The sequence below is a fragment of the Ktedonobacter sp. SOSP1-52 genome, assembly GCF_016587395.1.
Genome location: NZ_BNJH01000003.1, coordinates 1 through 461,373 on the forward strand (window position 1 = coordinate 1; position 461,373 = coordinate 461,373).

Here is a 461,373-nt window from a genome sequence, read left to right on the forward strand (position 1 = left end):
GCCAACTGTTGAGTTTACGCCTGAACCTGAGGAGGTGAAGGCTCCAGTATCTGAGGCTTCCACTGCCAGTGATTCCGAGAGGACGGAACCCGGGCATAAACCCAGCAAACCTATTCACTACCTTGTAGGGACGCATACCGATCCTGGTATTAAGCGGAAGCACAAGCCAAACGAGGATAGCTTCTTTGCGGCCAGGGGGGTATGTAGTGTCTATGGTGAGGTTCTGCCATTTGGCCTCTTTGTGGTGGCTGATGGCATGGGGGGGCATGCCGCAGGACGCGATGCCAGCCGCCTGGCTATCCAGACCATCGTAAACTTTATGGTTCCCAATCTACGGGCGGAGAACGATCTGCCACGCGAGGGCCTGGTGCGCCTTCTGGTGGATGGTGTGCAGCAGGCCAACCAGGCGGTACACCAGCACAATATGGAGCTACATGCCGACATGGGAACCACGATGACTGCGGCCTTCATCGTGGCTGACACCGCCTATGTGACCAATGTTGGTGATAGTCGCACCTATCTCTACCGCCAGGGTGAGCCGCTACGCAAAGTGACCAATGATCACTCGGTCGTGGCAAGCCTGGTCGAGGCTGGTATTATCCAGCCAGATGATATCTATACTCATCCTAAACGCAACCAGATTTATCGTAGCCTTGGCGAGAAGACCGCCATTGAGATTGATGCCTTTGAAGAGCAGGTATACGATGGTGACCTGTTGCTGCTCTGCTCCGATGGACTCTGGGATATGGTCCGTGATCCACAAATCGAGCATATGATCAAACAGCCACAGAAGGATGTGCAGGGCATCGCAGATGCCCTGGTTCAGGCCGCCTTGCGTGAGGGCGGCGATGACAATGTGAGCGTGATTGTGGTGGGGATACGGGAGGCGCAAGGGGAATCCCGGGGACGTGGTTTCCAGGTGCTTGCCAAGCCTGACACGGTCCAGTTACCCCAACTCACGTGAAATTGTCGCCTCTTACTCACTGTGCTATAATCATTGCAGCATCTTCTTGCCTCTGTCGATATTCGGCAGAGGCTTGTATTGGGAGGAACGCTTGTGTCTCTTGGGTACTTATACGCGGGTATTCTGTTAGTAGCCGGTTTTGTTTTTGTTATTCTTGCAACTACGGTCTCTAACATACTCTCACCCCATAAAAAAACAAAAGAAAAAGCCCAGACCTATGAGTCTGGTGAAAAGCCAATTGGCTCGGCCTGGGTACAATATCCACTTGGTTTCTACATCTTTGCCCTACTCTTTGTGGCCTTTGATGTGGATATTGTGTTTATCATTTCCTGGGCAGTCATCTTCAAGCAATTAAGTGTTTTTGGTTTTGTCGAGATGCTCTTCTTTATCTTAATACTCGCGCTTGGCTTGGTGTATGCCTGGCGTAAGGGAGTGACACGATGGATCTAGTACCACGTTCTACAAATATGCCTAGTGCGACAACGGGCTATCGTGACCAGAACGCTGCTCTGGCTCGCGACCTGGCTCCGCTCTCGCAGATCACAGGCAAGCCTGTCAATGCTACCACGCTCAAAGGGGATTTCCTGGGCCTGGTCGTTGATAAAGAGAACCTGGTGGCCGTCTGTCGCTTTGTGCGCGACCAGCTAGGATTTGATTTATTGGTGTGCGTCTCGGGTGCCGATATGCTTGATCACCTGGAGTCGGTCTATCACCTGCGCTCAACCACGCGCGCGCAGTTGCTACAGATCAAGGTACGTATCGAGCGCGAGAAGCCGGAAGTTGATAGCGTGGTCTCGGTCTATCCAACTGCTAACTGGTTGGAGCGCGAGACCTACGACATGTATGGCATTCGCTTCGCGGGCCATCCTGATCTCCGCCGTATGTTGCTGGATGATGACTTCGAAGGCTATCCCTTGCTGAAGGACTTCAAACAGGTGCCAATGACCGCAAAGCCTCGGGCGACCACGCAGATTGATCCAAATATGGCAGTCTCGGGCAAATTCCAGCAGCAGCACCTGGAGCGCGTGGTGCAGAAGAAACTGGGTCAGGGACTGGAGGAGCGCCTCCATCCTGGTACCCCAACCTTCGGCCATGCTTTCCAGGATTATCAAGAGGCGGGCGAACAGCAGGCCGATACGGAATGAGTGCCTTATCGGAAACCTGAGCGCGGAGCGCTAGCCACGAGAGTGGCGCCGCGCCCCCGAATGGAGGTTGGATTCCGCATTAAAAGGCCACTTGGGAAGTTGAAAGCACGTCTGATAGAGAGCGTTTAACAGACACTTGTGGATCGCTTTCTTTCTATTGCAGAAGAACGTGAGTGTGGGCTATGCCAAAGGCCAGGACGCATCGTAGAGGCGCGGGACGCAGTCGTACTGAGAGCCAGAAACAGGGTCGTGAAACACAGGGCGTCGGCAAGGTCGCACCAGGCCAGGACAGGGAGGCGCGCGCGAACGGAAAGAGTCGCGCAGGGGAGGCAGGACAGACGTTGGGGCGTGCCGCACGCTCAGGGTCTTTGGCACGTTCTAAGGGAGTGCCCCGGGCAAGAAGTGGTACACAGGGAGTGATGATGCCCATCCTCGTCGCTTGTGTTTGTTTTGGGACGGCGGTAGCACTAGCATTTTTCTCGGCGGACCCTAATCGCTACCTGTTTAGTGCTCTGGCGACACTCATGGGATGTATGTGGTCCTATATGTTCTGGGTCCGCCTGCGACGCCTGCAACGCAGATGAAACTATTGGCAGGCACTGAAACATACTAAACGAGGAAACCTCATGGCTACAAACCAAGAGATAAATATTCCGGTCGGCATCGTGAGCGAGGGTGGCGAACTAAAGTCTCAGGAGATGTTACTCAACCTGGGACCTCAGCATCCAAGTACACACGGCGTCTTGCGTCTGCTGCTCACGCTTGAGGGCGAGACGGTCGTCGATTGCACCCCGGTTATTGGTTATCTGCATCGCGGTATCGAAAAGATTCTGGAGAATCGCCCTATTATGGGCGGCATCCGTTACATGGACAACGCGGATTACCTCTCGCCTATGCTCAATGAGACCGCCTATGCCGGCGCTGTCGAGCAGTTGATGGGAATTGAGCTGCCACGCCGCGCGCAGTATATCCGCCTGATTACTAACGAATTACAGCGCATCGCCAGCCACCTCGTGGCCGTGGGTACCTATCTGCTCGACCTGGGCGCGACCACCCCTGTCATCTGGGCCTTCCGTGATCGCGAAACCATCCTCTCGCTCTTTGAGGCGCTGGGTGGTAGCCGCTTTAACGTGAACTATATGCGCGTGGGTGGTGTCCTGCACGACTTGCCCAAGGGCTGGCTCAAAGAGTGCGAGGAATTTCTCGACCAGTTTGTGAAGAATCATGCCGAATTGACGGCCTTGATTACTGGCAATGAAATCTTTGAGGCTCGTACCCAGGGCGTCGGCTATATTGATCCACAGCAGGCCCTGGCCTATGGCCTGACTGGTCCGATGCTGCGCGCCAGTGGTATCAACTGGGATTTGCGTGTGAATCGTCCCTATATGGCGTATCGTGAGATAGCAGTGAACCCCCAGGTGCGCCAGGAGGGCGACTGCTACGCCCGTTATTGCGTACGTATGGCTGAAATGCTCGAGAGCGTGCGCCTCTGCCGCGAAGCGATTGATAAGCTTCCGGGTGGCCCTATCAGCACACGCACACCGATCGCGCTGCGTCCTCCACGTGGTGAGACCTACTTCGCGGTCGAGAGCAGCAAGGGTGAGCTGGGCGTCTACTTCATCAGCGATGGCAGTGAGTATCCCTGGCGCGCGAAGCTACGTGGCCCTTCCTTTGTCAATCTGCAAATTGTGCCTGAGCTACTGCGTGGTCATAAAATGAGCGACACCATCGCGATCATGGGTAGCACCGATATTGTGTTGGGTGAGGTTGACCGCTAATGCCTCCTGGCATTCAGGTGGAATGGGCGCTTCAGGTGCCGTTCCTCGCTGAATGCTCCGGGTACCTACCTTCAATGGTTAGTAAACAAGGCGAAATGGCCGCTTCTGCACCCGGCATCCGGTAAGCAGAAGCGTGTTCGTTCGCGCTGGAGTCATCTACGATGTTTACAGTTCTTGCTGATGATGGATTGTGGACACAACTGGTCAATGGCATTCTCTCATGGGATACCTTGCAGTTTGTGGTCGCCTTCCTCTCAATATTTGGTTTCGTGCTTACGAGCGCGACCATCCTGGTTCTGCTAGAGCGCAAGGTTATTGCCTGGGTGCAGGACCGTCTTGGCCCTTATCATACTGGCCCCTATGGTCTGCTGCAGAGCGTCGCTGACGTGCTCAAGCTCCTGCTGAAAGAGGATGTTCACACCGCTGATAGCGACCTGCTCCTCTTCTGGCTGGCACCCGCCGTCTTCCTGGCGCCGGCCATCGCGACCTTCGCTGTGCTGCCCTTCTCGCCCTATATCGGGGTGCCGGGAACAGCCCTGGCGACTGGTGTCGTCTACTACGTCGCTATCAGTTCAATCGATGTTGTGGGCGTGGTCATGGCTGGTTGGAGCTCCAACAACAAGTATGCCTTGATTGGTGGCCTGCGTGCTGCCGCCCAAATGATCTCGTATGAGCTACCTCTGTTCCTCTCGCTCGTGGGCGTGATCATGCTGACCAGCGTGCTGGCGGGTCATCCTGGTTATCCCGGTGTGTCGGGCATTGGTACCGTCTCCCTGCGTGAGATTCAGAACTTCCAGAACATCTGGAGTAAGACCGGCAATCCAGTGCTGGACTTCCTCTTCGAAGGCTTCACGCCCTGGGCCTGGTTTATCCTGGTACAGCCTCTGATGATCCTCATCTACTACACCTGTGGCCTGGCCGAGACCAACCGCGCGCCCTTCGACCTGCCTGAGGCCGAGTCCGAGCTGGTCGCTGGCCATATGACAGAGTACAGCGGTATGCGCTGGGCGATGTTCTTCCTGGGTGAGTATGGCAATATGACCGTGGTATCAGCGATAACGGCCTATATGTTCCTGGGTGGCTTTGCTGGCCCTGGTGTCTCCTACCTGGTTGGCTTAAACAACATCTGGTGGGGCCTGGTTGGTAACCTGCTGGGCCTGGTCTACCTGGTTCTCAAGGTCTACCTGCTCTGCTTCGTCTTCATCTGGATTCGCGCCACGTTGCCACGTCTGCGCGCCGACCAGTTGATGCAATTTAGCTGGCTGATCTTGATGCCGGTTACCCTGGCCAATATCATCGTCACTGGCGGTGTCTACCTGATCTTCGACGCGTTTCACTTCCCCATCGTGGCCTTCCTGGTGACGCTGGGTGTGATTAACTGGATATCGGTCTATGGCTTTATCCAGCTGGTGCACCGTGCGACTGTGGCTTCGACCCGCCGCGCCCAGGCTCCCGCGATCCGCGCGCAGCGCCGTGCGGCTGCCGTGGCTGGCTTACAGTTGCGCGATGGCGTCCCCGCCCGTGCTCAACTGACCGCTGGTGGTTCCGAGAAATAAATATCAAGCACAAAAAATACCTGCTGGGAATGCTCCCAGCAGGTATTTTTTGTGCTTTTGACGACGCTAGATACCATAGAGTGCCAGAGTGAGGGCGGCGATCCCGATAGTGACGAGCGAGCCCGCGATGACCTGTCCCGTCGTGTGGCGATGCAGGACCACGCGCGACCAGCAGACCAGTGCCACCAGGGCATAGGCTGGCAGGACGACCTGGCCATAGAGGGCGGTCAGCAGGGTCACAGCCCCCGCCAGTGAGGAGGCGTGAATACTGATCTTCCAGCGGCCCCAGAGCGTGACCAGCATCATGATGCAGCCAATAAAGAGTGTCATGAGAAGGGCGGTTCGCAGCGTATGAGGTCCGTGAATAAGTCCTAAGAGGGAGAATACCACGAGAACAGAGAGCAGACAGATGATAAAGGGGCCGACACGCTGTGAACGTTTGCTTACATCCATATCCGTAAATTTACCGAGCTTGACACCAATCAGAATGTACAGCATAGGACCCACGCTCACGAAGAAGAGCGTGAGCAGGGTATAGCCGATGGCCTGTAGCTGGTTACTGGTGCGGTAGAGCGCTACCAGGAGGATCGTTGGGATAGATACGACTGGTGGTGAGAGAATGGCTGAAATAGAATGTGCAATCCGCAGACGCAAGGTCCGCGGTGGCAGCCCGGCGGGGGAAACGCCGGTACTGAGAGTATTTGACATGCTCCTGCCTTTCAAAATGAGGTCGTTGAGGATTCCGCGCTAACGGGATACCCGAGTACCTGGCTGGCAGTTGTCGTAAAGGGGTGTGCGTCTCCGCTACACCAGACTTGGAGCGATCCCTGCTCAGGTGAGGCCTGATCAATGGGATGTGCGATGCCAGCCTGCTCAAGAAGAAAACGAGTGCGACGAGCGATAGCAGCACCGCTATCGATAACCTGGACGTCCGGGCCTACGACTTGCCGAATAGCTTCATGCAGGGCGGGAAAATGGGTGCAGCCCAACACCAGGACATCAATGTCGTGCTGGAGCAGGGGATGCAGAGACTGGCGTAAGACCGCCTCAACCTCTGGTCCCTGTAGCTGTCCCTTTTCAACGAGTGTAACCAGTTCGGAGCAGCCCTGAGCATAGACTTCGACGCCAGTGGCGAAATCCTCGATGAGCTGTTGCAGGTATGCAGATTTGGCTGCTTGATTGGTTGCGGCCACGCCAATACGCCCCTTTCGGGTCAGGCTGGCTGCGGGCTTGACTGCGGGCACCACGCCAACAAAGGGCACGTCAGGGAACGAGAGACGGAGCGCTTCAAGAGCTGCCTGTGAGGCTGTGTTACAGGCGACAACGATGAGTTTGACACCTCGCTCCAGCAAAAAACGACTGGCCTGCTTTGCCAGTTCGATAATCTCTGCTTCGCTCCGTACGCCATAGGGACAGTGTTTGGTGTCCCCATAGTAGAGAAAGTCCTCGTGCGGGAGAACCTTTCTCAGCTCGGTAAGAATGGTTAAGCCCCCAGCGCCCGAGTCATAGACGCCAATAGGAGCGTAGGGGCGATGTGTATCATCGCCCCTGCTCTCATGCCTGGCCAGGGGAGAGAGTGACTCGACTCCCTCTCCCAGCATTGTATGCACTTGTCCCTCATCAAAATTCGTGTTACGAACGTTCATGCTTTCCCTTGAAAAACCTCTTGTCTAAGCATCAAAACTGCGAAATTCATGCTGCTCACCAAAGACGTGGCGTAGCGTATCGCTGATCTCGCCCAGCGTCGCATAGGCCTCCACCGCCTCGATGATTAGCGGCATCAAGTTCTCGCTACCACGCGCCGCCGCTTCCAGCGCTTGCAAGCGCTGTTGAACCTGCTCGTTATCGCGGCGCTGGCGCAGGGCTGCGAGTTTGGCTGCCTGCCTACGCCCGATGGCTGGATCAACGCGTAGCAGCTCGGCTGGTGGCTCGTGTTGCTGGGTGAAGCGATTTACGCCAACCACAATCGCCTCCTCTTGCTCAAGTGCGAGCTGATAGGTATACGCGGCCTGCTCGATCTCGGACTGCATATAGCCAAGCTCAATCGCGCGTACGCTTCCACCCAACTCGTCAATTTTCTGAATGTAGGCCCAGGCCTGCTCTTCGAGCTGGGTCGTCAGGGACTCGACAAAGTAGGAGCCTGCCAGTGGGTCCACGACATCGGCGACCCCGGTCTCATAGCCCAGGATCTGTTGTGTGCGCAGGGCCAGGCGCGCCGAGTCCTCAGTGGGAAGCGAGAGGGCCTCGTCCTTGGAATTGGTATGCAGGGACTGGGTGCCTCCCAGCACGGCCGCCATGGCCTGATATGCCGTGCGCACCACGTTATTATCAGGCTGCTGAGCCGTGAGTGTCGAGCCAGCCGTCTGCGTATGGAAGCGAAGCATTAGTGAGCGTGGGTCCTGGGCATGGAAGCGCTCACGCATAATATGCGCCCACATCTGACGTGCCGCGCGAAACTTGGCGATCTCCTCAAAGAAATTGTTATGGCAATTAAAGAAGAACGAGAGCTGTCCCGCGAACTTATCGACGTTGAGCCCAGCATCGAGAGCTGCCTGCACATAGCTAATGGCATTAGAGAGCGTAAAGGCGATCTCCTGCGCCGCCGTCGAGCCAGCCTCGCGAATATGATAGCCACTAATACTAATCGTATTCCAACGCGGAATATTCTCGGCACAGTACTGGAAGATATCCGTAATGATCCGCATCGAGTGCTGGGGCGGATAAATATAGGTGCCGCGCGCGATATACTCTTTAAGCACATCGTTCTGGATGGTACCCGAGATCTTGTGCAGATCGGCTCCCTGCTTCTTAGCCACCGCGATATAGAGCGCGAGTAGGATGCTAGCCGTAGCGTTAATCGTCATGGAGGTGCTGATGCGTTCCAGGGGCAGACCAGCGAGCAGGGTCTCCATATCTTCCAGGCTGGAGATCGAGACGCCTACCTTGCCAACCTCGCCCTCAGAGAGCGCGTGGTCCGCGTCATAGCCAATCTGGGTGGGGAGATCAAAGGCCACCGAGAGGCCAGTTGTACCCTGTGAGAGCAGGTAATGATAGCGTTTATTTGACTCCTCGGCGGTGCCAAAGCCCGCGTACTGGCGCATGGTCCAGAGGCGTGAGCGGTACATGGTGGGCTGGACACCGCGTGTATAGGGGAACTCACCGGGGAAACCTATCCGTTCGTGTAAGTCGAGCGCTTGTACATCTTCTGCGGTATAAAGGGGTTGTACTGGTATGTGTGAACTGGTCTCAAAGCGGTCTTTGCGTTCCGCCGCTTTCTCCTGTGCTTTGCGCAGAGTGGTAGCGCGCCACTCCTCTGCACTCCGACTAACATGCTGCTGCATAGCAGTCCTCCTTATTGCATACCAATGGCATTATACCATATTGCCGAGCAGATGCCTCTGACGACAAAGGATGAGTCAAGGGGATAATGGTGATGTCGAGGTGCGCGGGCATCCGCCCGCGCACCTCGACATCACCATCTTTGGTAGTTATTTGATAGCTATCTGATAGCTATTTGATAGTCTTTAGTCTTCGCATTTCGCCAATAGCTGTGTATACTAGTTTAGGATGTTCAGTCAGAAACGTTAGGGGCAAAGCAGATGGGTAGCGAGATAGCTCTCTTGAAAGAGCAGATCGAGCAAGAGTATGATGCGGCACATAGTGGTTTGCATGGCCTGGCAAGCGGGACCGCACGACATGTCTTTATTCATACGCGTATGCAAAACATTGAGCGCTATCATCGGCGCCTGCGTGCTCTTGTGGGGGAGAATGCCGCGGATGATGTGCTCTGTTGTGTCCATGATACAAGCCGTCTGCGCTGGGTGAGAAAATATCCTACTCAATCACCCTAACCCACCACTTTGACCACCATCAGTATTGATTAGCAGCGGGCCTCTCACAGGAGAGGTCCTGCTGGTCAATACCTTTTATACGTGCTAGCGAGCTAGCTCTCCTGCTCCCCAGCGATAATGATCAGCACTTCACCCTGGTCGACCGCCTGGCCCTTTTTGACACGCACCTCTTGAATGGTGCCGCTGATGGGGGCATTCAGGTCATTCTCCATTTTCATGGCTTCGAGAATCACCACCGTTGCGCCCTCTTGAACCGTTGCGCCAGGCTCAATCGGGACTCCAACCACCAGGCCCGGCATTGGAGCCGCGACCGAGGCCATTCCGCTGGCCGCGCTTCCCTTCACCAGACTTGAGAGCAGGCGCGTACGTTCATCTTCAACCTTGATCTCAAAGCGCTGGCCCGCGATATGAATTTCGTAGGTCTCACTATCTCTCTGATCGGCCCTGGTAATGCGGCGGGCGAATATATCATAGGAGCGACTGGCGAGGATCAGGCTAAAATGACCGCCAGATTCGCCTGAGGACTGGCTCTGGCTGGCCAGTGTTGCGACCTGGCGCCAGTCGATGGGGAAGGTCGTCTCTTCCAGTTGAATGCTCTGGCTGGCCCCATTGTCGCCAGTTGTGACCCGGTAGGTCTCTTTGCTTGCTTGACTAGTAGCGATATACGTCATTGTACGTTTCTACCCCTGGCTTATATAGCAAATAGCATGAGCGTAACCAAGGACCTCTTCACAAGTGAGTTGGCACGCCCATAGACGGCTTCTGGTATTCGCGTGTGGTGTGTAAGCATCCTCACGTCCTGTTATTGTACCATATTCTGTTTCCAGGCTTCCCCTGGCTAAGAATATGTTTGCTAAAGGGAATCTAGCCAGTCAATTTGGAGAGTCGAGCCAGCATGAGTCGACTGAGAGCCACATGGATGAATGCCTCGCTCGTATCGCAGCGACCCTCAAAGTCGCGTGAGAGGCGTCGACAGCGAGAGATCCAAGAGAACGTTCGCTCCACCACCCATCGACGGGGTTGGACCTGGAAGCGATGGGGCGTGCGCAGTTTGATGATCTGCACGCTCCAGCCAAACTGCTCTTGGATCCAATCGGCAAACGTGCCAGCGTATGCGCTATCGACCCACACATGTTTCATGCGAGGATATCGGTCAGGCCCATCGGCAAGCAAGAGCCTGCCGCCATCACGATCCTGGATGTCGGCAGCATGCACGCGCACTGTCTGCGCGAAGCCTTCGGTATCAACGAGCAGATGGCGTTTTCTGCCGAACCTTTTTTTTCCGCATCGTAGCCGCGCTCTTCACCGCGCACCGCGCTGGTCTGGATGGTTTGGCTATCGATGCTTCCAGCAGAAGGGTCTTCCTCACGCCCCAACTCTTGGCGCAGACGTTTGCGCAAGTGACTGTGGATGCGTTCCCAGGTGCCATCGAGCTTCCAGTCACGGAAGTACTGATACACCGTCTGCCAGTTGGGCAAATCGTGAGGCATCATGCGCCACGGCTCTCCGCTGCGCAGAATGTACAGGATGCCATTGATGATCTCCCGCCGCTCAATTTCGGCTGGCCGGCCTTCGGTCGAAGGCTTGGGCACCAAGGGCTCAAGAATGGCCCATTGGGCGTCAGTAACATCACTTGGGTACGCTGGTCGATTCCGGTGGGGAAGCATCACTCTGACTCCTTCTTCTGGCTCAGTTGGTCGCTACGATCTCCTTTCTTTTCTTTCTCGACAACTTTTCCATTAGCAAACAGTTTCTAAGAAGCGGATAGATGCTATAGGAGCCTTCAAGGGTTCTGATGGTGCTGGTATCGAAGAAAGATATGCACGGGAGAGACGCACAGGCTATCTTTTTTTCGTGTGCGTGGTTAGTTCTAGTAAGGGAATGCCAGGTGCTAATGAGTAGGTATTATGGTTAACCTGATCGCCAACACTATTGCGTTGATTATTGCTCTTGCCTCCCAGAGTATTGAGCAGGTCAGGGAGCAGGGAGTACGAATTGTTATTGACCTGGTAGCCAATGGCGTTTCCCTGATTGTTGACCTGACTACCAGGAGCGTTGAGTTGCTTTCCAATAAAATTGCCTTGATTGTTGACCTGGTTCCCGCTATTGGAAGAATTGTCCTGGTTGTTGCCCAGGTTATAGCCTCGATTGCCATCATTTCCCTGGTCGTAGCCATAATAGTATGCGTTATTACTATCAAAACCATTATCATTGTTGCTGCTGTATTGATTATTCTTCTGCGTATTGACCTGGTTCTCAATAAAGCTATCTTGATTGATCACCTGGTTTCCACTGTTGCTGCTATTATCCATGTTGTTGCCCGAGTTGTAGCCCTGGTTGCCATCATTTCCCTGGTTACTGCCCCAATAATAATTGTTGTTACTATTAATACCACCATCATTTCCACTGCTGTATTGATTATTCACCTGGTAACTTTTGGAGTGTGGAAATCTGGCAGGTGTGTACCTCGAAGAGGCGAACGCGGTTGCAGGCAGACCCGCCAGAAGGAGTATCGCGATTACCTGGCTTATAACAATGAGGCACAAGTTCTTTTTGCAGAGAGAAAGTATCATCGTGCGCTCCTGTCTAATTAGTCTCTCAATGAAAAATGTTGAAATCAGGGCTTATTGCTGCTCAATTCAAAACCCTGCCTCCACTAGTGTACCGCTTGCCAGAACTGGCTTATTCGTATGTGCTAGTACGAAGAGTTAAGGGAGTAGTGGTGGAAATAGAACGTGTTTACCTGATTATAATCAGGTAGAAGCGGTTGAGCGCGAAAAATTTCTAACATTCCTCTAATATTTCTCCTATGTGCTTCTAACAGTTTGTATGGCATACTCGCTTGCAGAGAATTAGTAAAGAGTAGTTATGCTGAAAGAAGAGGATCATGTCAGCAGCGCGCGAAGAGCCACAGGGAGAGATGAGCAGAAGAACGCCTCATAACCGGGTGGTAAGACGTTGTGCCAATTGTGATATTGAGATCCTCTGGTCCCCAGTCATCATGCATGGCGTGACATATTGTTGTCCCGGGTGTGCGGCGGGCGGGCCATGTAGCTGCGACTACTCACAGTATCCTTCGGTGAACATTGCCGGTGTCATCCATTATCAGAACGAGGGTGATGTTTCTGATGAGGATGGACCCGTGCAAGAGGCATAAACGTTCTGTTTGTTATAAGGAGTTGTAAAGTGGCTAAGATTCGACCTGTTGGTGATCGCGTGGTTGTAAAGCCAGCGGCAAAAGAGGAAGTAACCAGAAGCGGCATCGTTATTCCTGACACTGCCAAAGAGAAGCCCCAGGAAGGGACTGTCATCGCCGTCGGTAGCGGTCGCTTGCTTGATAATGGTGAGCGCGCGACCATCGATATCAAAGAGGGTGATCGCGTCCTGTTCGCCAAATATGGCGGCACCGAGTTCAAGCTGGAAGGTGAAGAGTACCTCGTTCTTAAAGAGAGCGACATTCTCGCCATCGTTGGTTAACGACAAGCCCCCGATTGGGAGAAATGTTGGTGCTTTAAGCACCCAATCTTACCCAGTTGCGAGATAGAAAAGGATACAGGATTAGACATATGGCAAAACAGGTAGTATTTAATGATGAGGCGCGTCGTGCCTTGAAGCGCGGTATTGATACCCTGGCCAGCGCTGTTAAGACGACCCTTGGTCCTAAGGGCCGTAACGTTGCCCTGGACAAGAAATTTGGTGCTCCTTCCGTCACGCATGATGGCGTGACCGTTGCTAAGGAGATCGAGCTGGAAGATCCCTGGGAGAATATGGGCGCGCAGCTGCTCAAAGAGGCCGCGACCAGGACCAATGATATCGCGGGTGATGGCACCACCACTGCCACCGTTCTGGCTCAGGCTATCGTTACCGAGGGTCTGAAGAACCTGGCCGCGGGTGCCAATCCTATGCAGCTCAAATACGGTATCGATAAGGGGACCGAGGCCATTGTCGCCTACCTGCGTCAGCTGGCGATTCCCGTTGAGGGCAAGAAGGAGATCGCTCAGATCGCTTCGATCTCGGCTGCCGATGAGCAGATTGGTGAGCTGATCGCCGACGTGATGGACAAGGTCGGTAAAGACGGCGTTATCACGGTCGAGGAGTCTCGCGGTATCAACTTCGAGACCGAGTATGTCGAAGGTATGCAGTTCGACAAAGGCTACATCTCTCCCTACTTTGTGACCAACACCGAGAAGATGGAGACCTCCCTTGAGAACCCCTATATCCTGATTACCGACAAGAAGATCAGCGCGGTTCAGGATATTCTCCCCGTGATCGAGAAGATTGTCCAGCAGGGTCGCCGCGAGATCGTCATTATCGCGGAAGATGTCGATGGTGAGGCTCTGCCTACCCTGGTCGTCAATAAATTGCGTGGTATCCTCAATATTCTAGCTGTCAAAGCTCCTGGCTTTGGTGATCGCCGTAAAGAGATGCTCCGCGATATCGCCACCCTGACCGGTGGACAGGTGATCAGCGAGGAGATGGGTCGTCGCCTGGATAGCGCAGATCTCTCTGACCTGGGTACAGCCCGCCTGGTGACCTCCAGTAAGGATGCCACCACTATCATTGAAGGCCATGGTGATGTCTCCGAGATTCAGGGCCGCATCCAACAGATCAAGGCCCAGATTGCAGAGACCACTAGCGACTATGACCGCGAGAAGCTTCAGGAGCGCCTTGCCAAGCTCTCTGGTGGCGTTGCCGTTATTAAGGTTGGTGCTGGCACCGAGGTCGAGCTGAAGTATCGCCAGACCCGCGTGGAGGACGCGCTCTCCGCGACCCGCGCCGGTGTGGAAGAGGGTATTGTCCCTGGCGGTGGTGTGGCCCTGGTGAACGCTGTCGAGGCTCTGAACAACCTCAACCTTGAGGGCGATGCTGCGACCGGCGCCTCCATCCTGCGCCGTGCGCTCGAAGAGCCCCTGCGTCAGCTGGCCGTCAACGGCGGTAAAGATGGCTCCGTCGTGGTCGAGGGTGTGCGCCGTGCTCAAAAGGAGCAGAACAGCAACCATATCGGCTACAACGTTCTGAGCGATACCTACGTCGATATGGTGGAGGCTGGTATCATCGATCCTGCTAAGGTGACGCGTTCTGCCCTACAGAACGCGACCAGCATCGCGGCGATGATCCTGACCACCGAGGCCCTGGTCACCGATATTCCTGAGAAGGAAAAAGCGGCCGCTCCCGCTATGCCCGAGTACTAGTCGTTCGTGTAGCGACAGACAGAAGCGCGGCAGCCCAGTACTGGGCTGCCGCGCTTTGCTTTGTGTTGTGTCTCATGAGAGGAAATGCATTGAGTCGAGCATATGCTGAAGATATTTCGTCAATGCTTCTTGATAGATATCCTGGGGCGTGTACATCTGAATATTGTAGTAGGTCTGCTTATAGCGCACGGTAAGTGAGTTCACATGGACAACGTTGCCGCTGGTAAGTGTGACCAGTCCTTCTTTCTGCTGCCAGACCTGGTTGGCGATCTGCGGTTGAGCCGTGAGCGTCTGAGTAGGTTGGACCTGAGCCACGCTCTGATTGCTGCTCAGGGCGCTCAGGACCTCTTGATTTAAGTCATCGGGACCGCGAAGCGTTCTAGTGGTTTTCTCACTGTAGTGCACGATGGCAAACTGAACGCTCTGATCTTCTGACGAGAGCGTGACCGTGGTTCGGACATCGCTTTTATCAGGCGCGTTAAGCGTCCAGCCTGTGGGATATTGAAAGGAGAGATTGAGGTCTGGATCACTCTCTAGCATATAGGCTGTTGTAGTAGGGTGCGGTGTGCTTTGGTCGGCTGTTAGCTGAGGCACTGGCGTGGTCGTATGTGTATCTGAGGCGACTATGTCGAGCGCACGTGTCGTGTGGAGCGGCATGGGCCGAGCATGCTCTCCTCCCAGGCGTAGAAGGCCATAGGTGATGCCCGCTCCCACAAGTGGTGGGAGCAGCAGCAGCAGTCCCAGGAGGAGAACGCTGGGCAGCGCTCTCTCTGCACGGACATGCCTTTTTTTGCCTGGTGTGAGTGGTACCATTCGTGTCGCGGGTGCATTCACCCGTATCAGGCTGGCGGGAATAGTTGTAGGCCACGCAGGGGTGCCCATGGGGAGATAGGAATAGGTCTGTGTGGATCGAGGGGAAGTGGATATGACTTCGGCATTCGCGCCGCAGACGCTACACTTCCCATTTCCACCCCTCGCCTCCGCCTGATCGGCTGCGCAATGCGTACATTTCATAGAGTTTTTTCCTTGGTTTAGTCGCCTGGCGGAAGAAGCGTGCAATCGAAGCGTACGACGCCACTTCGCCTGTCGGTAACAACTTTTTGGACCTGGAGTTGAATTGGCTCGCCTATATTGACGCCCACATCATCGACATCGAGCACGCGGCATTCAAAGCGGCGCTCTGGATTGGTCTCATCTGCCAGTACGCAGCGTACATAACGATGCTCTTCACCCTGAATGGTGGTTTTTTTGTCCTGTTTCTTTGACCACTAAGATGCCTGCACGAATCATAGTGTCTGCTCCTTTGGGCAGTTTTTGCCCCGAAAATAGTATCTGTGTTGGATTATTGGCCGAGAGCGTCGCGTTTGTCAACCTTTTGTGAGGACATCGGAGAAACTATATATGTGAGTTTGCTGCCTGGATAAGAGCAAAGAGACCTGTGAACATGCACCACAGGTCTCTTCTTTTTAGTCTTCATTTTTATTTTGCGGCTACTGTCTCTTCACGCGCAGCCACAACGGGAACCTGGAAGGGCTTGCCAAAGCGGCGGCGCAGCAGCATGGCCAGAGCTGGCCAACCATCTTTCCAGGGGGCAAGTTTTTTGTCCTGGCGCGGGTAGTAACTGATTGGTACCTCAAGGATGGTGTAGCCAGCTTGGAGGAGGCAGGAGGTAATTTCGGGCTCGATTTCGAAGCGGCGACCTTCCATCGGCAGTGCTTTGGCAACCTCGCATGGAAGCATTTTGTAGCAGGTCTCCATATCGTGAATGCGACTGCCAAAAAGGATGTTGGTCATTGTGGTCAGGAAGCGATTTCCCCAGCGTGTGGTAAACTTCTGTTCCGCGAGGTTGCGATAACCGTAGACCGCGATGTGGTTTAAGCCCTGGGCCTTTCCCTCTTCCCATTTACGGACGAGTGCTGGCAGATCCTGAGGATCATATTCCATGTCTGCGTCCTGGATGGTGACCATATCACCGGTAACCAGGGCAAAGCCCGTGCGTAGACCGACGCCTTTCCCCTGATTATGCTCATGGCGCACATAATGGTAGGTATTGAATGGGGCTTGTTGGCGCATCTCTTGAAGGATCTCCCAGGTGCGGTCGGTTGACGCGTCGTCTACCACCACAACCTCCACGTTGAGATCTACTTCAGACAGTTTGGTGAGTATGGTCAGTACAGTTTTCTCTTCGTTATAAACTGGTACAATCACCGAAAGACGCATAAGATAATGCCTCGCTTCTCCTCTTAATGACAGGTAAATATATTTAGAATGACCTTCTTATAAAAACGGATGACGCAAAGGATAGCAACGCTATGACTAAAAGGGCTATTGATTCCATACGTCAATGACCTCCGGTCTCAGACCGGAGGGTTGTTGTTACCTCTGGACTCCACCGCACCTCAGCGTACCTTCGTAGGCGCGCTGCTTTGGCTTCACGGCCCGAGGCATCAGGGATGATTGACAAGCATCCCGTCCTGATCCAGTCGTGCCGGACCAGGAGCGTTCTCATGGTGATATTCCTCGCGCTAACCAGATCGGCGTGCAGGCAGTAATGACACTGCTGGCACACAAACAGCAACCCTTTGTGTGGGCGGTTCTTCTCGGATGTATGCCCACACATCGGACACGCCTTTGAGGTGTAATCGGCATCCACTTTGATGGCGAGCGACCCGACAAGCGCAGCCTTGTAGCTGATGAGCGCATGCAACTGGGCAAAGGACCACTGAGAGTAGACGCGATTGGCTTTGCGCGCCTTGGGAGAAACTGGCTCGTAGCCCTTGCCGTTCTTCTTGCGCTTGCGCTTTCTGCGCCTGGTTCGCTCTCGGATATCCGTCAATTGTTCTAGCCCAAGAAGGGTGTGTGGATGCTGCTCAACGATCTGTTTGGCGAAGGTGTGATTGGCTTGCAATTTCAACCATCTCTCTCGTTTCTCGATACGTCTGAGGCGACGTTTCGCGCCACGAGTGCCTTTTTGCTGCAAGCGTTTGCGTAAGCGTGCGTAATGTTTGGCTTGGTGTCGAACTCGTTTGCCTGGATAAAAGCTCGCTTTGCCTGTAGAGGTGCAAGTCACGGCCAGGTAACGAATGCCCACATCCGCACCGACTACCTCTTGAAGGTGTTCGGCTCTTGGCTCAGGGACGTCAATGGAGAGGGCGACAAGCAAGTACAACCGTTTCTTGGAGGCATCATACCACAATTTCGCATCCCCGACGGTAGCTCCCTGCCGAATGAGCGTGATGTGTTTGCCATACCCCTGGTAGGTAACGCTGATCCGTCCATTGAGCGTGCCGATGCTGACCTGCTGGTTTCGCTGAAAGGTGTAGTCGCGCTCATAGGTGTATTGCACCGTCGGAGATGTGTAGTGTGGTGGCTGATCTAAGCCTTTAAAGCGCTTTTTGGTGAGCTTTGCGCGGCGATGCTCGGCATTTTTCTTGAGTTTGGTCCACAGGCCCTTGTAGGTGGTGGCAACCTGCCGCTCAACACTACAGGCGAGTTGGGAAGGGAGACGATACCGAGCACGTAACTCAGCATATATGCCCTTGTGCAGCCTGCTCACGCTGCTGGGTTTGCCCTGCTCGAAGGCATAGCGACTCACCGCATTAAGGGCATAGCGATACGCCAGTGATAGCAGAGATATTGACACGACAACAGGGGCCATAGATCGCGTCTGCCTTGAGATTGCCTGCTAGTCCTGCCTGGGTTGCGTGGGCGCTTATGTTTGCATGTCCTAGGTACGGAATGTAGCGACGACGATCCCTTGCGCGCGTTGTCTCCCTCTCACCAATTCCCTCATTGAAGCGTATTTGTCGCTGTTTATGCCTCCGTCTTTTTGGCAGAAGAAAAAGACGGATGGGGAGGGATGCAACGTTTTTCTATCTTCGTGCGATGGAAAGGTGAGATCTCAAAAACACTGAGAGGAAAAGCATGGAACTCTCACATAAAGTCGCTGCGGATGGCTCACCGGTGGGCCGTCTCTATGAGCAACATGGTCCGGCGCTTTTTGCTTATTTGAGTCAACAGACCGGCTCGCACGAGGCCGCGGAGGATGTGCTAGTGGAAGTCTTCGTGGCCGCGCTTGAGACGGAGAGGTTTGTCCGGATGAGCGAAAAAGAGCAGGTGTCCTGGCTCTGGCGGGTAACACGGAACAAGGCGGTGGACGCTTATCGCCGCTCACAGGTCAGGCGCGGGCTGGATCTGAGCCTGGTGGCTGACTATATCGACGATAAGGAACGTTCTCCCGAGCTGATTATGCTGCAGCGAGAGGCGTCCGCGCTTTTACAGACCTACCTGGATCGGCTTTCTCCTGGCCAGCGGAGGGCTATCCAGCTACGTTTCGCCCATGGCCTGCGCAGTTCGGAGATTGCGACGTTGATGGGTAAACGCGAGGGGAGCGTGCGTTCGCTCATGGCTCGCGCGCTCAATTTCTTGCGCACGCTCTACGAAAAGGAGCAGGAAGAGGCGCATTTATGACACAAAATCGCGATTTTTTCACACCCGAGAGCGTGGATGAGCAGGTTGAGCAGTTTTCCTCGCGCCAGCCAGGCGAACCAGCGCACCTGGAACCGGGCGGAGCGCCTGCTCAAGCGGAAACGCGCCGCGTCAGGGATTTCCCGGCGAACGAGGATGGGCAGGACGCATCGGCGCGTCTGGTCAAGGAGCTCCAAGCCTTTTACCAGGCTGATTACGAGCAAAACCGGGCCTTCCTCGCGCGCGCCAGGCGGCGGATCGCGGCTCACCAGTTCGCTAAATATGATGTCAATCAGGCGCGGAGCTCGATGGATTCCGCTCCTATGCAACGTTTTTCTCAAGAAAGGACTCGTAAGATGCAATCTCCCCGTTCAGCGGAGCAGTCCACGGGCAGAAGGTTGTCCCGCGGCCTCGGCCTGCTGGCTGCTGTCCTGGTGGCAGGACTGCTGGTGAGCACGCTGGCTGTGGTGCTGACCCTCAATCACGGCCAGCAGGGCAGCCAGGGTATTGGCGGAGCAAAGGCGACCGTGACCAGCGCGCCCACGCCTACGCCAGTGTCCGCCGGCACAATACTCTCTACGCGAAAATCCCCGGCGGGAACCAATTTCGGCTCAGCCGCGTGGTCGCCAGATGGCACGCGCATGGCCGCGCCGGCTATAGATCCGAAAACCGCCAAGACGCTGCTGTATATTTGGGACGTCGCAAGCGGAAAGAATCTCAAGACGATTCCTCTAGACGTGGCGGATCTCGGTGAGGTGCTGTGGTCACCGACGGGCAAGTACCTGGCGCTGGACAATCTGCAGACCATTGTGATTGTCGACAGCCAGACTGGTGCGGTTGTCAAAACCATCAAGTACCAGGCGCCGACGGCCTTCAATGTCTCTGGCGCGCGTCAGTCCCTACTTTCTAGTGCCGCCCGGCTTGGTGGCGGGTTTGGCTTTTATTCCGTGGCCTGGAGCCCGGATGGCGCGTCTCTGGCGGTCGATGTATCCAATATCACCTCGGGGAAAGTAGTGTTGCTAGATCCGCTGACCGGCGCGGTAAAAACCACTTTCAGCGCGCAGGCGGCGCCCATCGGGCTCGCGCTGGCCTTTTCCAGCGATGGGAAGTACCTGGCCGTGTCCTACTCGAATGACTCAAAAATTGTGGTTTGGAGCGTTGCTACGCAACAAGTTGTTTTTGTGTTGGGCAATGCCCAAGCCATGACCATTGCGTGGCAGCCTGGTACCTATAACCTGGCGCGAAGTACGTTTACCTCGGTGGAGCTCTGGGATGTAAACGCACAAAAGCTACTCAAGACCTATAAAGGTCTTTCGGCCTTCGCCTGGTCGCCTGATGGGAAGGAACTGGCGGCGTACACCTCGCCTTTCGCTCATCCATTCTCTCGGACAAAGACCAGCAAAGTGACCATCCTCGACGCGGACACCGAAGTGCAGGTTGGGCTCTATACCAGCCAGAACCAGATGATCTTCTCAGCCTCCTGGTCACCCGATGGCCGCTCTATAGCCACTAGCGAGTCTTCGGCTAGCAGCAACCAGATCGTCGTCTGGGCCGCGTAACCACCGCGTGGCATTTGACTACATACAAGGCGTGGCAAGGTTTGTTGCAGGCAAAATCCTGATGTGCTCAAATCGTGCTATCGCCTTGTATTCCCCGATTGGGCATGAAGCCTTGTTATATCCCCCAGTTCGTGCTAACCAGGCATTGGGGAAGACGAATTTACAAAGTGTCGAGGAAGAAGCCGCCTCGGGAGCGGCTTGCCCAAACATATTCCTGCCTCTGTTCATGATTCGGGGCAAGTGTGCATGTTTCAGGGCATTTACCAGCAGGCTCGTCTGTCGATGTCAAAGAAATGAGGCGTTTTGAGGACTGGACATATGCCCATGAGACACCTGTTGATCTCAACGCGCTTGACCGTAACAGGAGTGATTTCTTTCTGAAGTACTTTACACTGCTTCGTTTTTTAAAGCATATGCATGCATTCATACATAAAATATATCACTTCTACAGGATCCCGGGTTCAAGGACTAAAGGATGAGTCGTTTTTAATCAAGCTCATCCATCACCATTTGTGTGCCAGACCCACTCGTCGCCCCAAAATCTGACCACTCTTCGCGCTTACTACCACCACACGAAGTAAATATGCCCTATCTTAATCACATAATTGATAAGATAGGGCATATTATGCTACTACACCCATGTGCAAAAAGCCCCTGCGGCACATTATCCTATTTTTGTTCGCAATAGATTGCAAGAACGCTTTCATACTTGGAAAGGTGGTGTTTCCTCCCTGGTTAAAACGCAGGAGTATCCGCACCGCTCCATACATGAAGAGTACCATCAGTTAATGCCACTAGCAAGTAGCGTTCGGTATAGTCGAGGGCGCTGATTTGCCAGGGATGATACAACTTTTGTATGAGTTGTCCTGTCGCGATGGACCAGATATCAACGACACCCTCATTGATCTCGCTGTCCTCGCGCGCGACGGCGACAAACTGGCAATCGGGAGAGAAGGCCACGCGGGCGCTACTGCCCATGGCCCCTGTCCCTAGCTCGCTATAGGTCCCACTCACAGTATCACAGATTCGTAATTGCTTTCCTTGATAGGTAAAGGCAACGAGACGAGCATCCAGGCTGGCGGCATAGGGCGGTGTGCATTCTTCGCACTGCCCAAGTTCCAGCGAGCTGAGAATCTGGGGCCGCATACCTTTGAAGCGTGTCTGTGTAGTAAGGTCCCAGCGGCGTGCTATTACGACTTGTTGGGGATTGCCTGTAACCTGGGCGCAGGAGAGAGTGAGCAGGTGGTGTGCATCATAGGAGAGCGCACGCAGGCGGATGGCCCAGAAACTGCGATGCTCGATGTTCTCCTCCAGGCAGACCACTGGCGGACGCGGGGTCTCATCGCCCATAAGATGGCTCTCGATGTCGCTACCGCGAACGCCCCAGGAGCGGGGGGCCTTGATATCGCTGGGAAGGAGGGGAAGGGCTGTATGCACCAGGCGTTTCCCATCCGGTTCGACCCGTAGGGTTGTGTCTACAGAGTAGGGCGCTGAGACGGCGCGCTGTTGCAAGGAAGAACTCCAGATGCGTTGCCCACTTAAGGTATCCCAAACATGCAGGGAGAGGCGTCCCCACCCCGCTAACAGTGATCCGGCCTCCGAAAACCTGAGTTCGCGTAGCGACTCGATTGTCAATGCTGGATCAGCCTCAAACTGGATAACCTGAGGCTGAAGCGCCTGCTGCACGACCTGCCAGATACTTCCTTTGCCATCGAAGGAGCCACCCGCGATGAGTAAGCCGTGCGTGGTTTGTCTCCCCTTTACAGTTGAGACCACGCCCATAGAGCTGCGAATCGAGAGTTCAGCATGAAATGGTCCCCTGGTGCTAAAGATATTAAGTCCATCAAACTCGGGTTCGATAGGATGTTCAAAGCGTCGGGGGCGCGAGCGTGGATGTGCCGCGCCATTACGCAAATCAATGACGCCCCCAATGACGATATCATAGCTGTGACGTTGCTCCTCATCACTCAGGACGGCATAGGCGCGGTTAATGCGCTTCATCTGAAGCGCCGCCTCTGGCCCGGCCAGGTCGGGATGATAGCGGCGAGCAAGCTGACGGTATGCACGTTTGATGGTTTCATTGTCGGCGTTGAGTGGTACGCCGAGCGTGGCGTAATAGTTCTCAGGTGTATCCATGCGCTATCTCTATACTATCTACCAATCTATCAAATCGAAACGATACGGGTGCGCGGTCGATATTTGCCGTTCTGGCGCTCTTTCCAGGCCCAGAGATACCAGGTCGCGAAGGTCCGGTAGGGACGCCAGAGTTCACTGCGCGCGCTCATATCACGTGGTTTTGGGCGTTCAGGTAACGCGTAGACGCGGCGTACCGCCTCGACAAAGCCCAGGTCGTCAGTTGGCAGTACGTCAGGCCTTCCTAGGGTAAAAATGAGCACCATCTCGGCTGTCCACCTGCCAATCCCTTTGACCGCGCACAACTGGCGGATAATCTCTTCATCGTCCAGTGCCACCAGGGTGTCGAGGTCAAGGCTCCCATTGGTGATATGCTCAAGCAAGTTGTGGATGTAGCGTATCTTGGTATGTGAGAGTCCCACGTGGCGCAGATCCTCATAGGTGAGGGTGATCAAGGTTTCGCGTTCGATACGTCCGCCAGGTACCAGCGCACGCAGGCGCGCCATGAAGGTATTGGCGACTGCAACGGAGATCTGCTGGGAGATAATCGCATCGATCAGGGCCTCAAAAACGTTGGGATCAGGCTGGAGCGTGCAGGGGCCAACCCATTGAATAGTTTGAGCCAAGACAGGATCGACGTGGGTAAGATATGCTGTTGCCTCAAGAACGAGATCGCTAAATGGTTTTTGTGTGATCATAGCAGCCTGTTACATCTCATGAACCTTGACATTCCTACCTGTTCATTGTACGACAGAAAATCAGTTCTGACCACATCCCCCCTCTTCGCGCCTGTGGAGCTCAGGGGTAATGGGTGTCTGGCAGCGGGCTGGCTTCGCCAGCCCGCTGCCAGACACCCATTACCCGAAGGCGAGTTCGCGAGCTGAGATAAGGACGAATGTCGTACAATGAACGGGATGAGGAGAGGCACAAAGAAGGCACAGCCGTAAAAAATAGGATGAACCTCGTTTAGCAGCAGAAGAGAGGAAAGAGCAGATGAGCGAAACACCGCGTTCGCCGCAGGGCGAGCAGCAACATAGAGAGTCACAGCATACGAATCGCCTGGCCCATGAGACCAGTCCGTATCTCTTGCAGCACGCGCACAATCCTGTGGATTGGTATCCCTGGGGGGAAGAGGCCTTGCAGAAGGCGCGCCAGGAGGACAAGCCAATTCTCTTAAGTGTGGGGTATTCAGCCTGCCACTGGTGCCACGTCATGGAGCGCGAGTCTTTTGAGAATTCCGCGATTGCGGCGCTGATGAACCAGCATTTTGTCTCAATCAAGGTCGACCGAGAAGAGCGTCCAGATATCGATAACATCTATATGCAGGCGGTCCAGGCTATGACACAGCAGGGCGGCTGGCCGATGACCGTCTTCCTGACTCCCGATGGGCGCCCATTCTATGGTGGTACCTACTTCCCGCCAGATGACCGTCATTATGGGCAGCATGTGATGCCTGGCTTTCGCCGGGTTCTGCTTAGCCTGGCGCAGCTCTATGCCCAGGAGCGCGAGAAGATTGAGGAGCAGGCCGATGAACTGGCGCAATTCTTACGCCAGCGTGAGGGCATGCCCCTACGCCGCCGGGAGAATGCCACGCAGGGCTTACCTCAGCTCGACCTGCTAGCGGTGGCCAGCCAGGCCCTGGCCAATGATTTTGATGCCCAGCATGGTGGTTTTGGCGGCGCCCCCAAGTTCCCCCATTCGATGGCCTTGGAGTTTCTCTTGCGTGTGTACCTGCATCGCAGCAAGCAGGAACTGAGCCCAGGCCAGCTGCCTGGAAATCTGACTGAGTTGGGAATGGTCGAGAGCTCGCTGGAGCATATGGCAAAGGGCGGCATGTACGATCAACTGGGGGGTGGTTTCCATCGCTACTCGGTCGACGCGGAGTGGCTGGTACCTCATTTTGAGAAGATGCTCTATGATAATGCCCTCCTGAGCCGCGCCTACCTGGCGGCCTACCTGGTCACGGGCAAGTCTTTCTATCGCCGTATTGTTGAAGAGACGTTGAACTATGTCGCGCGCGAGATGGTCTCGCCAGAAGGCGGCTTCTATTCCACTCAGGACGCCGACAGCGAAGGCGTGGAAGGGAAGTTCTTCCTCTGGCAGCCCGCTGAAGTTGAGGCGCTATTGGACGCCCCAGATGCCGCGATCTTCATGCGCTACTACGACATCAGCGCCCGTGGTAATTTTGAGGGCAAAAATATTCTCCATATCAACGTCGAGGTGGAACAATTAGCCAAAGAGCTGACACTGAGCGTGGCCGAGGTGGAGCAGATCGTGAAATCTGGGCGTGAGCAGCTCTTCAAGGCACGTGAGCTACGGGTGAAACCGGGTCGCGATGAGAAGATTCTGACCTCGTGGAACGGGTTGATGCTGCGTAGCTTTGCTGAGGCGGCACGCCACCTGGGACGCGGCGACTACTTGCAGATTGCGATCAATAATGCCAATTTTCTGCTGCGCTCGCTACGCCAGGATGGGCGCTTGCTACGCACCTATAAAGATGGGCGTGCACGCTTGAAAGGCTATCTCGAAGACTACGCCTTCCTGGCTGATGGCCTGCTCGCGCTCTACCAGGCCAGCTTTGATCCGCGCTGGTTTGTCGAGGCGCGGACGTTGATGGACCAGGCGCTTGCGCTCTTTGCCGATGAGCAGAATGGAGGCTTCTTTGACACGGGGAGCGATCACGAAGAGCTGGTGACGCGCCCCAAGGACATTATGGATAATGCCACGCCCTCCGGGAATAGCGTCGCCGCCGATGTCCTCCTGCGCCTGGCGGCGCTCAGTGGCGAGGACGCCTATCGTGAGCGCGCTGAAGCCTATCTCCAGTCGCTTGCGGACGTCATGGTACAGCACCCGCAGTTCTTTGGCCAAGCCCTGGGGGCGCTCGATTTCTCGCTCACTAGGGCCCGCGAAATCGCCCTATTGGGGCGTCCTGAGGCGGCGGATACGCAGGCGCTACTGAACGTAGTGAACACGCGCTACCTGCCTAATAGCGTTCTGGCCTGTGCACGCCCCGATGACGAAGAGGCCATACGCGCCGTTCCATTATTAGCCGAACGCACGATGCAAGAGGGGAAGGCCACGGCCTATGTCTGCCAGAATTTCGCCTGCCAGGCACCCGTCACCACGCCTGAGGCTCTCGAACAACTTCTCTAATCATTCACATAGCGTAGCTCGCCTTTGATCTCATGGCGACAAAGAAGCCCACCGGTGGCGAGATCTTCCAGGGCGCGGGAGGCCGCTTTGACCTCCTGGCGCCCGATTTTACTTTTTCCTGGGGGCGCAAAGCGCCGGGCGGCCTGCTCGGGGGTGAAGACGCTCAGGGAAGAGGGATGTTCGTCCAGGTAGCCTTTGATGGCCTCCATATACCAGGAGGATAGGTCGCTGGCTTTGGCAGGTGGAGGCAGAACCGCGATATACACGGGACAGGAGGCCAGTTGTAAGATGCGCTGTGAAGTGCTCCCTAGCAGGAAGCGGCGGATTTTATGCTTGAGCGCATCTTCATGGCGCCCAACGACGATAAAACTGGCGTGTAGCTCGCGGGCCGCTCGCGTAATTTCATCGGCCGGCAGTCCTTCACGGACCACTCCCTCCGTACGTTCCATGCTGATGCCCTGTTGGGCCAGTAAAAGACGTGCTTTATAGAGGGCGGCCTGGGCATGTTCGCGTTGAGCAGTAGTCGCCGTCCCTGGAAAGACCTGCCCCACATACATACCCGGTTGTGCTGGAACGACCTGGGTAAGCGGGATCACATGGAGAAGGAGAAGGCGGACAGTAGGAGCCGACTGCTCTAAGAACGCACTGATCGAAGTGAGCGCGTGCAGAGTTGTAGGAGAGAGATCAGTATCAATGGCAAGTACAATACATGAATTCATTTTGTTTCGCACAAGCCTCCACTAAAGGATGTGAAGTATCTGACTCTCTTTTGGTTAGCTAAACCATTGTAAGAAGCACGCTTTATGAGTACTCTTATAAGTACAGTATACCTGTTTTCCAGTGTTGTGACAAGAAAAATAAAGAAAGAGATTAGATGCTCTTACCAGGACGCCAATGTAATAGAGAGCGGGAGACAAGTCGAAGCTTCTTGACTTTTGCATAGTAATTCTCTAATCTAAGGATATTCTTTTTGTAACTGCCCCGCCGTAAAAATGGTTATAATAAAAGGTAATCCTTTTGGTTTATAAAAAAATTATGACTTTAATATAGAGATAAAAGCAGGTTAAATATTTAATGGTAGTTTTGCCATAGAGGCAGGAAGTCGCAGTGTGGGAGATGCGTCAGGTTCGTGTGACAATCGAAGCGCATAAAGCAGAGGTATAAGACGAAAACGGTGATATGCAGGTTACAGTAACTTCAGCCCACGCTGAAGAGGAAGTTAGGAAAGCGTGATGGGGATTAAGATGGAGAAACCACCTGTAGAAATGACCCTGGCGGAGCTTGTAACATGTTGTAACCAGGAGATGGCCCGCTACCGGCGTAAGGAGCCAAGCAACGACCAGTACAGCTTAGAAATTCTGCGGCGGGCCGTGGTAAACCAGGATGAGCAGGCCTGGCTGGTCTTGCAGCGCCTGTTTAGCGATAATATTCGCCTCTGGATGGGACGGCATCCCAATCGTGAAGCCGCGCTGCGGCACGAAAGCGAGCAGAGTTATATTGATGATACCTTTCGGCGTTTCTGGCAGGCGGTCAGCGATCAGAAGCTGCGCTTCTCGACCCTGGGTGGTGCGTTAAGCTATTTACACCTGTGCCTCAACTGTGCCATTATGGATACGCTGCGGGCCTTTTCGCGCTCTCATATCGAGCCTCTACCAGATTATGGGCAGGGAGGGCATGAGGAGCCATTTGTAGAAGATCGTTATCACGAAAATGAGCTCTGGGAGATTATCAAAACCATCCTGCCCGGCGAAAAAGAGCAGCGCGTCGCCTATCTACACTTTCATTGTAACTTAAAGCCGCGTGAAATTATTCACTATTGTCCTGGTGAGTTTAGCGGTGAAGACGAAATTTATCGCCTGAAGCGCAATATTATGGAGCGTATTTTGCGCAACTCAGACAAAATTCGCTGGCGCATGAGCTACAACGAGCACTAGCAGGTGGGGCGTGCCAGTCGCCCGCTACTGGCGTGCGCGGTTACTGCTGGTACACCCCAAAACTTCCCCTTTGCTTGGTGAACTAAGGCGTACGCGACTAGGGGAGGTGCAGGAGGGTCTCCCTCCTGCCGGGGTGTGGGGTTTCCCCACAAAAATTTCCCCTTTTTATCCCCAGGGGAAGGAGATAGAAAAAGGAGGCGCTAAAAATGGCATATGGAACGTTTACAAAGCGATAACAGTTTGAGAAGGCAAGCAGAAAATAAAATAGATGTGGGTTTTTGCCATTCCCACATGTATGTGTCACCATACATAGCAAGAAAGGAGACGTGCTTGCTTCTATGTCAGGGATGATAAGGAGGAAGTACGATCTTAATGATGAAAAATTGTTCGCATATTATGGCTCCAGAAGACGATGCATTGCTCAGCCTGGCGTTAGATGATGTCCCTCTCTCGACAGAGGCGGCATGTCATCTCGCCGGATGCGCGCAGTGTCGAGAGCGGTTGGAGCGCTATAGACAGACAAACAATTTTCTTCTTAATTCTCTGTACCGTAGTCAGTGTCCCGATGCTACGAGCTTAAATCTCTTTTGTGCTCATTATCTCTCCCCTGACGAAGTCATGACCATAAGTGAGCATCTTGCATTTTGCCCTTTGTGTGCACAAGACGTACGCGAGATTCGCCGGGTGTTGCAGTCCTTCGAAGCCTTTCCCGCTGAGAGTAGGCAGCCTCTTGGCGTATTGCGCCGGGCGGCGGAGCGTATAGTCGCCACGCTTGTGCCCTGGCAGCCCCAACTGGTGACGCGTGGAGAGGTCGCTGAGACGCCCTGGCCACGCCAGTATCGTGCTGGCACACTCAATATCTCGCTTCACCTCTCACGCGCCAGCAATGGCGATCTCATGATGCTCGGGCTTTTCTCCTGCGTCGATCCCGATGAGAGCATAGAAGCATTCGAAGGAGTCGATGCACACCTCTATCCTATCCTCAATCACTTGCAAGAGCCTGGCGACATACAACCGGAAATTATGCTTAGCACTAGCTGGGAAAAAGAGCCTCCGCTTATATCCACAAAAATCGATGATCTGGGCAATATTGTCTTTAAGCCCGTTCCAGTGGGAAGCTATACACTGGTCGTGCAGTTACCGGAGAATGAAGTCGTCATCGAGGGATTGAAGATCGAACGTAGCTAATGGGGTCGCACATGGTAAAAGAATCCATGGACCTGGAGCCATTCCTACAGCGCTTGCAAGCATTGGATCTCGACGCAGGGAAGCGTTTTCTCCAGGAACATAGCGCTGAACTGGGTGAGCCTGCTATCTTTGGACCTCGCCTGCGCGAAGCATCGCTCAAGCTGCTGCATGCCCAGCCCGCGTTGGCCCTCAAACTAGCCGATCTCCTGATATTTTACGGCCAGCATACAGGCCATACTGCCTCATATGCCATGGGAATGACCGCTCGTGGTGGCGTACTGGCTAATCAAGGATATAACCAAGCCGCGCTGAAATGCCTGGATGAGGGGGGAGACGTATTTCAAACGCTGGATGATGAATTGAACTGGGCACGGAGCCGCATTGTCTGGATTGTCTCTTGTGCCTGGTTAGGGGATATTGAGCAGGCTTTGCAAGTTGCTACGCGCGCGCGTGAGACTTTTATGAGCCTGGATGAATATTATTGGGCTTGCGCCATTGATATTAATACGGCCATTATTTGTAAGTATGCTGGGCGGTACCAGCAGGCCCTGAAACTCTATGATCGTGTGTTAGCCACATATCCGCTCTTGAAGGAATTTGATGAAAGCTATCTCCAGCGTTCGATCGCGATTGCGGAACATAACAAAGCCACAAATCTCGCCTTGATTGGTGCCTTTGAGGAGTCATCAAGCTTGCTGAGAAAGTCCCAGCAAAGCTTTCAGGATCTCGGAGATATTATTTCAGTTGTTTCAAGCGAAATGAATATCGCCAAAAATGCCTTTGTGCAAGGGTACTATGGTTCAGCATTGAGGCATTATTATGATGCTCGTAATATCTACATACAGCACGAAATTGATAACCCTCAGATTCTGGCTCGTATGCTGCTGCAAATGTCGATGTGCTTTTTGAAGTTGAATCGAGTGAGTGACGCCCATAATATAGGAGCGCAGGCAGTCGAGGTAACAGAAAAGCTAGAGAGTCGAATGGAGAGGATTGATAGTCTCCATGGCTATGCCACTATCCTTATTGCCTCAGGAGCTTTACAAGAGGCTCTAGAGCCTCTCGGAGAAGCCGAAACTATCTCGCAAGGCTATGATTACCTGACTGTGATGACGCAATTGCGCCGCTCTGAGACTTATAACAAGCAGCAAATATATGGCAAGGCGTATAAACTGGCAGCACAGATCAGTGCATACTATAACGCTCAAGGCCTGATTGCGCTGCTGATGCAGGCGCAACTTGCCATGGTAGAGGCTGCAATTGGCCTGGTTCAAGCAGGCCAGGCGGAGGCCTACCAGATTAATCTGGCGCAGACACAGGAGCTCTGTCGGCAACTGGTAAAAAGTGCTACACATACCAATCTACAGGATATTGTGTATCGGAGCCTGCACCTTCTCGGACGCATGGCATTGTTACAAAGTGATGGGCAACACGCCAACCGTTTCTTCTTGAGCGCGATTGGACGTATTGAACATCTCTTGAGCGACCTGGTGTATGATCTTTCGCCTACTTTTCTACGAACCGCCTGGGACGTCTACGAAGATATGATTGGTCTGCAACTTCAGGATGGTCACTATGAACTGGCTTTTCATTACCTGGAGCGTGCACGCTCAATTGCCTTGCGCCAATATTTGCAAGCTGCGCAGGGAAGGTCAATGCTTGCGCAGCCAGGGGCTAGTGAGGAAGACGATGCCAGGGAACTTGATGATGTGAGGAGAGCGAAAGGTGCTTCGCTCTTGCAACGCGAGTATGAGCTGTCGCTCTGGCAGAAAAAGTACCATGAATACAGCGCCTTGCTAGCAACGCGGGATGAAGATCTGGTTGCCTCGATCAATCGTGAGGAGGTCGAAGCTACTGTAAAGCAGTGCGAAGCCAAAATCGCTGAGCTCTTTGAATGGCTACATTTGTTGCGTTCCGATGGCGCTCAGACTCCGTCTATCACAGGGTATCGCAAGCGTGTGCGTACGTCCTCGGGCCTGGATGTGCAGCAGTTGCAACGGGCATTACAGCCAGACCAGACGCTGCTGACATATTATATTTTTCAAGGCACACTGGTTATTTTTGTCATTACCGCGCAGAGCTTTTCTGTTTGCAAGCAGCCGGGTGTAATCCCGCAACTGGAACAGTATTTACTGCTTCTACATGCTCATTTGCAGCCAGGAGGCTGGTCAGATGCCCTGTATCCTCCACAGCAGATCATTCGCGGTTTGTTGAAGAAATTGCACCGCCTGCTCATTGCTCCCGTGGCGGAGCACCTCGCTGATACAACCAAACTGTTAACAATTGTGCCTTATGGCGTTCTGCATCAACTCCCCTTCCATGCGCTCTATGATGGTTCGCGTTTTTTAATCGAGGATTTTCAAATCAATTATTTGCCCGCAAGCAGTCTATTACTCGACCTCCAGAATATGCGGCAATTGAACGAGCATGAGATCTATACAGCCCTGGTGATGGGATGTTCCGGTCATAGCAATCTCCCTTCGGCTCTGGAGGAGGCCAGGTCGATTGCTGAACTGCTCCATGGAGCATGCAAGCTTGAAGAAGAGGCCACCATTGAACACCTGCAAACGGGGACACAGGGTTGCCCCCTTATTCACCTGGCGACGCATGGCCATAGTCGCCTGGATGCTCCAAACTTCTCTTCCATTGTACTGACGGATGGCTATCTCAATGCCATTGATGCCTTCTCGTTGAACCTGCAAGGCTGTGAACTGGTGACCCTGAGTGGCTGCGAGACCGGCCTGGCACTGAGTGGTGGCGGGGATGAGCAACTGGGATTGGGCCGAGCCTTTTTAGCTGCGGGAGCACGTTCGCTGGTGATGAGCATCTGGCCGGTTGAAGATGCATCGACCAGCTTCTTGATGCAGACGTTCTATCAACATTTACTCCGGGGAGAGAGCAAGGTGGAGGCGCTACGCCTCGCGCAACAAACTATGCTCAAACATGCAGGTGCGCGCTATAGTCATCCCTACTTTTGGGCAGCCTTTCGCCTGGTTGGGGATGTACAGCCTTTCAGCCAGCAGGTAATCAAGAAGTTGCGCGGAGAAATAAATACTTGAGCCTAAAAAGAGGTAGTTGTAGCGTTTAGCTAATAGATAGAAATATGTATGATGTGGTATTTGTAGACCACCTTGTAGACCATCATCCCAGGAGGTAGTCTGTGTCAACATCATCGATGAATATGCGCGAGCCCTGGTGGAGCGCCGCCAAGATGCTTTGGGTAGAGAAGCATGTGACCCTGACCTTTCACATTGAGGATGGGCGGCAGCTAGACGACAAGAGCACATCCGGCTCTCTTGGTATTGAAGATCTTAATCTTTTTCTCCAGAGGCGTGGCTTTCAACTCTCCCCTTATCTCTCAGATGTGACGCCAGCGGATGGGCAGGAGGCGTCTGAGTCCCAGCAAAATCAGGCCACGACAATTGCTTTAGATGAATGGTTGTCCCACTCTAGCTGTCATTGCCGCTTCAAAACACCAGATGGAAGTGGTGTAACTGTTGTCGGCTTTTTTACGGTGGACGATATCAAGGCAGAGTATCCGATGCAGGATATGCTAGCATCGGGATATGACCTATCATATGCTCGCCAGGTTGTAAATCTGATCAATCACAACATGGAGACGCTTCGTCAGGATCTTGGCCTGCCCCTGGTGGCAGCGGCGCCAAACTGGGTAGGTGGCGCGGCACCAGTAGACTGCATTATTCATGGCGGACCAGCCTTGCCTCCCTTGCCGCTTCCGGAAAGCGGTAGCGATGGACAGCATACTGGTGCTTGTGACATTTCCCTGCCAGATCTCAAAAACTCACCTATTGCCACGAAGAACGGGAAAGGGGTGACGGTCTTTGTCCTGGATACCATGCCTGAGCTGCCTACAAATCCTGATGCGACAACGAATGCTATTACTGAGGCGGCTCAGCGTGCCGGTGGAAATAACAAACTCTTACAGACGGTGGCTGAGCAGATGAACCGCGAGCAGTCTCCCCTCATTAAGTTCTCCTATCAGCCGCTTTGCTCCCTCCTACAAGAGAATGCCGAGAATCAGATGGTGGTGGGCCGGGACCTCAATGGGAAGCAATATGCCTTTGGTATGCCTGATCATGGCCTCTTTGTGACCGGGATTGTGCGTGAGCTTGCGCCTGAGGCTGATATCGAGTATATACGTGTGCTGAATGACTTTGGCGCGGGCGATTGCTATACCCTGATTAACACGCTGGAGTGGATTCATGGACGCATGTCGCGCATCGATCCACAGACAGGCCAGCAGGGAGACCTCTTTAATAAGCCTGTGGTGATCAACCTGAGTCTGGTGATGACCCCCTCGGATGAAAACCTCTTTACCTACTGGCATGCCTCTTCTGGCAACACATATGGCCAGAATACCCTGAGTATGGCCTATGACCTGGCGACCCTGCGCGCGCCATTGCAACGGGCTATTCAGCGTCTGAGCGAGTGTGGCGCGGTGATCGTGGCTGCGGCTGGCAATGATTCAAACACGCCAGAGCTGGCGGGACGTATTGGTCCACGTTACCCGGCGGCCTTCCCCGAGGTTCTTGCCGTCGGCGCGGTAGACCGTGATGGCGAGGCGGCGCGCTATAGCAACTATCCCAAGTTGCCAGCACAGCGCAACGGTATCACGACCTACGGCGGCGGTATTCCCACACAAAGAGATATAAAGCGTGATGAAGTGGACGCATTGATTGGTCTCTATAGCTCACAGCGCTATCCCGCCTTCGAGGGTAAGAATCCGCCAGCATCGGAGTATCCTGCTCCCAATACCAATGGCTGGGCCTACTGGTCTGGTACCTCCTTTGCTACGCCGATTGTGAGCGCGGTCGCGGCCCGTGTGCTTGAGCATATCCAGCCCATGAACCTGCCGGCACGTCATGTTGCCGCCGAGGTCATGTGGGCGCTGACGACTCCTGAGGGGCAGCAGGAGACGCTGGGAAGCTCGCTCAGTGTGCAGCCTGAGTTAGGAGTAAGCCTCTTACGCGCGGAGCAGGCCCATCCTGGTCAAGTCTCTCCCTCAGAACCCATTCCTGTTGAGGCTGTGACGCATGATTAAACGTGTTCTTGATGTCTACATGCAAAAGAAGGAGCCAGGTTTTTACCTGGCTCCTTCTTTTGCATGTAGACATCAAGATGCTTCTGGTCAACGGTCGCCAAAGAGAAGTTTGATAATGGTAAGGAGAATGACGGCGCCAATGACCGAGATCACAATGGTGCCGCAGAAGTGGAAGTTGCCGCTGATATTTAGGTAATTAGCGATCATTCCTCCGATAAACGAACCAATGAGTCCAATCACTATATCTCCAAGGCAGCCAAAGCCGCGCCCTCGTACCAGGATGCTGGCGATGTAGCCTGAGATGAGGCCAACGAGAAGCCAGGCGATAATATCACCGGGCTGAAGAATGGCATAGACATTGCCGGGATGAATCGTAATCATAAAAGATGAACGCTCCTCTCAGCGTGGAACAGTCAGGTTGCTATTGATAATACTCTGCCATGATATACGTTGCTGAGAGCATGAAAGTTATATGCTGGTGTGAGGAATGGGTGAGGAGAAGCAAAAGAGAAGTGGATGCCGCCTAATCTGGCGGCATCCACTTCTCTTGAAAAGGCAGTGTCCTGGTTACAAATGTCTACGTACTTTCTCAGAACATGAGAAGCCCGTGATGTGCTACTTGCTAGAGCGTAGAACGTGTGCGCCCACGCCCAACAGCATGCAGGATAGCAATGAGAATGCAGGCGCCAATAAAGGCGACAATCAGACTGCCAATCAGGCCAAAGTTTCCGCCTGGGATCAGCAGATTGGCAATGAAGCCACCAATGAGAGCGCCGACGAGACCAACGATCAGGTCGCCTAGGATGCCATAACCACCACCACGCATGACCAGGCTGGCGAGGAAGCCTGCGATCAAGCCCACGACAATCCAACCAATAATGCCGCCGGGATTGAGAGTAGCTCCAAGGATAAACGTCGCAAATGTAAGCATGCGATTCTCCTCCTTCGCTCTTACTCCTTATGCGAAAACCAACCCCCATTCGGGGGCGCAGCGCCCTCTCGCGGCTAGCGCTAGCGCGCTCAGGTTTTCGAGAGGCACTTATCAACGGAAAATGGATACCTGGATAAACAACTTGCTTTTTGGACGCAATATCAAGAATACCTGTTTGAAGCAATGGAGCGATACTATTCTTGCTTTGCCCACAAATTCTAGTATCGTTGCTTGTGTTTGTATAATAATAGAAATGTTTGCATAAATCAAGTCAGCAATACAAAGTCTAATAGTTCTTAGCTCTTACCTAAAAATTCCTTTATTTGCTTAATAAATGCTTAAAGAGTTCTCCTGGCCATTTGACCATTGCCCTCTTCCGCTAGCCTATGTTAAGGTATGGGCATGTATCTACTTATTCAGGAGTAATGTTCACATGCCTTCGGTGTCGAATTCCTCAGAACCTCGTGTACAAGGAGACAAAGTAACACAAAAACGTGCTGCGGTTTCTTCCTTCTGGCGCTTGCCACGCAATGTCTATTTATTGTTGCTATTTACCACAGGAAAAGGCTTTCAACTTAGTATCGCGGCCCTCACACTCAACTATTATGTGCATAGCCTGGGCTATCAGCCAGATTTTATCGGCGTTTTTAGCGCCATGCCCGCCGTTGGGGCCTGTATTGCGGCGGTGCCTACGGGTATGCTCGTCAATCGCATAGGGCGTAAGCCGGTTTTGCTGCTGACGGCCTTCCTGACGCCGTTGATGCTAGCGCTCTGTGCTCTGGTAACGTCGGCGCCGCTGTTACTGGTTGCCAACCTGATTCAGGGATTGGTCTCGACTGCCTATTGGGTGACGAACCTGCCGTTGCTATCGGAGAGCACAACCCAGGAGCAGCGGGTAGGTGTGCTGGCACTCAATAGCTTTCTCTTGCTGGGAATTGGGGCGCTGGGCAATCTCCTGGGTGGAGCGATTCCTGAGTTTGTGGCGGGCTTGCTGCATGTCTCGGCTGGTTCGACTATTCCACTGCGCTGGGGCGTCTTTAGCGCTGCCCTGTTTACCTTTGTCTTTGGTCTGCCGCTCTGGCTGCTGCAAGAGCCAAGAGGCCTGGACAAGGCAACGTCACGCGAGGCTGCCAGTGAGCAGGCCAATGAGGTTAGAGACGTTCGAGCTGAACAATCCTCTACCTGGCTCTTCGTGAAATTGCTCCTGCCCGACCTGGTCTTTACTATGGGCGAGGGGGCGGTTGTCGCCCTGATCCAGCTCTATTTTGTGCTGCGCTTCCAGCTCTTACCGGGTACCCTGGGCATCATCTTTACGATCTCGGGCCTGGCTGGTGGAATCTTCTCGTTAACGGCGCCGCTCTTTGTCAAACGCTGGAGTAAGTTGCGCCTGGTGACCTCGGTGCAGTATATCAGCGCTCCTTTGATGGTCTTGATTGGCTTTGCGCCTACGCTGCCATTGGCGATTACGGGCGAGTATGCACGCTCATTTCTGCGCACCTTGATTGAGCCTGTCTATGCCGCCTTCGCCATGGAGCAGGTCTCAGACCGCCAGCGCGCAATTCTCGCCGGCTGCTACGCCGTGACCTGGAGTATTGGCTTTAGCATTGGCCCAACGATTGCAGGCTGGTTGCAGTCTAGTGTGAGTCTTTCAGCCTCCTTTGTCTTTGGTGGTTTCTGTCTCCTTCTGGCCCCCAGCCTTCTGCTCCTCTTCTTTGGAAAGAAGAACACGTCCATGCAGTAAAATATCTCATGAAATAGCAAAAATAGGTGCAATGCGTGACTTTTAGCGGCTAATTTGCGACATTTATATATAGAGGGATATGATTGCAAGGCATGTCCAGATGAATGTGGCAAAAACACCTCTTGTGTTATATAATTCTATATTGCTTAAAATGTTTTGTATCAGCGCGTACCATATGTTGCTACTGTAAAGTGATAAGGGAGCATTGATGAGGCCAAGCGTAGTCGATCCAAAGCGTTCATCTCCAATGCCAGTGAAGCCGTTTGATGGAGCAGTTCGGCATGTGCCGCAGTCAATAACTTCTCTCCCCACCTATTCAGCCACTCCAGGTTTTTCCCGTTCTCGCGGAACATCCAAAACGCCTCTGCCAGCGGCGAATGGACAGAAGGCTCGTCCCTCGCTGGTGCTTGCGCCCCTGGAGGGTTGGTTACCCCTCGTCTGTTTAGGCGTAGCATTATATTGTGTGATTGCGTCGATGCAGGCCGCAAAGTGGGTGGGACATGATACCTTGTTTCCCTGGGGAGGCTTGCTGGGCATGGTGCTTGGCTTGATCATTGCGAAGTTACCAAAGGGTCCGCAAAGCCTCTTTCACCTGGGGACCTGCCTGCTGGGTTTCTGGTTCGCTTTATGGTTGACGAGTTTTGCCGCCTATCATGTGTCTATCACGCTTGTGCTGAATGGCTTGCGTTCCGTCTTTACTGGCTCGCTGCTGGACCTTCCGCCTGGATTGGCGGAGGCACTCTTCTTCTTTTACCTGACCTTCCTGACCTTTTTTCTGGGCTACTTTGGCTGCTGGCTTGTCTATCGCGCGCGCTTACCCTGGCTTGTGGCCTTGATCTATAGTGCGATTCTGCTGGTAAACCTCAACTATGTAAAACAGGATGCGGTCTACCTGGTCTGTATACTGGGCGGCGCTCTGATGCTGCTGGTGGCGCGTGTGCACCTGGCGGCCCAGGTCGCGCAATGGAGGCGTGATGGCCTGTATACTGATCGCTCCTGGTTGCGCGGCATGGCCTGGCGCTGTATGCAGGTAACTTGTGGTTTTACGCTCTGTACGCTTCTACTTAGCAGCTTCTTGCCCTTCGCGCAGCAGACGCAGAGTGGCGTGGTATTCTGGGACCACCTGGATAATGGGTGGAACAACCTGGTGAATGGTCGTTTCTCCTGGCGTGATCCTTCCAGCCTGTTTAATGGCACGCCGTCGAATTTCTTTGATAAGCGTTTGCATATTACCGGCCAGGTGAACCTGCCCAAGGGCGAGGTTCTTTCATATACCAGCTCTAATCAGAAACCTCAATATCTGCTTGGCTTTACATTCAATGACTTCGATGGCCATCTGAGTTGGAAGAGTTCATTAGATCAGAACGCTACGCAGTATTTTGAGCCGAATGCCATGCTGCAATCTGATGTACCTCAGGTTAGTGATGACCAGATCACTACCCGGGTGATACTGACGCAGCCACCGGGAGGACCTGCGTATATCTTTGCTCCAGAGCAGCCTGTGCGCTTTGATGTGTCAACGGCTATCTCTTATGACGTGACGGCGAATACCTGGATGCAACAGAATCCCTTGCAGAAGGGCGAGGCATACACTGTGATCTCTCAACTTCCACCACACGATCCAGATCTTCTCGCCACAGTTCCTCTTCCCGAGCGCGACCCGGCTTTCTGGAATGCGGATACCAATTATGACATTATCAAAGGCAGCTACACGCAAATTGATGAGAAGGATTACTCGCCTCGTGTGCTGACTCAAGTCAAACAATGGGTGGGGAATACGTCTACGACCTATGGGGCACTCAAGGCGCTGGAGCAGCATCTCAGCGATCAGACTCAGTTTACCTATTCTGTAAGTAATCCAGATATCGTCAGTAGCGCGAATGTGGTTGATTGGTTGCTACAGAATAAACGGGGCTATTGTACTTACTATGCCAGCGCCATGATTGTGATGGCGCGCATGTTGCACATTCCAACGCGTATGGCCAATGGGTTTAGTAGCGGCCATTTTGATGAGCAGCGCAAGGCCTGGATTGTCGATGGACAGGATGCTCATAGTTGGGTGCAGGCCTATTTTCCCAATCTGGGCTGGGTCAATTTCGAGCCCACGCCGGGCTATTCTACAACCTCACCCGCCAAACCAACACCTACAGTGACGCCAACGCAACCGGCACAAAAGCCCACTCCAACGAGCACTGCTACTGCGAAGAATACTCCATTGACGCATCATCAGCCAACGCCACCACCAGATGCGGCGACAGGCGGCACGGGTGTACAATGGGCAGGTGGGATAAGCGATGCTGTATTGCTGAATATAGCCCTGCTGGCGTTGCTGATCGCGGTGGTTATATTTGGCCTGGCGCTGTTCACTTCCTGGTGGCGAGGCCTCTATGCGAATAGTACTTTTATCGCGAGTACCTACTGGCGCTTTTGCTGGCTGGCGAGTAAGTTCGGCTTTGCACCACGCCCGTGGCAGACGCCGTATGAATATAGCGGGATGCTGAGCCAGCAGGCGCCTGGACAGGTTGCTCCCTTGTGGCGCCTAACCGAGCTTTTCGTGCGGGATCGTTGGGGGCCACGCTCCAGCGTTCCGTCTCCTGATGCCTCGGCAGAGACTCGGCGCATGCAGCCCGCGTTGCGGGGCATGGCCTGGCACTTGCTGTTGAACAAGTGGCGAAGAACGTAGGGGCTTGCCCATTTCAAAGCTCTGAGAGGCTTATTTTAGATAAGTGTCTTTAGATGCTTTAATGGTTGTTACACGCACATTCTCCCCTCGTTCTGTATAATGAATATCTAGGGGGATACACGTAGTATCCTCCCGAGGTGGAGAGGAGGAGTGCGATGCCACTGGAGCCAATGGTGGAGAGTGCATTTGGGTTGGGCCATCATGTCAGGCTCTACCCTGAGTACCTGGATGTGAATGGTAAGGCCTACAAGCTGACGCGCTTGAAAAGCGTGCGCCCTCAGTATCATCATTTATTTGGCGTGCCCTCAGCACGCGTGGAGCTGTGTTTTCAAGAGAAGAAAATTGTGTTACGCGGCATGCCAGATGTCGAAGTGGCTGAGCGCCTGGTCGCGTACTTGCATCGTTGGCTGCGCTTGCATACCGGGAATGATATCTGCGTAGTGGATGCACGAACTGAGCGGCGCTGTTCGCAGCCGAGGCATCCGCGTCCATCTTCGCCTGGGGCTTCTTTCCCCCAACCGGCCCTGGAACCTACGCCTCTTGATGCCGAGGTAAGCCTGGACAACGGCATTTCCCCCATCCGTCGTTGCTCAGTGGCCGAACCAAGCGAGATACCACGCTGGGCACGGCGTTACCAGGAGCAGCGTGAGCGTCGCCAGCGCCGTTTCTTGCTTGAACGTATGCGCCATACCTATGGGTTTGATATAAGCCATGTCCTGACGCAGCTTGAGTCTGAGCACCTGCCTGTCGTTGAAATTCCTATGCCTCTCTTGCCTGGTGAAGAGGCGCATTATATAACTGATGCCATGCTTTGTGGGCAGGAGCGCCCCTCGATGAGCGGTAAGCGTTATATGCCGAGAGACCATGGCAAGTTGGTGCTGACCAGTGAGCGCCTGATCTATTTTGGGCGTAAAAACCAGATTGTTCTGGCCTATGCGCAGGTGTTGCATATTTCGCGTGCGTATGAAGCAATTGCTTTTACGGCGGAGCATTGGCCCAGGCCGGAGATCTTCGCGGTTCGCCATCCGGTAGAGTGCGCCCTGTTTCTTGAACGTATCTTGGCACATTGGCAACACAGGCAAGAAGCGCAACAGCAGGATCGCTTGCTGAATCTGACGCCCTCGTTGACCTCGCGCTTGAACCTGGGACAACTTCCCGATGCGGGGATAGTGGAGAATTTACGCCAGAAGCAGATGGTGAGTCGTTTGAAAGCCCAATTTCAGCCCAGTAATAACAGTAATACTAAAGGGCGCAATTGTGTAGACTGAAGGCTTATGCGGAAAACCCCATGCCACCACCGTGGCGAGTGTGTTCAGGCTTCCGCATAGGCTGTAAATTGAGTACCAGGGGTTGACGAGATGGGAGAGGAGTTTGCACACCCATGATTGATACAATGTTGGCGTTGTGGAATCAGAAAAACAGGCGCAGGGGCGCTAAATTTTTTGTGACGTTTATGTTCATGTGTATCTGTGCCTCTATGCTGTGTGTCATTGTTGGCATGAACTTTTGGCCTACGTCGGGACGTCAGGGACCATGGCACTCCGCGAATGCGGACCAGCGGGAGGCAAAGATTACGCGGACCACGTCTACAGGCGCGAAGCAACACCAGCCGGGTTCTGGAACCGTGACCCCGGTAACTCCGGACGATGTCGCGAAAGTACCCGGCACACAGCCATGTAATAGCGCTGCGACAAACGCATCTTCCCAGGGAAGTTCAAGCGATGGCACCCAGGCCAACACGAACTCATCGGGCTCCGGTCAGTCCTCGGCCCCTGCTCAGAGCAATGGAGGTGGGACGCAGCAACAGTACCCTCCGGCTCAGGGAGGCGCTCAACAGTATTATCCACCCAGCCAGGCCTTGCCAGTCGCCAAAGCAAGCAATCCTCCCGCTCTCCCTATAGTGCGTAAAACGGCGAAGCCGCATCCTACTGCGTCCGCTACACCTACTGTAACGGTCACACCAACAGGAGAGCCAGGCGAAGATGATACACCAACGGTCGATCCTGCCGATGGAGATCAGGCCACGCCTACCATTAGCGCGGACAATGATGGCGCGACGCCAGGCATTGCGAACGTGGATGGAACGCCAGGCGTGACGGATGGCAATGGAACGCCAGGCGTGACGGATGGCAATGGGACACCTGGTGCTGGCGACAACAATGGAGGTCCCGAGGGGACGCCAACGCCTTTACCGTCGATTACGGGGGCTGGGGATAACTACGACCCTTCTATCTTTGATCCCCCGTTCTTCTGGCCCCATGCTGGGGATGAGATTCGCATTGAGATACCACGGATGTATTGGAACTACAGAGGGGAGAAGATTCGCTACTGGCCGCTGACGTGTCTGCATCACACGGCTCCTGTCCAGCAGACAGATAGTACCTCGGATCTCTGGTTGCGTAACATCGCCTTTATTCTGGGCAGTTCATTTATCGCGACCGTGCTGCTGCTTGGTTCGGCCTATCTTATTAAGCATCGCAAGCGGAACGCATAAACGAGCATAAAAAGTCAGAGAGAGTCTGGTCGCGCAGATCTACGCGACCAGACTCTCTCTGAATTAAAGTGTATTATAGCGAATATGCGCGAAGAATTGAGCGATGAATAAGAGCAGGAAGGCGCTCCCGAAGGCGGGGAGAAAGGTGTAAAAAAGCGCCCCAGGTTGAATGCCCAGGGTAGCGATTACTACTCCCCCCAGGATGCCGCCGAGGATACCGATAAACATGTTGCCTGCGCAGCCAATAGTATTACTGTGGAGCATCATCTCTGTCGTCGTGCCTGCCAGTCCTCCCAAAATAATCCAGAACGTCCAGGTCCAGAAGTTGTTAAAAACAGTGCTTTCGACAACCGCCGCGAACATACACCCCCTCCTTTGGGTCATGGTATCTGCCGATCTTACTAGTAGTATAGACCAGGCCAAAGCAGGCAAGTGTTGATGTAGCCGTTGTCCTCCTCCTGCTCTAACTAAACATCGTTTCGTACGTATACAGGTATAGAATATTTTGTGCTTGCACTCTCGTGCCTGCTGCGCTCGCCCTGGTTGGGAGTGTGATGCGCCCTGGCAGCCACAGGCTGCCAGGGCGCATCACACTCCCAACCAGAAAGGCTAACCTGCTGTTGATCGTCTCTTCTATTTAGTTCCTGGGTTATACTCAAGATGTACCTTGAAGCTGTATGCTCATAAAACTATACATGATATAATGTGCCTGTATTTTTAAGGTTTTTGACAATTGCGCTATTGCACCACAGCCGAGCAGTAGGAGAACGCTGAATCATGCAATTACTAGGAAAAATCCTGGGCGACCCGAATAAAAAGGAATTAAAGGTCATACAACCCGTCATCGATAAAATTAACGCGCTGGAAACAGAGATGAAGGAGTTGAGTGACGAAGAGCTGGCCGCTAAAACGGTTGAGTTTCGCTCACAGCTCGCCCTCTACCTCAAAGGCGGCAAGGTGCTTGAAGACGAACTGGTTCTTCTGCTACGTGAGGCGCTGGACAAAGCCGAACCCTGGGCCGGCGATCTTACGGATGAGCAGTTGCACCAGGCAATTTCTGCGTATAGACAGAAGCTTGAGCGCAAGCGTAATGGCGAGTATTTGCTGCGCACACGCCTGCAAGACACCCTCTCCGACTGTTTTGAGCAGGGATACGAGAAGCTCTCTCCCGCGCTCAACGAGCTACGCGTGGTTAAAGCCATGAAGCTTGCTGGTGAACGGCGGGAACGGCCTGATGAGGCAAAGGATCCCCAGCAGGCCATTCTGCAACTGCTGCAAGAGGCAGAGCCACTGCTGAAAGAGGTCGATGAAGACGATCTCAAACGCGCCTTTACGGAGTTCTGGCCCCATTTTGAGGAGACCAGGCGCAAGGCGAGCGATGGCGAGGAGGGCTCTAATGCGCAGCTGGAGCTGCTGCTGACCAATATCCTGAAAGAGATACAGCCTGAACTGGTGGCCTTACGCGCCAATCAGATGGATGAACTGGCGCCAGAGATGGTGAAGCGCTATCGCAATGGCAAGACGCTGGATGATCTCTTGCCTGAGGCCTTCGCGGCGGTACGCGAAGCAGGCTGGCGCACCATCAAAATGCGTCACTACGACGTCCAGTTGATTGGTGGCATCGTCCTGCACCAGGGCAAAATCGCCGAGATGGGCACAGGTGAAGGTAAGACGCTGGTCGCGACCAGCCCCATATACCTTAATGCCCTGACCGGTAAAGGCGTGCATCTTGTGACCGTCAATGATTACCTGGCCCGCCGTGACTCTGAGTGGATGGGGCGCATCTATAAATTCCTTGGTCTGACAGTTGGCGTTGTCGTCAACGCCATTGATCCCTATACCCCTGAGCGTAATGCGGCTTACCAGGCCGATATCACGTATGGCACAAATAACGAATTCGGTTTCGATTATCTGCGCGACAACATGGTCACTTCATTGGACCAGGTCATGCAACGCGAGCTGTATTTTGCCATCGTCGACGAGGTGGATAATATTCTGATCGACGAGGCCCGTACACCGCTGATTATCTCTGGCCAGGGCCAGGAGTCGACCGATATGTATGCGCAGTTCGCGCGCTGGGTGCCACGCCTGAAGGCCGAGACCGACTATACCATCGATGAGAAGACGCGCAGCGTGCTCATGACCGAAGAGGGCATTGAGAAGATTGAGAAGCTGGCTGGTGTCACGAACATCTACGATGAAGAGAACCTGGACCTGACACGCTACATGGAGAATGCCCTCAAGGCCGAGATCATCTTCAAGCGCGATAAAGACTACATCGTGAAGGATGGCGAGGTCGTTATCGTTGATGAGTTTACCGGGCGCCAGATGGCGGGCCGCCGGTATAGCGAGGGTCTACACCAGGCGATTGAGGCCAAAGAGGGCGTCAAGGTTCAGCGCGAAAACCATACCCTGGCTACAATTACCTTCCAGAACTACTTCCGCCTCTATGAGAAACTGGCGGGTATGACCGGTACTGCCATGACCGAGGCCGAGGAGTTCCATAAAATCTACAAGTTGGATGTGGTCAACATCCCGCCCAACAAGCCCAGGGTTCGTGAGGATATGCCCGACTATATCTACCGCACGCAAGAGGCCAAGTTCAACGCGGTAGTGGAAGAGATCAAGGAGTGCTATGAGCGTGAGCAGCCGGTGCTGGTGGGTACAACCTCGGTCGAGATCTCGGAGCTGCTCTCTGAACTGTTGAAGAGGCAGGGTGTACCTCACGAGGTTCTAAACGCGAAGCACCACGAACGCGAGGCGCATATTGTGGCCCAGGCTGGCCGCAGTGGCGCGGTAACTATCGCTACCAACATGGCTGGTCGTGGTACTGACATTCTCCTGGGCGGGAACGCAGAAGGCTTCTATGACTCCATCCTGCGTAAGCATGTGGAGCATGTCGATTATATTCGTGACATGCCTGAGCGCAACGAGGATGAGCGGGCCGAGAAGGAAGAGGCCATTCAGGAATATCTCGCAAATATGACGGAGGCGGAGAAGCAAGAGCTGCTGCGCCAGAAAGAGCTTGAGTGCGAGAAAGATCGTGCGAGAGTACGTGAGCTAGGTGGTCTGCATATTATTGGTACCGAGCGCCATGAGTCGCGGCGTATTGATAACCAGTTGCGTGGTCGCGCGGGCCGCCAGGGCGATCCTGGCTCCACACGCTTCTTCCTGGCCCTGGACGATGAGCTGATGCGCCGCTTCGCCGCTGACCGTGTATCTGGCCTTATGGAGCGCGCGGGCATGGGCGACCTACCGCTGGAGAGTAAGCTCTTCTCGCGCATGATTGAAAGCGCTCAGAGCCGCGTAGAGGGCTACAACTTTGATGTGCGTAAGAACGTCGTTGAATATGACGACGTGATCGCGCAGCAGCGTGCCGTTATCTATAGCGACCGCCGCGCCATTCTTGAACATGGCGACATGCATGAGCGCATCGTGAAGATGATGGAGGGCGAGGTCGCCCGCATCGTCAACGCCTGTATCCCGGGCAATGTTATCTCCGAAGAGGAGGAACTGGAGACCCTCTTCAAGACGCTGGAGGTCTGGGTCAATATCCCAGAGGACATTCTGCCAGAGAATATCAATTCTGTCCGTCGCGAACAGCTCAAGAGCGACCTGACCGAGCTGGTGTTGGAGCACTATGAGAAGCGTGGCGAGGAGTTGAGGCAGCAGGCACGTGAGTTAGGGGTGTCCCAGTTTGATCCATTGCGCGAGTTTGAGCGCACCTACCTCTTGCAGGTCGTGGATCGCATGTGGATGGATCATATCGACGCCCTGGACGTGATGCGTGCCGGTATCGGACTGCGCAGCCTGGGCCAGCGCGATCCCTTGGTCGAGTTTAAGAACGAGTCCTACCGCATGTTTGATGAACTGAAGGTAGCGATCCAGCACCATACCGTGGATGCGCTGCTCAAGCTTATTCGCAATGATGTGCGTCTGGCCATCGACCGTCCCGCGCCCGTGCGCAAGATTCCCGCGAATGTGCGGACGAATGCCGATGCTATCGCGGAGGCCAGTGGTCAGAGCAAGAGCGAGAACGGCGAGGAGACGCGTGCGCGAGCCAATGGTCAGCGCAAGAGCGGGCAGTCCAGGGCAAAGTCCGCATCAGGGCGTTCGGCGAAGAGCCAGAGCAATGGCTACAGCAACGCCAACGGTAGCGCCTCGGCCTCTGCCAAGGTTGGGCGTAACGATCCCTGCCCCTGTGGCAGCGGCAAGAAGTTCAAAAAGTGTCATGGCGCATAAAGGTTAAAAAGCAAACCTCGGGCAGGAAAGAGGCACTCTTTCCTGCCCGAGGTTTGCTTTTGGGGAAGCTTACTGGCGCATAAGGGAAGACTTATTGAAAAGGTGTGTAATTGACACTATTAGACAGAGGAAGACGTCTGAAAGTCGTTCTATATGCAGGAAGCGAGCGCTTTCTATGCCTTTAAGCAAGGAGATAAGCCTGCTGATATATATATCTGGCCAGGGAGCATGACCTGATATATAACCTTTTGGTTATGCTTTACCTCAGAATCTGCGAAGTAAAAGCCTGGACTATTGTTGCGCCTGCATGGTACTCTTGGTTTAGAAGATAGGGAGACAACGTCGTCTCCTGGCAGAACAGGGAGGTGACAATGACGCCACCTCCTGATTCTTATGCCACTTAGAGAAGGAGAAGAACAGATCATGATGAGCAGTCAGCATGCAGAAAACGGGAATGCGCGCGATTTGCAGATGGCCTGGCAGGGTGAGACTCGCTGGCGGGGCGTCGAGCGACCCTATCTGGCGGAAGATGTCTTGCGTTTACGTGGCTCGGTACATATTGAATATACACTGGCTCGCATGGGTGCCAAACGCCTCTGGACGCTGCTGCGCAGCGAGCCCTTTGTGCCTGCGCTTGGTGCGTTGACCGGTAATCAGGCTGTCCAACAGGTGCGCGCTGGATTGAAGGCTATCTATCTAAGTGGCTGGCAGGTTGCCGCGGATGCAAACCTGGCGGGGCATATGTATCCAGATCAGAGTCTCTATCCGGCCAATAGTGTGCCGCAGGTCGTGAAGCGCATCAATCAGGCCCTACAGCGCGCCGACCAGATTCAGCACTCTGAGGGGAAAGGGGATATCTACTGGTTCGCTCCCATTGTCGCCGATGCCGAGGCTGGTTTTGGTGGCCCCTTAAACGTCTTTGAGTTGATGAAGGCCATGATCGAGGCTGGCGCGGCTGGCGTCCACTTCGAAGACCAGCTTGCTTCAGAGAAGAAATGCGGGCATTTAGGCGGTAAGGTCCTCATACCAACCGCTTCTGCGGTGAAGAACCTGGTAGCGGCGCGTTTTGCCGCAGATGTCATGGGTGTGCCAACCGTGCTGATTGCGCGTACCGACGCTAACGGAGCGCAGTTGATTACCTCAGATATTGATGAGGCTGATCGGCCGTTCTTGACGGGTGAGCGCACGCCCGAGGGCTTCTTCCGAGTCCGCAGTGGCATTGAAGCAGCGATTGCGCGTGGTCTCTCCTATGCTCCCTATTGTGATCTCATCTGGTGTGAGACCTCATCCCCAGATATGGGGGAGGCCGAGCGCTTTGCCGCTGAGATTCATGCACGCTTCCCTGGGAAACTCCTGGCCTATAACTGCTCGCCCTCGTTTAACTGGCGTAAAAATCTGAGCGAAACCCAGATCGCGGAGTTCCAGAAGCATTTAGGCTCACTTGGCTATGCCTTCCAGTTCATCACCCTGGCGGGTTTCCACGCGCTTAATTACAGCATGTTTGACCTGGCACGTGGCTATCGCGAAGAGGGTATGACCGCCTACTCTCGCTTGCAGCAGGCAGAGTTCGCTCTAGAAAAAGTAGGGTATACTGCTACCAAGCACCAACATGAGGTTGGCACGGGCTACTTCGATGAAGTTACTCAGGTCATCGCGGGCGGTGCGTCCTCTACTACGGCGCTTACGGGCTCCACGGAAGAGGCTCAGTTTCACTAAACAAAGTGCTATGATCTTATTCCGAAACCCAACGCCACTGGCGTGTCTAGCGCTTCGCGCTCAGGGTTTTCGGAGAAGTAGTATGTGGTATGGTGCAGGGGGCCCGCTACTGGCGTACGCGGCTACTGAGGTGGTGTGGCTACGCACCTTTTACCTGGTAAGTGGTGTGTTGGGCCATGGCGGCCGCAGGCCGCTATGGCCCAACACACCACTTACTCCTGCAAGCGCCGCAGGCGCGAGAAAGAATAAGAAAGGCAGTGCCTGATCATGGCTCATTCTCTTCATACATCATATGCTGAAGGTATTCAGGTGCTGGCTCCCGTGACCGCTGAATTCGCGGAAATCGTGACGCCAGAGGCCCTGAAATTCGTTGCCCTCCTCTCACGAGCCTTTGAGGCGCGACGGCAAGAATTATTACAGCGTCGCGTGACACGCCAGGCCGAGATCCATGCGGGCAAGTTACCAGATTTCATGTCCGAGACGGAGACGGTACGCAAGGGCAATTGGACGATTGCTCCCCTGCCGCATGACCTTCAGGATCGCCGGGTCGAGATTACCGGTCCCGTTGAGCGTAAGATGGTAATCAACGCCTTAAACTCGGGTGCGCGCATGTTTATGGCAGACTTTGAGGATGCGCACTCGCCCACCTGGGAGGCCACGATTCAGGGCCAGATCAACCTGCGCGACGCGATCCGGCGCACTATTACCTTTACCAGTCCCGAAGGCAAGGTCTATAAACTGAACGAGCAAACGGCAGTTCTGCTGGTCAGGCCTCGTGGCTGGCACCTGGATGAGAAGCATGTGCAGGTTGATGGAAAGCCTGTCTCGGGCGGCATCTTTGATTTTGCCTTGTACCTCTACCATAATGCGCGGGAGCTCCTGCAGCGTGGCTCTGGTCCCTACTTCTACCTGCCGAAGATGGAGAGTCACCTGGAGGCGCGGCTCTGGAACGATATCTTTGTCCTGGCCCAGCGCGAACTGGGAATTCCTCAGGGGGCAATTAAAGCCACGGTCCTGATCGAGACCATCCTGGCGACCTTTGAGATGGACGAGATCCTCTACGAACTACGCGAGCACTCGGCTGGTCTGAATTGTGGCCGCTGGGACTATATCTTTAGCGCGATCAAGAAGTTTCGCAACCATCCAGCCTTTATCTTTCCCGACCGGGCTAAGGTCACGATGACGACGCATTTTATGCGTTCATACGCCTTATTGACCATCGCGACCTGCCATCGCCGTAGCGCACCCGCAATTGGCGGGATGGCCGCCCAGATTCCCATTAAGGGCGATCCACAGGCCAATGAGGAGGCCATGGAGCGAGTGCGTAGCGATAAGCGCCGCGAGGCGACCGATGGACATGATGGAACCTGGGTGGCCCATCCTGGCCTGGTGCCAATCGCCTTGGCAGAGTTCGACGCCGTTATGAAGAGCCCCAATCAGATTGTGCGTAAGCGCGAGGACGTGCAGGTTGGCGCCGCCGACCTGCTCAAGGTGCCTGAAGGCACGATTACCGAGGCGGGGCTACGCAATAATATCAGCGTAAGTCTGCAGTACCTGGAGTCGTGGCTGCGTGGCCTGGGGTGTGTCCCCATCAATAACCTGATGGAGGACGCAGCTACCGTTGAGATCTCCAGGGCGCAGATCTGGCAATGGATTCGCCATCCCAAAGGTGTATTGGAGGATGGACGCAAGGTGACGCTGGAGCTATACCACCAACTCCGCGAGGAAGAGCTCCAGAAGTTGAAGGACGCCCTGGGCGAAGAGCGCTACGCGACGCGTAAGTTCGCCCCCGCCGCTGAAATTCTCAATCAACTCGTCTCAGATGACCAGTTTGTCGAGTTTCTGACCCTTCCCGCATACCAGTACCTCGGCTAAGCGAGCCGCGATACTGTCTGATATTGTCCTATAGTATCCGATACTATCCGATACTATCAATAATTGATTTCAGGTTTTTTCTTCGAGTATGGCTGGTGTGAGAGTGGGCTACTGCCCACTCTCACACCAGCCATACATTCATACTTGAGCGCTGCAGGCGCGAAAAAAGGTATCCCCTCAAGGGAGCGAAGTGCTATAATACTACAAACTATATTCAGGGTGACTGCTTCACACTTGAGAACATACTCTAACACCCTTTCCAGTCTTACAAGCCAGGCAGGAGTCCATCCACATGAGCACTCGCTTTGCATCCCCTACGAGTTATCGTGTCGCTGCTATTCAGTATGCGCCATCTCTGGGCGAGAAAGAGAAAAACGTTGCGGATTTGCTCGCTCTCGTTGAAGAGGCTGCTCAGCATGGTGCGCGCCTTATCGTCCTCCCAGAGATGTGTACAACCGGTTATTGCTGGACAACGCGCGCGGAGATCGCCCCCTATGTGGAGCCCATTCCCGGACCAACGACCCACCGCTTTCAGGCCTTAGCCTCGCGTTATCAATGCTATATTGCTCTGGGCATGCCGGAGGTGGACACGCTCACACAGGTGTATTATAACGCTATGGTTCTTCTCGGCCCTGATGGCCCCGTGGGGACTTATCGCAAAATGCATTCATATATGTCAGAACCTCGTTGGGCGCGTGATGGCGATGGGGGGGTGCCTGTATGGGAGACACCACTTGGGCGCCTGGGCGCTATGATTGGCCTGGATGCCACTTACTTTGAGACGGCGCGCCTCGCCGCCTTACAGGAGGTAGATGTTCTTGTCTGCCCAACGAACTGGGCGCTGGAACAGCATCCCACGAACTGGTGGATGGCGCGGGCCTTTGAAAACGGCATCTACCTGCTGGTAGCGAATCGCGAGGGTAATGAGCGTGGCATGCATTTTTATGGTGGAAGTTGCCTGCTAAATCCAGATGGTTCAATTCAAGCTGCGCTGGAGACTGGATCAGGTATTCTCTATGGTGAGGTGGACCTGGCGCATAGTCGCGAGAAGCGCTGGGGAAGCGAGCAGGAGGTGTACGGGAACCGCCTCCAGGATCGCCGTCCACGCGAATATATCTCGCTTGTCAACAATCAATACCTGTGGGAACCCTTGCGTTATCATAGCCTGTATGAACTTGGGGAGCTACCTCAGGGGCAGTTATCATGTGTGGGTTTCCTCCAACTAGGCCTGAGCTCCTTCGCGGCCTCTCAGGCGTCGACCACGCTTGAGACGTTGCAAAACCTGGTGCGCATGTGTATTCGTGATAATGCCCCCGCCTGTCCCGATATTTTGGTGCTCCCTGAATTGGTGCTTCCTGGCCCTGTATTGCTGCATCCAGCAACGCAAAATCCCGCGAAGGAGTTCGCGAACCACATACGTACACAGGCCATTCGTGTTCCGGGTCCCGAAACGGATGCGCTGGTCGCCCTGGCGCAGGAGCTTCAAGTGAGCATGGTGCTTGGGGTCGCCGAGCATGCACAGGGGAACTACTACAACACGATTCTGTTGCTTGATCCTCACGGCATCTATGGAACGTATCGCAAACTACATCTTACACAGCGGGACCGGCTCTGGGCCTCGCCGGGCAATCTCGGTCTCTCGACATTTGATACGCCCAGCGGCCGCATCGGGCTGGCAACAGGATATGATGTGCTTTTTCCGGAAACCTTACGTGTGCTGGCAGGGATGGGAACCGATCTCGTCTGCGCCCCCGCTTTCCTCGATTTTCCGGCTCCTGTACCCGTCGCGGCGACCCCTGGAGCGCGCACGTCGTTTAGTTTCTTTATGGATGAGGATGGGAGTCAGCTTCATCACCTGCTCTGGCGGGTACGTGCCGCCGAGCATAATGTGTATCTCGCCCTGGCGAACTGGAGCCAGGAGTGCGTGGGTGGGCAGGCTAATGGTATGAGTGGCGTGTTTTCGCCAAACTATACCAATGAGGTCGTCGCCGATGAAGATGAACCAGGCTTGATGATGATGACCATTGATACGCGTGAGCAGCGCACAGGGCGGCGTACCACTCATATGCTTGACTATGCTCCCGGCGATATGGCGGGCTCGTTGACGGGCGAGCTGGCTTATAATATCCTGGATTCTATTCCCGGGAACGTCGTGCGCGCCAAGCCAATGCTACGTAAGCGCCAACCCTACTGGTACCTGGACATTGTGAAAGAGCGGCAGTCATAGCCTGTTGTGCTTCGGGGCATATGTATCAATGCCTGTCAATGAAGACAAAAGAGCGTGTAGGGTCCATGCTGGCATGGACTGCGAGCGCAGCGATCTCTCCAGCGGCTGGGTATCAACCTGCGGGCGAAGAGTCCATGCCAGCATGGACCCTACAATTAATTGGCACCATATGAAAGGAAGCATATGCGTCTGGCTGACAAGGTTGCGATCATTACAGGAGCAGCGAGTGGCATGGGCAAGCTGGCGGCTGAGATTTTTGCCAGGGAAGGGGCAAGCGTCGCCCTGGTTGATATTGATGACAGGGGCGAGCAGGCAGCGGCTGAGATTCGCCAGGCTGGTGGAAAAGCCCTCTTCTGTCGTGCCGATGTCTCGAGCGAAGAGGCGGTGAAAGGCATGGTGGCTCAGGTCATAGAGGCGTTTGGGCATATCGATGTACTCTATAATAATGCGGGGGTGATGCCGCCAGAGGATGAGGGTTTGGAGCAGATCACCGATGCCCTGTGGCAGAAGGTCATGGATGTCAATCTCAAGAGTGCCTATCTCTGCTCACGCTACGCTATTCCACATATGCTCGAGCAGGGTAGGGGATCGATCATCAATATTGCCTCGCTGGTCGTTTTTCTGGGGTGTACGGTCCCCCAGGATGCTTATACTATCTCTAAAGGTGGTCTGCTGGGCCTGACCAAGTCGCTAGCAGTACAGTACGGTCGCCAGGGCATTCGCTGTAACGCCATCTGTCCCGGCCCGATAGAGACCGAGTTGCTTCGTCATCTCTGGACCAGCGAGGAGGCGCGTAATACGCGGCTCAATCGTATCCCGATGGGGCGCTTTGGTGATCCAAAGGATATTGTCTATATGGCCTTGTACCTGGCCTCCGATGAATCTGCCTGGACGACCGGGACCTGGTTGATGGTGGATGGTGGGATCTCCTCAAACTATTTTTAGTCTGACTGACGCTGGGCGTAGGAGTGTTTCTCTCGCAAGGTATAACGAAAAGGTGGTAGGAGTGTTGTATCACCCCTCAATGATGAGTGTGGAGCGTGTCTGGCTCAATGGGTAGGATTGGTATGGGACAGCATAAAAACGAGCGAATACTGAATAAAAGAATGCGCCTGGCCTTCTATACTGGCGGCACAATAGGGTGGAGTGTGGTGCTAAGCATCCTGCTCTACCTGTGTATTGTGCTACTACTTGGATTGCTTGTGTATCGAGAGATGGCGACCAGCGATGTGTGGACGGGCCTTTTACTCTTCCTGGTGAGCCTCCTTTCGGCCCTGGCGCTGGCTCGTTCACTGGTTACCTTGCGGCAGAATCAGACCTTCTGGCGTTCTCATAAGCAGCAACAAAATGAAATTAATCTTTTGCGCATGCTGGTGAATCCTCTGGTGGATGTGTTAGATAGGGCGCGCCTGCATGAAGAGGCGGTGCGCCAGCTCTCGACTATTTTAGGGTATGATGCTGTCGTGTTACTGACACTGGAGGAACCAGGGGAAGGCGCATCTTCTGCACAATCGCTACTCATTCATGCTGTCTCCTCTACATCAACCCTACTTAGCTGGCGTTCGCGCGAGCCAAATAAGCTTACCTCCATTTGTCAGGCAGGCGAGGAAACAACGATTAACTGGCATATACAAGGGGTGGCTCAATTTGATACCTGGATGCGCGAGCAACACGTCTCGCTGATCACCTTTTTTCCCCTGCTCTATCATGGCAAGAAGCTAGGGGCGCTTGGGGTGGCCCGCTGCTCGGGGAGCACTTTGAGCATGAGTGAAGCCTCGCTTCTGCGCCTCTATGCTGAGCAGTTGGCGACCTTTCTAGAATATGCCCGCTTATATGAGGAAGCACATGAGCGCCAGGTCTTCGCCCAGGCTCTGGCAAATATCGCGACACGTTTGAACGCGGCCGCCATTGAGCTGGGAGAAATGAACCAGTTGATTTGTGATGAAGGCGGGCATGCCCTCGACGCTGACTATACTATCTTTTATTTGCCCGATGAGAAGCGTGAGAAACTTGCGCCTCTGACCTGTTGGGATAAAGAGCAGGAGAGAGTGGCTCCCTCCACTACCTGGCCCGAGCTGAGCGTGCAGGAGCCAGATGGGCAGACCTTTTTTGATCTCCAAGCCCGGTTAGTGCACCTGGAGAGAGCCGATGCCGTCTCCGTTTGTAAACTATCGCCTACTCGTTCGGATGTCAGCTCCCCAGACAAGGCGGCTTGCGGTAGTGCGCAGAAAGGGGTGTTGCGCAATGCACTCTGGCAATGCGGAGTGAACTCCGCCATCCTGGTGCCGATGATGGCAGAAGGGGAGCCGATTGGTTTGCTGGTCTTCGCTCGAAGGCAGTCGGCTGGTCGTCAGCGACGCGCTTTCTCCGTCTTTGATTTGCCACACGCCCAGGATTTTAGTGAGCAGGCTGCGGTGGCCTTCACTAATGCCCGCCTGTATGAGCGCTTGCGTAATGCACACAGGCGTCTGCAAGAACTGGACCAGATGAAGGACCAGTTTATGATGACAGCTTCTCACGAACTACGTACTCCCTTGACCGCCGTTCAGGGCTATATTGAGCTTATTGTGCAATATGGTGATGTGCTTCCTCCTGAGGAGCGTGCGGATTTCCTGGAGAAGGCGCGTCGTGGATGCGATGAACTGACGATGCTTTTATCGAATGTCATGGATGCGAGTCGCCTGGAACGGGATGTAATTATTCGACCAGCCTTGCTCAAGCGCGTCTCTGTCTCTGAGGCTTTTGAGAGCGTAATCCTGATGATTGAACCGAATCTCACCAGGGAGAAGCGGGAATTGCATGTACAGGTGGCCGATGATCTCTCGGTGCAGGCTGATCCAATGCGCTTGCGCCAGGTCTTGCTCAACGTGTGCGTCAATGCATTAAAATATTCGGAGCCAGGGACACCACTTTACTTTTCTGCCTCGACCTACCAGGCGCCAGGGGCTGTGGTGCGTATCGATGTGACTGATAGAGGGAAGGGAATCGCGCCAGAGGATCAGGAGCTTGTCTTTCAGCGATTCTATCGTTTAGAGGGGGATGTGAATAGTCCAGTGCGGGGATCGGGGCTGGGCTTATATATCTCCAGGCGGTTGATAGAAGCCATGGGCGGGAAAATCTGGATTACGAGCAGCGGGATCCCAGGAGAAGGGTCGACATTTACGGTCCAGCTACCCATGGCCTAAAAACGAGAGCTGTGGGATAGGATGCAGGCTCAGCATGAGCGCTTTCTTATTTCGTGGTTCCCTCTTGCTTGCTTGCGGCCTCGGCCTGTTTCTTGACCAGGGGCGGGACGTGTTCCTCACAGAAGAGGAAGCGGCGACCTCCTGAGAGGAGCTGGGCATAGGCGGCAGGCTCGCCACAAGTATCGCAGCGACCCACGTGTGTTTTAACGGCTTTCATAAAATGGAAGACCTCCTTGCGGCATTGGTATATTGCAGAGAACAGAAGCGTTTATGTCTTCTGGGAAGTATGTTTCTCAACCTGCTCCCTATCATATCACAAATTCGCGCCTGCGGCGCTCACAAGTAAGGGGCATGGAAATGGGAGGTGCGCATCTGCGCACCTCCCATTTCCATGCCCCTTACCCAATTTGAATTCAGAGTAACGTATGTTGTTGTGGTAGGTCGGGCTTTGCCCAACCTACCACAACAACATACCCCTTTTCTTACATAAGACATAGAGAAGAAAGGGCTTTGGGGGCGCGTTTTCGTGCTAAGACATAGTAGAAGAAGTCAGGTGAGAAGGCTTCTTAAGCCGCTTTTGCTTGTAAAGACATTTTTGCCAGAAGGCAAACAGGAAACAAAGGGCGATGGAAGTGGGGATAGGTATACTATAGATAGTGGTGAGCGGTGATGAATGGGGTGCCAGCCTGATCTGTTGAGCTATGGCCCGAACACTGTTGAAAGCGTTGCTCCAGAGATAGAGAGTTGAGCCAGGCTCCTCTTACACTCTGTTGAGCCGCCTGTACATGTGCGTTGTCTTGCTCCAGACAAATTTTTCATTCATCATCGCCACCACTCCAGATTTTATCCTTCCAAACGCCTGGCTCCGTGAGACAGAGCGACATGGTTTCCCTTTGTGACCCAGGGAGAGGCGACTGAAATTTCGGTCGCCTCTCCATTTTTTTGCTTGCTCCTGGTACATATGACTAGCAAAGTGCGGCGATAGTTGAAATGGTGAAAGGGTGGAGGCTGGCAACCTGCGGCCACCAGCCTCCACCCTTTCACCATTTCAACTATGATGTCAGTTCTGCGTCCGCCTCGATTTCGCTGGCGTCGGGTTCGGCAAGGTGTGAGGATGGCTCGCGCATCTCTATGTCGAGCTTATCATCGATGGCTTTAACGTGAACCTCACAGTTCTGGGGGAGGTTCGCCAGCAGGATGCGCAGGCTGAGCGGAACAGTAAGCAGCTTTTCAATCACGCGGCGCAGGGGGCGCGCTCCCTGGGTCTGGCTGAAGCCCTCCTTGCAGAGGAGATCGATGGCGCTCTCGTCCGCGTGCAGGATCAGCCCCTGCTCAAGCAGGCGTGCGGCCAGCTCGTTCATTTGCAGCCCTGTGATGGAGCGAGCCTGGCTCTTATCCAGCGGATGGAAGATGACCACGTCATCGATGCGGTTGAGAAACTCGGGACGGAACGTTTGACGTAGCCGTTCCATAAGCTGTTCGCGCTGCATCTGCTCGTTATTTTCGCGTGAGTGCGCGCGGAAGCCACTGGGCATAGAGCGTCCTAGCATATCCGTTCCGACGTTAGAAGTCATGATCCAGATGGCGTGCTGGGCGTCGACGGTATGGCCCTGGGCGTCCGTCAGGCGTCCAGCGTCAAAGACCTGGAGGAAGAGATCAAAGACCTCGGGATGGGCCTTCTCTACCTCGTCAAGTAGGACAACACAATGGGGGCGACGGCGTAGCTTGCCGGTTAGTTGCCCCTCCTGGTCGTAGCCGACATACCCTGGAGGGGCCCCAATCATGCGCGAGACCGCGTGTTTCTCCATATACTCCGACATATCGACGCGAATCAGGTGATCATCGGAGCCAAAGACCTCGGCGGCCAGGGCGCGTGCCAGCTCTGTCTTACCGACGCCGGTGGGACCCAGGAAGAGGAAGACGCCAGCCGGGCGATGGCGTGGCTTCAGGCCAGCACGTGCGACCTGGATGGCCTGTGTCACGCGATTCACCGCCTCATCCTGGCCAATGACGCGCTCTTTGAGGCGCGTATCCAGGCTCAGTAAGCGGTCGCGTTCCTCGCGTCCAGGGGCCTGCACAGGGATACCGGTGCGATAAGAGATAACCTCCGCAATCATGGGTGCGGTAATAACAGGCCTGGCCTGAAAGTCGTCGCCATTATCTTCGAGGTCATCGACTTCGTCTTGCTGCTTTTGCTCCATCCAGAAGATGCGGGCCTGCGAGCAAGCCTCGTCGAGCACGCTACAGGCTTTATCTGGCAGGCGCAGATTGGGCAGATACTGGACCGAGAGGTGAACCGCGGCCTGGAGAGCCTCATCGGTAATGCTCGTATGATGATGCTCCTCATAGAGGGAGCGCATACCTTGGAGGATAGTGAGCGCATCTTCTGGCGATGGCTCCTCGACCAGGATGGGGCGCAGGCGGCGCTCCATCGCGGCATCCTTCTCAATCATGCGATACTCTTGAGGCGTGGTGGCGCCAATACAGCGCAAGCGTCCACCTGCCAGGGCTGGCTTGAGGATGCCTGCGGCATCGATACTGCCGTCAGCGGCGCGCCCGGTGCCGATCAGCATATGCATCTCGTCGATAAACAGGATAATATTCCCGCTTGTCTCCGCCTCTTCCAGTACCTTTAGCAGCCGTTCTTCAAACTCGCCGCGATACTTGGTGCCAGCGACCAGGGAACTGGCTGAGAGTTCGATGAGTCGTTTCCCTCGTAGCTCGGCGGGAACATGGCCTTCGACAATGCGTTGGGCCAGCCCATACACGATGGTTGTTTTGCCAACGCCGGAATCGCCGATGAGGATGGGATTATTGCGATCCTTGAGCATCAGCGTCTGCATGAGCAGGCGAATTTCTTTATCACGCCCAATGAGTGGCGTCAACTGATCGCTGGATGCCTGCTTCGTCAAGTCGCGTCCCAGGCGCTCAAGCACGGAGTTGCCGCTCTTGGCGCCTCCATCCGCTCCCAGTACGCCGGGAATTTCCTCTGGCACGGCCTCTGGATTGGCGCCTGCCGAGGGAACAAGTTCCAGCAAAGCATGGGCATCGCTCTGGACAATCAGCTCAACTAGTTGTGTAGGATTGATGCCCAGCTTGGTGAGTAGCTCATGCGTTACACCGTCGCCTTCGCCTAGAACGGCCTGCGCAATGGCGCGCTCATCGACCAGGGACGAGCCTGCCGTGACCGCGTTGCGCTCAGCTGTTTGCAAGATCTCTTTACAGCGGCGGGTAGGCAGGATGGGGGTGTCGATGCTAGCCTTGCCTGAACCCAGGGCCAGGCGGATGACATCGCGCACCTGTTTGGGTGAGAAATTGAGCGTGCGCAAGGCATCCTGAGTACAGCCACCATCGAGCTTGGTCAGGGCGATAAAGAGATGGGGGGTACCCAGGTAGTCTTTATGCATACGCCGAGCCTCGCTCAAGGCAATTTCGAGAACGGCGCGCAGGAAGCGGCGATCCGGCGTGCTAGCAGACGGAAGGATTGGCGACATAATCTGACTATCATCCAATGCGTCGAATTGTGGTTCCAGCGGTCTATCCTTTGTCGCGAGCGAAGTCGTGACCAGGCGTTGCGTGGGATCACCATACAGGAGGAAGGAGGCCCAGGTCGTATCGTTGCTATATTGCTGGGAGATGGCCTGGCGTGTGCGACGCAGGGCCTCGCCCAGGGTCACGCCATCAGCAATATCCTGATAGAGCAGCGCCATAAAGTCGCGTGCACGCAAGGGGTTTACCGGCCAACGTATAGCAATAACGGCACCGGCACCCGATGACAAAAAGCGATTGGCCAGGCGCTCGGTATGCTCATCGCGTTCTTGCTGGTTGAGAGCATTGGTGCCGATGCGTGTCTGGCGCTCGTCCTCGTAATAGCTCAGAAAGATCAGGGGGCGCTTTGAGAGGGAGAGCGAAAGGTGTTCAATCGTATCGGCATCCAGGCGTGAATTGCCCGCCAGGGCCAGGACTGGCTCGTGACCACTCATCAACGGTAGAGCGCCTGCGTAGTGAATGATCAGGGGATTCTCTGTCGCGGCGCGCATACGCAGTTCCAATTGATTGGCCTGCTGGCGGTAGAGGATACTGCGCGAGACTGTCTCGGGAAGGGTGGTGCAGAGGGTCGCGACCTCCTCTTCCGCGCCACTAAATTCGCCCGTAGGATTGACCAGAAAGAGCACAGAGACTTGCTGGCTCTCGCGTTTCCCCTGTTTGCGTGCCTGGCGTTCTACATATGCACCAGGTTGAGCAAGATCACGTTCCTGATACGTATGGGAGGTACGTCCAATGCTTAGAGATTGGCAGAGATAGCGTCCTGGCTTCTGACTCTGGTCAAAAAGTAATTCCCAGGGAATGTCCGGGGTATTGGTTTTGAGAAGCAGCGGAGTCGTTAGATTGCGGAGCGCTTCTTGTAAAGATGGCGGGAGAAGCGAATCGAAGAGGAAGCGACCAAGAACGAGTTGCACATCATGGAGTGTATTGGAGGAGCGTTTCCCCTCAGCCAGACCTGACGTCTGCGCAGACTGTGCGACGGCTTGCAGCATACGGCGAAGTCGTTCACGTGTCTCCAGACTCAGATCGACGCTGATCTCCTGTCCCATGGACGCCTGGCCATCGGGAAGATCAAGACGAAAGCGGTAATGTGTGTCAGATCGAATAATTGTTAGGATCGCTGGCTGTTCCATAGATACTTCTCTTCCACAAGCTTCCCGTAAAACATTTTAAACGTTGAGTGGCTACAAAACAGGAAAAGTATTTCAGGGTGTTCCATCGCACCAAGCTCATGCTATTTGTACAGTATAAGATAGCATATTCATTCCAGAGAGGCAATAGCAAAAAAGCCCCGTCAAAATGTTCCAAAAGAATGTGATGTGCTAGGGGCAGGCTTCGCCTCTTGCCAGCACACCACATTCCCTTCTACACGCCTGGACCAGGATAACAATTGCTGTCGTGTGCCAGGGCCTGCTGCGGGGACTTGAGTTGGAAGCTCTGATCCTGCGTAAGCGTGCCATTGAAGTAGGTGCCTGCTGAGGAGAGGCTCGCGCAGTTTCCCGTGGGTGGCAGGAGCGAGAGATCCCATTCGGGGAAGGTGCCACTCTGCCGCTGGATGAGAAGCTGGTAGGGAGCCGTTCCCATCGGGAGAACATACCAGGAGACGGTCGCCGTCAGCGTACAGTTTTTCGGCACCACGAGGTAGCCCGCGAACATCGCGCGCCCTGGTTCATCACTCTGAGAACTGGATGGCTCGCCAATCTTGTTTAAGGGATGCCACTGGTGATAATAGGGGTCATTGAGCATAGGCGCGCTCGCTCCCGCCTCGTATTGTCCCGGCGGGCAGATCAGCTCTTGTTGGGAATAAATGCCATCTCTGGGGCAGGTGCCAAAGCCTCCGCCACAGAGAGGATCGTTGGTATAGAAGCCATCGCCACTCAGCAGTTTAGCGGTGGGGGGGACATAGATGCGCACATAATCGCGTAGCGTATCCAGCCCATAAACAGAATTGATCTGGTTATAGGTTAGGCGAAACTGGAGGACATGGGTTGCCCCGCCTTGAGCGTCGAGGGACACCGTGTCCTTAAAGATACTGCGTGTAAATTGCGAGGCCTTGCTGGCACTCACGTTTTCCTGCACGATGTAGAGTCCATCGTGGGTTGTGGCGCGGTCGACCTCCGCGGCATAGCCATAGCGACTAAGAAGAGCCTGGGCCTGTGGATTACCCAGGTAGACCTCTAGATCCTTGGTTTGCAGGCTATGGAGAAACATGGTTGCCAGTTGTAAGAGATCGTTGACAGGGGCGTTCTGGATGCGCTGCATCAGGGCTTTTTCGACGCGACTGGTGAAGAGCTTACGCGCCTGGGCAGGATCTTCAACGTGCTCGATAAGCTCGCTGCGCCGAATGCCCGCGTTATCAAGCTGGTAGTAATGCAGGCGTTCCTCTAGATTTTGCGAGGTGACGGTCTCGTTATACTCGCTAATGGTCAGGGGACCCGTGACGGCGAGTACGCGCTGAATCATAAAAGGCGAGAACATAATGACGCCATCGATATCGCGTTTGACCTCGGTATGATACAAATTCGTGATGATCTTCGCCGAGGTGGGAAAGTCCGCGGAGAGATTGGCGTCGCGAATGCCCCAGTTATCGAATGGCCACCAGGAGCGATAGGCTTCGGGCGCTGGCTGACCGCTGGTGGGGGTATCTGGCGCATACTCAAGCAGGCCGATATCCTTCAGTGTAATAGGCGAGACACGCCCACCCGTAACGGTTACCTCGGCATACTGTCCATTGAAACCACCGGTTGCGCGTAACTCGCCTCGATCCATCGTTTGCAGGAGAAAGGTCCGTGGCGTGTTGACGCCAAGTAGCCAGTTAGCAACGCCTGCCAGGCTTTCAAGGAGTGAGAAGCCCTGCTTCAATTGAGGGAGCATTTGTAGGTATTGCTGGGCCTGGGCGCGTTGCTTATCGCTTAGGGGGAGCGCGCTGATCTGTAATTGTTGTGCCTCTGTCGCGATACGGTCGATGCGCGGTTGAAGCTGGTTGAGCGTCTGCTGAATTTGTGTAATATCTGTAGAGGTAAAGAGCGGATCTTTGGTGTTTCCCAGGAGTGGCGTATGCAATTTGGGCGCGAGCTTGCTGACAAGTGTCAGGGCATCATTGCCGACATAGGTCGCCTCAATGCCGATGCGTAGCGCCTGGCGTGCGGCAACAATTTGTTGCTGATAGGATGAGAAGTTTGCCTCTACCAGGTGAACCAGCGATGAGTCATCGAGAATGTGTTGGGCCGAGGTAAAGTCCATGCGTGCGGCATTGATCTCCTCCTGCGCTTGCTGGATTCGCTGCGGATTGAGCAGGTTGGGTGTCTTCTGAGCGGGATTCTGCGAGGTCGAACCTGAAAGCAGGCTCTTGACGTTTTGCAGATGCTGAATGCCCTGGTTGGCGTGTGTATGCAGGGCATTGTATGTCGAGAGGCCACTGAGGCCATAAACGATTCCGCCAGCCAGGGGGGTGAGGATGCTGAAGACCAGCAAGAGACGCAGGCCCAGAGAGAGCTTCTGATGCCGGGTCAGGCTCTGAAATATCGATAGGTGAAGCCTCGCTGCCCATACTTGTGGCTTAAGAGGTGACAATGGAGTGGTGGCAGCGGCGGCTACAGGTTCCCCAGACGTGGTTGCTGCCTTCTCTGTGGCATTGGAAGTATCTTCTGAAGTATCTTCTTTAGAGGCGGAAGGACTTTCAGGCATCACGTCAGTCGCTGTGGCTTCCTCGGTTGCTGGTAGCGTTGAGTCACTGATAGGCTGCGCTTCGGTTGGAGCATCCAATGGATTTAGCTCCGTCTCCTGTGACTGTTGTGTGCCTACCTCTGTAGGACTGGAGGACACTGACGTTTCAGGAACGGTGTCTTCGCCTGCTAGAGCCATCGTAGTGGGCATAGGAGTGGTGGGAGAAGGCATAGGAGTGCTTGCATACTCAGTCAGGGAAATGGCATTAGCCCCTTCTTCGGCTTCCTGCTGATTAGGAGTGATCGGGATACTCGCCTCAATCTGACCTGGTGTTACTTGCCGGGTGCTTGCTTCGGCTACATTCTGCTCGAAGGCAGGTTGTTTATCTACATTATCGTTCACGTGTGCCACACATCTCTTTTCTTTGTACGTATGCACGCATGGATATCCCTTGCCATAACTATAACGTATCAATTTGCCTGCTCGTTTCATGATAATGGCTTCTATCCTGGTATGAGGGGAGGGATAGAGAATAATGGCCTGGAAGGTGGGCATTTGCCCACCTTCCAGGCCATTATTCTCTATCCCCGAGCGCCGCAGGCGCGAAGGGATAGCGTTTAGCGCGAGAGTTTACGCGTGGGGCGTCCGCGTCCGCGGACGGCTGGTGGATAGTAGGTGGGGAGTGCTGAGATGATGTCCCCGATGCGCAGTTGCACCTGGAGGTAGCGGTGCCCCTCCCGGTGATAGTGAGCGAAGAGCATCAGGCTGTGGTGAGCAATGACATCGGCGTCATCGGTATGGCGCGAGAGGAGCATTTGCCCCCCTACGGACTCCTCGGCTGTCGTGACGGCCATTTCTTCGCCATCGTCCCCCATAACCAGCTTGCGAGTCTCACGCTTCTGGGGTCGATAGGGCCAGAGTATCAGGGCAATCGACTGCCCCTTGAGGCGTTGCTCGCGCAGGCGATCACTGAGATAATTGGCGAGCTTGCGCGCCGCGGCACAGGCTTCATCGGCATCTGCAGCATGATGGAAGCGGATGCGGGCATTTTGGCTGAGGGGTGGCACATCGGGAATAACCAGGCTGATATCTTCTCCTTGCGCGACATGATAGAGCCAGCCTCCAAGGCGTCCCAGGCGGCGTGCAAGCCCATCTTCAGTCAAAGTGGCGATCTGGGCAAAGGTCGTAATGCCAAAGTCACGCAGGTGCGCAAGCATCTCGGCGACCGCGATGGGATCAGCCTGCTCGCTTTTCCCCTCGATATCGGGTGTGTGGGCGCGGCTGGCCTCATTTGTTTCTGCTAATTCGGGGAGTGCGCCGGGAATGCCGGTTCCCGCTGAGCGCAGTTGGAGCAGCATCGAGAGCGGGAGCGTCTGGACGAACGATGCCTCACGCCCGGGTGGAATATAGAGTACGCCCTGGCGTCCATCGCGCCGGCTCATAAGTGCCGCCAGTTCGGCGATGGCCTTGCCATTGGCGATGCCAATCTGTGCGGTAAGGCCCATCTCAGCGATTTCAGCGCAGAGGCGCTCGCCCAGGGTCACAGGCGAATCAAACGCCAGTTCGCATCCGCGCAGGTCGATAAAGACGTCGGCCAGGGGGAGGGATTCAATGATGCGCGAATAGGCGCGGTAGCGCTCGCGTAACTTTTGTAAATAGGGCTGGTAGCGTTCATTGGAGGCAGGCAAGAAACGCGTTCGTGGAGCGATCCGGTGCGCACGTCGTAGCGGCATACCGGGAATAATGCCCAGGCGTACGGCTGCGGGCGAGGCATCAATGACACGCCCGGGTTCATTGGGGCGTCCGTTCCCGGTCCCGATGACAAAGCTCAAACCGCGTAAGGTTGGATCGAAGATCTCTTCGAGCGTGCAATAGAAATTACGAATACGCACATGCATCACGCCCTGGCGCAAGCGTGCGCGTTCGGCGGCTCGTGCAGCCTGCTCTGGCGACATGTCCACGCCATTATCGACGGGAGCCGCGTCTTGTGCTAGCTGGTCTACATGCAGCAGTGAGTGGGTTGAGGGTGGTGCTGAATGAATGGGTGGTTGCATGTTATTCTTCAAAATTCTTTGCTACTTCTGCTATTAATTTCTTCTATGAATAGGTGCCGCTCTGCCCGGTAGGCAGCATTAGCAAGCCTACTAATACTAACGTAAGCGATGAAGCTGTTCGCGTACGAATTCTTCCGTCGCAAGCGGTTTGCACTCCTCATTGTGATACGCCAAATGCACTGTGTCAAGTCTTCTTCGCTTCTACTTTCGCGCCTGCGGCGCTCAGGGGTAGGAGGGAAGGGCATGTGGCACGAGCGAATACCCGTGCCACATGCCCTTCCCTCCTACCCTCGGCGAGCTTGCGAGCTGAAATGAATGACTTTGGCGCAACTCTGTTTTTTGAGAAGAGAAAGGCGTGACAGATGTAAGCTGTATCAAGTACAATAGTAGTAATGGTATTAGTAAAAATAGGATGTGGAGGTGGAGATGGGGCAGCAGGAAGTATCATCCTCGATGGCAAATGGGCAATTTAAGGTTGAAACTGTTCAACGCTTAGTACAAACCTTGCTCTCCCCCTTACAGGTGTACTGTGCGTACACTACTGAACAGGGGAGTAATCTTCAGACCTTGCAGTTGTGTGTCTATCATGTCCTCGTTACGATGCAGGCCCTCTATCAGCATCATATACCAGCATTAGCGCAATTGCGAATGCCAGCAGCGGTGGCCCAGAGCGGCCAGGTGGGGGAGACACGCGAGAGTGTTGAGATTTTCGCGCTTCGCTATCAGTGCTGGCAACGTTTGCGCGAGATTGAGGGGCAATGCGTACGCCTGTTGCCCTGGGCTCATATGCTGAATACTATTCTTACGATGATGCTCGATCAAGTTGAGCGTTTGCCGGAGCCCCAGCAGGGACAGCAGACGCTTGCTCGTTCCCAGTCTGAGAAGGCTACTGCTCTGTCCCGGCGGGCTGGGCATGACCTGGTAATACCTATGAAGGGCTGGCTCGACGTGTATACACGCCAACCTGTTTTTCTATCCATCCTGGGCCAGAGTGGCCTGGCCCCTGATACGTTGCAGCACCTGGATAGAGACCTCATAAGCTTTTTGCAGGTAGCGATCAACATGTTAGAGGAGACCTTTCCTAAAGTGGTTGAGACACTTCCCGCGCGTAAGCATGTTCAGGCCCTGGTGCTCCTCCAATTGTTACAAAGAAATGATTTCTTAATCATGCAAGCTGTCTCCTTACAGCGCGCCTTGAGCTTGCTGCGGCATCAGAACGTACCCGCGGGTAAAACAGAGTGAATATACTGATCTTAACCAACAGGGAAAACTTTTAACGCAAATACAACCTGTTTCGCTGTTCGATGTCCAGCCTCTTGCGGTATGCTTATGTCGGCATGTATCCATGCAAGAATTCAGAGGGTAGAGGAGTTATAGCATGCGCGATCAGGGGGCGTCCAGACTAGTATACCCCCCATCTATGAATGCATATGCATATGTAGATCTTGGGGCGTTACACGAGTTGGAGGATGCGGTACTGGCGCTCTGGCAGCGTGAACAGAGGGAACTGGCGCTGGTCTCGTTTACGTTTGAGTTTGAGCAAGCCGAGCAAGCTGCTAACGGCACACGTGCCCTCGTGGAGCGTGTACGTGCGTTTGTGCGCAAGACAGACCAGGTCTTTGTGTTAGGAGCAAGCTGCTACTTTCTACTGCCTGGGGCGAGGCTGGAGGGCGCGCGCATCGTCCAGGAGCGCCTATGGCAGGCGCTGCTCTGGCATGTGCATGAGCAGGAGTTGGACACAGGAGAGGGTCCCATGGCGATGCAAAGCAGCCTGAGGACCTTGCCAGATGCACCACAACGAAGCGGACAAGTGGTGCAACTGGCTTTACGTGAACTCCGACAGGCATCGCGTTCCTTTCAGTTCTATCAACGGCAACTTCTGCATCCACATGAGGCCCTCTCCTCTCCATCTGGACCTGATGACCTTGCTCGCCTGGCTCAACGTATGGGTGTTCCCTATCTTTCCTCGCTTCCAGGCAACCTCCCAGTGCAGGTGCGGAACCTAGTAAGCAAGCAATTGGCGCAAGAGCTTCAGTGTTATCCCCTTGGCTGTGAAGACGATGTCTTGACGGTCGCGATGGCTGACCCCCGCAATGAGGCCGCCCTGAGCCGTTTACAGCAGGAAACTGGTTTGATGATCTACCCAGTTCTGACAAGTAAGCATGAACTCCAAAGTGTATGGTTGTAGGGATGTTGAAATAAAGCCGCTCCAGTGACTATAATAACCTGAAACATGTCTTGTATACAAGCATGATGTTTTACATTATCCCCTCTCTCCGGCGGTGCGGTTGAACTGTGCCTTAGAGCTATATTTGTCAGAAAGGTTTAACAACATGAGGATACTGGTCACGGGTGGAGCTGGTTTTATTGGTTCACATATTGTTGATCACTATATTGTCGCGGGCCACGAGGTGGCGGTGGTCGATAATCTCTGGTCGCATGGGGGTGGCAACCTGGCAAACCTCAATCCACAGGCACAATTATTTCGCGCCGATATTACCGATGAAGAGTCCCTGGCCCATATTTTTGATGCAGTAAAGCCCGAGGTGGTGTGTCACCAGGCCGCCCAGCACAGCGTAGCCGTTTCCACAAAGGACCCCAAACTCGATGCGCACGTGAATGTCTTTGGTTTACTTTCTATCCTGAATAACTGTACCCGCGTAGGAACGCGTAAGATTATCTTTGCCTCTTCGGGTGCGACCTATGGCACGCCTACGCGTTTGCCTGTTGACGAGGATGTAATGCAGCGTCCAGAGTCGCCCTACGGCATCACCAAAATGGTCGCTGAGCACTATCTGCGCTACTGGCATGAGGCCAATGGCCTGACGTATACCGCTCTGCGTTATGGCAACGTCTATGGCCCACGCCAGGACCCGAATGGTGAGGCGGGCGTCATCGCTATTTTTGCCAAGCGCTTCTTAACGCACCAGCCTGTGCGCATCGATTGGGATGGCGAGCAGAGTAAAGATTATGTCTATGTGGCCGATGTGGCTCGCGCCAATGTGCAGGCCCTTACGCGTGGCGATAACGAGATTTTTTGTATCGGCACAGGTAAGGCGGTCTCGGTCAACGGTATTTATAAGACGCTAGCCGCGGTTACTGGCTATGAACCAGAGATTGTGCGCGCTCCCAAGCGTCCTGGCGACCTCTATAAATCGCAATTTAACTGTGGCAAGGCTGAGCGCCTCCTGGGTTGGAAGCCAGAGGTCTCCTTTGAGGAGGGCGTGCGCGCAACCCTGGCCTTCTTCCAACAATAGAAATTGCTGGCATGGACTCCTCCCGCCCACAATGGGAATTGTAGGGTCCATGCTGGCATGGACTTAAATCCTCGCTATGTGAGATGCACACTCTTTAGGTCGCATCTCGCGAAGGTTAGGTTATGAGTCCATGCCAGCATGGACCCTACAAGTTTATTTGCATATCCGCCAGAAATCGAAGTGGGTAATTAATTTCCCTGTTATTGGGAATAAAATTTCTCACGGAAAATGTTCTCTCTTAATGGTGACCTTCTTGCCTGAAAGGTTGCTGTTCAAGGTTTTTTTCTTGCTCTTTACCATAAAGAAGAGGGCGTTTCAGAGTATACATTATGAAGGAGTGAGTACATGGCGGATAATCGCAAAGTGCGCGTTGCCATCATTGGTGTTGGGAACTGTGCCAGTTCCCTGGTGCAAGGCGTCCAATATTACCAGAATGCCAAAGAAGATGATTTTATCCCGGGCTTGATGCATGTCAACCTGGGTGGTTATCATATCCGAGATATTGAGTTTACCGCGGCCTTTGATATCGATACCAACAAGGTTGGCAAGGACCTGAGCGAGGCCATCTACCAGGAACCCAATAACACCTATCGTTTCGCGGATGTCCCTTACCTCAACGCCAAAGTGTACCGGGGCATGACGCATGATGGCCTGGGAAAATATTTGTCCAAAGTGATCACAAAGGCGCCTGGTTCAACCGCTAATATCGCGCAAATTCTTCAGGATACCAAGACCGATGTGGTCATTAACTACCTGCCGGTAGGCTCTGAGACAGCAACCAAGTGGTATGTTGAGCAGATCTTGCAGGCGGGTGTGGGTATGGTCAACTGCATTCCAGTGTTTATCGCCCGCGAGGAGTACTGGCAGCAGCGTTTCAAAGAGGCCGGAGTGCCGATTATTGGCGATGATATCAAGAGCCAGGTTGGTGCCACCATTGTGCATCGCAAGCTAGCGCGCCTCTTCCGTGAGCGTGGCGTCAAGCTTGAGCGCACCATGCAGCTCAATGTCGGCGGCAACACCGATTTCTATAACATGCTGGAGCGCGAGCGCCTGGAGTCCAAGAAAGAGAGCAAGACCAACGCGGTCACCAGCCAGCTTGACTATGAACTGGGAGGAGACAATGTGCATATCGGTCCCTCCGATTATGTGGCCTGGCTTAGCGACCGCAAATGGGCCTATATCCGCCTGGAGGGTCGAACCTTTGGCGATGTGCCCTTGAACGTTGAACTCAAGCTTGAGGTCTGGGATTCGCCCAACTCTGCAGGCGTTGTCATCGATGCCGTGCGCCTGGTGAAGCTTGCCATGGATAATGGCATCAGCGGCACACTGGAGGCACCCAGCGCCTACCTGATGAAGTCACCATCAGTCCAGTACTCAGACGACATCGCCCGCGACATGACCGAAGCCTTTATCCAGGAGATGGCCGGCGCGCAGGGGCAAGCAGAAGCAGCCTTTGAGCAGGCCAACGGCCATAAAGCAGGGGCGCAAGTCAACTAGCAAACGCCATATGCAACTTTTTCTGGGATAGCCGCAGGTAACTTCTTCCGGGTAAGTAGAGTGATGGGTCCAGGCAGCCGAGACAGCATCTTCCGGGTAAGTAGTGTGATGGCTCCAGGCAGCCGCAGGCTGCCTGGAGCCATCACACTACTTATTCTCAAGCGAGCTCCGCAGGCGCGAGGAGTCACGCGGACTAGCAAAAAGAAAAAGGAGGTAGTGCAGAAGAAAACTCTTCTACACTACCTCCTCCTTGTGTATGCGGTCCACGTAATAGAGCTAGCGTTGCTGTAGGGGGGAAGAATTCTGTACGGGTGTCTCGGGCACAGATCGTAGCAGCTCCTCGCGCACGATGCTAACATCTGGAGGAGCGCTAATCCCAATTTTGACGCGCTCGCCTTCAACAGCCAGCACCGAAATGTTAATTACACCAGCAAGCACTATACTTTCGCCAACTTTTCGTCGCAATACAAGCATGCATAGCTCCCTTCATCAGAAGCAAATTCCAGGCGTCCCTGCGCTGCGAGGCTTCTCAATGCGTGTGCGTGAGGGCGCCGCATTAGTAAAATGGCAAGTCACGATGTGCCCTTACCATTGCCAGTTTCAAACGCAAGGCCCGTAGACAATGGGTATCGTTCGCACAATCTGCTCATCGATATAAACTTACACGAGATAAGTTTCATTTCTCAGTATACATTCTGCTACAACCATGCTCTCTACGATGTAGGTACCATTCTGAACTTGTGCCTGAAGTTCTAGAATGCGCTCAGTGCGTCTTTGAACCCCTTCTTCATAGGTGGGCAGGTTATAGAGAACGACTGCACGGTTTGGGGCCGTATGAAAGATTATCTGCTGTGGGTGGCATGGAAAAGCTTCATGGACAGGTGCCTCCCATGTCGTATAGGATATGACCCGATTTTCAAGCCGTTTGTGCTCTACATATTCATGCTCAAAACGAGCATTCATAATATTCTCTCCGTCGCGTTACTGAGAGGGTACTCTCATTATACCGCTAACCCCCTCGGGGTGTCTTTATCTACACATTGTTATCGACAACCCAGACGCCTTCATTAGGAGAAAAAACGGTGGAAACTCGGGTCGCTACGAGAATTACTGTTTGTGAATATGACGCTCACGCCTACCCTTTTTAGTGTGTGCGCGTCGTCTCCATATGATGTTTCCCACCCGAATGGTGGTAGGCATATACGGACTGCGCTTCGCCCTCGCTCTTTGCTTTCCCCTGCTCCTTGCTGGGAGCTGTTTCGCCCGTCTGATAGGCGCCCAAGGTCGAGCGGAGCCGTACGAGGGCCTGCATACGTAGCTGACAGACACGAGACTCCGATACATTCATTATACGACTGATTTCCTTCATGGTTAGCTCTTCCTTGTAGTAGAGGGAGAGCAAGAGCTGTTCACGTGGCGGGAGATGCTGGAGGGCTGTAGAAAGGGCCTGAATTAGCTCTTCGCGTTCAACTGCTTCACCGGGATCTTGCTGACTCTCATCCTCTAGCATATCACCCAGGGAGGCGCTCTCATCTTCCTGAGTGCTTGATCCCAGCGGGGCATCCAGTGAAAGCACCGAGACGCTCATCTCCGTGAGCATCTGTCGATAGCGTTCCACGCTGACATCCAGTGCCTTAGCGGCCTCTGCCTCGTTCGCGGGCCGTCCCAGTTGCTGTTCCAGCTCGGCGTGAGTCCGTTCGATCTGGCGGATACGTGAAACGGATGAACGAGGAAGCCAGTTCAGTTGGCGGATCTGGTCAATCACGGCTCCACGAATGCGAGGAGTAGCAAAAGCCTCAAAGCGCACCCCTCGTGATGGATCGTAGCGGTCAATCGCGCTGATGAGGCCGATCATACCATAGCCGATGAGATCCTCGCTATCCATGATACTGGTTGGAGGGATGCCTAAGCGGCCAACCGCGAGACGTACGAGAGGCGCGTACATAGTAATCAACTCATTCCGGAGTTCTGAGCTTTTATGTTCCTGGTATCTTTCCCAGATTTCACTCAAGGTAGCCGTTGCCTGCATGGGCTTATTGCCACTCCTTTCAGCAGAAATAATCTCTTTCTGCGCTCTCCTTCTTCTGCTCTTGGTACATAAAGTGTAGTAGCGATGAGTGGCAGAGGGACATTGACTCTAGTCCCTGGTTTGGGCAACAAAAGTCCCTAAGCCATATCCCTCTCAAGGGACTATAAAGTTAGGTGTAGAATGCCGATAAGGAAAGCTAGAGTAGCACCTTGATGAGCCGTGCTCTTGCATGCAAGCTTAAAAGGCGAAAGATAACAAGGAGAAGAGATGCTTATGTCGAATTCACATGATCCATCAATGGGTGGTGATTTTTATGAACAGCCTCACGAGGGGCTTAGGCACTCCCCAGCGATGGACCCTGAGGTCTCGGCGAGGGAAATTGCGCGTGAGCAGGTCCTCCTGCATACCTTGTTAGAGCAGGGCTTCCTCTGGGATGAAGCCATAAAGCTCATCAGGATGCGTGAGCATTTGTATGAGAATACGGAGATGCGCCAGCGCATGGCTGAAGATTGTCATATCCAATTTGCTCGTTGGTTGTATGAGCAAGGCGAGTTAAACGAAGAATAAATCCGCTCTAAAGTGCTTGTCAAGGCAGGGAAGATGTGTTATACTGCGTGGCGGAGAGGTGTCAGAGTGGTCGAATGTGCCGCTCTCGAAAAGCGGTAGGGTTAATAGCCCTCGCGGGTTCGAATCCCGCCCTCTCCGCTTATCCTGGAGGAGTCTCATAGTGGTCTAGTGAGCACGACTGGAAATCGTGTAAGGTGATGAGCCTTCGCGGGTTCGAATCCCGCCTCCTCCGCCATCTTACCTCGCATCAAATACTCCGACTATATTCTAGTCGGTTTTTTATTGCCCACAACTTCAGAAACAAGTCACAAAGCCAGAGAGGAGCCGCGTGTCGCACGACACGCGGCTCCTCTCTGGCTTTTCTTACTCTTCTGGGGGTTCAGTATGAATTGTTACAGTGTCCAGGTAGGGATGCGCACGGCGTAGCGCACGCTTGGTCTCTTCGGCCCAGGTGTGGACCTGGCTGAGCGGGGTGTGTGCCTCGCAGGTAAGATGCAATGTGACATCCAGTGCCTCAGGTGGCGCCAGCGTTAGGGTCGCTGGGCCGCCACTCTGCGTCTCTTGCATAGGCATGTGGTGCGTGATCCTCTGGCTCTGGTAGAGACGTACCTCGTGTGTTCGGCCCGGCCCCACAATGCTATCGGCGATGTGCGTGATGTCTGTTTGCAGCGACCGGTTCGCGTACGTGACCTCCTGGCGGTAGGCAATAGTGTTGTCGGGAGCCTCGATATGCGTGGTGACGCGGCGGAGGAGCGCGTTATGCTCCATAACTATCCGCTCAAAGTGGGAGGCCTTGGTATGGGCCTCGCGCAACGTCATATCTGCCTGTACCTCTACATCCAGGTCGACTTCGAGTTCGCCATTGACCTTGCGCACATGGATGTTATGCGCGTGAATTCCCTGAAGTTCGGCCAGGTAGCGAATCTGGTCTGCCACGCTTTCATTCGGCGATGCAATAGGCTCGATATGCACGATGACATCATATTCGCTCTGTGGCGAGGCTTCGCGCGTCGCTTCGATGGCCTGTTCCTCAATCACCTCGCTCAAGACGTGCGTCTGTTCGAAGGGCAGCGTACGCGGGGCCGCGATTACAATATCCATAAAATGCTTATTGCCTGCGCGGCGAATGCGGGTGCGGCGCACCTCGAGGACGTTGGGCAGGGCGCGCAGTTGTCTCTGTAGTTTGGGTGCTAACTCGCCTGGGGCCTTATCGAGCAGGGCGTCAAGGGTCTCACGTATCAGGCGCGTGCTGACCCAGATCACGATGCCAGAGACGCCCAGGGCCGCGACGGCATCGGCCTGTCCTAGCCAGCCTGGCAGGTGCAGGTAGTTCGCCAGCGCGACGATTCCCAGCCCGATCACCACCACTGCTGAACTCCAGATGTCGGTGCTGAAGTGTAAGGCGTCGGCCTCAAGTGCCTGGCTACCATGCTTGCGCGCCGCCTGCATGAGAGCGCGTGCGCGTGTGATATCTACGACAATCGAGGTCAGCATAACGAGAAAGGCCCAGATGCTCACCTCAACATGCCCCTGCTGGAAAAACAAGCGGCCAGCCGCCTCGTAAATAATCCAGAGCGCGGTCCCAATAAGCAGAAGCGCCTCTATAAAGGCGGAGAGGTTCTCCACCTTCCCATGCCCATAGTGATGATCCTCGTCGGCGGGCTGGGAGGCGATACGTACAGCGAAGAGCGTCATCAAGGCCGCAACCAGGTCTAGTCCTGAATGTGCAGCCTCCGCCAGAATGCCCAGGCTCCCCGTCATCAGGCCGACAATAAGCTTAAAGCTTGTCAGGCCGATGGTGGCCCCTACCGAGGAGAGGGCAACCAGCGTTTTCTCACGCTCGGGTCGTGGCGTAGATGTATGAGAAGCGTTTTCGTCTTGCTGCATGTCTATCGTTCTTCTATATTCAGTCTACTTGTATGCTCATTCTTTGGGGTTCCACGGGGAAAAGTCGTACATGTTGCCTGCACGAGAACCCAGTGTTTGACGCCTGGGTTATTTTAGACGAAGAAACGCTCATTGTCCAGAGGCAGGGACAAAAGGCTGAATTTTTAGTTGAGTAAAATTGATAATTAATGGAAATAAAAAGTAGCTACTCTGTAATGTGTGAATGGGGAGCTGGCTCTGCCAGCTCCCCATTCACACATTACCCACGCTATTCTACGAGCGCGGTTCTGGCACCGGCCAGCAGGGCCTGGCGGGTTGGACTGTCAATGGTCTCGTTGACAACGATCTCCTGGGCGTGTAGGTAGTGGAGGAAGCGTGATGAGGCTCTGGTCAGGGCTGCCAGGAGGGTGGCATCTGGAGTGATGTCTTGCTCCCACCACCAGTTGGCAATCGTCCAGGCTCCTTTCTCCAGGCGCGAGTCGATACGTGCCACGAAGCGGTCACGGTAGAAGATGGGGAGGACATAGTAGCCCCAGCGACGTTGTGGTGCGGGCTTATAGACCTCCCAGATATAGTCGAAGTCGAAGAGTTGCAGCACGCCCTTGCGGTCCCAGAGCAGGCTATCGAGAGGAGCTAGAAAGCGCATCTCTTCCGCGGGCGCCTCGCTCGCGGCGTTCTCAAGCAATGGGAGAGCGCTTGTAGGCAGGTAGTAGGACCATTCCTTTTCGCCGATTTTGACATGGGTGAGCAAGCCCTCGGCGACCAGGTGCGCGATAGCTGCCTTGCGCGTTGCTGCATCGCCACAGGCGCTCCAGATCGCAGGTTCAGCATTGGGGCGCAGCAGTCCAATCGCCTGGAAGCGTCGTCCAATGATCCAGCGGTGATAGGCCTCGCGGTCCAGTAGCTCTGGCGTCTGAAAGTGCATATCGGGGATGACGCGCTCGGGTCGATCATAATAGTGGCGTCCATTGCGGCGATGGTGAGTGAGGATCAGGCCACAGACCCACATCGAGCGCAGGGCGCGCTTGGCTTTGGTCAAGCCATACCACGAATTGGCGTCGCTCATGCGTGAGCGATCCTCAAACTCGAGCGATGAGAGCGGGCCATTGGCATCCATCGCGGCCAGAATCTTCTCGGGGGTCTGGGGATCAAGATCCAGGATCTCGCGATCATGATATGGGCGGTACATCTCGCGGATAGTGGCGCGTAGAGGCCAATCGCTGATGGGAACCAGACAGGCCTGGTCTTCCCTTCAAAAATGTCATACAACAAGACTTTCTAACATACTTCCTGAATTGAATGCCCTCTTCTCAATCCCCGCATAAGAAAAATACGCAGCGTTTTCAACCACGCTGCGTATTTTTCTTATCCTCGGTATGCTTATCCCTCGTTGTTAGAGCAGTACTCAGAAGGATTGAACCATTTATGAGAGAACAGGAGGCACGTAACCACAATGGACAAACCTGCCGAGAGCATCTTGGGCTATAATAAATGTCAAAGCCTGTGCAGCAGCCTCCTGCAGAGCATTGTACGTGGGAGTACTAACTCACCACAAAAACACCTTCAACGTAAAGGAAACCTCCTCAATCGGTGAAAAATCAGGCGAATATGCAGGCATTCGCAGGAGTGAAGATGATTTACTGAGAATGGGAACAAGGAATGAAAAGTAAAGGAATATTTTGGGCCAGTTTTTTTATTGCCCTTTTGCTTATCGTGGGAAGCATCATATGGATAGCAGGGGATCAGAACAATAGCCATCAACACGATCTTTCTGTGCAAGCCACCGAGACCGCCGCGAGGAATGTAACTCAATCAGCGGTTGCATATGCATCAACCGGAACGGCTGGCTATCAGGCGACGGCAAACGCTGCAACGAATGCGTTTCCCGCTCCTTTCATTGCTACAAGTCTCTTTCATGAGGACCTGAGTCAGGTAAATAGTAATTGGGATCAGAGTGGGTGTGATTTTCAGGGCGACAGTTATCAGATAGCACCAGGCCAATCGTATTATAAGGGGTGCCCCCGTAGCGGAACGTCTCAGTTTACTGATTTTGCGTACCAGGTTGTTTTCAAAGATATGCAGAGTCAGAAGGATGGGGGAGTCGGCATTGTCTATAACGTCCTGGAAAAAGGATTTGTGTCGGCTGGTGATATGTTTCTGATCGATAAAGATGGAAATTATAGCGTAGTCACTGTCGATGTCACCAGCTCGATTAACCAATCGGGGAAGGTTTCGTTTCCCATCACCTTTCCACTTTATATTGGTATGAAAGTACAATCTGATCAGTGCAGGTTCTATGTCAATCACCACGAGGTGAAACTGGATAAGCCTCTTCAGAGCTGTCGATATCCCTTTGGAGCGGCAGCCTCGACCACTGCGCATTTTATCGAGGATGACCTCTGGAAACTTCCCAGTCAGTAGCAAGCTAGCATCATCGCTTATGGGAGTTGAAGTCGTCATCGGGATGCTCTAGAGTTTGTTATGGTAGACTCTAGAGCATGGTTTATACATATTGTTCTACCTCTGCCGTAGCAGGAGGATAGTCACACAGAGTTCATCATGGCTCAAATCTTCTGTACAGCGCTCTAATGTTGCTACTCCAGCAGTCACTTTCGAGGCAAATCTGATCATAAGACTTGCCCCCATTCTTTAGAAAAAGCGGTGTCTTTTTTACTTGGTAAGAGCCATGCATCAAAGTGCACCACTGCGGATGAAAGTCATCTATTCAGAGACTTTCAGAAGAAGTGCCGTGAAACATGGGGCATTTACCACTCCCAGCTTCGTGCGCAAACAGGGTGAATACTGTCCTCTTTTCATGGGTTGTGCCCAAAACTGGGGGTTGAAGAAAAAATGAGGCCTTCTCCGTACTAGGAAACAGAACGATGAAATCCGGAAACCTAAAGGAGAAGACCCTCATGCATCTCCAAGTATCGCTCACGTTTGACCTTTCTGCAAGCAGCAGCCTTGCGGACCTGGAAGAAGCCATTGTGACTCAAGGACACGAAAGCATGTGTCAAGCCTTGCAACAAGCCATCAAAGAGTGGGAGCAGCATCAGCGACGGTGTCCCACATGTGGAAGAGACGAGGTGCGCGTGGAAGGAACGGTTGGTCGAACGCTGCTGCTCGTCTTTGGTCGGATCCGGCTGGCCTTACGGCGCTACCGCTGTCAACACTGTTTGCATCGCTGGTGCCCCGCTCGTCGTCTCTTGCGTGATCTGCGTGGGCAACAGGTGAGCCCTGGCTTGCGAGAAGCCGCCGTACTTGCAGGCTCCTCTTGGCCCTATCGACATGCCGCTCAGCTCATGGAGCGCTTGTGTGGGGCTCACATCAGCGCCGAAGAAGTACGTCAGCTCACCATGCAGCAAGGCAATCAGCAGGCTCACGCCCAACAGCAGCATGCTGAAGAGGTGGTAGCCTCGGCCCCCAAAGAAGAGAAGGGCGAAGCGGGCGTGGCTGGCATAGATGGGGGCTGGACGCACAGTTGCGAGCAAGCAGGAGGCATGGAAGGAAAAGTGGCTGTGCTCGCCTGCAACAAGCAGGTGCAAGAGCCCAAAGCGCAGCCCGATCCTTCCCAGTTGACCTGGTATGAGCTCGCCAAGCGCAGTGCGAAAGGCAAGCGACTGGGTCCTCCTCACAAGCGAGCTCGTTGGATGCAACGACGCTATGTGGCGACCTTTGCCCCTTCTCACGCCTTGGGCTCCTTGGCCGAGGCAGCGGCACGTGAGGTTGGATTGGATGAGGAGAGCAGCGTGGTGGTGGCTGATGGAGCCCAGTGGATCAAGCAGGAAGCGCAGCGGCATTTTGCCAGGGCCACGCATATTCTCGATTGGTTCCACCTCTGGCGCGTGGTACGCAAAGCCATCCGCGAGACACAACGTGAGCAGCAGCATCCCGAGACCTGGCTCACGCAAGAGAGGACACAGATCAAAGATTGGCTCTGGCATGGCGAGGTGGACCCAGCCATCAAGCGGCTGCAAAGTTGGCAAGAGAAGGGAGAAGGCAAAGCCTTGGAAGCAGCTCTGACCTATCTGGAACATCAACGCGATTGGATAGGGTCCTATGAGGCGTGGAGACAGGCAGGCTATCCGGTGGGCAGTGGTGTTATCGAGCGAGCGGTGTCTCTGGTCATCAATCGCCGCATGAAACGAGGAGGCATGAGATGGAAACGAACCAATGCCACGGCACTGGTGGCCTTGCGAACCACCTTTCTCAATACCGATTGGCCGCGCGAACCATCGCATCGAGCATTTGTGTAGCCAACAGCCCCCGGTTTTGGGCACTACCCTTTTCATGTTATACTCAAAGCAATTGGGACAAACCGGAGGACACGAGCTGATGCTGACTCTTTCACGCGCCGAAGCCCGGCGCTTTCTGGCTAATTATCACTTTACCCCAACCGATGTGCCTGGTGTCTTTGATCGCCTGGGAACGGTGCAATATGACCCGCTTAATCCTGTGGGGCGCAACCCTGATCTGGTCTTGCAGGCGCGAGTGCCAGGCTACCAAGTAGATGACTGGCAAAAAACTGCCTATACCGATAGGGTTATATACGACTCATGGGATAAAATGGCATGTTTGGTTCCGGTGGGAGACTGGCCGATGCGAGCGATGATCCGCAGCATGCATCGACCCTACCATGACCGCGAGATCTTGAAGACACGGGTGGGGATAGCGGAGGCCATTCTGGCGGCCATTGATCGTCAGGGGCCGCTTTCGTCACTGGAGTTCGAGAAAGAGCTGCGTACGAGCATCCCTGGTCAGGACAAATGGGGCGGCGCTACACACGTCAGTCGCGCTTTACGAGCCATGTGGGTTTGCGGGATGCTTGTGACCCATCACCGCCAGGGCGGGCGTCACTACTACGACCGGGCAGAACGCGTCATTCCTCCACATTATTACAATGTGCCCGCGCCCGATGAGCAGAGTTATTACCGCTGGATACTGGCCCGCCGTCATCAAGCTACAGGGCTGCTTCGTCCCGGAGCGGAGGCTGCCATCTGGTCGGCATGTGGCAAGAGCGAGCAACGCAAGCGTGCCCTGGCTCAACTCGTCGAGTCCGGTGAGCTGCTTCCGGTGCAGGTGCATGCCGGAGGAAAACCACAGCTCTATCACATGCCTGCTAACTTACTACCGCTACTTGATAATCCTGCATCGGAGCCTCGCGTGCTGTTTCTAGGGCCGCTGGACAGCTTTTTGTGGGATCGCAAGGCATTGCAGCAGATTTTCGACTTTGATTATGTTTGGGAAGTCTACAAGCCAGAGCCACAGCGCCGCTGGGGCTATTATGTGCTGCCGGTGTTCTACGGAGATCGCTTTGTGGCCCGGCTAGATAGCCGCCTGGAGCGAGGAAGTTGGACAATTACCCGTTGGTGGTGGGAGCCGGATGTGACGCCCACGGCTGACCTGCTGGATGCGTTACAGGTAGCCGCCGTAAACTTCGCCCGATACCTGCGTGCCAGCAGTGTGCGTGTTGAAGAGGGTGTAGCGCCCTCGGTCCGTCAGGCAATGACGATTGAGTAGCAAGCAGAGGAGGTTACTCCTTCTCTCCCCGCCTTTTAAGGTGTCCCAACCAGGTGCGTGCCGATGGGATCGTCCTGTTGGTCCATCATGGAATGGCAGAAGATCGAACTGAAGGCGCTGTTCGGCTCGCCTGCCGCATAAAACATATACGCAGCACTCTTTCATGGAGTGCTGCGTATATTTGCTCTACCAGATGCGGGATTACTCTGCTTCGTTGTCATTGTGCTTCCTAAGATAGGAAGCAATATATTTCTGTAGCTTCTCCAGCTCATCCGGCCTCAACAGGGACATGGCAATATCAAGCGGAACCTCTATTTTCGCTCCCTTTTGCAAGTTCAATGCTTTATCAAGGCCGGTCTTCTCCAGAAAATCAAAGAATGCATCCACCTGAATAACGAAAGCAGTATCGTCTTCGCTTAGTTCGATTATGGGATCGATAAACGGAAACATATTGTCGAGCATTTTTAAGCGCCTTTGTATGACGATAAAATGTCGTCCAGCTTTTCCCCTGTGATAAATTTAATGGACTCAATGATGGGTGCGCCATTAGATGGTCTTGCAAATTCGTTTTCGTGGTATTCCTGAATGAATTCGCATCTGCCAGTTTGTATGGCACGCCGAACATCTCTGAGGTTCTGGCCTTTAACCTCTACAGCCATATAACTATAAATCAGGGTGAAGGCGTCGTCGTAGTCCGCGCTGAATACCGCAGCCATGAAGAAGCGGGATTGCGGCGACTGCGATGGCTGCATGATGCAGCGTATCTCGGTATAGGGCGCTGGCTTGTTTGTCATATCAAAGGCCTCGTAATGCCTCTTTCCTGCTGTGTCTTTGCTAGCCTTGTTGGCCGCTTTCGGGGATAACGACTCCCTGCGGAACTGCGCTAAAGGGTCGCTCATTCCGTTTACCTTTCTGGCTCCATGTCCTGCTCTTGTTCCGGCTGTTGCTCGTCCAGGTGCCGCTCATACTCTTTCCAGTCTTCTTTAGTTGGTTCGTATGCCCCCTCAGCGATCTCTTGAGTAAGGCTGTTCCCTCCCATTGATGGGTAGAGATGGCCTGAAATGAGTATCTGTTGGTATGCATTGCCGATACTGTTATGAACGTCCTGAAAACCGTTTCCTGCCATTATATACGCGCTCTGCGCAGCCCGCTTTGTATCTTCCCAGCTTGGCATGTTTTTCTCCTTTCAAACTAATCATGACGTACTGCTCGAATAAGAGATAATATCATTATAGAACAATAAACTGGAACATACCAATTCTTCTAGCAGTGAGTTACCCACACCCCTACAGCACTCAATGGAATTGTGCGGGGTATGGATAACTCATGATTGAAGGGACGCTTTTATAGTATAAGAAGGGAATAACCCTGTAACCCGCAGAAATCCTAGACCAACTCCGCCAACTTTTGTGGGAACTTCCGCCAACTCTTGTGGATTTTCCCGCCAAAAAACAATAAGAAAAGTGGCGGAACTTCCCCGAGTATCTGACACATAATCCGCCAATAGTCAGTAAAAAATCTGAGGAATATTCCGCCACAATTTACTTGCAAAGTTGGCGGAACTTTTGTAGCTTCGTGGCAGCAATTCCGCCAAAATGGGGATAAATAATGTCGCATTCACGACAAGACGAAACCAATAAATCTGCGCCGTTGACGAGGTATGGTCATCCGATTTATGAGGTAAACCCGTCACTTTCCGAAGCCCTTCCTGTTCGCATAAGGACGAATAAACCCAATAAACTCGGCGGAGCCTATATGGTTGCGCCTGGTACTGGAGAAGTGGTAGGTCGCGGGGCGTTTGCCTTTGTTGAAGAAAAAGAAGTAGATAGTGAACAATTTGTAAAAATCTACCTTGCGGGCCTCCGGCAATATGGAGAATTAAGCAAAGCCGGTGCTACCATTTTTGAGTTTGTTTACAAAGAAATCAGCGGTCGCGATTCTAAGGATAAGGATACCGTAACCCTGAATTTTTTGCTAGCACAACGATGGAAAGCAGATCTTTCACGGCGCACTTATGAGCGTGGCATGAATGAGCTTCTGGAAAAAGGATTTCTCTACCGCTCCTTGGCTGCTGATGTGTATTTTGTGAACGTGCGGTTTATGTTTAACGGCGACAGGATGGTGCTCGTTCAGAGTTACAGACGGAAGGGATCTATCGCGGCTGCACAGACGGAGTTACTACTTCTGGAGCAACAAAAATAGAGGCGGCCTTCTCGTTATGGGGAGAGGCCGCCTTACAGTTTCTTATCCATGCAACCCAACTATTGCCGCCTGCCTTATGCTAGACATCGGGCACCTTTAATGAATTTCATGGCTTTTCTTTCCAATTCTCTTTCGCGATTTCTGATAACAACATTATACAGGGGTTTCTCTGTAATTATCGCCTCTATTCTCAGTTAATCTGAGCCGGAGAACGGGTGTTATTGCGAGCACGGTCATTTATGTTTGCAAGCTCTTACACATAGCTGCTTCTCTTGTAGGAAAAGCCTTGATTTCAATATTACGAACGCTGCGAAACCATTTGGCTCGCCCTTCATGCTCACTTCTTCACAACACCGCATTCCGCGATATGCCCACATAAAGCAGGCCGCGATTAGCATCAAAATGTCTATAAAGATAAGTTGTTTCGGTCATAGATTACTCATCCGCAATACGACTGAGGCCGTATTTTGCGAAGAAGTCATTGATAGCCTCGATAAGCAATTTCTGGACTGTTTCGCCTTGCTGAACGGACAGTAATTTGAACTGCTTCGCCGCCTCCGGCAAAACATGTGCCGCTATGAATTGTCTGCCTTCCCTGCCCTTTGTATTTTTATGTTTGCGCGGTTTGGTGTTTGCGCGGTTTGGTGTTTGCGTGTTTTCTCGTAAACCTGTTTCGGTGTTTGTGATTGTATTCGTATTGAATGTGAGGGGGGCGCGGGTCTTCATGTTCTACCTCAAACGTGTTTGCGTGTTTTTATGTTTGCTTGTTTGCACACCCATTTAAAAAGGGCTTCAATCTCCGCTGCCGCCTTACCTTTAGGGTCAAACTCTTGCGCTGTACGACCATCATTAATGGCGTGTGAGAATGCGACCAGGTGGTGAAGAACTGGATCGGCCACCTGTATGCCGCCTTTCTTCAAAGCTGTTTTTGCTTCATCAACCAACTTTCCTTGGGATGGAACGGCATTCAATATGATATAGGCGGGTTTGCCCGCAACAGCCGCTAAGCTAAATGTGGTGCCTATGGCGTGCAAATCAAATGCCGATGGGCGACATGGTATCAATATAAGGTCGGCAGCTTTTGCGGCTGCCAGAGATGCGGTATCGGTATTAGGAGCGCTATCCAGGATAACCAAGTCAGCCTCTTGCGTCTCGGCCTGTGCTATTAATCCTGATAGCCTTGGAGCCTGCGCAGCAAATACAGCGGGATAAGAATTACTTCGCCTGTCGGACCAGCTCGCTGCGGATGCCTGTGGATCGAGGTCAAAGAGCGCTGTCTTTAATCCGTGCTGCTCTGCTGCAACAGAAAGATGCACAGCAAGGGTTGTTTTGCCAGAGCCGCCTTTCTGGCTGATGATGGCGAGTGTTTTCATGTTTGCACGTTTTATTGTTTATGGGTTTTAGTGCTTTTACCTATACGTGCAAACTCGCAAACACTCAAGCAGTTTATTCGCCCTTATATTTCGTCGCTGTTTGGTTTTTAGCCTGGTGAATATCGTCGTCTTATAATTCAAGATTTCTGACACAAAAAAATAGCTTCATAAAATCAATGGCTTGCGTGTCTCATAAATTAGTGTCAAAAGTTGCCTATGAAAATAGGCTATTGTCGTGTCTCCACTGATGACCAAAATCCTGACTTGCAGCTTGCCGCATTGAAGCGGGCAGGATGCAAGCGGATATTTACGGACAAGGCAAGCGGCGCAACGGCAGAACGCCAGCGCCTTAAGAAGTGTATCGCCGCTCTAAATCCTGGCGATGTGCTGATTGTTTGGAAGACGGATAGGTTAGCGCGGTCACTTTCTGATCTTATCGCGCTCCTGGATGAGCTGAAGGTGAGGAGGGTGGCGTTCCGTTCGCTCACTGAGTCTATAGACACCACGACCGCCACAGGCCGCGCTATGTGGCAAATGATCGGGGTATTGGCAGAGCTTGAGCGTTCATTGATTAAAGAACGAACGAAGGCGGGCAGGGCGGCGGCAATGGCTCGCGGTATAAAGATGGGGCGGAAAAACCTCCTATCATCCAAACAAGTACAACATGCTCGCAAGCTTATCGACGGTGGTGAATATCCCGACGAGGTAGCGGCGCTGCTCAAGGTGTCGCGGTCAACGCTATACCGGGCAATAAAATAGCTGCTTACTTTTCCGCCTTCGCCTTCTCGATAAAACCTCTATAAACTTGATAACCTCGACCACCATCGTTGTGCGCTTCACCGCGCAGGCTACCTTGGACTCCTCTAGCAGGTCGGCAGGGAGTAGTATGAATTTGCGGCCTGTCTTATTGATCATTCTGTTTTTTCTTGCTGGCATATATTCAGACATTATTTCCCCTCCGCCTTGGCGATGACTGCTTTGCGCAATCTGGCGGCTTCTTCGTAATAACCCTTGCGGCGTGATGCTTCTGGGTCAGCATCGGCAAATTCCTGATACTTCACGCCAGTCGCGTACCGGCGTGAGGGGGTGAAAATCTGGCAAATTAGCCACCAGACAATTCCCTTTCTTTTTTTCCTACTGCCCTAAATCCTTTCCTCTTTCCTCATCACAGCCTCTATTTTTGTGATAACCGGCTCACCCTCTGCCGGTGGGGTGAATTCTCTTTTGTCGTAATCCTGGATGTAGGTACAAACACCCTCACGGATAGCAACGTTAACGGCTTGCAGATTTTTTCCCTCAATTTTGACAACTAAAAAACTAAACGTAAGTATTGTCTCAGTGCCGAAATTGCCATTAAAAACGATATCCAAAAGGTAGTGATATGATGGGGCATGCCACGGCGCTAACAGTGAGCGAATCTCTAGCCGCTCCTGGCTGCGCTCGCCGAGGCCATAAGCAGAATAATGGTGGGGGTCTCCGGCCATCTGGTCAGGCGTTGCGGTCGTACTGATCTGCTTGAATGGTGATTGGCCGAACTTCCTAAATGCGGCGAGGGGGTCTTTTGAATCCTTTGACAATATCGTTTCCTCGCTTTACCTGTCTGGGTCTATATCAATATCTGGGTTTCTCGGATTAAATCGGGACGCTATTTTCTGCAAACCACCTTTAACGTAGTTAATTGTACCATAATAAAGATTTTCAAACATTGCCACTGTTCGATCATATATGGCTATTCCTAGACCGTATTCTCTGATTTCGCCTGTATTTTTTATCTGCTCTTCAAAGTCCTTTACTATCGGGTTATTAAAGGCGCTTTGTGCGGCTTTCTTCTGCTCCGGCCCGGCAAAAGTAGTCTCTGGCTGCGGTGGTGACAAATCCTCATTGGATTTCAAGAAACCTTGCCCTGCGGCCTTCTGTTCCTCCCAGCTAAGCTCATGCTCTGGTTCCACGAGCGGGAAAAATTCCGCTTCAATTTCTGCGGATATTTCCGCGTCAAGGTCTGCCAACTCACTTACAAGCAGGTCAATACCTGCATTATGTGCTTTAGCTTCCCTGTTATCGTCCCCTATCCTGCTCTCCTGCCCTCGCCTTTCCATCGCGGAGGCCTCGACACCCAGATGTTTTTTCGGCTCTCGCATAATACCGCGATCCTCGAAACTGCGATGGTCAACCCGTTCATCCTTGCCAGCGTATTCCAGATATTCATTAATCAGGTTGGCCGCATACTCGCGTATATGCCTGATTTCCTGCGAGCCGGTTTTGCGTTCGTCCAGCACGCGGGTCTTTGCCCCGAAGCCGTTTTCATCAATGCTCCTCGTTGTAAACATGATATGTGCGTGATAGTTCCGGTCATCGCCGTGGCGTGATGGCTCATGCAAGGCAACAGACACGACAACCCCGTACCGCTCAACCAGGTGAAGGGCAAGATCACGCGCAAGCTGCTCGCGGTCGGTAACATCAAGCGAGCCGGGTAACGCAAGTTCACACTCTCGCGCCAGACAGCTATTTTTTCTATTGTCTTTAACCTGCGCCTGGTTCCACAAACTTTCAAGATTATAAGCCCACTCCGGCGCGCCATAGGGGGCCACGATAAACGAGGTTTCCACTCCTCGCCGCCGCGTATAATCGTAAGTTTTGTCGAGCTGGGCATCATGCAGCTTCTCACCACTGCGGTAAGCTGCCGCTGCAATAGCGGTGCGCCCAGTGCTGCGACTCATGACTTTTATGCTGCAATGATACCAGGATGCAATCATAAGCATTCCACTCTATCGATGCGCGGGTCGAGGGGGCACGCTTGCCCCTCGTCGGGTATGAGGGGAGAATACCCCTGATGGGGTACAGGGGCAACGCCCTTGTGCTGGGTCAAGGGGCAGGCACGCACCTTGTTGCAGGTGCGGGGGACAACTCCCCCTGCTGGTGTCCAGAGGCAACGCTTTTGGGCAGGGGTCAAGGGGGCAAGGCACGCCCCCATTGTCGAGGGTTCTCAGGGGCGCGAAGGCCCATGAGGCAGGGTTCAGGGATGCAATCCCGACGCACGCAAACTTTAGTTTGCATAAGTGCGCCCTTGTCGGTCTTGGCAGTGCCGTGTGGCGAGAGTGTTCCATGTTGCCCCTCCTTTTTCCGTAGTATGTTGTATTATATCACCAATGGGAAAAACCAGCATGAATATAGGGCACGGGAAAGAAAATGTAAAATGGCAAATGACAAACTTGAAAAGCTGAAAGCGTAACGAAAGACGCTTGATGCGCGAATAAGACAGGAGGAAGCCCGCGAAAATGCTAAACAGAGAAAGGCAGATACAAGGAGGAAAATTTTAGCAGGCGCGGCTGTGTTAGATGAGGCCGGGAAACGTCCCGAATACAGGGAATATCTTTACAAATTACTTGATAGGTTTTTGAGCAGGCCGGACGACCGGGCGCTATTCGATTTGCCGCCTGTTGCGGAAAAGGGTATCGGGCAGTAGGAAAAGAAGAATGTTGATTGCGCCCATGCTTCGCGCAATAAAAATGCGCCCCCCGATTCCGAGAGGCGCGCACGCTGGCCAAGATGTTTTCAGGGTGAGCTAGTTTGGCTTGTCAGAATGATAAAGCCCCAGAAGAAAGCCGACATTATAGGCAAGGCGCTGCGCTTCGTCGGCCATAAAGTCGCGCATGAATTTCACCAGCTCCATATCCGTATCTGGCCGGGTATCGCGGTAGATTGCTTGCTGACCTGTTCTGAAGCCAGCCTTTACATCGGGATGCTCAATGTCGAATGGCAACTCCAAATTCGTCATTATTTGTTCTCCGGTGGTGTTTTACTATATACGCCATCTTTCGTGCCGTAGAACGTGATACCGATAGAACTGCCGTCAGTGCCGACTATCACATCGGGAATATTGTCATTATTCACGTCACGGGTCTCGAACTGTACCGGCGTATTGTCCGGGGCGCTTTGCAATAAGAAGACCTGACTTTTTTCAGGATGGCCGTTAGGGACATCAAAAACGGTGACATAGCCCCGGTAAACTTCACCGATAAAGTGATGCCCGTGATAATCAAAGTGCGATACATGCATATCGCCGTAGTGCCATTGGGTTTGAAGCCAGTTCCACCACGGAAGTACCACGTTAAGGAGGAACATAAGAAACAGGAGCGTCCCACACATACCTATACCTATGTTCAACAGGCCATTACCCTGCTTGCGCGTTTTTTCCGGCAGGTCTTCAGTATGCGGTAGCTTCTGTGTGCGTTGCTGGGCTGCCACGGGCTTAGGGTGTTGCTTCGGCAATGGGCGGGCGCATATGTTACATCGGCGGATTGCTCTAGTGAATGCGGGCGTGTTTCCCGCACCGGACGATAAACCGGACGATGATACGCCATGTTACACCTGCTTCCCCTGAATAGTGCGGGCTGCCTCCTCGGCGGTGAGCAAGCCGTCAAGGTACTGCTGATTTACAGGTTCTATCAGCGCCGGTTCTTCGTGGCAACCGCAGGTGGGGTCAGAACAGAAAAGCGACGTACCCTTGTGTGCAGGCTCATCTTCCATCGGTATAACGGGAATAAAATTATCAAACGGACCTTTTATACCGTTCATGATATTTGCCTCCGTCAATCGACAGGCGAAGCCCGGACGTGGTATTATTACCAGTAGACTTTACGCCTGTCTGGCAGCAAAGCACGCCCTATAAGGCGCACCTTACCGCCACTGAAAAACAGTAAAAGGATAGGTTGTTTCATATTTGCACTGTGGTTACTTTGGTAGAGTGGAGCACAGTACAAAGAATGTAGAAAAAGTCTCTGAGGAACGCCTTGGCTCTGCGCCTTGGCGTTTCTTGGCATCACCTCCTTTAAGCCTGGATATCAGTCTGCAAGGGCAATCCCTTCAATATCTTTGTAGGTAATTTCCTGCTGTAACCCCCTCGATATGGCGTTCGCAATCTTTCCGGCTGTCGCCTTGTAAATGCGTTTTCCTGCTATCGCGTCACTCAGCGTCCCTACGTCGATACCTGCCTCACGGGCAAGTTTTGCCTTCGACCATCCAAGCTTAACTCTGTAATCTTCAAGATTCATCGGTTAAGCACTCCAAAAAGAAAGATTTATTACCTCTCAAGTATGCCACGGTATTTATGGGAATGTCAATGCTAGTAGTGAGATATCTGGGCATATCATGGAAAGTTAGGGATAAGATATGGTATAGTTTAAGAAGAAATTGGTTCGTTTCTTCAGGAAAGGTGGCAAAAGATGCCAGAAGGCCCAAGAGTATTCAAGCTTCGGCAGGCAGAGACCCGCTCTAACCACTATCGGGATTTGCCGGAAATTGATAAGAAACGCGCAACCGCCGTCCTGGTAAGGCAGTCAAAGAGTGGAGCAGATACTGCAATGGCGGAAAGCCGGGAAACGCAACTGGGATTGCAAGAGTACGCTGTGCTGCTCTATGGCAACGAGGAGCCGCATGTAGAGTTATACGATGAAGGCGCTGGCGTATCTGGACAGAAACGTATTGACCAGCGGGCAGAACTCGACCGTCTCTATCGGGATATGCACAAGGGACTCATAGGAACTATCATACTGGCAAGGGAAGACAGGCTCTTCCGCAATAAGCATATGGATCAGGTCGGCGTCTTTACAAGGCTAGCCGACGAAAAGCGGATTAAGGTTATTGTGCCTCCTATCTCGTCTGCCGCCAGCGATGAAAGAACCCGCGTCTATGACTTTACAGCTTACCGCGATCTGTTTTCCTTTCAGGATAAAATGCGTGAGGCATACGGCTATATCGAAGGGCATGTGAAACACATGCTGCAATGCAAGCAGAATAAGGCGGATAAGGGCGGTTATGACGGGCGGCTCTTGCCTCCTGGACTCGCGGTAAGAGGAAAAAAACAGAATCAATCTATCGTGATTTACGAACCGTGGGCAAAGGAGATGCGAAATCTCGCCTTACGGGCGCAGGCGCTTGACTGGAATATCAGCAAGCTTAATCGGGAAGTCGATAGAATGGCCTATCTTTTCCCTGAGATCCCGGATGAAGATAGGGAAAAATACCTTATCAAAACCTGCATACATCATATTCCCGGAGTAGGCTACAAGCCCCGCTCCGACCAAACATTGAGGGACTTGTTTGTCAACGAGATGTTGATAGGATGGTGGCAACCAGATGAAGACAAGCCGGATGTTATCGTCGATAATCACCCTGCTGTTCTGGACTATGCGCTTTTCGCAGAAGGATATGCGAGACTCAAGGGCTATACGCTGGAGGGCGAGCCTGTTGAAAACTACCGGGGGGTAACGCGCACTCCAAAGACACGAGAAACGCCGCATGATTTACTGTTCCACGGCAGGCTTATCCTCACGCCCATTCCCGGTGAAACGGCATTTATAAGCGCTTATGAGCAAATATATGAAGGGAAGTCCACGCTTAACTATCTGGGATACCGCAAGCCTGCAAATTGCATGACGCGAACCCGGTGGTGCTGCATTCCGGGGAATGATTTTGACGCCATTGTTGTGGATAGGCTGCTCGCGCTGGAAAAAGCCGATATAGAGATGAGAGACAGGGTAAGGGCGACATTGGAGGAGGTATATAACCAACAATCCGAGGATTTTGTCAGCATTCCCCAGCAGGTTCAGGGTATCAAGATGCAACTGGTGGAGAACGCCAAAAAGCGCATGAAAACCAACGTGGATGATCCCATGTACGATATGCTGGAGGAAGAAAAGCGCGACTTGATGGAGCGCCAGCAATCCCTTGAAGCCAAGAAGGAAAAGCTGGGGATGATGGATAGCCCGGAAGAAATCGAAAAATTGCATTCTCTGCTCGGCAATTTTGAAGCTGTGTGGCCTACGTTTGATCTGGATCATAGGCAGAGGACATTCAGCCTGCTAATTAACAGGATAGAAGTGGAAGTGGTTTCACCTCATTGGATACGCCTGTCCATTGACTGGCTAGATGCGGTAAACCCGCGTTTAGACGTAGCGTACATCTGGAAAGCATCGCCTAGCCGTGGTGAAAAATTCAGCGAAAAAGAAAAAGAAATCATCAGGCAGCATTATCCCCGCACGAACTACATGGAAATATTGGAACTACTGCCGGGCAGGACGTGGCAGTCTATCCAGGGGCAAACGGCTTTAATGGGAATCAAGAGGCAGGTGCCCGCTGAACCCGGCGTATGCGTTGGCATATGCTACAAAGATATGGTTCCCAAGCTGGACGGGGAATACCTCTTTAGGGATTACGAAACTACCATAGAGTACATAAAAAAGGCCATCAGCAACACGGCGAAGAGCGCGGCTCCTCTTTATGCGCTCTGGGTGCTCCCGGAAACAATGGATGGACTGGAAGGATTTGTTGCACGATACTTGGGTGGGAAAGACTGCTTGTCCCAGGCGTCATAAACCATGCGCTGGGTATAGGCTGCGTGCTGCCAGCCGTCAACCTGGTAGCCTGAAATGCGTGCCTGGAAAACGAGATCGGGATTGCGTCCAACCGGGTTTAGCGGATCGTATTGGACCGTGCCCAGGCGCTCAAAGACCCCGGCCAGATCGGTTGGACGAAAGTGGTAGCTGGTGAGGAAACGCCGCGCATGCTCGCGTGAGATATGAATTGTCGTCATGGTGTGATCCCACCCTGTCTTAGAAAATGTATCGCCTGTGTTGGCTTAATAGTGCTTGCCTTTGAGTATACCTTCAAAAGCGGGTATAATAAGTCCTGATTGGCTCTATCCCGGCAAAAGATCTTGAGAAAAGGAACAGGCACATGTACTTTCCCACGACACGCGTCCTGACGGTACTCGAATTATTGCAATCGCGTGCGCGCATAAGTGGCCCCGAACTGGCGGAGCGCCTGGAGGTAGATGTGCGCACCATTCGGCGCTATGTCACAATGTTGCAGAGTATGGGCATTCCTGTACAAGGCGGGCGTGGGCGCTACGGCGCATATCATCTCCGCCCAGGTTTCAAGCTTCCTCCATTGATGTTTACTAATGATGAAGCCCTGGCGCTGACGCTGGGACTCTTTGCCGCGCGTAAACTGGGGCTGGCCGAGGCGACGCCCGCGGTTGAAGGGGTCGCGGCTAAAGTTGAGCGTGTCTTACCCCTGGAACTGCGTGGACAGATGCAAGCCCTCCAGAACACCCTGGAATTCCAGAGCCTGAACGCTAAGGGTGTGGCGCGGGCTGAAGTCATCTCTGTCCTCTCAACGGCGGCCCAGCTTGAGCAGAGCGCCTTTTTGAGCTATCAGGCCTTCAAAAGCGAGGTTTCTGAGCGCGAGGTAGACCCATACGGCCTGGTCTATCGCATGGGCTACTGGTACATGGTCGGCTATTGTCATTTGCGTCAAGATCTGCGTAGCTTTCGCCTGGACCGGGTGTTAGAGGCTAGTATGGGCGAGAAGCCCTTTACGCGTCCTTCCGGTTTTAACTGCCTTGAGTATGTCACAAAGGGCATTCCTATGACGCCTGCGCGCTGGTATATCGAAGTTGTGTTGGAGGCGACGTTAGAGGAGGCCCAAAGTATAGTCTCGCCTACCATGGCCCTACTGGAGCAGGTGGCAGGCCAGGAGCGGCAGGTCTTATTTAAGTGCTATGCTGATGACCTCGACTGGATGGCGTATCACCTGGCGGGTTTGTGCTGCCCCTTTATTGTACGTGAGCCACAGGAACTCTGTGACGCGCTTTTCCGCCAGGCTGAGAGAATGCGTGACCTGGCGGAACGGGCGAGCCATCGAGAGCAGATATAACAGGTTGTTAGTGGGATGAGGCCTCTTGCTTGGCCCCGTCCCACTAACAACCTGTTTAAGCCAGTTCTTTTTCTAACTGGTTGATCGATTCGAGGAGCTCGCGCAGGAAGAGCTCTGCATCCGTGACCAGCCCCGCGGCCTGGAAGGTGCCGCGATCCGCCAGTTTGGTCACAACCGCTGGATTGATATCGACAACAACGGTGCGCACACGTGCGGGCAGGAGATTACCCGTGGCGATGGCGTGGAGCATCGAGGCAACCATAATCGTCATATCGACATCCTGGACGACCTCGCGCATATGATGCTGCGCGACCGGCATATCTGTGATGACGCCAGGCATTGGGCCATCATCGCGGATAGAGCCCGCCAGCACCAGGGGGAGGCCGCGTGTCACCGCCTCATAGGTAATGCCCTCGCGCAGCAGGCCAATCTCAATGGCTTTCTCAAGCGAGCCGACGCCGCGCATGGCATTAATGGCGCGCAGGTGGTTACGATGCCCGCCCTCGACCTGCTCACCCGTTTTCAGGTTGACGCCCAGAGACGTACCAAAGAGCGCGGATTCAATGTCGTGCGTAATGATGGCGTTGCCACCAAAGATGGCGTGAATATAGTTGCGACGAATCAGCTCGGCCACATAGCGGCCTGCGCCAGTATGGATTACGGCGGGCCCAAGTACAAAGAGGATCTTGCCGCCCCGTTCACGTATCTCGTGCATCTGGCGCGCGATATTTCTGATAGCCAGGACCTTAGCTCGCTCGGATGAGACATCACTCTGCATAAAGGCAAAGGTCTCATGCCCACGCTCGCGCTCGTAGGGTTGTACGCGAATACCTTTGTGTCCAACGACGACCTGGTCGCCCTTGCTCACCTCGTGCATGGGTTTGCAGTAGGCTCGCTGTTTCTCAGCCTCGACCACCACCACCACGTCCATCTCGATATTCTCTACCAGGACCCACTTGCCACCAATGCGGATCTGCGTGGGCAGATTGGTCGTCGAATAGAAATTGGGTGGCAAGACGCCATCCTGAGTGACCATCTCGGTCTGTGCATCGTGAGCGTCAACTAGAATGGCTCCAAACTGCTGTAGCTCTGAGATAATGAGTTCTAGCGTTTCGGGATCGGGAGCCTCAACCTGGAAACGCGCATAGCTCGACTCTGACTTCTGCTTCCCGATGCTAATTTCCTGGACGGTGAAGTTTCCACCGCGATCCATAATGGTATCCCAGGCGCGTGGAAGCGACCAGGAGTCGATAATATGTCCGCTCAACTCCACTACTTCATGAAATATACCCATAGATATGTTCTCGCTTTTTATAAGGGAAAAACCCTTCTCATCGGACCAATAGATGATTCTGCTGCTAGTGTAGCCCCTCTATAGAAGCCTTGTCAATCAATGGATGAGAAGGGGTTAGACCTGCTTTTTTACATGCTCTACTTACTTATCTCGGCCAATGGGGCAGATTTGTTGAAAGACACAGGCCCGACACTTGCTGGCGCGCTGTGTCTTCAAGGGTGGGGGGTCCTGGGGGCCACGCTGTTCCATGTCTGAGAGCAGGCGGATAACCTTCTTGCGGAGCGCGGGTGTATAGTCGATGGTGAAATCGCGGTCGGCATAGCGCACGATGCCATGCGTGGGGGGAATCTCTGAGTAATCTTCCAGGATCAGGCAGTAGGCAATAAGCTGCATGACGTGGTTGCTATAGGGCTGTGTCACGCCTGAGGCGGTCAGTTTTAGCTCAATGGGAATGAGCCTCCCATCGGGATGCTGCACGATATAATCGGGTTGGCCAATGAGAGGATAGTTGCTGGAGTAGAGCGTCTCTCCCTGCCCATCGATGTTCTCATACACGAGTTCACCAGGCAGGTCCAGCGCCTGTTTGTACTCTTCGTGCAGCCGCTCCTGCTGGCGTACACGCTCATTACGCCAGAGCAGGAGCAGGGCTAACGCGAAAAGTAAGAGTCCCAGACCTCCTGGTAACAGGATGTTCCCCACCAAAATACCCCCTCTTGCTTAGTAACCAAATCACTCAATGCAGAAAGGCCGAAGCAATGATCAGCGCCAGGGCCAGGACGACCAGGGCCACGATGACGAGCATCAGGCGCCGCATGGCATCATTGGAACTGGGCGTCAGGATACGCTCCTCCTTCCGCTCCGCGACCTCTTCCGCATGCTCGCGATGTTGTGCCTTCCCTTCTTCAAAGGCACCTCGACGGAGCAAGAGTTGCTCTATGACCTGGTATTCAGGGAGTGAGGGCGCCTGGGCATCGTGCTCCTCCTCCAGTTCCACCAGGCGCGCGAAAAGCTCATCGTCATTGCCCCGTGCCATGGGATCATAGCGCTCATGCCACCAGGAGAGCGAGCAGTATTCGAAAGAACCGACCTCACTAGCGGTAAAGAGATGCTGTGATTGATGCTGTGGCTTGCGTCGCTGCTGCATAGTCCTGGACTTTCCTAAAACTCTTTACTTTCTATACGCGTGATGGCGTTAAACGGCTATGCCTGCCAGACCCAGGTCTTCCGCGACGGCAGACATGGCCGCGATCACAAAGGCGATATGCTCGTTCAGGTCAACGCCTAGCTCCTCGGCGCCCTTGACCAGGTCCTCGCGGTTCACACCCGCGGCGAAGCCCTTGGTCTTCATCTTTTTGCGCACCGAGGAGACCTCCAGTCCATGGATGCTCTTATCTGGGCGCACCAGGGTCGTGGCTGTGATCATGCCTGTGACCTCGTCGCAGGCATAGAGCGCTTTGGAGAGCAAATCCGTGCGCGGATGCGTCTCAAGATTGAGATCATTGTGGGCCAGGATGGCGTAAATAATGCGTTTGTCGTAGCCAGCATCACCCAGCCAGACGGCGGCGACCTGCGTATGCTGGTGCAGATCGGGATACTCCTCATAGTCGCAGTCGTGGAGGAGTCCCGTTATTCCCCACAACTCTTCGTCCTCACCATAAGAACGCGCATAGGCGCGCATAGCGGCCTCAACCGAGAGCATGTGCCTCTGGAGGCTGATATTCTGGACATGGCTTGTCATCAGTGTATATGCATCTTCTCGTGTCGGCATACTATTCCCTTTACTTCTTCTCCGAAAACCTGAGCGCGGAGCGCTAGTCACGTGAGTGGTGTTGGGTTTCGGAATAAGATCTTACTAGATTGAGCAGAAAAGCGCATTAGCTAACAGTTTGGTCATATTGGTAGTGTATTATAGCATAGCTCTGGCGTAACGCTGCCACCTCGCTATTACCCTTCCCCCTTCCCCCTTTCCATCGGGCTTGTCTGGCTGCTAGAATATAGCAGACCCACCGATTAGATGAGGAGAGAGGAACCTATGATCCATATTGACGCGAAACCTATTGATCTTAAGTTGACCACGCCTTTTCGTATCGCGCGCTCAGTGCAGCATGTCGCCGCGAACGCGGAGGTACAACTAACGTATGGTGAGCATATTGGGTATGGCGAGGCCGCGCCCAGCCGCTACTATGGTGAGAGTGTCGAGACCGTATTGGCTTGTATCTCGCTCTTCGCGGGCAACCTGGGTGATGATCCATTTGTGATCGATGACATTATGAGCCGCCTGGACAAGGTGATTGGTCGTAACCCCGCCGCGAAAGCTGCCGTGAATATGGCGCTCTATGATCTTGTGGGCAAACAGCTGGGGGTGCCGCTCTATAAACTCTTGGGCCTCGATCCGGTACGCACGCCCTATACCTCCTTTACCATTGGTATCGATACGCCTACAGAGATGGCCAAGAAGGCGCTGCTCGCCAAGGACTACCCTATCTTGAAGATCAAGGTTGGTACCAAACAGGACCTGGAGATCATCAAGGCTATCCGCGAGGTCTCTTCCGCGGTCATTCGCGTGGATGCAAATGCTGGCTGGACGCCTAAGGAAGCGATCAAAAATATCAATGCCATTGCGCCCTACAATATTGAATTTGTGGAGCAGCCTGTCCCCGCGCACGATCTGGCAGGCCTCAAGCTGATTCGCGATAATGTGCCCCTGCCCATTATCGCGGACGAGAGCGCCGTGGCCCTGACGGATATTCCTCGCCTGAGCGAGTGCGTCGACGGCATCAATCTGAAGCTGATGAAGAGCAATGGTATCACCCAGATCCTGAAGATGATCCATGTTGCGCGCGCCCACGACTTAAAGATTATGCTTGGCTGTATGATCGAGAGCTCGCTTGCCATTACCGCCGCTGCCCACTTGACACCATTGGTCGACTACGCGGACCTCGATGGCAACCTGCTCGTTGACGACGACCCCTATACCGGCGTCACCGTCGAGCAAGGCAAACTGGTCCTCCCCGAGGGACCCGGCCTCGGCGTCAAGCCCCGCTAAAGTTTCGTATTGAAGATTGAAAGAGGGAGCGTATGAGCGGGTGGTCGCCCGCTCATACGCTCCCTCTTTCAATCTTCAATTTAAGTCATATTGACACATGCATATTCTTAAATTATCATACGATCAAACATGTAAGTATCTCTTACAGGATTGCACTACTCAGGCCGAACCAGGTTTGCATGAGAGAAGCAAAGGAGACGTTATGAACGTAGCCAGGAGAACTCCCGGCAATGAAGAGGGCGATATCCTCGCGCAAGCAAGGCAGCCATTCCCCTCTATTGAGAATATGGCCTCGTACCGCAGAGAATCCGCACGTATCAATGAAGTTCCCTCGCGCTTGCTGAGAGAGCGCATTGTTTTTGTGCCTCCCTTTATCAATGATGAAATCGCTAACTACCTGATTGGCGTCCTACTCTACCTTGAGAGCGACGACGCTTCCAAGGAGATTAGCTTGTATATAAACTGTCATGGCTCCCTGGACGGCAACCTCTACTATGGCCTGGGCATCTATGATACGATGCGCTATCTGAAGCCAGAGATCACGACGGTCTGCCTGGGGGCGGCGCAGGGTGTGGCCGCTGTGCTGCTCGCCGCAGGCACCAAAGGCAAGCGCTTTATCCTGCCGCACTCGCAGGTCGTTCTGCATCAGCCCTTAAGCTCGGTCAAAGGCCAGGCCAGCGACATCGAGATTCGCGCCCGTGAGCTGCTACGCCAGCGCCAGAGTTTGTACGAGATTCTGGCCGAACATACCGGCAAAAGCGTCGGCCAGGTTATGCAGGACGCTGACCGCAGGCGCTACATGACGGCGCAGCAGGCGGTCGAGTATGGCCTGGTCGACGAAGTGATTACACGCGAGGAATTGGCGCAGTAAGCGGAAAGGCAGCAAATATGGTAGAAATCATGGATAGCATTGTGTACCCCCACGATCCCCGGTGGCAGCGCGAGGTGCAGCGCGTGGGTTTGCGCTCGATTCCCTCTATTCGCAATGAGTATCGCGGGGGGCGCGAGGGTAGCTATGGCATTGAAGACCTGCTGTTAAAGGATCGTATCATCTTGATCGGCAAGCCTATCGATGATATGGTGGCTTACCAGACGATCATGCTCCTGCTCTACCTGGAGCACGAGGACTCTTCGCAGGACATCAGCCTGTATCTCAATTCGCCAGGGGGAAGTGTCACGGCGGGCCTGGCCATCTATGACACCATGCAGTATATCAAGCCGGATGTCTCGACGGTCTGCGTGGGCATGGCCATGAGCATGGGTTCAGTCCTGCTCGCGGGAGGCGCGAAGGGAAAGCGCTTCTCTCTCCCCAACTCGACCATTCTGATTCACCAGCCATTGATCTCGGGTGAGATCGCGGGCCAGGCCTCCGACATCGAGATCGAGGCGCGTGAAATTATTCGCACGCGTAGCGAACTCAACGAAATCCTGGCTAAGCATACTGGCCAGTCTGTCGAGCGCATCGCCCAGGACTCGGATCGTGACAACTATATGACGGCGCACCAGGCCGTAGAGTACGGCCTGATAGACGAAGTATTAGAGAATTAATTGAGATAAAAAAAGGCCTGGCTGGCATGTGCAAAGCACATGCCAGCCAGGCCTTTTTTATCTCAACAACCCGTGTTTAGTGAGTGGAGAAGTGCTGCTGGAGAGCATCCATCAGTTTCTCGGCGCCGAAGCGGATGACGTCAGTAGTGGGAAGGCCGGTCTCTTCCTCGGCGGCTTTGATGGCGGCTTGTGCCTCCTCATCGTTCATCCCAACTGTCATCAGTGCCAGGCCCACGACTTTGCACTTGCCATCCTGGCGAATCCAGTCGATAGCATCTTCATTGATGGAAATCAGGCGTTGCAGCGATGGGAGCGGGCAATTCTCATAGCCATCAATGGTTTTTGCGCCCGCCAGGTGGCAGAAGATCATGGCATCTGGCGCGGAGCCGTGGATCAGTCCCAGGGTTACGGGAGAATAACCGGGGTGATTAAGCGCACCCTGTCCCTCGACAAAGACCCAGTCATGCTCCTCGGCCAGTTGGAGTACCTGTTCCTCCACCATGCCCGCCACAAAATCGCTGATGAGGTGGTCGATGGGGAGACCATTGTTGGAGATCATGATGCCGGTCTGGCCTGTTGCCAGGAAGGACCCATTGAGGTCGCGTTGGGCCGCGACGCGTTCGAGTTCCAGGGCCACCGTCATTTTGCCCGCGGAGCAGTCGGAGCCAACCATCAAGACCGTGTGGCTGCCAGGGCGGTGAGGGGTGAATTTGGCCACGCGAGGTTGTCCCTGGGGACGGCGTACATCCCAGATCGTGACGCCCTTCTGTTCTGCCGCCGTGCGCAACTCCTCGTCGTCGGAAATAAAGGTATGCAGGCCGCTGATGATGTTCAGGCCATGCTCTATGGCTGTGGTGAGCTGCCAGCGCCAGCTTGGAGGTAGCGCGCCCCCCACCGGGGCAATGCCGATCATCAGCGCATCTGGCTCATATTGGAGGGCCTCGTTGATATCACGCACCATGGGGATATCCTCGCCCAGGGCGACATTGAGGGCCTGGGCCACATTCTTGCCCGCGTGAGTGCTATCAATCACGGCGACCACTTTGTCCTTGCTATACCGGATGACGCCAGTCGCTGTCTTGGCTCTGTGCAGAGTAAAGGCCGCCTCCGCCAGGATCACAATTCTTCGCATTGTGCAGCTCCTTCTGAAAAATATAAGAATGTCCACTATAATTTCTCCCTTTATATAATGCCAATGTCAATGCCAATGTCAATGCCAATGCCGATTAAGCAGTGCACACTAAAGGGAAACTAACTGGTAGCGCATAGGGAAGGTTGTACGTGTTTAAATGTAAAGGTGATTCCCAAGCAGCCGCAACGTAGTTGAATCCCTGGAAGGATAGATGTTTATGTACGATGAAGAGCAGCAAGATGATCAGGAAGAGCGTTTGAGAGCCAGGACATTTCCACTGAGCAGTACCCAGCTAGCGCTTGATGTCGAAATCATTGTCGCAGGTCATATTTGCCTGGATATTACTCCGGCTCTGTCTGAAGGCGTGGGGGCATTGACTCCCGGTCGATTGGTTGGGGTAGGAAAAGCGGGCCTTGCAGCCGGTGGTCAGATCGCGCATACTGGCCTGGCTTTACATAAACTCGGCGTCAATACGGGCTTGATGGGCAAGGTGGGCGATGACCTCTTTGGGCAGGCGATCTTTCGCCTGTTGTCCTCGTATGATCCCAAGCTGGTAGAGAGTATGGTGGTTGCGACGGGCGAGGAGAGCGCCTATTCGCTTGTGCTGGGTCCTCCCGAGGGGGAATCTGTGGTGCTGCACTCGGCGGGATGCAATACGACCTTTGGCGCGGAAGATGTCCGTTATGAAATACTTTCAAAGATCGCGCTCTTCCACTTTGGCTATCCGTCGATGATGGCGCGGATGTATGAGGATAACGGCGCGGAACTGGCGCAGGTTTTCCAGCGCGTCAAAGCCTCGGGCGTGACAACCTCGCTCGATATGTGTGTGCCTGATCCCAGCGCGCCCGCAGGTCAGGTGAACTGGCGCGAAATTCTGACGCGTACCCTGCCATATGTAGATGTGTTTCTGCCTGGTATTGAAGATCTTCTTTTTATGTTGGATCGCCCTCTCTTTGACAAGCTCTCCTCGAAATCTGGTAAAGGGAGTATGCTCGATAAAATCAAGCCTGATGTGATCTCACAATTGAGCGATACCTTGTTGGAACTTGGCGCGAAAATTGTTGGTATTAAATGTGGACATCGGGGTTTATACCTGCGTACCGCGAATGCGGAGGCGCTGGAGGGCCTGGGACGCGCCCAACCAACCAGCCTGATCAACTGGTCTGAGCGCGAGCTATGGGCACCCTGCTTTGAAACGCAGCTTGTAAGCCCCAGGGGGGCAGGGGACGCAACCATCGCGGGTTTCCTGCTAGGATTACTGCGTGGGATGCAGCCCGTGTCGACCCTGGCGGCGGCCTGTGCCGTAGGGGCCTGTAGCGTCGAGGCACCTGATGCGTCGAGCGGCATCCGAAGCTGGCCTGAGACCCTGGAACGGATCGCCGCGGGGTGGCCACGCCTGCTTCCTAAGGGAAAATCCCGCTCGCCCCTCGATATGCAGAGCTTTAAGTGGCGCTGGCACGAGACGCAAGAGGTGTGGATCGGCCCAGGTGATAGCCATTACGCGTAGCTGATTGGTTTACCTCAATACAGGAGAGCGAAAGAGGCATAACCGCGACAACAGGTTTGGCATATGCTGGTGTCGGGAGGGCTTCAATTGGTTTGCTAAAAGGATGGGCAAGCAGGGGCGAAGAAGGCTGGTAGGAGGGTGTTTGGGCTACCTGGTTGCCCTCTAGACTCTTACAGGCATCCATGCTATCATAAAGTTCATCGCATGGCGTGGATACACGATAAAGGAGTTAACTTTTCATGCAAACCAACCTGTTCCGCTGGTTATTCGAGGATCCCGTTACCGCCGGGTCCAATGGTGGACTTCCCGGGACCGAGCCATTTCATTTTCTCTGGCCCTGGCTTATCTTCTGTATTGCGGGTCTTTTAATCACTTTTTACTACTCAGTAGAGGGTCGCAAGCGTTTTGTGAAGAGCAAGCCCCTGGCGAAGCGTATGCTGGACAACTACCTGGGCTGGTTCGCGGTCATTTGTTTTATCGGGCTACCCCTGATCTTTGCGCGTGTCTACCTCGATGGTTACTTCTTTGCCTGGCGTTTCTGGCGCTATCTCTGGCTTTTGAGCTTGCTGGTCTGGGCTGGCGTCTGGGTGTTCCACCTGGTGAAGCGCTATCCGCAGGAGCGTGCGGGCTATGATGCATACAAGTCACGTCAGCAGTATATGCCCCGAGGAAATAAGCGCAAGGCGGCCTCGCGCTAAGTGCCTATTCTGAAACCTGAGCGCGGAGCGCTAGTCGCGAGAGCGACGTTGGTTTCCGCATAAGAAGTAACCCTTGAAGAGAGCACATTCACAAAGATGAGAACAACAGCGGGCATTCTGCTCGTAGGGGGACGAAGTCGCCGTATGGGGCGCGATAAAGCGCTGCTTCCACTGCATGCGGGTGAGTCACCAGGCCACTTCGCTGTCGAGGCTGAGCAGCAGACCTTTGTCGCGCACCTGACTGCTCTCCTGCGTACGCGCTGTTCGGAGATGATCCTGGTGGCGCGTGATGAGGAGCAGGGTAGGCGTTATGCGCTACCTGGCGTACGCATTGTCGCCGATGTCGAGGCGGATATAGGTCCCTTGATGGGACTCTATAGCGGCCTACAGGCAATAGAGGCCACCCATGCCCTGGTCGCCGCAGTCGATATGCCGTTTGTACAACCGGCTATGCTCGACTACTTGCTTGCTCAGAGGCTTGATGAGGCTATAGTCGTCCCGCGTGTTGAGCAGATCCCACAGGTATTGCTGGCTGTGTATCCACGTGCGCTGCTCCCGCTCATTGAAGAGCGCCTCAGGGCGGGACGGCGTGATCCGCGTTCATTACTGGAGAAAGCGCGTGTGCATTATTTAGAGGAGGCGCAACTGCGGCGCGTTGATCCCGGTTTGCGCTCCTTTGTGAATGTGAATACGCCAGAAGAGTTACAAAAAGCAGGTTTATAATCAGGATAGTGGGTATGGTATGAGTTGGCAGTCTTTGACTGCCAACTCATACCATACCCACTATCCTGATTTAATTATTCTCCTGGGCGCAGACGTTTCCAGCGGCGCTGGGCCAGGTCTTTAAGTTCGTCCTCGAAGCCGCGTTGCTGGAGCCAGGCACGCGTCTCTCCCGTTACGACCACGTCCGTCTCATGTAATTGCTGAATACTGGCGGCCCCGCTCAACTGCATTGCCACTTTGAGTTCGGCGATGAAGCCTTGCAGGAGTTCGCAGACCGGCTCATAGCCCTGACTGGCCGCTTTCAAGAAGGGAAATCCCATGCCCACCAGGGACGCGCCGAGCGAGAGGGCTCGCGCCGCATCCAGGCCATTGCGCACGCCACCGGTAGAGATCAGTGGCAGACGGGCGACACCACATTCGACGACTGCGATAGGGGTTGGAATGCCCCAATCGCGATAGAGTGCCCCGATACGCATGGTTTGCTCATCGCCTCGTGACTGTGAGCGGAAGGCCTCCAGGGCCGACATACTACTCCCGCCCGCGCCCCCAACATCAATAGCCGAGACGCCGCAGGAACGCAGGATAAGGGCCTGCTCACGGTTGACGCCCGCGCCCGTCTCTTTAGCGATGACGGGTAGCTCTAATTGTGGAATAAGCTTGCACAGGGCCTCAACCTCGCCAAAGGCGCGCCGGTCGCCCTCGGGCTGCGCCGCCTCCTGCAAGCTATTCATATGGATCGCAAGCGCGTTAGCGCCAATCATTGCCGTGGCACGCTGCACCTGTTCAATGGTAAAGGGTGCGTGGCGCTCCTGCGCGATCAGTTGGGGTGCGCCAATATTGGCAATCAAGAAGGCGTGGGGAGCCTGTTCACGTGTCACTGCGAAGCTGTCAGAGACCTCGGGATTGACGATAGCGGCGCGCTGGCTGCCCACACCCAGGGCCAGACCGTACTCTTCAGCGGCGCGTGCCAGGTTGCGGTTGATCGTGAGCACATCGGGATGCCCACCGGTAAGCGATGAAATGAAGAGAGGATAGCGCAACCGTTGTCCGAGAAACTCGACCGAGGTATCGACGGCATCTAGATCTACCTCTGGCAAGGCCTGGTGTACCAGGCGGATGTCGCTCCAGTTTGCCTGCTGGGGCGCGGAGACATCCCGCTCCAGGGCGATGTTGACATGTTCAATCTTGCGTTGTTTTACTTCATCGGTCATGCGATCTGCGGTCCTTTCTGCATGGCTGGCTTCCTCAAGAGAGCCACTTCCTTCTTATGCGAAAACCAACGCCGCTCACGCGGCTAGCGCTTCCCCCATTCGGGGACAAGCGCGCTCAGGTTTTCTAATAGGAAGCTTACTCAAGAGCGTGGCGACCCCGGATTCTGGCTATTAAGAGATAGACGAGTGGAAGGCCAAAAATTATGGCAGTCTGATAAGTAGCAATAGGATCTCGACAGGATCTTAACTAAAAGCGGTGAACGCGTAGACGAGTAACGCGGTCGCCATCAGCATAAGGATGGTGATCGAGAAGAGATCGAGACGACGTAGTACGACAGCCCAGAAGAGCCACAAGACATACCAGGGCCAGAACCAGCCAGAAACCAGGATTAAATACCAGAAAATGGTAATCGTCCATCCATTTACTAGTGTATCGATGCTTGCCAGTTGCCCTTCCGGGCCAATTTTACGCGTGAATTGCTCAGGAAGTGGTTGCCTGACAGCCAGGCGTGCATCGCGGATCTCGCCAAACTGGCGCATATAGATCAGCACAAACACAAAGGTGGCTGAGGCGCGTACCGTCAGGTCCGCCGAGGCCACGGGATTGAGATAGGCTGGCATGTGCGAGAGCTGCGCAAACCAGGTGAAGAGGGCGCGTAAGGGCAGGGCCAGGAAGCCTGCCGGTGAATGTACAAAGTGAGCCATATCAATGGCTGAGGTCAAGGCGAAGAAGGTATTAGATCCATTCCAGAGCGGCAGGAAGAGGAGTAGCGTTGGCAGCAGCATGGCTAGAAGGCGCCAGGTAAAGGCGAGCGCTACCTGCCAGGGGGTGCGGGTATGGTCCACGCTAAACCAGGCATAGAGTGGAAGCACCAGGAGCGCGATCAGGTTTGTGCTGACCGCCAGGCCAAAGCAGAGGAGCGCGCCAGCGGCATAGCGTGGTTGCCTTGCACGTAGCAGACACCAGGTACCCAGCAGGAGGAGGAACATACAGAGTCCCTCGTTATGGCCGTTTCCGGCCAGCTCAATCAGGGCCAGGGGATTCCAGGCATAGAGCAATGTACCCACCAGGCGGCGCGAGGGCGCAAGCCGCCCGAGAATGCTCCAGACGAGCAGAATATTAAGCAGATGCGTGAGTAAGGCCAGGCCTTTAAAGAGCAATAAGAGAAACGCCAGCGAGGCGCTTAACTGAGTGATGAGGGCCGAGAGATAAAGCCAGAGAGGGGCATAGGTGCTTGCCTCGTGGCGGCTGGAGAGAATCCAGGGATACGAGGGATCGGAAGGGATCTGGGCGGGCGTGGTCCGAAAGGGATCGAGATGATAGGTGGCTAGCGTCCGCCCGGCGAAGATATAGGTAAAGACATTATCTGAGAAGAGCCGTGGGAGGAGTAATAATGTCAGGCCAAAGAGCAGAGCGCTCCCAAGCAGAAATAGCAGCCAGTGTGAACCCTTCGTATCTATATCTACATGAGCACGTAGACTGCGTAGCGCCAGAACATAGAGCCCATTGAGGAGTAGCAGCGTCGCGCCAAAAAGCAAAGCGGGTAGTTCCACAAACTGGAGCTTCAGGGCTAGCAGACTTGAAGTGAGCCATTGAAAGGGTTGAACCAGCCAGGGGTAGCTGGTTGAAAGTGGAGTTGGACTCAGGTGCAGGGCTGGCAGGGGCGAGATCGCGAGGAGAAAGAGATACAAAAGCTCTGTGGCGATAGCTAGCCAGAGTAGCCCCCAAAGTGAATGACGCGTCTGTGTCTTCACACCAGTTGATGGTGGCGCGAAGGGTGGCAAAAGTTTATTTAACAAACAACATATAACCTCTATTTATTTAAATTGCCCCGGCGGGACAAGATGACCAATCACTATTATATAGCATGCTGCCAGGATAGAAGTAGTAAATAGACGTGTGGCGCGTGGGCGAAGCCCACGCGCCACACGTCTATACTATATTGGCATTTATGCCAGACCTACGCGTTTGAAGGAGGTATCGACATGCTTGGTGTAGAAGTCGGTATTGGTCAACTCCTCTAGCTCGGGGCGGGAGAGGTACTGGGTAACCTCGCTATCGCTGCTCAGGGCATTGAGAAGGGCCGGACCCTGAATGGGACCTGTGCTAGCCATCGCCCAGACCTTCTTGGCGTTGCGCTGAACCATCTTGTAGGCTTCCTGGCGGCCAACACCCTTATCGATGAGGGCTAGCAGGATGCGCTGCGAGAAGACGAGGCCACCCGTCATGCCCAGGTTGGCCAGCATGCGCTCTTCGTCAACCTGCAGGCCATCGATGACATTGGTGAAGATGTGCTGCATATAGTGGAGGATGGTGCAGGCATCTGGAATGATCACGCGCTCCGTCGAGGAATGGCTGATGTCGCGCTCATGCCAGAGGGCCACATTCTCCATCGCCGTCACGGCGTAGCCACGCAGCAGGCGAGCTAGTCCGCAGATGCGCTCACAGAGCTCAGGATTGCGCTTATGGGGCATGGCGGAAGAGCCCTGCTGACCAGAGCCAAAGGGCTCGAAGGCCTCGCTAAGCTCGGTACGCTGCAAGTGGCGAATCTCCTGCGCCATCTTCTCAAGCGAGCCGCCAACCTGTGCCAGGGCGGTAATAAAGTGCGCGTGGCGGTCGCGCTGGACCACCTGGTTAGAGATGGGAGCCACGCCCAGGCCCATCTGCTCGCAGACAAATTCCTCGATGTGTGGTGGAATTGTGGCATGCGTGCCGACTGCTCCCGAGATCTTGCCGACCGAGACCTGCTCAATCGCGGCCGCCAGGCGCTGCTGGTGTCGCTTCAGCTCATCGTACCAGAGGGCCAGTTTCAGACCAAAGGTGAGGGGTTCGGCATGGATACCGTGCGAGCGTCCAGCCATCAGGGTATACTTATACTTCTTCGCCGCCTCACCGACGACCTCAACCAGTTTAGCCAGAGATGCGCTCAAGAGTTCGCCGGCATCTTGCATCTGAGCCGCCAGGCCAGTATCCAGCACATCGGAGGAGGTCATGCCCAGGTGGATAAAGCGACCCTCGGGTCCCAGTTGCTCCTGAATTGAGCGCAGGAACGAGATCACATCGTGATGGGTCTCGCGTTCGATCTCCTTCATCCGCTCCGCGTTATAGCGAGCATTGCGAATCTTGGCGATATCTTCAGCGGGAATGACTCCATCTTTAGCCCAGCCTTCACAGGCGAGCAGTTCAACCTGGAGCCATTTGTCGGTCTTATTCTTATCGGACCAGATAGCAGCCATTTCTGGCAGTGTATAGCGTTCAATCATGGTAGTCTGATATAACCTCAGTTTGTGTTAGTGGGGGGGTGACATTTTCGTCCGCTGTAAGTGTATCACATCACCACTCTGAGCAAAACTCATCCTCGCGCCTGCGACGCTTGGGGTAAGGGTGTGGTGATGTGAGGGCATAGAGGAGTGCCAAAAAGTGTTATCTATGGTAGAATATGAGCGAAAAAGCGTATGGGAGAGGACCAGTACCAAAAGTTTGGCCCCTCTGGACGCACATAAACGCAGGGAATACTGTATGCTCCTATTCTGTTCTCTATAGGGAGAGGGATAGGTTGTTATTGTGGCTGATCGGTGCCATGCATCTTGACGTGGCGAGACCAGACATGTACAATCTTCTCACACGTAGAGATCAGACAAGTATAATCTTCTCCTACGCAAAAAAAACTTATCCGTGAAAGCGGAAGCTCAACTCGAGCAAAGGGGTTTAGTCGTTCCTCTTATGAAAAATGGCTCCCCGTAAGGGGAAAGGGAAAAGAAAGGAGCGGCTTTGTTCCCTCACATGGCGAGCAGCCAGGAGTCTCCACAAGGCCGATTTGGTAGATGAAACAAGGAATCCATCCAAACGTTATTGAAGCCACAGTGAGCTGTGCCTGTGGCAGCACTTTCAAGACCTTGAGCGTTAAGCCCGTCCTCAAAGTTGACGTGTGCTCAAAGTGCCACCCGTTCTTCACTGGTCAGCAGCGTATTCTAGACACCGCTGGCCGTGTGGAGCGCTTCCGCAAGCGCTTTAGCTTGGAAGAAGAAGAATAGGCCTTTTGCTTATGGAAAAGGGATAAAGGAGACCTCCTGGAGGTCCTTTATCCCTTTTTTGCAGTCTGTGAGATGGTTGATACATCCAGTAAGATCTTATTCCGAAACCCAACGTCACTTACGTGCCTAGCGCTCCCCCCATTCGGGGACAAGCGCGCTCAGGGTTTTCGGATCAGAAGTAAGATGGATGCACCGATTTTAGGGGGTGAGTTACCTGGTGAAGCAACGCACCATATTGTTCCTGATCGCGGATACTGGAGCCGGGCATCGTAGTGCTGCCAATGCCATTCATAATGCGATCAAACTTATTTCGCAGCAAGAGCAGGAAGCCTGGCAGGCGCAACAGGTAAACCAGCACACTGATTCAGAAACGACAGGCGCTACCAGCAAGGCTACGAACTCCTTACCCGAACCGACAAACTACCGCGTTGAGATCGTAGATGTCTTTGAAGAGTATAGCCGCTTCCCGCTACGTGAGGCCGTCAAGCTCTATGGCCCAACCATTCGCTATAATCCTAAACTCTTTGGCGATGTCTTTCATTTAAGCAACCAGGAGGGAACGGTCAAGGCCGTTCAAACGCTGGCTACGCCTCTGATCCTCAATGGACTCATGCGCTTGATTACCAGCGTCCAGCCAGATATCATCGTTTCTATTCATCCACTGCTCAACCATGTAACGGTGCATGCCTTACAGGAGTTGGGCCTGAAAATTCCCTTCTTGACCGTGGTCACCGACCTGGTAACGGTCCACTATACCTGGTTTGCCGAAGGGGCCGATGCCTATATTGTGCCCACCGAGGAGGCAAAGCGGCTCTACTTGCAGCGCGGATTGGACCCTAAGCGCTTGCATATGCTTGGCATGCCCATTGATCCCAAATTTACCTTGCCCACCGAGGAGAAAGAGGAGTTACGCAAGCGCTTTAATCTCCAGAATGATCTGCCGACGGTTCTGCTGGTTGGTGGTGGTGATGGTGCAGGCGGCTTACAGGCCGCTGTCAAGGCTATTTCACAGGCGCGTCTCCCCGTACAACTGATGGTGGTGACCGGACGTAACCGTCGTCTCTACGCGCATCTCCAGCGCACGCGTTCAAACTTCCATGTCCAGGCGAAGATCTTTGGTTTTGTGCATAATATGCCGGAGTTGATGCGAGCCGCCGATATTATCGTAACTAAGGCGGGTCCCGGCACGATCTGTGAGGCGCTCTCCTGTGACCTGCCAATCATCCTCAGTGGCTATGTACCCGGGCAGGAAGAGGGCAATGTTGAGTTCGTGCTCCATAATGACCTGGGCGTGCTCGCGCTGGACCCACGCACACTGGTGAACGAGTTGCGCAAACTCATTAAACCTGGTTCCGAGATCCTGCAGAGGCGCCTGGCGAATGCGCGTAACATCAGCCGCGCGCGCGCCTCCTTCGATATCGCGCAATGCATTTTGAGCTACCTTCCCGCGCCCGAGACCGGAAGCATCTGGCAGTCGCGACAGTGGCAGCGGCAGCAACAGCGTCTCTCTGGTCGCCTGCGTTCCTCGATCCGCATTCGACGCCAGGGGGTGCGCGTGCGTCGCCCGGTGATAAGCAAGACGCTACTACGCAATCCAGTGATGCGTCGTTTCGCGCGTACACGTGACATCTCAGAGAACAGCACAACGCTGGATACCTCTCCGAACGAGCGTGCGGTTAAACGCTTCAGAAGGATACGTCGATAGTAACCAGCAGAGGCGTCATTGGTTGACATGAAGACTAATGATCCTTTATATCACTCTTTATATATAACACGCTCTATGGGATGTGCGCCCTATTAAAGGAGATCGTTATGGCCAGGTTTTATTATGGTGGGCAGGCGGTGATTGAAGGGGTCATGATGCGGGGAAAGACGTCTTTCGCGGTCGCGATGCGCAAGGCTGATCAAAGTATCTATGTGTATGAGGAGCCGCTGCCAGAGCGCCTTCGTAGTAAGTTTTTTAGCTTGCCCTTTATGCGTGGCATGTTGCTGCTCTGGGAGACCCTGGTCCTCGGTTCACGCATTATGACGCTTTCGGCCAATGTCGCCTCCGAGGAGCCTGGCACTGAGTCCGATAATCAGGCAACCGCGAAGGCAGAGCAGGTCCCTGCCAATGAAGATCCAACGAAGATGAGTGGATCAATGACCCTCTCGCTGGTTATCTCCATGACCATCGCGGTGGCGATCTTTTTTGTGGGGCCGCTGGTAGTGACGAATCTTCTGGGGCACTGGATCGGCACAGGCTGGCTAAGCCTTATCCTGGAGGGTGTGCTACGCCTGGCACTCTTGATTGGCTATCTCCTCCTGATCGGTCGCGTGCCTGATATTCAGCGCGTTTTCGGCTATCACGGAGCCGAGCACAAGGCAATTAACGCTATGGAACACGGCGACCCGCTGGATGTCGCGCATGTGCGCGCTGCCACGCGTGTGCATACGCGTTGTGGGACCGGTTTCTTGCTGATTGTCGCGGTCCTCTCGATCCTCGTCTTTGCCCTGGTGGTGACGCCCTCGCTGCCGATTAAACTTCTATCGCGTATCGTGCTTGTGCCGATTGTGGCATCCATCGCATACGAATTGATGCGCCTGGGCGCGGCCAACTATCGTTTGCGCCTGGTACGCTGGCTGCTTGCCCCTGGCCTGGCCTTGCAGAGCTTGACAACGCGCGAGCCGGATGATGCAATGATTGAATGCTCGATTGCCGCTCTGCAACGCGTACTAGAAAACGACCAGAAGGCGGAAGCTGGGGCGCAAGAGCCCGCGCCGCTTGTGACGGCCCAGTAAGTTATAAAAGGATAATGGACCAGTGATGCAATCAGAATCAAAACAGGTTGCTCCACCTCCTGGTGAGAGGCCAGAAGATAAAAATATCAAGGCCTTTGCCGCGGTTGAGCAGGCTGAACTAGAGCAGCAGCAAGCCTCCTCTCCAGCTCGGGCGGTCAAATTTTCATTTTGGCGTTGGGGCACCAGTGGCGTCATGCGCCTCCTCTATCGCTACTGGACGCGTATCGCCGCGCGTCTCTGCCCGGAGGATTCGCTGGGGGAGCGCATCGCCCATGCTTTGCGCGTTCCGCTGCCCGATAAGCTCAATATGAGCTGGGTCAACAGTCATCTCGCGGTTGGTGGCCGGGTACGCCCCGAAGATATTGCGGCACTGGCGAAGGTTGGGGTAACCCATGTCGTCGATACGCGTTCAGAGTATTGTGATGACGCGGAAGCCATGCGTGCACAGGGAATTGAGCTTTTGTATCTGCCCACGCCTGACACCTGGCCGCTGAGCGTTGAACAGTTGCTAGAGGGATCGCGCTGGGTCAATACGCAACTGCAAAAGGATGGGCGGGTCCTGATCCACTGTGAGCATGGAGTAGGGCGCAGCGTATTGCTAACCTGTTCCGCGCTGGTGTATGGAGGTATGCATGCCTCGGAGGCGCTTGAACTGGTGCAGCGCCAGCGCTGGCAGGCCGCGCCCAATGGTCGTCAGGTTGCGCGCTTACGCGAATTTGAAGTAGCTTGCAAGTCGCTGCCAAGAGCATAACGTTCGATTGCTTCAGCAACGCCATCCTCGGCGTTGCTGGCGGTGATCGCCTTCGCCGCCTCGCGTACCTTCGCGCGTGCCTGCCCCATGGCGACTCCCCAGCCCACGCTTTGCAGCATCTCGATATCGTTATTCCCATCTCCTATGGCCATAACCTGGCTGAGTGGAATAGCTAGATAGCTCGCCAACGCCTGGACACCGCTGGCCTTGGAGCAATGTTGATGCATGATGGATAGCTCGGCTGTGCGATAACTGCCCAGGGGAGTTGTATTCCAGGCGCACTCAAGGGCTGAGATCTCAGGAAGCATACGCTGAATAATCTCCTCCGATGTAAAGGCGACGACGCGTAGGGGATCAGGCTGGCCGAGACAGCAGTGCTGATAATGCAGACGCCGGAGGCCTTGCGCGATTTCGAGGTAGGGCGCGATCCAGGTCGTATCAAACTCCTCTGGTCCGGTCCAGGTCTCCTCTTGCTCCTCATGGTAGTGATGAATGATAGGCTGGACCTTGTGCCGAACCAGGATCTCCAGGGCCTGGTGCGCGATCTCGGCCTGCAACTTCTGCGTATGGAAGATGCGTCCACCAGGATGTTCAAGGATCAGGGCGCCGTCATACATAATGATCGGGAGATCTATGCCCAGCTCGGAGGCGATATAGCCAGTGTTGACGTAGCGCCGGGCCGTAGCTAGCGTCACAATAATGCCTTCCTCGCGTGCCTGCTCTATCGCGGCGCGTGTACGCGGCGTGATATGTTTGTGTGGGTCGAGGAGCGTACCATCAATATCGATTGCGATCATTTTGATAGATGTGGGTGAAAGAGGTTGTTGCATAGCTTTTAGATAAATTATCTCATTCTAGTAGTTGATAGAGAAACTGCTCATATCTGTTGTATGGGATCTGCTGTCCCTCTATGCTCTGGCCTGGGTGCTAAGGAGTATTCCAGGTGCATAGTGCTCTTGTGCTTATTATAGGAAGTGTGAAGCGACCTTGCAATGTTGAGCAAAAAAAGTACCGTGTGCGCAACTCACAGACATTTCCATACTCTCTTTGTCGGCAGAGAAGAAGAATAAGAGCAGGGGTATCATACCCCTGGTATGGGGATGTCCTGGCATCATAAAATATGTATAGGCTTTTTTGTTTGGAACTAGATGGTAGAAAGATAGGGCGATACTGGTGGGTACGAATATGCAAGAAGAACAATTTGCTGAAATGGAACATACTCCTCATTTTGAGGTGAATGATAGAGAGCAGAATACAAAGATGGATAGAACACAACCAGTGGATACAAGCGTAATTCAGCCGCATATGCGCCATCACTGGATTGATAATGAGGATCTGCCGCTGTTGCCTGATATGCAGCCGGTCAGCACGGTGCGCGATAGCCTGTATGAATTGATCCCCCTGGGGCCACGCGAGATTAAGCTGATTGGAACCCCTGAGTTTCTCCGTTTGCAGCAGGTGAAGCAGCTTGGCTTTGTCTACCGCATCTGGCCGGGAGCGACGCATACACGCTATGAGCATAGTCTTGGTTGCTATCACCTGACTGTGCGGGCCTTACGAGCGCTGCTCCAGCGTGGCGAGCGTGGTGGTTTGGATGGGGTCGCGGTCAGCAGCATCCAGGCGCTTGTCGTGGCGTCTCTGCTGCATGATATTGGTCACTATCCCTACTCGCACACGATTGAGGAGCTGGGCTCCCCGATTCTGTTGCACGAGCGTATCGGGCGCACGGTGATTGAGAAGAGTTCTATCGCGGATGTGCTGGAGCGCGACTATCATCTCTCGCCTGAGCGCGTAGCCGATTTCATTGATCCCCCCAAAAACCGGCAGCGCCATCCCGACGATGAACTGCTCAGCCACCTCTTGAGTGGTCCCCTGGATGTCGATAAACTGGACTACTTACCACGGGATGCGCGTGGCTGTAACGTTCCCTATGGAGGCGTGGATGTCTCGCGTCTGTTGGGGTCGCTGCTGGTGCATAAGGTGGATGGGAAGCGTAGCATTGTCGTTACCCATAAGGGTGTCAGTCCCCTGCATTCTCTCCTCCATGCGCGCCAGGAGATGTTTGACAATATCTACTGGCATCATACTAGCCGCGCCTTCCAGGTGATGCTGGTGCGCGCGGTCCAGGATGCGCTCCAAAGTGGGCAGCTGAAGGCGGACCAACTGGTGGGCCTGGATGACTACTCGCTGATGACCCTGTTGCGCAGCGAGCCCATGCCGCAGAGCACACGCGCCCTGGCTGAGAGCCTGACCAATCGTCAGCCACATAAAGTCGTGCTGGAGATCAGCCGCATGGCCGGTCGCTTCTTTAACCGCTTGGATGCGTTGTTCTGGGACGCGGAACGCAGACGGCGGGTGGAGTGCCAGCTAGGCGAGCGTCTCTCGGAGGTTCTGGATACCGAGATTGCCGAGCATGAGTTGCTCTTTGACATTCCGCGACCGGAGAAGTGGGAAATGGATCTCAATATCGTGTTTGAGCATCCGCCCGTGGGCATGAAACCCTTTATGAGCTGGGTTGAGGTGACCGGACTCCAGCCCGATGACCTGGCGCGTTATGAGCAGCACCAGCGCCGTATTCGCCTGGTGGTGTCGGAGCGCCTGCGGTCATCGTTGACCTCGCACCGCGACGATATTGTTCTGCCCACTCTGGAAGAACTGGTATAAGATAACGATAATGCGTGTGGGGTAGGCTTCGCCTACCCCACACGCATTATCGTTATCTTATGTTTATGCTTGAGGGTTTACCGTGTGCAAGACTGCCTTCTCGCGCTTCTGATACATCTGCTTTAAGGCTTTTTCGCGTAGGCGGAGCGCGGGCGCATACTCCATATCCAGGCGAAGCGCATGCTCGGAGCAGCGGGCGGCCTCGCGGTAGCGCTCAAGCCTGAAGAGCGTATCGGCCTTGAGCGTCCAGAAGCGAACGCTATCGGGGTCAAGCTGGAGTAGTTGATCGAGCGTCTCGTCGGCCTCTTCATAGAGGCCCAGACCACGCCAGGCACGCATATAGTTCTCCCAGGCAAAGAGATTATCAGGTACCTGGGCGATGAGTTCGCGGGCCACCTCTTTGAGGGCATCGTACATCTCAAGCGAGCGCAAGGCCTGTACGGCCTGGATGAGTGAGGGCGTATGACCAGGGTGCATGAGGAGTGCCTCGCGCGTCACTGCTATAACCTCTTGCATACGGCCCAGGCGGCAGAGGATCTCGCCCTTCATTTGCAGCACAAAGAGATTCTGTGGGTCCAGCTCAAGGGCTTTACTGAAGTTTTCGAGGGCTTCGTTAAGGCGATTAAAGTTGAGCAGAGCAACGCCCTGGTTGGCCCAGGCTCGTGCATCATCAGGAGCGAGCGTGACCGCGCGTTGGGCACTTCGCAATGCCTCGGGGAAGCGTTGTTGCAGTAGTTGTAGCCCGCTTCGATTCAGCCAGGCGAGCGGGAGGTTCGTATCGAGCAGGAGTGCCTGGTCGTTGGCGATGGTGGCTTCAGAGATGCGCTCCAGTTTCTGTAAGGCACGCGCCTTGAAGGCCAGGCCTTGCGCTGAATTGAGCGCGGCCTCAAGCATACGCCTGGCTGTCTCCAGGAGAGCTTCATAGTCGCCCATGGCATCGAGCGCCGTTGCCAGGCCGATAAGCGCCTCTTTATCCTCCTCATTCTGCTTGCTTAGCTCACTGAAGTAGAGAATGGCCTGCGACCAGTTCTGGGCTTGCAATTGCTCCTGAGCCTGCTGGCGTAACTGGTCAGGTGTAAGCTTGTTCTCGCCTGGATATTTATGAGTAGGTTGCTGCTCGGGCTGATTGAATGTATTCACCTTTGGTGTATTCTCTTCCATTTATACGCTGCTCTTCTCTGCTCGGTTTCGTCCCATTATCTCATTAACAGCAGTTATGGGCAACCCCTTTCCTTCTTATGCGAAAACCAACGCCACTCTCGTGGCTAGCGCTAAAGCGCTCAGGTTTTCGGGTAGGCACCCAATATTTAAAACTATACAAAATTTTTACAAAACCTATAAAGATTTCTAAAAATACCCTTGTATAGTATGAACAAGCAAGTAGAAGTTGACTTGCTATGGTCCTTATCGTTATCTATAAGGCATAAACATCAGGGCATGAACACCGCTTTCTTATATGCATCGTGTCAGGAGGATACTAGATGCTCAACGAAAATGATTCCGCGAATGATGTGGTAAATGATACGACAAATGGTACAGCAAATGGTAGAGATTATACAAAAATTGATATGTATTCACCATCTACGCAGGATGCCGAACAGTATTCTGGTTCGCAGGAGACCTTAGATGAGCATGAGAAGGTGCAGCCACTGCCACAGGCAGGACAGCCCGCTTCCTGGGCTCAACAGACGCAGGCTGATACCTATGCCGCCTCAGCGCCCAATGGGCCGGTGCCTCCGCCCGTCGCTCAGCCGCCGGTGCGCAGGGGACCCAGCACGGCATCTATAGTCCTATTGGCAGTAGTACTCCTGCTCGTCTTTGGTACGGGCCTCTTCGCGGGCTGGCAATTTGGGCGTGGTGGTGTAAGTGTACCCAGCTCGTCACAAGCTGGCCTCCAAACAGATAGCAGTTCACACTCGCAGGTAACCATCCCTGCACTGAGCGATAACAATATTCAAACTGTACGCGAAGCGGTGGTGACAAATATTCAGCCTGCGGTCGTACAGATCTCGACCGGCTCCAGCCTTGGTTCGGGTGTCGTGATCGATAAGCGTGGATACATTGTAACGAACAATCACGTGGTCGAGAACGCTCAGAGCCTGACCGTCAAGCTCTTCGATGGCAATCAGTTGAGCGCGACCCTGGTTGGTACGGATGCCACGGATGACCTGGCGGTGATCAAGATTAATCCGCCTGCCAACCTGGCGACCGCCGACCTGGGCGATTCATCCTCACTCAAGGTGGGTCAGGAAGTGCTCGCGGTTGGCAATCCGTTGGGGAACTCGCAGACGGTAACTCACGGTATCGTGAGCGCGCTGGGGCGCAATGTCTCGGAGGGTAATGGTGCGACGATTCCGAATACGATTCAGACGGATGCGCCAATCAACCCTGGTAACAGCGGTGGCGCCCTGGTCGACTTGCAGGGCAATGTCATTGGCATTCCAACCCTGGTCGCGATTAACTCAGAATATAATACGCCTGCCAATGGTGTTGGCTATGCCATCCCGTCCAACCGGGTGAAGTTTATCGCCACACAGTTGATCGATAGTGGGAAAGTGACGCATACGGGGCGCGCGGCCCTCAATGTAACCGTGGTTGCTGTCGATGCCAGTATGGCGCAACGCAACGGACTCGCAGTGCAGCAGGGTGTGATGATCGTCGAGGTGACGCAGGATGGAGCAGCAGCCAAGGCCGGCTTACAGGTGAATGACGTCATCGTACAGGTAGATAACAAGAATGTTACCGATTCATCTTCGCTCTCAGATGCTCTTCTGAGCAAGAACGTGGGCGACAAGGTAGCCGTCAAGGTCTACCGTGGCAACCAGCAGTTGACCATTAACGTGGCCCTGGGTGAGTTGCAGGCGCAGACCAAGTAGGCAAACAACTTTGACAACACCTCATCGGCCCTTACAGGTTGATGGTGTCACTATATAGCGCTTTTCCTTGTGCTTGGGATCGGGGGAGGGCGGGTAAGGTTACTTATAAGTAACTTAACCCGTCCTCCCTTATTTTTGGCGTGACGCCTCGCGCCTGCGGCGCTCGCGTTGTTTGGTGGTGTAATGCCCCTGGCGACCTCCAGCCGCCAGGGGCATTACACCACCAAGAGCATTGGCCTCATGGGGCTATAGGCTGGGACTGTGGGGATGTGTCTGCAGGGGGAGCGGCTGCCTGGCTCTTCTTGGAGCGCCGCCCGGTCAGCAGGACGCCCGCGAAGAAGACGATCCAGCCAAGAGCCATAATGATCCAGAAGGTGCTCTGTAGACCCAGGACACGCGCCAGGGTACCGGCGGCGGCATCGATCAAGGCTCCAGCCATGATCAGGACATTGGCCCAGAGCAGGTTTAGCGATTGCAGGCCACCAACCTGGCTCTGCTTGCGCACGAGCTTCAAGCCAGAATAGAGGGCTACTCCAGCAATGGCGACGACTCCCAGCGTGTTGAGCAGAATCGTGGTGACCAGCCAGGGGCCAGGATGCAGGATGCCTGTACCGGGTGTGCCTGCGATCTGGCTCAATTTCTGCATATCGATAGATCCATCGAAGGTAAAGGCTGTAGCGATCACGCTCAGGAACGAGAGGAACATCAGGCAGGAGCGTGTCAACATGGGTTTGCCCAGGAGGGCGATACTGCCCAGGCCCAGCCAGGAGGGCATAAGGGCCGCTCCAAGGGTATAGTAGATGCGGAAGCAGAGGATGCCCAGGCTACTGGTTGGCTGAGCTAGCATCATCACCACATAGGCGATAGTTGCCGCGAAGGCCATCAGCAATGCGATAGACCAGTAGAGTTGATAGACGCGCCTCCGGCGTAGGTACTGGCGCGTAATCATGCCCGCGAAAATCCCCGTCACCAGGACATTGATGACGGGAGAGGCAAATAGAAGTACGGTGTTCATATTTACAACCTGTGTCTGATTGGCATAATTGAAAGTATCATTGCTCTGCATAGACTATACAAAAAACCACGCTTACGCGCAATGCATAGAAGCTCTACATAGGGTGAGAAGAAGGCCAATGGCAGCACCGGATTGGATTAGAGGCGCAGGGGAACTCTCAAAGCAAACAGGCCTATTCCTCCTATCAGGAGGAACAACAGACCTAGTCCCACACGTCCCAGCACCGTATTCAGATCGAAGAAGAATACTACTGGCCAGCTTGAGGTTGGACTGGGAACAGGAGTTGTCGTGGGTGACTTTGTTGTGATTTGAGGTGTATTAACCTGGGGCGAGGCTTCCGTAGTGCGAGGCATCGTACTTCCTGGCTTCTCTGTTTTAGTATTTGATTGTGCGCTTGAGCCACTTGAGTTTGAGGCGGTGGAATAGGATGCTCCACTACCTGCTGGAAGCATGGCAAGAAGGCTGGAGCCTAGGAGGAAGAGACCGATGACTGCGGCGAGTGCGCTCAGGGTACGCAGCCCACTTCGCGCATAGAGCGGCCAGCGAGCGCGTGGCCGCGTTGGCGTATATGAGACACTCTCCTTTTCGTCTTCTTGCATTTCGGGAAATATGTCATCGACCTGGGCAGTTGCATACAGCGGTGGCGTATCGGGGAGGCTGCTGGCATTGCGCGCAAGGGTAAAAGACCTAGGTAGGGCTGGGCGTGGGAGGGCCTGGAGGAGCGCGATGGTACGACGTAGCTCATCGAGTTCCTGCCCACATGTGATACAGGAACTCAAATGGCTCGCCAGGCGTTCCTGTTCGGAGGAGGTAAGCTCCCCATCCAGGTACGCTGAGAATTCTTCTGATGTCAGGTGTTGTTCGTCGTATGCCAAGCGTCTACTCCGTCTCCTCAAACATAAACTGTGTCTATTGGTAGCGATCCATTCAATTGGTTAGACGGTAATCGCGGGGTAAAAGTTCCCGGTGTTGTGAGAGATACTGGCGGAGCTTCGTACGTCCACGCGAGATGCGGGACCGGACCGTTCCCAGCGTTGACTGAGTGCTTGCGGCCACCTCCTCATACGAGAAGCCCTCGATATCGCAGAGGACGACCGCGACTCGCTGATCAAGTGGCAGCTGTTGCAGGCCCGTTTGAATCAGTTCCTGAAGCTCCTGGTTGAGTAGTCGCGCCTCGGGATTATCGCTGAGATGGGTATCAACCAGGGCGCCAAGTGCCTCCTGGGTGTGGGGTTCATCATCGTCGGTTAGTTCATCCAGCGAGGCGGCGGGATGGCGTTGCTTATAGCGCCAGTAGTCGCAGGCCAGGTTGGAGCCGATGCGCAGGAGCCAGGCCCGAAAGGAGGAGCCGCCTTTGAAGGATTGAATATGGCGAAAGGCGGAGAAAAAGGCATCCTGCGTCACATCGGCCGCGGCATCAGCATTGCCGAGCACGCGTAGGACAGAGGCATACATTAGCTGCTGGTAACGTTCAACCAACTGATTAAATGCCTCAAGATCGCCGCGCTTACTGCGAGCAATAAGCCATGCCTCATCTTCTGGCGTGTGCTTGCTCATACCCTCTTTTGCCTCTCTCCTGGGCGATACCGCTTTTCCGGTGTCACTCTTATGCCTGCTTCGTCCGCTAGTGTAGCACAGAATCCCATTTTGTGCACGTCCCAGGTCTCTTCTGTTAGCTAGCTTCGTTGACACCCTTCTTTTTTGACGATTATAATTATTTTGAATCAACTTGCTTCTGTTTGTGCAAGAAATGGCCGTTGATTGTGCTTGTCCGTTTCGCTGATGAGGCGGATGCTGGTTCGATGATAGGAACCGCCCAGGCGTATTCCACCAAAAATTTACATCTCTTCGGAGGAATTGCGATGACCACTGAAGGTCTTGAAGATGTTGTGGCTACAACATCGCGAATTTGTGATCTCGATGGTAAACTTGGTAAGTTAACGTACTACGGTATAGATATTCATGACCTGGCTCGTCATTCGAGCTTTGAAGAGACCGCGTACCTGCTCTGGCATGGTGTTCTGCCCACCAAAACGCAACTGGCGGAAGTGGAGCAGCAGTTACGCGCCAACCGCGCTCTGCCGAGCCGCATCATCGATCTGATGCATTTATTGCCATCTTCCACCTCTCCGATGGATGTGCTCCGCACAACCGTCTCCGCCCTTGCAGCCTTTGACGATGACTTAAGCGATAAGTCTACCGCCGCCGATGAGCGACGCGCCATCCGCCTGACATCCGCGCTGCCCACGATTATTATGACCTGGAATAGCATCCGCGAGAAGCGTAACCTCGTTGAGCCTCTCCAGACTGGCACGCACGCGGCGAATATGCTCTACATGCTGACAGGCAAAGAACCAGACGCCTATACCGCCCACGCCCTGGACGTGGCCTTGATCCTGCATGCCGATCATGAATTAAACGCCTCGACGTTCGCCGCGCGTGTGACCGCTGGCACCAAGGCTGACATGTATGCCTCGGTTGTCGCGGCTATCAGCGCCCTCTCTGGCCCCCTGCATGGGGGCGCCAATGAGCAAGTCATACGCATGCTGCTCAGGATTGGCGAGGTGCGAAACGTTGAGTCGTACCTGGAGGATGCCCTGGCGCGTAAAGAGCGTATCATGGGATTTGGCCATCGCGTCTACCGCACCGAGGACCCACGTGCGACCCACCTGCGGGCCATGTCCCAGGAGCTGGGCGAGCGCACAGGCGATGTACGCTGGTACGAGATGTCGCGCGCGATTGAGGAGTATATCAAGGGACATAAGGGTCTCAACGCGAACGTCGACTTCTACTCTGCCTCGGTCTACTACATGCTGGGTATTCCCATTGACCTGGATACGCCCATTTTTGCCTCCAGCCGCATCTCTGGCTGGACCGCGCACATCCTTGAACAATATGCCAACAATCGCCTCATCCGCCCACGTGCCGAATACGTTGGCGCGAAGGTCACCGAGTACGTTCCACTTGAACAGCGCGGCTAATAATCGGTAAAGTGAGACCCGCTACTGGCGTACGCGGCTACTGCCAGCTCAGTAGCCGCGTACGCCAGTAGCGGGTCTCATGCCGTTCTAGGCGAGTAAGCGCTGGAGGTCCTGTTTGAGGCTGGCATAGCTCTGGTAGCGCACCTGGGGATCTTCGGCCAGGGCGCGGCTCAAGATGGCCTCAAACTCGGCTGATACGTTGGGGTTGAGGATGCGCACAGGCGGATAGGCTGGATAGTGGGGTGGCGCGACATTCGTGATGGCGTGGTGCATGCTGGCCGCCAGGGCATAGATACAGGTCCGGATATCGTAGGGTTTATCCTGGATGGGGAGATAGGGCGAGATCACGAGCTTGCGCGTGGTACGCTTCCCGTGCTCCAGACGACCGCCCGCTGACTGCAAGGGGGGCGGAACCTGAAAGCCCGTCAGGTGAACGCGGTTACGTTGCTGCTCAATAATGATATTGGCGGGCGAGAGATCATAGTGACGCACGACGGGTTGTTGCTGCTCCAGGGCGATCAAGATGTTGAGCACGGCGAGCATATAGGTGCGCACCTCGGCCTCGGAAATGGGGCGTAGCAGCTTCTGTAGACGTTCTTCAATGCTCTCGCCATTAATGTAGGAAAGCACAAGATAGTAGTGGCGCCCCTCCGCGAAGCGATCCAGCACGCGTGGCACCAGGGGATGGCGTAGGCGTGTCAAGGGTTCGGTCACGTGATCATAGTGGGCCACATCCTTGGCACGCTGTGCCAGGGGGAGATCGCTGCACTCCCAGCGCTTGAGAACGACGCGCTGATCATTCTGACGCTCATCGGTCGCGATGGCGACCATGGTATTGCTTTCTTCAGATTGCTTAAGCACATGTTTGATGGCATAGCGACCCTGACGGAGCGTGACGCCTATCAGCGGGCTGCGAGGGACCATAGCGGCGGGAACGGTAAGACGTCCACATTGGGAGCAGCAACGCTGCCCAAAGCGTACGGGGGCCTCGCAGTAGGGACAGCGCCGGTTGTCGTATTCGGCGCCACAGAAGGAGCAGCGCGCGGCGCCACTACGATTTTGTTGTCCACAGCGCTGGCAGACATAGCGCTGTAGCGCGATCTGCACAGCCTGAGTATAGCTCCTGGCGAAATCGCTGATGCTGTTGTAACGCTGGCGATAGTTCTTGGCGAGAGCACGCATCAAGACCGCGCTGACCTCGGAGGGGATGCGGGTATTTAAATGGTGAGGTGGCATTGGTTGCTCGCCTGCGTGCGCGTGCCACATCTCCTCAAGGCGTTTGTAGACAAAGGGTGTGCGCCCGGTAAGCAGTTCATAGCAGCAGATCGCCAGGGCGTATTGATCTGAGTCGCGGCGGGGAGTCCCCTGCCATTGCTCAAGCGGCATGTAGGCAGCCGTCCCCGTGATCTCGCCCAGCGAGGCATGCGTCTGCATTCCCAGATAGAACGTTGTGCCGAAGTCTGCGAGCAGCACCTGGCCATTGCGCCCAATGAGCAGGTTGCCAGGTTTGACATCCTGGTGAACCAGGCCATTGTTATGCACATATTGCAGCGCCGAGGCCGTCTGGTGGATATAGGGAATGAGCTCTTCGGCGAAGGCCAGGCGGCGTGTCCCATCATCGCGACGGAAGAGATCGAGAATGGTCTGGGGAGCATACTCGGTGACCAGGTAGGGGCGTTCGTTCCCCGTGAGCTGGCCGAAGTTATACACAGGCAAAATATTAGGGTGGTGCATGGCCGCGATCCGGCGTGCCTCCTGAAAGAAGCTGGCCTGAGCCTTGGCGGTGAGCTGGTCAAGGCGCAAGACTTTTAAGGCCAGCGTGCGGCTCAGGGGTGCGGGTTCACGTATTTTATATACCTGTCCATAGCTTCCGGCGCCAATGAAGGCCATAATTTCATATGAGCCAATATGCGACCCTTGCACGAGGAAGTCACAGCGTTGGCAGCAAACCGCGTCAGGGGGATTGGAGTGTGTCCCACGCGGATTCAGGCAGTAGGCCAAGGACGTCTCCTACATCTTCTCTATCTGTATTAGTGGCATAGAAACTATCGCTTTCTTTCTACCACATGTACGCCTGTAAGGGGGATGAGTTGCGTTCCTGACAAAAAAGCGGAAGAGGTCATATACCTCTTCCGCTTTGAGCATGTTTGCTTATCTCTACTAGCCCACGCTACCGGACATCTCAAGCTGGATCAAGCGGTTAAGCTCGACCGCGTACTCCATCGGCAGCTCCTTGGTGATAGGCTCGATGAAGCCGTTGACGATGAGGGAGTAGGCCTCAGACTCGTCGAGACCGCGACTCATCAGGTAGAAGAGCTGATCCTCGCCGACCTTGGAGACGGTTGCCTCGTGGCCGATCTCGGTCTGGTTCTCCTCGACGCGAATCGTCGGATAGGTATCGGTACGAGCGTTCTCGTCGAGCAGGAGCGCGTCACAGCGGACGCTGGACTTGGTGTGGTGCGCGCCTGGATTGATGCGTACGAGACCGCGATACGACGCGCGACCAGTGCCCTTGGAGACCGACTTCGACAGGATCTGTGAAGTGGTGTGAGGGGCAAGGTGCGTGATCTTCGCGCCCGCGTCCTGGTGCATACCGTCGTTAGCGAAGGCGACCGAAAGGACGTCACCACGCGCGCCCGGCTCCATCAGCATGACCGCGGGATACTTCATCGTGACCTTAGAGCCCAGGTTACCATCGACCCACTCCATGGTGGCATCGCGGTAGGCCGCGGCACGCTTGGTCACCAGGTTATAGACGTTCTTCGACCAGTTCTGGATGGTCGTGTAGCGGATGCGTGCGCCCTCCATGGCCTTGATCTCGACCACGGCGCTGTGCAGGCTGTCGCTGGTGTAGCTTGGCGCGGTACAACCCTCGACATAGTGGACATAGGAGCCCGGCGCAGCGATAATCAAGGTGCGCTCGAACTGGCCCATGTTCTTCGCATTAATGCGGAAGTAGGCCTGTAGAGGAATCTCTACGCGTACATTCTCCGGCACGTAGACGAAGCTGCCACCGCTCCAGACGGCGCTATTGAGCGAGGCGAACTTGTTATCGGAAGGCGGAATGATGGTGCCAAAGTGCTCCTTGATCAGGTCGGGATACTCGCGCAAAGCTGTATCCATATCTGTGAAGATAACGCCCAGCTTCTCAAGGTCCTCGCGCATCTTGTGATAGACGGCTTCGCTCTCGTACTGCGCGGTAACGCCCGCCAGATATTTCTGCTCCGCCTGGGGAATGCCAAGGCGATCGAAGGTGTCTTTAATTTCTGCTGGGATATCGTCCCAGGTTTTGCCCTGCTGTGGCACGGGCTTAATATAGTAGTAGATATCGTCGAAGTTGATGCCTGAGAGATCAGCACCCCAGGTGGGCATTGGACGCTTCTCAAAGAGTTTCAGGCTCTTGAGACGGAAGTCCCGCATCCAGCTGGGCTCACCCTTCATCTCAGAGATCTGGGCGACGACACGCTCATCGAGTCCCTTCTCGGACTTGTATGTATAATTTTCTGCTACATGGAACCCGGCAGTGTAGTTGCCCTGCTCCAGTTCAAATGCCTGACTCATAAAGAATTACTCCACTCGCTGGCTGATGCCTTATTCTCTATTGGTAATGGAAGCGCGACGCTTCCTGTAATCCATCCTGCTAATCCTTACTGGGCTACTCGGATTTCCTTTGGTATTATATGTCTTTTTATGCTGCTTGTCAAGGAGAACATCGCTTGCCGACGCTCTGCCTGGCCTCTAGACCTATGTGTGACATGTGCCAGGTAAGCTGACAGGTAGGAAGGAGGGGGGACGACGCTACTAAAGTACGCGTCTACATATTATGGTACGAGGCATATCGCCCATGATATGTAGACGCGTGCTTCAGCAGCGTCGGTGCCCTTCTTATACATCCCTCTAGAATCAATCGACCAGGAGGACGTTTCTCTATAGGAGATATGGGCATGTGCTTTTTGTGGTAAGAGCTTGACAGAAGGCGCATAAAGTTGCTATTATGGTGACGTGTTTGGGGAGAGGTATCTCACCAAACCATACGCGCCCATAGCTCAGTGGATAGAGCATCGATCTTCTAAATCGGGTGTCGCAGGTTCGAATCCTGCTGGGCGCGCCCAAATTCCTAAACCCGCTCTAGAGGCGGGTTTTTTGCTATTCACAAGCCTATAGGCGCCAGACTTATTGCGAGCAAGGCATCAAGTTAAGGGTGGCTGCTCGATCCCCACGCCCATGCAGGTGGTGCGCCAGCTTTCCTGGGAAGCAGCCGCCCAGCAGGAGGGGCCTGGTAGATTGTGCCCCTGTGCCCCCGAATGGGGGGGAGAAGCACTCCCAGGCCCCTTCTGCATGGGTGGCGAGCCTCTCGCGCCGCGAGGGCAGATCGCTCCTGAAATGGAACGAGACACGTGGAGGGATGCCACGCGGTGGGAAGGCCATTAGTAGGAACTATACATTTATCTGTTTCATGCTATACTATAGTATGTCTCTTTAACTCCTGTGGCAGAACTCAGGGACGTTGTGACGATGCTGGCTACGGCGTCCGTAATGATTCACCTTCTTACAGACACATGTTGGACTGTATTTGTAGGCGCAAGTTGTGTTGTTTGTCTTTGTAATGCGGAAACCAACGTCGCTCTCGCGACTAGCGCTTCCCCCATTCGGGGACCACCTAAAGGTGGCACGGCAGGCGCGCTCAGGTTTCCGAAGAGGCACTTTGTAATGCGTTTGGGTGAACAGGTCTTGTCGCGCCCCCGCGACACTGAGCAAAGGGGTTTCATATGGTAGAGCATAGTGCATCGGTGACGGTCAAAGCCCCGGTCCACCAGGTTTATGAGCTCTTTACGCACTTCAATGACTTTCCCAAATTTATGCGCTTCGTCAAAGAGGTGACCTATTATGACGATCAGCGTAGCCACTGGGTTGTGCAGATGTTGGGGCGTCATGAGTGGGATGCGGTTAACGAGGATTGGATTCCAGACAAGCAGGTCGGTTGGCGCTCAGTTCGCGGCTTAAAAAATGGCGGACGCGTCAAATTCCGTGCGCTGAGCCCGCAAAGTACAGAAGTCGCGGTGTATATCTACTACGTTCCGCCTACGGGTACGCTGGGGCGCCTGGGTGAAAACCTGGGGGTGAATAGTTACATCGATACCGTGTTGCAGACCGAGTTGACCCATATCGCGCGTATGGTCGAGGAGGCTCCAGAGGGGGCGCTCGATCCTATGTCATCACACTACCTCTTCCATAAAGAGAGCGTGGTGTCTCGCGGCGAGATGACAGAGCGCCAGCGGCTCTCCATGCAACATGATCCGATGATGACTACCCAGGCTCTGGCTGAACGCGAGCAGCGCATCGCGCGGGAGAAGGACCGCAAGCAGCGCGAGCTCCAGCAGGCAAGCGAAGTGACGCGTTTGCGCCTGGAACGCGAGAAGCAGGCCCGCGAGGCCTTTCTCAAGAGCCTGGAGGAGGCACGCCAGGAAAAGCTGCAAGCCATGGCTAATGTCATCGCGGATGAGCCCCTGGAAAACTATGCGCCACACCCGGTCTATGATACGCTGGGAGGTCGCCACGCGGGTCTGGAGCGCACCAACTTTGGCGATAAGGATTCTCTGCGCCCGCGTTATCCCTGGTATACTCAGGACCCGATGATGTCGCGCTTGCCTCCCAAGGAGAAGAATCCCGAGCAGAAATCGGTCGAGGATCTCTACGAAGAGTCGCCCTGGATGATGCTTATTCGCGGCAATCGCGATGTCTGCATTCTTAGCGACTACTATGAGCCTGGTAGTAGCGCCAATCCACCCCAGTAGGGTCATGTAGCGGCAAAGAAAAAGGTTGCGGTTGATGCGCGTTCGCGCATCAACCGCAACCTTTTTCTTTGCCGCTACGAAACTTCTCTAGCTTATGATGCGTGCTAAGAGATACATCATTGGTAGTTTGGTAATGTGAGAAGATGAGGAGATGAGGAGAGATATCTTATGGCAGAACATCATGTTTCCGTTACCGTTCGTGCGCCTGTACAGCAGGTCTATGCCTTGTTTACGCATTTCAACGATTTCCCCAAGTTTATGCGTTTTGTGAAGGAAGTGACCTACCATGATGACCAGCGTAGCCATTGGGTGGTCCAGGTTGGAGGACGACACGAATGGGACGCGGTTAATGAGGGCTGGACTCCTGACCAGCAGATTGGCTGGCGCTCAATAGATGGACTGCAAAATACCGGTCGCGTCAAATTTACTCCGGTTGGTACTGGACAGACGATGGTGGATGTGTTCCTCAATTACACCCCACCTGCAGGTGTTCTTGGGGTTGCCGCCGAGAAATTAGGCATGGACTCACATTTTCAGTCGGTCTTAGAAGATGACATGCAGCATTTCGCGCGTATGGTTGAGGAGGCGCCCCCAGGCGCGCTTGATCCTATGTCATCGCACTACCTCTTCCACGAGGGGAGCGCCGTCGCGCGTGGCGAAGCCACCAGCCGCCAGGAAGAATCCATGGCGCACGATCCGATGATGACCGAAGAGCGCCTTCGTGAACGCGATACAACCATCGCCCGGCAGCAGGCTACGTCCTATAGCGAGGAGCAGCGTCGCCAGGCAGAAGAGCAGGCGCATTTACAGCAGGTGGAGCGTGCGAGCGCCGAGCAGGAGGCGGTACTGCGCGAGCAAGACAGGCACAATCGCCAGGAGGCCGCGGCCCGGCGCGAGCAGGAAGCGGCTATGGAGAAACCCCGCGAGCCACACCCGGTGTATGACACGCTTGGTGGGCGCAATGCCGCCATGGCCAATACGCCTTTTGGCGACCAGGATGCGCGCGGCGAGCGCTTCCCCCAGCATAATCAGGATCCGATGAAGGCGCGTGCAGCCTATGAGAATGCCGGAATGACTCGGACGCCCGTCGAGGGCGAAGAGGTCGCCTCTCCCTGGGAGAGCCAGATTCATGGGCGCCCCTTCGATGTTGAGGAGGAGGGCCAGCGCCCCCTTGAAGAAGGCAAGATCCACAGACAGCAGGAGCAGCGCAACTTGGATGACCAGGCATAGGCATTGCAAATTGTAGGGTCCATGCTGGCATGGACTCCGAAGCCTGCAGGCCGATACCCTGTGGCTGAGGAGATCGCTTCGCTCGGAGTCCATGCCAGCATGGACCCTACAAGGGAAGCGTGAACCAGAAGGTTGAGCCCTCTCCTTGGATGCTGTCGACGCCGAGGTGCCCACCATGCCGCTCGATGATGGTGCGGCAGATATGCAGGCCAAGTCCAAGGCTTACGCCAGAGCCATTTTGCACGCTGATGCCCGGGACGCGGTAGAAGCGTTGCCAGAGCTGAGCTTGCTCCTCGGTCGATATGCCTGGGCCAGCATCTTGAACCGCGACCTTGACTTCTTGCGCGGTCGAGGAAATAGCTACGTTGACCCCTGTCTCGGGGGCTGAGTATTTGAGGGCATTGGTCAGGTAGTTGGTGATGACCTGCCCGATCCGGTCTGGATCAGCCTCGATACGAATTTCCTGTGTGCATGAGAAGTTGTCCAATACAATCAAGCGTTTCGGCCAGGACGCGCGCTGATCCTCGACGGCCTCTTTGATTATGGTGATCAGATCACACTCTTGAAAGTGTAGTTCAAGGCGATTGGCCTGGATGCGTGAAATATCGAGGAGGTCGCCAACCAGGCGATTTTGTACGCGTACCTGGCGCTCGGCGCGCTCCAACATTTCGCGGATGACGTCGACTTTATTCGCAAAATCCTCTCTGGTGTCATCCAGGCGGAAGGCCTTCAGGCGACGTTTGGCCAGCTGAATATTGCCATTGATAGTCGTTAGAGGCGTGCGTAGTTCGTGGCTGGCGATGCCTAAAAATTCGTCCATGCGCTGGTTGGCATCGAGTAAGGCATTGATGTTGTCCTGGGCCTCAGTAAGCTCTTCTATCAGGCGATCACGCTCATTCAGGACCGTATGCAGGCGTGTTTCTAACGCCTTGCGAGCCTCCTTTTCCTGGTGGAGGGCAAGGTTTTGTTCCTGCTGTATTTTCTCCAGCTCAGCAATACGCACGCGCAACGCGCGCACCTCCTGGTAGTTTGTCTGTTCCTCTTGGACTGAACCTTCCAACGGTTCATCTCCTTTGAATAGTTCTGTAACACGCCTGGCTAGTGATGAGCTCATATATCCTGTTTCTCGCAGTTTTCGCTTTATGCCCATGAATGAGAAATCCGTTTGGCGCGCTGTGGCGCAAGCTCTTATGCGGAAACCAACCCCCATTCGGGGGCGCGGCGTCACTCTCGTGACTAGTGCTTCCCCCATTCGGGGACAAGCGCGCTCAGGTTTCCAAATAGGCAGTAACTGTCCTTTACTAGTAATCGTTGCCTATTCACTACTATTCTTAATCGCCAGCACAAATTCAGCATAGTGGGGCGAGGTAATAAAAAGGCTTAAACCTAAGGAGCTTTTAGCAGATGGTATGTGTATTATACCACTTACCTGTGCGGTTTTTCCCTGGTCCGGTCTGTGTTGCGACTGTTAAGCTCTTAAATAAGCAGGATATCCCCCTGTTTGCCTGTATATGACTTTATAGCTAGCCAACCGGCGCTGCGGGGGCCGCGCAGTCCCTCGCAGCGTCGGTTGGATGGTACATTCTCGGGCTCATTTGCTTTTGTCATGTAGACAAAGGGGTAGGCGTCTCCGTTTGTTTGTTGCTCAATGGAATTGATAGCTCATCAGTTCTCTCTCTGTTATGTCCAGGTGGGTTGCGTACGCAGGCGTTCGTCGATGAGTTGGAGGAAGTGGACGCCTGCGGAGATGGTTTGTAGGGCCGTTCTGGTGGTGTGTGGTTGGGAGAAATAGCTGGATACTTGCTGGTGGAAGTGGCGTATGGCCAGGCCGAGAGCCTGGTTCTCTGGTAGGAGGGCGAGCACTTTGTCCTTGGGGAGACTCCAGATGGCGAAGGGCTGGCCTGTCTCGATGGAAAGGTAGCTATAGAGGATGGGCCAGACGCTGGTGCAGAGAAAGCGGACGGAGCGTTCAAGCCTGCCAGCCCCGTGGTTCGGACTGCCATTATAGTACATGCGTTTTATTTGCCGCCACATTCCTGCTACAATGAGGTCAGGCAGAAAGAAGTATAAGATATACTTCTCTACGAGGCCAGAAAGGATGTGTGTAGTTACATGAGTAGTTCCCTCTCATCCGGGGTGCAGGTTGGCTCCGGCGAGCAGGTACAGGCCATTATCGACGAGCTATATCGCCTCTATCCCCAGGCGCGCTATGAGTTAGATTTCACAACTCCATTGGAGCTATTTGTTGCGACCCAGCTCGCGGCCCAGTGTACCGATGAACGCGTCAATGCCGTCACGAAGACGCTTTTCCAGAAGTACCGTAGCGCCGCCGATTACGCGGGGGCCAATCAGGAGGAGCTGGAGCAGGATGTCAAGCAGACTGGCTTCTATCGTAAGAAGGCTAACCAACTGCGTGTCTCCTGTCAGTACCTACTCGATCACTATGGTGGCGAGGTGCCAAGAACAATGGCGGAGCTGGTGCGTATTCCCGGTATCGCGCGTAAGACGGCCAATGTGATCCTGGGGAATGCCTTTGGCGTGGTGGATGGCTTTATCGTGGATACCCACGTGGATAGGCTCTCAAAGCGCTTTGGCTGGTCGAATCAGAACGATATAGTTAAAATCGAGGGTGACTTGATGGCGCTGATGCCGCGCGAGCATTGGATGGAGGTGGCCCATCGCATTATCTATCATGGCCGCGCAGTCTGTAACGCGCGCAAGCCACTCTGCGCCCAATGCACGCTTGCCAGCTACTGCCCCTCGGCCGTGCTTGATCAGTAGCCATCTCTTTGAGGACCTGATTTCGCGCATAAAAAGAGTCCGCCAGGCTTTTTCCTGCGGACTCTCTGTGCGGGCGAATAGGGCGTGGAGATGTAGAACATAGGTTCTATGTTGCGTAGTATACCAGCAAAAAGCTGAAATGACAACCCCTATCCTCATCCTTTAAATGCCAGACAAGCAGGCGTTTCACGTGAAACACCTGAGCTTGTGCTCCTGACCGACGCTGCTAAAGTACGCGTGGTGCCGGGAGGTCGATCCAGTAGCGGAGTTTGCGGATGGGCGAGCCTTCGACGAGGGTGGCGTTCTCGAATTGGCCTCCATTGGCCTCGATCACCTTTTTGGAGCCGATGTTGTTCTCATCGCAGGTGACCAGGGCGCGACTCAGGCCAATTTTGTGCGCCTCTGTGAGTCCAAGCGCAAGCATCTTTTTGCCGTAGCCCTGGCGCCGCCTGGAGGGGCGAATCTCATATCCGATATGTCCACCAATTTTCAGCAAGAAGTCATTGAGTTCATGGCGGAGCGAGAGGCGGCCAATAAACTCTTCATGCTCTACCAGCCAGAAATCCGTGGAGGGTACGGCATAGGGAGAGCGTCGCTGCTGCTGTGCCTGGAGCTGAGCAAGAAAGGAAGTAAAATCGGCTGTGAGGCGCTGCACGTCTTTCTCCATGTGGCGTCCTTCAAGTTGAAATTCGCGAATCGCCTCAATAAACTGCTGTTTGTACTCATATGATGGTTCAATTAAACGAAGCATGAGCGGAGATCCCTTCTATTCTTGCGCTATTGAGTTGTAGAGAAATACGTTTTCGGCTTAGGCCAGCAAAAACTCTAGCTCTATCTCGTCCCGAATAGGGATACCATGTGCTCCAAGCAAAGGAATGCCTGGTTTAATTTTGCGCGACCCACTGATCGCGTCGCGATGAACCGCGACCAGGGTGAACCCTCGCTTCTGGTAGAAACGTAACGCGTCGATGCTATCATTAGTGGTAATAAGCCAGAGGCGTGAGCAATGTTGACGTACGGCCTCTCCTCTCGCGGCTTCAAGGAGAGCCGTGCCGATACCTAGACTGGGGAGCAGGCTATCCAGGCTTGTCACCTCGCAGTTATGTTCCTGGATATGATAGGTGAGCAGACCGATGCGCTCACCATCGCGGATGGCGATGAAACCGGGATAGGTCGTGAGGTCATGTGTGACGCCGCGTGAAACCATGATCGAGTCGCCCCAATGTTCGTGTAAGAACTGGATCAGCCATGCTCGATCTTCTGGCGCGAGGGCGCGAATATAGAATGCTCTCTTTTGCATTGCTCTGAATTCCTGGTCAAAGGAGTAAAAACAATCTATACAAATGTGGTGGATAGTATTGTTAAGTATAGCGCTTTGGGCGGGTGTTGAATAGGGGGTGAGAGAAAGCAAGTTGAAGGGGTCATGTCAGCATGGCCCTCCAACTTGTCGGATGCACTCGTAAACTAGTTATTTATACCATTGAAACCTTATCTGGCTGGTATTAAAAGTAGTGCGTACTTCCTGATTAAAAAAGAGGTAGCCCATAATCAGCAAGGGAGCCAGGCTATTGAGGATGAAGGCTACTGGCGTGTAGACATGCGTAAGCCAGAGCACGATATTCTGGATTAAGAGGATTACTTCAAGTGCCAGGGTTGACCAGAAGGCCCAGCGCTTGAGCGTCCAGAGTCCATACACGAGTGCAAAGGAGTAGATGCTTAAGAAGGCTGAAACGACGCCTAGAGTGAGTAAGAAGGCGGCAGTGTGATTGGGCATGCGCCCGAATTCTCGGCTTACACTTACAAAGTTGAGCATAGCACCGATCAGAGCCAGGAGTCCGGAGAAGGCTAGGAAGACGGCGATAATGCTAATCCCGATTGGACGTTTACGAGACAGAGTGCTCATATCGCTCATAAGTTATCCCTCCCGTCGTAATAATGCCTATGGACATTGTCCATCCCTATTGCAGACAGCGAACGGAGAACTTGAAAATGTGGATGTGTGTGTATTTATATAATTTTTTACCTTTGACTTTGTGAAAGTTCAGCCCTTGTATGCTTAAGTATAGCCCTTCAATCCAAAGGGTTGTCTCTTTTCGCGCCTGCGGCGCTCACAAGTAAAGTAGTGCGTGTGGATCGTGCGCATGCGTGCGATCCACACGCACTACTTTACTCTGAGATATATTAACTGTACTCTACTACTCTTGAGAGGCTTCGGTGGTGACGAGGCCATCGTTGATGTAGAGGACACGGTCGGCGGCCTTGTAGAGGACGGCGTCATGGGTGGCGATGAGCATGCCGATGCCCTCCTCGTGGGCAATGGTGCGCAGGAGCATGATGATGTCGCGTCCAGTGAGGGAGTCGAGGTTGCCGGTCGGCTCGTCGGCGATGATAAAACGTGGTTTATGGACTAGTGCCCTGGCGAGGGCTACGCGTTGCTGCTCGCCGCCTGAAAGCTCCATGCCGCGATGATGGGCGCGTTTGCCCAGGCCAACGTGTTCAAGCGCCTGTAGGGCCATTTCTGTGCGTTTGCGTCCAGGCACGCGGGCCAGGCGTAGGGGAATTTCGACGTTCTCCTGTGCGGTAAGCGAGGGGAAGAGGTGAGCGTTCTGGAACATCATGCCAACGCTTTCGCGGCGCAGGCGCGCGCGTTCAGTCTCGTTAAGCGTGGAGAGATCTTTCTCCAGGATGGAGACCTTGCCGCTGGTAGGGTTATCCAGTCCGATCAGGATATTGAGCAGAGTGGTCTTGCCGGAGCCGGAGCGCCCGCGCAGGGCGACGAATTCACCTGGGAGGACACGCAGATCGATTCCACGTAGGGCATGCACGACTCCACCCCCTGAGGGGAAGTCGCGTGTGACGCCCCGGGCCTCGACGATAGTGCGAATGGGCGTGCTGTTTGGCTGCTGAGCGGTCAGTGCTTGTGAATCCATTAACGTTTCTCTCCCTTCATGGAGGGCTCGGATGTGATGTGTCCATTTTTGCCGTTGCCATTACCATTACCCTCGCTCTGGAGGGGCCAGAGTTCGACATGGTCATCGACGATACGTACCTCGGCGCGACCATTGAAGGGCAGACGCTCGATGGCCTCTTTGGGAAGTTGCAGGCGGCCCGCACGGTCAATCAGAACCGATTCGCGGTGAGTGCGTGTGGAGAGGCCAATAATGGCGCTGGCCTCCTGCATATGCTCGTGTAGCTCTTCTAGCTCGGCCTCGCGGCGCACGGTCTCAGTACTGGTGCGCCCATCGCGGATGGCGATGGTGCGGTCAACGTTGGCTGCCAGGGCCGCGTCGTGGGTAACGGTAACGATGGTCAGGCCTAGTTGCTGATTAAGGTCGCGTAGCAGGTTGTAGATAGCGTGTGCCGTGACCGAGTCGAGTTCACCTGTTGGCTCATCGGCTAGCAAGATCTGGGGCGAGTTGGCCAGGGCGACGGCGATGGCGCAGCGCTGTTGCTCACCACCTGAGAGCTGTTCAGGTTTCTTGTTTAGCTTATCGCCGAGCCCGACCAGGCCGAGGAGCTCGCGGGCGCGTTGATTGCGCTGACGGCTTCCCACGCCACTGAGCATCTGAGGAAGGGCCACATTGGCCTCGGCGCTCAGTTCGGGCAGGAGATTACGCCCGCTTTGCTGCCAGACCTGTCCCACGATGTAGCGGCGATAATTCAGGCGCTGAGCGGCCGTGAGTCGCGTCAGGTCATTGCCTGAGACATGACAGCCACCCGCGCTTGGCACATCAAGGCCGCTAAGAATATTGAGTAGCGTACTTTTTCCTGAGCCCGAGGCTCCAACGATGGCAATCATTTCACCTGGCGCCACCTCCAGATCCAGGCCTTGCAGGGCTACGACCTCGAGGTCGGCGACTTTATAAATTTTTACCAGATTATCACAAATAATAATAGGTTCCGACATGCTAGCTCCTTAGGTTCCCAATTTATCGTAGGGTTTGCTCTTAATCCTCATTCAGGCGTAGGGCCTGCCCCATGGATGGTTTTGAGACGACACGAATCATCATTGTAAGCGCGCCGATGCAGATCACAATCAGGGCTATTAGTGCCAGTTGCAACTGGCTTGAGATGATAATTCTGGTAGGTAGCAGGCTCTGGAGCGCATAGAAGGCGTTCTCTCCACCAAAGGTTCCGGCCGCGATGGGTGGAATACTGGTGACCGCCAGGGACGGTACGACGGTATAGGAGAGTAGCGCGCCAAAACCCAGGCCGAGCAGGAGCGCCACCAGGTAGATAATAGACTGCTCCCATGTGAGCACACTAACCACCTGCGCGGGTGTTGTCCCAAGCGCGCGTAGGACCGCGAAACTGGTCAGGCGAGCGCGGGCATTGATCCAGGAGGAGAGCAGGCTGCCAACGAGCGCGAGCAGGAGCGCTGTGGAGGCGCCAATGATCAGTATACCAATCAAGTTGAGGTAGAGCGGATCATTCTCCATAGAATTATAGAGTGCGCGCCGATCTATTAGCCCGCCAAGGCGCAGAGGGGTAGCCGTTAGCGCGTTGCGCACCTGGCCCAGAGTGGCCGCGTCATCGCTCGTTTTCAGCCAGATGTGGTTGATAGGCAGATGAGTATCCTGCTTCTTTATGACGGATTGATATGCCGCGTTTAAGCCTATATAGCTGGTCAGGATACCCCCCTGCGCTTGAATCTGGCCATTGGCTGTATCAGAGGCATTATCAATAATAGTGGGTATATGCTCCACCTGCCCAAGAACATAGACATCGAGTGACGCATTATCGAGTGTGACTGAGAAGGTCGAACCCTGGTGGAGTTGCAGGGTATCCCAGATGACGCTATCGACGAAGGCGGGTATCTTACCTGGTTCGTCGGCAACGCGTAACTGCTGCATCATTGTGGTAAGCGATTGCGTTGAACTCTGGGCGGGCCAGGCGGCTGTCTGCGCGAATGAATCTGGATCGACTGCCTCCAGTTGGAGCGTCAACGATGGCGAGATGCCATTGGTCGACCCATTGACCTGGTAGTCTGGCGAGGCTGAGACGATACCGGGTAGCTGGCGATAGCGCTCTTGCCAGCCCTGGACGGAAACAGGTGGTTGGGCAATGGTATTGGGCGCCGGGAGGGCGCCGCTGAAATCGGCCCCCGCCTGATAAGCAGCCAAGTCCTGCGTACGCTGTGCCTGGGTCGCGGTAAAAACAAGCGTGAAGATCGCGAAGGCGGTGGCGAGCGAGAGCAGGAGCGTCATGCGCAGTGCCTGCCTGGGCGAGCGCGACATCTGGGCCAGGGCCAACATCGAGGCGGCTCCGCTCCCACGTCCCGCCAGGTTCGATCCCCAGCGTAGTAAGACAGGAAAGATGCGCATAAAGAGCAGGACACAGGCTATGAGCAGGAAGACAGGCGCGATAAGCGCGAGAGGCGAAGAGACCAGGGTCTGAGTGCGAATATCGAGCAGGCCGCCACTGCTAATAGTGGTGATATAGAGCGAGGCAAAGTAGCCAGCCAGGGCGATAATTGCGGCCACGACATCGAGGTAGAGGCGCTGCCAGAAGGGGCGGCGCTGCGTGCGCGCGGCCTCGCGTCGTACCGAGAGGACATCCATGTGTGTGGCGCGGTTCAGGGTAAAGAGCAGAGCGAGAACGGCGATACCTGCTGCCAGAAGCGCGTAGGGAGCCTCGGCAATCAGGGCCAGGAGCGGCGCATTGGCGATGAGGTTGAGCGCGTCCTGGTCGGTGACTGGCAGTAGGGTATGCGCCATGAGATTCACCAGAGGGAGTGCCAGGAGCATGCCCACGATGAGCGCCAGCGCACTGATCAGCAGACCCTGAACGGCGAGCGAGCCAAAGACCTGGCTAGAACTGGCACCTCGACTGCGAAGGGTCGCGATAGAGTCCGCCTGGCGATCTACCAGGAGCTCCGACATCATGCTCACAAAGATCAGGATCAGGGCAATGATCTGGAGCGAGAGGACGAGGATGGGAATACGTGCAATGGAGATGCGGTCCCGGAACTGACCCAGAATGCCGCTGCTATTGCTAGAGTCAACCAGGGGACCTGAGAGCTTGACCTGTTTGAAGTAGGGATAGGGCGGAAGGGTAGTCGCGGTAAGCGAAAGCGCGCCATATTTATTGGCCATTTCGGTCTGAACCAGGTTCATCTGGCGACTAAAATCATCTAGATTGTTCATCGAGACGCTGGTCGGATTGATGTAGTAGATCCAATGCAGTGTCACAGGCGAGGTGATAAGCGTCGCCTGTGAGTGGGTAAGCCGGGCCACGTTATCAAAGGTCTGGTAGAGCGTGTTATCGCTGACCAGGCCATTGTAATACGTCCACTCGCCAGCCTTCGTCGGTTGGAAGCTTGAACCATTCCAGAAGCGGTCATTAGCGGTGGTTGGTTTGAAGATACCAACCAGGCGCATACTGACAGTCGTGTTCCGGGTATTCTGAGACGTGGGACTGATCATATAGGGGAGCTGTACCACGACCATATCGCCTACACGGGCATGCATACCCAGCGCGCTCTCACGTGTGAGGAGCAGTTCAAGCTCGCCACTGGTAGCGCTGGGAAGCTTGCCTTCTATGAGTGAGATATGGGCCTGCAATTGTGGGGATGTCGAGGCGAAGAGTTGTAACTGGTCGCCAGAGTGTTGAGGTTTAGGAGTCAGGATGCTCATGCCCGGGAATTGCAGGGAGGACTGGACCTGATTTGTCAGGTAGGGATGGAGGCGTTGCTGGACCACGGGATCGACCTGGTTATGTACATCCTTAATCAATTGCGAGGAGAGACCTTGAATGCTGGTATCGATCTGTAACTCGCGATTGATTGGGGACACGTTGAGGGTCGAGCGTAATCCCGCTGTATTGGTGACGGTCGAGAGCAATGGGACCGTACACATGATCACAATTGCGGCCATGATCCCCAGCCCGGTCAGCAGCAGGAGTGAGCCACTTTGACGCCAGCGCCAGCGTGCGAGCGTTGTCACTGCCGAGAACGAGGCGTGTGGCTTTCTCGCGAGCGGTTGCTTTGTCCTTGTCTGTGTTGTACTGGCTGCCATACATATATCCTTTATGTTCAGTGTATGCTATCAAATTAGTCCTGGTTGAGGCGCAGGACCTGTCCCATGGAGGGGCGCGATACCGTGCGGATCATCAGGCCGAGCGCGACGAAGAAGAAAATCACGAGCACGCCAAAAGCCAGAAAGAGCGTCGAAGGAAAGATTGGCTGCACTGGAATGATCTGCTGCAACGCGTAAAAATCTGGCAGTGAGAGGGTGCTCAGGATGCCGATATTCGGCACACCGCTAAAAACCAGGTTAGGGACCAGGGTAAGTGAGAGCAGCATACCCGCCAGAATTCCCAGAAGCACACCTGTTGTGTAGATCAGGCTTAACTCCCAACCAAGCACACTGGCGACCTGCCCCGGTGAGGTTCCCAGTGCGCGTAAGACGGCGAAGTTTGCCAGGCGTGGGCGTACGCTCAGCAGGGAGGCAAGCAGGTCGCCCACGATAGCCAGCAGGAGCGCTATGATGGTACCCACTTCCAGGATGCCCAGCAGGTTCAAGCTCAGAGGATCGGTGCGCAGGCTATTGAAGATCGCACGCCGGTCATAGACGCCCTGCGTATACTGTTGCGAGCCCAGGCGATCACGCAGAGAGCCACGCAAATTGGCGAGCTGGGTGGCGTCATCGGTAGTGCGTAGCCAGAAGTAATTCGGGGCCAGGGGCTTGCTTCCACTGGTAAAGCCGCTGTCCCGCACCTCTTGCTGATAGGCCTTCAGGTAGGTTTGATAATCGACGATGACGCCCGCTGAAGGCTGCGTCTCGTTGGGCAGGCCTCCCTGCGTACTATCATTGACAGTCGGAAGGTGCTCTACCTTGCCCACTACCACGCATTTCAGGTCAGCAATATCCAGATTGCTGACTTGAATCGTAAAGACAGAACCCGTATGGAGATTCAGTCGATCCCATGCCAACTGGTCAACGTAGGCCGGAACGGCTCCTTGTGGTTCATGAGGCGAGCGTAGCTGTTGCATCATGGTTGCGAGCTGTGGTTGATCGGGCCAGTAGGCGGTCACGGCAAAGGTGCTAGTATCGACTGCGCGTACCTGAAAAAGCGAGGTGGGGCCGCTGTTATTAGCGGTATTAATCGCGGCTGGACCCGCGAAACCGATGCTGGCGTCGCTTACACCTGGAAGCTTTGCGTACTCTTTTTGCTGCGTCTGTTGGGGTGGGATATAGGTGCCATGTACTGGCAATGGGCCGCTAAAGTCCGCACCTGCCTCGTAGCTCGCCAGGCTCTGGGCGTGCTGGTTCTGCGTCGCCGTGAAGACGCTGGTAAAGATGGTAAAGGCCAGGGCCAGCGCGAGCAAGAGAATCATGCGCACACTCTGTCCGGGCGCGCGTGAGATCTGAGCCAGGGCCAGCATCGAAGACGCGCTCTTCCCTCGCCCTGCCAGGCGAGCAGCCAGGTTGAGCAGAGCCGGGTAGAAGCGGAAGAAGAGCACGACCGCGGCAATGATCAGGAAGAGGGGGGCCGCCAGGGAGAGGGGCGTTGCGATGAGGGACCTGGTGCGCACATCGAGCAGGCTATTCAAGCCGCTCAGATAGGTCGAGACCCCAAAGCCACAGAGCGCCACAATCGCGGCCACAATATCCAGGTGTAGACGCTGAATCAGCCCCCGGTGCGTGGAGCGAGAGGACTCACGGCGCGTCGCCAGGACATCCATGTTTCTGGTGCCATAGAGCGCGATTGCCAGGGTGAGAAACGAAACCAGGGCCACAAGTAGCGAGTAAGGAGCGATTAGTTGGAGTACCTCATGCTGGCGCTGGGAAAGCACAAGTAAGGCGCTCAAATCGGTGCTGGCGAGCTGACTACGCGCCAGGAAGTAAGCCGCGATCATCGCCAGGATTGGACCACTAAGCAGCGCGAGAATGCAGAGCCAGAAGCCCTGAGTTAACAAAGCGACATAGACCTGTCCTCCACTGGCTCCCCGACTGCGCAGTATCGCGATGGTATCGCGCAGGCGCTCAATTAATAACCCTGACATCATGCTAATGAAGAACAGGATCAGAGCAATGATCTGCGCCGAGATGATTGCCACGGGAAGCTGCACGACCGAGAGGCGATTATGGTACTGATCGACCACACCGGGCGCATCCTGACTACTGAAGAGCGCGCTGGTCAGAAACATGGAGTTGACATTGGGTATGGAGGAGCTTCCTTGAGAATTGGCACTGAAGGGATTGGTATAGGTATCGTGTCGTGAAAGCAGGTCGCCATGCTGGCGCGTCATATCGGATTGCAGTCCTGAAATATTACTTGAGAAGCTGTCAAACTGGGTAAAATCGACTCTCTGGGGATCGACGCGATAAGTCCAGGTTTCGTCAGGTACTGAAGAAGTGGTGATATGCTCTAGATACGCGGCACTTTGATTATAGAAGAATGAGACATAGGAATAGGCCTGGTCGATATGGTGTGCCTGTGCGAACTGGTCATAGGGGGCGAGCAGGAGTTCATTGGCACTCAGAAACTTATAGACGGGAATGTCGCGAGGGCCTACAGAATGTACGTCTGGCGTGAAGTCGTTTTGATGCCAGTAGGCGCGTTCTGTCTCAGGGACCGCGAAGATACCGACCACGCGCGCGGGAAAGTTTAGCGTGTATGTATGCTTATTGATTTGAGCCTGGAGGTCTTCAGGCGTTGAGACATTTCGTGACACTTCCTCAAAAGGGGCATCCATAACCGTTGTGGTCAGGGTCAGGGATGAACCAACAACAAGTTTGTTGATGCTGGCAGTATCTGCTGTCAGAATAATCTCATACTCTTTACTATGTACATTGGGGAAGCGGCCAGAGAGTAGGTGCAGGTGCTTCCCATCTTGAGGGAATGAGGCGGTATAGTTAGTTAATTCATAGGAGTTGCCGGCAGGGAGTTTGGGCGAGGCAACAGAGATACTGCTTGAAGAGAACATCAGTGATGGCTGATCTGATATATAAGGGCCAAGGTGCTGGCGCATCAAGGGATCGAGTGCCTTATAGTTCGCCTGTAGGGCCTTGCTAGAGAAGCCCGCTGGATTGAGCCCCAAGCTTACCTCGGGTGTATTCACCGTTGTACTGAGGATGCCACGCAGGCCAGCGGTTGTCGTTATGGTCGAATAGAGTGGAATGGTGCAGGCAACCGCGATGGCCGAGATGAGTCCAAGTGCAATAATGAGGAGGAGGAACCAGGTGCGGCTGAGACTCCAGAGTGCCAACGTCACGGCTGGCGGCGTTAGCGTGCGGTTACTCGAACGAGGCGGTGCATGAGTAATACTGGACATCGAGCAGTTCCTTTATCTAGTACTTCCTATCCGAACATCCTGAGCGCGAAGCGCTAGACACGCAAGTGAAGGCTTGCCGTGCCACCTTTAGGTGGTCCCCGAATGGGGATGGGGTTCGGAATAAGATCTTAGAGATGATGGCAGGCTTGCAATCAGGAGTTGTAGGCGGCAGTGCCTGAACGCCAGGAGTCATAGATAAGTACGTCCTGTCCCATAAAAATCTCACGACAACAAAAAACTTACGGTTAAAAGAAGCTAGAGTAATGTCAGGCTGCACGCCTGGCATTACTCTAGCTTCTTGCTTTAATCTTCGTTCAGGCGGAGCATGCGAGAGAGAGTTGGGCGTAGCACCAGGCGAATCATCATCAGGATTGCGAGTACGCAGATGGCAATGAAGAGGCCCAGCGCCAGCCAGAGCGAGGAGGGATAGATGATGTGTGTTGGCACAATATACTGGAGCGCATAAAACTCGGCGCCCCCTAGATAGGTATTCTCGCCACTCACGGGAGTCGTGGTAAAGACGAGGTTGGGCACGACCAGCAGTGCCAGGACCACCGCGAAGAATATGCCTAGCACCAGCGCGGTGCCGTAGATCGTGCATTGCTCCCAGAAGAGCACCTGGGCAACCTGGCGGGCATCGGTACCTAGCGCGCGGAGAACCGCGAAGTGGGCCAGGCGAGAGCGCGCGCTCTGCCAGGCCGCGACAAAATTGCCGAAAAGCGCGAGAACAAAAGCTGTGACCGTTCCAATCAGAATGAGCCCCAGCAACTCCAGGGTTTGCGGATCCTGGTGCAGGGAATTAATCATCGCACGTCGATCCTCGATGTTGACCAGCGATAACATGGGATCGCTCAAGGCATTGCGGAGCGCCTTGAGGGCTGGGCTTGAGTCCTGGGAGCGCATCCAGATCATATTAGGGGTCGTGATCTGTCCGCCGTCCTGTACCTGGTAGCGGTTCATCGTCTCATAGTCAATCAAGACGCCGCTGGGCAGAGGATTACTAAGGTTAAAGGCGGCATCGGTGCTATTGTTAAGCGACTGGATGTGGTCGACGCTATCAATAATGACGAGGTGTAGCGTTTGATCGCCGAGTGAGGCCCCATTGATACTGAAGGTACTGCCGACATGCAGGTTGAGATTATTCAACGTTGAGGCATCAACAATGGCAGGAATGCCATCTTTGAAGTTTGCGTTTGCGCTCTTCTCGGCTAATTCATGCATAAGAACTGACAGCGACTTGCTTGAATTGGACGATTGCCAGAGTGTGGTTTGCGCAAAGGTCTGGCTATCGATGGCGAAGAGGCGACCGGGAGTCTCGCCGGTGAGGGTTCCGTCATTAACATAGCCGATGGAGAGCGAGGTGACGCCAGGAAGTGAGCGGTAGCGAGCATAGGTGTCTCGCAACGGCTCTTCGGCAAGGTCGGAGATCTGGGCGGAGAAGTCGGACATCGTCTGATAGTTCGTGACATCGGTGAGGTGTGTATCCTGGGTTGTGGCAAAGACCAGCGACATAAAAGCAAAGGCACAGGCCAGGGAGAGGAGCAGGATCATCTGCAAGGCCCGTTGTGGCGAACGCGTCATCTGGGCGAAGGCTAGCATGGGCGCTGCAGATTTCCCCCGCTGAGCCAGGCGTGCCACCAATTTGAGGAGAAGCGGGAAGAGACGCAAAAAGAGCAGCATCAGCGCAATAACCAGGAAGATGGGCACCAGGATACGCAGCGGTGAAATTACCAGCAGGTAGGTGCCAATGTCGAGCAGGCCCGGGAAACTAGAGGTGTAGAGAACCAGGATATAGGCCACAAGCGCGACTACCAAGAGAATGACATCCAGGTAGAAGCGCTGCCAGAGAGGTGCCTGGGAGGCACGCGCTGCCTGGCGGCGTTGATCAAGAATATTGCTACGCAGGGCTTGCTGAAGGGCGAAAAACATAATGACAAGGCTGATGAATATGGCCCCAAGCGCGTAGGCCGGGGTAAGGGCGAGCACGGGCAAGGGATTGGGCCAGAGCACATTGAGCGCATCCAGTGTTGAAGTAGGCAGGAGGCGCGGAACAAAGAACGCGACCAGGGCCAGGGCGAGCAAGGGACCTAGCAGTAAGGCTAGTAGGGCCAGGATCAGGCATTGCGTGGCCAGGGTCAGAAAGACCTGGCGCCCGCTGGCTCCCCGACTGCGCAACATTGTAATCGTGTTGGCTTGATGCTCAACAAGCAGAGAGATCATAATCGCCACAAAGTATAGTACGAGGGCCGCGATCGCACCCGAGATAAGGAATATCGGAATATTGGAGACCGAGAGGCGGTTTTGTAAGCGCTCTAGAATCCCAGGCTGATTGTAATAGGAGATCGCGGCCCCGCTCAGAAAAATGTTGGAGATATCCAGGGCCTGATTATTGGCATTGCTACCAAATTTATTAGCGTAGATGGCCTGTAAGAGCTGTAGCCGTTGCTCCAGGTCAGGGAATTGTAGAACCGAGATCTTTGAGATATCAAAATGCCGGTACCAGTAGAGGGAAAAAGGTTTCTCTAAGACGAGCTGAGAGCCTGGGACCTCGTGCGTAGCCAGTCGATCGGCCTGCTTAAGGAGAGCCGGAAGCGAGAGCAGTAAGGGATAGTGGATATTCTTAGGCGGGTCACCCTCTGCGGTAGGATCGAGCGTGTCTCCATGCCAGTAGGGATCGTTCTCGAGCGTTTGAAAAATGCCCACGAGACGAAATTGCAGAGGGCGCGGCGTATACTTTGTGGGATCTGAGCTGCTATCCAATCTACTACTGAGGGTTGTGCTGAAGAGGGTACCGATATGCAGTGGCTCATTGGTCAGTTCGCGTGCCGTCTCTTGTGAAAGCGCGATTTCGAGAGGCCCGGACATGTTTTCCTGGGGGAGGCGTCCCTGAAGGATCTTTAGATGGGAAGATGTCTCTGGCACGTTGACGCCCGTAAGAGTAAACGTCGCGACATGAGAAATAGGATGAGGCGAGATAACAGGCAAATTGAGCACTTGTAAAGTTGCTTGCGGAGGAGCGCTGGTTAAATAGGGGGACATCTGTTGCATGAAGGGTTGCCCCAACTGCTGGCTTTGTTGGGCGTACCTGGCGCTGGCAAGAGTCCTGGAACTGACCTGGACCATAAGCTCTGAATTTGAAGGTGTAGCGCGTAGCAGATCGCGCAGAGCCGCAGTCGTCGTAACGACTTGAAGGACAGGGAGGGCGCAGACGATCATAACTGCGCACACTGTACCCAGACCGGTCATAAAGAGCATAAAGACGCTGTGGCGCAGACGCCACAACGCCAGAGTAATCATAGAAAGAAGCTCAGACTGTCTAGAGTGTGCTGTCATGGGGCCTGGCCTGGTAAGTGTCGTCATCTCGATATCCTTCGCCTTACAAGGTGTCTATCCTGACTCATAGATGCATTCTCTATGTATACGAATTTTTCGCTGCAATGCTCACGATGGGAAGACCTGCTTTTTCCCTCTCGATTGAAATAGTACCGGGTAATGCCAGACTGTAAAAATATCCCTGTTTTGAGCGAATATTGTCAATGCCTTGATTTTAATTGCCAAATATATTGACATTTATTATTATTGGATGGTATTATTGCCATGTGGTTAATAGAAAATTCTAGTCAAGTGCAAATATTCGTTAGTCACAAGGAAAGGATGTGTTAGTGATGGGTATGCAGAGGCCAGAAGAGATGATGGCGTTACGTTATCAGGAACTACAGGCGATGGCGGAGCAGTGTTGCTATAGCGATGCCGTGGCACGCCTGCGCGATCCAGGTATGGGTCGGCGTGCCATTGCCGGGATGGGGCGCCGTGTCGCCGCCCTGGGTCGCAAGATGGAGGGCATGGGAACGGTTAGAAGCTACGAACTCTTCTTGCGCTAAGGCAAAGAAGCTTTGATTGGTAGCATCATTCCCATTTTTGTCGTCTTAACAAAAGAGGTCTGGCAGTGTAAACACTGAGCTAGCAAGTATTTGCACGTGTACGATCCACAAAAAGAACCATATTCCATGTCTCTGGCAGGCCATGGCAGCAGGTTGCGAGCGCACCTGCGCAAGTCGGGGCGTGGCGAAATGAGGAGAGAGAAACGCATATGCATCCATTGATTACACGGGATCCCGTTAGTGGAAATGAACTGGTCGTGACGCGGCTGGAGTGCCCCGAGAGTGGTATTGTGATTGAGGGTCAATTTAGCCTGGGATGGATTGGCCGCTTGACGCGAGAGCAGCTGGACTTTGTGGAGCTTATGGTCAAGTACCGGGGGAACATCCAGAAGCTGGCCGCTGAAATGAATGTGGCCTATAACACGGCGCGTAGCCGCCTGGATGAGATCGTCGCCGCGCTGGGTGGAACCCCAGAGGAGACGCGCGTCGACCGCCGGGCTGTTCTCGACCGACTGGCTTCCAAGGAGATCAGTGTCGAGGAGGCGATGCGCCTGCTGAAGGGATAGCGCCATGGCTGCGACAAAAGACGAGCGGGAGCAAATTCTGCAACTGGTCGAGACAGGCCAGCTCAGCTCCAGGGAGGCCAGCGAACTCTTTGATGCCCTGGAGGACGAGCAAGAGCGCCATGACACGCGTAGCCTGCTCGCAAGCAGAAGAGATCGTCTACTACGGGTGCGCGCGACCACGCTGGGAACCCAGACGAAGGCAGGTAAACAGCGTGTGCATGTAACGGCGACGATACCAGTCAGCCTGGTGCGGGCGGCCCTGCGCCTCGGTGTACAGGTGTTGCCACAGCTCAAAAGCAACAGCGTAGAAGATCTATTGAGTGCGATTGACCGTGGAGCGAGCGGGCGTCTTTTAGATCTGCAAGACCTTGAGAACGGCGAGCGTCTCGAGATTTTTATTGAGTAACTGCCTATCCGGAAACCTGAGCGCGCCGCGCCCCCAAATGGGGGTTGGTTTCCGCATAAGAGCTAAGAGGAGCATTATTATGGAGCAGACATTCGCGGCAAACGGCATCCAGCGCATCGTTCTTATAGACATCTGGAATGATGTAAGTGTGCGTGGCTGGGGCGAGCAAAACATCAAGCTGGAGGCGGATGGACATGTTGAGAGTGTGCAGCCCGAGGGGGACACGCTGACTATTCGTGGCAGTTCCGACGACCTTGAGCTATGGGTCCCTTATGAAAGCTCGATCAGGATCAATAACGCCCATGGCGATACACTGGTAAGCGATGTGCAACGTGTGGAGCTGCGCCAGGTAGGCGGCGATGTCGAGATTACCAAAATTCATGCCGAGGCGTTGCTGGAACATGTTGAGGGAGACCTTGAAGTTAGCGAAGTCCACGGCGACGTCACCTTAAGAGAGGTACAAGGCGACGTTGAGATTCACAATGTCGCGACCCTACGGGCAGAAGGAGCGATCCAGGGAAGTCTGGAATGTGAGATCGCGCGCCTGGTCGAATTGCAAGAGGTCCAGGGTGATGTGGAGCTCAGGGCGGTAGGCGAAGTGAGTGCACGCCATTGTGCGGGCGATTTTAGCGCTACAGGTATCGATGGTGCATTGAGGCTGGCAGATGTTGGCGGAGACCTGGTAGTTCGTGGCTTCCTGAGCTTGCAGGCCAATAATGTAGGTGGAGATATCTTAACCGAGGGGAATGGCGAGGTCACGGTTGGCAACGTAGGTGGGGATCTTGAGGCTAAGGGGGCTTCACAGCTCCAGGTGGGGAACGTCAGCGGAGATTGCGCGCTGCGTGGTATCTCAGGTGAGGCGAAGCTGGGCATGATCGGCGCAGACCTGGACGCGGTTGGGGTTACAGGAGAGCTTGCCTTTAGCGAGGTTGGAGGTGACGCTACACTTAAAGCCATTCAGGGGAGCGTCAAGGCGGGCAACATTGGTGGCGACCTTACCTTGCAGGCCAATTTTCCGCCAGATAGTGTGACCCAGTTGCATGTTGGCGGTGATGCCGCCATCACTCTGCCATCTCAGCCTGACCTGACCCTGCGCGCGTTTGTCGGAGGCGATATCAGTGGGCGCGCCGTCGTCGCGAGCCGGGCTGGCAACCAGGTGAACCTGGTCTATGGCAATGGATCGGCGCATCTGGATCTGCATGTGGGTGGAGATCTCAGGTTGCGTGGCAACGAAGATCCGCGTAGCAGCAGTAGCGCGGCGGGCGCGTGGGATTGGAACAATTTCTCCTCCGAGATGGCGCGTATGGGCCAGGAGCTAGGCCATGATATCTCGCGCATGGTAAATGACGCCCTCGCGCAGACAAACGAGGAGCAGGTGCGCCGGGCACGCAATTTCGCCGAGAAGCAGGAACGCATGGCCGAGCGTATGTCACGCCGAGTCAGCAGGCAGGCTGAGCGCGTGAATATACGCATCAATAATCGCGAATGGCATATGGATCGTGGGCGCCTGGAGCGCATCATGGACCAGGCGCGTAAGGCCACAGCGGAAGGCGTCCATGGAGCACTGGACGCGGTAGAGCAGGCTCTGAGAAACCTGCAAATTCCCGTACCGCCTACACCGCCTACGCCTCCAGCGCCACCAACTCCGCCGCATGCCCCCGTTCCCCCGGTGCCTCCCGTAGTACCAGTTCCCCCTGCACCTCCTCGAAGTCACCTGGAGGATTTAGAGGCCGAGGAACCAGACCTGGAGCACCTGGAGGACTTTGAGGCTCCCGATGAGCGGAGCATGCCTGAGGTGCCCGTGGCTGCTGGTGAGGTTGAAGAAGAGGAGAAGGTTGGTACCCCCAAGGCTCCAGTGAATGTCGAGCAGGAGCGCCTGGCGATCCTACGCATGATCGCCGAAGGTCGCGTCTCGCCCGAAGAAGGCGATATGCTGCTTGAAGCCCTGGGAGAGTAAGTTCTAATCGTAGAAATACTATGCGATTGGCGTGCCAATCGCATAGTATTTCTACGATTATTTTTTTAGTGTGCTGAGGGCGCGGCCCAGGCGCTCGATCTCTGTGTGGGTGTTGTAGTGCGCGAGTCCGACGCGTAGCAGGCCGCCCTGTTCTTCCAGCCCCAGGCGTGCCATCACTTCAACGGCATAGTAGTTGCCGTTCCAGACATTGAAATGCTCGATGGCGAGCTGCTCCGCCAGTTCGCGTGGTTGCCAGCCTTCCAGAGAGAAGGAGAAGGTGGGAACGCGCTCTTGCCATCGCTGTGGATCGGCAATACCGTAGAGCTTGAGGCCGGGCAGTGGTGTTAGCGCCTGCAAAATGGTCTGGCTCAGCTCGTTTTCGTAGGCGTTGATGACCTCCATGCCCTGGCGTAGAGCCAGGCGCCGTCCCGTGAGTAGCTCCTGGTGCTGATGCGTGAACGAGGCGCCAAAGGTCGTACCAAGCCAGGCCAGGTACTCCAGGCAACCCAACAGGCCCGCGATCGATTCAAAACTCTGCGTGCCCGTCTCAAACTTTCCGGGAGGCTCGTTATCGGCGGGACGGACCTTGTAGGCCTCCAGCTTTTGCAGCAGCTCATACTTTCCATAGAGGATGCCAATATGCGGACCAAAGAACTTGTAGCCTGAGCAAGCCAGCAGGTCACAATCAAGCTCCTGCACGTCGATAAAGCGATGCGGTGCATATTGAACGGCATCGATAAAACAGAGCGCGCCAACCTGGTGAGCCAGTTCAATGGCACGCTTGACATCGTTGATGGTCCCCACGGCGTTTGAGGCGTAGCCAATGGCAACCAGCTTTGTACGCGGCGTGACCTGGCGTTCCAGGTCCTGCATATCAAGCGTACAATCCTCTGGATGAATATCTACCCAGTGGATAATACATCCTCGGTCGCGGGCAATGAGCAGCCAGGGGGCAATATTGGCGTCATGGTCCAGGCGCGTGACAACGATCTCATCGCCGGGCTGGAGCAGAAGCGCGATACTCCGGCTGACATGGAGGGTCAGGCTAGTCATATTCTGCCCAAAGACAATCTCCTCTGGGCGTGCGGCATTAAGAAAATCGGCCATGGCCTGCCGGGCCTCGTAGACCACAGAGTCTGAGCGCAGGCTGGTCGTAAAAGCCCCGCCGTGATTGGCATTGGTATTGAGTAAATAGTGTTGCATGCGGCGCAGCACATCCTGCGCGATCTGCGTTCCACCGGGATTGTCAAAGAACACCGTTTCATTATTGAGTGACGGGAAGCGAGAACGTACCGCCTCGATATCAAGCATAGAAACCTCCAGTAACTAGCGATCAGTCAAGCCCTTTATTCTATCACGCTCAACATCCTATCACGCCCAATATCAGGAGATTCTTCGCGTCAACGGCACTTGGAGTAAGGGATGTTGGTGGAGTCATAGGCCTGCTAGGCCCTTGCGCAAGTTTGCGAGAATGGGGTCCAGGGGCAGCGCCCCTGGCGGGGTTTGGGGCTTCCTCTCCGCTCACCTGAGCCGAAAGGCTAGCTGCGAAAGTGGCGCTGCGCCCCCGAATGGGGGTTGGTGAGCGGAGAGGAAGCCAGTCCCAATTTCTTTTCCCTCTTGCCGCTGCAGGCGGCAGAAACAACGTATATATGGCGTTTGTTAAGACATATAGGCCCATATCTGTAACATGGAAGAAGAGCACCCCGTGTAGAAAACAGTATGGTATGAGAGTGCTTAGAAAGAAGGTTGGAGAACGCATGCATACGCGAACGTTTGGAAAAACTGGCATGGAGATCACTCCCATTGGCCTGGGTGCCTGGGCTATTGGCGGTGGCAACTGGCAATTTGGCTGGGGTTCGCAGGATGATAATGAGTCAATCGCGACCATCCATCGCGCCATTGACCTGGGGGTCAACTGGATCGATACGGCGGCCGTCTATGGTCTGGGACATGCCGAGGAGATCGTTGGCAAAGCCCTTCAGGGGCGAGGCGAGAAGCCTTATATCTTTACCAAGTGTGAGCGCACCTGGAATGAACGGCGCGAAATTGTACCCAGCTTAAAGGCGGCCTCAATCCAGCGCGAGGTAGAGGATAGCCTGAGGCGCCTGGATGTGGATGTCATCGACCTCTATCAGATCCACTGGCCGCAGCCGGAGGAGGATATTGAAGAGGGTTGGAGCACGCTAGTAAAGCTCAAGGAGCAGGGCAAGGTGCGCGCCATTGGTGTCTCAAACTTTAACGTTGAGCAGATGGAGCGCTGTAAGAAATATGGACCCGTGGAGACATTACAGCCCCCGTACTCGTTGCTCAATCGCGATGCCGAGAGAGACCTCCTACCCTATTGCGAGCGCGAAGATATCGGCGTCATTGCCTACTCACCCATGCGTTCAGGCCTGCTCTCGGGCCGCATGACGAAAGAGCGTGTTGCGCAGATGCCCGATGACGACTGGCGTAAGAATGATCCTGATTTCCAGTCTCCCCGCCTTGAGCGCAATCTGGAGCTGGCGAAGATGCTCACCGAAGATGTTGGCTTTCCACATAACGTGGGGGCGGGAGTTGTCGCCATTGCCTGGGTCTTGAGCAATCCAGCAGTGACCGGCGCTATTGTTGGCGCCAGGCATCCCAACCAGATCGAGGATCTGTTGCCCGCCGCCGAGCTACGCCTCAGCGAGTTAGAGCTTGATCAAATTGAGCAATTCATGCAGAAGCATCCTGTCCAAGTCTGAGTCTTGAATTATAGACACAACAGATCACCCTGAGTTAGTAGTGTGGTGCCGGGTGGCGCAGCCACCCGGCACCACACTACTAACTCAGGCGAGCGCCGCAGGCGCGAGAATTAGTACGTCTGGGTATGACCACTATTCAGGAGAGCATAAAGAAGAGTAGAGTAGAGAATATTATCAATACTCATCGCGATATATTACAAGAGAGGATGTTGTAGCGTCATTATGCTCATTAATATTCCTGAGAGCTGGCATGAAGTGCTCAATGGCGAGTTGGAGAAGGACTATTTCAAGAAATTAGAGGTGTTCGTGGATAACGAGCGGGCTCATTATGAAGTATTCCCCCCAGAAGAAGATCTCTTCTCGGCCCTGCGTTTGACCCCCTACGACAAAGTCAATGTACTCTTGTTGGGACAGGACCCCTATCACGACAACAACCAGGCGCACGGCCTCTGTTTCTCGGTGCGTCCAGGCATTAAGCCCCCACCCTCGCTGGTCAACATGTTCAAAGAATTGCGCAATGATGTCGGTTTTCAAATTCCGAACAATGGCTACCTGGTTCCCTGGGCGGAGCAGGGTATCCTGATGCTCAATGCCGTACTGACGGTGCGTGCCCACGAACCCAATTCGCATAAGAATCATGGTTGGGAGAAGTTTACGGACGAGATTATCCGGCGCGTCAACGCCAAGGATGACCAGGTTGTCTTCGTACTCTGGGGTGGTTATGCCCAGAAGAAGAAGGCCCTCATCGACACCACCAAACATCGCATCATTGAGTCGGCTCATCCCTCGCCGCTCTCGGCGCGCAACGGTTTCTTTGGCAGCCGCCCCTTTTCCGCCATCAACTCCGCCCTGCGCGAAGCGGGCAAGCCAGAGATTAACTGGCAGTTGCCTAATTTGTAGTAATATGAAATAGTATAGAGGAAGCTGCCCGGCGCTGCTGGCGTACGCCAGCAGCGCCGGGCAGCTTCCTCTATACTATTTCATTACTCCGAGAGATGAAAGACCATGATTGAGAACCAGCAAGCATATATTGCCCCATGTATCCTGGCGCTTGATGTCGGTACCTCTTCGACACGCGCTCTGCTCTTCGACGCCAGGGGACAGGGAGTCACAGGCATTGGATCACAAAAAAAGTATCAATTGACGACCAGCCATGACGGCGAGGCCAGTCTCGATGCGGATATATTGACGGAGATCGTTGCTGCTACCATTGACGAGGTGTTGCATCAGATGGGGACGCGGGCCAGCGAGGTCAAGGCCGTGGCCCTGGATACCTTCTGGCATAGCCTGGTTGGCGTAGATGCCCAGAATAAAGCGCTCACACCGGTAATCACCTGGGAGGATACGCGCCCGGCCTCGATGGTGCAAACACTGGGAGAGCACCTGGACGAGCAGAAGGTACACCAGCGCGTTGGCGCCCGTTTTCATGCCAGCTACTGGCCAGCGAAGCTAACCTGGCTGGCACGGGAGCAGAAAGAGGTGTACGGCAGGGTAGCGCAGTGGATCTCCTATGGTGAGTACCTGCATCGCGTCTTGTTGGGGAAATCGGTGTGTAGTCTCTCGATGGCCTCGGGCACGGGGATGCTCAACATTCGTGAGCGAGCCTGGGATGGCGAACTGGTGCAATATTTAGGGATCAAAGATGGGCAGTTGCCACAGCTTGGCGACTATAAGGATGGGATTACAGGGCTGACGGACGCATATCAGCAGCGCTGGCCGCAACTACAAAAGGTGACCTGGTTCCCCGCCCTGGGCGATGGCGCGGTGGCGAATGTCGGCTCAGGCGCGGTAACGCTGGGACGCTGGGCCTTGACGATGGGTACCTCCAGCGCGATTCGCGCCATTGTGGAGCCGGAGCAGGTCGTTCCCTCCATGGGTCTGTGGCTCTACCTGGTCGATGGTAAGCGGGCCGTTGTCGGAGGGGCCTTGAGCCAGGGTGGGAACGTGCTCGCCTGGTTGCGAGACACGCTGGGCCTGGAGGATCTCAAGCAAGCGGAACAGCTTGCGCAAGCCGTTGAGCCAGATGGGCATGGCCTGACGATCCTGCCTTTTATTTCGGGCGAGCGCAGCCTGGGCTGGCAAGGTTCGCGCCGCATGGCGATTGCGGGCCTCTCGCTACATACGACGCCAGGTATGTTACTGCGCGCAGGTATCGAATCCCTGGCCTATCAGTTAAAGCAGGTCTATGACGAGCTGCATCGCGTGCTCCCGCTTGAGGAGCAGCATGTGCCGCAGGTGATCTGCAATGGCGGAGCGGTCCTGGGTATGCCATTGATGCAGCAGATTCTAGCCGACACACTTGGTGCGCCGATCTATCCCTCACGTGACTCCGAAGCCTCCTCGCGTGGTGCAGCCTTGCTGGCGCTTGAGGCGTTGGGCCTGATCGAGGATATCACAAAGGTCAAACCCAACCTGGGGGAGAGCAAGACGCCAGACGCGAAGCTGGGCAGTATCTATCAGCAAGGGCTGGCACGCCAGCAGAAGCTGTACCATATGCTGCAAGAGCCCCTGTAGGGACTATGTGGAATCTTAACGATGCTGATTGACAAATACTGTGAAAAAGCATTTGTATTGTATGCTTGGCAGAGCTACCAAGCATACAATACAAATGTAAGATGTCATTTTTGTTGGTAGGGAAATGCGCATTTCATTCAGTTACAGGTTTGCAGAAATGCAATGCTTCCAGCAAACTTTGCCATGTTGTTATGTCCAATTCCAAGAATGTAACATTTATAGATCCAGCAGACGCAACAAGCGTTGCGCGAACACAGTTGCCTCACCTGCACGGAAAACCCCGAGGATGTAGCGGTCGGGGCGCACCAGCAGGTAAAGATCGTGTCGTCCCTGAAAAAGGGCATGCAAGGAGCCATCAAGATCATAAGCTGGTGTGAGGTGAGGTGGAATGAGCCGCTCTGAGGGTACGTGGCGCAAGCGTGGAATGAGCGTAATATAGCGAGGCTTAAGGCGTGACCAGGCCGGATGCTGCAAGGGGTCCTCCACCAGGCCCTCCTCGGGGGCGAGCCGGATGAGGCTAAAACCCGGGCCAAGCAGGTCATCCAGAGCCAGGGGCTGGTGCGCGAGGGTGAGCATCTGAGGTTGGGGCAGGTAGGAGCCAGGAATGTGGCTAAAACCTGGCAAGCGCGTAGACAGGATGAGCCCATGGCTATAGCGGGGCTGCGGTTTGACGCGCATCTCACGTAGACTCTCCGTAAATGCCGGGATACGTGCTATGACTCCCCGCAGGAGGAGATCGCGCAGTAGTGCGACCACGCGGTTAGTGGGCATGATGATTCTACCCAGGGTAGAGGAGAAGAGAATCATCTCGCGGATGTGTGGCACACGCTCGCCCTGGTAGCTGGCGAGGATCGACTGGCCCGCGCGCCGCTGGAGGACGAGCGCGACCTTCCAGCAGAGATTATGCACATCGCGCAGGCCGCTATTCATGCCTTGTCCACCAAAGGGCGGCATCAGGTGCGCGGCATCGCCGAGCAGGAAGACGCGATGATGAGCGAGGCGTGAGGTCATGGTTGCATAGAAGGTGTAGACTGCTTTGCGAGAGATCTGTGCTGGCTTCCCTGCGGACCAGTGTCGCTGGGCTAGCCGCGATTGCCTAATAAGCGCCTGGATGCGCTCCTCGCGTAGCATATCCTCGCTCTGTTCCTGCGAGTGCAGCATAAACTCCCAGCGGCGGCCCTGAGCGGGCGCGGGTACCGTCACCGCGGGCCGCGTGGGATTGCAGAAGAAAATAATGGCGTTCGCGGGATCATCGTCCTCGACACAATCCACGACCAGCCAGCGCTGGGGGGCCTGTCTCGCTTGCACTGCTTCCTGGGGCCCCATCAGTCTGGCTGCCAGGGGGAGAGGTGCCTGGCTTAAGGAGGGGGTGTGCATGCTGAGTGCGAGGGCATGGCGTATGGGGCTACGCCCTCCATCACAGGCCAGTAAGAAGGCGCACCGCACCTGGATCTGTTGCTCGCCTGGTGCGCGTAAGGTGAGCAAGACCTCGTTCTCGCTCTGCTTGAAGGTGAGCAGTTCATGTTGAAAGCAGACACGCACATGTGGGAAGCGTGCAAGCCCCTGGAGCAAGGCCTGTTCGAAGGTTGGCTGGTGAAAGGTTGAGATCAAGGGGAAGCCATTGCGCTGCTGGGTGGGGGCCACGCGCGCGAGGAGATGAGGTCCTGAGAGATAGTGTGCCTCTGTTCCCAGGCGCATAGAGGGCAGAAGCGCATCGCGTAGTCCTATAGCCTGGCAGAAGCGCAGCCCCTCGTCATCAATCGAAATGGCGCGTGGAAACGTGCAGAGCTCCTCGTTGCGTTCTATGAGTACTGTCGAGACGCCGAGCAGGCCCAGGAGATTGGCGGCCGCCAGCCCGGTTGGACCGGCCCCCACAATGATGACCGAGCTATAGGCTGGTAGCTTGCCTGAAATGGGTGCGTGCCGAGGATGATTTCCTGGATCATCCTCGGCGCTCCCTTCCTCCAGGTGTGGTTCCTCTTGCATTATGGCTCCCGTGTGAATGCCAGGACAACATTGGAGCCGCCCAGGCCGCGACCAGCGACCAGTACCCCCGAAGATGCGTCCTTGTGCTCGATAGGTCGGGCCTCATTGCGCACCAGGTCCAGGTGGTAGCGCGGATCGGGATCATCGCAGTTGAGCGTTGGGGGAATCACTCCATGCTTGAGGGCCAGGAGCGCTGTCAGAGCGTCAATGGCCCCGGCGGCTGCATAGCTATGTCCAATGCTGGTGCGGGGAACGCTGACCGGGATGCGCTCGCTCTCGGCATCAAAGGCCAGTCTGAGAGCCTCGGCCTCGCCCTGATCCGAAGCGGGATGCGCACGTCCATCGAGCTGTACATAGGCCAGGTCGGAGGTTTGTAGCCTTCCCTGGTTCATGGCCTGGCACATGGCGCGTGCGTACTGGGTGCCATCACTGGAGGGGGCATGCAAGCCCTCGGCCTCATTGGTCTGGCCATAGCCGACGAGTTCGCCATAGATGGTTGCGCCACGGCGGCGAGCATGCTCATACTCTTCCAGGATACAGATGCCCGCGCCTTCGGCCAGAATCAGACCTGTAGCTCGTTGATCGAAGGGCCGATAGGCATTCGGATCATCGCTCGTCGTGCAAACGCCCTGCTGGGCCAGGACGCGCAGGAGCAGAGGATGGAGGAAAGCTTCGCAACCGCCAGCGATAATCATATCCGCGGTATTGCGACGAATGGCTCCCGCAGCCATGCCAAGCGCATTGAGACCGCTGACCGCGTCGTTAACGGGCGTTTTACAGTAGCCCTGGATGTTATAGCGAATAGCGGCCTGCCCAACGTTGGCCACATTGAGCCAAGCGATAGCAGTATAGGCGCTGACAAAGCGTGGCCCTCGCGTGTAGAGCGTATGTAATTGCTTAAGAACATAGTCTACCCCACCCATGGCATTGGCGATGACGGCCCCTACGCGGCGTGGATTCTCTTGCGCCAGGTCGAGTCCAGCATCCATAATAGCTTCCTGGATGGCGGCAAAGGCGAAGTGCGTCATGCGATCCGTGCGATTGGCGAGCTTGCGGTCAATATAATCTTCAGTCACGAAGTCGCGCACGGCCCCCGCTACCCAGAGAGGCAGGTTGGCATGTGTGTAGCTCTCATGTGGCTCGAGGCGCGTGATGCCTGAGACACCATCGCGGCTGGCCTGCCAGAAGTTGGCGGTTCCAATACCATTAGGGGCGACCACACCCAGACCTGTAACCACTACCCGGCGTTGCTGATTATTAGCCATAATTTTCATTACCCATAGTTTCTTTTAGCCAGTCAGGTTGAGCGAAGACGAGGACGCTATTGACTCCGCCGAAGCCACTAGAATGAGAGAGCGCTACGTTGACGGCGCTTGCGCGAGCGACATTGGGGACATAATCAAGGTCACAGAAAGGATCGGGATGCTCCTGATTGAGGGTTGGGGGCAGCAATTGTTGATCGATAACCATGGCGGTCACGACGGCCTCAATTGCGCTGGCGGCTCCCTGGGTATGCCCGATCATCGACTTGGTAGCGCTGATAGGTATCTTATAGGCATAATCGCCGAAGAGTGCCTTGTAGGCCGCGGTCTCTGCGATCTCATTGGGCGGCGTCGAGCTACCATGCGAGTTGATGTAGCCAAGATCGGAGAAGCGCAGTTGGCAATCCTCAATTGCCTGCTCCAGGAGATGGTGCAGGGGCGCGCCATCGGACGGCAAGGCTGTCATATGATAGGCGTTGCTATTGGTGTTAAAGCCAATAATTTCCGCGTAGATGTGTGCGCCGCGGGCAAGGGCGGCCTCGCGCTCCTCTAGAAGAAGCATTCCGGCGCCTTCGGCCATGACAAAGCCGTCACGCTTATGATCATAGGGGCGCGAGGCCTGTTCGGGCGTATCATTATAGATGGTGCTGAGGGCGCCCATGACGCAGAAGACGTCCAACCCTATGGGGCTGATCGCGGAATCCGTCCCCCGGCTAGCATACGCTCTACCTGTCCCTCCTGAATAAGCCAGTAGGCCTCACCGATGGCATCCGCTCCCGCTGAACAGCCAGTCGCGATCACCGTGCTGGGACCATGCAACTGATGATGGGCGGCCACGCTCATGGCGGAGGCGTGTGTCATCAGGGATGTGGCGCTAATGGAATCGTCGGCCAATCCCTGGAGACCGTCTTTGGTGAGCTGTAGCCAGAGTCGCTCGCCCTCTTCTACATAGGACATCGCGCTCCCTACGTAGACACCGAAGTGTTCGCGCTCCTCCTGTGTGAGAGAAGACGGAAGGCCCGCGTCTTGCCAGGCCAGGTTGGCCGCTGCGACCGCGAATTGGGTGCAGCGATCCAGGTGTGTCATCTCCATAGGGGTGAGTCCCAGGCGTTGCGGCTCAAAATGCGCGACTTCGCCGGCGATACGTACAGGGAGGGTACTGGCATCGAAGCGTGTGATGCGGCGAATACCCGATTGACCAGTCACACATGCCTGCCAGAAATCGTCTTTCCCAATCCCGTTGGGAGCGACAACCCCGAGACCTGTAATGACGACCCGCCGTCTGGAAGGGGTTGAGGAATGGAGCTGTAAGTCATCCATGAAAGATTCTCCCTCTATGTTCTTAGAACCACCAATGAGGAATTACTAAGTGGTGAATTCATCAAATGTGTAGGGTCCATGCTGGCATGGACTGTGAGCGTAGCGACCGTTCCTCGCCAGGTAATCTGTCTGAGGGCGAGAGAGTCCATGCCAGCATGGATCCTACAGCCACGAACTACAGGAATTCACCACTACAGGGACAATAGCCAAGAGAGTGTCACAGGGTCTGCGATTGTGGTAGCGGGCTTTGTGGTTTTTCTCCTTGTAGAAAGGCCTCAATGAGTGGCGTGACGACCTCGGCCTGCGAATACATAAAGAAGCGCTCTGCTCCTGGTACCACGTGGTACGCGGCACAGTTAGGCAATTGCTTCGCCATCCAGCGCGTCTTGTATTCTGGGGAGAGCGCGTCATCGGCGCGATTGATCAAGAGTACAGGCATAGTGAGTGCTGAGATGCGTTGACGCATCTCAAAATAGTGGATGACAGGCAGAACTGAGTACTTATAAACGAAGGGCCAGCGCGCGATTTTTTGAAACTGCTCCTCAATGAGATGGCGGGGCAGGGCGGGCCTGGTTGTATTGTCTGGCGCGTGAGCCATGATATAGTTAATGACGGTACGGCGCAGAAACGCGGCGGGGAGTATATACTCGACAGGAAGGCGCACATATAGCTCATGGAGCAGCCAGATGAAGGGATGGGGAGCGATCTGGTAGTCGGCCCCCTGCGCGATGATAGTGAGCGAGCGGCAGCGTTGGGGGTAGCGTGCGGCAAACTCGAGCAGCACCATAGCGGCATCTCCATGCGCGAGCAGGTCCACCTGGTCGAGATGTAAGCCATCGAGGACGCCCCGAAGCTCCTCAACGCGAGCGGCTAGACTGATGGCCTGTGTGGTGCGTGTCTCGTGTCGGCGGTAGAGGATCACGCGTCGCTGCTGGCTAAGCGCACGTACCTGGCGCGCATAGACAAACTCCAGGTGTTCAAGAATGGGAACCATGACCAGGGGTGTGCCCTGACCGTGATCGATAAGAGGAACGTCAAGGTTGCCAATAGAGGTACGTTGCCATAACGACTCAATATATGCGACATCCTCGTGAAAGGTAGCATCATCGATCTGGGCTGCGGTAAGAGCACTCAAGCAAAACCTCCCTGTCCGACACTCCATACTCCTGGTAAATAGAGTGATATCTATGTGATGAGCAGCGTGCTATTTCAATAACACTGCCCAATCGCTTTTTCTTGCTTAGTATATAATACGACAAAGGTGCGAATGAAAGTATGAGTGGTGTAACACCTCTCCTGTGAGGTGCCTAACAGAAAAAGGATAAGCTGGTATTTAAAAAAAGGATGAGGTGTTAATAGATGAACGAGAATGCGGCGGGTTTATCGCACCCCACAGTGCGGCAGTGGATTACGGCCTTCAACGCACATGATGTGGAGGCTCTGGTGGCTCTCTATGCGGCGGAGGGCGAGCTATTTGATAGTGGTATGCCGGGTCCACGCCGTGGTAAGAGCCAGATCGAGAACTGGTTTCGCTGGCGCTTCCGCAGCACGCCAACTATTGCCTATACAGAGCAGACGACCAGTAGGCGTGAAGAGGATACCTTTGAAGTGACCTGGATAGCCAGCGGGATTGGCCCCCGAGTCCTGGGTCTGGGCGGCAAGCCCTTTCAGTCTCCAGGGAAGAGTGTCTTTGTGCTCAAAGAACAGCAGATCTGGCGCCAGCAGGGAAGCTATGACCACCTGGCCGTAATCCGGCAGATCGTACCCATATTGAACGCCTTGCCGAGGGCTGTAGCCGAGTGGATCTACAGCCTGTATCTGAGGCGCAATGGCGTCAAACAATAAAGAAGGTCAAGAACAGTAGAGGGGATGGTGCAAAAATGCCACGGCATTTTTGCACCATCCCCTCTACTGTTTGTTTTTGTTCCAGTGGCTAGTCTGTGTTAGAAGCTTAGGCGGGGACTTGTTCTTTCTTCATCTCGGCCAGCAACTCGTGGTCGCCCGCGATCTCTTCCAGGGAGCGCTGGTTAGGCTCGGGGAGGGTGAAGATGGTCAGGAGCAGACCCAGCAGGGAGACGACCGCCGCGACCCCCATGGCACCTGGCAGTTTGAAACTGGTGAGCAGGTAGGGGAAGGCGAAGGCCCCGATGAAGGCTCCCAGCTTACCCAGGGCGGCGGCCAGGCCATGCGCCGAGCTGCGAATCATGGTTGGGAAGATCTCGGCGGGATAGACAAATGTCGTCACGTTAGGACCGAACTCTGTGAAGAAGTAGCTCAAGGCGTAGAGCGAGAGGAAGGGCAGTGTGCTCTGTGTCAGCCCCGGTACCAGTGCGAGCAGGCCATAGGCGAGCGTCATCATCGCGAAGCCGATGCACTGGATCTTCTTGCGCCCCAGGCGGTCGATGGTCAGGGCCGCGACGATATAGCCGGGCATGGCCGCGACCACGAAGATCCCCAGGGTATAGAGCATATTAGTGACTGCATCAGCCTGCGAGTTGAGCGACTTCAAGACTAAGGAGCCGGAGATGGTCGTGCCGTAGTAGGCGATATCGAGCAGGAACCATGCGCCTGCGGTACCAATGACCCATTTCAAGAAGCGCGGCGTAAAGAGCAGGTAGAACCAGGATTTTTTTGGCTGCTGTGTCTGCTGCTTCTGAACTTTGGCGCTCTTCTTCTCGGCCCCATTGCCGGTCACGTTGCTGATGGTCTGCTGCGCGGCCTCGGCATTGCCATGCATCATCAGGGCATAGCGGGGCGTCTCCTCGATCTGGCGGCGTAGGTAGAAGGTCGCCAGGGCGGGAACCGCGCCAAGCGCGAGCATGATGCGCCAGGTCAGGTCTGGATGTAGTCCTGAGACAAGCAGGATCAGCGCCACCAGGGGACCAAGAATCAGGCCCAGGCCCTGCATAGAGAAGACCATAGTGATCAGCTTGCCCCGGTCCTTGCGGTTAGAGTATTCGCTCATCAACGTGGCACTCAGCGGATAATCGCCGCCGATGCCCAGGCCCATGATGAAGCGGAAGATGAGCAGAAAGTAGATGTTAGGAGAGAGGGCCGAGATGACGGCGCCCGCCGCCAGTACAATCAGGGTCAAGCCATAGATGGCGTGGCGACCAATACGATCAGCCAGAAGGCCAAAGATGTAGGAGCCTAAGGCTGCGGCGACGAGGGAAGTACTGGCGACTAGCGAGGTTTCCAGCGCATTGAGGTGCCAGAGAGGGTTCAGAATGGTCAGTGCGGCACCAATAATAAACAGGTCATAGGCGTCCGTAAAGAAGCCCATACCTGAAGTGATCATAGCCTTCCAGTGAAAGCGCGAGAGGCTACTATTGTCGAGTTGTGCCAGTACTTCATGCGCATGTGGCGTTATATGAGATGGTTCATTAGCCAGTGAACCGGTTTGACTATCTTTGACTAGCATATGGAACAAAACTCCTTGCTTAAGGGATAGGTTTATAAATCAACATGTAACAATTAAAAGAATAGCGCTCAATTGTTATGGGAGTGTTAAACAGAGGTTAAATTTTGCTGAGACGTACGCAAAATCCCTGCTCACCACGTTCTATCCCCAGATTTCGGGGAATGCCGAGGGAGAAAGTTGCTGCGTTTTCTCCCCATCTTATGGATAGCTTCAATTTTAAATCTAGATATCTTTCTCTATTATTGATGAATAATCCCTTTTTGTGAAGGCCATCAGGATGAGGGAGATTACTTTTGGTTGGTGTGGATGAGAGAGGGTTAAAGTTTCCCCTGTTTTGTGAACTGCTTCACAGTTCTTGCGTATCAGTAGTAAATATACTACAGTGGTAGTAAACTGCATTGTTAGAGATATATTTGCCTTTCATGTTTTTTAAAATGCTTAAAATGCCTATATAAGGAGCTTGTCATGGCTTCCGATGCACATGAATTTTGCCAGCATTGTGGCGCGGCCTATCCGTCACATGCGCGCTTCTGCCCCCACTGTGGTCAGGGAACAAAGGAGCAGAGCCAATCGTCTCTGCCTGTGGTCCAGCACGCAGTGGTGCTTCCCGCTCCGAATGTGCAACGGGTGCTGAAGGGGCGCTATCGTATCCTCAAGCATATTGGTAGCGGTGGCTATGGCAAGGTCTATAAAGCAGAGGATAGCGAATTTGGCGACCGGCTCGTGGCCATTAAAGAGATGGAGACGAATGGTAGCCCGGAGGAGGTCAAAGAGGCGGAGGAGGCCTTTAAGCACGAGGCCCTCCTGCTGGCCCGCCTCACTCATCCCGGCCTCCCCAGCATTTTTGATTATTTTAGCGAAGGTGGACGCTGGTACCTGGTCATGAGCTTTGTCGAGGGAGTGGCGTTGGAGGAGTACCAGGAGCGAAGCCCACGCAAGCAGGTCAGCGTGTCGGAGGCGCTCCAGATTGGTATTCAGCTTAGTTCTGTGTTGGGTTATCTGCATTCGCGCCAGCCGCCGATTATCTTCCGCGATCTCAAGCCCGCTAATGTGATGCGTACTCCCGAAGGGCAGATCTACCTGATCGATTTTGGTATTGCGCGCCTCTTCAAGCAGGGGCAGACGAAGGATACCATTGCCCTGGGATCGCCGGGCTATGCAGCCCCCGAGCAGTATGGCAAGAAGCAGTCTACCCCGCAGACCGATGTCTATAGCCTGGGGGCTACCCTGCATCACCTCATCAGTGGTACAGACCCCTCGCTGACCCCCTTTATCTTCGCACGCCTGGATGTGCCTGAACACCTGGGGTTGAACGAACTCCTCCTGGCGATGGTGGATACGGATATTCGCAAACGTCCCGCCAACATGACAGCGGTAAAGCAGGGCTTACAGCGTATCGCGCGCGAATGCCCTCCTGGTATTTATGCCAGAGTTGGCGTTCCCCACCAGGCCCCTGTACGGCCAGGCCTGGCGCCTCAACCAGCTCCCGTGCCAGTGCGTTCGCGTGGTCCCGTCTCGGTCGAGGCTGTCATGCAGCGTAGGCAGGTGTTACGCCCCTCGGTATATCGCCCGCGCCAGGAGCAACTTCAGGTACTCTCCCCTGTTCAGCCACACCCCCTAGGGACAAAGATTGAGACCTATTTCTCTCTTCCCAAAAGTAATCCGTTCTCGCGCCGCGCGCTCTTGATTGGTGGGAGCATGTTTGCCGTCGGCGCCGTGGGTTTCTGTGGACTCTCTTCGTTCTTATTGCAAGCCCGAGCTGCTCTGCCTGGCTCCAAACCTGGAGTGCCCATATCAGATAAGCCAGGTAATGAAGGGGTATTGCAGAATGGCGCTCTTGCCGCAAGCTGGGCGCCTGATGGGCAACGTTTCGCTATGGCTGAAGCGTCGCCGGAGGGTCTGATCACAATAGGCGACGCTAGTGGCAATCCGCTGTACCAACTAAGCGGGCATACAGGCAAAGTTTCGTCTTTAGCCTGGTCGCCAGATGGAAAATACCTGGCCTCGGGCAGCTATGATACAACTGTGCGTATCTGGGATGTGAGGCGGCAGAATGCAATATATCAATATTCTCAGCATGATAGCCGGGTGATCGCCCTGGCCTGGTCGCACGATGGAACATGGATCGCCTCATCTGATGAGCATAGCCCTGTCCAGGTCTGGAAGGCTCAGTCTGGTTCTTATGGTGACGGTATGTGGACTATTGATCAGTATGGACCGGCGCAGGCACTCGCCTTCTCTCCTGATAGCAGATATCTGGCATCAGGTCACGCTGCGAAGCATGGGATGATCCTTACTGATGTGTTGAGCCGTCAATCTTCGATTCCAAATAATGGAAGCGCTCAGGCCCTGGCCTGGGCGCCGGATGGTAAGTCTATTGCTTATGCCGACGGAGACGCGATCTATGTTATGGCATTCGAAAATGGCAATTTGACTGAACCGTTTTACGCGTTTCGTGACTATCAAGACAGCGTCTCGGCGTTAGCCTGGTCTCCTGATGGAGTATCTATCGCCGCAGCATATTGGAATGGAGCTCTTCAGATTTGGAATATACAAAAAAAACGGGTACAGAAAGTATTGAGTATTCCTAATGGAGGGGTGGCGCTTTCGCTCTCCTGGTCAAAGAATAACCAGCTACTTGCCTCTGATAGCTTAGGAGAGATGCATACCTGGCCGGTTTAGTCCATGCAAGCATGGACCCTACAACGGTTCGCAAGCTCATCCCAGGTAAGGTGTATATCTCAAGCTCATCCGGGGTAAGGTGTGTATGGTGGCGAGCGGGCACCATACACACCTTACCCCGGAGCGCCGCAGGGGCGAAGGCCATGCTTATGGAGGGGAATATATCGACCTCGAACGGATGTTATAGAGAGCGAAGAGTTCTTTACAACATCTTTTTTGTGTTTCTGTTGCTTGATGGAGAGGGATCTGGATTCTATGACAAAGCAAGCAAAAATTATAGTCACAATTGGGTTGATGTTGGGGATGGCGCTGACGGCATTGGATACGACGATTGTAGGAACGGCCATGCCGAGCATTGTGGGAAAGCTCGGGGGCGTCACATTATATGCCTGGGTCATTTCTATCTATTTACTTACATCTACTGTTACTGTACCTATCTATGGGAAGCTCGCGGATCTGTATGGACGCAAACTGCTGCTCCTGGGTGGCACGGCCATTTTCCTGGCTGGCTCAATCGCCTGTGGCCTCTCCCAGAACATGGTGGAGCTGATTATCTTTCGCGCCATTCAAGGCCTGGGAGCGGGCGCGGTGCAGCCGCTGGTCTTGACGATTATTGGAGATATCTTTGCCCTGGAGGAGCGGGCGCGAGTGCAGGGCCTCTTCAGTGGGGTCTGGGGTCTCTCCAGCATCGTTGGCCCCGCCATTGGTGGCGTGATCGTGGATCGCCTCTCCTGGAGCTGGGTCTTCTATATTAATATTCCTTTGGTCTTCTCTCTGCACTATTGCTAATTATTGCTCTCAAAGAGAATGTTACGCGCTCGAAGCACCAGCTGGACTATCTGGGGGCGGCGACCCTTACTGGTTCGGTGGTGGCGCTCCTCTTTGCTATTCAAGAGGGCGGCAGTACCTGGGCCTGGGGCTCGCCACAGAGTATAGGTCTTTTCGCCGTGGCAGTGCTACTGCTGGCGCTCTTCCTCCGGGTGGAGGCGCGGGCGAGCGAACCTGTACTGCCACTCGCGCTCTTCAAGAATCGTTTTGTCACGCTAGCGAGCATCGGCGGCGTGATTTTGGGAACGGTCATGTTTGGCGTCAGCTCATACCTGCCGCTTTATGTGCAGGGCGTACGGGGTGGCTCAGCGACCGAGGCGGGCCTGATCTTGATGCCGCTGCTCGTCTCCTGGCCTATTGCCGCTGTCTTGAGTGGACGCCTCGTTATGCGCATGGGCTATCGCTTTCCTGCGATCCTGGGCTCCCTGCTGTCAATGATGGGCGCGCTCTGTGTCGCTCTCTTTAACATGCAGACCTCATATATCCTGGCGATCTTTCCCATTATCGCCATTGGCGCGGGCCTGGGCCTGATCAGCAATGTCTATATTCTCTCGGTGCAGAACTCGGTGCCCTGGAATGTGCGCGGTGTAGCAACCGCGGCCACGCAGTTCTTCCGTACCATGGGTGGCACAATCGCGATTGCGGTCATGGGAACTGTGCTTAACGCGCAAATGGGGGCGCGCTTCGCGACGATCCTGGCCCGCTTCCCTGGAGGGATTAGTCATGTGGCGGCCCAGGACTCTCCAGCCAATCTGCTGGTGCGTCCCGAGACGCGGAATCTCTTCTCTCCCTCATTGTTGGTCCAGTTGCAAGATGCCTTGATGCAGAGCCTCTTCTGGGTCTATCTCTTGACCGCGATTGTGGCGGCGGGGGCCGTTATCGTGGCCCTGTATGTGCCGCGCGGTCGTGCTGAAGAGCATGCCTATCGTGAGGCAAGAGGAGATGAGGCACCTGTTTCTGCCCCAGTGGTGCATGTAGATATGGGCTAAGGTGTGAGCTGTATAGTGAAGATGGGCTGTCAGAGCTGAACGACATGCCCCGTACCATTATATGTAGACGCGTGCGCTTGCCCCCGAATGGGGGTTAGCAGCGTCGAGTTACACGGCTCAATACTACCATACATTACGTTGAGAAGAGGTGACTTGTTGATGAAGACACAGATCCTTGATGCCAACGTGCGCTCGTTTCTGCTGCATGAAACGCGCACAGGCAAACTGGCGACAGTATGCGCTGATGGACGCCCCCATGTCGTCCCCATCTGGTATTACGTGGATGGCGATGACATTATTTTTATGACGGGCCATAAAACTGTTAAAGCGAAGAACATGCAGCGCGATGGACGTGTAAGCATGTGCGTAGATGACGAAAACGCGCCCTACGCCTACGCCCAGGTCGAGGGAACGGTCAGCTTTAGCGAGGATCCGCAGGAGCTAGTACACTGGGCAACCGTCATCGGTGGTCGCTATATGGGTCAGGATCGTGCCGCGGAATACGGCAAGCGCAACGGCGTGCCGGGGGAACTGGTGGTGCGTCTGCATCCAACAAAGATTCTGTTCGAAGAGAACATTGCCGAATAATACTACCTATAAACTGAGGAGGGCATCCAGCTGGATGCCCTCCTCAGTTTATAGGTGGCGATGCTAGCGAATGGTATGCGTCTTACGCAGGAGCGCGTCTCCCTGATTGAAGAGATTTCCTTGCTGGATGTTGGCCTCGTTGTGCTGGCTATTGCCGCCAAACTCGGCGTTTTCAAGCAGGGTAATCATCTGCAAGGCGAGGGCGTCGCGTTGCGTGGTCAGGCTGGTAATGGTCTGCTCCAGATTCTGGTAGGTCTCGTCATTCGTTGAGGAACTGGCGAGAGCCTGCGTGGAGATCTCAAGCGTTGTCAGGCCGAAGTCACCCACAGGCGCGTTGATCTGTTTGTAATACTGGGCCAGTCGGGTGTAGAAGGAGCGATTATGCTGAATGACGGCTGGGAGCGCCTTCTCGTTCAAGGCTTCAAAGAGTACACGCCCATCATGGCGATAGTCATCTTTGAGGCCCAGTAGGAGCATCATCGTGGGACGTACATCGGTGTGATCGGCCCAGATACTATCGTTGATGCCCAGGTGCGCCACGCCGGGACCCACCAGGCCCAGCCAGGTGCGGTTGATATCTGGCGAGACATCACCATGATTCCAGGCAAAAGCTGGACTCTCATAAACGCAGGCTTTGGTGCAGTTGGGCGCGCCCGTTGCCCCGTAGTAATCGGGCTTGGCGAAGAGCGTGAAGTTTGGTGTGCGCGCCGGGTCCGAGGTGATCATATGCAGAGTATTCATCTCGACCGGGTCGGCCAGGTAGTTGGTGAGCTTCTCATCCTGATTGGTAAGCGGGTTGGTCACCTGGAGGCTAGCTGTATCCTGCTCCAGCTTACGCGTCACCTGATCGCCAGGCTTGGGATTGCCGGTGATATAGAAGTTGGGGGCGGAATCCGCGTGTACCAAGAAGGGCGTGGTGTTCTGCTTCTGTGTTGCCAGCAGGCCCGTCAGGTTTACGTTGACCTCGCCAATCTGGCTGTAAGAGCAGGGGACAGTGACGCCATCGCAGTTGGCGGGCGTTGGCGCGCCACCCACAAAGTGGTCGCCCTCGTCGGCAGTAAAGACGAAGAGGGTATTATTGGCGTTAATACCATCGGCGTTGAGGCGCTGGAAAAACTTGCCAAAGGCCTCATCATACGACTTCAGCGCGCTGACATAGCCCGCCGAGCCTGGGCCATAGGCACCTGCCCCAGCGTGGTTGTCGTGTGCATCTGAGATATAGGCATAGGTGACGGGAATGTTATGCTCCTGCATCGCGGCCACGTAGGCCAGCGACGTGGAAGCGCTCATGCCATCAAAGCCTGGGAAACCAACGTTTCCCTTCGCGCTTTGAATCACATTGCCATCCAGGTCGGTGAGAGGCTGGTCGGGACTGATCTGAGGAGCGACATACTTATGGCCAAAAAGCCCCTGATAGTTGGTATAGCCACCCGGCTCGTTAGGAAGTACATCCGCCTGACCTTTCACGCAGACAGAAGAGCCTTGCGCGCAGTGGACGGCGATACCAACGTAGTCAGCGGTGGCCTGGTCGGGATTGGCCTTTACCTCAGTCGCTTCGGGCGAGTTCGCGCCAAAGACGGTAGGAATATCGACGCCAATATTCTCTAATACCGTATTGGCAGTTGCGACGGCGCCAAAGTTACACCCGGCCCGCGTATAGGAGACCCAAGGGGCTGGTGTATTGTTCCCCTTCTCATCCAGCATAGTGTATTTGGTATCGCTGGGAGTTGAGGTGCTGTAATCGTAGAGGGGCGAGGTCCAGTAGGCAAAGGAGACGGCGGGATTGCTTGTGCCATCAGGATTAAAGTAGCGATAGCTATTGCTGACAGGCACGCCGTTCCGGCTTGGATAGATGCCAGTCAATGTAGTGAGAATATCGGTTGCTGTATGCGCGATGAGAGGCGTATGTTGGTTTGAGAGCATCGTGCCATGACTGGTAATGAAGTTGAGAAGATTCGGCATCTGCTCCAGGTCTGAAGGGACATTCTGGTTATCGCGCGAGAGGTGGACATTATCGAAGTCTAGATAGATAACGTGTTTGACATTGCCCTGGGGAGAATTGATCTGGCAGGTATTCTCTTTGGTTTTGGCGACCGCCGAAGCGGGTGATGCAAACCCGGCTGCCAGTGATAAGAGACACAGTCCTACGAGTGTGACAAGGTGGGGTAGATGGGCGCGCCAGCTAGATGTGCGCATCGTTCCTCCTACGTTTTCTCTGCTGTTACTGCGGGTCCTGTCATACGAATATTAATAAATGGTTAAGTCGTTTTAAAGAGTATTTTACAGTACGAATACTCTTTTACCACAGAAAAGTATAGCATATAAGAGTATGTCTTAAGAGGCTCAGAGAGCCAGGAGTAAACTGAAAGGAGACAATAAAGGAACGCCAAACTGAGCAAGAAGGAGTCGAAGCTGATGAATGAGAGCATCAACAGAAAGCGCTATCCATCGGATCTTACCGATGCACAATGGGACCTGTTGGCACCCTTCATCCCACCACCATCCCCCAACGCAACCCAGGAAGTGATTCCCAGACGAGAAATCGTCAATGGCATTCTGTATGTCCTGCGGACAGGCTGTTCTTGGCGACAAATGCCTCACGACCTGCCCAATGGCAAAACGGTGTTTCATTATTTCCGTTGCTGGCAACGGGATGGGACCTGGGAAAAAGCGATGCATGCCTTACGCCGCCAGGTGCGTGGCTCGATGGGGCGAGAGGAAGAACCTAGCGCCGGTATCATCGACAGCCAATCGAGCAAGACCAGTCCAGTCCCAGGCATCGGGCGTGGCTATGATGGCGGGAAAAAAAATCTGGGGACGCAAAAGGCACCTCCTTGTTGACACTCAGGGCTTCATCTTGGCTGTCATGGTCCTTGCAGCCAACATCGCCGATGTGACTGGCGCTCGCCTCTTGTTAGAAGGGCTCGCCAACCAGTTCCCTCGTCTCTCGCATCTGTTCGCCGATCATGGCTATGACGGGGAACCCTTTGAGCAATGGCTCCAACACCATCTTGGATGGGAGATCGAAATCGTTCCCCAGCAAGAGCGTGAGGTGCATACCGAGTGGGCGCTCATCAATGGGCAGCCGGTCGAGATTCGCAAACCAAAGGGAGGCTTCCAGGTTCAGCGCAAGCGCTGGATCGTGGAACGAACCTTTGGCTGGCTTATCCGCTACCGACGACTCGCTCGCGATTACGAGGGGTTGCCTTCAAGCAGCGAGGCCTTCATCCAGGTGGCTTCCATTCGTCTTTTATTGACCCGTTTGGCTCCTTCCCGATACTAATTATTCGTCTTAAGACACACTCTAAGGGGTAGAAATAGTAGTGCGCAAAAAGAGTGGGTAGACGCCCACTCTTTTTGCGCACTACTATTTCTACCCCTTATTTTTCATCATCATCGTCATCGTCGCCATCGGCGTGGCCGGGCTGGCGAAGTGGTTTGGCTGCTTCAGGCGAGGTGCCGAAGTGTGGATGGATCCAGGCCTTGGCGCGCAGGTAGAGGGCCATCAGGCCGGTAAACCAGAGGCCGCCATACATATAGCCAGCCATCACATCGCTAGGCCAGTGCGCGCCCAGGTAGACGCGTGAGGGGCCAATACAGGCGATGAGCAGCAGGCAGGCTGTAATAAGCGTATTGCGTATTTTGCCGCTGCGCCAGTTTGAGGCCAACAGGTAGGTCAGCAGGCCATAGAAGTTGGTATAGTGCATGACGTGGCCGCTGGGAAAGCTGGGTTCGTTGATGACGCGCACCACTGTCACAAGCTCATTTGTGGGTCGTGGGCGCTTGATCACGCGCTTGACGATCGCGTTGAGCAGCGTCGAGGAACTGGTGAGCAGAATAAAGAGAGCTTCCAGGCGGAAGCGCAAGGCCCAGAAGATACCCGCCGCCGCCACGGTCTGGGGCACGGCCCACTTGGGAAAGCCAATCTCTGAGACGCCATAGAAGAAGCGGCGGAGCCAGGGTTGACGCCGTTTCTGTAGTTGCGCCGTGATTGTCATATCGCCCGGAAAGAATTGTGTGCGTTGGGCGATAAATGAGAGAATGATAACGCCAGAGAGCAACCAGAGATAGAAGGCCATATACATGGTGCCACGTGAGACCGCTTTCCGGCCTGAATACGATGTCTCCGCCGCTTTGCGCTGGGCCTCATTGACCACGGGCGCCAGGTCCGGCAGTGGCGACGATGGTGGAGCGGCTGCCTCCTTGGGTGGGGTAACATTGGGTATGATCTTATTAGTTTTATCAAAAAGCCTGAACTTGTTGGGCATACAGTATACTCCCCTCTAGATGATGGTGAAGCGTGTGTCCTATGTATAGGCACGTCGAGCAGGCGTCAAAGGTTGATGTTGTGAGATATTTGCGCTATCGATCACTCGCTGTGGTATGCGCACACGTAGCGCCGCCGGGATAATCTCAATTTTGGCTGGCGTTGTACCAATCTGTTCGCCATCTGCGTGCAGCGACAAGGGTGTCCTGGCTGTAATATACAGCTTTTTGATGCGTCGGCGTTTCACTTTTGGCTCAAATACGCGCCGTCCCTGGCTGATAGCGATGGCGTGTAGTATGTATTCCAGTTTACTAAAGTTCTGGTAAATAAGAATGTCGAGATAGCCATCATCCATAACCGCCTGGGGCGCGAATTGGAGATGTGCTCCGTAGAAGGGCGAGTTACAGACGCTGACCTGGAGTGCGCGGTAGCTACGCGTATGCCCATCATCAAAGGTGATTTTCACGCGCTCCGGGTGGAAAGAGAAGAGTATGTGTATTCCATTGATCATGCCCCGTATCGTCTCGCGAAAGCCTGAGCTTTTGATGTCTTCAGCCGCAGGGAAGAGGGCAGCCTCCAGGCCGATACCAGATACCTCCAGGAAGATCTGGCCATTGATGGAGCCCACATCGATACAGCCGGTTTTCCCTTCGGCAATGACCTGGCAGGCCTCGTCAATATCTTCACTGATATGCAGGCTATGCGCGATATTATTCATAGTTCCGCATGGAAGTATACCGAGAATGCTTTTACTGCCTATCAGGCCGCTGGCGACCGAGTGGAGTGTGCCGTCGCCGCCAGCGGCAATGATGAGCTCAATACCTGCCTGTGCGGCCTCGCGCGCGAGACCTGCGCCAGGATCATCCGCTGTGGTATAGCGTACCTCTGCCTCAATGTGATAGTGACGCAGATTGTTCAGGATGCGATCCTCGATCTCATTCTGTCCAGCCGGGGCCGCCTGGTTCGCCATAGGCGAGGAACCGGAGGTCGGGTTGCGTATGATGATAGCGCGCATAATCTTCCCTCTGCCATACGTGTCTCTTGCTCTCTTTATGCTCTTATGCGGAAACCAACGTCACTGTCATGACTAGCGCTTCCCCCATTCGGGGACAGGCGCGCTCAGGTTTCTGAATAGGCAGTATCTAGAAGCTCGCTTAACTCTGCTTATAACACGAATGTGCAGCTGGGTTAGCCTCAGAAAGGCTGGTTTAGCCCTTGCCAGGGGTGGTACGCACGCTGGCCCAGCGAACGCTCTCGCTGAGCGTTGGATACTGGATGGTGGTCGAGGCCAGCTGCTCGACACCCAGGTTATTGCGCATAGCCAGGACAATAGGTGTGATCAGATCGTCGGCGCGATCGCCCAGGATATGAGCACCGAGCACCTGATTCTGCTCGTCGATCAGGAGCTTGATGAGCCCAGTGGTGCGTCCATTGACGATAGCGCGTGCGTTCTCCTTAAATGGGGTACGCCCCACGCGATAGGGGATGCCACTGGCGCGTAGCTGCTCCTCTGTGCTTCCCACATGTGCCAGGGGGGGATCGGTAAAGATGACCCAGGGCACCACCTGGAGATTAAAGTTCTGTGGATGATGTGAGAGGGCGTTGCGGGCTGCGGCCTTACCTTGCGCGCTGGCGACATGCGTGAGGCGCATCCCTCCGATAACATCGCCTGCCGCCCAGATATGCGGAACGCTGGTGCGCAGGGTCGCATCTACGAGAATGCGATTGTTGTCTGACCGGACATCCGCTGCCTCCAGGTGGAGTGGGGCCAGGTTGGGTTCGCGTCCCGTAGCCAGCAGTATGTCCGTGACATCTAGCTCACGCTGGCGCCTGGATGTGTCTTGAAAGCGCAGACGTTTCCCTTGAGGAGTAAGCTCGGCCTGCTGTAGTGTAACGCCCGTCTCGATCTGAATGCCCTCCTGGCGCAACACCTGTTCGAGGAGCTTGACCAGTTCGCTATCCTCGTGTTCGAGGAGGGTTGGCTTGCTCTCCAGTAGCGTTACCTCGACGCCGAAGCGGCGGAACATCTGCGCGAACTCAACCCCTAAGGGGCCACCACCAATGATAGCCAGGCTGTGTGGTAGTTGTGGGAGCTTCATGACATCTACATTGGTCAGGAAACCCGTGTGGTCCAGTCCCCGAATGGGTGGGGTAATGGTATGACTGCCGGCGGTGATAATGATGCGCGCGGCTTCATAGAGGCGACCGCCTATGCCCATCTCATGTTCTGAGATGAACTCGGCCTCGCCCTCGATAACTTCAATGCCACGCTGGCGCAGCTTTTCGCGTGCCTGAATGGGCGTACCACCACGGACCTGCTCTATCACGCACTGGACGTAGCGCTGGATGCCGGGCCAATCTACGTCGGCACTAGGTATCTGTATCCCATATATAGTGGCCTGCTGAGCCTGATGACGGATGCTGGCGATATGCAGGAGGGCCTTGGTCGGATCACAGCCATAATTGAGATAGGTTCCTCCCAATTTGTCACGTTCAATCAATCCAACACGCATACCGTGAGTTGCCGCCTCGTTCGCCGCGCTGCTGCCAGCCGCTCCGGCCCCGATAACCATGAGATCATAGCGCGTAAGGGTCATTACTGCATCTCCCTTCTAGACGTTGTAGAGACAGAAACGCTTGCTGACATGCTCTCGTGTTTCTCAGCAGATGCCAGCAAGCGTTATGTACGTAGGCCCTATGTCATGACGATACAATCGTTTAGCCTAGCGCGGTGGTTGATCGCGATAGGGTTGCTGTGAGAATGATCTCCGCTGGAGCTGTTCATCGGCCTGTTTTGCGGCGGCTGCCTGAGCGGGAGTCATGCCACCAGGGGCCATGCCACCAGGTCCTCCTGTCATGCCACCAGGGGCCATGCCGGGGTGCCCTTCAGGACCATAGGCGCCGGTTGGAGCTTGCATCGGCTCCTGTGCTGTAGTGGGACGACCAAACCGACCCTCTGTGCGCTGTAGCAGCTGTTGCGCAGATTCACGCCCACCCAGGCCAAAGGCTAGACCAAAGGCTAGAGCCAGCGCGCCCACGATGGCGGCAAACAGGGTTTGCAGAATGGCTGGCGCGATCTGAAGCTGGTAGAGCGCAAGCAAGGCTGCAAGCGCGATAATAGCTACGCGTGTGATGGTCGAGAAGACGCGCGGATTACCAACACCACTCGATGCTGTCGCTCCTAAAACGATATCTCCCACAAAGGTCGCGAGGAGCGTGCCCAGGAAGAGCGCGAGAATGGCTACAAAGACGTTTGGAATGTAGGCAACAATCGTACTGAGTAGATTGCTGATTGTAGGCAGTCCGAGGCTGTCGGATGCGGGCACAAGGAAGATCAAAAAGACGAACCAGAAGGCAACTCTACCTAGAAGCCTGGCTACATTTATGTCTGTATTCAGGCGTCGCTCCAGGTTCACAAGACCAGCACGTTCGGATGCCGCGTCGACGTTTGCGCGGTGGCAAACCCAGACCACAGCCTTCTCCACCAATTTGGCTATGATAAAGCCAATTAAGAGAATTACCAGGAAACCAACGAGTTTGGGGATAAAGGCAAAGACAGCTGCTAAGACTCCCACCAGGGAGTTCCATACTGCCGCACCCCAATTGCCAATCGTGTTCACTGCAAACTCCTTTCTCTCTCTCTCTCTCATGCGAGGATCAGAAAGATGTTGTATACCTATCGATAGCATATTTAGTATAGTCATTATCTTATAGTCGTGTTTATGTTGTTTTACCTCTGGTATGAAGAAACTTTTCCATAAAGCTGTTCGTGATGTACATGATAAAGGAGTTGCTACGCGTCTCCTCTGCCTTGTGATGTGCTTTAGTAATTGCCCATGCAATTGCGTGTACCAGGTTGTTGGGCGCGCAAAAACAGGCGTTCCTGCCTGGAAACGGGGGAAGGATGTTGTATGTCGCTTGAGGATAAGGCCCTGGTTCACACAAGCACGCTCTTCGCCAATCCCTTTGACCTTGCGGACCTGGAAGTATTTGATGATGCCACGCTGCAAAGGGTATGTGTGGGTGAGCATGCGAGCGTACCTTTTGAGATCCTGGCCTTGAGCTTGCGTGACGCTCCTGAGAGCTTATTGCGGCGCATTGCGCATTGTCTTTCACCTGCTCAATGGGCGCAACTTCAGCATGTGCAGCGCCGTTTTTGCCCTTCACAAGAGGATGTCGAGCACGCGCGACGCCTGCTGCTAGATCACCTCTTCTGGGAGTTGACATACTGGAAGACGCCCGAACTGTACGAGGAATTGACGGAGGGTGAACACCTGCACCCAGAGATCTTTCCGCGTCTTGCGCCAGACATTCACGCGAAAGAGGTGCTGGATGTTGGAGCTGGGAGCGGGCGGGCAACTATTGAGTGCCTGCGTTATGGCGCGGCGCATGTCTATGCGGTCGAGCCTTCTCCGGGTCTACGTCGCATTCTAGAGCAGAAGTTGCGGTATATGCCTCAGCCCTCACGCTTTGTCTCGTGTAGTGGCAGTTTTGAGGATCTCCCGCTAGAGGATCAGAGTGTGGACCTTACGCTTTCCTGTTCCGCCTTTACTGCGTTGCCGGGACAGGGAGGTGAGCCAGGACTGAGCGAGTTGAAGCGTGTAACCCGCGTTGGTGGCAAGATCGTGCTCATCTGGCCTCGGTATGAGGACCGCGCCTGGCTGGAGGAGCATGGCTTTACGTACGTTACCCTACCTATGGATCAGGAGATGCGTGTTCGCTTTCGCTCGCAAAAAGCTGCCCTGGAGTGTGCGAGGCATTTTTACACATACAATCACGAGGTTGCGCGCTATGTCCTGATGCATCAGAGCGCAGACATTCCTTTCTCGGTTATTGGCCTCAATCCCCCATGTGAGTACTGCTGGCTTCAGGTGTAGTGCTAGCTGCGCAAAAATCTTATTCCGAACCGCAACGTCACTGGCGTGCCTAGCGCTTCCCCCATTCGGGGGCAAGCGGTGGCACCCCCATTCGGAGGCACAGCGGCAGCGCGCTCAGGGTTTTTTTCGGATCAGAAGTGTATGTTCGAAAGGATGAGAGATACATGGTTGCAGAAACACAGCCCCCAACGACGACAAGCTGGATTGATACGCCACCCCGTAGTCCAGCCCTGCGTAAGTACAATGCCGAGCTTATCGAGCATATGTCCTGGTTAGAGAAGGTGGCTAACCCGGTCCAGGGCTGGCTCCATAAGCTCTTCGGTCAGCCAGGTGAGCAGTCCTACAAAGTGAAGGACCTGCTTAACGGTGTCTGGCTTGGTCACCCGGTGCATCCAGCCATTGTCACGATTCCGCTGGGAGCCTGGACTGCCACGCAGGTACTGGACCTTGCCTGGTTGCTGAATGAAGATGATGGTATCGCTCGTAGCGCAGATATCACGCTCTGGCTTGGCCTGGTAGGCGCGACTGGCGCAGCCCTGACGGGGGCATCGAACTGGGTAGATACCGATGGCCCGGAGCGCCGTACCGGTATCTGGCACGCCCTGCTCAACAGCGGAGTCACAGTACTCAACATTGGCTCGGCGATTATGCGTGTGACGGGACAACGCAAAACGGCAATTACGCTCTCGTCCCTGGGGTTGACGATCTCGCTCTACTCGGCTTACCTGGGCGGCGAGCTTGCTTATTCCAGCGCGATTGGTGTCAATCGCGTGGCCCCTGAAGGCGGCTCAGATGATTTTGTGCCTGTGCTGGACGCGGAGAAGCTGGAAGAGAATAAGCTGACGCGTGTGGATGCAGCCGGAATTCCCGCCGTTCTCTACAAGAGTAATGGAAAAACCTATGCTATTGCCGCAACCTGCTCGCACCTGGGTGGGCCGCTGGATGAGGGACGCTGTGAGGCTGGCGTCGTCTACTGTCCGTGGCATAACTCAGGTTTTCGCATGAACGATGGAAGCGTTGTAAATAGTCCCGCGGTCTACGCACAGCCTACCTTTGATGTTCGTGTGCGTGAAGGAAAAATTGAGTTGCGTCGTCGCGAGCATGCCTAATCTGCCTTTTCTTCTCAGCACCTGCGGTATATCGCATAAGAGTCAATTGTAGTGACTGACTGGCTTTGCCAGCCAGTCAGTCACTACAATTGACTCTTATATCTTCTCATCTACTCTTATATAACCTCTCTCTACCTGGATTCTCCAGCTTCTCTGGCTGTTTTATATACTATAAATTTCTCTGCTTAAAGTTTAATGTAGAGTTTATATGCAATGAATTCTAAGAAATGTCTTAGATTCAATTTATCTAGTTTAGGATCTGATTATAACTACGTACAGTAGGGGTTATCAGGGGCGATTTCTATTGTATTTCTTGTAAGGAGAGTATACCCTAATTACAGAGAAAGAAAGAAATGGCCATAAATGGTATGTACATAGATGCTTGCACTGTGGCTGACTAGAGAGAAAGAGGAGGATAAGCGTGCAATATAACCAGAGCTCTGCCAGCAATAAACCTTCACTTGAGATGACAGATGCTATTCTTGCAGATATGATCCTTGCTGGCGATAGTCAAGCTTTTGAAATAATAGTGCAGCGCTATCATACATCGCTGTTCAACTTTATTTATCACTTCCTGGGCGACTACGACCAGGCATGTGATACCTTGCAGCAAGTATTTGTGCGTTTCTACACATCTTTGCCTCGTCTGGGGACGAGTGAACCCTTCAAACCCTGGCTCTTCCAGGTTGCACGTAACTGCTGCATTGATGAACTCAGGCGCCGGCGCCGCTATGCCATTCAGTTTTCCCAACTTGAGTCCTCGGGCGAGAATGGGGAGAGCGAGACCTCGCTGTTGAGCGAGATTCCCGATACCAATCCTCTGCCCGAAGAGGAGATTGAGCGCCTGGACATGCAGGATATGCTGCAAAGCGCCATTCAGTCTCTGCCTCCCAAATTTCGTTCCGTCGTGCTGCTACGCTACATCTCGCAGCTTAGCTTCTCAGAGATTGGCCAGGCCTTAAGTATGCCGGAGGCGACCGCCAAGACCTACTTCCATCGCGCGAAGAATCTTTTGCGTAAGACCCTGGCGCCACAATTTCAAGCCACTTACGCCAGTTGAGTAACGTCATATATGCATCCGCTTGACCACTCGCGCCTGCAGCGCTCGCGCAGGTCGTAAATGCGAGACACTCTGGCGGGCCAGCGGCCCGCCAGAGTGTCTCGCATTTACGACCTGGGTGTAGGCTCGCCAGAGTGTCTCACGTTTGCTCCTAAGAATCAAAAAAACATGTGCACATGGGGTTTTATGTGCGAAAAAAGAGAATGGCATGAATACTAAGTATGAAGGGGAAGATTGCATGCAGATCCAGTCCGCTATTTTTGATATTGATGGCACACTGGTGGATACCAATGATGCTCACGCACACGCCTGGGTGCGCGCCCTGGCCACCTATGGCTATAATGTTCCGTTTGAGAAGGTGCGCCCATTGATCGGTATGGGGGGTGACAAAGTCTTGCCGGAGGTGGCTGGCATCTCCAAGGAGAGTGAGGAGGGGCAGAAGATCAGCGCGCGACGCAAGCAGATCTTTCTCCAGGAGTATATCCCACATGCGCATGCCTTTCCAGGCGTGGTGGAGTTGCTGACACGCTTGCGTAAGCAGGGACTGCGCCTGGCTGTGGCGACCTCAGCTGAGCAAGACGAACTGCAAAAGCTGCTCGCTGTCATCGATACTCATGCCGGAGATTTCTTTGAGCAGATCTCTTCCTCCAAAGAGGCGCAGCAGTCCAAGCCTGATCCCGATGTAATTCAAGCTACTTTGCAGGGCACTGGCTTTGACCCGGCTCGGACGATCATGTTTGGCGATACCGCCTATGATATTGAGGCGGCGGGGAAAGCTGGTGTGAAGACCATTGCGTTTCGCTGTGGCGGTTGGAGCGACAAAGATTTGCGCGGGGCGCTCGCCATATATGATGATCCGGCTGACCTCTTGCAGCACTACGAGGAGTCTCTCCTGGTAAGGGGTATAGAATAGGGTGATGCGCCCAGGCAGTCGTAGGCTGCCTGGGCGCATCACCCTATTCAACTCATATTATTTCTTACGGAGGCTTAGAATCCGAGGTAGGAGCGGTATTTATTCCACTGGGCTACGAGGCGGTTGCGCATCTCTGAGCCGGGATAAGGGGCGTAGAATAGCGCGACGACGATACCCGCGACGAGGCCGAAGCGGAATAGTGCGCGTGCACGTGCGCGCTTGTGCTGGTAGTGTTTATACTGGCCCTGCACAGAGTCTTTGAAGTCTGCCGCGTTGCTGGCTGCGTGGCTCCAGGTATCTCCAGCCTGCTTCGACCCTTTACTAATCAGGTCAACGGTTTTGGAGATCTTAGGGGCGGCTACGCTCCGGTACGACTTGTTAAGGTTCTTCTGGGCTTTCTTCAGATTCTTCTGCGCCAGCTTGGTGTTGTGCGCGAAGACATCCTGAGCATTCTCAAGACCGCTGCTCAGAGCGTCCTGGGCGGTTTCGATGCTCGATGTAAGCACATCCTGTGCCTTCTCCCAGCGGGGCTTAACTTCATGTTTCATAGTCTTCTTGGCGTTTTTGCGCGCCTTCTTCAGGTTCTTCTGTGCCTGCTGCTGGTTGAGTTTCATCAACCCTTGCGCCAGGCCGATGCCCGCGATGAGCGCAGTCTGGGTTTTGTTCAGGCCAAAGCTTACCCGGTCCTGTACATCAGCATACCTGGACTGAGCGACATCTTTTGCCGTTCCATACTGGTTCTGGGCTGAATCCTTCAGATTACTCACGACACCCTTGGCTTTGTTTCCAAGCACCTTCGTCTTATCCTGACTTTTGTTTAAGCCTGTTGCCATCTCTGCTCCCTCCTTTGCTTGTATATCTTTCCGAAGCCTGCTACGTGATTATGCCAGGTATAGCAATGGCGCCTTAATGCAAGGCATACATGCTGCGCCTGTTACGTAAAGGCTTATCCTTTCTCGTTTGAGGCTGGATAATTAGATTAACACACCTCAATTGCTTCTTTACAAAGCTGAGGCGTGTAACCCTTGATCTATTGTTATATAGAGCACGCATGAGATAAGCTACTAGTTTCACCATGCACGGGTAAGAAGAAGTTTCTTTTGTTGGTAGGGTGGGCGAAGCTTTTTTGCTATACTCTTTTAGAAGGTCTATCGATAATTTAAAGGAGTGATATATGGCAATGCAAGATTCTTCTGCCATGATCGCAGGGATGCGCACTGATGCGGTGGTCCCTGGGACACGCATCCCTATTGGGCCGGGGGCGCTCTCCCATTTACGGATGCCCAGCGATGTACACATTAACCCCGATGGGACACGTGTAGCCTTTGTTATTTCTGAATTTGTAGGTGAGGAGGAGCAGCGGCGCAGCCAGATCTGGATGCTGGCGCTCAATGATGTCCAGGCCCGCCCCGTCCCCTTACTACGTGACATAAAGCAGGCGAACAATCCACGCTGGTCCCCTGATGGCAGGTGGCTGGCCTTCGCCGGGGTTGCCGAGGGCGAGCGAGAGAAGTCGCAGCTCTACCTGGTAGATGCGCAGGGTGGGACGCCTCGCCGTGTGTGTACGATGCCGAATGGTATTCTTGATCTGGAGTGGTCCCCTGATGGGAGCTGCCTTGCCTTTACCTCCTTCGAGGGCGAGGAGCAGAAACATGATCCGCTCGTATTGAATCTGGGGCGCCATCGTCGCCTCTGGACTATTTATCCGCAGATCTCTATCCCTCAGCCTATTACTTCGCCAGAGTTGAGTGTGTGGGAGTTTTCCTGGTCCCCTGATAGCAACCAGCTTGCCCTGTATTACTCCACATTGCCAGATGAGAATGGATGGTATGGTGGCCAGGTTGGTGTCGTGACGGCCAATGGTGGCGCGGTACGCCAGTTAACGCTGCTAGATCGACAGGCAAGCAACCTGGTATGGCATCCTGATGGCAAGCGCCTGGCTTATGTCTCGGGTGACTGGAGTGATCGCTGTCATGGCGCAGGCGACCTGTTCCTGCTGTCCATGGATGGGATCAGCGAGGTTCGTAATCTGACGCCGGGCGCGGAATATAGCGTGCACTGGTGCCAATGGTTGGCAGGGGGAGAAGAATTGTTCTTCCTTGCCGTTAAGGACCTGACCTATATTCAGGGTATTTACGCTGTGCAGAGTGGGCAGGTGACTATCCTTGAGGAAGATTTTTCTGTGCAGGGTGGGCGCCTCTCGCTCTCCTCCGATGGTGCCACCTGCATCGCTATTCACTCATCGCAGCAAGCGACCCCTGATGTCTGGGCTGGCAAGGTGCAACGTGAGGAACAGGCTCATATCGCCTGGTGGCGCCTGACCCAGGTAAATGCGGTCTTCGAGGCGACCTATGCCCTGGCTAAGAGTGAACGCCTTAGCTATAGCAGCGTCGATGGCTGGCGTATAGACGCGCTCTTTACCCATCCCCTGGTGCGGAAATTTGAGGGAGACCCGCCCTTGATGGTACTGGTGCATGGCGGCCCCTCGGGCATGTGGCTCGACGACGCCTCGCTCTTCTGGACACAGCTCTTCGCCTCCGCGGGCTATGCCGTGTTTCGTCCCAATGTGCGCGGTAGCTGGGGCCGAGGCGTGAACTTTGCTGATGCCGTCGTAGGCGATATGGGCGGCAAAGATTTTCAGGATATCATGTATGGTGTTGAGTACCTGATTACTGAGGGCATGATTGATCCGAGCCGGATTGGTGTTGCCGGGTGGAGTTATGGCGGCTTTATGACGGCCTGGGCCGTAACACAGACCAACCGCTTCCGTGTAGCGATTATGGGTGCCGGTATTACCGATTGGCATAGCTTCCATGCCGAGTCGAAACTCTCTGACTGGGATCGCCACTTCCTGGGAGCCGATATGCTCGATCAGCCGGAGGTCTACCGTGAGCGCTCCCCGCTGACCTACGCGGGAAAGATTACGACCCCAACGCTGATCTTACATGGCGAAAAAGATACGGTCTGCCCAGTGAGCCAGGCCCACGCCTTCTATCGCGCACTGATGGATGGTGGCGTGCCTGTCGAGGCCGCGATCTATCCGGGCGAGGGGCATGGTGTACGCAGTCGCTCCCACACACGCGATATCGAGGAACGGATTGTGCGCTGGCTAGAGACCTACCTCTAGCAAAGGGACGCTCTCCGAGCGAGCGTGAGCCAAAATAATGTACACTTAAATGGTACGGTTGGTAATCAGTGTGCATGTTGTTTTTGGACTCCTAGTAGGTGGTATGCCCTGACAGCCTGCAGGCTGTCAGGGCATACCACCTACCAGGAGCGAGCGCCGCAGGCACAAGTGTGAAAGGATGCAGTGCTATGAGTGCAGAGCCGGGCGAGGCGAAACCTATTTTTCTGCCCCTCTTCGAGGAGTTGCGCGGGCAAAAAGTGGTAATTCGCCCCTTTCGGGAAAGCGATGTGGCTCCCTATTATGAGGCCATTGAAGAGTCACGGGAGCATCTGGGTCCCTGGCTCCCTATCGCAAACTTTTATCATTGTGAGGCCGATGTGCTTCCCTGGATTCGTCGTGGCATGGCCGACTGGTTCTTGCGCGAGGATTTAAAGCTGCACATGTGGGATGCGCAGACGGAGCGCTTTCTGGGCGGATGTGGCATGCACCCACGCGATTGGCGTATCAAGAGTTTTGAGATCGGTTACTGGTTGCGGGCCAGCGCAACTGGAAAAGGATATATGACCGAGGCGGTGCGCTTGATGGTCGACTATCTCTTTGATGTGCTCCAGGCGCAACGCATTATGATTCGTTGTGAGGAGCAGAATCATCGGAGCGCCGCAGTCCCCAGGCGCCTGGGTTTCGTCTATGAAGGAACAATGCGCCATGTGATTCCTGGTGCTGATGGCACCCTGCGCAATGCGATGATATTTTCGCTCATTCCCTCTGATCGCCAGTAGCGAGTACCTTTTCTTATAGCGAAGCAGGGACATGGTGGTTGAACGCAACCTGGAAAGGAGAGGCCCGTGTTCATTGAACACCCGACTTCACTTCCATTGCTGGACGAATTGCGTGGCGAACGTGTGCTGGTACGCCCATATCGCAGCGTAGACGCAGAGGCGCTCTACGCTGCGGTTGAAGAATCACGTGAACATGTGGGGCGCTGGCTTGCCTGGCCGCAGAGCTATAGTTCTGTGCATGATGCGCATCTCTCAATTGCGCGCTGGAAGATGCGTCATTTTCTGCGCGAAGATTTTACCTGTTGTATTTATGCCCTGGACGGCACTGAGCATGGAGGCCAGTTTGTGGGGAGCTGTTCCCTGCGCCCGGTTGAATGGAGCATCGGCTACTTTGCGCTTGGGTACTGGGTGCGAGCCAGCGCCAGTGGCAGGGGATATGTGACTGAGGCGGCGCGTCTCCTCATTGCCTGGGCCTTTCAGCAGTACCAGGCGCAGCGCGTGGAGATTACCTGCGATGAGCGAAATCTTGCCAGCGCCGCGGTTGCGCGTCGCCTGGGTTTTGTGCAAGAGGCGTGCCTGCGCAACTCTCGGCCCACCATGACGGGTCAACCGCGCAATACGCTGGTCTTCTCGCTCTTGCGCGATGAGCACAACGCCGAATAAGCGCTGCGGCCCAGGGTTTGGCGTGCTAATCGTTGTGGTGTCTTGCCTGGACTGAGTGGGTCTGGGCAAGATGCGCTGGCTCCTGCTGAGCGAGATGCCAGCAGTCACGCGCAATCTCCCAGTCTTCTTCGGTATGCACGACCAGGACGCGTACCGCCGAGTCGAAACTGGCGATATCTGTATCAACGGGGGAGGCATTGTTTTTCTGCTGATCGAGCTTGAGATACAGATAGGGGAAACCCGCGCAGGCGCGTGCGCGTATCTCCGCCGAGTTCTCTCCCACGCCACCGGTAAAGAGCAGGGCATCTAGTCCTCCCAGGACCGCGACCATGGCCCCGATAAAGTAGCGCAGGCGATACACATAGATATCCATGGCCAGTTGTGCACGCTCGTTGTGTTGGCCCTCCTCCATGATCTGGCGCACGTCGCCAGAAATGCCCGATATGCCGCGCAGGCCTGATTGTTTGTTGAGCAGGGTTTCCAGGCGATCCGTGTCATAGCCATGCTCGCGCTGGAGATAGAAGAGGATGCTGGCATCAATGGTTCCCGAGCGCGTCCCCATCATCAGACCCTCCAGAGGCGTAAAGCCCATCGTCGTCTCGATACTCTTGCCATCCTGGATCGCTGCCAGCGAGCAGCCATTGCCTAGGTGACAGGAGACAAGGCGTAGTGACTGGGCATCGCGCTGGAGGAGCTCGCCCGCGCGCCGCGAACAGTATTGATGGCTGATGCCATGAAAGCCGTAGCGCCGTATTCCCTGCTCATAGAGAGCATAGGGGAGTGGATAGATTGCGCTGTGAGGCGGAAGGCTGCTATGGAAGGCGGTATCAAAGCAGGCGACCTGAGGTACATCTCCCATGAGCTCTTCAATAGCCTGTATTCCCTCGAGATTGACCGGGTTATGGAGTGGGGCAAAGCTCTTTAGCCGATCGATAGTCTGCTTGACCTCGGGGGTGATCCAGACGCTTTTTTGATAATGAGGGCCGCCATGTACAACGCGATGACCCACGAGTGTAATCTCAGCTGGCGAATCAATGACGCGTGCCTCCCCTTGCCACAGCGTCTGGAGCAGTTGTTTGACGACCTGGCCATGTGATCCAGGCTCCAGCTCCGAGGTGTGCTCTTTGCCAGTGCTCGTCTTAATTTTTAGCTCGACCTGGCCTTTCTCCTTCGTCCAATCGGCATGCGCCTGCCACAGTGGACGGGGTGCCTCGTCAGGCAAGGCGCTATCCACCTCATAGAGGCAGCTCTTCTGGCTGCTGGAACCCGCATTCATTACCAGGATTTTCATGGCCAATTTACTCCTTGGTCTTCTCAACATATGCCCAGTAGGTTATGTCTTGTGGCAGTGTTCTCAGCACCGCAGGTGCTGAGAACACTGCCACAAGACCTATTATTATTTATAGCACGTTGAAGTGGTGTATCGGGATGTTGAAAAATATCTGTACGTTACGCATTTACAATCTATAGAGAAGTAAAAATCCTATAAGGCATGTAATGCTATGTGTGTATATGCAGGTGAGCAAACGTGTGAATCATGACCAGGCTTGCTGATCGCATATTTTCCATGGATGTGGTTGGGTAAAGACATGCTACAATCGGAACGCCCATTTGTTGAAGCGCGAGGAAAGAGGGCGCGGGCCACGACGCAACGGCGTCACAAGCGACTTTCTCCAGTCTTCATTTGCATGATCAGTGTGACGCTGCTGGTCATCGTGGGAATCATTTATAGCTCTGCCGAGGCATTAAACGAAGAGTTCTTTCACTTGCCTGTATCCCAGGAAGAGGGGCTGACGCAGCCATTTCTGCCAGTTACGCAAGAGCGCGTCATTGATGGCTACCATGTCTCGCTGTTGAAAGCCTATGCCGATGTCAACCAGGTCGTGGTGCTCTACCGTGTAGCGGATGCGAAGGGGAATCCCGTGGCGGCGCAGGATCTGCTGCCTACATTGAGCGCTGCCGGGCAAGAGAAACTCCCCTGGCTCTCCCACGCCGAGGAGGAATGCAAGGACCTGTTGGCCGGGCGGAGCGCATTTATTTTTGACGCAACGCGCCTGCCCGTGACTGGTGGGGTGCTGCAATTTCACCTGCAAATCAAGCATGTTCCACCTCCGACTTCTTTAGTGCAAGTCGACGATGCCTTAACGGTTCCAGTCCCGGCTGCGGACTTTGATTTTGCCCTTCCTGTGCATGAAGGGCAATCGTTACAGGTCAATAAAAGCTTCACGCGTGATGGCGAGACCCTGACCTTGACGCATTTGCTGTTGACGGAGACAGGAGCGCGCCTCTTCCTTAAACTCTCTTCAGCCCGCCCGGGACAGAGGATGCAGCTTGCGGAGAAGGGGGTGCAGGTTCAGGTAGATACGAGATACTTTGATGGCTTTCCATCTATGGCGAGTGGAAGTCCCGGCGAGACCTCCTACCTGGTAGAGGATATTTCACGGAATAAGCCGGGTCTCTGGGTGTTGATGGCACGCCCTCGCTTTCCTCATAGCGAGGATGTCATTCCCTTGAGCCCTACCTGGCGGATCTCCTTTGAGATGCAGTATCTCTGAGGAAGACGCTACAAAGCAGGTGCCAGCGTGCTTCTACGCTGGCACCTGCTTTGTGTCTGGAGACATGTGTTGCGTATTTTTAGGGCTAGGGTTGCTGAGGATTTTGCGGGTAGGGTGGATATTGCCCCTCTAGCTGCTGTGGATACTGTGGAGCTGATTGTTGTGGATATTGTCCCTCTGGCTGCTGTGGATACTGCGGAGTTGGCGCTCCATACTGCTCACCCTGGGGATACTGTGGGTATTGAGGGTACTGCCCTGATGTCTGCTGCGGTGGATAGCCAGCAGGAGGATACTGCCCTGATGTCTGCTGCGGTGGATAGCCAGCAGGAGGATATTGTCCTGGCTGCATGTGTGGATGGACTGCGGTACGTGGTATCAGTGGAAGCGCGCCACCAGCGATAACCGCGAGCATACCAACGATAAAGATCCAGCCACCAGTCAGGAGACTGGCCGAGATATCGATTGAGAGAAATGCATCCATCAGGCTACTCAGACCTCCCAGGCTGTTTTTGAAGGCATCGATGAAGGTATTGACACCAGAGGTAACAAGGCCTGGAATGAGAAACTGGAAGAGCAGGCCGATGACACCCAGCCCGATAAGGAGGTATTGGCCCCAGCGTATCTGCGTCTCGGCATTCACTCTCGCTATACCGAAGGGGTTCTGACTACGATAGATAAGGAGCGCGACCACAAGTAGGATCAGGGCGATGAGCAAGACGTTGATCCAGACGCCACCATTGATGCCCGTAAGGATAGCTCCGTGTAAATCAGTGCCGCTTGATGTCGTCTGCTGAGGGGAGGTAGACGAAGATCGCGCGCCGATATTTGCCTGTAGGTGGACGAAGGGAATAAACAGGAAGGCGATGAGTGCCAGGAGCGCACCCCCGGCCGCGATGAGATATGAGCGATTCGCGGGTTGCGTTAAGTTTTGCATATGATGATATACCTCTTCTTTAAGACAGCGCTACGCACCGTGTTCTCTGCCATACAACCTTGCGGAACATGCGTTCTCTGCCTCTATACCAAGTTGCTAACGGTAGTCCGCCGGAGGCTGTTGCCCAGGATTTTGAGGAGAAGCATAGGGATCGGGTTGTGGGGCGGGTGGATAGCTATACCCACTGCCTGGTTGCTGAGGAGCGGAGGGCGTCTGTGGTGGATAGCTATACCCACTGCCCGGTTGCTGAGGAGCGGAGGGCGTCTGTGGTGGATATGGATTGGTCCCTTGCGGAGGGTAAGCAGGAGGATAGCCAGGCTGTCCCTGGTAGGGATTAGGCGCTGAACCAGGCTGGGGCGAGAGCGACTGAAGCAGTCTGGGATTGCGCTGCAAGATCTCTATACCCGCTCCAACAATAACGGCTAACATGCCTAGCAAAAAGAGCCAGGCTCCAATGTTATAGGATGCGCTGCTATCGGTAATACTGGTCAGCAGGCTATTAACACTTGATGAAGAAGACGAACTATCGATGCTATTGAGTGCATTGAAGATCGAAGGATTACTCTTGATACTGGAACCAAGATTACTGACCACGATGAACTGAATAATGAGTGCCAGTACGCCCGCGCCCGCCAGCCCATAGAGACCCCACTGTGTCTGCGTCTCGACTGGTGTCTGCCCACCAAAGGGACGAGAGCGATAGATAAGCAAGCAGGAAACGATTAAAGCTCCCAGGGCTAGAATGGCACAGAGCCAGATCGCGGCAGCTTGCTGACTGATAAATGTCGCGTTCAGGGGGAAAGCGAAGGCCAGCGAGACGACTGACGCGTTAATGCGGATATTCCAGGTCACAAACGGGAAGAGCAAGAATGAGAGCAACGCGATTAGCGCGCCGATTGCGGAGACAAGAAAATAGCGATTTTTTCGCTCTTTGAGAGCATCCATGAATGCAAGACCTCCAAACTGTCAAATTCAATTGGCGTTGGATGATATTCTACAAAGATTGTGTAAGGGAGATGTGGATGGAAAACATCTCCAGATGATGAGTTCTGCTTGGAAGCGCGTATCCTCCTTGATGGCATTTGTTGGATAAGGATTTATGCTTTTGGTGCAATAAATGCTTTATCGTCACGCTTCTCGATTATAACTTACTAATAGGCAAATATCAATGAACTGCATCACTATTTGCGGGAAAGAAGGGATGTGATGGCGGTCTGGCAGCGCCAGACCGCCATCACTGCCGTCATTACATTTCTTAAGAGGCGCGGGAGAGCAGGAGATCTTGAACGGAGGGGAGGGCGGTGATGGCGTGTAGCTCGTGGGCTAGAGAGACGACCTCGCCGATGATCGTGAGTGCCGGAGAGGTAATGTCCTGCTCAAGGGCCTGAAGGGCGATAGACTCCAGGGTGGCAACCAGGACGCGCTGACGTGAAGTCGTGCCCTCCTGGATGATGGCGGCGGGCGTCTGGGGATTCATCCCGGCCTCTAACATCTGCTGGGTAAAGCGTGGCAGGGCGCGTACCCCCATCAGGACGACGATGGTGCCTCCTAGCTTCGCCAACGCCTCCCAGTTGATAGCAGGGGCTTCATCTCCACCACGGGCTTCATGACCAGTCACAATGGTCAGGGAGGAGGCATAGTCGCGGTGCGTCACTGGAATACCTGCCGCGGCTGGCACGGCGATGGCGGAGGTAATACCGGGGATGACCTCGAAAGGGATGCCGGCCTCTCGAAGCGCCAGGGCCTCTTCGCCGCCACGTCCAAAGACGTAAGGATCACCACCTTTAAGTCGTGCCACGATCTTGCCTTCGCGAGCATGCTTAATGAGCAATGCGTTGATTTCATGCTGCTTGAGGGTGTGGTGCTGTGGTTGTTTGCCCACGAAGATGCGCAGGGCCGAGGGATGAGCCTCTTCCAGGAGTTCAGGTGCGACGAGGCGATCATACAGTATTACCTCCGCTGCGTGTAGACAGCGCAGGCCTTTGACTGTAATCAACTCCGGGTCGCCTGGACCTGCCCCGATTAAGAAGACGTGACCGATGTCTGATTGGACCATGCTTCATTCCCTCCTTCTTGTAATGCCTGGAAGAGTGTCTCTATTGTCGTTGTGATGCCATATGGCTGGAGTAGCGCGACGGTGATGCTCAAGGCCTCGCTCTGTTCGCCCTTCTCCAGGTGCTGGAGAATAGGTGAGCCATAGAAGGCGCCAAAGAAGTCATCGCGCTGGTCATAGCTCACGCCCTGTGCACGCAGGAGTGTGCGCGCCACGGTTGCCAATTGCAGATAGAGCTCATAGGCTGAGGGAAAGAGCTGTTCCAGGTGCTGGCGGATGCGTTTAGAGAGACTTGGGCTGGCTCCCTCCGTCGAGACGCTAATGGTGAGTTGACCGCGTCGCAAGATCGAGGGGAGAATAAAGTTGCAGCGTGCGGGCACGTCCACGATGTTGAGCAATTGCCCGTGTGCCGTGGCCTCCTGCCAGAGAGCTTCGATTAAGTCCTGGTCGTTTGTCGCCGCGACCACTACAAAGAAGCCTGCCAGGTCGCCTGCCTGGAAGTCTCTGGCCTGGAAGGTGACCTGAGCTGGATAGTGTTGGGCCAGGACCTGCATTTCTGGGCAGATGTCTGCGCTGAGAATGGTAACCTGGGCACCACAGGCAAGAAGCGAGGTGGCTTTCTCAGTCGCGATGCGGTCGCCGCCGATGACGAGGACTGGACGCTGGCGAACATTGAGCATAATGGGGTAGTAACCGGGCATGAACGCTCCTGTGGTCAAAATAGGGTTACGGTTGACTGCTAGCTCTCTCGCCCGGGGAGCGCCTTTGCGACCGAGCGAGAAGGGGCACGATTGTTAGCGTTAACGCGGAAGCGAGGGCGAGGCCACGGAGGCCACGCGCTCACGTAGCTGCTCTACTCCGATGCGATGGCAGAAGTCACCAAAGCTTTCCTGGGGCTGGCGCTCCGCTTTCCAGAGCGAGAGCAGGGGCGTGAGTGTCTCCACGATCTTATCAGTGTGAATCGATGTAGCATAGAGTGTGTTGAGACGTGCATTGGGACGATCACCACCGATATACACATTATAAAGGTTTTTTGAGCGGCCGACCAGTCCGATGTCACCCATATAGGGACGCGCACAGCCATTGGGGCAGCCTGTCATACGCACACTGAGTGGCTCTCCATCCAAGCCAAGCTCGCGCAGGGGGATATCAAGCTGTTGCATGACGCCTGGTAGTGCCCGCTCGGCTTCAGCTAACGCCAGGCCGCAGGTGGGCAGGGATGGGCACGCCATGGCGAAGCGATAGGAGCCTACCTTACTGGGATCGGTCTCGATCCCATATGAGCGCAGCTGGTCCTCCAGTGCTTCACGGTCCTCTGCCTGGATATCTGTCAGCAAAATGTTTTGCTGGCCCGTGAGCCGGACGCCTGGCTGGTAGCTGCCGATAACAGCGCGCAGGCCGCTCTTGAGTTGGAGCTGCTCGATATCGCGAATGCGTCCATTCTGGACATGCAGGCCCAGGAACCAGCGTCCATCGGCCTGCTGGTGCCAGCCCAGATGATCTTCAACGTCATGCAGGTGAACGGGGCTGGGTTCGCGAAGCGTGTAGCCCAGGCGCTCCTCAACCTGTTGCTTAAACCAGGCGATGCCGCGCTCCTCAACGACGTATTTCATGCGCGCATGCTTGCGATTCTTGCGGTCGCCATAGTCGCGCTGCACGGTGACAATTGTCTCGATGACTTTCAGGGCCTCCTCCGGTTTGATATCGCAGAGTGGGTTTGCCAGGCGAGGATAGGTCTCAGTCTTGCCGTGAGTCATACCCATGCCGCCGCCGATGACCAGGGTAAAGCCAGCCAGGTCTTCGCCATCCAGGATCGCGATCAGGCCCACATCCTGGGTATAGATATCGACACAGTTGTCGCCGGGGAAGGCGACGGCTATCTTAAACTTGCGTGGCAGATACGTCGGTCCATAGATGGGTTCTACCTCTTCAGATGTAGTGGTAGGTGTCTCAATCTTCTCGCCATCGATCCAGATCTCGTGATAGGCCTGGCTGCGTGGGGCCAGGTGCATCGCGATCTTGTGAGCGATCTCCTGCACCTGCGCCTGGGCGCGACTGCTTGTGGGAGCTGGGCAGGCCATAACGTTGCGGTTAACATCGCCACAGGCCGCGAGGGTGCTCAGCAAAGCCTCATTGATGCTGGCGATGGCTGGCTTCAGGTCACCCTTGAGGATTCCATGCAATTGTAGACCCTGGCGCGTCGTAATGCGGATCGTTCCATTGGCGTATTGATTCGAAATATCGTCATGCGCCAGGTACTGTTCGGCTGTTATTGCGCCCCCTGGGATGCGTGTACGCACCATGAACTGATAGGCCTTCTCGGTGTGAGCCGCCTTGCGCTGCTGACGTGCGTCGCGATCCTCCTGCTGATAAATGCCATGAAATTTGATGAGCTGAATCTGGTCCTCGGAGAAATGTGAGCTCTCACTTGCCAGTTCCTCGGGGAGCTGGCCCCGTAGATGCTGGCTCTCCAGCTTGATATGCTCGACTTTACTACCCTCACCTGGACCAAGATGTTTGAGATCGTTCGCCTGTATTTCGTCCTCGTGGCCTATCGACATAGCTCTTCCCTTCCTGAAAGTGTCCAGCAACCAATAAATACCTGCTTCACAAAGTTGATATATTAGATCAACAAAATAGATTTAGTCTTGTTTACACTATAGGCTCTAACCCCAGGCAATGTCAAGCCCTTCTCTCTGCTTGCGAAGAGAAGATACGTTTTTGCAAAAGCGAATAGGGGTAGGCATGGTTGATGACCATTTTTGATGAGTCTGTACAAAGTTTTCTTATTTTGCTTAATTATCTCTACAATTTATGCGAATTTTAAAAGCAAAAGTTCTTTGCCCTGCAAAGGGAGTTGAATATTTTTCCTTTGTATGTGATACAGCTGCCATGCCGTAGGCATGGCAGCTGTATCACGCCCATTCCTCGCAAAGGAGTGCAATGTATGCTTGAAGATTGCACTAAGCTTCACTGGCTCAAGGCGAAACGGGATGATGAACATCGTGTCCTTGTCATTGAAAACTGCCTGATCCGTTTCAGCTCCACAGAGTATACTTTGCTATGCTCTTTGCTCAAGGGGCAGGTTGTGCCTGATGAAGTATTACTCAGAGCTTTATTCCAAAATGAGCAGAGCTGTACTGAGAACAGGCTCCTTGACAAACATATGAGCAGAATCCGCAGTAAACTCAAGGTGCATAATATCGATATTCATCGAGTCCATCGCTATGGTTACATGTTGCTGCCTACTAACCGTAAAGTGTAGATAGGCAGCACAAAAATTGTTTTGTGCTACTGATAAGTATGTAAAGTATTTAAGCGTTAATTATTTAATTGCGCTCAAAAAACCTAGCACCGCTCTATTAAATTGTTCAACTTGCTCAGCATTAAGAAGGTACCTTGCCCTAGAGATTTCACGTTTTTGTGCGCCTGGAATAGTTTTTTCTAATGAGACAGTGATTGATTATATCTCTGATCTAGCAGAGTCTCCGATAAGAAGAAGCGTTGGGACGTGAATCTCTTTGTACCATTGATGACGAGAGCTAAACGCATTTATACCAACCGAAGGCGGCAGAGGTGGATTAAGGACGGCCTGGAAATTCTTTGCCACAATATTACGCACCCATTGGTAGTTTGCTGAGGATGGCAACATAAGGTCCTGTATTACAAGATCTGTGGCGCGTTGCATGTCATTCTGTTTGACTGCCTCGATAGCGGGAGCAAGACGTTCAAGGATAGCAGGTAGATCAGCCATAGCTTCATCAAATGATTGATGAAGGTTAATTTCTGGAGAGACAAGAATAATAGCGTCAACAGAGTATGCATGTGCATGCACAAAATCTAGAGCCAAACCAGCACCAAGAGCAAGTAGATAAGCGCTCTCTATGTTGAGTGTTTGCAATATTTGAGCGAGATCATCAACAGCTGTATAGGGCTTCTTTGAACTTAGTGATTGTCCATAGCCGCGTTTATCATAGCGAATGACTCGATAATGATGAGCAAATGTAAGAAACTGATAATCCCAGATTCTTTTATCGACCAACCCATTTTCTTGAAGCAGAATCAGTGGTTGACCTTTTCCTGCAACTTCATAGTGTAATTGGCCACCGTCTACCTCGACAAATCCTGTTGAGATAGGTAGCTGATGATCTGTCATGGCCATATTCCTCTCATCTCTAAATGCAGCAAATGTATTTTTCAGACCAGCTCTGCCTGGTCTGGCCCTTTGGAGGATACCTGTCCAATCAATGCGATGCTTGTTGAAGAGGTAGAAGGGTCATCAATAGCCAAAAATGTGCTGGATTGTTTATCTTTCGATGGGAAGAGTAGTACCAGCCCTTTTGAATTACCGTCGTAGCTTTGATATGCATGTGTATGTTCCCAAATTGGGTTACCTAGATACCTGGTTGTTTCCTGGAAGGTTTGTGAGTGAGCGAGTTGCTGGCGAGCAAGGTCAGGAGAAATGCGATTTGTTTGATGCAGGGGTGCAGAGTTTGGATGCGTTGTTTGAGCATGTACACTAGAGCTAAGCGCCGGTACAAGTGGACCCACTCCTATTCCAAGAAGGAGACCGCCAACCATCGCGCTCGTTCTAGTAAAGAATTTTCGTCTCTGAGGGTTCGCGATTGTGGCTGGCACCATGGCTTCACGCATTAACTGAATTGTTTGCCATGTTCTCTGTGGGCCAAGACCATGTAATAATTTGAGGCGAAGACGTAAGCCAGTATAAGCAGCAATATGATCTTGCTCTATCTCTAGTAATGTTGGTTCCCATGTCTAGTGAGGTTTTGCCTGCGCTAGCTGCTTCTGTACCTCTTGATCTGAGAGACTACGAGCGACAAGCCATCCTTCCGCCGCTTTCTCTATCGCCTGGGCTACTGAGTTGCATACTAAACATCCTGCATCAAAGAGAAGGTAACGTTGCATCCTGCAAATCTCCTTGCTTTGTGAGCAAACAATAGTACTAAGTACAATCAAGAAACTATTTTGGCTTCGGAACCGATGGCAGATGGAGTAGAAGGGAATACTTTTTAAGCTTGCTTCTCGGGGGCCACATGTACTACATCTATCTGTATTGAAAGAATAACATGCAAGAAACTTGTAAAGGTGCATAAACTAGTCCAAAAAAACGGCAGGAACCTCCCTGTTTTTAGGAAGATGTTGGACAGTACTAAGTCATTGAGAAAGTATGGTAATCATTGCTTACCGTTAAGCATTTGTAAGGTGTCCCAAAAGCGGCTCACCCGCACTTCTGATCAGAAGTGCGGGTGAGCCGCTTTTGGGACACCTTACAAATGCTTAATTCTAGACGGTAGCGTGTTTGCGGGTGCGTGTGCTTGCCTGGGGCTTGCAGCGGAAGGCGAAGAAGGGGCTGCTGTGGTTTTCAGGCATATAGCCGCGAATATGCGTGCCTCCCTCTTCATACTCCTCGCACTCCATGGTGCCAAACTGGTGGAATTGCGCGACCAGGTCGCCCCGATCGTACGGAATCAGCACGTCGAGAGACACAAACTGGCTGACCAGGGCCTGGCTGATGCAGCGCAACAGGTCGGAGATGCCCGTCCCTGTGAGGGCCGATACCTGTACCTGTGGTAGGGTAGCGGCAATGCCCTCCAGTGGGGGGAGTGTGGCACCGGGCTCCAGATTATCGCTCTTGTTGAGCGCTATAACCATGGGCATGCCCCCGGCACCAATCTCCTCCAGAACCTCCTCCACGGCCAGGATCTGGTGGTTGACATGCGGATGTGAGCTATCCACCACGTGGACCAGCAGGTCGGCGGCATTGACCTCTTCCAGGGTCGCGCGGAAGGCCGCGACCAGCGTGTGTGGCAGGCGTTGGACAAAACCCACGGTATCGGTCAGAAGGAACTCCTGCCCGCCCTCGATGCGTGCGCGGCGCGTTGTTGGATCCAGTGTGGCAAAGAGCTTATCCTCGGCGAGTTTCTGCGCCCCCGAGAGACGGTTGAGCAGGGTTGACTTGCCCGCATTGGTGTAGCCGACGAGGGCTACGACGGGCGCGCCTGCATACTTACGCCGATCACGGTGAAGCTGGCGCTGTGAGCGTACCAGCTCAAGCTCCTCCTCAAGCTGATCCTTCTGGCGGCGCAGCAAGCGGCGGTCGACCTCGATCTGCTTCTCACCTTCACCGCGCTGCTGCGTGCCACCGCGCTGGCGCGAGAGGTGGGACCACTGGCGAGCCAGGCGCGGCAGATCATACTCAATCTGTGCCAGTTCAACTTGTAGACGGCCCTCACGTGTCTGGGCGCGCTGGCCGAAGATGATCAGAATGAGGGCGGTGCGGTCGAGTACCTGAACCTCCAGCTTGCGCTCCAGGTTGCGGTGTTGCACGGGTTTGAGTTCCAGGTCAAAGATGACGGCATCGCAGTCGTGGAACTTGACAAGTTCCGCGATCTCATCCACCTTTCCTGAGCCCACAACGGTGCCTGGATGTGGATGAGGGAGACGTTGTACAGCGCGGTCGACGCAGTTGACGCCCGCGGTCTGCGCGAGCTGCTCTAGCTCATCTAATGACTCCTCGACGGGCCAATCATTCTCTGGCGTATCCACACTGACCAGGATCGCGCGCCTGGGGGCTTCCGCCAGCAGCCCTGACATATGTTTCTCTTCGTATACGTTGGCATTATTATTATATTCTTCGGGCATCGTTGCTCCTTCTCTTCTGCTCTCTACCTTGTTGTTATTTGTAGTGAAATTTTCGTTGCGCTTTGACGTGTCAAGCAAGCGTTCTTTTCCTCTGTGAATGGGCGAAAAGCCGGGTATAGTTGTATCAAGTGTGGGGATGTCTTGTATGCGCTGGCGATCCAGGCAATAGATGCCATGTGTAGCGACAGGGCCAGGGTAGGATGGAGGAAAGAAGGTGTCTTTGTAGAGAGACAAAGGGAAAGCGGAAGAAAGAAATGGATCAGGTCTCTTGCGTTCGTTCGCGACAAAGCCTTCTTTACCATCTACCAATATGTGTCTTAGCGCTCGTTTACTGCTAACAGTAATCGGCAAAAAAGATGCCCTGCTGAAAAGCCAGGTCAGCATCCCACGTGGTAGATAAGGTTTAGATGAAGGCGTTTATCACTATTAAGCACTCTCCTGATGTGTGTTGATATCTATCATTTATACCTGAAATGGCGGGAAAAGTCAAGTGTTACAAGGGGGCAGTTTTTATATGGTGAGGTACAGTTGACGGCCGCAGGCCGTCAACTGTACCTCACCATATACTCCAAAAAGTTTTCATGCTAGGACAATGGGGAGTTTGCCCAGGCCGCGGAAGACGATGCCTGAAAACCATTGGACGGCTTGCTCATCGGCGATCTCGGCCTGGCTCAGGCGGCGTGCCAGGGAGGCGAAGGCGATCTCGGCCTCCAGGCGTGCCAGGGGCGCTCCCAGGCAATAGTGAATGCCCTGACCAAAGGCCAGGTGATGGTTCTCTTTACGATCCAGGTGGAGGTTATCGGGATTGTAAAATTGTTCAGGATCATGGCTGGCCGCTCCGAGGCACATAATGACGTTCTGCCCGGCGGTAATGTGCTTGTCGCCGATCTGCATATCGGCAGTGGCGACACGCGAGGTGGCCTGGACCGGGCCATCATAGCGCAGGAGTTCCATAATGGCCAGGGGAGCCTGCTCCGGGTGAGCTTTGAGCCAGGCGAACTGCTCGGGATGGCGCGCCAGGGCGAGGAAGCCATTGCCGATCAGGTGGGTGGTTGTGCCATGTCCCGCGGCCAGCAGTAGCACACAGTTGCCCAGCAGTTCATCCTCGCTCAGTTTGTCCCGTCCCTCATGCGCGTTGATGAGTGCCTGAAGCAGGTCTTCGCGAGGAGCCTGAGCACGTTGGGCGATCAGGTGGCGAAAATATTGAATGAACTCGTTGACGCCATAGAGGCCGCGAATAGCATCATCGGCGGAGATGTCTGTGGCTTCAAGAAGTGCCCCAAAGTCGCCTGACCAGATAATAAAGCGCTCACGATCTTCGGGCGGGACCCCAAGCAGTTCGGCGATGACGATGGCGGGTAGGGGATAGGCGAAATGCTCGATCAAGTCGATATGGCCCCCAGTCTGCATCGTATCTAAGAGTTGATCCACAAGCTGTTGAATATGAGGGCGGATGGCTTCAACGACGCGCGGAGTAAAGGCCTTGGAGACCAGCCCGCGCAGGCGTGTATGGTCGGGGGGATCCAGGAAGAGCATCTGGCGTGTGAGCGCACGTATGGGTGGCTCAATCGCCTGCTGAAATTCAGCAGGGAATCCGCTGGTATCAAAGGCGAAGCGAGCGGCGGTGAAGTGTGGATCGCGTAACGCGCTCAAGACGTCTTTATAGCGCGTCAAGACCCAGCTATGGGCCGCTTCATCCCAATACACGGGATCGTGTTCGCGTAACTGATGATAGAGTGGATAAGGGTTCTCCTGGTAACGTGTTTGCATGACCTCCACCAGGCTGAGGCTGCTTGCGTTTTGAGATGACACCGTCTCTTCCTTCCTTTCGCAGATATCCAGTCTGTCAATTGTTGCTTGGGTGTCTTATCTCTTATACGCGCCTGGTAAATCACAGTTGCAGTCTTTTTATGGGATAAGTGATGTGCTGTCCTGTGACCGTAGGCCGTCAGGGCAGCACATCACTTATCCCAATAGAACTACGCTCGCTCAAGGAGTTCGTCATAGCGCTCGTCGTAGTGGACGATGCGCCCTTCGGGCATCAAGAGCAGCGTATCTGGCTTCAGGTCGCGTACAAACTCGACATCGTGGGTGACGGTCATGATGGTGCCGTTATAGGTGCCAAGTGCCTCACCAACAATTTTACGCGACGTGGCATCCAGGTGGCTGGTAGGCTCGTCGAGTACGAGCAGGTTAGGGCCATCCAGGACCATCTTCGCCAGGGCCAGGCGCGTCTTCTCGCCTCCACTGAGCGTCTGAATCTTCTGGAAGACGCGCTCGCCATTGAAGAGGAAGCGTCCCAGTACATTGCGCACGCGCTTCATATTCTCAGGGAGAACCTCGCTGGCCTCGTGCAGCACGGTGTTCTCATAGTCAAGACCTTCGTTCTCCTGCGCATAGTAGCCCAGGCGTACACGCTCTCCCTGTATCGCTTTCCCTGCATTGAGAGGGGTGAGACCAAGAAGTGTACGCAGCAGCGTCGTCTTGCCCGCGCCATTGAGGCCGACGATAACCAGGCGCTGCCCTCGCTCCACCTCGAAGTTGATATCGCTGAAGATGACCTTGCTGCCATAGCTCTTGCTGAGCTGATTGGCCTTGAGCACGAGTTGGCTGCTTGGATAGCGTACCGGAAAATCGATCTTGATGCGGCGACTCTCCTGTGGTAGCTCGGACTTACTGGCCTCCAGTTCAGAGATACGCCTATCAAGCGAGCGGCGCTGACTCACGCGTGTCGCACCGAAGCGGCGCAGGCGATCGGAGGTCTTGCGCAGGCGATCAATCTCGCGCTCCTGCTGCTTTTTGTTCTTCTCCAGCAGTGCCAGGGCGTCGCCCGTGACTGAGAGGTAATGGGTATAGGTTCCCTTATACTCCTCAAGGACGTGCGAGAACTCGTTCAGGCGCAGAATCTTGGTAATACTGCGGTCCAGCAGGTCGAGATCGTGCGAGATGATGAGTAGCGCGCCACGATAGTCCTGTAGAAACTCCATCAACCAGCCGGCAGCCTCCACGTCCAGGAAGTTGGTAGGCTCGTCGAGCAGGAGGAGTTCAGGCGATTGGAAGAGGAGCCGGACCAGGGCCAGCTTGGTCTTCTGTCCACCGCTCAGAGTATTTACGGAGCGGTCAAGCGTCAGGCCGCCAATATTCAGGCCCGCGATCAGCTCCTCGCAGCGTGCGTCGGCCTCATAGTAGCCCAGGCGCTCCAGGGCCTCCTGTGCCAGCGAAAAGTGCTCCAGGAGTGTCTCCAGTTCATCGCCAGTGGCACTGGCGATCTGCCCGGAGAGCTGTTCATACTGCTCGATGGCGCGATCCAGGCCCGTGCTATTGAAGATGAAGTCACGCACGGTACCATTTCCGGCCGTTCCCTCTTCGTGGGCGATATCCTGCGAGAGGTAGCCAAAGGTGCGTGGGCGAGCGATGGTGCCGCTATCGGCCTCCTGCTGGCCCGCGACAATTTTGAGCAGTGAGCTTTTTCCGGCACCATTGACGCCGATCAGGCCAGCTTTTTCGCCAGGTGCGACCGTAAAAGAGACATCATTGAGGATTAAGCGTGCCCCATATGAAAGTTGTAGATGATTGACTTGCAGCATAGCGTTTTCTTATTTCTCCTAAGGCGCTTCGGTTCTATATTTAGACAAGATGATGATCAGTACTTGTTGTTGTAGGCTGGCGTAGGCACGATCTACCAGCGGCAAGAAAAGGGGCAGGGCATGTCTCACCCATGGATGTACGGGAAGCGCAGGCCGCGAGTAAGCAGCAAGACGATCCGCTGCCCAGCGACACACGCCATGGCGAGAGAAAAGGGAGGAAGGAAAGAAACTGGAGGTAAGCCAGGTGAAGACAACAGCAACAAAAAACCTCTTTAGAGTGAGAGGTCAGCCTCTATGCTGTCGCGTGCCACTTTCCTACCGCATGAGCCCGGCGTGGTCGCTCATGCGGCAATTACTATTGCGAGAGATACACCTGTCATAAGATTAGCTCGTCCTTGCAGTGCCAGATAACAAAAGTTGAGGTATCTTTTCAAGAATACCATCGGCGCTTCCGAAAGTCAATCGCTTCAAAGCTTCTCAGAAGTTACCTATTACTTTCTATTTCGGCTCGTAAGCTCGCCAGGGGTAGGGTGTATGGACATATGGCGCCGGAATTTGCCGGCGCCATATGTCCATACACCCTCCTGAGCGCCGCAGGCGCGAAGCGACTTTGGGTAGGCCTGGAAATTGCACCATATTGCACCCTAAAAATGCTTGAAAATATTCTTGAGATCAGGTATACTTCTATATGTTGTTGCGAAAGCGAACACATATGGGCTTGTAGCGCAGCTGGTAGAGCGTCTCCATGGCATGGAGAAGGTCAGGGGTTCGAGTCCCCTCTGGTCCACTAACAGAAAAACCCGTTCAGGATATCCTGAACGGGTTTTTTATTTGTCCTCCATTGTTTGAGAAACATCAGCCTCATTCATCACCGTAAAGTCCTGTTGATTTGGTCCTGACGTAGATTTTCTTACCATGTATAGTGGCGAATATGCAAATAATAAGATGGAAGCGTGGTTGGGAGATGTAAGATGCGAAAAGGGCTGTATGTGATAAGAAATAGGCGAGCCTGGATGATTGTTGCGGGGCTGGTAGTATGGGGCATATTCCTCTGGTCAGGTCAGCCATGTACTGGAAAAGTGTTTGCGCGAACAACGCAACCGCGTGTCTTGCCATACAGTGCCACGGCCCATGGACCATATAGTGTGAAGGGGAGCCAGATTCTAGACGCTGATGGCAAGCCCTATCTCTTTCATGGCGTGGCTCGTGATGGACTGGAGTACGATTGTGAGGGACAAGCTGGTCCATACACCAGGCAGTCCCTGGCGTTGATGGGTACGCCCTCGGGGAAGGATCTCGATATCAATGCCGGGTCATATTGGGGTGGCAACACCGTGCGTCTACCCCTCTCGCAGAACTTCTGGCTCAAGGGCGGAAGTGGCGACGCGAACTGCACCCCAACTAGGTACCAGGCCCTGGTGAAGCGCATTGTGGACGACCTGGCCAGCCTTCAGCTCAACGTCATTCTCGATTTACACTGGGTAGGAGCTAATGGGCAGGTGGGCAAAGGTGGCGCGGAAGCCGCTATGCCTGACACTGATAGCGTCACCTTCTGGCAGCAGGTCGCGAAGGTCTATAAGGGATATCCTAATGTGCTGTTCGAACTCTACAACGAACCCCATATCAGTCCTCACAAAGCGGCTTGCTGGTTGCATGGCTGCATGATTACAAATGACAAGGCGCGCGCAAATGACTGCAATGGCTGTTTTAAATACCTCACCTACCAGGCTGTTGGAATGCAGCTCCTGGTGGATGTTGTGCGCCAGGTTGGAGCTAAGAATCTCGTGCTCGTTGCTGGCACTAACTGGGGCTATGATCTGACCCATCTGCCTACGTATGCTGTGCAAGGCGAGAATATCGTCTATGACGCACACCCCTATAACTATTGGGGGAAGCAGCCTGCCGACTGGTACGCTGGCTTTGGCAAGTTTGCTGCTGCCTACCCACTTATGGTAAGTGAGTTTGGCTCGTATGACTGTGGCTCAAACTATGTAGAGCAGTTGCTGGCCTACCTGGATACGCTCCACGTGGGTTGGGTGGCCTGGACATGGGCCGTGGCCGCAAGTAGTGGCGACCAGGTGTGTAACATCCCGCAGCTTGTTACCGATTATCGCGGCACACCAAGCAAGTCCATGGGAAGCGCTATCTATCAGCACCTGCATAGCTATGTGCGCGATCCCGGAACGCAATGGCTTCTGATGATTAGCGACCTGCGTGCCTTCAAACGCGGTGCTCCCAGGTAAGGAAGGTAAATTGTAATTTGCACAAATTTGCATTTACATACCACTGCTCGTAGTGTCTTCAAGGGTAATGGGCGTGTGGGCGCCAGTTCGCCGCCCACACGCCCATTACCCTTGAGCGCCGCAGGCGCGAAAAGAACCGCGAAAAGAACAAGGTAGGCAAATTGCTGAAATCTTCACAAAAAAACCTTGACAAAGTGCGGATGAGCATGTTATAAATATTTCCAGTACAAACAATCGCATATGCAAGCGTTGATGGGACGAGTAACAGTTGTCTCTCACGTTCAGAGAGTGGGCGCTTGGTGGAAAGCCCATACGTTGAAGAACTGTGAAAAAGACCCGGATGCTGCGAGAAGAAATCACGTGATGACGTGAGAATAGACCTCGCCGGAGCCCCCGTAATCAGGCAGTGAGCTAACCGTCAGGTTTGCCCCAGAGAGGTTGCCATTGAGAGATGACAACAAAAGAAGGTGGTACCACGGGAGCCTTTACGAGAAAGTAAGTGCTCTTCGTCCTTTAGAGAAGGATGGAGGGCTTTTTTGTTTGCCTGAATATCCTGATTATACGGAGAGACAGACAATCGCATACCAACAAGCGTTGATGGGACGAGTAACGGTCAACCAGTGTAGACAGAGAGCGGGTGTTTGCTGAGAAGCCCGTATGCCTGAGCCGCGAAAAAGACCCGGATGCTGCGAGAAGAAATCGCGCGAGAGCGTGAGAATAGACCTCGCCGGAGCCCCCGTAACCGGGCAGTGAGCTAACCGTCAGGTTTGCCCCAGAGAGGTTGCCATTGAGAGATGGCAGCGAAAGAAGGTGGTACCACGGGAGCCTTTACGAGAAAGTAAGTGCTCTTCGTCCTTTAGAGAAGGATGGAGGGCTTTTTTATTGGCAATTTTTAGCACTTTGATGAGATGTGTACAGGCATGAGAAAGATCCTGACTTCTCATTGAGCCATGTTGAGTTACGATAACATTGTAAGTTTTGCTAGAAAATACGAAAAGGAGACCAACCATGATTTCTAATCCTGTATTAACTGCTGCTTGCCCCGAGTGCGCCGGAGAGGTGCCGTTGCAGAATGTCCTGGTGGGCGAGATCGTCTACTGCCCCGATTGTAGCGCGGAGCTGGAAGTGCTGAATCTTGAGCAGCCTGAGCTTGGCCTCGCACCCGAGGTAGCCGAGGACTGGGGCGAGTAAACGCCTGGCCAGAGAGTAGAAAGAAGGAGTATCACATATGCGGCTGGCGATTCTGACTTCGCGTATTCGCGTGGAAGAGAAATTATTGATAGAGGCCTTGCAGAAGCGCGCCATCTCGTTTGACGTGATTGACGATGGAAAGCTCTTGCTTGACCTTGAACGTGGGCGTGAGGAGTGGCGCAAATACGATGCTGTGCTCTGTCGGAGCCTGAGCCAGTCGCGCGGGCAGGCCGTGCTACAGGTCCTGGAGGCCTGGGGCATCCTCACCGTCAATACCGCGACGGTGACCGCGACATGCAATGATAAACTCGCCACCACCCTGGTGCTTGTACGTGCTGGCGTGCCGACGCCTCGTACCCTGCTTGCCTTCGAAGAGGCAACCGCTCTACAGGGAGCCGAAACGCTAGGTTATCCGGTTGTCCTAAAGCCGGTGAGCGGCTCCTGGGGCCGCTTACTGGCACGTATCAATGATCGGGATGCCGCTGAGGCCGTGCTTGAGCACCAGGAGACCCTGGGCGGGTATCAGCACCAGATCCACTATATCCAGGAGCATATTCGCAAGCCGCAGCGTGATATTCGTGCCTTCGTCGTTGGTCAGCGCACCATCTGTGCCATCTATCGCTCCAGCGAGCACTGGGTGACGAACACCGCTCGGGGAGCGGTGACGAGCAACTGTCCCGTGACGCCAGAGCTGAACGCGCTTTGCCTGCAGGCCGCGCAGGCGGTTGGTGGCGGTATTCTAGCAGTGGATGTCTTCGAGGATGCCGAGCGTGGCCTGCTAGTGAATGAGATTAATGCCACGATGGAGTTTCGCAATAGTATCGCCCCTACGGGTGTCGATATTCCTTCTGAAATGCTTGAATATGTGCTGGAGCGTGCTGGCGCGCCCGTGGAGGTGTTGTAATGAATCGTATTCGTGTCACGATTGTCGGTGGTTCAGGCTATACCGGTGGCGAAGTAGCTCGCCTGTTGCTCTTTCATCCAGAGGTTGAATTGGCGCAGGTGGTGTCGAGCAGTCGCGCGGGCCAGTACCTCCATAGTGCCCATCCCAACCTGCGTGGATTGAGCACGCTCCGCTTCTCTCATCCAGACGACCTGATGCCCTGCGACATGCTTTTCCTCTGCCTCCCCCATGGGGCGACAATGGGCGAGATTGCACGCTACCGCCAGCTTGCTCCCAGGGTGATTGACCTCTCGGCTGATTTTCGCCTGCGTGATCCCCAGCTCTATCAGCGCTGGTATGGCAATGCCCACCAGGCCCCTGATCTGTTGCCAGAGGCTGTCTATGGTCTGCCTGAGTTGCACCGCGAGGAGCTACGCGAGGCCACGCTGGTCAGCGGAACCGGGTGTATGGCGACCACGGCCATCCTTGGCCTGGCCCCCCTCTATCGCGCGGGCCTGATGGACGCGAATATACCGCTGGTGCTGGAGGCCAAGGTTGGTTCATCGGCCGCTGGCGCCAAGCCGGGAAGCAGTAGCCATCATCCTGAGCGGAGCGGAGCGGTCCGCTCATTCCAGCCCACGGGCCATCGCCATAGCGCCGAGCTGATTCAGGAGCTGGGCTTGCTTGGCGGCCATGGAAGCTCTGGCCTGCCGCAGGCAGTGGCCTTCTCCGCGACCTCCATTGAACTGGTGCGCGGCATCCTGGTGACAGCGCATGTCTTCACTAAAGAGCGTATTGATGAGCGCCAGCTCTGGCGTGTGTACCGCGAGACCTATCAGCGCGAGCCATTTATTCGCATCATCAAGGAGCGCACAGGTGTCTATCGCTATCCCGAACCCAAGATTCTGGCGGGTAGCAACTACTGTGATGTTGGCTTTGAGTTGGATGTGGAGCAGCAACGCATCGTGGTCATGGCGGCGCTGGATAACCTGATGAAGGGCGCGGCAGGTAATGCGGTTCAGGCCCTGAATTGTATGTTTGGCTGGGATGAGACGCTGGGGCTGACCTTCCCCGGCCTGCATCCGGTGTAGTGGCGTATGGAGAAGGATTATGACGCTGGTAATTAAGATTGGCGGCGGCGCGGGCGTCGCGACGGAGAATATTCTGCGTGAAGTCGCGGAACTGGTGCAAGCTGGGCAGCAGGTGGTGCTCCTACATGGAGGCTCAGACCTGACCAACACCCTCTCCCAGCAGCTTGGGCACGAGGCGCGCACCATTACCTCTCCCAGTGGTATGACGAGCCGTTACACCGATAGCGAAACGCTGCGCATCTTCGCCATGACGGTTGCAGGCCAGATCAATACGGAGCTGGTGGCGCAACTCCAGAGGCAGGGCATTAACGCCCTGGGCCTGGCGGGCATTGATGGGCGCTTACTGCAAGCGCGACGCAAGGCCGCCATTCGCTCGATCACGCCCGAGGGACGCGTACAGATTATTCGCGATGACTATACGGGCCAGATCGAGCAGGTAAATGGCGAGCTGCTCCGCCTGTTGCTGGGAGCAGGATATACGCCCGTCATTGCCCCCCTGGCGCTTAGCCACGAGGGCGAGCGGCTCAATGTCGATGGCGACCGCGCCGCCGCCGCTGTAGCTGCGGCTCTACAGGCCGAAACCCTGGTCATTATGACCAATGTGAGTGGCCTGCGACGCGATGCAAACGATGCCAGTACGGTCATCGAGCATATACCCGCTGAGAACGTCGCGGACTATATGGAGTATGCGCAGGGGCGTATGCGCAAGAAGATGCTGGGGGCGCAGGAGGCTTTGCAAGCAGGCGTACAGCGTGTCTGTATTGGCTGCGATAGCCCCACGGATGTGCTTAATGGTGCGGGAACAATAATAGAACACACACATCACTTGGTAGGAAGGAGAGAAGCATGACAATCATAGATACCACGCAGGCCGAGACGAGTATGGAACAGGAGAATCGCTATACCAGTGGTGTGTATGGTAAGCGTCCCGTGACGATTGCGCGCGGAGAGGGAGCCACGCTCTGGGACGCCGAGGGGCGCGCATACATCGATTGTGCCGCTGGCCACGGCGTCGCCAATATCGGACATGGGCGTCCCGAGATCGCAGCCGCGCTCTCTGCCCAGGCACAACGCCTAGTGACGTGCCCCGAAATCTTCTATAACGACACGCGGGCGTGCCTCCTGGAGCGCCTGTCCCAGGTCACCCCTGCCGGGATAGAGCACTTTTTCCTCTGTAACAGTGGAACCGAGGCTGTTGAGGGAGCCTTCAAGTTCGCGCGCCTGGTCACGGGGAGAACACAAATCATCGCTACGCTGCGCGGCTTTCATGGCCGAAGCATGGGCGCGCTCTCAGCAACCTGGGAGCCGCACTACCGCGAGCCCTTCGCACCGCTGCTTCCTGATGTAACACATATTCGCTACAACAATCTGGAGGCCGCCGAGGCCGCGATCAGCGAACAAACTGCGGCGGTCATTATCGAGCTGGTACAGGGCGAGGGAGGCGTGCATAGCGCCACACCTGAGTATGTCGCGGGTCTGGCGCGTCTCTGCCGTGAGCGCGGGGCTTTGCTGATCGTGGACGAGGTTCAGACGGGCTTCGGTCGCACTGGCAGGCTCTTTGCCTGTGAGCATTATGATCTGCAACCCGATATTCTCTGTATGGCCAAGTCCCTGGCTGGCGGCGTGCCGATGGGAGCCGTTGGCCTGGGGCCGCGTGTCATGGAGAGCGGGCGTGTCAGTCGAGGCGCGCATGGCAGTACTTTTGGCGGCAATCCCCTCGCTTGCGCGGCGGCTCTGGCGACACTAGATATTCTTGAGCGCGAGAGCCTGCCCACGCGCGCGGCCCGCCTGGGCGCGTATGCCCTGGGACGACTCCGTGGCATGCGCTCGCCGCTGGTGCGCGAGGTTCGTGGCCAGGGTCTCTTGATTGGTATCGAGCTAAAGCGTCGCTCCCAGCCGTATCTTGAGCAGCTATGCGAGCGTGGCATCCTGGCCTTGCCAGCCGGACCCAATGTCATTCGCCTTTTGCCACCGCTGGTGATCAGCGAGCACCAGCTTGAGCAGGTCCTGGATACGATCGAGGAGGTTTTGGAGGGAAGCCGGGCGCTCAGCGAGCGTGCCCAACTGGCTCAGGAAGAGGCTGCGTCTACCGAGCCACGCCTGGCCGATCCAGAGGTCGCACTGTTGCATAATATGCTGACTATTCCCAGTCTCTCGCGCCGTGAGAGCGCCCTGGCGTACTATCTCGCCGGGCAAGCTCGTCAGCTAGGGCTGTACGCCTCTGTCGACGAGGCGGGGAACTTTGTCGCCAGCACGCACGAGAATCTGGAGGAGCAGCATCCCATTGTCCTGCTCGGGCATATGGATACCGTGCCCGGCAATATTCCTGTGCGCTTCGAGGAAGGTCTGCTGTACGGGCGTGGCGCGGTTGATGCCAAGGGACCTCTGGCGGCCTTCATCTCCGCTACCGCAAGGGTCCAGCGCGCGGGTACGCCTGCGACACCAATTGTGGTCATTGGCGCGGTCGAAGAAGAGGCCGCGACCTCGAAGGGGGCCCGAGCTGTAGTCGGGCGTTACCAGCCCCAGGCCTGCATTATTGGCGAACCCAGTAGTAGTACTGCCGTCACTATCGGCTATAAGGGGCGCTTACTGGTGGAGGGACGTGTGGCGCGTGATTCCAGCCATAGCGCGGGTCCTCAGCGAAGCAGCAACGAGATTGCCGCCGCCTTCTGGGAGCGTATCCGAGCACATGCTGAGCAGTGGAATGCCGAGTACGCTGGTAACTCTGCCTTTGCCGCCCTGATGCCCTCATTGCGCAGCATTAATAGCCTGCAAAACGGCATGGAGGATCAGACGCAGTTCCTGATTGGTTATCGCCTGCCGCCGCGCTTTGATATAGCGGAGCTTCGCATTCAGCTACAGGAGTGGGCCGATGCTGATGAGGTACAGATTAGCTTCTCAGGTGAAGAGGCCGCCTTCCAGAGTTCGCGTGCGACTCCCCTGGCCCGCACCTTTGGCCGTGTCCTGCGCGCTGGTGGGCACGCGCCAGTCTTCAAGTATAAAACCGGCACATCGGATATGAATGTCGTAGCGCCTATATGGGGCGAGAACATTGTCGCCTATGGCCCAGGCGATTCTAGCCTGGACCACACACCCAACGAGCATATCGCGGTTGCCGAATACCAGCACGCGATCACGGTCCTTGAGCAGGTGCTTCAAGTGCTGGGACGCGAGTCACATGCATCCTTGGAACGCACAAGTGTCTCGGACAGCCCGGAGAGTAGCGTGGAAGTGGGAGCGGAGTCATGAGAAGAGATATACGTATCGTCGATACTACCTTGCGCGAAGGCGAGCAGTTCTCGGGAGCCTACTTTAGCGCGGAACAGCGGCGCGAAATTGTCCGTCTGCTGGACGCAGTTGGTGTGCCAATGATCGAGGTGCCCTCGCCCATCGCCTCGCCGGAGACCCAGCAGGCGGTGCGCGACCTGTGCGCGCTCAATACCCGTGCGCGCATCGTCGCTCATGTGCGCTGTGCCGAAGCAGATGTCCAGGCGGCCCTGGCGACCCCCGTACATGGAATCAATCTCTTCTACGGGACCTCAACCGAGTTGCGTTCGTATAGTCACGGGAAACGCATCGAACAGATCATCCATGATGCCGTGCCCTTGATCAAGCATATACGCCAGGAGGGGCGCTACGTGCGCTTCTCGGCTGAGGATGCCTTTCGCAGCGACCTGGTGGACCTGTTAACGGTCTTTGATGCCGTGGTTGACGCTGGCGTGTTGCGCATTGGTCTGCCTGACACGGTGGGTATCGCTAAGCCACGCGAGGTGGAGCGCCTGGTTCGCCTCTGTACCGAGCGCTACCCCGGGGTGGGTATCGAGTTCCATGGCCATAATGATACAGGTTGCGCTATCGCCAATACCGTGGCTGCACTGGAGGGAGGCGCCGATTGCCTGGACACAACCGTGCTGGGCATTGGTGAGCGCAACGGTATTGCCTCGCTCAGCGGCCTGATTTCACAGATGTATACTCATTATCCCGAAATCTTGCGCAGATACGATCTCACCAAACTGCCACTGCTGGATCAGTATGTGGCGGACTGCGTGCATATCGCGATCCCTTTTAATAGTCCAATCACCGCCCCGGGCGCCTTTACGCACCGGGCGGGCATTCATACCAAAGCCGTTCTTAACAATCCACGTGCTTATGAAGTTCTGAATCCCCAGGATTTTGGCCTGGTGCGCAATGTGGAGGTCGGAACGCGTTATACCGGGCGCTATGCTGTTGGGCATCGTGCCGCCGAGCTGGGCCTGCAATTGGAGGGCGAGGCGGTTGCCAGCCTGACCACTGCGCTTAAAGCCCACGCTGAACAGGGCTCAATGAGTCAAGACGAGGTTGACACGTTTATCCTTGCCTGGCAGCAGGCACATACATCAGAGGAGGAACATCTCATATGGGAACACTAGCCGAAGAGATTTTTAGCTACAAATTGGGGCGCCCTGTGGAACAGGGCGAGACCGTCGTGGTCGAGGTAGACCATGTCATGAGCCATGATACTACTTCGCCCCTGGCCATCCAGGCTTTTCGCAAACTGGCAGGCGTAAGTGGTGGACGCGTCTTTAATGCTGAGCGTGCTCACGTCGTCTTTGATCATATCATCCCTGCCTCGACCGTTGCTGCTGCCACCCTTCAGCGTGACATACGCTCGTTCGCACGTGAGCAGGACATTACCATTTTGCAGGAAGGCATTTGTCACCAGGTCATGCCCGAGAAAGGCTTTGTTGTGCCCGGGGCCATCATCGTGGGCGCGGATAGCCATACCTGTACCTATGGCGCGCTGGGGGCCTTCGCGACCGGTATGGGCTCGACCGACATTGGCGTGGCCTATGCAACCGGGCGCTCCTGGTTCCGCGTGCCCTCAACTATCAATGTACGCCTGATGGGCGAGCTACAGCCCGGCGTCTATGCCAAGGATGTGACACTGGAGATGGTGCGCCAGGTGGGCGTCGATGGCGCGAACTACCGTGCCATTGAGTATACTGGTGACCTGGTGGAGCGTATGTCGGTCAGCGAGCGCTTCACCTTCTGCAATATGGCCATCGAGATGGGTGGTAAAGCTGGCTTGGTGGCCCCTGACGAGACGACCCGCGAATGGCTACGTGGGCGTACCGATCAGGAATATCCCATGCTGGCGCCGCACAATCCACGCTATGAGCGCGTCTTTGAGATTGATGCTTCGCGCCTGGAGCCGCAGATCGCCTGTCCTCCCGACGTAAATAATGTTGTGCCCGTGGGTGAGGTTGAGCACGTCAAAATCGACCAGGTCTTCCTCGGCACCTGCACCAATGGTCGCCTGGACGACCTGGCGATTGCCGCCTCGATTCTCCAGGGGCGCACGGTCCATCCCGAGACGCGCATGGTCGTTATTCCAGCGTCGCGCGAGGTCTACCGCGAGGCGCTACGCCTGGGCTACATCGATACCTTTGTCCAGGCCGGAGCCTCGGTTGGCACCCCTGGATGTGGACCCTGCATCGGCCGCCATTTTGGCGTCCTGGCTCCAGGCGAGCGAGCACTGACAACGATGAACCGCAATTTCACCGGGCGCATGGGCGACCCCACAGCCGAGATCTACCTGGGAAGCCCTGCTACCGTCGCTGCCACCGCCCTGACTGGCCACATCACCGACCCTCGCGAGTTTCTAAGTTAGTGTGTATTGGGTTGTGGCAGCCGCAGGCTGCCACAACCCAATACACACTAATACTTATCTGAGCGCCGCAGGCGCGAGAAGTAAAAAGAACACACCCGAAAGGATAAACATACATCATGGGACGCATCTGGAAGCTTGGTGACAACATCAACACCGACGTTATTATCCCTGGACGCTATAACGTGACCACCGATCCCGCGCAACTGGCGCGCCACTGCCTCTGTGAGGTATTGCCGGAGTTCGCGCAGGAGGTGCAGACGGGCGACATCCTGCTCGCCGGGCATAACTTTGGCTGTGGCTCCTCACGCGAGCACGCCCCCACCTCCATCCTGGCCAATGGTATCAAAGTCGTGATCGCACGCAGTTTCGCGCGTATCTTCTATCGCAATGCCGTCAATATCGGTCTACCAGTCTTGATCAGTGAGGAGGCGGTCCTGGCTGGCGAGGATGGTCAGCAGATGGATGTAAACCTGGAGAGTGGCCTCATCACCAATCTCACGACCGGGCAGCAGTTCCAGTCTGAGCCGCTTGATCCCTTCGTGGCGCGTATCGTAGCGGCTCATGGTATCGTCAACTATATTCAGCAGCAAGGGACCCTTCGATGAGCAGTGAGCACGTATCAACGCCACGCTCCGGCTTGCGGGTCTGCGTGGTCGCGGGCGATGATGCCGCGCCTGAGGTCGTGTTACCAACAGTGGCGCTCCTGCGCGAGCTGGTGCCCGAGATTCTGTTTACGCAGGCCCTCAGTGGGCGCGAGGCCCAGGAACGCTATGGCGAGGCTTTCCCGGCTGAAACGCGCGCCGCGATTGATAGCGCAGACTGCACCCTCTTTGGCGCCAGTGGTGGTCCAAGCCGCCCCGTGCTCTGGTACCTGCGTTGGGGAAAACAGACCTACGTCAATATCCGCCCGGTACGCTGGCTCCCTGGCTATCAGAGTCCCATGCGCCAGCCCGAGCGTATCGACTATGTGATTGTGCGCGACAACCTGGAGGGGATGTATCCGCCACGCGAGGGTGCGCTCTCAGAGCTTGGAACTCTCACCAGTAGTGGCTCCTGGTGGCAGGCGCCTCCCGTGCAGGAGACCGGCGCGTATGCCGTACGTGTCAGCACAGATACGCAGGCGCGGCGCGTGGCTGAAGCAGCCTGTGACCTGGCCTTGCAGCGCTTAGCTTCCGGATATCCTGGCTGTGTAACTCTGGGGGCCAAGTACTCTATTCTGCCGCAGACGGATGGCCGCTTCCGCGAGATCGTGCGCGAAATGGTGCGTGAGCATCCGGAACTTAGTTACCAGGAATTTCTGATTGATGACCTTGGGCGCAGAATGATTGCCGCGCCTGAAACGCTGGATGTCGTCGTGCTGGGTAACGAGCACGGCGATATCCTGGCCGATGTCGCCAGTGGCTCTATCGGCGGCCTGGGGCTCTCGCCCAGTGCCTGCTATGGCGCGGAGTACGCCTACTTCGAGCCCGTACACGGCTCGGCCCCTGATATCGCAGGCAAGAACACCATCAATCCCACGGCCATGCTGCTCTCAGGAGCCATGTTCCTGGCGCACTATGGATATCGTGAACAGTCCACCCGCCTTGAGCGCGCCATCGCTCGTGTCTACAGCGATGGCCATGCCTTGCCCGTGGACCAGGGAGGCAGCGCCAGCACTAGCGACTTCATCGCCGCTGTGCGCTCGCAGCTCTAAAACAATATGGTTATGAGGAGTGAACGATCCTGGCAGTCTGTGACTGCCAGGATCGTTCACTCCTCATAACTAACAGGGGGGCACCGCAGGCGCGGGGGATTGGATTAAGCTAACGATATTTGCGTGAGATCCTCCTGTGAGCGATAGCGTCCCTTGATGCACTCGAATCTCGGGCGATAGCGCCCCTCGTGATAATCTGTCGGGTCGACCCTTCGCGCCGGAATCGCTTTAGACGGGATATCCGTACAGATAAATTCGCCGTTGTGGAACGCGGCCATGACCCCGCTCATCCCTTCGGCCACGCTGTTCATGATGACGTTGGCAAAATAGATGGATGCATGCTTGTCATACACTTCCGGCTCCCCGCTGCGCAACACATATGTGAGATCGATTGGCAAGAAGCGTACCTCGGGTATACGCTCGCTCAACTGCTCGGCCAGAATCTCGGCGACATTGGCCTTCTTCTTATGCACAAAGGGGTCGCTATGCTCATTGCTCTCATTTGCCCTGTCCAGTACGACTCCTTCAGATGCCAGGACAAGCGAGTAGTTCTTTGGATTGTGCTCCCTATCCCGTATTACGAGCCTGCTGAGCCGCTCAATATCGATAGGCACCTCCGGTATAACCAGTCGGTCAGCCCAGGTGACGACCGCTGTCTCAAGTGCGGTAAAGCCAGCATCGCGCCCAAACAGGCGAAAGATCGCCGTCTGTCTATGTGAGCTCACGGTCGAACGCACACGGTTGATAAACTCAGCAGCCCGGCTAATCGCCGTTTGAAAGCCAATGCTGTACTCCGTCCCGGGTACGTCGTTATCCATGGTCTTAGGAATTGCCCATACAGGGATTCCAGCGGCAGCGAGCTTTGCGCCATAGCTCAGCGTCCCATCACCGCCCAGGACGATCAGGCCATCTAAACCCAGGTGATCCATGTTTGCGATGACTTCTTGCGTCAGATCCACGCGCTCATGAGGCTGCTTCCCCTCACCGTATGACTTCAAGTGTTCTGGCAGGTTGGCAACCCGTGTCCCCAGCGGGCTGTAACGCGTTGAATGGAGGACGGTTCCTCCAAGACGATCAATATCGCGCGTGTTTAACCTGCTCAACGGCATGATATAGCCATTCTTCCAGCTTGCGCGATCATCTTCACGAAAAATAATTTCACTCTTATCGAGAGAACGGTTCAGAAAGGTGATTCCCTCCCAACCCGCACGAATCCCGACTACACGTATCCCCAGAGGTTCAGCACGATACACCAGCGCCTTGATTGCGACATTAAGCCCGGGCACATCCCCGCCACCGGTCAACACCCCCAATGAACGAACAGGATTTTTCACGTGTCCTGGCATAGACGGTCCTCTCCCTTTTGTACAGTGGATTTTAATTTGCTCTTCGATCAGTTCCCCGTTGAAAGAAGGAAGAATTGTGAAAATTATACCATCCTTCTACCACAGAAATTTGCTATTTTACACAAAAGTGTGCCAAAAAGGGGAGGTATGGATTGAAAATGCCTGGACTTGCGCAATGAGAGACGGTTTTATATACTGTTTTTACTGATTGATTGCTTATTTGCTGGCGGAGGTGCTTCTTTGGCATATATAAAAAGGTTTGAGAGCGTCAAGGGGTTGAGTGGGGATGAGCGCGTGCGTGTCTTTCGTTCTGCCTTTGCCGAGAGTGAGGAGAAGGGCTTGATGGAGGTGGACGCATATGCTATCATCACGCGCGACTATGTAGTGGTGTGTGATACCTTGCTTTGCCCCGAGGATATGGAGGCTGTGCTAGGTGAGGTACAGAGTGAGCTTGCGGAGCGGCAGCTCCTGGTCGTCAATAGCCATGCCGATTGGGATCATACCTGGGGCAATAATTATTTCCAGAGTCGCCATGCCGCGCCGATCATCGCCCATGCCTCCTGCCGTGAGCGTATGTTGACCAAAGAGGCACAGGAGGGCCTGGATGAGTATCAAAAACGCTTTGATTGTTTCCAGCATGTCGTACTGCGCCCGCCTATGCTGACGTTCAACGATCAGTTGACTATTGAGGGCGGCGATCTGACCCTGCAACTCTTGCATACGCCGGGGCACCAGCGGGACCAGGTCTCGCTCTGGATACCTGAGCTACGCCTCTTGCTGGCCTTCGACGCGGCGGAGTTCCCTCTGCCATCCCTGGAGAGCGCCCAGGCCGTGCCCCTTATGCTAAGCTCGCTTGAGCGCCTGAGCGCGTTGCAACCTGAGCATGTCCTCTGTGGGCATGGCAAACGCAACAGCATTGCGACGCTGACCGGGAACCTGGCCTACTTCCGCGAAATTGAGCGGCGAGCGCGCTTGCTGCTCTCGCATTCGCCTCGCCAGTTCACAGAAGACGAGCTAAAAACCGCCTCGAACCTGCTGGGCTTCTCCTTTGAGGAGGCGATTGCGGCCCTGGAGGAACCATGCGAGGATGATGAGTTTTATCGCTGGGTTCATAACCAGAATAGCCGCCATATCTTGCAATGGGTGAGCCAACAACAATAGTAAGATTAGTGGTAGATTTACGGGCTGGTATGGCCGATGTGGGCGCTTAGCTGACATGCCGCTAGGGGCTTGGGGCAGCGCGTGTTAGATTTGATGCTGGCTGTAGTTGTCGATCTGCCAGGTGCCATTCGCGAGGCGGGTCATGGTGCCCTGCCAATCATAGGTACGTGTACGGCCTACTTCGGTTGCTGTGATGATGACCTCGACGCGAAACTGGTTCGGGTTCGCGCCTGGCAAAACTTGCTTAAAGGTGATGGACTGCCTCTTCGTATTGGTGAAGCCATTCGTGAATTCTTGAAGGGATATCTTCTGCTTCTTTTGAGGACCTAACATCTGATAGGCCTGGTCAAACTGCCGCTGATTGATGTAATTATTGTATTGACTGAAGGCGTTCTTCGCATCGTCTACGGTTGGCGCGACTGGCGCCTGGACGTTTGTAACCGTGGTAGGCGTGGCGGTGGTTGGCGTTGTGGCTTGGGTGGTGCCGTCTTGTTGATGCCCACTAAACGCATAGATGCCAATACCCACTACCAAGATCAAAGCTACGCTAAGCCAGAAGACGTCCACGCTTTTGCGTTTGGGCGGTGTGCGTTGCACCGGTGGCCTGCTCCTGCCTGGCTCTCTCTGTTGGCCTCCAGGTGGCTTAGAGTTATGCGCTCGTGGAGGAACGGAGACTGGCGGCCGGCTGTTGCCTCTATTGCTGACAGGCTCATGGCGGTGCGGCGCTGCTGGACGCAGTGGGAGATCTTGCATACCCCCTACCTCGCCATGCAGGTGATGTGGAGGCCTTACGGCCTGGTGCTTGTTGGAGGAGCGCTGGCCTGGGTAAGACGGTGGTGGCTCGTAGGTAGTAGCCGCTGGACGCGACAGGGGCTGGATGGCCCGGTGAAAGTCACGCGCTAATTCGCTGGCCCGCAGATACCGATCTCCTGGGCGCTTAGCCGCTGCCTTGCTCAGGACCTGGTCCACTGCTCTGGGAATCTTAAAATGGCGCTCATACAAGGAGGGGAGCGGCTTCCGCTCGTGTTGCTCCATCAGGTCAATCTCTCTCCCTTTGAAAGGGAGATCTCCACTCAGCATCTCATAGAGAATGATGCCCAGGGCATAGATGTCCACGCTGTAGTCGAATTCGCGCGTTCGAAACATCTCTGGTGCCATGTAGGCAGGTGTGCCCAGGACAATATCCGTGCCCGTCAGTGTGACCTGGTCATAAGGGTTATTGCTGATGCGGATGCGCGAGATACCAAAATCCGCTAATACTGCCTGGTTATTTTCATCCAGCAGAATATTGCTTGGTTTGAGGTCACGATGAATAATGCCCTTGTCATGCGCATAATCGAGCGCCTCACAGATCTGTGCGAGATAGGTGCTGGTGCGCTCAAGCGAGAGAGAGCCTCGCGTTTTGAGAACTTCTTCCAGGCTGCTCTTCTCATACTGCATCACGATATAGGCTAAATCATCCTCTTCGCCATAATCATAAATGGGCACGATATGTGGATGCCTGAGCCTGGCAATGATGCGGGCTTCGCGGCGAAAGCGCTCTCGGAAGGTGGCAAAATCCTCGGCATTCTCGCGCCTGGGTGGTCGCAGTATCTTCACTGCCACAAAGCGCGGCTGTGTCGAGAGCCACTTGGCCAGGTAGATCACACTCATTCCACCCTGCCCCAGGCGCCTGGTCAACTGATAGTCACCAAGAGTTCTCCCTAATAAATCGTCCTCTGTAATCATTGCACCCACCTTTACCGTAACAAAAGCTCTTTAAAAAATTAGCTAGAGAATAAGTGAGCCTTCTTTAAAGAGCATATGTCATTTTCTCCTCTATACACGGTTTCTCTTTGCGGTTAGTAGATGTGGAATTCTACCTCTCTCCTACTAAATAAGACGTAGAATGCGCCAGATTATCCAAAAGAAGTACTGTAGAGCTAGGAAATGTTGAGATAATGTAGATTGTTTTATGTCATTCTAAGCATCCATAAATTTTCTGATAATATCCTAATCCAACATTCATCTTCTCTTTATATTCACTTGCTATACTAAGACTGTCGAAAGCTTCTCGACGAGACGATACATAATTCACAATGGTAGGTGTGATTCAGAAAGGATACTGGGCATGAGTCAACAGGTATTTGTGCAAGAAGATTTCTTTATGTATATTCCCGCATTGGATGCTTTGAGGGAGCCTGCGCTCATGACTCGCCTGGATGCGGATCACCAGTTGGAGCGAAACCAGCCCCCGCTTAATACCGAAGAGTGGGTCAAAATTCCGCTCGACGAGTCGCTCGTTGTGTATGCGCATATGTGGGATGAGAAGCAGTAGCATACGATCTGCTATTCTATTTGGGGTAATAGTGTGGGGAGCCATGGCAGCCGCAGACTGCCATGGCTCCCCACACTATTACCCCCTTTTCTTCTCACGGTCTCATACCTTCCATATTAGTGATATGATAGGAAATAGGGGGATTTTCTCTCTCAACGCACTCTAGCAAAAAGCTAAAAAGCTCTTCCCAGGTGGGATAAAAGTAGATTGGAAGGTATAGATATGAGCCAGATTGTCGTCACAAATGAGCGTATTGTGAATGCGAAGCCCGCTGATGTGTATGCTATTCTTAGTGATTATAAGCGGCGCGAGCAGTTTCTACCCGAGAACTTCCAGGACTACCGGGTGGAGAAGGGGGGACAGGGCGAGGGGACGGTCGTGCAGTATCGCCTGCACGCGGCCAATCGCGAGCGCAACTACCGTATGAAGGTCGAAGAGGTCGTGAAAGGCAAGGTCCTGCGCGAGCGTGATTATGATTCCTCGTTTGTCACCACCTGGACCGTCTCGCCTGAGAGCGGTGGCACACAGACGCGCGTGGGGGTTGCCAGCGAGTGGAGCGGTAGCAGCGGTGTTGGCGGCTTCTTTGAGCGTACCTTTGCGCCTCTTGGTCTACGCAATATCTATGGCGATGTCCTCGCTCGCTTGAACAGCCGTATCACGGGCGAGAACCTCCCCGCTGTGAATGCAAAGTCATATAAAAACCTTTACATTCTCCTGCTGGCTGTAGGCGTGATCATTGGCTTTATCATCAGCCGCAAACGCGAGAAATAAGCCCCTATCGAGGAACAGAAGGGCCGTGGGGCGAACGCGTTCGCCCCACGGCCCTTCTGTTCCTCGATAGGGTGAATGAGATGATTTTATTGAGTAACTGCGCCTTCGGAGGCGGAGGTAACGAGCTTGGCGTACTTGGCGATAACGCCGGTTTTGTAGCGTGACTCGGGTGCCTGCCAGTTCTTAAAGCGCGCGGCGATCTCCTCATCGCTGAGGTCGAGAGCGAGCAGGTTGTTGTCCGCGTCGATGGTGATGATGTCGCCATTCTGCACGATAGCGATGGGACCGCCAACCTGGGCCTCGGGAGCGATATGTCCGACGACCATACCGTGTGTGCCGCCCGAAAAGCGTCCATCGGTAATCAGGCCAACCGTCTCACCATAGCCCTGGCCAACGAGGGCCGCGGTTACCGCGAGCATCTCGCGCATGCCGGGACCGCCCTTCGGACCTTCGTAGCGGATCACAACCACGTCGCCGTGGGTGATTTTATGGTTCATGATGGCCTCAAAGGTCTCTTCCTCAGAGTTGAAGACCTTGGCGGGACCACGGTGGGTTGTGACCTTCAGGCCGGCAATCTTACAGACCGCGCCCTCGGGAGCCAGGTTGCCCTTGAGGATGACCAGGGGACCACTGGGATGTAGTGGCTGCTCAAGCGGCATGACAATCTCCTGGCCCTGTGCCAGATCGGGGGCGCTCTCCAGATTCTCCGCCAGGGTCTTACCCGTCACTGTCAGCACGTCGCCATTGATGAAGCCAGTATTCAGGAGGTATTTCAGGACGGCTTGTACGCCGCCGACTTTATCCAGGTCCGCCATAGCGAAGCGTCCGCCTGGCTTGAGGTCGGCGAGGTGAGGAACCTTCTTGCCGATGCGTGTAAAGTCGTCGATGGTCAAGGGAAGGTCCATCTGGCGCGCGATGGCGATCAGGTGGAGAACGGCGTTGGTTGAGCCACCCAGGGCCATGACCAGCGTGATCGCGTTCTCAAAGGCCGCCCTCGTCATGATCTGGCGTGGCGTCAACTGGCGCTCGATCAGGCGTACCACAGCCTGTCCCGCCTCGTAGCAATCCATGGCCTTGCGTGCAGTGACGGCGGGCGCGGATGAACTGCCGGGGAGAGACATACCTAGGGCCTCAATTGAGGAGGCCATCGTGTTGGCGGTGTACATGCCGCCGCAGGAGCCAGCGCCGGGAATGGCGTTGCACTCGATCTCCTTCAATTCTTCGCGGCTGATCTGCCCGGCGCTATATTTGCCGACCGCTTCGAAGACGCTCACGATATCGACGTCATGCCCACGACAGGTGCCGGGAAGGATGGTGCCACCATAGACAAAAATACTGGGAATGTCGAGACGCGCCAGGGCCATCAAACAGCCAGGCATATTCTTATCGCAGCCGCCAAGGGCAATAACGCCGTCAAAACGCTGCGCGTTGCTCACAAGCTCGATAGAGTCGGCGATCACCTCGCGGCTGGGAAGCGAGTATTTCATGCCCTCGGTACCCATGGAGATGCCATCGCTAACGGTGATGGTGCCGAAGATCTGGGGGGCGCCTCCGCCAACGCGTACACCTTCCTTGACCTTCTCCGCCAGGCGATTGATATGTGAGTTGCAGGGCGTAATCTCGGCCCAGGTGCTGGCGATGCCGATCATTGGCTTCTGGAAGTCCTCATCGGTAAAACCGACCGCGCGCAGCATAGAGCGGTTGGGGGCGCGTATCTCGCCCTCTGTAATGGCCTTGCTGCGGCTATTGAGTTCCCTGGAGGTCGTATGCGTAGATTTCTCGGTCTCTGACATGCTGGCAACGCATCCTTTCATGTGGATCGGCTATGACTTGCTGACCAGGAGGATAAGGTGAAGAAATACTGCGTTGTATCCAGGCTGATAGAAAAGCAGGTAGACGTATCAGCAACTCTCCTCATAGGCTGTTCACACCAGAAGGCCATCATTGGCACAAGGCAATCACTATGACATCATGGTTGCCAGGTCAGCAAAAAGATATCCGATAGATAGACAAACTGAAAAGTGCTTGGACGCGGGGTCGCGCCTTTCTCTGGATATTGCAATCTATTATAGCGCATCCAGTAAAGTATTCAAGGATAGATAAAAATATTCTGGTGGGTATGGATGTGTGGCGTGGGCAAATACCCACGCCACACATCCATACCCACCAGAATATTTAAGTGTTGTAGGCGCGAAGGCTATCCTCTCAAGGGTGAGCTGAGTTGCTGCTGGAGGGTCTCCTTGCGCAGGCGTTCTGACTCGGCCAGGCTGAGCAGGGTCTGGCGATAGTAGGCGGGGAAGGTGTTGCTGGTGAAGACGTGGAGCGCGCTACGGAAGCACCTGGAGGCCTGTTGCAGGTTATGCACACGGTCACCGCTCAGGCGCTGCTTATGCGTATAGCCCAGGCTGACGAGGGTCGAGGCGTATTCGACAAGGTAGACATCGGGATGATAGGTGCGGAGCGCCTCTTCATAACAGACAATGGCGCAATGCAGGTTACGGTCGTGCTGCTGCTCATTCTGCCAGGGAAGAGCCTGGAAGATGGCTGCCAGGCGGATATGGGTCGTGGCCCATTCCTCTGGTGTCTGGCTGGGAGAGAAGATGTGCAGGGCCTGGCGATAACAATTCTTAGCCTGGATAAGGTTCTCTGTGCGCTCACCTAACTGGCGCAGGTAGTAGCAGTCACCCCGATGCACATGGATAAGGGCAAGAGTTTCAGAGGGTGTATCAGAGGTAATGTGTTGAAGCGCCGTCTGTTGATACTCAAGGGCCTGCTCGATGTTCTGCGCGGGCTTCCCTTTGGGGCGTTTGAGCAATGCCTTGCCAAGCAAGGTCTGGAGCTTGAGCCATTCCTCGGGATGCTCCTTTAGTGTGAAGGTGCGCTGGGCTACCTGGAACGCGGTCATGGCCTGCTCAAGCATTTTATCCTGGCCACTGAAGCCATATTGCAGGTAAGCGGTTCCCAGGAGTAACTGAGTTTGGGCATGCTGGAGAGGGTAGCGCGCCGGGGTAAAGGTCTTGAGGGCCAGTTTATGCAGGACGATGGCGTCCTCAAGGGCTTTGACCTGGAGCTCCTGCGTGGCATATTGCGCGCCCGAGATGAGGAGCATGCCGATTTCGTTGCGCAGGGCCGCGCAGATCTCGGCGCGTGCCTTGGCGTCCGCCTCCGTACGCTTTAAAGCCTCCTGTAGGATCTCCGCCTGCCGCCTGCGCGTGCGTTCAGGCCGGTTGAGGAGAACCAGATAGCTGCGCTGCTCAAGGTAGACATGTAGCCAATCCGGGATATCAAGCACCAGGCCACCATAGTGATTCACATAGGCGTCGCGTACCGCCTGGCGTGTGCCACCGCGCCTGCGTACCTCCTGGAGCAGTTGCAGGTGAAATTCTAGCTGTTGCTTGAGCTCGGTATGCTCTTCTACATGAGCTCTAATCAGGCGTTCAAGCTCTTTGTCACTATGATCTTCGGTTAGAGGGAGGTGTCTTTCGAGGTAAAAACGCCCCTTATGCGTATCCTGCTGGTTGCAGTGGAGCCACTCAACAAGCTGCTGAAACAGATTGAAGCGAACAAGGTTATGTGAGTCGGTCATAATGCGATTCCCTCTTCTATCTACCAACGCGGCGTCGCCATCATTTCTCTTTGTATGACACCGCCTATCCTCTTCTCTACGAACGTTTCCCGAAGGGAGAGCATGCGTAAACCGGGCTGACCATGGAATAGGGGCTTACCCTTCTTGCTGTTTGCATGAAGAGTATCTTGCTCTAGTATAACGTATAAAAGGCCATAATGGGAATATCTTGATACAAAAATTAGGTGGAGAAGTTGAAGCGTGAGTTCGAAAAGAGCGATTATGGGATGCACCAATGAATGTGTACTGGTTCATAGTTTGTCTCTGACACTTCATTTATAATCTTCTATTTGACGTTTAGATAAACCTAAGAAAAAAGGCAGTCTTGATTGCCAAGAGCTGCCACATCACGTAATGTTCTTTCAACAAGAAAAATCAACAAGAAATGAGCATTACGTGGATGTACTTTAACACATTGACCGATTTTCGTCAGCAAGCCTACGCGTGCTTTGGTCGCGGAGCCGATGCCCTGTTCAACCTGTGTGATGCCTTGCTGAGCGAGTCCGAGGCTCGCTCGCTGATCGAATTGTCGCAAGCGCCTGCTTTCGAGCGTGGCTGGTCCAGCCTCTATCAAGGCTTGACCAATGGCAAGATTGATGAGGACGCCTTGCGCGCCGTCTGCATCCACGCCCTCTTGCAGCAACGAGGGGGCGAGGAACTCATTTGCATCAGCATTGATTGTAGTAGTGTGCCTCGGCCAGAAGCCGAAACCAGCCCAGATCGCGGCATCATCTACGTCCCCAATCTGCCTCGTGCCACCAAGCCAGTGAGTGTGGGATGGCAGTTCTCGACGGTGATGCTCTTGCCTACCGAGCCTGGCAGTTGGGTTGGCATCCTGGATCAGCGACGCGTGCGCACCGACCAAACGGCTACCGAGGTGGCTCTCATCCAGCTGCGCGAGGTGGTTCCTCACCTCAAACGTCGCGTGGTCATCCTGGCAGATCGCTGGTATGCGACGGCTGCGTTCTTGCGTGCCTGCAAGGAGTTGGGCTGCCAGGTGCTCATTCGTCTCAAGCGCAACCGCAAGCTGTATCGCAAGCCCGTGCGCAAAAGCAAGAAAGGCCGTATCCCTTTGGATGGAGCCTTGCTGCAAGGCACACGAGCAGAAACGCTGACAGGGGCCGATGAGAGCGTGAGCGCAAACGATGAGAAGGGCAGGCCTGTCCACCTCACGCGTTGGAGCGGGTTGCACTTCAAACAAGGTCGTGATGTCGAGGTGTGTGTGGTGCGTGTGGTGCGCGAGGGGGCCAAGAACAGCAAGCGCGATCCGCGTGAGAGCTGGTTTGTTCAGCTCTCGGCAGACATGCCTTTGCAGGAGGTCGCTCCCACCTACGCCCATCGCTTCTCTCATGAGCATGGCTACCGTTTCATGAAGCAAGACTTGCTCTGGACCCAGGCCCGTGTGCGCACACCCGAGCAATTCGAGCGTTGGAGTCTGTTGGTGGCGCTGGCTTTGAACCAGTTGCTGTTGGCACGTCCGCTGGGACAGGCCGTGTATCGGCCTTGGGAACCCAAGCAACGTCCGCTGACCCCCCGACAAGTTCGTCGGACAATGCCCTCGCTTTTGGTGCAGTTGGGAACGCCGACTCGGATGTGCCAAAAGCGAGGAAAATCGCCAGGACGAGCCTCTGGGTTCCATCCGCAGCCTGCTCCACGCCATGGCGTGGTCCTCAAAAGCAAGCACAAGGCCAAAACCAAGGGCTAAATGTCTTTTGAGAGTCGTCAATGTGAACATGGTTTCCTTTTTTCAGAATGTGCGAAGCACATTCTCATAGGTCCTGTTTATCTAAACACCAATGGAAGAAGATGTAAGCCACTATGTGGCGCCTTTGAAGGCAAAAAACGGAATGGCTTTGAGGTAAGAATGAGTACGCTTAATCAGTTTGTGGATGCGGCAAAGACTCTCATCAATCGCGCTGAAAAAGAGGCGCGAGCGCTGGGCGCCACTGAGTTGAAGCCAGATCATTTCTGGCTTGGTCTGCTGAGTGAGCGTGAAGGGCGCGCGGCTGAGATTTTGAGTCATTTGACGCTTGAACCCGCCAGCCTCTATGCTAATCTGCATGCCCGCTTGACCCAGGAAGAGGGGGCGCCAACGGAGGGGAAAATTGGGTTGTCCGAGCGTAGCCAGGTCGTTGTAGGGCGAACAGTACGTTTGAAGGATACGGCGCTTGGCGCCGTCATCAATCCAGAGCATTTCCTGCTAGCACTCTGGTATGAGGAGCAGAGCCAGGGGGTGAAGATGCTCCAGGAGGCAGGACTGACACTTGAGAACATGCTGAAGCTGTTAGGGCTCTCCGCTGCTGACTTGGCCTCCCTCAGACTGGAGGCTCAGGAAGTGCCGCCCGCGAAGCCTGATGAAGCTTCCAGGCGTCGTATGCGCAGGCTTAACCAGGCCCGGCGGTATTACATCCCTTTTGCCTGGTTGGGCTGGGTCATTCTTGTTTTTGTGCTGCTCCTGGTCTTTGTCGATTCATACATAGACTCCATTGGATATGTGCTGCTGGCGCTCTTTACCTCTGAGCCATTTCTCCTTGCCCAGCCACGCCCCGAGTGGTTTCCCTGGCTTGCTCTGGGAATTGTCATGCTTGGCTACGGTCTCTGGTATCTATTGTGTCTGCCATTGCACTGGGTCTATGCTACTGTGCTGCCTCGGTTGGTACGCAAGAAGGCATCGCGCTCGCTTCTTTCCTCCACGCTGCGCTGGTTGATGGCGTATAGCCTAAATCATATTTTCCAGTTGGCGCAGTTTCTGCTTTCATTTGAGGTGGTCTACGCGCTCTTTATCCTGTTCCCAGCCGCCTGGTGGCTGATGAGTACGCTCTATTTCGCGCTCTTTATCCTGGTGCGGGTCTATGTTCTGTCGCGATTTCCTATTACCCTCTTTACCAGATTAGTTCCGGTTCCAGAGGGGCCTTTGAACGAGCGGCTGTCGGCGTTGCTCAGGCGCACGGGAACGCGCGTCGTAGGCTTTTATGTGAAAGAGACGAAAGATGCCAAACCAGGGAGCACAACCCTGGCCGCCAATGCGCACCTGGTCCAATGGGGCCTGCAAAAGCGTATCGTCCTTACCGACACATTTTATCAAAAGTTTCCTCTCGATGAGCAGGAGGTGATCCTGGCGCATGAACTGGGACATCTGGTTCACCAGGACATTCTGCGGCGTGTGGGTTGGAGAACGCTTTTTAGCGGCCTCACCTTGCTCGCTTGCCAGCAGATACTGTTCGCCACGTTTCCCACAACCACGCGCCTGTACCTTTTCTTCTTGCAATTTGATGGGCAAAGTATTGCGAAAGTGGGACTCTGTTATGGTATTGGTGTCGGCTTCTTTCTGCTGCATCGTTGGCTACGGCGACGCCAGGAATATCGGGCAGACGAATATGCTTTGCAGACAACGCAGAATGTGGAGGCCTTTAAACGTTCGAAGCAGCGCCTGGCCCACTATCGTGTCTGGCCAATCAGTAATTCCCGACTCCAACGATTAACCTCAACGCATCCTACCACGCAGCAGCGCCTGGTCCACGCGGATGCCTTTGCCCAACGTCAGGCGAAAAGCCCTGCGTCTCTTGCTCCTGCCGAGGCGTGATGGCGTTTGCCCAGGGTTAGGAAGGTGGTACGGCTCGGCAGTTGCCGAGCCGTACCACCTTCTTAACCCTGAATCCGAAAACAATGAGTATGAGCAATTGGTTATATTGAAGCAATAAGAAACGTTTTGCCACGTAAAAGTTTATAAAAAAACATATAGGAATATATTGGAAATATGTACTTATAAGATACATAAAAGAGATAGCCTAATCGTCCTAATTAATAAGCCTTTACAGCTATTATATTGATTAAACGCCGCTTGTTGAATTAATATTAATTCGTACATTTACCGATATACTTGCTGTAATAATTTTTAAATAGATAGCGGCAAGGCGGGATCTTGTACAAATGGTTCTGTTTTTCTTATGTATTATTTGGGTGGAGACAAAGAAAGGCCTGAATACCTTAATGAAATCTTTCCTAATGAAACCTTTCCGTATTATTTGGGCAGTGCTTATATGTGCTGTCATTGCAGGAGGACTGATTGCATTTAATACCGTTAGTCGTGCACACGCTGATACAAGCACTTGTATCCAATATGGAGGATTCAGCCGCAGTGTTTCGTTTATCGAGGCGCAAGCGCATGGATTCTTCGCGCAGGAAGGTATCTGTGTTACCTATAATCAGGTCGCTAACTCCACGCAGCAGTGGAATAGCATCTTAGCTGGTCAGTACGATATTATTTCAACAACTGCTGATAACGTGGTGAATCAGTATGTGAATAACAATGTATCTGCTCAGGCTATCGCAGGTATTGATCAGGGGGAAGGATTGGACCTGATCGTCAATACTGCGAACGGCATTCATAGTATCGCCGACCTGAAGGGCAAGACCATTGCGGTCGATGCGCCTACAAGTGGGTATGTGTTTGCCCTGGAGAAGATTCTCTCTGCTAATGGTTTAAGCCTGCAGAATGGCGACTACTCGTTGCAGGTCATTGGTGGCTCATTGCAGCGCTACCAGGCGTTGAAAGCGGGCACCTTTAATGGCGCTCCTGTCTACGCCACCATCTTGGGGGCTCCCTTTTCAGAGCAAGCTCATTATGATGCCAATCTCGTCGATCTAGCTCCTTTCTCTGCATATGTCGGGACTTATCAGGGGCCGGTTGTCGCGGTCACTCAGAGTTATGCCCAGGCGAACTCCAGTGTTATCACAAACTTCCTCACTGCCATGATCCTTGGCCGCCAGTTTGCGGCAAATCCCGCGAACAAGGCCACTGTCATTGCCGATATTGCCAGCTCGTATAGCATTTCAACCCAGATCGCAACGGATGTCTACAACGATGCCGTCCAAAATCCTGCCACTGGTGAGAATTTTGCCGAGTTGGTAAACATCCCTGGTTTGATGAGTACCATCGACCTGCGCCAGGATTTTGGCGGTTTTAAAACGACCGTGAAAAGCGCTCAATTAGCGGTGCCATCCGGATCTTCTGTCTACAACGATCAGTACTGGATTAAGGCCTTCGTACAGGCAATGCAGCAATCGCATTAGACTGTACCCTCTTTCAAGAAAGCATGCTGTGTTTAAGACATAGCATGCTTTCTTGGAAATTAGAGTAAATTTTGACGCATATTTTATTTTTTGCACTCATTTTTAGGAGGAATAGTGTGTTTACACGTCCTTGCAAATATATGAAAAAGGCGCTAACCAGCATGCTTGTGGCTTTAATGCTCCTCGCTAGTTTGAGTGCCTGCTCACAATCCACTACTACTTTTACAGATCAAACTCCCATAAAAATTGGATATTCTACATCACTGACAGGCCAGTTCGCCAATGATGGAAAGGCGCTTCAACAGGGACTTGTCCTCTGGGCAGAGGGGGTGAACCAGAGGGGTGGCTTACTTGGTCGCCCGGTAACGCTTGTTGGCCTGGATGATGGAAGTGATCCTAAACGTGTTACAGCCAATTATCAAACATTGATTGACAAAGATCATGTAGACCTGCTCTTTGGTCCATATTCCAGTTTGCTGACTAAGCCAGCTGCTAGTGTAGCGCACCAGCATCACGCTGCCATGTTTGCGCCTACGGGAAATGCTCCAAGCATTTTCAATCTGCATTTCGACAATATCTTTGTTGTTACTCTTCCCTCAAAGCAGAACCTGCAGGCTTTTTCCTACTATATTTTATCCTTGCCTCAGAGTATGCGTCCGCAGACTGCTGCCTATGTATCGGTAAGTAGCCCGTTTACGACGCCTCAGGTGAGTGCATCAGCGAGTATTTTAGAGTCACCGGAGGGTACCCTGAAAACGGTGTATTCAAAGGTTCCCTATGAAACAAATGCCAATATTCCACAGATGGCAAAGCAGATTGCGCAATCAAAGGCTGATGTAGTTGTCCTTGGCACCAGCGGCCTTGAGGATTGCCTCAGCTTTATCAAGGAGTTTAAGGCAGAGCACTATAATCCTAAAGCGATTGTCTCGACATCGGGTCCAGAAGAAGGCTCGCAATTCCTCAATGCTCTTGGCGCTAGCACGGCTGAGGGCGTGTTTGCCCCAAATAGCGGGTGGTATGCTCACGCGGCAACCTATCAGAATACCCAGTTTGTGCAGGCGTATGTTGCCAAATATGGTGGCTCCCCAGAGGATATTAGCACAACAACTTCGGAAGCTTACTCCGCGGGACAGTTGTTGGAGCAAGCCGTGACGCAAACGCATAGCCTTGACAATGCTACCCTTATCAAGGCGCTGCACACGAATGTATTCAATAGCTTACAGGGACCGCTCCGATTTGACCCAGATGGGGGCAATACCATTGGTATTCCCACCTTGTTCCAGTGGCTGCAAGGACAATTTGTTCCGGTATATCCTTTCACCAACGCGCAAGCGAATCCAGAGTATCCCAAGAGCACCTGGTCCTAAGACTGTTCGTGTGAAAGTTTCATCATTGGATGCAGCCAGAGAGGATTAACACTGGAATGTTTACATTTATACGCAATCTACGCATCTTCCCGCGACTCTTTATCCTGTTTACAGTCATGGCTGTAATTGCAGTACTGTCTATGGTTCTGCTGGGTTCTTTTTATTTACAGGCGGAGCAGACCCATGCTCAAGCGGTAAAGACAAGCTTTGAGGCGCAGCAGATTGCGACCACTCAACAAATTAATCTACAGCGCATGAATGCCTTACTACAGGCGCGTTTCGCGCAGATTTTTGCCAGCAACAACGATCTTCTGCAAGGAGATCCATCTTTGGCAGCCTCAGGCGCTCTGATTGAGAAGGATATTGTGGCTCGTGAGACCGACTTCGATCAGACGCTAAAAAACTATAATACAACCTATAAAATCGCGTCTTCTCCCAATATGAGTGTCATTCACAATATTCTTGCTAGCGATGACGCGAATGCTCCTCTAATCACAGGTCAGCAGGCGGCTCTTGATAACGTCACAAAGACGCAGTGGAATGCATATAAGCAGTTACAGGACCAGGTTTTAGCGCAACTGAATAACAACCAAGACCTACAGTATCAACCTACTTACGCAACCCTCTTTCAGGCCAACCTTAAGTTTCAAACGTTGCAGCAGAGTTGGCAGACGGTCGTAGGTGCGGCGACAACTGTGGGGCAGGCGGTGACCGCTCTGAATAATTCAGAAATTATGCCTGTCCAGATCGCGACAGTCCTGGCTATACTGCTCATTATTGCCGTTATTGGCTTTACAGCCGCCCTTGTCAACGCGACTATTTCACGTCCCCTGCGTCAGCTTGCTACTCTGACTACCAAAATCGCGCAGGGTGATACAAGTCAGCGTGTGCATGTGGAAGGGCGAGATGAGATCCAAATGGTCGCCCTCTCGATGAATAATATGCTGAATAGCATTGTTCAGCTTATTAAAGAAGCAGAGATGCGCCATACAACGCTCCAGATGCAGGTTGAGCGCCTGATCGGAGAGGTCAGTGGCGCGGGCCAGGGCGACCTGCGCGTGCAGGCGACGGTGTCCTCAGACAGCCTGGGTGTATTGGCCTCCTTCTTCAACTATATGGTCAGCGAACTGGGTGTTCTCGTCATTAACTTCAAAACCCTGGCGAATGAGGTTGAGCGCGCAACGCTGCAGACATACGATGATATGGCGCAGCTTGTAGACAGTGCGGACGAACAAATTAAGCAAATCACCTCAGCAACCACAAACATCAGCGAGATGGCCAATACAAGCCGTGTGGTCGCTCAGCGCGTTCAGGTGCTCTCGCAAGTGGGAGGTAGGGTATACCAGACGACACAATCCGGTCGTAATGCCGTGTTGCGCACTGTCGAAGGGATGGGGCATATCAATAATGATGTGCATTTGAGTGCTACGAAGGTGCAGCAATTAGCGGAGCATTCGCAAGAGATCAGTGACATTGTGAAAATCATTTCGGGCATTGCCCACCAAACAAACCGCCTGGCGTTGGATGCCTCGATCCAGGCAGCGCTGGCTGGAGAAAATGGCAAAGCCTTCCGAGCAGTGGCAGATGATATTCGTCGTTCGGCTGAGGTCGCGAAGACGCAGACCAATAAAATCGAGCGCATCGTGAAACAGCTCCTTGAAGACATCGAGTCAGTAACCATCTCTATACAAGATACCGAAACCGAGGCTGCGACTGGTGCCCAGTTGTCAAGAGAGGCTGGTGCGGCCTTTGAGGCCATCGTTTCCGCTATTGAATATCAATCTCGTGAAATAGAGATGATCAATCAGGCAGCACAGCAACAATTACAAACCTCTAGTAGCGTCGCGCAGGTCATGCGGGGTGTTTCCTCATCGACACTACAGAGTAGTCAGAGTATCCGTGAGGAGGCTAAACGCATGGAACGCGTTGCCCAACTGGCCGAGCAACTCCTGGTCTCCGCTGAGGTCTTTAAGCTGCGTGATGATCAGGACATCTTTGCGCAAACCAATCGTGAACATATTGTGGCACAACAGGCATTTCCCCAACGTAGCTTTTAGTGAGCGTCTCTTTCAGCATTTGAGTAAAGAGGGAACATGTGGAGAAAGATGTGACGCAACAACAAGGAAGAATAACTGATAATCTTTCCAGGATTATACAGATTATTCAAGTAGAAGGTAGGACCGGAGAGCTGCGAGTGGGGCGTGGAGAAGGTATAAATGCCGAGATAGGGAGTATTGGGTTTACCAATGGGCAAATTGTTTTCGCCCAGGTGGGATCATATATAGGGCCGGATGCGCTCAATATAATGATAGGCTGGGGGAAGTGTGTATTTGTTTTTATTCCCCATCTGACTACGGGACCACTGCAACAGACCGGTCCCATTCCGAGCCAACGTGAGACTTCACCTGTGATACCTCAGCTGAGGCAATCAGCGCCTCAGCAGGGGGGGCAGCCTGCCGCCGCATCTGGCAATAACGCGTTTCCGCTGACAGCAGTTCCTAGAGCGACGATGTCAGTTATGAAGGCGATTGGAGTTATCGAGAAGGCGGGACTTCCACGCTTATATCGCCAGGTCATCTTAGCAATCGATGGTCGCCAGGCAGTTGGAGAGTTAATCAGGTCTATAAACTGTACACCTGAAGAAATGAACCAGATTTTACAGACACTGGAAGAGCTAACGATCATTCGTGTAGTAAGATGATGAGCATGTGAGAAGCCCGACCCTGCGATTGCGGCATGCCGCAATCGCAGGGTCGGGCTTCTCGCTATAGGTGCTTTTAGCGAGGACTCATGCGAATGCTACCATCCAGGCGGATAACTTCGCCGTTTAGCATAGTGTTCTCGATGATGTGCCTGGCGAGGGCTGCGTACTCGTCGGGGCGGCCCAGGCGCGAGGGGAAGGGGACCTGCTGGCCAAGCGAGATGCGGGCTGCTTCGGGAAGGCCTGCCATGAGTGGGGTATCGAAGATACCTGGGGCGATGGTCATGACGCGAATGCCCAGGCTGGCCAGCTCGCGTGCAATGGGTAGGGTCATGCCCACGATACCGCCTTTGGAGGCCGAGTAGGCGGCCTGTCCAATTTGACCGTCGAAGGCCGCGACTGAGGCGGTATTGATAATCACTCCGCGCTCACCGTCGTCTCCCACGGGCTGATTCTCGCTCATGGCCGCCGCAGCCAGGCGGATGACGTTAAAGGTGCCGATGAGGTTGACAGATATGACCTTGCTGAAGTTGGCGAGCGAGTGAATGCCGCGTTTGCTCAGGATCTTTTCCGCGATGCCGATACCTGCGCAGTTGATGGCGATATTGATCTCGCCACTGTGAGCTTGCGCAGCCTTGATCGCGGCCTGTACCTGCTCTTCATTCGTGACATCGGTTTGGCTAAATATGACCGTGCTTCCTAGCTCGCTCGCTAGAGCCTGGCCAGCTTCGGCGTTGAAGTCGAGGATCGTCACTTTAGCACCCTCGCCTGCGAGCAGGCGCACGCAGGCGGCCCCCAGACCCGAGGCTCCGCCAGTGACGATAACTCCTTTGTTGGCAATCTGCATTGTTGCTTCCTTTCCTTCCTTGGATAATAAAAAAATTTAGCGCGTTTCAGCTACTTTGCTGTGCTCAAGAAGCCAGGAATAGAGTTGTGGATCAGCATAGGCCGGGGTCCAGCTATCATGTCCGGCCTCTGGATAGATGGTCAGCTTGGTCTTTCCACCCGCTTGCTCAAGCGCGTTAATCATGGTTTGACTCGCCCTGAGAGGGACGACCGTGTCTTTGGCACCATGGAAGGCCCAGACCGGTACATCGCGCATGTTAGCTACCGTAGATGGATCACCTCCGCCACAGATGGGGACGGCAGCCGCGAAGCGCTCGGGGTGGGCCGCCACCAACGCCCAGGTACCATACCCTCCCATGCTGACGCCCGTCGCGTAGACGCGATTAGTATCGACCGAGTAGGTCTGGGCTACCTCATCTAGCAGGGCGATCAAGTCTTCCTGTTTCGCGGACCAGGAGGTGTCGTCTGGACATTGAGGCGAGATCAGAATGAAAGGGAAGCGTTCTCCTTCTTCAACCTGCCTGGGCGGACCATACTTTTTGAGCTGGTCCAGGTCGTCCCCGCGCTCACCCGCCCCATGCAAAAAGAGCAGGAGCGGCCAGCGTGTCCCCGCTAACATTTCGTAGTTATCGGGAAGATAAAGTAGGTAGCGTAGACGGACTGCATTAGTTGTGGTATCGTGCAGGGTCTCTTCCTGTTGTATGCTATGCATGAATTGGTTCTCCATAGAGAGGCTGATGTTGGAACGATCCACCTACTATGGGGCACATCGTTACCAACGGCGTTTTTTATGGATCGCTATACTGTTGCACTCTATTCTTATCATAAACGAAGACGACAGTACAAGTGGTATAGCGTCTAACGTATGAGCTGTGCCTGACGGCTTGTGCCTGAGGTACAGGAGTGCTAGACTGCCCTATAAAGCGTACGTTTGTGTACTCATTTTCTAAGGATCGAACGCGTGGAGAAGAAAGAGGAACGCATACACCTATTGGAGCGGCAGCTTCAGCGGGTACAGCGTCATATAGAACAATTAGACGCGCGTAGCAATCGCTACTCGTGGATACGGCTGTTTATTTTCTTTGGAGGCCTGGCTGTTAGCCTGGCGGTGGGCTTTTTGCTCTGGTGGCTGGGGATTATCCTGGGAGTGCTCAGCCTGCTGGCCTTTGGTGTTGCCGCGTATTACCATAGCCAGGTCGATAGAAGCTTGACACGCCACAAGGCCTGGCTCTTGATCAAATCGACGCATCTGGCGCGCGCCAGGTTGGATTGGGAGCATATACCGGCTCCCGCCCCCGCAAGCGGGCAGGAGGATCATCCCTTTGAGTTTGACCTGGATGTGACAGGGAAATACTCGCTGCATCGCCTGCTGGACATGTCCTTCTCCCGCGAGGGGAGCGAGCGCCTGCGCTCGTGGCTTCTGGCAACGGAGCCGGATCTGGAGTGTATATGGACACGCCAGGAACTGGTTGAGGAACTGCGTCCATTGAGCCGTTTCCGCGATAAGCTGGTGCTCTTCTCGCTGATCGCGACAAAAGGCAAGACAGGCCAGGTGCAGGGGCAGGAGCTTGTCGACTGGCTAAAGCGTAATCCACCCTCTAAAGGTGTGCGCCCTCTGCTATGGGCCTCGCTCGTCTTGAATGTCTTTACGCTCATAGACCTGGTGGCGAGCGTGGTCACCCATACGCCCAATCTCTGGGTGCTGACCTTCTTTGGTGGAATCTTTTTTCTCGCGCTCACGCAGAAGATACGGGGCAATATCTTCGAAGATGCGGGCTACATGAGTGACAACTTTGGTGCGCTCGGATCGGTCTTTGGCTTCCTGGAGAGCTACTCCTATGGGCGCAATCAGCACCTGGCGCGTTTATGTGCGGCCTTTCAGCAGCAGGGCGAGAATCGACCCTCACGCGTGCTACGTGGCATTGGTCGCATCTCCTCTGCGGCAGGTTTGAAGGCCAATGGGCTGCTCTGGCTGCTGGTGAACCTCTTTCTACCCTGGGATGCATACTGCGCCTATCGCCTGGGCCAGTACAAAGAGCAGATCGTCAAGTTTCTTCCTGGTTGGCTGGATACCTGGTTTGAGCTGGAGGCTTTAAACGCGCTCGCGACCTTTGCCTACCTCAATCCAGAGTATATCCTGCCCGAAGTGTTGGCGAATGATCAGCTCACACAGGAGAAGGCACCGCTCTTTAGCGCGCATTCCCTTGGGCATCCGCTTATCCAGGATCGTGTTCGTGTAACCAATGATTTCGCTTTTCATAGGCTGGGCGAAGTGGATATTCTGACAGGCTCAAATATGGCGGGCAAGAGCACCTTTTTGCGCACATTGGGCGTCAATCTCTGCCTGGCTTATGCGGGGGGACCTGTCTGTGCCAGCGCGCTGACAACGCGCCTGTTTCGTCTCTTTACCTGCATCCGCGTCAACGACTCGGTGACGGATGGCTACTCCTACTTTTACGCTGAAGTCAGGCGCCTGCGTCAGTTGCTAGATGCGTTGGAGCAGTCTTCTCCCTATCCTCTCTTCTTCTTGATCGACGAGATCTTTAAGGGCACCAATAACCGGGAGCGCCTCAGCGGTAGCCGGGCCTTTGTGCGTGCCATTGTGGGTCATGACTGCTTAGGTGCGATCTCTACCCATGACCTGGAACTGGTCCACCTGGAGGAGGCGGTTCACGACCTGAAGAACTATCACTTCCGCGAGGAGGTGGTTGAGGGGCAGATGGTCTTTGATTATAAGCTACGCACCGGCCCCTGTCCTACGACCAACGCGCTCAAGATTATGCAGATGGAGGGACTTCCCGTGGAAGAGGTTGATGTACGCTAGTTCATCATCGCGATGGCTTGGCGGATCATCTTGATATAGTTGAGGACCTCGTAACGGTCTTTGGCCTCCGGGGCCAGTTCGCGATAGGCCATCAGGTCATGCAGGGCGCGGCCATAGTGCTTAAGTTGCAGGTGAAGCAGGCCGCGCTCGCGGCGATGAACTGCGGATTGAGGATGGAGCAAGACCATGAGCTCATAGATAGCCAGGGCTGGCTCGTAGGCATCGCGCTCCAGGTAGATGCGTTTGAGGTTATTGAGCATGCGCCCCAGCATTTGCTTACGCAGGACAGGCTCAAACCAGTGATGATGTAACTTGAGTGGGCGATGGGCGATCCTGCGCACCAGCTCTATACACTCCTGCTCACTAAGCAGGCGTCCCTGGTGGAAGGCATCGATGTAGTAGGTTTCTTCGCCATACTGGCAGCGTGCGATAAAGTGATAGGGCAGGCCAATGCCCTCGATGGAGAGACCAGCGCGGCGCGCGACTTCAATATAGACAAGTGAGAGCGTAAGGGGGATTCCGGCGTGGTTATCCAGGACTTTATTGAGATAGCTATTGTCGGGATTATTGTAGTCGCTGGAGTTGCCGCAGAAGCCCTCCTCTGCAAAGATGACCTGGTTGAGAGCCTGGAGAAACTCATGTGGCTCGCGTTCGGGTGAGGTGGGCATGGCATTTAAAGGGAGGGTTGGAGAAAGGCCAAGGATTCCCCGGACCCGCCGCGCGAGGGCGTCGAGCTGTGATTGATAACATGCAATATCTATTTCTGGATACGCCAGCTTCGCAATGAGAAGGGCCGCTCCCACCAGGTCTATGGCGGCATCTTCCTGGGCGAGAAGCGATGCGAACGCAGTATAGATGCGTTGTTGTGGGCTTTCCCGCGAAAATCTCTCTGCCATACTCAGGGCATTAAAGCATACCCACTTATGGGTTGCAAGCTGGAAGGGACCTGTGTACCAGGTAGCCCTGGTACTTTCGCCTACGCCACACGACTACGTTTGACCGCATTAGAGGACTTTGATATAGCCAAGTATACCATGAAATAGCTCAGTTCTATCAGAGGCACACGCAGGCGCGAGGAGTCAAGCCCAGAATGTGCATATGTGTTAGCTCGCTGCCTTTTGATCTTGCTCTGGCTGTGAAGGTTGCTGGAGCTTCCTGGTGAGGATGTGTTGGATGGGTACGCGGGGCGCGACGGGATAGTCTTCGAGGACCGGCTTGGCATTCTCTTGATTGCCGCGCAGAAGCTCATACACCAGTGCTCCCAGCAATGCGCCCAGGCAGGGACCCACAATATAGACCCAGGAATTGGTCAGGATAGCACCACCCGCAAAGAGGGCAGGCCCCAGGCTGCGTGCGGGATTCATGCTGCCGCCAGTCAGAGAGTTGCCGAGGATGCCGCAGACGATAATTGTGAATCCAACTGTGAGTCCGCTATCGGCGCGCACAAAGCGTTTATCCGTCGCGCTTCCCATACTGACCATCATCAATACAAAGGTTAGAAGCGCTTCCAGAACGAGCGCGGCTGGCAGGCTGGTTTTCAGCATGTTCGCGCCATAATGGACCAGCTCGGCTTTGCCGGGAAAGAGTAGCATATGGGCGAAGCTGGCGCTGCATGCTCCCGCAAGCTGGGCCAGCCAGTAGGGCAGCACCAGGCGCCAGGGAAGGCGACGAGTAATGGCAAAACCCAGCGTGATTGCGGGATTGAAGACGGCGGCTGAGAGATAGCTAAAGAGGTAGATCATGGCCGCAACCGTCAGGCCGAAGGTCAAATGGACCACAAAGATGCCTGCGATATTCTCGGTATCACCGACTATGGCGCGTACCCCACAACCAAAGAAGACCAGGGCGAAGGTACCCAGGAACTCCGCGCAACTACGTCTAAATATATCTCGTTTCATAGAAAATACCTCTTTTGGATTCTGTATAGTATTAGTACGTGGAAAGAGGTCGCGGTGCATACATATCCCTGGGGATGCGTCTCTGGCTGCAATGAAAACGGGCGGATTGGCGCGGAACGAGGAGCATAACTGGAGAGTATGAGGCATGTGAGCATGTGTATACAGAGAGTATAATTTTGTGCAGGACCCTGGCACGTGACAAGCAAAACTGATAAGAGCAAGAGAAGCAGGAGGAGACGCTGTGCGAGTAGTGAAGACCGTTCTGATCAACCGTCCGGTCGAGGAGGTATTTGCCTACGTGACGGATATGTGCAAGGTCACGGAATGGACACCTGCACGCGAAATTCGCCCGGTCAATGATGTTCCCATGGGCGTTGGTGCCCGCTTTCTCCAGGCAGGTGAGTTCCTAAATCAGCGTATGGAGTTTACCACAGAGGTAACGCACTACGAGGTGCCCAGGCTGTTTGGCTTTAAAAGCCTGACTGGACCCGTGAATTTAGAGACGACGATCATCTTCGAACCAATCGAGAACGGTACGCGGGTTACCATGATGGGCGAGGGCGAACCGGGAGGAATGCTGAAATTCGCGCGTGGCCTGGTCTCCACCATGCTCGATAAGCAGATTAATGCCCAGCTTCACAAGCTCAAAAAGAACCTGGAGAAAGCATAGACTCGCAGGCTCGCCTCCGAGGAAGGTGTATGGTGAGGGGCTGGCAAAAGCCAGCCCCTCACCATACACCTTCCTCCCTGAGCGCCGCAGGCGTGGCAACAGGGAGCGTGTTATAATGACGTTGAGATTAAGACATCGTGGCTCATAGCTTGACAATGATGCAAGCGAGCAAGGGAAAGGCAGTGAGCGACTGTATGGAAAGAGTATTTGAAAGCCAACCTCTCTGGGAACCCTCGGAAGCAGTGAAGCAACAGGCCAACGTCACCCACTATATGCGCTGGTTACAGGAAAAGAAAGGGCTGCATTTTCAGACGCGCGAAGCGCTCTGGGAATGGTCCGCGAATGAGATTGAAGCCTTCTGGGGCTCTCTCTGGGAATATTTTTCACTTCAGACATCGACCCCCTATACAACTGTCTTGCGCCAACGTGTGATGCCAGGGGCACTATGGTTTCCCGGTGCGCGCCTCAATTACGCGGAACATGCCTTCCGCAACGCCACCGAGGCGCGCCCGGCCCTCCTTTTTCGCTCTGAACGGCACGAACTCGTTAGTGTCTCATGGGCGGAACTGGCGCAAAAGGTTGGCGCCATCGCCCAGGCCCTGAGGGATCTAGGCGTAAAACCTGGCGATCGCGTCGTAGGCTATATGCCTAATATCCCCGAAACAGCGATGACCTTTCTGGCATGTGCCAGCATAGGAGCGACCTGGTCAAGCTGCTCGCCCGATTTTGGCCCCAATAGTGTTATCGACCGCTTTAAGCAGATTGAGCCAAAGGTTTTATTTGCCATCGATGGATATCAATATGGTGACAAGCGTTTTGATCGCCGTCCCATTGTCGCGGAACTGCAAGAGTCGCTGCCGAGCGTAGAGCATACTGTGCTCTATTCATATCTCTTTGGCGAGCAGGGAACCCGGCCTGCGGCGTTGTCGAATACACTCTCCTGGCAGGAGCTTGCCGCGAAGCCAGCTCCCCTACAATTTGAGCAAGTCCCCTTTGATCATCCGCTGTGGATTCTCTACTCTTCGGGAACAACTGGCTTGCCCAAGCCCATCGTTCATGGCCATGGTGGTATTCTCCTGGAACACCTGAAGTGCCTGACGCTGGATAAGGATATCAAACCAGGAGATCGCTTATTCTGGTTCTCGACCACGGGCTGGATGATGTGGAACCTGCTGCTCGGTGGCCTGCTGGTAGGGGCAACAGTCCTACTCTACGATGGTAGTCCAGCCTATCCGGACATGGGAACGTTATGGCAGTTTGCCGCCGATACACAGATGACGACCTTTGGCACGAGTGCAGCTTATATTTCGAGCTGCATGAAGAGCGGTATCGAGCCGGGCCAGACCTATGATTTGCGTCACCTGCGAACTGTAGGTTCAACGGGTTCGCCGCTGACGCCCGAGGGGTTCCGCTGGGTTTATGAGCATGTCAAGTCCGACCTCTGGCTGGCCTCAGTTAGTGGTGGCACGGATGTGTGTTCCGCTTTCGTGGGTTGCTCGCCCCTGCTCCCCGTGTATGAGGGGGAGCTTCAGTGTCGTATGCTCGGCGCGAAGATTGAAGCTTTTGATGAGGCCGGAAATGCACTGATTGGTGAGGTTGGCGAGCTTGTGATTACGAATCCGCTGCCCTCCATGCCGCTCTACTTCTGGAACGATCCCAACTATGAGCGGTATCGCGAGAGCTACTTCTCGCTTTATCCCGGTGTCTGGCGCCACGGTGACTGGATCAAAATTACGCCCTCGGGCAGCGCCATTATTTATGGCCGTTCCGACTCCACGATCAACCGGCAGGGCATTCGGATGGGCAGCAGTGAGATCTATCGCGTGGTTGAGAGCCTCCCAGAGGTACTTGATAGCCTAATTATCGGCGTGGAAATGCCGGGTGGACGCTATTACATGCCGCTGTTTGTGGTCTTGCGCGAGGGCGTTGAGCTGGATGAGAGCCTGAAGGCGAGGATCAAGACGCAGCTTCGCTCAACTGTCTCGCCCCATCATGTACCCGATGAGATTCAGCAGATTCCCGAGGTGCCGCGTACCCTGAGTGGGAAAAAGCTCGAGGTGCCGATCAAGAAGCTCTTTATGGGTATCCCTGTTGAGAAGGCCGCCAGCGTGGATGCCTTGAGTAACCCCCAGGCACTGACCTACTTCGTAGACTTTGCCCAGAAGGTAGTAGCCCGGCGTGAGGATACGGCTGTATAAGCATAACTTCAAATGGTCCTCAGATGTAGTGTATTGTGGGGAGCCTGCGGCTCCCCACAATACACTACATCTCATAATCAAGGCGAGCGCCCCAGGCGCGAAGCCTGCTTTATCCCGGTTAGCGAGAAATGGGAACAGGTAAAGCGGACGCAGATGCTCATTTAGAGCCGTGTGGCGCAGGGTGATGGGAAGAACGTCCCTCTTGCTACAGACTTTTCCAGGCATTGTGCTATACTACGCGTGACGTATAGCAAAATACTTATTATTTCGGGTAGGAGGTGTGGTGCGTGCCAGTTGCCTGCGGCAACTGGCACGCACCACACCTCCTACCTGGGCGAGCGCCGCCGGCGCGAGGCGTCACGCCAAAAGTTGCCTATTGTGTTAGTTAGGGTAGAGATGGAGAAGGTATGGGTTACGAGCCAAGTTCACCAGGCCCCAATTCAGCCACAAATGGTCACGCGCGTATAAAGCGCTTTGGTGCACGCTTGCGTCCATCGGAGATAGAGCAACAGCCTTTCCAGGAGCAGGGTGTGCCGGTTCAGCGCGAGGAAACTATTCCAGGTTTCTATGAGCCATCAGGGCCGGGTATACCCCCACAGGGAATGGCGTGGCGTGGTCAGGTAGAGCCTGGATATGGAACCAGCCTTGATTCACCAGTGCCTGGCAATTATGGTTCATGGGACTTCTCACCAGAGAAGGCATTCCCGCAGGCCGCTCCTTCACCAGCACCATCGTTTCCGCCTGTTCCTGGATTTAATCTAACTCCCGAACCTCTCTATGTGCCCCAGAATATTGCTTATAGCCAAAGTGAGGCGCGCCAGCCCTCAATCAGTCCACCTCCTCTAACACCCCTGACCAGTTCTGCTGTTCCTCCCTCGCCCTGGGGTCAGAAAAAGAAGAAACCGCTGCTGCTGGGGCTGTTGCTAGGTATGCTACTGCTTGGTGGCTTGAGCTACTACATGTATAGTTACATGCACATTGCCCACCAGATAAAAACGCCAAAGGATCAGGTAGTGACGCCCACAGTCAATGCCCAGGCCACTGCCTTGGCGTCAGCCTATCCTTTTAGTAAGGACCTGGTGTTGACCGATACCCTTAAGGATAATAGCCAGAAACATGGCTGGCTGGAGGACCGCTACTGTACATTTGCTGCTGGTGCCTACCAGGCGCGTGAGCCAGAGGCAAATACCTATTATACCTGTCCTGCGCTCAAGACCGCGTTTACCAACTTTACCTATCAACTCACTATGCGGATAACGAAGGGTGAGATCGCTGGCTTAACCTTCCGTGGCGATGATGTCGGCTACAAATACTACGCCTTTATCTTTAATAGCGATGGCAGTTATACCCTACTTGTCTACACCGGGCGCAATATCCCTCCACGCTCTCTTTATACTGGTAGCAGCAGCCAGTTTAAGCCAGGTGCCGATAATCAAATTGCCGTTGCGGCTGCCGGTTCCACGCTTCGTCTCTTTGCCAATCATCAGCTTCTGGCATCGGTCGAGGATGCTACCCTGACGCAGGGCCAGATAGGTGTAGCAGTGTATACCCAGAAGAACGAGACGCAGGCGCTCTTTCGCGACGCGAAAGTTTGGAAGCTTGCCTGATTTCCAGGCTAACAAATCTTCTTTGTGTAAGTCTTTTCCTCTTCGCGCCTGCGGTGCTGGAGGGAGGAGTGTATAGTGGCCGCTTGGCTCCGCCAAGCGGCCACTATACACTCCTCCCTCGAAGATAAGCCTGTGAGCCGAGGCAGACACCAAAGGTGAATGGAACTGTCTAGATGTTAATGTTCAGGTACTTGACGATTGATTGCGAATTGGGTAGCATGAGGAAAATATTAGTGCCAGAAGTTGTTTTCTGTAGAAGAAGTGTAGCGCCTTAAGAAATACTTTGTGCTCTTCAAGAGTAAGGGGCTGATGCATGGCCGAGCGTACAGGTCAGCAGTTTGGAAATTATCGCCTGGTAAGCCTGTTGGGACAGGGGGGATTTGCCGAGGTCTACCTGGGCGAGCATATTTACCTGGATACCCAGGCCGCGATTAAAGTCTTACATGCCCAGATTGCGAGCGATGAGATCGGGCTATTTCGTGCTGAAGCGCGGACTGTGGCCCGCCTGGTTCATCCGCATGTTGTGCGTGTACTAGAGTTTGGCCTGGAGGGGACGACGCCATTTCTGGTGACCGATTATGCCCCCAATGGTTCGCTACGGGGGCGCCATCCCCGGGGAACACGTCTGCCCCTCTCCCTGGTCGTATCCTATACCCGCCAGATTGCCGAGGCGCTACAGTATGCGCATGAGCAGAAAGTCGTCCATCGCGATGTGAAGCCTGAGAATATGCTGTTAGGGCGCGAGGACCAGGTGCTTTTAAGCGATTTTGGCATCGCCCTTGTCTCGCAGAGCGCCCGCTATATGAGCACGCAGGGCTTTCAAGAACTGGCCGGCACTATCATGTATATGGCCCCAGAACAGATGCGCGCCCAGGCCCTTCCCGCCAGCGATCAGTATGCGCTGGCCGTGGTTGCCTATGAGTGGTTAACTGGGGAACGCCCCTTTACGGGAACCTTCTCTGAGATCGCGGTTAAACACACCCTGGCGCCGCCACCTGGCCTACGCGCAAAGATACCCGAGCTACCAGTAGAGGTCGAGAAGGTTGTTTTCAAGGCGCTGGCTAAAGAACCTGAGCAGCGTTACTCTTCAGTCCTGGCGTTCGCTCAAGCCCTCGCAGAGGCAGCCGGGTCTAGCGCTGATTCAGCGATTCCACGAAAAAAAAGCGTCAGGAAGGGTGAAGACACCTTCTGGGCAACCATTGATGCCTTCCTCAAAGCCCTCAAAGGCAGAGCACTCTACCCTTCCCCTGTGGCGACAAAAGGGGAAGCCGACCCAGGTACAGGCAGAAGCAAAGGAAACTACCAGGCGGGAGGATATAAGCGCCCGGACCTCGGCACCCTTACCCGCTTTGACCTCTGAATCGTCGACCGACGCGGTGACACTGCCTGTGGCGGACGAGGTTCTCGCCAGTTTGCAGGCTGACGGCGCAGGCGAGGCTGAGGGCACAGGCGAAATTATATATCCACATCCACTCCCAGCCGTGTCTGCGTCTAAAGCTGGCGTGACGCGGCGCAAGGTCTTGCTGGGTGTGGGCCTTGCTGGTGCCGCACTTGTCGGTTCGGCTGGCCTGTTGACATGGTTTGTACGCTCGTATCCTATGCCTATGCCACTCGCAACAGATGTCGAGGACAAGCCAGCGCTCCTGACCTATACCGGCCATACCTCCTATGTGTGGAGCGTGGCCTGGTCGCCTGATGGTCGGATGCTCGCCTCGGCCAGCGATGACCAGACTGTGCATGTCATAAGCGCGCTCCAGGGGACGCTACTGGCCACACCTTATAGCCGGCATACCGATAGCGTCTATAGCGTGGCCTGGTCACCTGATAGCAAGCGTCTTGCCTCGGTCAGTGCAGATCAAAGGCTTGAGACCTGGGACGCGCCGGATGGATATTATCCACGCGATTTTCGCGCGAACTCCTGGATCTGGAGTGTGGCCTGGTCGCCCGATGGTCGCTATCTGGCGTCAGGCGGAGGCGATCGCCTGGTGACAATCTGGGATGCCGTCACGGGCGGTAGTACTCTGACATACAAGGGACACAAAGGTAATATCAATGCGCTCTCCTGGTCGCCTGATGGCCGCTCTATTGCTTCGGCGAGCAGTGATCATACTACCCAGGTCTGGTCGGTTGCTGGGGGAAAGTTGGTGCGTACACATGTTGCCTATCCTATGGCGGTTACGATGCGTAGCGTGGCCTGGTCACCTGATGGCAAGCGTCTAGCGGTAGCCTGTGATAACCAGACGGTGCAGGTCTGGGATGCCTTCACAGGGGATCACCACTATGTGTACCAGGGACATACCGACCTCGTCTATAGTGTGGCCTGGTCTCATGATGGTCGTTACCTGGCCTCGGCGGGCGATGATCAAGCGGTGCAGGTCTGGGACGCGACAAATGGAGAGGTGTTGCACACATTTCGTGGGCATAGCGAGGGTGTGCGCTCGCTCTCCTGGTCGCCCGATGGAAAATATCTCGCCTCTGGCTCCTGGGACAAGACGGTCAAGGTCTGGTCGCTGAGTTAGCATACCGCGTTACGATGAACTTAACAGCTACCTGGGGACGTTTAAGGTGTTAGTGGGATAGCTTCCTTCGCGTACAACTTTTTTTGCCCCTGACAAGTACATGTATTATGTGGATTGCAGCAAAGAAAATATGAACCTGCGCATATTATGAGAAGAGTGGAGGATGGGGTGAGGAGCGCGAACTGTACAGATATAGCTACAAAGTGGCATCCCGGCTAAAAAGGCTGCATGCAAATGTTTTACCCATTGTGGGTTCTGTGACAAAAGAGAGCGGTAGAAAATGATTTCAGATGTGAGCAAAGATAATAAAGAGCATGCCTCTGATCCCCCTGGGAGGGCGGATCAGTCACGATTTCCGGTGCAACGTTTTTCGCTTATCGCGGCCATTCTCTCAACCCTGCTGATTCGTATTGCGGGCCGTACAAGCTTTGTCATCTTAGGATTTTACCTGGGCGAGCGCTTCGCTTCGGCGACGTTAGTGGCGCTGGTGCTTGAAGCATTCTATATTACCGAACTCTTGCTATCGCCCGTTGTTGGAAGCCTCTCCGATCATGCGGGCAGACGTCCATTTCTCTTATTCTCCCCTATAATGGCAACCATAGCCACGCTCTGCTTCTTGCTGGCCTCGCGCCTCTACCCGCATCCAAATGTTCATGTCTTGAATGTACACCTCGTGTTGCTGCTCGTGATCATCCTATTCGGACGCCTGCTGGAGGGTGCGACAACTGGTATGAATGTGCCCGCGACCCTGGGCTACCTGACGGATATCACGATTGGCTCAGAGCGCCTGCGTATGCGTGCGGTGACGGCCTTTGAGGTGGTGACGGTAGGCGCCATTGGCCTGGCCATCCCCTTTGCGGGAAAGGTCAGTAGTACGCTTGATACCTGGGGTTTCCTGGTTGTCGCGGCATTATATATGCTTGCGCTACTCATCATTTTCCTGGGCGTGCGCGAGAGCGTGGAAATTCAGGAACGTACCACGTCCCGGCGCTCATTCCTGGAGGGCTTTAAGGTCCTGCGCTATCGCCGAATTTCGACCTTCTTGCCCGCCTGGTTCTCGGTCAACGCCCTGGTGGGGGCATGGGCGGTACTCATCACTATCATGCTGGCTTATCCTAAACACGCGGCGGCTCTACGCCATCCAGGGCAACTCCTCTATGGCGGCTTTAGTAAGATGGAGTCATCGCTCTGGGTGGGAGGTTTTGCCCTGCTCTTCCTCTGTGGGATGGGTATATGGATGCTGTTTGTCGCGCGTTTCCGCCGTTCAACCGTGATGCTGATTGGCCTGGTGGGCCTGGGGATAGCGATAAGCGCACTAACGGTGATAAACGGATTGGGTGAGACAATGGGCGATGTCGTACCAGACCAGTCTACGGTAGTCCTGATCCTGCTAGGTATTGTCGCCCTGGGTGTGCTCTTGCTTAGTGGTTTTACTCCTGTGGCATTAATGCAGATGAGCGCCATCGCTGAGTCGATGCGTGGCAAGCGAGGAGCGGTCATGGGCCTCTACTCAGTGGTGCTGGCCATAGGACAGCTTATCGGGACCTCGCTAGGTGGACTCTTTGTCGACTGGCATGGTTTCTATGGCCTGATGCAATTCTCGCTTTTGATGGGTGTGTGCTCCTTCTTAAGTGTGCTCTATATGCGTTATCATCGCGATGATCTCTTGCAGCCACCCAAGAAAGGTTTACTTTCTTGATAGAAATTGCCTTTGTGTGACTTCTCGCGCCTGCGGCGCTCGCTCTATTAAGTTGATGTGATAGGAGATTGGCAGCCTATGGCTGCCAATCTCCTATCACATCAACTTAATAGAGATAATTTGTCAGGCCAGGCGCAGAGGTGTAAAGGCGGCAAGGAGTGTGATCAGACCCAGGCCGAGCGCGATCCAAACTAACTCCTGACGGGCGCCCAGGGGGAGGAGCAGGAGTCCCCAGAGCGCTTTCCCCACGGGTTCAATACCAAAAGTGAGCAGGCGAAACGAACTATTTACCCTCCCCAGCAATTCATCGGGAGCAAGCGAGAGTCTGTAGGAGACGACTACCACGGCATAGCAAGGCCAGAGCAGGCCGATTAGCCCCATCGCAAGGATGAGCGTCCAGGAGCCAGAACTCAACGCCAGTAGTGTACTCGCCAGCGTCCAGCCAAGCAGGGAACCGAGCATGATTGGCCCCATGCCCAGGCGCCTTTGTAGCCAGGGCGCGATGGCGCCTCCCAGGAGGCCCCCAATCCCGTTGGCGCTGATGACGATACCCAGGGTCAGCGTGTCCAGGTGAAGGGTGTCACGTGCCAGGAGAATCACCGCCAGGGTAATCCCGGCCTGCATAAAATTGATTAGCGTCGTGAGCAGAGCCATCAGGCGGAGCAGGGGCTGGCGCCAGAGAAAGCGTAGTCCTTCAAGTACATCCTGCACGAGCGATTGTGGTTGTGTCACAACACGTTGCTGCTGAAAAGGCACACGAATACCTCCCAGCGAGAGCACTGAGACAAGGTAAGAGAGGCTATCAGCCATATACGCCAGCATTGTACCTGGCAGTGTCGCGCCTGCGAACTGAATCAGCAGACCTCCAAGACTGGGGCCAACCAGTGTGGCGGTACTCTGAGTAATTTCGCTCAGCATATAGGCTGAGGGGACATCCTTGGGCGCGACTACACGTGGCAGGGCCGAGAGCTGAGCGATACCAAAGAGTACGTTGGCTGTCCCTTCGAGGAAGGCCACGACATAGAGCTGTGGTAGCGTCAGGTGACCGAGATAGAAGGCCACAGGCATAGAGGCCAGGAGGAGCCAGCGCAGCGTATCGCAGGCCAGCATGACCAGCTTGCGGTTCCAGCGATCCACCAATGCGCCCGCGGGCAAGCTAAAGAGTAGGTAGGGCAGTAACTGGATGGCGCTGAGAAAGCCAGCCTGAGCAGGTGAGTTGGTAAAGGCGAGTACAAGCAATGGGAGTGCGAAAAGTGAAACCTGGCTTCCCGTCTCGGAAACAATCTGCCCGCTCCAGAGGAGCAAGAAGGCGCGATTGCGCCATAAGCTAGCCGTGGGTTGAGGTGACCTGGCTGGCAAGGTATCGATCTGATCCATATAAAGCAAAATCCTTCATTGTGTATCCAGGGAAAAGAGTAAAAAGCTTTGTAAAGATGACTGGTCATGAAGTACACAATAAAGGGAGGAGCACGACTATGGCCAGGCGGAGCATCCTGACAGCCCTGTGCTTCTCTTGTGAGATTGAGGCAATGAATGTTTGTTTGAGTTGGACGCCGGCCAGTACTCCAACCGGCTCAGAAGGCTCAATAATGAGGCTGCACCGTGCGGTATCCTCCAACTGACTGCTAGAAAACGAGATGTTCTTCTTACATTTGTTTATAGGGATGAGTATAGCTAAATCCTTCTGGCTGGTCAATGTGAAGGGGCCTGGCGCAATAGAGAAGTTGACTTTTGTGGGGCACTGACACTAGAAACAGGGAGAATGATAAAATATTAAGCAGGTCGGTTTTCGCTCTGTGATATGACAACAAGCGGGATGTTTGTTGAAGCCAGCAACAGAGAAGAGGAGGGAGCATATGCCGCACTACTTTACGCGTGCCGAAGCTGAGGCTTTGCTGCCTGCGATCAGTGTGGAGCTAGGCAAAATCCAGGTTCACTATCGTCAGGCGCAAGGGCTAGAGAAGGATCTTGAGGAGATGCAGGTGAAGTCTATGGGCAATGGGCACCACCTGCAAGGCAAGATACTGCATGTTCAGGAGAGCTTGCTGGAGCATGTTCAGGCGCTGCAACAGGCAATGGAAGAGTTGCAGAAACTGGGCTGTGAGCTGAAGGACCCGGAAATTGGTCTAATTGATTTTTTGAGCTTGCGTAACGGTGAAGAGGTCTACCTCTGCTGGCACCTGGGTGAAGAGCATATCGACTACTGGCACACCCTGGAGGCAGGCTTCGCGGGTCGTCAACCATTTGAGGATGAGTAGTAAGAAGAAGTATGAGAGAGTTTAGTATGGCAAGTATTCAACAGGCGCTACAAGAGGGAATACAGCGTTTGCAGGTGCGCGATGGGCGCGGAGGGGAGCAGAATCCGCGCCTGGATGCCCAGGTCTTGTTGGGGCATATACTACAGGTGCCACGGGCGACGTTGTATGCCTATCCCGAGCGAGAGCTGAGCGCAGAGCAGGAGAAGCGCTTTCGCGAACTCATTGAGCGGCGCGCCCGCAACGAGCCTGTCGCGTATCTTGTTGGCGAGAAGGAATTTTATAGACGTGACTTCCAGGTGGATGCGCGCGTGCTTATTCCCCGCCCCGAGACGGAACTACTGGTGGAAGCCGCGCTCAAGGAGGCGCGCCGTCGTCTGGATGCGGGAGAGATGCCTGTTGTGGCCGACGTTGGCACCGGGAGCGGGGTTATCCCGATTACCCTGGCGCTAGAGGAGCCACGCCTGCCTGTAATCTATGCCTGCGATGTCTCGGTGGAGGCCTTAGAGGTTGCGCGTGCCAATTGCCAGCGCTATGGTGTTGAGGAGCGTGTGATCCTGTTGCAGAGCGATCTTTTGCAGGCCTTACCTCAGCCCGTAGATATGCTGCTTGCCAACCTACCGTATGTTGGCACAGACGAATTACCACAGATGGCTCCCGACGTATGGAATTATGAGCCACACCTGGCCCTTTTTAGTGGTCCAGATGGGCTAGGCTTATTGATGCGCCTGTGTCGCGAAGCCCGTCAATATGGTATGCTGAGACCTGGGGGATGGTGTGTGTTGGAAATGGGTTACCTGCATCAAGAGCCACTGACACGCCTGGTAAAGAGTTTATGGCCCGAGGCCGATGTGGCGTGTATCAGTGACTACGCTGGATTGGACCGCCACCTGGTGGTGCGACTACCCGGCAGCAACCAGGTCCCATAACTGATCGCCGTTACTGAGGCATGATCCTGGGTTATACCCCGCTTCATATATGAGACCGTCAAAAGTGATGTATTTGCGTGTTTTTATAGAAAAAAGAGTGCGTAGTAGCAATGTACCTTTGCTGTGACGCATTTAGCGGGGAGAGTCCACATGGCTCTGTTGAGAATCGTTGAGGCTCAAGTGTCATCGTTTAGTTTACCAGACCTGCTCTTAATTCTAGGAGGCGGCGCGGTCGCGTTTCTGCTTTCGTACCTCTTTACCTTTGGGGTCATCAAGTTTTGCACCCGGTTCGATTTGCTGGATCGGCCTACGAAAGAGCGCGACCGTATTCATAAGAAGCCAGTGCCACGCCTGGGCGGGGTAGCTATCTTCCTGGCCTTCGTGGTCGCCTCACTCATCTTTTACGCGTCCAACCACGAGGTGAAGCCGGATGAGATGATTCGTTTTATCTTATTGATGGCGGCCTCCCTCTTACTGGTAGCGGTCCATGCATATGACGATGTGCGTGGAATGCGTGCCCTCCATAAATTTATTGTCCAGTCGCTCGCGGTCGTGATTATCCTTGGTCCGTGGAACTGGCATTTTTATGGCATCATCCTCTTTGGCTTTAGCAATCCCTTTGGAGTCGCGGTCGAGCATCCCGGTCTCCCCTGGTATCAGCAGCCAATCATCTCTATCTTGATCCATAAGCCGGAGATTACCTGGCTAGCGATCCCAGCTGTCATCGTTACCTGGTTCTGGTTTACGGGCATGACCAATACCATCAACTTTGTAGATGGCCTGGATGGGCTGGCCACGGGTGTGGTCGGAATTACTGGCTTCTTCATTACTATCATTAGTATTTACCTTGGTCAGTACACTATTGGCCTGCTGGCGGGAATCTTCACAGGTGCAGTGCTAGGCTTTCTGCCGCACAACTGGAGCCCGGCCAAGATCTTTATGGGTGATAGCGGGGCGCAATTTCTCGGGTTTATGCTGGCGGCGCTTTCAATCATGGGCGGAGCGAAGCTGGCTCTGGCCTTGATGGTCCTGGGTGTGCCTATCCTGGATGTTGCCGTGATCATCGCTAGCCGCCTGCGCCGTGGCCAGTCGTTCGCTCAGCCCGATACGACCTCTCACCTCCACTATCGCTTGATGGCTACAGGCTTGAACGCCAAACAGATCTGTTATATCTTTTATGGCCTGACAACGGCCTTTGGCATCCTGGCCTTGAGCCTGCCAAAGGGGGTTAAGATTGTTGGCCTGCTGCTCGTTGGCGCGACGATGCTCTTCCTGACCTTCTGGCTGGACAATCTCCAGAAGCAGCGCGAGACCCTGCTCAACTCGCCACGCCCGCCTCTCTCTGACGAGCAGGAGTCTGCTAGTGGTGAGCACCCTCACGCCCGTTTGCAGACGGAGGGTTAATCTCGTAATAAAGCAGAGAAAGAAGGCTGAGGAGCTTGTACAAGCTCCTCAGCCTTCTTTCTCTGCTTTCTTCTACGCCATGACTTCGTTGGAGGTCTCATTGAGCTGGCGAATCATCTCGATTTCTTCCTCCAGCATGCGCTTAAGGAAGTGCCCGGTATAGGACTGTGGTGCCTGTGCCACCACCTCGGGTGTGCCCTGGGCGATGATGCGACCACCCCCGTCGCCCCCTTCGGGTCCCAGGTCAATGATCCAGTCCGCACACTTGATGACGTCCAGGTTATGTTCAATGACGACAATCGTGTTCCCGGTATCTACCAGGCGTTGTAGGACGCTGAGCAGGCGATCTACGTCGGCGAAGTGCAGACCGGTGGTGGGTTCGTCCAGGATGTAGAGTGTGCGTCCCGTGGCGCGGCGTGATAGCTCAGTCGCCAGCTTAATGCGCTGAGCCTCACCACCTGAAAGCGTGGTCGCGGGCTGCCCCAGGCGCATATAGCCCAGACCCACATCCTTGAGCGTCTGCATCTTGGTATGGATGGAGGGGACGTTCACGAAGAAGCCAGCGGCCTCCTCAATGGTCATATCCAGTACATCGGCGATAGTCTTGCCCTTGTAGTGGATCTCCAGGGCCTCACGGTTATAGCGCTTGCCGTTACAGACCTCGCAGGGAACATAGACATCGGGCAGGAAGTTCATCTCGATGCGTACAATGCCCTCTCCCTTACAGGCCTCACAGCGCCCACCCTTGACGTTAAATGAGAAGCGGCCAGGCATATAGCCACGCATGCGTGACTCGGGTACCTGGGCAAAGAGTTCGCGAATGCCGGTAAAGGCGTTCGTATAGGTGGCCGGGTTGGAGCGTGGTGTGCGCCCAATCGGCGACTGGTCAATATCAATGACCTTGTCCAGGTATTCAAGCCCCTCAATGGTCTCATGCTGTCCAGGGCGCTCATGGGCGCGGTGGAAGGTATGAGCCAGTTTGCGATAGAGAATATCCGTGATCAGCGTACTCTTGCCCGAGCCTGAGACGCCAGTGATAACGACGAACTTCCCAAGAGGGATATCGACGTCGACATTCTTCAGATTGTTCTCGTTTGCGCCCCTGATAGTAAGCTTATTACCGTTGCCGGGACGGCGCTCGGCGGGGATCTCGACGCGACGGCGGCGCGAGAGGTAGTCGCCGGTGAGCGAGTTGGGATTGGCCACGATCTCGTCATAGGTTCCCTCGGCCACGACATAGCCACCATGCTCGCCCGCGCCCGGCCCAATATCGATGATATGGTCGGAAGCGCGCATTGTGTCCTCGTCATGCTCAACCACCAGCAGCGTGTTGCCCAGGTTGCGCAGGCGCGTCAGGGTCTTGATCAGGCGTTCGTTATCACGCTGGTGCAGGCCGATGCTGGGTTCGTCCAGGATGTAGAGTACCCCCATCAGGCCAGAACCAATCTGGGTTGCCAGGCGAATGCGCTGGGCCTCACCGCCAGAGAGGCTGGCTGCGGCCCTGCTCAGCGTCAGGTAGTCCAGGCCGACATCGACCAGGAACTGTAGGCGGGCATGAATCTCCTTGAGCACCTGGCGCGCGATAAAGCGCTCGCGCTCAGTCAGGATCGTCGCAACGAGCTGTCCCCGCGTATCAATTTTCGCCAGGGGATCGCCAAGCAGGCTATTGCCCTGCTTGCCATTCTTCTTCGTCTTGCCATTCTTCACTGGTGCCAGGTGAATTGGCTCTCCAGGTTTGACGCCGCTCCGGCTGGCGAGTACGTCATCCTCCAATTCCTGGAAGAAGCGCTGAGTGTGCGTGATTGAGAGGCTCGTCACCTGGACGATATTATGTCCCCCCACGGTAACGGCAAGAGCCTCTGGCTTGAGGCGCGCGCCCCGGCAATCCGGACAGATGCGTGCCGTCATATAGCCTTCAATCTCTTCGCGAATACCCTCGCTATCGGTCTGCTTATAGCGCCGGTCGAGATTGGGGATGACGCCTTCGAAATGGACATTATAGGTCTTGGTCTGCCCATGCTGAGGTGTATAGCGAATGGCAAGTTGCTCAGGAATACCGTGCAGGATTTTCTGCTGAATATCTTCATTCAGGTCCTGCCAGGGCGTATTCAGATCAAAGTCATAGGCCTTGGACAGGGATTCCAGAATGGCGCTATGCCACTGGCTACCATTGACGACCTTGCTCCAGGGGGCGATGGCACCCTCAAGAATGCTGACCTCGGGATGGGTCACGATCAGTTCGGGATCGATCTCCATCTGCGTTCCCAGGCCGGTACAGGTGGGGCAGGCCCCGTGGGGGCTGTTGAAGCTGAAGGTGCGGGGAGCGATCTCCGGCAGGCTAATGCCGCAGTAGACGCAGGCTGCCTTCTCCGAGTAGAGCGTTTCCTCTCCACCAATTACAGAGACCAGCACGACCCCATTGCCGAGTTTGAGGGTCGTCTCCAGCGAATCGGTCAGGCGCTGGCGGAAGGCTGGATCAACCTCTTCATGCAGGATCGCGGGAATATCTGGCTCCGCGATATTGTCCTCGTCGCGATGGGCCTCTTTGCTGGCATTGACTTCGTAGAGCGCGGGCCGCTCGGCCACCTTCTTCAGCCCATTCTCCTCGTTCTCCTCGCGCTTCTGTTTGCGAATAACCAGGCGGTCAACTACGACCTCGATGGTGTGTTTCTTCTGTTTATCCAGGTCGATTTCGTCGCTCAGGTCGCGAATCTCGCCATCGACGCGCACGCGGACATAGCCTGAACGGCGCATCTCTTCAAAGACGTTCTTGTATTCGCCTTTACGGCCCTGAACAAGAGGGGCCAGCAGCATGATGCGTGAGCCGTCAGCCAGGCTGAGGACTGCATCCACAATCTGCTGGAGGGTCTGTTGGCTGACCTCGCGACCGCACTGGGGACAATGCTGGTGACCGATGCGTGCGTAGAGCAGGCGCAGGTAGTCATAAATTTCGGTAACGGTGCCAACTGTTGAGCGTGGGTTGTGGGTTGTGCCTTTCTGATCGATGGAGATAGCAGGCGAAAGGCCGTCGATGTGTTCAACATCGGGCTTCTCCATCTTATCCAGGAACTGGCGTGCATAGGCCGAGAGCGACTCTACATAGCGACGCTGCCCTTCCGCGAAGATGGTATCAAACGCCAAACTACTCTTCCCCGAACCCGAAAGACCTGTGATGACCACGAGCTTATCGCGCGGAATGGTCACGTTAATATTCTTTAAATTGTGCTCACGTGCACCACGAACTACTATTTTATCCTGGGGCATAACAATCCAACCGTCCGTCCCTGCAAAACGTAGAATAACTACAGTGCTTATTTTCTATGTGGGTGTGCCAACGAAAGTGCTGCCCTGAAATATTCAGGAACACCTTCTTTTGTTCTGGTATACTCTCGCCAAAGTACCGTAGAAAATACAAACAAACGTTCCATCTAACACTACTATACTGGCGGCTTTGCGTCAAGGGTTATGGGACCGGCTAGAGCGGATTCTTTTCATGCTCTCAAAGGGGAGAGTAAGAGCATTTGCGTTATTCCTCCCAATCCATCAAACCCATTCTGTACATGTGAGAATTGCTACAGGCCAAAAGGGTCACTACTAAGAGAAAACACTCTGGAGCGAGGAATTATTTCTTGGTTTATGATGTGTAATCCGTAATTCTGTCTAAATATGGCTATGTTCCTTTGATGGAAATAGATTACAATAAAAACAGCTTGTAGCAGAGTTGTCTTGGTGGGCTACAAAGATGTGGCCTGAGAAGAAGGAAGTGACTTTGGTGGAGGTACGTATGGGTGTAAAGCTGAATACTGGGAAACGCTACCGTTTTGTGCGTGAGCTGGTAGAGACGTTGGCGCTGACAGTATTGCTCTTTCTCGCGATCAACTTCGCTGTGCAGAAATTTGATGTGGTGGGCAAGAGTATGGAATCGCGGCTCCATAATCAGGAGAGCCTGATTGTCGACAAGGCGAGCTATTATGTGCGCCAGCCTGCGCGTGGGGATGTCATTGTTTTTGAGGCGCCTCCGCAACCGACTGCCGACTACATTAAGCGTATTATCGCTGTGCCAGGAGATGTGATCTCGGTCGAAAACGGGGTGCCAACCGTTGATGGTGTGCGGCTCAATGAGACATACGTTGATCCCGCCAAAGCAGGGGCCTCACCCACTGATAGACCCATACATAATCTCCTTGTCCCTCCTGGTTACTACTTTGTGATGGGGGATAATCGCGTTGACAGTTATGATTCGCGCTCGTGGGGGTTGGTCCCGCGTGCTAACATCATTGGGCGTGCGGCGCTTATTTACTGGCCGTTTAAGGCGGATAACATTGGCCTTTTGCCTGATGTCTCATCTGTCTACGCGAAGGTACACCAACCATCGGATACAATCAATGCCAGGCGCTAAGATCTTATTCCGAACCCCAACCCCCATTCGGGGCGCAGCGCCATTTGCGTGTCTAGCGCTTCCCCGTTCGGGGACCACCTAAAGGTGGCACGGCAAGCGCGCTCAGGGTTTTCGGATCAGAAGTAGCTGCGCAACCAGGAAATAGTACTGTCGGGGGGCCACGAACAGCACGACGCTACGTTTCGTGGTATCCTTCCTGTATACTATGGTGGAACTTATTGATATTATTTGAAACAGTTTAACGAGGAAAGCCCGTGGATGTAGAGCTGGATTTTGAAAAACGTTTCCGCTTAGTGCGTGAAATCATCGAAACCATCGTGTTGACCGTCTTGATGTTTCTGGTGATTCGCCTGGCAGTCCAGAACTTCAACATTGATGGTCAGAGTATGGAGCCGAACTTTCACAATCAACAATTTATTTTTGTCGACAAGTGGTCGTATCTCTTCCATCCACCCCGCCGCGGCGATGTGATTGTATTTGCCGCTCCCCCTGAACCCGACCAGGACTACATCAAGCGCGTTGTTGGCCTCCCAGGCGACGTCATCACTATTCAAGACACAACTGTATTTGTAAATGGGAAGGCATTATCTGAGACATATATCGATCCGCACCGCCAGGGGAATCCCTATGCGCCCATTGTCAATATGGTCATTCCGCAGGGCGATTATTTTGTGCTGGGAGACAATCGTGCGGGCAGCTCAGACTCGCGGGCCTGGGGTTGTGTTCCCAAGCAGAACCTCGTAGGCCAGGCCGCCTTTGTCTTCTGGCCCTTAGGGCAGGATAACTGGGGGCTGGTCAAGAACGAGAGCGGCATCTTTGACCAGGTACCTCAGCCACCCCAGGTCACGAATCCCACTATGTGTCCGGTGAAGCCGACCCCTGTTCCAGCCACCCAGATCGCCCCCTCGCAGGGTGGGCACCCCTCGCTCATCTCCCAGGCCGAACTGCCCGCCACCTTCCTGCTGCCCACCCTCCTTGGCGGCTGGTGGTACTGGCAGCAACGTGCGCAGCGCCGCTGCAATGCCAAAGAAGCAACCGAGCAGGACCAGGAAGAAGAGGTATAAAAAAATCAGCACCGCAAGGTGCTGATTTTTTTATACCTCTTCTTTAGCCGAGTTGGATGCTCATGTCTCCGTTGTTAAGGGTGATGCTCTTGATGGGGCGTTTGAGTCGGGCCTGGGCGTCGGCGAAGTGCTTATTGAGCAGTGTCGTGATGTCCTCAGAGGAGAGGACCAGGCCGATGGGTCCCTCCAGGGTGGTGTTGGTGGCAACGAGCTTCCCGTCCTGGATCTGGGGTAGGACTGAGATCGCGCTAGCGAAGCCATAGACTGTGAAGCTTAGCCGCACATAGTCGGGCGTGATCTGGGTGCTGGGATTTTGGACCGGGCTATTTGGTGGTAGGTTGAGCACGACCAGGTTGTTGAATGTATCTTGCGAGACTTTCAGGGGTGGAATAGGCACATCGATCCCAGGGGAAGTGGGGGAAGGCCGGGAATGTTTGTAATATTCGAGGCATCCGGTACCTGGTTCACGGCCCTCGTCATGGCAGTATCTAGCTCTTGCGTCGCCATATCGTGAGCATAAGGACGTATGCCGAAGGTCCAGATGGCTCCCAGGGCCAGGATCAGTATGACAAGAATAGAGAGACAGCCCAGGGTCAGGCCTGCGCGGCTACGCTTACGTGGTTGAGGCCTCTCCTGGACTGCTGCTCCTCTTGGATCTGCGTTTGGTTGCATGTTTCTCTCTCCTGCTGAATTTCTCTGATACTGTGGAAACGGAGCAGGAGGCATTGAGGGAGACATTTGCCCTGGTCTCTGGTAAGAAGTTCCTGCTTGTGGGCCTGGTACTGGCTGTTGCCAGGAGGGTTGTTGTGCTGGACCCGCGAGGAACGTCCTTTCCTCATGGGGATTGCCCGGCGATGATGGCTGCCAGGCGGGTGGCGCACTAGCTTGCACGGTGGCTCCACATTGAGGGCAGAAGCTCGCCTGCCTGTCGATTGGTGCGTTGCACTGTCGGCAATTCATATATTTCCCCCGTTTATTGAGGTTAACGCTCGCGATGCAAAATCTCGTCCATGGATTGGATGATGCGTTGACGCAGGGCCGGGTCCGCGTTAATGGCTTGCGCGACCTGGTTGATGAGGGTCTGTTCTTGCTCTAGCGAGAGGTGGTAGCCATATTGCTGGTGGACTGCGACGGCTGCGCCACGACGTACCTTTTCCTCGTCGCTAAACTGAGGAGGGGGAAGGGCCTGGGTTGCGCGCTTGCTGGTGGTGCCGGGAGGGCTTGCGCCCTGCAGGGGTTGCAGGCCCTGAGCGGCAAAGGCGATCTCGTTGCCGATCAAATGCGCTGAATGTGGTGTGGCTCGCTCTACATGGACGACAACGCTCTGACTCTCCTCTTGCAGTTGGGTAATAGTGCCCTCCAGGTAGATAACCTCTGGCGCTCCCCAGAAGACACGCTCGCCTTTATGCAGGATCATCGCTTTTCAACTCCCATCCTTTGATGCAGGTCATACAATGGCCCTTTCTGCATATACGTTTGTCACAGGGATAGGGTTTTTATGTATAGAGTGTGGTCGCGTCTTCGGCGCCTCGTCGCCGAAGACGCGACCACACTCTATACTCTTGAAAAAGGTAGTTGGCTTATTGTCGTGAGCGACAATATATGGTATCTTAGTCAAGAGCGGACGGCGGCGAGCAGTATCTTCTATTTTTTGTTAGTAGTGCGGACTGGACAGCAAACCCCTGAAGAGATCACACCGATGATAGTTCTGGCTTAAGACCATATTGTACCCTCTGTTTGAGCTATAAGTGAGGGTCGCCGAAGTAATTATTCCGATTTTTTCCCTCGAAGTGCCTCTTCGAAAACCTGAGCGCGCTTGCCGTGCCACCTTTAGGTGGTCCCCGAATGGGGGGGAGCACTAGCCACGGCAGTGACGCTGCGCCCCCGAATGGGGATTGGTTTTCGCATAAGAAGGATGAAGCCGTTGTGCCCACCTCCGGGCGCATAGCCATGTTTAAGGACATTTTCAATACGCATATGCACGAAAAAAGTTTAACGACGCTCGAATACCCCAAAATTCTGGCGAAAGTAGCGCAAGAGGCGGCGTTTTCCGCCAGTAAAGAGTTGGTCTTAGCCCTGACGCCCACGCCGGATCTGGATGAGGCGCGGCGTCGTCTGGCATATACAACTGAAGCAGTACGCTTGATCGACCTGTATCCCGATGTAGGTGTGCGGGGCGCACACGATATTCGCCCTCTCCTGGTGCGTAGCTCTCGTGAGGGTATCCTGGCGCCTTCCGACCTGGTTGAGGTTCTAGAGACGGTGCGTAGCTCACTGTATGTGGCGCGCCTGCTGGATAAGCTGGAGCCGGAGCACTATCCTCTGCTGCATACGCTGGGTTCGGATATCCCCCAGCGTCCACAGATCGTTCGTCGCATTGAGGAGACCGTGAGCGAGGAGGGCGAAGTACTGGATACCGCCAGCCCAACCTTGCGAAAACTTCGCTTTGATATTCGCGGCGCCAGTCAGCGCCTGCAAGATCGCTTGCGATCCCTGGTGGGTGAGTATGGCAAGCACCTGCAAGAGCCGATCATCACTATGCGTAATGACCGCTATGTGATTCCGGTGCGCGCCGAGAGTCGCGGCCAGGTGCGCGGCATTGTCCATGACCAATCTTCCAGCGGCGCAACAGTCTTTGTTGAGCCTATGGTCGTGGTCGAACTCAATAACCGTATCCGAGAGCTACAGGTCGAGGAGCGGCGCGAGATCGAACGCATTCTACGTGTGCTCTCCGCCGAGATCGGCCACGAGGCCGAGTCGCTCACGGTCGCAGTCGAACTGCTGGCCGAGTTTGATACCTACCTGGCAAAGTCACGCTATGCGCGTATGACGAGCGCCAGCGAGCCTATCCTGAATGCCGAAGGGCGTATCGATCTGCACAATGCGCGCCATCCTCTCCTGACCGGGAAGGTGGTGCCGACGAACTTCTACCTGGGGCGCGAGTTCCACATGGTGGTCATTACCGGTCCGAACACGGGCGGTAAAACCGTTGCTTTGAAGACCGTGGGCCTGCTAACTCTGATGGCGCAGTCTGGCATGCATATCCCGGCTGACGTGCATTCGGAGATCTCCGTCTTCGAGGATGTGCTGGCTGACATCGGCGATGAGCAGAGTATTGAGCAGAGTCTGAGTACCTTCTCCTCGCATATGAGCCGTATCATTGATATCCTGCGGCGCGTGGAGGCGGTTCAGCAACAAGACGTGCCAGACATTCATGGTCGGCTGGCGGAGACGCTGGTGAAGCGTCAGGACCATCATGTGCTGGTGCTCTTTGATGAGCTGGGCGCGGGTACCGATCCTAGCGAAGGCTCGGCCCTGGCACGGGCGATTCTCTCCTACCTGCTTGAGCGTAAGGTCTCGACGGTGGCGACCACGCACTATACCGAGCTGAAGGCTTTTGCCTATGAGCAGCCAGGCGTCGTCAATGCCTCGGTTGAGTTTAATGTGGAGACGCTCTCGCCAACCTATAAGCTGAGCATCGGTCTGCCAGGCCGTAGTAACGCCCTGGCGATTGCGACGCGGTTGGGCTTGGATGAGCCGATCATCGAGAGCAGCCGCCAGTTCCTGGGCAGCTCTGGTGTGCGTATGGAGAACCTGCTTGAGGGTCTGCAAAGTGAGCGCCAGGCGGCCTCTGACGAGCGCTATCACCTGAGCATGGAGCGGGCCGAGGCCGAATACCAGCGCAAGCAATTGCAGGAGGAGCGCCATCGCCTGGAGGAGGAGCGTGTTAAGATCATCAACCAGGCACGGGCGCAGGCGCGGCGTGAACTCGACGAGGTGCAGAACAAGCTGGCGAAGCTTCGCGCTACCGCTGATCGAGCCAGCGTCTCCCGCGAGCGCCTGAACCAGGCGCGGGACACCGCTCGCCGCCTGGAGGACAAGGTTGTGTTGGTGCCTGAGCCAGCCCAGCCGCGCAAGGAAGATCCAGCGGTTCAGCGCCTGGATGGTCCCTTGCAGGTGGGTGACACGGTCCGTGTGCTGAGCTTTGGCCAGCTTGCGGAGCTGGTTGGCCTCTCGCCCGATCATAGCTCGGCCGAGGTGCAGATGGGATCAATGCGCTTCCGCGTTGACGTGGATAACATCGAGCGTGTCAGCAAGCGCCAGGCCTCGAAGGAGCGTGAAAAGAGCGTCGTCCCTAGCGCGCCCAGCATTGTCATGCCGCGCTACGAGGATCGCCCGGCGGTCTCCATGCAGCTTGATATGCGTGGCTGGCGCGTCGAGGATGCCCTTGAGGAGCTGGAGACCTACCTGAACGATGCTACAATGGCGGGCCTCGCGCTTGTACGCATTCTGCATGGCAAGGGAACGGGAGCGCTACGCTCGGCGGTACGCCAGCAGCTCTCGCATCACCCCCTGGTGAAGTCCTTCAACTCCGCGCCTCCCCAGGAGGGCGGCGACGGCGTCACCGTCGTCAACCTCAGCGCCTAGCTTAGGAAAAACAAGCAGAAGTACGCTCTCTCGCAGCAAAGCTGCGAGAGAGCGTACTTCTGCTTGTTTTTGTGAAACATGTTCTGAATGGATAAAACTCATGCATGTCTGGTCATGAATGCGCTTTTGTGCTACGCTGTGGGGAGAATTGGAGAAGGCACGATAGCTAAAACTCGAAGTGGACCCTGATCGTGCTACAAGCATAAAGGAACGTTCTGGCGAAGAACGTTTTCTCTTTTCCCTCAGATCATTTTCAACATCATTTGTAAGCAACAAAGGAGTGTGGCTATCTTATGAGTCGTTTCGATACATTTAGAGATTATGGTGAGCGTGGCTGGAAGGTGGGCATGGGGGAACTGGGTGGCTTCCGCAAATTTATCTTACGTGGCAATGTCGTTGATCTGGCCGTTGGTATCGTAATCGGTGCCGCATTTACAGCGGTCGTCAATGGCTTAGTCAAGGATTTCTTGACGCCGTTGATTGGTATTCTCCTGAACCAGTTTGGATTTACAGCGAATTTATCGAGTGCCGCAGGAAAGTTTCAGGGGCAAACCTTTGCCTACGGCGACTTTCTTAATGCACTAATTACCTTCTTGCTTACGGCTTTGGCTCTCTACTTCTTCGTGGTGCGCCCGGTGACTGCTTTGCAGGATCGTTTTGCATCGAAGAAGGAGCCGGAGGCTCCCACCACGCGCGAGTGCCCCTACTGCCTGAGCACCATTCCCCTCAAGGCGACGCGCTGCGCGTATTGCACGGCTCAACTGCCACCATCTGAGGAGCAGCAGCAGGTTGCGGCGCGCTCTTAGCGTTTCGGGTACTTGGAGAGGAGCCTGCCTGGTTCGCTGCGCAGGCCTTTGGGGTAAAGGGAGGTGTGACGATGGCTTGGCGCAGCAGGCCATCATCACACCTCCCTTTATTCCTTACCCGGCTTGCATGTATGGGTATGCTGACGCTATACTGCATATGGAAAAGAAAACAGGAACACGATAAACGAGGAACCTGGATTTTCAGCGCGTGCTGAAGAGGGGCATGTCAAGTTGTATTATAATAATCTTGGCGGCCCCTATGTTATTGTTCATTTTGAACGCTAGTCGAATTCATAGAGACAGAGGAGATCGCTCATGTCGTCAACATCTGAGCCAATACGCCTGGAAGATCGCATTCGCGACATTCAAGACTTTCCCCAGAAGGGGGTGTTATTCAAAGATATTACCCCCATGTTGCAGGATGGACCATACTTCCGTGCGGCGATTGAGCGCCTGGCCGCGCACTATGCCGGGGCTGATATTCAGGCCGTTGTCGGTGTAGAGTCACGTGGGTTTATCTTTGGCGCCCCCCTGGCGTATCTGCTCAATTGTGGTTTCGTGCCGGTACGTAAGTTTGGTAAACTTCCGGCGGAGACTATTAACATTGAGTATGCCCTGGAGTATGGCACAAATATTGTCGAGGTGCATAAGGACGCTATCAAGCCCGGGCAGCGTGTCTTGATCGTAGACGATCTGTTGGCGACGGGTGGGACGGTAGAGGCCGCTATCGAGTTGGTTGAGAAATTAGGTGGACATATCGCGGGCGTCGCTTTCCTGGTCGAGTTGAGCTTCCTCAAGGGACGCGAGCACCTGAAAGACCACGACGTCTTCGCGCTAATCAAATACTAGACATATAAAAAGAGACTGTGCGTGATGGCTGGCCATTACGCACAGTCTCTTTTTATATACTTATTCTTCCCAGCTGTACCAGGTGGTTTTCTGGGAAAGGGGAGTTGCGCGTCGCTCCAGGCGGGGGATGGCTGGATAGCCCACGTAGAGGAAGGCTACAATATGGTCTTCGGTCTCGACCCCTAGCCAGCGTTTGACCTGGTCATTATAGGCGGCATCGCCTGTGCGCCACATGGCCGCCAGTCCCAGCTCTTCGGCGACTAGCAGCATATTCTGGACCGCTGCCGCAGTGGCTTCGACATTCTCAATATCCAGGGCCTCATCATTGCGGGGAAACTCTGAGACGACGGCGATAATCACCGGGGCGCGCAACGGCTTCAGGCGCTCTTTCTCCAGGCGTGCCTGCACCTGGGTCAGGGGAAGATCGCCTAGGCTTGAAAGCAGGGCCTCCTGCATGACCAGTCCCAGCTCTGCACGTGCCTCGCCTGCCAGCACGATAAATTTCCAGGGCTCGGTGCGGTGGTGATTGGGTGCATGGGTCGCAGCCTCTAGAATCTCCTCAATTTGTGCGCGGGTTGGCACCTGCTCGGTCATTTTGCCAATACTGCGCCGTCTTCTTATGGTTTCAATCACGCTCATAGGCTTTACAATACTCTCTATCTCTACTCTTGTCGTTGTCATAAACCTGTCTGCTTGTTTTTGCGCTTATATACATCAGATCAAAAGGCTATTGAGATATTATAATCCATTACGGCGCGCTTTGCTGATTGCCATGCCGTTTAATTGAGGCGTGCTTAGATGTAATGAAGTTGGGAACAAACTGTACCTATGCGACGTCTCTAAAGACGAGGAAACTAATGGCTTTGACTTCGGTTGAGGTGAAGGAGCATTGATATGGATACAAAAAAATGGTTTGTTCCTTTCTATGGACTTATTTGGGTGGGGGTATCTATCTGGCTCAGTGGATGTGGCAGTGTAGTAGGGCAAGGAACGCCACCTGCATGGAAGCCTGGTACCCCGACAGCTAATCCTACGCGTGTGCAAATTACACTAGACCTGGTGGGACCATCTGCGCAGACAAAGCCGGTTGTGACACTGACAAATGCACACATGGTGCGACAACTCTACAGTACTATCTATGCCTTAGAACAGATGCCAGACAATATCGCCTGTACTGCTGAACGCGGCCCTCACTATATGTTAACCTTCCTGGAAGGCGAGAGGGTAGCTGTTTCGGTGCTGGCCCAGAGAGATGGATGTCGCCCCGTCTCCATCAAAGGTGAGGCAGGAGACCGCCGAGCTTCAAATGAATTCTGGACATTACTGGATAAGGCTATTGACGTAGCGACGCCTGCCGCAAAGCCTCAGAGTGTTGCTATTCTGCATACTCTCCAGCCTGAAATGCAGGTTGAGAGCACGCAGGTTATGGATACTGTTATTGCACAACGCCTCTACAATAGCATCCTCAAACTACAACTTTTAGCTCCGTTTCCTCAGTCTACAGATCCAGGCTGTCAGGAGGAGACCTATCCCGAGTATCGCCTGGTCTTTCATACTGCTGAGCAGGTGATTTCTTCGCTAATCAATAAAAGCTGTGGCACTATTTCACTGGATGGTAATCATCTATCGCGCACCGGTACCTACAAACGCGATGCTCAATTCGATCAGCTTTTTGCGGAGATGTTGCGCCAGGCCACCTTCTCCCAGGCACGTCCCGATCAGCTAATGCTTCAGATTAATAGCAACACTGGAGATCAACAGAAGCGGGTTAAGGATGTAACACGGCTGTTGAAGCTCTACGACAAGGCGCTGACGCTCCCTACAACGCAGCCAGAGCCGAACTGCCCTTCAAGCGAAGACAAGATTGCTGGTAAAGCCAGGTATACGAGCCTGAGTTTTACGCAGTGGGATCTGCCCGTGCTCAGTGTTAGTGTCTATGAGGGAAGTTGCAAGCGTATTGACCTGGGGATGACTAGCAAGGTCCTGCGGGGCGACCAGGAGTTCTGGGATCTGCTTCACCATTTAGCGCAAGCGTAGAAGCCAGGCTAGCTGGCCCCTACAAGGATTATGGCTGAGCAATGTAGGTTATTCGAGGTCCCATTCGTTATTGGCCCAGTCGGCGTGGGGCATGCCCCTCTCGAGGGAAATGGCGCGGAGGCGCTGTGGATCGAAAGGCGTGCGCCGCAGATCTACGCTCAGGCGCTTGCCTTCGATGGTAAGGATGGCGTATTCGGCCCAGGGCGGGTTGCGGATGGCGTCCAGGGGTGAGACGCGGTCCATGGCCATGCCAACACTGCCGGGATTGAGAATGAGTTTATCGCGGTAGCGCCGCCAGAGCTGGGCGTGGGTATGTCCTCCGACCAGGATAGTGGCCGGGGTTTCGCCGAAGATGGCGTCAAGCTCCGCTTCGCTAGTGATATCGAGGATGCGCTCGCGGTAGGAGCGAGGCGAGCCATGATAGGCAAGAAGGGTATGCTGGGGCGAGAGCGGAATCAGAGCGCTGGCCTGAAAGCTGCGAATGAAGACCTTCTGCTCCTCGCTGAGTTGCTGCGCGCACCATAGACTGATGTCCTGGTCGTACTGCCCGAAGCGCGTGGTGTGCTCCTTAAGTTGTGGCGAGAGCAGCCAGTCGTCGGTATTCCCCATAATGACGGGCCAGCCCAGGGCTTTGACGCGGTCCAGAGTCTCTCCGGGTTGTGGGCCACCGGCGGCGACATCGCCCAGGCAGAGAATGTGATCTATCTGCTCACCCGCTAACTCTGCTATGACAGTCTCCAGGGCGGGGAGGTTGCCGTGAATGTCTGATAGTATAGCTAAACGCATGTCATGCCTCCTTGCAAGCAAACTAGGGTATAGTTGTGGAAACAGGTCGCCGCTGGCGACCTGTTTCCACAACTATTTACTCTGCGCCTTTGAGGACTTTGGTGTTGCCACTGTTGAGCAGGTTCTCCTCCAGCCCGAGGGAGGGGAGAATCTGCGCCTGGGCCTGGGTGTTGAGGGGCAGGCCCCAGAGCTTGATAAAGCCCAGGGCGGCGTTGTGGTCGAACTGGTCGCCACTGTCATAGGTAGCCAGGCCGTGGTCATAGAGTGAGTGCTCGGACTTGCGTCCCACTACTGTGCAGTGCCCACGCGAGAGCTTCATGCGCACGGTGCCGCTGACGAAGCGCTGGGTGCTCTGGACATAGGAGGCCAGGTCCTGGTGCAGAGCACTATACCATTGGCCGTTGTAGATGAGGCGCGCATACTCACCCGCGACAATGTCTTTAAAGCGCACCTGGTCGCGGCTGAGGGTGATGGTCTCCAACGCCTGGTGGGCGGCGTGCAGCACCACAGCGGCGGGCGCCTCGTAGATCTCGCGTGATTTGATGCCGACCAGGCGGTTCTCCACGTGATCGATGCGCCCGATGCCATAGGTCCCAGTAACCCGGTTCAGGGTCTCGACGATCTCGGCCCCCTCCTGTTCCTCGCCATTGAGTGCCACGGGAATGCCTTGCTTGAAGGTAAGCTCGACATAGGTAGGAGCTTTGGCCTCCAGGGTGTCGGGATCACTGGTCCAGGCATAGACATCGGCGGGCGGCTCGGCCCAGGGGTCTTCCAGGATGCCGCACTCGATGCTGCGGCCCCAGAGGTTCTGGTCGACCGAGTAGGGGCTGGCGCTGGTCACCGAGATGGGAATGTTATGCTCGGTGGCGTAGGCGATCTCGTTGTCACGTGTCATGCTCCACTCGCGCACGGGGGCGATGATCTTCAGGTCGGGCGCGAGGGTGTTGATGGAGACATCGAAGCGTACCTGGTCATTGCCTTTGCCGGTGCAGCCATGTGCGACGGCGACGGCACCTTCCTGGCGCGCGACCTCCACAAGCAGGCGCGCGATCAGTGGGCGGGCCAGGGCCGTGGCGAGGGGATACTGCCCCTCGTAGATAGCTCCAGCCTGGAGGGCGGGCCAGACAAAATAGCGGATGAAGTCGTTGCGACCATCGACGACCAGGGCCTTGACGGCGCCGATCTTGCGCGCGCGCTCGGCGATGGCGGAGAGGTCACGCTCATTGCCCACATCGATGGTCAGGGCGATCACATCCAGGTTGTATTTCTCTTTAATCCAGCGAATTGCGACGGAGGTATCCAGTCCTCCTGAGTAGGCGAGTACTACAGTTCCCATACTTATTCGATCTCCAGAATGGCGGTATGTGTTGGTCCGACGAGTGTTTGGATGGCCTGTTTGAAGGCCTGGGCATGTGTTTCCCAGCTTGTGTGGGCTTGAGCAAGGCGTTCCTGGGCCTGCCCAAGATTTAGATTTCCCGCGCCTCCCAGGTGGTTGCGGGCGTGCAGGCGCGCGACGAGCTGCTCCTGGCTCTCGACCGGGAAGGGGACCTTGCTGTCAAGCTGGGCGGTGACCTTTTTGCCCACTATGCGGTAGGCATCGCGGAAGGGCAGGCCCTCGGTCACCATCTCATAGGCTTGGTCGGCGGCGAAGAGTTCAAAGGTGCAGGCCGCGAGCGCCCGCTCGGCGTCGACTTCGATATGGCTCATGACCAGCTCACAGATATCCAGGCTCTCTTGTACCAGGTCGAGGGCCGCGAAGAAGGGCCCCTTGGTTTCCTGATAGTCCATATTGAAGCCCGAGGGGAGACCGCTCACAATGCCGAGAATTTGCTGCTGAAGCGCCAGCATGGTCTGCGTGCGCGCGCGCACCAGTTCCATCACGCCTAGATTGCGCTTCTGAGGCATGATGCTACTCCCGGTACAGAGTTCCTGGGGAATGCGCAGGAAGCCGTACTCAACCGTTGTGTAGAGGAGCACGTCCTGGGCCAGCTTGCTCAGGTCAAGCATGATCTGCGAGAGCACCTGGACGACCGCGGCCTCGGTCTTGCCACGGCTATTCTGAGCGTAGATGACGTTATTCTGGACGCGTGCGAAGCCGAGCGTGTCGGCGACCACCTGGCGATCAATGGGTAGGGGGACGCCGTAGCCTGCCGCTGAACCCAGCGGTGATTGATCGTTGAGCGCGTAGACGCCAGCTAACAACTGCTCGTCGTCCAGCAGCGATTCGGCGAAAGACGCGGCCCAGAGTCCCACAGAAGAGAGCATGGCGCGCTGCATATGCGTGTAGCCAGGCAAGGGCACGTCTTGATAACGCTCCGCGAATGTTAGCAGCGTGCTAGTGAGCGCGAAGAGCCTGGAGCTGACCTGGTGGAGCTGCTCCTTGCCGTAGAGGCGCATATCGACGAGCACCTGGTCGTTACGTGAGCGGGCGGTATGGATCTTCTTGCCCGCGTCCCCGGTTCTGGCCGACAGGAAGTTCTCGATGCTGGTATGCACATCCTCGTCGGAGGGGAGAATCTGGAATTGTTTCTCGGCGTCTAGTTCTAGAACGGTGCAGAGGGCCGCGTGGAGAGTCTGGTGCTCCTGCTCGCTTAACACCCCAATCTTATGCAGCATGGCGGCGTGGGCGAGCGAGCCCCAGACATCGTGGCGCACGAGGCGAGCGTCGAGGGCGCTGTTCTGCGCGGCCTCGTAACGCTCGACCTTCTCGTTCAAACTATAGCCTTTCTGCCATAGTTTTGTCACGTTTTACAATCCTTCCTGGGTAATTCCTGCCAGCTTATTGCGGCGCGCGATCAGCTCGTAAGGGAGACCGCGTAGATGCGCCGCGGGGGCGCACTCCTTCTGATTAAAGCTGGCGCTATTGATTGAACGCACATCGGGGAAGAAGAGGCCGCTGTGCGAGGAGCGCGAGACGATGTCGATATTGCCCTTGTAGAGGCTGACGACATACTCGCCGCTCACGGCCTGCTGTGTAGTACTGATAAAGGCATCGATGGCGTTCTTGAGTGGGTGGAACCATTCACCGTGGTAGACCATACTTGACCACTGGGCATCTAACTGACGTTTCAAGGGTACCTCTTCCTTGGTCAGGCAGTAAAGTTCAAGATCGCGGTGTAGCTTGAGCAGGATCTGGGCGCCGGGAGCCTCGTAGATCTCGCGCGACTTCAAGCCCATGATGCCGTCCTCGAACATGTCGATCTTGCCGATACCGTTCTCGCCGCCCAGGACATTGAGCTTCTGAATGATCTCGTCCAGGGGGAGTGCCTTGCCATCAAGCGCGACCGGGAGGCCGTGCTCCCAGGTAATCTTGAAGGTCGAGGGCTGATTAGCCGCCGTGTGAGGTGGCTTTAGCCACATCCAGATGGAGTCAGGAAGCTCGGTATCCAGGCCGATACCACCACTTGCAATGGAGCGGCACCACATTGTCTTATCATCCCCACCGGCGATCAACTCTTCGACCGGAATACCGAAGTTTTCCATTAAGAGCTGCTCTTCGCCGCGTGTCAGGTCGAAGTCACGCACAGGGACAAAGGTGGGGAGGCCGGGCGCGAAAAGGCTAAAGACATTGTGCATGCGATACTGGTCGTTCCCCTTCCCGCTAGACCCCTCCATAAGGGCGTCGCAGCCCAATTCGAGCGCCTTCTGGGCAACTTTCTTTGCGATGAGCTGGCGGGTCATTGAGGTTGAGATGGGATAGCCATTGTAGTCTGAGTTGGCCTGAATGGCTTTGGTAAGCCATTGTGAGGTAAACTCCTCGCGGGCGTCAAGCACGATAGGCGTGATGCCCAGCATCTCGGCGCGTTGGATGCCCATGTTGAGCTCTTCTTCACCCTGGCCTACATCTACGCTGATGGCGTAGAGCTTGCTGGCATGATACTTGGTTTCAGCCAGCTTGACGCAGAGTGTCGAGTCCAGGCCGCCCGAAAAGGCGAGGGCAATGGTATTTCCCTGGGGAACGTCAACGGAGTTGACTTTGTGGAGGGCCAGAGCAAGCGCGTCCTGGCTGCTGGTGGTTGTAGCCTGGGTCAGATGTGTCTGATTGTTGGTTACCATCGTGTGTACTCCTTCAAACTGAGAAAAATTTCTGGAAGGAGCGGAGATGATCCTTAAACGGCCTTCGCCCCTTCCGTCACATTTGAAGAAGGGACGAGAGCGTCAGGAAAAACTCCTGTACACACCCGTGGTGCCACCCTATTTGTCTTTCCTTCGATCTGGTAACGAGCAACGATGGAGGAATCTCATTACCCTACATCTTTGTAGCGAAGTCACGAAAGACCACTTTTCTGGTTATGTGCTGCGTGGTAACCGTCCACTCAACCTACTTACCCTTCATATCTCTCCGGGGAGGGATGCAAGTGATTTTCTTCGGTCGACCGCTCACGAAGGCGTTCGAGAAGTGCCTGGCCGTTCCGAACTTCCACTCTACTTCGGATCGCTGTTGGCTGCTGCTTCTGTACTTCTTTCGCTCAACGCGGGACAGACTCAGTATTTCTGTTACTGTTATTTATGATACAGGTCAGCCCACAAAATGTCAATGGGGAAAAAAGTGAGTGTGTGTGTGTGTGCAACTGGGGCTCTGCCCCAATTGCACACACCATACCATGAGCGCCATAGACGTGGATTAGCCGGTATTGCGCAGGCCGGCGGCGATACCGTTGATGGTGAGTAGGACGGCGCTTGTAAGGCGAGCACGCTCTAGATCCTGCTCGGTCGCGGATTCTTCCTCATCTTTGCGCAGCATAAGTGGCCCTCCGAGGACACGGAGACGCTGGATGAGTTCGACCTGGAAGTAGCTCAAGGGATCGACATAGGGATTACGCCGTTTTATCGATTCCTGGAGCACACGCGAGGTATCGAGAAGATTTTCGCCTCCGACGATGCTGATGACCAGCTTGCGCGTACGCTCATACTCCTCTTGAATTTGCTGGGAGATGCGCTGGCGTAGCGCGGGATCTTCCACAAGTGAGGTATAGCGCTGGGCGATATGCATATCGGCCTTGGAGAGCGTCATCTGCAAATTATCCAGGAAGGCGCCCAGGAAGGGCCAGTGATGATACATGTGGCGCAGCAACTCCAGGTGCTCGGGATGATCGGCAATGTATTCTTCCAGGGCGCTCCCGACTCCGTACCAGCTTGGCAGCACATAGCGGCTCTGCATCCAGGAGAAGACCCAGGGGATGGCGCGGAGCTCCTCAATGGCGCGATTTTTTGCGCGCCGTGCTGGACGCGAGCCGATGTTGAGCCAGCCCAGTTCTGAAACAGGGGTTGCTTGCTCAAAGAAGGTGATGAATGCAGGATCATTGTAGATGAGGTCACGGTAACGCGCGTGCGCCTTTGACGAGAGTTCGCGCATGACGTCTCGCCACTCTTCAGGCGCATGCGGATGGACATACTTCTCAATGATGCGCTCATCAGGGATGCTGGCACGGGCCACGCCCGCTACTACCAGTTCCATATTGCGAATGGCGATTTCGTAGAGACCGTATTTGAAGGAGAGCATCTCGCCCTGCTCGGTAATGCGGATGTGTCCATTGACGGTGCCTGGCGGTTGGCCAAGGACTGCCTCATAAATGGGGCCGCCGCCGCGTCCAATGGCGCCGCCACGCCCATGGAAGATTGTGATGCCTATGCCATGCTTACGTCCCAGCGCGGCCAGGCGTAGCTGCGCCTCATAGAGTTCCCAGCTTGAGGTGAGAATGCCGCCGTCTTTACTGCTATCGGAGTAGCCAAGCATCACCTGCTGCTGGCGCTGGCAATTGGCCAGGTAGACGCTATAAACGGGATGCGTAAAGGCCTGATCGAGGATATCGGTGCAGTTATGGAGGTCCTCGATGGTCTCGAAAAGCGGAACGATAGGTAGGTCGTCGAGGCCAAACTCCTTGCAGAAGAACTGTACTTCCAGTAGATCGCTCAGGCTGTTCGACATGCTGATGACATAGCAGCTAACGGCGCGCTTACCGTATTCATCGCGTGCCTGGCGAATAGCCTGGAAGGTGTGAATGATATGCCAGGTGTCGTCACTGAGCTTGAGTCCGGGGCGCGTCAACACGCGTGGATCCTGGAGAAGTTTTTCTAGGATGCGCAGGCGTGCTGGCTCATCCAGGGTGCGATAGTCCTCCTGACAGAGACCCGTGAGCTGAAGTAACTCGGCGACGGCATTGGCGTGTCGCGCGCTATGCTGGCGTACATCCAGGGCCACAAAGTAGAAGCCAAAGAGTTCGACCTGGCGTATCAGGTGCGCAAGGTCGCCTCGGGCCAGCTCGGTCTCGCCATCCGCCAGCAGGCTATCCTGGATCAGGCGCAGTTCCGTCAGTAGCTCTTCCGCGCTTGAGAAGGCGATGGAGGGTCTGGCTTTCTGCCTGGACTGCGGTGCAAAGGTCTGAGTATAGGGTTCGGTCGATGAGGGAGGCGTGATCGTGGCGCCCAGGCGTTTCCAGATGAAGGAGAGCTTGCGCCGGTAGGGTTCGAGGGCCGTTTGTGGACCCAGTTCTTGATCATATTGTGGTAACAGGAGCGTGTCATGCTCGATAGCCTCCTGAAGTTCTGGCGTAATACGTGTGTGCGAGAGAGACTGTGAGTATTCCTGGGCCAGGAGTTCGATGGTGTCGCGGTAGTGATTGATGATGTGTTCGCGCTGAAGGCGGAGCGCGGTATGCATGGTTTCGGGTCCGACAAAGGGATTGCCGTCCTGGTCACCGCCAATCCAGGAGCCCAGGCGTAGGAAGGGGGGAACCTGGGCCTGGGGATAAACCTCGTGCAGCAGGTCCTCAAACTCGGCATAGAGGTCGGGCAGGGCCTGGTAGAGCACTTCATCCAGGTAGTAGATGCCCATTTTGATCTCATCAATAGGCTGTGGGCGGACCCGGCGTACCGCGTCTGTGCGCCAGAGCAGGTCGATTGTGCCTTCCAGGTTGTGTTGCCAGCTTTTTTGCTGGCGCGGTGTTTTGATCTTCCCGTGGTCACGGTCCTCAAGCAGGCCCGCGATGCGGCTGGTTTTTGTGATCAGACTGCGGCGCGTGGCCTCGGTGGGATGAGCCGTAAATACCAGTTCGATGGCAAGCGAGTCGAGGAGCTGCTGAAGTGTCTCCTGGCTGAGCTGTTGCTCTTTGAAGAAGGCAATCAACGCCGCAAGCGAGCCACGCTGAGGCGTGTGGTGAGGTGTCTCCTCATAGACCTGGCGACGCCGGATGCGGTGGTATTGTTCGGCTGTATTGACCAGGTGAAAATAGACAGTAAAGGCGCGAATAACGTCAACTGCCGTGTCCAGGTCACAGGTCGCGACAATGTGTGTAATTTCCTGGTCGAGCTCATGAATTTCTGCGTGCAGGCGTTGAGCTTCTGTGTCGCTGGCATGCGCAAGAAGATCGGTGCACTCGCGCAGGCGCTTACAGGAGATGCGCAACCGTTCGACGGTATCGAAGACAGTGTATCCGCCATAGCGCTTGATGGCCTGCCCCAGTGCATCGCCCAGAGTGCGAATATCGTACCGCAGGGGAGCATCTTTTTCGCGGCGAGTTTCTTGTTCTAGCATATGGCACATCTTCCAATTCAAATACTAGCGCGGCCTCCATTGCCACTGACATGCTGGCTCGTCGTTGCGCCCTCCTCATTTTATCATACACAAGATGCGCGTATTGTGCTCCTGGGTGAAGAAGTGTGCATGGAAAAAAGACTTTGCCCTCTTTCCATGCACACTTCTTCACCAGAGGCTCATTGCGTGAGCAGAGGTAAATAAAATGCTATATAGGGAGGGGATGGATAAAATGCACAATATTTAGCGCCAGAGAGAATCTTTGTGTGGATAATAAGCACTGTTTGAAGGGCTGCGTGATTGCTGATTAGTAAGGGGCATTTGTGTAAGTTGCACATAAAGGATGGTGAGAACTTCTCGTAAAATAGCTATTTAGAAATGGAGCGCTGCTATTTATACTTATAGCAGGTAGGCGAAAGGTTACGTTTTGGCGGATTCGTACAAAGCGTACGAAAGGTGACTATCAAGGGTGATAGGCACAGCTAGGAACCATTCTCCAATCACAGGAATGGTCTGGCTCGGCGGCGAGTTGTTTCTTGTGAGGTATCGTGCTCAGATATGCTGAATTCTTAAGAGTGTCTGGAGCGCCCGGCAGGGCGAATAGAAGCAGTGTCCTTCCAGCGTTCTTCTTCCGCAGCATTCCATGAGTAGTTGGCCGAAAGGCTGTGATGGGAGAGTCCTCATTTTGAGGCTCTCCTATTTTTTTGCTTTTGGCGTGATCTCTTCGGGTCTGGCAACCGGTGAAAATGCAACTTCATCCTTCTGTCGCACGTTTCAATTACAAAGTGTGGCTATAAAGCGCAACTAAAGTGCAATCTCTGTTGGGTCCAAAACCTCAGCAGGATGACGTTTATATTATGTCAGTCCTAAAAGAGAGCGCTTTTCAAGGCTGGTATGATAGAATACGCTGTCAGAAACCTTCGCATCTCTGGAGAGAAGGGAGCAAAAAGGGTAAACTTTTGCTGTCTCTCAGGTGTGTGAATACTGGAAATAAAGAGCGGTTTGATCGCTATCCTGAAGGAGTTTAGCCAGCCTGATCTCTGATTGTACCTGGCCTAAAAAAGCATGTTCTGCATGTTTTATTAAAAAGGGGCAATGGAGCGAGGTAGGAATGGCTGTATACTCCCATGACATGCGTAAGCAGATGGTGTATAATGAAGCCGCTAATATGGGATGGATATTGTCAAGTGGAGCAAAGTATTTGCCTTTGTTCCCTTACTCTGCCTGAAGGCATGAGGGTGTCTCCACAAAGGGGTATTATGAACGGCGACATGATTGGTCACATCATCAGGGATCGCTATAAGCTTATTGACGAACGAGGAAGAGGGAGCTTTGCAACTGTCTATGTTGCTCGTGACCTCAAGAGCAATCATATTTACGCCGTAAAAGTCATGCACCTGGATCTCTCAAGCGACGAGGACTTATTGGCACGCTTTCAGCGAGAGGCGCATATTCTTTTGCATCTGAATGATCCTCACATTGTGCGCATTGTTGACTATGGCAATGATGGCAATATGCACTACATTGTGATGGATTATATAGATGGCCAGAATTTGAAGTATTATATGATCAATGATGGTTTGATGGACCCGATCCGGGCCATTGGGTATGCACGTCAAATCGCTGAGGGGTTGTGTATCGCACATAAACAGGGTGTTGTGCATCGCGACATCAAGCCGCAAAACATCCTTATTAATACAAGCAATCTTGTGAAGATCACCGATTTTGGCCTGGCGCGTGGTCGCGAAACGGTCACGTTGACTCAGTCCAATGTCTTTATGGGGACCGCTAATTATATCTCGCCAGAACAGGCTGAAAGCAGCCGTTCGGCTGATACACGCTCTGATCTATACTCAATTGCCGCGGTCTTATTTGAAATGCTTACAGGTCGCCCCCCTTTTCAGGGGGATACCGCAGTGGATATTGTGATCAAGCAGATCAATGAGAAGGTGCCCTCTATCTGTCGGCTTCGCTCGGATTTGCCGATGGAGACCGATCTCTTTATGCAGAAGGCACTCGCAAAGACACCGGATGAGCGTTATGCAACCCCCAGGAATTCATTGCGGCATTGGATCAATTGCTTGAGCGCTTGCAGGCGAGTGGCGTTGGACGTCCATCTGGCGCCGTAGCCGCAGCTTCACAGCAGAAAGAGGCCCGCCTGGTGGCGCTTGCGAATGGCCAGCCTTACGCCCTCAAGGGTGAACTGCTTGTAGTGGGGCGGCACGATCCGACACTAGGTATATATCCCGACATCGATCTGGAGCATAAGACCGTTGGGCGAAGACACGCGTATCTGCGTAGACAGCAGGGAACATATACGGTAGAGGATCTGAATGCCCTGAATAAGACGCGCCTGAATGGAGAGATTTTAACGCCGCATGAGGAGCGTAAGCTTAAGGATGGTGATATTCTCCGCTTCGGCAATGTTGAGGTACGCTTTGAATTGCGATAGTTGTTGTGTGTCGGCTGGCCTGAGTTTGTTGCACACAAGCGCGTCGCAATCGTAGGGGTGCCCGCAAGGGTGCCCGATTGAGTTCGGGTGGCAGCTGTTCGCGACTGGAGAAATGCCTGGCTCCTTGTCGCGGCGAGATTACTTCTGCCACCCCTACAATCAGAGGGGTAAAGTTATGAAAGAGGCCAAGCACATTTTTGTATTAGGGGTTACTTTGCCTGTGAACACGCCAATAATTATAATCGCCATTCTTGTTCTCGCTGTTGTTATCTTGATTGCCGCCTTCTTGCTTATTCGCAGTAGTGGCAAGAAAAAGGCTGAGGCTTCTAGCGCAAGCGACTGGCAGAGCCAGCAGCAGCCGGGCTGGGGCCAGGGCGGAGAGAACAACGCCTGGAACCAGTCACAGCCGCAGCAGCAGGGAGGTTGGGGAGCGCAACAGCCGCAACAGCAACAGAGCTGGGGCCAGGGTGGAGAGAACAACGCCTGGAACCAGTCACAGGCCCAGCCACAGCAGCAGGGAGGTTGGGGAGCGCAACAGCCGCAACAGCAACAGAACTGGGGAGCATCAGCTGCGCAGCAGCCACAGCAGCAGCAGAGTTGGGGCCAGGGTGGAGAGAACAACGCCTGGAATCAGCAGCAGCCGCAGCAGCAGGGAGGTTGGGGAGCGCAACAGCCACAGCAGCAGCCAGGCTGGGATGCCGCGCAACAGCCGCAGCAACAACAGGGTTGGGATGCTGCGCAACAGCCGCAACAGCAACAGGGTTGGGGGGCGTCAGCCGCACAACAGCCGCAGCAAGGTAACTGGGGAGCCTCCCCAGCAAGCGCAGCTCCGCAGCCTGCTAATCAGTGGGGCAATCCAGCGACCGGTGCGGGTTCACAGCCTTCCTGGAACGCGCCAGCGGCCACACAGGAGCCCTGGAATCAGGGGCAGCAGCAACAGGGGCAGGGGCAGGAAGCCTGGAACCAGGGGCAGCAACAGCCCTGGGGAGCACAGGCTCCTCAGTCGCAGTCCGCGCCTGCGTCCTTTGGTGGCTCCAATCCCTCCTGGAATCAGGCAGCATCTCAGCCACAACAGCCGCAGCAAGGGGCCTGGGGCGCTCAGCCTGGTGGGGCACCCGCGTGGCAACAGGGTGGCGCGGGACCCAATACCCCGGGGATGCAGCAGGATCAGACCGTGTTTGCCTCCGATGCCGATAGAACCGTACTTCGCCCCGGTGGCCAGGCTGGTGGCCTGGGTATGGTACGTGTCGAGGAAGGTAAAGAGCCTGGCCGTATCTACGAGGTGCGCAAGGATAGCCTGAGCATTGGCCGTAGCCGCGAGAGCGATATCTTCCTGGAAGACCTGGCTGTCTCACGTCTGCATGCCTCTATCGTGAATATGGGCAATGGCAACTATGCCTTGAAGGACGAGGGCAGCGCGAATGGCACGAAGGTCAATGGGCAACTGGTGAATAAGTACCAGACGTATCAGTTGCAGGAAGGCGATCGCATTCAGCTGGGACAGACGGTCCTGGTCTTTGCTAGGCGTTAGTCCCGCTTCTCTTGCTTGAGAGCGCGAAACATGGTACGTTGTAGTACAGCACAAAAATCTACAGAAGGAACATAGATACTGCCACGTAGGCACGAAGTGCCTCTTGTATACAAGGTGCATGTATTCCTGCGTGGCATTGCGATACAATGGAGCAAGACGATCTCATTGGAACAACGCTTGGCAACTATCGCATTCTTGCCAAGCTTGGGCAGGGAGGCATGGCCCGCGTCTATAAGGGATTTCAAGAGAACCTTGATCGCGAGGTTGCGATTAAAGTGCTTCCGCCCTGGTATGCCGCGGACCGGAGCTTTGTAGAACGTTTCAATCTAGAAGCAAAACTTGTTGCTCGCCTCTCCCATCCTAATATCGTAACAGTTCATGATGCCAGTGAATATAACGGGCATCTCTACATTGTTATGCAACTGGTGACAGGCGGGACGCTGAAGAATCGTCTTGATATGTTGCATAGTGAAGGGCTGGTAATGGATATTACCGAGGCCGTTCCTATCTTTACGCAGATCGCGAGCGCGCTCTCCTATGCACATGAGCAGGGCATTATTCACCGTGATGTCAAGCCAGTGAACGTACTCATGGATACGGATCGTCCAATTCTCTCTGACTTTGGTATTGCAAAGGTTGTTGCCGTCACGCAGAGCAACCTGACGCGTCCGGGGGCTGGCGTAGGCACGCCTGAATATATGTCGCCTGAACAGTGCCAGGGAGGTTCCGTGGATGGCCGCGCAGATATCTATGCCCTGGGTGTGATGCTCTTCGAGTCTTTGACGGGGTATACCCCATTCAGGGGCGATAACTATCCCGCCCTGGCCCATAGCCATATCTATGAGCCACCACCGCGTCCCACATCCTTCAATCCACATATCCCGGCCCCAATTGAGCATATCATTTTAACGGCCCTGGCGAAAAATCCCCAGCAGCGCTATCAACGCGCCAGCGACATGGGGGATGCACTCAGTAAAGCGCTTAGTTCACTACAAGCTGGGCCGGCAGCTAGCTATCCAGCAGCTAACGCGCCAGCGAATCCCTACTATGCTCAACCAAACGCCAGTGCCTATGTGCGACCACAGCAACCGGCTGCTCCTTCTGTGGCTGAGAGTCGCCAGGTGGCGATGTATCCCTGCCATTATTGCCAGCATTATAATAAGCCCAACATGCGCTTCTGCACGCGCTGTGGGGCGCCCATGAACCAGTGTGTCTCGTGCGGTACGATGAATCCAGCTAATAATCGCTTCTGTACGGCGTGCGGCCAACCCCTGATCGTCTAACCAACGCTGCTAAATGGTAGATTCACACAAGCTGTAGGGCCCATGCTGGCATGGACTGCGAGCGCAGCGATCTTCTCGTGCCACTTCTCTGGTGTCTTATAGCAGGCGATCACTGGGATTGGCGCGGAGCCGCTCAAGCATTTTGCGTCGCTCTTCAAGGCGTTTGTGTTGCAGCATCAGGCGTTGTTCTGCTGTTAGTGAGAGGATCGTGCGCACACGCTCAACAATAATGCTGGGCTGAGTGGGTTTGGTAATATATTCGATGGCGCCCTCTTCGATGCCCTGGAGTTGTTCAGATAAATTAACGAGGGCGCTGAGGACGAGGACGGGAATGGAGGGATTAGTCTGATGGCTATGCAGCCAGTGCAGAACGTCCCAGCCAGAAACCGGGCGCATGACCAGGTCCAGGATGATCAGGTGGGGGCGAAACTGGGGAATAAGGTTGATGGCCTCCTGCCCATTATAAGCGGCCTGCGTTGCAAAACCATTGTGCTCTAAGAAGAAACATAAAACCTGTTGAATGGCTGCCTCATCCTCGACAACCAGGATCCTGTGTTTCGCTGGAGACTCGTTCTGCATCTTTCTTGCCTCTACTCTCTCCAATCTCTATTTGGTGGTATGCTGGGCCTCGCAGCCGCAGGCTGCGAGGCCCAGCATACCACCAAATAGAAAGAAGTTGCAACGAGATTAACTATTCAAGGCATAGGTTGGGCGCGAGCGACGGAGTGGGAAACGGACCTCCGCAACTGTATACTCCGCCGTCTCCCCGCTGGTTTGCTCGCCTTGTTTGGTGCTGGCGGGACGGGTGATGGTCTCGCGTCGCAGCGCAAAGCGACCACCGAGGTCGCCAATCAGGTTCTTGATAAGGGAGAGACCCAGACCCTCGCCGCTCTCGCCAGGCTCTTCCTGTTGCTCATGCTCGGCTGATGGCCCCTTGCCGCTATCGAGTACCTGGATGGCGACATATCCATCCTCTTCCTCGAAGCCGCGAATAATGACGGTGCCGCGTGTTACTTCGGCCATGCCATGCTTAATCGCGTTAGAAACCATTTCGTTAATGACCAGGGCGAGGATGGTTACGGCCCGGGAAGGAATAACCACGGGACAGGTCTCGACCTGGAAGGAGATGCGCTTCTCGGGTGGACTAAGGTTGGCGTTAGCAACGCCCACAATCTTGCGCGCGATATCGTCGACGCGCGCCTCGCTGACATCTTCATGCGCGAGCAGGTCATGTGTGGCAGCCAGGCCTTGTACACGGTTGACGCTCTCCGCCAGAATATGGCGTACCTCGGGCGACCTGGTGCGCCGGCGCTGAAGCGAGAGAATACCCGCGACCGTGGCCAGGTTATTTTTGACGCGGTGATGTAACTCGCGCAGAAGCACCGATTTCAGTTCGAGCCCACGACGGGTCTCTTCGTAGAGGCGCGCATTCTCGATGGCGATGGCGGCCTCATTGGCGAAGGTAACGACGAGCTGCATCTGCTCAGGACTGAGAAGGTGACGATGGCTACTGTAGATGCAGATACAGCCCAGCACCTTCTGCTTAACCTTAAGTGGGACACAGAGTACCGAGTGAATCTCTGATGAGAGCGTCGGGTCATCATGAATAAAGCAATGCTCGTCGGCATGGAAGCAGTCTACCGCCATGCTGGGACGCCCGGTCTGGACGGTTCGGCCGGCACAACACTGGCCCACGCCAATCTGGAGGTTGCTCGCCTGTTCGGGATTCAGCCCATAGTGTGCCAACACATGCAGGCGTCGCCGGTCGGGATCGAGTTCAAAGATACACGAGCGCTCGGCACCTGAGAGGTGCACAGCCTGCGTGGTGATAATCTGCAATACCTCTTCCAGATTGAGAGTGGAGGCGATGATATAGGAGACGCGGTGAATGGTGGCGAGTTCGTGCACCTTGCGGCGTAGCTGCTCGTCGGTCTGCTCGTAGAGACGGCCATTCTCGATATTGATGGCGATGATGCCTGCAATTACCTCGACAAAGTTCACCTCGTCGCGGGTGAACTCGCGCGGCTCGCTTGATTGCACGCTGATGACGCCGATGAGGCGTTCGGCGGTGCCAAAGAAGATGATGGGGAGTGCCATCACGCCCCGGTAGGGGGTACTGTATGAGCGGGCCTCGGTGGCGAAGTTGGGATCGCCCAGGGCGTCGTTCGAGTGCAAGGGGCGGCCCTTATCGGCGACCCATCCACTATAGCCTTCACCCAGGCGCAGAATGAAGTGCATACCACCCAGGGGACGTGGCCCATTGGTTGCACGCAGGGTCAGGACACGTTGAAGCTCATCATAGAAGAAGATGGAGCAGAGATCGACATTCAGCTCCTCGGCAATTACCTGTGCTGTGTTTTCGAGGGTCTGGTCCAGGTCCATGGCAGAGTTGCTGTAGCCATTGACCCGCTGAAGCGCGAGGAGGCGATGCTCAAGCTGCTGCGTTAAATGTGTGGTGGTCCTGGCCTGCTGTTCCACGACATGCTGGAACCCTCGTGTGAGTGCGAGGGCGCTTTTATTGTGTAGTTGGTAGAGGTATCCAAGCGTGGTCACAAGTTCTTCGGGGTGCTCCTGAAAGATGTGCTTGATCTCGGTGGCTGCGGCATCCACAAAACTCTGGATCTCTTGCAGTCGCGTATCGAGCTTCTCATCATAGGTGACGAGTCGGCGTCCTACCTGCTCAAAGCGTGCGGTGAGGGATGACTCATCGTGATCCTGTGTGCCGATGAGCGTCTGAAAGAGCTGCCACGCGTCGTTCTCATTTTCTCGTCCTTGATGCCCATCCCATGCGTGTTGCAGGCTCATTTTTAAGCGCGGCAAGTGAGGTGCCAGTATCTGCTCTACATTAACGCCTTGTGTCACGTTTTTATCCTAGCTTCCAACTATCCCACGGTCTCTGTGGCCTGGATGTTTACTTAATCTATCACCTTTTATCAATGAGTGTATTGTAAAGGTGCTGCCTAGAGGTGTCAAGTAGACGGCGAACTGAGGCCGTCGCCTCGCATAGTTCTATTGATGATTACAAATATGATGATGCTTCGTCATATCAAATGAACACTCTTTCATAAGGGGCTACGCTTTTCGAGAGGATTTATCTATGCGATGTATGAATTGTGGTTTTCCCGTTTCTCCTTCGCGCACGAGTTGCCCGCGTTGTGGCGCCGCCATAAATCAGGGGAACGATGGTAGAGTGCAGGGTGGGCAGGGGCCAGGAACTCCTACGCCAATGGGGAACGGTATGTATCCGCCAGCTGCGGGCGCGCCAGTTGGACAGCCTGTGCCGGGACAGCAGTGGCAACAGGGACCAGGGGGAGGAGCTGGTGGGGCTAGTTATAACCCGCAAATGCAGCAACTCTTTGCCAACAATGGCCGCCCTGGCCCTCAGCCCTATGCCTCTCCTCCAGGCTTCAATGGCCCGGCCGGTTCGATGGCCTCAACAAATGTTGCTCAGCCACGAGCTCCCCAGCGCTCGTCGCGCCTGCCTTTGACCATCGCTGGTATCAGCGTATTCATCGGCGCGATCATGTTGATACTGGTGTTTGTTTTTGCGTCCGCGTTTTCGCAGACTTCGAATGATAATCACAAGACAACGGTGTTACCAAGCCCGACAAGTGCTCCCCAGCAGGTCGTGAGTGGCACAACCCCGACCCCAGATGCCCAGGCCACGCCAACGGACACGGCTCCAACCCCAACCCCCACTACAGATCCTGGGCAGTACCCCGCTTCTCAATACGTCAGCGACGCCCAGATGGCGCATTCTGTGGATATGCAGACTGCCAAGCCGACGGATACGGGCGATACCTTTCAGGCGGGACAGAAAATGTATGTGACCTTTGGACTGCCTGCGGGCAAGGGCGGGGCGGCCTGCTTGCAGTGGTATATTGGTGACCAGCAATTTGCTACCTATCCTATCGCGGTCAAGGCAACCTCTACCAGGACGTACTCCTATGCTATTACAGGTGGCAAGGGGCAAGGCCACGTGGAGATCTACTGGGCCTCCTCGACCGCCTGTAGCGATAAGCAATTGGCACAGAAAGTAAATTATACTGTGCAGTAGCTTTTGTAACGGCATACTACTCGGCCCGACGCGTACTTTAGTAGCGTCGGGCCATCATAGCTACACGTGTGCTGCGTCCATGGGCGTAGTTGCCAGGAGACGCGATAGTTGTTCGCGTTCAGGAGTGCTAAGTGGTTGCAGGGGCATGCGTGGCCGCCCGCCATAGCCGTTAAGGATCTCGAGGGCCGCTTTCAGGCCTGAGACGCCATAGGTGGTAGTTACTGCCGTATTGGCGGGAATCAGGCGCGCCTGGAGCGCGCGAGCCTCCTCCAGTTGCCCTGCCTCAAAGAGGGCTTGTACCAGGCAGACCTCGTGGGGAAAGATATTGGCCAGCGCCGCAATGGTGCCAGCAGCGCCAATCGCCAGGGAGGGTAGCAGGAAACTGGCACTCCCGGCGAAAACACTGAAGTCCGCAGGGGCCTGGGCGACGATGCTGGCCATTTTGGCGACGTTGCCGCTGCTGTCCTTGAGCCCAATGATATTTGGATGCTCGGCGAGTTGGCAAATAAGACTAACATCCATGTCGAGGCCGGCAGTGTTGGCGGGCATGTTGTAGAGCAAAATTGGTATGGGGCTGGCGTCGGCAACGGCGCGATAGTGTTTTAGTAGCGCCTGAGAATCCATACGGCTACGAAAATAAAAAGGTGGCAGGACGAGCGCAATGGTGGCGCCGGAGTGTGCCGCGAGCTGGCAATGGGCGATGGTTGTTCGTGTTGCTTGATCGCCACAACCAACTATCAGGGGAAGCGTGTCTGTGCTCTCATCCATCATCTCGCGTGCTGTGGATACGAGTTGAGCACGCTCTTCAGAGGTCACATGGGCTGCTTCTCCGTTGCTGCCTAGCAAAACATAGCCCGCGATACCGCTCTCCTGGAGGGCTCGTATATGCCTCTGCAAGGTGAAGAGGTCCAGGTTCTCCTGGGCGTCGAAAAAGGTGGGTAGCGGGGGATAGACACCATTTGGTAGTAAGGTCTGCACGGTACGCCTCCTGTGCTGAGGATGAGTGCGCGAAGCCACTCGGGACGATGAATCGAAAAAATAAATGTATCAAGCAAATACTCTATGACAGTATAAAAGACATTGTAGCATCCACAAAATTTGGCCTGGCCTGGTCCCTCATTGGTCCTGTATGGTTTTAGTGAAGAAAACCCAGGGCCATGATGCCTACAACGACGACAAACACTATGATAGCGCTAATCCAGACGAGGCGCTGGGTTTCCAATTTTTTGCGCAGCGTGCTTATACGGTGATTTTCCGCCGGGCACCACTGTGACTGCCCACAATAGGGACAGAGGGGGAAGAGTTCGTAGGGAGGGCAGCGGTCATCCCTGGTGTGATGTGGTTTGCTATAGGTATATGCGCCGATCTCGTAGCGAATTTGTTCGCTTTCAAAAATAGCCTTGCAGTGGTTACAGCGCAGCAGCAGATATTCCTGCCAGTCACGCGCGTGACATTTTGGGCAGGCCTGAGGCAGCTCTCCTTTATGACCAGAGTTGCTCCAGTGATGGTGACAGCGGTGACAGTAAAACTCATTATCCGTGGGACGGCGTGGGGCATTGCCACGTAACAGCCCCTGCTCAGCCAGGGTCAGGGCCTCGTCTGATGAGAGGGTATAACTCATTTCCCCCAGATCAACCACCATTGGCTCACCAACCCTGTAGGCGGGGAAGGCATAGTGACGCTGGCGATCTCGCCTGGCACCCGGCGAGACCTCGTGCTTATTGCTACGGGCTGCCCCCCCAGACGTGTATGCACTCCTGGCCTGTCCTGGGATGGTTGTGGAGCCGTTCCCCCGCTTGCGTTGGGCGTCATAATTCTTGCGCTCTTCAGGATCATTCAAGATCCGGTAAGCCTTCAAGAGCTCGCCCATACGCTCGTTAGCGTCCGCGCTCTTATTGCGGTCGGGGTGATATTGTAAGGCCAGCTTCTTGAAGGCTTCCTTGATCTCGGCTGATGTGGCGCTTGGGGCCACACCCAGAACCGCATAATAATCTTTCTCTGACTTCATATCTTTGTCGTTAATCTCGCTGCATGCTGGTCTGCGCGGTGGCAGGCTAAACATTTATTCCTCTATTGTATAACGGCAGAAGTCCAAAATGGTTGTAAGGAGAAAACTTTTCAGTGGATCGTACCAGAGGAAAAGAAAAGAGAGGATGAGCATTTGCTCATCCTCTCGCGGATCAACCAGGGAGAGTAGGAGGTATGTTATTTGGTGGCGATCCGATTCTGCATCTCTTCGCGCCCGCCCACAAAGTGGGAAGCGTTCTGGTGCGTGTTCTCAGGCTGGACGCGCCAGATGCGTGGCAGGACAAATTCCCACTGCTCCAGCAAGCGCTGCGCGTGGCTGCTATGCGTCTTGCGCGCGTGCCAGTCGATGACGGTGCGCAAAGCATCGCTCTCCTGGGGGTCCTGTACGCGTGCGAGTTGCGCGGCTGCCAGGTTGCAGCGCGTGGGGAAGGAGCCATCCATATCGAGCACATAGGCCACACCTGAGGACATGCCAGCGGCAAAGTTGGGTCCGGTCTCACCCAGGACCACTACCATGCCACCAGTCATATATTCACAGGCATGTGCACCCACGCCCTCGACCACCGCCAGCGCACCGCTATTGCGAACGGCGAAACGCTCGCCTGCGCGACCCGCCGCGAAGAGCTGACCGCCTGTTGCGCCATAGAGCACGGTGTTGCCGAGGATTGTGTTCTTGTGCCCTTCGTAGGCTGCCTCCGCAGGCGGGAGAATCACGATCTGGCCGCCAGTCATGCTCTTGCCAACATAATCGTTGGCCTCGCCATTGAGGATGAGACGCATGCCGGGCATGCAGAACGCGCCAAAGCTCTGGCCCGCGGCCCCATGGAAGGTGCAGGTAATGCTGTTGCGTGTCAGACCCTCGTTGCCATAGCGCCGCGCGATCTCGCCTGCCAGGACGGTGCCTACAGAGCGATCATAGTTGGCGATAGGATGCTGGGTGAGGATGCTGCGCTCGCCATCCAGGGCACTCTCAACCTCCGTTAAGAGTTCCTGTTCAACGCGAGCTGGCGCGTCGTGTGTATGCCTGCCGGGTTTGGAGCGCACGGGGAGCGAGACCAGGAGCGAGGTAAGATCGATGGCGGCATCGGGTGCGCTTTCCAGCAGTTCGGTGTGTCCGATCAGGTCTTCGAAGCGCGCGATTCCAAGCTGAGCCATGAACTCACGGACCTCTTCGGCGACCAGGGTCAGGTAGTTGACCAGGAATTGGGGCCGCCCGGTAAACTTGGCCTTCAGATCCTCGCGCTGCGTGGCAATGCCTGCTGGACAGGTGTTGAGATGGCACTGACGCGCCATGTCGCAGCCCAGAGTGACCAGGGCCGCTGTGCCGAAGCCAAACTCCTCCGCGCCCAGGAGCGCGCCAATAATCACGTCACGGCCGGTCTTGAAGCCACCGTCAACGCGCACTTTGATGCGCTTACGCAGGCCGTTGCGGACGAGCACCTGTTGTGCCTCGCTTAATCCCAGCTCCCAGGGCATGCCCGCGTGTTTGATAGATTGCAGGGGCGAAGCGCCAGTGCCACCATCATTCCCGCTGATGAGCACGTAGTCCGCGTGGCCTTTGGCAACCCCGGCGGCGATGGTGCCAACGCCCAGGCAGGAGACCAGCTTGACACCTACTTTGGCTGTTGGATTAACCTGGTGCAGGTCGTAGATGAGCTGTGCGATATCCTCAATGCTATAGATGTCGTGATGGGGTGGCGGCGAGATGAGCGAGACGCCTGGCTCGGTATGGCGTAGGCGCGCGATAAAGGGTGTGACCTTGGCAGGGGGAAGCTGTCCGCCCTCACCTGGCTTAGAACCCTGAGCCATCTTGATCTCGATCTCTTCCGCGCGTACCAGGTACTCGGTGGTGATGCCAAAGCGGGCTGAGGCTACCTGCTTGATCTTGCTGCTGACGGGATAGCCCTCCAGCGTCTCGTGATACCAGGCCGGGTCCTCGCCACCTTCGCCGGTGTTGTTGCGTCCGCCAATGCTGTTCATGGCGGCAGCGATGGTGCGATGCGTCTCAGGGCTGAGCGCGCCCACGGACATCGCGGAGACCACGAAGCGCGCGCGAATTGACTCCATCGACTCAACCTCTGCCAGAGGGATAGGTTGGCGAGTGGTAAAGCGTAGCTGGTCGCGCAGGTTGGTCGCGGGACGCTGATAGACCATACCGGTGTACTGGCGATAATCCTCTGTCAGGCCGGTCTGAGCCGCTTTCTGGAGCGCGCGAATGATGAGCGGGTTATAGGCGTGGTACTCGGCATCGCGGCGGAAGCGGAAGCGACCCATGTCGGCCAGCTTGCGCTTGCGCACGGCTGGACCCGTCGCCGGGGCCTGCTGCTCTTCTTGGATTTTCGCGACCTGCTTACGTATCTCTTCATTGACCTGGGCGAAGGAGACCTTACCGTAGCGGGCCGCCGAGTCGGTAAAGCAGCGCTCAACCAGTTCAGGAGACAGCCCCAGGATCTCAAACTGGCCTGCGCCAATGATATTGCGCAGGGTAGAGATACCCATACGGGCCATGATCTTGCACAGCCCATCCTCAATTACATGCCGGTAGCGTGCCACGGCCTCCTCAGGGGTAATATGCTCAAGGCGGCGTTCTCCAGCCAGCGCGCGTACGCTTGCCAGTGCCAGGGTGGGGACGACGGCTTCAGCGCCGTAGCCAAGCAGGACCGCGATCTGGTGTACATCGCAGACTGTGCCGGTCTCGCAAATCAGCGAGACGCGTGCGCGTAGCCCATGTTTGATCAAGGCATGGTGAACCGCGCCAACTGCGATAAGCATGGGTAGGGGTGGCTGCTCTAGAGTTGCGTCCTGGTCACTCAGGACTAAGAGGGTTGCGCCATTCTCAATGGCCGCGAGCGCCTCCTGCTCCAGGCGATCCAGCGCCATCTCGACAGTGTTGTCTGGATGGATAATATCCAGGGTGGTCTTCAGCGTTGCGGGACGCAGGTGGCTCTGGGTGGTATCGCGTAGAATGCTCAACTGCTTCTTGTCCAGGATCGGCGAGGTGAGACGGACCAGGCGTGCGTGCTCGGGAGTCTCTGTCAGCAGGCTCTGGCGAGGACCAAGGTAGCTATCCAGGGACATCACAATGCGCTCGCGGAGCGGGTCAATGGGAGGATTGGTGACCTGAGCAAAGCGCTGGCGAAAGTAATCCGAAAAGGTGCGCGAGATGGTAGAGAGCGCGGCAAGCGGGGCATCATCGCCCATGCTCCAGGTTGGCTCTTTATTCTCAGCCAGGATTGGCCTGAGCACCATTTCAACATCCTCATGCGTATAGCCAAAGAGCTGCTGATGCGTGAAGAGCGTCTCGGGATCACGGACTACCTCGTCAGACGAGGTAGCTTCCAGTTCTGTGAGATGCAGGAGATGATCTTCCAGCCATTGGTGATAGGGCTGGCGCTGCGCCAGGTCGCTCTTGACCTCGGCGTTATGCAGCACTTTATGCGCGACCAGGTCGGCAGCGATAATCTCACCGGGTCCCAGGCCACCCTTCTCGGCGATATTCTCTGGATCGCATGGGACCACGCCGGCCTCGGAGGCGACGATAAGCAAGCCATCGCGAGTCAGAGTGTAGCGTGCGGGACGCAGTCCATTGCGGTCCAGCGCGGCCCCCACGATGCGCCCATCACTAAAGACCAGGGCGGCGGGTCCATCCCAGGGTTCCACCAGACCTGCGTGATATTCACACCATGCGCGCTGAGCCTCGTCAAACTCGGTGTCCTGCTCCCAGGCAGGGGGCACAAGCATCTGCGCGCTATGTAGCAGGTCACGACCAGAATGTGTCAGAAGCTCAAGCGCGTTATCGAGCTGAGCCGAGTCGCTGCCAGTGGCGGGAATGACGGGTAGAAGGTCAGCGATCTTTTCCTGCCAGAGTGGAGATGCCAGCGCCTTCTCGCGGGCCTGCATCCAGTTCCGGTTGCCCTGAATGGTATTGATCTCACCATTATGCGCGAGCAGGCGGAAGGGCTGGGCCAGCGGCCAGGAGGGCAGGGTGTTGGTACTATAACGCTGGTGAAAGACCGCCAGCGCACTCACGTAGTCGGGATCAACCAGGTCCAGGTAGAAGCTCGCGAGCTGGTTGGGGGCCAGGAGGCCCTTATAGATGATGGTGTTGCGTGAGAGCGAGGCGATGTAGCAATCCTCAAGCTTTGCCTGTGCAAGATGCTGTTCTATAAGGCGCCGTGCGTGGTAAAGCGCTCGGTCATACGCTTCAAGATCAAGTTGTTCGGGACGAGAGATGATGACCTGGCTGATGGTTGGGGCTGAGGCGCGTGCGCGGGCTCCCAGGATGGCGTAGTTGATAGGAGGCGTGCGCCAGGTAAGCGCCGGTATGCCCACTTCTTGTAAGGTCTGCATAATGATCTGGCGACTGTGCTCATAGGCCTGGGGCGCGCGTTCCTGTTGGGGTAAAAAGAGCATGCCTACGGCGAGATCTTGAACAGAGGAAGGAGAGATGTGCTGCCGTTCTAGCTCGGCATAAAAAAGTGGCAGGGGAATTTGCGTCAGGATGCCTGCACCATCGCTTGTCTCGGCGTCAGCATCCTGTGCGCCACGATGGGTAAGGTGTGTAAGTGCTGTTAGAGCGGTTTGCACGAGGGCATGATCGGCCTCGCCGGAAAGCCGGGCGAGAAAACCGGTGCCGCATGCATCATGTTCCCAACGAGGATCATAGAGCGGATAGGTCATGTGTTGTGCGGTGTGTTTGTGCTGCATGCAGTGTCCTCCCAAATAGATAATCATGGTCTAAGAGGGTACTGGGCACCTGCGTTGGAGCCTGTGTGTAGCGACGATCAAACAGCGAACGTCGTAGTCATTGCTGTGAAGCTGTGCATAGTTCCCTTGTGAGGGGCTGGTCTGGTTTTGTAGGCGAAGGTTGAGTGCGCAAGGCTCTGACCTTGCGTATGGGCAGCACCGGAGTATGAGCAACTTAGCCCAGGGGGTAAGGCAACATCACCTTATTAGAGCAAGTATAACATAGGGCCAAGAAAGCATACAAGGGTAAGAAAAGCTTTTTCTTGCCTGGTTGGTAGAAAATAAGGAAATTGTGCCTCTGATAGGAGCATAGGGAAGAGGTTATTTGCGTCTAGGAGGGTATGGATGTGCGATGATCGTGGCGAACGCCCAGCCATCGCACATCCATACCCTCCTAGACGGGTGTTGTCAGCATCTCCTGGTAGACATCAGAGGTCTGTTTCGCGATCTGCTCCTGTGTATAGTTCTCAAGCACGCGCTGGCGACCGCGTTTGGCGAGATCTTTGTAGAGGGCGGGATCATCCAGGAGCCTGCGCACACAGGCGCTTAGCGCATCGGCGTCACCCTCCTTAAAGACCAGGCCAGCATCACCGAGTACCAGGGGAATCTCGCCTGAGCTAGAGCCAATAACCGGAGTTTCGCAGGCCATGGCCTCAATCAGGACGCGGCCAAACTGTTCCGCCCAGTTGGGGCGGCTCAGTGAGGGGAGGACATGAACGTCGATCTCCTGCATGGCGCGCGGAATTTCATAGCTGGGCAGGCTCCCCTTGAAGGTGACACGCTCGGCAATGCCCAATTCGGCAGCCTGCTTCTCCAGGACTTCGCGCATGGGGCCGACCCCGACAAAGACGACCTGGCAGTAGTCAGGAAGTTTGGGGAGGGCCTCAATCAAGGTAGGCAGGCCTTTGGCCTCGACCAGGCGCCCCACATAGCCAAGGAGGAAGGGTTCGCTCGCTTTATGCTCTCGTGGAGGCAGCGTACGCTGGTAGATGCTTGGGTCAATGCCAAACTGGCGAATGATATGCAGGCTGCCCTTGTAGCCCTTACGTCGCAAGACATCGGCGGCATCCTGGTTCCCCGCCAGGGCCGTGGTGGCGTGCTTATAGTTGTAAAGCTCCATCTGGCGGAAAGGGAGGGGATACTCGCGGTAGAGGTTCTGGAAGGCGAAGAAGAGGGGGCGCGCCTTATGCTTGACCGCCAGCCGTGTGGCGTGATAGGTGGCGAAGTTGTATGGTTCCTCGTCGATGTGGACGATATCGGGCCGCACCTCGCGCATAATCTTGCCCAGCTCTGGATAATAGTGCAGGTGGTAGCGACCATTGAAGCGCATGGGTGTCTCGATTATGCGATAGCCGCTGGTGTAGAGCCGCTCAAGGGTTAGCTTGCTACCATCATCATGAAGCCAGTAGGGAGGCGTTACCAGGGTCAGCTCGACTCCTGGGCATTTCGCCAGCTCCTCAAGCTTTTTCTGTGAGGTCCCCACAACGAGGGCCTTTGAGATCATCAGTACACGCATATATCTTTTCTCTTTTTTTTATTGGGTATGAGTGCGTTTGTAGGCCTGCTCGTAGACGTTGAGCGTCTGCGTCGCTGTCATGTGCCAGCTAAAGACTTTGGCGCGTTCAAGCGAGCGGGCGCTAAGGTCGGCGTGAAGGGTTTCATCAGTAAGGACGCGGTACATGGCATCTACAAACTCATTAAGGTTGTCTGGATCGATCAGGAGTGCGGCATCGCCCACCACCTCGGGCAGCGAGGTGCGATTGGAACATACCACCGGGGCGCCACAGCCCATGGCCTCCAGGGGATCGAGTCCAAAGCCCTCGTAGAGCGAGGGGAAGGCAAAGAGTCTGGCCCCGCTATAGATAGTAGGCTTATCTTCATCTTCGACAAAGCGGCAGATGACCTGCTTCTCGATCCCCAGCTTGCGGGCCACGGGACGTGGGTCGGGGAAGAAAGGCCCGCTCTGTTTATCGGGATTACCGGAGATAAAGAGCTGTAAATCGGGATCCCCCAGTCGCTTATAGAGCTGCGCGAAGGCGCGCACCAGTTGCGGAACGTTCTTACGCTGGTCGATTCCCCCCAGGTAGAAGATATAGCGCTCGTTGAGGCCATAGCGCGCCCTGGCCCGAGCCAGCACTTCGGGATCACGAATGGGTTGGAACTGCTCGCCAGCAGCCTGGTAAATGACGTGAATGCGCTCCTCCGGTATTTTGAGTACCTCAATAATGTCTTGCCGGGCATGCTGGGAGATCGTAATCACCTCGGTCGCGTTATGCGCGGCTCTGGCGGCCAGGTTCATATACGCCTGGACCTTCTTGTTGGGCAGGTAGGCCGGGAGACGCAAGGGAATGACGTCATGAATAGTGACAACCGTAGGCACGCGTGGCAGGAGCGGTGGCGCGAAATAGGGGACATGCATCACATCGACCCTGGCTTTGCGCGCCGCGGTCGGAGCCGTCACCTGCTCCCAAAAGATTTTGCGCAGGTTCTCGTTGCGCTGCGCGAAGGCTGGCACGGGCTGCACAACATAGGGATAGGATGAAGTCGTATTGCTAGCTGGCTGAGGCCCGAAAAGGACGTATTCATTCTGACGATCAATGGCGCTGAGCGCATCGAGCAGGTGGAACATATATTGTCCAGTCCCGGACGCGGGATGCTGGTAGAAAAGCGCGTTTATACCTATTTTCATGAAAGGGCGTCCTCGTCTGAGAAATTGGTTTTCCCCTCATAGAGGCGTTGATATACTGAGAGCATTTTACGGGCTGATTGCTCCCAGGTAAACTTTTGGGCCTGCGCATAGCCCTTCTGGCGTAGGTCATTGCGTAACTGTTCGTCACCGCTCAGGCGTGCGATGGCATGTGCAAGCTCATCGATATTATGGGGATCGACGAGGAGCGCGGCATCACCTGCGACCTCGGGAAGGGAGGAGATATTGGAGGTGATGACAGGCGCGCCACAGGCCATGGCCTCGATCGGCGGGATGCCAAAGCCCTCGAAGAACGAGGGAAAGGCGAAGATCTGCGCCATGCTATACAGGTGTACCAGCTCCAGGTCGCTCACACGGCCCAGGAAGCGCACACGCTTCTCTAGTTTGAGTTGCTGCACCAGTTCGCGTGTCTCGTCGTAGAGCCAGCCTTTCCCGCCTGCAATCGCCAGCATCGCGGGGGCCTTCTTCTGCTGGTAGAGTTGATAATACGCCTTGATCAGGCCCAGGTGATTCTTGCGTGGCTCCAGGGTTCCCACAGCCAGCAGAAAGGGGGCTTTCAGGCCAAACTTATTGCGCGTGGACTCAAGCAGCACAGGATCGGTGACGCGCTTAAAGTAGCTGCCAACGCCATTAGGAATCACGGTCAACTTTTCGCGCGGTGTCTGAAAATGTTTGATGAGTGTACGGCTGACCTCGTGCGAGACCGTAGCGATGACATCCGCCTCCTCCAGAGCCTCGGGAACAACTTTTTTTAAGTAGGCAGCCAGCGAAGGAGCGGCGTATTCGGGGTGCTCAAGAAAGGCTACATCATGAATGGTGACGACCTTGCGCGTCTTCTTGGGAAGTGGTGGTAGCACAAAGTCCGGGCCATGATAAATATCTGCGGCGCCTGTAAAGAGGGTCGCGGTGAGTGGCACGCGCCAGCGATACCAGAGAATATTGAGATAGCGGTCCGGGATGAGCACGCTGCGTCCACGCACTCGCCCTCCCTCTGGGAATGGTTGCTCCTGCGTTGGGCGCCCACTGGTCAAAAGTGTATACGCGTTGGTGGTGTCCTGGTCAAGCATCGCGTCCACCAGGCGACGGACATAGGTGCCAATGCCTGCCCCTTGCCTGATGGCCGCGGTATAGTCAATTGCAATACGCATGAACAATTCCTTTATCTTGGAGGAAAGGGTGGCCAACCCATTGGCTTGCCGCCAAGCAGGTGGAAATGCAGGTGAAGTACGGATTGTCCTGCATGAGGGCCTACATTGGTGACGAAGCGGTAGCCATCCTCCAACTTGCGCTCGTGGGCGATCTGTTTGGCGACGGTAAAGATCTGGGCCAGGACCGGACCATCGTCTGGCTCAATGTCGCTCATAGAGGCGATATGACGCGTGGGAATGACCAGGAGATGTACGGGGGCCTGGGGATGAATATCTTCAAAGGCGACGACATGATCATCCTGGTAGACAATTTTGCTCGGTATCTCGCCCGTGACAATTTTACAGAAGAGGCAATTATCCATCAAGCTTATCACCTTTCAACGTGGCACGACGCTGCTGAATACCCTAAAGGGCACAAGGCACACATCTACCTAGTGGCACGACGCTGCTAACCCCCATTCGGGGCAAGCGCACGCGTTTATATATAATGGATCACTAGACAGTACTATTCTCTATGAGTATACGCGCTATAGGCTATCCGTGGCACGCTTGTAGCAAGCGAGAGGGGGTTGCCTGCTGGCTTCCCCCTCTCGGGACCGCGTTCGCGGTAGTCGCGCACAGAATAACTCTGGCCGTTTGCTAGTTTGTCGTCTGTTCGTGGATCTCTGTTGGGACAGGGGCTTCCGCCGAGGCGGCTGGCTTTTCCTCCTCGGAGGGAGTGGAAGCTGATGTGGTGCCCTCAGGTTGTTGGGTTGCGCCTGTCTTTGGTTGCCCATTAGCTGACTGATGGTGACTCGCGTTAAAGTCGCCATGTAGTGAGGGATCGTTATACTGCGGCAGGTTCATCTCCAGGCGAATGGCTTTAATGGCCTGGTATACGACGCCTGGCTTGACCGAGAGCTTCTCCGCAAGGATTTTATGGACGCCAACGGGGGGAATGGGGAGTAGCGGCAGGTAGGCCTCTTTGATGCGCTCCAGCTCTTCATTGCTCCCTTTATAGGTTTGTACCTCCCACCAGCTCGGCATATGCTGCCGGTCGCGCAGGTCCTTTATAATTTTCTTGACTGCTTTTTTGGGGATACCTACCTCGGTGGCGATCTGGGTGCGGATACCATCATATTCCGAGGGTTTCGCGAGCTCTAGATAGCGCTGCTCAACCTTCTCCACTTGTTCGGTCGAAGGCTCAAAGGGCTGAGGCGGTGGAATCTTTTCGCGTTTGGGCTTAGTGATTGCCGCTGCGGGGCGTCCAGGCTTGCCTCTGGGAGGGCGATTGGGCATGGGACGGCCCTGTCCTGGTCGCTCGGGTCGGGGACCACGTCCCGCGCCGTTGTCATAAGGAGGACGTGGGCGCTGGCCATAGGGGCCTGGCTGGCTCTGATCGCCGCCCTGGCGATAGCCACCGGGGCCACGATTATACCCGCCTTCGCGCGGACCGCCACCTTGATACCCTTCGCGATAACCGCCTGGGCCACGATTATACCCGCCTTCGCGGTAGCCACCGGGGCCACGGCTATATCCACCCTCGCGCGGACCACCTTCACGATAGCCTCCCGGTCCACGCTGGCCACCTTCATGATAACCTCCTGGTCCGCGCTGGCCATATCCACGCTCGCCGTGATGTGCCTCGCCTGGCCCGTGCTCTTGCGGACGCGCTCCAGGAGCAGATGGGGGCGACGGTGGTGCGTTAAAGCCATTTGGCTGTTGTGTATGTTGTGTCTCGCGTGGTCCAGAGGGTAGCTGTGGTTTGGGGCGTGCTGGCTGGTCGGGCTCTGCGACCTTAATATCATCCAGGGCATCAAACCAATGACTGGTACCACTTTGCTCAGGCTTAGCTTTCGGTTTGGGTGGTGGTGGCGTCTGACGTGTTGTGCCTGGGCCAACAGGCCTGTTAGCTGGTGCGGGCGGCGCATTCTTCGCCGCTAATTTTTCTTTCCTGGCCTTCTGCGTGCAATCGGGGCAAGTTACTTCTTTAGCATTTGCCGACTGAAACCACTTGCCGCAAGTGATGCATCGCATCTTAATTTTGCTCATGCGCGAACTCCCCTGTACCATCAGAATAAAACAACGTGTCGCGTGTCGGAATGCACTTTCTATTGTAGTTGTTCGCGCAGGCTTTGTCTACCGTTGGTATTTTAGGGGCGTTTGAGCTTATGACGATGCATATCTATCAATTGATAAGCTTTATTGCATGTCAGAAAGAGAAGGCACCAGGGAGGGGCACTCTATCCCACTGGCGCCTTCTCTTTAAAGAAGCCCTGGACGTCACGCAGGTTGGATGAGCGCTGCGCGGGTGGCAGCGCGTTGAGCACGAGTTTGCCATAGCCCTTGGTATGCAGGCGCGTATCGAGGATGGCCATGACACCAGTGTCGCTACGCGTGCGTAGCAGGCGGCCAATACCCTGCTTGAGGCGCAGGACGGCCTGTGGCAAGACATAGGTCCCAAACCAGTTCTCGCCCCGGGCTTTCATCTGAGCGACGCGGGCCTCGTGGACCGGGTCGTCGGGTGGATCAAAGGGGAGCTTGTCGATGACGACAAGGGAGAGGGCATCGCCCGCGATGTCTACACCCTCCCAGAAGCTTTTCAAGCCGAAGAGAACCGAGCCCTTCTCCTCGCGGAAGCGCCGCGTGAGTTCCATGCGCGTCATCTCGCCCTGTTTGAGGCAGGGGAGGTTGAGGCTTAACAGGTGCTCTTCCATTATTTCATAGGCGAAATCGAGCATGCGCTTGCTGGAGAAGAGCAGGAAGGCACGCCCCTGCGAAAGTCTGACCAGGGAATACATCTCGCGCGCGATGGCGAGCTGGTAGTCCCCCAGGCCATCACCAAAGGTGGGCGCGGGCAGGTGGCGCGGCAGGTAGAGCAAGGAATTGCTCTCGTAGTCAAAGGCCAGGGGCAGAATGTTCTCCTGGACCTCAGGACGCTCCTCCGGTTCCAGGCCAACGCGGCGACGGAAATAGTGGAAGTTTGCCGCGCGTTCCTCGGGACTGGAGGCCGTCGGATTGACGGTCGCCAGGGTTGCCGAGGTGCAGATAACGTTGCACTTATTGAAGAGGCGCTCCTTGAGCCAACTGGTGACGTCCAGGGGCGAGGCCGAGGCCTGGAGGAGTGCGCCTCCACGTCCCCCCTCTACGCGGTCGACGTAGTAGACAAATTTGTCGGTCTCTGCGACCGAGAAGACGGTGCGCACGTTCTCGGAGAGGTTTTGAACCCGCTTGAGCAACTTGTCATAGAGTTGCCCCTCTTTCTCTGGCAGGTCCTTGGGGCGCTGTTTGCGCAGAGAGTCCGCCAGGTCTGAGAGGGCGGAGGCCAGGCGCAGGCCCTCTTCCAGTGGTTGCTCTAAGTTCATACGCCCTTTATAGCCGGGATCGGCGACCTGTTCCAGGCTCACCCACATATTCTGCGCGGCGCGGAAGGCATCATCTTGCAGGCTGACCTGGCTATGATCCTTGAGCATGCGTTGGGCCAGCAGGGTCTGTACCTGGCCCGGGCTGATGGTAATCGTAAAGGAGCGCGTGGCCTCCTCTTCAAGATGGTGGGCCTCGTCCAGGATGATCACGTCGCGCTCAGGCAGCAAGAAGCCGCCCATGGCCGCGTCCAGCAGCAGGAGCGTATGATTGACGACGATGACCTGTGCTCGCTCGGCGCGCTCGCGCATCTGGCGCACATAGCAGTCAGAGAAATAGGTACACTTACTCCAGGCGCACTGGTCGCTATCCGTGGCGATGCGACCCCGGACGTCGCCTGCTAGCTGAAAGTCCAGCGTCTCGAAGTCGCCAGTAAAGGTCGACTCGGGATCATTAACCATGTCGACCAGGCGCTGAAACTCCTTGTTTTTGGTATAAAACTGCATGCCGACGCGCTCGGTCTCCATGCGGTCGATGCAGAGATAATTATTGACCCCCTTGACCAGGGCGGCTTCAAAGGGCTGAATGTGCTTTTGCACAAAGGGAATATCTTTGTAGAAGAGCTGCTCTTGCAGGGCCTTATTAGCCGTGCTGATGATGGCAACCTTGCCGGAGCGTACGACGGGAACCAGGTAGGCCAGAGACTTACCCGTACCAGTGCCGGCCTCGATGATCGCGGGAATGTTCTGTGTGAGGGCGCGCGCCACGGTGCGCGCCATCTCGATCTGGGCCGGGCGCTCTTCATAGCCTGGCAGGCGTCGTGAAAGCACGCCGCCCTGGCAGAGATCGGCCGTAATCTGGCGATAGAGCCTGGCGGTCTCCGAACTCTCGCCTTCGCCCTCACTAAGCTGCCTGGGTTCAGGCGTACTGGCCATGGTCGTAAGCGGCAGTGAGTGGGGAATCGCGGCTGGCCTGGCCGCCTCGGCAGTTGCCTCGGCCTCGCTCTGTTTGCGCCGCGTGATGCGTAACGTTGCGGGGGCTGGCTTTTGTGCCTCGCTCTGCATGTTGACTGGTTGGAGCATTGGTGGGTTTGCTATCAGCGGTGTCCGAGCGGGCTCTTCAGGCGCGGGTTCCGGGGCCACTGGTGTCGTTGGAATAGATCTGAGAGTGGCCAGGGGCGTGGCTTCCTGGATCGGCTGGTGCATCAGGGCGCGGATATAGTTATCAGCCAATGATTGAATGCGGCCAAAGCGCTCCCGGGGCTTACGCTCAAGCGCGCGTACCAGGACATGCTCGATATAAGGTGTAATCTTAGGATTTAGCGTGCTGGGCATAGGGAAAGCGGTTTCTTCCTGCTGGCGTAGGAGTTCATCGCGTTCAGTTGCCTCATAGGGGCGGCGCCCGCAGAGCCATTCGTAGAGCATGACCGCCAGGGCGTACTGGTCGCTGGCATCGTCAGGCGTACCTCGCAAGTGTTCGGGTGCCATGTAGAGGAGGGCCCCTGGTTCAGGCGTAAAAGGAGCATCGGGCGTAGGTAGCTGAAGCGCGAAATCGGTCAGGAGAATCTCGCTATTCTCGCCCATCAGCAGGATCTCGGGACACAGATTGCCGTGAATGACATGATGAGTATGGGCGTAGCTCAGAGCCGAGGCGCTCCGCGAGATCGCCAGGCGTACTTCATCGGGAGCGTATTGTTTCCCTGGCGCAAACCGCTCGCGAATGCTCTGCCCCGCCTGGTAGTTCATGACCAGGTAGGGGTGCTCGCCATCCAGGCCCGCGTCCACAGTTCTGATAATATTGCGGTTGATCAGCTTTTTTAGCTGTTTGGCACGTGCGAGAAAGGCTTCTTGCGCCCGTGTGTCGCTGAGAGGAGCATGGAACTTCTTGATGAGGAGCGTCTTTTTGCGCTGCTGACTCAGGTAGGTGGCGCTGGTTGGCCCGGTATGAAGTGTGGTGGTGATGGGATAAGAGCCGATTTGTTGCAGCTCGACTTCGGACATGATCTCCTCGCTTCCCCCGAAATATGAACATCTGTTTGGTGCGCATGTGCAGTATAGCACAGCGAGGGACGAGGAACAATGCCGTCACCTCCTGGTTGGGCTTGTCCTCCAGCGTAGGTGAAAACTATGCCCACTTGACAGGTGCTCATATTTACAGTACTATTAGTGTATATTCTACACTAATGGACCATATGCTGACTCGCTGCCTGTTCGAAGGGAGCGCTCATTGGTGTAGAGGGTGTAACAGGAGATTGAGTGTCGAGTTTGTATAACAGTATTATACACCAGAAGACCGTAAGAAGTGAGACAGATGGAAGAGCAAAGTACAGCAAGTAATGAGCTGCAAGAAAGCGGGCATGATGAGCCTCAGGGGCGGGAGGTAGTGGCGACGAGGGAGGCCGAGGCGCATAAATATGATGCCAGCAAGTATGAGCGTCCATCGGTCACCGTGGACGTTGTCATGATGAGCCTGCGACAGAAGGATCTGCAAGTACTGCTTGTCAAGCGGCGATCATGGCCGTACGAGGGCATGTGGGCTATTCCTGGTGGCTTCGTCAATATCGACGAATCTCTGGAGGATGCGGCCAAACGTGAGTTACAAGAAGAGACGCAGGTAGAGAATGTCTACCTGGAGCAACTCTATACCTTTGGCGAGCCTGGGCGCGATCCACGTACGCGGGTCATCACCGTCGTATACTTTGCCCTGCTGGATTCGGAGCGCCTCCAGGTCAAGGCCGCGAGTGATGCTGTAGATGTTGACTGGTTTCCGGTGTATGATCTGCCGCCGTTGGCCTTCGATCATCAGCAGATTCTGGAGTACACGCTTAACCGCCTGCGTGGCAAGCTCGAATACACCACGATTGCCTTTAACCTCTTGTCAGAGCAGTTTACACTACGTGAACTGCAACGCGTCTACGAGATCATTCTGCATAAGAAGCTCGACAAGCGGAACTTTCGTAAGAAAATCCTCTCAACTGGTATTCTGGAGGACACGGGCGCGAAAAAGATGGAGGGCACGCACCGGCCTGCCCGCCTGTACCGCTTTAACCCGGCGGCTGAGCACGAGCTATAAGGTTTTTCTCTTGCGGATGTCGTGCTTGTGGGCAACCAGAGGTTGCCCACAAGCACGACATCCGCAAGAGAAAAAATGCATAGGAGGCATAGACAAGCATGGCTCAATCCACTCTTCCCGAGAACTTTATTGAACAGGCAACTCCCTTCCTGCAGGAACTTGTCAACTGGGAGCGCGATCTGCCCTCGCTTGCCTGGGGTGATTTTGTGACCGAGGCGCAAAAAGGCCGTGTGACCCTCTTTAGCGTGGATATGATCAATGGTTTCTGCCACGAGGGGGCACTGGCCAGTCCACGCGTGAAAAACATCATTCCGGCGGTCTCCGCGGCCATCAAGGGAGCCTTTGGTATTGGCGTGCGCGACTTTGTGCTGGCCCATGACTGTCATCCGGAGGATGCCCCAGAGTTCGCGAATTTTCCTCCACACTGCCAGGTAGGTACTACCGAGGCCGAGACCATTCCTGAGCTGCTGGAGCTTCCCGCCGCCGATCTCTACACGGTGATCCACAAAAACTCGCTCAATGCCTTCCACAACACCGAACTGGGGGCCTGGCTAAGCGAGCATCCCGATCTGAGCGTGGCCGTGATCGTTGGCAATTGTACCGATCTCTGTATTCACCAGATGGCCCTGCACCTGAAGCTGCACGCCAATGCCCAGCATCGCTCCCTGCGCGTGATTGTTCCCGAAAATGCCGTGCAGACTTATGATATGTCTGTAGAGACCGCGCAACAGGTTGGCGCTTTCCCGCATAATGGCGATTTTATGCACCTGCTCTTCCTCTATCATATGCAGCTCAACGGCGTTGAGGTCGTGCGCGAGATCAAATAGCCTTTCCTCGGTATGCTGGGAGCCAGGCGTGGAGAGCAATCTTATGGCGCTACTCTTGTGTGGTTTCCAGGCGTGCTGTACAATACGCCACCTGCGATGGGGTCCAGCCGATATAGTCGATGCGCGTCCCCAGGGGGGTATCAAGTAGCGTGCCCTCGACTGTGATGGGTGTGTCGCTGGCTCGATCCCAGAGTACTGGTAGGCTCGCGCTTATCTCTTGCTGGCTCTTCGTCACTGGCAGGGGATAGAGGCGGTGAACATAGGCGTCAAAGGGGTGGCTGGGAACATGCAGGACCTCGCGTCGCCAGATAAGCTGGCGCTTCTCCATTATTTCCTGGCTCTCGTCGTCCTGTTCTCCCATACTTTTCCCCTGCATGGCGTAGACAAACTGGTGCGCCTCCTGGGGGCTGAGCGTGACGCGCTCGACATAGTGGTTGCCCATGTTCAGGACCGCAAGCGCCTGAGAGCCATGATGGAGCAGGCGGCGGAGCCATGGCGCGGGATTGACCAGGTGCGCTCCCCATTCCTGGGTGACAATCGTGGCGCCGCGCCACTGGTGCCGGCTATGAAAGACCTGGAAGAAGGCCTGTTTGGCTTTAAAGTCACACTGGCACTCTTCCCAGGATGGATATCCGCGTCGTTGTACCTCGCGCCTCACATAGCCTACGAGCGTGGTCGCCATAGCGGTGGCCCCCAGCGCAAGACCGGTGAGAAGCAGGTTACTGCGTTTAGTAGCGAAATTGATCATGAGTGGGGAACCTCCAAGTGATCGAGCAGTTCAAAGAGGGAAGTGACTACGAGACAATCAATCTGGTGCGAATAGAGCTTCTGGTGCCGGTCCAGCAGGACCGGCGTGATGCCTACCGAGCGAGCTCCCAGGATATCCTGGACATAGGTGTCGCCGATATGCAGCGAGAATTCTGGAATGGAGTTGGCGCGTGCCAGCGCCTCTTCATAAAGCATGGGCGAAGGCTTGGCGTGCCTGGTGGTCGCGGAGATGAGGACGCAATCAAAGTACTGCGAGAGCCGCAGTGTGTGGAGGATGGTGTTAAGGGCTGATCCCCAGTCCGAGATGATGCCCAGGGTATATTTATGGGCTCGCAGTGCCTCCAGTACAGGCAAAACATCGTTATAGAGCTGCCAATTGCTGGGCTTGTCAAACTCTCGCGTGATGGTATGCGCAAGCTGGTAGAGCCGCTTCTCGTCATGCTCTTCGACGAAGGGGCGCAGCAAATTCATATAGTACCCGGTCCAGAAGTCGATAATACCCTGCTCACTAGCCCAGATATGGCGATTAAGGCGTTGGTGATGGTGGAAGTAACCCTCGGCCTCTTGCATTCGCTCTTTGACATCATCGATATGGATATGTAGATCGAGACTATGCCCCACATGGTGACAGATTTCGGGCGTCGAGAGGGTGGGCTGAAGGAGTGTGAAGCCCGCGTCGAAGAATACAGTACGAATAGCTTGTGGCTGCTCAATAAGCATGATAAGACCTTTACTTTCCAGGCGGCAATCATCGTGGTTGTGTGCAGTCTAGCACGCGCTAAAAGGCCGTGTCAATAAGTGCCAGTATGCTTCAAGCAACATGTGAGCGCCGCAGGCGCGAAGGAATAATAGCTTGACCATGCACTGGCGTGTATGTTACGATATATGTATGAGCTATCCAATGTCGGACCTGGTGGACTACACCCAGGTCTCATCTCCTCCAGGTAAATATCAATCGCATGATATTGCCGCATAAGCCTGGCGCTTCTGCTTATGCGGCGGAATCGTAGCGCGGGTAAAAGGGTATGCCCGTTGCCATTGTGCAACGGCTAAGCATAGCCTAGATATTCGTCTGTGTGCTGCTTTTCCTCCCCTTTGTTTTTCTCTTCATAAGCTCACTGTGTGCGCTCCCTTCTCTGCATAGGTAGTTTTCTGCCTGCCAGGTTACCCTCTGTTTTTACCATCACGGCTTTTTTCTGCCCTGTTTTTCTGTTCAGAAGGAGACACCTACCTATGTTGCTAGTCAATTTTTCCCGGGTGCGCAAAGACTATGGTGGCAATCCCGTCTTTCGCGATATCGATCTTGAAATTGTAGAGAGAGAGCGTATCGGCCTCGTCGGTGAGAATGGCAGTGGCAAGTCAACCCTCTTTAAGCTGCTTTGTGGCCGTGAAGATCCAACGTCTGGCACAATCTCTCGTAAGCGCAATTTGACCATCGGTTATCTCCAGCAGGAGATCGATGAGACTCAGCTAGAGCAGAGCGTCTTTGACGTAGTCGCGACCAGCAGCCCTGAGTTACAGACTTTATCCACGAAGATGAAGCGCCTGGAGGCACAGATGTCCAGCGTGGAGATCATGGATGATCCTGAACGGATGGAGCGCATTCTCGCTGACTATAGCGTCACGCAGGAGCGCTACGATGCGTTGGGCGGCTATACCATTGAGCATCGCGTCGAAGGAGTTCTCTGTGGCCTGGGCTTTCCTCTCTCCGAGCATAAACTGCCGGTGAAATCCTTCAGTGGAGGTGAGAAAAAGCTTATCAACCTGGCGCGCATTCTCTTGCAGATGCCGGATCTGCTCTTGCTCGACGAGCCAGATAATCATCTCGATCTACACGCCAAGGCCTGGCTGGAGCAGTATATTCGTGACTATCCCGGTACCGTACTGATCATCTCGCATGATCGCCACCTGCTAGATCGCTCGGTGAACAAGATCTATGAGCTAGAGGATGGCGAGATCTCTGTCTTTGCGGGTAACTACAGTGCCTATGTCGCCGAGCGCGAGCGGCAGCTCCAGCGCTTGCAAGAGCAGTATACCGTGGAGCAGAAGGAGATTCGCCGCCTCAAGCATAGCATGCACCGCCTCAAAGAGTGGGCGAAGATGAATCCCAAGTTCGCTGGCCGGGCCGAGTATATGGCCAAACGCGTCGAGAAGCTGAAGCAAGATGCGGTTGATAAACCCATCTTCGAGCGCGACCGCATTAAGGTCGATCTCTATGGCGAGCGGAGTGGCAAGCGCGTGTTGGAGGTCAAACAGCTTAGCAAGGAGATTGGTGGCCGTTTGCTCGTCAAGCCTTTTGACTTTACTGTCCTCTATGGCGAGCGCATCGGCATCGTGGGCCACAATGGCGCAGGCAAGACAACGCTGCTCAAGACGATGATGGACCTGCTACCTGCGACAACGGGAACGGTGAAAATTGGCGCCAGCGTCGTCACCGGCTACTACTCACAGGAGCAGGAGACACTACCCTTTGGGAGCACACCCCTGGACTTCGTGCGCCGTCTGAAAAAGCTCACCGAGGGCCAGGCCATCGCCTTCTTGAGTCGCTTCCTTCTCTCAGTGGAGGAGGTGCGAACACCTATTGGTAACCTGAGCGGGGGCAGAAGAGTCGCTTGCAGATCGCGCGCCTGATGTTACAAGAGTCCAACTTCCTACTCCTCGATGAGCCAACCAATAACCTGGATATTGCCTCAACCGAGGTCCTGGAGGAGGCGCTGCTCGATTTTGAAGGCACGGTTCTGATGGTATCGCACGACCGCTACTTCCTTGATAACATCGCCACTAAGATTCTGGAGATCGGCCTGGATGGGCAGGTGCAGGTCTATCCCGGTAACTACTCATACTATGCCGAAAAGCGTGCTGGCTAGCCATATGGCTGAGATAAGGTACAACACCACCTGTTTTCCATATGGCATAATATGGGAAACAGGTGGTGTCCCTTTCTTTCACACAAAGAAATACCTTGGAATTTGATGTGTGGTGTGATGTGGCAGGATGCCAGAGGCATCCTGCCACATCACACCACACATCAAATTCCTGCGAAGCACCATAGGTGCTGAGGAGTACTATTAAGAGGAGGCACTAAAATGAGCTATGAACTCATTGAGGTCGCGTACGAAGAACAGTTCGCGACCATTATCCTCAACAATCCAAAGCGGCGCAATGCCCTCTCCCTCAAATGTATGCAGGAGCTGACCACGGCCCTGCGGGAAGTGGGGGAAAGCCCGGCGCGTGGTGTCATCCTGGCCGCGAACGGCCCCGCCTTTAGCGCTGGCCATGACTTCGCCGATATGGCCGATGGCGACCTGGAGTTTATGCGCAAACTATTGCGGACCTGTACGACGATGATGAATACGCTTCAGGAGATTCCTCAGCCTGTGCTGGCGCGTGTGCATGCCATCGCGACCGCGGCTGGCTGCCAACTGGTGGCGAGTTGTGACCTGGCGGTGGCCTCGACGGAGGCCGCGTTCGCCACGCCGGGTGGTAGGGGTGGCTGGTTCTGCACGACACCTATGGTCGCGCTCAGTCGCAACGTCGGGCGCAAGCGTGCTCTGGAGATGCTGCTGACCGGCGATCCCATCGATGCGCAGACCGCCGCTGATTGGGGCCTGGTCAATCGCGTGGTGCTGCCTGAACAGTTAGAAGAGGAGTCGCTCCGCCTGCTAAGTGCGGCGACGCGGGGAAGCTTCTTCTCAAAGGCGCTTGGAAAACAGGCATTCTACGCCCAGATGGAGATGCCGCAACCGCTGGCTTACTCGTATGCTATGGAGGTCATGGCGGCCGCCTCGCAAATTCCTGATGCGCAGGAGGGCATGCGCGCCTTCCTGGAGAAGCGCAAACCCCAGTTTGATGAGCGGTCGTAGCCTCAAGCGTGGTCGCGTCGCATGAGCGATCACGCGACCACGAAGTAGCGACGCAGGCGTCTACGCGTAAAGGAGAGCGAGGCGCGCAGCCTGTTCTCATCGACCTTGTCACCGGGCCAGTTATAGCTGGCGATCTCTTTTCCAGCCAGCTTAAAGCTGCGCGCGAGCGACGTCGGGTCGTCGTGACGCTCTTTGAGCGAGCAGATCATTGCCTGTTGCTGGCGGTGTGGTAGCTGAATGACCAGGGTGATAAGTTTGCGCGTGCATTCTGCGATGGCCTCTTTCTGCTCAAAGATCATGACCGGGTCCAGTATACTCTCGCTCTGGCTCAGGGGTGTGTAGTCCTGGCTGACTTCATTTTGCTCATCAATGGGCAGGGGGATGACCTCCTTATGTTGCTGGCGGATGCGATTGATGGCCTCGTTGTGGGCGATGCGCCTGATGTACGCCTTGAGATTATCCACCCTGGTCTTCTGGAGCGTTTGCCATAGCTTGACACGTGTCATTTGTGCGATCTCGTCGATCTCCATATCCAGGACCTCGGCTCGCGTGGCCGAGCGGATCACCGCCTGGCGCGCCAGGGTTAGGATGTAGCTATCGTAGTCTTCCAGGATGCGTTCAATCGTGTCTAGACCTATGCCCACGGATGTCTCGGGGTTACTTAAGGTACGCATGCTCTTCTCCTTATATCGATGCTCCTCTATGGCAAGGACCGCGCGGTGTGCTTATGTGGATCTTTGATGGACAGGAATGCCTGGTGAGCCGTTATTCTCTGACCCTCAGGAGCGTGGCCAATGTGCGTTTTGTTTTCCCATGTAAATGATAGAATGGAGAGAACGCATTGAACACCGTAGATACGAGGCATACAGGGGACAAATAGAGGACATCTTCCCCTTTCTTTGAAGACGCATATTTTTTCATGAGAAGACAGTATGAATATGAATGCTCTTGTTTGGAAACGACCAGTTTCTCTGCCACCTATCACCCAGAATGAGGTACATATCTGGCGCGTACACCTGCCCTTGGTGCCCGCGCGCTACGCTGATCTCTGGCAGGTGCTCAACGAAGAGGAGCGCGAACGTGCCCGGCGCTTCCACTTTGAACGTGATCGGCAATGCTCTGTGACGGCTCGGGGTATCTTGCGTCTGCTGCTTGCCTGGTATGCCGCAGGTGAGGATGGGGCAGAACTGAAACCAGTGAGCCTGAACTTCCGCTATAATGCCTATGGCAAGCCAGAGCTACCGGGCGTGCGGCTGGCTTTTAACGTTACTCACTCAGGCGCCATGATCCTCCTGGCGTTTAGCTCGCTTCAGCCTCTAGGTGTTGACGTGGAGCACATGCGTGCGCAGAGCGACCTGGAGAGCCTGGCCCGGCACTTTTTCGCTCCTGATGAGTGTGCCGCGCTGCTGGCTCTGCCTGCCGAGCAGCGCGTTCAGGCTTTTTATAACTGCTGGACGCGCAAGGAGGCGTATATCAAGGCGCGTGGTCTGGGCCTCTCGTTGCCCCTGGACTCCTTCACCGTCTCACTCAAGCCTGGCGAGCCAGCGGCCCTCCTCGCATGCACGGATGATAAGCGTACGCCAGCCGACTGGAGCCTCTTCGCGCTCGATCCAGGTCAGGCGTACACTGGTGCCCTGGCTGTTTGCCCTGGCCCCAGCCCCTGCGTTGTACGCTGCTGGGATTGGCACTACGCTCTCTTTTAAAAGGTGGGCAAAGCGAATGGCGGACGAGAGAGAGTCGTCCGCCATTCGCTTTGTTTGATTGGTAAGAGGATGAGGGTGGGTGGTCTATGCTGATCTGCTTAATCATCATAGTGCGACATAATGGGTATCCTTTCTGCTGGCGTTCGTGTTGTAAGGGGCGTGTAGGCTCGCCAGGCCCGCCACTTGCTGACGAGACCACGCGCCCCCGAGATCTTATTCCGAAACCCAACGTCACTCACGTGTCTAGCGCTTCGCGCTCAGGGTGTCCGGATATGAAGACACTGAAAACGGACAAGGATATGAGCAGTTGTCAGTACTTGAGTGGTTCATTACACGGACGCGCTACGAAACCGGGGGGACGATGCATCATTTGCACTCTAGTTATACCGGAGAACTGATGCGCGCTGCGCTGTTTTCTTCCGTTCTCTTACTCGACGCTCTCTATAGGTGGAACTCGAAATGCGTCTCTTGTTGCGATGCAGTACGCATGTTTTCCCGTGATGGCGTCGCAAATTCTCTGGATGTTATGCTATTATCTTCTCTAAAAGCATCTGGGAATGCTCCCAATTGGAGGTAAGGCATGCAGCGGCTTGATTGGTTCGCAGACGTGAAGGCATATACCGAGCGGCTGGTGGCGATTCGTGATGTCAGCCCCAGCAAAGAGGAGAATGTTGTTGCCAGTGAGATCCTGGCCTTGTTACATAAAGATGGCCTGGAGTCGCTCTATACAGCGAGTGGCTTTGATCTGATCCAGGATGACCCTTATGGGCGCAAGAATGTCTATGCCTTCCTGCGTGGGCAGGGGCCGGAGACGCTGATCTTGCTGGGCCATTTTGACACTGTGGATACCGCCGATTATGGCGACCTGGAGCCGTTGGCCTTGCAGCCTGCGGAACTGGCGCGACATATAGATGAGCTGCTCCCTCCTGATGTTACCCTGGAGGGTGAGCGGAGCGACTGGCTCTTTGGGCGAGGTGTTGGCGATATGAAGAGTGGCGTCGCCGTCAATATTGCCTTGATGCGCCACCTGGTCGCAAACAGTCACGAGAATCCGCTCCCATTTTCGGTCCTGATGCTAGCGACTCCCGACGAAGAGAACGAGTCCGCGGGCGTTTTGCAGGCGGTGCGTTTCCTGGTGCGCTGGCGCGAGGAGCAGCAAATGCGCTATTTGGGTGTGCTCAATACCGATTATGCCTCCGCGCTCTATCCCGGTGATCCACATCGCTATGTCTATGGTGGTACGGTTGGCAAGCTCCTGCCAAGTTTTCTCTGTATCGGGCGTGAGTCGCATGTCGGCGCGCCCTTCGCCGGTCTGGACGCCAATCTGCTGATGGCCGAATTGATCCGCGATCTAAGCTTGAATGACGAGCTATGTGACACGGGCAAGGGACAGCGCACGGTTCCTCCAGTAACGCTCCACGCTACCGATCTCAAGCAGCACTATGATGTCCAGCTCCCCTTCGCGGCCTATTTCTACCTCAACGTCCTGACGCTGACCAGTGGCCCTGAGGAGTTACTACAACGCCTGCGCCGGGTCGCTCAGACGGCGCTAGAACGGCTCTTACAGCGCGTAGATGAGACAGAGCGTCGTTGGCGGAGGGACACAGGCCAGTCCGAGCACATTGAGCCTCGGCGCGGCACCATTTTGAGTTATGCGGAGCTGTATGCGGAGGTGGTGCGTCGCCTGGACGAGGCGCGCGTGCGCCAGGCGCTCGACGAGGCCTGGCAGCAGTTGCCGCCGACTTTGGATAAGCGCGAGCGCTCGCTGCATCTCGTGCAGCGGCTCTGGTCGCTGAGCAATCTACGTGGTCCTGCGGTCGTCATCTATTACGCGCCGCCTTACTATCCTCATGTCCCTGAGAGTGCGGGCCTCTTATCCGAGGCCATCGACGAGGTGGTGCATACGCATCCCGAGCAGCACCTGGCGCGGCGCGAGTTCTTCCCTCTCCTCTCCGATATCAGTTACCTTCAGCTCGATGAGCAGATGGATATTACGGCCTTAACCGCCAATATGCCGATCTGGCGCGATGACGATGAGGCGTCGCGCCCTGGTGCCTATAGCCTGCCGCTGCGCTTGATGCAGCAGCTACAGCTTCCTGTCTTCAACTGGGGCGTGCATGGGCGTGGTGCGCACCAGCGCGACGAGGCCGTCTTGATGTCCTACTCCTTTGGTGCCCTGCCCCAAATGCTCTACGAAGTCATTCAGGTCCTGGCCCAACGCCTTAAGTTGTAGGGTTCATGCTGGCATGGACCCTACAATGTGTTTAGGCCTGGGCGCTGTTTTTCGTGGCGAGTTGCCCCGTTCCTTGTTTGCGGGCTTTTCGTTTGTTGGTGAGGGTGAGCACTCCGCCAGCAATTGTGACGAGCATAAAGAAGATGGTGAGCAGAGAGCCTATTCCCAGGCTAACGGTCGCCTGCATCTGCGCCGGGTAGACCCCCTGGATGCGGAGTATGACCAGGAAATAGGACCAGAGGTAGAGGACCAGGCTGGCGACGCCAAGCGTCGTAATGATTTCGCCCGCCCAGCGTGAATGATAGATCTCTTCAGATGTATTGGACTTGGTATTCTGTGTCAGCGTGTAGAGCACGATACCAATGATGGCGAGCAGGAGGAGCACGCTGAGCCAGACCACGCCCAGGGGGAGGGTGAACCAGGCGCCATTGCTGGTAAAGTCTCCAGCCGTGATGGTAATGCCCCGCTGGCTGCCCGCCATTTGATAGCTAATGGCACCAAAGGGCAGGAAGAGAAATGTGAAGGCGGCGATGAGCGCGCCAAGGCTGGCAATAAGATAGCTGCGAGACTCAGGTCGTGTAAGCATGAGGGAAGAGTCCTTTCTGGATGACGATGAGTTGCGTTTTTTGTACTGGTATGTAGGCCCCTGTATTATAGAGAATCGGCCTTGAAAGTTCAAATGAGGCGAGCTTGCGAACCGAGATGGAGACCTGGAGAGCAGCCTGGTACGCGTTGGAACAGAGGATATGGCTGTGATACAATGTGCACGGTTCTACTTGCGCGCCATTCTCTTTGACCGCAGCTTTCTCCCGGTGCTTCTGCGGCATGCCCCATATTGATAAGTGTGCATAAGTTGGAAGGAGGTCGTATGCCAGTTCAAGGATATATTCGCTATCCCCACATTTTTCAAGACCAGATTGTGTTTGTGACTGAAGATGATTTATGGGTTGTTCGTGACGAAGGTGGGCGGGCCGAACGCTGGACCGCCGGTGTCGGCGAGGTCAGCCATCCACGTTTCTCCCCCGATGGCAAGTTTCTCGCCTTTGTGGGCCGCGAGGAGGGTCCCAGCGAGGTCTATGTAATGTCTGCGACGGGCGAGCCTGCGCGTCGCCTGACGTTCCAGGGAGCCACCTGCCGCGTGCTTGGCTGGTCGCCTGATGGTCACGAGATCCTCTACGCCAGTAACGCCGGACAGTTTACGCCTCGCTTCCAGACAATCTTTGCGATTTCGCCCGAGGGTGGCCTGCCACGCGCTCTCTCGTATGGTATGGCGAATGCTATTTCTTATGGCTCACAAGGCGGTGTCGTCCTGGGGCGCAATATCCGTGAACCTGCATACTGGAAGCGCTACCGTGGCGGCACGGTTGGGCATCTCTGGTGCGATGTGGAGGGCAATGGTACTTTCAAACGCCTGCTCGCCCTCGATGGCAATCTCGCTGATCCTTGCTGGGTTGGTGAGCGTATCTATTTCCAGTCGGACCATGAGGGCGTCGGCAACATCTATTCCTGTACGCCTGCTGGTGAGGATCTGCGCAGACACACCACTCATCATGATTTCTATGCGCGCAGCCTAGCAAGCGACGGCCAGCGCCTAGTCTATCACGCGGGAGCTGATCTCTACCTGTTTGATCCTCAGACGGAGGAGACGCGCCAGGTGAGCGTGCAGATGCCAAGTATGCGTACTCAGCGCAATCGCAAGTTCGCTACAGCTAGCCATTACCTGGATACCTATGCCCTGCATCCCCAGGGCTATGCCGCTGCCTTTACGACGCGCGGCAAGGCCTTTACGATGGGAAACTGGGAGGGATCGGTCCTCCAGCATGGTGAGCCAGACGGTGTGCGTTATCGCTTCCTGGAGTGGCTGAATGATGGTCAGCGCCTGGTTGCGGTCAGCGACGCCACGGGCGAGGAACGCCTGGTAATCTTCAATCCTGAAGATGCGAGCGAGCCACGCGTATTAGCTGAGGCTGAGTTTGGTCGCGCGGTGAATCTAGCTGTCTCCCCAACCGATGACGTGGTGGCGATCACCAATCATCGTCAGGAATTGCTCGTGGTCGACCTGGAGACTGGTAGCTTGCGTGTGCTTGATCGCAGTGAGTATGCGCGTATCGCGGGCATCTCCTGGTCACCGGATGGCAAGTGGCTGGCGTACGGCTTCGCCATCTCGGGCCAGAAAACCGCCATCAAGCTCTGTGAACTGGAGAGTGGCGCCACACACCAGGTGACCGATCCCATTCTGGAGGATGTCTCCCCTGCCTTTGATCCCGAGGGGAAGTGCCTCTACTTTATCGGTGCTCGCCACTTTACGCCCCAGCACGATAGCCACCAGTTTGAGTATAGTTTCCCCCGTGGCTCTAAGCCTTACGCGATCATGCTCAAACGTGACCAGCGTTCACCCTTCATTCCCGAGCCCAAAGCCCCTGGCGAGAAAGAGTCATCCGCGAACGCAAAGTCCGAAGAGAATGGCTCGACGCCAGACGGCAAGGCGCAGGAGAATGGCACGCTGAACGAGAAAAGCAATGGCGAGAAGGCCAAAGAGGGCGAGGAGAAGAAACCAATCACCATTGACCTGGAAGGGATTCGTGAGCGTGTGCTACCCTTCCCCGTGGGTGAGGGACGCTATACCGCCATTCGTGGCATCAAAGGCAAGGCCCTCTTCTCTTCCTGGCCAATGGAGAACACCATTCCCGATGAGCCGGACCACGCCCATCCCAAGGGTATTATTGAGAGTTACGACTTCGAGAACTACAAGACAGAGAAAATTCTAGAGGGCGTGGGCGGATTCGACCTCTCGCGTGACGCGAAAACGTTGATCTACCGCTCGCACCATCGCATGCGCGTGGTAAAAGCAGGCGAGAAGCCTAAGACGGAGAATGGCGCCTCCAATCGTGAGACTGGCTGGTTGGACCTGAACCGCATCAAGGTCTCTGTTCTGCCCGCCGCTGAGTGGCGCCAGATGTTCGCCGAGGCCTGGCGTTTGCAGCGTGAGCAGTTCTGGAACGAGGATATGTCTGGTATCGACTGGCAGGCTGTGTATGAGCAGTACGCGCCCCTGGTCGAGCGTGTCAGTTCTCGCTCAGAGCTCTCGGATCTCTTCTGGGAGCTGCAAGGCGAGCTGGGTACCTCCCATTCCTATGAGATGGGGGGCGAGTATCGCAAAGCGCCTCACTATCACCAGGGTTTCCTGGGCGTTGACTGGTCGTATGACGCGGAGAAGCAGCGCTATCTCATTACGCGCATTGTCAAGGGCGATATCGCCAATAGCCATGAGACCTCGCCACTGACCCTGCCGGGGCTGGAGGTCGCAGTTGGCGATGCCGTCCTGGCGATCAATGGCCAGCGCGTGAACTCCGAGCGCACGCCGCAGGAACTGCTCGTGAACCAGGCCCGGCACGAGGTGCAGTTGATCATAGAGGATGCGGAGACGCAGGAGATCCGTACCGTTACTGTGAAGACCTTGCGTAGCGAGTATCCTGCGCGCTATCGCGAATGGGTGGAGGAGAACCGCCGCCGTGTCCATGAACTGTCAGATGGCAAGGTCGGCTATATCCATATTCCCGATATGGGTACACATGGCTTCTCCGAGTTCCACCGTAGCTTCCTGGCGGAGTATGACGCTCCCGGCTTGCTAGTGGATGTACGCTGGAATGGTGGCGGCAACGTCTCTGGCCTGCTCTTAGAGAAGCTGGCGCGTCGTCGCATTGGCTATGACTTCCAGCGCTGGGGACAGCCAGATCCCTATCCCCAGACCTCCCCTCGTGGCCCCATGGTGGCCCTGACAAACGAGTATGCTGGCTCCGATGGTGACATCTTCAGCCATAGTTTTAAGTTGATGGGGCTTGGCCCATTGCTAGGCAAACGTACCTGGGGAGGCGTGATTGGTATTCATCCTCGTCACCGCCTGGTCGACAATACCGTGACGACCCAGGCCGAGTTCTCCTTCTGGTTCAAGGATGTGGGTTGGAATGTCGAGAACTATGGCACTGATCCCGATATCGAGGTGGATATCGCGCCTCAAGACTTTGCCCGGCAGGAAGATCCGCAGCTTGAGCGCGCGGTATCTGAAGTGCTGCGCGTGATCGACGAGTTCGAGACGCTCGAGCCCCAGCCTGACGAGCGTCCGCGTTTAAGCCGTTCTCTCCAGCTTTAATAGAGCTTATAGCAGGACGCAAACACTCCTGACCGACGCTACTGGCGTACGCGTCTACTTCCGGAAGTAGACGCGTACGCCAGTAGCGTCGTGCCATACTGGCTCCTCCCTTTCCTCTCTATATAAAAGCGCGACGCGATGGCAGAGGTTTTTCTTATACCCAAAATAAAGGAGCGAAACGGCGTTTTTTTGGTGGTAGGATGTGGTACACTGAAGAACAACAAAGCACTATTACGCTTCAAGAATCACAGTGCCAAATACCTGTTTCTTGTGTATTGGCACTGTTGACCTGTCCGTGATACGATTATAACATTGTTGTTAGTATTGCCATTTTTGGCTATATATATTATATATAGCGTTTACCTATTCTTGCCTTCTAGAGTTGGCTGCATACGCTTTACACGAGTAGTGAAAAGTATGCACTATACACCGAAGGCGAACGGCATGACCTGTCGCCAGGCTGGTCTGGCGCAAGCAAGAAAGGGGGCCTGCCTGTTCCTGATCTTTTCGCTCAAGAGCTTTGTACCCCTAACTCAGACGAAGCGTGAAACGTGTTCTTATTGCTTATATTCCTAGTATAGTAGCAAGAAGTCAGGAGTTGTCTTCTTGCCAGGAAGCATTAAACCTTGAGTAAACGTATTTCAATTTCAACGCTGGATATTGCCAACTGGGTTGATTTGCTTCAATGGAGAGTCGAGCATCAGCCTGAGCAGCGGGTCTACTCATTCCTTGCCGATGGGGAGAACGAGAAGGGGCATTTTACCCACGCCGATCTTGATCTCTACGCCCGAACAATTGGTTCACTCCTCCAATCCCATGCCGCGAGTGGAGCGCGTGCCTTATTGATCTATCCCTCTGGACTGGAGTTTATCGCCGCATTCTTTGGTTGCCTCTATAGTGGAATTATCGCTGTTCCAGTCTATCCTCCGTCCGCCACTCGCTCCGACCGCACCCTTTCCAAGTTCCGGGCCATTGCCCAGAATGTACAACCCGCTGTCATTTTGACCACTACTGCTCTCTCCGCCCGCGTCCAGGGCCTGCTAGATCAGTCACCAGAATTGCAGCATATTCCTGTGGTCTCAACTGACACCCTATCAACCGATCTGGCTCAACAGTGGTCAAAGCCTTCGGTGAATGGCGAGACGCTGGCCTTCTTCCAGTATACCTCTGGCTCGACTGGCCTGCCCAAAGGCGTGATGGTTACGCATGATAATCTGCTTCAGAACTCTGTGCTGGTTGAGCAGTATTGTCAGCATCCCGACGATGCGCATGGCGTCACCTGGCTGCCCCTCTACCATGACCTGGGTCTGATTGGCGGCATCTTGCAGCCGCTCTACGCGGGCTATGCGTCGACAATCATGTCGCCAGCCGCCTTCTTACAGCGCCCCATTCGCTGGCTGCGGGCTGTATCTCAGTATAAGGCCACGATCAGTGGTGCCCCTAACTTTGCCTATGACCTCTGTGTCAGCAAAATTTCTGATGAGCAGAAGGCCACGCTTGATCTCAGCCACTGGGAGATCGTCGCCAATGGTGCGGAACCGGTACGCTCAGAATCAATGGAGCGCTTCGCCGAGGCCTTTGCCTCCACTGGTTTCCGACGCAATTATTTCTATCCCTGCTATGGGTTGGCTGAGGCGACGCTGGTGGCCTCGGCTGGACGCAAGGGAGTTTACCCGCTGGTGCGCTCCTTTTCGGGCGAGGCCCTGGAGCAAAACCAGGCTCAGGAAGTGGCGTCTGAGGAGAAACATAGCCGCACCCTGGTTAGTATCGGCAATAGCCTGCCTATGCAGCGCCTCCTGATCGTGGATCCTGAAACCTTCACTGAGCTACCGCCTGAGCGCGTTGGTGAGATCTGGATCTCTGGTCCTAGCGTGGCTCAGGGCTACTGGCAGCGTCCAGAGGAGACGGCACAGGTTTTTCAGGCCCATCTCGCCAATGGCGAAGGCCCCTTCCTGCGTACCGGTGACCTGGCCTTTATGCATGAAGATGAGCTCTTTATCACTGGCCGTTTGAAGGATCTGATCATTATTCGTGGCAGCAACCATTATCCCCAGGATATTGAGAAGACCGTTGAACACGCACACCCAGCCATGCGCACCAATGGTAGCGCGGCCTTCTCATTGGTGGCCGTGGGCGAGGAGCGCCTGGTGATCGTGACTGAGATCGAGCGCCAGTATCTCAAAAAAGATCCCGCAGAGATCTTTACTACGCTGCGCCAGGCTATTGCCGAAGGTCATGATCTTCAGGTCTATGAGATCGTATTGCTCAAGACCGGCACCCTGCCTAAGACCTCCAGCGGGAAGGTGCAACGCCGAACCACACGTGAGAGCCTGCTCGCGAATGAACTCGACATCGTGGCACGTTGGACGCTGGAACTGCCATCAGAGGCTCCCCAGGTGAGCGAGACTGCTCCTGGCGTTTCCGAGATGCGCGAGACCGAGCCTCTCTCGGCTCCCACAAAACGTGCTGTGGAGATCGAAGCTTGGCTGCGTACTCAGGTGGCCTCGCTGCTTAACCTCCGCCCTGAGGCGGTCGATGCCCAGACGCCCTTCGCGCAGTACGGCATGGATTCTGTGCATGCCGTGACTCTCTCGGCGGATCTGGAGGATTGGCTAGGGCGTGAACTCTCACCAACCGTGGCCTATGATTATCCCAATATCGCGGCCCTGGCCCGGCACCTAGCGGGAGATGAGAAGCCGCAGACACGTGAAGAGATTCAGCCTGCCGAAACACGTGAGCGTGCACAGGAACCCATCGCGATTGTAGGTATTGGCTGTCGCTTCCCTGGTGCGGAAGGGCCTGCTGACTTCTGGCAGCTCTTGCGCGAGGGTATCGATGGGATCTCCGAGGTGCCAGCTTCGCGCTGGGACGTTGACGAGTACTACGTGGCGGAGCGCGCCGTTCCTGGCAAGATGAATACGCGCTGGGGTGGCTTCCTCAAAGAGGTCGACAAGTTTGACCCTTATTTCTTCGGTATCTCGCCGCGCGAGGCGACCGCTATGGACCCCCAGCAGCGTATCCTGCTTGAGGTGGCCTGGGAGGCCCTGGAAAACGCCGGTATTCCCGCCGAGCGCCTGGCAAACACCCAGACGGGTGTCTTTGTGGGCGTAAGCAGCAACGACTACGCGCGCCTGCAATTTAGCGATCCCACTTTGCTGGATGCTTATACAGGTACTGGTAATGCTCATAGTATTGTGGCCAACCGCCTCTCGTACCTGCTGGACCTGCGTGGACCCAGTATGGCCATCGATACGGCCTGCTCTTCGTCGCTGGTGGCGGTGCACCTGGCCTGCCAGAGCCTGCGTACTGGAGAGTCCGAGGTGGCCCTGGCGGCGGGCGTCAATCTGATTCTCACGCCTGAACTGACCATTACATTCTCGCAGGCGCATATGATGTCCGAGCATGGGCGCTGTCGCACCTTTGATAACGCGGCGGATGGCTATGTCCGTGGTGAGGGCTGTGGCGTCGTTGTGCTCAAGCCGCTCTCAGCGGCCCAGCGCGATGGCGATAACATTCTGGCCCTGATTCGCGGTTCAGCGGTCAACCAGGATGGACGCAGCAATGGCCTGACCGCGCCCAATGGCCCTTCGCAGGAGGCCGTCATTCGCCAGGCTCTGCGCAACGCGGGCGTCACGCCTGGGCAGATCAATTATATCGAAACGCATGGATCGAGTACGCCCCTGGGTGACCCCATCGAGGTCGACTCGCTCAAAAATGTGTTGATGGAGCAGCGAACTGGAGACCAGCTGTGTATTATTGGATCGGTCAAGACCAACATTGGGCATTTGGAGGCCGCGGCAGGCATCGCTGGCCTGATCAAGACTGTGCTGAGCCTGCATCATGGCGAGATCCCGCCGCATCTGCACTTCCAGCAACTGAACGAGCATATCTCGTTTAAGGGCACGACGTTTGCTATCCCGACGCAGCGTACGCCCTGGCCGGAGGCACAGCAACGCCTGGCTGGTGTAAGCGCCTTTGGCTTTGGTGGCACCAATGTGCATGTGGTGCTGGAGGGCGCTCCCGCCCAGGAGCCTGCGGCCAATGCCGTTGAGCGTGGCGCGCATATCCTGCCCCTCTCAGCGCGCAATGAGCGCGCCCTGAAAGAACTGGCTGGAAGCTATGCTACCTTCTTGAAAGAGGAGCCTGCTACTTCGCTGGCGGATATCTGCTATACTGCCGCGACGGGACGTATGCATTTTGCCCAACGCCTGGCCCTGGTAGCTACCTCTCGTGAGCAACTCAGCGCGCAGCTTTCAGCCTTTGCCGCGGGCCAAGCCATCACGGATGGTGCGACTGGTCGCGTAGCACAGGGCAGCCGTCCACAGATTGCCTTCCTCTTTACGGGCCAGGGATCACAGTATGTAGGCATGGCGCGTTCCCTCTATGAGACGCAGCCTACCTTCCGCGCAGCACTAGATCGCTGTGATCAGATTTTACGGGAGCATCTCTCGCAGCCGCTGCTCTCGGTGCTCTATCCTGACGAGGAGACCGCCTCGCCGCTGGAGGAGACCGCCTTTACGCAGCCTGCGCTCTTCGCCCTGGAGTACGCGCTCGCCGAACTGTGGCGCTCCTGGGGCATCGTACCTGATGTCGTCATGGGCCATAGTGTGGGCGAGTATGTCGCCGCCTGTGTCGCGGACGCCTTGAGCCTGGAGGATAGCCTGAAGCTGATTGCGACGCGTGGTCGCCTGATGCAGGCGCTGCCCGAACGTGGCCAGATGGTGGTCGTTTTTGCCGCCCCTGAACGGCTTGAGTCGTATTTAGAGCCGTATCGCGAGCAGGTCTCTATCGCTGCCATCAATGGCCCCTCCAATACGGTGCTCTCTGGTCGAGGCGAGGCGCTTGCAGCCATTGTTGCTCGCCTGGAGCAGGATGGCTTGAAGACGCATCCTATGACGGTCTCACATGCCTTCCACTCGCCAGTGATGGAGCCAATGCTTGACGCCTTTGAGCGTGCCGCGGGCGAGGTCCACGCCAGTCCGCTACGTATCCCACTGGTGAGTAACCTGACGGGCGAGCTCCTGCCAGTTGGCGGGGTGCTTGATGCTGGCTACTGGCGACGGCATGTGCGCGGTGCCGTGCAGTTTAACGCCGGAATGCTGACCCTGGCGGCTCAGGGCTATACGCTCTTCCTGGAACTGGGACCGAACGCGGTGCTTGGCAATATGGGTAAACGCTGCCTTCCAGATGCAGAGGCGACCTGGCTGACCTCGTTGCGCAAGGGGCAAGATGATTGGCGCATCTTGGCTCAGAGTATTGCAGCGCTCTATACGCAGGGCGCGGCCATCGATTGGAGCGGTTTCGAAGGCGACTATACGCGCCAGCGCGTTCCGCTGCCTACCTACCCCTTTGAGCGTGAGCGTTTCTGGCTGGAGCTTCCCGCCAGTCGCCCGGCTCAGCAGGCACCAGCATCTGAGCCAGTTGTTGCGCAAGAAGCGTTTCTGGCGGGACATCCCCTGCTCCGTGCGCATACTGAGCTGGTTTATCCAGCTGGCACGCATGTCTGGGAGAGTGTCCTGGACCCACGCAGCCTGTCTTTCCTGAGCGGACACCGCATCCAGGGGGCGATAGCGGCTCCGGTCTCGCTCTACATTGAGATGGCCCTGGCTGCTGCACTTGAAGCCTTTGGTGCAGGTCCACATACCCTGGCCGAGATCGAGCTCAAGAAGCTGTTGATCGTGCCGGAGCAGGGGGCGCAAAAGGTTCAGGTGGTGCTCTCCGCCACGGCGCCAGAGCAGGCCGTGTTCCATGTCTATAGTCATGCCGCCGGTCTCCCCAATCAACCTCGCCAGGACTGGACACTACACGCGTCTGGCAAGATCACCAGCGCGGTTGAACGACCAGTTGCTGAGGCTGTGACCAGGTAAGTTGAACAGGAAGGATGTCCCACCCTCCTTTTTCTTTAAAGGATAATGTGGCGCTTATGAATAGACAGAGTCACAACCAGGGGATTACGTTTGGTCTCATCTTCTTTGCTAGTAGCGAGACGACCCATGACCACGACAAATACCGCCTGGTTATCGAAAGCACAAAATATGCGGACAGCCACGACTTCTCATCGGTGTGGATCCCCGAGCGGCACTTCACCCGTGATGGCTGGCTGTATCCCAATCCCGCCATCTTACAGGCGGCATTAGCGCGTGAGACCCGGCAGATTCAACTGCGCGCCGGGAGCGTCGTGCTGCCGCTGCACAATCCACTCCGCGTCGCTGAGGAGTGGGCGATGGTCGACAATCTTTCTGGGGGTCGTGTGGGCCTCTCCATCGCCTCGGGCTGGCATCCTAATGACTTCGCACTCTTCCCCGATCATTATGAGCGGCGCAACGAGGTGATGTACGAAGGCATCGAGACGGTGCGTAAGCTCTGGCGCGGCGAGTCCGTGCAGGTCAAGGGTGGCGATGGCAAGATGGTCGATATTCGCACCTATCCCACGCCTATCCAGCCCGAGATTCCTATCTGGGTGACCGCCGCGGGCAATCCTAAAACCTTCGCTAAAGCGGGCGAAATCGGCGCCAATCTCCTGACGCATATGTATAACCAGAGCGTCGAGGAGCTGGGCGAGAAGATCAAGATCTATCGCGACGCGCGCGCCGCTCATGGCTATGACCCGCAGACCGGGCAGGTCTCGGTCATGCTGCATACCTTCATCGCGGAGAGCGAGCAGGCCGTCAATGACCTGGCCAAGGGTCCCTTCTGCGATTATTTGCGCTCGGCGGCCTATCTCCTGAACGCCGTTGCCTATAGTCGTGGGCAGAAGGTTGACCTGGCGACGCTCTCTGAGGAGGACGTCAACGAGTATCTGAGCTTTGTCTTTGAGCGCATGATCTCGACGCAGCGTGTGCTCTTCGGCACGCCCGAGAGCTGTCTCCCCCTGGTGCGCCAATTGCGGGCGGTAGGGGTCAACGAGATTGCCTGTCAACTCGATTTTGGTATAGAGACCGAAGTCGTAATGGCGAGCATGTCTCATCTCAATCGCCTGCGTGAGCTCAGCGCCGAGGAAGAGCCTCAAGGGCCAGAGCCCGAGCCCAGCTCATACACTCTTGATTGCTTTGCGCCTTCCATGCCTGCGCAAAGCAATGGGCATGCTTTTAATGGCAAATCACAGCCGAATGGTCATCATGGTGCGGCATATACCGAGGCAAGCGATGAGAGCTTGCAGGCAGTTCAGCAGCGCTGTCAGGAGGAGGTCGCGCTTGATGCCTTCTATCAGCGCCTGGAGCAGCATGGTATCGAGCTAAATGAAGACTATCGCAGCATTCGGCAGCTCTGGCGGCGCGATGGCGAGGCATTGGGGTGTGTCAGCCTCTCGCCTGCCTTCGAGTTAGAGCGTGAGCGCTACCAGGTGCATCCTGCCCTGCTCGATTCGTGTCTCCAGGTCCTTACCTCCGCTCTTCCCCAGTCTCTGGGTGCGGGCGAGGGCACGCTATACCTTCCCGTTGGCTTGCAGAGCTTCAAGATGCATGAACGTCCCGGCAAGTTTGTCTGGAGCCATGCGACCCTGGATCAGCAGATTCGCCCGGATGCGACAACCCTGGAGGGCAATGTACGTGTCTTCTCCGAGGATGGACGTCTGCTGATCGAGGCAAGGGGTATCCAGCTCCAGCGCTCGACACCTTTGGCACCACCCGCGCCCGAGGTTGATCTCTCCTCCTGGCTGTATGAGTTGCGCTGGGAGAAGCAGAGCTTTGCTCCTGGCGAGCAGACAAATTGGCCTGAGGGGCGCTCTGGCACCTGGTTGATCTTCGCGGATTGCCAGGGCGTGGGTCAACGCCTGGCACAATACTTGCAAGCGCGTGGCCAACAGTGCGCGCTTGTCCAGGTGGGAAGCCACTATGGCGAGCTTGGCTCGGGCCGTTACCAGATTCAACCCGCGCAATTGAACGATGTACAGCGAGTTATCAGCCGCGTTCAAGAGACCTTTGCGACCCCGCTGCGGGGCGTAGTGCATCTCTGGAGTCTAGACTCGATGCCAAGCGAGCAGACGACTGCGCAGACGCTTGAGCGCGATCTCGCGCTGAGCACGACCTCCGCGTTGGGTGTGATGCAATCCCTGGCACAGAATACGAGCGCACATCTCCCGCGCCTCTGGCTGGTCACGCGCGATGCTCAGGCCGTGACCTCCGATAATGCCTCGCTGGCCGTGGCGCAGTCTCCGCTCTGGGGCCTGGGGCGCACCTGCGCGATGGAGCATCCCGAGATCTGGGGGGCGCTTATCGACCTCTCTAGCCAGGAAGGCATTGAGGAGGGCGCGCAGCAGCTCTATGCGAGCCTGCTTGACACCAGTCGCGAGGACCAGGTGGCCTTCCGCCAGGGCGAGCGCTATGTCGCGCGCATGGTGCATAGCCACGACTTTGTCGCGCGCGACCTGCATATTCGAGCGCAGGGTAGCTATCTGGTGACTGGAGGCCTCTGGGGCCTGGGCTTTGAGGTTGCGCGCTGGCTGGCACAGAAGGGCGCACGTTCGCTTATTCTCGCTGGGCGCACCCAGGTACCGCCGCGCTCCGAATGGGATCGCATCCCGGCTACGGATCGCCTGGCGAGCCTCGTTCGCGGTATTCGCGAGCTAGAGGCCGAGGGCGTGACGATTCACTGTGTTCAGCTCGACGTGACGGACGAGGCGCAGCTTCGTGCCTTCCTGGCCGATCACATGCGCCAGGGCCATCCTCCCATCAAGGGTATTCTGCATGCCGCCTCTGTCTGGCAGGATGCGCAGGGACAGCCCCTGGTCAAACCGCTGATCAACCTGGATGCATCCGCCCTGGACGCGGTCTTCCGCCCCAAGGTCATCGGGAGCTGGCTCCTGCATACACTCTTTCAGGAGAGCCGCCTGGACTTCTTTGTCTCGTTCTCGTCGGGTGCCTCGCTCTTCGGCTCCGCAGCTCAGGGTAACTACGCGGCGGCGGGCGCCTTTATGGATAGCCTGGCGCATTACCAGCGCGCACAGGGCCTGCCCGCTATCAGTATCGACTGGGGCGCAGTCTCCGAGATTGGCTTTGGCGCGACCGCCGAAGGCCAGCGCGTGCATGAGTACTGGGAGAGCCATGGCATTCAGCGTATCTCGCCTCGTGATGTCCTGGCCGCCCTCGAACTGCTCATCCCGCAACAGGCCGCCCAGGTTGGCGTGCTAAAGCTCGACTGGCAACTCTTGCGTGAGTTCTATCCTCAGATTGCGGCCCTACCGCTGGTCTCCTACCTTGTTGAGAATACAAGCGAGCAGCTAGCATCGCGGACGCCGACATCAACGGGGAGTGGGATTGATGCCATCCTGCGTGCCACTGGCTCTGAGCGCCTGTCGTTGCTAGAGCAGTATCTCAGCGAGCAGGTCGCGGCTGTGCTGCGTGTTCCGGCCGAGCGTCTGGATAGCGATCAGCCACTCACAACCCTAGGCCTGGACTCGCTGATGGCTATTGAACTGAAGAACCGTATTGAGCAGGCGCTGGGGGTGCGCGTTCCGATTGTCACATTCCTCCAGGGGCCAAGCATCGCGCAGTTCGCGAGCCAGCTCCTTGAGCAGTTACCCACTGTGACCACGGTAGCTGTGGAAGCACCTTCTCAGCCGGAGGAGGCGCTCAACCAGGACCAGGCTCAGCAGTTGCTGGATCAGCTCGACGAGCTCTCCGATCAGGATGTAGATGCCTTGCTGCAACAAATGCTTGCGGAACAGGGTGAGCAACCAGCCGCAGCCCAGGCTCAGGATGCTGGTAAGATGAGTCCTCAGGAGGCGGCCGTGCTCCTGACTCAGCTCGATCAGTTGCCCGAAGACCAAATAGACTCCTTGCTCAAACAAATGGTACAGGGAGAGGAATAAAACGAATGAGTGAAGCGTCCAAGAAACTTGCAGGTCTTTCTCCCGAACAGAAACGAGCGCTTCTGGAGCGCCTGCTCCGTGAAAAAGCTGCGGCGAAGGTCGAGCCAGAGTGGGTCACGTTGTCCCAGGGACAGCGTGCCCTCTGGTTCCTCTATCGCCTCGCTCCCGAAAGCGCTGCCTATAATCTGCTCTACTCCGCGCGCATTCAAGCTGCGTTAGATATCCAGGCACTACAATCCGCCTTCCAGGAGCTGGCGCGTCGCTACCCGATCCTGACCGCGACCTATGCCACCAGGGAGGGCGAGCCTGTTCAGTATTTCCAGCGCCAGCAGGAGATTCCCATCGAGCGCATCGATGCCTCCTCCTGGTCTGAAGAGGCGCTCAAGCAGCGCCTCCTCGTAGAAGGCAATCGTCCCTTCAATCTGGAGAAGGGGCCTATCATGCGTATTCAGCTCTTCCAGCGCGCCCCCCAGGAGCATATCCTGGCGCTCACCGTGCATCATATTGCGCTGGACTTCTGGTCGCTTGATATTCTGATTGATGAACTCTATCTCCTCTATGCCACGCGGGTCGCGGGTTCACAGGCGGCGCTTCCCGCCGCAGGTCCTGCTTTTACGGAGTATGTCCGCTGGCAGTCCGAGCTGGCGAAGAGCCCAGAGGGCGAGCGCCTCTGGTCCTACTGGCAGGAGAAGCTGGCAGGCGAGCTACCACTGCTGAACCTGCCTTTGGATCGCCCCCGCCCACCGGTGCAGACCTATCGTGGCGCCTCGCATAGCTTCTCCTTCAGCGCTGACCTGACGCGCAAGTTACGCGCCCTGGCCCAGTCTGAGAAGGCTACGCTCTTTATGATCGTACTGGCGGCCTTTAAGACTCTACTCTATCGTTATAGTCACCAGGATGATGTGCTGGTGGGGACGCCCATGCTCGGTCGTAGCCGCGCCGATCTGGAGAAGATCGTCGGCTACCTGGTCAATCCAGCCGCTTTGCGCACCAGCCTGGCGGGCAACCCCAGCTTTAAAGAGCTGCTGAACCGGGTGCGCGAGACTGTTACCGAGGCCCTGGAGCACCAGGATCTCCCCTTCCCGGTCATCGTTGAGCGGTTGCAGCCCAGACGTGATCCCAGCTACTCGCCGATCTTCCAGTCGCTCTTCATCTGGGACCGCCCTCGCAAGCGCGACGAGAGTGAACTGGCCCTCCTGAGTCAGATGAGCAACAATGGGCAAAATGGCTCCCATGCGCATAATGGCGCGAATGGACATCATGCGATCGCCCTGCCCGCGCTCAAGCTTGAGCCGTATGTCATGGGTCAGCAGGGCGCACCCTTTGACCTGACCCTGACCATCTTTGAGATGGATGGTGGCCTCTCGGCCGATTTCCGCTACAACATCGATCTCTTCGATGATACGACGATCGAGCGCATGGGCGGACACTTGCTGGTGCTGTTGGAGGGTATCGTGGCTCAGCCTGAGCAGCCTATCCTCTCGCTTCCGCTGCTGACCGAGGCGGAGAAGCACCAGGTCCTGGTTGAGTGGAACGCGACCGAGGCCATCTATCCAGAGCAAGCCAGCATTCCCCAACTCTTTGAAGAGCAGGCTCAGCGCACCCCCAATGCCGAGGCGCTGGCTTATGAAGGCAGCTCATTGACCTATCGTGAGCTGAACCGACGCGCGAACCTGCTGGCACGTGAACTACGCTCGCGTGGTGTCAAACCCGATACCCTGGTCGGCGTCTGCATGGAGCGCTCCGTCGAGATGGTCGTGGCCTTGTTGGGGGTGCTGAAGGCTGGGGGAGCCTATGTCCCGATGGATCCCGCCTATCCACAGGAGCGCCTGGCCTACATGCTTGAGGATGCCGCCGTGTCAGTCCTGCTGACACAATCGGCTCTGCTTGAGCAACTGCCGCAACATAGTGCTCGGGTGCTTACACTAGATGCCAACTGGGGCGCGGGCAACGGCGGCGAGCTGGATAACCTCACGCCCGTTCTTCGCCCAGAAAACCTCATCTACATGATCTATACCTCTGGCTCGACGGGCTGGCCCAAGGGCGTTATGAACACGCATCGTGGCGTCTGCAACCGCCTGCACTGGATGCAGCAGGAGTATCGTCTGACTGCTGAGGATCGTGTGCTGCAAAAGACACCCTTCAGCTTTGATGTCTCGGTCTGGGAGTTCTTCTGGCCCCTGATCAGCGGGGCTACCCTCGTCATGGCTCGCCCCGGCGGGCAATCGGATGCGGCCTACCTGGCGAAGCTCATTCAGGAGCAGCGCATTAGCACGCTGCACTTTGTGCCCTCGATGCTACATGCCTTCTTGTTGGAGCCTGATCTAGAGGTGCGTTGTCAAAGCCTTAAGCGTGTCATCTGTAGCGGCGAGGCCCTGACCTCTGATCTACAGGAGCGCTTCTTTGCTCGCCTCAAGTCCCAACTGCATAACCTCTACGGCCCAACCGAGGCCGCGATTGATGTGACCTACTGGGCCTGCCAGCCCGGCAGCAAGGAAACGATAATTCCAATTGGCCGCCCCATTGTCAACACACAGATCTATATCCTGGACGAGGCCCAGCAGCCTGTCCCTGTAGGTGTCTCAGGCGAGCTATACATCGGTGGTGTAGGCGTCGCACGCGGCTATCACCAGCGCCCCGAGTTGAACCGCGAGAAGTTTATTCCCGATCCATTCAGCACGTCTGAGGGTGCGCGCCTCTTCCGCTCAGGCGACCTTGCGCGTTATCGCCCGGATGGCGTGATCGAGTTCCTGGGTCGTATCGATCACCAGGTCAAGGTCCGGGGCTTCCGTATCGAACTGGGCGAGATCGAGGCCGCGCTAAGCCAGCATCCAAACGTGAAAGAGGCCATTGTCATCGCACGCGAGGATATGCCTGGAAATAAGCGCCTCGTGGCCTATCTCGTCCCCGAGCAGGTGAGTGAGCATATCCCTGCTGTGAGCGACTCACTTCTGCTCTCACCTCAGGAGGCAGGCCTTACGCTTGAGGAACTGCGCACCTTCCTGGGTCAGCACCTGCCATCCTACATGGTTCCCTCGGCCTTCCTCTTCCTGAGCGCCTTGCCGCTGACACCAAATGGTAAGGTGGACCGCAAGGCCCTGCCCGCGCCCAATAGCGAGCGCCCTGAACTGGAAGAGCAGTTCGTCGCGCCCCGTAACGCAACGGAGCAGAAGCTGGCGGAGATCTGGACTGAGGTGCTGGGGCTGAGTCGTGTCGGTATCCACGACAACTACTTCGACCTGGGTGGAGCCTCCATCCAGAGCCTGGAGATTGTCGCCAGGGCCAAAGAGGCTGGCATTGATCTGCCCCTGGAGAAGCTCTTCGAGTTTCAGACCATCGCTGAACTCGCCAGCGTCCTGGGGAGTGCGCCTACTTCACAGACAACTGCACCATCTGAAACCACGGTTCAAGCCACTGCCGAGGTCGAGCTTCCTGCTGTAGAGGAGCCTATGATACCAACGCAGCCGGAACCGAAGCCAGCCCAGGCTGAGGCCTCGCCGATGCTGCTGATGAATACAGTAATCGAGAGCCTGGGTACCTACCTGCCGCCCAAGGTCGTCACCTCGGACGAGATGATCCAGGGCTGCGTCAATCCCATTCGCTTCCCCTTTGCGCGCCTGACCGGTATTAAGTCGCGCCGCATGGCGGGCGAAACTGAGTTCTCGATTGATATTGCGCGCCAGGCCGTGGCAGATTGCCTTGAACGCTCGAAGTACAATCCTGAAGATATCGATATGATCGTCAGTGGGAGCATATCGCGCTGCGATGCCCCAAACTTCAGTTTCTCCTTTGAGCCAAGCACTGCGATACGTTTGAAACATCACTTTGGCCTGAAGAACGCCATCGCCTTTGATATCGACAACGCCTGCACGGGTCTCTTCACCGCTATCAATATTGTCGATTCCTTCCTCAAGGCTGGTCTGATCCGGCGCGGTATCGCCGTAAGCGGTGAGTATATCACGCATATCGCGCTGACCGCTCAGAAGGAACTGGAGAGCTTTATGGACTCGCGCCTCCCCTGCCTGACGGTTGGTGACGCTGGCGCGGCGGTCCTCCTGGAGCGCGCTCCCAACCAGAAGGTGGGCTTCCACGAGTTCGACATGTTCTCTCTGGGTCATTACAGCCGTGACTGTATCGGTAAGGTAACAGATCGCGAGCATGGTGGCTCGATCATGTATACCGATGCCGTCAAGGTCTCGGCGGTCAACATGAAACATGCGGTGGCTCACGCGGCGAACGTCATCGCAAGCTCCGGCTGGCCCAGCGATTCCTTCCAGCATGTGATTATTCACCAGACCTCCAGCACGACGATTCGCGATGCAGCGCGCGAGATCAATAGCCACTTCGGTAAGGAGATCTGCACGCAGGAGAATGTAATCAACAACATCGCCGAGCGTGGGAATACCGCGACCACGACGCAGATGATTGCCATCGCTGACCATATTCGTTCGGGTCGTATTCAGTCAGGCGATAACGCGGTCCTGGGTATTACCGGCTCTGGTGCGACCATCGGAGCCGCCATTTATACCTTCGATAACCTGCCTGAGCGCATGCGCCGTGTCGACGCGGGCGAGAAGGTGCAGAAGGTTCCATCTGAACAGCGTCATACCGTTCCTCTCCTGCCACCAACGCGACGCGTGCGTGTGGAGAGCATTGGTACGCTGCCAGCTCAGTCTCCTGTGAAAAAAGAGGCGTTGGCCCTGGTTAATGCCGCTGCCGAGAACTGCCTGGCCGCCTCCTCATATGACCGCAAGGATATCGACCTGATGATCTATGCCGGTGTCTATCGCGACGAGTTCTTAAGTGAGCCTGCGATAGCCGCATTGAGCCAGGGTGACCTGAAGATCAACGAGGAGATCGAGAAGGTGACAGATAAGAAGACCTTTGTCTTCGACGTCTTCAATGGCTCGATTGGCCTGTTGAATGCCTGCCATACTGCGATTGGTATGATCAAGGCCCAGAAGGTCAACAACGCGCTGGTCATGGCCTCCGAGATCGAAAATAATCGCGAGTACCGGCCAGATGTGTTGCGTGGCATCGAGGAGACCGGCTCGGCCATGATCCTGGCCGAGAGTGCCGATGGACAGACGGGGTTTGGGAACTTTGTCTTCAAGTACTTTACGGATTATCTTGGAGCCATCAATTCCCATACCGAACTGCACAACGGTAAGATGACGCTCTCTGTCGCGACCGATCCCCGCCTCCAGGAATACTACCTGCAATGTATTCAGGAGACGGTGCAGGAGCTTCTGGCGCTTGAGCAACTGGACCTGGAGCGGGTAAAGGTTATCCTGCCGCCCCAGATCTCGTCCCAGTTTATTGCCGACCTGGGCAAGACACTGAATGTAAGCGCCGAGAAACTGGTCGATGTGCAGGCGGAGCACGATCTCTTTACCTCGTCGCTTCCCTACGCGCTTGAGCAGGCGCGCCAGCAGAACCTGGCACGCCCGGGCGATATCGGCCTGATCATCTCAGTTGGCGCTGGCATTCAGGTTGGTTGCGCTACGTATTATTTCTAAGCCCATACCAGCCTGGGTAAGGGGATGTGGCGGGTGGGGCAGCCTACGGCTGCCCCACCCGCCACATCCCCTTACCCAGGCGAGCGCCACAGGCGCGAGAAGCATTGTTGTTTGAGGATGGAGTATGGCTTCTAATATCGAAACTTCTTCCTGGATTATCTGTACGCAGGATACTGAGACGCGCCTGCGCCTCTTCTGTTTTCCCTATGCTGGTGGTGGTGTGGCCTTCTACCGGCGTTGGTCTACATCTCTGCCACGTGAGGTTGCGCTCTGCCCAGTTTACCTTCCTGGACGTGAGCAACGCATCGTGGAGCCAGCGTTTATCTCGCTGGAGCAGCTTGTCGCGACACTCATTGAAGTCATGCAGCCTTATTTGCATGAGCCCTTTGCCTTTTTTGGGCATAGCATGGGTGGCTTGATCGCATATGTGTTGGCGCGCTCGCTTCAAGAACAGAGCTTGCCCCTACCACGTGCTCTCTGCCTCTCAGCGATAAAAGCTCCCCATCTCCCAGCGCGTCAGGAACCGCTGCACACGCAGCCACTGCCTGGGTTCCTGCGTTCGCTCTATCGCCTGGGGGGAACGCCCCTGGCCGTGCTCCAGAACGCGGAACTGATGCGTTTAATGTTGCCGACCCTGCGTGCGGATTTTACCCTCTACGAAACCTATACTCACACCCCCTCTATCCCCCTGATCTGCCCCATTGTCGTCTATGGTGGTGTGCAGGATACGCTGGTCAGCCGCGAAGAATTAGAGGGCTGGCGGTCATATACCAGCGCCTCGTGTACTGTGCGTCAGCTTCCCGGCAATCACTTCTACCTGCATTCCGCCCAGGACCTCCTCTTGCCCCTCCTGGCCCAGGACCTCCTGGCCAGCCTCGCATAATTATGTCTTATGGAAAGCGTTCTCGTGATCAGGTGGTCATTGCCAGGTGCTCGCTTCCTTGAAGAGTGCGGAGGCAAGCAGCGCGCAGCGTGTGGCGATCTCTTTGGGTGCGTAAGGTCTTCCCTGCTCAAGCCACCAGGTGATGGCTTCCACAAACATAGTGGATACCAGGTCTGGCACAAACTCATCTGAGAATGTGTAGGCGGGGTGATTTGTCGCAGACGGTCTGCTGGGAATGCGCCCATGTTCTTTAACCATGTCTGCCAGAGACTCACGCATCTTTCTCACAAACCAGGTGCTTCCCTTCCTGCCAAGCAGCGCTCGATAGAATCGTTCGTATTGAGCGATGTGCTCGAAGAACTTCACCCAGACCTGTGGGGGACGTTCTGGCTCCATCTCTCCAACTGCGTTGAGCAAGGCACTCATAGCTTCCTCAAAGATCTGCTCCACCAGGTCGTATTTATCCTGATAATACCGGTAGAACGCAGACCGACTCACCATGGCACGTGAAGCCAACTCTTCCACGGTCAGTGCATCAAAACCACGTTCTTCAATTAACTCAAGCAAGGCATCTCGCAGCAGCTTTCGCGTGCGTCTCGCACGCAAATCATTGGAGTTCTGAGTCATTTTGCGCTCCCTGTCCTGTCTAAGACACATCTCCCAGATTGTTTCTTGTTTCCAGCTTTCGATCAGGCTACACTTGGGAAAGGACAGACTGTCCTTTCTTGATCATTTTGTCATGAACTGAGATGCTCGTCAAAATGTGGGACAGATTGTCCCAATGAGAGAGTACATGAGCGTATCCAGCAAGGAGATTTCGCATGCGTATTATACAAATCCATCAATTTGGCTCACCGGAAGTCTTAAAGGTCGAAGAGAAAGAAGAGCCACAGGTTGGACCAAACCAGGTCGTTATTGATGTACAGGTGGCTGGAGTTTGCTTCGGAGATACCATTATTCGCTCTGGAAAGTATCCTTTACCACTCCCGTTGGTACCTGGATTGGAGGTTGCTGGCCGGGTGAGTGGAGTCGGCTCAGATGGCGACCAGTCGTTGGTGGGAAAACTCGTCGTTGCACGCACCAAAAACAATACTGGTGGCTATGCGGAGCAGGCGGTCGTCGATGCTACCGATATCTTCCACATTCCGACAGGGCTGTCAATTGAGCAGGCGGTCGGAGTGTTTCTGTCGGGGCAAACAGCTGTCGGCCTGATCAAGGCGGTCAATATCACACCAGGCGAAGTTGTGTTGATCACTGCGGCGGCGGGCAGCCTTGGTTCGCAGTTAGTCCAACAGGCCAGAGCCGCTGGTGCGGGTACTGTGATTGGTGCGGCGCACGGCAAGAAGAAACTCGATCTTATCACTCAGCTTGGAGCTGACGTCGCCATAGACTACAGTGAGGACGACTGGGTGGAGCAGGTGCGCAAAGCCACGGATGGCAAAGGCGCTGATCTCGTGCTGGATGGGGTTGGGGGAAGCATTGGACACCAGGCATTCGAGGCCACGGCCAAGGGGAGCGGTCGGTTAGGAGTCTATGGGTTCTCTTCTGGTGCCTGGACCCAGATCGAGACCCGAGAACTGGCAGCACGGGGTATCACCGTCATCGCGCCTCTTACAATAGCGTTTGCCAAGCCTCCACACGAAGCACGGGTCGACGCCGAGATCGCGCTGGCTGAGGCCGAGGCTGGGCGACTGACCGCCGTAATAGGCCAAACCTACCCTCTGGAGCGTGCCGCTGAGGCCCATGCCGCCATTGAAGCCCGCCAGACAACTGGCAAAGTCTTGCTCATCCCTTGATGAGTGTGCTACCAGGCCCACGACTTCGCGCGGGCCTGGTAACAGATCTCGCACGTGAGTTGTTATTACCCAGTATGAGATAGGCAACCGCTTTCTTCCTCGCCAAAAAGAATAGTCAGGGTAAGTTTTGTTTTCTAGTACTTCTGATCCGAAACCCCTGAGCGCGCTTGTCCCCAAATGGGGGAAGCGCTAGGCACGCAAGTGACGTTGGGTTTCGGAATAAGATCTTAGCCAGTTTTACAATGAACCAGCAAAAGCGCGAGGCAAAGGAAGTTGACCCATGAAATCACCACTGACGCTGCGTTGCTATGTGCGCGAGACAGAGATGCTCTATGACTTTGAGGTGCTTCAGACCCTCTTTACGGCTCTGACGGAGCAGGGCTACTACCTCGTGGCCGAAGAGGAGTTTGAACCCTCATTTCGTGTCTGGTGGAGCACCATGTCTGCTCGCCCGTCCCGCCTCGATACTCTGCCTGCCGAGCGTCAGCGGCTCTTATTGCACTTGCGCCAGAGCGGACTCTCTGCCCAGTTGCGCTGCGAACTGGCTCTCTATCATACCCTGCGCGAGCCGCACCTGGTCTGCCGTGCCTATCACGGTGAGCACCTCTTCTCCTTTGATATCGATTTTATGCCGGGTGGGCCAACGGGAACACCCCTGGTATTGTTGAGTATTGAGCCTGAATACTTGACTGCCGCGCATGGCGAGGAGAGCGCGCGTATGCATGCGCTCTGGATTGCGGCGCTCAAGGCTCTCTATCAGCATCTCCACCCCATTTATGGCTGGGTGCACGATCTGGACTTTGATCGTCCAGGCTTTGCCTGGGCTATGGATATTGATCCCGAGCACGTAGAGGAACGGACCGCGCTCGATGCCGTCTTGCGCAATGACGCTGTCGCGGGGCATCTGCGTTTCCTCTCCCTGGCTAATATGCTTGGGCCAGAGCTGGTGGCGCACTATGGCCGTGAGCACATCTTGATGACGCCAGCCTGGCACCTTGAGCCGTTGGAGGACGGTGGTGTCCTGCTTCTGCCTGAGCCATTCTCCTGGGACTATGTGCCTGTCTGGAACGAGGCCGAGCAACACCTGGCAATCGCTCCGGGCGAGAGTATCACGGTTGCTCATCTCGCCGCGACCCTGCACTCGCATGGCCTGCTCAAGCATATCTCTGTGCCTCGGCTAGAGCAGGCGACCGCGAAGAGCTGCCTCTTTGATATCCTGGCTGTGTTGCTTCCCCAGCGTTATGTGACCCTCAAACGCCACTACCAGTATCGTGAAGAGGATTATACGCGCTTGCTGCTCCACCTGGCGCGTGTCACGAGTGGTGAATGGGAGCCTGAACAGGTAAGCACCTTCTTCCTGGCTGACGAGGCCCTGATCGAGTTTGAGTGCGCTGGTGAATCCTTCTACTGGCGCTTCCCATTGACTCAAGGGTATGCTGGCGTGGCTCCGGGCTTTCTTGAACGTCTGCGCCAGTTTGCGCGCTCGCGCCTCGCGGGTACGTTCTTGCCGTTACGTGGCAAGGGATATGGCCTGACGTACTTTTATCTCTCCGCGCGTGCCTGGAGGGAATTGGAATACATGCTGCCCAGACTTCGTAGCGGATGGCCCTCGCTCTCGGTCTTGCGCTCGCTCTTCCCCCGGCTCTCCTCCACTCATTGGCGCCAGTTGCGCGAGCATGTCGAGGCGCATACGTGGGCGGAGGAAGCAGAAGCCTGTGAAATGAGCGCATCTGGCGAGTCCTATAAGCGCACTAACCGCTCCTGTCGCGAATGCGCCACACGGCACCTGGAGCGGTGCCGCCTGGTCAGCGAGCCACTCTGGAACGTGTAGGCTGATCATCCCGTAAGCTATTAGCTCGTGGGGGGACGAATATCACCAGGCTGGCCTGGATAGCGAGTTAAGCCTGCTTTTGGCCCAAGCTCGTTGGTTGGGATATGGAGTCGCTTAGCTTTACGCTCGACCCCCAGGGTGATAAGGTCCGTTACCGTATCCAGGTCGAGTATACCGCTATTGATGACCAGGTCGTACAGGGCAGGATCATCTGGATTGCGTCGATACTGCGTTTGTAAGTAGCGCTCGCGATCATGGTCTTTCATCTGGATGCGTGCCTCGGCATCGCCCTTCCCTAGCCCTTCGCGTTGCATCACATATTGGACGCGCAGATCAAATGGCGCGACGATCCGCGCATGGAATACATCACGTCTGCCCGCCAGGAGCACCTGCGATCCTCGTCCGACGATGATGACATGCCCACGTGCTATGGCCGCCTCGACGACCTTTGTGAGTGCTTCGTGATAGATCCGTGTATTGGTGAGTACGGGTTGTGGCTCCAGCGTAAACATCGCAGGCTGTAAGACACGCATACTGCTGATGAGATAATTAACGAGTGACTCGCCTCGCTCATCATGCTCCTCTGCCTCCATCTCTGTGATATTGAGTTCCTGTGCGACGCGGACCACGATCTCATGGTCTACCAGCTCCCAGCCCAGGCGCTGCGCCAGGCGCTGCGCCACCTCACCACCTCCGCTACCATACTCACGCGAAATGGTGATGGCACGCATCTGTGCGATCTCGGAATGATTCTCTGGCATATGTTCGGCTTCTTTCTTAACGAGCTACTCTTTGTTTGACAAGCATTTCGCGACGATGTAACTCCGATTGTTCTAACCTACAAGGGCGCGTTCCTACATAAGCATGTATCTATCGTAAAACTTCTTACTATTCTATGTTCTCTTTGATTATATCTTTTTGGCTAATTGTGCTTCCTCTTCGTTATGGAGGGGGCTAGGTTCCTCTTGCTATGTTCCACTTATATCACGTTTGAGCGGTACTTTTCCGATGACAGTATGCAGCGTCCAGCGTGCCTGGAACTGTGGCGAGAGGAGTTCGATTGTGAGGTCGCGATGCCATTGCGCCAGCTCTTCCCGGGTGGCCAGGTTCCAGTGCTGGGCCAGGGGCGCGAGATAGAGCGCCATCCAATGCCAATCTCGTGCGAATAGGTGATACCCTGGTGTTCCCGCGGAAAGGTCAATAATGCTTGCCTGGTGTTGTACGTCACGCCAGCCTGCCTCGTGCAGATGCCTCACCATTTGCGCCCCAGTGCAGAGATGGCGCCCCTCTCGCTGGAGCAGTGTGCGTAGTAAGGAATACCAACGCGTGCAGGCGCTATGTGGCGTCTCAAGCTCTCCGGCTTCAATCCAGCAGATCTGGCCTTTGCCTATTCTCAAGCCTTCGCGCAGCATGGCGAGAAGCTCCTCTTCCTGGCAACGCAAGCTAGCGAAGCGCAGATGCACCAGGTCATAGAAATGGCCCCTCCGAGTTCGTATGTGGGCTGGCGATCCATTGATGAAGTGAGCATTCTCGCGCCGCTGAACTGTGCGACCCGCCAGGGCATACTGATAAAGCCCTTTGTTACTTTCAATTCCCTCAACTTGAAGGCCGGGATCGCTATGGGCCAGGTCGAGCACCCAGCGTCCTGCGCCACAGAGCATATCTAGTATGTTTTGGCACTTTTGATCGTCAATCAGTCCTGGAAGCAAGCCTTGCATATGATATTGCAGGAGCACATGCACATAGGTTTGCAGGATAATCCAGATGGTATTGGTGACAAGAGTATGTACCGCCCGGTGCTGGTTTCCTTCTCCCTGTGGGGTTTGCATCTCATCCTCCATCCGCAACTCTTCTCTGCCCTTGTTATAGTGTCTCTTTATTTTTATCTTCTGACCGCCAGGACCTGTCCTGGTGCGTCACGGTGCCCTGCCTGGCGCAGGCAGGTGCGTGTTGTTTGTAGGATGTCATGTGTGGTGAATGGCTTGGTAATATATGCTCGTGCGCCTGAGATACGAGCCATGATCCGACTCAATAAGCCGTTCCTGGCTGTAAGCATCACAATGGCCATCTGCCTGTATATCGGGAGGCTGCTGAAGTAGCAGGCAAGCGAACAGCCATCAACGATGGGGAGGCCAATGTCCAGAAAGACCAGCGCGGGTACAAACCTTCCTTTCTTCTCTAGCCAGCGAATAGCCTCCACGCCATTGCTAAAGCTCACGACATCGTAGCCTGCACGCACGAGGCAGACCTCGAGAATCTTGCGCACAATGGTGGAGTCGTCAATGACCATAATCAGATTAGGGTGTGTTCTGCCAGGTTGCATCTTTTTCTCTCCTCTCCCTTCTACCACCCTTAAGCGACGGGCCGCTCGCCTACCACGCTCACGAGATGACAGAGACCACAAAAATCCTTATCCTGGAGGTCTTCAATCAGTTCTTCATACAGATAGTCGGCCTCGAACTCCTCCAGGAGGGTATAGGTGCTCAGGAGGGGAAGGATCTTTTTATAGAACACGCTGACCTGACGCACGAAGCTATAGTGCAGATTGGTGCCATAGGAGATGTCTAGGGCATAGGAGTGTAGATGGACATTGTGATAGCCTATGGCGCGTAGCCAGGGGGCGAGGCAGTGAGTAATGCCTGTAAAGCGTTGAAAGGCAAAGTGCATCAGGCATTCGCCCATTTTCTCCACCTGCTTCGTCTTGGGATCAGTATAGAACGAATATTCGCGCTCACGCAATGCGCGCCCGATATCCATGGCAAAATCTTCAAAGGCGAAGCTATTGGTGGTTGGCATAGCCGCTTCGGTCCAGCGTAGCAGTCCACCAGGGCTACAGAAGGTTGCCACTTTTTCAAGTAGTTCTGGATAGGTTACCTCTAGCAGAGACTCGCTCAAGAAGGCTATATTGACCAGGTCGAAGCTTCCTGGTTGCAGGATCTGTTCGTCGAGCTTGTTGATATCTTGTACCTGAAACGTCACATTATGGATCTGGCTGGCCTGGGCTTGCTGCCTGGCGTAGGCTACCAGGCGTGGATTTTTATCGATCCCCATCACTTGCATATCAGGGTGCGTGCTTGCTAAGTCAATGGCCCAGGCCCCGCTCCCGCTGCCGATATCGAGTACTCGGCGTATACGTCCAAGTTGCGGAATATTTGGCAGAAGGCCGCCTATGGCATTGCGCAGCTTATAGTGTTGGAGGAGCTGGCGCGCCATCTCTACATCGTCTACTGGCGACGGCCCATCTGGGTTCAGCTCTTTGATCCGCTGTGGCCGTTGCTGGTATTCATGCTCCTGGTACATAAAAGCTTGTGTATGCATATCCCTACTTTTCCTCTCTTAACGCATCGTTATATGAGGGCGAACATCTTTTTGTTGCCTCTATAACTGTCTATACATCCCTCAGAAGGAAAAGCGGAAAGTTATTTTCAAGGGTTTTATTACAAAAAGCTTGGGTAGATAATGATGCGCTGTAAAAATGCCGCAGGCATTTTTACAGCGCATCATTATCTACCCAAGCGAAGCACCGCAGGCGCTGAGAATACTGAGAGAAAGGCTTAGCCTTTGAGACCCCCACTCACGCCCTTGACAAAGAAGCGCGAAACAAAGGTGTAAAGCAGAACCGCGGGGAGCGCATACAGCATGGCATAGGCCGCGAGCTGTCCATAATTCACCTGTCCATAGGCCCCGAAAAAGGTATAGATATGAACCGAGGCAGGTAAGAGGTCCTGATTTTGCAGGATAATGAGCGGTACAAAGAAGTTTGTCCAGGCGCCCAGAAAGCTCCAGACACCCACGACGGCGATACCCGGCGCGGCCAGTGGCAAGAGAATATGGGTGAATGAACCCAGGATAGAGGCACCATCAATCCAGGCCGCCTCCTCTAATTCCAGGGGAACGGAGTCCAAAAAGTTCTTCATAAGCCAGATACTGAAGGGGAGCGAGCTAGCGGTGAAGAAGAGGATACAGCCCAGGAGTGTATCTTGCAGGTTCAACACAACGTACATTGCGTACAGCGGTGTGACCAGGGCCAGGATTGGCAGCGCACTGGCGAAGAGAATTAAATACATGATCTGAGCTTTGAAGGGGAATTGATAACGCGAGAGGGGATATGCAGCCAGCCCGGAGAGGAGGATGACCAGTACCATAGTTGAGACGGCCATAATCAGGCTATTCATGAATGGCTGAATGACGAGGCCATTGCTGATGATATCGATATAATTGCTCAGGTTGGGAGCCGTAGGAAGCGTAAGCGTCAATTGCGCGTTGGGATTGATACTGGCAAATACGGGCCAGAGCAGCGGGATTAAGAACAACAGTCCTATCACCGTCAGGATCAGGTAGAGCAGCGAGGGAACGATAATACGGCGGATAACCATGCTCGGATCTCCTTTAGATGTCGATACGTAGGATACGGATATAGAGGAGCGAGAGGATCGCGCCTACGATAATGATCAGGAGTGCGATAGCGCTGCCATAGCCAATCTGGTAGAACTGGAAGGCCTGGCGATACTGATAGATGGTAAGCAGCTCATTATTAGTCGTGCCACCACCTGTCATCACATACACAAGCGTAAAGTCCGACAGCGTCGCAAGCGTAATGAGAAGCAAATCCGTTGCGATAGACCCCTTAATGAGAGGGAGTGTTACATGATAAATCTTGGCCCACACACCTGCGCCATCGATAGACGCCGCTTCATACATATCTTGAGGAATGCTCTCCAGGGCCGACGCATAGAGTAGCATGGAGAATGCCGTCCCTCGCCAGATGTTGGCGATAATAATCATTGGCAGGGGATATTCTTGTACCCAGGCATGTTGTGGCAGCGTCAGATTTGCTATCACCGTGTTGAGCAAACCCGGTGATAGGACGCTTTGTGGCCCACCCGCTAGAAATGCCTGCCAGATAAAGCCCGCGACGACATCCGGAATAACCCAGCAGGCAATGATAATTCCGCCCAGGATCGCGCGAAAGACGTGGTTTCGCTTCTGCATCATAAGCGCGAGCAGCAGACCCAGGAGTGCCTGGCCAATCAAGGCGGAGCCAACCAGGTAGATAATGGAGACGCGAAAGGCGTTAAGAAACTCGCCATCACTCAGGATGCGCACAAAATTTTGCAGACCCACCCACTGAGGAGCCTGCGCACCCACGCCAGTCAGGGCCATATTGGTAAACGAGGTATAGACGGCCCAGATGGCAGGGCCGAGCATAAAGATAAGAATAATCAGAAACGCAGGCGCGAGAAAAAGCAGGCTTGTGCGCAATCGCTTTCTATTGGCGCTCGTAACAACACGCTTTGGTGGGGATGCCGTGGCCTCAACTGACACGGCGGGAGTTTTTACCTGCATCGTTGCCGCTCCTCAAATACTATAGTTACCCATCTCTGTAGGCTTATGCTGTGGTGGTGAGTTGGCTTAGCCAGCTCACCACCACAGCATAAAACTTGGCGAAGCACCGCAGGTGCTGAAAGTGCTTAACCTCTCTTTTCTACCTTATCGTCGCCCGCAATACTCTTGACCGCGTTATAAAAAGCGTTCATGGCATCGCTGGAGCTTTGGCCCTGCATGACGTTCTGCATGGCCCGGTCGATCTCAACGGAGATCTTGGGATAAGCTGGGAAGCCCGGGCGGAATTGCGTAACGGCAACCAGGCCGGTGAAAAAGTCCGACAGGGGGAGATTCTTATAGTCAGCGACTTCGGCAACATCTTTGCGTGGCGTAATCTGAGATGCTTTCACATCATAGAAGGCCAGGTTATCTTTGTTGAATGCCGTTTTGATAATGTTGAATGCATCGCTCTTGTGCTTCGAGTTGGCGCTGATGGAGTAGGCCCAGCCGCCAGAGAGCGTGACATACTGAGGATCCTCGCCATTTTGTGTAGGCATCTTGGCAACCCCTAGCGTTTTCTGCCAGGCGGGCCATTCAGCGGCACCACCCTTCTGCCAGCTTCCGGGGAGCCATGAGCCATCAATATCGATTGCCAATTTGCCCTGTGGGAGGAGTTGTTGCCCAACTGTATTGGCCGCCTGGGTATTAAGGGCGATATCATTGGTGGGGCCCAGTAAGCTCGATGAACTGTAGACCTGTTTAACAAAGTCTAGCGCATCCTGGAAACCTTTGCTCGAAGCAATCCATTTGTTGGTGTCGTAATTGTAGAGTGGGTCTTTGGTGCCGTAGAGCAGCATTTCAAAGCCCTGCATGGTCGAGGCCTCGTCCATGGGGATGCCCGAATAGAGGTTTATCGGCACCACGCCTGGGACCTTGGCTTTAATCGTACGTGCGGCGGTCAGGATATCGGCCCAGGTCTTAGGCTGCCAGTCGGTGGGCAGGCCTGCCTTCTGGAAAATATCTTTGTTGTACCAGATGCCGCGTACATCGGTGCCATCCATGATGCCATAGTTCTTGTTATTGAAGGTGGTAATCTTCTGCATGCTGGGGAACCACTGTTGCTTATAATCTGGCCATGAGTTGATATAGTCATCGAGCGGCGCCAGGTAGCCAGCGGTCACATCCGAGCTAATGAGGAAGCTATCTTCGCGCACAATATCGGGGGGATTGTTTGAACGGAGCTGAAGCGCCAGTTTTGTATAGTAGCTGCCCTCATCGGCGATGATGGGTTGTAGTTGCAGCTCAATTTTGGGATTCGCGGCCTCCACCTGCTGCTTGACGCGAGTCCACCATTCCTGCTCATAGTAGGGAGGAGGTCCAAATTGCTGGTAGGCGACACGGATCACAGTTTTGCCATTATCACTGGAGCCACCACAGGCGGGCAACGCGATAAGACCTACAAGAAATAAACAGAGTACCAGTAGATGTAAATTCAGTCCTTTGAAGCGAGACTTCATGACTTTTCTCCTTTGTTCCTCTTGACAACATTGAAGGAAAAGACATCACTGTCTTGATGATGGAGCAACATTCTGGAACAGGCAAACGTCGAAGACGAAGAAAAGCTCCACATGGGTAGAGGAAAATAGACACTCCTTTCTCTGGTGAGCATGTGCTCTTAAGCACGAAACATGTGAAAGAAGAGGCTCTAGTGCCTGCTCAATAGACAGTTACCTATAGAGAGCAAGCGTTCAAATATACTTTAGTGTTGGTATTATGATAACGTTGTCTTTAAATATATGTCAAGGCAAAATGGGCCTAGACGTGCCAGGAAAATACAAAGTGATATTAACGCTTGAAGTGTGTCGTAATGTTGAAGGGTATTGAGTGAAAGTATGTCGTGGAATCGTATAAAACATGGTGAGAATCAGCCATGGTGATGACGTAGTCGGCGTTAGCTTTCGTGTATCATCAGGATATCAAATGTGGCCTGGGGGATGGCGATGATCTCCTGCGTATGCGTGCCAACTGCTGATAGCTGAGGGCAGCTAAAGCTTCCTTGCATACGATTAACATTAGGCTGGATGGCAGGCTCATCATGTATAATGGTCAGCTGGCAGCGAATGCCTGCTTGCAGTTGGAGATCCCAGGCTCCTCCTTCGTGTCCAAAATCCAGGCGTACATCGCCTCCATTGATAGGCCCTTCCAGGGTATATGTCCTGGCGCCTTCATATCCATAGAAGGCGATGATGAGGCTGTGATCCTGGTCCTGGAGGAAGATGGTAAACTCCTTCAAGCCGTGACGAAGCTTAGAGGTGAAGATATGGCTCTGCCAGGTATAGCTGCCGCTCCTGGCGCCTGTGACGTGAAAGGTTGCGCTACTACTCTGTGTACTGTGCATTCCTGTCTGAATCCAGGTAGGCGTGGCTATTGGTGCGCTTGTGTTGGTGCTGATCTCATTGCCTGGCGCGCAGCCAGTGACCAGAAAGGCACTGATGAGTAGCAAGAGGAGGCAATATTTTAGGTGCAGGAAGGTTGGAGGCCAGGATTGGGCGCGCATGCTATTGCATCCTCTCATATAGGTAAGCCACGCTGCTCACGTGAGCGTAGATATCGCTTATCGTGCTTCATTTTACCATACACGCAACGCGAACAGGTGCTGATGAAAAGGCGGTTCAGCAGTCTCTGGCGACATATGCTATACTGACGTTGGTGTTTTTACCAGCTAAACAATTCGAACAATGGAGTTACTCGTATGTCACAGAATGTACCGATAACTGTTGCGTCTGGAGATGGCATTGGACCAGAAATTATGGATGCCACTCTGAGGGTGATTAAAGCAGCAGGAGCACGCATAGATATTGAAGAGATAGAGGTTGGAGAAAAGGTCTATCTACGCGGTATCAGTGCCGGTATTGAGCCCAGTGCCTGGGAGTCGCTTAGTCGCACCAAGGTATTTTTGAAGGCCCCGATTACCACTCCCCAGGGTGGCGGCTATAAAAGCTTGAACGTTGCCGTGCGTACCGCTTTCTCCCTCTATGCAAATGTACGCCCCTGTGTCGCGTATCATCCCTTTGTCGATACCAAGCATCCTGGTATGGATGTGGTGATCGTTCGCGAGAATGAAGAGGACCTCTACAGCGGCATTGAGTACCAGCAGACGCCCAATATGATGGAGAGCCTGAAGCTCATCAGCCGTCCAGGTAGCGAAAGGATTATTCGCTATGCCTTCGAGTATGCGCGTAGCAATAATCGCAAGAAGGTCACCTGCTTTATGAAGGATAATATCATGAAGCAGTCTGACGGCCTCTTCCACAAAGTGTTTGACGAGATCGCCGCCGAGTATCCCGACATCGAAAATGAGGCCTGGATCGTCGATATCGGCGCCGCCAAACTGGCTGATACCCCCGAGGCCTTCGACGTTGTCGTGATGCCAAACCTGTATGGCGATATTCTCTCCGACGTCGCGGCCCAGATCGCGGGCTCCGTTGGCCTGGCAGGCTCTGCCAATATTGGTGAGGGCTGTGCCATGTTCGAGGCCATCCACGGGTCGGCTCCCCGCCGCGCGGGACAGAATCTCGCGAACCCTTCCGGCCTGCTCCTGGGAGCTGTATTGATGCTCGTGCACATCAATCAGCCAGAGGTTGCGACCGCTGTACATAACGCCTGGTTGCGCACGCTGGAAGATGGCATTCATACCTATGATATCTATGCTGATGGTGTGAGCAAGCAGAAGGTTGGTACGCGTGAGTTCGCCGATGCGATCATTGCGCGCCTGGGTCAGAAGCCTGAGCAATTGAAGGCCGTGAGCTACACTTCCGCGCCCGCGAAGGAGCGCAAGACGCAGGCTACAAAGGCTCAAGTTCCCACCTTCAAAGAACTGGTCGGCGTCGATGTCTACCTCGATTGGAGCAAGGGGAGCGCAGAAGAGTTAGGTAACGCCTTTAAACAGGTCAGTGGTGAGGGCCTGGAACTGAAGCTGATTACCAATCGCGGAGCCAAAGTATGGCCCAATGGCCTACCATATACCTTCTGTACCGATCACTGGCGCGCCCGTTTCCAGGCGCCTGAGATTGGCACAAAGATTGAGCATGCCCATATCATCTCACTTCTGGAGCGTGTGCATGCGGCTGGATTCGATTGTATCAAGACGGAAAACCTCTATAACTTCGACGGCAAGCCTGGCTACTCCCGCATTCCCGGCGAATAATAACTCCTAGCACAAGACTGAAAAGGATGAGATACCTATATAAGTGTCTCATCCTTTTTTCTGTATAGTGAGATGCGGAAAGATTTTCATGCCTTTTTTATATCTTACACATAGACAGTTACCTAATCACGTGCTACACTCCACTATTAGGTAACTCTGTTTCTTCCTGTTACCGATCTATATTTGCATTGGAGAGACGACAGGTATGGCACGCACCCAGATTCCGACAGCCTCCTATGATCGCTTGCTTTTGCTTGATAGCGCAGGAAGCCCACTCTCACACATCGCCATAGGCTCCCCTGAGTGGCATAAATGGTTGCAAGATGAGCAACATGCCTCCTTCGCCTATAAAAGCGATAGTGGCAACTTTACCGCTCGACGTGAGCAGCTACGCCGAGGTTGGTACTGGTATGGGTATCGCAAACGCGAGAACAAGCTCCACAAGGTTTATCTAGGGAAGTCAGAAGAACTCTCCCTTGAGCGCCTGAGCCTGGCGGCGCGTGCCCTTTCGGGACAGAGTCTGGCCCAGGAGAATCTCAAGCGTCGGCAGGTGGTGGAGGAGCTACTTACAACTATAGAACCTGGAGATAAGCGTGCTGCCCTGGATGTAAGCGATGAGGTTGCCTCGCCCCACAAAGATGATGTCGGGGGCATGGTGGCCAGCAATAAATACTATTTGCTCTCCCAACTGACGCCCCTGGTTGGGCGTGACCAGGAGGCACATGAGGTCGCTGAACTGCTTCGCGCTACGCATGTGCGATTGTTGACCCTGACGGGAACAGGAGGGATTGGGAAGACGCGCCTGAGTTTGCAGGTTGCGACTGAGCTTCTTAATACCTTTGCCGATGGCGTCTATCTCGTTCTCCTGGCGACAGTGACGGTTCCCCGCCAGGTGCCCATATTTATTGCCAATGCTCTCGGCCTGGGCGAAGCCGGTGAGGGAGCGCTTGTGGAACGCCTGTATGCCTTCTTGAAGGAGAAGCGCTTACTCCTGATCCTGGATAACTTTGAGCAGGTGATCGCCGCTGCCCCGCAACTGGTGGAGTTGCTGGCGCGTTGTCCACAAGTGAAAATTCTTGTGACTAGCCGGGCTGTCCTGCACGTGGTGGGCGAGCAGGAATATCCAGTGTTACCCCTGCCGCTTCCTGTCCAGGACCAGGTGGATACGCAAGTTCTGGCTCAATCCGCGGCGGTACAGCTTTTCGTCCAGCGAGCGCAAGCGGTGCAGCCTGGCTTTCGCCTTACGGCTGAGAATGCGGCGACTATTGCTGCTATCGCGCGCCGCCTTGATGGTTTGCCCCTGGCTATTGAATTGGCGGCAGCTCGCATGAAGGTCTTTTCTCCCCAGGCCCTGCTCCAGCGGCTGGAGAAGCGTCTTCCTCTCCTGACGAGCACCACTCAGGATGTGCCTGAGCGTCAACAAACGCTGAGCAATACCCTAGACTGGAGCTATGATCTCCTGGCGCCACGCGAACAGCGTTTATTTAAACGTCTCTCCATTTTCGCAGGCGGTTGTACGCTTCCTATGATCGAACATCTCTATGCATCGCTCGAGCAGGCGCTGGGGATCGATCAGGAACGCCCACTCTTACTGGATGACCTCACCTCTCTAATCGATAAAAGCCTGCTTTCGCGTGTGGAGCAGGAGGATCACGAGGCCCGCTTCTTTATGCTGGAGATTATTCGCGAATATGGTCTTGAGCGATTACAGCAGGAAGAGGATGTTGCAGAAGTGCAGCGTGCATACGCGTATTACTGGCAGCAGCAGGCCCTCATGTCTGAAAAGGATATGGATCGCCATCAGGATCAGGAGATGTGGCGCATTCGCCTGGAGCATAAAAACCTGCGAACCGCTCTCATCTGGTTTGCCCAACAGGGGCAGTGGGATGATGCCTTGAAGCTGGCTTCTGCCCTCTGGTGGTTCTGGTGGGCGAAGGGCTATATCGGTGAGGGACGGCGCACGCTTGAGTGGTTGCTCTCCTCGGCCAAAGATGTGAGTCCCTTCTGGTATGCCAAGGCTTTGAGTGTGACAGCACTTATGATCGTCCTCCAGGGTGAATATAAACAAGCTATTGCGCTGGCTGAAAAGAGTCGGGTGATCTTTGCGGAACTTGAGCAAGAGTTTGGGCAGGGGATGGCGCTCTGGACGATTGGCCACGCCTATGTCATGATTGGGGAGGGTGAGCAGGCGCGAACCGCGCTTGAGGCGGCAGGGGCGCTCGTGCGCAATAAAGGGCATCGCTGGGCTAATGCCGCCGTTCTTGAACGCCTGGCCTCGCTTGCGCGCGACGAGGGCGACCTGGAGCAGGCTCTCTCCCTCTGCGAGCGGAGCCTGGCGATTCATCAACAGGCGGGATCAACCTGGGGACAGGCCCGTGCGCTTTGGATGCTGGGCCTTATTCACTTCTCACGCGCCGATCTGCTTAAAAGTACCCTGGCGCTCGAAGCCTGCATTGAGCGTGCTGGTCGCGTGGGAGATCGCATCAGTATCTCCTACGCCTCTGTGCTCTTAGGTGTCCTGAAAGGTCTCTACGGCGATATGCAGGAGGGAGGCGCGCTTATTGAGCAAGGCTTACAATTGGCGCGCGACCTAGGTGACCAGCGTGGAATGTCCTGGGGCTTGACGCTGTTGGGATGGAGCTACGCCCTCCAGGGCGAATATACCCGTGCGCGTGAGTGTCAGGAGGAGAGCCTATCCTTGCTTGCTGTGACAAACTATGAATATAAATCCTTTGTCGCGTATGCGCTGGATGGCCTGGCGCTAGCGGTTGTGGGCCAGGGGTACCCAGCCTGGGCCGCGCGTCTATGGGGGGCGGCCCAGGCGGTGCGCCAGGGGGGCGTAGCGTTCCGGCTATCCCCGCTACAATCCAGAGCATTTTTAGTGAATTTGTGCAGCAGGCGCGCGCTTTGCTTGGCGAGGAACCCTTTAAACTGGCTTTTGCTGAGGGGCTGACTATGACGCCTTCACAGGTCCTCCAGGCTCGCTCACAGGCTCCTCTCTCCCTCTCTTCGACTTCTATCCCCAACAACGAAGAGTCTCACACAGCAACTCCAAACTCAACTGTCCTGGCTGGACTAACAACGCGCGAAATTGAGGTATTGCGTCTGCTGGCAACAGGGATGACCAGTGCCCAGATAGCAGAGAAGCTCGTCATTAGTATTCTCACTGTTAATACGCATGTGCGCTCTATTTATAGCAAGCTTGGTGTGACCTCGCGTAGTGCCGCAACGCGTTACGCGCTTGAGCATAAACTCTTACCTTAATGACCCCTCTCGATGACCCGGTGCGAGGACTTTACGTTGCAATTGACTAGTTAAGTATATAAGCGCTACAGAGTTTTGAGTAAGCCTGCTTTTTGAGGTCCCTCGCACCTCCTCTGACAATTACCCTGTTTTAGGGACGCCACATGAACTTACTTTGTATTACACTGTAAACACTGTTTGTTATATATGTGTGTATGAGAATATTTAGTAAGGGGTGTGCGGCGGTGGATGGATTCCGTTCTTCGTGTAGTGTTCAAAGCCCTGGGCTGGCGTATGTAAAGGATGCAGAAATGCAAAGTCAACAAAAAGATAGAAACGCCTGTATTTTGAATACTGTATCTATTTCTGAGCTTGCCGATGCATGCAAGCGGGAGTTTGACATGGTTGGGGAAAGTGGTGCCGTCTCTTTTGATAAAGCAAGTCTCGCGCTCCTCCGCCTGGCGACGATACGCGATAGCAAACAGGCCTGGCTCGCGCTTGAATATGGCTTTTGCCAGAAGCTCGTCCTCTGCCTGCGTCAGCACCCACGCTTTCAAGAGGCGCTTCGTCTACAGTCAGAGCAAGAATACATTACGCGAGCCTTTGCCCATTTTCGGCAGACAACCGTCAGCAAACAGATGGAGTTTGCTTCGCTCAGTGCAGCGTTGCGTTGCCTGGCTGTCTGCCTCAATAGCGTTATTTTCGATATGCTCCGTTCTGCTCAGCAGTCTACACGTGAGCCACAACAGGTGTTCTCATCACCAGCGGAAATCTGGCGCGTTCTCAGCCAGAAGCTGACGGAGGAGCGTGAACGTCGTCTCGCCTATCTCCTTTTCCAGTGTGGCCTTAAGCCCACTGAAATTGTTGAGCGTTGTGCGCACGAGTTCCGCGACCTCGCCGAGGTGCAGCGTCTGCGGATTAATATCCTGGATCGTCTCGCTGCGATCTCCCTCTGTTAACCTATGTAGACAACTTTCTTTTCTTTGGGATGGTGCAAGAGAGCCGTCTGAACCGCTGGGGTCCCTACCGCGGTGACAGACGGCTCTCTTGTGTTCTCCGCGCTTACCTCCACATTGTGGAGTATAATGGGGAAATAATCTTTTCGTGTTGTGGGAGGAACTTATGTCGACTGTCGCTCAACGTGTTGCCTCATTTGGCACAACCATTTTTACCGAGATCAATCAGCTTGCCCAGCAGCATTCAGCGCTCAACCTTGGTCAGGGGAAACCTGATTTTGATACGCCGCCAGAGATTGTGGAGGCAGTCGTACAGGCACTGCGCGCGGGTAATCTCAACCAGTACGCGCCCGGCGATGGAACGCCTGCGCTACGCCAGGCGGTGGCCGATCATGCCGCGCGTTTCTACCAGGTCGAGATCGATCCTCTGCGTGGCGTGGTAGTGACCTCGGGAGCGACAGAGGGTATTTTTGCGGCTATTCTGGGGCTGGTAGATCCGGGCGACGAGGTCATTGTGCTCGAACCATTTTACGACTCGTATGTTCCCAATATCCTGATGGCGCAGGCGGTACCAGTGTTTGTGCCTCTCCACCCCCCGCACTGGCAGTTTGATCCTGACGAACTGCGGGCCGCCTTCAGCAAGAAAACGCGTGCGGTGATCCTCAATACGCCCCACAATCCCACCGGGCATGTTTTCTCGCGTGAGGAATTGAGCTTTATCGCGGAGCTGTGCCTTGAGTATAATGTAACGGTGATCGCCGATGAAGTCTATGAGCATCTGACGTTCGGTGAGGCTCAGCACCTTCCCATCGCCTCGTTACCAGGAATGTTTGAGCGGACCGTGACTGTGAGCAGCTCAGGTAAGCTCTTTAGTGCGACGGGCTGGAAGATTGGCTGGGTCTATGGCCACCCAGACTTGATCGAGGGTGTGAGGCGTGCGCACCAGTTTATTACCTTCTCGGTGCATCATCCAACCCAGGAGGCCATCGCCTTTGCGCTTAACCTTCCCAACGACTACTACCAGGATTTTCGCCAGCTCTATGCCGAGAAGCGTGATCTCTTGCGCTCGGCGCTGGATGCCGCTGGCCTGCGCTACACGATACCAGATGGTACGTACTTTATCATGGCCGACTATAGCGCTCTCTTTTCTGGATCGGCCGTGGAGTTCACGCGCTACTTGATTCAGGAAGCGGGTGTTGCCTGTATCCCCCCGGACTCATTTTATAGCCCGGCGCATGCGCATCTCGCCCAGAGCTATGCGCGCTTTGCCTTCTGTAAGTCTGATGAGATGTTGCACCAGGTGCATGAACGCCTGCATCGCCTCCGTCACTAGCTAGAATAGCCCGACGCTGCTAAAGCACGCGTCTCCCCTCACAGCTCTGGCTAGATACCCAGGCCCCGCACTGGTAGCAGGGTTCCAGTGACGCCGCTACCAGTGTCCGAGATCAGAAAGAGCGCGGCTTCGATAATCTGCTCTGGATGAACCCATTGCGTTCGCAGCTCTTCCTCGCTTGGATGCATCGCCTCCAGATTAGACTGCGTGATAATAAGGCCAGGGCCAAGCGCATTGACGCGAATGTTGTGTGCCTTGCCCTCCCTGGCAAGAGTTGCCGTTAAAGCGTCTACTCCTGCCTTGGCGCAGTTATAGGCGAGCATGTTTGGGCTTGCGCTCCAGACATCGCCCGCGCGGCTAAAGTTGAGGATGGTGCCTTTCCCTTGCTGTTGAAAGATGGGCCAGGCGGCTCGACAGCAGAGAAAGGTCGCGCGCAGGTTGTTCTTGAGTTCGCCCTCCCATTGCGCGAGCGAGAGTTGTTCAAAGGGGCCAAACTGTGTCAGGCCACCTGCCAGGTTAATGAGGATGTCGATCTGCCCATAGGTATGCCGGGTCTGTGCGATGACTTTTTGTGCGCCAGTCTCGCTGGTCAGGTCCGCGGGAATGGCCAGAACCTCTGCTCCTTGTGCTCGTAGCTCTGTTGCTCGCGCCAGAACGCGCTGCTCGCTGCGCGCGCTTATGGTCAATCTCGCTCCCTCGCGTGCGCAGGCTTCGGCTAGCGCAAAGCCCATCTGCCCTTTCTGGCTAACTCCAGTAATGATAACGCTCTTCCCCTCCAGGCGCATAGTCTTGTTTCCTTTCTGTTGCCCTCTCGTATTTCTCTTGTGCTCAAGAGATACATCCAAAAGATATACCGCCCTCTCTCTATTCTACGAGACAGAGTATATCCAGGTCATATCGAGGTGCTGTGGGCGTATGGCGTGATTTTATCGTTTCTATTCGCGTTCGCGAAAGGCGTAGCGCAGAAAGAGGTGGCTCCCAACGAGCCTGACGCTCTGGAGGGTGCTCCAGAGTGGGCGCTCAGGTGCAAAATGCGCTCCCATGACAACTGCAGGACGTTGATCATTATGTATATGCCCGGCGAGCTGGGGAGCAAGTGTCAGGAAGAGTTCGTCTAGCTGGCCCTCGCTGAGAAAGACGTTGAGCAGTTGGGGACCGCCCTCGGTCAAAAAGAGCTGCCCATGACAGGCCTGCTCAACAAGGGTGAGAATGTTTTGCGCAGGAATGTTGCTTCCTTGCTTCGGTTGTACGCTTGCGAGTTGTACCCAGGAGGGAATTTTTTTGGTGCGCACATGCTTCTCTCCCTCGGGCGTGGTAATGATCAGGACCGGAACCTCTCCCCGCTGAAATAGCCCCTGGTTCAGATCGATATGACCGCTTGCGCTTACCAGAACGGTGAGTGGAGGTGCCGTTTTGCCCAGGGCTAGGCGCAGATCGCGGTACTCCTGAGCGAAGGCTGGATAAATATACTCCGCTGTCCATCTATGCCCTGGCTCATCGCGTAGTGTGCCTGCGCCAACAATGATGGCGTCTGCGGCTGCGCGTAGTACCCCCATCAATACATGATCCGAGGCCAAAAAACCACTGATTGGCCCGCCACCTGTATGCCCTTGCTCATTTAGGGAGACAACACCATCAATGGTCGAGACGAAGTTTCCAATGACATAGGGTGGTTGAGTCTTGAGCGGAAGGCGAAAGTCACCGAGCAGCGCCGCAAGAGACGCTGGCAGTGGAAGCTTATCGCCTCGCTCCTGGCTATAGAGGGGGACAAATGCCTCTGGACGTTTGTCTGTGCTCATGGGCGAATATTGGCGGTAGAGAAGAACTCAGAGCGAAGTTCAGCGTTATGTTCGTACTCACCTCTCCACGCGGTAGTGCGGGTCAAGGCTGAGCTTTCACGGACGCCGCGCATGGCCATACAGAGGTGATTGGCCTCCAGGTAGACAGCGACTCCCTGGGGCTGTAAGATCGCTTCAAGTGAACTGGCGATCTGTTGCGTGATGCGCTCCTGGACGGAGAAGCGTTTGGCGAAGACGCGTACCAGGCGCGTCAATTTGGAGAGGCCAATGATGTGCTCGTCCGCGATATAGCCTACATATGCCTGGCCAAAGAAAGGAAATGCATGATGCTCACAGAGGGAGAAGAAGTGGATTGGTCCCTCAATAACCTGGCTTAAGTGGCTGTTGGTGCCGTTAGGATGCTCGGCTGGGAAGACTTTGATCAGTTTGGGATCGCCATCATAGCCCTCGGTCGCGTCAAGCATGGCTTTAAGAAAACGTTTAGGCGTATCTTCTGTCCCTGGAGTCGAGACATTCATTCCCATCGCGTCGAATATTTCTGCCATATATCCTTCAAATGTGCGCATCTGCTCCACCGAGATATGGCGTTGTTTGAGTTCTATTGCATCTTCAAATTCAAGATCATCCAGGTCTATATTTAGCGTCATTCTAATCCTCTTTTCGCTCAGAGACGAGCCATTTCTTTTCCTACAGCCTCTAACGTTCTGACGGCCGATTTTATTCTCACTTGCCTCCTCACCACGCCTCCTCTTCTTTTTATCGACAAGTCAGAAACGCTGTCTCAGTCTGTGCCAACCTGTGACAGTAGGCGCGAGCATAGCTTATTGCCAGGTGCGCGCTTTTGCACCTCTGTGGATTGTGTTGTACTTCACTGTATTCTTGACGCTCCCTTGCCTGTGCATGGGTAGGAGATTCGGCGGCGTATTCCTCTCCCATGCTCTTTCTAGGGAACACTTCCAATTGCTCTGATTGGTAACACTCTTGTATTATCTCATATCAAAACAAGAATAGAGCGCAGCGAGCCGAGGCAAAGGGGAGAGGAGCACTGGAAATCCTTGTCCAGGCAAGAAGCCAAAAGTAAGGGGCGCACTACAAAATTCCTCTCTTACTGCCGATGTATTTTCCTAGACATCGAATGTGGCAAGTTGCATTGGCTCATGTAAGGCATGATTCTGTGCACCTGCCGTTGTCACCACGGTGAAATGTCATCTTTGCCATTCTGCGTCATGCTTCAGGTGAAGCTTTTATGTATGTTCATTCGTGTTTGTAGGCAAGGTTGTGTAACGAGATCTTTTCTTGTGTTAAGGCGAGTTGACCATGCTTTTGCGGTAGGAAACGAGATGAAAGCTGCCAGATGTTGTCAGTTGGTAATTTGTGCCAGGCTTTCACCAGTAGGCGCAGAAGGTTGCGCGCCTAAGAAGGCATGATTCCTGAACCTGCCGTGCTCTAAGGCTTCTCTTCATGCCAGCATAGCTTGCGTGTGCCTCTAAGGTTCAGTGGTTATACCAGTAGTACTACTTGCTTGCTGATTACTGGACATCGTACGCTTGCTTCCGGTACATTTATAATGCTCAGGGGGGAGTAGAGATGAGAAAGCGGTCTGTGATAGTACTTTCGGCCGTATGGCCTTCCCCGCTTACCAGGTTGCAGCGTGGATATGTGACCTTTCAGTCCTCAGGTTCGTCTAGAGTCGCATGTTTGATTTGTCTGTTTTCTTGTGCCTGGACCCGTTTTATTTGTACAAAAGAGTAATCTGTGTCCTTTGTAGTAGGGAATAAATTTAACCGTAGAAACGTATTATATATGTGGAGAGCATAATCAGGTACGTAAAAAGCCTGGTACTGTTTTGAGTAAGAGTGCTTTTCCTACACTCATATTACGAATACCATGTGTTTTTCCTGTCATTGCACTCTGCTGTTGATAAGAGAAACCCTTGACAAGAACTCCAAGCACTGGTAAAGTTCAATTAATAGATTTCTACATCTAATAATCGTTTCTTCAGGCTAACCGGTATGAAGTGAGATTTTCGCTTTGCCTGGCTAGTCTCCCTCTAGAATGATGTTGCGCTCCTCAAAGTTTATAGTGGCGCCGTATCCCTTAGCGTCTTATAGCTTTGGTAATGTAGACGACAATTTGTAATGGCAGTAATCCCTCTGCCCTGGTTTCATTCTAGACTTACTCTTTACAAATCTTCTGCATTGTTATACAATGCAGTCGACCTGTTTTCTTGTGTATATACCATCGGTAAATTTCACTGCATGCCCCTGTGCCCCAGGGTCATTTGATCCTGATGTGGGTAATGCAGGCATATCAAGTACAAAAGGAAGTGAGTAGTTTCCATGAGCAACAGTGAGCTTTTAACCGTTTCCGAGGTCGCCCGCATTCTTCGTGTCGATGACACCACCGTTCGCCGCTGGGTGAAACAGGGGGCGCTCGAGGCCGTTGTTCTGCCACACGTCAATGCTCGCCAGGCCTATCGCATTAAGCGTGAAACCCTGAATAAGGTTCTGGGTTCGAACGGTCAGATCATCGCCTAAGCCTGTTCGCGCGTTATTCGCGGCCAATTGGCTTACACGCTTCCCTGGCTCTTCCAGATGCTTCTCTCGTCAATTAGTATCGGGGCCGGGGAAGCGTTTTTTTGGGGTCTCATACGAACAAAACGCGCCACGGCTGATCAGCCGTGGCGCGTTTTGTTCGTATGATGCCAATCTCAGTTTATAAGCTAGCGAGCAGGTTGTTTAAGCGATTGACGAAATCGATAGGATCCTCGAGGGCTTCACCGCTGCTGAGCACTGATTGCTCAAAGAGCACGTTGGCCCAGTCGTTGAAGCGCTGCGTATCGCTCTCGCTCTTTATGCGGTTAATAATGGGATGCTGGGGGTTGATCTCCAAAATCTGTTTGTCATGGGGCACCTTCTGTCCCGTTGCCTCTAGCAGGCGTTTCAAGCTTGGATCGATTCCATACTGGTCAATAACCAGGCAGGCGGGCGAACTGGTCAGGCGTTGGGTAATGCGTACATCTTTGACCTTCTCTTGTAGAGTCTGTTTCAGGCGCTCCACCAGGTCTCTGGCCTCGTCCGCTGTTTTCTGTTGCTCTTCTTTCTCCTGCTCGTCGGTGAACTTGTCCAGGTCGATCTCACCCTTTGAGACGGACTGCAACTTTTTGCCTTCAAACTCGGAGAGTTCGCTGCCCAGGAAGTGATCCAGGGGATCGGAGAGCAAGAGGACCTCGATGCCTTTCTTCTTAAAGATCTCCAGCAGAGGACTGTTTTTCGCCGCGGCATGGCTCTCGGCAACCAGGTAGTAGATGTTGTCCTGCCCATCCTTCATCCTGCTGACATAGGCCTCCAGCGACACATCCTGGGTCTCGCTCTCCGCGAGGGTGCTGGAGAAGCGCTGAAGTTTGGCGAGGGTATCGCGGTTGGCCCGATCTTCAAGCAGACCCTCTTTCATGACACGCCCAAACTCGCTCCAGAAGCTGGCATACTTCTCTGGCTCATTTTTAACCATATCCGTAAGCAGGCCCAGCACCTTCTTGGTCGCGTTTGAACGGATCTGGTCAATCTGGCGGTTCTGCTGCAAGATCTCACGCGAGACATTTAGGGGCAGGTCATTTGAGTCGATCACGCCACGGATGAAACGTAGGTAGCGCGGCATGAGTTTTTCGGCATCATCCATGATGAAGACGCGCCGAACGTAGAGTTTGACGCCGTGATGAAATTCGCGTGTATACAGGTCAAAGGGGGCGTGTGCTGGAATATAGAGCAGGAGCGTATATTCTTGAGTGCCCTCCATTTTGCTGTGCAGGTAGGCCAGGGGATCGCCAAAATCGTGGGCGACATGCTGATAGAACTCGTTGTATTCCTGCTCTGTGATCTCGTTTCTGGGGCGTGTCCAGAGCGCGGAAGCGCGGTTGACGACTTCTTCCTCTGGCTCCTTTCCCTCTTCCTGCTCCTCTTTCTGCATGATAATAGGGAGCATGATGTGGTCGGAGTATTTGCGGATGATCTCACGCAGGCGGAAGCCACTCAGAAATTCATCTTCGCCCTCGCGCAGGTGTAGTGTGACCTCTGTGCCACGCGTGGCCTTCTCTACGTTCTCAATCGTGTACTCGCCCTGCCCCTCGGACTGCCAACGAACACCTTCATCGGCCGTTGCCCCCGCTCTGCGGGTTGTGAGGGTGATATTGTCGGCTACTACGAAGGCCGAATAGAAGCCAACGCCGAACTGACCGATCAGATTGGCGTCTTTCTGCTTATCTCCCGTCAGCGATTTGAAGAACTCACGCGTCCCCGATTTGGCAATCGTCCCGATATGCTCAATGACTTCCTGCCGATTCATACCAATGCCATTATCGCTGACTGTGATGGTACGGGCCTCTTTATCGTAGTCAACACGGATCTTAAATTCAGCATCGCGTTCGTAGAGCGAAGAATCGGAGAGTGCATCAAAGCGTAACCGGTCAATAGCATCCGAGGCGTTTGAGATTAATTCGCGTAAAAATATCTCTTTATGGCTATAGAGCGAATGGATCATAAGATCCAACAATTGCTTGACTTCGGCCTGAAAACCAAGCTGCTCCTTGTGAGTCTCTACTGTCATGAATAATTCCTTCCATCATCTGTATGTGGCGTGAGATATGTGGTTGGCCTTCTCTCCTATGAGGTGTGCATTCTATACGTTTATATAGCATAGGAACTATTAGAAAACCATAAGAAAACTATTAGATTTCTGTTGGAGTCTATAATTGCTTGTTTTTGTGATAGCAGAGGTATGAGCAGAGCGGCTCCAGGAGCGGCCTGCGCACCCTTTGGCATACGGCATAAGAAAAAAGAGCCACTTGCTTACTCTTCTCCCTATTAAGTTTGTTATCCTCTTCAAGAGAAAACTATCCAAATGCTTTAATGCATATTTTATTGCCTATTGTACATAGTGTTCGTATACTATGTGTCCTATTCTGTCACTTATTAGCCATGTTCATACGTATCTTTAACAGATAGCACAAAAATGGGAGCACCTGGATGCCGAAACAGCAACCATCATCAACGTCACAATCACAAACATTTCCGCAGGGAACGCTTGTCTATAATAGTAGCTCAAACTGCCTGGAACTCGATGGCCAGGAATTAAAGCGCGGGGAGAGTATCGAGATCCGTGTCTTTAGTTCCTGGATTCCGGGTCAGATCGCGATGGACACTGGCGGTTGGTACCTCTTTACCCTCGACCATGTTGGTATTCGCCTTCATACCGGTTTGCCTGCTCGCTATAGTATTACGCAGCAGGCACAATTTGCAACGCTGATGCCCTCTTCGTTTGCGCCCCCACCCTATGTGCTCATCGTCGACGACGACAAGGCATTGCTCAATGCCTTACCCCATACCGTCTCGTTGCGTATTCCAGGCATTCATGTTGAGACAGCCAACACGGCTGAACATGCGCTGCAACGTATTGAGGCACAGCGCTTTGATGCTATTGTCAGCGATATTAAGATGCCTGTGATGGATGGCTTGGCATTGCTAGCCAGGGTCCAGGAATTGCAGCCAGAGACGCCTACCCTGCTTATCACAGGCCATGGTGAGCATGACCTGGCTGTGCGTGCACTACGTGGCGGCGCCTACGACTACATCCAGAAACCAATTGACCGCGATGCCTTTATTGCGGCACTGCTACGTGCCATCCAGTCCTGCCAGCTGCGACGCCGGGTGGAGGAGCAGCAGCTCGCGCTGGAAATTCATGCTCGCTCGCTTGAGATCCAGGTGCAGCAACGCACAAATGAGCTCTTCGAGGCCAATGCGACCAAGGATAAGGTCATTAGCCTGGTTTCGCATGACCTCAAGCTTCCTGTGGCGCGTCTCAAGGAGATGACTCAGTTGATCAGGCGCAAACTCGATCATGCAGATGTGGCTGAACTGGTGAGTCGTGGCTTCGCTGACATTGAAGCCTCGTTGGGGCGCACTGAGGAACTGGTGCAGGAGCTCTTAAATACATCACGCATCGATGCGGGACAGTTTATTCTGCATTGTCAGCGCGCCAATCTGGTCGATCTCTGTGCCACCTGCCTTGAGGTTCATGCAGGTCAGCAGGGGTTGCAACTGACCTGTGACTTCCTCGGATTACCACTGGAGGCTGATATTGATGACGTGCAAATTTCCCAGGTGTTGCGTAATCTGCTCCTGACGGCTCATGTCCAGGCGACCTGGAGTGATCCTGTGACGCTAACGGTTCAGCAGGCAGGCCACGAGGCGATTATTACCATTCGTAACCTTGATGCTCAGACGCGCGCGGGTATGGATATGTATGTCTCGCGCAATATCCTGGAGCGCCATGGCGGTCATCTGGAGGTGCAAAACTTTCCTGGTGATCGTTGTACCTATTTTGTGATTCTTCCGCTCTCTCAAGAAGCCTCTCCCTCACAGGCTGATACTCTGACCCTCTTACCGCGCACACATGCTGTCTGGTCAATTCAGCCGCCTGGAGCCATGCTTGGCTCTGCGTCTGAGGATGACGATGAAGAAGATGTCGCCTTGCTCCTGGATGGCGACGACTACTCGCATATTCCCGCTTCAACGGAAGATGTTTCGGGATAGTCGTATCTTCTCTTCTACTCCCGAAACGGTCTATGCCTGCCTACAGTATCTTAAAATGAAGACACATATGCCTATGTGCCATCCGTTCAGACGGCCAGCCGTCTGGGGAGAACTGCGGCTCCCACTACTCCTCGCCCCACTTGCAAAGGGTCAGAGCTACTTTTGCGTAAAATGTTATACGCTCCGTTGATATCGGCATGAATGAGGCGTCCATCCCTGGCGCGATACCAACTGCGAGCAAGACGCTTGCCTGAGAACACCGGCTTCTCAACCGCATTGGCCTCATAGGTTGGGATGGAGTCGCCGTCCAGAAAACTGGCCTTGCTGGTGTAGCTTTCTTCCTGAAGGATGACTCTGATCCCAACCAGGTGCGCTTTGTAGGTCAACTGCTCAATGAAACGAGCATGGGGAAGCTGCAATAGAGTAGGGAGCGAGTGCCTTTTGCAAGGTCACTCGTCACCCTCTCTCAGAACCGTGCGTACAGCGTTAACCGTACACGGCTCGCCCTCTACTCATCTCTTGAAATGGCTCCTTCCAGGGAGGGTTCCAGTATTTAACCGTTTTCCCTGTTTGGAGATTTCTCCGAGTGCTTCCAATCTTCTAATCACTTAAGCGGGTAGCATCAGCACACCCTCGCTTTCGTTAATTGATAAGCTGAGTAAACTACTCCCCTTCCCCTCAGACAGGTATGGTTTCGAGGCTATCGCTAGCCACTTATCCGCCTGCCGATCCCGCTCACACGGGCTGCGGAACCCATTACAGGCCCACCTTGGGTACTGCGAGAGTTCTGTCACCATGCAGGGTCTCCCCTGTTTAGGTGATCCCGCATTTCCAGCGGCATGAGATGCGACGTGCTCCAGGTCTCCTGTTCGTTCATATTCCCTCGTACAAGGGTGCGTCAGGAAGGTTGGATAATGTTATAAATTCGTGATACACCATTACTTCCTGAACCAGCGTTTCAGCCACGTTCGCTGGCATCACCAGAAAAACCGCATGAACTAGGATTTAACCAGTTTAGGCTTAACCATACACGTCCTTGCACTGACAGATCAAGAAAGTGTGGCCTTTCCTTACGCTGCCTTGGTAGGATAGACGGCCAGCGCGTTACCTCTCGGCACGTTTCCAACCGTCCTCCCCCGAACCATGGCATGCACACTTTCTATGCACCAGGCTCTCCAGAGACCCGCATCTTTTCAATGCAACTCCCACGATGGTCTCATGACACATCCGTGTCAACCATCATTTCCTGAGTCTGGCCTCCTGTGGTACTTCGCTCAACGAATGGTTTCCCATTGGCGAACTACTATTACCACTCCGTCGCCCTGACCCTCTCGGATGGTAGGCGATCCCCAAGTTACACATCATCTTCGCTTCGTCCTTAGGCCCTCCGTACGTCGTTTCTCGTTCCCTACGAGCTGGCTCTGATGCAGGCTGTAACCACGCTGGAAACGTTCATGGTTACCATCAGACATGGGCGATGACACCGCTCCCACAGGACGCATGTATTCCGCCACGACTAGAGTTGAAGCAATCATGCCTTGACCATAGACGACCTCGCTGCCTATCTTCTGACCCTTGGTGTTAGGGTTTCAACAGACTTTTAACCCCATGCTACAGTCCCCCCAAACCTTTCGGCGGGAAGTAAGGGGCTGCGTTACTCACTTCGCCTGAGTGAGGTCGCGCTCTCGCACGACAGAAGATCATGTGCCTCTTTGGGCGCACCTCCCAACATGCTACACTCCCCCCTCCCTTTCGGGATTCAAGTCATATGACAGGGATAAGTTGGGTGTGTAGTAGGTTTTCCAACAACCTACACAGCATATGCTGTACTCATTTTCGCCGTTGATGCGGCGCACCAAACTGCTGATTGTTCCTGCGCCCCAGGTTCACATTCTGTTTCCACAAGGGATTCTTGCCAATCACCAGCGTTCCGATACCTTCGCTCACCAACAGATCAATGATCCGACGGCTGGCCGTGTGCAAATACGCGTCCACACGGCGATTGCGCTTCGTCGTCACACGATCGAGATGACGTGAGGTATATCGGTTCTCATGGGCGAGGCGTTGCTGCTGCTTGGCACGGTGTTTATTGTAGCACTGATTGAGGCTTTTGAGGGGTTTGCCACTCACCAGACGAGGCACAAAACCAGATTTGTCGCTGGTAATGGCTGCGAGCACATTGACGCCCACATCCACGGCTGCCCGAAGCTGGGGGTTGACCGCAGCCGGTTGGATCTCCTGCTCATAGACGACTTCCACCATGTAGCCATCAGCGCGTGGAACGATGCGAACCTGCGCAATGGCCTCCCAGGTAATCTGAGTCGCAATCTCGATGGGGAGCCCTGATGGCACGAGCTTGCCCGTGCGCTTGAAGGCCCTCTTGCCCAGGGCTTTTTTCTCGTAGATGAGCAGGAAGCGGCCTTTGGTCTTGTCTTGATAGCCAGGGATCTTGGGGCGCCCCGTAAAGGGAGTGGGGTCTTCGCGATAGGCCTCCATGCCTTCAAAAAAGCTGACCCAATTGTGGTGGAGTTGAATGAGGATGGCATTACTGACTTTGCGAGGCAGGGCACGATAGGCCTCATGCTGTTTCAAGCGATGAAAGATGGCTGCGTAGGGCAGGTAGGTCCCCTCGTGAATGAAGGCTTGCCGGACGTGGTAATTGGCCTGGTTGTACAGGTTTTTGGAGGCAAAGGCCGCCTGGTCAATGACGGCAAAGCGTGCATCCTGATGACGAATGAGATGTCGTTCGACCAACTGCATCTGGTGGGCTCCTGCCTTTCCAACAACACGTTCTTCGAGTCGATGTGCCTCTCTTTTGTCGTTTCATACAAGAACATTCTTTCCAACGAAACTCTACCAGAGACGCCTTCTTTTGTCAACATCTGGCATAATTGCTTGGAAACGTTTTTAACACCTCTTTTTCCTCTTGAGTTTTAAGGCTAAATATGGTACCTTCTGTATAATACAGCGCATGGCGCTCAGGGCATTGCATCATCTCCATGCCTGAGTACTGAAGGGCGTTTGTACTTGTGACAATGACGTTCACATGTTTTTACCATGGAGGTACGCTTTTGAGCCTGGCTGGCTGCTCACCATTTCCCCTGATGCGATCAGGCACACGTTTTACGTTTGCCTGGGCTCGCCTGTTCTTCTCTCCTTGCGTTTTGGTTTCCCTCCCTGGCAGGTGTCTCACTTAGTGCGTCTGTTGTTTCTGGCTGGAGGTTTTTGCTATGGCTGATGCCATTTCCCCTCAAGATGAGGGGCACTCCGTTCCCAACTCTGACGCGGTTGCGGATCAGCACACGTCTGCACATGATTGGCAGGCAATCGAGCGTGATGCCGATTTCCGTGAACTCGTACGCACCAAGCGCAATCTTATCATTCCTGCGACCATTTTCTTCCTGCTCTACTACTTCGTCTTCCTGATCGTGGTTGGTTACCTGCCCGATGTGGCGAATGCCAGCGTCATCGGCAATATTAATGTCGCCTACCTGTTCGCGCTTTCCCAGTTCTTTATGACCTGGATCTTGATGGGTATCTATGTCTGGCGTGCCGGTACGTTTGATGCATTGGTACAGCGCATTGTAGCGCGTGTGAGAGGGAACAACGAATGAACGCAAAAGAGCTCCAAACCCTTATTATGTTTGGTGTGATTGTCCTGATCACGCTTGTGATTACCTTCTGGGCCTCGCGTCGCACGCGCACGACAACGGAATTCTATGCTGCCGGACGGCGTATTAGTGGCTTCCAGAACGGCCTGGCAGTTGCGGGCGATTATATGTCGGCAGCTTCTTTTCTAGGTATCGCGGGCCTGATCGCGTTCTTTGGCTATGACGGATTTATGTATTCGGTTGGTTTCCTGGTCGCCTATCTGACGGTGCTCTTCCTTGTCGCGGAACCGCTGCGCAACACCGGCAAATTTACCATGGCCGATGTGCTCACCTTTCGCCTGCGAAATCGCTCAGTGCGTACGGTGGCTGCTATTTCAACCCTCGTTGTGACCCTCATCTATATGATCGCGCAGATGGTAGGGGCCGGTTCGCTGGTGAGCCTGCTGATCCCCAGCCTGGACTATAACTGGGCCATCATTATCGTGGGTGTGTTGATGATTGTCTATGTCATCTTCGGCGGCATGTTGGCCACGACGTGGGTACAGATCATCAAAGCTCTCTTGCTTATTGGCGGAACGATTGTGCTCTCGTTCCTGGTGCTTAGTCATTATGGCTTCTCGCTTGGCAATTTCTTTGATGCCATACACGGCGTTGTGGGCAAGTATTGCACCAATGGAGGCGTGTTGAAGGATGGTCAGTGTACCGCTGGTAGCCTGGTGACGCAGAACTATCTCATGCCGGGCTTGCGCTATCACGGTACCTATGGCCAGCTTGATCTGATCTCGCTGGGCCTGGCCCTGGTGCTGGGTACTGCTGGTCTGCCCCACATTCTGATGCGCTTCTATACTGTACCTACGGCGCGTTCCGCGCGCTCCTCTGTCGTCTGGGCAACCGTGATCATTGGCGTCTTCTATATCCTGACGACCTTCCTGGGCTTTGGGGCCGCGACGCTGGTGGGGAAGGCACATATAGCTAACCAGAATCTTGCCGCGCCCTTGCTGGCTGAGGCTGTAGGTGGAACGCTCTTCCTGGCCTTTATCGCGGCCGTGGCCTTCGCGACCATTCTGGCTGTTGTTGCGGGTCTGACGATTGCGGGTTCCTCAGCCTTCGCGCACGACATCTGGTTGAATGTGATTAAGGGGGGGCGTGAGGATGAGCGTGAGCAGGTCCTGGTCGCCAAAATTACGGCGGCTGTGATTGGCGTGCTCGCGATTATCCTGGCGATTGCGCTGCGCTATAGTAATGTGGCCTTCCTGGTTGGCCTGGCCTTCGCCGTGGCGGCGAGCGCTAATGTGCCTTCGATTATTCTCTCACTCTTCTGGCGTCGCTTTAACACGGCGGGTATGGTTGCCAGCATGCTGGTTGGCCTGATTTCGTCGGTGCTCTTGATTATTATCAGCCCGGCGATTATGGGCATCGATCCTCCGGGAACAGCCGCCACCGCCGCGCATCTCATTCAGGCCAAGGCGCTCTTCCCGCTTGAGAATCCTGGTCTGATCTCCATTCCGCTGAGTTTTATTGTCGCGATTGTGGCCTCGCTTGCCACGCGAGATGCGTCCGCGGTTGAGACCTTTAGTGAGACCAATGTCCGTGCTAACCTCGGTATTGATGCCGAAGTCTAAGTTCTATTGCTCGTTTGAGACGCCCTCTGATCTTTGTAGCGGAGGGCGTCTTTTTGTGTTCTCCTGTAAGGATGATTTGTGATACAGTATGGAGAAGAGCCGTTCCCCCTGTTTTGTGCATGTGCCCTCTTGCAATGACGCATGATCGGAGCTACATATCTGCTCGAATCGCCAGGAACGTTTCCTTACTCACGATATGACTTGCGATGTATACCAAGATGTATTGATGTAGCCTATTAACGAAGGAGTGTATGCAGAATGTCCATTATAAAGCAGGAGCTAACCAGCGATCAGTACAAACCTCGAAAAGAGGACAAATTTACCTTTGGTCTCTGGACTGTGGGTAATCAGGGGCGTGACCCCTTTGGCGACGTTGTACGCCCGGCTCTCGATCCTGTGAAGAGCGTGAAGAAGCTCTCCGAGCTTGGCGCCTGGGGCGTCAATTTTCATGACAACGACCTGGTGCCCTTCGGCGCGACCCCTGCTGAGCGTGACCGCATTGTGCGCAATTTTAAGCAGGCCCTCTCGGATTATGGGATGATTGTGCCGATGGCAACGACAAACCTCTTCTATCACCCCGTCTTCAAAGATGGTGCCTTTACGGCGGTTGATCCCGCGGTTCGTGCCTTTGCTTTGCAGAAAACGATGTCTGCCATCGACCTGGGCGCTGAGGTGGGCGCGACAACCTATGTCTTCTGGGGTGGCCGCGAAGGTGTCGATGCCGAGGCCAGCAAAGATCCCGTTGTGGCTGTGCAGCGTATGCGCGATGCGATCAATTTCTTCTGCCAATACATTATCGACCAGGGCTACAACATGCGCATTGCCCTTGAGCCCAAGCCGAACGAGCCGCGTGCAGATACCTATTTCCCCACTATTGGCCATATGCTTGCCTTTATCTATACTCTGGACCACCCTGAGATGGTTGGTGTTAACCCCGAGGTGGCTCATGAGCATATGTCTGGCCTGAACTTTGTGCACGGGATCGCCCAGGCGCTTGATGCTGGCAAACTCTTCCACATCGACCTCAACGACCAGAAGGGGCCACGTTATGACCAGGACTTCCGCTTTGGTAGCGAGAGCATTAAGAGCATGTTCTTCCTAGTGAAGCTCCTGGAGGAGAAGGGTTATGATGGCCCACGCCACTTTGATGCCCACTCTTATCGCACCGAGGACGAAGAGGGCGTATGGGACTTTGCGCTTGGTTGTATGCGCACGTATAACATGCTCAAAGCCAAGGTCCAGCAGTTTAATGCCGACGCCGAGATTCAGGCGCTCTTGCAGGACCTCAACGGTGGCGACCAGACTTATGGTGGCCTGCTCAGCGGCTATAGCAGCGAAATCGTTAAGAAGTTGAAAGAGACTCAGTTCGACGTCGATTCGCTCGCCAAACGCGGCTATCGTTATGAGAAACTCGACCAGATGACCATCGAGCTGATTCTTGGCCTCCGCTAATTTCCCCCAAGAAATAATTAAAACTTTCCTATGTATGTGGTTGCGGGCTGGCACTGCCAGCCCGCAACCACATACATAACCCAGTACGAAGTACCGCAGGTGCTGAGGCGAGACGCAAGAAATTCATTTGTATGCATCTGTTTGGTAGACTAATGAGAGATAGTTAGATGCGGATCAACGTGACTACATCTGTGGAGGCTATGCAGAAAAAAATACAGTATGCTCGTCAACGTTACAGTAAGTGGCTCGTAGAGCGTTTGCGACCAGCTTTGCTCTGGCTCTTCTCTGAGCCCGCCCGTCCCATTCGTTTCGTCTGCATTGGTGGCTCTGCTGCCCTGATTCAGCTCTGCCTGCTCGACCTCTTCTTACAACTTCACATACATGCCTGGCTGGCAAACATTGTCGCTTTTTTCCTCGCAGCTCAGTTTAACTTCCTCTTTAGTTCTTTTTTTACCTGGCGAGATCGTACCGTTTCCCGTTCTGGCAAACTGAAGCGTGGAGCGCAATTCATTAAACGGTGGTCAACATTTCACAGCTCGATTTTAGTCACCGCCTTGCTCAATCAACCGATCTTCATGTTGGCCGGAAGTGTTGTGCCCTCGCTCTGGGCTTCCGCGCTTGGTATTCTGGTTGCGGCCTGTGTCAATTTCTTTGTTATGAACCGCCTGGTCTTTCGCCAGGAGTAAACAGGGAGAGGATGTGCTGTGGAAAGGCCTACGACCTTTCCACAGCACATCCTCTCCCCTGTAGAAAGAGTGTCGCTCTAGTATGCTGTGGGAAACGCTTAGCGTTTGATCTTGAGTGTGCTCACAAAGTTGGCAGCCAGGGCCTCATAGGCGTCGGAGTAGTACTCTTCGACGCGGCCAGCGTCACACAGCGAGGTCAACGCCGAGTCAATCGGCATCTGTCCTAGCAGAGGCGCGCCCGTAACCGAAACCAGTTCCGTTGCGTTGCTGGGACCAAAGATCTCATAGCGCTCGTGATCGGGAGTCTCAAAGTAGGACATATTCTCAACGACGCCCACGATTGAGCCTTTGAGCTGCTGTACCATGTTGACACACTTCATGACGACCATGGTGGCAAGCATCTGTGGTGATGAGACAATCACAACGCCATCAAGCGGCAGTGCCTGCATAACAGTCATAGGGGCATCCGAAGTCCCAGGAGGCAGGTCGACCAGCAGGTAATCGAGCTGGCCCCAATCCACATCGCTATAGAATTGCTTGATGGCGCTCGATATCATCGGGCCGCGCCAGACGACGGGATCGCTCTCCTTTTCAAGGAACATATTCATAGACATGACTTTGATGCCACCCTTGCTGCGTAACGGCTCAATGCCTCCGCTCGCTGACTTGGTAGGTTGTCCCCTGGTACCAAACATGCGTGCAATGCTGGGGCCGGTAATATCGCCATCTAGAATACCCACGCGCTGCCCCTGTCTGCGCAGCGAGACCGCCAACAAGCCTGTGACAAGCGACTTACCTACGCCGCCCTTGCCGCTCATGATTGCGATTACTTGCTTGATTTTTCGGTCGGGATCGGACGAGAGCATGTTAAGCGGAATGCCCTTGCCCACAGGAGCCTTCTTCGGAGCCACTGAGGTCGGCTCTCCATTCGCGGCCGCATTGAGATCTTTTACCAGCAGTTCAAGTTTCTCTGGAGAGAAACGATGCGTTCTTGCCCCGCCCGCGACACTTTCACGTGCTCCAACCGCACAGGCGGTACATGGGAGACCATGACCATGAAATACCTTGACTGTTGCTGGATACCTGGTCACGACATCATGAATAACCATGTCGGCAGTAATAGTTTCCGCCATCTCTTATCCTCAATAGCGGCAATAACAGTATAGACATGTGTTTGCCGCCCTGCAATTTGTAAACTAACAAAGGTCAAAAGACACTGCTTCATAGATAAAAAAATGTAATTCCTACCTATTTACTCCGATTATTATAGCACACATCAATCCAACCGGCTATATTTCCTGTGCTCCAGGGTAGGGTTTTGAGAGGCCTCGCTTGATCCTTTTCGCTACATTGCACGCAACTATGGCTTATGTTATGATGGCTGCATCAGGTAGATAACGTGCAGCTGACACACACAGCAAAATACACAGAAAAGGAATAGCGATGGAGGCAGACACCGAAAGCTATTTTAAGCAAGTGAATCTCTTCGCAGGTCTAAGCGAAGATGAAATTCGCGAACTCTCCAGTGCAGCTCGTAAACGCTCCTTTCGCTCTGGCGAGGTCATCTTTCATCGCGATGATCCCGGACAGGTTCTCTACGTTATCAAAGAAGGGAAAGTGAAAATCTGTCTTATCAGTCCTGATGGGCAGGAGATCTCGCTTGTTGTCCTTGGTAAGGGCGAATATTTTGGCGAACAGGCTCTGCTTGATGGACTGGGACGTTCGGCCGATGCCATTGCGCTTGAAAAGATTGAGTGTTATACCTTACAGCGTAGTGATTTTCACAAAGCGATCCTCAAAAATCCAAAGATTGCGATCTCTGTGCTTGAAGTACTCTCTAAACGCCTACGCAATACTGATCAGCAAGTAGAAGATCTTATCTTCCTGGATGTATATGGGCGCGTGGCGAAGAAGCTTCTCGACCTGGCTGATGCGCATGGTATTCAGGCCAGCGATGGTGTGCGTATTGATGTCCGCCTGACGCAGCAAGAGCTTGCTTCGATGGTTGGAGCCTCTCGGGAGAGTGTGAATAAGGTGCTTGGCTATTTTACCGACAAGCAATATATTAGTACAGATCGTCACCGTATCACCATTCACCGCATTGCGGACCTGCGCCGGCGCGTTTATTAGATAATGTCATGTCTGTTTGAGACCTCGTGCTTGTGGCGCTCACTCAGGTTGGTGTATTGGTGGCAGCCTCAGGTAGCCACCAACACACCAACCTGAGCATTTGAGTACCTAGAATATGCCTATATACCTCCTGGACTTTTGGCCTACTCGTTACTGCTCCACGCGCTGAACCGTCTCGTTAATAGCTTATTTTGTTGGGAACATATCAGACATGATATTGAAAGAGAGCGTCTTTTAGGGAAATCTATGCCAACTACTAGTGAACCTAGCGTAAATACATCACAATCTCCACATGGCGGCTTACCGCAACTGACAGCCCAACAGCCTACACTGAGCACCCTGGGACGCCTGCGGGCCCTGGTAAAGGCGATGCGACTGAAACAATGGACCAAGAATGCGACTCTTTTTATTGCTATTGTGTTTGCTAGCCATCTCCTGTTAGTGGATGAGCTTGAGCGAACCATCCTGGCCTTTTTCGCGTTCTGCCTGGCCTCCAGCACTATCTATCTGCTCAATGACCTACTTGATCTTGAGCAAGATCGCCAGCACCCGGTCAAATGTAAGCGTCCCCTAGCATCGGGGCAGCTCCCCGCCTCCTGGGCTATTGTGGCTATTATCGTTCTGGTGCTGCTGTGTGCTGCTTTGTCTTTGGCAATCTTTTTCCTTCCCGTTACCAAATCTCAGGATGTTTATGCCGGGCTGGGTGGCTCGAATGTTCTCTTCTCGCTCTGTGTACTCTCTTACCTGGTGCTTATGGTTCTGTATGGCATCTGGCTAAAGCATATTGTTCTGATCGATATTTTTGTGATCGCCTGCGGCTTTGTCTTGCGTGTGATTGCGGGTGCGGTCGTGACTCCCGTTTCAATCTCCCCCTGGCTCTATATGGTGACTTGCCTGCTCTCGCTCTTCCTGGCATTGAGCAAGCGGCGCAATGAACTGGTACTTTTGCAGGGACGAGCTAGCTCCCATCGCCAGATTCTGAAGGAATATAATATTCCTATGTTGGATCAGATGATTACGGTTGTGGTTACCTGCACCCTGATGGCTTATAGCCTCTATACCATCGAGGCGCCTACTGGCCACCACAGTATCATCTTAACGGTTCCCTTTGTGCTCTATGGCATCTTTCGCTATCTCTACCTGGTCTATGTACGCAACGATGGGGGGAGCCCTGACGAGGTCCTGCTACGTGACCGCCACATGCTGATAACCGTTTTGGTGTGTGCGACAATTATTCTGCTTGTATTCTACTTACCACACTGATGGAGCTGGCTTTTGCAAACTCGTAAGATACGTAATGGCATTGTGGTCTCGCTAATATTTGCCTTCGTGGTCATGCTGGTCATCGCGTTCTACGCCGATGTTCCAAACATGCTGGCGGCATTTGCTGGCTTTCACTGGATCTACCTGCCTGTAATCCTGGGCCTGACCCTGGTGAACTATACTGGACGTTTTGTGAAGTGGAGTTATTATCTCAAGCGTCTGCGGATTGTTGCGAGACCCTCCATCAGCCTGCTCATCTTTCTCTCGGGCTTATCAATGGCTATTACACCTGGTAAGATTGGTGAACTGCTCAAATCCTATTTGCTTAGGCAATATACCGATGCACCTATTAGCCATTCGTCGCCTATTATTGTGGCTGAGCGGCTCTCTGATGGCCTGGCTATGCTGGTGCTGGCCTCTTCTGGCCTCTTGCTCTATCGCTTTGGTTTGCAGCTGATGCTTCCCCTCCTGGTCGTTGGTCTGGCTGGTGTACTGGTCATTCAGAACCGCACGCTCTCTCTGCGCCTCTTGCGCATTTGTGAGCGTCTCCCTTTTCTGGGACGCTTTGCTCAGCATTTCCAGGCCTTCTATGAGAGTGCCTATACATTATTGCAGTGGCGCCCTCTGCTTCTGGCCGTTGGCATTGGTATTGTGTCCTGGTCAGGAGAATGCCTGGCATTCTATTTTGTCTTCCGAGGTCTCGGGATTGCGGCAAGTATGGATCTGGTGCTGAAATCTACCTTTATTCTTGCCGTTTCTTCCCTGGTTGGCTCTGCCTCTGGCTTGCCTGGTGGGCTCGGTTCCGCTGATGGCAGTGTGCTGGGGCTGACCCGCCTTCTAGTAACGTCATCGTCGGCATTGGGAGGTGCAGCGACCCTGCTCATTCGTTTCTGTACTCTCTGGTTCGGGCTACTGATCGGAGTTGGTGCGCTGCTTACGCTCCGAACTGTGCCTGCGCTCAAGGCCGTTCACCGTGAACGCGCTGAGGCTGATCGTTTGCTTGACTCCCAGCCCTTTTCTATTGCTCATCAATCTAACGCCGATCTCTCATCAGTATCGGCTACTCGCGGAGAATAAATTTCCATGAAAACGTTGATTATCATTCCCACCTATAACGAGTATGAGAACCTGCGCCCTCTGCTGGAGAGCATCTTTTCCTTCGCTCCTCAGACGCACATTCTGGTTGTCGATGATAACTCACCTGACAATACTGGTAAGCTTGCGGATGAGATTAGCGCGAATGATCCTCGCGTTCATGTGCTGCATCGCGCTGGGAAGTTGGGCCTAGGCACTGCCTATATCGCGGGCTTCAAGTATGCTATTGAGCATGCCTATGATGCCGCTTTCGAGATGGACGCCGACTTCTCACATGATCCCAAGTATCTGCCAAACTTCCTGAAGGAGATCGAGAACGCCGATCTCGTCATTGGCTCGCGCTATATCCCTGGCGGCAGCACGCCTAACTGGTCGATCTCACGCCGCCTCATCAGTGGCTGTGGGAATATTTTTGCACGCTTCATGCTTGGTATTCCCGTGCAAGACTGTACCGCTGGTTATCGCTGCTATCGTCGTCGCGTGCTAGAGACGATCAATCTGGATACCATTGAGTCGCAGGGCTACGCCTTCCAGGTTGAGCTGGCTTATCGGGTGATGAAGCAAGGCTTTAAGATTGTTGAGACCCCCATTACCTTTATGGATCGCCGCGTTGGCTCCTCCAAGATGTCCAAGAACATTGTTTTTGAGGCATTCACTTTTGTTATTCGCACGCGCTTTGGTAAGCAGCAGCATACGCCTGTGATTAAGAGTGCCGTCCAGGAGAGCCAGGCCGAGCAAGAGCCGTCCCCTGTCGCTCATCAGTAGCCTTTACATCTATACTCATCAAAACGAAAATAAGGGCCGTCGCAACGGCCCTTATTTTCGTTTCTTCTTTTTCTTTTTGCCCCCGGTGTGCTGTTGCAGGCTCATTTCCTCATAGTCCCATTTTGCTTTGTCCGCTGGATTGAGTCCATAGACCTTGCGCACCTCGATGCGGTGCCTGGCTCGGGCCTCAACGTCTCTTGGCCCTGCCTTTAGCTGCATGGCTAAATGCCCCGTTGAGCGTGTTTGGCCCCCCTTTTCTCCCACGGCGTCGCGAATTTCTCCGTCATCGCTATACATCTCTACCTCACGCCCCGCCTCTCTTGCCTGGGCTGCCATCCTGATGATGACTGCGTCAGCCTTCTCTCCATAACGCGAGAAGACAATACGAATATGCTCTTCATGCTTGATCTCTTCTCGAGCCCCATTCCCATCAAAGACGACAATCAATGTGTGTTCACTGTTGCGGTATCGATTCCTCAACTGTTGAATCAGGACGCGGCGTGCGTGCTCCATGTTGTCTATGCCCAGGGATTGAAACATCGGATTCTTTTTGATGACGTTGTATCCGTCGACGAGAATATCACGGCTCATGACATTGGTGGTGCCCCTTTTATTTGAAAAATGGAGGATGTTGCAGCCAGTTCCAGAAAGCAGCTATGTATCCGCGCACATCAATGTGCAGTATCTGCCATAAAAATGTATTGACCTCCATTGAGAGCGTGGCTGCTATGATCCCTCCTACGAACAGTGCCAGCAGGATAATTCCAACGCTGAAGATGGCTTTGCGCATCCAGCTGAAGTGTTGCCTGTCTCGACGCCCCGGAAGGGTCGCGATCTCATCAAGCGCTACCTCGCCTGGCTTCTTCTCTCTGCGGGCCAGGATTGTGCTTGCTTTGAACACAGGTGGCTGTGTCGTTCTCTCATGCACGCGACCCCCATCCTCATCCACCTCTCTCCCCGAAACACTGCGTATGCGTTTCCCTCGTGTGTGCGTTGGATGTGTGGAACTGGTTTTGTTCGTCCATTCCCTATGATAGCGCCCTTCCTCTATACAGACCAGTCCCTCCTGACTATCCTCCCCCCAGGCTGCGTTTCGCTCCTGCACCTGAAGTACTAACCCTGCTTCCTGCACACAGGCGGCACACAGCGCATAGGACCGATCCCAGCAATCTGGGCAGGCAGGTCGGCGGCAGCGATAGCAGAAGCGGCTGATGTTGAGGAGCAGGTGCTCACGCTGCATGGGCGTCAGTGGCTCCCACAACTGCCATGTGCCTGTCACGGTGTAGTGCGCCGCACAAATGCTACAGGTCACCGACTTCTCGTTCCTCTGTGCCTCTGGATTTGCTTCCCTGCTCATATAGGCCTCCTGCTTATGCCGGTGTAAAGAGCACAAAAGTGTTAAAGTGTATTTTGAAAGCGAATTGGAAAGTGTAACTTGTTTTTGCCTTTATTATACGTTCTCGCTGCCCCTCCCAACATACTCAAGCAAACTTTTTGAGTTGGCGAAAAATTGCGAAAGGATTTTTTATCACATTTGCAGAATTCCCCGAAGGCCCTACGCAAGCATGAGGAACGATGATTATATGCAATCCGTGCAGATCAGCCTGATGGGGGACCCAGACCGGCTTGGACGGGTCTTCACTAACCTGCTCAGCAATGTCATCAAGTATTCCCCCAGCGCAGCGACCGTCGAGACGGGACTCTCCTCCTCCGAAGATGCGGTCGCGATCCTAGTGCAGGATCATGGTCTGGGCATCCCGCGCGAGCAGCGCGGCAAGGTTTTTGACCTGTTCTTCGGGTTACTGATCCCAAGCAGAAGGCGGTCCCTGGTCTGGGCATGGGGTTGTCCATTGTCGCGGAGATCGTCAGGTACCACGGGGGAACCATCACGGTGGACAGCGATGTCAGAAAAGGCTCAATCTTTACGGTCACCCTTCCCACGAGGCGGGCCGCCTGAACGTGGAGAGCACGCCATAGGAAGCATCCTATGCACATCATCTCTCGTCGGTGATGGCGACAGAATATGGGTGGGCACAGATAGAACCGCTATCACCAACTAGGTTTCCGCGGACGAGCGAGAGCGTCCGCTTCCCATCTGTGTACGCCCATGTTACCTCATCTGTGTCGCCAACAGAACGCACGTCTGGTTGGCTGGGGGGCTCAAAATCCGGTTCGCGATGTCGCTGGGCGAGGCCCCTGAATTTACACTATGCGTGCGCAATAGACCGAATCCTTCGCGGATTCACGCGCGAAAGAGCTCGCTGATTCCGAACATCCGCGCCCAATTCTCACGCACTCAGCGCAAAACCGTCGAACTTTCACGCTATTGACCAGAAGACGAGGACGAGGGCGATTGCAGTCCGCTCGCTCAAAGCATGAGCGGACTGCAATCGCCCTCGAAAGGATTACTTACAGTAAACGAGCGAGAAAGCTCCGCTCTTTTAAGGCGGGGATGAATCGCTCTTCCTTGTTTTGGGCGGATTGGGTAGCAAAGGTTGATATGTTGGGTCATCCCACGGCAGAAAGCTATCTACAGCACATCGTACTATTTCCGCTTCAGGTAGGTTCTCCTCTCGACTTTTGCGCTCTAGTCGTTCTACTTGTTTCTCAGCAAAGTAGATGTCCTTGCGTGCTCGTGCCATGTTATACCTTTCTTGAATACAGCACAGTTATGCTGTAAAATAGAGCAGAGCAAGCGAGAAGGAGCAAGGACGTGCTGATCTTCGAATACAAGCTGGATGGCACCAAACAGCAATATGCCGCCATTGATGAGGCTATCCGTATTGTGCAATTTATCCGCAACAAGTGCCTGCGCTTGTGGATGGACGACCACGCCACCAAAAATGAGTTGCAATGCTATTGCGCCGTTCTTGCCAAAGACTTCCCCTTTGCCTCTTACCTCAACTCCCAAGCTCGTCAGGCAAGCGCAGATCGAGCGTGGTCTGCCATTCAACGGTTTTATGGCAGTTGCAAACAGAAGAAGCCAGGGAAGAAAGGGTATCCTCGCTTTCAAAAAGATAACCGCTCTGTGGAGTACAAGGCGACAGGTTGGAAACTTGCGCCTGATGGCAGGCATATCACCTTCACGGATGGCTGTGGGATTGGGCGTTTCCGCCTGGTTGGAACACGTGACATTGAAACCTTCCCTGTGAAGCAGATCAAACGCGTCCGTCTGGTAAGGCGTGCCGATGGGTATTATTGCCAGTTTGTGGTGCAAGCAGAGCGCAAGATTGAACACGTTCCTACTGACAAACAGGTTGGGATTGATGTTGGGTTAAAAGCGTTCTATACCGATTCTGAAGGGGAAACAGTTGAGAATCCCCGCCACTATCGCAAGGCTGAAAAACGCCTCAAACGTTTGCAACGTCGTCTCTCCAAGAAGCAAAAGAAGAGTAAGAATCGCAAGAAAGCCCGTCAAGCCGTTGCGAAAGCGCATTTAAAAGTTCAAAGGCAGCGCGAAGATTTTGCCAGAAAGCAGGCAAACGCGCTTGTCTCGTCTCACGACTTGATTGCCTTTGAAGACGTGCAGATCCGCAACATGGTAAGAAACCGCCACTTTGCCAAGAGCATTCATGATGCTGGATGGGGACGGTTTCTCTTATGGGTACACTATTATGCCACGTTGCATGGCATCCCTGTTGTTGCAGTGCCGCCTCACTACACCAGTCAACAGTGTTCGGGGGGTGGCACGTTGGTGAAGAAAACGTTAAGCGTGCGTACCCATGTGTGTACGGGGTGCGGCGTTGTGCTGGATAGGGATCACAACGCCGCCGTGAACATTTTGCAAAAGGCTCTTAGTACCATCGGGCAGATGGGAACTGATGCACGTGTGAGTGCATGAAACGCTTCTGGACAGGAGGACCGCTACTACCTCTCAGCAATGGGAGTCAGCACGTCGCCTGGATGAAGGAAGAATCCCTCGTGATTTATCCGAGGGAGTGTCAAACATTTCGCTTTGGTACTACAGGCAATACTAACGCGGAGGGGTGTACCGCATCATGATAAATCCTCTGGTGAGCAGTAATGTATTCACTGGTCTTACCCAGAGGTGCACCGGTATTTAAATTGCGATCATATTTGGGGAATGCGCTGGAAGAGACTTCCAGCCCGATGCGATGCCCCTTCTTAAACAATTGCGCGGTATCCCAGCATTCGATAGTGTAATGATAGATCTTGCCGGATTCAATCAACGAGGGCTTATCCATGCCATCGCGGAAACGAGCTCGTATCAGGCCATCACATAAACGCTGCCTGAAGCCGGTCGGCCAGACATCAACCAGCTTCGCTGTAAAGTCGGTATCTACGGCAGAGGATTCCGCATAGAGTTCGAGGCGCACCGGACCTGTTACCTCCACTTCTTCCGCAAGCGGCTCGGTGACGTAAACAAGCACATCATCGCGGCGCTCCACAGCCGCGTAATCATCAGGACCACCAATCTGCGATGATGTCGGCTCGGAAATAAAAGGGACAGGACGAGCTGGATCATAACGATATTTGTCTACCGGCTCTTCACCTTCCGGCATGTGCGTAGATAACGTGCCATCTCCAAATAAGCTATTGGCATTGCCACCACTGTGCAGGTAGTAATGGGTCCATTGTGTTCGCGCCAGAGGCCATTCCTGCTCGTCGCGCCACGTATTTTCGCCCATAATAAAGATACGTACAGGAGCCTCCTGGAGCTCTTGCGGCTTCTTTTTCAGCCAACGATCAAACCAGCGTATCTCTTCGCTACGCATATCAATCAGAGAACCCAGGCCAAAATCGACCTCACCCAATTTGCTTGTTGTATTTACCGCGTGTCCCCACGGTCCCATCAGTAGACGCTGACCGGCGCGTATCTCAGGCGTTGCCCCCTTGGTAGTCATGCCGTGAAAGTTCAGCGGCGTACCAATTTCCTCGTCATCATACCAACCCGAAATGTGCAGCACGGGAACATTGATACTATCGAACTTGTTCTGGTAGCATATACGTTCCCAATACTCATCGAGCAGAGGATGCTCGATATCCTCGCGCCAGTGACGATTAGGCCGCCCCGCTCGCTCGTCCATAGTTAATAAGGGGAGATGCCAGTAGACTGACCCCCAGTCCGCTGCCTCCATCACCTGATTGACCTTGCCACTGACATAGTGCAGCCAGCATAAATGCATGGGCGAAGCTAGACCAGTCGGTGTTTCTACAAAGGGATCGGAGGGTGTCACGCCTACTATCATCGCTTTCAAGTGAGGGGGCGATTGCAAAGCCGTAAGCCACTGAATTCGGCCCGGGTAAGAGTTACCAATTGTTCCTACAGCACCGGTTGACCACGGCTGAGCCGCCAGCCACTCGATAGCATCGTACCCATCGATACCATCATTGAAATACGGCGTAAATTCACCCTCAGAATCGCCACGCCCGCGCACATCCATACCGACGAAAACATATCCGCGTTGTACGTACGCCTCAGCACGTTCTAACATCCCCGTGTTGGCCTTGACATAAGGGGTGCGCATGAGAATCACCGGCCATTGTTCGCCGGTCGGGGGGAAATATATATCAGCTGATAGGGTCACGCCGTCGCGCATTGGCACGCGCTGGTCAAAAGCAATCCGAATATTTGAGGCCATCTAAAAATTGCGCCATGCGGGGACCCCTGGCTTTAGCCATGGGGAGGAGCATGACGCACTCCTTTCTGTGTATACTCATAGCCATCGCATCGTTGCACACAACGCATATATTTGGGATGAACATCGACCTTCTCCAGTCGGAATGATGGCCGATGACGAATGGCTATCCGTCCTTCAAATGTTGCTTTGGGGGTGATGGCTTTGACCAGATCACCCGTTTGATACCCAAGAAATTTCTTTTTGCGCTCTTTGTGCTGCTTGGGGAATCCATACCTGTCAGGCACACACATTTGCCTCCTCCCATGCCCTGTCGCTTTGATGTGCAATGGGATAACTCCCTTCTGTAAAAGCACAGCAGGCGTGCTCTTGCCTACGCAAGCTGCATCGAGCCAGTGGGTTTTGGGGAGTCCTCGTGTGGTACGATTCCACTTCGTCAATCCACCGCTCCCACACTCGACAGGCAAACCGAGAGCTTTCAGCCGTTCGAGCAAAGCAAAGCGTGTGCTATTGACAGCGCTGGCATCCTTGAGTGGCTTTTTGACCTGAGCGAGAAGGCGCTTGAGCACGTCAGGTTTCTTTTGCAAGAAGACTTCGATCTCCTGAGTGCCTTTGGCCGTATTGCATGCTTGGCAAGCCAAGGTAAGATTGCTTATCCTATTCGTCCCACGACGGGCACGTGGATGGATATGCTCTACCTGAAGCGGGACATCTTGTTTGCCACAATAGGCACACGTGCGTTCCCATTTGAAGAGCAAGTATTCCCGGACCTCATAGCCTTGCAAAGTTCCTTGCTGGTATTGCACGCCTGCAATGTCGGGATTGTCCATCAGTTGCAGATCAAACTTTACCAATTCCTGACTGATGGCAGTAATGGGAGCATAGCGACACAGACGTGCTACCCACGTCAGGATATTGGCAAGCCGACTCTCTAACGATGGTGACAACCATCCTTTCTTACGCCGCCTATTCTGAAATCTTGGTTGACGGTACCGCGTTTTACGCTGCCTCCGCCCCCGGCGACTTGCACGACGGCTATCAAGGCTGTCTTTTACTTTGTGCCCACGGTGCTCAAGTTCAGCCGCAAAGACGACTTCCCCGTTAGCATCATTCACCAGGGCAATCCCCGTGGTTTTGCTGCCAGGATCGAGTTTCAAGCGCAATGGCTGTACCTCTGGCTGCTCGACAACCCGTTTGAGCACAAGCGTGAAGGGATATCTCCGAAACACGGCTGCTTTCCCCTGCCTGAGCAAGCGCCTCGCGTGTCCTGGATGCACCGGATTTAAAGGGGTATAGTCACTATCAATCACAAAAACATTGCTCACGTTGAGCCTCCTGTTTCCAGGGTAATGGTTGCCTCGACAATGATAGAGGGCGGTACTTTTCTCTGAGCACTGCATAACACCCCGCTTTGCTGTTTAACCCAGAGATTCTAGGGCTACAGGCTGGCACGCACCCGTAGGTAGGAACTTCAACACTTCACCTCTATCGTAGCCTGATAACTCCGAAGAGTCCTTGCTAAGTCTGGACAGGTCCAGGCTTGCTTTCACAAACCCCTGCCGCAGAGGCATGGGGTACCTGACTGCATATTCCTTCGTTTTACCGTTCTACGGGATACTATCTGGAAGCATCGCTTCAAACTGTTCTATAGTCCAGTCTACGTTGCTCTTTATGAGAAGTCAACCGGGAAATGTCGTAGAATCATGGTAAAAGGGAATGAGGTGAGCTATGCACTCACCTCGAATAAAGGCTAATCCAATGGCCGCTCAAGGGCCTGGAGATATCTATCGGCAGAGCGCAGCACGGCCTGATGAGCATCTTGCATCACAACGCGCCCGAACCAGGCCCCATAGAGGCGCTCAAAACGATAGGGGGCAATAGTATCGCGAATACGGTTGACCTCGTAGGCCGGTAAGGGAATCAGATTGGGATAGCTATACATGAAGGAAACCCATTGCCGGTCGGCCACAACGGTAATGATGTCGCCAGACAACAACGCCCCCTTGCCATCGAAACCGGCAGGCCAATGCAGAACAGTACCACCCCGAAAATGCCCTCCCAGGCGGATCAGCGTGAGATCTGGCTGCAGGGAATGCGTTTCGCCTGACCAGAATATGATGTGTTCGTCGGGTCGCATCACCCACTTGCGATCAGCCTCGTGTAGGTAGATCGGTGCATTGAAGTGCCTGGCCCACTCCACCATCGAACTATAGTAGTGAGGATGAGAGATGGCAATTGCCGCGATGCCACCACGCTGCTGCACTTCGGCCAACGTCTGCTCATCCAGCAGACTAATGCAGTCCCAGAGTACGTTTCCCTGCGGCGTCTGAACCAGCAAGGCGCGCTGCCCTATGGCAAAAGAAGGCTCGGTGCCAATGCCGAGAAGATTCGGCTCCTCTTCCTTGAAGACATTATGAAATCCATTGCGGGACATCTCGGCCAGCGTTGTCCATTGCTGTCCGTTGTATCCCACATATTGTCGTTGATCGTTACAGATCGGGCACGCTTCTGGCTGAGCCTCTCGCGCCGCGAATTGAGAACCACAGGTAACGCAGATCCAATGTTCCATCGTACCCCTTCCTTTCCAGAAAAGTTGCTCTGCTCCGATTAATGTAGGAAAACGTATGCAAGCATCGCCTTCCTGCGTCTTTCGTTGTTGCTGCTTCATCCGTAGGTGCCTCAAGACCAGCTGGTCTTTTTGGTCTTACCCCGCGTCCACAGCCCAGTTTCCGTCTTCGTCCGAGCCAGTACCGGAGACGGCTTGATCAACGAGCCCGATCAAGCGCAGGGCTTCCCGCAGGATATTGTGACCAGCATTGTGGTCGCGATCCTGGGGAAATTGAAAATACGAGCAGGAGGGATTCTGACACACAAAGATGCGATCCTTGAGGGTCATCTGATCCCATGTCCACCCACAGCAGTGGCAGGTCTTACTGGAAGGAAAGAAACGGTCTACCTTGATCACCTGTCCACCCCGTTGGGGGGCCTTGGCTTCCAGCAGGCGCACCAGAGTGCCCAGCGAGGCGTCGGAGAACGCGCGGGCCAGGCGTCGGTTTTTGAGCAGCCCCTTGAGATGCAGGTTCTCCACCCCGATGATTCCATAACTGTCCGCCAGCCTGGTCGAGAGCTTCTGAAGGACATCCTGGCGCAAGCACACAATCTGGTAGTGCAGCCGTGCCACCTGCCTGCGCGCTTTTTCCCGATTCTTCGATCCCGGTTTTCTGCGATGCAGACGTTTGTTGGCCTGGCGCAGCTTCTTGAGCGCGGTTTTGAGAAAGGCTTGGTTCTCGACTTGCTCTCCCGTACTCAAGGTCGCCAGGCGGTTCAGTCCGACATCGATGCCCACCGCTGCCGCTTTCTTCACCGCGATCTCCTCAGGGAGTTCGACCTGGATGCTCACGAACCACCAATCGGCTGTGCTGGTGATGCGTGCACCGAGAACTTTTCCCTGAAAACGGAGTTTCTCGGCCATATTGACCCATCCGAGTTTGGGAACCCAGAGGCGATGATCCCTGACCTCGAATTGGTCGTTGGCGAGATAGAAGCTCGGCTTGCTGCGTTTCTTGCTCTTGAACTTCGGGCGGCGAGCCTTCCCCTCGAAGAACGCCGTAAAGGCTTTGCCCAGATCGAGAAAGGGCTGGTCAGAGGCGTTCTTGGTCACATCCCAGGTCCAGGGGAATTGCTCCCGTCGGATCGCGTTGAATTGCTTCTTGAGCTTGAGGGCAGTCGGTTTCTCCCCGGCTTCATATTGCCGATTCCACTCGGCCAGCGCCCAATTCCACACGAAGCGGGCCACCCCTGCGGCACGAGCAAAGGAGTTGGCCTGTTCTGAGGTGGGATGCAGTCTGATCTTATGGGCGCGAATCATGCGGTTCTACTCTTTCTCCTACCTATTCTTCCCTTAAGTATAGAACATGCGTTCCCATCTGTCAAGAAACCCGAAAGCATGGCGTCTTGCCCATGATTGATCCCTTTTTCCCACCTTTTTGGAAACTGTTGCATTCTCTTTTTGATGACATAGATCAGTATAGAATGATGGGAAGCCCGCTGTCATTGTCCAAAAGGTGTAATTTGTCTTTCGTACAAAAGGACAGGACCTAAGCGCCAGGATCAAATTACAGCACGTACAATCTCGTGGGCAAACTGATTATCGAGGGGACCGTGTTGCACCAGCAGATGATACCACATGGCTCCATAGATCAGATCGGCCAGCGCCTCAATATTGCTATCAGACGGCAAATCGCCCCTCCCGACGCCATCACGCAACAGAGTGAGCACCGGCTGGCGTCGAGTAGCAATACATCTGGGTATTGCAGGAGGGGCAGCTCTCGCGCTCTGTTCCTCATTGGTGATACGCTAAAAAGGAGAAAGTGAGTCACCAAGAGAGGAACAGAGCCCATGCCCAAGCACCTGCAAGCGCGACCAGCGCAAGATGAACGAGAAGAACGCCAGGTGCGTAAACTGTCCAGGAGCCACCATGCCTCTGCTGATTGGAAGTTTCATGCCCAGATGATCGTCGAGAGTTGGGCAGGCAAGACGCCTCAAGAGATTGCCACCACGCTCTTATGCCATCCGAGAACCGTACGCATCCACCTGAACCGCTTCAATACGGTCATCGCATCAAAGCTCCCTTAGAGTACAGTCGTGGCGACGAGAAGGTGTGGATCTATGGAGCGCTCCGCGTCCGCGATGGCAAAGAAGTGATCAAATGTGCGCCGGCGCGCAATTCCAAGAACTACATTGAACTCCTCAAAGAGATCGAAGCGGACAATCCGACTGGCGACATCTTCATTATCGCCGATAATCTGAGTAGCCATAATAGCCTGGAAACGTGTACCTGGCTCGCAGACCATCCGCCCATCCAGCACGTCTTCATTCCCAAGGAGCCTGCTGGTTGAATCTACAAGAGGGCTGGTTGGGTCTTGTGGGCGCCTCTTCCGTCGCGATGCGTTCGCGGGCCAGAGTTTCGCCAATGCTGATGAGATTGAACGAGCGATGCAGGTGGCCACAAGACAACTCAACCACCGGGCCAAGCCGTGGATCTGGTGACGGCCTCCCAAGACCCGACGGCACCTGCGTCGCCTCTTTTGTTATCGCCTTTGACATAACACAAAAAATGTTAGGAAGCAAAAGCTTTTGCTGGTCGATCAGGTTCGTAACGCAAGGCAACGACTCCATTCTGAAAGGTCTTTGACTCCAACAGTTTCAGCGGGAATGGACGGGTGACACCAGCAAACAGCGCTTTGCCGCGCCCCAACATCGTTGGATTGATGTTGATGCGATATTCGTCAATCAGATCCAGTTGCATGAACGTCTGCGCCAGCGTGGGACTACCGAGAAGCCAGAGATCTTTCCCTGGCTGCTGTTTGATGGTGTTGATTTCTTCGGCGATGTGGTCCTTAAGCAGCACCGTATTCTGCGCGTCGTTCCATGCAATGCGCTCCAACGTTCGCGACACCACAATTTTGGTTGCCTTGTCCAGAAAGCGCGCATGTTCGAGTTCGGCTGGGGTGCTGGCAGGATTGCCCGGCACGGTGAGCCAGTAGCCAGCCATGCCTTCATAGGTTCTGCGCCCCCAGATCACGGCGTCCGTTCGGTCGTGTAATGCATGAGCATCCTGCTCCAGTTCGTGATCATACGCAATCCAGTCCAGTTCGTCGTTGGGACCTGCCGTGAAGCCATCCAGCGAGAGATGGATCAGGAAAATGACTTTTCTCATGAGTTTCTCCTTTTGTTGGTCAATATCTTCTTCAGAAAGAAGAGAACGTTTCATCGTTTTTCTTCGTGTAAAGAGTCAGCAGCAAAAGTATACCTCTGACAAAAGGAGAACGTCTTGAAGAAAATGGCCACCTCCCCTCAGGTTGGGCCACAGGGGTTGCTCTGGTCAGTGGCCCCTGCACAGAGATTTTGAGCTTATCATGCTGTTTGAGAAAGAGCAAATGCCACTGACCAGAAGCAGGGCAAACAGGGGCATACTCTTTCCCAGCCCCACCGCGCCAGACCGACTCAATATAAGGAGAGTTCGATCCTCTCCCTTCAAAAAAAGTATTCAAATCTCGGCCTCCAATGTATCAGATGAAAACAACATTCCCCCTTTCTTCTTCTTTTTTCTGCCTCCATTGTGGCACAAAATTGACATACTTCCCATCGTCTGGATCGGGATTGGTGAGGCGACACCTGCGCCGGCTCTTTTCTTATCGCCTTTGAGGAACAGAGCGGTAAGCACTCTCGTTCACTGCGCAAGAATCTGTTGTTCTCGCGCAAGAATAGGGGCCAATGCCCTGCTCCGTTCGTGCTAGAGTACGAGCAGAAGCGCTTCTTCAAAACAGAAGAAGGCACCCAGAAGATCAAGAGATTGCAAGAAAAAGAGCGCATGGTGTGCATCAGCCATGAGACGATCTGGCATCCTGTTGGTCTCCGCGTAAGCAGCATGTGAAAGAAAAGAAAAATCAGGATTGGAAGGAAAAGAGAAAGAATGCAAACACGTGTCTTTGGCAAGGCAAAGCTGATGGTCTCGGAACTGGGATTTGGCTGTATGGGCTTGACAGGCTTTTACGGACCGTCCGCCGACGAAGATGAGGCGATACGTGTGATCCACAGGGCCATCGATCTGGGCGTGACCTTTTTCGATACTGCTGAGTCATATGGGCCCTTCACGAATGAGAAACTGGTAGGGCGCGCCTTGAAGGGACGGCGCGACTCGGTGGTGATTGCCACCAAGTTCGGCTGGGAGTGGCTCTCGAATGGCGAGCGCCGACCCACTAGCCGTCCCGATCACATTGTGAAGGTCATTGATGCGTCTTTGCAGCGTTTGCAGACGGATTATATCGATCTGTACTATCAGCATCGGCTTGACCCGCAGGTGCCAATCGAAGAGACGGTCGGTGCGCTCGCAGCGCTGGTCAAGCAGGGCAAGATCCGCCATATTGGCCTCTCTGAAGTGGGGCCACAGACGATTCGCCGCGCCCACGCGGTCCATCCTCTCACGGCCTTGCAAACCGAGTACTCGTTATGGGAGCGTGGGCCAGAGGCCGAAATCCTGCCAACCTTACGCGAACTGGGGATTGGTTTTGTGGCCTACAGTCCGCTGGGACGCGGTTTCTTGACTGGTGAAATCAAAAACGTCCAGGATCTGGCGGCGAACGATTTCCGCCAGAGTGATCCTCGTTTCCAAGGAGAGAATTTTGCCAGGAATACCGAACTGGTTGAGCGGGTCAAGCAACTGGCCAGCCAGAAGGGCGTGACTCCTGGACAGATTGCTCTGGCCTGGCTCCTGCACAAAGGAAACGACATCGTGCCTATTCCCGGAACCAAGCGTCTGCGTTATCTGGAAGAGAATATCGCCGCCTCGCACATCGTGTTGAGTGCGGAAGAAGTAACACAATTGGAAGCCAGTGTTGGGCAGACTGCCGGAGACCGCTATTCTGAGGCTGCCCTGCGTTTCGTCTCCCGCGAGTAGCCAGATCTGCCAGGATCTTCCATTGCTCTCAAGGGCGTTGCTCGTCCTGGCGAGAACCCAGTCTCCTTGAGAGAAGCAGATGAGGGTTGAGAGTACCGTGATGCTCTCAACCCTCATCTGCTTCTCTCATCACTTCTCAAGAGACACGGTCATCCCTCATACGTGGCAATGCATCATCTGAGCTGACGGAACGTTCCGCGGATGTTCCCTTGCTGACATGCTGGTCATTTCACTAGATCCTGCCAAACTTCCCAAACTTCATGTGAGCACTGTTCTCAGCAAACTGGAGGTCATCAATCGCACACAAGCGGTCGCACGAAGCCCGTATCCTTCCTTCGTCTGCGTCTCTGATGCCGTGTGAGCTTCCCGCTCTTTTAGCGTAACACTGATGAGGAACAGAGCACTCGCGCTAGTTTGTTGACAAAGGATTTTATTACGCTCGATACGACAACGCGAAAAACACAGGATTTCGTGTCTTTGGCGTCATAGGTTGTCCGAAAGTTCAAGTTGGAGTGACGTTACGATAAGTTCCATCTGGTATGATATCTTATGCACCGTGACTTCCAGAAGTCGATAGTGTGCCCAAAGAGAAGCAGGTGGTCATGAAACGGGAAACGAGAGATCTGATAGGACAGGTGCAAGACGCGCTACTTGCTCTTCCGGATGCGATACTGATGGAGACGCTCACACGGTGGCTCGACCGTGCTGACGAAGAACTGGAATGCCTGGATTGGAGTGACCAGTATCGCTACGCGTGCGGGTACCGCGTCCAATCGGACGAGACGGGCACAATCTACCCCTCATTCGAGGCGTTAGACGAGGCGGAACCCGATGGATCATGCTGGTCCTGGGTTATACCATCTCTAGAGGCGGTGCGCAGCTTTCTCGTGAGCCTCCCACGAGAAGACTTTTATCACACCATTCTTCCCCTGGCGAGTGACGCGCTCAGTCAGCAGGCATACGAAGAGGGCTGGGGCTTCCCACCGTCAGTGGCCAGCGACGGCTACGATTTCATGCGCTGTCTGGCCGTCCATCTGCGCTATAAAGGGCTGGAGGGGCAAAGGCCAGAATATGGCCGCGTTTCTCTCTCCTGGCAGGCGTTCGGCAAGAGGAGGCCGATGGATCGTTCCAGCTCCGATCTCGCCCTTTGGCACCTCTGTCCTGCACGCCACCGAGCATCGCCCGCCCGCTGTACAGCGCAGGGGGCTTGGCAATAGGACGGTGACCGGATCGAGTCTTTCCCTGAAGAAAGGATCTTTATGGAGCAGAAGGACAAAGCGCTGCCATCACAACAGGGAAAAAAGCGGCAACGAGTGGATGAGTTGATCGAGCAGGCCAAGCGGAATGGCTACGTGTTCGAGGAGGCTGAGGAGACGTTTGCGGAATGGGCGCGACTCGACTATCCTGAACCGGCTGCGGTGCTCCGCCTGACCTCGAGAGTCGCACGTCGAGCAGGAAGGCCTATTTCGGTTCGGCCGGAGGTTGTATGAAGAGGATAAAAAACTCTACCGGGAGAAGGATGTCGCGACTCACCTCGCACAAGCGCTCACGGAGGCGAGAGGCCAGCTTGGCATTCCTTGCAGGTGAGCGATACTTTTCTGTGACGACTCCCCACGGCTACAAGCCTGCCTCCTATACACATTTAACAAAGTGATTTTGCAACGTGGCTGAAAAAGCTGTCTTGGAAAGAAGAGCTGACAAACAGAGATGTGAAAGCTCAAGCTTCCCGTCCCGCATCTGATGCTGGCTCCCATGTGCCATTGTTAAATGTGTATAGGAGGCAGGGCTACAAGCCGGGGGCTTCTGGAATGACTCGGCTGTGTCGTCCCACAGCTTGAAGACCATTAGCTAAGATATTCAGGCTGCCATTATGGTCGCGGTGGATGACCAGACTACACTGAGGGCATTCGTAGACCCGCACACACAGCGGCATCTGCTGGCGATGACCACAGGCTGAACAGGTCTGACTCGTGTAGGCCGGGTTCACTCGCACCACTTGCCGCCCAGCTTCCTCCGCTTTGGCTTGCAAGCGTGTGAAGAACATTGACCACGACGCATCAGCAATCGATTTCACCAGTTTGGGATGTTTCATCATACTGCGCACGACTAGGGCTTCTACCGCAACCAACCCGAACCGCTTGATGAGTTGGCAGACCTCTTGTTCAATGAAGTTTTTGCGACGGTTCCTTATTCGCTCATGGACGCGTGCCACCACCTTGCGCTTCTTCGCTCGTTGCTTGCTCCCTTTGGGCGCTTTGGAGAGCTTGCGCCCTACACGAGCGAGCGCCGCCTCTTCTGCACGCAAAAAGCGCGGATTGGCAATCCCTTCCCCGCAGGACAAATAGGCAAAGGTGTTCAGTCCAACATCAATCCCGACCGCTTCTTCAGAGACAGGGAGGAGCTTGCTGATGATTTCCTCTTCCTGCAACTCCACACTGATCGAGACAAACCATTTCCCGGTCGGAGTCCGTTTGACAATGGCCGTCTTTGGCGTCCCTTTGATGGCTCGGTGCCTCACCATCTTCACATGCCCTACTTTCGCCAGAACGAGGGTCGCCTTGCTCTTCTTGCTCGCTGGCACAATGCTGAAGCTATTGCCATATTGTTTAAAGGTCAAGGAATCGTAGCGAAAGCGTGACTTAAACCGAGGATAGCCTGGTTTTTGCCCTTCCTTCACTCGCCGAAAAAAGCCGTCAAAGGCTCGATCCACCCGTTTGACGACATCCTGGAGCACCTGCGATAGGACCTCATTCAATGCCGGGTACACTTGCTTGCAAGCGGGCAACTCTGCACATTGATGCTCATAGGAGAGGGAGATACCAGCTATACGATACGCGCTTTGGCGTTCATCAAGGGCGGCGTTGTAGACTTCGCAACACAAGCCGAGCCACGCTTCTAGCTTCTGTCTTTGCTTGCGGCTGGGATAGATGCGAAAGAGATATGTTTTTCTTGGTTTCTTTTCGGCGGCTTGGGTCCGCATGTTCAGTGACGTCTTCGCCATGCTTGTACTGCTCAATATCTTGCTTGATGATGCTCAATGGAGCACTGCCAGTCGTCCCGACGAAGGACGAAGTGACCCACAATGTCGGTTGTTTCCGTTTGAGCACGCGACTGGCAGAATGCTCTGCTTAAAGCGCATTTCGATCTCCTGGACGAGCACGTTTCGCCGAGAGATAGGGCATCAGATCACGGGAGAGTGGCAACAGGAGAACACGTTCCGATTGTTTTTGTCTGTCTCGCCCGTATCATGAAGTCTACAGCAGAAAGCGCTCTCTTGTCAAGAACATGCGTTCGCAGAACGGACTTCCCTCTTCCCCTTCCCCAAAAAGGAACGCGCCTTTCATCCCCATGGCTGAAGCACAGGGGCTTTCAGGCGCGGGGGTTGGTAAAAACCTTGTTCATAGGAGCATGATATCGCTTTGAGCGAAAAGGTGCTGATAGCTTCGGATGTTGTTGCAAAAAGCCTTTGTGCAATCGATGATTTGCCTTCGCAATTAAAAGCATCGGTTGTCCAAGGTTTTCAACCCATAGGTTGCCCGCTACGGGCAACCTATGGGTTGAGTAACAGTCTGTTATGGAGCCTGGAGAGGCAACGAGTGCTGTGCCCAGGATCAGCACCCGTTGTTGCAAGCCGTGGGAACTTGACGCGACGCTGTTCTTCATCAGACCGGCGGAGGAACGGTACTCGGATTATGAACCGCCTTACGCAACTCGTGCCACGGCGCATTTGACGCGCCTCGCTCGGGTAGTGCTGCAGGCGGTGTCGCGCTTGGTCGGAGTGTGATGGGAGTGTATTCGGGAGGATCCCTTGGGAAAGAAGGCCTCAACAGGTACGCTCACCAGCACACGCCAGTTGTTTTTTGCGACATCCTGAAAACTCGTCAAAATTCGCCGGTGAAAACGCTTGACAAGAAGCTAAGGGTCTGATATTATTATCCACGTCGAGAGGACGCGAACGAACAAGCGAAATCGAGACAATGAATGAATACCTGGAGCCGTGGTGTAGTGGCCTAACATGTCTGCCTGTCACGCAGAAGATCGCGGGTTCGAATCCCGTCGGTTCCGTCTCGCTCCCCCAGTGGGACACGCCGGCACTCATTGAGTGTCGGCGTTTTTGTGTTTACGAGGGCTTGTGCCTCATGGCCAAGCGCCGAAGCGACTCGGGGTTGACGCCGAACTGCCGAGCCACCTGCCTGAGCGACACCCCCTCGTCCAGTAAGCGGAACGCCTCTTCCCGCTGCTCGAACGAGAGCTTCTGGCTCGTCTGCCGCTCGATGCCTTCCTGCTCAACCAATCGCTGGATCGTTCCCCGCGAGGTGCCCAGAGCACTGGCGACTTTGCGGATGGACATGTCGGGCTGCTGCAAGAGCGTGATGGCCTCTTCTCGCTGTGCGGGCGAGAGGCTCGGGTGCGCGGGCGGTGGAAGATGCCTGGTGGAGAGGTTCCGTTTGGGGGGCCAGTACTCGACGCGTAACCAGAGCCCTTCCTCCCTTTGCTCCCATTTCCCCGTCTGCTGGAGACCTAACGCGAGGACGGGAAGGACGCTGGGCCGTGGGATGAGCCCGACAATGACTTGCCGCTCCAGGTCGTAGACCAGCCCTTCCACCATGAGCAGTCCCCCAACGATATCGCGTCGCTCCTCTGCCGTTGCCTCGCTCCAAGAGGCGGCTATATCTGCGAGCGCTTCCCCACGGAAAGAGAAGCCTGTCTGATGGCCTCTACGTCTCTCTCTAAGAGGACTGGGAGCGTAAACAATTCTGCGCGGATTTCCTCCATGTGAGCATCCAGGTCCTTTTCATCCAGGTAGCCTTTTGTAAATGCCGTCACGAGCCGCTTTTGCTCTGCCTCGAGTTCTGCGCGACGCTCTGCGATGCGCTTGGTGTCCTCATTGCTTGCCAGTTCCTGTGAACTGCGTTCTGCAATCATTTCGCGCCAGGTCTCAGGGAGTTCAATGCTGCGCAAGATGTCACCGAATTGATAGATGACGTTCGCAGCTTTGACTGAAAGCGATTCGGGAAGAGGGCAATCGAGTTTGCGGACCTTACTCGTCTCTTTGTAGTAGGGGATACCTTTTGGGATCATGACGCGTAAGGGGCGACGGCAGGCAGCGCACACAATGATACGGCTAAACTCATGAGGGCGGCGCTGTGCTTCTTTCGTCGGGCGGTGGATCTGGCTGTTCTTGACCTCTCTCATGCGGTTCCAAAGCTCATATGGCCACGCGGCTTGATGCTTCCCCTCGACCAAATCGCCTTCAGGTGTGAGTATAGTGCCGTGGCCGCAACCGGACCTAAACTCACATGGAAAATCAGACCGTCGGATGGCCGCTATCGTATCTTTCGTTAATAGGCGCTCCCCGAAACGGGCCGTCTTTGACAAGTAGCCTTCTAGTTCATCTGCAATGGCCCGATCAGTCCATCCAGCTGCCGTTAACTCCCCAATACGTACTAGAGCTGGAAACGTTATGGGATCGGGGCGCACGGGCATACGAGGAGGCTTCCAGGTCGAAGACGCCCCATCAGGTGCTTTCGGACATTCGGGAGGAAGGTACCCGAAGGAGGGGCTGCCATTGTGGTAGCCTTCGCGGGCACGTTCTTCCTTTCCGTCAATAGTGCGCTTGGATAGCTGGCGGAGCTCAAGCTCGTGCATCTGGATATCGAGGAGAAAACCTAAACCATCTTGCTGTGTTTTCTCCAGGTCCCATTGCCCATCGGCAGTCGCCCACCAGACATTTGCCTTGCGTAGACGAGAGAGCGACACCAACGTTAGTGCTGTATTACGCGACCAACGATCAGTCGTGTAGCATAAGACTACCTGGAATTGTTTGGCCTCTGCATCCTTGAGAAGTTGAGAAAAAACGGGACGAGCCTCAACGTCTTCATATTTTGCGCTTTGTTCGGGTTCCTCGTACCAGCGTGCAATGTTCCAGCCTACTTCCTTCGCAAACTTCGTAATCACGCGTTTCTGCGTCACAATAGTAACAGGATCTTGCATCTCGGAACTGTACCGAACGTATCCGACGGTAATACTACCTGGATTGGGTTCAGTGATGGGCTGATAAAAGCGATCGCGATGGTATTTTTTTCGAGGCATTCTTGAATTCCCTTTCTACAGTTTGTAATCGCTATTCATGTTGGAGCACACTTCGCGTTAGAGTCTCTAAAAGTTCGCTCGCGTAGGCCTCGTAATCTTAGGCGGAAAGCTATCTAGCGATCAGCTAGTCCTGTCGTTGTAGCTGCTATCTCAACCATTCTTCTTTATCTGGATAGGTCGTGATAAAGACAAGTCTGATATGTTGTCTATCGGGCAGCGTCGCACTACTGGAAAAGGAAACATACTGAACTCCAGGAAGAGATAATAAAAGGCGCTTGGCCTGGACCTGGTCCTTGCCTGCGATACTATCCCTTATCTGTTTCTGCCGTGCCTGAGTAAACTGGTAGATCCAGGCACTTGTGCCTGTTGCTTGTATGACTGTCGTTCCTTGCGCAGTGGTAGCGATATGAATGTCTCCGCTAGGTGCGTATCCTGTTCCTAGCTGATTCCTTGCTTCAGAGGTGGTTGCTTGTATGATGAGGGTTTGGAGGGCTTGCGTCTGGTATACAATGCCCGTACATGTCTCGTCGAGGGTAACGTGGATGCTTGCCGCTTCCTCTCCTAGTTGGCGGTCGGCGCTCGTCTTTTTCTGACAGTACAATGGAGTGACAAGCGTTTCGGTACTCTGGACCTGCGTTTGTAATGCTGGCATTATGCTTCGGTCAAGATCGGTTTTCAAACTCTCGGTCGCGGTGTCCAGGTCGTGCAGGGTTACGATTTGGTAGTCGCGTGTGTCCTGCCCTCCGCTAAAGGCCCCGTTGACTGCGGAGATATTGATGCGACAACAGGGGCCATAGATCGCACCCGCCTTGAGATTGCCTGCTGGCCCTGCAACCGTCGCGTGAGCGCTGACACTCGCCTGTCCAAAGGTGGGATAGCTTGCCGCGCCTATCGTTACGTCTTGATCAGTTGCGACCTGAGTTCCAGAGGCCGTGGTGACAAGGGTCCCTGCTGGTATGGTCTGCACATAGGTCGCGGCATTGAAAAATGTGATAGAGCCATGTGAGCTCTGGGCATCCTGGTGCGCTTTCCCAGTGGTTGCGACAGTTTGTGCCTGACTCATCGTAACGGTAGGTAGGAGCCTTCCTGGTATCGGGCTGTGAGTTGGGTTAATGCTTCCGATTGTTACCGTCAGGCGGGTTACTATTGTGCGTGTAACTGGTACAAGCGTCACTGTCGTGGTCGCTGTCCAGAGTGGGAACAGGTACAGCAGACAACCAACAAGAATCGCACAGGCGCATACCATAACGCTGATAGAGACAAGCAGGCGCGCGTGCTCCTTTGCCCACGCTCGCGGCTTTCTCCCTCGTGGTTCTGGTTCCTGGCCAGTAGTTGGGACACTTTCAACCGTATTGGCTGGCTCCTCTGGCTCTGCTTCCTCTCTCGGGTAAATGTGAATCTCAATGTCATATATGCGGCGTTCGTGGTCGTACTCCTGGTTGGCTTCTATGTGTGGGATGTCGTCCGTTGTGTGTGTCTGTTGGTCAAGTTCACGCAAAAGATGGTCTAAGCTGTTCTGCATCTGCTTGTCCTGCATGGATTCCCTCCAACAGGTAGGAAAGGGAAGAGCACACCATGATGAGACTCTTCCCTGAGACATTAGGCGTTGGATATGCTATCCCATGGTGCTTTGCATGTGTCGAGAGGTCCGGCGCTAAAGACTGTATAGAAGAGGACCTCTTTGTTGAGCTGGTCGAGTTGGTCAAAGAAGCTTTCTGGGGCGGATCCACGCCAACGGATGACAATATAGCCATCTCCCGACGTGTTGACTTTGCCATAGGAGACCAACACGGCTTGGATGGGGCGCTCGGCCTGGAATGCGGTTTGAAAGTTCAGGGCAAGAGTGGCTGTGATGGTCTCTCTACAGGAGACAACGACGTATTCATCCTCTCCGCTAAACGTGATGCCCAGAAGATCGTTGACGCGTTCTGTCAACATACGCATGGTTCGACGTGGTCCCCTGGGGTCGCTTTCCTGAGGGCGCGGTGGCTGTTTCGTTTGAATGGGGTTTGCTGGTGTGGCAATCACTGTTTGACCTCTTTCATAGGTGTCGAGCTAAACACGTCGTTCTCGTTCTTGAAGGCGATACTCTGCTCTCCGACCGTGACGATCATGTCCGGCTTGCCGTCTCTGTCCAGATCTTTGAATGTCACCTGTGCAGGAGCCAAGTCTTGCCCGCTTCCTAACAAGGCCATGCCTGTCTTATAAGCGTGCGCTTTGCTTGGGTCGCCTGCTGGCACTTCAATGACGGTAATCTGACCATGGAGGTTGAGCACAATGAAGTGAGATGGAGTCGCGCTTGTGTCATGATTGTGGCCGACAACGGCGTCGATCTGGTAGGTACGAGGGCGTCCATAGTGCAAATCATCTTGCCATGTCTGCCATTCCTGACTTACGATTCCAATTCCAAGCCATCCCCCAACTATCAACACGCCTGCCAGTCCTACATAAGCAGGCCAACGGGGAACATGAAACCGTCTGGACGTGCTAATGGGTAAGAGTAGTGGTTGCTGGTGCAGCCTCTGTTGCCTGGGTTGGTCGTGGACATGCACACTGACTCGGCGCATTGCCTGCGCGTCTGTCTTGGCTGGCTTATAGGTGCCTTGGCGTATCACACTGGTATGGGGGCGTGTCTCATACAAGGCATCTTCGTTGACCTGGTCTTGCGTGTCTATTTCTTCTCTCGGCGCTCTAGCAGCGCGATTTCTACGTGTGAGTGGCTGCTCTGTTTCCAAGTTTGGGTGATAGCGAGAAGGGGACATTATCTTTCTCTCCTCTCGTCGTGTGATGGCTTTGGAGTGGTGTCTTGTGCCTGTTGCTTGCGCATCGCGTACTGGTAAAACTCCTCGTTCCAGCCGCAGACGTAGCCATAGCGCCAAAGAGCCGGGCGCAAGGTGTCGTACATCGCCCATTGCAGGGCGTTCTCTACGTCCTGGGCAACGATCTCGCGCTTGGCAAAAGCCAGAGCGAGAAACTCACACCTTCCCGATTTCACGCCATTGTGAAAGGCTGCGTCAGCACAGATCAGGATGCTATCAATGCCTGCGTGTTTCGTCTCGTCTATCAGCTTGGGGGTATCCTCTGGGTGAAGACCAAACGAGGTACCGACGTGCTGACGTGAGGTGGCTTGCTTATGTACTTCCCCATAGAGGTGGGAGGTGATGCCCTTTCTGTTCTGCTTCATGCGTTTTTCTCCTCTGCCTTCCTCTTGCTGTTTACCCCAACAAGAGGAAGGCTATGCTCAGCTAGAAATGCTTTCCTGCGACGTGATCACTCGCTTCTTGTAAGGTCAGAAGTCCTGCGTTGACGTACTGAGCGACTTGAGCAATGCTGCTCTGGTCCTCGTGACACGGGCAGGAGGGGTCGGAACAAAACGGGTAGGTGAAGCTGTGGCGTTGGTTGTCATTGAGGATCACAGGAAGGAAGTTATCCCCGTAAGGAGTAGGCTCCTCAGAGCGCCTGTCCGGTGAATCAGAGGGAGTTTGTTGAATGAAAGAAGACGTTTCAAGCAAGCCTTTCACCCATCCAATGACCCAGCCGGTATTCTCATAGGTCGAAGCAGGAAAGGCGAGCAGGCGATGAACCAGGTGCTCGTAGAGGTCTTGCTCGCTCAGAGAGGGTTGCTCGTTTTGATAGGCCTGGTATCCCATCTGTACGCCGCGAAAGAAGGCAATGTTTGAAACAGTGACCGGTGCATCCATCAGATGATCAGCTCGTAATTCCGTTGAGGCTCGTTGAGACATGCACATCATCTCTTTCTTGACTGGGGAGGCTCTATGCGCTATGCTGAGCACAGAGGACTCCAGGACTCGACAAAGTTTTTGTGTGTTCTCACCGACGGGCTTTCGTGTTCCAGACGAAAGCCCGCCATTTTATTTGTTATCACCTCCTCGAATGAACAATTTCAATTAGGTTTATTTCTACTTGACCGTTAATGTACGACTTAGTTTGTCAGGTTACGACAAAGTATAATATGTGCGACAGCGTTTGTCAATCGTTGACAAGCTTTAATTGCAATGTTATTATTCAAGCATCAAATCTGTTCTCATGAGGCATTGCTTGTGGAAGATGAAAATTTTTTAACTATTGAAGAGGCATGTGCTCGCCTGAAAATTTCAAGACGTACTCTTGAGCGCTACACTACTAATGGTCGCATTAGAAGATACCGGCGCGGCGTGCGTGTCTATTACAAATCTTCTGATGTAGAGAAATTAGAGCAAGAATTAGAAGAGTATAAGCCCGAAGACTTGCAAGAAGACAAGTAAATATGCAGAGAAGGTCGTCTGAACGATTCTTCTCTTAAATATTTTAGCTCTGTTGTCTGTTCATCAGCATGACTGGTCGTAGAGCAATCTGCGTTTATTCGATTAGTTGACTTTATAAAAGTTACTTTATGTGTTTGGTTATTTGAGTTCGAAATTATACTTGGTGAGATTAAGAGTGATTTCTATGAAAGGGAGAGATCTCCATGCCAAATGCACAAGATATCGTGTTCCTCGATGGATACGCTGCCAACGGACCCTGGCCTCTTGAATTGGCAGAGGCATTTCTTGATGCTCCAAGTCCAGATCGTGCGGTGCATGCTTTTTTGCAACTGGCATCCTGGGTGAATGCGTATAATCGGGAAGAACCTGATCCTCTCAATCCTATCGATCGCCCTGGTGCTTTTAAGGTTGCTAGGCAGATAGAACAAGTATCCTCCTTAACGCGTTTTTGTACTCAAGACTTACTCGACGCACTCTTTTATTTTTATCGCCGCGATTATTGGACCAGTGGAGATGGTAGTTCCATTGTTGAGGTACTTCCCAAACTGCGTGAGATTGTGCGGGAGGTCGTACGACGTGTCCGTTCAGACCAGCCTCCTACCTTTGTTCTCCAAAATTCGCAGAATTCTTAATTAGGAGAAATCTTGTAAGTTGGTTGAATTGCCCTCTTCAATCTCTGCATAGGTTGCTCGCTTCCTGGTTCGGGTGATGAAGTTCTGATAGCGATCAAGTTGGTCGATATTGTCCCAGCCAGCGGCATCAGCGCAGAGATCGACGAGCGAGACCTGCAAGTACATCTCCCCTCGAAGCAAAGGGAAGAGCACCTGTGATACTCTTCCCTGAGACATTAGGCATTCGAACGTGCGTGCCAGGGCATAATGCAGGTATCGAGGGGGCCAGCACTGAAGGCGATGTAAAAAAACACATCCTCATCGGCGTCGAGCTTGTCAAAAAAGGCTTCTGGAACGCTACCGCACCAACGAATGACAATATAGCCGTCCTTCGAGGTCGTGATTTGCCCATAGGACACCATCATGGCTTGAAGAGGACGCTGCTCTTGAAATTTGTCTTGTAACTCTAAGGCAAGGTCGCGCGTCACATGATCAACGCATAAGAGCACCACATATTCATCCTCATGGTGAAAGGTGACGCCCATCAGCTCATTGACGCGAGCGGTGAGCGTGCGTAGGGTGCTGAGTACCCCTTTGGGGTCATCCTGGGTGTGCGGCTTCTGCTGGCTGGCTCGTAGTAGGAATGTTGGTAAGAGAATCACTGTCCTTGCTCCTTTGATGTCACGGGCCGAAATTGTCCATTCTCATTCTTGAAGGGGAGATGTCGATCTCCGACAATCACTATCATGTCCGGCTTCCCGTCCCCGTCGAGGTCTTTGAACTCAAGTTGGACCGGGGTCAAGTCCTCCGTGTTGCCAAAGAGGAGGAAGCCCGTTTGGTACGCATGAGCTTTGCTTGCGTCGCCTGCTGGCATCTCAATGACCGTAACTGATGGTGCAAGTTGAGCACACAATGAAGTGGGATGGGGTGGCGCTCATGTCGTGGTTATGCTCCACAACGGCGTCTATATGGTAGGTGCGGGGTGTCCATAGTGTAGATCATCTTGCCAAGTTTGCCATGCTTGCAATCCTGCGCAATACCGACCCATTCCCCTAGTATCGATAAGCCTCTCAATCCAGCGTATACTGCCCAACGGGGAAGCGTGAACCGTCGAGTACTAACGGGCAAGAGCGGCGCCTGATGCTTTTACTGCCTGGGCTGCTGGTGATTGTAGACATTGACGCATCAGCCGTGCTCCTCTGGTTGGGAGGAAGCTGTTGTGGGTGCCTGCGCTGGCTGGTTGTCGGTGTAGCGTCTGCTGCTGGTACTGATGCGCGTCTCATAGAGAGCGTCTTCGTCGATCTCGTCGTGTCCCCTTTCGGGGTCGTGCGTCTCGATCTCACTAACAGGCACTCTGGTAACATGTCTGGTCGGGGTGGTGGGTTGGTAATCTGCAATGTGTTCGCGATAGGGGCGTAGCATTATCGGTCCTCCCTCTCGTCGCGTGCGAACTTTGGTCAGCTTACGTTCTCCTGCTGCTACTCTTTGCTTGTCTTGTATTCAGTTGGAAATGTGCGTTGTCGCTCATAGAAAATTTCCCTATGGCAGCAAGTGCTATTACAAGTGTAGAATATGTTGATACGATAAGGCGAGATAAAACGGTGCCAGTCACATGCAATAAGATGCCACTTTGGTGCCAATCTAGAGAAAGAGTAAAAAAAACGGGAAAAAGTATCGACAGTGCTACAAGATCTGGGTACACTTGCATTAGTAATAGCAGATAATCACGAGGAAGAGAGATGGACACCGCTATGGAGCATCCACTCCGACAGCTGCGTGAACGCTTAAACCTATCGATTGATGATTTAGCGGAAGCTACTGGAGTTTCCTCCAGGACGATTCTTCGAGCTGAGCAGGGGTACGGATTGTATCCAGGATCGCGAAGATTGTTGTGTCAGTTCTTCCAGCAACCACCTGAGGCATTGGGACTGGCTCCACAACGTTCTCGAAAACGTGTTTCCGTTCCTGACCAGAGTGCTGTTGCTCCCTTAACACTTGCAAGGATTGACGATATGAAACGCCGTGAGCTGTTACGTTTGCTCAGTGTTGCTGGTAGTACTCTCGTGTTGTCATTGGAAATAGATTGGGATCGGATTGGAGCAACCTTAACTCATCCTACTTGGATTGATGAATCGACGCTTCAGGAACTGGATACGTTGAACCGCCAGTATTGGCAGGCGTACCGCGTTGCTTCACAAAAAAGTTCCATTCTCGATGATGTGCTTGCTCACCTGAACGTTCTGACCCAAGCATTACGTGACGCGCGTACAATTGCTCAACGCCGGAAGTTGTGTATCATGGCAGCCGATCTGGCGCAGTTAAGTGGTGAAATCTTTTTTGACGCCTCTTTGTATACTGAAGCCGCTCAATCATATACCTTTGCCATCTCCGCAGCAAAAGAGGCCGGAGCTCATGATCTGTGGTCCTGCGCGCTCGTTCGCCACGCGTTCCTACCCATTTACGACCAGCGTTTTCCCGAGGCATTGCCATTGCTCCAGACTGCTGAACAGGTTGCCCAGCAGGGAGATGGTACACTGGTAACGAAGCATTGGATTGCCATGGTCAGCGCTGAGGCTTACGCAGGAGCAGGCATGCTTGGAGAATGTCGCCGGGCACTTGACCAGGCTGAGGGCGTGCGTAGCGTCAAGCATGGCATGAATGGCACTTGGTTGCGTTTCGATAGCGAACGCATTCTTGAGGAGAAAGGTGCTTGCTTTGTCAAACTAGCACAACCAGAGTTGGCTGAGCCAACGCTGCAAGAGGCCCTGCAATTGCACCCCACGCCAACGAGGCGTAGGGGCATGGTGCTAACAGATCTGGCACTTGCTGCAGGTATGCGTGGTGATGTAGAGCAGGCATGTGCTTTGGGGAATGAAGTCGTTCAGATCGCTCATCTCGGCGCATCTGGCATGCTCAAGAAACGGCTTCAGGTTTTGCAAGCACAACTGGCACCTTTCTCACAGGTTCCTGCTGTCAAAGATGTGAACGCGCAAATTAGCCTGCTAGCATAGATCAATAAGAGCGTAAAGGAGGGTCAACCGTGGAGTTAGAAACGCAAGGACAATTATTCCGTGAGGCCTGGATTCAGGGTGTCCGTAAACATTTTCCTGGAACACCGAAGCCTGGATATGTAGCTCCCTGGGAAGAGATGCCTGCCTGGGAGCAACAGGCGGCTGGTATTGTGTATGGCAAAGTTCGCTCACTCATCCGGGCTGGTCGAGAGGCTCACTTAACGCCTGAGCAGGGTGGCCGCTTTATCTCTGAGGCCTGGAATGTGCAGGTGTATCGACATATCGAGCAGCCGAAACCTAGCTATGTCGCTGACTGGGAAGATTTGCCTGAATGGCAGCGCCAGACGGATAGGGATATTTTTTCAGCTATTGAGCAGGCTGTGCGTCAGGAATCTGCGCAAGTCTAGCAGCGGTTTTGGTGAGCAGGTGATTCCATCCGAGGTGCTGGGCGAAGAGGATCAGGTTCCCATCGAGCCCTTGTCTCCCTTCCTCCAGGATTCTATACGTTAGATCGCTCTACCGAAGAAAGATTGAGCCATATGTCACTTCGCTTCTGAGCAGAATAGGATTCATGGAGAGGATCGGAACAAAAAGTTGGAAGAGGATAGCACAAAAAAATCTCTTGATGAACACGCGAAGGAGAACTCTGATCTTCCTTGACAGCCTGCTCTGCTGAACAAGGCTTCTGGCTCCGCTCTTTCGCTCCCCTCTACAACCTCGTTGTGCAATTCGTGGGAAATTGGTGAATAACTGGGTAGTCTACCTGGGTTTTATCGACTACACTTGGTGTAGGCAGCTTTGTCACACACCATCAGTTAATTAACATGGTCTTTTCTTCTAGTTGATGTTCACGATCTTCATTTTGAGCAGGAATGTGTTCCTCTGTTGTAAATAGTCGTAGCATGAGCGTGTTTTCACTGCAAGAAGCCTATAATTCTTGCTTCACTTGTTCTCAGAACACTTGAGAAGAACAGAAAGAAGTTGTAGTGTAGACCCCACATTTCACGGTCAGACCACTGTCCCTCTGCTCATTTGCCCTGCCAACAGCACCCGCCAGTCAATGGACACTTCTTGGTGCATTGAGACAGAGAGATTGTTTGCTTGAAAGGACAAGACTCCATGCATTTGTGGCTCGTTCGTCATGGGCACTGTGGGAACAATTCTCCAGATAGCGATCTTACCCCTCTCGGAGAACAGCAAGCACACCAGACTGCACAGCGACTGGCAGGGAGTGGAAGCTTCACGGTCTTGAGTAGTCCGCTTGTACGAGCATTAGGGACCGCCAGCATCATTGCAGAAACGCTGGGCACTCCTGTGGAAGTATGGCCTGATCTTCGGGAAGGGTTTAGTTGGACCCATCATGCCCACAGTCGTCAAGCATTACTCCGACGTTTTCCACAGGCACTCTTGCCCGCTGGTTTCGCGGTGGACGGATGGGAATATGGCAATGATACCTACGAGTCGATGGTCCTACGTTGTCAACAGAGCTTGCACCAACTGAGAGAACGCTTTGGGGCCGACGACCAGGTAGTGGTTGTGACCCACGGCGGCTTGGCCAATTACCTGTTGCACAGCATTGTACAGCTTCCGCGACCCTCGCCTCTCTGGTTCGAGATGGATTATTGTGCCATCAGTCGGGTGTACTTTGTGCCAGAACAAGAGCGTGAGCACTGGCCCTTGTATCCTGCTGTGGAGGCGAAAATCTTGTGTGTCAACGATTGCTCACATCTTTCGCCATGAACGAGGCTTTCACGCCTCAGATTTGTGTTCCTCATGGCGAAGCGAAGAACGGAAGCGTTCCATGAACGCTCGAAACTCAGCACGTTCTGCTTCCAGGCGAGCAATGGTCAGTCCACACTGCATATGTTCTTGCAGCAGTTTGGAGTACCGCTGCTCTAGCTCAACCCGCTCTGCTTGCGCTCGCTGTTCAATCTCTGCTTGCTCTACTCGTGCCTGTCGTTTGGCTTTATCACGTTTATCGCGAGCTTCGTGCAAGAGCTCGACCAGGCGCGGGCGTTTGTAGTCGAGCAGTGGGTCGCGCGGTGATACCTTGATCGCGCTAGGAGCTTCCTGCCCCTTTCTTCTCTTTCGCTTTGAGACGCGATTAGTAACCTGATATTTTTCTTGTTCCTTCCTCAAATACGTATTGTGTTTATGGAAGAGTTGGAATGCCTCTCGACTGCGATAGTAGGCCATATACTAAGAATATGTTTGCTAAAGGGAATCTAGCCAGTCAATTTGGAGAGTCGAGCCAGCATGAGTCGACTGAGAGCCACATGGATGAATGCCTCGCTGGTATCGCAGCGACCCTCAAAGTCGCGTGAGAGGCGTCGACAGCGAGAGATCCAAGAGAACGTTCGCTCCACCACCCATCGACGGGGTTGGACCTGGAAGCGATGGGGCGTGCGCAGTTTGATGATCTGCACGCTCCAGCCAAACTGCTCTTGGATCCAATCGGCAAACGTGCCAGCGTATGCGCTATCGACCCACACATGTTTCATGCGAGGATATCGGTCAGGCCCATCGGCAAGCAAGAGCCTGCCGCCATCACGATCCTGGATGTCGGCAGCATGGACGTGCACTGTCTGCGCGAAGCCTTCGGTATCAACGAGCAGATGGCGTTTTCTGCCGAACCTTTTTTTTTCCGCATCGTAGCCGCGCTCTTCACCGCGCACCGCGCTGGTCTGGATGGTTTGGCTATCGATGCTTCCAGCAGAAGGGTCTTCCTCACGCCCCAACTCTTGGCGCAGACGTTTGCGCAAGTGACTGTGGATGCGTTCCCAGGTGCCATCGAGCTTCCAGTCACGGAAGTACTGATACACCGTCTGCCAGTTGGGCAAATCGTGAGGCATCATGCGCCACGGCTCTCCGCTGCGCAGAATGTACAGGATGCCATTGATGATCTCCCGCCGCTCAATTTCGGCTGGCCGGCCTTCGGTCGAAGGCTTGGGCACCAAGGGCTCAAGAATGGCCCATTGGGCGTCAGTAACATCACTTGGGTACGCTGGTCGATTCCGGTGGGGAAGCATCACTCTGACTCCTTCTTCTGGCTCAGTTGGTCGCTACGATCTCCTTTCTTTTCTTTCTCGACAACTTTTCCATTAGCAAACAGTTTCTAAGGAAACTTGAAGGAAAACTTCCACGTAACCACCTAAAGGTGCGGGAGTTAAAGGATCTGCTTTACGAAATATATATCCAGGTAGGCCACGAAGCTCTTGATTGATGGTAGAGGAGAGCGGTCTTGACGTCTCACCTAAAGGAGTAAGATACCCTATGACAAAGAATGCAACAGGTGTCCTGATCACTGTCGATATCGTGATCCCCCGTTTGGCCCCATCTGGCTCTGGCAGGGAGGTCGTGCTGATTCAAAGGAAAAAGGAGCCTTATCAGGGGCTATGGGCGCTACCTGGAGGACATCTTACCCCTGAAGACGCCTCATTGGAAGCCGCTGCTCAGCGAGAAGCGCAGGAAGAGACCGGGCTTGCCATTCCGCTAGACATGTTCCAGCAAGTGCATGCCTTTGAGGATTTTGAAGATCCGCGGGGGAAATATGCCTGTTTGCTCTATGTGCTTTCCAAACCGTTAGGCGCAGAAGCTCGTATTGAGGCTGGAGATGATGCTTCTCATATCCAGTGGTTTCCAGTCGACAATTTGCAGACCTTTCCCTATCTCGCTTTTAACCATATCAGATTGCTTCGTATGGCTCTTCGGCAGATGTTTACATCATCCTATCACCATGCTCTAGGAATGCAGGCAGTAGAGCTTGCCAGTGTGAGATCAAAAAGGATACTGGCATAGAGTGTACCAATACAGCCTATTGGCGTTATGAAGGGGTTGCTCTCTGTCCGCATCATATGCAGACCGTTGCTGCGCGATCCGAGAGAGCATTCATCGATGTGCCTTCGTCATCTAACGGACATACAAAGCATTGAATTATGGATAGCCTGATTTCCAGAAATTGGGCTATCTTGTTTTATAGAAAAAACTTCCTATGCATGAAGTGGATGAGCAACGAGGGCGGTGGTTCCGTTAGGCCTAAATCAGAGGTGTACAAGACTATTATCCTGGCACGCCCAAAACTTGCTACATTTCTCCCTGGGAAGAGATGCCCAGCTGGGATAGGGGCAATTGTTGCTTAACATAGATCAGAAGCCGATGTCATTGGTCAATATGGAAGAGGTAAAATCTCAAAAAAAGAAGTGGATATTACTTCTTCGTGGGAAGCTACCTGATGCCGTTTTTGGGGGCTGTCGATATTGGCGACGTTGTAGAAAAAGGCGCACAAAAAGTCGAGGCAAAGCACTCAATTTGGTAATAACCATCAGGCTGCGTTACCGGAGCGTGGGCAAAGCTGGTGAATTGCCCGTTGTAGTAGTCGGCATAGTCCGTGTCGTTCTGGTTGCCCCAGGTATAGCCATACCCACAGTCATCACACCAGCTCCCGCTGAGGCCGTTCACACTATACTGGTAGTTCCAGGTCGAGGTCACCCATTGGTCACACTGCTGCGCGAAGTCACGACCACCCGGCTCCAGCTGTGATCATCAGCTGTGCCACAGGTGGCCCCCGCCGCTTGGTGCCCGCTACAACAGGCAAAGGGATCGTTGGGGCTGCCACTGTTGGCTCCATGCGTATTGCCATGGGTCTCGTTCCAACCGATATTCTCGTGCCAACCACGCCCATTGTCTAGCGTACTGATATAGCGCCCATTATAGCTCTGCTCCCAGAGCACACACCCGCCCCCATTGGAGGTTGTCCAGGAGGGACAGCCCGCTCCCGAGGCCGCGTTAAGCCACAGATCGTCATAGCTCTGGGTCTGGGTGGTGTAGGAGACGTTGATGACGGGTGCATTGAGCGAGATCCCGTTGGTTCCCTGCTCCTGAATCTGCGTCAGGTCCAGGTAGCCCGCGGCACTCTCCTGCAACCCCGAGAGCGGATCGGTAATCGTCTGCGGCTGCGTCTGCTCGTAGGAGAAGCATTTGTGCAAGAGGTGGTCCTGCACCTGGAAAATGAACCTTCTAGGCATGAAATAAGAAAAGACCACTGACCCTCTTTCATGAAGGGCCGGTGGTCTTTTCTACTCATCAGACGCTCACTAATAAGTGCATTCTCTACTTACCACGAGATAAGAACACTCGTTGTAAGCTTTATACCAGTAGGATTCCATGCCTCTATAAAAGACGAGAGTTCATTACCTGGTACAGAATGCTCTAATATAGCATCCACTAATAGCCTATCCTCCATTATGGCAATAGTTGTTATCTCTGTTAACGGCACCAGAGCAACTCGTACATCATCTAGCACACAACTTTTTTCGTTATCCTTAGATCCTAAAGTATGTGTTGCTATATTTCTGCCTATTGGACTGGTTGCTTTCCCTTGACTTTTCAAAAATTCATTGACCGTATGAGGAGTGATTACCTCTCGAACAACTTTTTCCTCAAAAGCCAGTACAGAGGTTGGTCCTACAGAACATATCTCTACCCCTTCAGGCAAATATCGCCAAGTTGTACAAAGCAGAGAGATGTACTCAGGATCATCAATCACCACATTTGCAGTATCTACGAGAATTTGTGGTATCACTGAATTACCATGAAAGGGGGCTAAATTGATTGCCTGTATAACATGGTGCGCAAAAGCCAATGCAATAATTTGGCTCTCATTGTGTTGCTTCTCATGTCTTCCAATTAATGCGCGGGTGAGAATCCCACAGCCACCAATACTTACAACAATCCACTTAGGTTGGTGTGTTTCCAGGCTAATCTTTTCAACTGGCCCGCCTCGTCTCTGTAGAATATTCATTGCCTCCTCACTTTTAGTATGTTGCTCCAACGTAAATTTTGGCCAAAATAGTGGCAGCAAGCTTGGCAAAAGAAGAGCTTGCAAAGAAAAAGATGATGATCTATAGCTCTTGCAGAAAGTCAACCAAACAAGAGGAGATTCATCATCATGACAGAATCTACGATGAAACTGACCCAACGTTTTACCGGATGTGCGAGCCTAGCCGCACTGGGCATCAAACTACGCACCCTGGATCTGCTGGCACCGATCCGAAAGCTCGTTCAGATCCCGCAGAAGACCGTGAAAGACACGCCCTTTGAGAAACTGTCCGATGCCTTCATCAGTATCCTGGCGGGAGCCACAGGGCTGGTGGAGATCAACAGCCGCTTGAGGAGCGATCGTGCGCTGCAACACGCGTTTGGACGGACGCGCTGCGCCGAGCAATCGGTCGTCCAGGAAACGCTCTCTGCCTGTACCGCCGAGACGGTGAAGCAAATGGAGCACGCGATGAAGCTGATGTATCGCCAACACAGCCAAGGCTATCGGCATGACTACCATCGGCAATTTCAAATCCTGGATGTTGATCTCACGGGTCTGCCGTGTGGCAAAAAGGCTGCTCTGGCTACCAAAGGCTACTTTGCTGGGGCGCGCAACCGCCGTGGACGGCAATTGGGCCGTGTCCTGGCGACCCGCTACGGGGAAGTCGTCGTCGATCAACTCTTTGAGGGCCGGACCAAACTGTCCGAGGCGTTTGTGCCTCTGGTTCAAGCTGCCGAGGAGATCCTGGACCTTAATGGCGCGAAACGCGCGCGCACCCTGTTGCGGGTGGATGCTGGGGGTGGCAGCATGAACGATGTGAACTGGTCGCTCACCCAAGGCTACCAGATCCTGTGCAAGGATTACTCCGGCCAACGTGCGACTCGCCTGGCAGCTTCCGTGACCCGTTGGGTTGACGATCCCGATGAGCCGGGGCGGCAAGTGGGATGGGTCGAAGTGGAAGCGCCGGAGTATGTGCGGCCTGTGAGGCGCATCGCAGTTCGTAAGCGCAAACCTAATGGACAGTGGGGCATCGCGGTCCTGATCTGCAGCCTGCTGCCCGATGAGGTTGAAGAACTGAGTGATGGCCTGCTTGTCCACAGTCTTGATCCTGTCAAGGATCTGCTGCTTGCCCACCTGCGTCTCTACGATCAGCGTGGAGGTGGGGTCGAAACCTCGTTCAAAGGCGACAAACAGGGGGGTGCCCTCGGCAAGCGCAGCAAAAAGCGGTTTGAAGCGCAACAGATGGTTATGCTCTTGGGCAGCCTGGTCCACAATGTGCTCGTCTGGGCACAAGAGTGGTTGGTCGTAACGACCTCTGCGGTGCAGCACTACGGACCTTTGCGTTTGGTACGCGATGTTTTTCATATCAGTGGCTTTCTCCTCCTTGATGCGTGGGGGCGCGTCCGTCAGATCGGACTCAATCAGGATGCTCCGCTGGCTCCTGTCTTACTCAGCCCTTTCCAAACCTTCGTCGCTCCTGCGCATGTCGCCATTTATTTGGCCAAAACTTAGGTCCAAACAAAAAGGTTGTTTTCATCAGAATGTGAGCATTTTCCATTACGAATTGGAACTCTTGCGCTGTTAATGAACCCGGTGTGAGTCCAGTGCGACCAATGTTGAAGACAATTTCGTCAGCTGCTTCAATAGGGGGCCGCATATCTTCTATCGTCGCTGGTAGATAGGTGAGAGTTTTTCCACCGTAATTATTAATTAACTGGTCAAACAATTGAATACCAGGTCAGGAATGCGCAAGGTCATGCCCTCTCCTTGTTGTTTCCCTTCACGGCGCGACGGGTTCTTCTAATACTCTTTGATGTCGGTCGGAAATTTCGGTAGGTTAAAGCCGGCCTCGCGCGCGAATGTGGCTAGATCGACCCCAGTGTTTCCTCGTATTTGGGCGGCAGCATATGAATAGCCTGATTCCAGGTAAGCCCGCGTGATCCCCGTACATCCCCCCGTATGTTGTCGCGCGCCTTCAGATGGTACTCGTAATAGTCGCGCTGTCTTTCCCAACGTGAGGCTCTACGCGAGCAGGCGGACTGCCATCGGGAGCGGCATAACCTGGACGAGGTAAAGAGAATCCCGTCGGCTTCGTCTCGCTCCCCCAGTGGGACACGCCGACACGCATCGACTGTCGGCGCCATGTTTTTTTATGACGGCTTGTGCCTCCTGACCAAGTGCCGAAACAACTCGGGGTTGATGCCGAACTGCCGGGCCACCTGCCTCAGCGACATCCCTTCGCCCAGTAACCGGAACGCCTCTTCCGGCTGCTCGAACGAGAGTTTCTGGCTCGTCTGTCGCTCGATGCCTTGAGGAGCTGAGTGAGCCCGAGGAAGACCTCTTGTGGATTCGCCCTTCCGAACATCGAACGTTGCTCCGTCTCTCTACGCTAATCAGTTCGACGTAGGATGGACAAGCAGACCACATAGTACCAATATTGCCTCGTCGTGCGATTAGGAGGTTGGGGAATTTGGCCCGAGCACGACGACTTGTCGATGTTTTATGTCATTGCCTGCAAAGAGTTGTACCTCGTAAGTTGTCGTGTGAATACGACCAATTGGCTCTCCTTTCCTCTCTATGTAGGGCCCTATCACAGGTGTCGTGTTACGCAGAAGAAAGGATAGGCCGAGCGCCACAAGCCAGACCAGGATAGTTGTAACGACCCAGAATTGTAGACCAACCTGTGCTAACTGGAGAATGCGAGGAAGTACATCAGTCGCCGCGTGTAGCATAACTACTGTCCACAGACTGCCCGTGGATCTATTGAAGAGATGGGTGTAAATGAGTGAAAGGCCAACAGTAAGCACAAGAAAGAGTGGGTAAGGCATCGTGGCCACCTCTGGATTGATGTAGAGAGGAAGGTGCCAGAGCCCCCATATGAGACCAAGCATCAGGCCCGCTGTTACTGGCCCAGGCAGCACTGACTGCAACAAGGGTAGGGCAAATCCACGCCAACCGATCTCCTCACCTGAGTTGATAACCATGAGGTAGACATACGCCACCAGGATAAAGAGCGGCGAATTCGCAAAAAACAGGTTCGAGAAGGAACCGTGGGTGCTCAATAGAGTGACAACGAGTGCAATCATGTAGATGGTGGGCATCAGCAACAGCGCCAAAAGATACCAGCCAATGGAGAAACGCCAGATTGTATAGCGTTTGAAAAGCGCGACAACGCCTGCCTTTCCTTGTGCCCACCATACCACAATGACCGCCGACATGGCTGGCGCAAAGAGTCCCAAGATTGAGAGGGGCTGGGGAGCCATGGGATTCAACATAGCTGGTAGCCAGGCTAGCCAGGCAATCACGAAACTAAGCACGAAGAAGACGATCAACTGGACGTGTACAGGGATTTTGGCTTTGGGAGAGACAGCCTTCTCTGATATTTTAGCGTGTACCATAAAAAAACCTTTCATATTGCAATATTTATTTGCTGTAAAGAATTACGCTTAGAGCTGGTTGGAAAAGGTCACCCTTTGGCCAAACGCCGGATCATCAAGCGAGTCATAGCGAAGAAACCTTCTCCAAGCTGAAAGCTTTTTTACGCTGAAATGGATCATTAGCATCAGGCTGATCCTGGAGCGGATCTTGCCCAGAATGGGGGAGAGCGCCTGGTAGGCTCCCACTGCCGCAATGAGAAGGAACAGGCCGCAAATCACGAACGTTAGGCTTTGCGTCCAGCCCAGCAGCCCCAGTTCCAAGCCACTAATCGGCTGGCGAATAGGCGAATATCCAGGCCTGAGCAGCCCATTTATGATAAATTCTATAACGAAGATAAGAGGCGTAGCGAGAGATATCAGCGCGAAAGATATCGAGAGAATTTTTTGCCATCCCCATGTGGACCGCGTGAATGATTGCTCTTTAGATGGGAGAACCTCTTCAGAAACGTGAGACATTACGTATTCCTTCCCTCATGTTTGTCGAGTGCTGCGTATCGTTTCTATAAATATAGGTTGCTTCTGTCGCACCATTATCACTAAATTGTCGTGATTCTGTCACAAAGTGTAAATGCCACAAATCTCATGATAGAATATGCACAATTGTGCTAGTAATGAGCTCGCTCATTACTAGCACAATTGAAGGTGTATAGCGAGCGCAATAGTATTGGCTCCATGCCGTCCTCTCCTGTTTTCCTGATCGAGCAGCGTGCTTTTGTTCCTACTTATCTTCCCAGATGAAATGCTTGCGATCCATGTTCTTGTCGAACCGAGGCTGCTCCCGAAGTGGGGGAAACTCAATCTGGCTTTCGAGGTTCTGGTGCATAAATAGATGCGCTTGTTCTCTTCCGAGCAGCATTGATCACGCGTCGAACCGTCTCATGCGAGACACCATACTCCACTGCAACCTTGCGCAGTGGTTCTTGATTCTCAACAACACGGCGTACTACGTTCGCCCACTCGGAAACAGGAATTTTCCATGGTGGCGCATCTGGTCCTGGGCGTCGTTGCGATACAGGAATGCCTGTTGGAGTATCAATGGTCTGTTCAAATGGGGCATAATCTGCACTCGATTTCGGCGTAGAGACGAGAATATCATTGTGACTAGAAAATACCTTCTCGATGGGGATCAAGGCCAGGTGCGACCGGTGGTTCGTCGCCCGTCGGTTCCGTCGGTTCCGTGATCAGACCCGCAATGGCGATCCTATTGCGGGTCTGTTTTTGCTCTTCTCTTCTAGAATCTGCCACGGTCGAGTTCCCTCCTCTCCAGAGGAGTCTGCTCCAGGCTACTATGGTTCAGGGGAGATAACCTCATCTTCATCATCGTCCTTGAAGCGCTGAACTCTTTCTTCTGTTCTGATACTCCTTCAAAACGAGTCAATTCCATGTGGTAATCTTATGAGAGAGCAGGAGAGAAAAGTGCATGACAAAGAAACAACCACCATGGATGTTCGGTACACCTGGTTCAAAGCCAAATCGAGGTGGAGTACCAGAAGCCGTCAAAGCGGAAGTTAGCACAAAGGCGAATGATCTAATCGAGACGGTTTTGAAGCCACAGTATATCCAACCACCAGCTGATAATCCACAGTTCAATTATATCGTCGATCTGTATGGAAAGTGGTATCAGCGCTATTTTTATCTCTGTGCAACCTATCGTGTTCCAGATCCAGATGCCCGGGTAGCGAGTTTTGAGGTAAAATGCGCGCGTATAGAGTACTCGCGCGACAATCGCTTTCACCTCTCGTTTCCACGCCACACTGGGCAATGGGTAGAGTTGTATACGGACCTGCCATTAGATGAGTGCCTGGTATCTATCAGGGACGAGCCATTCTTTTTCCCGTAGTCGCGTAGCAATAGGCGAACCATGGCAACACCAGTAACAGGATGGTTTCTCATTCATCGCCTTCGGCGCTTCTTTTTCTTCGTTCGCTGCTGCTGCGATGGCCGTTGTTGCTGGTGTTGCGCCTGGTGCTGATGCTGCTCGGACAACAGGTGAGCGGCATACTCAGCGCGTGTGCTACTCGTATTGGGAAGTCCCTGCCGCTGACAATAGGCTTCTAGTTCGTCCACATCAACAGTCACATCAATCGGATACATACCAAGCGCCGCCATCTTTTGCTTGGTGTCCTGCAAAACCTGGTACCACTCCTGCCAGGTTGTCTCCAAATCACTGGCGTCTTCTGCCGTAGCTAAGAGTCTGGCGTATTGTTCTGGTACGTAAACAGCGACGGCTATTGCCAGAGAAGGAGCGCTCAAATCTTTCCTCATGGAGTTTGCTTCCTGTCTATCAGTCAGAAACTCAAGCGGTTTCACTGACTCCTCTTCCACCTCTCGCTTCAAGACCATTACAGCATATCACACAACATTGGACGCGGGCATTTGCTATCACACACTCGGTTTTTGCCTCATCAGAACATATCTCCCACATCTCGTCTGCTATGCTACAATAGGGCTATTCTCCCCAGACAACCTGTGAGATAGTGTTTGATTTCCATGAAATCGGCATTTTCACGAGGCGGCATGAATGGAGAATAATTGATAAAAGCAGCATGTACTTCGCAAATCTCTCCAGTTGACACGTTTGTAGACCCCATCGTGATGCACCTCATGCTCATAGACTGCAAGATGATCGCTTTCAGACACTATCTGAGAAGCAACCTGGAGAAAGGGCAATGCTTTGCTACATGAGCGTACAAAGTATACTCTGCTATGAGCAGAGAAGACAAAGTACCACGCAACAATCAAATGGAAAGTGCTTTTCTGCTTGTTTTGAGTGAAAGATAGAGAAGATCTCATGGCAGAACGGATTAAGAAAGAAGACGTTGCCCGCCGGCTGGCTACACGTATGGACACGGATGAAGCGACAGCGACAGCCTGGGTTGATGGCGTCATTGAAACATTGTATGAAGCTTTCAAAGCGGGAGAAAGCGTCACGTTGCCAGGTTTTGGCGGCTTTTTTGTCCGCCCCGAGCCGAAAAGCTGGGTTTTCAAGTTCAATCCAGGCCAGCGCTTGCGCGCGCTGTTTGGTTGGTCATCAACCCACACTGGCAAACGCTAAACGAACAGAACAGTGAAAACATTCCAGGATATACTCTCTGCATCAGAACTGCAACATACAGGTGAAAGGTGACTGAACAATGACCAGAGCAAGTTGGGTCGAACTTTGTGTGAGCAACTTCGAGCAATCCATCACGTGGTTTGAGAACGTCCTGGGTTTTCATGTTACCGCCCGCGACGCCAATGAGTATGCGGAATTGTCACGTGATGAGACCTGTATTCAACTGGCAGCAGACGATACCCCATACTTGGGAGACCGAGCGTTCACATCTTCTTCCACCAGGGCAGCGAGGCAGTGGCGTTGAGATCGTCCTTCTGGTAGAGAACATCGATGCCATCTATCATCAGGCACAACAGGCTGAGGCTGACATCGTGCACCCACTCGCCGAGTATCCCTGGCATATGCGGCAATTTTGGGTGCGTCATCCTGATGGCTACCTCCTTCGTCCGGCGCAAAAAATCCTCTCAGTCCATCCAACAATCTATCGTCGTCAGGTGGCTGACGCTTTTCAACGCGATATTCCACGTATTACGCAGGGATTGCAAGCAGTAAAAGAGGCTGCCGAGAAGTTGGCACAACAACGGGACTATCTTGGTGCGACCACCATCTATGAAACGCTGGTGACAGAAATCTTTGAGCAGTCTCACCTCTACTACGAAGAAGAAGCTGAATACGATGGCTACTATGAAGAAGAAGAGTACTATCCCGAAGAGGAAGGATTGGAGGAGTTTGTCACAGCATGTATTGAAGCGCTGGGCACCATTTTTGCGAACGAACGAACGGACCGATCGAGTGGCGCGTGAGAAGAGCATCGAGGTGTTGTTTGAGATCTACCAGCATGACTTGCATGCAGATGATGGGCACGGCCTTGATTCCAGCGCCGCTGATCAACTTGTCCGCTACACCACGCCGCTGGAACGCCACACACTCGCAACACGGATTCGCAAGATTCTGGGCGGAGAAGAAGAAGCACGCACTGGTTCACGGCGTCAAGCCTATGGAAAGCTCTGGCTGGATCTAGAAAAAGAGACAATCGACGACGAAGCCTACCTACGCATCTGTCGCGAAACCGGGCGCACTACTGACCTGATTGATCGGCTTTTGACACTTGGGCGTATTGACGAGGCGACCAGGGAGACGCGGCAGGTCGAGGATCTTGTATTCCTCGGATTGGCCGGTCTGTTCATCCAGCATAGACACGATGTCGAAGCTGAGCGTCTGGCGAAAACCCGTGTTCAGGAGAAACCGGTTCTACACCTCCTGGAATGGCTGCAAAAATACTATCGGGACAGGGGGAATCTTGGGGCCGAGCTGGAGATGGCCGAAATGGTGTTCCGCGTGCAGCCACTTCTCAACCGCTTTCGGGAGATCCGCAATATCGCCAGGAAGCTCAATCGCTGGGAGACGCTTCAACCGCAGCTCCTCGCTTTTTTGGAGCAAGGCAAGAATGTCACGCTCCTGATCCAGATTGCCTTAGACGAAGGGGACATCGATCACGCCTTGCAATTGCTGAAAGGGATGGCAAAGAAGGATAGCTACGGTTATGCCTACGAAGCTCCCGGCTATGGCTATTATAGATTCGGCAACATTGCTCTCCAGGTTGCCGGATCTGCCGAAGAGACGCGACCGCGTGAGGCCATTGAATTGTATCAGCAGCACGCTGAACGACTGACCGCTCAGCATGGTCGTCAGAATTATCAGGCAGCTAGTCAGTATCTTACGAAGATGCGTGTGTTGTACGAAAGACTTGGTGAGCATGAGGTATGGACGAGTTACATGATAGCGTTGCGTGAGCAGAACCGCAATCTGCGTGCGTTGAAAGAAGAATTGACGAACGCTGGCTTGTAAATCGATTTTCTCATAAGAAGCCGATTCAGGCTTCCTTTCTCTTCGCCAGTATCCTGCATGAGCACCTTATGAGCTTTCTGAGCGACCTTCCCCTGGCTGTTTCCGCTGCAACAGGGCAGCGTAATTAGCCTGCACGACCTGCGTGCCGGGATGCTCTGACCCCAGGGCTCGCCTCCGGATCGCCAGCGCTCGTTGGTACAGCGGCTCTGCTTTCTGGTAGTTATTCTGCATGTGGTAGAGTACTGCTAGATTGTGCAAACTGGTTGCTGTGTCGGGATGCTCCGGCCCTAGAACTCGTTCGCGGATCGCCAGCGCTCGTTGATGCAACGGCTCTGCCTCCTCGTATTTGCCCTGACTCCGGTAGAGAAGCGCCAGGTTATTTAGGCCAGCGGCCGTATCGGGATGCGTTGGTCCGAGCTTTTGCTCACTGATTGCGAGCGCTCGCTGATATAAGGGTTCTGCTTCTGCATACTTCCCCTGACCTCGATAGAGCTCTGCGAGGTTGTTTAAGCTTGTAGCTGTCCAGGAATGTTGTGGCCCCAACCGCTGTTCACAGATTACCAACGCTCGCTGAAAGAACGGCTCCGCTTCTGCGTACTTTCTCTGGTTCCGGTAAAGAGATGCCAGATTGCCCAGGCTAGCCACTACGTTGGGGTGTTCTGGCCCGAGCTGCTGCTCATAAATTGTCAGGGCGCGTCGAAATAACAGCTCCGCCTCCTCATAGTTACCTTGTTTCTGATAGAGAAGCGCCAGGTTATTCAGACTCGTCGCTGTATGAGGATGCTCTGGCCCCAGTTGTTTCTCACAGATCGCCAGCGCTCGTTGAAAGAGCGGCTCCGCTTTTGCATACTTCCCCTGGTCTTTATAGAGGACTGCCAGGTTGCCCAGACTCGCCGCCGTGTCTGGATGCTCTGGTCCCAACTGCTGCTCGCAGACCGCCAGGACTTTCTGGTATAAGGGTTCTGCTTCCGCGTACTTCCCCTGGCTCCGATAGAGACCCGTCAGGTTGTGCAAGCTTGCCGCTGTGTTGGGATGCTGTAGCCCTAACTGCTGTTCTCGAATGGTCAGGGCTCGTCGAAACGACAGCTCGGCCTCTGTGTATTTGCCTTGCCTTTGATAGAGACTTGCCAGGCCATGCAAGCTGGTCGCTGTATCGGGGTGCTGTGGCCCTAACTGCTGTTCTCGAATGGCCAGGGCTTGCTGAAAGAATGATTCTGCTTCTGCATACCTCCCCTGGCACTCATAGAGCGATGCCAAGCTGTTCAGGTTGGTCGCCGTAGCGAGATGCTCTGATCCTAATTGCTGCTCATAGACTTCCAGCACTCGTTTCAACAGGGGCTCTGCCTCTGTATACTTGCCTTGGCTCTCGAAGAGCAGGGCCAGATTGTGCAGGCTGGCCGCCGTGTCAGGATGCGTTGGTCCCAATTGCTGCTCATAAATCATCAAAGCCCGTCGAAAGAGTGGCTCTGCCTCCTCATATTTGCCTTGCTTCCAATAGAGATTTGCCAGGTTGTTCAGGATGGTTGCAGTATCTGGGTGCTCCGGGCCCTCCTGCTCGCAGATCGCGAGTGCTTGCTGGTACAATGGTTCGGCCTGTATGTACTTTCCCTGGCTTTCATAGAAACGAGCTTGAGTGTTCAGGTCGATAACAGCATCAAGGTGCTCTTCCCTCATCAAGAGATACTCCTTAAAATGGTGGATGATCCCGTCTTCTGACTGTTCCTGACATCCTTTCCTCATCCGTGCTATTTTCTACACGGCCTGAGTCAGGACGCCTCTCTCCTGTTTCCTTCCTAGACCACCCGGAGAGCAGAAGCAAGCGCTTCGCGTATGGTCGCCACCGGAATGATTTTGAGCTGTGTACGTACGTCTTCCGGTATATCAGCAATATTGGCCCGATTGCCGTGAGGAATAAGCACGGTGGTCACGCCTGCCCTATGGGCGGCGACCAATTTTTCGGCAATGCCACCTACTACAAGAATGCGCCCATCAAGTGCGATCTCACCCGTCACCGCCCATTTTTCTGGGAGAGCAATCTCGCATAGAGCTGAAACGATCCCCAGTAATATGGCAATGCCAGCAGATGGTCCACTTTTTCGGTGAGCAATTTCATCGCAGTGGATATGGATATCATGTGTAGAGAAGATTGACACATCGATTGCAAGCTCTTCAGCATGCAGCTTGACATACGATAACGCTATCTGGATGCTTTCCTTCACAACGCTGTCGTCAAAGCCGCTGAAGAGACATGCGCCTGTGCCAGGTTTGATGAGTGATACTTGCATGCCATTGACTATCCCTATGCCCGTCTCTCCCGCTATTGCCAGTATCGTACTATATCCAGGGGTCCCCTTTAATGGTGTCCGATTGCGTAGAACGGTGGGGGTCCCAAGATATTCGTGCACCTTTGAAGGGCTCATACGTTTGTGTGTGGGAGAGTCGAGCAGGTCCGCCAGGACGCGTTGCAGGAGGGTCAAGAGGGTGCGGGTGAGTCCACGAACCCCCGACTCGTAGGTATATTCTTCGATAATGCAGGCCAGCGCGGGTTTTGTAATGGAGACATGCTTCGTTGAAAGAGAGAGGGTTTTGTACAAACGTGGCAGGATGTACGATCGTGCCATGTGCAGCTTTTCTTGCAAACTATAGCCACGAAACTCGATAACATCGAAACGATCACGTAAAGAACTGGGGATAGGCTCCAATGTATTAGCGGTGGCAATAATGAGCACCTGCGAGAGATCAAATGGAAATTGTAGATAGCGGTCGGTAAACTGCGTATTTCGTACCGGATCTGTCAACTCCATCAAAATACTATAGGGATCACCGCGGTACGTTCGCCCCATTTTGTCGATCTCATCAAAGCCGAGCACAAAGCCAACTGTTTTTGCTCTCATCACCGCTTCCATAATGGCCCCAACACGCGCTCCAATATAGCCACGTTCAAGACCACCCAGAGCAACCATCTCCGCAATGCCACCACATGGAATAATCTCGACTCGTCGATCCAGCGCAGCGGCAAGAGATGTGAGGAAGGTCGTTTTGCCCGTGCCCGGTGGACCGACCAGCAGCATATTGCGCAAGGGTGGTTGGGCAGGCGGCGTCTCAGGCTTCGCTTGACTGGAAAGCTGTTTCCACCAGAGCAATGTGGCGAGTTGATCATATACCATCTGCTTCGCGTTTTCGAGCCCTGCATGTTCGCTGGCCAGAACGACGCGTGCATCAGCAAGGCTCGTCGCAGGGAGCTTAGCGTGATCGCCCCATGGGAGCGAAGCGGCAAATTGCAGGTAGGTGATGAGTCGTTCACGATCCGCACTGTTCGTCGTTGAAAATCCCAGGAGTGAAAGCTCCATGTTGAGCTTAGAACGCACATCTGGCGGAATCTCAAGTTGATCGAAACGGGCAGTCAATGATTTGGCCGGATCTTGAGCAATCTGTGTTTCCATCCACTCACGGATAAGTGCCAGCCGGACTCCGACATCAGCGGTTTGCATGGCCTGCTTGACCATATGTTCTGGGAGCGAACCGCCGAGAACGTTACACAGGTCATGGCTGAAACGCACCGGGTTGTTTTCGGCTTCAATCCTGTTTCGTGAGCCAATATGCATGACCTGGGGATCGACCCACCGACTAAAGACATCCCGGGTCTGGGCAACTTGGTCCTCAATATCAGGTGGGATAATGTCTTTGACCTCGGTTATCCATTCGCCTTCGAGCAGTGATGTGTCTGTGAAAACCTTGATTTGGATACGCCGCATTCCGGAAATACTGGCGCAAGGGCGATTACCACTTGTTCTATCACGATTCGTCCGGCAGAGGACGCCGATAATGTGTTGCTCTCTCTCGAGATCTTTCTCAAAGCCATTAGGAAGGACAAAAAAGTATCCATGGGGGCGCCGAATGGTATCGTAGGCTTGAAATTTCTCTCCATTCGATGCAGCATCTCTATACCAAAGATGCTCATACCCGGGATATGCTCTCCATCCCGAGATAATCGGAAGGCGTATCCCCGGCCCTAGTTGAGGGGTCTCGTCTGGCACTGTCTTCTCCTCTCGTCCGCTTCTCATCGTTTTCTTTTTCTTTGGTAAAAGAAGCGTGCGAACCTGGCACGTCTCTCCATGCCAGGGGCCGCCTCTATTATAGAGTTTTTCCATGGTGAATGGAAGAGAAGGAGGCCACTCACGGCTCTCCAATGCAGGAGATCGGAGGGCCTGCACATCGATGTCCTCATGATCTCATGTTTGTTTTCCAAGAAAGAGATCGAGTGCCCATCCGCCAACGATCCACTTAGGGAACCGTCAGCGTGGAAAAGAAGCTAGCAACCGGAAGGAGTTGCCAGGATTGCCAGGGACCCAATTAGTTCGTTTCGTGAGCCATATCATTCCGTTGCAAACAGTATTGCTGTTTCCCTTTTCATGGAAAAAAGTGTACCATCATCCCGCACTGTTTGTCGAGTGAAAGCCATCTGTTCCCTTCAAGGGTCCCTTCTTTCCTGAACATCTCTCTCAAGACCCTTTTCTTCTCTGAACAACCTTGACCGTGCGCCTGATTGTTTCATACGAGACACCGTAATCCGAGGCAACCTTGCGCAGTGGCTCTCGATTCTCGAGAACACGGCGAACCACGTTCGGCCATTCAGAGACGGGAATTTTCCATTGCGGTTGATCCAGGTCTGGTCGATGCTGGTAAGAAGAAACGACGACCGGATTATCAAGCGCCTGCTCAAATGGATCGCCAGATTGGGCGTATTCAGAACTTGACTTCGGGGTGTAAACCAGGATATCATCGAGGTTAGCAAATAACTTTTCAAGAGGGATTAATGCCAGGGGGCGACCGGTGGTTCGTCGCCCGTCGGTTCCGTCGGTTCCGCTGTCGCACCCGGGATTGCTATTGCTTCCCGGGTGCTTCCCTTTCCTTTCTCTTCCAATCCAGTGGCTGCTATTGAGATGTTGGTTTCTTTTCTCGTTGGTAAATCGGGCTCGGCAATGTTATTTCGGTAGTGACTCTTGAGAGAAGTGGTAACATAGAGGTCAGGAGGACTGACCATGACACCGACATCATCCCTGCCAGCATGCCCCAACCCTGCATGTGAACAGCCCCACGTCATTCGCAATGGCAGCAGCAAAGGACGACGGCGCTACCAGTGCCGTGGATGTGGCCGCTTCTTTGGGGAAACGGAAGGCACGCCGATGTATCGTCTCCATACGCCAGTAACTGAGGTGACCCAAGCGCTCCTGGTCGTGATGCGTCGGAGAAGTCTGCGGGCGGCAGAAGAGATCACGGGCCACAAGTACGAAACGATTGGCGAATGGTTGCGACGGGCAAGCGAGCATGCGGAAGCCTTGACGGCCATCCTCACGCAGGACCTGCACCTCTCGACGGTCGAAATCGACGAGTTTTGGTCCTTCGTGCACAAAAAAACGGAGCCCCCGACGAAGTTGATGCTGGTGAACGCTGGGGATGCCTCGTGCAAGATCGCCCCAGCCGCTTCATTGCCGCCTGCGCCACAGGACGCATCGGCGACGATCTCATCGAGCGAGCGGTCATCCTCACGGTAGCGCGCACGCAGGGCCGCCCATTGAACTGGTGCAGCGATGGCTGGCGGGGGTATGCCGCGATCCTCACTCGAGCCTATCGTCAGCCGGCCCGCTTGGGCCAGCGTGGTCGGCCCCCACTGGTCGTCCCCCCACATGTGCGCTTGACGCAGACCATCAAGCATCATGATGAGCATGGGAAACTGCTCTCCGTGGAGGTCCGTGCCGCCTTGGGCGAGCTGATCACCCAACCCGGAACCGTCCATATTGAGCGGGTCAATGGCATGCTCCGCGATCGGCTCAATGCCCTCACTCGCAAGACCCATGCCTTTGCCAAACGTGATGGTACCTTCGATGCCTTGATCCATCTGCAACTCTTTGAACACAACTGGATACATCCTCATCGGGCATTACGTCTTCCGAGGTCCTCAACGCCACAACGATATCAGCGCCGCACTCCTGCCATGGCCTTGGGTCTCGCCGATCATCCCTGGTCCTTCACCATGTTCTTGATGACTTCCTTACATGCCACTTCTCAATAGAGTCACTGCCCACTGGTTTCTTTGTATTCAAAAACTCCTTGCTGCGGGCTCCCCCCTTGAAAACAGTTGTCCATCTTTATAAAGCATGAGGAGCAATTTCAAATGGCCCAGAACGATCAAGAATAACCGTCATTAGAGCATGTCTAGCAGCAGAGCGGCCGTCCATGAGAATTGGTGTGTGCCATGCCCCTCCCCATTGAGAGGGTTGTAGTACTCATAAAAGCCATGCTGCTGAACGAGATCGAGGACTGATTGGCGAACACGTTGCGCGTATTCAAGAAACCCATAACGACGTAGTCCATGGTAGAGTAGCCAGTCCAGATTTATCCAGACAGGCCCACGCCAGTAACGGTTGGGCGAGAAATCGGGTGCCTGTCGGTCGTAGCTTGGTAGCGCGTAACAGGCTTCATCCAGGCCGCAGAAGGAGCGCGAGTTGAGGTAACTATACATGCGTTGAGCCCGATTTGTGTCAGGAATGCCGGCGAAAAGCGGCAGAAAGCCGGCCGCACTCTGGACGTGAATCTGTTTGTTCTCTACGAGATCAAAATCAACATAGATTCCGTGCTCCTCGTCCCAGAGCTTGCTATTTACCGCCTGGGATGTCTGTTGAGCCCACTTCTCGAAGCGTGTCGGGTCTTCTCCCACGATGCGCGCGATCTCCGCTAGGTCGCGGTCAGCCTGGCAGAGCAACGCATTGAACAGCACGTCTTGCACCAGGAACGGGCAGTCAAGGCGAATCTCTGCTTCATCGTATCCCCTGGATGAGAAGAACCTGACCAGATAGGCATAGCGATCATAATCCTCGTCGCTGGGCCTATCCGCAGCATTGACAGTTTGAGTATCGACGCGCGTATAAGCTGGAATATCTTCTGGACGCAGGCGCATACGCCGCAAGATGGTATCCCAGATGGGCGAATTATCCAGCGATTCCCAGGGATGACGAATGTAAACCAGCCCCTCCCCCTGTGGATCACGCTCTCGATGGAGGTACGCGTGCCAGGCTTGCAGCTTCGCGAACATGTCCTTCAGGAAGGCTAGCGCTCGCGAGGTGTCTTGCGCGTGACGATAGATGTGCAAGATGGCTGTCGCATGCACTGGCGGCTGTACGATCCCTGATGTCTGCTGATCTCGGGGAGCCTGTAGACTGCTCCCTGTTTCCCAAAACTCAAATGATGGAAAATATTTGATCGTCGCGTCAGGATCAAATATGATATGCGGTAACAAGCCATTGGCCCATTGTCCCTGGAAGAGAGAGCGTAGTTCCTGCTCTGCTCGTGCTTGATCATAGTGGACAGTTCCAATGGCGACGAAAGCCGAATCCCATGACCACTGGTGGTGGTAGAGAAGCGCTCCGGGCTTAGTGAAGGTCCCTGTCCAGTTCTTCCGCAATACCTCGATTGCCTGTTGAGCAAGAGGTTCATGTATAGACTTCATTGTCCTATTCCCCCTTCGCTGTCAAGGATTGTGTATCGCCTCCTGACGAAAAACTGATTCCTAGTTTAATCGCATAGACCGGATTGTGATAAATGTCGAGAAAGGCCGTGGCGGCATCCGCGAATGGGACGATAGGATCGATAATGCCTTCAGAAGTCAGGCGCTTCTTCTGAAACATGTCTACGAGAGTGCGTGTGATGCGTTGCCTATCCCAATGAGGATACTCTCTGGATGGGTTGTTCCAGACAGGCATGCTGCTGATCAATTCAAGCCGATTGTGGTGCCACTCCGCTCCGAGTTCGAGCACGGCATCTCTTCCCTTGTAGTAGCCTAACGTGACAACACGGGCGCAGTTGCGAACCGCCCGCATCGCGCCATGTAATGCGTGGTAATTACCACTAGCTTCGATGGCGATATCCGCTCCCTGCCCATCAAACAGTTCTCGCGTGATCAGGCCAATATCCTCAATAGTGGGATCGACAACGGTGGTGGCTCCAAATCCCCTGGCGAGCGCGCGTCGTTTCTCAATCGGATCAACCGCGACAATGTGGGCGCAACCACTGAGTTGAAGCATCTGGACAATGAAGAGACCAATAGCTCCCAAGCCAAAGACAACGACGTTATTGCCTAAACGCGCCCCGGAATCGCGCACTGCCGCGAAGGCGAACAATGCCGGGTCCAGGCACATAGCGTCCCATGCGCTCATGGGAGCGTGCAATAGCTCCACTTCTTCCTCTGTCTTTGTGACCAGCTCACAGGCTGGCCCATAGCAATAAGTGGTATCCCCTAAGCGCACCTTACTCACATCCTGACCAATCTCGATCACCGTCCCGACAACCATGTTGCCCACAAAGTGCTGGGTGAAGATATCTGGCTGCTCCCCCTCCTCTTTCTTGACGAAGAGTCGTCGTTGGGTATCAAAGCGCCTGTCCTGAAACGGGGATTCTCCGCTAAAGAGATGGAATTCCGTTCCATGCTTGACGGAGGCAAATGTGGTACGAATGCGTACCTCGTGTGTTTGCAGGGGAGCTTCCTGCTCTTCATGAATACGAACACTTTGAGGCTTATCGACGTAGAGACCGCGATACATGTGTAGACCTTTCTAGAACAACGAGAGCACCTTACTTCAAACCACCAGCAGCGAGTCCTTCAATGAAACGACGCTGCAAGAACAGGAACAGTACGATAACTGGGAGCATAACAATGACGCCAGCCGCGTCGGTGAGTCCCCAGTAGCGGTGAAAGGACTGCTGAAACGAAAGGAAACTTGTCGACACGGGTAGGAGCGAATTGTCTTGAATGAACGTAATAGCGTAAATGAACTCGTTCCAGGCAGCGAAGCCAGCCACGAGGCCAACAGTGAGGAAGCCAGGCAGCGAGAGTGGCATCACAACATGGAGTGCGACCTGCAATTCGTTCGCTCCATCAATACGCGCGGCCTCGCTAAAGTCACGCGGAATACTGATAAGGAAGGAGCGCAACAGCATAATCGCCAGGGGGCTATTGATTGCCCAGTAGATGATAATTAACCCTAGTAAGTTGTCCGTCAGATTGAGGGAACTCCAGAGAAAGTAGAGCGGAACCAGAAAGAGTTGAAAGGGGATGGCAAAGCAGATTACCAGGTACAGAAGAACGGCATTTCCCCCGGCAGATCCATATGAGCCAGGGCATACGCTGCCAGCCCAGCAATAATCCATATACCGATGATGGTCCCGGTGGTAATGATGACACTATTGAGCAATGTAACGCCGAGATTTCCCTGATTCCAGGCATTGACATAGTTACTTAGCAACGGCTGGAGCGGAAGGCCGATGGGATTGCTCCCTAGCTCATTATCAGATTTCAAGGAGTTAAAGAGCAAGATGAGCACTGGCCCCAGCGAGAATACCACGAGCACAATCGCGAGCAGATAATAGATGGTGCCTGCCGAATAGCCCCATATACGTTGCTGCCATTTTTTTGCGTGCGATTTCAAATCTCTACCCCCTTCCGCCGTATGAAAACGAAGATGGACGCGACGATTGCCGCTAAAACGCTCACACATAATCCCATCGCTGCTGCATAACCAGCCTCATTGAGCGCGAACGCGTTTTTGTATAGGAGGATGGTCATTACTTGAGTAGCTCCAGCCGGGCCACCCTGTGTAATGATAAAGGGATACTCAAAGACGAGCAGTGACCAGACCGTTACCAGCAAGAGGGAGAGTCCTAGCACTGGGCGAATGCCGGGTAGCGTGATATGGTAGAACTGACGCCAGCGGTTTGCGCCATCCACCCTCGCCGAGTTATAGAGTTCAGGATCAATCGCCTGCATTGCCGACAGATAGATCACGACAAGGAAGCCCCAGAAATGCCAGTTATCGACAAAGGCCACCGAGGCCAGGGCGAGCTTCTTATCCCCAAAAAAGTAGACATTATCCAACAGGTGAATGCCAAAACGATCAAGCACAAACGCCAGCCCCTGTTGTGGGTCCAGAAGCTGCTGCCAGATAGCGGCATTCACGACGCTGGCGATGACGTATGGGATGAAGTACACCGCTCGGAAGAACATCTGGAAGCGCTTGATTTGTGAGAGCAGAAAGGCTCCCACAAGTCCCATTGCGATAGGGACGGTCAGAAACATGACGACCCATAGCAGGTTATAGATCAGCGCCTGGTGAAAATCAATGTCGTGTAACAGATGCTCGAAGTTCGCTAGTCCCACGAAGTGAGCGACACCTATGCCCGACCAATCGGTAAAGGCGTAGTAGAACGTAGAGAGCGATGGCCCAAGGACAACGACAAAATTGACGAGAAAGAATGGAAGCATAAAAGCCCACGCGAGCAGCTTCCGCTTTCTACCGCGTGCGCCACGCTGGGTACGGTCGCGGCTGACGCGCTCGGAAGAGAGCGCGCCAGTGATCGACCGCGAGGCTTGACGATGAGCCTGCTTTGACAACATTAGATCCGCCCCTTTGGTATTGGTGGCACCACTCCTTGCGCCCGCTCTTTCTGGAAAGTGTCGTTCATCTGCGCGCAGAACTGCGCTGGCGTCAGATCGCCCGTGAGCACTTTATCCAGGCTCTCATAGGCAACGACTTCTGACTTAGAGGGCCAGAAGGTCCAGGTTGTGTATCCGAAATTCCCTTGAGACGCGGCCTGATTGAGTGCCAGGTAATGGTTCTTCACTCGTGGATCAATGTTCGAGGAAAAATCCGTTGCCTTGAGCGGTATGGGTGGTGGTGGATAATTGATGTCAGCTGTTTCTTGCACGGCGCGTTGTGGCGTGCTGTAGAGCCAGTCCAGGTACGTAGCCGCCGCGTCCGCCGTCTTGCTGCTGGCCTTAATGGAGAGTGTGTACCCGATCCCCAGCGCGTACAGATTGGATGGTACCCCTTCGCGCAAGGGAGGAATGGGGAACCAGTCATACTCCATATCGGAGTTTCCTTTCCCAAAATAGGACGACCAATTCGAGAAGGCCCAGCTTCCTTCTACGTCCATAGCCGCCTTCCCTTTGCCAAAGGCAGAGTCTAGCGCATCAAACTTATTGGTAAAATACTGTTGGATGCCACCACCGAACCACCCTTTTTGGAAATACTGGCGTAGAAGGGTAATAGCATCTACAAAGACCGGGTCAGTCCAGGGGATCTCACCTGTAAGCGCCTGGTAGACGGCTTGTGGTCCTGCATAGTGGTTGAAGAACATGGTCGTATACCACTCTGAACTGGGTCGACTGTCAGCGTTTCCGGCAATAAAAGGCATAATCCCCTGCCCCTGAGCTTCCTGGGCTAAGGCTTCTAGTTCGCTTCTGTTAGTTGGGACTTTCCAGCCCTTCTGACTAAAAAGCGTTTTGTTGTAGTAGATGATGAGTGTCTGATAGGAGCCAGGAAGCGAGTAAAGCTTGTTATGGATGCGTCCGGCGTCGAGCGCCCATGGAGATATTTTGTCCTTCCAATGGTATTTGTCTGCGTACGAACTAAGGTCGAGCAGCAAGTTCGCATTGATATATTGCAGGGCATACGCGGGTCCGGGGGTAGGCACGATATCGGGACCTTTGCCAGAAGAAAGAGCGATCTGAATGAGGCGATCAACATCAGCAGTTGGCTTAAAGCTGATATTGATGTTGATATTAGGATTGGCTTTATTGAAGGCATCGATATCATGCGCTTTCATATAGTTGCGCTGTTTCCCATCATCCAGCCCATACCAGTACTCGACATTTGCGCCGCTCGATTGGCCACCACAAGCGGCCAGTAGTGCTCCGGCAATGCTTGCGCCCAGGGCCGCGTTGCCGCTATCTATCAAAAAACGCCGCCGCGAGATAGGTAAATGCATGGCGCTCACTCCTTTGCTTGCGCTAAAAACCAACAGTTATGACTCGCTGATGTGTATACATCACGGTGGTTATATACATCACTTGCCATTTCCTTCTGATAAATAACAGTTTTGCCACAATAGTTTATAAAGTAACTATCTAGGTGCCTTTTCAGTACCTCTAGCGCTTCACGGGAGAAGTTCTGAGCGGCTCTCTTGCTCAGAAGGTGCAGCATGCGATGTATACATCTTGCTATATGTCATCGATGACATAGGAAGCATAACTTACTCTTCACTTATTTGTCAAGGTAATTGAAGGGAGAAATTCCAAGGAAACGGCAGGCTTCTTGACAAAAAGGGAGGGGATAAGTATGCTTTAAGTGTCATCGATATCATACAGATAATGAAGAACAGGTTTCCTTTTCTACTATGGAAAAAAGAAATGTAACGCTAAAAGACGTTGCCAGGAAGGCTGGAGTCTCTACCGCCACTGTAGCTCGTGTCCTGCACGACCAGGGGTATATCGCGGAAGAGACCCGCAAACAGGTTGAGGCGGCCATTCGGGAAACGGGCTATCGTATCAACGTTGTAGCTCAGGGATTACGGAAACAGCAAACGCTCACCATCGGCCATATCCTCCATAGCATTATGCCTAATCCGTTCTACGCGGGCGTCGCGCTTGGCGTTGAGCAGGAGGCAATGAAGCATGGCTGGAGTGTCCTGATGATTAATGTGCAAGGAGATGCACGTCGTGAACGGCTAGGGGTAGAGACGCTCATTCAGCGTCGCGTGGACGCGATTCTTTTCACCTCGGCGGTCGATGAGACCAACGTGCGCCTCGCGCTAGATGCGGGTCTCCAGGTTGTGCAAGTGCAACAACCTACCGCTATCCCCACTCATCAAGTAACGGTAGATAACTATGTTGGTTCAGCGGCGGCAGTAGAGCATCTTATCTCACTTGGACATCGACGCATTGCCTATATTGGCGCTGGCCCAACCTATGTACACCAGGACCCCGCTTTCGTTGAGTGCCTGAAATCGGTTGAGGGAGAACGGTTTTCAGGCTACCGGGATACATTACAAAAGTATCAAATCCCGGTGGACGAGCAATTGATCGCTTTTGGCCGCTACTATACTCTGGAGCATGATGACAACTCGGGTGATGGGTACACGTATACCAGGCAATTTCTGCAACTTGACAGGAGACCTACAGCGATCTTTGCTACCTGCGATATCCTGGCAACTGGAGCCTTACAGGCCATATATGAGCGCTCTCTGAGAGTTCCCGACGATATTTCAATTATCGGCTTTGACAACACATATGCACCCTATCTTACGCCGCCGCTTACCACTGTTGAACTGCCAATGACGGATATTGGAAAAGCGGCAGTGCGTATTGTGCTCGAACAGGGGCAACAAGATACTTCAACCTCTTGGGTTCAGCACCAGGTTCGACTCTCAACGCGCCTGGTTGTCCGTTCCTCCACCGGAGTCGCGCCGTCAGAACACGCGCCCACTACCCAAATTGCGCCAACAACAAATATGATGAAGGAGTAGACAAGACTATGGCTACGATACAGCAATCTTTCTCGTGGGGCGGTTTCGCCCAGCATGTAGAAGCGAACAAGTTGATTCACGCTGCGGCGGAGATTGGCCTGAGAGGTGTAGAGTTAGTTCCGCAAGAATACTGGCAGCGTATCAAGGATCATGGACTCTCCATTGTCTCTGTGGATGGTCATCGTTCTATTCAGGAAGGCCTAAATAGGCGCGAGCATCACGCACGTATTGAGCAGGAGATATATGCGAAACTTGCCCTGGCCGAGCAATGGGGGATTCGCAATCTGATCGTCTTTAGCGGCAATCGCGCGGGCCTGGATGACGAGACTGGCGCGCAGATCACTGCCGAGGGGCTACGACGAGTGGCGAAAGCCGCTGAGGATGCCGGAGTCATGCTCGTTATGGAATTGCTCAACAGCAAGGTGAATCACCGGGATTACCAGTGCGATCATGTTGCCTGGGGCGTTGAGGTGTGTCGGTTGGTCGACTCACCAGCGGTGCGCCTGCTGTACGATATCTATCATATGCAGATCATGGAAGGCGATATTATCCGTACTATTCGCGAGAACCACGCCTACTTCGCGCACTATCATACCGCAGGCAATCCGGGTCGCCACGAGATCGATGAGAGCCAGGAGCTTTATTATCCCCCTATCATCCATGCCATTCAGGAAACCGGGTATATGGGTTATATTGGTCATGAGTTTAGCCCCCTCGGTGATCCGCTCGCCTCATTAAAATATGCGTTCGACCTGTGCCAGATTTAGAGCGTAGTTACTGGCCTCAGCATGGAAACTTGCGGTGCTGTTGCCTCTCATACCATCCCGGTGATTGTGGTATTGAAACCGATCTCTATACAATTAAAATGCCTCCGCCGGGCATTAAACCGGGAAATGCCCCTGGAAATTCTCCCGACGAAATGGGAGTTTCTCTCATGCCTCGGGAAACCGCCAACCGGTATGCTTTCCATTAAGAGAAGCAGAGATGGAACTGCTTCTCTTAATGGAAAGCATTACCTGTAAAGGGGGGTATTGATTATGTCATCCACATCGTTGCAGCGCTTGAGCGGAATCGGCCTGCTCATTGGCAGCGTCCTGGCCATTGCTGGCGGCATTCTAGGCATTTTTAGCAGTAACCCGGCCAGCAGCATAGCCATTGTCGGATCTCTCACCCAGTTTATTGGAGCAACATTGGTGATTCTGGGCCTGCCCGGTATGTATGCCAGGCAGGCACAACGAGCCGGCATCCTGGGTTTAGTCGGCACCGCATTGATGATCTGCTATATTCTCATCCTGGGTACGTTCGGCAGCGCACTGAATGCTGTTCTTCTCCCGTTTATCGCAACCCATGCGCCCGCGCTCGCGCAAAGTGAGCCTCCCGGACTGGGCATCTTTTTTATGGTCGGCGGTTTGTTGGGAGCTCTGGGAGGCATCTCGCTCGGCCTGGCAACTATACGCGCCTCCATCCTGCCCCGATGGACTGGGGTTTTGCTCATGGGTAGCGTTATTCAAGTTGTCGGTGACTTTTTCCAATCGCCCATTGCTAACCTTGGTTTCATGTTGGTGATGATCGGATTTGCCTGGCTGTAGCTCTGCTGTCGTCGGAACGGCATGATGCCAGGGTACAGTCAGAGTTCTCCGCCAGTGCTACACGGGTCTAAATGGGAAGAGACCAGGCGCCTTAAGTTGATCGACTTGAGGCGTCTATATCTTACACTGTACAGAAGAATACCTCATCAGGTAGAATAGAAAAAGAACCTGGAACCTGATTTGCACTCTTTGGAGTAAGACGAGGAGGATAGGTATGCATGTCCCTACTCCATCGGCCCGGGCCAGCACACATCTCAGTCGACCAGGTACTCCTGACAGGCGTCTGCATGGTCCCTGGCTTGTCATCGCACGCATCACGTGGCTTGTCGTGGTGGGACTCGTCGTCGTGCTGTTCATCGCCAGTATTCCCACCTATGCTGCCTTCCTTCATACCCTCACGACTGGCGTCGTCGTAGACCTGAACGCAGGACAACTTACTCAACAGGGAGTGCGTGACCTTCATGCGCTGGGCCTCTCCGTCAACTTCTATGTGATCTATCATATTGTGCTCAATGCCATCTTTCTGCTTGGCTTTTTAACAGTTGGTGGTCTGCTGTTCTGGCGCAAGGTCGATGACCCTGTGGCGTTGTTTACTTCATTCGCCCTGGTTACCACTCCCTTAGGCGTCATGTTCCAGCCGGCAACGCTTCCTTTAACCTGGTCGTTTACGGTTCACAGTATTGCTTTCTTCAGCGGCATCAGCCTTAGTCTCTTTTTCTATCTGTTCCCCGGCGGCAGGTTTGCTCCAGCCTGGACACGCTGGTTCATGATCGGCTGGGTGATTCACGAAGGAATCACTGATTTCTTCCCCTTTCCCACCTTATCTTTGTTCTCGAACTTGCTATTTTTCCCTTTGTTGCTCAGTCTGGTAGCTGTGCAGGTGTACCGCTATCGAAAGGTATCCATCCCACTTCAGCGTCAGCAAACGCGCTGGGTTGTCTTCGGCTGTAGCATCGCCATTGTTGGCTTTCTTGGCGTAATTATTTCTGGGACATTTTTCCCTTCATTCTTCCATCCTGGTACCTTCGCTTACTTCGTTGGTGAGACTGCCATTCCTCTCTTCCTGCTCTGTATTCCGCTTTCTATAGGTATCGCGATCTTGCGTTCTGGCTTGTGGGACATCGACCTCGTCATCAACCGCACGCTAGTCTATGGCGGGCTTTCGACTTGCGTTATCGGCATCTATATCCTGGTGGTAGGGTATCTGAGCACGCTTTTTCGGATGAGTGATAACCTCTTCATCGCGCTGCTGGCAACCGCCCTGATTGCGATCCTCTTCCAGCCGTTGCGCGAACGCCTGCAGCGAGGGGTCAACCGCCTGATGTATGGTGAACGTGACGAGCCATACGTGGTTGTAACACGTCTCAGTCAGCGCCTGGAGGGGACGCTCGCGCCTGAAACCGTGCTGCCAACCATTGTGGAAACCGTCGCCCAGGCACTGAAACTCCCCTATGTAGCGATCTCGTTAGAGCAGGAAGGTGCATTCACTGTCGTAGCAAGCTACGGCAAGCCCATCGACGATCCCCTGTTGTTTTCACTTACCTACCATGGTGAGACCATTGGCCAGTTGCTCCTGGCTCCACGCACACCAGGAGAGGCCTTTACCACGGGAGATAGACGCTTGCTGGACGAGCTCGCGCGTCACGCGGGCCTTGCCACGCACGCGGTCCGACTTACCTCCGATCTGCAGCGTGCGCGTGAACGTCTGGTCACGGCGCGAGAAGAGGAACGTCGCCGCTTGCGCCGTGATCTGCACGATGGGTTAGGATCTGCCCTCACCAGCGTGATGTTCAAAATGGACGCGACGGATGAGCTGCTCGAGCGCGATCCTGGTACCGCACGGACATTGCTGGCAGAGGTGAGAGCACAGACACAGGCATCCATCGATGATATCCGTCGCCTCGTCTACAATCTCCGCCCACCTATCCTGGACGAGTGGGGACTGGTGGCCGCGCTCCGTGAATACGTGGCACAGTACACCCTCAAGAACGTGCTGGTCTCCCTCGATGCCCCTGAGCCGTTGCCGCTGCTACCAGCTGCCGTCGAGGTCGCCATCTACCGCATTGTGCTCGAGGCCCTGGCCAATGTTATCAAGCATGCCAGGGCCACAACCTGCGCAATTCGCCTCGACCTCTTAGATGATGTGCTAACCGCCGAAGTGCAGGATGATGGGCCTGGTCGAACTGCTGGCTGTCGTGCTGGCGTGGGTATGACCGCCATGCGCGAACGGGCCGAGGAACTGGGAGGATCATGCATTGTAGAAGATGTAGCGCCTCACGGAACACGTGTTTTCGCACGCATCCCTTTAAGGAAGGAGTGATGCTAGATGTCAGAGAGCCCTTGCGTATCCTGCTTGTTGATGACCACCCGCTTGTTCGTGAGGGCTTACGAGCGCTACTCACCTCTCTGCACGACATAACCATTGTGGGAGAAGCAGGTAATGGCGAAGAGTCAGTGACGATGGCGCTCGATCTGCAACCGGACATCATCCTGATGGACCTGTACATGCCAAAGCTCAATGGCATCGAGGCGACGCGCCGCATATTACAAACCAGTCCTCACATTGGCATCCTGGTGCTGACGATGCTTGGCGATGACGATTCCGTCTTTGGAGCCATGCGTGCAGGAGCACGCGGCTACCTGCTGAAAGGCGCCGGAAAGGCGGAGGTACTGCGTGCGATTACGGTCGTCGCTCACGGGGAGGCCATCTTTAGCCCACAGATCGCACAGCGGCTCATGCAGTATTTTGCCAATATGCGCCCAATCATCCCTGAGCAGGCTTTTCCTGACCTGACCGAGCGCGAGCGGGAGGTGCTGGCTCTCATTGTCGATGGCAAAAGCAATGCCCAGATTGCCGATGTCCTGACTTTAAGCCCAAAGACTGTGAGCAATCACATCTCCAATATCTTCAGTAAACTCCAGGTTGTTGACCGCGCTCAGGCTGTTTCCAGAGCGAAACAGGCGGGCCTGGGATGAAGGTATGAATGCCCGTCGGTTCCGTCTCGCTCCCCCAGTGGGACACGCCGACACTCATCGAGTGTCGGCGTTTTTGTGTTTACGAGGGCTTGTGCCTCATGGCCAAGCGCCGAAGCGACTCGGGGTTGACGCCGAACTGCCGAGCCACCTGCCTGAGCGATACCCCCTCGTCCAGGAACCGAAACGCCTCTTCCCGCTGCTCGAGCGAGAGCTTCTGGCTCGTCTGCCGCTCGATGCCTTCTTGCTCAACCAACCGCTGGACCGTTCCCCGCGAGATGCCCGCTTGGCCCGTGCCTTCTTCCATTGCTCCTCGCGTGTTGGCTGTCCTCAACAGTTTTGTACTCGGCTTGTTTGATCTGTTGGAGGTGCCCAATGTGGCCGGACAGATGCGCTCGTTTGATGCTCACCCGCATCAGGTCGTTCGTCTGGTCCTGGCTCGGCCCTGACTTTTACTTTGCCCTGATGTGCAGAAATAACTCTTTGGCAACTTCATGAGGTAATCCGTATAATAGAGAGGCGATATGATTGTCTGACTCTTCTCACATCAAAAGGAGCGAATTGTCCTGAACGAGCAAATATACACCATCACTTTTGATGACACAGATCAAGTCTCGCCTGCTGACGCCAATCGCTTTGCCGAGGAATTGAGACAGATGTTGCTTGATGCTTCACCTGATGTCGAAGTACAACGCAAACGCGATGATCCTCTGACACAGGACTTCGGGGGAACGCTTGTGCTGCTTGTGGGAACTCCTGCTGCTGCTGCAATTGTCACTGCCATTGGCAATTGGCTGGCACTGCGTAATAAAGCTTCCATCACGATCAAGGGAGCCAATGAAGAGATCGTGGTGCGAAACATTACAAGCAAAAAAGCGGGCGAGCTAGCAGAACTGCTGCTCAAGAAACACTAAAGAATTTTCTGAAAGAGGATAACTCGTCGGCATGGAAGCACAGGAACCCTCGCCACAAACAACCCTAGTGATTTTATTGGGTGCCAGTGCGTGGCCGTTTTATCCTGAGTTCCCAAGTTCGGAGGCGTTTGCCAATGCCGCGCGGAGGCTCAAGGCGTATTTTCTCAAGCCCAGGCCCTTTGGACTCCCTGCTGAGAATCTACTTGATCTCTTCGATTCAGACAAAAGCGCTGATGAGTTGGACGCGGCGATTGGACAATTTCTCGAGCAACGTCTGACAACCATGAAAGCCGCTGGGAACACGGGGAGAGATCTCTTGCTCTACTTTATCGGCCATGGTGGCTTTGTTGGACGCGACTCAGACTTTTTTCTGGCTATTCGCCGGACTCGCACGGAGAATCCGCGAGCATCGAGCATGCAGGTGCTGTCGTTGGCTGATACGCTGGCCGAGCGGGCACGTCATCTCCGCCGCATGATTATCCTGGATTGCTGTTTTGCTGCCGCTGCATTTCGTGACTTTCAAGCCGGAGGGCCCGACCAGGTAGCTCAACAAAAGACCATCGAGGCGTTTGAGGTAAAACGGAAAACACGCGGTTTCCCCAGCAAAGGCACAACGCTCCTCTGTTCATCTAGCCACACGTCGCCCTCTCGGCTTCTCCCCGATGGCAGTTGGACGATGTTCAGCAAGGCTTTTCTGGATACGCTGGTTGAGGGAACGGCAATACAGCAGGAATATTTGTCGTTGCGCGATGTGAAGGACAACGCAGCAGATCTGTTGCATGAGATACGGAATGCTCCCCTGCCCGTTGTCCTTTCCCCAGACCAGAGCGAAGGTGACGTGGCGGATATTCCCTTCTTCCCTAATCCCTGGTTTGAGAAGTACCAGCCCCGTAAAGCTACTGAGGAACAGGCGAGCAAAGCTCAGGATAAAGATGCCCTTGAAGCTGATGAGACGCTCATTCGTCGGGGAGAAGCTCAGCCTGTTCACAGTGCTTCTGAGTTGGAAATGCCACATTCAGGCGAAGAAAAGCAGAAAGCTGTGGATGAGCAAGTTCCCAAAGTGGAAGAGGCTCTAGAAAAACCTGCTGATCAGTCAGAAAATCAACGGTCTCTTTTGGCACGTCAGTTCTTACGGCCATCAAACAAGTCTACGGCTCCCCTCAAATTCTCTCGGCTTAGCCAGAGCCAGTCCTCGCTTAGAACTCTCAACAATCCATCTGGACCGACTCCACAACCAGTCCATGCCCCGCTTAACGTCAAAACACGCAACGAGTTCCTTAATGAAACTTTGGGTACTTGGGATGAGCCATATCTCCCCTGGTTTACTGCTTTCGCCTTGCTCGCCGGGCTGGGGATTGGTGCAGATACTATCATCAGGTCGAGTGTCCCTTACCCCTGGTTATGGTCTATGGGAACGGTACTTGTTGCTACGCTCCTTACCTATCTAACTGCCTACCGCAAGGTGGTACATATCTCTATTATGATCATCATAGCGCTGATCAGTGCCGCCGGAGCTGCAGGCCTGGCTGCCTATACCTCCTCCTTCACACATCCTTCAGAGACCAGTAATTTCTTCTTGTTGGGCTTGAGCCAGCGGGTGTGGCTCGACCGACAGTTGTACATTGGCCTAATCGTTGGAGGAGGCATGGGTCTTTTCGTCTCGGTCGTGGGGTTTCTCGATGATCTAGACGATCCATGGGAATTAATTTGGGGATCTAACCTGTGGGGATCTATTATCTGGCTCGGTCTTGCCATCTTAACCTTCCTGGTCAATTGGGTATCTCATGTCGAGTGGGGATTTGGTTTTGGCTACGGGTGGGATATTAGCTTGATGGCTGCCGAGGCCGGTATCCTCACTCCCTTGGGAATAACTTACTGGCTCACATTATGGATAAAAGGGACAAAGATAAAGGTTATCCAATAACCTGGATCATTGACGCGGCTAACCTTTGCCCTCTCCTATCATTCTCTACACATATGCGAGATAGCGCTCTTTCATCAGGTGCAGCACTTCATCTCCTGGTGTATGCCAGATCGCGTGATTAAAAATCTCGACCTCAATGGGACCGGCATCGCCCCCTCTTCAATGGCCAAACGCTGCTTCTGGGCGAACAGGCCAGCCCCCCTCCAGATGTGGCGGGAAAACCAAAACGCGGACGACGCAAGCAGAGAGCCGCACGTAATTTGCTCGATCGCCTCCTTTGTCAGATACTAGTGGTGAAATGGTAGAATGACTCATTCTCTTTCCCTTTGGCGAGCGGCAAGAACCGTACGCCTGACCGTCTCATGTGAGACGCCATATGCTTTTGCAACTTTGCGCCGTGGCTCGTGATTCTCCGTGATACGTCGTAGCATGGTCTGTCATTCAACGTGTGGAAATTTCCATCGGGGATGATGTGATCCTGGGCGTCGTTGCGATAAAGGAATGCCTATTGGATTCACAAGGACCTGTTCAAATGGGTACCAGATTGAGCATAATCAGAACTGGGTTTGGGCGTATATATCAGAATATCACCGCGACCAGCGAACAACTTCTCAATAGGGATCAAGGCCAGGTGCGACCGGTGGTTCGTCGCCCGTCGGTTCCGTTGCGACCAGTGAATTGTCACAAGCAGTTCACTGGTTTTTTGTATTCAAAAACGCCTTGAAGCAGACGTAAAATGTGCAGGAATGCCAGGCGTGGTTTGAGTGCGGCAATCATTTTCAATTCGGTGTCATAATACAATCCCTCAGGCTCCAAGAGAATCGTGACCATTTCATACCGCTCTTCGGGTGTGGCAACATCCCACAAGGCGGCCATGCCCGAGAGATGTTCACTTGCTTCTATCACCTCGTCGTAGGTGACTTCCCCTCACTTCTGGAACATCAAGTGTTTTGAGTGCGAGGGTGATAGCAGCCATTTCGCCTTCAAACTCTTCGTCCTCAATGTACCCCTCTCTGTGCTGCTTGAGTATGCGATTTTTTTGAGTCTCAGGCGCTCTTTTTCGCTCTCGGCGGTTTTCGGCGTGGCTGTATTGGCAAAAGACTTTGCCATCAGGTCGCGGCGTTTGAGGTCTCGCTAGTGCTTCGGCAACGAGAAGCTTTTGAGCAATTCGCCAAACTGAGCATGGGCCATATCGGCAGCGCATTTGAGAAGCCTTATTCCAGGAGGGAGCGCTGCCAGGTCCTGCTCCTTGATCATGTATGTGGTGCTGTCGTGCTCAATGCCCCGGTGTACAGATGAATCGATCTACTTCTTGTTGATACCTAAAGCCACAAACCGCCAATCAGTATCAGGATACCCAACCACTTGCCAAATCAGGCGATGAGCAGCGTGCCCTGTGAGCGACCCTCGTTTTGCGAGCATAGCAGCCACTTTATCGACAGCCATGGAGTAGTCTGAAAGGATTGTTTGTGCCTGTGTCCAGCACATATCTGTTATAGCCTCGCGTTGCTGCTGGTCGATATCCATCTGGGAAAGTATTTCTTTAATTCGTTCCAAATCATCTCGCTCGCTTCCTTCAGGATAGCTGACGCTATCATCCTCTTCATCCAACGCGAGATAGAAAGAGCAATAAGACGCGGTGGACAGCATCCCAGCGTAGTAGATCGTGATAAGATCAGGATTTGCGCTTTTCTCATTCCACTCTGGATGTCCATTTGCGTCTTCAATGTAGGCACTAAAACGGCAGTAGCCTCCATATCCGTCTTCACCACTCAGGAGTGCGACGGATTCGATGCATCGTCCAAGCGCGTGTCCTACGACAGCGTGCCCCGCTTCGTGATGGGCTCTGAGCACTGTGAGGGTATCTGCAAACATTTTTATCCCCCTGATGAAAATTGATAACATTCTGATTAAAGAATCAGAAATACATTACGTCTACGCCAGGAGTGTCGAGAAGATCTCGTTCCAGGGAGCCATTAGCGAGAGGTGTATCAACAACCGCCTGGCTCAAAGCCTCAGCCGCTTGCGAGTCCGTTCGCGTTCGTCTCCCTGGCCTGCGCTTTGAGGAGCACCTGAGCGATCACACGTGCCAATTCTTCTGCATCGCAGTTTGCCAGCGTGCGAGTGTACATTGCGTCGCTGGCAAAGCGCCGGGGCCATTCCAATATAGTCTGCCGAGAAGGATGATGTAACTGAGGCTTGCCCTTTTCTAGCTTCTCAGCGTAAAGATCAAAAACTTCTTTGCTCACTCAGTCATCGAAACATGTGTTGTTCCCTCATCCGCAAACTTCACAAGACAGTGACCCAGGGCAATTTTATAGGTAGCTGTAAGAGCGTGATCGCCTCCTCTCGCTGTACGGGCGAGAGGCTTGAGTGCGCACGGGGGAGCGGAGCGTGGGATGAGCCCTACGATGACTTGCCGTTCCAGGTTGTAGACCAGCCCGTCCACCATTTGCAGCATTTAACATATCGCGTTTTTAAAGAATAGTGAAGTCTTTACCCAAAAATTCCGATAGCGATCTGTGTGAGATGGGGGCGAAATTTCTGGTTGGCACGTTCAAATACCTTACCAGCATGGACGAGATACTCTGTCTCAGCGATGAACGTCTCGCCACGCCTTACCGAGAGTCGCACTGGCTCATTCTCGGATATCCAGAAACCGACTCTTACATATCCATTGGTATGTGTCGCAGGAACTTCATTTCCACGATACTCAATCTGTACCTGGGCATCTTCTGGAACATTATGAACATGGACAAAGAGGTTACGAGGAACAGTTTTGTCTATGTTGTAGCTCAGCTTCACTTCGATGGGAGGTGAAGACGGATTCGTAGGCATACTTCCTCCTTGCAGCCTTCTGGACTACCTTGTGCTATTCTCGCATACTAGAGAGGAGCATATTGATGATGTTCAGCTCCCGTGACATGAACAGATATTTGCCTGTAAATATCTTGCTACGAGCTTCACTGGCGTTTAAACTGCGGAAAACGAGAAAGGGAAATTCGTCGTATTGCTGCCCAATGGGTAGCATGCTGTCCGCGGGATAAAGCGTACGTATGTAGCGTGCCAGAAGCGTGTGAAATGGGAGTCGCAGTGGGTTTTCCTGATCTTGTGGCTCATGTTCTCCCTTGAAGTGGTCACTCATTTCTTTATGCAGCAGGAAAACGGATAATGGTAGGGCGTAGTGTTGATCGGTATGACTGCTCTCTTGTTCGTAGTGCGGAATTTTGTGATCTGCCATATCCTGTAGTGCCTTAATCAGAGCAATACCATCTTTGAGCGCACTCTGAAAGCTGGGCGGGTAGCGCGGATCTGTGCTTAAATCTTTCATTGCAGTCAAAAGATCGATACCTAATGCCCTATTCCGTTTCAGGACCTCCTCAAATTGCATCCAGTATGCTTCTTGCATCGACATGTTTACGATGGGCACGACGAGAACACTCCCGTTGACGTGTGCAATCTCTAGTGGGGGGAGCGTTAATAGCTGGTCGAAGCCCTGACGCATCCTGCGGTCAAATTCGTGTGCGAAGGTCGATATCAACGCGATGTAGTTGTGCCGTTTTATCTCATCTTCTTCTTGCGTCCGCACTGCGAGTGGACGCAGGCTGATGTGTACGTTTTCCAGGGTACGCATCAGGCTCTCCTGCACAACTGAGAGCCTTTTGTCGCTGTAGAAGCGATGGCTGAGCGTCTGTGCTTCACGTATCAAATTGCTGATGCGCGAGGTAAAAGTTTCCCCTGCAGCATACACAGATTTTCCCCCGATGGGTATCATCATGAAGTATTGGTCAATACCCAATTTCAGGTATCCCGCGATACGTGTCATCATCGAGGTTTTAAGAATGAGCAGGACGTTGAGGAGATGGATCATACTTTCGCGCACAGTGTAGGAGCGGTCGGCGCTATTGGTGTAGATGACCTGGTCGGTGAGGTAAAAGAGCAGGTGTTTTTCCTCTTGATCGCGGTACTTATCGCCACGTCCCCTATAGATTACCTGGAGGATCTCCATGAGATTTTGTTCAATTTCGAAATGAGGAATATCGATGAGAATGCGTGTAGCTTCAGGAAAAGAGAGTCCGCGACTGGCTGAAGCTGTCATGAAGACGACTTTGGCAGTCTTGCGAAACTGCGCAATATCCTTTTTGTCTTGCTCTGAGACGTTGGCGTGAATCTCAAGGTAATCAGCGTTGGGTTCAAAGTGACCTCGTGCTCTCTTGATGATCTGAATGAGCTCGGATAGGCGCTGCTTATCCTGAATGTAGACCAACTGCTGAGCAACGTTCTTGTTCTCCAGGGTGGAAAGAATGTCGGTTACGATACGTTGCTTTTTCTCTTGCTCTAGCTGTTTACTTCGCTCGGTGAATGTCGTTGTGTCGAGTTGCAGCGCATCTACGCCTACTTTATAGGTGATATGAAGCTTACTGGCTGGATAGGCGTTCGCATTAATAACTGTTGCTGGTTTGCGGAGGAAGTGAAAAGCTTCTCGGTGTAGTGGGTATGACTGATTTGAGTCTGGCGAGACCCGATGGAAGTAGATTTTATCTGGTTCGTAAGCGATATCTTCAAGGTGTTGTTTGATGATTTGGGGATCGACGATTGAAGCGTCGGCAACGATAATTTTGGTGTTGATTTGTGATGAGGTGAGTAGCTCGCGATCCTGCAAGAACGTATGTAATCCATGTAGAAATTGGACGCCGCTCTCATCGCCGGTCACTTCGTCGATCATGATGAAGAGATGCCTGATGTTCTGGCTCAGTTCCCGCAGTTTCTCCGGGATAACCTGCCCTCGGTCGTTATAGACACCTTTGAAGATGGTATTCAGGTGATGGAGCGTCGTTTTCTGCGCGTCCTTTAACCGTTTCAGCGATTGAACGGCAACCGTTGCAACGATGGCCTGTGTCTGAGGTTTCTCTAATGTCACATGGAGTGCTGTGCAGAGACTATCCAGTACGCCGCTGATCCGTTCCCCTTTGTCGATTAACAGTCCTTCCTGGATCTCTTCGAGTTGGCGGGCGCGAGCTTGTTGTCGTTGTGCCTCGTTGCTCTCAGCGTGGATGAAGGTGACATTTTTTTCTCGGAAGGTGTCGTTGCGCTGGTCCGAGTAGTAATGCACTGTTTTTTGCCCGCCGTGGTTACGAATGATCAGCGAATTCGAGGTAATCCCGAAGATGTTGGAGCAGGGGGGCTCTGTATCCGTCGTTTCGCGGAACTTCTGGATGATATCGAGATTGACCTGCTTGCGTGGACTGATATACAGAAACAGAAAGCCCTCGCCACTCTGGCGAGCCCGTTTCAGGAAGTTGACAATGGCGGTTGTTTTCCCGATACCTGGATTGCCGGTCAGAAAGAGGTAGGGGGCATTTCCTCGTAACTCTTTGCTGGTTAATAAGGCGTGCACATTGAGAATGTTCTGGTTGGTGTATTCTTCGGGCGTGAGCTCGGTGCGCAGGTTGGGGCTCAAATCCTTCTCTCTAATGGGCTCACGCGTATTTAAAAAGCCTTCAATGGTCTCGGAGTGAATGTGCCAGTGCGGGCCGTCACCGATGTCTACCAGGTGAACCAGCCTTTCTACAAAGTCCCTTTGGCCGCCGAACCCTTTGCGTGCTGCCCTTTGAACCTTACTCAGTACCGCATCACGTGCCTCGCCAATATCTTTATCGTTGGTGTGGTGTCGGTAAATCTCGGCGCATGTTTTCAGTAATGATACTTGATCCTGGTTTACCGACATGGCGTTGATGGCGCGGTCTGTATAGCCAATGATGTTGAAGAGGACTTTATCCGCTTCGGTCAGAATACCCTTGCGCAATAAAAAGGCATAAAAGTCGTCCGCATAGCTGGCTGCTTGTATTAATTTGACCGTTTCTTTATCATTGCGTTTGAAGGCTGTGAAGTAGGTTTTGAGTTGTTCTGATAAAAGGTCGTTGGTAAAGGTCTCTTTTTCGGTATCGATACTCATGTCGCTGAAGACGCTTTTGGACCGATTATAATACAGTTCTGCGCCCAGCAGGTTGCGCACGTTTTCTATGTTGCTCAAATCCCTGGCTTCGTCGAGGTGTTGGAGCGAAAAGACGGAGAGGTCGATGCAGAGGATGCGCCAGTGGCGGCCGTACTTAAGCAGGAGCAGGGTATCTGCGTTGAGGAATTTGCCTCTGCGGCCGTGCTCTTTTATCTCCGCTTCGCTCATGGAGAACTCGGTTGCTTTAAAACTTTGAAATTGTTGCATCAGGTCCCGCACCGCGGCTTTATCGTTTTTGTTGTAGATGTAGAAACTATTCTGACCGTAGAAATTGCATTGCAGATAGACGATCTCTCGAGGCATATCTTTGCGGTGGTGCGCGAACGACTGCAGGTATTCAGTAAAGAGGTTGAGGCCGGCGAGATACCCTTTGTGGGAGAAGTAAAGGATCCAACGTTGCAACTGCTCTTTGTCTATCTGGTTGATAACTCCTGTCCTCTTGTATATCTCATTCAGCAAACTCTGTTTGCGCAGGTGCTTCAGGTCGTTGGTGTAGAGGTCTTCAAAATGAGTTATAACCTTCTCGTGCTGAGTGATGGCAGCTAGAAAGCCTGTGTTGAAGCTGAGCTCAAAGATTCTCCCCAGATCCTCCCCGAAATGTTGATTCTGTTCCCGTTGTTCAGTGACGTCCCCAATAGTACGTGCGTGATGCTGTTCCATACTATAATCCTCCCTTGCAACTGCTATTTTGCGTTAACGTGCATGACTGCGCGAACAACGGTCAGGAAAGCCAGGGAGTTGAAGCGCGCTCGTCCATCGTTCATGTTGGGAAAGATTGAGAGCGCTCCGACGGATGAATCGCCGATGATGTCAGTGTAGGGGTCGAGCTTGAAACCTACTGGATTCCTTTGCTGACCGGCTTTCTCATATCGTGAAAAGTGCAGTAGGGTAATAAAATCGAGGATCTCCGCCTTCATGCTATTGGATGCTGAGGTGTTGAGCAGGTCATTCCAGATATATTGATCGTAGGTTGGATCGTTGGTATAGACGTTAATCAACGTCGCATAGGACATGACACCATTGTAGATGGCATTGGGATTGACTTTGATGCCATTGAAAAGGTTCAAAAAGATCTGTGAGCGACGTGACGGGTCGTTGCTTACCGTTGTGAGATCGCTGATATTATCTATATAAAGTGAGTCAGCGCGTAGCAGCGGCCCACTTTGTGCCGATGGCAATTTCCGGTTGATAACGTAGTACTTGTCGCAGAAGGTCGGGTAGACTTTGATGGTATCGTCAACGCTGCGCATGGCCTGGATAATATCTTTATTCATGAAGAAGAGATCCTGCTCGTCGCTATCGGATATATTGAGATTGCTGCTATAAGGCGCGCGCGCAACGTAGAGAAAATGTTGATAGCCTTGGCTATGATACTTTTTCACCTGCTCGATAATGACATCGGGGCGGCGAAAAAGATCCTGGCTGTTCTGATTGGCTGAGAATGTGTTCAGTGTACGCACGGTGACGGTGTTGTCTGAACCCCTTTCGAGTCCAATAACTTTTCCTATGACTGTGGATATATAGGAGTCGGGCGATTTGAGGTTCTCATCGCTCTTGCGGCTAGAAACAACGATAATCGCAAGCTTATTCAAGAGATGGGGGCGCTCAGGTGCGGATGATGCATCACTGGTTTCCGGCTCTTGCAATTTAAATGTATGTGGCAGGGTAGAGTAGAGCGAGTAGAGAGCATTCCCCAACTTGTATACGTTGTTTTGAATTGTATCGATATGGAACCCTTGTGAACCACTCATATAGTCCTCTCCAAGCATGTGGGCAAGTTGCTTAGAGAGTGAGTGCATAAAAGTCTCGTCGTCGTACTTGTCGCTTTTCTCATCCGGTGCCTGCTCTGCCCTGGCGTGGATACAGATGATAGGAGTGAATAGTGTTCTTTTCTGTTCGATCGGGAGACTGTCGGCGAGTATCTTAATCGCGGTGTAGGCGAGGAGCGTGTAGGTGAAACGGTACACGAAGGCTCGCGTAGAGTCCCCGTAAACGTCATGATGGCGGTAGTAGAGCGCGATGCGGCTGGTATTTTCATAAGCCTTTTTATATTTGTTGGGTGCTCCTTCGTCAATGGGGGCCAGGAATGTTGGTAAGATGTGAATGCCCTCCGTCTGCGCGTACATGGTGAATTGATCGGTTTGCTGACCGGTGGGAGAGTAGTAGATGGGCTCAAAGACCATGTTCAATGACAATTTACTCAGTGTATTGGCGCTGGGGGCATCGCTGGTGACGGCTAGGTATTTGAGCGCGTTGCGCCCGTTGCTGCTATCAAAGGTGTCTTGAAAAAAGTTCCCTTGAATAATCTGGTTGACGTCTTTTGTAAGGATGCTTTTGTCTAGCGTCAATGCCAGCGAGTATTCTTGTTGAGTGGGGCCAATGGGTGCCTGTCTCAGAAAATCAACAATTGTATCGCGCAGCACGTTGAGATTATTGCTCACTATCGGCTGAGTAACGGCTTGTTTGAGTTTTTTGATCGCAGCGATGACTTGTGCGTCGTCGTTAGAGCGGAGTGCGGGGAGGAGCTCGCTTTCAAAGTAGGCGCTTGGGCGAAAGTCTTTATTCTCCATCTCTACAAACACAAAACAGTAGAGCAGAGCTACTTTCAGTACTTTCTCATACGTAAATTTTGGCCAAAATAGTGGCAGCAAGCTTGGCAAAAGAAGAGCTTGCAAAGAAAAAGATGATGATCTATAGCTCTTGCAGAAAGTCAACCAAACAAGAGGAGATTCATCATCATGACAGAATCTACGATGAAACTGACCCAACGTTTTACCGGATGTGCGAGCCTAGCCGCACTGGGCATCAAACTACGCACCCTGGATCTGCTGGCACCGATCCGAAAGCTCGTTCAGATCCCGCAGAAGACCGTGAAAGACACGCCCTTTGAGAAACTGTCCGATGCCTTCATCAGTATCCTGGCGGGAGCCACAGGGCTGGTGGAGATCAACAGCCGCTTGAGGAGCGATCGTGCGCTGCAACACGCGTTTGGACGGACGCGCTGCGCCGAGCAATCGGTCGTCCAGGAAACGCTCTCTGCCTGTACCGCCGAGACGGTGAAGCAAATGGAGCACGCGATGAAGCTGATGTATCGCCAACACAGCCAAGGCTATCGGCATGACTACCATCGGCAATTTCAAATCCTGGATGTTGATCTCACGGGTCTGCCGTGTGGCAAAAAGGCTGCTCTGGCTACCAAAGGCTACTTTGCTGGGGCGCGCAACCGCCGTGGACGGCAATTGGGCCGTGTCCTGGCGACCCGCTACGGGGAAGTCGTCGTCGATCAACTCTTTGAGGGCCGGACCAAACTGTCCGAGGCGTTTGTGCCTCTGGTTCAAGCTGCCGAGGAGATCCTGGACCTTAATGGCGCGAAACGCGCGCGCACCCTGTTGCGGGTGGATGCTGGGGGTGGCAGCATGAACGATGTGAACTGGTCGCTCACCCAAGGCTACCAGATCCTGTGCAAGGATTACTCCGGCCAACGTGCGACTCGCCTGGCAGCTTCCGTGACCCGTTGGGTTGACGATCCCGATGAGCCGGGGCGGCAAGTGGGATGGGTCGAAGTGGAAGCGCCGGAGTATGTGCGGCCTGTGAGGCGCATCGCAGTTCGTAAGCGCAAACCTAATGGACAGTGGGGCATCGCGGTCCTGATCTGCAGCCTGCTGCCCGATGAGGTTGAAGAACTGAGTGATGGCCTGCTTGTCCACAGTCTTGATCCTGTCAAGGATCTGCTGCTTGCCCACCTGCGTCTCTACGATCAGCGTGGAGGTGGGGTCGAAACCTCGTTCAAAGGCGACAAACAGGGGGGTGCCCTCGGCAAGCGCAGCAAAAAGCGGTTTGAAGCGCAACAGATGGTTATGCTCTTGGGCAGCCTGGTCCACAATGTGCTCGTCTGGGCACAAGAGTGGTTGGTCGTAACGACCTCTGCGGTGCAGCACTACGGACCTTTGCGTTTGGTACGCGATGTTTTTCATATCAGTGGCTTTCTCCTCCTTGATGCGTGGGGGCGCGTCCGTCAGATCGGACTCAATCAGGATGCTCCGCTGGCTCCTGTCTTACTCAGCCCTTTCCAAACCTTCGTCGCTCCTGCGCATGTCGCCATTTATTTGGCCAAAACTTAGGTCATAGAAGGTGTGCTCGTTTTTCGCTGCAATTTTGCGTGCCAGGAATTCTTTGCTTGTGGGATCGAGCAAGATAGTGTTGAAGTCGAAGACGGAGCGCCCGTTACCTCCGTGATTATGGACTTGCCCGTTGAATTTTATTTTGACACCGGAGGTGAAAACTTTGGTATGCCGGTTTGTATCAGTGTTTTCTCCAAGGAAACCGTCTATCTCCGGAATAATCGGGAGCGCGTTAAAGGCATCGGCGCGCGCAAAGAGATCGCGGTAGTTGAACTCATCTTTGTTGAAGTATACTGTATATTCGCTATAGGCTTTGTCCGGCTGGCGGGTGTATGCATCTAGCCCTTGAAGGCGTCGAATGAGATTGCCCAGGAGTTGGATAGCCTTGCTCAGCTTCTGAGCGCTTTGGCTTTGCGGCTGTTTGCTCTTTTTCCACGTCTGCATACCGTGTGCTAGGTAGTGCAGATAGCGTATTCTGGCTTCACGGTGTATACGTGCCACAGATTCTTTCAGGACAATGTCCTTGAGCTGATTGAGATTCGAGTTCTCCTGGACTTGAGCGCTAGCCAGGTTCTCTCGCACATCAGCGACATCGTCTTCGTCGCAGCCATCATATTGTTCGATATAATCGTTGATGCTCTGGACAATTTGCTCAGTAAAACTGTCAATATTGGTGACCTTGAGCGTTAACTTATGCGCTTTCAGCCAAGTATCGTCCTTTGACTCCTCTTTGCTTGCGTGCAGACTGCGTTTTTCTAGCAGGTGTTCTTTTTTGAGTGGATAGGAAAGCCCGACTGCTTTGTCCTGGATAAATGCATCTATAGGCGTTCGTAGCGCCTGCGTATAGCTTTCCAGGGAGTGGTGCTTAAGTACTTTCTCCACTCGACCAAGCAACTGGGTGCGCAGCTCATTGAAGATTTTTTGTTGAAGATCGTGGCTAAATTCTGACTTCTCGTTGATATCGAGGGCATGGACTGACGCATAGCTCAGACCATCCCTGATTTCGAAGGGGTAGCGGTTGCTATCGGCAAATCTTCGCGCGACAGCGTCAGCGATTTTATCAATATCAAAGGATAGCCTATCTTTTTCAGGGAAAATGTATTCGTTGCTTTTGCTCTGATCGCTACCCTTTGTCGGTTTCTGTATTTCTTCCTGAATAGCCTGGAGAAGTTCGGCATAGTTGACAGGGGAAAGTTGCTGATCATTATATTCGATACCGCTCATATGTGTACAGCCATGCACATACCGCTGGTGTGGTGCGCACAGCACTCCCTTCTTCTATCACCTGAAAAACGTACAAACCCATAGGATCTATAAACATGAATAGACTTTAGCGTAAGAATAGCACAACAACTTGGTTTTTGCAATTTATATCTCTCTTGCACCTATATAGTAATTGCGTCTTTTTTCTTCGGCTTTAGTAGAATCTTTCTTCCCTAGACTATGCTGGCCTTATACGCTCTATCGTTTCTGAAATATATGGTAAGATAATGTCGAATGGCATGAATATCAGATATGCATAATTACAAACAAGACTGCTGAGCGAGGAGTAATCACAGCGTGGAAAGCGGACAGCCACAGATGGAGATTGGTCTACCTCACATGCCTCTAGACGAGGAAACGGCCTGGAATTGGCCGGTTGATGTTCAGACGCCTGTTGACATCACCCAGTATTATGTCTGCAAGCATAGGAAGAGCGGCCTGAGTTACTGGGTGGGGGCGGCGCGGCGTATTGGTCAAACAGCGCACGATTGGGAACAACGGCGTAAAGCGCCCATCAGCTACTTGCTGAAAGTCGGTAGCGATGCCATCCATGAACGGCTTTACTATGTGCTGGCTCGCGCTCTCAATCTCCCGCAACAGCACGTGTTCTGGGCGGTCACGCCTCCTCATCGGGATTTGGTCGCTGTAGCTATCCAGTTTGAGCGGGACGCCTTTTTTCCAAAAAGGATTGACGTGACGAACAAAACGGTCCTCTATCGCAGAAAGAGGTATGCCATTATTAATGCTGAGGACTTCTGGCGCCATGAGGTCTTGCATTACTATTGTGGAACGGGAGATATTCATCAGGCGATGGTGAAGGGGAAGGTGCTCTTTGGCATCGATGCCGCTGATTGTCGCTTTTACACCCCTTTTCTTGAGGACCGTTGGCAAAGGTTTCTCGAACACCACCAAAAGCACAATCCCGCCGGACTCCCTGTGCTTAGAGAGATGATGCACCGTATCGTTGAGCATCCAGAAGTGCCCGATCTCGTCGAACACGAATTGGCAAATGCGCCAGGACCTGTTCTGGAGCATCTCGCGCGTCTTGATCATGGTCAATACGGAGAGAACCTTCGGGCGATGCATGCGAGTCTTGTTCAAGCGCTTTCCTAATTGCAGCAGAACAAGGCTCCTTCCTGTGTCTCCACTATAGGGAAGGGTTTTTTATGTACAGTGAACCATACAATGATGCTTTTTTTCGCAGAATTTAGGGAAGCGCCTCCCCAACAGTATCGGTCGATACGACCACGGAAAGATGACGGATTTCCGTTAAGAAACGAAAAATCGTATCCGCTATGGGAACGTATTCTTGCATGGTCTCATTTCGCTCACTGGTATGGATCGGATAGCTATAAGGGTGGGTATGCCGGTAATTACTACGAAAATGGCCATCTTCAAACAAAGGTGTTGACCCACGATCCACATGCCGGTTTTGAGTTTTCTCCAGTTACTCCAAAACAGCTTGCCCAGGTTGAAGAAAGCCTGGGTTTTGAGCATCCACCTCTGCTTCGTGATCTTTACCTTCATGTTGCGAACGGCGGTTTCGGACCGGGGGATGGGCTTACTGGTATCCTGGGAGGATTCTGCTATTGGGTTTTGCATGATCCACGTTATAGAGAGATGAGCAAAGAGCGATTGCTTCGGCAATACGGTTCTCTACATATGGGGCGAATTTTTGCTATCAGAGGTGGCCTGAATACTTTGGCCCCATACCGTTTGATCTGGAGGCATATGTGCGGACGTATTCTTCTCCTCAATTGGTATGTCTTGCAGAGAGGGAGTGGCCAATGACTTTTTTCCATCTTTGTGGAGATACTGCTGGTGAGGGCGATTTTTATGTTTATGCACCGAGCAATCATGTGTATTTTGTCGAGAGTGACTTTCCAGATGAGCTCTATACTTCTACTGGACAGGCAGCAAAGCATCGGCTTCACTTACAAGCTACCATGCTAGAGGAGTAGTTTGAGCGTTGGCTTGATGGAAATCTGGAAATTCAATATTTTGATGAGAAACTGGACTCTGAAGTAACTTCACCTGACTGCTCTTGATAAACAAGAAGAGTATCTTTCAGAGAACAGAGAACGCCAAGCGGGGATAAGACCAAGCGTAACCTGTGACAGGTTTCCCCACTGAAGAGCGTAGCCAGGACTTTGAAGGGGGAGCAGCGTAACATGACACAGGCAAGCGTAAACATAAAACAACAGCAATGGGGAGAGGCATGCCAGCAGTTCAGAAAGACGACCGACCGCTTAGGAATGCCGATTGATGAAGGCATTTTTGAGACAGTAGTGGTACTCAACCTGCTAGGTGTCAAAACGCGCCAGTCGTGCGAAGGGCATCTGGAGCGTGGGAGCTTCGCGCCGTGGGTGACATTGACCACACCTGGTATAGACGAGCGGTACAGACAAGCTGCACAGGCAATGAAAGAGGCTGATCAAATACGCAAAGAAGAGAAACATAGCCTTGATACATTGCATGAAGTATACGCGCCAGCTCGGCATTTGCGAGAACAAGCCGATGCAATGCATGCCCAAGATCAGCAACGTGTGATAACCCTGCTTGAAAGCTTTTATGAGCACTGCTCTGTGTCTCACGATTGCACCTTGATTGTGTACTCTCACATCCCTGGTACAAGCATCCTGGAGAGCCAAGGAGCCAGATTACAGATCATCCGTTCTCTTGAAATACGAGAGGGCAAGTTGAAGGAGTACCAGCGAGAAATGCACAATTTCACCGCGTTTCTCAAGGAGCACTTCTTAAACAGGGCGTCTTTCGCAGATGGACGAGAAACTTATTGATTTCGTGACTGGCAACTAAACCTCAGCAAGAGCATGGGAGAAACAATGCTGCAGGATGGTCCGCCGATGGCGCAGGCGCTCTTTGGCGTGGACTAGTTCCTGGCGCAGGTGAGCAAGGTCCCGGCAACAGAGGTTTTTGAGTTCACGACGTTTGAGTAAGTTCCATACCCCTTCTTGTGGATTGAGCTCCGGCGCATAGCCGGGTAAGCGTTCCAAATGCACTCGTTTCCCCATCGGACTGGCAAGAAACTGCTTGATCACGTTCGCTCGATGAATGGGTGAGCCATCCCAAATGACGAGCAAGCGACCAGGAATCTTGCGCAGGAGCACCTGCAAAAACCGGACCACATCCACTGCTTTGTACGCTCGCTCTTGCGTTTGCATGAAGATCCGCCCGTTGGGGGTGATGCCTCCAATGGCAGAGATGTGATCGCGGGTCAGTGGGACTCGTAGTACCGGGGGTTGGCCGCGCGGGGCATACGTCCGTACCACCATCGGTAACAGGTAAAAGCCCGCTTCATCGACAAAGACTATTGTGCGCTTTTCTTGTTCGGCTTTTTTTTGAGCTGAGGCCACTGCTGGTTTTTCCAGTGGGCAATGGCTTGCTCATTGCGCTGGCTGGCTCGCACCACTGGCTTCTGCAAGCTCAGACCCATCTTACGGACCAGGTACCCACAGTGATCGGGATGGTAGCTGACCCCGAACTCTCGCTTGATGGCCACTGCCAGCCTCCGGCTCGTCCACACGTCTCCCGGAAATCCATAGGCTACTGCTCCTTTCGCCAGCACCTCTGGGAGGCGCGCTTGTTGCTCTGCTGTCAGACGGGGTGTGGCTCCTTTGGCTGGATGGGCTTTGAGACCCTCTTCTCCTTTCTCTCGTCCGCTTTTCATCCATTGGCTGATTGCTCCTTCTGTCACCCCCAGCGCCACTGCGATGTCTTTTTGTTTCCATCCTCTTTGTTTCAGTTCCCAGGCGCGTTTGCGCCGTTCTTCTCGCCAATCGGCTTTCTTTGGTGCTCCCATACCTTTTTCTCTCGGCGGGTTGCTTCCAAACTTTAGCTCTCTCTCACGAGCTCAATAATACCATCCTCTCACTCTTAAAGCCATCCTGAATGAACAATGGCAAGACAGCCTTAAAACTCGCACGTGCCACCAATTGAGAGCAAAAGTGAGAGCAAAACCGCTCAACAGACATCGAAAAAGTTAGACAAGAATAGACAACAATAATCCCATAAACCGTCTCCAAAAGCCCATAGGTGAGCTATGCAGCCATACTAAAAACCCATCAAAAGGAGTTCAACTCCTCCCACTCTACTAAATAAATTAAAGACAGGAAACATCTTTATAAAGACATTTCTTGTCTTATTTTTTACCAGCCATTTCACTTATTTATCCGTCAATTGTGATATGGTACAATTATAATTAACTGATCTACCTATATTGAAATACTACGCCATATACAACAAGGAGAAAATTTATGGTAAACGTACCTAGCTATCCAGGTGTAGAAATATTTGATGGCAGTCCAGGAAGACGCAGTGAAGACTATCTTGCATGGGTAAATGCAAATGGAGGTTGCTATGTTGCCAACGCATACAAACCAAACGCATCATACATAATTAAAGTACATAAAGCCAACTGCCGTCATATTAGTGATCCCAATAAACAGAACTATACAGAAACTGATTATTTTAAGGCATGTTCTTGTAGTTTACAAACTTTAGAGAACTGTATTGCCAACTGGCCTGGCAGAGTAGAATACTGTCCAACATGTTTGGCAAGCCATTAGAATATGGACCTATGAGTAGTTCAAACCCTCTTACCGCTGACCAGATCACAATAAAACAGGCCTCATTTTTCCTAGAAAGGGCCTGTTTTATCTTCCGCCACTTCCGACATCTATCCGCCAAGGGAAGCATCGCTATACAGCAAGTACAGCAACGTGTACAGCGACCTAGACAAATAAGAGCCAATAAACATAAATATCCATAAATAAACGGCCTTATTTTGAGCTCAAGGAGGACGAGAAGAAATGGCAAAAAACAATGAGAGGCGAATCTCTCCATCGTCACCAATGGCAAGCCATAAAAATTTATTGTGTAGTATAATAGCATCATAGCCCTTATACAGCCTGAAATGGCTTCCTGTCACGCAGTATTGTTGCAAATAAAGAGAATCCCGTCGGTTCCGCCGTTGGACCCAACAAAAGCACCAGAGTCAATCAAGACTCTGGTGCTTTTGTGTTTCCGTCACCATCGGAGTACAACAAGCGTTCCGGTGGTTTCTTCGCGTTCTGTGACGCCCTCGAGCATTCTCAAAACCAGTAAAAACGCGGGCCGCGGTGTTATAGCTGCAATGAATTGTTGTTCCACATCATAATGAAGCCCTCCTGGCTCTAAAATATGCATAACCATGTCCGTCGCATATGGGTGAACCCGCTTTCGGCTAACCCGTCATAATAGATTGCCAGGCGACCACCCAGAGGGATGACTGAGGGCAATCCAATAATGGTGTGTGGCCAGGAATAGCCAGATCCACCAAGCACAACCGCTTTATTTGCAGGATTCCAATGGTCGAGGTCTGAGGACCAGTAGACCCGTAGGCATCTGTATATTCCACAAAAGGTTCCCTGGTCGTATTCGAACCAGCGACAACTCCTACATGATTGGTAAATAAGCGCACCTCCTTCAAGTGGTAGTACAAGGCCTAATATGCGCGAAACTGCTACCAGGTGCAAATAGATTCTCATTTAACAGGTTTTCCTATTCTGCTGCGAGTTTTTGCTCGTCATTCTGCTTGTAATCGGTTTTCTCTCAGCAGAAAAGATTGAATGGTCGGGTTTAGACGCGTAACAGGCTGGCAGTATCTGCTACCAGTTTTCTGCGACGAGTCGACATAGCTCAAGCAGCTTGTAAAGCAGATCAGTACATACTACTGAGAAATTGGAAAGTAGCTACCTTGCACTTCATGATAGCTTTGCGCATATTGAGCCTACGTGCCAGCACAGCAGGTCGGTAAGCCTCTTAACAAATTATCAGCGCCGGGCAAGAACACGCTCCATGAATTGGCTGTATGGCAAGGTCAGCCCCTGGCTTTGAATGGGGTCCGGCTCGCCCGTAATGCGTGCCATTTCAGTGCGCCAGTCGGCGAGTATCGTCAGCATTTCGGCAAGCTTGTCTGGAAGATTATCGCTCAGATTTCGTTGTTCGCCAGGGTCCGACCTGAGATGGAAGAGCAGCGGATCAGCGCTGCGCTGCCGTCCGTAAAAATCAGGCAAAGGTTGCCCCTGAGTATCATCAACGATGGGTAAAATGACCTTCCAGTCAAGCATGCGCAGTGCGAGCGATGCTTGACGTGTCGACTCGGCGGAGATCACATGCGGTCGTATGGCCTCACTTGTATCATTGAGCAGCGGCATGATACTCGTTCCGGTCAGTGGATATGGCAGTGCTGGCAGCCCTACCAGATCACTAAGGGTCGGTAGGATATCTTCGGTCGAGACCAGCGCCCCGATACGCCTGGTCTGCTGACCCGGCAGTCGTAACATGAGCGCGATATGCGTTACGGCATCGTACAGGCCATGATGATCAAAGTAGAAACCGCCCTCGCCGAAGCACTCTCCATGATCGGAGAGCAACAGAAAGATGGTATTGTCCCAGTTGCCGCGCGCTTTCAGCACCCGTGTGAGACGACCCACCTGAGCATCCACCTGGCTAATCTCACCGTCATACTGCGCGACAACATAAGCATAGTCATCGGGATAACGCAGTTTCATATCGTCTAGCAATGCATCGTAGTATTCAGGGTAAATGCTTCTCACCTCAGCTATGTCAATCGGACCAGAGTTTGGTTCGTAATGCAACATATCATAGGGCGGCTGTGGTCCATAGGGCGTATGCGGCTCCCAGTAGTGCATAAAAAGAAACAGCGGGTTTCCGCTATATTCCTGAATCAAGCTCAAAGCGCGGTCGGTGAGTTGCTTGCTTTGATCGGCAAAGGGTTTGTATACGAAGCCTGAGTAGTAATCGTAGCCGCGCGCGAACCAGCTACCACGTCCGTTACCCTGCACCGCCAGGTTATCGCACGCCGCCGTGATATAGCCACGTTGTTTTAGCAATTGCGGAAGAAACAGGATACGCTCGGCGAGACGGCGCTTGCTGAGATGCGCAACAATACCGTGTCGATAGGGATGCAAGCCGGTGAAAAGCGTGGTAAATGAGGGCATGGTTGGTATGCCAGCGGCAAAAGCACGGTCGAAGACGATGCTCTCAGTAGCCAGCGCGTCAATCTCTGGCGAAGTTGCTTTGGGATAGCCGTAGCATCCCAGGTGATCCGGGCGCAATGTATCGATGGCGACCACCACGATATCGGGCTGGTTTGTAGGTTCGGGCATGGGTCAATCCCTCTTTCTAGCGTGAGAAATGGATGCGTCTTCCTTCCCGGGCCGATTGGTAAGCAGCGAGCACCATTTCGATGCATACACGCCCATCCTCCGCAGTTGCCAATGGTTCCGCTCGTCCTTGTAAGTAGTCGATCAACGGGCGTGGTACCGCTTTGATGCGCTCCGCTTGCTGGCGGTTAGCGGGTAGATCAAAGCTACTCCACTCACGCGCGCTGGCTTGATACATTTTGAGCGCAGGAGCCTCGGGTGGATGCGGCAGCCACGACGATGGTGCATCGCCATAATTTTGCACAAGCACGCCCTGGTCGCCATACACCTCGGTGGTGGCCTCGGCAGCAAGCATTGTCGAACTATTTAGCAGAATGCCCATTTCCTTCTTGGCAAAGCGATAGATGGCAATGCCGTTATCATCCAGGGCCACAGTCGTGACAATATTATCAATCTCCGCCATGACGCTGACGGGCCGCCCCAGCATCCAATAGAACCAATCAGCGGCATGCGAGGCATCGTCCATGAACATGCCCATATTCTGCACCGGGTCGATATGCCAGTTGCCAGATCGCGCAAAGCCTGGCGTGAGCAGGGCATTGATCGCGTGTCGACGGCGCACGACGGCAATCTTCCCCAAAGCCCCCTCGTCGAGCAGCGCCTTGATTTTCCGATTCACCGGATCGACACGCATCTGGTAGCACATGCTAAACTTGATGCCGTATCGCTTGACCGTAGAAATGATGGTATCGCAATCTGTCAGCGTCAATGCCATAGGTTTCTGAAGCAGCACATGTTTACCAGCTTGCGCTGCTGCAACCACGTGCACCGCGTGCTGATTGGTCGGGCTGGTGACGAAGACAGCATCGATATCTTCATGTTGCAAGAGGTCATCCAGGTTGCGCTCGTACGCGATGCCGTATTGTTGACAGCATGCCATGCCACGTTCGCTGTCCTCATCCCAGGCTGCGATCACAAGCGCATCGTCAAAGTGTTTGATGGATTCGATGTAGGCGTTGACATGTCCATGCGCGAAGCTGATGACCCCAATGCGCACGACATTATCGCTTGACATAGCCATGGAGTTTCACTCCTTTCGCCTCGTCGGTTACCTCGTTGGGTGCTCGAAGCGCCTCAGGTGCGGGAATGGTGGCTGCCTGTGCCTGTTTTCGCTTGTGTAGCGGCGTGGCTCCTGCTCCAATAAGTTCGCCGGGCCTGGGTGTGCCGATCTTCGTGCCACAAATGCCTTGCGTTTGCAGAGGATCAACTTTCCGTCCCGTCTCCGCCAGACGTCGCGCGACCCACGTATCGAGGCGTGACGCCAGTCCCTGGGCCACATCGCTGTACTGCGCAACAACATTGCGTTGTTCCTGTGGATCACTCTGAAGATCAAACAGTTCTTGCATAGGGCGGCCGTGACGGTCTGGTTCCAGCGAGTTGATGAATTTCCAGCGCTGTGTGCGCAAACCACGTTTCAACTCCCACGTCGCCTCAGAGAGGTACACCTCATCATAATTGCCATCACGCAGTCCAAAGATAGGAGGAAGCAGGCTAAGGCCCTCCATCCTATCGTGATCAAGGATGCCCGCCAGTTCAAGCATGGTGGGTGCCAAGTCGAGATTTTGCACGAAGCCGGGCACACGTTTGCCCCTGGGCATTGTACCCGGCCAGTAGAAAATGAGGGGCACGTGCACATTGCCTTCATAAAGCCCATGATGGTCGAAGTACCCCAGTTGCTCATTGAGAATTTCACCATGATCAGCGGTGATAATCACCAGCGTGTCCTGGAGTCGCGGTGCAAGCTCAGCAAAGATAGTACGCAGGTGATGATCCATATAGGCCGTCTCACCATCATAAAGATTGACCACGTATTCGGCGTCGGTCACACCCGGCATCCAGTCATGGAAGTACCATTTGAACGGCTCCCATGTCCAGGCTTCATCCATGCTGTGGTTCTCAGGATCGTAAGGGTCACGGTCTTTGGGATAGAATTTGCGCCTGTAGGCCGGGGGAGGCAGATATGGCGTGTGCGGGTCCCAGTAGTGGATAAAGAGGAAAAACGGCTCTTCCTGCTTACTCAAGCGCTGAATGACTGGCAGCGCTTTTGCGTTGACCGTCTCTGCCTTGCGCAGCACCCTCGGATCAGAGCGATCCCACGTGTAGGGAATGTACTCATCGAAGCCACGGCTGAAATGGCGGCCCATACTGTCCACAGCAACGGTTGCGTAGCCCTGTTTCTTGAGGATCTCAGGCAACAGGCGTATCCCCTCGGCAATAGGAGCACCCCCACCAATGTTGACTATGTTGTGCGTCATCGCTTCCTTCCCACTGAGCATGGTTGTGAAGCTAGGATGAGTGGGAATATTGGGCGCGTAACAACGCTCAAAGAGCACGCCGCGCCGCGCAATGCTATCGATGAACGGGCTGGTCGCTTTGGAATAGCCGTAGCATCCCAGATGGTCCGCACGCTGAGTATCCAGGGCAATCAGAACGATGTTTGGTCTCTGCATCTTGTTTACCCTTGTACCTCCTCAATCGTGCCGTGCTCCCACGAGCGTATAGCGGCTTCTATTACCTCTTGAGCTGCCAGTCCATCATCGCCCGAAGCGTCGAGCGGTCCACCGGCCTGCACCTGCTCAACAAACGTCATGATACGATTGCGGAAGGTGTCATCGAACGTCCCCATGCCTCCGCCCATAATGGGATTCGCTACCACAAGCTTGTCGGGACTATTGCGCGGGAAGAACTCCAACCGCTCGAAGACATTCTCGATGACAAAACGCCCATTACTGCCGCCTACCTCACAGCGCTCGATGGGATGAAAACGACTGGCATCGTAGCTGCCAGTGAGATGACCAACGGCACCACTGGCGAACTGCATATTTATCGAGGCATTGGACCAGATCTTGCGCCCCGGCCCCTTGTACATGAAAGCCTGGACGCGCCTTATGGGGCCGCCAAAAGTGCGCATGACATCAATGGAATGCGGGTGCAGTGCACGCATGTGAAACCAGGGGGAGCTTTCATTGGGGTTGTTAATCCACAAAGCCATATTGATAAACAGCACCTCACCCATTTTTCCCTCGGTCAATAGCTGCTTTGCCCTATCCGCCGCTGGTGTGAAGCGATGATTTAGATTGACGCCAAAACAACACGCCTTGCTCTTTGGCACAACGCACCATTTCGCGTGCATGCTCAATAGTGTTGGAGATAGGCTTCTCCACCAATACATGCTTGCGAGCAGCGAGGCATTTCATGGTTGGATCATAGTGATGACCACCGTTTTCGTGGCCAGCAGTGGCAACGCTGACGGCATCGATAGCCTCGTTGGCGAGCATCTCGTCAAGATCGTGATAGGCTTTGACCCCGTACTGGCGCGCCACAGGATCGACGCGTTCGGGCAGGATATCGCATAGGGCAACAAGTTCAACGTCCTTGTTCTGGCTGTAATAGCGTGTATGGGTCTGGCCGATATGGCCCAGTCCAATGACAGCAACTTTTAACATGATCCCTCCTCAACTGTTTGCATGACGCGATGCAGATAGCCACGGCTCTCGGCGGCAATAGCAACCATCTGCCAATCCTGGAATTTCGCACCACCAATGACCTCCAGATCAACAGGTCCTTTATAGCCTATCGCCTGCAACGCACGCACGATGGCCAACAGATCGATATTCCCTCGACCCGCAACTTGCGTGGGTGGCGGACCGATGGGGATAACTTGTTCAAGGGTATCGCGAATGTGTACAGACACAATCTTCTGCCCCAACTGCTGCACAGCCTGCACCATATCATCGCCCACGCGATAGAGGTGGCTGGCATCGTAGTTAATGCCCCAGCCTTCTAGCGGAACCGCATCCAGGGCACGCAGCGCGCTTGCCGTATTATAGATAGCCTGATTGACGTGGGCTTTGACGCCTATCTTCACGCCCAATTCTTGCGCACGGGGAGCTAGTTCGCGAATGGCTGCATGCACCACGCGCTCGTCTTCACGATTATCGCTCTTCCCTCCGTTACCCGAATTGACGATCTCGATGCCAAGTTGCGCGGCGAAGCGCAGCACCGAGAGGAAGCGCGGGATATTGTCTGGCACGGTGAGGTTCATCGCCGCCTCCATAGCGACGGCTCGTAGTCCGGCTTCCTCTACCTGTCGTTTGATCTCCTGCGCATCGTCGCGCGTGGGCACAACGTGCTCGCACATACCCGGTATGGCCGCCAACTCAACCTCCTTGAAACCGCACCAGGCTACGCGTGCCAGCGCTCCTTGCAAATCTTGCGTGGGAAATAGTACCGTGTTACAACCAAGTCTCATCAAATGCTCCTTGCTAGCCCTTCACGCCCGTCAACGTAATGCCTTGAATAAAAGTACGCTGGGCAAAGAAGAACAAAATTATGACAGGTATCACCAGCACCACGCTCACAGCCATCATTGCCCCGTATTCGGTATTATATTGACCCTGAAAGAACGAGAGGCCCAGTGACACTGTGTAGTGGTTCTGGTTACTGAGGTAGATCAGCGGCCCCAGGAAGTCGCTCCAGGATATCAGGAATTGGAAGAGCGCCACCGCAGCCAGAGCCGGTTTGGACAGGGGTAAGATGAGGCGGAAGAAAATTGACAGCTCATTCGCGCCATCGATCTTTGCCGCGTCTGATAGATCCCTGGGAATGGTTAAGAAGAACTGCCTGAGCAGGAAGATGTAGAAAGGTACCCCGAAGAACGTTGGCACAATCAGCGGTAGGTAGGTATCTACCCAGCCTATGTTGCGAAACAGAGTAAACAGGGGAACCATTGTCACGTAGAAGGGAATCATCGTCGTCCCTAAGATGATTATGAATAGCGGTGTGCGTAGAGGCCAGTCGATACGCGCAATGCCATAGGCTACAAATGAGCTGGCAAGGACTGCTCCAATCATCGAGCAGAGACAAATGACCAGTGTATTGACGATGTAGAGGGCAAATGGCAGTGCCTGCAAGCCATAGATGTAGTTCCCTAGATCGATGGTCTGGGGCAACCAGGCGATCGGAAGCGCATTCAAATCGGCTTCAGTCTTGAGGGAGCCAGTGAACATCCAGAAAAACGGCGTAATAAAGATCAAGCTCAAGATGATGAGCACCGCGTGTGTTGCTATGCGCTGCCCTACACTGAAGCGCCGATTACTGACGCTTTGACGTGTCTCGATAAGTGCCTGCTCCTCGTTTTGTTCTGGAATGTAAATGCCCTGTGCCATGACTATGCACCTCCGTAGTAAATGCGCCGGCCAACGAAACGGAATACCAGCACGGTACACACAACGATGATGATAAATAGAACCCACGCCATCGCACTGGCATAGCCTACCTTGAAGAAGCGGAACGCGTTCTGGTAGAGATAGAGACTGGAAATGAGTGTAGAACCTGCTGGTGTGCCCTCACCATTGGTCAAGACATAAGCTGGTGCAAAGTACTGGAAGGCAGCGATCAGGCCGGTCACCAGCGCGAACAGCAGGTGTGGACTCAAGAAGGGTATGGTCACATTCCAGAAGCGGCCCCATACGCCCGCTCCATCAACCCTGGAGGCGTCGTAGAGATCCTGTGGTACATCTTGCAGGCCAGCCAACATAATGATCATAAGATTACCAACTCCCCAGACGCTAATAAGGATCAGGGCGGGCTTCGACCAGTCAGGGCTGGTCAGCCAGCCAGGGCCGTTGATCCCAAAGGCGCTCAGGATGTTATTCAAAACCCCATACTGTGGATTGAGCACATAGCTCCAGACGACAGCAGATGCGACAATCGGCACAATGCTCGGTAGATAGAAAATCGTCCGGTAAACGGTGATGCCGCGTACCTTAGAATTGAGGAGAAGCGCCAGCCCGAGGGCGACGAGGATACCCAGGGGAACGGAAAAGATGAGGATGTAGAAGGTGTTATAGAGAGACAACCACCAGTTACTATCGGTGAACAGGTCGGTGAAGTTTGTCAGGCCAATCCACCTGATGGGACCAAACATCGAGTATGAGGTAAAACTGTAATATAGGGATGCGAGCAGTGGATAGGCAGTGAATCCAAGCAGACCGATGATGGCCGGTGATGTAAAGAACAGTCCCCAGAGGAAGTTACGACGCGCCTGCGGATCCCGTCGTCGAAGACGGGCACTGGACTGCTTGAGGGATGTTGCGGTCATCAATATCCTCCTTCATTGGAATTGGATAAGCACTCAGCGATGAGAAAGACCCATTAGGAATGCCAAAGAAATACCAGGGGTCGAGGGTTACGAACCGGCCTCGCGCTTGAAGCGGACCCACTCCTTCATGGTACTCTCCTTGACCGTTCTGAGTGCCTGCAACGGTGTCAACTTGCCATAGATAGCATCCGAGATTATTTGCTCAAATTGTGTAGCATAAAACCCACCCACAGGGATAGCTGGTCGGGAATGCTGTGCTGTCAGCAGCACATTGTAGTATGGGCCCATGATGGGATCTGCTTTCATACGATCGAAGACGGGAGTATTTTTGCAAGCAGGGGGGAAACCAACCGTTTCCCATTGAGCCAGCGTACCTTCAGGACTGGTTGAGACCCACTTGATAAAATCCCAGGTCTCATCTGGGTGTTTGGCCCCTTTAGGAACAAACAGGCTCCAGCCGCCAAACCAGGCCCCGGCCCCTGGTTGTGTTGCTCCTGGTCCCTGATATGGTAGCAAAGTCGCCCCTACATGCATATTGGGAGCTCCTGTCTTTAAGTCTCTGGCATTAGGGGCAACCAGTGGAGCCATACCCACTGTGCCGGCACCAAAGGGAGGTAACTGTAGATTTGGCGGGCTCACGTTCACCTTGTCTGCCCCGCCTACCGATCTGGCGTACTTTACCATCCATTCAAGGGCTTTGACCACATAGTCGTTGTCGGGGGTAACCTCTTCTTTCTCAGGATCATAGAATTCGCCGCCGAAAGCCCAGCCCCAGGTGAACATCGAATTGCTGAAGCCATAGGTTCCCCATGGAATCATGCCGATCTGTGTGACATTCCCTCCCTTGCTGCGGTTGATCCTTTGCGAGTACTCATCTACCTCATCGATGGTCTGAGGAGGTCGGTTGGGATCAAGCCCCTCCTTCTGGAACAGATCCTTATTCCAGAAGAAGGCAAAGTTAGGGTCCGCGTCCCACTGTACCTGCCAGACACGCCCTTTGTAGTTCATGTCATGCCAAGCTATTGGGAAGAAAGTGTCGGCAGTGATCCCATCACGCTGCAAATAGGGGGTGAGGTCTGTCATGATACCCAGTTCAGCCCACTGGGGTGTGCTGAAAGGAGTGAGATTGGCGATATCCGGAGGCGTTTTTCCCGCGATGGAGGTAAATAGCTTCGGATTGTCATCTCCGCCGCCACCGCTGGCAGGTGCATAGGTAATTTTCACGCCAACATCTGGCTGGGCTTTTTCATATCGTGCGGCAAGCTCGTTCCAACCGACGGCAACATTACTGCTAAAGACGCTATAAATCTCGATGACGGTCTTGCGTCCGGGGGCCGGATCTTTGCCTAACGAGGAAAGTCCCGGGGGCGTAGCACCCATAATGACATTACAACCAGACAGTGCAAGAGCAGTGGCTCCAAGACTCATCGTTTTGATGGCCTGGCGACGAGTAGTGAGAAAATTGAGACGTTCGTTTAGCGAACTGCGAACCATAATCCTCCTCCTGGTGTGAGGTAGAACTTGATCGCGCATTCTCAGCGCTCAGTTTGTTGCGCACTACGAACCAATGATACAAATACTGGTAGGCGATGAGGTGGTGAAACAGTGTTCACTGCCCTCATCGCTACGCTGTGTGTATGACTACTTTCCGCTCACGCCGTGCGGCTTGAGAGCAGCAGGGTCGATCTCGTCATTGCTGAGCTGATAGCGATTATCGGTTGAGAGACGCAGGCGATCCTGCGTGAGATTGGGAAGCGCTTTGTGGATGGTGTACGAGCGGAAGAACAGCGCATCCCCTACTCCATAGTCAGCAGTGTGCCAGTGTGCCTGAGATTCATCCACAGGGACACCATGACCACCAACAGCGCCGGGATGTTTGATACTGTGCTCAATAAAGCCGAAGTTGTGACTGCTGGGCCAGACGGCCAGCCCGCCCAGTTCACGCGGGCAAGCGCCGAGGGGCGTCCAGCACGAATAGGTTTCGACAGAACCACGGATGTAGTAGTAGTCCTGGTGTGGTGGTGTCGCGAAAGCCACCGCACCGGGAAAAGTTATGCGCCCGATGCGTCGTGGGTGCACGAAGACTTCCTCACTCAGTAATTTCTGTGCCACCCCTATAAGCGCAGAATGGCACGGAAAGTTATGGAAACTGGGGGTACGCAACACCTTGCGATAAGCAGCAGCGTATTCTGGCTGCCCCTCGGTTAGCGGCTTGTGTCCGGGCATCGCTCGCCCTTCCATCAAGTCGTAAGCCGGATCAACCCATCCTGCCGCGCTAATCACTTCCAACACAGCACGCCGTACAGTGAGTACCTCCTCCTCTGGAACGAGTCCCCGGAAAAAGAGATACCCTTGTTCGTTCATCTGCTTTCGCAGCGCTTCGGCAGCGGCGTTCGCATCAGACTCGACAAACGGCGCGTAGGTATCAAAAGTTGCAGATGTCAAATCGCTCATCGCCTGCCTTTCTGTATGCTGAAACATCGTAACATGCAGTACTGCTACTTCCATGTCTTGCCTTACACTTATCATGTGGTGCTCAAATTTCACCTACCTGCTAGCATGGTAAAACAATCATCGCTTGACAAGACACACGATCTTCAGGTAAGTATAAAAGCAAGGGTGGATCATTGTCTTGTCAATTCCAGCGGATTTCTTGGCATTTTCTCCAGAAAAGGTAGGTGCATAGCATGCAGTATCCAGATACATATCTATGGACGGAGCGAACGAGACCTCAGGAGGTTATTCCTTGCTCATTCGCGAACATGGAGCAACATCAATCCATTCCTCTTCTGCTACGACATGAGCGCTACGCTGATGGCCTAGACACCGGTCCGCACCACCATGTAGATTTCTACGCCCTCTATATCGTTCAGAACGGGCAGGGCATCCATGTGGTTAATCACCATCCCTATACGGTTGTGCCTGGAGATGTCTACATTCTTCCACCCGGAGCAACCCATGCTTATCAGCACTATCGCACACTTGAGCTCGACGCGTTTTACTTTCAACGTCATCTCTTCTCTGCTGAAGAACTAGCAGCATTACGTGCGCTACCCGGATTCTGGCGTTTACTTATCGGTGCAGAGGATACCGTTGGAGATAAGCAGCCCCGCTATGCGCACCGCTTGCACCTTTCACCAGAGCATCATCGTGCCGTGAATGCGATACTTGGAGAAATTTGCCTGGAGTATGTTGAACCAGAACTCGCCGCTGTCCTGTTGACGCACTGCCAGTTATTTCATCTACTTGTCTCTGTCACACGCGGGCAAGGACCGGTAGACGAAGAACTTCCTGCTTCCAAAGTGAGCGGGGAAACTGCCTGTAGTAAAGGCATTGCCAACGTTCTGCGCATTTGTGAGGAGCGTTTTCATGAGCCGTTGACCGTACCACAACTAGCTTCTCTACTGTTTCTCTCGCCCAGCCGCTTTAGCGAGATCTTTACACGCGAGGTCGGTGTCCCACCAGCTACGTACATACGCTCCCTACGCCTGGAACGTGCCCAGACGCTGCTGCGCACCACCTCGCTTAATATGACCGAAATCGCGCAGCGAGTTGGCTTTAGCGATGGCCCCCGCCTGGCTCGTGCCTTCCAGACTACCTTCCATCAGACGCCCACAGCCTACCGGGCAACCTTTGGATAAGTAAGACACGCCGACAAGTTGGAGGCTAACTGCCATCTTATACCTGCTTGCTCTCATCGAATGTGGCCTGGTGTGTTTGATCGGACTGGATCATCGGCGCAAAAAATTGTGCCCGGTATGCAGAGGCACTCATCCCTACCTGAGCCTTGAAGCGACGGGCAAAATGCCGTGGTTCGGGCCAACCTATTGCTGCGCCGATGGCAGCAATAGGCAGATCTGTAGTGATCAGCAAATATGTCGCCTGCTGGGTGCGCTGGCGCGCGAGATACGCTATAGGTGATATTCCGATATGTGCTGTAAACAATCTCACCAAGTAGGAACGATCAATTCCCAGGCGTTTAGACAACGTTTCCAGACTCCAGGGATAGGCAAGTTGCTTATCGAGCAGGTTTTTAGCAGAGAGCACAGTCATAGGTAACGCCCGTTTCCATGCTAGGGAAGGCTCATCGATTGCATCGCGCTCGCCCATATCTTGAGCAAGTTGGGTGAGGAAGAGGAGCAGATGCCCAAGGATGGCAGTTTTTTGTAAAACACTGTTTGTCTGTTTTGCAATGTGAATAGTGTCCAGGTGGCTCAAGCATGTAGTAGAGATCGGCTGAGCAAGATGAAAAAAATGGATACTGTGCTGTTCTACACTGGTCGCTTTTGCCACAAAGAGGTGCTGGAGCCACGCTTCTTCGCCCATCCAGGAAAGCTCGTTTTGCAGCAAGCTGCAACTAAAGCAGCAATTATAGACTTCGAGTTGCCGGCAAGCACGGTACACATGCCAGGCACCAGGGCGAAGAATGATGATGTCACCTGGCGCAAGTGATTGTTCTCCTACTAGCGATTTATGGTTCCCATACCCCGAAAGAACCAGGACGACCTCGACAAAATCATGCGAGTGAGGTTCAAAATCTCCATTCATCAGGGAAACGCGCTGTGCTATGACCGGCACACCATCATTACCGTAGAGATGCTGCCAAAGTAATGCTTTAGGCCTTCTTTGATTACTCATCATGTCACTTTCATGCCAACCAAAACTGCATGAGTTACGCATATCGTTATCGTTAAAAACGACTATAGTCGGTACTGACGTACTATGTCAATAATAGCGAAGAAGTAGACGTTTTTGCCTAACAGTTTCTTGTTATAAAACGGTATATTACTATCATAATCATACAAAAAGATCCATTCGATCGGCGCTTGAAGCGTCGTGTCGTTATCGTAGTTGCTTAAACACCTTTTTACGGACCTCATAACGGACCTCATATGTGAAGAGTAAAGGAGTTTTCACATGACAATATCTGTCTATACGACGACTGCGGAAAACCTTTCTACTGAAACTATCGAGACGTATCGCAGGCAAGGATTCGTGTCTATTCGTGGCATTATTTCGCCAGAGGAAGTGACACGATTCCGCGCCGCTACTTTGGAGACGCAGAAACGCATCAAGAACTACTCACATCACAGCAACATCTTCACGCAACTGGTCAATGTCTGGCGCGAAGATGCGGCGATACGCCAGCTTACTCTCCACCCCAACGTGGCCGCGATAGCCCAACGGTTGGCAGGCGTTCCCCTGCGTATCTGGCACGACCAGACGCTTATTAAGGAACCACACAACAATGCACCAACGGAGTTTCACCAGGATCAACCTTACTGGCCGCACGCCAACTCAACCCATGCGCTGAGTGCCTGGATCGCGCTCGTCGATGTGCCAGCCGAAAGGGGCTGCATGACCTTTATCCCCGGTTCACAGACAAAAACTGAACTCACCAGCCAGGATCTTTCTGATGCCCATGACTTGATGAGGAAGTGTCCTGACCTGGTATGGATGCAGCGCGTTACAGTCCCCTTAAAAGCGGGCGATTGCACCTTCCATCATGCTCGTATCGCCCACATGGCAACGCCAAATTTTACCGATGAGCAACGTATCGCGCACGTTGCTATCTATATGGATGCCAGCACGACGTACACCGGGAAGCGGCATGTCATCACCGATCCGCTAGGGCTACAAATGGGCCAGAAACTGGAGGGCGACTTTTTCCCAACGGTCGAGGAAATAGTCGCGCGCTAGGCAACACTCTGTGTGGTTCGTTGCCCTCCCTCAATGACTCCGCTGGAAAATTTGAAACAATGTGTTAGCAACACATACAAGGACGTCGATGGATTGCCAAGCCATAACAGGTAGCTTGCTTTTTAGCGGAGTCATCAATGGGTGGAGCATGTCTTGTTCGGTAAAACAACTTTATACCAGCAAGACCTCGACCCCCAATTGACTAATCTGGTTTACCAGGTGGAGCGGAGATTGTTTATCGGTGATAATCATGTCGAGGCGCTCTAAGGGACAGATGGTAGCTAACGCTGACGGAGAACCTTATAATGAGATGATTTGTTAGTCTTAGTGATAGACCTCACCACTCTCTTCCATTTCTCCGAATACGTTGACAATACCTCTGCTACTTACTTGCAGCCCGAACGATACGCTGGCAACAATTTTAGTGATCATCTGAATGCGGGTATTGGAGGATCCGGACCCTGGATGGTCTTGCAGTATATTCACAACAAAGAGATCGATTTCGTCCCCAATCCAAAGTACTTTGGCCCCAAACCCCAGCTCAAAAAGGTCGTTATGCCGTTCGTCAGAGAGGGCGATACGACGTATAAGCTGTATCAGAGCAACCAGGTTGATTCAGCTCCCATCCCCTCGACGCAGATTGCGAACGCTAGATCTCAGCTTGGAACACAGTTCCACCAGCAGCCCTTGCTGGATGTCTATTACTTGAGCCTGAACTACCTGGCAAAGCCGTTTGACAATATCAAGATACGTCAAGCTTTTGATCTGGCAATCAATAAAGATGCCATCGCTCATAATGTCTTTCACGATATGGTCATTCCGACGAATCATATCGTTCCATCCGGCATGCCTGGTTATAATGCCAACTTGACAGGACCACAAACCCATAATGGTACAACTAGCGATGTGCAGCTTGCCAGGCAGTTGTTTAACCAGGGCTTGAAAGAAGAAGGTCTGACCCTGGCTGACCTTCCTCCCATCACATTCACCACGGCCTCGCAAGGATCTGCGGACAAGAGAAATGAGTACTCGGCGCTCCAGCAGATGTGGAAGTCCGCACTAGGGGTCAATGTCAAGATTGATGACATAGACCTCACGCGTCTCTACTCTGAGCGCAGCGCCACGGTCAATAATCCCAATGGTCTCCAGTTGCACACATTGGATTGGATTGCGGACTATCCAGATCCTCAAAACTGGTTGACTCTGCTGTTCGACCAGGGTTCGCCCAAGAATGCCGGGAACTACGGACAGAACCATACGTCAAATGCCATTCAGCAGCAGGCGAATCAACGCCTCCTGGAGCAAGCTGACGTCAATCAAAATCTGATCGAGCGTCTCAAGCAATACAATCAAGCGGAGCAAGCACTGATCAACGATGTTGCCTGGATTCCAATTTACCAGAACACGAATGTTTTGGCACGCAAATCTTGCGTCGTTGGTATTGTTGATAATGCCCAGAATATGATTCCTCCCGCTGACTGGGGAAATATTTACATCTCAACAGCGACTCCTTGCGCTAATACCAGTCAATATCAATAGCAGAGTTGCACCTGATTCAGTAGCCTGAGCAGACAGCGAGAGGGCGAGGCAGCATTTGCCTTGCCCTCTCGCTGTCTGCTCCTCTAGAGCTCATGGTCATTCGGCTGCCGCTGGATGTCTTTCTACTCAACCAAGCGCTGGATCGTTCCCCGTGAGGTGCCAAGCGCACTGGCAATCTTCCGAATGGACATGTCGGGCTGCTGCAAAAGCGTGATGGCCTCTTCTCGCTGTGCGGGCGACAGGCTCGGGTGCACAGGGGTGGGAGATGCCTGATGGTGATGTCCCGTTTGGGCGGCCAGTACTCGGCGCGTCACCAGAGTCCTCCCTCTCTCTGCTCCCATTTCCCCGTCTGTTGGAGCCCTAACGCGAGGACGGGAAGGACACTGGGCCGCGGGATGAGTCCGACGATGACTTGCCGCTCCAGGTCGTAGACCAGCCCTTCCACCGTCAGTAGGCCCCCCACGAGATCGCGCCGCTCCTTCGGCGCTGCCTCACTCCAAGAGGCGGCCATATCTGCGAGCGCTTCCCCCGTTGAAAGAGAGGTCTGTCTGATTGTCTCTCGGCCTTGCTCTGGGAGGAGCTGAGTGAACCCGAGGAAGACCTCTTGTGGATTCGCCCTTCTGCACATCGAACGCTGCTCCGTCTCTCTACGCCAACCAGTTTGACGTAGGATGGACGAGTAGTAGGCCACGTAATACCGATATTGCCTCGTCGTGCGATTAGGCGATTGGGGAATTTGGCCCGAGCACGACGACTTGTCGATGTTTTATGTCATTGCCTGCAAATATTTCCACCTCATGGGTCGTTGTGTGAATACGGCCAATTGGCTCTCCTTTCCCCTCCATGTAGACCGAAGTCCATTCTATACCTTTGGCGGAGAGATCCATCAGCAACGAAATTTCCCATATTACGTTGAACTGCGCGACAATGTGTCCATTTTGAAATAGCAGGCGCAACGTCTTGTTCCTTCTACGATAAAAAATAGCCTATGCTTTCACCATTGTATCTTATCTTTGCCTTTTCCCTGAAATAAGAACGCCTCTTTTCTCCACCCAGACAAGAGCCCTGTTCTGGAAACACCGCTTCGGCGGAGAGAAATTCTTCGTAGTAGTAGTTCTCACCTGATGGATGCTTACATAGTAGGGGATGTCAATGTCTGTATGTGGTGGAGCAGGAAAGGGTTTCCTCATAAAGAGAGACTGCTCCTTTGGAATAATGGCTCCCTTTGCTCTGTTCGTGTCGTTACCGATAAGGGCTTATCTACTGTTTGCAAGCAGCACGAACGACACGCCTGATTGTCTCATACGAAACCCTATAATCCACTGCAACCTTGCGCAGTGGTTCTTGGTTCTCAACAATACGGCGTACCACATTTGGCCATTCCGAAACGGGAATTTTCCACTGTGGCGTGCCTGGGCCAGGGCGGCGTTGAGAAAGGGAAACCACTTCTGGATTATGAGGTGCTTGGTCAAATGGATCATCAGATTGGATATATTCAGAACTGGATTTGGGCGTATAGACGAGAATATCACGGCGACCTGAAAACAACTTGTCAATGGGGATCAAGGCCAGGTGCGACCGGTGGTTCGTCGCCCGTCGGTTCCGTTGCGACCAGTGAATTGTCACAAGCAGTTCACTGGTCTCTTTGTATTCAAAGACTCCTTGAGTCACACTCAAAATGGGCAGGAATGCTGGACGAGGTTTGAGTGCAGCAATCATTTTCAGTTTGGCATCATAGGAGAACCCCTCTGGTTCCAAGAGAATCGTGATCATCTCATACCGCTCTTCAGGTGTCGTGACATCCCACAAGGCGGCCATGCCCGGGAGGTGTTCACCAGCTTCTCTCACCTCGTCGTAGGTGACTCCCCCTACCTCTGGAACATCAAGCCTTTTGAATACGAGGGCGATTGCTACCATTTCACCATCAAACGCTTCATCCTCAATGTACCCTTCCCTGTGCTGCTTGAATATGCGATTTTTCTTAAGCCTCAACTGTAGCAGATCGATATACTTCTTGCCACACACACTGTAGAAGTCGCATACCCACATTTTAATTTATAGTGCGATAAATAAAACTATGTGAATTAATAATGATGAGTATATTACATCATATAAACTCATCCTTTGTGTATTTTATCGCTGATAAGTGGTACCATGCGGCTATATTGCAGATGGCGTGAGCTAAAGACTATTTTGAGAGTAGTATACTATCCATAGTTTCAAGAACGCCTATGCAATGGGAACGTTCTTGGACGTTTGGGAAAGGTCGCTTCCCATACTCTTCCGTCGCGACTCCA

The 461,373-nt window shown here is 54.2% G+C and carries 383 protein-coding genes, 5 tRNA genes, 3 pseudogenes and 1 other annotated feature; of the genes and pseudogenes, 193 read left to right on the top strand and 198 right to left on the bottom strand.

Features of this window, described 5'->3' with window-relative positions; all coding sequences use genetic code 11:
* The 6 genes from JMJ16_RS25685 to JMJ16_RS25710 all read left to right on the top strand — a co-directional run.
* The coding region (locus JMJ16_RS25685; RefSeq protein WP_201386207.1) for a PP2C family serine/threonine-protein phosphatase at positions 1 to 964 on the top strand (964 nt) is incomplete at its 5' end.
* A gap of 93 nt (positions 965 to 1,057) precedes the next feature.
* Positions 1,058 to 1,414: an NADH-quinone oxidoreductase subunit A gene (locus JMJ16_RS25690; RefSeq protein ID WP_201370859.1), complete on the top strand. Its 357-nt coding sequence runs from the start codon at positions 1,058 to 1,060 to the stop codon at positions 1,412 to 1,414.
* Positions 1,405 to 2,109 carry an NADH-quinone oxidoreductase subunit C gene (locus JMJ16_RS25695; RefSeq protein WP_201370860.1) on the top strand — a complete coding sequence of 235 codons (705 nt, stop codon included), beginning with the start codon at positions 1,405 to 1,407 and terminating at the stop codon, positions 2,107 to 2,109. Before JMJ16_RS25690 ends, JMJ16_RS25695 begins: the two co-directional genes overlap by 10 nt.
* Positions 2,110 to 2,291: 182 nt before the next feature.
* Positions 2,292 to 2,693: a hypothetical protein gene (locus JMJ16_RS25700; RefSeq protein WP_201386208.1), complete on the top strand. Its 402-nt coding sequence runs from the start codon at positions 2,292 to 2,294 to the stop codon at positions 2,691 to 2,693.
* 42 nt (positions 2,694 to 2,735) lie between these two features.
* The gene (locus JMJ16_RS25705) at positions 2,736 to 3,887 is read left to right on the top strand and encodes an NADH-quinone oxidoreductase subunit D (RefSeq protein ID WP_201386209.1); all 1,152 of its coding nucleotides are present in this window, start codon (positions 2,736 to 2,738) and stop codon (positions 3,885 to 3,887) included.
* A gap of 161 nt (positions 3,888 to 4,048) precedes the next feature.
* Entirely contained in the window at positions 4,049 to 5,443 is a 1,395-nt protein-coding gene (locus JMJ16_RS25710) for a complex I subunit 1 family protein (protein ID WP_201386211.1), read from the top strand.
* Between the two features lie 66 nt (positions 5,444 to 5,509).
* Here the strand turns inward: JMJ16_RS25710 and JMJ16_RS25715 are convergent, their stop codons facing one another.
* From JMJ16_RS25715 to JMJ16_RS25725, 3 genes are read right to left on the bottom strand one after another with little or no spacing between them, the layout of a single operon-like run.
* A complete protein-coding gene (locus tag JMJ16_RS25715) occupies positions 5,510 to 6,151 on the bottom strand; it encodes a hypothetical protein (protein ID WP_201386213.1) in 642 nt (213 codons plus the stop codon).
* Positions 6,152 to 6,162: 11 nt separating this feature from the next.
* The gene (gene murI / locus JMJ16_RS25720; RefSeq protein WP_201386214.1) at positions 6,163 to 7,089 is read right to left on the bottom strand and encodes a glutamate racemase; all 927 of its coding nucleotides are present in this window, start codon (positions 7,087 to 7,089) and stop codon (positions 6,163 to 6,165) included.
* Positions 7,090 to 7,113: 24 nt separating this feature from the next.
* Positions 7,114 to 8,784: a methylmalonyl-CoA mutase gene (locus JMJ16_RS25725; RefSeq protein WP_201386215.1), complete on the bottom strand. Its 1,671-nt coding sequence runs from the start codon at positions 8,782 to 8,784 to the stop codon at positions 7,114 to 7,116.
* 258 nt (positions 8,785 to 9,042) lie between these two features.
* On the opposite strand from JMJ16_RS25725, the gene JMJ16_RS25730 reads away from it, so the two are divergent.
* Positions 9,043 to 9,294 carry a hypothetical protein gene (locus tag JMJ16_RS25730; protein ID WP_201386216.1) on the top strand — a complete coding sequence of 84 codons (252 nt, stop codon included), beginning with the start codon at positions 9,043 to 9,045 and terminating at the stop codon, positions 9,292 to 9,294.
* A gap of 92 nt (positions 9,295 to 9,386) precedes the next feature.
* Here JMJ16_RS25730 and JMJ16_RS25735 read toward each other — a convergent pair whose 3' ends face one another.
* The 3 genes from JMJ16_RS25735 to JMJ16_RS25745 form a co-directional block, all read right to left on the bottom strand.
* Complete coding sequence (locus tag JMJ16_RS25735; RefSeq protein ID WP_201386217.1) at positions 9,387 to 9,965, bottom strand: biotin/lipoyl-containing protein; 579 nt, start codon at positions 9,963 to 9,965, stop codon at positions 9,387 to 9,389.
* Between the two features lie 193 nt (positions 9,966 to 10,158).
* Positions 10,159 to 10,961 (bottom strand): IS5 family transposase gene (locus tag JMJ16_RS25740; RefSeq protein ID WP_201386218.1). Its coding sequence is split into 2 segments (ribosomal slippage): positions 10,159 to 10,562 and positions 10,562 to 10,961, totalling 804 coding nucleotides; the frame shifts between segments, so codons are not numbered across the junction.
* A gap of 174 nt (positions 10,962 to 11,135) precedes the next feature.
* Positions 11,136 to 11,867: a hypothetical protein gene (locus tag JMJ16_RS25745; RefSeq protein WP_201386219.1), complete on the bottom strand. Its 732-nt coding sequence runs from the start codon at positions 11,865 to 11,867 to the stop codon at positions 11,136 to 11,138.
* Between the two features lie 314 nt (positions 11,868 to 12,181).
* On the opposite strand from JMJ16_RS25745, the gene JMJ16_RS25750 reads away from it, so the two are divergent.
* From JMJ16_RS25750 to groL, 3 genes are all read left to right on the top strand, one after another.
* On the top strand, positions 12,182 to 12,451 hold the full coding sequence (locus tag JMJ16_RS25750) for a hypothetical protein (RefSeq protein ID WP_007907688.1): 270 nt from the start codon (positions 12,182 to 12,184) through the stop codon (positions 12,449 to 12,451).
* Between the two features lie 29 nt (positions 12,452 to 12,480).
* Entirely contained in the window at positions 12,481 to 12,771 is a 291-nt protein-coding gene (gene groES / locus JMJ16_RS25755) for a co-chaperone GroES (RefSeq protein ID WP_201370871.1), read from the top strand.
* An 89-nt stretch (positions 12,772 to 12,860) separates the two neighbouring features.
* A complete protein-coding gene (gene groL / locus JMJ16_RS25760; RefSeq protein WP_201380620.1) occupies positions 12,861 to 14,486 on the top strand; it encodes a chaperonin GroEL in 1,626 nt (541 codons plus the stop codon).
* A 72-nt stretch (positions 14,487 to 14,558) separates the two neighbouring features.
* On the opposite strand, the gene JMJ16_RS25765 is transcribed toward groL, so the two are convergent.
* From JMJ16_RS25765 to JMJ16_RS25775, 3 genes are all read right to left on the bottom strand, one after another.
* Positions 14,559 to 15,500: a hypothetical protein gene (locus tag JMJ16_RS25765; RefSeq protein ID WP_201386221.1), complete on the bottom strand. Its 942-nt coding sequence runs from the start codon at positions 15,498 to 15,500 to the stop codon at positions 14,559 to 14,561.
* 465 nt (positions 15,501 to 15,965) lie between these two features.
* Entirely contained in the window at positions 15,966 to 16,706 is a 741-nt protein-coding gene (locus tag JMJ16_RS25770) for a glycosyltransferase family 2 protein (RefSeq protein WP_201386223.1), read from the bottom strand.
* Between the two features lie 121 nt (positions 16,707 to 16,827).
* The gene (locus JMJ16_RS25775; protein ID WP_201386225.1) at positions 16,828 to 18,144 is read right to left on the bottom strand and encodes an RNA-guided endonuclease TnpB family protein; all 1,317 of its coding nucleotides are present in this window, start codon (positions 18,142 to 18,144) and stop codon (positions 16,828 to 16,830) included.
* 266 nt (positions 18,145 to 18,410) lie between these two features.
* On the opposite strand from JMJ16_RS25775, the gene JMJ16_RS25780 reads away from it, so the two are divergent.
* Entirely contained in the window at positions 18,411 to 18,956 is a 546-nt protein-coding gene (locus JMJ16_RS25780; RefSeq protein ID WP_201386226.1) for an RNA polymerase sigma factor, read from the top strand.
* Positions 18,953 to 20,512 (top strand): WD40 repeat domain-containing protein, encoded by a 1,560-nt coding sequence (locus JMJ16_RS25785; protein ID WP_201389155.1) that lies wholly within the window; start codon positions 18,953 to 18,955, stop codon positions 20,510 to 20,512. The genes JMJ16_RS25780 and JMJ16_RS25785 overlap by 4 nt, the downstream gene beginning before the upstream one ends.
* 735 nt (positions 20,513 to 21,247) lie before the next feature.
* Here JMJ16_RS25785 and JMJ16_RS56425 read toward each other — a convergent pair.
* The gene (locus JMJ16_RS56425) at positions 21,248 to 22,648 is read right to left on the bottom strand and encodes a DnaJ domain-containing protein (RefSeq protein WP_201386233.1); all 1,401 of its coding nucleotides are present in this window, start codon (positions 22,646 to 22,648) and stop codon (positions 21,248 to 21,250) included.
* A 29-nt stretch (positions 22,649 to 22,677) separates the two neighbouring features.
* Positions 22,678 to 23,343, bottom strand: coding sequence for a DNA-3-methyladenine glycosylase (locus tag JMJ16_RS25795; RefSeq protein WP_201386235.1), 666 nt, complete (start codon positions 23,341 to 23,343; stop codon positions 22,678 to 22,680).
* Between the two features lie 295 nt (positions 23,344 to 23,638).
* Between JMJ16_RS25795 and JMJ16_RS25800 the strand changes: the two genes are divergently transcribed.
* A complete protein-coding gene (locus JMJ16_RS25800) occupies positions 23,639 to 25,798 on the top strand; it encodes a thioredoxin domain-containing protein (protein ID WP_201386236.1) in 2,160 nt (719 codons plus the stop codon).
* Here the strand turns inward: JMJ16_RS25800 and JMJ16_RS25805 are convergent.
* The gene (locus tag JMJ16_RS25805) at positions 25,795 to 26,517 is read right to left on the bottom strand and encodes a universal stress protein (RefSeq protein WP_201386238.1); all 723 of its coding nucleotides are present in this window, start codon (positions 26,515 to 26,517) and stop codon (positions 25,795 to 25,797) included. The genes JMJ16_RS25800 and JMJ16_RS25805 overlap by 4 nt on opposite strands.
* Positions 26,518 to 27,042: 525 nt before the next feature.
* On the opposite strand from JMJ16_RS25805, the gene JMJ16_RS25810 reads away from it, so the two are divergent.
* The 4 genes from JMJ16_RS25810 (at position 27,043) to JMJ16_RS25825 (ending at position 33,982) form a co-directional block, all read left to right on the top strand.
* Positions 27,043 to 27,732, top strand: coding sequence for a hypothetical protein (locus tag JMJ16_RS25810; RefSeq protein ID WP_201380605.1), 690 nt, complete (start codon positions 27,043 to 27,045; stop codon positions 27,730 to 27,732).
* A 372-nt stretch (positions 27,733 to 28,104) separates the two neighbouring features.
* Positions 28,105 to 28,920, top strand: coding sequence for a hypothetical protein (locus JMJ16_RS25815; protein WP_201386241.1), 816 nt, complete (start codon positions 28,105 to 28,107; stop codon positions 28,918 to 28,920).
* 11 nt (positions 28,921 to 28,931) lie between these two features.
* Positions 28,932 to 31,979 carry a CHAT domain-containing protein gene (locus JMJ16_RS25820; RefSeq protein WP_201386243.1) on the top strand — a complete coding sequence of 1,016 codons (3,048 nt, stop codon included), beginning with the start codon at positions 28,932 to 28,934 and terminating at the stop codon, positions 31,977 to 31,979.
* A 101-nt stretch (positions 31,980 to 32,080) separates the two neighbouring features.
* On the top strand, positions 32,081 to 33,982 hold the full coding sequence (locus tag JMJ16_RS25825) for a S8 family serine peptidase (RefSeq protein ID WP_201386245.1): 1,902 nt from the start codon (positions 32,081 to 32,083) through the stop codon (positions 33,980 to 33,982).
* 87 nt (positions 33,983 to 34,069) lie between these two features.
* Here the strand turns inward: JMJ16_RS25825 and JMJ16_RS25830 are convergent, their stop codons facing one another.
* On the bottom strand, positions 34,070 to 34,363 hold the full coding sequence (locus JMJ16_RS25830) for a GlsB/YeaQ/YmgE family stress response membrane protein (protein WP_201370884.1): 294 nt from the start codon (positions 34,361 to 34,363) through the stop codon (positions 34,070 to 34,072).
* Between the two features lie 241 nt (positions 34,364 to 34,604).
* The gene (locus JMJ16_RS25835; protein WP_201370885.1) at positions 34,605 to 34,913 is read right to left on the bottom strand and encodes a GlsB/YeaQ/YmgE family stress response membrane protein; all 309 of its coding nucleotides are present in this window, start codon (positions 34,911 to 34,913) and stop codon (positions 34,605 to 34,607) included.
* Positions 34,914 to 35,247: 334 nt separating this feature from the next.
* Here JMJ16_RS25835 and JMJ16_RS25840 point away from each other — a divergent pair, with 334 nt between their 5' ends.
* The 4 genes from JMJ16_RS25840 (at position 35,248) to JMJ16_RS25855 (ending at position 41,831) form a co-directional block, all read left to right on the top strand.
* Positions 35,248 to 36,654 carry an MFS transporter gene (locus JMJ16_RS25840; RefSeq protein ID WP_255553246.1) on the top strand — a complete coding sequence of 469 codons (1,407 nt, stop codon included), beginning with the start codon at positions 35,248 to 35,250 and terminating at the stop codon, positions 36,652 to 36,654.
* Between the two features lie 208 nt (positions 36,655 to 36,862).
* Positions 36,863 to 39,337, top strand: a complete 2,475-nt coding sequence (locus tag JMJ16_RS25845; RefSeq protein WP_201386247.1) for a transglutaminase domain-containing protein — start codon at positions 36,863 to 36,865, stop codon at positions 39,335 to 39,337.
* A 155-nt stretch (positions 39,338 to 39,492) separates the two neighbouring features.
* Complete coding sequence (locus JMJ16_RS25850) at positions 39,493 to 40,605, top strand: hypothetical protein (protein ID WP_201386248.1); 1,113 nt, start codon at positions 39,493 to 39,495, stop codon at positions 40,603 to 40,605.
* 113 nt (positions 40,606 to 40,718) lie between these two features.
* Positions 40,719 to 41,831 carry a hypothetical protein gene (locus JMJ16_RS25855; protein WP_201386249.1) on the top strand — a complete coding sequence of 371 codons (1,113 nt, stop codon included), beginning with the start codon at positions 40,719 to 40,721 and terminating at the stop codon, positions 41,829 to 41,831.
* A gap of 63 nt (positions 41,832 to 41,894) precedes the next feature.
* Here JMJ16_RS25855 and JMJ16_RS25860 read toward each other — a convergent pair whose 3' ends face one another.
* The gene (locus JMJ16_RS25860; RefSeq protein WP_201386251.1) at positions 41,895 to 42,194 is read right to left on the bottom strand and encodes a hypothetical protein; all 300 of its coding nucleotides are present in this window, start codon (positions 42,192 to 42,194) and stop codon (positions 41,895 to 41,897) included.
* A gap of 414 nt (positions 42,195 to 42,608) precedes the next feature.
* Between JMJ16_RS25860 and secA the strand changes: the two genes are divergently transcribed.
* The 6 genes from secA to JMJ16_RS25890 all read left to right on the top strand — a co-directional run bounded on the left by secA (position 42,609) and on the right by JMJ16_RS25890 (position 55,076).
* A complete protein-coding gene (gene secA / locus JMJ16_RS25865; RefSeq protein ID WP_201386259.1) occupies positions 42,609 to 46,073 on the top strand; it encodes a preprotein translocase subunit SecA in 3,465 nt (1,154 codons plus the stop codon).
* A gap of 423 nt (positions 46,074 to 46,496) precedes the next feature.
* Complete coding sequence (aceA, locus tag JMJ16_RS25870; protein WP_201386261.1) at positions 46,497 to 47,789, top strand: isocitrate lyase; 1,293 nt, start codon at positions 46,497 to 46,499, stop codon at positions 47,787 to 47,789.
* A 267-nt stretch (positions 47,790 to 48,056) separates the two neighbouring features.
* Positions 48,057 to 49,664 (top strand): malate synthase A, encoded by a 1,608-nt coding sequence (gene aceB / locus JMJ16_RS25875; RefSeq protein ID WP_201386263.1) that lies wholly within the window; start codon positions 48,057 to 48,059, stop codon positions 49,662 to 49,664.
* Between the two features lie 292 nt (positions 49,665 to 49,956).
* On the top strand, positions 49,957 to 51,891 hold the full coding sequence (locus JMJ16_RS25880) for a nitrilase-related carbon-nitrogen hydrolase (protein ID WP_201386265.1): 1,935 nt from the start codon (positions 49,957 to 49,959) through the stop codon (positions 51,889 to 51,891).
* A gap of 183 nt (positions 51,892 to 52,074) precedes the next feature.
* Positions 52,075 to 52,836, top strand: a complete 762-nt coding sequence (locus tag JMJ16_RS25885; RefSeq protein ID WP_201386267.1) for an SDR family NAD(P)-dependent oxidoreductase — start codon at positions 52,075 to 52,077, stop codon at positions 52,834 to 52,836.
* A gap of 122 nt (positions 52,837 to 52,958) precedes the next feature.
* The gene (locus JMJ16_RS25890; protein ID WP_201386269.1) at positions 52,959 to 55,076 is read left to right on the top strand and encodes a GAF domain-containing sensor histidine kinase; all 2,118 of its coding nucleotides are present in this window, start codon (positions 52,959 to 52,961) and stop codon (positions 55,074 to 55,076) included.
* 46 nt (positions 55,077 to 55,122) lie between these two features.
* Here JMJ16_RS25890 and JMJ16_RS25895 read toward each other — a convergent pair whose 3' ends face one another.
* The 4 genes from JMJ16_RS25895 to JMJ16_RS25910 form a co-directional block, all read right to left on the bottom strand.
* Positions 55,123 to 55,293, bottom strand: a complete 171-nt coding sequence (locus JMJ16_RS25895; protein ID WP_201370897.1) for a hypothetical protein — start codon at positions 55,291 to 55,293, stop codon at positions 55,123 to 55,125.
* 835 nt (positions 55,294 to 56,128) lie between these two features.
* The gene (locus JMJ16_RS25900) at positions 56,129 to 59,755 is read right to left on the bottom strand and encodes an AAA family ATPase (protein WP_201386274.1); all 3,627 of its coding nucleotides are present in this window, start codon (positions 59,753 to 59,755) and stop codon (positions 56,129 to 56,131) included.
* A 232-nt stretch (positions 59,756 to 59,987) separates the two neighbouring features.
* A complete protein-coding gene (locus JMJ16_RS25905; protein WP_201386275.1) occupies positions 59,988 to 62,690 on the bottom strand; it encodes a DUF4012 domain-containing protein in 2,703 nt (900 codons plus the stop codon).
* 215 nt (positions 62,691 to 62,905) lie between these two features.
* Positions 62,906 to 64,342 (bottom strand): hypothetical protein, encoded by a 1,437-nt coding sequence (locus JMJ16_RS25910; RefSeq protein ID WP_201380575.1) that lies wholly within the window; start codon positions 64,340 to 64,342, stop codon positions 62,906 to 62,908.
* A gap of 426 nt (positions 64,343 to 64,768) precedes the next feature.
* Here JMJ16_RS25910 and JMJ16_RS25915 point away from each other — a divergent pair, with 426 nt between their 5' ends.
* The 4 genes from JMJ16_RS25915 (at position 64,769) to JMJ16_RS25930 (ending at position 69,096) form a co-directional block, all read left to right on the top strand.
* A complete protein-coding gene (locus JMJ16_RS25915; protein ID WP_201386277.1) occupies positions 64,769 to 65,584 on the top strand; it encodes a hypothetical protein in 816 nt (271 codons plus the stop codon).
* Between the two features lie 136 nt (positions 65,585 to 65,720).
* Entirely contained in the window at positions 65,721 to 66,530 is an 810-nt protein-coding gene (locus JMJ16_RS25920) for a hypothetical protein (RefSeq protein ID WP_201386279.1), read from the top strand.
* Positions 66,531 to 66,675: 145 nt separating this feature from the next.
* Positions 66,676 to 67,599, top strand: coding sequence for a GDP-mannose 4,6-dehydratase (locus JMJ16_RS25925; RefSeq protein ID WP_201386280.1), 924 nt, complete (start codon positions 66,676 to 66,678; stop codon positions 67,597 to 67,599).
* 345 nt (positions 67,600 to 67,944) lie between these two features.
* Positions 67,945 to 69,096, top strand: a complete 1,152-nt coding sequence (locus JMJ16_RS25930) for an inositol-3-phosphate synthase (RefSeq protein WP_201386281.1) — start codon at positions 67,945 to 67,947, stop codon at positions 69,094 to 69,096.
* A gap of 276 nt (positions 69,097 to 69,372) precedes the next feature.
* On the opposite strand, the gene JMJ16_RS25935 is transcribed toward JMJ16_RS25930, so the two are convergent.
* Together JMJ16_RS25935 and JMJ16_RS25940 are read right to left on the bottom strand one after the other, a co-directional pair.
* Positions 69,373 to 69,570: a carbon storage regulator gene (locus tag JMJ16_RS25935; protein ID WP_007907581.1), complete on the bottom strand. Its 198-nt coding sequence runs from the start codon at positions 69,568 to 69,570 to the stop codon at positions 69,373 to 69,375.
* A gap of 670 nt (positions 69,571 to 70,240) precedes the next feature.
* Positions 70,241 to 71,125: a FliA/WhiG family RNA polymerase sigma factor gene (locus JMJ16_RS25940; RefSeq protein ID WP_201386282.1), complete on the bottom strand. Its 885-nt coding sequence runs from the start codon at positions 71,123 to 71,125 to the stop codon at positions 70,241 to 70,243.
* A 273-nt stretch (positions 71,126 to 71,398) separates the two neighbouring features.
* Between JMJ16_RS25940 and JMJ16_RS25945 the strand changes: the two genes are divergently transcribed.
* The 3 genes from JMJ16_RS25945 (at position 71,399) to JMJ16_RS25955 (ending at position 71,927) form a co-directional block, all read left to right on the top strand.
* Positions 71,399 to 71,692 (top strand): hypothetical protein, encoded by a 294-nt coding sequence (locus JMJ16_RS25945; protein WP_201386283.1) that lies wholly within the window; start codon positions 71,399 to 71,401, stop codon positions 71,690 to 71,692.
* A 52-nt stretch (positions 71,693 to 71,744) separates the two neighbouring features.
* Positions 71,745 to 71,830, top strand: a tRNA-Ser gene (locus JMJ16_RS25950).
* An 8-nt stretch (positions 71,831 to 71,838) separates the two neighbouring features.
* Positions 71,839 to 71,927: transfer RNA gene (locus tag JMJ16_RS25955), tRNA-Ser, on the top strand.
* Between the two features lie 128 nt (positions 71,928 to 72,055).
* Here JMJ16_RS25955 and JMJ16_RS25960 read toward each other — a convergent pair.
* Complete coding sequence (locus tag JMJ16_RS25960) at positions 72,056 to 73,579, bottom strand: cation diffusion facilitator family transporter (RefSeq protein ID WP_201386284.1); 1,524 nt, start codon at positions 73,577 to 73,579, stop codon at positions 72,056 to 72,058.
* Between the two features lie 268 nt (positions 73,580 to 73,847).
* On the bottom strand, positions 73,848 to 74,813 hold the full coding sequence (locus JMJ16_RS25965; RefSeq protein ID WP_201389157.1) for a DNA glycosylase AlkZ-like family protein: 966 nt from the start codon (positions 74,811 to 74,813) through the stop codon (positions 73,848 to 73,850).
* 425 nt (positions 74,814 to 75,238) lie between these two features.
* Between JMJ16_RS25965 and JMJ16_RS25970 the strand changes: the two genes are divergently transcribed.
* The 3 genes from JMJ16_RS25970 to JMJ16_RS25980 all read left to right on the top strand — a co-directional run bounded on the left by JMJ16_RS25970 (position 75,239) and on the right by JMJ16_RS25980 (position 79,099).
* On the top strand, positions 75,239 to 76,000 hold the full coding sequence (locus tag JMJ16_RS25970) for a hypothetical protein (protein WP_201386285.1): 762 nt from the start codon (positions 75,239 to 75,241) through the stop codon (positions 75,998 to 76,000).
* 494 nt (positions 76,001 to 76,494) lie between these two features.
* Entirely contained in the window at positions 76,495 to 77,835 is a 1,341-nt protein-coding gene (locus tag JMJ16_RS25975; RefSeq protein WP_201381530.1) for an ISKra4 family transposase, read from the top strand.
* A 79-nt stretch (positions 77,836 to 77,914) separates the two neighbouring features.
* On the top strand, positions 77,915 to 79,099 hold the full coding sequence (locus JMJ16_RS25980) for a winged helix-turn-helix domain-containing protein (RefSeq protein ID WP_201386286.1): 1,185 nt from the start codon (positions 77,915 to 77,917) through the stop codon (positions 79,097 to 79,099).
* Positions 79,100 to 79,300: 201 nt separating this feature from the next.
* Here JMJ16_RS25980 and JMJ16_RS25985 read toward each other — a convergent pair whose 3' ends face one another.
* From JMJ16_RS25985 to JMJ16_RS25995, 3 genes are read right to left on the bottom strand one after another with little or no spacing between them, the layout of a single operon-like run.
* Positions 79,301 to 79,561 carry a hypothetical protein gene (locus JMJ16_RS25985; protein WP_201386288.1) on the bottom strand — a complete coding sequence of 87 codons (261 nt, stop codon included), beginning with the start codon at positions 79,559 to 79,561 and terminating at the stop codon, positions 79,301 to 79,303.
* Between the two features lie 2 nt (positions 79,562 to 79,563).
* Positions 79,564 to 79,998 (bottom strand): hypothetical protein, encoded by a 435-nt coding sequence (locus JMJ16_RS25990; RefSeq protein WP_201386289.1) that lies wholly within the window; start codon positions 79,996 to 79,998, stop codon positions 79,564 to 79,566.
* A gap of 5 nt (positions 79,999 to 80,003) precedes the next feature.
* Complete coding sequence (locus tag JMJ16_RS25995) at positions 80,004 to 80,273, bottom strand: hypothetical protein (protein ID WP_201386290.1); 270 nt, start codon at positions 80,271 to 80,273, stop codon at positions 80,004 to 80,006.
* A gap of 434 nt (positions 80,274 to 80,707) precedes the next feature.
* On the opposite strand from JMJ16_RS25995, the gene JMJ16_RS26000 reads away from it, so the two are divergent.
* On the top strand, positions 80,708 to 81,301 hold the full coding sequence (locus tag JMJ16_RS26000) for a hypothetical protein (RefSeq protein WP_201386291.1): 594 nt from the start codon (positions 80,708 to 80,710) through the stop codon (positions 81,299 to 81,301).
* Between the two features lie 435 nt (positions 81,302 to 81,736).
* Here JMJ16_RS26000 and JMJ16_RS26005 read toward each other — a convergent pair whose 3' ends face one another.
* Together JMJ16_RS26005 and JMJ16_RS26010 are read right to left on the bottom strand one after the other, a co-directional pair.
* Positions 81,737 to 82,027, bottom strand: coding sequence for a ribbon-helix-helix domain-containing protein (locus JMJ16_RS26005; protein WP_201386292.1), 291 nt, complete (start codon positions 82,025 to 82,027; stop codon positions 81,737 to 81,739).
* 8 nt (positions 82,028 to 82,035) lie between these two features.
* Positions 82,036 to 82,674 carry an AAA family ATPase gene (locus JMJ16_RS26010; RefSeq protein WP_201386293.1) on the bottom strand — a complete coding sequence of 213 codons (639 nt, stop codon included), beginning with the start codon at positions 82,672 to 82,674 and terminating at the stop codon, positions 82,036 to 82,038.
* Between the two features lie 216 nt (positions 82,675 to 82,890).
* On the opposite strand from JMJ16_RS26010, the gene JMJ16_RS26015 reads away from it, so the two are divergent.
* A complete protein-coding gene (locus tag JMJ16_RS26015) occupies positions 82,891 to 83,433 on the top strand; it encodes a recombinase family protein (protein ID WP_201386294.1) in 543 nt (180 codons plus the stop codon).
* Between the two features lie 383 nt (positions 83,434 to 83,816).
* On the opposite strand, the gene JMJ16_RS26020 is transcribed toward JMJ16_RS26015, so the two are convergent.
* The 6 genes from JMJ16_RS26020 to JMJ16_RS26045 form a co-directional block, all read right to left on the bottom strand.
* A complete protein-coding gene (locus tag JMJ16_RS26020) occupies positions 83,817 to 84,251 on the bottom strand; it encodes a hypothetical protein (RefSeq protein ID WP_201386296.1) in 435 nt (144 codons plus the stop codon).
* Between the two features lie 15 nt (positions 84,252 to 84,266).
* Positions 84,267 to 85,427, bottom strand: a complete 1,161-nt coding sequence (gene mobQ, locus JMJ16_RS26025; protein WP_201386298.1) for a MobQ family relaxase — start codon at positions 85,425 to 85,427, stop codon at positions 84,267 to 84,269.
* 809 nt (positions 85,428 to 86,236) lie between these two features.
* The gene (locus JMJ16_RS26030) at positions 86,237 to 86,449 is read right to left on the bottom strand and encodes a hypothetical protein (protein WP_201386300.1); all 213 of its coding nucleotides are present in this window, start codon (positions 86,447 to 86,449) and stop codon (positions 86,237 to 86,239) included.
* The gene (locus JMJ16_RS26035; protein WP_201386302.1) at positions 86,449 to 86,919 is read right to left on the bottom strand and encodes a hypothetical protein; all 471 of its coding nucleotides are present in this window, start codon (positions 86,917 to 86,919) and stop codon (positions 86,449 to 86,451) included. Before JMJ16_RS26035 ends, JMJ16_RS26030 begins: the two co-directional genes overlap by 1 nt.
* Positions 86,920 to 87,036: 117 nt before the next feature.
* On the bottom strand, positions 87,037 to 87,249 hold the full coding sequence (locus JMJ16_RS26040; RefSeq protein WP_201386304.1) for a hypothetical protein: 213 nt from the start codon (positions 87,247 to 87,249) through the stop codon (positions 87,037 to 87,039).
* A gap of 266 nt (positions 87,250 to 87,515) precedes the next feature.
* Positions 87,516 to 87,725, bottom strand: coding sequence for a helix-turn-helix transcriptional regulator (locus tag JMJ16_RS26045; RefSeq protein WP_201386305.1), 210 nt, complete (start codon positions 87,723 to 87,725; stop codon positions 87,516 to 87,518).
* Between the two features lie 171 nt (positions 87,726 to 87,896).
* Here JMJ16_RS26045 and JMJ16_RS26050 point away from each other — a divergent pair, with 171 nt between their 5' ends.
* Complete coding sequence (locus JMJ16_RS26050; protein WP_201386307.1) at positions 87,897 to 90,047, top strand: recombinase family protein; 2,151 nt, start codon at positions 87,897 to 87,899, stop codon at positions 90,045 to 90,047.
* On the opposite strand, the gene JMJ16_RS26055 is transcribed toward JMJ16_RS26050, so the two are convergent.
* Positions 89,951 to 90,265 carry a hypothetical protein gene (locus JMJ16_RS26055; RefSeq protein WP_201386308.1) on the bottom strand — a complete coding sequence of 105 codons (315 nt, stop codon included), beginning with the start codon at positions 90,263 to 90,265 and terminating at the stop codon, positions 89,951 to 89,953. The two genes, JMJ16_RS26050 and JMJ16_RS26055, sit on opposite strands and share 97 nt — an antisense overlap.
* Before the next feature lie 143 nt (positions 90,266 to 90,408).
* Here JMJ16_RS26055 and JMJ16_RS26060 point away from each other — a divergent pair, with 143 nt between their 5' ends.
* The gene (locus JMJ16_RS26060) at positions 90,409 to 91,389 is read left to right on the top strand and encodes a YafY family protein (RefSeq protein ID WP_201370927.1); all 981 of its coding nucleotides are present in this window, start codon (positions 90,409 to 90,411) and stop codon (positions 91,387 to 91,389) included.
* Positions 91,390 to 91,444: 55 nt separating this feature from the next.
* Here the strand turns inward: JMJ16_RS26060 and JMJ16_RS26065 are convergent, their stop codons facing one another.
* The 4 genes from JMJ16_RS26065 to JMJ16_RS26080 form a co-directional block, all read right to left on the bottom strand.
* On the bottom strand, positions 91,445 to 92,683 hold the full coding sequence (locus tag JMJ16_RS26065) for a TIGR00300 family protein (RefSeq protein WP_201386309.1): 1,239 nt from the start codon (positions 92,681 to 92,683) through the stop codon (positions 91,445 to 91,447).
* A 141-nt stretch (positions 92,684 to 92,824) separates the two neighbouring features.
* Complete coding sequence (gene cas4, locus JMJ16_RS26070) at positions 92,825 to 93,382, bottom strand: CRISPR-associated protein Cas4 (RefSeq protein ID WP_236601833.1); 558 nt, start codon at positions 93,380 to 93,382, stop codon at positions 92,825 to 92,827.
* Positions 93,383 to 93,416: 34 nt separating this feature from the next.
* Positions 93,417 to 93,827, bottom strand: coding sequence for a hypothetical protein (locus JMJ16_RS26075; RefSeq protein WP_201386313.1), 411 nt, complete (start codon positions 93,825 to 93,827; stop codon positions 93,417 to 93,419).
* Between the two features lie 48 nt (positions 93,828 to 93,875).
* Positions 93,876 to 94,451: an HD domain-containing protein gene (locus tag JMJ16_RS26080; protein WP_201386314.1), complete on the bottom strand. Its 576-nt coding sequence runs from the start codon at positions 94,449 to 94,451 to the stop codon at positions 93,876 to 93,878.
* Between the two features lie 264 nt (positions 94,452 to 94,715).
* On the opposite strand from JMJ16_RS26080, the gene JMJ16_RS26085 reads away from it, so the two are divergent.
* The 3 genes from JMJ16_RS26085 to JMJ16_RS26095 all read left to right on the top strand — a co-directional run bounded on the left by JMJ16_RS26085 (position 94,716) and on the right by JMJ16_RS26095 (position 97,277).
* The gene (locus JMJ16_RS26085) at positions 94,716 to 95,729 is read left to right on the top strand and encodes a dipeptide epimerase (protein WP_201386315.1); all 1,014 of its coding nucleotides are present in this window, start codon (positions 94,716 to 94,718) and stop codon (positions 95,727 to 95,729) included.
* Between the two features lie 202 nt (positions 95,730 to 95,931).
* Positions 95,932 to 96,600 carry an ATP-dependent Clp protease proteolytic subunit gene (locus JMJ16_RS26090; protein WP_201386317.1) on the top strand — a complete coding sequence of 223 codons (669 nt, stop codon included), beginning with the start codon at positions 95,932 to 95,934 and terminating at the stop codon, positions 96,598 to 96,600.
* A gap of 17 nt (positions 96,601 to 96,617) precedes the next feature.
* On the top strand, positions 96,618 to 97,277 hold the full coding sequence (locus JMJ16_RS26095) for an ATP-dependent Clp protease proteolytic subunit (RefSeq protein WP_201386319.1): 660 nt from the start codon (positions 96,618 to 96,620) through the stop codon (positions 97,275 to 97,277).
* Positions 97,278 to 97,353: 76 nt separating this feature from the next.
* Here the strand turns inward: JMJ16_RS26095 and JMJ16_RS26100 are convergent, their stop codons facing one another.
* Positions 97,354 to 98,409, bottom strand: a complete 1,056-nt coding sequence (locus tag JMJ16_RS26100) for a DUF1611 domain-containing protein (RefSeq protein ID WP_201386322.1) — start codon at positions 98,407 to 98,409, stop codon at positions 97,354 to 97,356.
* A 217-nt stretch (positions 98,410 to 98,626) separates the two neighbouring features.
* On the opposite strand from JMJ16_RS26100, the gene JMJ16_RS26105 reads away from it, so the two are divergent.
* From JMJ16_RS26105 to JMJ16_RS26115, 3 genes are all read left to right on the top strand, one after another.
* Positions 98,627 to 99,916, top strand: a complete 1,290-nt coding sequence (locus tag JMJ16_RS26105) for a carbohydrate kinase family protein (RefSeq protein WP_201386324.1) — start codon at positions 98,627 to 98,629, stop codon at positions 99,914 to 99,916.
* A 239-nt stretch (positions 99,917 to 100,155) separates the two neighbouring features.
* Complete coding sequence (locus JMJ16_RS26110) at positions 100,156 to 100,614, top strand: hypothetical protein (RefSeq protein ID WP_007907502.1); 459 nt, start codon at positions 100,156 to 100,158, stop codon at positions 100,612 to 100,614.
* Positions 100,615 to 100,710: 96 nt separating this feature from the next.
* Positions 100,711 to 101,337: a molybdenum cofactor guanylyltransferase gene (locus tag JMJ16_RS26115; RefSeq protein WP_201386326.1), complete on the top strand. Its 627-nt coding sequence runs from the start codon at positions 100,711 to 100,713 to the stop codon at positions 101,335 to 101,337.
* A gap of 74 nt (positions 101,338 to 101,411) precedes the next feature.
* Here the strand turns inward: JMJ16_RS26115 and fni are convergent, their stop codons facing one another.
* The 3 genes from fni to purB all read right to left on the bottom strand — a co-directional run bounded on the left by fni (position 101,412) and on the right by purB (position 105,812).
* A complete protein-coding gene (gene fni, locus JMJ16_RS26120) occupies positions 101,412 to 102,548 on the bottom strand; it encodes a type 2 isopentenyl-diphosphate Delta-isomerase (RefSeq protein WP_201386327.1) in 1,137 nt (378 codons plus the stop codon).
* A 243-nt stretch (positions 102,549 to 102,791) separates the two neighbouring features.
* Entirely contained in the window at positions 102,792 to 104,348 is a 1,557-nt protein-coding gene (locus tag JMJ16_RS26125) for a hypothetical protein (protein WP_201386329.1), read from the bottom strand.
* Between the two features lie 150 nt (positions 104,349 to 104,498).
* Positions 104,499 to 105,812 (bottom strand): adenylosuccinate lyase, encoded by a 1,314-nt coding sequence (purB, locus tag JMJ16_RS26130; protein ID WP_201386331.1) that lies wholly within the window; start codon positions 105,810 to 105,812, stop codon positions 104,499 to 104,501.
* Between the two features lie 561 nt (positions 105,813 to 106,373).
* On the opposite strand from purB, the gene rpmE reads away from it, so the two are divergent.
* From rpmE to JMJ16_RS26150, 4 genes are all read left to right on the top strand, one after another.
* Positions 106,374 to 106,583: a 50S ribosomal protein L31 gene (rpmE, locus tag JMJ16_RS26135; protein ID WP_201370942.1), complete on the top strand. Its 210-nt coding sequence runs from the start codon at positions 106,374 to 106,376 to the stop codon at positions 106,581 to 106,583.
* A 217-nt stretch (positions 106,584 to 106,800) separates the two neighbouring features.
* Positions 106,801 to 108,288: a glycosyltransferase gene (locus JMJ16_RS26140; RefSeq protein WP_201386333.1), complete on the top strand. Its 1,488-nt coding sequence runs from the start codon at positions 106,801 to 106,803 to the stop codon at positions 108,286 to 108,288.
* Positions 108,289 to 108,395: 107 nt separating this feature from the next.
* A complete protein-coding gene (locus JMJ16_RS26145) occupies positions 108,396 to 109,364 on the top strand; it encodes a DUF1385 domain-containing protein (protein ID WP_201386335.1) in 969 nt (322 codons plus the stop codon).
* Positions 109,365 to 109,389: 25 nt separating this feature from the next.
* Positions 109,390 to 110,115: a dual specificity protein phosphatase family protein gene (locus JMJ16_RS26150; RefSeq protein ID WP_201386337.1), complete on the top strand. Its 726-nt coding sequence runs from the start codon at positions 109,390 to 109,392 to the stop codon at positions 110,113 to 110,115.
* Here JMJ16_RS26150 and JMJ16_RS26155 read toward each other — a convergent pair.
* Complete coding sequence (locus JMJ16_RS26155) at positions 110,058 to 110,945, bottom strand: HAD family hydrolase (RefSeq protein ID WP_201386339.1); 888 nt, start codon at positions 110,943 to 110,945, stop codon at positions 110,058 to 110,060. The two genes, JMJ16_RS26150 and JMJ16_RS26155, sit on opposite strands and share 58 nt — an antisense overlap.
* 430 nt (positions 110,946 to 111,375) lie before the next feature.
* Between JMJ16_RS26155 and JMJ16_RS26160 the strand changes: the two genes are divergently transcribed.
* Positions 111,376 to 112,779 carry an HD domain-containing protein gene (locus JMJ16_RS26160; protein WP_236601701.1) on the top strand — a complete coding sequence of 468 codons (1,404 nt, stop codon included), beginning with the start codon at positions 111,376 to 111,378 and terminating at the stop codon, positions 112,777 to 112,779.
* A gap of 63 nt (positions 112,780 to 112,842) precedes the next feature.
* On the opposite strand, the gene JMJ16_RS26165 is transcribed toward JMJ16_RS26160, so the two are convergent.
* A complete protein-coding gene (locus JMJ16_RS26165; protein ID WP_201386352.1) occupies positions 112,843 to 113,940 on the bottom strand; it encodes a tetratricopeptide repeat protein in 1,098 nt (365 codons plus the stop codon).
* Positions 113,941 to 114,260: 320 nt separating this feature from the next.
* Here JMJ16_RS26165 and JMJ16_RS26170 point away from each other — a divergent pair, with 320 nt between their 5' ends.
* Positions 114,261 to 115,655 carry a S1C family serine protease gene (locus tag JMJ16_RS26170; RefSeq protein WP_201386354.1) on the top strand — a complete coding sequence of 465 codons (1,395 nt, stop codon included), beginning with the start codon at positions 114,261 to 114,263 and terminating at the stop codon, positions 115,653 to 115,655.
* 238 nt (positions 115,656 to 115,893) lie between these two features.
* Here the strand turns inward: JMJ16_RS26170 and JMJ16_RS26175 are convergent, their stop codons facing one another.
* The 3 genes from JMJ16_RS26175 to JMJ16_RS26185 form a co-directional block, all read right to left on the bottom strand.
* Positions 115,894 to 116,670, bottom strand: coding sequence for a hypothetical protein (locus JMJ16_RS26175; protein ID WP_201386356.1), 777 nt, complete (start codon positions 116,668 to 116,670; stop codon positions 115,894 to 115,896).
* Positions 116,671 to 116,807: 137 nt separating this feature from the next.
* The gene (locus JMJ16_RS26180; RefSeq protein ID WP_201386358.1) at positions 116,808 to 117,545 is read right to left on the bottom strand and encodes an anti-sigma factor; all 738 of its coding nucleotides are present in this window, start codon (positions 117,543 to 117,545) and stop codon (positions 116,808 to 116,810) included.
* A gap of 52 nt (positions 117,546 to 117,597) precedes the next feature.
* Complete coding sequence (locus JMJ16_RS26185) at positions 117,598 to 118,227, bottom strand: sigma-70 family RNA polymerase sigma factor (RefSeq protein WP_201386360.1); 630 nt, start codon at positions 118,225 to 118,227, stop codon at positions 117,598 to 117,600.
* 305 nt (positions 118,228 to 118,532) lie between these two features.
* Between JMJ16_RS26185 and JMJ16_RS26190 the strand changes: the two genes are divergently transcribed.
* Positions 118,533 to 119,651: a citrate synthase gene (locus tag JMJ16_RS26190; RefSeq protein WP_201389159.1), complete on the top strand. Its 1,119-nt coding sequence runs from the start codon at positions 118,533 to 118,535 to the stop codon at positions 119,649 to 119,651.
* A gap of 87 nt (positions 119,652 to 119,738) precedes the next feature.
* Here JMJ16_RS26190 and JMJ16_RS26195 read toward each other — a convergent pair whose 3' ends face one another.
* Positions 119,739 to 121,652: a protein kinase gene (locus JMJ16_RS26195; protein ID WP_201386368.1), complete on the bottom strand. Its 1,914-nt coding sequence runs from the start codon at positions 121,650 to 121,652 to the stop codon at positions 119,739 to 119,741.
* Positions 121,653 to 121,811: 159 nt separating this feature from the next.
* Positions 121,812 to 123,212 (bottom strand): Fe-S cluster assembly protein SufB, encoded by a 1,401-nt coding sequence (sufB, locus tag JMJ16_RS26200; RefSeq protein ID WP_201380524.1) that lies wholly within the window; start codon positions 123,210 to 123,212, stop codon positions 121,812 to 121,814.
* Positions 123,213 to 123,686: 474 nt separating this feature from the next.
* On the opposite strand from sufB, the gene JMJ16_RS26205 reads away from it, so the two are divergent.
* The 4 genes from JMJ16_RS26205 (at position 123,687) to JMJ16_RS26220 (ending at position 126,676) form a co-directional block, all read left to right on the top strand.
* Positions 123,687 to 123,759: transfer RNA gene (locus tag JMJ16_RS26205), tRNA-Arg, on the top strand.
* A gap of 68 nt (positions 123,760 to 123,827) precedes the next feature.
* Positions 123,828 to 124,082 carry a hypothetical protein gene (locus JMJ16_RS26210; protein WP_201386371.1) on the top strand — a complete coding sequence of 85 codons (255 nt, stop codon included), beginning with the start codon at positions 123,828 to 123,830 and terminating at the stop codon, positions 124,080 to 124,082.
* Between the two features lie 338 nt (positions 124,083 to 124,420).
* The gene (locus tag JMJ16_RS26215) at positions 124,421 to 125,446 is read left to right on the top strand and encodes an SRPBCC family protein (RefSeq protein ID WP_201386372.1); all 1,026 of its coding nucleotides are present in this window, start codon (positions 124,421 to 124,423) and stop codon (positions 125,444 to 125,446) included.
* Positions 125,447 to 125,614: 168 nt separating this feature from the next.
* The gene (locus tag JMJ16_RS26220; RefSeq protein WP_201386375.1) at positions 125,615 to 126,676 is read left to right on the top strand and encodes an SRPBCC family protein; all 1,062 of its coding nucleotides are present in this window, start codon (positions 125,615 to 125,617) and stop codon (positions 126,674 to 126,676) included.
* Between the two features lie 106 nt (positions 126,677 to 126,782).
* Here JMJ16_RS26220 and JMJ16_RS26225 read toward each other — a convergent pair whose 3' ends face one another.
* Complete coding sequence (locus JMJ16_RS26225) at positions 126,783 to 127,736, bottom strand: sensor histidine kinase KdpD (RefSeq protein WP_201386377.1); 954 nt, start codon at positions 127,734 to 127,736, stop codon at positions 126,783 to 126,785.
* A gap of 620 nt (positions 127,737 to 128,356) precedes the next feature.
* A complete protein-coding gene (locus tag JMJ16_RS26230) occupies positions 128,357 to 128,689 on the bottom strand; it encodes a hypothetical protein (RefSeq protein ID WP_201386379.1) in 333 nt (110 codons plus the stop codon).
* 99 nt (positions 128,690 to 128,788) lie between these two features.
* Between JMJ16_RS26230 and nth the strand changes: the two genes are divergently transcribed.
* Positions 128,789 to 129,457, top strand: coding sequence for an endonuclease III (gene nth, locus JMJ16_RS26235; protein WP_201386381.1), 669 nt, complete (start codon positions 128,789 to 128,791; stop codon positions 129,455 to 129,457).
* Between the two features lie 226 nt (positions 129,458 to 129,683).
* On the opposite strand, the gene JMJ16_RS26240 is transcribed toward nth, so the two are convergent.
* From JMJ16_RS26240 to JMJ16_RS26275, 8 genes are all read right to left on the bottom strand, one after another.
* Complete coding sequence (locus tag JMJ16_RS26240; RefSeq protein ID WP_201386383.1) at positions 129,684 to 130,208, bottom strand: GNAT family N-acetyltransferase; 525 nt, start codon at positions 130,206 to 130,208, stop codon at positions 129,684 to 129,686.
* A 57-nt stretch (positions 130,209 to 130,265) separates the two neighbouring features.
* Positions 130,266 to 130,757, bottom strand: a complete 492-nt coding sequence (locus JMJ16_RS26245; RefSeq protein ID WP_201386385.1) for a GNAT family N-acetyltransferase — start codon at positions 130,755 to 130,757, stop codon at positions 130,266 to 130,268.
* Positions 130,758 to 130,925: 168 nt separating this feature from the next.
* A complete protein-coding gene (locus JMJ16_RS26250) occupies positions 130,926 to 131,369 on the bottom strand; it encodes a hypothetical protein (RefSeq protein WP_201386387.1) in 444 nt (147 codons plus the stop codon).
* Between the two features lie 283 nt (positions 131,370 to 131,652).
* Positions 131,653 to 132,387, bottom strand: a complete 735-nt coding sequence (locus JMJ16_RS26255; protein ID WP_201386389.1) for an ABC transporter ATP-binding protein — start codon at positions 132,385 to 132,387, stop codon at positions 131,653 to 131,655.
* Complete coding sequence (locus JMJ16_RS26260) at positions 132,387 to 133,364, bottom strand: ABC transporter ATP-binding protein (protein WP_201386391.1); 978 nt, start codon at positions 133,362 to 133,364, stop codon at positions 132,387 to 132,389. Before JMJ16_RS26260 ends, JMJ16_RS26255 begins: the two co-directional genes overlap by 1 nt.
* 40 nt (positions 133,365 to 133,404) lie before the next feature.
* Positions 133,405 to 136,473 carry an FtsX-like permease family protein gene (locus tag JMJ16_RS26265; RefSeq protein WP_201386393.1) on the bottom strand — a complete coding sequence of 1,023 codons (3,069 nt, stop codon included), beginning with the start codon at positions 136,471 to 136,473 and terminating at the stop codon, positions 133,405 to 133,407.
* Positions 136,474 to 136,508: 35 nt separating this feature from the next.
* Entirely contained in the window at positions 136,509 to 139,736 is a 3,228-nt protein-coding gene (locus tag JMJ16_RS26270) for an FtsX-like permease family protein (protein WP_201386395.1), read from the bottom strand.
* Positions 139,737 to 140,039: 303 nt separating this feature from the next.
* The gene (locus JMJ16_RS26275) at positions 140,040 to 143,096 is read right to left on the bottom strand and encodes an FtsX-like permease family protein (protein WP_201386397.1); all 3,057 of its coding nucleotides are present in this window, start codon (positions 143,094 to 143,096) and stop codon (positions 140,040 to 140,042) included.
* A gap of 305 nt (positions 143,097 to 143,401) precedes the next feature.
* On the opposite strand from JMJ16_RS26275, the gene JMJ16_RS26280 reads away from it, so the two are divergent.
* The 4 genes from JMJ16_RS26280 to JMJ16_RS26295 all read left to right on the top strand — a co-directional run bounded on the left by JMJ16_RS26280 (position 143,402) and on the right by JMJ16_RS26295 (position 146,546).
* Positions 143,402 to 143,617 carry a hypothetical protein gene (locus JMJ16_RS26280; protein ID WP_201386399.1) on the top strand — a complete coding sequence of 72 codons (216 nt, stop codon included), beginning with the start codon at positions 143,402 to 143,404 and terminating at the stop codon, positions 143,615 to 143,617.
* Positions 143,618 to 143,826: 209 nt separating this feature from the next.
* The gene (locus tag JMJ16_RS26285) at positions 143,827 to 144,183 is read left to right on the top strand and encodes a DUF2089 domain-containing protein (protein WP_007907440.1); all 357 of its coding nucleotides are present in this window, start codon (positions 143,827 to 143,829) and stop codon (positions 144,181 to 144,183) included.
* 4 nt (positions 144,184 to 144,187) lie between these two features.
* Positions 144,188 to 144,589, top strand: coding sequence for a hypothetical protein (locus JMJ16_RS26290; RefSeq protein WP_201370970.1), 402 nt, complete (start codon positions 144,188 to 144,190; stop codon positions 144,587 to 144,589).
* 79 nt (positions 144,590 to 144,668) lie between these two features.
* Entirely contained in the window at positions 144,669 to 146,546 is a 1,878-nt protein-coding gene (locus JMJ16_RS26295; RefSeq protein WP_201386400.1) for a hypothetical protein, read from the top strand.
* A gap of 57 nt (positions 146,547 to 146,603) precedes the next feature.
* Here the strand turns inward: JMJ16_RS26295 and JMJ16_RS26300 are convergent, their stop codons facing one another.
* Positions 146,604 to 147,857, bottom strand: coding sequence for a cysteine desulfurase-like protein (locus tag JMJ16_RS26300; RefSeq protein WP_201386401.1), 1,254 nt, complete (start codon positions 147,855 to 147,857; stop codon positions 146,604 to 146,606).
* 446 nt (positions 147,858 to 148,303) lie between these two features.
* Here JMJ16_RS26300 and JMJ16_RS26305 point away from each other — a divergent pair, with 446 nt between their 5' ends.
* The 3 genes from JMJ16_RS26305 to JMJ16_RS26315 all read left to right on the top strand — a co-directional run bounded on the left by JMJ16_RS26305 (position 148,304) and on the right by JMJ16_RS26315 (position 151,786).
* A complete protein-coding gene (locus JMJ16_RS26305; RefSeq protein ID WP_201386402.1) occupies positions 148,304 to 149,272 on the top strand; it encodes an aldo/keto reductase in 969 nt (322 codons plus the stop codon).
* Between the two features lie 222 nt (positions 149,273 to 149,494).
* Entirely contained in the window at positions 149,495 to 150,172 is a 678-nt protein-coding gene (gene ung / locus JMJ16_RS26310; RefSeq protein WP_201386403.1) for a uracil-DNA glycosylase, read from the top strand.
* Positions 150,173 to 150,277: 105 nt separating this feature from the next.
* Positions 150,278 to 151,786 carry a gluconokinase gene (locus JMJ16_RS26315; protein ID WP_201386404.1) on the top strand — a complete coding sequence of 503 codons (1,509 nt, stop codon included), beginning with the start codon at positions 150,278 to 150,280 and terminating at the stop codon, positions 151,784 to 151,786.
* 216 nt (positions 151,787 to 152,002) lie between these two features.
* Here the strand turns inward: JMJ16_RS26315 and JMJ16_RS26320 are convergent, their stop codons facing one another.
* The 5 genes and pseudogenes from JMJ16_RS26320 to JMJ16_RS26340 all read right to left on the bottom strand — a co-directional run bounded on the left by JMJ16_RS26320 (position 152,003) and on the right by JMJ16_RS26340 (position 157,489).
* Positions 152,003 to 153,772 carry an FAD-dependent monooxygenase gene (locus tag JMJ16_RS26320; RefSeq protein WP_201386405.1) on the bottom strand — a complete coding sequence of 590 codons (1,770 nt, stop codon included), beginning with the start codon at positions 153,770 to 153,772 and terminating at the stop codon, positions 152,003 to 152,005.
* On the bottom strand, positions 153,772 to 155,046 hold the full coding sequence (locus JMJ16_RS26325) for a beta-ketoacyl synthase (protein ID WP_201386407.1): 1,275 nt from the start codon (positions 155,044 to 155,046) through the stop codon (positions 153,772 to 153,774). The genes JMJ16_RS26320 and JMJ16_RS26325 overlap by 1 nt, the downstream gene beginning before the upstream one ends.
* Positions 155,030 to 155,614: a beta-ketoacyl synthase gene (locus tag JMJ16_RS26330; protein WP_374229124.1), complete on the bottom strand. Its 585-nt coding sequence runs from the start codon at positions 155,612 to 155,614 to the stop codon at positions 155,030 to 155,032. The genes JMJ16_RS26325 and JMJ16_RS26330 overlap by 17 nt, the downstream gene beginning before the upstream one ends.
* A gap of 12 nt (positions 155,615 to 155,626) precedes the next feature.
* Positions 155,627 to 156,354, bottom strand: a pseudogene (locus tag JMJ16_RS26335) (beta-ketoacyl synthase); the annotation flags it as partial.
* Between the two features lie 217 nt (positions 156,355 to 156,571).
* The gene (locus tag JMJ16_RS26340) at positions 156,572 to 157,489 is read right to left on the bottom strand and encodes an alpha/beta fold hydrolase (protein WP_201386411.1); all 918 of its coding nucleotides are present in this window, start codon (positions 157,487 to 157,489) and stop codon (positions 156,572 to 156,574) included.
* Between the two features lie 224 nt (positions 157,490 to 157,713).
* Between JMJ16_RS26340 and JMJ16_RS26345 the strand changes: the two genes are divergently transcribed.
* Positions 157,714 to 158,199: a nuclear transport factor 2 family protein gene (locus JMJ16_RS26345; RefSeq protein WP_201386412.1), complete on the top strand. Its 486-nt coding sequence runs from the start codon at positions 157,714 to 157,716 to the stop codon at positions 158,197 to 158,199.
* A gap of 106 nt (positions 158,200 to 158,305) precedes the next feature.
* On the opposite strand, the gene JMJ16_RS26350 is transcribed toward JMJ16_RS26345, so the two are convergent.
* Positions 158,306 to 159,775: an MFS transporter gene (locus JMJ16_RS26350; protein WP_201386414.1), complete on the bottom strand. Its 1,470-nt coding sequence runs from the start codon at positions 159,773 to 159,775 to the stop codon at positions 158,306 to 158,308.
* Positions 159,776 to 160,240: 465 nt separating this feature from the next.
* On the opposite strand from JMJ16_RS26350, the gene JMJ16_RS26355 reads away from it, so the two are divergent.
* The 4 genes from JMJ16_RS26355 (at position 160,241) to JMJ16_RS26370 (ending at position 164,862) form a co-directional block, all read left to right on the top strand.
* Entirely contained in the window at positions 160,241 to 162,457 is a 2,217-nt protein-coding gene (locus JMJ16_RS26355; RefSeq protein ID WP_201386421.1) for a protein kinase, read from the top strand.
* Positions 162,458 to 162,712: 255 nt separating this feature from the next.
* Positions 162,713 to 163,246: an MFS transporter gene (locus JMJ16_RS26360; RefSeq protein ID WP_201386422.1), complete on the top strand. Its 534-nt coding sequence runs from the start codon at positions 162,713 to 162,715 to the stop codon at positions 163,244 to 163,246.
* Entirely contained in the window at positions 163,240 to 164,274 is a 1,035-nt protein-coding gene (locus JMJ16_RS26365) for an MFS transporter (protein ID WP_201386423.1), read from the top strand. Before JMJ16_RS26360 ends, JMJ16_RS26365 begins: the two co-directional genes overlap by 7 nt.
* A 159-nt stretch (positions 164,275 to 164,433) precedes the next feature.
* Positions 164,434 to 164,862 (top strand): PPOX class F420-dependent oxidoreductase, encoded by a 429-nt coding sequence (locus JMJ16_RS26370; RefSeq protein ID WP_201386424.1) that lies wholly within the window; start codon positions 164,434 to 164,436, stop codon positions 164,860 to 164,862.
* A gap of 63 nt (positions 164,863 to 164,925) precedes the next feature.
* Here JMJ16_RS26370 and JMJ16_RS26375 read toward each other — a convergent pair whose 3' ends face one another.
* Positions 164,926 to 167,058, bottom strand: coding sequence for a hypothetical protein (locus JMJ16_RS26375; RefSeq protein ID WP_201386425.1), 2,133 nt, complete (start codon positions 167,056 to 167,058; stop codon positions 164,926 to 164,928).
* A 219-nt stretch (positions 167,059 to 167,277) separates the two neighbouring features.
* On the opposite strand from JMJ16_RS26375, the gene JMJ16_RS54605 reads away from it, so the two are divergent.
* Both JMJ16_RS54605 and JMJ16_RS54610 read left to right on the top strand, forming a co-directional pair.
* Complete coding sequence (locus JMJ16_RS54605) at positions 167,278 to 167,703, top strand: transposase (protein WP_236601243.1); 426 nt, start codon at positions 167,278 to 167,280, stop codon at positions 167,701 to 167,703.
* Complete coding sequence (locus JMJ16_RS54610; RefSeq protein WP_236601241.1) at positions 167,648 to 168,145, top strand: IS5 family transposase; 498 nt, start codon at positions 167,648 to 167,650, stop codon at positions 168,143 to 168,145. Before JMJ16_RS54605 ends, JMJ16_RS54610 begins: the two co-directional genes overlap by 56 nt.
* Before the next feature lie 97 nt (positions 168,146 to 168,242).
* Here the strand turns inward: JMJ16_RS54610 and JMJ16_RS26385 are convergent, their stop codons facing one another.
* The 4 genes from JMJ16_RS26385 to JMJ16_RS26400 form a co-directional block, all read right to left on the bottom strand.
* Positions 168,243 to 169,130: a phosphatase PAP2 family protein gene (locus tag JMJ16_RS26385; protein ID WP_201386426.1), complete on the bottom strand. Its 888-nt coding sequence runs from the start codon at positions 169,128 to 169,130 to the stop codon at positions 168,243 to 168,245.
* A gap of 39 nt (positions 169,131 to 169,169) precedes the next feature.
* Positions 169,170 to 170,144, bottom strand: coding sequence for a diacylglycerol kinase family protein (locus JMJ16_RS26390; RefSeq protein WP_201386428.1), 975 nt, complete (start codon positions 170,142 to 170,144; stop codon positions 169,170 to 169,172).
* Positions 170,145 to 170,337: 193 nt separating this feature from the next.
* Positions 170,338 to 171,726, bottom strand: a complete 1,389-nt coding sequence (locus JMJ16_RS26395) for an NAD(P)/FAD-dependent oxidoreductase (RefSeq protein ID WP_201386430.1) — start codon at positions 171,724 to 171,726, stop codon at positions 170,338 to 170,340.
* A gap of 126 nt (positions 171,727 to 171,852) precedes the next feature.
* The gene (locus tag JMJ16_RS26400; protein WP_201386432.1) at positions 171,853 to 172,749 is read right to left on the bottom strand and encodes a hypothetical protein; all 897 of its coding nucleotides are present in this window, start codon (positions 172,747 to 172,749) and stop codon (positions 171,853 to 171,855) included.
* A gap of 291 nt (positions 172,750 to 173,040) precedes the next feature.
* Here JMJ16_RS26400 and JMJ16_RS26405 point away from each other — a divergent pair, with 291 nt between their 5' ends.
* From JMJ16_RS26405 to JMJ16_RS26420, 4 genes are all read left to right on the top strand, one after another.
* Positions 173,041 to 174,006 carry a methyltransferase domain-containing protein gene (locus JMJ16_RS26405; protein ID WP_201386434.1) on the top strand — a complete coding sequence of 322 codons (966 nt, stop codon included), beginning with the start codon at positions 173,041 to 173,043 and terminating at the stop codon, positions 174,004 to 174,006.
* A 164-nt stretch (positions 174,007 to 174,170) separates the two neighbouring features.
* Positions 174,171 to 175,115, top strand: a complete 945-nt coding sequence (locus JMJ16_RS26410; protein ID WP_201386436.1) for a DUF2231 domain-containing protein — start codon at positions 174,171 to 174,173, stop codon at positions 175,113 to 175,115.
* A gap of 421 nt (positions 175,116 to 175,536) precedes the next feature.
* Positions 175,537 to 176,175 carry an RNA polymerase sigma factor gene (locus tag JMJ16_RS26415; RefSeq protein ID WP_201370994.1) on the top strand — a complete coding sequence of 213 codons (639 nt, stop codon included), beginning with the start codon at positions 175,537 to 175,539 and terminating at the stop codon, positions 176,173 to 176,175.
* A gap of 208 nt (positions 176,176 to 176,383) precedes the next feature.
* Positions 176,384 to 177,088, top strand: a complete 705-nt coding sequence (locus JMJ16_RS26420; RefSeq protein ID WP_201386438.1) for an HAD family hydrolase — start codon at positions 176,384 to 176,386, stop codon at positions 177,086 to 177,088.
* A gap of 74 nt (positions 177,089 to 177,162) precedes the next feature.
* On the opposite strand, the gene JMJ16_RS26425 is transcribed toward JMJ16_RS26420, so the two are convergent.
* Entirely contained in the window at positions 177,163 to 177,921 is a 759-nt protein-coding gene (locus JMJ16_RS26425; protein WP_201386440.1) for a YtxH domain-containing protein, read from the bottom strand.
* A gap of 341 nt (positions 177,922 to 178,262) precedes the next feature.
* On the opposite strand from JMJ16_RS26425, the gene JMJ16_RS26430 reads away from it, so the two are divergent.
* The 3 genes from JMJ16_RS26430 (at position 178,263) to JMJ16_RS26440 (ending at position 181,657) form a co-directional block, all read left to right on the top strand.
* A complete protein-coding gene (locus tag JMJ16_RS26430; protein WP_201386441.1) occupies positions 178,263 to 180,215 on the top strand; it encodes a S9 family peptidase in 1,953 nt (650 codons plus the stop codon).
* 188 nt (positions 180,216 to 180,403) lie between these two features.
* Positions 180,404 to 180,994, top strand: coding sequence for a GNAT family N-acetyltransferase (locus JMJ16_RS26435; protein ID WP_201370998.1), 591 nt, complete (start codon positions 180,404 to 180,406; stop codon positions 180,992 to 180,994).
* Between the two features lie 66 nt (positions 180,995 to 181,060).
* Complete coding sequence (locus JMJ16_RS26440) at positions 181,061 to 181,657, top strand: GNAT family N-acetyltransferase (RefSeq protein WP_201386442.1); 597 nt, start codon at positions 181,061 to 181,063, stop codon at positions 181,655 to 181,657.
* 25 nt (positions 181,658 to 181,682) lie between these two features.
* On the opposite strand, the gene JMJ16_RS26445 is transcribed toward JMJ16_RS26440, so the two are convergent.
* Complete coding sequence (locus tag JMJ16_RS26445; RefSeq protein ID WP_201386443.1) at positions 181,683 to 182,948, bottom strand: acetate/propionate family kinase; 1,266 nt, start codon at positions 182,946 to 182,948, stop codon at positions 181,683 to 181,685.
* A 298-nt stretch (positions 182,949 to 183,246) separates the two neighbouring features.
* Here JMJ16_RS26445 and JMJ16_RS26450 point away from each other — a divergent pair, with 298 nt between their 5' ends.
* A complete protein-coding gene (locus tag JMJ16_RS26450) occupies positions 183,247 to 184,212 on the top strand; it encodes a hypothetical protein (RefSeq protein ID WP_201386444.1) in 966 nt (321 codons plus the stop codon).
* 85 nt (positions 184,213 to 184,297) lie between these two features.
* On the opposite strand, the gene JMJ16_RS26455 is transcribed toward JMJ16_RS26450, so the two are convergent.
* From JMJ16_RS26455 to JMJ16_RS26475, 5 genes are all read right to left on the bottom strand, one after another.
* Complete coding sequence (locus JMJ16_RS26455) at positions 184,298 to 185,146, bottom strand: hypothetical protein (protein WP_201386445.1); 849 nt, start codon at positions 185,144 to 185,146, stop codon at positions 184,298 to 184,300.
* Positions 185,147 to 185,242: 96 nt separating this feature from the next.
* Positions 185,243 to 186,091, bottom strand: coding sequence for a DUF3824 domain-containing protein (locus JMJ16_RS26460; protein WP_201386447.1), 849 nt, complete (start codon positions 186,089 to 186,091; stop codon positions 185,243 to 185,245).
* A 310-nt stretch (positions 186,092 to 186,401) separates the two neighbouring features.
* On the bottom strand, positions 186,402 to 187,202 hold the full coding sequence (gene cobA, locus JMJ16_RS26465) for a uroporphyrinogen-III C-methyltransferase (RefSeq protein WP_201386449.1): 801 nt from the start codon (positions 187,200 to 187,202) through the stop codon (positions 186,402 to 186,404).
* Complete coding sequence (locus JMJ16_RS26470) at positions 187,169 to 187,900, bottom strand: bifunctional precorrin-2 dehydrogenase/sirohydrochlorin ferrochelatase (RefSeq protein ID WP_201386450.1); 732 nt, start codon at positions 187,898 to 187,900, stop codon at positions 187,169 to 187,171. Before JMJ16_RS26470 ends, cobA begins: the two co-directional genes overlap by 34 nt.
* 99 nt (positions 187,901 to 187,999) lie before the next feature.
* Positions 188,000 to 189,760: an NADPH-dependent assimilatory sulfite reductase hemoprotein subunit gene (locus tag JMJ16_RS26475; RefSeq protein WP_201386451.1), complete on the bottom strand. Its 1,761-nt coding sequence runs from the start codon at positions 189,758 to 189,760 to the stop codon at positions 188,000 to 188,002.
* Positions 189,761 to 190,146: 386 nt separating this feature from the next.
* Here JMJ16_RS26475 and JMJ16_RS26480 point away from each other — a divergent pair, with 386 nt between their 5' ends.
* On the top strand, positions 190,147 to 190,464 hold the full coding sequence (locus tag JMJ16_RS26480; RefSeq protein WP_201386452.1) for a helix-turn-helix domain-containing protein: 318 nt from the start codon (positions 190,147 to 190,149) through the stop codon (positions 190,462 to 190,464).
* Between the two features lie 198 nt (positions 190,465 to 190,662).
* Here the strand turns inward: JMJ16_RS26480 and JMJ16_RS26485 are convergent, their stop codons facing one another.
* The 5 genes from JMJ16_RS26485 to JMJ16_RS26505 form a co-directional block, all read right to left on the bottom strand.
* Positions 190,663 to 191,355 carry an alpha/beta fold hydrolase gene (locus JMJ16_RS26485; protein ID WP_201386453.1) on the bottom strand — a complete coding sequence of 231 codons (693 nt, stop codon included), beginning with the start codon at positions 191,353 to 191,355 and terminating at the stop codon, positions 190,663 to 190,665.
* Between the two features lie 620 nt (positions 191,356 to 191,975).
* Entirely contained in the window at positions 191,976 to 192,125 is a 150-nt protein-coding gene (locus JMJ16_RS26490; protein WP_201386454.1) for a hypothetical protein, read from the bottom strand.
* 378 nt (positions 192,126 to 192,503) lie between these two features.
* Positions 192,504 to 193,862: a GTPase HflX gene (gene hflX, locus JMJ16_RS26495; RefSeq protein WP_201386459.1), complete on the bottom strand. Its 1,359-nt coding sequence runs from the start codon at positions 193,860 to 193,862 to the stop codon at positions 192,504 to 192,506.
* A 579-nt stretch (positions 193,863 to 194,441) separates the two neighbouring features.
* Positions 194,442 to 195,674 carry a cytochrome P450 gene (locus JMJ16_RS26500; protein ID WP_201386461.1) on the bottom strand — a complete coding sequence of 411 codons (1,233 nt, stop codon included), beginning with the start codon at positions 195,672 to 195,674 and terminating at the stop codon, positions 194,442 to 194,444.
* A gap of 167 nt (positions 195,675 to 195,841) precedes the next feature.
* Positions 195,842 to 197,449, bottom strand: coding sequence for an ABC-F family ATP-binding cassette domain-containing protein (locus JMJ16_RS26505; protein ID WP_201386463.1), 1,608 nt, complete (start codon positions 197,447 to 197,449; stop codon positions 195,842 to 195,844).
* A 714-nt stretch (positions 197,450 to 198,163) separates the two neighbouring features.
* On the opposite strand from JMJ16_RS26505, the gene JMJ16_RS26510 reads away from it, so the two are divergent.
* The 11 genes from JMJ16_RS26510 to JMJ16_RS26560 all read left to right on the top strand — a co-directional run bounded on the left by JMJ16_RS26510 (position 198,164) and on the right by JMJ16_RS26560 (position 210,200).
* A tRNA-Ala gene (locus JMJ16_RS26510) sits at positions 198,164 to 198,236 on the top strand.
* Between the two features lie 202 nt (positions 198,237 to 198,438).
* The gene (locus JMJ16_RS26515; protein ID WP_201386465.1) at positions 198,439 to 199,692 is read left to right on the top strand and encodes a glycoside hydrolase family 5 protein; all 1,254 of its coding nucleotides are present in this window, start codon (positions 198,439 to 198,441) and stop codon (positions 199,690 to 199,692) included.
* A gap of 240 nt (positions 199,693 to 199,932) precedes the next feature.
* Positions 199,933 to 200,209, top strand: a binding site (T-box leader).
* A 491-nt stretch (positions 200,210 to 200,700) separates the two neighbouring features.
* Positions 200,701 to 200,883: a lysine biosynthesis protein LysW gene (gene lysW, locus JMJ16_RS26520; protein ID WP_007907343.1), complete on the top strand. Its 183-nt coding sequence runs from the start codon at positions 200,701 to 200,703 to the stop codon at positions 200,881 to 200,883.
* 37 nt (positions 200,884 to 200,920) lie between these two features.
* Entirely contained in the window at positions 200,921 to 201,787 is an 867-nt protein-coding gene (gene lysX, locus JMJ16_RS26525; RefSeq protein WP_201386474.1) for a lysine biosynthesis protein LysX, read from the top strand.
* Complete coding sequence (gene argC / locus JMJ16_RS26530; protein WP_201386476.1) at positions 201,787 to 202,857, top strand: N-acetyl-gamma-glutamyl-phosphate reductase; 1,071 nt, start codon at positions 201,787 to 201,789, stop codon at positions 202,855 to 202,857. The genes lysX and argC overlap by 1 nt, the downstream gene beginning before the upstream one ends.
* A 19-nt stretch (positions 202,858 to 202,876) precedes the next feature.
* Positions 202,877 to 203,707 carry a [LysW]-aminoadipate kinase gene (locus JMJ16_RS26535; RefSeq protein WP_201386477.1) on the top strand — a complete coding sequence of 277 codons (831 nt, stop codon included), beginning with the start codon at positions 202,877 to 202,879 and terminating at the stop codon, positions 203,705 to 203,707.
* Positions 203,704 to 206,106 (top strand): [LysW]-lysine hydrolase, encoded by a 2,403-nt coding sequence (locus tag JMJ16_RS26540; protein ID WP_201386478.1) that lies wholly within the window; start codon positions 203,704 to 203,706, stop codon positions 206,104 to 206,106. Before JMJ16_RS26535 ends, JMJ16_RS26540 begins: the two co-directional genes overlap by 4 nt.
* Positions 206,103 to 207,266: a LeuA family protein gene (locus JMJ16_RS26545; protein WP_201386479.1), complete on the top strand. Its 1,164-nt coding sequence runs from the start codon at positions 206,103 to 206,105 to the stop codon at positions 207,264 to 207,266. Before JMJ16_RS26540 ends, JMJ16_RS26545 begins: the two co-directional genes overlap by 4 nt.
* Positions 207,254 to 208,507: a 3-isopropylmalate dehydratase large subunit gene (locus JMJ16_RS26550; RefSeq protein WP_201386480.1), complete on the top strand. Its 1,254-nt coding sequence runs from the start codon at positions 207,254 to 207,256 to the stop codon at positions 208,505 to 208,507. Before JMJ16_RS26545 ends, JMJ16_RS26550 begins: the two co-directional genes overlap by 13 nt.
* Positions 208,508 to 208,623: 116 nt before the next feature.
* Complete coding sequence (locus JMJ16_RS26555) at positions 208,624 to 209,112, top strand: 3-isopropylmalate dehydratase small subunit (RefSeq protein ID WP_201386481.1); 489 nt, start codon at positions 208,624 to 208,626, stop codon at positions 209,110 to 209,112.
* A complete protein-coding gene (locus JMJ16_RS26560) occupies positions 209,109 to 210,200 on the top strand; it encodes an isocitrate/isopropylmalate family dehydrogenase (RefSeq protein WP_201386482.1) in 1,092 nt (363 codons plus the stop codon). Before JMJ16_RS26555 ends, JMJ16_RS26560 begins: the two co-directional genes overlap by 4 nt.
* A 104-nt stretch (positions 210,201 to 210,304) precedes the next feature.
* Here the strand turns inward: JMJ16_RS26560 and JMJ16_RS26565 are convergent, their stop codons facing one another.
* Positions 210,305 to 211,546, bottom strand: coding sequence for a 6-phosphofructokinase (locus JMJ16_RS26565; protein WP_201386484.1), 1,242 nt, complete (start codon positions 211,544 to 211,546; stop codon positions 210,305 to 210,307).
* 240 nt (positions 211,547 to 211,786) lie between these two features.
* Here JMJ16_RS26565 and JMJ16_RS26570 point away from each other — a divergent pair, with 240 nt between their 5' ends.
* On the top strand, positions 211,787 to 212,707 hold the full coding sequence (locus JMJ16_RS26570; protein WP_201386487.1) for an MBL fold metallo-hydrolase: 921 nt from the start codon (positions 211,787 to 211,789) through the stop codon (positions 212,705 to 212,707).
* 84 nt (positions 212,708 to 212,791) lie between these two features.
* Here the strand turns inward: JMJ16_RS26570 and JMJ16_RS26575 are convergent, their stop codons facing one another.
* The gene (locus JMJ16_RS26575; protein ID WP_201386494.1) at positions 212,792 to 214,435 is read right to left on the bottom strand and encodes a serine/threonine-protein kinase; all 1,644 of its coding nucleotides are present in this window, start codon (positions 214,433 to 214,435) and stop codon (positions 212,792 to 212,794) included.
* 382 nt (positions 214,436 to 214,817) lie between these two features.
* Here JMJ16_RS26575 and JMJ16_RS26580 point away from each other — a divergent pair, with 382 nt between their 5' ends.
* Together JMJ16_RS26580 and JMJ16_RS26585 are read left to right on the top strand one after the other, a co-directional pair.
* Complete coding sequence (locus JMJ16_RS26580) at positions 214,818 to 215,024, top strand: hypothetical protein (protein WP_201380403.1); 207 nt, start codon at positions 214,818 to 214,820, stop codon at positions 215,022 to 215,024.
* A 222-nt stretch (positions 215,025 to 215,246) separates the two neighbouring features.
* Complete coding sequence (locus JMJ16_RS26585) at positions 215,247 to 215,795, top strand: SRPBCC family protein (RefSeq protein ID WP_201386495.1); 549 nt, start codon at positions 215,247 to 215,249, stop codon at positions 215,793 to 215,795.
* Between the two features lie 86 nt (positions 215,796 to 215,881).
* On the opposite strand, the gene ilvD is transcribed toward JMJ16_RS26585, so the two are convergent.
* Both ilvD and JMJ16_RS26595 read right to left on the bottom strand, forming a co-directional pair.
* Positions 215,882 to 217,588, bottom strand: coding sequence for a dihydroxy-acid dehydratase (ilvD, locus tag JMJ16_RS26590; protein WP_201371025.1), 1,707 nt, complete (start codon positions 217,586 to 217,588; stop codon positions 215,882 to 215,884).
* Positions 217,589 to 217,992: 404 nt separating this feature from the next.
* Complete coding sequence (locus JMJ16_RS26595) at positions 217,993 to 219,381, bottom strand: hypothetical protein (RefSeq protein ID WP_201386496.1); 1,389 nt, start codon at positions 219,379 to 219,381, stop codon at positions 217,993 to 217,995.
* Positions 219,382 to 219,820: 439 nt separating this feature from the next.
* On the opposite strand from JMJ16_RS26595, the gene JMJ16_RS26600 reads away from it, so the two are divergent.
* The 6 genes from JMJ16_RS26600 (at position 219,821) to JMJ16_RS26625 (ending at position 228,561) form a co-directional block, all read left to right on the top strand.
* Positions 219,821 to 221,125, top strand: a complete 1,305-nt coding sequence (locus JMJ16_RS26600) for an NF041680 family putative transposase (protein WP_201382681.1) — start codon at positions 219,821 to 219,823, stop codon at positions 221,123 to 221,125.
* Between the two features lie 159 nt (positions 221,126 to 221,284).
* Complete coding sequence (locus JMJ16_RS26605) at positions 221,285 to 223,003, top strand: M48 family metalloprotease (RefSeq protein WP_201386500.1); 1,719 nt, start codon at positions 221,285 to 221,287, stop codon at positions 223,001 to 223,003.
* A gap of 422 nt (positions 223,004 to 223,425) precedes the next feature.
* Entirely contained in the window at positions 223,426 to 224,493 is a 1,068-nt protein-coding gene (locus JMJ16_RS26610; RefSeq protein WP_201386502.1) for an ABC transporter substrate-binding protein, read from the top strand.
* Between the two features lie 161 nt (positions 224,494 to 224,654).
* Positions 224,655 to 225,860 carry an amino acid ABC transporter substrate-binding protein gene (locus JMJ16_RS26615; RefSeq protein ID WP_201386504.1) on the top strand — a complete coding sequence of 402 codons (1,206 nt, stop codon included), beginning with the start codon at positions 224,655 to 224,657 and terminating at the stop codon, positions 225,858 to 225,860.
* Between the two features lie 56 nt (positions 225,861 to 225,916).
* Positions 225,917 to 227,917, top strand: coding sequence for a methyl-accepting chemotaxis protein (locus JMJ16_RS26620; RefSeq protein WP_201386506.1), 2,001 nt, complete (start codon positions 225,917 to 225,919; stop codon positions 227,915 to 227,917).
* A 50-nt stretch (positions 227,918 to 227,967) separates the two neighbouring features.
* Positions 227,968 to 228,561, top strand: coding sequence for a DUF4388 domain-containing protein (locus tag JMJ16_RS26625; RefSeq protein WP_255553265.1), 594 nt, complete (start codon positions 227,968 to 227,970; stop codon positions 228,559 to 228,561).
* Positions 228,562 to 228,637: 76 nt separating this feature from the next.
* Here JMJ16_RS26625 and JMJ16_RS26630 read toward each other — a convergent pair whose 3' ends face one another.
* Positions 228,638 to 229,408 (bottom strand): 3-hydroxyacyl-CoA dehydrogenase, encoded by a 771-nt coding sequence (locus JMJ16_RS26630; RefSeq protein WP_201386509.1) that lies wholly within the window; start codon positions 229,406 to 229,408, stop codon positions 228,638 to 228,640.
* A 36-nt stretch (positions 229,409 to 229,444) separates the two neighbouring features.
* Positions 229,445 to 230,119 carry a prolyl oligopeptidase family serine peptidase gene (locus JMJ16_RS26635; protein ID WP_201386511.1) on the bottom strand — a complete coding sequence of 225 codons (675 nt, stop codon included), beginning with the start codon at positions 230,117 to 230,119 and terminating at the stop codon, positions 229,445 to 229,447.
* A gap of 249 nt (positions 230,120 to 230,368) precedes the next feature.
* On the opposite strand from JMJ16_RS26635, the gene JMJ16_RS26640 reads away from it, so the two are divergent.
* The gene (locus tag JMJ16_RS26640; RefSeq protein ID WP_201386513.1) at positions 230,369 to 232,231 is read left to right on the top strand and encodes a MutS family DNA mismatch repair protein; all 1,863 of its coding nucleotides are present in this window, start codon (positions 230,369 to 230,371) and stop codon (positions 232,229 to 232,231) included.
* Here JMJ16_RS26640 and JMJ16_RS26645 read toward each other — a convergent pair.
* Together JMJ16_RS26645 and JMJ16_RS26650 are read right to left on the bottom strand one after the other, a co-directional pair.
* Positions 232,228 to 233,127 (bottom strand): SirB1 family protein, encoded by a 900-nt coding sequence (locus tag JMJ16_RS26645; RefSeq protein WP_201386515.1) that lies wholly within the window; start codon positions 233,125 to 233,127, stop codon positions 232,228 to 232,230. The genes JMJ16_RS26640 and JMJ16_RS26645 overlap by 4 nt on opposite strands.
* Before the next feature lie 207 nt (positions 233,128 to 233,334).
* Positions 233,335 to 234,129 carry an MIP/aquaporin family protein gene (locus JMJ16_RS26650; RefSeq protein WP_201386516.1) on the bottom strand — a complete coding sequence of 265 codons (795 nt, stop codon included), beginning with the start codon at positions 234,127 to 234,129 and terminating at the stop codon, positions 233,335 to 233,337.
* Positions 234,130 to 234,370: 241 nt separating this feature from the next.
* On the opposite strand from JMJ16_RS26650, the gene JMJ16_RS26655 reads away from it, so the two are divergent.
* From JMJ16_RS26655 to JMJ16_RS26680, 6 genes are all read left to right on the top strand, one after another.
* Positions 234,371 to 234,799 (top strand): SRPBCC family protein, encoded by a 429-nt coding sequence (locus JMJ16_RS26655; protein ID WP_201386518.1) that lies wholly within the window; start codon positions 234,371 to 234,373, stop codon positions 234,797 to 234,799.
* Between the two features lie 194 nt (positions 234,800 to 234,993).
* Entirely contained in the window at positions 234,994 to 236,997 is a 2,004-nt protein-coding gene (locus JMJ16_RS26660) for an acetoacetate--CoA ligase (RefSeq protein ID WP_201386520.1), read from the top strand.
* Between the two features lie 407 nt (positions 236,998 to 237,404).
* Positions 237,405 to 238,604, top strand: a complete 1,200-nt coding sequence (locus tag JMJ16_RS26665; protein ID WP_201386522.1) for a hypothetical protein — start codon at positions 237,405 to 237,407, stop codon at positions 238,602 to 238,604.
* A gap of 313 nt (positions 238,605 to 238,917) precedes the next feature.
* Positions 238,918 to 239,964, top strand: coding sequence for a serine/threonine-protein kinase (locus JMJ16_RS26670; protein WP_201386524.1), 1,047 nt, complete (start codon positions 238,918 to 238,920; stop codon positions 239,962 to 239,964).
* On the top strand, positions 239,954 to 241,123 hold the full coding sequence (locus tag JMJ16_RS26675) for a WD40 repeat domain-containing protein (protein ID WP_201386526.1): 1,170 nt from the start codon (positions 239,954 to 239,956) through the stop codon (positions 241,121 to 241,123). The genes JMJ16_RS26670 and JMJ16_RS26675 overlap by 11 nt, the downstream gene beginning before the upstream one ends.
* Before the next feature lie 280 nt (positions 241,124 to 241,403).
* The gene (locus JMJ16_RS26680; RefSeq protein WP_201386528.1) at positions 241,404 to 242,822 is read left to right on the top strand and encodes an MFS transporter; all 1,419 of its coding nucleotides are present in this window, start codon (positions 241,404 to 241,406) and stop codon (positions 242,820 to 242,822) included.
* Between the two features lie 123 nt (positions 242,823 to 242,945).
* Here the strand turns inward: JMJ16_RS26680 and JMJ16_RS26685 are convergent, their stop codons facing one another.
* Positions 242,946 to 244,199, bottom strand: a complete 1,254-nt coding sequence (locus JMJ16_RS26685) for an MFS transporter (RefSeq protein WP_201386530.1) — start codon at positions 244,197 to 244,199, stop codon at positions 242,946 to 242,948.
* A 479-nt stretch (positions 244,200 to 244,678) separates the two neighbouring features.
* Between JMJ16_RS26685 and JMJ16_RS26690 the strand changes: the two genes are divergently transcribed.
* The 3 genes from JMJ16_RS26690 (at position 244,679) to JMJ16_RS26700 (ending at position 247,410) form a co-directional block, all read left to right on the top strand.
* Positions 244,679 to 245,080 carry a DUF2203 domain-containing protein gene (locus JMJ16_RS26690; protein WP_201371044.1) on the top strand — a complete coding sequence of 134 codons (402 nt, stop codon included), beginning with the start codon at positions 244,679 to 244,681 and terminating at the stop codon, positions 245,078 to 245,080.
* A 26-nt stretch (positions 245,081 to 245,106) separates the two neighbouring features.
* Positions 245,107 to 246,006, top strand: a complete 900-nt coding sequence (gene prmC, locus JMJ16_RS26695; protein ID WP_201386532.1) for a peptide chain release factor N(5)-glutamine methyltransferase — start codon at positions 245,107 to 245,109, stop codon at positions 246,004 to 246,006.
* A gap of 150 nt (positions 246,007 to 246,156) precedes the next feature.
* Entirely contained in the window at positions 246,157 to 247,410 is a 1,254-nt protein-coding gene (locus JMJ16_RS26700) for an MraY family glycosyltransferase (protein ID WP_201386534.1), read from the top strand.
* A gap of 72 nt (positions 247,411 to 247,482) precedes the next feature.
* Here the strand turns inward: JMJ16_RS26700 and uvrA are convergent, their stop codons facing one another.
* The gene (uvrA, locus tag JMJ16_RS26705) at positions 247,483 to 250,674 is read right to left on the bottom strand and encodes an excinuclease ABC subunit UvrA (protein ID WP_201386541.1); all 3,192 of its coding nucleotides are present in this window, start codon (positions 250,672 to 250,674) and stop codon (positions 247,483 to 247,485) included.
* Positions 250,675 to 251,182: 508 nt separating this feature from the next.
* Between uvrA and lepB (JMJ16_RS26710) the strand changes: the two genes are divergently transcribed.
* Positions 251,183 to 251,809 carry a signal peptidase I gene (gene lepB, locus JMJ16_RS26710; protein WP_201386542.1) on the top strand — a complete coding sequence of 209 codons (627 nt, stop codon included), beginning with the start codon at positions 251,183 to 251,185 and terminating at the stop codon, positions 251,807 to 251,809.
* 254 nt (positions 251,810 to 252,063) lie between these two features.
* The gene (lepB, locus tag JMJ16_RS26715) at positions 252,064 to 252,873 is read left to right on the top strand and encodes a signal peptidase I (RefSeq protein WP_236601705.1); all 810 of its coding nucleotides are present in this window, start codon (positions 252,064 to 252,066) and stop codon (positions 252,871 to 252,873) included.
* Between the two features lie 43 nt (positions 252,874 to 252,916).
* On the opposite strand, the gene JMJ16_RS26720 is transcribed toward lepB (JMJ16_RS26715), so the two are convergent.
* Positions 252,917 to 253,270, bottom strand: a complete 354-nt coding sequence (locus JMJ16_RS26720) for a hypothetical protein (RefSeq protein ID WP_201386543.1) — start codon at positions 253,268 to 253,270, stop codon at positions 252,917 to 252,919.
* Positions 253,252 to 253,545, bottom strand: coding sequence for a hypothetical protein (locus JMJ16_RS26725; protein WP_201386544.1), 294 nt, complete (start codon positions 253,543 to 253,545; stop codon positions 253,252 to 253,254). The genes JMJ16_RS26720 and JMJ16_RS26725 overlap by 19 nt, the downstream gene beginning before the upstream one ends.
* A 53-nt stretch (positions 253,546 to 253,598) precedes the next feature.
* On the opposite strand from JMJ16_RS26725, the gene JMJ16_RS26730 reads away from it, so the two are divergent.
* A complete protein-coding gene (locus JMJ16_RS26730) occupies positions 253,599 to 253,757 on the top strand; it encodes a hypothetical protein (RefSeq protein WP_201386545.1) in 159 nt (52 codons plus the stop codon).
* Between the two features lie 98 nt (positions 253,758 to 253,855).
* Here the strand turns inward: JMJ16_RS26730 and JMJ16_RS26735 are convergent, their stop codons facing one another.
* Positions 253,856 to 254,290, bottom strand: coding sequence for a hypothetical protein (locus JMJ16_RS26735; RefSeq protein WP_201386546.1), 435 nt, complete (start codon positions 254,288 to 254,290; stop codon positions 253,856 to 253,858).
* Positions 254,291 to 254,371: 81 nt separating this feature from the next.
* Between JMJ16_RS26735 and JMJ16_RS26740 the strand changes: the two genes are divergently transcribed.
* From JMJ16_RS26740 to JMJ16_RS26755, 4 genes are all read left to right on the top strand, one after another.
* The gene (locus JMJ16_RS26740) at positions 254,372 to 254,590 is read left to right on the top strand and encodes a hypothetical protein (RefSeq protein WP_201386548.1); all 219 of its coding nucleotides are present in this window, start codon (positions 254,372 to 254,374) and stop codon (positions 254,588 to 254,590) included.
* A gap of 233 nt (positions 254,591 to 254,823) precedes the next feature.
* A complete protein-coding gene (locus JMJ16_RS26745) occupies positions 254,824 to 257,301 on the top strand; it encodes an endonuclease MutS2 (RefSeq protein WP_201386550.1) in 2,478 nt (825 codons plus the stop codon).
* A gap of 293 nt (positions 257,302 to 257,594) precedes the next feature.
* Positions 257,595 to 258,107 carry a large conductance mechanosensitive channel protein MscL gene (gene mscL, locus JMJ16_RS26750; RefSeq protein WP_201386552.1) on the top strand — a complete coding sequence of 171 codons (513 nt, stop codon included), beginning with the start codon at positions 257,595 to 257,597 and terminating at the stop codon, positions 258,105 to 258,107.
* Between the two features lie 315 nt (positions 258,108 to 258,422).
* Positions 258,423 to 258,956: an adenine phosphoribosyltransferase gene (locus JMJ16_RS26755; RefSeq protein ID WP_201371056.1), complete on the top strand. Its 534-nt coding sequence runs from the start codon at positions 258,423 to 258,425 to the stop codon at positions 258,954 to 258,956.
* A 60-nt stretch (positions 258,957 to 259,016) separates the two neighbouring features.
* Here the strand turns inward: JMJ16_RS26755 and JMJ16_RS26760 are convergent, their stop codons facing one another.
* Positions 259,017 to 259,637: a nitroreductase gene (locus JMJ16_RS26760; protein WP_201386553.1), complete on the bottom strand. Its 621-nt coding sequence runs from the start codon at positions 259,635 to 259,637 to the stop codon at positions 259,017 to 259,019.
* A 213-nt stretch (positions 259,638 to 259,850) separates the two neighbouring features.
* Between JMJ16_RS26760 and JMJ16_RS26765 the strand changes: the two genes are divergently transcribed.
* Positions 259,851 to 260,993 carry a hypothetical protein gene (locus JMJ16_RS26765; protein WP_201386554.1) on the top strand — a complete coding sequence of 381 codons (1,143 nt, stop codon included), beginning with the start codon at positions 259,851 to 259,853 and terminating at the stop codon, positions 260,991 to 260,993.
* A 48-nt stretch (positions 260,994 to 261,041) separates the two neighbouring features.
* Here the strand turns inward: JMJ16_RS26765 and JMJ16_RS26770 are convergent, their stop codons facing one another.
* From JMJ16_RS26770 to ppc, 5 genes are all read right to left on the bottom strand, one after another.
* The gene (locus tag JMJ16_RS26770; protein ID WP_201386555.1) at positions 261,042 to 261,779 is read right to left on the bottom strand and encodes a metallophosphoesterase; all 738 of its coding nucleotides are present in this window, start codon (positions 261,777 to 261,779) and stop codon (positions 261,042 to 261,044) included.
* Positions 261,780 to 261,855: 76 nt separating this feature from the next.
* Positions 261,856 to 263,115, bottom strand: a complete 1,260-nt coding sequence (locus tag JMJ16_RS26775) for an argininosuccinate synthase (protein ID WP_201386556.1) — start codon at positions 263,113 to 263,115, stop codon at positions 261,856 to 261,858.
* 2 nt (positions 263,116 to 263,117) lie between these two features.
* Positions 263,118 to 264,524, bottom strand: coding sequence for an argininosuccinate lyase (gene argH, locus JMJ16_RS26780; protein ID WP_201386557.1), 1,407 nt, complete (start codon positions 264,522 to 264,524; stop codon positions 263,118 to 263,120).
* Between the two features lie 3 nt (positions 264,525 to 264,527).
* Positions 264,528 to 265,835 carry an argininosuccinate synthase gene (argG, locus tag JMJ16_RS26785; RefSeq protein WP_201386558.1) on the bottom strand — a complete coding sequence of 436 codons (1,308 nt, stop codon included), beginning with the start codon at positions 265,833 to 265,835 and terminating at the stop codon, positions 264,528 to 264,530.
* Between the two features lie 568 nt (positions 265,836 to 266,403).
* A complete protein-coding gene (gene ppc, locus JMJ16_RS26790) occupies positions 266,404 to 269,313 on the bottom strand; it encodes a phosphoenolpyruvate carboxylase (RefSeq protein WP_201386559.1) in 2,910 nt (969 codons plus the stop codon).
* A gap of 1,259 nt (positions 269,314 to 270,572) precedes the next feature.
* Between ppc and JMJ16_RS26795 the strand changes: the two genes are divergently transcribed.
* From JMJ16_RS26795 to JMJ16_RS26810, 4 genes are all read left to right on the top strand, one after another.
* The gene (locus JMJ16_RS26795) at positions 270,573 to 271,442 is read left to right on the top strand and encodes a protein kinase (protein WP_201386560.1); all 870 of its coding nucleotides are present in this window, start codon (positions 270,573 to 270,575) and stop codon (positions 271,440 to 271,442) included.
* Positions 271,382 to 271,765 carry an FHA domain-containing protein gene (locus JMJ16_RS26800; RefSeq protein ID WP_201386562.1) on the top strand — a complete coding sequence of 128 codons (384 nt, stop codon included), beginning with the start codon at positions 271,382 to 271,384 and terminating at the stop codon, positions 271,763 to 271,765. Before JMJ16_RS26795 ends, JMJ16_RS26800 begins: the two co-directional genes overlap by 61 nt.
* A gap of 175 nt (positions 271,766 to 271,940) precedes the next feature.
* Positions 271,941 to 273,296, top strand: coding sequence for an FHA domain-containing protein (locus JMJ16_RS26805; RefSeq protein ID WP_201386569.1), 1,356 nt, complete (start codon positions 271,941 to 271,943; stop codon positions 273,294 to 273,296).
* Between the two features lie 146 nt (positions 273,297 to 273,442).
* Complete coding sequence (locus JMJ16_RS26810; RefSeq protein WP_201386572.1) at positions 273,443 to 274,579, top strand: serine/threonine-protein kinase; 1,137 nt, start codon at positions 273,443 to 273,445, stop codon at positions 274,577 to 274,579.
* A 96-nt stretch (positions 274,580 to 274,675) separates the two neighbouring features.
* Here JMJ16_RS26810 and JMJ16_RS26815 read toward each other — a convergent pair whose 3' ends face one another.
* The gene (locus tag JMJ16_RS26815; protein WP_201386574.1) at positions 274,676 to 275,158 is read right to left on the bottom strand and encodes a response regulator transcription factor; all 483 of its coding nucleotides are present in this window, start codon (positions 275,156 to 275,158) and stop codon (positions 274,676 to 274,678) included.
* 108 nt (positions 275,159 to 275,266) lie between these two features.
* The gene (locus JMJ16_RS26820; RefSeq protein WP_201386576.1) at positions 275,267 to 277,441 is read right to left on the bottom strand and encodes a sensor histidine kinase; all 2,175 of its coding nucleotides are present in this window, start codon (positions 277,439 to 277,441) and stop codon (positions 275,267 to 275,269) included.
* A gap of 235 nt (positions 277,442 to 277,676) precedes the next feature.
* Here JMJ16_RS26820 and JMJ16_RS26825 point away from each other — a divergent pair, with 235 nt between their 5' ends.
* Positions 277,677 to 278,636 carry a zinc ribbon domain-containing protein gene (locus JMJ16_RS26825; RefSeq protein ID WP_201386578.1) on the top strand — a complete coding sequence of 320 codons (960 nt, stop codon included), beginning with the start codon at positions 277,677 to 277,679 and terminating at the stop codon, positions 278,634 to 278,636.
* Positions 278,637 to 278,696: 60 nt separating this feature from the next.
* Here the strand turns inward: JMJ16_RS26825 and JMJ16_RS26830 are convergent, their stop codons facing one another.
* The 9 genes from JMJ16_RS26830 to JMJ16_RS26870 all read right to left on the bottom strand — a co-directional run bounded on the left by JMJ16_RS26830 (position 278,697) and on the right by JMJ16_RS26870 (position 294,607).
* Positions 278,697 to 279,614, bottom strand: coding sequence for a dihydrodipicolinate synthase family protein (locus JMJ16_RS26830; protein WP_201386579.1), 918 nt, complete (start codon positions 279,612 to 279,614; stop codon positions 278,697 to 278,699).
* A 157-nt stretch (positions 279,615 to 279,771) separates the two neighbouring features.
* Positions 279,772 to 280,698 (bottom strand): DnaJ domain-containing protein, encoded by a 927-nt coding sequence (locus JMJ16_RS26835; protein ID WP_201386582.1) that lies wholly within the window; start codon positions 280,696 to 280,698, stop codon positions 279,772 to 279,774.
* A 143-nt stretch (positions 280,699 to 280,841) separates the two neighbouring features.
* Positions 280,842 to 285,371 carry a glutamate synthase large subunit gene (gltB, locus tag JMJ16_RS26840; RefSeq protein ID WP_201386590.1) on the bottom strand — a complete coding sequence of 1,510 codons (4,530 nt, stop codon included), beginning with the start codon at positions 285,369 to 285,371 and terminating at the stop codon, positions 280,842 to 280,844.
* Positions 285,372 to 285,804: 433 nt separating this feature from the next.
* Entirely contained in the window at positions 285,805 to 286,926 is a 1,122-nt protein-coding gene (locus JMJ16_RS26845; RefSeq protein ID WP_236601706.1) for a glycosyltransferase family 4 protein, read from the bottom strand.
* Positions 286,927 to 286,944: 18 nt separating this feature from the next.
* On the bottom strand, positions 286,945 to 288,099 hold the full coding sequence (locus JMJ16_RS26850; RefSeq protein ID WP_201386592.1) for a glycosyltransferase family 1 protein: 1,155 nt from the start codon (positions 288,097 to 288,099) through the stop codon (positions 286,945 to 286,947).
* The gene (locus JMJ16_RS26855; RefSeq protein ID WP_201386594.1) at positions 288,096 to 289,265 is read right to left on the bottom strand and encodes a glycosyltransferase family 1 protein; all 1,170 of its coding nucleotides are present in this window, start codon (positions 289,263 to 289,265) and stop codon (positions 288,096 to 288,098) included. Before JMJ16_RS26855 ends, JMJ16_RS26850 begins: the two co-directional genes overlap by 4 nt.
* Before the next feature lie 11 nt (positions 289,266 to 289,276).
* Positions 289,277 to 289,627, bottom strand: coding sequence for a histidine triad nucleotide-binding protein (locus tag JMJ16_RS26860; protein WP_201389162.1), 351 nt, complete (start codon positions 289,625 to 289,627; stop codon positions 289,277 to 289,279).
* A gap of 277 nt (positions 289,628 to 289,904) precedes the next feature.
* Positions 289,905 to 291,296, bottom strand: coding sequence for a hypothetical protein (locus JMJ16_RS26865; RefSeq protein WP_201386596.1), 1,392 nt, complete (start codon positions 291,294 to 291,296; stop codon positions 289,905 to 289,907).
* Positions 291,297 to 291,487: 191 nt separating this feature from the next.
* Positions 291,488 to 294,607 (bottom strand): helicase C-terminal domain-containing protein, encoded by a 3,120-nt coding sequence (locus tag JMJ16_RS26870; protein WP_201386604.1) that lies wholly within the window; start codon positions 294,605 to 294,607, stop codon positions 291,488 to 291,490.
* A gap of 310 nt (positions 294,608 to 294,917) precedes the next feature.
* On the opposite strand from JMJ16_RS26870, the gene JMJ16_RS26875 reads away from it, so the two are divergent.
* Together JMJ16_RS26875 and JMJ16_RS26880 are read left to right on the top strand one after the other, a co-directional pair.
* Positions 294,918 to 295,679, top strand: coding sequence for an NUDIX domain-containing protein (locus JMJ16_RS26875; protein WP_201386605.1), 762 nt, complete (start codon positions 294,918 to 294,920; stop codon positions 295,677 to 295,679).
* A gap of 98 nt (positions 295,680 to 295,777) precedes the next feature.
* Positions 295,778 to 296,506, top strand: a complete 729-nt coding sequence (locus tag JMJ16_RS26880; protein WP_201386607.1) for a cysteine hydrolase family protein — start codon at positions 295,778 to 295,780, stop codon at positions 296,504 to 296,506.
* A 49-nt stretch (positions 296,507 to 296,555) separates the two neighbouring features.
* On the opposite strand, the gene JMJ16_RS26885 is transcribed toward JMJ16_RS26880, so the two are convergent.
* Positions 296,556 to 297,254, bottom strand: a complete 699-nt coding sequence (locus tag JMJ16_RS26885; RefSeq protein ID WP_201386609.1) for a hypothetical protein — start codon at positions 297,252 to 297,254, stop codon at positions 296,556 to 296,558.
* On the bottom strand, positions 297,251 to 297,994 hold the full coding sequence (locus JMJ16_RS26890) for an HAD family hydrolase (protein ID WP_201386611.1): 744 nt from the start codon (positions 297,992 to 297,994) through the stop codon (positions 297,251 to 297,253). Before JMJ16_RS26890 ends, JMJ16_RS26885 begins: the two co-directional genes overlap by 4 nt.
* Positions 297,995 to 298,507: 513 nt before the next feature.
* Here JMJ16_RS26890 and JMJ16_RS26895 point away from each other — a divergent pair.
* From JMJ16_RS26895 to JMJ16_RS26905, 3 genes are all read left to right on the top strand, one after another.
* Complete coding sequence (locus JMJ16_RS26895; protein ID WP_201386613.1) at positions 298,508 to 299,905, top strand: ABC-F family ATP-binding cassette domain-containing protein; 1,398 nt, start codon at positions 298,508 to 298,510, stop codon at positions 299,903 to 299,905.
* Complete coding sequence (locus tag JMJ16_RS26900; RefSeq protein WP_201386615.1) at positions 299,887 to 300,141, top strand: ABC-F family ATP-binding cassette domain-containing protein; 255 nt, start codon at positions 299,887 to 299,889, stop codon at positions 300,139 to 300,141. The genes JMJ16_RS26895 and JMJ16_RS26900 overlap by 19 nt, the downstream gene beginning before the upstream one ends.
* A gap of 219 nt (positions 300,142 to 300,360) precedes the next feature.
* Complete coding sequence (locus JMJ16_RS26905; RefSeq protein WP_201386617.1) at positions 300,361 to 301,137, top strand: enoyl-CoA hydratase-related protein; 777 nt, start codon at positions 300,361 to 300,363, stop codon at positions 301,135 to 301,137.
* Positions 301,138 to 301,166: 29 nt separating this feature from the next.
* On the opposite strand, the gene JMJ16_RS26910 is transcribed toward JMJ16_RS26905, so the two are convergent.
* Complete coding sequence (locus JMJ16_RS26910) at positions 301,167 to 301,811, bottom strand: sigma-70 family RNA polymerase sigma factor (RefSeq protein WP_201386620.1); 645 nt, start codon at positions 301,809 to 301,811, stop codon at positions 301,167 to 301,169.
* 264 nt (positions 301,812 to 302,075) lie between these two features.
* Between JMJ16_RS26910 and JMJ16_RS26915 the strand changes: the two genes are divergently transcribed.
* A complete protein-coding gene (locus tag JMJ16_RS26915) occupies positions 302,076 to 302,840 on the top strand; it encodes a 4'-phosphopantetheinyl transferase superfamily protein (protein ID WP_201386626.1) in 765 nt (254 codons plus the stop codon).
* Between the two features lie 580 nt (positions 302,841 to 303,420).
* On the top strand, positions 303,421 to 305,073 hold the full coding sequence (locus JMJ16_RS26920) for a M20/M25/M40 family metallo-hydrolase (protein WP_201386627.1): 1,653 nt from the start codon (positions 303,421 to 303,423) through the stop codon (positions 305,071 to 305,073).
* A gap of 31 nt (positions 305,074 to 305,104) precedes the next feature.
* Here JMJ16_RS26920 and JMJ16_RS26925 read toward each other — a convergent pair whose 3' ends face one another.
* The gene (locus JMJ16_RS26925) at positions 305,105 to 305,659 is read right to left on the bottom strand and encodes a hypothetical protein (RefSeq protein ID WP_201386628.1); all 555 of its coding nucleotides are present in this window, start codon (positions 305,657 to 305,659) and stop codon (positions 305,105 to 305,107) included.
* Positions 305,660 to 305,941: 282 nt separating this feature from the next.
* Here JMJ16_RS26925 and JMJ16_RS26930 point away from each other — a divergent pair, with 282 nt between their 5' ends.
* The 5 genes from JMJ16_RS26930 to JMJ16_RS26950 all read left to right on the top strand — a co-directional run bounded on the left by JMJ16_RS26930 (position 305,942) and on the right by JMJ16_RS26950 (position 325,433).
* Positions 305,942 to 309,223: a S41 family peptidase gene (locus JMJ16_RS26930; protein ID WP_201386629.1), complete on the top strand. Its 3,282-nt coding sequence runs from the start codon at positions 305,942 to 305,944 to the stop codon at positions 309,221 to 309,223.
* A 626-nt stretch (positions 309,224 to 309,849) separates the two neighbouring features.
* Positions 309,850 to 315,090, top strand: a complete 5,241-nt coding sequence (locus tag JMJ16_RS26935) for a type I polyketide synthase (RefSeq protein ID WP_201386630.1) — start codon at positions 309,850 to 309,852, stop codon at positions 315,088 to 315,090.
* Positions 315,091 to 315,146: 56 nt separating this feature from the next.
* A complete protein-coding gene (locus JMJ16_RS26940) occupies positions 315,147 to 319,031 on the top strand; it encodes a type I polyketide synthase (RefSeq protein WP_201386633.1) in 3,885 nt (1,294 codons plus the stop codon).
* A gap of 5 nt (positions 319,032 to 319,036) precedes the next feature.
* The gene (locus JMJ16_RS26945) at positions 319,037 to 324,550 is read left to right on the top strand and encodes a non-ribosomal peptide synthetase (protein ID WP_201386634.1); all 5,514 of its coding nucleotides are present in this window, start codon (positions 319,037 to 319,039) and stop codon (positions 324,548 to 324,550) included.
* 124 nt (positions 324,551 to 324,674) lie between these two features.
* Complete coding sequence (locus tag JMJ16_RS26950) at positions 324,675 to 325,433, top strand: thioesterase II family protein (protein ID WP_201386635.1); 759 nt, start codon at positions 324,675 to 324,677, stop codon at positions 325,431 to 325,433.
* Positions 325,434 to 325,469: 36 nt separating this feature from the next.
* Here JMJ16_RS26950 and JMJ16_RS26955 read toward each other — a convergent pair whose 3' ends face one another.
* Complete coding sequence (locus JMJ16_RS26955; protein WP_201386636.1) at positions 325,470 to 326,060, bottom strand: TetR/AcrR family transcriptional regulator; 591 nt, start codon at positions 326,058 to 326,060, stop codon at positions 325,470 to 325,472.
* 194 nt (positions 326,061 to 326,254) lie between these two features.
* Between JMJ16_RS26955 and JMJ16_RS26960 the strand changes: the two genes are divergently transcribed.
* Both JMJ16_RS26960 and JMJ16_RS26965 read left to right on the top strand, forming a co-directional pair.
* Positions 326,255 to 327,229, top strand: a complete 975-nt coding sequence (locus tag JMJ16_RS26960) for a zinc-binding dehydrogenase (protein WP_201386637.1) — start codon at positions 326,255 to 326,257, stop codon at positions 327,227 to 327,229.
* A 280-nt stretch (positions 327,230 to 327,509) separates the two neighbouring features.
* Positions 327,510 to 329,060 carry a hypothetical protein gene (locus JMJ16_RS26965; RefSeq protein WP_201386638.1) on the top strand — a complete coding sequence of 517 codons (1,551 nt, stop codon included), beginning with the start codon at positions 327,510 to 327,512 and terminating at the stop codon, positions 329,058 to 329,060.
* Between the two features lie 20 nt (positions 329,061 to 329,080).
* Here the strand turns inward: JMJ16_RS26965 and JMJ16_RS26970 are convergent, their stop codons facing one another.
* The 8 genes from JMJ16_RS26970 to JMJ16_RS27005 form a co-directional block, all read right to left on the bottom strand.
* Positions 329,081 to 329,821 (bottom strand): AAA family ATPase, encoded by a 741-nt coding sequence (locus JMJ16_RS26970; protein ID WP_201386639.1) that lies wholly within the window; start codon positions 329,819 to 329,821, stop codon positions 329,081 to 329,083.
* A 207-nt stretch (positions 329,822 to 330,028) separates the two neighbouring features.
* Positions 330,029 to 330,889: a class I SAM-dependent methyltransferase gene (locus JMJ16_RS26975; RefSeq protein ID WP_201386640.1), complete on the bottom strand. Its 861-nt coding sequence runs from the start codon at positions 330,887 to 330,889 to the stop codon at positions 330,029 to 330,031.
* 53 nt (positions 330,890 to 330,942) lie between these two features.
* The gene (locus JMJ16_RS26980) at positions 330,943 to 331,383 is read right to left on the bottom strand and encodes a response regulator (protein WP_201386642.1); all 441 of its coding nucleotides are present in this window, start codon (positions 331,381 to 331,383) and stop codon (positions 330,943 to 330,945) included.
* 29 nt (positions 331,384 to 331,412) lie between these two features.
* Positions 331,413 to 332,378, bottom strand: coding sequence for a class I SAM-dependent methyltransferase (locus JMJ16_RS26985; RefSeq protein ID WP_201386644.1), 966 nt, complete (start codon positions 332,376 to 332,378; stop codon positions 331,413 to 331,415).
* A gap of 236 nt (positions 332,379 to 332,614) precedes the next feature.
* Complete coding sequence (locus tag JMJ16_RS26990) at positions 332,615 to 333,436, bottom strand: carbohydrate ABC transporter permease (protein ID WP_201386646.1); 822 nt, start codon at positions 333,434 to 333,436, stop codon at positions 332,615 to 332,617.
* Positions 333,437 to 333,449: 13 nt separating this feature from the next.
* Complete coding sequence (locus JMJ16_RS26995) at positions 333,450 to 334,406, bottom strand: carbohydrate ABC transporter permease (RefSeq protein WP_201380275.1); 957 nt, start codon at positions 334,404 to 334,406, stop codon at positions 333,450 to 333,452.
* A 125-nt stretch (positions 334,407 to 334,531) separates the two neighbouring features.
* Positions 334,532 to 335,902, bottom strand: coding sequence for an extracellular solute-binding protein (locus tag JMJ16_RS27000; RefSeq protein ID WP_201386647.1), 1,371 nt, complete (start codon positions 335,900 to 335,902; stop codon positions 334,532 to 334,534).
* Positions 335,903 to 336,336: 434 nt separating this feature from the next.
* On the bottom strand, positions 336,337 to 336,942 hold the full coding sequence (locus tag JMJ16_RS27005; protein WP_201380270.1) for a hypothetical protein: 606 nt from the start codon (positions 336,940 to 336,942) through the stop codon (positions 336,337 to 336,339).
* 195 nt (positions 336,943 to 337,137) lie between these two features.
* On the opposite strand from JMJ16_RS27005, the gene JMJ16_RS27010 reads away from it, so the two are divergent.
* The 5 genes from JMJ16_RS27010 to JMJ16_RS27030 all read left to right on the top strand — a co-directional run bounded on the left by JMJ16_RS27010 (position 337,138) and on the right by JMJ16_RS27030 (position 344,124).
* Complete coding sequence (locus tag JMJ16_RS27010; protein WP_201386648.1) at positions 337,138 to 338,592, top strand: NADP-dependent isocitrate dehydrogenase; 1,455 nt, start codon at positions 337,138 to 337,140, stop codon at positions 338,590 to 338,592.
* 205 nt (positions 338,593 to 338,797) lie between these two features.
* On the top strand, positions 338,798 to 341,545 hold the full coding sequence (locus JMJ16_RS27015) for an NB-ARC domain-containing protein (RefSeq protein ID WP_201386649.1): 2,748 nt from the start codon (positions 338,798 to 338,800) through the stop codon (positions 341,543 to 341,545).
* Positions 341,546 to 341,547: 2 nt separating this feature from the next.
* On the top strand, positions 341,548 to 341,856 hold the full coding sequence (locus JMJ16_RS27020; protein ID WP_201389256.1) for a response regulator transcription factor: 309 nt from the start codon (positions 341,548 to 341,550) through the stop codon (positions 341,854 to 341,856).
* A 290-nt stretch (positions 341,857 to 342,146) separates the two neighbouring features.
* Entirely contained in the window at positions 342,147 to 342,794 is a 648-nt protein-coding gene (locus tag JMJ16_RS27025) for a hypothetical protein (protein WP_201380266.1), read from the top strand.
* 163 nt (positions 342,795 to 342,957) lie between these two features.
* Positions 342,958 to 344,124: an aminotransferase class I/II-fold pyridoxal phosphate-dependent enzyme gene (locus JMJ16_RS27030; protein ID WP_201386654.1), complete on the top strand. Its 1,167-nt coding sequence runs from the start codon at positions 342,958 to 342,960 to the stop codon at positions 344,122 to 344,124.
* Between the two features lie 50 nt (positions 344,125 to 344,174).
* On the opposite strand, the gene JMJ16_RS27035 is transcribed toward JMJ16_RS27030, so the two are convergent.
* The 3 genes from JMJ16_RS27035 to folE form a co-directional block, all read right to left on the bottom strand.
* Positions 344,175 to 344,909 (bottom strand): SDR family NAD(P)-dependent oxidoreductase, encoded by a 735-nt coding sequence (locus tag JMJ16_RS27035; RefSeq protein ID WP_201371110.1) that lies wholly within the window; start codon positions 344,907 to 344,909, stop codon positions 344,175 to 344,177.
* Between the two features lie 150 nt (positions 344,910 to 345,059).
* Positions 345,060 to 345,923, bottom strand: a complete 864-nt coding sequence (locus tag JMJ16_RS27040; protein ID WP_201386656.1) for a dihydrofolate reductase family protein — start codon at positions 345,921 to 345,923, stop codon at positions 345,060 to 345,062.
* On the bottom strand, positions 345,920 to 346,570 hold the full coding sequence (gene folE / locus JMJ16_RS27045; protein ID WP_007907148.1) for a GTP cyclohydrolase I: 651 nt from the start codon (positions 346,568 to 346,570) through the stop codon (positions 345,920 to 345,922). The genes JMJ16_RS27040 and folE overlap by 4 nt, the downstream gene beginning before the upstream one ends.
* Positions 346,571 to 348,262: 1,692 nt before the next feature.
* On the opposite strand from folE, the gene JMJ16_RS27050 reads away from it, so the two are divergent.
* On the top strand, positions 348,263 to 348,460 hold the full coding sequence (locus JMJ16_RS27050; RefSeq protein WP_007907147.1) for a helix-turn-helix domain-containing protein: 198 nt from the start codon (positions 348,263 to 348,265) through the stop codon (positions 348,458 to 348,460).
* 178 nt (positions 348,461 to 348,638) lie between these two features.
* Here JMJ16_RS27050 and htpG read toward each other — a convergent pair whose 3' ends face one another.
* On the bottom strand, positions 348,639 to 350,525 hold the full coding sequence (gene htpG, locus JMJ16_RS27055) for a molecular chaperone HtpG (protein ID WP_201386658.1): 1,887 nt from the start codon (positions 350,523 to 350,525) through the stop codon (positions 348,639 to 348,641).
* Between the two features lie 419 nt (positions 350,526 to 350,944).
* Between htpG and JMJ16_RS27060 the strand changes: the two genes are divergently transcribed.
* Positions 350,945 to 352,510, top strand: a complete 1,566-nt coding sequence (locus tag JMJ16_RS27060) for a response regulator (RefSeq protein ID WP_201386660.1) — start codon at positions 350,945 to 350,947, stop codon at positions 352,508 to 352,510.
* 86 nt (positions 352,511 to 352,596) lie between these two features.
* Here the strand turns inward: JMJ16_RS27060 and JMJ16_RS27065 are convergent, their stop codons facing one another.
* Positions 352,597 to 352,929, bottom strand: a complete 333-nt coding sequence (locus tag JMJ16_RS27065; protein ID WP_255553247.1) for a zinc ribbon domain-containing protein — start codon at positions 352,927 to 352,929, stop codon at positions 352,597 to 352,599.
* 1,411 nt (positions 352,930 to 354,340) lie between these two features.
* The gene (locus JMJ16_RS27070; protein ID WP_236601708.1) at positions 354,341 to 355,270 is read right to left on the bottom strand and encodes an RNA-guided endonuclease TnpB family protein; all 930 of its coding nucleotides are present in this window, start codon (positions 355,268 to 355,270) and stop codon (positions 354,341 to 354,343) included.
* A gap of 470 nt (positions 355,271 to 355,740) precedes the next feature.
* On the opposite strand from JMJ16_RS27070, the gene JMJ16_RS27075 reads away from it, so the two are divergent.
* From JMJ16_RS27075 to JMJ16_RS27090, 4 genes are all read left to right on the top strand, one after another.
* Positions 355,741 to 356,124, top strand: coding sequence for a DUF485 domain-containing protein (locus tag JMJ16_RS27075; RefSeq protein WP_201386663.1), 384 nt, complete (start codon positions 355,741 to 355,743; stop codon positions 356,122 to 356,124).
* On the top strand, positions 356,121 to 357,743 hold the full coding sequence (locus JMJ16_RS27080; RefSeq protein ID WP_201386664.1) for a cation acetate symporter: 1,623 nt from the start codon (positions 356,121 to 356,123) through the stop codon (positions 357,741 to 357,743). The genes JMJ16_RS27075 and JMJ16_RS27080 overlap by 4 nt, the downstream gene beginning before the upstream one ends.
* A 258-nt stretch (positions 357,744 to 358,001) precedes the next feature.
* On the top strand, positions 358,002 to 359,195 hold the full coding sequence (xylA, locus tag JMJ16_RS27085) for a xylose isomerase (protein WP_201386666.1): 1,194 nt from the start codon (positions 358,002 to 358,004) through the stop codon (positions 359,193 to 359,195).
* A 200-nt stretch (positions 359,196 to 359,395) separates the two neighbouring features.
* On the top strand, positions 359,396 to 359,881 hold the full coding sequence (locus JMJ16_RS27090; RefSeq protein WP_201386668.1) for a GtrA family protein: 486 nt from the start codon (positions 359,396 to 359,398) through the stop codon (positions 359,879 to 359,881).
* A 98-nt stretch (positions 359,882 to 359,979) separates the two neighbouring features.
* Here the strand turns inward: JMJ16_RS27090 and JMJ16_RS27095 are convergent, their stop codons facing one another.
* Positions 359,980 to 361,014 carry a P-loop NTPase gene (locus JMJ16_RS27095; protein WP_201371121.1) on the bottom strand — a complete coding sequence of 345 codons (1,035 nt, stop codon included), beginning with the start codon at positions 361,012 to 361,014 and terminating at the stop codon, positions 359,980 to 359,982.
* A gap of 310 nt (positions 361,015 to 361,324) precedes the next feature.
* Here JMJ16_RS27095 and JMJ16_RS27100 point away from each other — a divergent pair, with 310 nt between their 5' ends.
* The 4 genes from JMJ16_RS27100 to JMJ16_RS27115 all read left to right on the top strand — a co-directional run bounded on the left by JMJ16_RS27100 (position 361,325) and on the right by JMJ16_RS27115 (position 365,134).
* Positions 361,325 to 362,011 (top strand): Crp/Fnr family transcriptional regulator, encoded by a 687-nt coding sequence (locus tag JMJ16_RS27100; RefSeq protein WP_007907127.1) that lies wholly within the window; start codon positions 361,325 to 361,327, stop codon positions 362,009 to 362,011.
* A gap of 246 nt (positions 362,012 to 362,257) precedes the next feature.
* The gene (locus tag JMJ16_RS27105; RefSeq protein WP_201386671.1) at positions 362,258 to 363,274 is read left to right on the top strand and encodes a decaprenyl-phosphate phosphoribosyltransferase; all 1,017 of its coding nucleotides are present in this window, start codon (positions 362,258 to 362,260) and stop codon (positions 363,272 to 363,274) included.
* 12 nt (positions 363,275 to 363,286) lie between these two features.
* Entirely contained in the window at positions 363,287 to 364,351 is a 1,065-nt protein-coding gene (locus JMJ16_RS27110) for a lysylphosphatidylglycerol synthase transmembrane domain-containing protein (RefSeq protein WP_201386673.1), read from the top strand.
* A gap of 6 nt (positions 364,352 to 364,357) precedes the next feature.
* Positions 364,358 to 365,134, top strand: a complete 777-nt coding sequence (locus JMJ16_RS27115) for a polyprenol monophosphomannose synthase (RefSeq protein ID WP_201386675.1) — start codon at positions 364,358 to 364,360, stop codon at positions 365,132 to 365,134.
* Positions 365,135 to 365,185: 51 nt separating this feature from the next.
* Here the strand turns inward: JMJ16_RS27115 and JMJ16_RS27120 are convergent, their stop codons facing one another.
* A complete protein-coding gene (locus JMJ16_RS27120; protein WP_201371127.1) occupies positions 365,186 to 365,725 on the bottom strand; it encodes an NYN domain-containing protein in 540 nt (179 codons plus the stop codon).
* Positions 365,726 to 365,744: 19 nt separating this feature from the next.
* Complete coding sequence (locus JMJ16_RS27125; protein ID WP_201386677.1) at positions 365,745 to 366,491, bottom strand: hypothetical protein; 747 nt, start codon at positions 366,489 to 366,491, stop codon at positions 365,745 to 365,747.
* A gap of 235 nt (positions 366,492 to 366,726) precedes the next feature.
* Between JMJ16_RS27125 and JMJ16_RS27130 the strand changes: the two are divergent.
* Together JMJ16_RS27130 and JMJ16_RS27135 are read left to right on the top strand one after the other, a co-directional pair.
* Positions 366,727 to 367,091 (top strand): annotated as a pseudogene (locus JMJ16_RS27130) (sensor histidine kinase); the annotation flags it as partial.
* Positions 367,092 to 367,847: 756 nt separating this feature from the next.
* The gene (locus JMJ16_RS27135; protein WP_201386679.1) at positions 367,848 to 368,975 is read left to right on the top strand and encodes an RNA-guided endonuclease TnpB family protein; all 1,128 of its coding nucleotides are present in this window, start codon (positions 367,848 to 367,850) and stop codon (positions 368,973 to 368,975) included.
* 100 nt (positions 368,976 to 369,075) lie between these two features.
* On the opposite strand, the gene JMJ16_RS27140 is transcribed toward JMJ16_RS27135, so the two are convergent.
* The 5 genes from JMJ16_RS27140 to JMJ16_RS27160 form a co-directional block, all read right to left on the bottom strand.
* The gene (locus JMJ16_RS27140) at positions 369,076 to 370,737 is read right to left on the bottom strand and encodes a CocE/NonD family hydrolase (protein ID WP_201386682.1); all 1,662 of its coding nucleotides are present in this window, start codon (positions 370,735 to 370,737) and stop codon (positions 369,076 to 369,078) included.
* A gap of 32 nt (positions 370,738 to 370,769) precedes the next feature.
* Entirely contained in the window at positions 370,770 to 372,059 is a 1,290-nt protein-coding gene (gene iscB, locus JMJ16_RS27145; RefSeq protein ID WP_201386683.1) for an RNA-guided endonuclease IscB, read from the bottom strand.
* Positions 372,060 to 372,484: 425 nt separating this feature from the next.
* A complete protein-coding gene (locus JMJ16_RS27150) occupies positions 372,485 to 373,303 on the bottom strand; it encodes an MBL fold metallo-hydrolase (RefSeq protein ID WP_201386684.1) in 819 nt (272 codons plus the stop codon).
* 135 nt (positions 373,304 to 373,438) lie between these two features.
* On the bottom strand, positions 373,439 to 374,602 hold the full coding sequence (locus JMJ16_RS27155) for an RNA-guided endonuclease TnpB family protein (protein ID WP_201386685.1): 1,164 nt from the start codon (positions 374,600 to 374,602) through the stop codon (positions 373,439 to 373,441).
* Positions 374,603 to 374,844: 242 nt separating this feature from the next.
* A complete protein-coding gene (locus JMJ16_RS27160) occupies positions 374,845 to 375,087 on the bottom strand; it encodes a TetR-like C-terminal domain-containing protein (RefSeq protein ID WP_307813277.1) in 243 nt (80 codons plus the stop codon).
* Between the two features lie 45 nt (positions 375,088 to 375,132).
* On the opposite strand from JMJ16_RS27160, the gene JMJ16_RS27165 reads away from it, so the two are divergent.
* Together JMJ16_RS27165 and JMJ16_RS27170 are read left to right on the top strand one after the other, a co-directional pair.
* The gene (locus tag JMJ16_RS27165) at positions 375,133 to 375,369 is read left to right on the top strand and encodes a hypothetical protein (protein WP_236601710.1); all 237 of its coding nucleotides are present in this window, start codon (positions 375,133 to 375,135) and stop codon (positions 375,367 to 375,369) included.
* The gene (locus tag JMJ16_RS27170; RefSeq protein WP_236601711.1) at positions 375,300 to 375,632 is read left to right on the top strand and encodes a transposase; all 333 of its coding nucleotides are present in this window, start codon (positions 375,300 to 375,302) and stop codon (positions 375,630 to 375,632) included. The genes JMJ16_RS27165 and JMJ16_RS27170 overlap by 70 nt, the downstream gene beginning before the upstream one ends.
* A gap of 221 nt (positions 375,633 to 375,853) precedes the next feature.
* Here JMJ16_RS27170 and JMJ16_RS27175 read toward each other — a convergent pair whose 3' ends face one another.
* Positions 375,854 to 376,453, bottom strand: coding sequence for a dihydrofolate reductase family protein (locus tag JMJ16_RS27175; protein WP_201386687.1), 600 nt, complete (start codon positions 376,451 to 376,453; stop codon positions 375,854 to 375,856).
* A gap of 756 nt (positions 376,454 to 377,209) precedes the next feature.
* Here JMJ16_RS27175 and JMJ16_RS27180 point away from each other — a divergent pair.
* The 3 genes from JMJ16_RS27180 to JMJ16_RS27190 all read left to right on the top strand — a co-directional run bounded on the left by JMJ16_RS27180 (position 377,210) and on the right by JMJ16_RS27190 (position 379,683).
* On the top strand, positions 377,210 to 378,193 hold the full coding sequence (locus JMJ16_RS27180; protein WP_201386688.1) for an aldo/keto reductase: 984 nt from the start codon (positions 377,210 to 377,212) through the stop codon (positions 378,191 to 378,193).
* A gap of 578 nt (positions 378,194 to 378,771) precedes the next feature.
* Positions 378,772 to 379,410 (top strand): hypothetical protein, encoded by a 639-nt coding sequence (locus JMJ16_RS27185; RefSeq protein WP_201386689.1) that lies wholly within the window; start codon positions 378,772 to 378,774, stop codon positions 379,408 to 379,410.
* Between the two features lie 42 nt (positions 379,411 to 379,452).
* A complete protein-coding gene (locus JMJ16_RS27190; RefSeq protein ID WP_201386691.1) occupies positions 379,453 to 379,683 on the top strand; it encodes a hypothetical protein in 231 nt (76 codons plus the stop codon).
* Between the two features lie 296 nt (positions 379,684 to 379,979).
* Here the strand turns inward: JMJ16_RS27190 and JMJ16_RS27195 are convergent, their stop codons facing one another.
* Positions 379,980 to 381,194, bottom strand: a complete 1,215-nt coding sequence (locus JMJ16_RS27195) for a transposase (protein WP_236601712.1) — start codon at positions 381,192 to 381,194, stop codon at positions 379,980 to 379,982.
* A 990-nt stretch (positions 381,195 to 382,184) separates the two neighbouring features.
* Here JMJ16_RS27195 and JMJ16_RS27200 point away from each other — a divergent pair.
* Positions 382,185 to 382,258: transfer RNA gene (locus JMJ16_RS27200), tRNA-Asp, on the top strand.
* A gap of 55 nt (positions 382,259 to 382,313) precedes the next feature.
* Here JMJ16_RS27200 and JMJ16_RS54625 read toward each other — a convergent pair.
* From JMJ16_RS54625 to JMJ16_RS27240, 7 genes are all read right to left on the bottom strand, one after another.
* Entirely contained in the window at positions 382,314 to 382,802 is a 489-nt protein-coding gene (locus tag JMJ16_RS54625) for a helix-turn-helix domain-containing protein (protein WP_236601713.1), read from the bottom strand.
* Positions 382,803 to 382,861: 59 nt separating this feature from the next.
* A complete protein-coding gene (locus JMJ16_RS54630; RefSeq protein WP_236601714.1) occupies positions 382,862 to 384,286 on the bottom strand; it encodes a recombinase family protein in 1,425 nt (474 codons plus the stop codon).
* Between the two features lie 145 nt (positions 384,287 to 384,431).
* Entirely contained in the window at positions 384,432 to 385,823 is a 1,392-nt protein-coding gene (locus tag JMJ16_RS27220; protein ID WP_201386693.1) for a baseplate J/gp47 family protein, read from the bottom strand.
* Between the two features lie 62 nt (positions 385,824 to 385,885).
* On the bottom strand, positions 385,886 to 386,314 hold the full coding sequence (locus tag JMJ16_RS27225; protein ID WP_201386694.1) for a hypothetical protein: 429 nt from the start codon (positions 386,312 to 386,314) through the stop codon (positions 385,886 to 385,888).
* Positions 386,311 to 387,048 carry a hypothetical protein gene (locus JMJ16_RS27230; protein WP_201386695.1) on the bottom strand — a complete coding sequence of 246 codons (738 nt, stop codon included), beginning with the start codon at positions 387,046 to 387,048 and terminating at the stop codon, positions 386,311 to 386,313. The genes JMJ16_RS27225 and JMJ16_RS27230 overlap by 4 nt, the downstream gene beginning before the upstream one ends.
* On the bottom strand, positions 387,048 to 387,470 hold the full coding sequence (locus JMJ16_RS27235) for a hypothetical protein (RefSeq protein ID WP_201386696.1): 423 nt from the start codon (positions 387,468 to 387,470) through the stop codon (positions 387,048 to 387,050). Before JMJ16_RS27235 ends, JMJ16_RS27230 begins: the two co-directional genes overlap by 1 nt.
* Positions 387,471 to 387,531: 61 nt before the next feature.
* Complete coding sequence (locus tag JMJ16_RS27240; protein WP_236601715.1) at positions 387,532 to 388,029, bottom strand: hypothetical protein; 498 nt, start codon at positions 388,027 to 388,029, stop codon at positions 387,532 to 387,534.
* A 318-nt stretch (positions 388,030 to 388,347) separates the two neighbouring features.
* Here JMJ16_RS27240 and JMJ16_RS27245 point away from each other — a divergent pair, with 318 nt between their 5' ends.
* Positions 388,348 to 388,551, top strand: coding sequence for a helix-turn-helix domain-containing protein (locus JMJ16_RS27245; protein ID WP_201369410.1), 204 nt, complete (start codon positions 388,348 to 388,350; stop codon positions 388,549 to 388,551).
* A 203-nt stretch (positions 388,552 to 388,754) separates the two neighbouring features.
* On the top strand, positions 388,755 to 389,183 hold the full coding sequence (locus JMJ16_RS27250; RefSeq protein WP_201386697.1) for a hypothetical protein: 429 nt from the start codon (positions 388,755 to 388,757) through the stop codon (positions 389,181 to 389,183).
* Here the strand turns inward: JMJ16_RS27250 and JMJ16_RS27255 are convergent, their stop codons facing one another.
* Positions 389,184 to 389,348, bottom strand: a complete 165-nt coding sequence (locus JMJ16_RS27255) for a hypothetical protein (protein WP_236601716.1) — start codon at positions 389,346 to 389,348, stop codon at positions 389,184 to 389,186.
* A gap of 50 nt (positions 389,349 to 389,398) precedes the next feature.
* On the bottom strand, positions 389,399 to 389,824 hold the full coding sequence (locus tag JMJ16_RS27260; RefSeq protein ID WP_201386700.1) for a hypothetical protein: 426 nt from the start codon (positions 389,822 to 389,824) through the stop codon (positions 389,399 to 389,401).
* Positions 389,825 to 389,883: 59 nt separating this feature from the next.
* Between JMJ16_RS27260 and JMJ16_RS54635 the strand changes: the two genes are divergently transcribed.
* The gene (locus tag JMJ16_RS54635; RefSeq protein ID WP_236601717.1) at positions 389,884 to 390,054 is read left to right on the top strand and encodes a hypothetical protein; all 171 of its coding nucleotides are present in this window, start codon (positions 389,884 to 389,886) and stop codon (positions 390,052 to 390,054) included.
* A gap of 293 nt (positions 390,055 to 390,347) precedes the next feature.
* Here the strand turns inward: JMJ16_RS54635 and JMJ16_RS54640 are convergent, their stop codons facing one another.
* On the bottom strand, positions 390,348 to 390,584 hold the full coding sequence (locus JMJ16_RS54640; protein ID WP_236601718.1) for a hypothetical protein: 237 nt from the start codon (positions 390,582 to 390,584) through the stop codon (positions 390,348 to 390,350).
* A 329-nt stretch (positions 390,585 to 390,913) separates the two neighbouring features.
* On the opposite strand from JMJ16_RS54640, the pseudogene JMJ16_RS57275 reads away from it, so the two are divergent.
* The 4 genes and pseudogenes from JMJ16_RS57275 to JMJ16_RS27280 form a co-directional block, all read left to right on the top strand.
* A pseudogene (locus JMJ16_RS57275) lies at positions 390,914 to 391,012 on the top strand (helix-turn-helix domain-containing protein); the annotation flags it as partial.
* 162 nt (positions 391,013 to 391,174) lie between these two features.
* Complete coding sequence (locus JMJ16_RS27270) at positions 391,175 to 392,173, top strand: hypothetical protein (protein ID WP_236601719.1); 999 nt, start codon at positions 391,175 to 391,177, stop codon at positions 392,171 to 392,173.
* A gap of 29 nt (positions 392,174 to 392,202) precedes the next feature.
* Positions 392,203 to 392,580: a hypothetical protein gene (locus JMJ16_RS27275; RefSeq protein ID WP_201386704.1), complete on the top strand. Its 378-nt coding sequence runs from the start codon at positions 392,203 to 392,205 to the stop codon at positions 392,578 to 392,580.
* A gap of 712 nt (positions 392,581 to 393,292) precedes the next feature.
* Complete coding sequence (locus JMJ16_RS27280) at positions 393,293 to 393,913, top strand: histidine phosphatase family protein (protein WP_201386706.1); 621 nt, start codon at positions 393,293 to 393,295, stop codon at positions 393,911 to 393,913.
* Positions 393,914 to 393,922: 9 nt separating this feature from the next.
* Here the strand turns inward: JMJ16_RS27280 and JMJ16_RS27285 are convergent, their stop codons facing one another.
* Both JMJ16_RS27285 and JMJ16_RS27290 read right to left on the bottom strand, forming a co-directional pair.
* Positions 393,923 to 394,369: a hypothetical protein gene (locus JMJ16_RS27285; RefSeq protein ID WP_201386708.1), complete on the bottom strand. Its 447-nt coding sequence runs from the start codon at positions 394,367 to 394,369 to the stop codon at positions 393,923 to 393,925.
* Between the two features lie 29 nt (positions 394,370 to 394,398).
* Complete coding sequence (locus JMJ16_RS27290) at positions 394,399 to 395,202, bottom strand: IS5 family transposase (protein ID WP_201386710.1); 804 nt, start codon at positions 395,200 to 395,202, stop codon at positions 394,399 to 394,401.
* A gap of 244 nt (positions 395,203 to 395,446) precedes the next feature.
* Here JMJ16_RS27290 and JMJ16_RS27295 point away from each other — a divergent pair, with 244 nt between their 5' ends.
* The gene (locus JMJ16_RS27295) at positions 395,447 to 395,971 is read left to right on the top strand and encodes an NUDIX hydrolase (protein ID WP_201386712.1); all 525 of its coding nucleotides are present in this window, start codon (positions 395,447 to 395,449) and stop codon (positions 395,969 to 395,971) included.
* 426 nt (positions 395,972 to 396,397) lie between these two features.
* Here the strand turns inward: JMJ16_RS27295 and JMJ16_RS27300 are convergent, their stop codons facing one another.
* The 3 genes from JMJ16_RS27300 to JMJ16_RS27310 all read right to left on the bottom strand — a co-directional run bounded on the left by JMJ16_RS27300 (position 396,398) and on the right by JMJ16_RS27310 (position 397,973).
* The gene (locus tag JMJ16_RS27300; protein WP_201386713.1) at positions 396,398 to 396,661 is read right to left on the bottom strand and encodes a hypothetical protein; all 264 of its coding nucleotides are present in this window, start codon (positions 396,659 to 396,661) and stop codon (positions 396,398 to 396,400) included.
* A complete protein-coding gene (locus JMJ16_RS27305) occupies positions 396,658 to 397,173 on the bottom strand; it encodes a hypothetical protein (RefSeq protein WP_201386715.1) in 516 nt (171 codons plus the stop codon). The genes JMJ16_RS27300 and JMJ16_RS27305 overlap by 4 nt, the downstream gene beginning before the upstream one ends.
* 113 nt (positions 397,174 to 397,286) lie before the next feature.
* Positions 397,287 to 397,973, bottom strand: a complete 687-nt coding sequence (locus tag JMJ16_RS27310) for a hypothetical protein (RefSeq protein ID WP_201386717.1) — start codon at positions 397,971 to 397,973, stop codon at positions 397,287 to 397,289.
* Between the two features lie 147 nt (positions 397,974 to 398,120).
* On the opposite strand from JMJ16_RS27310, the gene JMJ16_RS27315 reads away from it, so the two are divergent.
* The gene (locus JMJ16_RS27315) at positions 398,121 to 399,503 is read left to right on the top strand and encodes a transposase (RefSeq protein ID WP_201377970.1); all 1,383 of its coding nucleotides are present in this window, start codon (positions 398,121 to 398,123) and stop codon (positions 399,501 to 399,503) included.
* 353 nt (positions 399,504 to 399,856) lie between these two features.
* Here JMJ16_RS27315 and JMJ16_RS27320 read toward each other — a convergent pair whose 3' ends face one another.
* From JMJ16_RS27320 to JMJ16_RS27340, 4 genes are all read right to left on the bottom strand, one after another.
* Positions 399,857 to 400,135: a hypothetical protein gene (locus tag JMJ16_RS27320; RefSeq protein ID WP_201386718.1), complete on the bottom strand. Its 279-nt coding sequence runs from the start codon at positions 400,133 to 400,135 to the stop codon at positions 399,857 to 399,859.
* A gap of 309 nt (positions 400,136 to 400,444) precedes the next feature.
* Positions 400,445 to 401,389, bottom strand: coding sequence for a CPBP family intramembrane glutamic endopeptidase (locus tag JMJ16_RS27330; protein ID WP_201386720.1), 945 nt, complete (start codon positions 401,387 to 401,389; stop codon positions 400,445 to 400,447).
* Positions 401,390 to 401,437: 48 nt separating this feature from the next.
* Positions 401,438 to 401,884: a DUF998 domain-containing protein gene (locus tag JMJ16_RS27335; RefSeq protein WP_201386722.1), complete on the bottom strand. Its 447-nt coding sequence runs from the start codon at positions 401,882 to 401,884 to the stop codon at positions 401,438 to 401,440.
* Positions 401,885 to 402,529: 645 nt separating this feature from the next.
* Positions 402,530 to 402,673 carry a hypothetical protein gene (locus JMJ16_RS27340; protein ID WP_201386724.1) on the bottom strand — a complete coding sequence of 48 codons (144 nt, stop codon included), beginning with the start codon at positions 402,671 to 402,673 and terminating at the stop codon, positions 402,530 to 402,532.
* A 175-nt stretch (positions 402,674 to 402,848) separates the two neighbouring features.
* Here JMJ16_RS27340 and JMJ16_RS27345 point away from each other — a divergent pair, with 175 nt between their 5' ends.
* Positions 402,849 to 403,268, top strand: a complete 420-nt coding sequence (locus tag JMJ16_RS27345) for a hypothetical protein (protein WP_201386726.1) — start codon at positions 402,849 to 402,851, stop codon at positions 403,266 to 403,268.
* 53 nt (positions 403,269 to 403,321) lie between these two features.
* Here the strand turns inward: JMJ16_RS27345 and JMJ16_RS27350 are convergent, their stop codons facing one another.
* A complete protein-coding gene (locus JMJ16_RS27350; protein WP_201386727.1) occupies positions 403,322 to 403,693 on the bottom strand; it encodes a hypothetical protein in 372 nt (123 codons plus the stop codon).
* 526 nt (positions 403,694 to 404,219) lie between these two features.
* Here JMJ16_RS27350 and JMJ16_RS27355 point away from each other — a divergent pair.
* From JMJ16_RS27355 to JMJ16_RS54655, 4 genes are all read left to right on the top strand, one after another.
* On the top strand, positions 404,220 to 404,483 hold the full coding sequence (locus JMJ16_RS27355) for an HU family DNA-binding protein (RefSeq protein WP_201386728.1): 264 nt from the start codon (positions 404,220 to 404,222) through the stop codon (positions 404,481 to 404,483).
* A 79-nt stretch (positions 404,484 to 404,562) separates the two neighbouring features.
* On the top strand, positions 404,563 to 404,787 hold the full coding sequence (locus JMJ16_RS57280) for a VOC family protein (protein ID WP_374229091.1): 225 nt from the start codon (positions 404,563 to 404,565) through the stop codon (positions 404,785 to 404,787).
* A complete protein-coding gene (locus JMJ16_RS54650; protein WP_236601720.1) occupies positions 404,687 to 405,286 on the top strand; it encodes a glyoxalase/bleomycin resistance/extradiol dioxygenase family protein in 600 nt (199 codons plus the stop codon). Before JMJ16_RS57280 ends, JMJ16_RS54650 begins: the two co-directional genes overlap by 101 nt.
* A complete protein-coding gene (locus JMJ16_RS54655; RefSeq protein ID WP_236601721.1) occupies positions 405,213 to 406,331 on the top strand; it encodes a hypothetical protein in 1,119 nt (372 codons plus the stop codon). Before JMJ16_RS54650 ends, JMJ16_RS54655 begins: the two co-directional genes overlap by 74 nt.
* 66 nt (positions 406,332 to 406,397) lie before the next feature.
* On the opposite strand, the gene JMJ16_RS27365 is transcribed toward JMJ16_RS54655, so the two are convergent.
* Positions 406,398 to 408,005 carry a tetratricopeptide repeat protein gene (locus JMJ16_RS27365; protein ID WP_201386730.1) on the bottom strand — a complete coding sequence of 536 codons (1,608 nt, stop codon included), beginning with the start codon at positions 408,003 to 408,005 and terminating at the stop codon, positions 406,398 to 406,400.
* Positions 408,006 to 408,124: 119 nt separating this feature from the next.
* Positions 408,125 to 410,368 (bottom strand): S16 family serine protease, encoded by a 2,244-nt coding sequence (locus JMJ16_RS27370; RefSeq protein ID WP_201386738.1) that lies wholly within the window; start codon positions 410,366 to 410,368, stop codon positions 408,125 to 408,127.
* 551 nt (positions 410,369 to 410,919) lie between these two features.
* Here JMJ16_RS27370 and JMJ16_RS27375 point away from each other — a divergent pair.
* Entirely contained in the window at positions 410,920 to 411,123 is a 204-nt protein-coding gene (locus tag JMJ16_RS27375; protein ID WP_201386740.1) for a hypothetical protein, read from the top strand.
* A gap of 21 nt (positions 411,124 to 411,144) precedes the next feature.
* Here the strand turns inward: JMJ16_RS27375 and JMJ16_RS27380 are convergent, their stop codons facing one another.
* Positions 411,145 to 411,375, bottom strand: coding sequence for a hypothetical protein (locus JMJ16_RS27380; protein WP_201386741.1), 231 nt, complete (start codon positions 411,373 to 411,375; stop codon positions 411,145 to 411,147).
* On the opposite strand from JMJ16_RS27380, the gene JMJ16_RS27385 reads away from it, so the two are divergent.
* Both JMJ16_RS27385 and JMJ16_RS27390 read left to right on the top strand, forming a co-directional pair.
* Complete coding sequence (locus tag JMJ16_RS27385; RefSeq protein WP_201386743.1) at positions 411,374 to 411,886, top strand: IS1 family transposase; 513 nt, start codon at positions 411,374 to 411,376, stop codon at positions 411,884 to 411,886. The two genes, JMJ16_RS27380 and JMJ16_RS27385, sit on opposite strands and share 2 nt — an antisense overlap.
* Positions 411,796 to 412,404: a hypothetical protein gene (locus JMJ16_RS27390; RefSeq protein ID WP_236601722.1), complete on the top strand. Its 609-nt coding sequence runs from the start codon at positions 411,796 to 411,798 to the stop codon at positions 412,402 to 412,404. The genes JMJ16_RS27385 and JMJ16_RS27390 overlap by 91 nt, the downstream gene beginning before the upstream one ends.
* Positions 412,405 to 412,536: 132 nt before the next feature.
* Here JMJ16_RS27390 and JMJ16_RS27395 read toward each other — a convergent pair whose 3' ends face one another.
* Genes JMJ16_RS27395 through JMJ16_RS27420 form a run of 6 tightly spaced genes read right to left on the bottom strand, consistent with a single transcriptional unit; the run spans position 412,537 to position 418,151 of the window.
* Positions 412,537 to 413,838, bottom strand: a complete 1,302-nt coding sequence (locus tag JMJ16_RS27395) for an amylo-alpha-1,6-glucosidase (protein WP_201386745.1) — start codon at positions 413,836 to 413,838, stop codon at positions 412,537 to 412,539.
* A gap of 4 nt (positions 413,839 to 413,842) precedes the next feature.
* On the bottom strand, positions 413,843 to 414,928 hold the full coding sequence (locus tag JMJ16_RS27400) for a zinc-binding alcohol dehydrogenase (RefSeq protein ID WP_201386746.1): 1,086 nt from the start codon (positions 414,926 to 414,928) through the stop codon (positions 413,843 to 413,845).
* 31 nt (positions 414,929 to 414,959) lie between these two features.
* Entirely contained in the window at positions 414,960 to 415,535 is a 576-nt protein-coding gene (locus JMJ16_RS27405) for a carbohydrate ABC transporter permease (protein ID WP_201386748.1), read from the bottom strand.
* Complete coding sequence (locus tag JMJ16_RS27410) at positions 415,454 to 415,813, bottom strand: hypothetical protein (protein ID WP_201386749.1); 360 nt, start codon at positions 415,811 to 415,813, stop codon at positions 415,454 to 415,456. Before JMJ16_RS27410 ends, JMJ16_RS27405 begins: the two co-directional genes overlap by 82 nt.
* On the bottom strand, positions 415,810 to 416,778 hold the full coding sequence (locus JMJ16_RS27415; RefSeq protein WP_201386751.1) for a carbohydrate ABC transporter permease: 969 nt from the start codon (positions 416,776 to 416,778) through the stop codon (positions 415,810 to 415,812). Before JMJ16_RS27415 ends, JMJ16_RS27410 begins: the two co-directional genes overlap by 4 nt.
* Positions 416,778 to 418,151, bottom strand: coding sequence for an ABC transporter substrate-binding protein (locus tag JMJ16_RS27420; protein ID WP_201380089.1), 1,374 nt, complete (start codon positions 418,149 to 418,151; stop codon positions 416,778 to 416,780). The genes JMJ16_RS27415 and JMJ16_RS27420 overlap by 1 nt, the downstream gene beginning before the upstream one ends.
* 408 nt (positions 418,152 to 418,559) lie before the next feature.
* Between JMJ16_RS27420 and JMJ16_RS27425 the strand changes: the two genes are divergently transcribed.
* The 5 genes from JMJ16_RS27425 (at position 418,560) to JMJ16_RS27445 (ending at position 424,252) form a co-directional block, all read left to right on the top strand.
* A complete protein-coding gene (locus JMJ16_RS27425) occupies positions 418,560 to 419,687 on the top strand; it encodes a LacI family DNA-binding transcriptional regulator (RefSeq protein WP_201386754.1) in 1,128 nt (375 codons plus the stop codon).
* Positions 419,688 to 419,695: 8 nt separating this feature from the next.
* Complete coding sequence (locus tag JMJ16_RS27430) at positions 419,696 to 420,454, top strand: hydroxypyruvate isomerase family protein (protein WP_201380087.1); 759 nt, start codon at positions 419,696 to 419,698, stop codon at positions 420,452 to 420,454.
* 270 nt (positions 420,455 to 420,724) lie between these two features.
* Positions 420,725 to 421,276: a hypothetical protein gene (locus JMJ16_RS27435; RefSeq protein WP_201386756.1), complete on the top strand. Its 552-nt coding sequence runs from the start codon at positions 420,725 to 420,727 to the stop codon at positions 421,274 to 421,276.
* Positions 421,277 to 421,490: 214 nt separating this feature from the next.
* Positions 421,491 to 423,596, top strand: a complete 2,106-nt coding sequence (locus tag JMJ16_RS27440) for a sensor histidine kinase (RefSeq protein WP_201386758.1) — start codon at positions 421,491 to 421,493, stop codon at positions 423,594 to 423,596.
* Positions 423,596 to 424,252 (top strand): response regulator transcription factor, encoded by a 657-nt coding sequence (locus JMJ16_RS27445; RefSeq protein ID WP_201386760.1) that lies wholly within the window; start codon positions 423,596 to 423,598, stop codon positions 424,250 to 424,252. The genes JMJ16_RS27440 and JMJ16_RS27445 overlap by 1 nt, the downstream gene beginning before the upstream one ends.
* Before the next feature lie 79 nt (positions 424,253 to 424,331).
* On the opposite strand, the gene JMJ16_RS27450 is transcribed toward JMJ16_RS27445, so the two are convergent.
* Complete coding sequence (locus JMJ16_RS27450) at positions 424,332 to 424,556, bottom strand: helix-turn-helix domain-containing protein (RefSeq protein WP_201389169.1); 225 nt, start codon at positions 424,554 to 424,556, stop codon at positions 424,332 to 424,334.
* Positions 424,557 to 424,905: 349 nt separating this feature from the next.
* On the opposite strand from JMJ16_RS27450, the gene JMJ16_RS27455 reads away from it, so the two are divergent.
* Both JMJ16_RS27455 and JMJ16_RS27460 read left to right on the top strand, forming a co-directional pair.
* The gene (locus JMJ16_RS27455) at positions 424,906 to 425,163 is read left to right on the top strand and encodes a hypothetical protein (protein WP_201386762.1); all 258 of its coding nucleotides are present in this window, start codon (positions 424,906 to 424,908) and stop codon (positions 425,161 to 425,163) included.
* Between the two features lie 31 nt (positions 425,164 to 425,194).
* Entirely contained in the window at positions 425,195 to 427,087 is a 1,893-nt protein-coding gene (locus JMJ16_RS27460; RefSeq protein ID WP_201386763.1) for a caspase family protein, read from the top strand.
* A gap of 681 nt (positions 427,088 to 427,768) precedes the next feature.
* Here the strand turns inward: JMJ16_RS27460 and JMJ16_RS27465 are convergent.
* From JMJ16_RS27465 to JMJ16_RS27490, 6 genes are all read right to left on the bottom strand, one after another.
* Positions 427,769 to 427,993 (bottom strand): hypothetical protein, encoded by a 225-nt coding sequence (locus tag JMJ16_RS27465; protein WP_201386764.1) that lies wholly within the window; start codon positions 427,991 to 427,993, stop codon positions 427,769 to 427,771.
* A gap of 399 nt (positions 427,994 to 428,392) precedes the next feature.
* The gene (locus JMJ16_RS27470; protein ID WP_201386765.1) at positions 428,393 to 428,962 is read right to left on the bottom strand and encodes a hypothetical protein; all 570 of its coding nucleotides are present in this window, start codon (positions 428,960 to 428,962) and stop codon (positions 428,393 to 428,395) included.
* Between the two features lie 140 nt (positions 428,963 to 429,102).
* Positions 429,103 to 429,336 carry a hypothetical protein gene (locus JMJ16_RS27475; RefSeq protein ID WP_201386766.1) on the bottom strand — a complete coding sequence of 78 codons (234 nt, stop codon included), beginning with the start codon at positions 429,334 to 429,336 and terminating at the stop codon, positions 429,103 to 429,105.
* A gap of 247 nt (positions 429,337 to 429,583) precedes the next feature.
* Positions 429,584 to 429,925 (bottom strand): hypothetical protein, encoded by a 342-nt coding sequence (locus tag JMJ16_RS27480; RefSeq protein ID WP_201386767.1) that lies wholly within the window; start codon positions 429,923 to 429,925, stop codon positions 429,584 to 429,586.
* 34 nt (positions 429,926 to 429,959) lie between these two features.
* Entirely contained in the window at positions 429,960 to 433,763 is a 3,804-nt protein-coding gene (locus tag JMJ16_RS27485; RefSeq protein ID WP_201386768.1) for a helicase-related protein, read from the bottom strand.
* A gap of 23 nt (positions 433,764 to 433,786) precedes the next feature.
* A complete protein-coding gene (locus JMJ16_RS27490) occupies positions 433,787 to 435,673 on the bottom strand; it encodes a hypothetical protein (RefSeq protein ID WP_201386769.1) in 1,887 nt (628 codons plus the stop codon).
* A 168-nt stretch (positions 435,674 to 435,841) separates the two neighbouring features.
* Here JMJ16_RS27490 and JMJ16_RS27495 point away from each other — a divergent pair, with 168 nt between their 5' ends.
* A complete protein-coding gene (locus tag JMJ16_RS27495; protein WP_201377970.1) occupies positions 435,842 to 437,224 on the top strand; it encodes a transposase in 1,383 nt (460 codons plus the stop codon).
* Here the strand turns inward: JMJ16_RS27495 and JMJ16_RS27500 are convergent.
* Positions 437,159 to 438,448 (bottom strand): hypothetical protein, encoded by a 1,290-nt coding sequence (locus JMJ16_RS27500; RefSeq protein WP_201386770.1) that lies wholly within the window; start codon positions 438,446 to 438,448, stop codon positions 437,159 to 437,161. The genes JMJ16_RS27495 and JMJ16_RS27500 overlap by 66 nt on opposite strands.
* 336 nt (positions 438,449 to 438,784) lie before the next feature.
* Here JMJ16_RS27500 and JMJ16_RS27505 point away from each other — a divergent pair, with 336 nt between their 5' ends.
* Together JMJ16_RS27505 and JMJ16_RS27510 are read left to right on the top strand one after the other, a co-directional pair.
* Positions 438,785 to 439,600: a hypothetical protein gene (locus tag JMJ16_RS27505; RefSeq protein ID WP_201386772.1), complete on the top strand. Its 816-nt coding sequence runs from the start codon at positions 438,785 to 438,787 to the stop codon at positions 439,598 to 439,600.
* 1,058 nt (positions 439,601 to 440,658) lie between these two features.
* Positions 440,659 to 441,285: a hypothetical protein gene (locus tag JMJ16_RS27510; protein WP_201386774.1), complete on the top strand. Its 627-nt coding sequence runs from the start codon at positions 440,659 to 440,661 to the stop codon at positions 441,283 to 441,285.
* Positions 441,286 to 441,300: 15 nt separating this feature from the next.
* Here the strand turns inward: JMJ16_RS27510 and JMJ16_RS54660 are convergent, their stop codons facing one another.
* Positions 441,301 to 441,861 carry an IS630 family transposase gene (locus JMJ16_RS54660; protein WP_236601428.1) on the bottom strand — a complete coding sequence of 187 codons (561 nt, stop codon included), beginning with the start codon at positions 441,859 to 441,861 and terminating at the stop codon, positions 441,301 to 441,303.
* Positions 441,816 to 442,307, bottom strand: coding sequence for a winged helix-turn-helix domain-containing protein (locus JMJ16_RS54665; RefSeq protein WP_236601427.1), 492 nt, complete (start codon positions 442,305 to 442,307; stop codon positions 441,816 to 441,818). Before JMJ16_RS54665 ends, JMJ16_RS54660 begins: the two co-directional genes overlap by 46 nt.
* 454 nt (positions 442,308 to 442,761) lie before the next feature.
* Between JMJ16_RS54665 and JMJ16_RS27520 the strand changes: the two genes are divergently transcribed.
* The gene (locus JMJ16_RS27520) at positions 442,762 to 443,073 is read left to right on the top strand and encodes a hypothetical protein (protein ID WP_201386776.1); all 312 of its coding nucleotides are present in this window, start codon (positions 442,762 to 442,764) and stop codon (positions 443,071 to 443,073) included.
* Between the two features lie 656 nt (positions 443,074 to 443,729).
* Here JMJ16_RS27520 and JMJ16_RS27525 read toward each other — a convergent pair.
* From JMJ16_RS27525 to JMJ16_RS27575, 11 genes are all read right to left on the bottom strand, one after another.
* Positions 443,730 to 443,903 (bottom strand): hypothetical protein, encoded by a 174-nt coding sequence (locus JMJ16_RS27525; protein WP_157506387.1) that lies wholly within the window; start codon positions 443,901 to 443,903, stop codon positions 443,730 to 443,732.
* Between the two features lie 415 nt (positions 443,904 to 444,318).
* Positions 444,319 to 445,677: a sulfatase gene (locus JMJ16_RS27530; protein WP_201386778.1), complete on the bottom strand. Its 1,359-nt coding sequence runs from the start codon at positions 445,675 to 445,677 to the stop codon at positions 444,319 to 444,321.
* Positions 445,678 to 445,693: 16 nt separating this feature from the next.
* A complete protein-coding gene (locus JMJ16_RS27535) occupies positions 445,694 to 446,755 on the bottom strand; it encodes a Gfo/Idh/MocA family protein (RefSeq protein ID WP_201386780.1) in 1,062 nt (353 codons plus the stop codon).
* Complete coding sequence (locus JMJ16_RS27540) at positions 446,736 to 448,184, bottom strand: sulfatase (protein ID WP_201386782.1); 1,449 nt, start codon at positions 448,182 to 448,184, stop codon at positions 446,736 to 446,738. Before JMJ16_RS27540 ends, JMJ16_RS27535 begins: the two co-directional genes overlap by 20 nt.
* A gap of 5 nt (positions 448,185 to 448,189) precedes the next feature.
* Positions 448,190 to 448,726, bottom strand: coding sequence for a Gfo/Idh/MocA family oxidoreductase (locus tag JMJ16_RS27545; protein WP_201386784.1), 537 nt, complete (start codon positions 448,724 to 448,726; stop codon positions 448,190 to 448,192).
* Between the two features lie 52 nt (positions 448,727 to 448,778).
* A complete protein-coding gene (locus tag JMJ16_RS27550; protein WP_201386786.1) occupies positions 448,779 to 449,180 on the bottom strand; it encodes a Gfo/Idh/MocA family protein in 402 nt (133 codons plus the stop codon).
* The gene (locus JMJ16_RS27555) at positions 449,174 to 449,986 is read right to left on the bottom strand and encodes a sugar phosphate isomerase/epimerase (RefSeq protein ID WP_201386788.1); all 813 of its coding nucleotides are present in this window, start codon (positions 449,984 to 449,986) and stop codon (positions 449,174 to 449,176) included. Before JMJ16_RS27555 ends, JMJ16_RS27550 begins: the two co-directional genes overlap by 7 nt.
* A gap of 13 nt (positions 449,987 to 449,999) precedes the next feature.
* The gene (locus tag JMJ16_RS27560) at positions 450,000 to 450,902 is read right to left on the bottom strand and encodes a carbohydrate ABC transporter permease (RefSeq protein ID WP_201386790.1); all 903 of its coding nucleotides are present in this window, start codon (positions 450,900 to 450,902) and stop codon (positions 450,000 to 450,002) included.
* 2 nt (positions 450,903 to 450,904) lie between these two features.
* On the bottom strand, positions 450,905 to 451,837 hold the full coding sequence (locus JMJ16_RS27565; RefSeq protein WP_007906930.1) for a carbohydrate ABC transporter permease: 933 nt from the start codon (positions 451,835 to 451,837) through the stop codon (positions 450,905 to 450,907).
* A gap of 87 nt (positions 451,838 to 451,924) precedes the next feature.
* Positions 451,925 to 453,331 carry an ABC transporter substrate-binding protein gene (locus tag JMJ16_RS27570; protein WP_201386792.1) on the bottom strand — a complete coding sequence of 469 codons (1,407 nt, stop codon included), beginning with the start codon at positions 453,329 to 453,331 and terminating at the stop codon, positions 451,925 to 451,927.
* Between the two features lie 147 nt (positions 453,332 to 453,478).
* Positions 453,479 to 454,291, bottom strand: coding sequence for a phytanoyl-CoA dioxygenase family protein (locus tag JMJ16_RS27575; protein WP_236601723.1), 813 nt, complete (start codon positions 454,289 to 454,291; stop codon positions 453,479 to 453,481).
* A 233-nt stretch (positions 454,292 to 454,524) separates the two neighbouring features.
* Here JMJ16_RS27575 and JMJ16_RS27580 point away from each other — a divergent pair, with 233 nt between their 5' ends.
* The gene (locus JMJ16_RS27580; RefSeq protein ID WP_201386803.1) at positions 454,525 to 455,478 is read left to right on the top strand and encodes an AraC family transcriptional regulator; all 954 of its coding nucleotides are present in this window, start codon (positions 454,525 to 454,527) and stop codon (positions 455,476 to 455,478) included.
* 37 nt (positions 455,479 to 455,515) lie between these two features.
* Here JMJ16_RS27580 and JMJ16_RS27585 read toward each other — a convergent pair whose 3' ends face one another.
* On the bottom strand, positions 455,516 to 456,478 hold the full coding sequence (locus tag JMJ16_RS27585; RefSeq protein ID WP_201386805.1) for an AraC family transcriptional regulator: 963 nt from the start codon (positions 456,476 to 456,478) through the stop codon (positions 455,516 to 455,518).
* A 276-nt stretch (positions 456,479 to 456,754) separates the two neighbouring features.
* On the opposite strand from JMJ16_RS27585, the gene JMJ16_RS27590 reads away from it, so the two are divergent.
* A complete protein-coding gene (locus JMJ16_RS27590) occupies positions 456,755 to 457,537 on the top strand; it encodes a phytanoyl-CoA dioxygenase family protein (protein ID WP_201386807.1) in 783 nt (260 codons plus the stop codon).
* A 315-nt stretch (positions 457,538 to 457,852) separates the two neighbouring features.
* Positions 457,853 to 459,076 carry an ABC transporter substrate-binding protein gene (locus JMJ16_RS27595; RefSeq protein ID WP_236601724.1) on the top strand — a complete coding sequence of 408 codons (1,224 nt, stop codon included), beginning with the start codon at positions 457,853 to 457,855 and terminating at the stop codon, positions 459,074 to 459,076.
* 122 nt (positions 459,077 to 459,198) lie between these two features.
* Here JMJ16_RS27595 and JMJ16_RS54670 read toward each other — a convergent pair whose 3' ends face one another.
* From JMJ16_RS54670 to JMJ16_RS27615, 4 genes are all read right to left on the bottom strand, one after another.
* Complete coding sequence (locus JMJ16_RS54670; RefSeq protein ID WP_236601725.1) at positions 459,199 to 459,390, bottom strand: helix-turn-helix domain-containing protein; 192 nt, start codon at positions 459,388 to 459,390, stop codon at positions 459,199 to 459,201.
* Positions 459,387 to 459,704 carry a hypothetical protein gene (locus JMJ16_RS27605; RefSeq protein ID WP_201386809.1) on the bottom strand — a complete coding sequence of 106 codons (318 nt, stop codon included), beginning with the start codon at positions 459,702 to 459,704 and terminating at the stop codon, positions 459,387 to 459,389. The genes JMJ16_RS54670 and JMJ16_RS27605 overlap by 4 nt, the downstream gene beginning before the upstream one ends.
* 91 nt (positions 459,705 to 459,795) lie before the next feature.
* Positions 459,796 to 460,032, bottom strand: coding sequence for a transcriptional regulator (locus JMJ16_RS27610; protein ID WP_201386811.1), 237 nt, complete (start codon positions 460,030 to 460,032; stop codon positions 459,796 to 459,798).
* Positions 460,033 to 460,336: 304 nt separating this feature from the next.
* Complete coding sequence (locus JMJ16_RS27615; protein ID WP_201386813.1) at positions 460,337 to 460,993, bottom strand: hypothetical protein; 657 nt, start codon at positions 460,991 to 460,993, stop codon at positions 460,337 to 460,339.
* Positions 460,994 to 461,373: the final 380 nt, after the last annotated feature.

Bases quoted from the DNA above. Each gene is read 5' to 3' on its own strand.
- JMJ16_RS26875 (WP_201386605.1), top strand. From the start codon at position 294,918: ATGGAAGAGCAAAGTACAGCAAGTAATGAGCTGCAAGAAAGCGGGCAT.
- JMJ16_RS26445 (WP_201386443.1), bottom strand. From the start codon at position 182,948: ATGAAAATCCTGGTAATGAATGCGGGTTCCAGCAGCCAGAAGAGCTGC.
- JMJ16_RS27270 (WP_236601719.1), top strand. From the start codon at position 391,175: ATGAAACGCCGTGAGCTGTTACGTTTGCTCAGTGTTGCTGGTAGTACT.
- JMJ16_RS26370 (WP_201386424.1), top strand. From the start codon at position 164,434: ATGAAGACACAGATCCTTGATGCCAACGTGCGCTCGTTTCTGCTGCAT.
- nth (WP_201386381.1), top strand. From the start codon at position 128,789: ATGAGTAGTTCCCTCTCATCCGGGGTGCAGGTTGGCTCCGGCGAGCAG.
- JMJ16_RS26390 (WP_201386428.1), bottom strand. From the start codon at position 170,144: ATGCGCGCTATCATCATACGCAACCCGACCTCCGGTTCCTCGCCTATG.
- JMJ16_RS26565 (WP_201386484.1), bottom strand. From the start codon at position 211,546: ATGCCAGGACACGTGAAAAATCCTGTTCGTTCATTGGGGGTGTTGACC.
- JMJ16_RS27150 (WP_201386684.1), bottom strand. From the start codon at position 373,303: ATGGAACATTGGATCTGCGTTACCTGTGGTTCTCAATTCGCGGCGCGA.
- JMJ16_RS26075 (WP_201386313.1), bottom strand. From the start codon at position 93,827: ATGCAGCAGCGACGCAAGCCACAGCATCAATCACAGCATCTCTTTACC.
- JMJ16_RS25795 (WP_201386235.1), bottom strand. From the start codon at position 23,343: ATGATCACACAAAAACCATTTAGCGATCTCGTTCTTGAGGCAACAGCA.
- JMJ16_RS25715 (WP_201386213.1), bottom strand. From the start codon at position 6,151: ATGTCAAATACTCTCAGTACCGGCGTTTCCCCCGCCGGGCTGCCACCG.
- JMJ16_RS27020 (WP_201389256.1), top strand. From the start codon at position 341,548: ATGACGCCTTCACAGGTCCTCCAGGCTCGCTCACAGGCTCCTCTCTCC.
- JMJ16_RS26250 (WP_201386387.1), bottom strand. From the start codon at position 131,369: ATGAGCGATATGAGCACTCTGTCTCGTAAACGTCCAATCGGGATTAGC.
- JMJ16_RS25855 (WP_201386249.1), top strand. From the start codon at position 40,719: ATGATTGATACAATGTTGGCGTTGTGGAATCAGAAAAACAGGCGCAGG.
- JMJ16_RS26700 (WP_201386534.1), top strand. From the start codon at position 246,157: ATGGCTCTGTTGAGAATCGTTGAGGCTCAAGTGTCATCGTTTAGTTTA.
- JMJ16_RS27535 (WP_201386780.1), bottom strand. From the start codon at position 446,755: ATGGCTATGTCAAGCGATAATGTCGTGCGCATTGGGGTCATCAGCTTC.
- JMJ16_RS27400 (WP_201386746.1), bottom strand. From the start codon at position 414,928: ATGTATCGCGGTCTCTACGTCGATAAGCCTCAAAGTGTTCGTATTCAT.
- JMJ16_RS26265 (WP_201386393.1), bottom strand. From the start codon at position 136,473: ATGGCAGCCAGTACAACACAGACAAGGACAAAGCAACCGCTCGCGAGA.
- JMJ16_RS27075 (WP_201386663.1), top strand. From the start codon at position 355,741: ATGGCTGATGCCATTTCCCCTCAAGATGAGGGGCACTCCGTTCCCAAC.
- JMJ16_RS26890 (WP_201386611.1), bottom strand. From the start codon at position 297,994: ATGCTTATTGAGCAGCCACAAGCTATTCGTACTGTATTCTTCGACGCG.
- JMJ16_RS27285 (WP_201386708.1), bottom strand. From the start codon at position 394,369: ATGGCCTACTATCGCAGTCGAGAGGCATTCCAACTCTTCCATAAACAC.
- JMJ16_RS26680 (WP_201386528.1), top strand. From the start codon at position 241,404: ATGATTTCAGATGTGAGCAAAGATAATAAAGAGCATGCCTCTGATCCC.
- htpG (WP_201386658.1), bottom strand. From the start codon at position 350,525: ATGACAGTAGAGACTCACAAGGAGCAGCTTGGTTTTCAGGCCGAAGTC.
- JMJ16_RS25990 (WP_201386289.1), bottom strand. From the start codon at position 79,998: ATGAGCGACCCTTTAGCGCAGTTCCGCAGGGAGTCGTTATCCCCGAAA.
- JMJ16_RS25705 (WP_201386209.1), top strand. From the start codon at position 2,736: ATGGCTACAAACCAAGAGATAAATATTCCGGTCGGCATCGTGAGCGAG.
- JMJ16_RS26885 (WP_201386609.1), bottom strand. From the start codon at position 297,254: ATGATCAATTTCGCTACTAAACGCAGTAACCTGCTTCTCACCGGTCTT.
- JMJ16_RS25970 (WP_201386285.1), top strand. From the start codon at position 75,239: ATGAAAAGTAAAGGAATATTTTGGGCCAGTTTTTTTATTGCCCTTTTG.
- JMJ16_RS25880 (WP_201386265.1), top strand. From the start codon at position 49,957: ATGAGCACTCGCTTTGCATCCCCTACGAGTTATCGTGTCGCTGCTATT.
- JMJ16_RS27520 (WP_201386776.1), top strand. From the start codon at position 442,762: ATGGTAAACGTACCTAGCTATCCAGGTGTAGAAATATTTGATGGCAGT.
- JMJ16_RS26085 (WP_201386315.1), top strand. From the start codon at position 94,716: ATGATCCATATTGACGCGAAACCTATTGATCTTAAGTTGACCACGCCT.
- ung (WP_201386403.1), top strand. From the start codon at position 149,495: ATGCTCATTAATATTCCTGAGAGCTGGCATGAAGTGCTCAATGGCGAG.
- JMJ16_RS26905 (WP_201386617.1), top strand. From the start codon at position 300,361: ATGAGCTATGAACTCATTGAGGTCGCGTACGAAGAACAGTTCGCGACC.
- JMJ16_RS27585 (WP_201386805.1), bottom strand. From the start codon at position 456,478: ATGATGAGTAATCAAAGAAGGCCTAAAGCATTACTTTGGCAGCATCTC.
- JMJ16_RS26285 (WP_007907440.1), top strand. From the start codon at position 143,827: ATGCATCCATTGATTACACGGGATCCCGTTAGTGGAAATGAACTGGTC.
- JMJ16_RS27470 (WP_201386765.1), bottom strand. From the start codon at position 428,962: ATGTTTGCAGATACCCTCACAGTGCTCAGAGCCCATCACGAAGCGGGG.
- JMJ16_RS25925 (WP_201386280.1), top strand. From the start codon at position 66,676: ATGAGGATACTGGTCACGGGTGGAGCTGGTTTTATTGGTTCACATATT.
- JMJ16_RS25915 (WP_201386277.1), top strand. From the start codon at position 64,769: ATGGGGCAGCAGGAAGTATCATCCTCGATGGCAAATGGGCAATTTAAG.
- JMJ16_RS27420 (WP_201380089.1), bottom strand. From the start codon at position 418,151: ATGCATTTACCTATCTCGCGGCGGCGTTTTTTGATAGATAGCGGCAAC.
- JMJ16_RS26745 (WP_201386550.1), top strand. From the start codon at position 254,824: ATGTTTAAGGACATTTTCAATACGCATATGCACGAAAAAAGTTTAACG.
- JMJ16_RS26610 (WP_201386502.1), top strand. From the start codon at position 223,426: ATGAAACCTTTCCGTATTATTTGGGCAGTGCTTATATGTGCTGTCATT.
- JMJ16_RS26050 (WP_201386307.1), top strand. From the start codon at position 87,897: ATGCCAGAAGGCCCAAGAGTATTCAAGCTTCGGCAGGCAGAGACCCGC.
- JMJ16_RS26345 (WP_201386412.1), top strand. From the start codon at position 157,714: ATGAACGAGAATGCGGCGGGTTTATCGCACCCCACAGTGCGGCAGTGG.
- JMJ16_RS26040 (WP_201386304.1), bottom strand. From the start codon at position 87,249: ATGAACGGTATAAAAGGTCCGTTTGATAATTTTATTCCCGTTATACCG.
- groL (WP_201380620.1), top strand. From the start codon at position 12,861: ATGGCAAAACAGGTAGTATTTAATGATGAGGCGCGTCGTGCCTTGAAG.
- sufB (WP_201380524.1), bottom strand. From the start codon at position 123,212: ATGAGTCAGGCATTTGAACTGGAGCAGGGCAACTACACTGCCGGGTTC.
- JMJ16_RS26105 (WP_201386324.1), top strand. From the start codon at position 98,627: ATGTACGATGAAGAGCAGCAAGATGATCAGGAAGAGCGTTTGAGAGCC.
- JMJ16_RS54665 (WP_236601427.1), bottom strand. From the start codon at position 442,307: ATGGGAGCACCAAAGAAAGCCGATTGGCGAGAAGAACGGCGCAAACGC.
- JMJ16_RS26755 (WP_201371056.1), top strand. From the start codon at position 258,423: ATGTCGTCAACATCTGAGCCAATACGCCTGGAAGATCGCATTCGCGAC.
- JMJ16_RS26170 (WP_201386354.1), top strand. From the start codon at position 114,261: ATGCTCAACGAAAATGATTCCGCGAATGATGTGGTAAATGATACGACA.
- JMJ16_RS26295 (WP_201386400.1), top strand. From the start codon at position 144,669: ATGGAGCAGACATTCGCGGCAAACGGCATCCAGCGCATCGTTCTTATA.
- JMJ16_RS27415 (WP_201386751.1), bottom strand. From the start codon at position 416,778: ATGTTGTCAAAGCAGGCTCATCGTCAAGCCTCGCGGTCGATCACTGGC.
- ilvD (WP_201371025.1), bottom strand. From the start codon at position 217,588: ATGTCAGAGACCGAGAAATCTACGCATACGACCTCCAGGGAACTCAAT.
- JMJ16_RS27095 (WP_201371121.1), bottom strand. From the start codon at position 361,014: ATGGCGGAAACTATTACTGCCGACATGGTTATTCATGATGTCGTGACC.
- JMJ16_RS26660 (WP_201386520.1), top strand. From the start codon at position 234,994: ATGGAAAGAGTATTTGAAAGCCAACCTCTCTGGGAACCCTCGGAAGCA.
- uvrA (WP_201386541.1), bottom strand. From the start codon at position 250,674: ATGCCCCAGGATAAAATAGTAGTTCGTGGTGCACGTGAGCACAATTTA.
- JMJ16_RS25900 (WP_201386274.1), bottom strand. From the start codon at position 59,755: ATGGAACAGCCAGCGATCCTAACAATTATTCGATCTGACACACATTAC.
- JMJ16_RS26325 (WP_201386407.1), bottom strand. From the start codon at position 155,046: ATGAAAATTATGGCTAATAATCAGCAACGCCGGGTAGTGGTTACAGGT.
- JMJ16_RS27560 (WP_201386790.1), bottom strand. From the start codon at position 450,902: ATGGCACAGGGCATTTACATTCCAGAACAAAACGAGGAGCAGGCACTT.
- JMJ16_RS25730 (WP_201386216.1), top strand. From the start codon at position 9,043: ATGGGTAGCGAGATAGCTCTCTTGAAAGAGCAGATCGAGCAAGAGTAT.
- JMJ16_RS27255 (WP_236601716.1), bottom strand. From the start codon at position 389,348: ATGTACTTGCAGGTCTCGCTCGTCGATCTCTGCGCTGATGCCGCTGGC.
- JMJ16_RS26305 (WP_201386402.1), top strand. From the start codon at position 148,304: ATGCATACGCGAACGTTTGGAAAAACTGGCATGGAGATCACTCCCATT.
- JMJ16_RS26805 (WP_201386569.1), top strand. From the start codon at position 271,941: ATGAAAGAGGCCAAGCACATTTTTGTATTAGGGGTTACTTTGCCTGTG.
- JMJ16_RS27435 (WP_201386756.1), top strand. From the start codon at position 420,725: ATGTCATCCACATCGTTGCAGCGCTTGAGCGGAATCGGCCTGCTCATT.
- JMJ16_RS27060 (WP_201386660.1), top strand. From the start codon at position 350,945: ATGCCGAAACAGCAACCATCATCAACGTCACAATCACAAACATTTCCG.
- JMJ16_RS27605 (WP_201386809.1), bottom strand. From the start codon at position 459,704: ATGTGCAGAAGGGCGAATCCACAAGAGGTCTTCCTCGGGTTCACTCAG.
- JMJ16_RS27570 (WP_201386792.1), bottom strand. From the start codon at position 453,331: ATGGTTCGCAGTTCGCTAAACGAACGTCTCAATTTTCTCACTACTCGT.
- JMJ16_RS26000 (WP_201386291.1), top strand. From the start codon at position 80,708: ATGTCGCATTCACGACAAGACGAAACCAATAAATCTGCGCCGTTGACG.
- JMJ16_RS25835 (WP_201370885.1), bottom strand. From the start codon at position 34,913: ATGCTTACATTTGCGACGTTTATCCTTGGAGCTACTCTCAATCCCGGC.
- JMJ16_RS27445 (WP_201386760.1), top strand. From the start codon at position 423,596: ATGCTAGATGTCAGAGAGCCCTTGCGTATCCTGCTTGTTGATGACCAC.
- JMJ16_RS27395 (WP_201386745.1), bottom strand. From the start codon at position 413,838: ATGAAGTCTATACATGAACCTCTTGCTCAACAGGCAATCGAGGTATTG.
- JMJ16_RS26975 (WP_201386640.1), bottom strand. From the start codon at position 330,889: ATGCAAACCCCACAGGGAGAAGGAAACCAGCACCGGGCGGTACATACT.
- JMJ16_RS25935 (WP_007907581.1), bottom strand. From the start codon at position 69,570: ATGCTTGTATTGCGACGAAAAGTTGGCGAAAGTATAGTGCTTGCTGGT.
- JMJ16_RS26110 (WP_007907502.1), top strand. From the start codon at position 100,156: ATGCAAACCAACCTGTTCCGCTGGTTATTCGAGGATCCCGTTACCGCC.
- JMJ16_RS26760 (WP_201386553.1), bottom strand. From the start codon at position 259,637: ATGACAACGACAAGAGTAGAGATAGAGAGTATTGTAAAGCCTATGAGC.
- purB (WP_201386331.1), bottom strand. From the start codon at position 105,812: ATGATTGAACGCTATACACTGCCAGAAATGGCTGCTATCTGGTCCGAT.
- JMJ16_RS26270 (WP_201386395.1), bottom strand. From the start codon at position 139,736: ATGTCCAGTATTACTCATGCACCGCCTCGTTCGAGTAACCGCACGCTA.
- JMJ16_RS26725 (WP_201386544.1), bottom strand. From the start codon at position 253,545: ATGCAACCAAACGCAGATCCAAGAGGAGCAGCAGTCCAGGAGAGGCCT.
- JMJ16_RS26555 (WP_201386481.1), top strand. From the start codon at position 208,624: ATGGGACGCATCTGGAAGCTTGGTGACAACATCAACACCGACGTTATT.
- JMJ16_RS27230 (WP_201386695.1), bottom strand. From the start codon at position 387,048: ATGTCCCCTTCTCGCTATCACCCAAACTTGGAAACAGAGCAGCCACTC.
- JMJ16_RS27070 (WP_236601708.1), bottom strand. From the start codon at position 355,270: ATGCAGTTGGTCGAACGACATCTCATTCGTCATCAGGATGCACGCTTT.
- JMJ16_RS26915 (WP_201386626.1), top strand. From the start codon at position 302,076: ATGAATGCTCTTGTTTGGAAACGACCAGTTTCTCTGCCACCTATCACC.
- JMJ16_RS27290 (WP_201386710.1), bottom strand. From the start codon at position 395,202: ATGCTTCCCCACCGGAATCGACCAGCGTACCCAAGTGATGTTACTGAC.
- JMJ16_RS27050 (WP_007907147.1), top strand. From the start codon at position 348,263: ATGAGCAACAGTGAGCTTTTAACCGTTTCCGAGGTCGCCCGCATTCTT.
- JMJ16_RS26150 (WP_201386337.1), top strand. From the start codon at position 109,390: ATGCAATCAGAATCAAAACAGGTTGCTCCACCTCCTGGTGAGAGGCCA.
- JMJ16_RS26315 (WP_201386404.1), top strand. From the start codon at position 150,278: ATGATTGAGAACCAGCAAGCATATATTGCCCCATGTATCCTGGCGCTT.
- JMJ16_RS26635 (WP_201386511.1), bottom strand. From the start codon at position 230,119: ATGCATAGCATACAACAGGAAGAGACCCTGCACGATACCACAACTAAT.
- JMJ16_RS27365 (WP_201386730.1), bottom strand. From the start codon at position 408,005: ATGAGGGAAGAGCACCTTGATGCTGTTATCGACCTGAACACTCAAGCT.
- JMJ16_RS26605 (WP_201386500.1), top strand. From the start codon at position 221,285: ATGAGTACGCTTAATCAGTTTGTGGATGCGGCAAAGACTCTCATCAAT.
- JMJ16_RS25695 (WP_201370860.1), top strand. From the start codon at position 1,405: ATGGATCTAGTACCACGTTCTACAAATATGCCTAGTGCGACAACGGGC.
- JMJ16_RS26175 (WP_201386356.1), bottom strand. From the start codon at position 116,670: ATGAACACCGTACTTCTATTTGCCTCTCCCGTCATCAATGTCCTGGTG.
- JMJ16_RS27485 (WP_201386768.1), bottom strand. From the start codon at position 433,763: ATGGAACAGCATCACGCACGTACTATTGGGGACGTCACTGAACAACGG.
- JMJ16_RS27380 (WP_201386741.1), bottom strand. From the start codon at position 411,375: ATGGTCAGTCCTCCTGACCTCTATGTTACCACTTCTCTCAAGAGTCAC.
- JMJ16_RS26480 (WP_201386452.1), top strand. From the start codon at position 190,147: ATGCTTGAAGATTGCACTAAGCTTCACTGGCTCAAGGCGAAACGGGAT.
- JMJ16_RS26350 (WP_201386414.1), bottom strand. From the start codon at position 159,775: ATGCTAGTCAAAGATAGTCAAACCGGTTCACTGGCTAATGAACCATCT.
- JMJ16_RS26255 (WP_201386389.1), bottom strand. From the start codon at position 132,387: ATGGATTCACAAGCACTGACCGCTCAGCAGCCAAACAGCACGCCCATT.
- JMJ16_RS27575 (WP_236601723.1), bottom strand. From the start codon at position 454,291: ATGAGCGATTTGACATCTGCAACTTTTGATACCTACGCGCCGTTTGTC.
- JMJ16_RS26815 (WP_201386574.1), bottom strand. From the start codon at position 275,158: ATGCAGAACGAGTCTCCAGCGAAACACAGGATCCTGGTTGTCGAGGAT.
- JMJ16_RS26855 (WP_201386594.1), bottom strand. From the start codon at position 289,265: ATGCGTATTGCAATTGACTATACCGCGGCCATCAGGCAAGGGGCAGGC.
- JMJ16_RS27000 (WP_201386647.1), bottom strand. From the start codon at position 335,902: ATGAAGTCTCGCTTCAAAGGACTGAATTTACATCTACTGGTACTCTGT.
- JMJ16_RS54635 (WP_236601717.1), top strand. From the start codon at position 389,884: ATGTCGATCTCCGACAATCACTATCATGTCCGGCTTCCCGTCCCCGTC.
- JMJ16_RS26965 (WP_201386638.1), top strand. From the start codon at position 327,510: ATGAAATCACCACTGACGCTGCGTTGCTATGTGCGCGAGACAGAGATG.
- JMJ16_RS26475 (WP_201386451.1), bottom strand. From the start codon at position 189,760: ATGTCGATAGGCCACGAGGACGAAATACAGGCGAACGATCTCAAACAT.
- JMJ16_RS25845 (WP_201386247.1), top strand. From the start codon at position 36,863: ATGAGGCCAAGCGTAGTCGATCCAAAGCGTTCATCTCCAATGCCAGTG.
- JMJ16_RS27345 (WP_201386726.1), top strand. From the start codon at position 402,849: ATGACAAAGAAACAACCACCATGGATGTTCGGTACACCTGGTTCAAAG.
- JMJ16_RS27320 (WP_201386718.1), bottom strand. From the start codon at position 400,135: ATGGCGCCGACAGTCGATGCGTGTCGGCGTGTCCCACTGGGGGAGCGA.
- JMJ16_RS56425 (WP_201386233.1), bottom strand. From the start codon at position 22,648: ATGGATACACCTGAGAACTATTACGCCACGCTCGGCGTACCACTCAAC.
- JMJ16_RS26620 (WP_201386506.1), top strand. From the start codon at position 225,917: ATGTTTACATTTATACGCAATCTACGCATCTTCCCGCGACTCTTTATC.
- JMJ16_RS26880 (WP_201386607.1), top strand. From the start codon at position 295,778: ATGGCTCAATCCACTCTTCCCGAGAACTTTATTGAACAGGCAACTCCC.
- JMJ16_RS26220 (WP_201386375.1), top strand. From the start codon at position 125,615: ATGGCAGAACATCATGTTTCCGTTACCGTTCGTGCGCCTGTACAGCAG.
- JMJ16_RS26550 (WP_201386480.1), top strand. From the start codon at position 207,254: ATGGGAACACTAGCCGAAGAGATTTTTAGCTACAAATTGGGGCGCCCT.
- JMJ16_RS26645 (WP_201386515.1), bottom strand. From the start codon at position 233,127: ATGGCAGAGAGATTTTCGCGGGAAAGCCCACAACAACGCATCTATACT.
- JMJ16_RS26420 (WP_201386438.1), top strand. From the start codon at position 176,384: ATGAATACTAAGTATGAAGGGGAAGATTGCATGCAGATCCAGTCCGCT.
- JMJ16_RS27170 (WP_236601711.1), top strand. From the start codon at position 375,300: ATGCCATCCGAGAACCGTACGCATCCACCTGAACCGCTTCAATACGGT.
- JMJ16_RS26585 (WP_201386495.1), top strand. From the start codon at position 215,247: ATGAGCCAGATTGTCGTCACAAATGAGCGTATTGTGAATGCGAAGCCC.
- JMJ16_RS26095 (WP_201386319.1), top strand. From the start codon at position 96,618: ATGGTAGAAATCATGGATAGCATTGTGTACCCCCACGATCCCCGGTGG.
- JMJ16_RS27545 (WP_201386784.1), bottom strand. From the start codon at position 448,726: ATGGCTTTGTGGATTAACAACCCCAATGAAAGCTCCCCCTGGTTTCAC.
- JMJ16_RS26460 (WP_201386447.1), bottom strand. From the start codon at position 186,091: ATGGATGCTCTCAAAGAGCGAAAAAATCGCTATTTTCTTGTCTCCGCA.
- JMJ16_RS26580 (WP_201380403.1), top strand. From the start codon at position 214,818: ATGAGTCAACAGGTATTTGTGCAAGAAGATTTCTTTATGTATATTCCC.
- JMJ16_RS26685 (WP_201386530.1), bottom strand. From the start codon at position 244,199: ATGGATCAGATCGATACCTTGCCAGCCAGGTCACCTCAACCCACGGCT.
- JMJ16_RS27295 (WP_201386712.1), top strand. From the start codon at position 395,447: ATGACAAAGAATGCAACAGGTGTCCTGATCACTGTCGATATCGTGATC.
- JMJ16_RS26155 (WP_201386339.1), bottom strand. From the start codon at position 110,945: ATGCAACAACCTCTTTCACCCACATCTATCAAAATGATCGCAATCGAT.
- JMJ16_RS26970 (WP_201386639.1), bottom strand. From the start codon at position 329,821: ATGCCAGAGAATCATTCCGAGATCGCACAGATGCGTGCCATCACCATT.
- JMJ16_RS27495 (WP_201377970.1), top strand. From the start codon at position 435,842: ATGACAGAATCTACGATGAAACTGACCCAACGTTTTACCGGATGTGCG.
- JMJ16_RS26665 (WP_201386522.1), top strand. From the start codon at position 237,405: ATGGGTTACGAGCCAAGTTCACCAGGCCCCAATTCAGCCACAAATGGT.
- JMJ16_RS27035 (WP_201371110.1), bottom strand. From the start codon at position 344,909: ATGCGCCTGGAGGGGAAGAGCGTTATCATTACTGGAGTTAGCCAGAAA.
- argC (WP_201386476.1), top strand. From the start codon at position 201,787: ATGAATCGTATTCGTGTCACGATTGTCGGTGGTTCAGGCTATACCGGT.
- JMJ16_RS27530 (WP_201386778.1), bottom strand. From the start codon at position 445,677: ATGCCCGAACCTACAAACCAGCCCGATATCGTGGTGGTCGCCATCGAT.
- JMJ16_RS54605 (WP_236601243.1), top strand. From the start codon at position 167,278: ATGAATGAGAGCATCAACAGAAAGCGCTATCCATCGGATCTTACCGAT.
- JMJ16_RS26985 (WP_201386644.1), bottom strand. From the start codon at position 332,378: ATGCATACACAAGCTTTTATGTACCAGGAGCATGAATACCAGCAACGG.
- JMJ16_RS26740 (WP_201386548.1), top strand. From the start codon at position 254,372: ATGTATAGAGTGTGGTCGCGTCTTCGGCGCCTCGTCGCCGAAGACGCG.
- JMJ16_RS26290 (WP_201370970.1), top strand. From the start codon at position 144,188: ATGGCTGCGACAAAAGACGAGCGGGAGCAAATTCTGCAACTGGTCGAG.
- mscL (WP_201386552.1), top strand. From the start codon at position 257,595: ATGAGTCGTTTCGATACATTTAGAGATTATGGTGAGCGTGGCTGGAAG.
- JMJ16_RS54630 (WP_236601714.1), bottom strand. From the start codon at position 384,286: ATGCCTCGAAAAAAATACCATCGCGATCGCTTTTATCAGCCCATCACT.
- JMJ16_RS26430 (WP_201386441.1), top strand. From the start codon at position 178,263: ATGGCAATGCAAGATTCTTCTGCCATGATCGCAGGGATGCGCACTGAT.
- JMJ16_RS26575 (WP_201386494.1), bottom strand. From the start codon at position 214,435: ATGATTACAGAGGACGATTTATTAGGGAGAACTCTTGGTGACTATCAG.
- JMJ16_RS27025 (WP_201380266.1), top strand. From the start codon at position 342,147: ATGCAAAGTCAACAAAAAGATAGAAACGCCTGTATTTTGAATACTGTA.
- JMJ16_RS25785 (WP_201389155.1), top strand. From the start codon at position 18,953: ATGACACAAAATCGCGATTTTTTCACACCCGAGAGCGTGGATGAGCAG.
- JMJ16_RS26090 (WP_201386317.1), top strand. From the start codon at position 95,932: ATGAACGTAGCCAGGAGAACTCCCGGCAATGAAGAGGGCGATATCCTC.
- JMJ16_RS25945 (WP_201386283.1), top strand. From the start codon at position 71,399: ATGTCGAATTCACATGATCCATCAATGGGTGGTGATTTTTATGAACAG.
- JMJ16_RS27425 (WP_201386754.1), top strand. From the start codon at position 418,560: ATGGAAAAAAGAAATGTAACGCTAAAAGACGTTGCCAGGAAGGCTGGA.
- JMJ16_RS27165 (WP_236601710.1), top strand. From the start codon at position 375,133: ATGCCCAAGCACCTGCAAGCGCGACCAGCGCAAGATGAACGAGAAGAA.
- JMJ16_RS26450 (WP_201386444.1), top strand. From the start codon at position 183,247: ATGCTACAATCGGAACGCCCATTTGTTGAAGCGCGAGGAAAGAGGGCG.
- JMJ16_RS27115 (WP_201386675.1), top strand. From the start codon at position 364,358: ATGAAAACGTTGATTATCATTCCCACCTATAACGAGTATGAGAACCTG.
- JMJ16_RS25780 (WP_201386226.1), top strand. From the start codon at position 18,411: ATGGAACTCTCACATAAAGTCGCTGCGGATGGCTCACCGGTGGGCCGT.
- JMJ16_RS26895 (WP_201386613.1), top strand. From the start codon at position 298,508: ATGTTGCTAGTCAATTTTTCCCGGGTGCGCAAAGACTATGGTGGCAAT.
- JMJ16_RS25800 (WP_201386236.1), top strand. From the start codon at position 23,639: ATGAGCGAAACACCGCGTTCGCCGCAGGGCGAGCAGCAACATAGAGAG.
- folE (WP_007907148.1), bottom strand. From the start codon at position 346,570: ATGACGCTAAATATAGACCTGGATGATCTTGAATTTGAAGATGCAATA.
- JMJ16_RS27580 (WP_201386803.1), top strand. From the start codon at position 454,525: ATGCAGTATCCAGATACATATCTATGGACGGAGCGAACGAGACCTCAG.
- JMJ16_RS26690 (WP_201371044.1), top strand. From the start codon at position 244,679: ATGCCGCACTACTTTACGCGTGCCGAAGCTGAGGCTTTGCTGCCTGCG.
- JMJ16_RS26060 (WP_201370927.1), top strand. From the start codon at position 90,409: ATGTACTTTCCCACGACACGCGTCCTGACGGTACTCGAATTATTGCAA.
- JMJ16_RS27125 (WP_201386677.1), bottom strand. From the start codon at position 366,491: ATGAGCAGGGAAGCAAATCCAGAGGCACAGAGGAACGAGAAGTCGGTG.
- secA (WP_201386259.1), top strand. From the start codon at position 42,609: ATGCAATTACTAGGAAAAATCCTGGGCGACCCGAATAAAAAGGAATTA.
- JMJ16_RS26835 (WP_201386582.1), bottom strand. From the start codon at position 280,698: ATGTTTAGCCTGCCACCGCGCAGACCAGCATGCAGCGAGATTAACGAC.
- JMJ16_RS26505 (WP_201386463.1), bottom strand. From the start codon at position 197,449: ATGCTGCAAGTCAATCATCTACAACTTTCATATGGGGCACGCTTAATC.
- JMJ16_RS25725 (WP_201386215.1), bottom strand. From the start codon at position 8,784: ATGCAGCAGCATGTTAGTCGGAGTGCAGAGGAGTGGCGCGCTACCACT.
- JMJ16_RS27540 (WP_201386782.1), bottom strand. From the start codon at position 448,184: ATGCAGAGACCAAACATCGTTCTGATTGCCCTGGATACTCAGCGTGCG.
- cobA (WP_201386449.1), bottom strand. From the start codon at position 187,202: ATGGTCCAATCAGACATCGGTCACGTCTTCTTAATCGGGGCAGGTCCA.
- JMJ16_RS26775 (WP_201386556.1), bottom strand. From the start codon at position 263,115: ATGGGAACTGTAGTACTCGCCTACTCAGGAGGACTGGATACCTCCGTC.
- JMJ16_RS26940 (WP_201386633.1), top strand. From the start codon at position 315,147: ATGAATAGACAGAGTCACAACCAGGGGATTACGTTTGGTCTCATCTTC.
- JMJ16_RS27005 (WP_201380270.1), bottom strand. From the start codon at position 336,942: ATGCGCGCCCAATCCTGGCCTCCAACCTTCCTGCACCTAAAATATTGC.
- JMJ16_RS27405 (WP_201386748.1), bottom strand. From the start codon at position 415,535: ATGGATTATTGCTGGGCTGGCAGCGTATGCCCTGGCTCATATGGATCT.
- JMJ16_RS26670 (WP_201386524.1), top strand. From the start codon at position 238,918: ATGGCCGAGCGTACAGGTCAGCAGTTTGGAAATTATCGCCTGGTAAGC.
- JMJ16_RS27240 (WP_236601715.1), bottom strand. From the start codon at position 388,029: ATGTCTCAACGAGCCTCAACGGAATTACGAGCTGATCATCTGATGGAT.
- JMJ16_RS26435 (WP_201370998.1), top strand. From the start codon at position 180,404: ATGAGTGCAGAGCCGGGCGAGGCGAAACCTATTTTTCTGCCCCTCTTC.
- JMJ16_RS25885 (WP_201386267.1), top strand. From the start codon at position 52,075: ATGCGTCTGGCTGACAAGGTTGCGATCATTACAGGAGCAGCGAGTGGC.
- JMJ16_RS27015 (WP_201386649.1), top strand. From the start codon at position 338,798: ATGGCACGCACCCAGATTCCGACAGCCTCCTATGATCGCTTGCTTTTG.
- JMJ16_RS26185 (WP_201386360.1), bottom strand. From the start codon at position 118,227: ATGAGCAAGCACACGCCAGAAGATGAGGCATGGCTTATTGCTCGCAGT.
- JMJ16_RS26535 (WP_201386477.1), top strand. From the start codon at position 202,877: ATGACGCTGGTAATTAAGATTGGCGGCGGCGCGGGCGTCGCGACGGAG.
- JMJ16_RS27175 (WP_201386687.1), bottom strand. From the start codon at position 376,453: ATGAGAAAAGTCATTTTCCTGATCCATCTCTCGCTGGATGGCTTCACG.
- JMJ16_RS26190 (WP_201389159.1), top strand. From the start codon at position 118,533: ATGACCACTGAAGGTCTTGAAGATGTTGTGGCTACAACATCGCGAATT.
- JMJ16_RS26080 (WP_201386314.1), bottom strand. From the start codon at position 94,451: ATGCCGACACGAGAAGATGCATATACACTGATGACAAGCCATGTCCAG.
- JMJ16_RS25770 (WP_201386223.1), bottom strand. From the start codon at position 16,706: ATGCGTCTTTCGGTGATTGTACCAGTTTATAACGAAGAGAAAACTGTA.
- JMJ16_RS27235 (WP_201386696.1), bottom strand. From the start codon at position 387,470: ATGAAGCAGAACAGAAAGGGCATCACCTCCCACCTCTATGGGGAAGTA.
- JMJ16_RS27315 (WP_201377970.1), top strand. From the start codon at position 398,121: ATGACAGAATCTACGATGAAACTGACCCAACGTTTTACCGGATGTGCG.
- JMJ16_RS26540 (WP_201386478.1), top strand. From the start codon at position 203,704: ATGACAATCATAGATACCACGCAGGCCGAGACGAGTATGGAACAGGAG.
- lysW (WP_007907343.1), top strand. From the start codon at position 200,701: ATGATTTCTAATCCTGTATTAACTGCTGCTTGCCCCGAGTGCGCCGGA.
- JMJ16_RS27550 (WP_201386786.1), bottom strand. From the start codon at position 449,180: ATGTTAAAAGTTGCTGTCATTGGACTGGGCCATATCGGCCAGACCCAT.
- JMJ16_RS27455 (WP_201386762.1), top strand. From the start codon at position 424,906: ATGTTGCTTGATGCTTCACCTGATGTCGAAGTACAACGCAAACGCGAT.
- JMJ16_RS27615 (WP_201386813.1), bottom strand. From the start codon at position 460,993: ATGGTAGCAATCGCCCTCGTATTCAAAAGGCTTGATGTTCCAGAGGTA.
- JMJ16_RS25985 (WP_201386288.1), bottom strand. From the start codon at position 79,561: ATGCTCGACAATATGTTTCCGTTTATCGATCCCATAATCGAACTAAGC.
- JMJ16_RS25810 (WP_201380605.1), top strand. From the start codon at position 27,043: ATGGAGAAACCACCTGTAGAAATGACCCTGGCGGAGCTTGTAACATGT.
- JMJ16_RS26560 (WP_201386482.1), top strand. From the start codon at position 209,109: ATGAGCAGTGAGCACGTATCAACGCCACGCTCCGGCTTGCGGGTCTGC.
- JMJ16_RS26005 (WP_201386292.1), bottom strand. From the start codon at position 82,027: ATGAAGACCCGCGCCCCCCTCACATTCAATACGAATACAATCACAAAC.
- JMJ16_RS26825 (WP_201386578.1), top strand. From the start codon at position 277,677: ATGCGATGTATGAATTGTGGTTTTCCCGTTTCTCCTTCGCGCACGAGT.
- JMJ16_RS27430 (WP_201380087.1), top strand. From the start codon at position 419,696: ATGGCTACGATACAGCAATCTTTCTCGTGGGGCGGTTTCGCCCAGCAT.
- JMJ16_RS26010 (WP_201386293.1), bottom strand. From the start codon at position 82,674: ATGAAAACACTCGCCATCATCAGCCAGAAAGGCGGCTCTGGCAAAACA.
- JMJ16_RS27565 (WP_007906930.1), bottom strand. From the start codon at position 451,837: ATGACCGCAACATCCCTCAAGCAGTCCAGTGCCCGTCTTCGACGACGG.
- JMJ16_RS27040 (WP_201386656.1), bottom strand. From the start codon at position 345,923: ATGAGCACAGACAAACGTCCAGAGGCATTTGTCCCCCTCTATAGCCAG.
- JMJ16_RS26950 (WP_201386635.1), top strand. From the start codon at position 324,675: ATGGCTTCTAATATCGAAACTTCTTCCTGGATTATCTGTACGCAGGAT.
- JMJ16_RS27100 (WP_007907127.1), top strand. From the start codon at position 361,325: ATGGAGGCAGACACCGAAAGCTATTTTAAGCAAGTGAATCTCTTCGCA.
- JMJ16_RS26995 (WP_201380275.1), bottom strand. From the start codon at position 334,406: ATGCAGGTAAAAACTCCCGCCGTGTCAGTTGAGGCCACGGCATCCCCA.
- JMJ16_RS26320 (WP_201386405.1), bottom strand. From the start codon at position 153,772: ATGCAAGAGGAACCACACCTGGAGGAAGGGAGCGCCGAGGATGATCCA.
- hflX (WP_201386459.1), bottom strand. From the start codon at position 193,862: ATGCCCGAAGAATATAATAATAATGCCAACGTATACGAAGAGAAACAT.
- JMJ16_RS27555 (WP_201386788.1), bottom strand. From the start codon at position 449,986: ATGAGACTTGGTTGTAACACGGTACTATTTCCCACGCAAGATTTGCAA.
- JMJ16_RS25960 (WP_201386284.1), bottom strand. From the start codon at position 73,579: ATGCAGCAAGACGAAAACGCTTCTCATACATCTACGCCACGACCCGAG.
- JMJ16_RS26980 (WP_201386642.1), bottom strand. From the start codon at position 331,383: ATGCAACCTGGCAGAACACACCCTAATCTGATTATGGTCATTGACGAC.
- JMJ16_RS26275 (WP_201386397.1), bottom strand. From the start codon at position 143,096: ATGACGACACTTACCAGGCCAGGCCCCATGACAGCACACTCTAGACAG.
- JMJ16_RS25815 (WP_201386241.1), top strand. From the start codon at position 28,105: ATGATGAAAAATTGTTCGCATATTATGGCTCCAGAAGACGATGCATTG.
- JMJ16_RS26240 (WP_201386383.1), bottom strand. From the start codon at position 130,208: ATGCTTCGTTTAATTGAACCATCATATGAGTACAAACAGCAGTTTATT.
- JMJ16_RS26355 (WP_201386421.1), top strand. From the start codon at position 160,241: ATGGCTTCCGATGCACATGAATTTTGCCAGCATTGTGGCGCGGCCTAT.
- JMJ16_RS27155 (WP_201386685.1), bottom strand. From the start codon at position 374,602: ATGATTCGCGCCCATAAGATCAGACTGCATCCCACCTCAGAACAGGCC.
- JMJ16_RS26165 (WP_201386352.1), bottom strand. From the start codon at position 113,940: ATGGAAGAGAATACACCAAAGGTGAATACATTCAATCAGCCCGAGCAG.
- argG (WP_201386558.1), bottom strand. From the start codon at position 265,835: ATGGTAACCAACAATCAGACACATCTGACCCAGGCTACAACCACCAGC.
- JMJ16_RS27010 (WP_201386648.1), top strand. From the start codon at position 337,138: ATGTCACAGAATGTACCGATAACTGTTGCGTCTGGAGATGGCATTGGA.
- JMJ16_RS26300 (WP_201386401.1), bottom strand. From the start codon at position 147,857: ATGCTTGATATCGAGGCGGTACGTTCTCGCTTCCCGTCACTCAATAAT.
- JMJ16_RS25710 (WP_201386211.1), top strand. From the start codon at position 4,049: ATGTTTACAGTTCTTGCTGATGATGGATTGTGGACACAACTGGTCAAT.
- JMJ16_RS27440 (WP_201386758.1), top strand. From the start codon at position 421,491: ATGCATGTCCCTACTCCATCGGCCCGGGCCAGCACACATCTCAGTCGA.
- JMJ16_RS26650 (WP_201386516.1), bottom strand. From the start codon at position 234,129: ATGAAACGAGATATATTTAGACGTAGTTGCGCGGAGTTCCTGGGTACC.
- JMJ16_RS26945 (WP_201386634.1), top strand. From the start codon at position 319,037: ATGAGTGAAGCGTCCAAGAAACTTGCAGGTCTTTCTCCCGAACAGAAA.
- JMJ16_RS25890 (WP_201386269.1), top strand. From the start codon at position 52,959: ATGGGACAGCATAAAAACGAGCGAATACTGAATAAAAGAATGCGCCTG.
- lysX (WP_201386474.1), top strand. From the start codon at position 200,921: ATGCGGCTGGCGATTCTGACTTCGCGTATTCGCGTGGAAGAGAAATTA.
- JMJ16_RS27120 (WP_201371127.1), bottom strand. From the start codon at position 365,725: ATGAGCCGTGATATTCTCGTCGACGGATACAACGTCATCAAAAAGAAT.
- JMJ16_RS26065 (WP_201386309.1), bottom strand. From the start codon at position 92,683: ATGGGTATATTTCATGAAGTAGTGGAGTTGAGCGGACATATTATCGAC.
- JMJ16_RS26015 (WP_201386294.1), top strand. From the start codon at position 82,891: ATGAAAATAGGCTATTGTCGTGTCTCCACTGATGACCAAAATCCTGAC.
- JMJ16_RS25735 (WP_201386217.1), bottom strand. From the start codon at position 9,965: ATGACGTATATCGCTACTAGTCAAGCAAGCAAAGAGACCTACCGGGTC.
- JMJ16_RS26765 (WP_201386554.1), top strand. From the start codon at position 259,851: ATGGATACAAAAAAATGGTTTGTTCCTTTCTATGGACTTATTTGGGTG.
- JMJ16_RS26470 (WP_201386450.1), bottom strand. From the start codon at position 187,900: ATGCCCGGTTACTACCCCATTATGCTCAATGTTCGCCAGCGTCCAGTC.
- JMJ16_RS25850 (WP_201386248.1), top strand. From the start codon at position 39,493: ATGCCACTGGAGCCAATGGTGGAGAGTGCATTTGGGTTGGGCCATCAT.
- JMJ16_RS27140 (WP_201386682.1), bottom strand. From the start codon at position 370,737: ATGGCCTCAAATATTCGGATTGCTTTTGACCAGCGCGTGCCAATGCGC.
- JMJ16_RS27030 (WP_201386654.1), top strand. From the start codon at position 342,958: ATGTCGACTGTCGCTCAACGTGTTGCCTCATTTGGCACAACCATTTTT.
- JMJ16_RS25765 (WP_201386221.1), bottom strand. From the start codon at position 15,500: ATGAAATGTACGCATTGCGCAGCCGATCAGGCGGAGGCGAGGGGTGGA.
- JMJ16_RS57280 (WP_374229091.1), top strand. From the start codon at position 404,563: ATGACCAGAGCAAGTTGGGTCGAACTTTGTGTGAGCAACTTCGAGCAA.
- JMJ16_RS26920 (WP_201386627.1), top strand. From the start codon at position 303,421: ATGCAGCGGCTTGATTGGTTCGCAGACGTGAAGGCATATACCGAGCGG.
- JMJ16_RS26850 (WP_201386592.1), bottom strand. From the start codon at position 288,099: ATGAAAATAGGTATAAACGCGCTTTTCTACCAGCATCCCGCGTCCGGG.
- JMJ16_RS26455 (WP_201386445.1), bottom strand. From the start codon at position 185,146: ATGCAAAACTTAACGCAACCCGCGAATCGCTCATATCTCATCGCGGCC.
- JMJ16_RS26055 (WP_201386308.1), bottom strand. From the start codon at position 90,265: ATGACGACAATTCATATCTCACGCGAGCATGCGCGGCGTTTCCTCACC.
- JMJ16_RS27490 (WP_201386769.1), bottom strand. From the start codon at position 435,673: ATGGAGAATAAAGACTTTCGCCCAAGCGCCTACTTTGAAAGCGAGCTC.
- JMJ16_RS26545 (WP_201386479.1), top strand. From the start codon at position 206,103: ATGAGAAGAGATATACGTATCGTCGATACTACCTTGCGCGAAGGCGAG.
- JMJ16_RS27590 (WP_201386807.1), top strand. From the start codon at position 456,755: ATGACAATATCTGTCTATACGACGACTGCGGAAAACCTTTCTACTGAA.
- JMJ16_RS25910 (WP_201380575.1), bottom strand. From the start codon at position 64,342: ATGCAACCACCCATTCATTCAGCACCACCCTCAACCCACTCACTGCTG.
- JMJ16_RS26145 (WP_201386335.1), top strand. From the start codon at position 108,396: ATGGCCAGGTTTTATTATGGTGGGCAGGCGGTGATTGAAGGGGTCATG.
- JMJ16_RS25830 (WP_201370884.1), bottom strand. From the start codon at position 34,363: ATGATTACGATTCATCCCGGCAATGTCTATGCCATTCTTCAGCCCGGT.
- JMJ16_RS26630 (WP_201386509.1), bottom strand. From the start codon at position 229,408: ATGCAGATTGCCAACAAAGGAGTTATCGTCACTGGCGGAGCCTCGGGT.
- JMJ16_RS27500 (WP_201386770.1), bottom strand. From the start codon at position 438,448: ATGAGCGGTATCGAATATAATGATCAGCAACTTTCCCCTGTCAACTAT.
- fni (WP_201386327.1), bottom strand. From the start codon at position 102,548: ATGACCGATGAAGTAAAACAACGCAAGATTGAACATGTCAACATCGCC.
- prmC (WP_201386532.1), top strand. From the start codon at position 245,107: ATGGCAAGTATTCAACAGGCGCTACAAGAGGGAATACAGCGTTTGCAG.
- JMJ16_RS26930 (WP_201386629.1), top strand. From the start codon at position 305,942: ATGCCAGTTCAAGGATATATTCGCTATCCCCACATTTTTCAAGACCAG.
- JMJ16_RS25895 (WP_201370897.1), bottom strand. From the start codon at position 55,293: ATGAAAGCCGTTAAAACACACGTGGGTCGCTGCGATACTTGTGGCGAG.
- JMJ16_RS27195 (WP_236601712.1), bottom strand. From the start codon at position 381,194: ATGGCGAAGACGTCACTGAACATGCGGACCCAAGCCGCCGAAAAGAAA.
- JMJ16_RS27480 (WP_201386767.1), bottom strand. From the start codon at position 429,925: ATGCCTACGAATCCGTCTTCACCTCCCATCGAAGTGAAGCTGAGCTAC.
- mobQ (WP_201386298.1), bottom strand. From the start codon at position 85,427: ATGATTGCATCCTGGTATCATTGCAGCATAAAAGTCATGAGTCGCAGC.
- JMJ16_RS26735 (WP_201386546.1), bottom strand. From the start codon at position 254,290: ATGATCCTGCATAAAGGCGAGCGTGTCTTCTGGGGAGCGCCAGAGGTT.
- JMJ16_RS26860 (WP_201389162.1), bottom strand. From the start codon at position 289,627: ATGGATAATTGCCTCTTCTGTAAAATTGTCACGGGCGAGATACCGAGC.
- JMJ16_RS27180 (WP_201386688.1), top strand. From the start codon at position 377,210: ATGCAAACACGTGTCTTTGGCAAGGCAAAGCTGATGGTCTCGGAACTG.
- JMJ16_RS27105 (WP_201386671.1), top strand. From the start codon at position 362,258: ATGCCAACTACTAGTGAACCTAGCGTAAATACATCACAATCTCCACAT.
- murI (WP_201386214.1), bottom strand. From the start codon at position 7,089: ATGAACGTTCGTAACACGAATTTTGATGAGGGACAAGTGCATACAATG.
- JMJ16_RS26330 (WP_374229124.1), bottom strand. From the start codon at position 155,614: ATGGCCGAAGGCGCCGGAATGCTTCTTCTAGAGGAGCGCGAGGCCGCC.
- JMJ16_RS25840 (WP_255553246.1), top strand. From the start codon at position 35,248: ATGCTTAAAGAGTTCTCCTGGCCATTTGACCATTGCCCTCTTCCGCTA.
- JMJ16_RS26770 (WP_201386555.1), bottom strand. From the start codon at position 261,779: ATGCGTTTAGCTATACTATCAGACATTCACGGCAACCTCCCCGCCCTG.
- rpmE (WP_201370942.1), top strand. From the start codon at position 106,374: ATGAAACAAGGAATCCATCCAAACGTTATTGAAGCCACAGTGAGCTGT.
- JMJ16_RS27190 (WP_201386691.1), top strand. From the start codon at position 379,453: ATGGAGCAGAAGGACAAAGCGCTGCCATCACAACAGGGAAAAAAGCGG.
- JMJ16_RS26485 (WP_201386453.1), bottom strand. From the start codon at position 191,355: ATGACAGATCATCAGCTACCTATCTCAACAGGATTTGTCGAGGTAGAC.
- JMJ16_RS26405 (WP_201386434.1), top strand. From the start codon at position 173,041: ATGTCGCTTGAGGATAAGGCCCTGGTTCACACAAGCACGCTCTTCGCC.
- JMJ16_RS54625 (WP_236601713.1), bottom strand. From the start codon at position 382,802: ATGGTGGAAGGGCTGGTCTACGACCTGGAGCGGCAAGTCATTGTCGGG.
- JMJ16_RS27330 (WP_201386720.1), bottom strand. From the start codon at position 401,389: ATGGTACACGCTAAAATATCAGAGAAGGCTGTCTCTCCCAAAGCCAAA.
- JMJ16_RS26490 (WP_201386454.1), bottom strand. From the start codon at position 192,125: ATGCAACGTTACCTTCTCTTTGATGCAGGATGTTTAGTATGCAACTCA.
- JMJ16_RS26375 (WP_201386425.1), bottom strand. From the start codon at position 167,058: ATGCGCACATCTAGCTGGCGCGCCCATCTACCCCACCTTGTCACACTC.
- JMJ16_RS27335 (WP_201386722.1), bottom strand. From the start codon at position 401,884: ATGTCTCACGTTTCTGAAGAGGTTCTCCCATCTAAAGAGCAATCATTC.
- JMJ16_RS26865 (WP_201386596.1), bottom strand. From the start codon at position 291,296: ATGAGCAAAATTAAGATGCGATGCATCACTTGCGGCAAGTGGTTTCAG.
- JMJ16_RS25860 (WP_201386251.1), bottom strand. From the start codon at position 42,194: ATGTTCGCGGCGGTTGTCGAAAGCACTGTTTTTAACAACTTCTGGACC.
- gltB (WP_201386590.1), bottom strand. From the start codon at position 285,371: ATGCAGCACAAACACACCGCACAACACATGACCTATCCGCTCTATGAT.
- JMJ16_RS27250 (WP_201386697.1), top strand. From the start codon at position 388,755: ATGCCAAATGCACAAGATATCGTGTTCCTCGATGGATACGCTGCCAAC.
- JMJ16_RS26395 (WP_201386430.1), bottom strand. From the start codon at position 171,726: ATGACCCTTACGCGCTATGATCTCATGGTTATCGGGGCCGGAGCGGCT.
- JMJ16_RS25920 (WP_201386279.1), top strand. From the start codon at position 65,721: ATGCGCGATCAGGGGGCGTCCAGACTAGTATACCCCCCATCTATGAAT.
- JMJ16_RS27385 (WP_201386743.1), top strand. From the start codon at position 411,374: ATGACACCGACATCATCCCTGCCAGCATGCCCCAACCCTGCATGTGAA.
- JMJ16_RS25995 (WP_201386290.1), bottom strand. From the start codon at position 80,273: ATGCCAAGCTGGGAAGATACAAAGCGGGCTGCGCAGAGCGCGTATATA.
- xylA (WP_201386666.1), top strand. From the start codon at position 358,002: ATGTCCATTATAAAGCAGGAGCTAACCAGCGATCAGTACAAACCTCGA.
- JMJ16_RS27355 (WP_201386728.1), top strand. From the start codon at position 404,220: ATGGCAGAACGGATTAAGAAAGAAGACGTTGCCCGCCGGCTGGCTACA.
- JMJ16_RS25775 (WP_201386225.1), bottom strand. From the start codon at position 18,144: ATGGCCCCTGTTGTCGTGTCAATATCTCTGCTATCACTGGCGTATCGC.
- JMJ16_RS26385 (WP_201386426.1), bottom strand. From the start codon at position 169,130: ATGCCCAACAAGTTCAGGCTTTTTGATAAAACTAATAAGATCATACCC.
- JMJ16_RS27090 (WP_201386668.1), top strand. From the start codon at position 359,396: ATGCAGAAAAAAATACAGTATGCTCGTCAACGTTACAGTAAGTGGCTC.
- JMJ16_RS26615 (WP_201386504.1), top strand. From the start codon at position 224,655: ATGCTTGTGGCTTTAATGCTCCTCGCTAGTTTGAGTGCCTGCTCACAA.
- JMJ16_RS25750 (WP_007907688.1), top strand. From the start codon at position 12,182: ATGTCAGCAGCGCGCGAAGAGCCACAGGGAGAGATGAGCAGAAGAACG.
- aceB (WP_201386263.1), top strand. From the start codon at position 48,057: ATGGCTCATTCTCTTCATACATCATATGCTGAAGGTATTCAGGTGCTG.
- JMJ16_RS26595 (WP_201386496.1), bottom strand. From the start codon at position 219,381: ATGACCGACTCACATAACCTTGTTCGCTTCAATCTGTTTCAGCAGCTT.
- JMJ16_RS25820 (WP_201386243.1), top strand. From the start codon at position 28,932: ATGGTAAAAGAATCCATGGACCTGGAGCCATTCCTACAGCGCTTGCAA.
- ppc (WP_201386559.1), bottom strand. From the start codon at position 269,313: ATGCTAGAACAAGAAACTCGCCGCGAAAAAGATGCTCCCCTGCGGTAC.
- aceA (WP_201386261.1), top strand. From the start codon at position 46,497: ATGATGAGCAGTCAGCATGCAGAAAACGGGAATGCGCGCGATTTGCAG.
- JMJ16_RS25975 (WP_201381530.1), top strand. From the start codon at position 76,495: ATGCATCTCCAAGTATCGCTCACGTTTGACCTTTCTGCAAGCAGCAGC.
- JMJ16_RS26925 (WP_201386628.1), bottom strand. From the start codon at position 305,659: ATGCTTACACGACCTGAGTCTCGCAGCTATCTTATTGCCAGCCTTGGC.
- JMJ16_RS25745 (WP_201386219.1), bottom strand. From the start codon at position 11,867: ATGATACTTTCTCTCTGCAAAAAGAACTTGTGCCTCATTGTTATAAGC.
- JMJ16_RS25930 (WP_201386281.1), top strand. From the start codon at position 67,945: ATGGCGGATAATCGCAAAGTGCGCGTTGCCATCATTGGTGTTGGGAAC.
- JMJ16_RS26960 (WP_201386637.1), top strand. From the start codon at position 326,255: ATGCGTATTATACAAATCCATCAATTTGGCTCACCGGAAGTCTTAAAG.
- JMJ16_RS26260 (WP_201386391.1), bottom strand. From the start codon at position 133,364: ATGTCGGAACCTATTATTATTTGTGATAATCTGGTAAAAATTTATAAA.
- JMJ16_RS26100 (WP_201386322.1), bottom strand. From the start codon at position 98,409: ATGCGAAGAATTGTGATCCTGGCGGAGGCGGCCTTTACTCTGCACAGA.
- JMJ16_RS26115 (WP_201386326.1), top strand. From the start codon at position 100,711: ATGAGAACAACAGCGGGCATTCTGCTCGTAGGGGGACGAAGTCGCCGT.
- JMJ16_RS26845 (WP_236601706.1), bottom strand. From the start codon at position 286,926: ATGCGTGTACTGATGATCTCAAAGGCCCTCGTTGTGGGGACCTCACAG.
- JMJ16_RS27080 (WP_201386664.1), top strand. From the start codon at position 356,121: ATGAACGCAAAAGAGCTCCAAACCCTTATTATGTTTGGTGTGATTGTC.
- JMJ16_RS25805 (WP_201386238.1), bottom strand. From the start codon at position 26,517: ATGAATTCATGTATTGTACTTGCCATTGATACTGATCTCTCTCCTACA.
- JMJ16_RS27280 (WP_201386706.1), top strand. From the start codon at position 393,293: ATGCATTTGTGGCTCGTTCGTCATGGGCACTGTGGGAACAATTCTCCA.
- JMJ16_RS27460 (WP_201386763.1), top strand. From the start codon at position 425,195: ATGGAAGCACAGGAACCCTCGCCACAAACAACCCTAGTGATTTTATTG.
- JMJ16_RS27310 (WP_201386717.1), bottom strand. From the start codon at position 397,973: ATGAATATTCTACAGAGACGAGGCGGGCCAGTTGAAAAGATTAGCCTG.
- JMJ16_RS26280 (WP_201386399.1), top strand. From the start codon at position 143,402: ATGGGTATGCAGAGGCCAGAAGAGATGATGGCGTTACGTTATCAGGAA.
- JMJ16_RS26600 (WP_201382681.1), top strand. From the start codon at position 219,821: ATGTACTTTAACACATTGACCGATTTTCGTCAGCAAGCCTACGCGTGC.
- JMJ16_RS26245 (WP_201386385.1), bottom strand. From the start codon at position 130,757: ATGCAAAAGAGAGCATTCTATATTCGCGCCCTCGCGCCAGAAGATCGA.
- JMJ16_RS26215 (WP_201386372.1), top strand. From the start codon at position 124,421: ATGGTAGAGCATAGTGCATCGGTGACGGTCAAAGCCCCGGTCCACCAG.
- JMJ16_RS25980 (WP_201386286.1), top strand. From the start codon at position 77,915: ATGCTGACTCTTTCACGCGCCGAAGCCCGGCGCTTTCTGGCTAATTAT.
- JMJ16_RS26410 (WP_201386436.1), top strand. From the start codon at position 174,171: ATGGTTGCAGAAACACAGCCCCCAACGACGACAAGCTGGATTGATACG.
- JMJ16_RS27350 (WP_201386727.1), bottom strand. From the start codon at position 403,693: ATGAGGAAAGATTTGAGCGCTCCTTCTCTGGCAATAGCCGTCGCTGTT.
- JMJ16_RS26045 (WP_201386305.1), bottom strand. From the start codon at position 87,725: ATGAATCTTGAAGATTACAGAGTTAAGCTTGGATGGTCGAAGGCAAAA.
- JMJ16_RS26360 (WP_201386422.1), top strand. From the start codon at position 162,713: ATGACAAAGCAAGCAAAAATTATAGTCACAATTGGGTTGATGTTGGGG.
- JMJ16_RS26160 (WP_236601701.1), top strand. From the start codon at position 111,376: ATGGATAGAACACAACCAGTGGATACAAGCGTAATTCAGCCGCATATG.
- JMJ16_RS54640 (WP_236601718.1), bottom strand. From the start codon at position 390,584: ATGCTACGCCCCTATCGCGAACACATTGCAGATTACCAACCCACCACC.
- JMJ16_RS26870 (WP_201386604.1), bottom strand. From the start codon at position 294,607: ATGTCCGAAGTCGAGCTGCAACAAATCGGCTCTTATCCCATCACCACC.
- JMJ16_RS26795 (WP_201386560.1), top strand. From the start codon at position 270,573: ATGAACGGCGACATGATTGGTCACATCATCAGGGATCGCTATAAGCTT.
- JMJ16_RS26030 (WP_201386300.1), bottom strand. From the start codon at position 86,449: ATGACGAATTTGGAGTTGCCATTCGACATTGAGCATCCCGATGTAAAG.
- JMJ16_RS26230 (WP_201386379.1), bottom strand. From the start codon at position 128,689: ATGTACTATAATGGCAGTCCGAACCACGGGGCTGGCAGGCTTGAACGC.
- JMJ16_RS26990 (WP_201386646.1), bottom strand. From the start codon at position 333,436: ATGGTTATCCGCCGTATTATCGTTCCCTCGCTGCTCTACCTGATCCTG.
- JMJ16_RS27220 (WP_201386693.1), bottom strand. From the start codon at position 385,823: ATGCAGGACAAGCAGATGCAGAACAGCTTAGACCATCTTTTGCGTGAA.
- JMJ16_RS27450 (WP_201389169.1), bottom strand. From the start codon at position 424,556: ATGGAAGAAGGCACGGGCCAAGCGGGCATCTCGCGGGGAACGGTCCAG.
- JMJ16_RS27510 (WP_201386774.1), top strand. From the start codon at position 440,659: ATGACACAGGCAAGCGTAAACATAAAACAACAGCAATGGGGAGAGGCA.
- JMJ16_RS26955 (WP_201386636.1), bottom strand. From the start codon at position 326,060: ATGACTCAGAACTCCAATGATTTGCGTGCGAGACGCACGCGAAAGCTG.
- JMJ16_RS26810 (WP_201386572.1), top strand. From the start codon at position 273,443: ATGGAGCAAGACGATCTCATTGGAACAACGCTTGGCAACTATCGCATT.
- JMJ16_RS26910 (WP_201386620.1), bottom strand. From the start codon at position 301,811: ATGCGTACCTTAAGTAACCCCGAGACATCCGTGGGCATAGGTCTAGAC.
- JMJ16_RS25700 (WP_201386208.1), top strand. From the start codon at position 2,292: ATGCCAAAGGCCAGGACGCATCGTAGAGGCGCGGGACGCAGTCGTACT.
- JMJ16_RS25940 (WP_201386282.1), bottom strand. From the start codon at position 71,125: ATGCAGGCAACGGCTACCTTGAGTGAAATCTGGGAAAGATACCAGGAA.
- JMJ16_RS26425 (WP_201386440.1), bottom strand. From the start codon at position 177,921: ATGGCAACAGGCTTAAACAAAAGTCAGGATAAGACGAAGGTGCTTGGA.